General features: G+C 55.0%; 399 protein-coding genes, 9 tRNA genes, 3 rRNA genes, 4 pseudogenes, 1 riboswitch and 1 other annotated feature (2 of these 417 running past the window's edge). Of the genes and pseudogenes, 238 read left to right on the plus strand and 177 right to left on the minus strand.

Annotation, left to right across the window (positions count from 1 at the left end):
* On the plus strand, positions 1-225 hold the 3' end of the coding sequence (locus EM595_RS02605) for a hypothetical protein (protein WP_067427593.1). The gene continues 1452 nt to the left of window position 1, outside the view; the window shows 225 of its 1677 coding nt (coding positions 1453-1677); its start codon lies off the left edge, out of view; the stop codon is at positions 223-225.
* A 571-nt stretch (positions 226-796) separates the two neighbouring features.
* On the opposite strand, the gene EM595_RS02610 is transcribed toward EM595_RS02605, so the two are convergent.
* The gene (locus EM595_RS02610) at positions 797-1333 is read right to left on the minus strand and encodes a hypothetical protein (RefSeq protein WP_067427595.1); all 537 of its coding nucleotides are present in this window, start codon (positions 1331-1333) and stop codon (positions 797-799) included.
* Between the two features lie 325 nt (positions 1334-1658).
* Positions 1659-1734 (minus strand) — tRNA-Ile (locus tag EM595_RS02615).
* 389 nt (positions 1735-2123) lie between these two features.
* Between EM595_RS02615 and mug the strand changes: the two genes are divergently transcribed.
* Positions 2124-2642 carry a G/U mismatch-specific DNA glycosylase gene (gene mug, locus EM595_RS02620; RefSeq protein WP_067427597.1) on the plus strand — a complete coding sequence of 173 codons (519 nt, stop codon included), beginning with the start codon at positions 2124-2126 and terminating at the stop codon, positions 2640-2642.
* A gap of 45 nt (positions 2643-2687) precedes the next feature.
* On the opposite strand, the gene rpoD is transcribed toward mug, so the two are convergent.
* The 3 genes from rpoD to rpsU all read right to left on the minus strand — a co-directional run bounded on the left by rpoD (position 2688) and on the right by rpsU (position 6875).
* Positions 2688-4529 carry an RNA polymerase sigma factor RpoD gene (gene rpoD, locus EM595_RS02625; protein WP_067427599.1) on the minus strand — a complete coding sequence of 614 codons (1842 nt, stop codon included), beginning with the start codon at positions 4527-4529 and terminating at the stop codon, positions 2688-2690.
* 260 nt (positions 4530-4789) lie between these two features.
* The gene (dnaG, locus tag EM595_RS02630) at positions 4790-6535 is read right to left on the minus strand and encodes a DNA primase (protein WP_067435095.1); all 1746 of its coding nucleotides are present in this window, start codon (positions 6533-6535) and stop codon (positions 4790-4792) included.
* 124 nt (positions 6536-6659) lie between these two features.
* Positions 6660-6875, minus strand: coding sequence for a 30S ribosomal protein S21 (rpsU, locus tag EM595_RS02635; protein ID WP_001144069.1), 216 nt, complete (start codon positions 6873-6875; stop codon positions 6660-6662).
* A 303-nt stretch (positions 6876-7178) separates the two neighbouring features.
* Here rpsU and tsaD point away from each other — a divergent pair, with 303 nt between their 5' ends.
* A complete protein-coding gene (tsaD, locus tag EM595_RS02640; RefSeq protein ID WP_067427600.1) occupies positions 7179-8192 on the plus strand; it encodes a tRNA (adenosine(37)-N6)-threonylcarbamoyltransferase complex transferase subunit TsaD in 1014 nt (337 codons plus the stop codon).
* A 22-nt stretch (positions 8193-8214) separates the two neighbouring features.
* Here tsaD and plsY read toward each other — a convergent pair whose 3' ends face one another.
* Entirely contained in the window at positions 8215-8811 is a 597-nt protein-coding gene (gene plsY, locus EM595_RS02645) for a glycerol-3-phosphate 1-O-acyltransferase PlsY (RefSeq protein WP_067427602.1), read from the minus strand.
* Positions 8812-8918: 107 nt separating this feature from the next.
* Between plsY and folB the strand changes: the two genes are divergently transcribed.
* On the plus strand, positions 8919-9278 hold the full coding sequence (folB, locus tag EM595_RS02650; RefSeq protein ID WP_067427604.1) for a bifunctional dihydroneopterin aldolase/7,8-dihydroneopterin epimerase: 360 nt from the start codon (positions 8919-8921) through the stop codon (positions 9276-9278).
* 158 nt (positions 9279-9436) lie between these two features.
* A complete protein-coding gene (bacA, locus tag EM595_RS02655) occupies positions 9437-10255 on the plus strand; it encodes an undecaprenyl-diphosphate phosphatase (RefSeq protein ID WP_067427606.1) in 819 nt (272 codons plus the stop codon).
* Between the two features lie 15 nt (positions 10256-10270).
* Here bacA and EM595_RS02660 read toward each other — a convergent pair whose 3' ends face one another.
* Both EM595_RS02660 and EM595_RS02665 read right to left on the minus strand, forming a co-directional pair.
* The gene (locus EM595_RS02660) at positions 10271-11503 is read right to left on the minus strand and encodes a multifunctional CCA addition/repair protein (protein ID WP_067427608.1); all 1233 of its coding nucleotides are present in this window, start codon (positions 11501-11503) and stop codon (positions 10271-10273) included.
* A 114-nt stretch (positions 11504-11617) separates the two neighbouring features.
* Positions 11618-12238: a TIGR04211 family SH3 domain-containing protein gene (locus EM595_RS02665; RefSeq protein ID WP_067427610.1), complete on the minus strand. Its 621-nt coding sequence runs from the start codon at positions 12236-12238 to the stop codon at positions 11618-11620.
* A gap of 206 nt (positions 12239-12444) precedes the next feature.
* Here EM595_RS02665 and EM595_RS02670 point away from each other — a divergent pair, with 206 nt between their 5' ends.
* From EM595_RS02670 to hldE, 3 genes are all read left to right on the plus strand, one after another.
* Entirely contained in the window at positions 12445-13749 is a 1305-nt protein-coding gene (locus EM595_RS02670) for a CYTH domain-containing protein (protein ID WP_067427612.1), read from the plus strand.
* Between the two features lie 31 nt (positions 13750-13780).
* Positions 13781-16618 carry a bifunctional [glutamate--ammonia ligase]-adenylyl-L-tyrosine phosphorylase/[glutamate--ammonia-ligase] adenylyltransferase gene (glnE, locus tag EM595_RS02675; protein ID WP_067427615.1) on the plus strand — a complete coding sequence of 946 codons (2838 nt, stop codon included), beginning with the start codon at positions 13781-13783 and terminating at the stop codon, positions 16616-16618.
* 75 nt (positions 16619-16693) lie between these two features.
* Entirely contained in the window at positions 16694-18121 is a 1428-nt protein-coding gene (gene hldE / locus EM595_RS02680; RefSeq protein WP_067427617.1) for a bifunctional D-glycero-beta-D-manno-heptose-7-phosphate kinase/D-glycero-beta-D-manno-heptose 1-phosphate adenylyltransferase HldE, read from the plus strand.
* Between the two features lie 40 nt (positions 18122-18161).
* Here hldE and ubiK read toward each other — a convergent pair whose 3' ends face one another.
* Entirely contained in the window at positions 18162-18578 is a 417-nt protein-coding gene (ubiK, locus tag EM595_RS02685) for a ubiquinone biosynthesis accessory factor UbiK (RefSeq protein ID WP_067435098.1), read from the minus strand.
* Positions 18579-18955: 377 nt separating this feature from the next.
* A riboswitch (FMN riboswitch) is annotated at positions 18956-19106 on the plus strand.
* A 109-nt stretch (positions 19107-19215) separates the two neighbouring features.
* Here ubiK and ribB point away from each other — a divergent pair.
* On the plus strand, positions 19216-19872 hold the full coding sequence (gene ribB / locus EM595_RS02690; RefSeq protein WP_067427619.1) for a 3,4-dihydroxy-2-butanone-4-phosphate synthase: 657 nt from the start codon (positions 19216-19218) through the stop codon (positions 19870-19872).
* Between the two features lie 57 nt (positions 19873-19929).
* On the opposite strand, the gene EM595_RS02695 is transcribed toward ribB, so the two are convergent.
* Together EM595_RS02695 and zupT are read right to left on the minus strand one after the other, a co-directional pair.
* Positions 19930-20313: a cell wall hydrolase gene (locus tag EM595_RS02695; RefSeq protein WP_067427621.1), complete on the minus strand. Its 384-nt coding sequence runs from the start codon at positions 20311-20313 to the stop codon at positions 19930-19932.
* A 148-nt stretch (positions 20314-20461) separates the two neighbouring features.
* On the minus strand, positions 20462-21229 hold the full coding sequence (zupT, locus tag EM595_RS02700; RefSeq protein WP_067427623.1) for a zinc transporter ZupT: 768 nt from the start codon (positions 21227-21229) through the stop codon (positions 20462-20464).
* A gap of 198 nt (positions 21230-21427) precedes the next feature.
* Between zupT and ygiD the strand changes: the two genes are divergently transcribed.
* Positions 21428-22219, plus strand: coding sequence for a 4,5-DOPA-extradiol-dioxygenase (gene ygiD, locus EM595_RS02705; RefSeq protein WP_067427625.1), 792 nt, complete (start codon positions 21428-21430; stop codon positions 22217-22219).
* Between the two features lies 1 nt (position 22220).
* On the opposite strand, the gene EM595_RS02710 is transcribed toward ygiD, so the two are convergent.
* The 3 genes from EM595_RS02710 to tolC all read right to left on the minus strand — a co-directional run bounded on the left by EM595_RS02710 (position 22221) and on the right by tolC (position 25658).
* A complete protein-coding gene (locus tag EM595_RS02710) occupies positions 22221-23384 on the minus strand; it encodes a glutathionylspermidine synthase family protein (protein WP_067427627.1) in 1164 nt (387 codons plus the stop codon).
* A gap of 6 nt (positions 23385-23390) precedes the next feature.
* A complete protein-coding gene (locus EM595_RS02715) occupies positions 23391-24050 on the minus strand; it encodes a DUF1190 family protein (protein WP_067427629.1) in 660 nt (219 codons plus the stop codon).
* Between the two features lie 144 nt (positions 24051-24194).
* Positions 24195-25658, minus strand: coding sequence for an outer membrane channel protein TolC (tolC, locus tag EM595_RS02720; protein ID WP_067427633.1), 1464 nt, complete (start codon positions 25656-25658; stop codon positions 24195-24197).
* Between the two features lie 216 nt (positions 25659-25874).
* On the opposite strand from tolC, the gene nudF reads away from it, so the two are divergent.
* From nudF to parE, 5 genes are read left to right on the plus strand one after another with little or no spacing between them, the layout of a single operon-like run.
* Positions 25875-26510 carry an ADP-ribose diphosphatase gene (gene nudF, locus EM595_RS02725; protein ID WP_067427634.1) on the plus strand — a complete coding sequence of 212 codons (636 nt, stop codon included), beginning with the start codon at positions 25875-25877 and terminating at the stop codon, positions 26508-26510.
* Positions 26507-26929, plus strand: coding sequence for a DUF1249 family protein (locus EM595_RS02730; protein WP_067427635.1), 423 nt, complete (start codon positions 26507-26509; stop codon positions 26927-26929). Before nudF ends, EM595_RS02730 begins: the two co-directional genes overlap by 4 nt.
* A 44-nt stretch (positions 26930-26973) precedes the next feature.
* Entirely contained in the window at positions 26974-27801 is an 828-nt protein-coding gene (gene cpdA, locus EM595_RS02735) for a 3',5'-cyclic-AMP phosphodiesterase (protein WP_067427636.1), read from the plus strand.
* 3 nt (positions 27802-27804) lie between these two features.
* On the plus strand, positions 27805-28386 hold the full coding sequence (gene yqiA / locus EM595_RS02740; RefSeq protein ID WP_067427638.1) for an esterase YqiA: 582 nt from the start codon (positions 27805-27807) through the stop codon (positions 28384-28386).
* Between the two features lie 54 nt (positions 28387-28440).
* Positions 28441-30336, plus strand: a complete 1896-nt coding sequence (parE, locus tag EM595_RS02745) for a DNA topoisomerase IV subunit B (protein ID WP_067427640.1) — start codon at positions 28441-28443, stop codon at positions 30334-30336.
* Positions 30337-30363: 27 nt separating this feature from the next.
* On the opposite strand, the gene EM595_RS02750 is transcribed toward parE, so the two are convergent.
* Positions 30364-31863 (minus strand): tetratricopeptide repeat protein, encoded by a 1500-nt coding sequence (locus EM595_RS02750; RefSeq protein WP_067427642.1) that lies wholly within the window; start codon positions 31861-31863, stop codon positions 30364-30366.
* 109 nt (positions 31864-31972) lie between these two features.
* Between EM595_RS02750 and EM595_RS02755 the strand changes: the two genes are divergently transcribed.
* The 4 genes from EM595_RS02755 (at position 31973) to EM595_RS02770 (ending at position 40843) form a co-directional block, all read left to right on the plus strand.
* Entirely contained in the window at positions 31973-32872 is a 900-nt protein-coding gene (locus EM595_RS02755) for a LysR family transcriptional regulator (RefSeq protein ID WP_067427644.1), read from the plus strand.
* A 278-nt stretch (positions 32873-33150) separates the two neighbouring features.
* Complete coding sequence (locus EM595_RS02760; protein ID WP_067427646.1) at positions 33151-35922, plus strand: Ig-like domain-containing protein; 2772 nt, start codon at positions 33151-33153, stop codon at positions 35920-35922.
* A 65-nt stretch (positions 35923-35987) separates the two neighbouring features.
* Positions 35988-36857, plus strand: a complete 870-nt coding sequence (locus EM595_RS02765; RefSeq protein ID WP_067427648.1) for an OmpA family protein — start codon at positions 35988-35990, stop codon at positions 36855-36857.
* A gap of 200 nt (positions 36858-37057) precedes the next feature.
* Positions 37058-40843 carry an Ig-like domain-containing protein gene (locus EM595_RS02770; protein WP_067427650.1) on the plus strand — a complete coding sequence of 1262 codons (3786 nt, stop codon included), beginning with the start codon at positions 37058-37060 and terminating at the stop codon, positions 40841-40843.
* 288 nt (positions 40844-41131) lie between these two features.
* Here EM595_RS02770 and EM595_RS02775 read toward each other — a convergent pair whose 3' ends face one another.
* Together EM595_RS02775 and EM595_RS02780 are read right to left on the minus strand one after the other, a co-directional pair.
* A complete protein-coding gene (locus EM595_RS02775) occupies positions 41132-41440 on the minus strand; it encodes a putative quinol monooxygenase (RefSeq protein WP_067427652.1) in 309 nt (102 codons plus the stop codon).
* 36 nt (positions 41441-41476) lie between these two features.
* The gene (locus EM595_RS02780) at positions 41477-42058 is read right to left on the minus strand and encodes an NAD(P)H-dependent oxidoreductase (protein ID WP_067427654.1); all 582 of its coding nucleotides are present in this window, start codon (positions 42056-42058) and stop codon (positions 41477-41479) included.
* A gap of 152 nt (positions 42059-42210) precedes the next feature.
* Between EM595_RS02780 and EM595_RS02785 the strand changes: the two genes are divergently transcribed.
* The 4 genes from EM595_RS02785 to ftsP all read left to right on the plus strand — a co-directional run bounded on the left by EM595_RS02785 (position 42211) and on the right by ftsP (position 47800).
* Entirely contained in the window at positions 42211-42978 is a 768-nt protein-coding gene (locus EM595_RS02785; protein WP_173645356.1) for a transporter substrate-binding domain-containing protein, read from the plus strand.
* Between the two features lie 156 nt (positions 42979-43134).
* Positions 43135-45411 (plus strand): DNA topoisomerase IV subunit A, encoded by a 2277-nt coding sequence (gene parC, locus EM595_RS02790; RefSeq protein ID WP_067427658.1) that lies wholly within the window; start codon positions 43135-43137, stop codon positions 45409-45411.
* A 112-nt stretch (positions 45412-45523) separates the two neighbouring features.
* The gene (locus tag EM595_RS02795; RefSeq protein ID WP_067427659.1) at positions 45524-46264 is read left to right on the plus strand and encodes a 1-acylglycerol-3-phosphate O-acyltransferase; all 741 of its coding nucleotides are present in this window, start codon (positions 45524-45526) and stop codon (positions 46262-46264) included.
* A gap of 120 nt (positions 46265-46384) precedes the next feature.
* The gene (ftsP, locus tag EM595_RS02800) at positions 46385-47800 is read left to right on the plus strand and encodes a cell division protein FtsP (RefSeq protein WP_067427661.1); all 1416 of its coding nucleotides are present in this window, start codon (positions 46385-46387) and stop codon (positions 47798-47800) included.
* A gap of 50 nt (positions 47801-47850) precedes the next feature.
* Here the strand turns inward: ftsP and dkgA are convergent, their stop codons facing one another.
* Positions 47851-48675, minus strand: a complete 825-nt coding sequence (dkgA, locus tag EM595_RS02805) for a 2,5-didehydrogluconate reductase DkgA (protein ID WP_067427663.1) — start codon at positions 48673-48675, stop codon at positions 47851-47853.
* Between the two features lie 210 nt (positions 48676-48885).
* Between dkgA and EM595_RS02810 the strand changes: the two genes are divergently transcribed.
* Positions 48886-49779 (plus strand): AraC family transcriptional regulator, encoded by an 894-nt coding sequence (locus EM595_RS02810; RefSeq protein ID WP_067427666.1) that lies wholly within the window; start codon positions 48886-48888, stop codon positions 49777-49779.
* Between the two features lie 3 nt (positions 49780-49782).
* Here the strand turns inward: EM595_RS02810 and EM595_RS02815 are convergent, their stop codons facing one another.
* Entirely contained in the window at positions 49783-50400 is a 618-nt protein-coding gene (locus EM595_RS02815) for a response regulator (RefSeq protein WP_067427668.1), read from the minus strand.
* 226 nt (positions 50401-50626) lie between these two features.
* Between EM595_RS02815 and EM595_RS02820 the strand changes: the two genes are divergently transcribed.
* The 5 genes from EM595_RS02820 (at position 50627) to EM595_RS02840 (ending at position 55916) form a co-directional block, all read left to right on the plus strand.
* Entirely contained in the window at positions 50627-51172 is a 546-nt protein-coding gene (locus tag EM595_RS02820; protein WP_067427670.1) for a fimbrial protein, read from the plus strand.
* An 81-nt stretch (positions 51173-51253) separates the two neighbouring features.
* A complete protein-coding gene (locus tag EM595_RS02825; protein ID WP_067427672.1) occupies positions 51254-51952 on the plus strand; it encodes a fimbria/pilus periplasmic chaperone in 699 nt (232 codons plus the stop codon).
* Positions 51953-51966: 14 nt separating this feature from the next.
* Entirely contained in the window at positions 51967-54387 is a 2421-nt protein-coding gene (locus EM595_RS02830; RefSeq protein WP_067427674.1) for a fimbria/pilus outer membrane usher protein, read from the plus strand.
* A gap of 56 nt (positions 54388-54443) precedes the next feature.
* The gene (locus EM595_RS02835) at positions 54444-54884 is read left to right on the plus strand and encodes a fimbrial protein (RefSeq protein ID WP_067427677.1); all 441 of its coding nucleotides are present in this window, start codon (positions 54444-54446) and stop codon (positions 54882-54884) included.
* Positions 54885-55916 (plus strand): fimbrial protein, encoded by a 1032-nt coding sequence (locus EM595_RS02840; protein WP_082691643.1) that lies wholly within the window; start codon positions 54885-54887, stop codon positions 55914-55916.
* On the opposite strand, the gene EM595_RS02845 is transcribed toward EM595_RS02840, so the two are convergent.
* From EM595_RS02845 to EM595_RS02865, 5 genes are all read right to left on the minus strand, one after another.
* Entirely contained in the window at positions 55910-56572 is a 663-nt protein-coding gene (locus EM595_RS02845) for a DedA family protein (protein WP_067427679.1), read from the minus strand. The two genes, EM595_RS02840 and EM595_RS02845, sit on opposite strands and share 7 nt — an antisense overlap.
* Positions 56573-56672: 100 nt before the next feature.
* A complete protein-coding gene (gene metC, locus EM595_RS02850) occupies positions 56673-57866 on the minus strand; it encodes a cystathionine beta-lyase (protein ID WP_067427680.1) in 1194 nt (397 codons plus the stop codon).
* Positions 57867-57999: 133 nt separating this feature from the next.
* Entirely contained in the window at positions 58000-59286 is a 1287-nt protein-coding gene (locus tag EM595_RS02855) for a TRAP transporter large permease (protein ID WP_067427681.1), read from the minus strand.
* A 14-nt stretch (positions 59287-59300) separates the two neighbouring features.
* Positions 59301-59807 carry a TRAP transporter small permease gene (locus tag EM595_RS02860; protein ID WP_067427683.1) on the minus strand — a complete coding sequence of 169 codons (507 nt, stop codon included), beginning with the start codon at positions 59805-59807 and terminating at the stop codon, positions 59301-59303.
* Positions 59808-59852: 45 nt separating this feature from the next.
* Positions 59853-60818: a TRAP transporter substrate-binding protein gene (locus EM595_RS02865; protein WP_067427685.1), complete on the minus strand. Its 966-nt coding sequence runs from the start codon at positions 60816-60818 to the stop codon at positions 59853-59855.
* A 350-nt stretch (positions 60819-61168) separates the two neighbouring features.
* Here EM595_RS02865 and exbB point away from each other — a divergent pair, with 350 nt between their 5' ends.
* Both exbB and exbD read left to right on the plus strand, forming a co-directional pair.
* Positions 61169-61885 carry a tol-pal system-associated acyl-CoA thioesterase gene (gene exbB, locus EM595_RS02870; RefSeq protein ID WP_071852476.1) on the plus strand — a complete coding sequence of 239 codons (717 nt, stop codon included), beginning with the start codon at positions 61169-61171 and terminating at the stop codon, positions 61883-61885.
* A 5-nt stretch (positions 61886-61890) separates the two neighbouring features.
* Positions 61891-62316 carry a TonB system transport protein ExbD gene (exbD, locus tag EM595_RS02875; RefSeq protein ID WP_067427691.1) on the plus strand — a complete coding sequence of 142 codons (426 nt, stop codon included), beginning with the start codon at positions 61891-61893 and terminating at the stop codon, positions 62314-62316.
* Between the two features lie 52 nt (positions 62317-62368).
* On the opposite strand, the gene ridA is transcribed toward exbD, so the two are convergent.
* From ridA to argF, 4 genes are all read right to left on the minus strand, one after another.
* The gene (ridA, locus tag EM595_RS02880; protein ID WP_067427693.1) at positions 62369-62755 is read right to left on the minus strand and encodes a 2-iminobutanoate/2-iminopropanoate deaminase; all 387 of its coding nucleotides are present in this window, start codon (positions 62753-62755) and stop codon (positions 62369-62371) included.
* Positions 62756-62836: 81 nt separating this feature from the next.
* Positions 62837-63301, minus strand: coding sequence for an aspartate carbamoyltransferase regulatory subunit (gene pyrI, locus EM595_RS02885; protein ID WP_067427695.1), 465 nt, complete (start codon positions 63299-63301; stop codon positions 62837-62839).
* A gap of 12 nt (positions 63302-63313) precedes the next feature.
* Positions 63314-64249, minus strand: coding sequence for an aspartate carbamoyltransferase (gene pyrB / locus EM595_RS02890; protein WP_067427697.1), 936 nt, complete (start codon positions 64247-64249; stop codon positions 63314-63316).
* 235 nt (positions 64250-64484) lie between these two features.
* The gene (argF, locus tag EM595_RS02895; RefSeq protein WP_067427699.1) at positions 64485-65495 is read right to left on the minus strand and encodes an ornithine carbamoyltransferase; all 1011 of its coding nucleotides are present in this window, start codon (positions 65493-65495) and stop codon (positions 64485-64487) included.
* A gap of 161 nt (positions 65496-65656) precedes the next feature.
* Between argF and rraB the strand changes: the two genes are divergently transcribed.
* From rraB to EM595_RS21340, 3 genes are all read left to right on the plus strand, one after another.
* Complete coding sequence (rraB, locus tag EM595_RS02900) at positions 65657-66076, plus strand: ribonuclease E inhibitor RraB (protein WP_067427701.1); 420 nt, start codon at positions 65657-65659, stop codon at positions 66074-66076.
* Positions 66077-66137: 61 nt separating this feature from the next.
* The gene (gene miaE, locus EM595_RS02905; RefSeq protein ID WP_067427703.1) at positions 66138-66905 is read left to right on the plus strand and encodes a tRNA isopentenyl-2-thiomethyl-A-37 hydroxylase MiaE; all 768 of its coding nucleotides are present in this window, start codon (positions 66138-66140) and stop codon (positions 66903-66905) included.
* A gap of 738 nt (positions 66906-67643) precedes the next feature.
* Positions 67644-67844, plus strand: coding sequence for a FliH/SctL family protein (locus EM595_RS21340; protein ID WP_231938715.1), 201 nt, complete (start codon positions 67644-67646; stop codon positions 67842-67844).
* Positions 67845-68163: 319 nt separating this feature from the next.
* On the opposite strand, the gene EM595_RS02915 is transcribed toward EM595_RS21340, so the two are convergent.
* From EM595_RS02915 to pepA, 4 genes are all read right to left on the minus strand, one after another.
* Complete coding sequence (locus EM595_RS02915) at positions 68164-68667, minus strand: GNAT family N-acetyltransferase (protein WP_067427707.1); 504 nt, start codon at positions 68665-68667, stop codon at positions 68164-68166.
* 79 nt (positions 68668-68746) lie between these two features.
* A complete protein-coding gene (locus tag EM595_RS02920) occupies positions 68747-71602 on the minus strand; it encodes a valine--tRNA ligase (protein ID WP_067427709.1) in 2856 nt (951 codons plus the stop codon).
* 5 nt (positions 71603-71607) lie between these two features.
* Positions 71608-72066, minus strand: coding sequence for a DNA polymerase III subunit chi (locus tag EM595_RS02925; RefSeq protein WP_067427711.1), 459 nt, complete (start codon positions 72064-72066; stop codon positions 71608-71610).
* Positions 72067-72161: 95 nt separating this feature from the next.
* Complete coding sequence (gene pepA / locus EM595_RS02930) at positions 72162-73673, minus strand: leucyl aminopeptidase (RefSeq protein ID WP_067427713.1); 1512 nt, start codon at positions 73671-73673, stop codon at positions 72162-72164.
* A 267-nt stretch (positions 73674-73940) separates the two neighbouring features.
* Between pepA and lptF the strand changes: the two genes are divergently transcribed.
* Positions 73941-75041, plus strand: a complete 1101-nt coding sequence (gene lptF, locus EM595_RS02935) for an LPS export ABC transporter permease LptF (protein ID WP_067435101.1) — start codon at positions 73941-73943, stop codon at positions 75039-75041.
* Positions 75041-76117: an LPS export ABC transporter permease LptG gene (gene lptG, locus EM595_RS02940; protein ID WP_067427715.1), complete on the plus strand. Its 1077-nt coding sequence runs from the start codon at positions 75041-75043 to the stop codon at positions 76115-76117. Before lptF ends, lptG begins: the two co-directional genes overlap by 1 nt.
* Positions 76118-76822: 705 nt before the next feature.
* Here the strand turns inward: lptG and EM595_RS02945 are convergent.
* Positions 76823-78094, minus strand: coding sequence for a DUF445 domain-containing protein (locus EM595_RS02945; protein WP_067427718.1), 1272 nt, complete (start codon positions 78092-78094; stop codon positions 76823-76825).
* 645 nt (positions 78095-78739) lie between these two features.
* Here EM595_RS02945 and EM595_RS02950 point away from each other — a divergent pair.
* The 3 genes from EM595_RS02950 to EM595_RS02960 are packed head-to-tail and all read left to right on the plus strand — an operon-like array spanning position 78740 to position 82554.
* A complete protein-coding gene (locus EM595_RS02950) occupies positions 78740-79468 on the plus strand; it encodes a gluconate 2-dehydrogenase subunit 3 family protein (RefSeq protein WP_067427720.1) in 729 nt (242 codons plus the stop codon).
* 46 nt (positions 79469-79514) lie between these two features.
* Positions 79515-81284: a GMC family oxidoreductase gene (locus EM595_RS02955; protein ID WP_067427722.1), complete on the plus strand. Its 1770-nt coding sequence runs from the start codon at positions 79515-79517 to the stop codon at positions 81282-81284.
* 4 nt (positions 81285-81288) lie between these two features.
* Positions 81289-82554, plus strand: a complete 1266-nt coding sequence (locus tag EM595_RS02960) for a c-type cytochrome (RefSeq protein WP_067427724.1) — start codon at positions 81289-81291, stop codon at positions 82552-82554.
* Positions 82555-82623: 69 nt separating this feature from the next.
* Here the strand turns inward: EM595_RS02960 and EM595_RS02965 are convergent, their stop codons facing one another.
* Entirely contained in the window at positions 82624-83139 is a 516-nt protein-coding gene (locus tag EM595_RS02965) for a YjjA family protein (RefSeq protein WP_067427727.1), read from the minus strand.
* Positions 83140-83696: 557 nt separating this feature from the next.
* Between EM595_RS02965 and EM595_RS02970 the strand changes: the two genes are divergently transcribed.
* The 4 genes from EM595_RS02970 to EM595_RS02985 all read left to right on the plus strand — a co-directional run bounded on the left by EM595_RS02970 (position 83697) and on the right by EM595_RS02985 (position 87190).
* A complete protein-coding gene (locus tag EM595_RS02970) occupies positions 83697-84125 on the plus strand; it encodes a DUF2382 domain-containing protein (protein WP_067427728.1) in 429 nt (142 codons plus the stop codon).
* A 27-nt stretch (positions 84126-84152) separates the two neighbouring features.
* Positions 84153-85274: a YsnF/AvaK domain-containing protein gene (locus tag EM595_RS02975; RefSeq protein ID WP_067427730.1), complete on the plus strand. Its 1122-nt coding sequence runs from the start codon at positions 84153-84155 to the stop codon at positions 85272-85274.
* 366 nt (positions 85275-85640) lie between these two features.
* Positions 85641-85725: transfer RNA gene (locus EM595_RS02980), tRNA-Leu, on the plus strand.
* Positions 85726-85924: 199 nt separating this feature from the next.
* Positions 85925-87190 (plus strand): tyrosine-type recombinase/integrase, encoded by a 1266-nt coding sequence (locus EM595_RS02985; protein ID WP_067427732.1) that lies wholly within the window; start codon positions 85925-85927, stop codon positions 87188-87190.
* A gap of 306 nt (positions 87191-87496) precedes the next feature.
* Here the strand turns inward: EM595_RS02985 and EM595_RS02990 are convergent, their stop codons facing one another.
* Genes EM595_RS02990 through EM595_RS03000 form a run of 3 tightly spaced genes read right to left on the minus strand, consistent with a single transcriptional unit; the run spans position 87497 to position 93451 of the window.
* Positions 87497-88744 (minus strand): restriction endonuclease subunit S, encoded by a 1248-nt coding sequence (locus EM595_RS02990; protein WP_067427734.1) that lies wholly within the window; start codon positions 88742-88744, stop codon positions 87497-87499.
* On the minus strand, positions 88734-90371 hold the full coding sequence (locus tag EM595_RS02995; protein WP_067427736.1) for an HsdM family class I SAM-dependent methyltransferase: 1638 nt from the start codon (positions 90369-90371) through the stop codon (positions 88734-88736). The genes EM595_RS02990 and EM595_RS02995 overlap by 11 nt, the downstream gene beginning before the upstream one ends.
* Entirely contained in the window at positions 90365-93451 is a 3087-nt protein-coding gene (locus tag EM595_RS03000; RefSeq protein WP_067427738.1) for a type I restriction endonuclease subunit R, read from the minus strand. Before EM595_RS03000 ends, EM595_RS02995 begins: the two co-directional genes overlap by 7 nt.
* Positions 93452-94014: 563 nt before the next feature.
* On the opposite strand from EM595_RS03000, the pseudogene EM595_RS03010 reads away from it, so the two are divergent.
* The 4 genes and pseudogenes from EM595_RS03010 (at position 94015) to EM595_RS03020 (ending at position 101274) form a co-directional block, all read left to right on the plus strand.
* Positions 94015-95189, plus strand: a pseudogene (locus tag EM595_RS03010) (IS3 family transposase).
* A gap of 9 nt (positions 95190-95198) precedes the next feature.
* Positions 95199-95329, plus strand: a pseudogene (locus EM595_RS20560) (TA system toxin CbtA family protein); the annotation flags it as partial.
* 675 nt (positions 95330-96004) lie between these two features.
* Entirely contained in the window at positions 96005-98848 is a 2844-nt protein-coding gene (locus EM595_RS03015; RefSeq protein WP_067435108.1) for an archaeal ATPase, read from the plus strand.
* Positions 98849-98874: 26 nt separating this feature from the next.
* On the plus strand, positions 98875-101274 hold the full coding sequence (locus EM595_RS03020) for an amidohydrolase family protein (protein WP_067427739.1): 2400 nt from the start codon (positions 98875-98877) through the stop codon (positions 101272-101274).
* Positions 101275-102472: 1198 nt separating this feature from the next.
* Here EM595_RS03020 and EM595_RS03030 read toward each other — a convergent pair.
* Genes EM595_RS03030 through EM595_RS03050 form a run of 5 tightly spaced genes read right to left on the minus strand, consistent with a single transcriptional unit; the run spans position 102473 to position 106447 of the window.
* On the minus strand, positions 102473-103432 hold the full coding sequence (locus EM595_RS03030; RefSeq protein ID WP_067427740.1) for a LacI family DNA-binding transcriptional regulator: 960 nt from the start codon (positions 103430-103432) through the stop codon (positions 102473-102475).
* Positions 103433-103490: 58 nt separating this feature from the next.
* Positions 103491-104423, minus strand: coding sequence for an ROK family protein (locus EM595_RS03035; protein WP_067427742.1), 933 nt, complete (start codon positions 104421-104423; stop codon positions 103491-103493).
* A gap of 55 nt (positions 104424-104478) precedes the next feature.
* Positions 104479-104781 carry a PTS lactose/cellobiose transporter subunit IIA gene (locus EM595_RS03040; protein ID WP_067427744.1) on the minus strand — a complete coding sequence of 101 codons (303 nt, stop codon included), beginning with the start codon at positions 104779-104781 and terminating at the stop codon, positions 104479-104481.
* Between the two features lie 15 nt (positions 104782-104796).
* Positions 104797-106122, minus strand: coding sequence for a PTS sugar transporter subunit IIC (locus EM595_RS03045; RefSeq protein ID WP_067427746.1), 1326 nt, complete (start codon positions 106120-106122; stop codon positions 104797-104799).
* Between the two features lie 10 nt (positions 106123-106132).
* Positions 106133-106447, minus strand: coding sequence for a PTS sugar transporter subunit IIB (locus tag EM595_RS03050; RefSeq protein ID WP_067427748.1), 315 nt, complete (start codon positions 106445-106447; stop codon positions 106133-106135).
* Between the two features lie 177 nt (positions 106448-106624).
* Between EM595_RS03050 and EM595_RS03055 the strand changes: the two genes are divergently transcribed.
* The 5 genes from EM595_RS03055 (at position 106625) to manA (ending at position 114281) form a co-directional block, all read left to right on the plus strand.
* Entirely contained in the window at positions 106625-107896 is a 1272-nt protein-coding gene (locus tag EM595_RS03055; protein ID WP_067427750.1) for a PTS sugar transporter subunit IIC, read from the plus strand.
* Positions 107897-108132: 236 nt separating this feature from the next.
* Positions 108133-109470 carry a carbohydrate porin gene (locus EM595_RS03060; protein ID WP_067427752.1) on the plus strand — a complete coding sequence of 446 codons (1338 nt, stop codon included), beginning with the start codon at positions 108133-108135 and terminating at the stop codon, positions 109468-109470.
* Positions 109471-109481: 11 nt separating this feature from the next.
* A complete protein-coding gene (locus EM595_RS03065; RefSeq protein WP_067435111.1) occupies positions 109482-111665 on the plus strand; it encodes a CBM35 domain-containing protein in 2184 nt (727 codons plus the stop codon).
* A gap of 40 nt (positions 111666-111705) precedes the next feature.
* Positions 111706-113115, plus strand: a complete 1410-nt coding sequence (locus EM595_RS03070) for a glycoside hydrolase family 1 protein (protein WP_067427754.1) — start codon at positions 111706-111708, stop codon at positions 113113-113115.
* On the plus strand, positions 113112-114281 hold the full coding sequence (gene manA, locus EM595_RS03075) for a mannose-6-phosphate isomerase, class I (protein WP_067427756.1): 1170 nt from the start codon (positions 113112-113114) through the stop codon (positions 114279-114281). Before EM595_RS03070 ends, manA begins: the two co-directional genes overlap by 4 nt.
* A gap of 53 nt (positions 114282-114334) precedes the next feature.
* Here the strand turns inward: manA and EM595_RS03080 are convergent, their stop codons facing one another.
* Positions 114335-116179: a 3'-5' exonuclease gene (locus EM595_RS03080; protein ID WP_067427758.1), complete on the minus strand. Its 1845-nt coding sequence runs from the start codon at positions 116177-116179 to the stop codon at positions 114335-114337.
* 325 nt (positions 116180-116504) lie between these two features.
* Between EM595_RS03080 and EM595_RS03085 the strand changes: the two genes are divergently transcribed.
* A complete protein-coding gene (locus EM595_RS03085; protein WP_067427760.1) occupies positions 116505-117227 on the plus strand; it encodes a GNAT family N-acetyltransferase in 723 nt (240 codons plus the stop codon).
* Between the two features lie 42 nt (positions 117228-117269).
* Here the strand turns inward: EM595_RS03085 and opgB are convergent, their stop codons facing one another.
* From opgB to EM595_RS03100, 3 genes are all read right to left on the minus strand, one after another.
* The gene (gene opgB / locus EM595_RS03090) at positions 117270-119558 is read right to left on the minus strand and encodes a phosphatidylglycerol--membrane-oligosaccharide glycerophosphotransferase (RefSeq protein ID WP_067427762.1); all 2289 of its coding nucleotides are present in this window, start codon (positions 119556-119558) and stop codon (positions 117270-117272) included.
* Positions 119559-119765: 207 nt separating this feature from the next.
* Entirely contained in the window at positions 119766-120188 is a 423-nt protein-coding gene (locus EM595_RS03095; RefSeq protein ID WP_157883841.1) for a cupin domain-containing protein, read from the minus strand.
* 107 nt (positions 120189-120295) lie between these two features.
* Positions 120296-120685, minus strand: a complete 390-nt coding sequence (locus EM595_RS03100; RefSeq protein WP_067427765.1) for a tautomerase family protein — start codon at positions 120683-120685, stop codon at positions 120296-120298.
* A 105-nt stretch (positions 120686-120790) separates the two neighbouring features.
* Here EM595_RS03100 and EM595_RS03105 point away from each other — a divergent pair, with 105 nt between their 5' ends.
* Positions 120791-121726 carry a LysR family transcriptional regulator gene (locus EM595_RS03105; protein WP_067427767.1) on the plus strand — a complete coding sequence of 312 codons (936 nt, stop codon included), beginning with the start codon at positions 120791-120793 and terminating at the stop codon, positions 121724-121726.
* On the opposite strand, the gene EM595_RS03110 is transcribed toward EM595_RS03105, so the two are convergent.
* Entirely contained in the window at positions 121723-122277 is a 555-nt protein-coding gene (locus tag EM595_RS03110; protein ID WP_067427771.1) for a histidine phosphatase family protein, read from the minus strand. The two genes, EM595_RS03105 and EM595_RS03110, sit on opposite strands and share 4 nt — an antisense overlap.
* Before the next feature lie 608 nt (positions 122278-122885).
* On the opposite strand from EM595_RS03110, the gene EM595_RS03115 reads away from it, so the two are divergent.
* Positions 122886-123947, plus strand: a complete 1062-nt coding sequence (locus EM595_RS03115) for a LacI family DNA-binding transcriptional regulator (RefSeq protein WP_082691644.1) — start codon at positions 122886-122888, stop codon at positions 123945-123947.
* 33 nt (positions 123948-123980) lie between these two features.
* Here the strand turns inward: EM595_RS03115 and EM595_RS03120 are convergent, their stop codons facing one another.
* The 4 genes from EM595_RS03120 to EM595_RS03135 form a co-directional block, all read right to left on the minus strand.
* Positions 123981-124931 carry a GT-D fold domain-containing glycosyltransferase gene (locus EM595_RS03120; RefSeq protein ID WP_067427774.1) on the minus strand — a complete coding sequence of 317 codons (951 nt, stop codon included), beginning with the start codon at positions 124929-124931 and terminating at the stop codon, positions 123981-123983.
* 402 nt (positions 124932-125333) lie between these two features.
* Entirely contained in the window at positions 125334-125792 is a 459-nt protein-coding gene (locus EM595_RS03125) for a YbaK/EbsC family protein (RefSeq protein WP_067427777.1), read from the minus strand.
* Positions 125793-125872: 80 nt separating this feature from the next.
* A complete protein-coding gene (fhuF, locus tag EM595_RS03130; RefSeq protein ID WP_067427779.1) occupies positions 125873-126667 on the minus strand; it encodes a siderophore-iron reductase FhuF in 795 nt (264 codons plus the stop codon).
* A 142-nt stretch (positions 126668-126809) separates the two neighbouring features.
* On the minus strand, positions 126810-127907 hold the full coding sequence (locus EM595_RS03135) for a GGDEF domain-containing protein (protein ID WP_067427781.1): 1098 nt from the start codon (positions 127905-127907) through the stop codon (positions 126810-126812).
* 229 nt (positions 127908-128136) lie between these two features.
* Here EM595_RS03135 and EM595_RS03140 point away from each other — a divergent pair, with 229 nt between their 5' ends.
* Positions 128137-128421, plus strand: coding sequence for a DUF1435 domain-containing protein (locus tag EM595_RS03140; protein WP_067427783.1), 285 nt, complete (start codon positions 128137-128139; stop codon positions 128419-128421).
* Between the two features lie 116 nt (positions 128422-128537).
* On the opposite strand, the gene EM595_RS03145 is transcribed toward EM595_RS03140, so the two are convergent.
* From EM595_RS03145 to rsmC, 4 genes are all read right to left on the minus strand, one after another.
* Positions 128538-128624 (minus strand) — tRNA-Leu (locus EM595_RS03145).
* Positions 128625-128653: 29 nt separating this feature from the next.
* Positions 128654-128740: transfer RNA gene (locus EM595_RS03150), tRNA-Leu, on the minus strand.
* Positions 128741-128775: 35 nt separating this feature from the next.
* A tRNA-Leu gene (locus tag EM595_RS03155) sits at positions 128776-128862 on the minus strand.
* A 139-nt stretch (positions 128863-129001) separates the two neighbouring features.
* Positions 129002-130045, minus strand: coding sequence for a 16S rRNA (guanine(1207)-N(2))-methyltransferase RsmC (rsmC, locus tag EM595_RS03160; RefSeq protein WP_067427785.1), 1044 nt, complete (start codon positions 130043-130045; stop codon positions 129002-129004).
* 108 nt (positions 130046-130153) lie between these two features.
* On the opposite strand from rsmC, the gene EM595_RS03165 reads away from it, so the two are divergent.
* From EM595_RS03165 to deoD, 12 genes are all read left to right on the plus strand, one after another.
* Entirely contained in the window at positions 130154-130567 is a 414-nt protein-coding gene (locus EM595_RS03165; RefSeq protein WP_067427786.1) for a DNA polymerase III subunit psi, read from the plus strand.
* Positions 130536-130976 (plus strand): ribosomal protein S18-alanine N-acetyltransferase, encoded by a 441-nt coding sequence (gene rimI / locus EM595_RS03170; RefSeq protein WP_067427787.1) that lies wholly within the window; start codon positions 130536-130538, stop codon positions 130974-130976. Before EM595_RS03165 ends, rimI begins: the two co-directional genes overlap by 32 nt.
* A gap of 25 nt (positions 130977-131001) precedes the next feature.
* The gene (yjjG, locus tag EM595_RS03175) at positions 131002-131682 is read left to right on the plus strand and encodes a pyrimidine 5'-nucleotidase (RefSeq protein WP_067427789.1); all 681 of its coding nucleotides are present in this window, start codon (positions 131002-131004) and stop codon (positions 131680-131682) included.
* A gap of 160 nt (positions 131683-131842) precedes the next feature.
* Positions 131843-133432, plus strand: a complete 1590-nt coding sequence (gene prfC, locus EM595_RS03180; protein ID WP_067427791.1) for a peptide chain release factor 3 — start codon at positions 131843-131845, stop codon at positions 133430-133432.
* Between the two features lie 285 nt (positions 133433-133717).
* Positions 133718-134332, plus strand: coding sequence for a molecular chaperone OsmY (gene osmY / locus EM595_RS03185; protein ID WP_067427793.1), 615 nt, complete (start codon positions 133718-133720; stop codon positions 134330-134332).
* A 116-nt stretch (positions 134333-134448) separates the two neighbouring features.
* A complete protein-coding gene (locus EM595_RS20565; RefSeq protein ID WP_004389381.1) occupies positions 134449-134610 on the plus strand; it encodes a DUF1328 domain-containing protein in 162 nt (53 codons plus the stop codon).
* A 34-nt stretch (positions 134611-134644) separates the two neighbouring features.
* Complete coding sequence (locus EM595_RS03190) at positions 134645-134833, plus strand: CsbD family protein (protein WP_067427795.1); 189 nt, start codon at positions 134645-134647, stop codon at positions 134831-134833.
* 174 nt (positions 134834-135007) lie between these two features.
* Positions 135008-135784, plus strand: coding sequence for a TatD family hydrolase (locus EM595_RS03195; RefSeq protein ID WP_067427797.1), 777 nt, complete (start codon positions 135008-135010; stop codon positions 135782-135784).
* Positions 135785-135991: 207 nt separating this feature from the next.
* The gene (gene deoC / locus EM595_RS03200) at positions 135992-136771 is read left to right on the plus strand and encodes a deoxyribose-phosphate aldolase (protein WP_067427799.1); all 780 of its coding nucleotides are present in this window, start codon (positions 135992-135994) and stop codon (positions 136769-136771) included.
* Between the two features lie 30 nt (positions 136772-136801).
* The gene (deoA, locus tag EM595_RS03205) at positions 136802-138124 is read left to right on the plus strand and encodes a thymidine phosphorylase (protein ID WP_067427803.1); all 1323 of its coding nucleotides are present in this window, start codon (positions 136802-136804) and stop codon (positions 138122-138124) included.
* 58 nt (positions 138125-138182) lie between these two features.
* On the plus strand, positions 138183-139406 hold the full coding sequence (gene deoB, locus EM595_RS03210; RefSeq protein ID WP_067427805.1) for a phosphopentomutase: 1224 nt from the start codon (positions 138183-138185) through the stop codon (positions 139404-139406).
* Positions 139407-139467: 61 nt separating this feature from the next.
* A complete protein-coding gene (gene deoD, locus EM595_RS03215; protein ID WP_067427806.1) occupies positions 139468-140187 on the plus strand; it encodes a purine-nucleoside phosphorylase in 720 nt (239 codons plus the stop codon).
* A 55-nt stretch (positions 140188-140242) separates the two neighbouring features.
* Here the strand turns inward: deoD and EM595_RS03220 are convergent, their stop codons facing one another.
* A complete protein-coding gene (locus tag EM595_RS03220) occupies positions 140243-140902 on the minus strand; it encodes a YtjB family periplasmic protein (RefSeq protein ID WP_067427808.1) in 660 nt (219 codons plus the stop codon).
* 120 nt (positions 140903-141022) lie between these two features.
* On the opposite strand from EM595_RS03220, the gene serB reads away from it, so the two are divergent.
* The 3 genes from serB (at position 141023) to nadR (ending at position 144689) form a co-directional block, all read left to right on the plus strand.
* Complete coding sequence (gene serB, locus EM595_RS03225; RefSeq protein WP_067427810.1) at positions 141023-142000, plus strand: phosphoserine phosphatase; 978 nt, start codon at positions 141023-141025, stop codon at positions 141998-142000.
* A gap of 13 nt (positions 142001-142013) precedes the next feature.
* On the plus strand, positions 142014-143396 hold the full coding sequence (gene radA, locus EM595_RS03230; protein ID WP_067427812.1) for a DNA repair protein RadA: 1383 nt from the start codon (positions 142014-142016) through the stop codon (positions 143394-143396).
* Between the two features lie 66 nt (positions 143397-143462).
* Complete coding sequence (gene nadR, locus EM595_RS03235; protein ID WP_067427813.1) at positions 143463-144689, plus strand: multifunctional transcriptional regulator/nicotinamide-nucleotide adenylyltransferase/ribosylnicotinamide kinase NadR; 1227 nt, start codon at positions 143463-143465, stop codon at positions 144687-144689.
* A gap of 73 nt (positions 144690-144762) precedes the next feature.
* Here nadR and EM595_RS03240 read toward each other — a convergent pair whose 3' ends face one another.
* A complete protein-coding gene (locus tag EM595_RS03240; RefSeq protein ID WP_067427814.1) occupies positions 144763-145764 on the minus strand; it encodes a zinc-binding alcohol dehydrogenase family protein in 1002 nt (333 codons plus the stop codon).
* Positions 145765-145858: 94 nt separating this feature from the next.
* Here EM595_RS03240 and EM595_RS03245 point away from each other — a divergent pair, with 94 nt between their 5' ends.
* Positions 145859-146752, plus strand: a complete 894-nt coding sequence (locus EM595_RS03245) for a LysR family transcriptional regulator (RefSeq protein WP_067427816.1) — start codon at positions 145859-145861, stop codon at positions 146750-146752.
* Between the two features lie 41 nt (positions 146753-146793).
* On the opposite strand, the gene ettA is transcribed toward EM595_RS03245, so the two are convergent.
* A complete protein-coding gene (gene ettA / locus EM595_RS03250) occupies positions 146794-148461 on the minus strand; it encodes an energy-dependent translational throttle protein EttA (protein ID WP_067427818.1) in 1668 nt (555 codons plus the stop codon).
* Between the two features lie 136 nt (positions 148462-148597).
* Complete coding sequence (deoR, locus tag EM595_RS03255) at positions 148598-149368, minus strand: DNA-binding transcriptional repressor DeoR (RefSeq protein WP_067435114.1); 771 nt, start codon at positions 149366-149368, stop codon at positions 148598-148600.
* Between the two features lie 354 nt (positions 149369-149722).
* On the opposite strand from deoR, the gene rbsK reads away from it, so the two are divergent.
* The 3 genes from rbsK to EM595_RS03270 are packed head-to-tail and all read left to right on the plus strand — an operon-like array spanning position 149723 to position 152984.
* Positions 149723-150640, plus strand: coding sequence for a ribokinase (gene rbsK / locus EM595_RS03260; protein ID WP_067427820.1), 918 nt, complete (start codon positions 149723-149725; stop codon positions 150638-150640).
* Between the two features lie 8 nt (positions 150641-150648).
* Positions 150649-151974, plus strand: a complete 1326-nt coding sequence (gene fucP / locus EM595_RS03265; protein ID WP_067427822.1) for an L-fucose:H+ symporter permease — start codon at positions 150649-150651, stop codon at positions 151972-151974.
* Positions 151971-152984 carry an aldose 1-epimerase family protein gene (locus EM595_RS03270; RefSeq protein WP_067427824.1) on the plus strand — a complete coding sequence of 338 codons (1014 nt, stop codon included), beginning with the start codon at positions 151971-151973 and terminating at the stop codon, positions 152982-152984. Before fucP ends, EM595_RS03270 begins: the two co-directional genes overlap by 4 nt.
* A gap of 28 nt (positions 152985-153012) precedes the next feature.
* Here EM595_RS03270 and urtE read toward each other — a convergent pair whose 3' ends face one another.
* The 8 genes from urtE to atzF form a co-directional block, all read right to left on the minus strand.
* Entirely contained in the window at positions 153013-153711 is a 699-nt protein-coding gene (urtE, locus tag EM595_RS03275) for an urea ABC transporter ATP-binding subunit UrtE (protein WP_067427826.1), read from the minus strand.
* A 1-nt stretch (position 153712) separates the two neighbouring features.
* The gene (gene urtD / locus EM595_RS03280) at positions 153713-154504 is read right to left on the minus strand and encodes an urea ABC transporter ATP-binding protein UrtD (protein ID WP_067427831.1); all 792 of its coding nucleotides are present in this window, start codon (positions 154502-154504) and stop codon (positions 153713-153715) included.
* Positions 154497-155573: an urea ABC transporter permease subunit UrtC gene (gene urtC / locus EM595_RS03285; RefSeq protein ID WP_067427832.1), complete on the minus strand. Its 1077-nt coding sequence runs from the start codon at positions 155571-155573 to the stop codon at positions 154497-154499. Before urtC ends, urtD begins: the two co-directional genes overlap by 8 nt.
* Complete coding sequence (gene urtB, locus EM595_RS03290) at positions 155573-157135, minus strand: urea ABC transporter permease subunit UrtB (protein ID WP_067427834.1); 1563 nt, start codon at positions 157133-157135, stop codon at positions 155573-155575. Before urtB ends, urtC begins: the two co-directional genes overlap by 1 nt.
* A gap of 66 nt (positions 157136-157201) precedes the next feature.
* Positions 157202-158470 (minus strand): urea ABC transporter substrate-binding protein, encoded by a 1269-nt coding sequence (gene urtA / locus EM595_RS03295; protein WP_067427837.1) that lies wholly within the window; start codon positions 158468-158470, stop codon positions 157202-157204.
* Positions 158471-158493: 23 nt separating this feature from the next.
* On the minus strand, positions 158494-159201 hold the full coding sequence (locus EM595_RS03300; protein WP_067427839.1) for a GntR family transcriptional regulator: 708 nt from the start codon (positions 159199-159201) through the stop codon (positions 158494-158496).
* A gap of 2 nt (positions 159202-159203) precedes the next feature.
* On the minus strand, positions 159204-162821 hold the full coding sequence (gene uca / locus EM595_RS03305) for an urea carboxylase (RefSeq protein WP_067427841.1): 3618 nt from the start codon (positions 162819-162821) through the stop codon (positions 159204-159206).
* The gene (gene atzF / locus EM595_RS03310) at positions 162821-164620 is read right to left on the minus strand and encodes an allophanate hydrolase (protein WP_067427842.1); all 1800 of its coding nucleotides are present in this window, start codon (positions 164618-164620) and stop codon (positions 162821-162823) included. The genes uca and atzF overlap by 1 nt, the downstream gene beginning before the upstream one ends.
* 261 nt (positions 164621-164881) lie before the next feature.
* Between atzF and sltY the strand changes: the two genes are divergently transcribed.
* A complete protein-coding gene (gene sltY, locus EM595_RS03315) occupies positions 164882-166807 on the plus strand; it encodes a murein transglycosylase (RefSeq protein WP_173645389.1) in 1926 nt (641 codons plus the stop codon).
* Positions 166808-166851: 44 nt separating this feature from the next.
* Entirely contained in the window at positions 166852-167178 is a 327-nt protein-coding gene (gene trpR / locus EM595_RS03320; RefSeq protein WP_067427846.1) for a trp operon repressor, read from the plus strand.
* Here the strand turns inward: trpR and yjjX are convergent.
* Complete coding sequence (yjjX, locus tag EM595_RS03325; protein WP_067427847.1) at positions 167164-167706, minus strand: inosine/xanthosine triphosphatase; 543 nt, start codon at positions 167704-167706, stop codon at positions 167164-167166. The two genes, trpR and yjjX, sit on opposite strands and share 15 nt — an antisense overlap.
* Positions 167707-167816: 110 nt before the next feature.
* Here yjjX and gpmB point away from each other — a divergent pair, with 110 nt between their 5' ends.
* Complete coding sequence (gpmB, locus tag EM595_RS03330; RefSeq protein ID WP_067427849.1) at positions 167817-168464, plus strand: 2,3-diphosphoglycerate-dependent phosphoglycerate mutase GpmB; 648 nt, start codon at positions 167817-167819, stop codon at positions 168462-168464.
* A gap of 43 nt (positions 168465-168507) precedes the next feature.
* Here the strand turns inward: gpmB and robA are convergent, their stop codons facing one another.
* A complete protein-coding gene (gene robA, locus EM595_RS03335) occupies positions 168508-169389 on the minus strand; it encodes an MDR efflux pump AcrAB transcriptional activator RobA (protein WP_067427850.1) in 882 nt (293 codons plus the stop codon).
* Positions 169390-169586: 197 nt separating this feature from the next.
* Here robA and creA point away from each other — a divergent pair, with 197 nt between their 5' ends.
* The gene (gene creA / locus EM595_RS03340; RefSeq protein WP_067427852.1) at positions 169587-170060 is read left to right on the plus strand and encodes a protein CreA; all 474 of its coding nucleotides are present in this window, start codon (positions 169587-169589) and stop codon (positions 170058-170060) included.
* A 30-nt stretch (positions 170061-170090) separates the two neighbouring features.
* Here the strand turns inward: creA and arcA are convergent, their stop codons facing one another.
* Positions 170091-170807, minus strand: coding sequence for a two-component system response regulator ArcA (gene arcA, locus EM595_RS03345; RefSeq protein WP_067427854.1), 717 nt, complete (start codon positions 170805-170807; stop codon positions 170091-170093).
* Between the two features lie 597 nt (positions 170808-171404).
* Between arcA and EM595_RS03350 the strand changes: the two genes are divergently transcribed.
* From EM595_RS03350 to thrC, 5 genes are all read left to right on the plus strand, one after another.
* Entirely contained in the window at positions 171405-172103 is a 699-nt protein-coding gene (locus EM595_RS03350) for a tRNA/rRNA methyltransferase (protein ID WP_067427856.1), read from the plus strand.
* A 187-nt stretch (positions 172104-172290) separates the two neighbouring features.
* A complete protein-coding gene (gene thrL / locus EM595_RS20570) occupies positions 172291-172359 on the plus strand; it encodes a thr operon leader peptide (protein ID WP_071852548.1) in 69 nt (22 codons plus the stop codon).
* Positions 172298-172417 (plus strand) — a sequence feature (Thr leader region). Its footprint overlaps the gene before it by 62 nt.
* Before the next feature lie 25 nt (positions 172418-172442).
* Entirely contained in the window at positions 172443-174905 is a 2463-nt protein-coding gene (gene thrA, locus EM595_RS03355) for a bifunctional aspartate kinase/homoserine dehydrogenase I (protein WP_067427858.1), read from the plus strand.
* A gap of 2 nt (positions 174906-174907) precedes the next feature.
* The gene (thrB, locus tag EM595_RS03360; protein ID WP_067427861.1) at positions 174908-175837 is read left to right on the plus strand and encodes a homoserine kinase; all 930 of its coding nucleotides are present in this window, start codon (positions 174908-174910) and stop codon (positions 175835-175837) included.
* Between the two features lie 3 nt (positions 175838-175840).
* A complete protein-coding gene (thrC, locus tag EM595_RS03365; RefSeq protein WP_067427863.1) occupies positions 175841-177124 on the plus strand; it encodes a threonine synthase in 1284 nt (427 codons plus the stop codon).
* Positions 177125-177168: 44 nt separating this feature from the next.
* Here the strand turns inward: thrC and yaaA are convergent, their stop codons facing one another.
* Complete coding sequence (gene yaaA, locus EM595_RS03370; RefSeq protein ID WP_067427865.1) at positions 177169-177945, minus strand: peroxide stress protein YaaA; 777 nt, start codon at positions 177943-177945, stop codon at positions 177169-177171.
* A 203-nt stretch (positions 177946-178148) separates the two neighbouring features.
* Here yaaA and tal point away from each other — a divergent pair, with 203 nt between their 5' ends.
* The 6 genes from tal (at position 178149) to EM595_RS03400 (ending at position 185120) form a co-directional block, all read left to right on the plus strand.
* Positions 178149-179102: a transaldolase gene (gene tal, locus EM595_RS03375; protein WP_067427867.1), complete on the plus strand. Its 954-nt coding sequence runs from the start codon at positions 178149-178151 to the stop codon at positions 179100-179102.
* 117 nt (positions 179103-179219) lie between these two features.
* Positions 179220-179807 (plus strand): molybdopterin adenylyltransferase, encoded by a 588-nt coding sequence (gene mog / locus EM595_RS03380; RefSeq protein WP_067427869.1) that lies wholly within the window; start codon positions 179220-179222, stop codon positions 179805-179807.
* 122 nt (positions 179808-179929) lie between these two features.
* Positions 179930-181231 (plus strand): MFS transporter, encoded by a 1302-nt coding sequence (locus EM595_RS03385; RefSeq protein WP_067435117.1) that lies wholly within the window; start codon positions 179930-179932, stop codon positions 181229-181231.
* 228 nt (positions 181232-181459) lie between these two features.
* Complete coding sequence (gene dnaK, locus EM595_RS03390; RefSeq protein WP_067427872.1) at positions 181460-183379, plus strand: molecular chaperone DnaK; 1920 nt, start codon at positions 181460-181462, stop codon at positions 183377-183379.
* Positions 183380-183484: 105 nt separating this feature from the next.
* Positions 183485-184627, plus strand: coding sequence for a molecular chaperone DnaJ (dnaJ, locus tag EM595_RS03395; RefSeq protein ID WP_067435119.1), 1143 nt, complete (start codon positions 183485-183487; stop codon positions 184625-184627).
* Positions 184628-184829: 202 nt separating this feature from the next.
* The gene (locus EM595_RS03400) at positions 184830-185120 is read left to right on the plus strand and encodes a Bor family protein (RefSeq protein WP_067427873.1); all 291 of its coding nucleotides are present in this window, start codon (positions 184830-184832) and stop codon (positions 185118-185120) included.
* A gap of 214 nt (positions 185121-185334) precedes the next feature.
* Here the strand turns inward: EM595_RS03400 and rpsT are convergent, their stop codons facing one another.
* Positions 185335-185598 carry a 30S ribosomal protein S20 gene (gene rpsT / locus EM595_RS03405; RefSeq protein WP_067427874.1) on the minus strand — a complete coding sequence of 88 codons (264 nt, stop codon included), beginning with the start codon at positions 185596-185598 and terminating at the stop codon, positions 185335-185337.
* Between the two features lie 319 nt (positions 185599-185917).
* Between rpsT and ribF the strand changes: the two genes are divergently transcribed.
* The 10 genes from ribF to EM595_RS03455 all read left to right on the plus strand — a co-directional run bounded on the left by ribF (position 185918) and on the right by EM595_RS03455 (position 200327).
* Positions 185918-186856, plus strand: a complete 939-nt coding sequence (ribF, locus tag EM595_RS03410; RefSeq protein ID WP_067427875.1) for a bifunctional riboflavin kinase/FAD synthetase — start codon at positions 185918-185920, stop codon at positions 186854-186856.
* Between the two features lie 27 nt (positions 186857-186883).
* Complete coding sequence (gene ileS, locus EM595_RS03415) at positions 186884-189700, plus strand: isoleucine--tRNA ligase (RefSeq protein WP_067427876.1); 2817 nt, start codon at positions 186884-186886, stop codon at positions 189698-189700.
* A complete protein-coding gene (gene lspA / locus EM595_RS03420; protein WP_067427877.1) occupies positions 189700-190212 on the plus strand; it encodes a signal peptidase II in 513 nt (170 codons plus the stop codon). The genes ileS and lspA overlap by 1 nt, the downstream gene beginning before the upstream one ends.
* Positions 190209-190679 (plus strand): FKBP-type peptidyl-prolyl cis-trans isomerase, encoded by a 471-nt coding sequence (fkpB, locus tag EM595_RS03425; protein WP_067427879.1) that lies wholly within the window; start codon positions 190209-190211, stop codon positions 190677-190679. Before lspA ends, fkpB begins: the two co-directional genes overlap by 4 nt.
* Positions 190660-191610, plus strand: a complete 951-nt coding sequence (ispH, locus tag EM595_RS03430; protein WP_067427884.1) for a 4-hydroxy-3-methylbut-2-enyl diphosphate reductase — start codon at positions 190660-190662, stop codon at positions 191608-191610. The genes fkpB and ispH overlap by 20 nt, the downstream gene beginning before the upstream one ends.
* A gap of 262 nt (positions 191611-191872) precedes the next feature.
* Positions 191873-192688, plus strand: a complete 816-nt coding sequence (gene dapB, locus EM595_RS03435; protein ID WP_067427886.1) for a 4-hydroxy-tetrahydrodipicolinate reductase — start codon at positions 191873-191875, stop codon at positions 192686-192688.
* 467 nt (positions 192689-193155) lie between these two features.
* On the plus strand, positions 193156-194319 hold the full coding sequence (gene carA, locus EM595_RS03440) for a glutamine-hydrolyzing carbamoyl-phosphate synthase small subunit (protein ID WP_187485845.1): 1164 nt from the start codon (positions 193156-193158) through the stop codon (positions 194317-194319).
* Positions 194319-197543 (plus strand): carbamoyl-phosphate synthase large subunit, encoded by a 3225-nt coding sequence (gene carB / locus EM595_RS03445; RefSeq protein WP_067427890.1) that lies wholly within the window; start codon positions 194319-194321, stop codon positions 197541-197543. The genes carA and carB overlap by 1 nt, the downstream gene beginning before the upstream one ends.
* Before the next feature lie 308 nt (positions 197544-197851).
* The gene (folA, locus tag EM595_RS03450; protein WP_067435122.1) at positions 197852-198334 is read left to right on the plus strand and encodes a type 3 dihydrofolate reductase; all 483 of its coding nucleotides are present in this window, start codon (positions 197852-197854) and stop codon (positions 198332-198334) included.
* Positions 198335-198437: 103 nt separating this feature from the next.
* On the plus strand, positions 198438-200327 hold the full coding sequence (locus EM595_RS03455) for a PhoX family protein (protein ID WP_067427892.1): 1890 nt from the start codon (positions 198438-198440) through the stop codon (positions 200325-200327).
* A 34-nt stretch (positions 200328-200361) separates the two neighbouring features.
* On the opposite strand, the gene apaH is transcribed toward EM595_RS03455, so the two are convergent.
* From apaH to lptD, 6 genes are read right to left on the minus strand one after another with little or no spacing between them, the layout of a single operon-like run.
* On the minus strand, positions 200362-201192 hold the full coding sequence (gene apaH, locus EM595_RS03460) for a bis(5'-nucleosyl)-tetraphosphatase (symmetrical) ApaH (protein ID WP_067427894.1): 831 nt from the start codon (positions 201190-201192) through the stop codon (positions 200362-200364).
* A gap of 54 nt (positions 201193-201246) precedes the next feature.
* Positions 201247-201624: a Co2+/Mg2+ efflux facilitator ApaG/CorD gene (gene apaG, locus EM595_RS03465; protein ID WP_067427896.1), complete on the minus strand. Its 378-nt coding sequence runs from the start codon at positions 201622-201624 to the stop codon at positions 201247-201249.
* A 3-nt stretch (positions 201625-201627) separates the two neighbouring features.
* Positions 201628-202455, minus strand: coding sequence for a 16S rRNA (adenine(1518)-N(6)/adenine(1519)-N(6))-dimethyltransferase RsmA (gene rsmA / locus EM595_RS03470; RefSeq protein ID WP_067427897.1), 828 nt, complete (start codon positions 202453-202455; stop codon positions 201628-201630).
* Complete coding sequence (gene pdxA, locus EM595_RS03475) at positions 202448-203440, minus strand: 4-hydroxythreonine-4-phosphate dehydrogenase PdxA (RefSeq protein WP_067427898.1); 993 nt, start codon at positions 203438-203440, stop codon at positions 202448-202450. Before pdxA ends, rsmA begins: the two co-directional genes overlap by 8 nt.
* A complete protein-coding gene (gene surA, locus EM595_RS03480; RefSeq protein ID WP_067427899.1) occupies positions 203430-204725 on the minus strand; it encodes a peptidylprolyl isomerase SurA in 1296 nt (431 codons plus the stop codon). The genes pdxA and surA overlap by 11 nt, the downstream gene beginning before the upstream one ends.
* A gap of 54 nt (positions 204726-204779) precedes the next feature.
* The gene (lptD, locus tag EM595_RS03485) at positions 204780-207146 is read right to left on the minus strand and encodes an LPS assembly protein LptD (RefSeq protein WP_067427901.1); all 2367 of its coding nucleotides are present in this window, start codon (positions 207144-207146) and stop codon (positions 204780-204782) included.
* A 181-nt stretch (positions 207147-207327) separates the two neighbouring features.
* Here lptD and djlA point away from each other — a divergent pair, with 181 nt between their 5' ends.
* Positions 207328-208149 (plus strand): co-chaperone DjlA, encoded by an 822-nt coding sequence (gene djlA / locus EM595_RS03490; RefSeq protein WP_067427903.1) that lies wholly within the window; start codon positions 207328-207330, stop codon positions 208147-208149.
* Between the two features lie 243 nt (positions 208150-208392).
* Here the strand turns inward: djlA and rluA are convergent, their stop codons facing one another.
* From rluA to polB, 3 genes are all read right to left on the minus strand, one after another.
* A complete protein-coding gene (gene rluA / locus EM595_RS03495; protein WP_067427905.1) occupies positions 208393-209046 on the minus strand; it encodes a bifunctional tRNA pseudouridine(32) synthase/23S rRNA pseudouridine(746) synthase RluA in 654 nt (217 codons plus the stop codon).
* 36 nt (positions 209047-209082) lie between these two features.
* Entirely contained in the window at positions 209083-211989 is a 2907-nt protein-coding gene (gene rapA, locus EM595_RS03500) for an RNA polymerase-associated protein RapA (protein ID WP_067427907.1), read from the minus strand.
* A 248-nt stretch (positions 211990-212237) separates the two neighbouring features.
* A complete protein-coding gene (gene polB, locus EM595_RS03505) occupies positions 212238-214598 on the minus strand; it encodes a DNA polymerase II (RefSeq protein WP_067427909.1) in 2361 nt (786 codons plus the stop codon).
* A gap of 188 nt (positions 214599-214786) precedes the next feature.
* Here polB and EM595_RS03510 point away from each other — a divergent pair, with 188 nt between their 5' ends.
* Positions 214787-215551 carry a DedA family protein gene (locus tag EM595_RS03510; protein WP_067427910.1) on the plus strand — a complete coding sequence of 255 codons (765 nt, stop codon included), beginning with the start codon at positions 214787-214789 and terminating at the stop codon, positions 215549-215551.
* 4 nt (positions 215552-215555) lie between these two features.
* Here the strand turns inward: EM595_RS03510 and thiQ are convergent, their stop codons facing one another.
* The 4 genes from thiQ to sgrR all read right to left on the minus strand — a co-directional run bounded on the left by thiQ (position 215556) and on the right by sgrR (position 220748).
* On the minus strand, positions 215556-216257 hold the full coding sequence (thiQ, locus tag EM595_RS03515) for a thiamine ABC transporter ATP-binding protein ThiQ (RefSeq protein WP_067427912.1): 702 nt from the start codon (positions 216255-216257) through the stop codon (positions 215556-215558).
* Positions 216241-217845: a thiamine/thiamine pyrophosphate ABC transporter permease ThiP gene (gene thiP / locus EM595_RS03520; protein ID WP_067427914.1), complete on the minus strand. Its 1605-nt coding sequence runs from the start codon at positions 217843-217845 to the stop codon at positions 216241-216243. Before thiP ends, thiQ begins: the two co-directional genes overlap by 17 nt.
* Positions 217821-218807, minus strand: a complete 987-nt coding sequence (gene thiB, locus EM595_RS03525; RefSeq protein WP_067427924.1) for a thiamine ABC transporter substrate binding subunit — start codon at positions 218805-218807, stop codon at positions 217821-217823. The genes thiP and thiB overlap by 25 nt, the downstream gene beginning before the upstream one ends.
* Before the next feature lie 279 nt (positions 218808-219086).
* The gene (gene sgrR, locus EM595_RS03530; RefSeq protein ID WP_067427925.1) at positions 219087-220748 is read right to left on the minus strand and encodes an HTH-type transcriptional regulator SgrR; all 1662 of its coding nucleotides are present in this window, start codon (positions 220746-220748) and stop codon (positions 219087-219089) included.
* Between the two features lie 234 nt (positions 220749-220982).
* Here sgrR and EM595_RS03535 point away from each other — a divergent pair, with 234 nt between their 5' ends.
* A complete protein-coding gene (locus tag EM595_RS03535) occupies positions 220983-222161 on the plus strand; it encodes a sugar efflux transporter (protein WP_067427926.1) in 1179 nt (392 codons plus the stop codon).
* A gap of 64 nt (positions 222162-222225) precedes the next feature.
* Here the strand turns inward: EM595_RS03535 and leuD are convergent, their stop codons facing one another.
* From leuD to leuL, 5 genes are all read right to left on the minus strand, one after another.
* Entirely contained in the window at positions 222226-222831 is a 606-nt protein-coding gene (gene leuD / locus EM595_RS03540; RefSeq protein ID WP_067427931.1) for a 3-isopropylmalate dehydratase small subunit, read from the minus strand.
* A 10-nt stretch (positions 222832-222841) separates the two neighbouring features.
* Entirely contained in the window at positions 222842-224239 is a 1398-nt protein-coding gene (gene leuC / locus EM595_RS03545) for a 3-isopropylmalate dehydratase large subunit (protein WP_067427932.1), read from the minus strand.
* Between the two features lie 4 nt (positions 224240-224243).
* Positions 224244-225335, minus strand: a complete 1092-nt coding sequence (gene leuB / locus EM595_RS03550) for a 3-isopropylmalate dehydrogenase (RefSeq protein ID WP_067427933.1) — start codon at positions 225333-225335, stop codon at positions 224244-224246.
* 2 nt (positions 225336-225337) lie between these two features.
* Positions 225338-226903 (minus strand): 2-isopropylmalate synthase, encoded by a 1566-nt coding sequence (gene leuA / locus EM595_RS03555; RefSeq protein WP_067427935.1) that lies wholly within the window; start codon positions 226901-226903, stop codon positions 225338-225340.
* Positions 226904-226993: 90 nt separating this feature from the next.
* Positions 226994-227077, minus strand: a complete 84-nt coding sequence (gene leuL / locus EM595_RS21505; protein ID WP_157883906.1) for a leu operon leader peptide — start codon at positions 227075-227077, stop codon at positions 226994-226996.
* Between the two features lie 716 nt (positions 227078-227793).
* Here leuL and ilvI point away from each other — a divergent pair.
* From ilvI to secA, 21 genes are all read left to right on the plus strand, one after another.
* Positions 227794-229518 carry an acetolactate synthase 3 large subunit gene (ilvI, locus tag EM595_RS03560; protein WP_067427937.1) on the plus strand — a complete coding sequence of 575 codons (1725 nt, stop codon included), beginning with the start codon at positions 227794-227796 and terminating at the stop codon, positions 229516-229518.
* A gap of 2 nt (positions 229519-229520) precedes the next feature.
* The gene (gene ilvN / locus EM595_RS03565) at positions 229521-230012 is read left to right on the plus strand and encodes an acetolactate synthase small subunit (protein ID WP_067427939.1); all 492 of its coding nucleotides are present in this window, start codon (positions 229521-229523) and stop codon (positions 230010-230012) included.
* Positions 230013-230209: 197 nt separating this feature from the next.
* On the plus strand, positions 230210-231220 hold the full coding sequence (cra, locus tag EM595_RS03570) for a catabolite repressor/activator (RefSeq protein WP_067427941.1): 1011 nt from the start codon (positions 230210-230212) through the stop codon (positions 231218-231220).
* Positions 231221-231707: 487 nt separating this feature from the next.
* Positions 231708-232166: a division/cell wall cluster transcriptional repressor MraZ gene (mraZ, locus tag EM595_RS03575; RefSeq protein WP_067427943.1), complete on the plus strand. Its 459-nt coding sequence runs from the start codon at positions 231708-231710 to the stop codon at positions 232164-232166.
* 2 nt (positions 232167-232168) lie between these two features.
* A complete protein-coding gene (gene rsmH / locus EM595_RS03580) occupies positions 232169-233110 on the plus strand; it encodes a 16S rRNA (cytosine(1402)-N(4))-methyltransferase RsmH (protein ID WP_067427945.1) in 942 nt (313 codons plus the stop codon).
* Entirely contained in the window at positions 233107-233427 is a 321-nt protein-coding gene (ftsL, locus tag EM595_RS03585) for a cell division protein FtsL (RefSeq protein ID WP_067427946.1), read from the plus strand. Before rsmH ends, ftsL begins: the two co-directional genes overlap by 4 nt.
* A 15-nt stretch (positions 233428-233442) precedes the next feature.
* Positions 233443-235209, plus strand: coding sequence for a peptidoglycan DD-transpeptidase PBP3 (locus tag EM595_RS03590; protein ID WP_067427948.1), 1767 nt, complete (start codon positions 233443-233445; stop codon positions 235207-235209).
* Complete coding sequence (gene murE / locus EM595_RS03595) at positions 235196-236683, plus strand: UDP-N-acetylmuramoyl-L-alanyl-D-glutamate--2,6-diaminopimelate ligase (protein ID WP_067427949.1); 1488 nt, start codon at positions 235196-235198, stop codon at positions 236681-236683. Before EM595_RS03590 ends, murE begins: the two co-directional genes overlap by 14 nt.
* A complete protein-coding gene (gene murF, locus EM595_RS03600; protein ID WP_067427951.1) occupies positions 236680-238041 on the plus strand; it encodes a UDP-N-acetylmuramoyl-tripeptide--D-alanyl-D-alanine ligase in 1362 nt (453 codons plus the stop codon). The genes murE and murF overlap by 4 nt, the downstream gene beginning before the upstream one ends.
* On the plus strand, positions 238035-239117 hold the full coding sequence (gene mraY, locus EM595_RS03605; protein WP_067427953.1) for a phospho-N-acetylmuramoyl-pentapeptide-transferase: 1083 nt from the start codon (positions 238035-238037) through the stop codon (positions 239115-239117). The genes murF and mraY overlap by 7 nt, the downstream gene beginning before the upstream one ends.
* Before the next feature lie 2 nt (positions 239118-239119).
* A complete protein-coding gene (gene murD, locus EM595_RS03610; protein WP_067427955.1) occupies positions 239120-240436 on the plus strand; it encodes a UDP-N-acetylmuramoyl-L-alanine--D-glutamate ligase in 1317 nt (438 codons plus the stop codon).
* Entirely contained in the window at positions 240436-241650 is a 1215-nt protein-coding gene (gene ftsW, locus EM595_RS03615; RefSeq protein WP_067427957.1) for a cell division protein FtsW, read from the plus strand. Before murD ends, ftsW begins: the two co-directional genes overlap by 1 nt.
* The gene (gene murG, locus EM595_RS03620; RefSeq protein WP_067427959.1) at positions 241647-242705 is read left to right on the plus strand and encodes an undecaprenyldiphospho-muramoylpentapeptide beta-N-acetylglucosaminyltransferase; all 1059 of its coding nucleotides are present in this window, start codon (positions 241647-241649) and stop codon (positions 242703-242705) included. The genes ftsW and murG overlap by 4 nt, the downstream gene beginning before the upstream one ends.
* Before the next feature lie 62 nt (positions 242706-242767).
* Complete coding sequence (gene murC / locus EM595_RS03625; protein WP_067427960.1) at positions 242768-244240, plus strand: UDP-N-acetylmuramate--L-alanine ligase; 1473 nt, start codon at positions 242768-242770, stop codon at positions 244238-244240.
* Positions 244233-245153, plus strand: coding sequence for a D-alanine--D-alanine ligase (locus tag EM595_RS03630; protein ID WP_067427962.1), 921 nt, complete (start codon positions 244233-244235; stop codon positions 245151-245153). The genes murC and EM595_RS03630 overlap by 8 nt, the downstream gene beginning before the upstream one ends.
* 1 nt (position 245154) lies before the next feature.
* Positions 245155-245997: a cell division protein FtsQ gene (gene ftsQ / locus EM595_RS03635; RefSeq protein ID WP_067427963.1), complete on the plus strand. Its 843-nt coding sequence runs from the start codon at positions 245155-245157 to the stop codon at positions 245995-245997.
* A complete protein-coding gene (ftsA, locus tag EM595_RS03640; protein WP_067427965.1) occupies positions 245994-247250 on the plus strand; it encodes a cell division protein FtsA in 1257 nt (418 codons plus the stop codon). The genes ftsQ and ftsA overlap by 4 nt, the downstream gene beginning before the upstream one ends.
* Before the next feature lie 72 nt (positions 247251-247322).
* A complete protein-coding gene (ftsZ, locus tag EM595_RS03645; RefSeq protein WP_067427967.1) occupies positions 247323-248477 on the plus strand; it encodes a cell division protein FtsZ in 1155 nt (384 codons plus the stop codon).
* 101 nt (positions 248478-248578) lie between these two features.
* Positions 248579-249496, plus strand: coding sequence for a UDP-3-O-acyl-N-acetylglucosamine deacetylase (gene lpxC, locus EM595_RS03650; RefSeq protein ID WP_067427969.1), 918 nt, complete (start codon positions 248579-248581; stop codon positions 249494-249496).
* 291 nt (positions 249497-249787) lie between these two features.
* Positions 249788-250297: a secA translation cis-regulator SecM gene (gene secM / locus EM595_RS03655; RefSeq protein ID WP_173645390.1), complete on the plus strand. Its 510-nt coding sequence runs from the start codon at positions 249788-249790 to the stop codon at positions 250295-250297.
* An 84-nt stretch (positions 250298-250381) separates the two neighbouring features.
* Positions 250382-253087, plus strand: coding sequence for a preprotein translocase subunit SecA (secA, locus tag EM595_RS03660; RefSeq protein ID WP_067427973.1), 2706 nt, complete (start codon positions 250382-250384; stop codon positions 253085-253087).
* A gap of 501 nt (positions 253088-253588) precedes the next feature.
* Here the strand turns inward: secA and EM595_RS03665 are convergent.
* Entirely contained in the window at positions 253589-253999 is a 411-nt protein-coding gene (locus EM595_RS03665; protein ID WP_157883842.1) for a winged helix-turn-helix domain-containing protein, read from the minus strand.
* Positions 254000-254195: 196 nt separating this feature from the next.
* On the opposite strand from EM595_RS03665, the gene mutT reads away from it, so the two are divergent.
* Positions 254196-254603 carry an 8-oxo-dGTP diphosphatase MutT gene (mutT, locus tag EM595_RS03670; RefSeq protein WP_067427975.1) on the plus strand — a complete coding sequence of 136 codons (408 nt, stop codon included), beginning with the start codon at positions 254196-254198 and terminating at the stop codon, positions 254601-254603.
* Here the strand turns inward: mutT and yacG are convergent.
* From yacG to coaE, 3 genes are read right to left on the minus strand one after another with little or no spacing between them, the layout of a single operon-like run.
* Positions 254600-254809 carry a DNA gyrase inhibitor YacG gene (yacG, locus tag EM595_RS03675; protein ID WP_067427977.1) on the minus strand — a complete coding sequence of 70 codons (210 nt, stop codon included), beginning with the start codon at positions 254807-254809 and terminating at the stop codon, positions 254600-254602. The genes mutT and yacG overlap by 4 nt on opposite strands.
* A gap of 11 nt (positions 254810-254820) precedes the next feature.
* Positions 254821-255561: a cell division protein ZapD gene (zapD, locus tag EM595_RS03680; protein WP_067427978.1), complete on the minus strand. Its 741-nt coding sequence runs from the start codon at positions 255559-255561 to the stop codon at positions 254821-254823.
* A complete protein-coding gene (gene coaE, locus EM595_RS03685; protein ID WP_067427980.1) occupies positions 255542-256174 on the minus strand; it encodes a dephospho-CoA kinase in 633 nt (210 codons plus the stop codon). Before coaE ends, zapD begins: the two co-directional genes overlap by 20 nt.
* A 191-nt stretch (positions 256175-256365) precedes the next feature.
* Between coaE and EM595_RS03690 the strand changes: the two genes are divergently transcribed.
* Positions 256366-257406 (plus strand): GMP reductase, encoded by a 1041-nt coding sequence (locus EM595_RS03690; protein WP_067427982.1) that lies wholly within the window; start codon positions 256366-256368, stop codon positions 257404-257406.
* Between the two features lie 56 nt (positions 257407-257462).
* Here the strand turns inward: EM595_RS03690 and hofC are convergent, their stop codons facing one another.
* From hofC to nadC, 4 genes are all read right to left on the minus strand, one after another.
* A complete protein-coding gene (gene hofC, locus EM595_RS03695; protein ID WP_067427984.1) occupies positions 257463-258659 on the minus strand; it encodes a protein transport protein HofC in 1197 nt (398 codons plus the stop codon).
* On the minus strand, positions 258652-260046 hold the full coding sequence (gspE, locus tag EM595_RS03700) for a type II secretion system protein GspE (RefSeq protein WP_067427986.1): 1395 nt from the start codon (positions 260044-260046) through the stop codon (positions 258652-258654). Before gspE ends, hofC begins: the two co-directional genes overlap by 8 nt.
* 2 nt (positions 260047-260048) lie before the next feature.
* Complete coding sequence (gene ppdD / locus EM595_RS03705; protein WP_067427988.1) at positions 260049-260489, minus strand: prepilin peptidase-dependent pilin; 441 nt, start codon at positions 260487-260489, stop codon at positions 260049-260051.
* A 203-nt stretch (positions 260490-260692) separates the two neighbouring features.
* The gene (nadC, locus tag EM595_RS03710) at positions 260693-261583 is read right to left on the minus strand and encodes a carboxylating nicotinate-nucleotide diphosphorylase (protein ID WP_067427990.1); all 891 of its coding nucleotides are present in this window, start codon (positions 261581-261583) and stop codon (positions 260693-260695) included.
* Between the two features lie 199 nt (positions 261584-261782).
* Here nadC and ampD point away from each other — a divergent pair, with 199 nt between their 5' ends.
* Positions 261783-262364 carry a 1,6-anhydro-N-acetylmuramyl-L-alanine amidase AmpD gene (gene ampD, locus EM595_RS03715; RefSeq protein ID WP_067427991.1) on the plus strand — a complete coding sequence of 194 codons (582 nt, stop codon included), beginning with the start codon at positions 261783-261785 and terminating at the stop codon, positions 262362-262364.
* Entirely contained in the window at positions 262351-263205 is an 855-nt protein-coding gene (ampE, locus tag EM595_RS03720) for a beta-lactamase regulator AmpE (protein WP_067427993.1), read from the plus strand. Before ampD ends, ampE begins: the two co-directional genes overlap by 14 nt.
* Here the strand turns inward: ampE and EM595_RS03725 are convergent.
* The 3 genes from EM595_RS03725 to aroP form a co-directional block, all read right to left on the minus strand.
* Positions 263202-264155, minus strand: coding sequence for a glycoside hydrolase family 43 protein (locus EM595_RS03725; RefSeq protein WP_067427995.1), 954 nt, complete (start codon positions 264153-264155; stop codon positions 263202-263204). The two genes, ampE and EM595_RS03725, sit on opposite strands and share 4 nt — an antisense overlap.
* Entirely contained in the window at positions 264152-265564 is a 1413-nt protein-coding gene (locus EM595_RS03730; RefSeq protein ID WP_067427996.1) for a glycoside-pentoside-hexuronide (GPH):cation symporter, read from the minus strand. Before EM595_RS03730 ends, EM595_RS03725 begins: the two co-directional genes overlap by 4 nt.
* Before the next feature lie 152 nt (positions 265565-265716).
* On the minus strand, positions 265717-267072 hold the full coding sequence (gene aroP / locus EM595_RS03735; protein ID WP_067427997.1) for an aromatic amino acid transporter AroP: 1356 nt from the start codon (positions 267070-267072) through the stop codon (positions 265717-265719).
* Positions 267073-267590: 518 nt separating this feature from the next.
* On the opposite strand from aroP, the gene pdhR reads away from it, so the two are divergent.
* The 4 genes from pdhR (at position 267591) to lpdA (ending at position 274771) form a co-directional block, all read left to right on the plus strand.
* A complete protein-coding gene (pdhR, locus tag EM595_RS03740) occupies positions 267591-268355 on the plus strand; it encodes a pyruvate dehydrogenase complex transcriptional repressor PdhR (RefSeq protein ID WP_067427998.1) in 765 nt (254 codons plus the stop codon).
* Between the two features lie 102 nt (positions 268356-268457).
* Positions 268458-271127 carry a pyruvate dehydrogenase (acetyl-transferring), homodimeric type gene (aceE, locus tag EM595_RS03745; RefSeq protein WP_067427999.1) on the plus strand — a complete coding sequence of 890 codons (2670 nt, stop codon included), beginning with the start codon at positions 268458-268460 and terminating at the stop codon, positions 271125-271127.
* A 14-nt stretch (positions 271128-271141) separates the two neighbouring features.
* Positions 271142-273049: a pyruvate dehydrogenase complex dihydrolipoyllysine-residue acetyltransferase gene (gene aceF / locus EM595_RS03750; protein WP_067428000.1), complete on the plus strand. Its 1908-nt coding sequence runs from the start codon at positions 271142-271144 to the stop codon at positions 273047-273049.
* Positions 273050-273346: 297 nt separating this feature from the next.
* Positions 273347-274771 carry a dihydrolipoyl dehydrogenase gene (lpdA, locus tag EM595_RS03755; protein ID WP_067435126.1) on the plus strand — a complete coding sequence of 475 codons (1425 nt, stop codon included), beginning with the start codon at positions 273347-273349 and terminating at the stop codon, positions 274769-274771.
* A gap of 45 nt (positions 274772-274816) precedes the next feature.
* On the opposite strand, the gene EM595_RS03760 is transcribed toward lpdA, so the two are convergent.
* Positions 274817-275344, minus strand: coding sequence for an RNA polymerase sigma factor (locus EM595_RS03760; protein ID WP_071852480.1), 528 nt, complete (start codon positions 275342-275344; stop codon positions 274817-274819).
* 67 nt (positions 275345-275411) lie between these two features.
* Between EM595_RS03760 and EM595_RS21030 the strand changes: the two genes are divergently transcribed.
* On the plus strand, positions 275412-275570 hold the full coding sequence (locus EM595_RS21030; RefSeq protein WP_157883843.1) for a hypothetical protein: 159 nt from the start codon (positions 275412-275414) through the stop codon (positions 275568-275570).
* Between the two features lie 32 nt (positions 275571-275602).
* Here EM595_RS21030 and EM595_RS03765 read toward each other — a convergent pair whose 3' ends face one another.
* Complete coding sequence (locus EM595_RS03765; protein WP_082691645.1) at positions 275603-276595, minus strand: sigma 54-interacting transcriptional regulator; 993 nt, start codon at positions 276593-276595, stop codon at positions 275603-275605.
* A 552-nt stretch (positions 276596-277147) separates the two neighbouring features.
* Here EM595_RS03765 and acnB point away from each other — a divergent pair.
* Positions 277148-279745 (plus strand): bifunctional aconitate hydratase 2/2-methylisocitrate dehydratase, encoded by a 2598-nt coding sequence (gene acnB, locus EM595_RS03770; RefSeq protein ID WP_071852549.1) that lies wholly within the window; start codon positions 277148-277150, stop codon positions 279743-279745.
* 43 nt (positions 279746-279788) lie between these two features.
* Here the strand turns inward: acnB and EM595_RS03775 are convergent, their stop codons facing one another.
* The 8 genes from EM595_RS03775 to EM595_RS03810 form a co-directional block, all read right to left on the minus strand.
* A complete protein-coding gene (locus EM595_RS03775; protein ID WP_067428004.1) occupies positions 279789-281093 on the minus strand; it encodes an MmgE/PrpD family protein in 1305 nt (434 codons plus the stop codon).
* A gap of 9 nt (positions 281094-281102) precedes the next feature.
* Positions 281103-281861 (minus strand): ABC transporter ATP-binding protein, encoded by a 759-nt coding sequence (locus tag EM595_RS03780; protein WP_157883907.1) that lies wholly within the window; start codon positions 281859-281861, stop codon positions 281103-281105.
* Complete coding sequence (locus EM595_RS03785) at positions 281861-282727, minus strand: ABC transporter ATP-binding protein (RefSeq protein WP_067428011.1); 867 nt, start codon at positions 282725-282727, stop codon at positions 281861-281863. Before EM595_RS03785 ends, EM595_RS03780 begins: the two co-directional genes overlap by 1 nt.
* Positions 282720-283643, minus strand: a complete 924-nt coding sequence (locus EM595_RS03790; RefSeq protein WP_067428013.1) for an ABC transporter permease — start codon at positions 283641-283643, stop codon at positions 282720-282722. Before EM595_RS03790 ends, EM595_RS03785 begins: the two co-directional genes overlap by 8 nt.
* The gene (locus EM595_RS03795; RefSeq protein ID WP_067428015.1) at positions 283640-284710 is read right to left on the minus strand and encodes an ABC transporter permease; all 1071 of its coding nucleotides are present in this window, start codon (positions 284708-284710) and stop codon (positions 283640-283642) included. Before EM595_RS03795 ends, EM595_RS03790 begins: the two co-directional genes overlap by 4 nt.
* An 11-nt stretch (positions 284711-284721) precedes the next feature.
* Positions 284722-286305 carry an ABC transporter substrate-binding protein gene (locus EM595_RS03800; RefSeq protein WP_067428017.1) on the minus strand — a complete coding sequence of 528 codons (1584 nt, stop codon included), beginning with the start codon at positions 286303-286305 and terminating at the stop codon, positions 284722-284724.
* Positions 286306-286318: 13 nt separating this feature from the next.
* Complete coding sequence (locus EM595_RS03805; protein WP_067428019.1) at positions 286319-287746, minus strand: M20 family metallopeptidase; 1428 nt, start codon at positions 287744-287746, stop codon at positions 286319-286321.
* A 175-nt stretch (positions 287747-287921) separates the two neighbouring features.
* A complete protein-coding gene (locus EM595_RS03810; protein WP_067428021.1) occupies positions 287922-288836 on the minus strand; it encodes a LysR family transcriptional regulator in 915 nt (304 codons plus the stop codon).
* A 207-nt stretch (positions 288837-289043) separates the two neighbouring features.
* On the opposite strand from EM595_RS03810, the gene yacL reads away from it, so the two are divergent.
* Positions 289044-289406 carry a protein YacL gene (gene yacL, locus EM595_RS03815; protein ID WP_067428022.1) on the plus strand — a complete coding sequence of 121 codons (363 nt, stop codon included), beginning with the start codon at positions 289044-289046 and terminating at the stop codon, positions 289404-289406.
* A gap of 40 nt (positions 289407-289446) precedes the next feature.
* On the opposite strand, the gene speD is transcribed toward yacL, so the two are convergent.
* The 3 genes from speD to EM595_RS03830 form a co-directional block, all read right to left on the minus strand.
* Complete coding sequence (gene speD, locus EM595_RS03820) at positions 289447-290244, minus strand: adenosylmethionine decarboxylase (RefSeq protein ID WP_067428024.1); 798 nt, start codon at positions 290242-290244, stop codon at positions 289447-289449.
* Positions 290245-290272: 28 nt separating this feature from the next.
* Complete coding sequence (gene speE / locus EM595_RS03825; protein ID WP_067428026.1) at positions 290273-291136, minus strand: polyamine aminopropyltransferase; 864 nt, start codon at positions 291134-291136, stop codon at positions 290273-290275.
* Between the two features lie 112 nt (positions 291137-291248).
* Positions 291249-291596, minus strand: coding sequence for a YacC family pilotin-like protein (locus EM595_RS03830; RefSeq protein WP_067428028.1), 348 nt, complete (start codon positions 291594-291596; stop codon positions 291249-291251).
* A 171-nt stretch (positions 291597-291767) separates the two neighbouring features.
* On the opposite strand from EM595_RS03830, the gene cueO reads away from it, so the two are divergent.
* Positions 291768-293375, plus strand: a complete 1608-nt coding sequence (gene cueO / locus EM595_RS03835) for a multicopper oxidase CueO (RefSeq protein ID WP_067428034.1) — start codon at positions 291768-291770, stop codon at positions 293373-293375.
* Here cueO and EM595_RS03840 read toward each other — a convergent pair.
* Positions 293372-294652, minus strand: coding sequence for a cystathionine gamma-synthase family protein (locus tag EM595_RS03840; protein ID WP_067428036.1), 1281 nt, complete (start codon positions 294650-294652; stop codon positions 293372-293374). The two genes, cueO and EM595_RS03840, sit on opposite strands and share 4 nt — an antisense overlap.
* Before the next feature lie 225 nt (positions 294653-294877).
* On the opposite strand from EM595_RS03840, the gene hpt reads away from it, so the two are divergent.
* On the plus strand, positions 294878-295414 hold the full coding sequence (gene hpt / locus EM595_RS03845; RefSeq protein ID WP_067428038.1) for a hypoxanthine phosphoribosyltransferase: 537 nt from the start codon (positions 294878-294880) through the stop codon (positions 295412-295414).
* An 80-nt stretch (positions 295415-295494) separates the two neighbouring features.
* On the opposite strand, the gene can is transcribed toward hpt, so the two are convergent.
* Complete coding sequence (gene can / locus EM595_RS03850) at positions 295495-296163, minus strand: carbonate dehydratase (protein WP_067428040.1); 669 nt, start codon at positions 296161-296163, stop codon at positions 295495-295497.
* Positions 296164-296267: 104 nt separating this feature from the next.
* Between can and EM595_RS03855 the strand changes: the two genes are divergently transcribed.
* The 3 genes from EM595_RS03855 to EM595_RS03865 all read left to right on the plus strand — a co-directional run bounded on the left by EM595_RS03855 (position 296268) and on the right by EM595_RS03865 (position 299272).
* The gene (locus EM595_RS03855) at positions 296268-297194 is read left to right on the plus strand and encodes an ABC transporter ATP-binding protein (protein ID WP_067428042.1); all 927 of its coding nucleotides are present in this window, start codon (positions 296268-296270) and stop codon (positions 297192-297194) included.
* Positions 297191-297961, plus strand: a complete 771-nt coding sequence (locus EM595_RS03860; protein ID WP_067428044.1) for an ABC transporter permease — start codon at positions 297191-297193, stop codon at positions 297959-297961. The genes EM595_RS03855 and EM595_RS03860 overlap by 4 nt, the downstream gene beginning before the upstream one ends.
* Positions 297962-298240: 279 nt before the next feature.
* Complete coding sequence (locus EM595_RS03865) at positions 298241-299272, plus strand: acyltransferase family protein (protein ID WP_067428046.1); 1032 nt, start codon at positions 298241-298243, stop codon at positions 299270-299272.
* 35 nt (positions 299273-299307) lie between these two features.
* Here the strand turns inward: EM595_RS03865 and panD are convergent, their stop codons facing one another.
* The 9 genes from panD to thpR form a co-directional block, all read right to left on the minus strand.
* Positions 299308-299688 (minus strand): aspartate 1-decarboxylase, encoded by a 381-nt coding sequence (gene panD, locus EM595_RS03870; protein ID WP_067428048.1) that lies wholly within the window; start codon positions 299686-299688, stop codon positions 299308-299310.
* A gap of 60 nt (positions 299689-299748) precedes the next feature.
* Entirely contained in the window at positions 299749-300603 is an 855-nt protein-coding gene (gene panC, locus EM595_RS03875; RefSeq protein ID WP_067428050.1) for a pantoate--beta-alanine ligase, read from the minus strand.
* A 12-nt stretch (positions 300604-300615) separates the two neighbouring features.
* Positions 300616-301410: a 3-methyl-2-oxobutanoate hydroxymethyltransferase gene (panB, locus tag EM595_RS03880; RefSeq protein WP_067428052.1), complete on the minus strand. Its 795-nt coding sequence runs from the start codon at positions 301408-301410 to the stop codon at positions 300616-300618.
* Positions 301411-301495: 85 nt separating this feature from the next.
* Positions 301496-301975 carry a 2-amino-4-hydroxy-6-hydroxymethyldihydropteridine diphosphokinase gene (gene folK / locus EM595_RS03885; protein WP_067428053.1) on the minus strand — a complete coding sequence of 160 codons (480 nt, stop codon included), beginning with the start codon at positions 301973-301975 and terminating at the stop codon, positions 301496-301498.
* Positions 301972-303402, minus strand: a complete 1431-nt coding sequence (pcnB, locus tag EM595_RS03890) for a polynucleotide adenylyltransferase PcnB (protein WP_071852481.1) — start codon at positions 303400-303402, stop codon at positions 301972-301974. Before pcnB ends, folK begins: the two co-directional genes overlap by 4 nt.
* Before the next feature lie 72 nt (positions 303403-303474).
* Positions 303475-304350, minus strand: a complete 876-nt coding sequence (gene gluQRS, locus EM595_RS03895; RefSeq protein WP_067428055.1) for a tRNA glutamyl-Q(34) synthetase GluQRS — start codon at positions 304348-304350, stop codon at positions 303475-303477.
* Between the two features lie 51 nt (positions 304351-304401).
* Positions 304402-304857 carry an RNA polymerase-binding protein DksA gene (gene dksA, locus EM595_RS03900; protein WP_067428057.1) on the minus strand — a complete coding sequence of 152 codons (456 nt, stop codon included), beginning with the start codon at positions 304855-304857 and terminating at the stop codon, positions 304402-304404.
* Positions 304858-305034: 177 nt separating this feature from the next.
* A complete protein-coding gene (sfsA, locus tag EM595_RS03905; protein ID WP_067428059.1) occupies positions 305035-305742 on the minus strand; it encodes a DNA/RNA nuclease SfsA in 708 nt (235 codons plus the stop codon).
* Between the two features lie 10 nt (positions 305743-305752).
* Positions 305753-306280 carry an RNA 2',3'-cyclic phosphodiesterase gene (gene thpR / locus EM595_RS03910; protein ID WP_067428061.1) on the minus strand — a complete coding sequence of 176 codons (528 nt, stop codon included), beginning with the start codon at positions 306278-306280 and terminating at the stop codon, positions 305753-305755.
* Positions 306281-306355: 75 nt separating this feature from the next.
* On the opposite strand from thpR, the gene hrpB reads away from it, so the two are divergent.
* The 6 genes from hrpB (at position 306356) to fhuB (ending at position 317578) form a co-directional block, all read left to right on the plus strand.
* Complete coding sequence (hrpB, locus tag EM595_RS03915; RefSeq protein ID WP_067428063.1) at positions 306356-308803, plus strand: ATP-dependent helicase HrpB; 2448 nt, start codon at positions 306356-306358, stop codon at positions 308801-308803.
* Positions 308804-308907: 104 nt separating this feature from the next.
* Complete coding sequence (gene mrcB, locus EM595_RS03920) at positions 308908-311454, plus strand: bifunctional glycosyl transferase/transpeptidase (RefSeq protein WP_067428065.1); 2547 nt, start codon at positions 308908-308910, stop codon at positions 311452-311454.
* 207 nt (positions 311455-311661) lie between these two features.
* Positions 311662-313866, plus strand: coding sequence for a ferrichrome porin FhuA (fhuA, locus tag EM595_RS03925; protein WP_067428067.1), 2205 nt, complete (start codon positions 311662-311664; stop codon positions 313864-313866).
* 48 nt (positions 313867-313914) lie between these two features.
* On the plus strand, positions 313915-314709 hold the full coding sequence (gene fhuC, locus EM595_RS03930; protein ID WP_067428068.1) for a Fe3+-hydroxamate ABC transporter ATP-binding protein FhuC: 795 nt from the start codon (positions 313915-313917) through the stop codon (positions 314707-314709).
* Between the two features lie 14 nt (positions 314710-314723).
* On the plus strand, positions 314724-315605 hold the full coding sequence (gene fhuD / locus EM595_RS03935; RefSeq protein WP_067428070.1) for a Fe(3+)-hydroxamate ABC transporter substrate-binding protein FhuD: 882 nt from the start codon (positions 314724-314726) through the stop codon (positions 315603-315605).
* Positions 315602-317578: a Fe(3+)-hydroxamate ABC transporter permease FhuB gene (fhuB, locus tag EM595_RS03940; protein WP_067428072.1), complete on the plus strand. Its 1977-nt coding sequence runs from the start codon at positions 315602-315604 to the stop codon at positions 317576-317578. Before fhuD ends, fhuB begins: the two co-directional genes overlap by 4 nt.
* A 31-nt stretch (positions 317579-317609) precedes the next feature.
* Here the strand turns inward: fhuB and hemL are convergent, their stop codons facing one another.
* Positions 317610-318890 (minus strand): glutamate-1-semialdehyde 2,1-aminomutase, encoded by a 1281-nt coding sequence (hemL, locus tag EM595_RS03945; RefSeq protein WP_067428074.1) that lies wholly within the window; start codon positions 318888-318890, stop codon positions 317610-317612.
* 276 nt (positions 318891-319166) lie between these two features.
* Between hemL and erpA the strand changes: the two genes are divergently transcribed.
* A complete protein-coding gene (gene erpA / locus EM595_RS03950; protein WP_067428078.1) occupies positions 319167-319514 on the plus strand; it encodes an iron-sulfur cluster insertion protein ErpA in 348 nt (115 codons plus the stop codon).
* 35 nt (positions 319515-319549) lie between these two features.
* Here the strand turns inward: erpA and EM595_RS03955 are convergent, their stop codons facing one another.
* From EM595_RS03955 to mtnN, 3 genes are all read right to left on the minus strand, one after another.
* Positions 319550-319798 carry a Csu type fimbrial protein gene (locus EM595_RS03955; RefSeq protein ID WP_067428079.1) on the minus strand — a complete coding sequence of 83 codons (249 nt, stop codon included), beginning with the start codon at positions 319796-319798 and terminating at the stop codon, positions 319550-319552.
* A gap of 125 nt (positions 319799-319923) precedes the next feature.
* On the minus strand, positions 319924-320721 hold the full coding sequence (gene btuF, locus EM595_RS03960; RefSeq protein WP_067428081.1) for a vitamin B12 ABC transporter substrate-binding protein BtuF: 798 nt from the start codon (positions 320719-320721) through the stop codon (positions 319924-319926).
* The gene (mtnN, locus tag EM595_RS03965) at positions 320714-321412 is read right to left on the minus strand and encodes a 5'-methylthioadenosine/S-adenosylhomocysteine nucleosidase (protein ID WP_067428083.1); all 699 of its coding nucleotides are present in this window, start codon (positions 321410-321412) and stop codon (positions 320714-320716) included. The genes btuF and mtnN overlap by 8 nt, the downstream gene beginning before the upstream one ends.
* 177 nt (positions 321413-321589) lie before the next feature.
* Here mtnN and dgt point away from each other — a divergent pair, with 177 nt between their 5' ends.
* The 3 genes from dgt to EM595_RS03980 all read left to right on the plus strand — a co-directional run bounded on the left by dgt (position 321590) and on the right by EM595_RS03980 (position 325985).
* Positions 321590-323080 (plus strand): dGTPase, encoded by a 1491-nt coding sequence (gene dgt, locus EM595_RS03970; RefSeq protein ID WP_067428085.1) that lies wholly within the window; start codon positions 321590-321592, stop codon positions 323078-323080.
* Between the two features lie 147 nt (positions 323081-323227).
* A complete protein-coding gene (gene degP / locus EM595_RS03975) occupies positions 323228-324661 on the plus strand; it encodes a serine endoprotease DegP (protein ID WP_067428086.1) in 1434 nt (477 codons plus the stop codon).
* 166 nt (positions 324662-324827) lie between these two features.
* Complete coding sequence (locus tag EM595_RS03980; protein WP_067428088.1) at positions 324828-325985, plus strand: CdaR family transcriptional regulator; 1158 nt, start codon at positions 324828-324830, stop codon at positions 325983-325985.
* Between the two features lie 60 nt (positions 325986-326045).
* Here EM595_RS03980 and EM595_RS03985 read toward each other — a convergent pair whose 3' ends face one another.
* From EM595_RS03985 to map, 4 genes are all read right to left on the minus strand, one after another.
* The gene (locus tag EM595_RS03985) at positions 326046-326438 is read right to left on the minus strand and encodes a DUF3461 family protein (protein ID WP_067428090.1); all 393 of its coding nucleotides are present in this window, start codon (positions 326436-326438) and stop codon (positions 326046-326048) included.
* A 270-nt stretch (positions 326439-326708) separates the two neighbouring features.
* A complete protein-coding gene (gene dapD / locus EM595_RS03990; RefSeq protein WP_067428092.1) occupies positions 326709-327533 on the minus strand; it encodes a 2,3,4,5-tetrahydropyridine-2,6-dicarboxylate N-succinyltransferase in 825 nt (274 codons plus the stop codon).
* Positions 327534-327618: 85 nt separating this feature from the next.
* A complete protein-coding gene (gene glnD, locus EM595_RS03995) occupies positions 327619-330273 on the minus strand; it encodes a bifunctional uridylyltransferase/uridylyl-removing protein GlnD (RefSeq protein ID WP_067428094.1) in 2655 nt (884 codons plus the stop codon).
* A gap of 66 nt (positions 330274-330339) precedes the next feature.
* Entirely contained in the window at positions 330340-331134 is a 795-nt protein-coding gene (gene map, locus EM595_RS04000; RefSeq protein ID WP_067428096.1) for a type I methionyl aminopeptidase, read from the minus strand.
* Between the two features lie 309 nt (positions 331135-331443).
* Here map and rpsB point away from each other — a divergent pair, with 309 nt between their 5' ends.
* The 21 genes from rpsB to EM595_RS04110 all read left to right on the plus strand — a co-directional run bounded on the left by rpsB (position 331444) and on the right by EM595_RS04110 (position 355550).
* Positions 331444-332169 (plus strand): 30S ribosomal protein S2, encoded by a 726-nt coding sequence (gene rpsB / locus EM595_RS04010; RefSeq protein ID WP_067428100.1) that lies wholly within the window; start codon positions 331444-331446, stop codon positions 332167-332169.
* Positions 332170-332361: 192 nt separating this feature from the next.
* Positions 332362-333210, plus strand: coding sequence for a translation elongation factor Ts (gene tsf, locus EM595_RS04015; RefSeq protein WP_067428101.1), 849 nt, complete (start codon positions 332362-332364; stop codon positions 333208-333210).
* Positions 333211-333363: 153 nt separating this feature from the next.
* Entirely contained in the window at positions 333364-334089 is a 726-nt protein-coding gene (gene pyrH, locus EM595_RS04020; protein ID WP_067428103.1) for a UMP kinase, read from the plus strand.
* Positions 334090-334232: 143 nt separating this feature from the next.
* Positions 334233-334790, plus strand: coding sequence for a ribosome recycling factor (frr, locus tag EM595_RS04025; RefSeq protein WP_067435135.1), 558 nt, complete (start codon positions 334233-334235; stop codon positions 334788-334790).
* A 140-nt stretch (positions 334791-334930) separates the two neighbouring features.
* Complete coding sequence (gene ispC / locus EM595_RS04030) at positions 334931-336127, plus strand: 1-deoxy-D-xylulose-5-phosphate reductoisomerase (RefSeq protein WP_067428105.1); 1197 nt, start codon at positions 334931-334933, stop codon at positions 336125-336127.
* Between the two features lie 178 nt (positions 336128-336305).
* Positions 336306-337058 carry a (2E,6E)-farnesyl-diphosphate-specific ditrans,polycis-undecaprenyl-diphosphate synthase gene (gene ispU, locus EM595_RS04035; protein WP_067428107.1) on the plus strand — a complete coding sequence of 251 codons (753 nt, stop codon included), beginning with the start codon at positions 336306-336308 and terminating at the stop codon, positions 337056-337058.
* Positions 337059-337076: 18 nt separating this feature from the next.
* Complete coding sequence (cdsA, locus tag EM595_RS04040; protein ID WP_067428109.1) at positions 337077-337934, plus strand: phosphatidate cytidylyltransferase; 858 nt, start codon at positions 337077-337079, stop codon at positions 337932-337934.
* 13 nt (positions 337935-337947) lie between these two features.
* A complete protein-coding gene (gene rseP / locus EM595_RS04045; RefSeq protein ID WP_067428111.1) occupies positions 337948-339297 on the plus strand; it encodes a sigma E protease regulator RseP in 1350 nt (449 codons plus the stop codon).
* A gap of 51 nt (positions 339298-339348) precedes the next feature.
* Positions 339349-341754, plus strand: a complete 2406-nt coding sequence (gene bamA, locus EM595_RS04050; RefSeq protein WP_067428112.1) for an outer membrane protein assembly factor BamA — start codon at positions 339349-339351, stop codon at positions 341752-341754.
* Positions 341755-341865: 111 nt separating this feature from the next.
* Positions 341866-342363, plus strand: coding sequence for a molecular chaperone Skp (skp, locus tag EM595_RS04055; protein WP_067428113.1), 498 nt, complete (start codon positions 341866-341868; stop codon positions 342361-342363).
* A gap of 3 nt (positions 342364-342366) precedes the next feature.
* Positions 342367-343389 (plus strand): UDP-3-O-(3-hydroxymyristoyl)glucosamine N-acyltransferase, encoded by a 1023-nt coding sequence (gene lpxD, locus EM595_RS04060; protein ID WP_067428114.1) that lies wholly within the window; start codon positions 342367-342369, stop codon positions 343387-343389.
* Positions 343390-343643: 254 nt separating this feature from the next.
* Entirely contained in the window at positions 343644-344099 is a 456-nt protein-coding gene (gene fabZ / locus EM595_RS04065) for a 3-hydroxyacyl-ACP dehydratase FabZ (RefSeq protein WP_067428115.1), read from the plus strand.
* A 3-nt stretch (positions 344100-344102) separates the two neighbouring features.
* On the plus strand, positions 344103-344891 hold the full coding sequence (lpxA, locus tag EM595_RS04070) for an acyl-ACP--UDP-N-acetylglucosamine O-acyltransferase (RefSeq protein WP_067428118.1): 789 nt from the start codon (positions 344103-344105) through the stop codon (positions 344889-344891).
* A 3-nt stretch (positions 344892-344894) separates the two neighbouring features.
* Positions 344895-346043: a lipid-A-disaccharide synthase gene (gene lpxB, locus EM595_RS04075; RefSeq protein ID WP_067428120.1), complete on the plus strand. Its 1149-nt coding sequence runs from the start codon at positions 344895-344897 to the stop codon at positions 346041-346043.
* A complete protein-coding gene (gene rnhB / locus EM595_RS04080) occupies positions 346036-346656 on the plus strand; it encodes a ribonuclease HII (RefSeq protein WP_157883844.1) in 621 nt (206 codons plus the stop codon). Before lpxB ends, rnhB begins: the two co-directional genes overlap by 8 nt.
* A gap of 31 nt (positions 346657-346687) precedes the next feature.
* The gene (gene dnaE, locus EM595_RS04085) at positions 346688-350170 is read left to right on the plus strand and encodes a DNA polymerase III subunit alpha (RefSeq protein ID WP_067428124.1); all 3483 of its coding nucleotides are present in this window, start codon (positions 346688-346690) and stop codon (positions 350168-350170) included.
* A gap of 12 nt (positions 350171-350182) precedes the next feature.
* Positions 350183-351142, plus strand: coding sequence for an acetyl-CoA carboxylase carboxyl transferase subunit alpha (accA, locus tag EM595_RS04090; protein ID WP_067428126.1), 960 nt, complete (start codon positions 350183-350185; stop codon positions 351140-351142).
* 126 nt (positions 351143-351268) lie between these two features.
* On the plus strand, positions 351269-353419 hold the full coding sequence (locus EM595_RS04095; RefSeq protein ID WP_067428128.1) for a lysine decarboxylase LdcC: 2151 nt from the start codon (positions 351269-351271) through the stop codon (positions 353417-353419).
* 75 nt (positions 353420-353494) lie between these two features.
* Entirely contained in the window at positions 353495-353884 is a 390-nt protein-coding gene (locus tag EM595_RS04100; protein WP_067428129.1) for a VOC family protein, read from the plus strand.
* A gap of 51 nt (positions 353885-353935) precedes the next feature.
* Positions 353936-355234, plus strand: a complete 1299-nt coding sequence (tilS, locus tag EM595_RS04105; protein ID WP_067428131.1) for a tRNA lysidine(34) synthetase TilS — start codon at positions 353936-353938, stop codon at positions 355232-355234.
* A gap of 7 nt (positions 355235-355241) precedes the next feature.
* Entirely contained in the window at positions 355242-355550 is a 309-nt protein-coding gene (locus tag EM595_RS04110; protein WP_067428133.1) for a c-type cytochrome, read from the plus strand.
* Between the two features lie 32 nt (positions 355551-355582).
* Here EM595_RS04110 and rof read toward each other — a convergent pair whose 3' ends face one another.
* Positions 355583-355846: a Rho-binding antiterminator gene (rof, locus tag EM595_RS04115; protein ID WP_067428135.1), complete on the minus strand. Its 264-nt coding sequence runs from the start codon at positions 355844-355846 to the stop codon at positions 355583-355585.
* A complete protein-coding gene (locus tag EM595_RS20580; protein WP_071852482.1) occupies positions 355833-356033 on the minus strand; it encodes a YaeP family protein in 201 nt (66 codons plus the stop codon). The genes rof and EM595_RS20580 overlap by 14 nt, the downstream gene beginning before the upstream one ends.
* A 134-nt stretch (positions 356034-356167) precedes the next feature.
* Here EM595_RS20580 and EM595_RS04120 point away from each other — a divergent pair, with 134 nt between their 5' ends.
* Entirely contained in the window at positions 356168-356722 is a 555-nt protein-coding gene (locus tag EM595_RS04120) for a YaeQ family protein (RefSeq protein ID WP_067428136.1), read from the plus strand.
* Positions 356719-357129 carry an alternative ribosome rescue aminoacyl-tRNA hydrolase ArfB gene (gene arfB, locus EM595_RS04125; RefSeq protein WP_067428137.1) on the plus strand — a complete coding sequence of 137 codons (411 nt, stop codon included), beginning with the start codon at positions 356719-356721 and terminating at the stop codon, positions 357127-357129. Before EM595_RS04120 ends, arfB begins: the two co-directional genes overlap by 4 nt.
* Before the next feature lie 92 nt (positions 357130-357221).
* Here the strand turns inward: arfB and proS are convergent, their stop codons facing one another.
* The 6 genes from proS to metN all read right to left on the minus strand — a co-directional run bounded on the left by proS (position 357222) and on the right by metN (position 362800).
* The gene (gene proS, locus EM595_RS04130; RefSeq protein WP_067428139.1) at positions 357222-358940 is read right to left on the minus strand and encodes a proline--tRNA ligase; all 1719 of its coding nucleotides are present in this window, start codon (positions 358938-358940) and stop codon (positions 357222-357224) included.
* Between the two features lie 94 nt (positions 358941-359034).
* Positions 359035-359742, minus strand: coding sequence for a tRNA (N6-threonylcarbamoyladenosine(37)-N6)-methyltransferase TrmO (tsaA, locus tag EM595_RS04135; protein ID WP_067428141.1), 708 nt, complete (start codon positions 359740-359742; stop codon positions 359035-359037).
* On the minus strand, positions 359739-360137 hold the full coding sequence (gene rcsF / locus EM595_RS04140; protein WP_067428142.1) for an envelope stress sensor lipoprotein RcsF: 399 nt from the start codon (positions 360135-360137) through the stop codon (positions 359739-359741). Before rcsF ends, tsaA begins: the two co-directional genes overlap by 4 nt.
* A 130-nt stretch (positions 360138-360267) precedes the next feature.
* Positions 360268-361083 (minus strand): MetQ/NlpA family lipoprotein, encoded by an 816-nt coding sequence (locus tag EM595_RS04145; protein WP_067428144.1) that lies wholly within the window; start codon positions 361081-361083, stop codon positions 360268-360270.
* Positions 361084-361122: 39 nt separating this feature from the next.
* A complete protein-coding gene (locus tag EM595_RS04150) occupies positions 361123-361776 on the minus strand; it encodes a methionine ABC transporter permease MetI (protein ID WP_067428146.1) in 654 nt (217 codons plus the stop codon).
* Positions 361769-362800: a methionine ABC transporter ATP-binding protein MetN gene (gene metN / locus EM595_RS04155; RefSeq protein ID WP_067428149.1), complete on the minus strand. Its 1032-nt coding sequence runs from the start codon at positions 362798-362800 to the stop codon at positions 361769-361771. Before metN ends, EM595_RS04150 begins: the two co-directional genes overlap by 8 nt.
* A 185-nt stretch (positions 362801-362985) precedes the next feature.
* Here metN and gmhB point away from each other — a divergent pair.
* The 7 genes and pseudogenes from gmhB to EM595_RS04190 all read left to right on the plus strand — a co-directional run bounded on the left by gmhB (position 362986) and on the right by EM595_RS04190 (position 370263).
* A pseudogene (gmhB, locus tag EM595_RS04160) lies at positions 362986-363545 on the plus strand (D-glycero-beta-D-manno-heptose 1,7-bisphosphate 7-phosphatase).
* Between the two features lie 406 nt (positions 363546-363951).
* Positions 363952-365493, plus strand: a 16S ribosomal RNA gene (locus EM595_RS04165).
* A 90-nt stretch (positions 365494-365583) separates the two neighbouring features.
* A tRNA-Glu gene (locus EM595_RS04170) sits at positions 365584-365658 on the plus strand.
* A 212-nt stretch (positions 365659-365870) separates the two neighbouring features.
* Positions 365871-368775: ribosomal RNA gene (locus tag EM595_RS04175) — 23S ribosomal RNA — on the plus strand.
* Between the two features lie 98 nt (positions 368776-368873).
* Positions 368874-368989 (plus strand): 5S ribosomal RNA (rrf, locus tag EM595_RS04180).
* Together the 16S, 23S and 5S rRNA genes with 2 tRNA genes alongside form the textbook arrangement of a ribosomal RNA operon.
* Before the next feature lie 97 nt (positions 368990-369086).
* Positions 369087-369163: transfer RNA gene (locus EM595_RS04185), tRNA-Asp, on the plus strand.
* 296 nt (positions 369164-369459) lie between these two features.
* Positions 369460-370263, plus strand: a complete 804-nt coding sequence (locus EM595_RS04190) for an endonuclease/exonuclease/phosphatase family protein (RefSeq protein ID WP_067428153.1) — start codon at positions 369460-369462, stop codon at positions 370261-370263.
* Between the two features lie 7 nt (positions 370264-370270).
* Here the strand turns inward: EM595_RS04190 and EM595_RS04195 are convergent, their stop codons facing one another.
* From EM595_RS04195 to gloB, 4 genes are all read right to left on the minus strand, one after another.
* Positions 370271-370960, minus strand: a complete 690-nt coding sequence (locus EM595_RS04195) for a cyclase family protein (RefSeq protein WP_067428155.1) — start codon at positions 370958-370960, stop codon at positions 370271-370273.
* Positions 370957-372258, minus strand: a complete 1302-nt coding sequence (locus EM595_RS04200; RefSeq protein ID WP_067428157.1) for an MFS transporter — start codon at positions 372256-372258, stop codon at positions 370957-370959. Before EM595_RS04200 ends, EM595_RS04195 begins: the two co-directional genes overlap by 4 nt.
* A 290-nt stretch (positions 372259-372548) precedes the next feature.
* The gene (gene mltD / locus EM595_RS04205) at positions 372549-373925 is read right to left on the minus strand and encodes a murein transglycosylase D (protein ID WP_067428159.1); all 1377 of its coding nucleotides are present in this window, start codon (positions 373923-373925) and stop codon (positions 372549-372551) included.
* Positions 373926-373996: 71 nt separating this feature from the next.
* Positions 373997-374752, minus strand: a complete 756-nt coding sequence (gloB, locus tag EM595_RS04210) for a hydroxyacylglutathione hydrolase (protein WP_067428162.1) — start codon at positions 374750-374752, stop codon at positions 373997-373999.
* A 41-nt stretch (positions 374753-374793) separates the two neighbouring features.
* On the opposite strand from gloB, the gene EM595_RS04215 reads away from it, so the two are divergent.
* Positions 374794-375528 (plus strand): class I SAM-dependent methyltransferase, encoded by a 735-nt coding sequence (locus EM595_RS04215; protein WP_067428164.1) that lies wholly within the window; start codon positions 374794-374796, stop codon positions 375526-375528.
* Here the strand turns inward: EM595_RS04215 and rnhA are convergent.
* Complete coding sequence (gene rnhA, locus EM595_RS04220) at positions 375513-375980, minus strand: ribonuclease HI (protein ID WP_067428166.1); 468 nt, start codon at positions 375978-375980, stop codon at positions 375513-375515. The two genes, EM595_RS04215 and rnhA, sit on opposite strands and share 16 nt — an antisense overlap.
* A gap of 53 nt (positions 375981-376033) precedes the next feature.
* Here rnhA and dnaQ point away from each other — a divergent pair, with 53 nt between their 5' ends.
* Both dnaQ and EM595_RS04230 read left to right on the plus strand, forming a co-directional pair.
* Positions 376034-376762, plus strand: coding sequence for a DNA polymerase III subunit epsilon (gene dnaQ, locus EM595_RS04225; protein ID WP_067428168.1), 729 nt, complete (start codon positions 376034-376036; stop codon positions 376760-376762).
* 134 nt (positions 376763-376896) lie between these two features.
* Positions 376897-376973, plus strand: a tRNA-Asp gene (locus EM595_RS04230).
* Positions 376974-377019: 46 nt separating this feature from the next.
* On the opposite strand, the gene EM595_RS04235 is transcribed toward EM595_RS04230, so the two are convergent.
* Positions 377020-378513 carry an NCS1 family nucleobase:cation symporter-1 gene (locus EM595_RS04235; RefSeq protein WP_067428170.1) on the minus strand — a complete coding sequence of 498 codons (1494 nt, stop codon included), beginning with the start codon at positions 378511-378513 and terminating at the stop codon, positions 377020-377022.
* Between the two features lie 140 nt (positions 378514-378653).
* Here EM595_RS04235 and EM595_RS04240 point away from each other — a divergent pair, with 140 nt between their 5' ends.
* From EM595_RS04240 to EM595_RS04255, 4 genes are all read left to right on the plus strand, one after another.
* Positions 378654-379373 (plus strand): GntR family transcriptional regulator, encoded by a 720-nt coding sequence (locus tag EM595_RS04240; RefSeq protein ID WP_067428172.1) that lies wholly within the window; start codon positions 378654-378656, stop codon positions 379371-379373.
* Positions 379370-380101: an allantoin racemase gene (hpxA, locus tag EM595_RS04245; RefSeq protein WP_067428174.1), complete on the plus strand. Its 732-nt coding sequence runs from the start codon at positions 379370-379372 to the stop codon at positions 380099-380101. Before EM595_RS04240 ends, hpxA begins: the two co-directional genes overlap by 4 nt.
* A 35-nt stretch (positions 380102-380136) precedes the next feature.
* Entirely contained in the window at positions 380137-381099 is a 963-nt protein-coding gene (gene puuE / locus EM595_RS04250) for an allantoinase PuuE (RefSeq protein ID WP_067428176.1), read from the plus strand.
* Positions 381100-381331: 232 nt separating this feature from the next.
* Positions 381332-381973 (plus strand): glycosyltransferase family 32 protein, encoded by a 642-nt coding sequence (locus EM595_RS04255; RefSeq protein ID WP_067428178.1) that lies wholly within the window; start codon positions 381332-381334, stop codon positions 381971-381973.
* Between the two features lie 23 nt (positions 381974-381996).
* Here EM595_RS04255 and hpxZ read toward each other — a convergent pair whose 3' ends face one another.
* Genes hpxZ through EM595_RS04275 form a run of 4 tightly spaced genes read right to left on the minus strand, consistent with a single transcriptional unit; the run spans position 381997 to position 385553 of the window.
* Positions 381997-382374: an oxalurate catabolism protein HpxZ gene (gene hpxZ / locus EM595_RS04260; RefSeq protein ID WP_067428180.1), complete on the minus strand. Its 378-nt coding sequence runs from the start codon at positions 382372-382374 to the stop codon at positions 381997-381999.
* 1 nt (position 382375) lies between these two features.
* Positions 382376-383773, minus strand: coding sequence for an AtzE family amidohydrolase (locus EM595_RS04265; protein ID WP_067428182.1), 1398 nt, complete (start codon positions 383771-383773; stop codon positions 382376-382378).
* On the minus strand, positions 383770-383955 hold the full coding sequence (hpxX, locus tag EM595_RS04270; RefSeq protein ID WP_067428184.1) for an oxalurate catabolism protein HpxX: 186 nt from the start codon (positions 383953-383955) through the stop codon (positions 383770-383772). The genes EM595_RS04265 and hpxX overlap by 4 nt, the downstream gene beginning before the upstream one ends.
* 11 nt (positions 383956-383966) lie before the next feature.
* Positions 383967-385553 carry a gamma-glutamyltransferase family protein gene (locus EM595_RS04275; protein ID WP_067428186.1) on the minus strand — a complete coding sequence of 529 codons (1587 nt, stop codon included), beginning with the start codon at positions 385551-385553 and terminating at the stop codon, positions 383967-383969.
* A 148-nt stretch (positions 385554-385701) separates the two neighbouring features.
* Between EM595_RS04275 and hpxU the strand changes: the two genes are divergently transcribed.
* The 10 genes from hpxU (at position 385702) to EM595_RS04325 (ending at position 394314) form a co-directional block, all read left to right on the plus strand.
* On the plus strand, positions 385702-386541 hold the full coding sequence (hpxU, locus tag EM595_RS04280; RefSeq protein ID WP_067428187.1) for a MurR/RpiR family transcriptional regulator HpxU: 840 nt from the start codon (positions 385702-385704) through the stop codon (positions 386539-386541).
* 192 nt (positions 386542-386733) lie between these two features.
* Positions 386734-387519, plus strand: a complete 786-nt coding sequence (locus EM595_RS04285; protein WP_067428190.1) for a transporter substrate-binding domain-containing protein — start codon at positions 386734-386736, stop codon at positions 387517-387519.
* Positions 387520-387529: 10 nt separating this feature from the next.
* Complete coding sequence (locus EM595_RS04290; protein ID WP_067428192.1) at positions 387530-388195, plus strand: amino acid ABC transporter permease; 666 nt, start codon at positions 387530-387532, stop codon at positions 388193-388195.
* Positions 388195-388851, plus strand: coding sequence for an amino acid ABC transporter permease (locus tag EM595_RS04295; RefSeq protein ID WP_067435137.1), 657 nt, complete (start codon positions 388195-388197; stop codon positions 388849-388851). Before EM595_RS04290 ends, EM595_RS04295 begins: the two co-directional genes overlap by 1 nt.
* Positions 388832-389569, plus strand: a complete 738-nt coding sequence (locus EM595_RS04300) for an amino acid ABC transporter ATP-binding protein (RefSeq protein ID WP_067428194.1) — start codon at positions 388832-388834, stop codon at positions 389567-389569. Before EM595_RS04295 ends, EM595_RS04300 begins: the two co-directional genes overlap by 20 nt.
* Positions 389570-389593: 24 nt before the next feature.
* Complete coding sequence (locus EM595_RS04305) at positions 389594-390832, plus strand: (S)-ureidoglycine--glyoxylate transaminase (protein WP_067428195.1); 1239 nt, start codon at positions 389594-389596, stop codon at positions 390830-390832.
* Complete coding sequence (gene hpxK / locus EM595_RS04310; protein WP_067428197.1) at positions 390832-392094, plus strand: allantoate amidohydrolase; 1263 nt, start codon at positions 390832-390834, stop codon at positions 392092-392094. Before EM595_RS04305 ends, hpxK begins: the two co-directional genes overlap by 1 nt.
* A gap of 15 nt (positions 392095-392109) precedes the next feature.
* Positions 392110-392604, plus strand: a complete 495-nt coding sequence (uraD, locus tag EM595_RS04315; RefSeq protein ID WP_067428199.1) for a 2-oxo-4-hydroxy-4-carboxy-5-ureidoimidazoline decarboxylase — start codon at positions 392110-392112, stop codon at positions 392602-392604.
* Positions 392601-392936, plus strand: a complete 336-nt coding sequence (gene uraH, locus EM595_RS04320) for a hydroxyisourate hydrolase (protein ID WP_067428201.1) — start codon at positions 392601-392603, stop codon at positions 392934-392936. Before uraD ends, uraH begins: the two co-directional genes overlap by 4 nt.
* Positions 392937-392988: 52 nt before the next feature.
* Entirely contained in the window at positions 392989-394314 is a 1326-nt protein-coding gene (locus tag EM595_RS04325) for a nucleobase:cation symporter-2 family protein (protein WP_067428203.1), read from the plus strand.
* A gap of 3 nt (positions 394315-394317) precedes the next feature.
* On the opposite strand, the gene EM595_RS04330 is transcribed toward EM595_RS04325, so the two are convergent.
* Positions 394318-395085: an amidohydrolase gene (locus EM595_RS04330; RefSeq protein ID WP_067428205.1), complete on the minus strand. Its 768-nt coding sequence runs from the start codon at positions 395083-395085 to the stop codon at positions 394318-394320.
* Positions 395073-396233 (minus strand): pyridoxal phosphate-dependent aminotransferase, encoded by a 1161-nt coding sequence (locus tag EM595_RS04335; RefSeq protein WP_067428207.1) that lies wholly within the window; start codon positions 396231-396233, stop codon positions 395073-395075. Before EM595_RS04335 ends, EM595_RS04330 begins: the two co-directional genes overlap by 13 nt.
* A gap of 125 nt (positions 396234-396358) precedes the next feature.
* Here EM595_RS04335 and EM595_RS04340 point away from each other — a divergent pair, with 125 nt between their 5' ends.
* The 3 genes from EM595_RS04340 to EM595_RS04350 are packed head-to-tail and all read left to right on the plus strand — an operon-like array spanning position 396359 to position 398192.
* Entirely contained in the window at positions 396359-396973 is a 615-nt protein-coding gene (locus EM595_RS04340; protein ID WP_067428209.1) for a methylthioribulose 1-phosphate dehydratase, read from the plus strand.
* Complete coding sequence (gene mtnC / locus EM595_RS04345) at positions 396970-397653, plus strand: acireductone synthase (RefSeq protein ID WP_067428211.1); 684 nt, start codon at positions 396970-396972, stop codon at positions 397651-397653. The genes EM595_RS04340 and mtnC overlap by 4 nt, the downstream gene beginning before the upstream one ends.
* On the plus strand, positions 397650-398192 hold the full coding sequence (locus EM595_RS04350) for a 1,2-dihydroxy-3-keto-5-methylthiopentene dioxygenase (protein WP_067428213.1): 543 nt from the start codon (positions 397650-397652) through the stop codon (positions 398190-398192). The genes mtnC and EM595_RS04350 overlap by 4 nt, the downstream gene beginning before the upstream one ends.
* Before the next feature lie 42 nt (positions 398193-398234).
* Here EM595_RS04350 and mtnA read toward each other — a convergent pair whose 3' ends face one another.
* The gene (gene mtnA, locus EM595_RS04355; protein WP_067428215.1) at positions 398235-399257 is read right to left on the minus strand and encodes an S-methyl-5-thioribose-1-phosphate isomerase; all 1023 of its coding nucleotides are present in this window, start codon (positions 399255-399257) and stop codon (positions 398235-398237) included.
* 105 nt (positions 399258-399362) lie between these two features.
* Here mtnA and mtnK point away from each other — a divergent pair, with 105 nt between their 5' ends.
* Positions 399363-400562 (plus strand): S-methyl-5-thioribose kinase, encoded by a 1200-nt coding sequence (mtnK, locus tag EM595_RS04360; protein WP_067428216.1) that lies wholly within the window; start codon positions 399363-399365, stop codon positions 400560-400562.
* 58 nt (positions 400563-400620) lie between these two features.
* On the opposite strand, the gene fadE is transcribed toward mtnK, so the two are convergent.
* Entirely contained in the window at positions 400621-403065 is a 2445-nt protein-coding gene (gene fadE, locus EM595_RS04365; protein ID WP_067428217.1) for an acyl-CoA dehydrogenase FadE, read from the minus strand.
* A 312-nt stretch (positions 403066-403377) separates the two neighbouring features.
* Between fadE and lpcA the strand changes: the two genes are divergently transcribed.
* Positions 403378-403956 (plus strand): D-sedoheptulose 7-phosphate isomerase, encoded by a 579-nt coding sequence (gene lpcA, locus EM595_RS04370; RefSeq protein ID WP_067428220.1) that lies wholly within the window; start codon positions 403378-403380, stop codon positions 403954-403956.
* 38 nt (positions 403957-403994) lie between these two features.
* Positions 403995-404762, plus strand: a complete 768-nt coding sequence (locus EM595_RS04375) for a class II glutamine amidotransferase (RefSeq protein WP_067428222.1) — start codon at positions 403995-403997, stop codon at positions 404760-404762.
* Here the strand turns inward: EM595_RS04375 and dpaA are convergent.
* Complete coding sequence (gene dpaA, locus EM595_RS04380; RefSeq protein WP_067428224.1) at positions 404733-405485, minus strand: peptidoglycan meso-diaminopimelic acid protein amidase; 753 nt, start codon at positions 405483-405485, stop codon at positions 404733-404735. The two genes, EM595_RS04375 and dpaA, sit on opposite strands and share 30 nt — an antisense overlap.
* A gap of 251 nt (positions 405486-405736) precedes the next feature.
* Between dpaA and dinB the strand changes: the two genes are divergently transcribed.
* Positions 405737-406792: a DNA polymerase IV gene (gene dinB, locus EM595_RS04385; protein WP_067428226.1), complete on the plus strand. Its 1056-nt coding sequence runs from the start codon at positions 405737-405739 to the stop codon at positions 406790-406792.
* A gap of 650 nt (positions 406793-407442) precedes the next feature.
* On the opposite strand, the gene EM595_RS21035 is transcribed toward dinB, so the two are convergent.
* The 4 genes from EM595_RS21035 to EM595_RS04400 all read right to left on the minus strand — a co-directional run bounded on the left by EM595_RS21035 (position 407443) and on the right by EM595_RS04400 (position 411593).
* Positions 407443-407664, minus strand: coding sequence for a hypothetical protein (locus EM595_RS21035; protein WP_157883846.1), 222 nt, complete (start codon positions 407662-407664; stop codon positions 407443-407445).
* 336 nt (positions 407665-408000) lie between these two features.
* Positions 408001-409065 (minus strand): sugar ABC transporter substrate-binding protein, encoded by a 1065-nt coding sequence (locus EM595_RS04390; protein WP_067428228.1) that lies wholly within the window; start codon positions 409063-409065, stop codon positions 408001-408003.
* A 27-nt stretch (positions 409066-409092) separates the two neighbouring features.
* Positions 409093-410091 carry an ABC transporter permease gene (locus EM595_RS04395; RefSeq protein ID WP_067428229.1) on the minus strand — a complete coding sequence of 333 codons (999 nt, stop codon included), beginning with the start codon at positions 410089-410091 and terminating at the stop codon, positions 409093-409095.
* Positions 410088-411593, minus strand: a complete 1506-nt coding sequence (locus EM595_RS04400) for a sugar ABC transporter ATP-binding protein (RefSeq protein WP_067428231.1) — start codon at positions 411591-411593, stop codon at positions 410088-410090. Before EM595_RS04400 ends, EM595_RS04395 begins: the two co-directional genes overlap by 4 nt.
* 690 nt (positions 411594-412283) lie before the next feature.
* Between EM595_RS04400 and mgtA the strand changes: the two genes are divergently transcribed.
* The gene (gene mgtA, locus EM595_RS04405; RefSeq protein WP_067428233.1) at positions 412284-414935 is read left to right on the plus strand and encodes a magnesium-translocating P-type ATPase; all 2652 of its coding nucleotides are present in this window, start codon (positions 412284-412286) and stop codon (positions 414933-414935) included.
* 63 nt (positions 414936-414998) lie between these two features.
* Here the strand turns inward: mgtA and pepD are convergent, their stop codons facing one another.
* Complete coding sequence (gene pepD, locus EM595_RS04410) at positions 414999-416456, minus strand: beta-Ala-His dipeptidase (RefSeq protein WP_067428235.1); 1458 nt, start codon at positions 416454-416456, stop codon at positions 414999-415001.
* 246 nt (positions 416457-416702) lie between these two features.
* On the opposite strand from pepD, the gene gpt reads away from it, so the two are divergent.
* The 3 genes from gpt to crl all read left to right on the plus strand — a co-directional run bounded on the left by gpt (position 416703) and on the right by crl (position 418978).
* Positions 416703-417161: a xanthine phosphoribosyltransferase gene (gene gpt / locus EM595_RS04415; protein WP_067428237.1), complete on the plus strand. Its 459-nt coding sequence runs from the start codon at positions 416703-416705 to the stop codon at positions 417159-417161.
* A gap of 114 nt (positions 417162-417275) precedes the next feature.
* Positions 417276-418520 carry an esterase FrsA gene (gene frsA, locus EM595_RS04420; RefSeq protein WP_067428239.1) on the plus strand — a complete coding sequence of 415 codons (1245 nt, stop codon included), beginning with the start codon at positions 417276-417278 and terminating at the stop codon, positions 418518-418520.
* A gap of 56 nt (positions 418521-418576) precedes the next feature.
* Positions 418577-418978, plus strand: a complete 402-nt coding sequence (crl, locus tag EM595_RS04425; protein ID WP_067428240.1) for a sigma factor-binding protein Crl — start codon at positions 418577-418579, stop codon at positions 418976-418978.
* Between the two features lie 89 nt (positions 418979-419067).
* On the opposite strand, the gene EM595_RS04430 is transcribed toward crl, so the two are convergent.
* Positions 419068-420180: a porin gene (locus EM595_RS04430; protein ID WP_067428243.1), complete on the minus strand. Its 1113-nt coding sequence runs from the start codon at positions 420178-420180 to the stop codon at positions 419068-419070.
* A 241-nt stretch (positions 420181-420421) separates the two neighbouring features.
* On the opposite strand from EM595_RS04430, the gene proB reads away from it, so the two are divergent.
* The 9 genes and pseudogenes from proB to EM595_RS04475 all read left to right on the plus strand — a co-directional run bounded on the left by proB (position 420422) and on the right by EM595_RS04475 (position 428338).
* The gene (gene proB / locus EM595_RS04435) at positions 420422-421525 is read left to right on the plus strand and encodes a glutamate 5-kinase (protein WP_067428245.1); all 1104 of its coding nucleotides are present in this window, start codon (positions 420422-420424) and stop codon (positions 421523-421525) included.
* 9 nt (positions 421526-421534) lie between these two features.
* Entirely contained in the window at positions 421535-422788 is a 1254-nt protein-coding gene (gene proA, locus EM595_RS04440; protein WP_067428246.1) for a glutamate-5-semialdehyde dehydrogenase, read from the plus strand.
* Positions 422789-423219: 431 nt separating this feature from the next.
* Complete coding sequence (locus EM595_RS04445; RefSeq protein ID WP_067428248.1) at positions 423220-423957, plus strand: LexA family transcriptional regulator; 738 nt, start codon at positions 423220-423222, stop codon at positions 423955-423957.
* Positions 423958-424396: 439 nt separating this feature from the next.
* A complete protein-coding gene (locus EM595_RS04450) occupies positions 424397-424735 on the plus strand; it encodes a transcriptional antitermination N peptide (protein WP_071852483.1) in 339 nt (112 codons plus the stop codon).
* A 170-nt stretch (positions 424736-424905) separates the two neighbouring features.
* On the plus strand, positions 424906-425373 hold the full coding sequence (locus EM595_RS04455) for a lysozyme family protein (protein ID WP_067428249.1): 468 nt from the start codon (positions 424906-424908) through the stop codon (positions 425371-425373).
* Positions 425370-425714, plus strand: a pseudogene (locus EM595_RS04460) (DUF7940 domain-containing protein); the annotation flags it as partial. The gene EM595_RS04455 and the pseudogene EM595_RS04460, both read left to right, overlap by 4 nt.
* Before the next feature lie 96 nt (positions 425715-425810).
* A complete protein-coding gene (locus tag EM595_RS04465) occupies positions 425811-426104 on the plus strand; it encodes a hypothetical protein (protein WP_067428251.1) in 294 nt (97 codons plus the stop codon).
* A gap of 226 nt (positions 426105-426330) precedes the next feature.
* Complete coding sequence (locus tag EM595_RS04470; RefSeq protein ID WP_067428253.1) at positions 426331-428088, plus strand: putative phage tail protein; 1758 nt, start codon at positions 426331-426333, stop codon at positions 428086-428088.
* Between the two features lie 174 nt (positions 428089-428262).
* A tRNA-Thr gene (locus tag EM595_RS04475) sits at positions 428263-428338 on the plus strand.
* Positions 428339-428451: 113 nt separating this feature from the next.
* On the opposite strand, the gene EM595_RS21260 is transcribed toward EM595_RS04475, so the two are convergent.
* Positions 428452-428628: a hypothetical protein gene (locus EM595_RS21260; protein ID WP_173645357.1), complete on the minus strand. Its 177-nt coding sequence runs from the start codon at positions 428626-428628 to the stop codon at positions 428452-428454.
* 146 nt (positions 428629-428774) lie between these two features.
* Entirely contained in the window at positions 428775-429884 is a 1110-nt protein-coding gene (locus EM595_RS04480) for an AI-2E family transporter (protein WP_067428254.1), read from the minus strand.
* A gap of 1278 nt (positions 429885-431162) precedes the next feature.
* On the opposite strand from EM595_RS04480, the gene EM595_RS04485 reads away from it, so the two are divergent.
* Complete coding sequence (locus tag EM595_RS04485; protein WP_067428255.1) at positions 431163-431360, plus strand: hypothetical protein; 198 nt, start codon at positions 431163-431165, stop codon at positions 431358-431360.
* 847 nt (positions 431361-432207) lie between these two features.
* Positions 432208-432909 (plus strand): GntR family transcriptional regulator, encoded by a 702-nt coding sequence (locus tag EM595_RS04490; RefSeq protein WP_067428257.1) that lies wholly within the window; start codon positions 432208-432210, stop codon positions 432907-432909.
* A gap of 68 nt (positions 432910-432977) precedes the next feature.
* On the opposite strand, the gene EM595_RS04495 is transcribed toward EM595_RS04490, so the two are convergent.
* The 3 genes from EM595_RS04495 to EM595_RS04505 all read right to left on the minus strand — a co-directional run bounded on the left by EM595_RS04495 (position 432978) and on the right by EM595_RS04505 (position 434284).
* Positions 432978-433364: an RcnB family protein gene (locus EM595_RS04495; RefSeq protein ID WP_071852484.1), complete on the minus strand. Its 387-nt coding sequence runs from the start codon at positions 433362-433364 to the stop codon at positions 432978-432980.
* Between the two features lie 75 nt (positions 433365-433439).
* Complete coding sequence (locus EM595_RS04500; protein WP_067428259.1) at positions 433440-433952, minus strand: 2-thiouracil desulfurase family protein; 513 nt, start codon at positions 433950-433952, stop codon at positions 433440-433442.
* Positions 433953-434047: 95 nt separating this feature from the next.
* The gene (locus EM595_RS04505) at positions 434048-434284 is read right to left on the minus strand and encodes a hypothetical protein (RefSeq protein ID WP_067428261.1); all 237 of its coding nucleotides are present in this window, start codon (positions 434282-434284) and stop codon (positions 434048-434050) included.
* Between the two features lie 533 nt (positions 434285-434817).
* Between EM595_RS04505 and EM595_RS04510 the strand changes: the two genes are divergently transcribed.
* Entirely contained in the window at positions 434818-435012 is a 195-nt protein-coding gene (locus EM595_RS04510; RefSeq protein ID WP_067428263.1) for a hypothetical protein, read from the plus strand.
* 32 nt (positions 435013-435044) lie between these two features.
* On the opposite strand, the gene EM595_RS04515 is transcribed toward EM595_RS04510, so the two are convergent.
* On the minus strand, positions 435045-435698 hold the full coding sequence (locus tag EM595_RS04515; protein ID WP_067435143.1) for a CPBP family intramembrane glutamic endopeptidase: 654 nt from the start codon (positions 435696-435698) through the stop codon (positions 435045-435047).
* 211 nt (positions 435699-435909) lie between these two features.
* Between EM595_RS04515 and EM595_RS04520 the strand changes: the two genes are divergently transcribed.
* From EM595_RS04520 to EM595_RS04530, 3 genes are all read left to right on the plus strand, one after another.
* Positions 435910-438534 (plus strand): bifunctional diguanylate cyclase/phosphodiesterase, encoded by a 2625-nt coding sequence (locus EM595_RS04520; protein ID WP_067428265.1) that lies wholly within the window; start codon positions 435910-435912, stop codon positions 438532-438534.
* Positions 438535-438762: 228 nt separating this feature from the next.
* A complete protein-coding gene (locus tag EM595_RS04525) occupies positions 438763-439056 on the plus strand; it encodes an I78 family peptidase inhibitor (protein ID WP_067428267.1) in 294 nt (97 codons plus the stop codon).
* A gap of 206 nt (positions 439057-439262) precedes the next feature.
* On the plus strand, positions 439263-439583 hold the full coding sequence (locus EM595_RS04530; protein WP_067428269.1) for a hypothetical protein: 321 nt from the start codon (positions 439263-439265) through the stop codon (positions 439581-439583).
* Positions 439584-439586: 3 nt separating this feature from the next.
* Here the strand turns inward: EM595_RS04530 and EM595_RS04535 are convergent, their stop codons facing one another.
* Positions 439587-439844 carry a biofilm development regulator YmgB/AriR family protein gene (locus EM595_RS04535; RefSeq protein ID WP_067428271.1) on the minus strand — a complete coding sequence of 86 codons (258 nt, stop codon included), beginning with the start codon at positions 439842-439844 and terminating at the stop codon, positions 439587-439589.
* 454 nt (positions 439845-440298) lie between these two features.
* Between EM595_RS04535 and cspE the strand changes: the two genes are divergently transcribed.
* Entirely contained in the window at positions 440299-440511 is a 213-nt protein-coding gene (cspE, locus tag EM595_RS04540) for a transcription antiterminator/RNA stability regulator CspE (protein WP_067428273.1), read from the plus strand.
* Positions 440512-440688: 177 nt separating this feature from the next.
* Here the strand turns inward: cspE and EM595_RS04545 are convergent, their stop codons facing one another.
* A complete protein-coding gene (locus EM595_RS04545; protein WP_067428275.1) occupies positions 440689-440868 on the minus strand; it encodes a con-10 family general stress protein in 180 nt (59 codons plus the stop codon).
* Positions 440869-441252: 384 nt separating this feature from the next.
* Positions 441253-444336 (minus strand): beta-galactosidase, encoded by a 3084-nt coding sequence (locus tag EM595_RS04550; protein ID WP_067428277.1) that lies wholly within the window; start codon positions 444334-444336, stop codon positions 441253-441255.
* Between the two features lie 427 nt (positions 444337-444763).
* Here EM595_RS04550 and EM595_RS04555 point away from each other — a divergent pair, with 427 nt between their 5' ends.
* The 4 genes from EM595_RS04555 to EM595_RS04570 all read left to right on the plus strand — a co-directional run bounded on the left by EM595_RS04555 (position 444764) and on the right by EM595_RS04570 (position 447928).
* Entirely contained in the window at positions 444764-445021 is a 258-nt protein-coding gene (locus EM595_RS04555) for a sigma-S stabilization anti-adapter protein IraP (protein WP_067428278.1), read from the plus strand.
* 108 nt (positions 445022-445129) lie between these two features.
* Positions 445130-445435: a PsiF family protein gene (locus EM595_RS04560; protein ID WP_419190144.1), complete on the plus strand. Its 306-nt coding sequence runs from the start codon at positions 445130-445132 to the stop codon at positions 445433-445435.
* A gap of 182 nt (positions 445436-445617) precedes the next feature.
* Positions 445618-446379: a meso-2,3-butanediol dehydrogenase gene (budC, locus tag EM595_RS04565; RefSeq protein WP_067428280.1), complete on the plus strand. Its 762-nt coding sequence runs from the start codon at positions 445618-445620 to the stop codon at positions 446377-446379.
* A 16-nt stretch (positions 446380-446395) separates the two neighbouring features.
* The gene (locus tag EM595_RS04570; RefSeq protein WP_067428282.1) at positions 446396-447928 is read left to right on the plus strand and encodes an FAD-dependent oxidoreductase; all 1533 of its coding nucleotides are present in this window, start codon (positions 446396-446398) and stop codon (positions 447926-447928) included.
* Between the two features lie 31 nt (positions 447929-447959).
* Here the strand turns inward: EM595_RS04570 and proC are convergent, their stop codons facing one another.
* Positions 447960-448772, minus strand: coding sequence for a pyrroline-5-carboxylate reductase (proC, locus tag EM595_RS04575; protein WP_067428284.1), 813 nt, complete (start codon positions 448770-448772; stop codon positions 447960-447962).
* Between the two features lie 86 nt (positions 448773-448858).
* On the opposite strand from proC, the gene EM595_RS04580 reads away from it, so the two are divergent.
* From EM595_RS04580 to EM595_RS04590, 3 genes are read left to right on the plus strand one after another with little or no spacing between them, the layout of a single operon-like run.
* Positions 448859-449368 (plus strand): hypothetical protein, encoded by a 510-nt coding sequence (locus tag EM595_RS04580; protein WP_067428286.1) that lies wholly within the window; start codon positions 448859-448861, stop codon positions 449366-449368.
* A 9-nt stretch (positions 449369-449377) separates the two neighbouring features.
* Positions 449378-449821 carry a DUF421 domain-containing protein gene (locus EM595_RS04585; protein ID WP_067428287.1) on the plus strand — a complete coding sequence of 148 codons (444 nt, stop codon included), beginning with the start codon at positions 449378-449380 and terminating at the stop codon, positions 449819-449821.
* A gap of 10 nt (positions 449822-449831) precedes the next feature.
* Positions 449832-450278 (plus strand): YaiI/YqxD family protein, encoded by a 447-nt coding sequence (locus EM595_RS04590; protein ID WP_067428289.1) that lies wholly within the window; start codon positions 449832-449834, stop codon positions 450276-450278.
* A 49-nt stretch (positions 450279-450327) separates the two neighbouring features.
* Here EM595_RS04590 and EM595_RS04595 read toward each other — a convergent pair whose 3' ends face one another.
* Entirely contained in the window at positions 450328-450987 is a 660-nt protein-coding gene (locus tag EM595_RS04595; RefSeq protein WP_067428291.1) for a DUF2076 domain-containing protein, read from the minus strand.
* A gap of 250 nt (positions 450988-451237) precedes the next feature.
* On the opposite strand from EM595_RS04595, the gene aroL reads away from it, so the two are divergent.
* The 4 genes from aroL to ppnP all read left to right on the plus strand — a co-directional run bounded on the left by aroL (position 451238) and on the right by ppnP (position 453462).
* Positions 451238-451762, plus strand: coding sequence for a shikimate kinase AroL (gene aroL / locus EM595_RS04600; RefSeq protein ID WP_067428293.1), 525 nt, complete (start codon positions 451238-451240; stop codon positions 451760-451762).
* 120 nt (positions 451763-451882) lie between these two features.
* Entirely contained in the window at positions 451883-452062 is a 180-nt protein-coding gene (locus EM595_RS04605) for a YaiA family protein (protein ID WP_067428295.1), read from the plus strand.
* 334 nt (positions 452063-452396) lie between these two features.
* Complete coding sequence (locus EM595_RS04610; RefSeq protein WP_067428297.1) at positions 452397-453074, plus strand: AroM family protein; 678 nt, start codon at positions 452397-452399, stop codon at positions 453072-453074.
* Positions 453075-453177: 103 nt separating this feature from the next.
* Positions 453178-453462, plus strand: coding sequence for a pyrimidine/purine nucleoside phosphorylase (gene ppnP, locus EM595_RS04615; RefSeq protein ID WP_067428299.1), 285 nt, complete (start codon positions 453178-453180; stop codon positions 453460-453462).
* A 55-nt stretch (positions 453463-453517) separates the two neighbouring features.
* On the opposite strand, the gene rdgC is transcribed toward ppnP, so the two are convergent.
* Positions 453518-454429 (minus strand): recombination-associated protein RdgC, encoded by a 912-nt coding sequence (gene rdgC / locus EM595_RS04620; protein WP_067435149.1) that lies wholly within the window; start codon positions 454427-454429, stop codon positions 453518-453520.
* A gap of 146 nt (positions 454430-454575) precedes the next feature.
* Here rdgC and mak point away from each other — a divergent pair, with 146 nt between their 5' ends.
* Entirely contained in the window at positions 454576-455487 is a 912-nt protein-coding gene (mak, locus tag EM595_RS04625; RefSeq protein ID WP_067435152.1) for a fructokinase, read from the plus strand.
* A 33-nt stretch (positions 455488-455520) separates the two neighbouring features.
* On the opposite strand, the gene eat is transcribed toward mak, so the two are convergent.
* The gene (eat, locus tag EM595_RS04630) at positions 455521-456891 is read right to left on the minus strand and encodes an ethanolamine permease (protein WP_067428301.1); all 1371 of its coding nucleotides are present in this window, start codon (positions 456889-456891) and stop codon (positions 455521-455523) included.
* Positions 456892-457144: 253 nt separating this feature from the next.
* Here eat and EM595_RS04635 point away from each other — a divergent pair, with 253 nt between their 5' ends.
* The gene (locus EM595_RS04635; protein ID WP_067435155.1) at positions 457145-458149 is read left to right on the plus strand and encodes a phosphotransferase enzyme family protein; all 1005 of its coding nucleotides are present in this window, start codon (positions 457145-457147) and stop codon (positions 458147-458149) included.
* Positions 458150-458274: 125 nt separating this feature from the next.
* Entirely contained in the window at positions 458275-459333 is a 1059-nt protein-coding gene (gene qhpR / locus EM595_RS04640) for an AraC-like transcriptional regulator QhpR (RefSeq protein ID WP_067428303.1), read from the plus strand.
* On the opposite strand, the gene EM595_RS04645 is transcribed toward qhpR, so the two are convergent.
* Both EM595_RS04645 and EM595_RS04650 read right to left on the minus strand, forming a co-directional pair.
* Positions 459293-459691 carry a cell envelope integrity TolA family protein gene (locus tag EM595_RS04645; RefSeq protein WP_067428304.1) on the minus strand — a complete coding sequence of 133 codons (399 nt, stop codon included), beginning with the start codon at positions 459689-459691 and terminating at the stop codon, positions 459293-459295. The genes qhpR and EM595_RS04645 overlap by 41 nt on opposite strands.
* Positions 459692-459754: 63 nt before the next feature.
* Positions 459755-461373, minus strand: the 3' portion of a protein-coding gene (locus EM595_RS04650; RefSeq protein WP_067428307.1) for an SbcC/MukB-like Walker B domain-containing protein. It continues 2047 nt past the right edge of the window; only the last 1619 of its 3666 coding nucleotides appear in the window; its start codon lies beyond the right edge, outside the window — the gene reads right to left on this strand; the stop codon is at positions 459755-459757.

Genomic DNA, 461373 nt, shown 5'->3' on the forward strand with positions numbered 1-461373 from the left:
ACGCGTCAGGAAATTATCGCGCCGGTGGTGTGGATTGGTTCAGAGAAGATTAATGTGGCCCAGTTGATGCTCGATACTGTGGCGCTTGTGCAGCAGCTGACTGACCAGCTGGCCAGCCATACGCACCCCTCAACCGGCCAGCCCACGAACAGCAGTGCCATCGCACAGAGTGGCCAGCAGGCCGCCGCACTCAGTACGAAATATTCCCCCGTCATCGGCAAATAAGCCAGCACACTGACCCGCTATCACAGCGGGTTTTTTATTGCCCGTCACCAGAACGCCTCAGCCGCACTCTGCCCCACGCACATGCGTAGCCATCTCGCACGACAGCCATTAACAGATCATCCGCACAGCGTGGCACTGGCTGCGCGTCAGCCCCGGCAAAATAATCGCTGTGCAAACAAAATCGGCGCTACACCGCACCCGCCTGCAGGTTTTGGATCATAAAAATTTTTCATTTTTATTTTTTTACAAAGGGCATGGCCAGAGTGCATGGCTGCTGGCTTTCTAAAGGAATTTGCCAACTGAAGCTTTTGAAAAGAAATTCAGTTTTTTTCAGTTTTAAGGATCCAGAGCAAGGCATCCATTAATCATAAACTTCTGTTTTTATTCAAGTATACGATTTTTACGTGATTAGGAAGGATCCAGTTAGGATCAAGTGGTTAGTGTAAAATAAAGTTTTTAAGTCTATAAAAAACAATGCATTATGGTATTGATTGGAGTAAGGGAAAACTGAAATTAATGAAGTCATAAAAGCACTTAGGGAGTGGAACTCCGAAAGTGCCTGTAGTTGTCTTTACTTAACGAGCTTAATTGTAATACCTGAATTAGGGCCAGGAGGGACGCCTAATGCCGTGTCTACCCCTTTGTTATTGCGTAAGTCTTCAAGAATCTCTTCAGGTTTAAACTTTTTCCCGATTATAGCTTGAGATTCAGGACGAGGATTTTCTGAGTGCCTTGCTCTATAGGCTTCAACAAATTCGATCCCTTCTGCTTTCGCTCTTGAGCTTAGACCGCGGGCATATAAGCGATTGAATTCACCTTCAGCTAAAGTTTGAGCAGCAGTATGAGGAACTTTAGCCTGAGTCATCTCAGTGCTATTAGGCTTTCTTCGAGGATAGTGGGTAGCAAGCAATCTTCTTCCTAGAATTTGTTGCTCTAACCATGCGTCATCATGTTGAGATGCTTCTTCTAGCAAAGATGGCCATACTTCCTTACCTTGAGTTGTAAGATAGTTGCTTAAATAAAAACTATTACTTTCTTTATCAAATTCAATTTCTTTAAGCATATATTTTTTGGTTGAATCGTCTAAATCAATATAATTTAAAGACATAAAAACCTCAGCTTTGTGTAGAAATAAAAGAAAGAACTAATTGTAATATTTAATTACAGGTCATATTAAGCAAACACATTCACTGATGCAAAAGGAACATTAACGTTTTTCAAAAGTTTTTTTCCTCATTCGTTCAAAAATTACGCCAGTTAGGTGATGCTCCTTTAGCAACAAATTTTGATAATAAGATTTTGTATATGCTTTTGATCGGAACGGAGTAGGCGGGTCTTGAGGCCGGGGGGACAAAAAGGGGACAGTTAACTACCTAAAGCAAAAAAGCCACCCTTGCGGAGTGGCTTAATGTGCTGATTTAACAGCTAAAATTTGGTGGCCCCTGCTGGACTTGAACCAGCGACCAAGCGATTATGAGTCGCCTGCTCTAACCACTGAGCTAAGGGGCCAGCGGAGCCGGGATTATAATGTATCTGTGCAGGGCGATCCAGCAATGTCATGCTGGTTGTTGGTTTTTAAACCAATAGCTTACCGATAAGAAACGGTGTCAAAAAACAATGCGAAACGGCTCAAAACGAGACGTTCCCTGTATCGTCAATTCAGCAGCTGATGAACATTTTCACAAGAAAGACCTTGCTCTCGATAGTTCTCGTTTGGCAAATAGAGCACCACAACAGAGAACTGTCATTCCAAAACTCCAAAACTCCAAAACTCCAAAACTCCAAAACTCCAAAACTCCAAAACTCCAAAACTCCAAAACCCCAACATTCCAAACCACCCGCTATAATTCCCTGCTCATGCCGCTCAGCGGCGCACGTTAATACACAGACCGGACGTTATGGATCAGCATCACATCACCGACATTATTGAACCCAATCTACGCGTGCTGTTTTGCGGCATCAATCCTGGCAGTTCTTCGGCGCATACCGGGTTTCATTTTGCTTATGGCGGTAATCGTTTCTGGAAGGTGATTTATCAGGCGGGTTTTACACACGAGCAACTGAGGCCGGAAGAGGAGATGCGGCTGCTGGAAACCGGCTGTGGCATCACTATGCTGGTTGAGCGGCCAACGGTGCAGGCCAGTGAGCTGGCAACGGCCGAGTTGCGCGAAGGTGGAGAGAAGCTGATGGAGAAAATCGCGCTTTATCAGCCCGCGGCGCTGGCGATCCTCGGTAAGGAGGCGTTCAGAAAGGCGTTTCGGCAAAGCAAAGTGGAGTGGGGCAGGCAGGCGATAACTATCGGTCGCACTGAAGTATGGGTATTGCCCAATCCCAGCGGCTTAAACCGAGCTTCGCTGGATGAGCTGGTCAGCGCCTACGGTGAATTGCATCAGGCGCTGCCTGAATGGCAGGCATAAAAAACCCCGCGTTAGCGGGGTTTTTATATTAATCAGCCGGGCCGATTAATCATCAAGGAAGCTACGCAGCACTTCGGAGCGGCTTGGATGGCGCAGCTTACGCAGCGCTTTTGCTTCGATCTGACGGATACGCTCACGCGTTACGTCAAACTGCTTGCCCACTTCTTCCAGCGTATGGTCGGTGTTCATATCGATACCGAAGCGCATACGCAGCACTTTTGCTTCGCGAGCGGTAAGGCCAGCGAGCACATCGTGGGTAGCGGAGCGCAGGCTCTCTGACGTTGCAGAATCCAATGGCAGTTCCAGCGTGGTATCTTCGATAAAATCACCCAGATGTGAATCTTCATCATCACCAATCGGCGTCTCCATAGAGATCGGCTCTTTAGCGATTTTCAGCACCTTACGGATCTTATCTTCCGGCATCAGCATACGTTCAGCCAGCTCTTCCGGCGTCGGCTCGCGGCCCATCTCCTGCAACATCTGGCGCGAAATACGGTTGAGTTTGTTAATTGTCTCAATCATATGTACCGGAATACGGATGGTACGCGCCTGGTCAGCGATAGAGCGGGTAATCGCCTGACGGATCCACCAGGTTGCATAGGTCGAGAACTTGTAACCACGGCGGTATTCAAACTTATCTACCGCTTTCATCAGGCCGATGTTGCCTTCCTGAATCAGATCAAGGAACTGCAAGCCACGGTTGGTGTATTTCTTAGCAATCGAAATAACCAGACGCAAGTTCGCTTCAACCATCTCTTTCTTCGCGCGGCGGGCTTTCGCTTCGCCAATCGACATGCGACGGTTGATATCCTTAACCTGCTCGATGGTCAGCCCGGTCTCTTCTTCAATCTGCAGCAGTTTTTGCAGGCTGCGCTGTACGTCGTCTGCCACTTCAAGCAGTTTTTCTGACCATGGCTTGTTCATCGCCAGAGCAGCTTTGAACCAGGTCTCGCTGGTTTCATTGCCGGTAAACAGCGTAATGAAGTTTTTCTTTGGCATTTTGCACTGCTCAACGCAGAGCTTGAGAATGATACGCTCCTGGGTACGCACGCGATCCATCATGGTACGCATGCTGTTAACCAGGTAATCAAACTGCTTTGGAACCAGACGGAACTGCTTGAACACGTCAGATAAGTTCTGGATCTCAGCGACGGCATCAGCATGGCTGCGGCCTTTTGCTTTGATCACTTTACGCGTTACTTCGTACTGCGTACGCAGGTCGACGAATTTCTCACGAGCCAGCTCAGGATCGATGCTGTTATCATCATCAGAGCTGTCGTCATCTTCTTCATCTTCCTCTTCGTTTTCGTTACGTTCTGCTTCAGAAAGCTCAGAACCAACGTGCGTCGCGGTAGGGGCAATATCTTCTTCTGCATTCGGATCGACGAAACCGGTGATCAGATCGGAAAGGCGAGATTCGCCTGCTTCCACACGATCGTACTGCTCCAGCAGGTAGGTAATCGCTTCAGGATATTCAGCAACAGAACATTGAACCTGGTTAATACCGTCTTCAATACGCTTGGCGATGTCGATTTCGCCCTCACGTGTTAACAGTTCAACGGTACCCATTTCACGCATGTACATGCGCACCGGATCGGTTGTACGACCAATCTCAGATTCAACGCTGGATAAAACCTGGGCTGCAGCTTCCGCGGCATCTTCGTCAGTATCGGAGCTATTTTCATTTAGCATCAGATCGTCGGCATCCGGTGCTTCTTCAACCACCTGAATGCCCATGTCGTTAATCATCTGGATGATGTCTTCGATCTGATCGGAGTCGACGATATCTTCCGGCAGATGGTCATTGACCTCAGCATAGGTCAGATAGCCTTGCTCCTTACCACGGGTGACAAGTAGCTTAAGCTGTGACTGCGGGTTTTGCTCCATAAGACGGTATCCACACTTCTGTTAATTTGATTGGTGTCGGGTCAGCTAGGTCAGCCGACAATAACAGTTGAAAGCTTTTTGCTTATTGCCGCTGCTTTCGTTGCGGCTGCAGGGCCACGCCCTTTTTTAAATCGGCACTTAAGCCGCTTGGTGTTCGGTATTTGAGGCGATGTTACTTGCCATTTTCATGCCAGCGGCGGTGATAGCGATGCCGCACAGATTTCTACTGCTAGCTGTGTTAATTACAACTACTGGCAATACTACTTCTTAGCGAGTGCCTGATTGAGAGACCATAATTCGCGACGCTCTTCGGCATTCAGGCCGTGCGTGCGGTCTCGTGCAATCAGCTCTTCCTGACGCTGTTCCAGGGCGGAATCATACATTTTGGCGAGAGAATCCTGAAATACAGCCTCAGCTTCTTCATCCACTATCATATGGTTCCACGTGGCCAGAGTTTCAAGCGTCTGGCTAAAATTTGTTCCGCGATACAGCTCCAGCAGCTGGCCGGTAGTCAATCCCGGATGCGCGTTACAGGTATCCACTAATTCAATAAAAAGTGGTAAACCCGGCATGGTTGACTGCGCCAGACCTTGTAACGATGGCACAACTGCCGCGAGGCTCGGGTTTTGCACCAGCAATCCCACCAGAATGCGCATGGTGGTCAGCTTAAACTGCGGTGCGGGCTTCTGCACCGCGCCTTCTGCCAGTTTTGGCATCAGCTTATCGAGCTGGCTGTCGTCGAGAATACCCAGTTTCTTACCCAGTTCCTGACGCAAATAAATACGCAGCGTTTCGCCAGGGATCTGATTAAGCAGCGGCAACGCCAGCGTGCTTAAACGTGCCCGACCATCGCGGGAACTGAGATCGACCTGCGGCAACAGCGAGTCAAACAGAAACGTGGAAAGGGGCATCGCATGCTCCATTCTCGCTTCAAACGCCGCTTTGCCTTCCTTACGAATCAGCGTATCGGGATCTTCACCGTCAGGCAGAAACATAAAGCGTAGCTGACGACCGTCATTCATGTAAGGTAATGCGGTCTCTAATGCTCGCCAGGCAGCTTCGCGACCGGCGCGATCGCCGTCATAACAGCAAATAACCTGGTTCGTGGCGCGAAAAAGTAGCTGGATGTGGTCGGCGGTGGTCGAGGTACCCAACGACGCTACGGCGTAATCAACGCCAAACTGCGCCAGCGCCACCACATCCATATAACCTTCCACAACCAACAGTTTTGCAGGTTCTGGATGGTTCTTTTGCGCTTCGTACATGCCGTAAAGCTGACGGCCTTTATGGAAAATATCGGTTTCAGGTGAGTTTAAATATTTGGGAACGGCGTCACCTAAAACACGACCACCAAACCCAATAACTCTGCCGCGTTTATCACGAATCGGGAACATCACGCGTTCACGGAAGCGATCGTAACTGCGGCCCTGATCATTGGTAACTAACATGCCCGCATCGATAAGCGACTGACGATCTTCTTTATTCCGTGCAAATTGCTTGAGCGCGTTATCCCAACCGGGCGGGGCAAAGCCAATGGCAAAATGCTTGATGACTTCATCGCTGAGGCCACGCTGCGCGAGATACTCGCGTGCCGGAACCGCGGCGCTTTCAGTTAATGCGCGCTGATAGAAAGTGCTTAATCCTTCCATCAACTGATAGAGACTTTGACGCTGATGACGTTCCAGCTGAGTTGGGCCATTTCCCGCTTCGTACGGCACTTCCAGCCCATACAGCGTGGCTAACTCTTCGATGCTTTCCACAAACTCAAGACGATCGAAATTCATCAGAAAATCGATAGCATTGCCATGGGCACCGCAGCCGAAACAGTGGTAGAACTGCTTTTCACCGTTAACGGTAAAAGAGGGCGTTTTTTCGTTATGGAATGGACAACACGCGTTGTAATTTTTACCCTGCTTTTTTAGCTTCACGCGGGCATCGATCAGATCGACGATATCAGCGCGCGCCAGCAAGTCATTGATAAAAATGCGTGGAATTCGTCCTGCCATAAGCCCCAAATATTTAGCTCTTAAACGACAACAAGCCGCGCTTCCTTTCGGAAAGCACGGCCTCTAACTTGACTCTGTCTGCGTGAATAACGCGATGGAGGCTGAGACGCCTCCGATACGACTTTTAGTACAGACGAGTGCGGCGTGCGTTTTCGCGAGCCAGTTTCTTGGCATGACGCTTAACAGCAGACGCTTTAGCGCGCTTGCGTTCAGTCGTTGGTTTTTCATAAAACTCACGACGACGAACTTCAGCCAGAACGCCTGCTTTCTCGCAGGAACGCTTGAAGCGACGCAGTGCTACGTCGAACGGCTCGTTTTCACGTACTTTAATTACCGGCATGTAACTCTTACCCTCGATAAATTCGGTTTTGCGGCTGACGTTTTCAGCCAGCTGATTTCAAAATGGTGCGGAATTTTACTCCAACACAGGCTGCGTTGTAAAGCGCCATGAACAATAAGAAACCAACAGCGGCGGCTGCACGATGGCAACCCTTGATATGGCGGAGGATCATACAGTAAAACGTGAACGATTTCCGTGTGGTTTTTGCATCGCTGCGGCTTTTTTCAGGTGCGCGGCGGAAATCTTGATCGGGGCGCTAAGCGGCCTGTGCTACACTGCGCGCCGCAAGAGTGAGGTGAAATCATGCGTATTTTAGGTATAGAAACATCCTGCGATGAAACCGGCATCGCAATTTACGATGATGCTGCGGGACTGCTCGCAAATCAACTTTATAGTCAGGTAAAACTGCATGCCGATTATGGCGGCGTAGTGCCTGAACTCGCCTCGCGGGATCACGTGCGCAAAACCGTGCCGCTGATTCAGGCCGCAATGAAAGAGGCACATTGCCAGCCACAGGATATCGATGCGGTGGCCTATACCGCCGGGCCTGGATTGGTCGGCGCGCTGTTGGTCGGCGCTACTGTTGGACGTGCGCTGGCGTTTGCCTGGCAGGTGCCAGCGGTGCCTGTGCATCATATGGAAGGGCATTTACTGGCGCCAATGCTGGAAGATAACCCGCCTGATTTCCCGTTTGTGGCGCTGTTGGTTTCTGGCGGCCATACGCAGCTGATTAGCGTCACCGGCATTGGCGAATACAGCCTGCTGGGTGAATCGATTGATGATGCCGCCGGTGAAGCCTTTGATAAAACGGCCAAGTTGTTAGGGCTCGATTATCCGGGCGGCCCGCTGCTGGCTAAAATGGCGCAGCAGGGCACGGCGGGGCGCTTTACCTTCCCGCGTCCGATGACCGACCGTCCGGGGCTGGATTTTAGCTTTTCCGGACTGAAAACCTTTGCGGCGAACACGATTCGCGGCAATGCAGCGGATACGCAGACGCACGCCGATATCGCCCGCGCCTTTGAAGATGCGGTGGTGGATACGCTGGCGATCAAATGTAAACGTGCGCTGGAGCAAACCGGCTTTTCACGGCTGGTTATTGCGGGCGGCGTGAGCGCTAACCGCACGTTGCGCGCGCGTATGGAAGAGGTCATGCAGGCACGCGGTGGTGAAGTCTTCTATGCGCGCCCGGAATTCTGTACCGATAACGGCGCGATGATCGCGTATGCAGGTATGGTCAGATTGAAAGGGGGAACGCGCGGTGAACTGAGCGTAAGCGTTCGACCTCGCTGGCCGCTGGCAGAGCTGCCAGCAATTTGATGACAGGCGGCGTAAGCCGCCTTTATTTTGTCTTCTTCTTCCAGATCTTCCCTTCTTGCCCCCGCCACAACCGCTGAATATTGTCGTGATGCCTGAGCAAAATCAGGCACGAGAGCATGGAAACCGGAAAGGTAAACTGCGGCTTAAACCACCAGACATAAAACGGGGCGATCAGCGCACTGACGATGGCACCCAAAGAAGAGTAACCGCTCAGCAGCACGGTCAATATCCAGGTACCTGCCATCAGACCCGTTAAGTCCCAGCCAATGGGTGCGATGGCACCTAACGCTGTCGCAACGCCTTTGCCGCCACGAAAATGAAAAAACAGCGGATAGATGTGACCAAGGCAGGCCGCAATGGCGGTCAATCCCAGATAAACCGGGGTCACGCCAAGGCTCCAGGCGAGCCAGACTGGTAGCATGCCTTTCAGCACGTCAAACACCAGCACCGTAACCGCTGCCGCTTTGCCGCCCACGCGCAATACGTTGGTTGCACCAGGATTACCGGATCCATTGAGACGCGGATCGGGCAGCCCAGCCAGTTTGCATACCAGGATCGCACTGGAGATGGAGCCGCAAAGATACGCGAAAATAATCATACCAAGCGCGATTGCACTCATAAAACCGTTCCGTTCAGTAGGGGTCGTTTTGTTTACAGCATCTGTGGATAATACGCATATTCTGTCGGAAGTGATATCCGGCGAGGGCAAAAACAGAGAGCCGTATCATGGATATTGTATTTATAGAACAGCTGACGGTTTACACCACCATTGGCGTTTACGAATGGGAACAGAACATCCAGCAGAAGCTGGTGTTCGATGTCGAAATGGCGTGGGATAACCGTAAAGCGGCCGCCAGCGATCGGGTTGAAGATTGCCTGAGCTATGCCGATGTGGCGGAGGCGATCGTTGCGCACGTGGCAAATGGCCGTTTTGCGCTGGTTGAGCGCGTTGCCGAAGAACTTGCCACGCTGTTACAAACGCGTTTTGCTTCACCCTGGCTGCGGCTAAAAGTCAGTAAACCCGGCGCGGTCGCGCAGGCAGCAAGCGTGGGCGTGATTATTGAGCGTGGAACGAGACGGGACTAATCTGAAATAAATCCAATGTGATTGCCATCACAATGAAACCAAATCACAGTACGGTCTGTCTTAGAGTGGTTTACAGACCGAACATGTACATTTCCTGGCGGTATCGTGCGAAACGACCGCCTTTTTAGTGAGTTGAAAACTAGGGTAGAGGACATTTGATGGCAGACATTCATCAGCTTTGGGTGGCAGCAATCCTGGGCGTTGTTGAGGGATTAACCGAGTTTCTTCCGGTCTCCTCCACCGGCCATATGATTATCGTCGGCCATCTGCTGGGCTTCGAAGGCGAAAAAGCAGAAACGTTTGAGGTGGTGATTCAGCTGGGTTCCATTCTTGCCGTGGTCGTGATGTTCTGGCGGCGCCTGTTTGGGCTCATCGGCATCCATTTTGGCCAGGTGAAGCATGAAGGCACCGGAAAAGGGCATTTAACCCTGATTCACATTCTGCTCGGCATGGTACCCGCGGTCGTCATTGGCCTGGTGTTTCACGATCAGATTAAAACGTTATTTAATCCGATCAACGTGATGTATGCGCTGGTGGTCGGTGGCGTGTTGCTGCTGGTGGCGGAATTTTTCAAGCCAAAACAGCCTAAGGCCGTTGGCATTGATGATATTACCTATCGTCAGGCGTTTATGATCGGATGCTTCCAGTGTCTGGCCCTGTGGCCGGGCTTCTCCCGTTCAGGTGCCACCATTTCTGGCGGTATGCTGATGGGCGTCAGCCGTTATGCAGCATCAGAATTTTCGTTCATTCTGGCGGTGCCAATGATGATGGGCGCGACGGTACTGGATCTCTACAAGAGCATGGGCTTCCTGACCATGGCGGATTTCCCGATGTTTGCCGTCGGCTTCATCACGGCGTTCGTGGTGGCGATGATCGCAATTAAAATCTTCCTTGAGCTGATCAAACGCATCTCTTTTGTGTCGTTCGCTATCTATCGCTTTATCGTGGCGGCCGCGGTGTATATGGTCTTCATGTAATGTTGAAGCGGCCAGTTACGCTGGCCGCTGATTTTCCCGCCAGCTTTCCAGCGCCGTGATACGGCGACGATACAACTCTTCTCTGACGTCCGATCCGGTAAATCCTGCTTCAACCACCTCTTTTGGCGATACCGCCTGCACCACCCCAAACGCCGTACGCAGATAATCACCTTGTGGATAGGGATTATTCTCCAGCGTTGCGCGCCCGCGGGCATCTGCTTCGCTGGTCAGGGCAATCTGCTCAACACGCTGTGGCTTGCGCCAGGCATCAATACGATCGAACAGGCCGACCAGTGTTTCACTGCTCTGGCGCTCCACCGTGTGCACGATGTCATGGAATTCGGTGACCAGCAGGGAGAGATCGCGAACATGATTCGGCACGCGCAAACGCTGGCAAAGCTGCTCAACCACCGGCACGCCTGCCAGGCCATGACCATGATGACTCGGCCATTTCTCCGGCGGCGTCAGCGCCTTGCCGACGTCATGGCAGAGCGTCGCAAAGCGGATATCGACCTCCGGTGAGAGCTGAGCAGCAATCGCCAGCGTCATCAACGTATGAACGCCAGTATCGATCTCCGGATGCCATTTTGCTGGCGCCGGCACGCCAAAGAGTTTGTCGATCTCAGGGAAAAGCACGGCCAGAGCATTGCAGTCGCGCAGCACCTGGAAAAAGACCTGAGGATTGGGCGATTGCAGCGCGCTTTCCGTCTCTTTCCACACCCGTTCAGCCGTCAGATGCGCCAGTTCGCCGCTGGCTGCCATGTGCTGCATCAGCGCCATGGTTTCATCGGCAATACGGAAGTTAAGATGCGCAAAGCGTGCGGCAAAGCGTGCCACGCGCAGCACTCGCAACGGATCTTCATTAAAGGCGACAGAAACATGGCGCAGCAAGCGCTGCTGAATGTCGTGGCGACCATTAAACGGATCGATGATATTGCCGTCGCTATCCTGCGCAATGGCATTAATGGTCAGATCGCGGCGTTGTAAATCCTGCTCAAGCGTGACGTCAGGTGCGAACCAGGTGATAAAGCCGGTATAACCCTGGCCCGATTTGCGTTCGGTACGTGCCAGTGCATATTCTTCGCGGGTTTTTGGATGCAGAAACACCGGGAAATCGCGGCCAACCTGTTGATAACCGGCTGCCAGCATCGCTTCCGGCGTCGTGCCTGTCACCACCCAGTCTCTGTCTTTAATCGGTAGATTAAGCAGGCCATCGCGGACCGCACCGCCGACCAGATATGTTTTCACAGGGCTCTCCTGATAAGTCAGATAATGCCCTCATTGTTACATAAAATCACTGACATTGCGGACACGGCAAAGCAGAACATCAGATGATGCTCTGCTTCGGACAGACGAATTAACTCAGTTCATCCAGCGGTTATTTTGCTTCCGGCGTGGAATCATATGCGGCAGCAGCAGGCCCAACAGCAGACCAACGCCCGCAACCCCGCCGCCATACATAAACCACTGCATGATGATGGTGCGCTGCTTATCATCGAGCTGCACATTGGCGGCGCTGACTTTTTTCTGCGCCACCACCAGCTCATTTTTAAGCTTCTGATTCTGCTCTTTTAAACCATTGATGGTGCCGTCGCTGCCTGCCACTTTCTTCTGCATTTCGGCGGTGCGTTGATTCCAGCTGTTATCGATATTGTTGAGCTTGTCGGTAAGATCTTTAACCTGCTGCTGCAGAATCGGTACTTGCGTACGCAGGCTGGGATCGGCGCTGAGCTGCGTCATTGGGATCCAGTTAGTGTTGCCCTGCGCATCGCGAATCTGTGCATAGTTAGTGCTGCTGTTGGTTTGCAGCAGCGTCACTTCTTCGCCCGCATTCAACTTGCCTACCAGACGATACTGATCGCCGGGACCGCTGCGAACCCAAGTTGACAGCTCATCGGAAATGTAGCGTTTTTCACTGGCATGGACGGTTACGGTAACGCTGAAGGTCAGCAAAGAGAGCGCAATAAGAGTAATTTTTTTCATTCGATTTCGTTTTTGCAAGTGATCGGAAAAATTAACGGCACAGTCTGGAGACGCTTCACAGAAATCTGAATGAGAACTATCCTGGTCTCGGGCGCGGTGCGGCACTCCTCGCGATCGCGCAAGAAAGCTGAGACAGTAAGGGCTTATCTGCATTACTCTTTCTTTCGTGAAACTTTCCGTGCCAGTGAATTAGTGAATAAAAAATTATGACCATCGAAATCGAATTAAAGTTCATCGCAACGCCGCAGGCGATTGCTCAACTGCCCGCTTTTCTTGCCGCCTGGCCGCATCAGCATGCGCCCGCGATCGCCCTGACCAACATCTATTTTGAAACGGATGATCACCAGCTGCGTCGCTGGGACATGGGATTACGTATTCGCGGCGTTGAGCAAAAGTATGAAATGACGCTGAAAGGCAAGGGCGACAGCATCGGTGGGCTGCATCAGCGTGCTGAATATAATGTCGACATCGCGTCACCTGAACTCGACATCGCCCGCCTGCCGGCAGAGATCTGGCCGCAAGGTACCGATGTCGCCGCATTACAGGCTCGTCTGCAACCGCTGTTCAGTACACATTTCCAGCGTGAACGTTGGGTAGTGACCTATGGCAACAGCGAAATTGAAGTGGCGCTCGATCAGGGCGACGTAAAAGCTGGCGAGCTGAGCGAAGCACTGCATGAAATCGAACTGGAGCTGAAACAGGGTGAGCGTAACGATCTGCTGCAGTTTGCCACAGAGTTCGTTCAGCTGGCGGGCCTGCGTCTGGGTAGCCTGAGTAAAGCGGCACGTGGCTATGCACTGGCGCAAGGCAACGCGCCGCTGCCGGTAAAACCGGTGCCGCTGTTGCAGCTTGCGCCAAAAGCTACGGTAGAGCAGGCCATGGTGGCAATATTCCAGCTGGGACTGAAGCAATGGCAATATCACGAGGAAGTCTGGTTACGCGGTAATGCGGATGCGCAGCATGCGGTGGTGGAAGCACTGGAGATTGTGCGTCAGGGCTTTTCGCTGTTCAGCGCGTTGATTTCACGTAAAGCGAGCAGTGAACTGCGTCAGAGCTTGACCGAACTGGAAGAGGCGCTGGCGGGCGAGCAGGTCGATGCACAGGAGATCTGCTTTACGCCACTGTGGGTACAAACACAGCTGGCGTTAACGCGCTGGCTGGTGACGCAGCGCTGGCAGGCGTTTACCGATCAAAAAGCGCAGACCAAGCTCAATGGTTCATTTAAGCGCTTTGCCGATATTATGTTGGGCCGTATAGCAGCGAACATGAAAGAGACCATCAGCCATGTCCGTCAGCCCAATGAGTATCACGATAAAGCACCTCGTCTGGCACGCCATCTCATCGCTGTTACGCTGCTGGCTGGCGCGTATCCGTCGACCGTGGCTGCATGGCAGGATAACTGGCGACAGCTGCTGTTGGCGATTGATGAGCATCAATACAATACGCTGGCCTGGCTAAGCAATCAGGCGCTCAAGCAGCCTGCTTTCTGGCTAAACGGCTCGGCACAGTAACGTTATCTGAAGTTCTGTTCAGGGAGGGATCATGACTATTCCTTTGCCACCGTTGCTGCAGGAGCAGTGGCGTAAAGCAGCCGAGCGTCTGGCGTTAGAGCCGGACAGCCTCAGCGATCGGCAAAAAGCGGTGTTTGCTGGCAGCGATTTTGTGGTGGACAACCTTGCTCACTATCCACAATGGGCGCAGGCGCTGGACGATCAGCCGCCGCAGCCCGCTGAGTGGCAGCATTATGCGGCATGGCTGGCACAACGGTTGGACCCTGTTCAGGATGAGAACGGCCTGATGCGCGAGCTGCGGCTGTTTCGCCGTGAAATGCTGGTGCGCATCGCCTGGATGCAGACGCTGTCGCTGTGCAGCACGGTAGACAGTTTGCAGCAGCTTAGCGCGCTGGCGGAAACGGTGATTGTTGCCGCTCGCGACTGGCTTTGGCAAGCCTGCTGCGCCGACCTGGGGACGCCCTGCAATGCAGAAGGCGAGCCGCAGCCGCTGTTGATTCTGGGCATGGGCAAGCTGGGCGGGGGTGAACTCAACTTTTCATCAGATATCGATTTAATTTTTACCTGGCCGGAAAATGGCAGCACGCGCGGCGGCAGGCGTGAACTTGATAACGCCCAGTTTTTCACCCGTCTTGGCCAGCGGCTAATCAAGGTGCTGGATCAGCCGACCATCGATGGCTTTGTCTATCGGGTCGACATGCGTTTGCGACCCTTTGGCGACAGCGGACCGCTGGTGCTGAGCTTTGCCGCGCTGGAAGATTATTATCAGGAGCAGGGACGCGACTGGGAACGCTACGCGATGGTTAAAGCCCGCTTAATGGGCGGTGGCGACGATCGCTGGAGCGAAGAGCTGCGCCAGATGCTGCGGCCTTTTGTATTCCGTCGTTATATCGATTTCAGCGTGATTCAGTCGCTGCGTAACATGAAAGCGATGATTGCCCGTGAGGTGCGGCGACGTGGCTTAACCGACAACATTAAGCTGGGCGCCGGCGGTATTCGCGAAACGGAATTTATCGTTCAGGTTTTCCAGCTGATTCGCGGCGGACGCGAACTTAGCCTGCAACAGCGCGCCTTGCTGCCGTGCCTGCAGGCGATTGAAACGCTAAATTTATTGTCCGGCGATCAGGTCACCGCGCTGCGCGAAGCCTACCTTTTTTTGCGCCGCCTCGAAAACGTTCTGCAAAGCATCAACGATGAACAGACACAAACATTGCCAGCCGATGCGCTAAACCAGGCGCGTCTGGCATGGGCAATGTCATGCGCCGACTGGACTGAACTACAACGGCAACTGAACCATCATATGGCCTGCGTGCGCGCCATCTTTGATGAACTGATTGGTGATGACACCCCAGAAATCGCCGACGGCAAAGCGCTGGATGAATACGTTGCCCTGTGGCAGGAGCCGCTGGAGGCCGACGATGTGCTTGCGCTGACGCCACAGTTAATGCCAGACGCTCGGTATCGTCTGCTGCAAACCATCAACGATTTCCGCCAGGATGTAAATAAGCGCACCATTGGTCCACGTGGACGTCAGTCTTTGGATCAGCTGGTGCCACGGCTGCTCAGTGAGATTTGCGTACGCGACGATGCGGCGGTTGCCTTGCAACGCATCACACCGCTGCTGTTGGGCATCGTCACACGTACCACTTATCTTGAATTACTAACCGAATACCACGGCGCGCTGAAGCACCTTATTCGGCTCTGCGCCGCATCGCCGATGGTTGCCAGCCAGCTGGCGCGTTATCCGCTGCTGCTGGACGAACTGCTCGATCCTGCCACGCTCTATCAACCCACCGCCACTGACGCTTATCGCGACGAGCTACGGCAATATTTGCTGCGCATCCCCACTGACGATGAAGAGCAACAGCTGGAAGCGCTACGGCAGTTTAAACAGGCACAGTTGCTGCGCATTGCGGCGGCTGATATTGCTGGCACCTTGCCGGTCATGAAAGTCAGCGATCATCTCACCTGGCTGGCGGAAGCGATCATTGAATCGGTGGTTCAGCAGGCGTGGAGCATGATGATTCAGCGCTACGGTCGTCCTTCGCATCTTAACGATGATGCGGAACGCGGCTTTGCGGTAATCGGCTACGGCAAACTCGGCGGCTGGGAATTAGGCTACAGCTCCGATCTTGACCTGGTGTTTCTGCATGAGTGCCCAGCTGATGCGGTAACCATCGGCGAACGCAGCATTGATGCTCGTCAGTTCTATCTGCGCCTGACCCAGCGCATCATGCACCTCTTTAGCACGCGTACCTCATCGGGCATTCTGTACGAAGTTGATGCCCGCCTACGGCCATCGGGTGCGGCTGGCCTGCTGGTCAGTACCTTCAGCGCTTTTGATGATTATCAGCGCAACGAGGCGTGGACATGGGAACATCAGGCGCTGGTACGTGCTCGCGTAGTGTATGGCGATCAGACGCTGCGCCAGCGTTTTGATGAGATTCGCCGCGATATTCTGTGCCTGAAGCGTGAAGGGGAGCAGTTGCAAACTGAGGTGCGTGAAATGCGTCAGAAAATGCGCGCGCATCTGGGCGGTAAACACAAAGGACGCTGGGATTTAAAAGCGGATGAAGGCGGCATTACCGACATTGAATTCATTACACAATATCTTGTCCTGCTGTACGCTGCCGATGAGCCCAACTTAACGCGCTGGTCCGACAATGTGCGCATTTTTGAACTGCTGGCGCAATACGGCAAAATGGACGAACAGGAAGCGCAGGCGCTAACGCACGCCTACGTGACGTTGCGTGATACTTTGCATCATCTGGCGCTGCAGGAACTGCCTGGCCATGTGGCTGCTGATGCCTGGCTGGCGCTGCGCCAGCAGGTTCAGCAAAGCTGGCAGCGCTGGTTATTACCTGCTTAACCCCATGCTCGCCGGATGAAGAGCCTGTGCTATTATCCGGCGCAATATTTTTGACTGTAGTCTGGAGTATCTGGAATGAAAGTAACACTGCCCGAGTTTAACCATGCGGCTGTGCTGGTGGTTGGTGATGTTATGTTGGATCGTTATTGGCATGGGCCTACCAGTCGTATCTCGCCGGAAGCGCCAGTGCCGGTGGTAAAAGTAGAAAATATTGAAGAGCGACCGGGTGGTGCGGCTAACGTGGCGATGAATATCGCGGCACTGGGTTCCGGCTCCCGTCTCATCGGCCTCACTGGCGTCGATGATGCTGCACAGGCGCTCGATCACTCCCTGCGCAAGGTCAACGTTGAATGCGATTTTGTGGCTATCGCCACCCATCCAACCATTACCAAGCTGCGCGTGCTGTCACGTAACCAGCAACTGATCCGCCTTGATTTTGAAGAAGGCTTTGAAGGGGTCGATCCAACGCCTGTTCATCAGCGTATCAGCCTGGCACTGCCTGCGGTTGGGGCGCTGGTGCTGTCGGATTACGCCAAAGGCGCGCTGGCCGACGTACAAACCATGATTGCGCTGGCGCGCGAAGCGGGCGTACCGGTGCTGGTGGATCCTAAAGGTGCCGATTTCTCTCGCTACCGCGGCGCAACGCTGCTAACACCTAACTTTTCAGAATTTGAAACGGTGGTGGGTAAGTGCAAAACCGAAGAAGAGATCGTGACGCGCGGCATGGCGCTGATCGCTGACTACGATCTGTCGGCGCTGCTGGTCACGCGTTCAGAAAATGGCATGACGCTTTTACAACCAGGCCGTGAACCACTCAATCTGCCTACCCAGGCGCAGGAAGTGTTTGATGTTACCGGTGCGGGCGACACGGTTATCGGCGTACTGGCGGCATCGCTGGCAGCAGGGAGCTCACTGGAAGATGCCTGCTTCCTTGCCAATGCGGCGGCAGGTGTGGTGGTGGGCAAGCTGGGCACATCAACCGTATCACCGGTAGAGCTGGAGAATGCCATTCATGCCCGTCCGGAAACCGGTTTTGGCGTCATGAACGAAGAGCAGTTGCAGGATGCCGTGGCAAAAGCGCGTCAGCGCGGTGAAAAAGTGGTCATGACCAACGGCATTTTTGACATTCTGCATGCAGGCCATGTCTCTTACCTCGCCAATGCCCGCAAGTTAGGCGATCGACTAATTGTTGCGGTCAACAGCGATGCGTCAACGAAGCGTCTGAAAGGCGAAGAGCGTCCAATTAATCCATTGATCAACCGAATGATTGTATTGGGCGCGCTGGAGTCCGTTGACTGGGTCGTGGCATTTGAAGAAGATACGCCGCAGCGACTGATCGCACAGGTATTGCCGGATCTGTTAGTGAAGGGCGGAGATTACAAGCCAGAAGATATTGCGGGCAGCAAAGAGGTCTGGGCTAACGGCGGTGAGGTGCGCGTGCTGAATTTTGAGGATGGTCTGTCCACGACCAATATCATCAAGGCTATTCGCGCTAAATCCTGATTGCAGAGAAAACGGGAGGTGATCCTCCCGCTTTTAAAACTTATTGCTTAGGTTCTTCTGGCTTTGCGTCTGGCTCGTGCACCGGCTTCGGCGCGGTAACTGGCGCGGTAACTGGCGCAGTTGCTGCAGTAGCAGGTGCAGGGGTAGCTACAGGCGCGGCTGTTGACGAAGTTGTTGCGGTCGCAGGCACAGCGGTTGCTACAGGTGCAGAGGAAGTCGACTGATTTTCCAGCTGGGCAATACGCTGTTCCAGCGCGGCCAGTTTCTCGCGCGTGCGGATCAACACCTGCGTCTGCACATCAAACTCTTCACGATTAACCAACTCCATGCGTGTCAGTTGAGCCTGCAAAACCTGGCGAATCTTTTTCTCAACGTCGTCGCCTAAATCGCGAATGCCTTTAGGCATCGCTTCGTGAACCTGACGAGCAAGTTGTTCAATTTTTTTTGAGTCAATCATGGCGGTTTCCTGATCGCATATAAGTATTAAGCTGCGTTCTGCCATGAAATTCAGCAGCGTCACAGCCCGAAAATTGGTTATCACGGCCAGGCGCAAACAGAAGATGTCGCCCGAGCCTGAGGGCAGCTGCGGCATCCTGCTGAAATGCGTCCCGCGAAACGGACAGCCAGTGCGTTGTGTCGCCTATCAGTAAAGCGCACGTTATTGCTCGTGTCGGGCAGGTATAATTCTCTTTCTGTGCGCACAAGACAGACACAACTCTGCTAAGTGTAATGCCTGAATCCAAAAGGATAAACCCAAAACATTGCATCCGCAGCGCATAAGCTTTTGCGGCTTTGTTGATTGCCCGTCCAGATGTTTGGCGTTATAGTAAATTTGCTTATTCTCAGGGCGGGGCGAAATTCCCCACCGGCGGTAAATCAGCTTCTGTGCTGAAAGCCCGCGAGCGCTTCAGGCTCTGTCTGAAGGTCAGCAGATCCGGTGTGATTCCGGGGCCGACGGTTAAAGTCCGGATGGGAGAGGGTAACGATTTCTGACGAGCCTGTGCTCGCCTCATGTTATTGTTTTGTCGCCGCAGACACACTCCTAAGCACGCCCTGATTCTGGTAACTCATTTCATACTAAAGGTTTATTTACCATGAATCAGACGCTTCTTTCTGAATTTGGCACGCCGGAACAGCGTGTGGAAAATGCTTTGGCCGCGTTGCGTGCGGGCCAGGGCGTTATGGTGCTCGATGACGAGGACCGCGAAAACGAAGGCGATATGATTTTCGCCGCAGAAACCATGACCGTTGAGCAAATGGCACTGACGATTCGCCACGGCAGCGGCATTGTTTGTCTCTGCCTGAATGAAGAGCGTCGTCAACAGCTTGAATTGCCTATGATGGTCGAGAACAATACCAGCTCATTCGGCACCGGTTTTACCGTGACTATCGAAGCTGCTGAAGGTGTGACCACCGGTGTGTCTGCTCAGGATCGCTTAACCACTATTCGTGCGGCTATTGCTGATAACGCTAAACCCAGCGATCTGCATCGCCCAGGCCACGTTTTTCCGCTGCGCGCCCGTGAGGGTGGCGTATTAACGCGCGGTGGCCACACTGAAGCAACCATCGATCTGGTTACGCTCGCAGGCTTCAAACCGGCAGGTGTGCTGTGCGAACTGACTAATGACGATGGCACCATGGCGCATGCGCCGGAAGCAATCGTGTTTGCGAAGCAGCATAATATGCCGGTCGTAACTATCGAAGATTTAGTGGCTTACCGCCGCAGCCGTGAAACACGCCACGCCAGCTAACGACTGACCCATTCGCAATGGCAGCCTTTTACAGAGGCTGCCATTTTTTTTGCCGCTTTACCGTGCCGCATAAAAAGTATGGTTACCAATGACCATGGTGCGCTGGAAAGTCTTACGCCAGTACGGCTTTACCCGATGATTGTGAAAATAGGTGGCACCGTTGGTCACATCTTCCAGTTCGCCATGCACAATACGGTGCGCCAGTCTTTGAGCGCGTTGCCAGCTGGGATCGCTATCTGACGGTTTAACGTCGAGGCGTTTTTTAAAGTTGGTCCAGGAAAACTGTTTGGGTGCATAAACCACCGGGCAAATCTCTTTAACCTCCCAGTTAGCACGATTCATTGTGACCGTACCAACGGCAATCTGCCCCAGTTCTGGTTCGCCGCGCGCTTCATGATAAATGTTCAGCGCAAGGCACAAAATAGCTCCTTGAAGTAACATACCTTTTCCGTGTTTTTTTATCAGAATCAACGGAAGAGGAGTGTAATTAAGCAGCAAAAAACAGGTCACAAGACCTGTCTTGTAATAAAAATGGCGGTTATTAACTCTTTGATAATTAAAAGCTGTCTTAAAATTATCGAGATTTGTCTTAACCTATGCCACTGCTCTGCAGCAGCGCCAGGCTGAATCCCATCACCGTCATACCACAGAGCACGCCATAGCTTGGGTTGCTGTGAGGATCGATCTCTTTTGCCAGCGGCATAAGCTCATCAACGGAGAGCGCAACCATGATTCCGGCCACAGCGGCCATGATGGCGGCAATCACCACCGGCGACACCATCGGACCCAGCAAGGCGAAAGCCAGCACGCCGCCTAATATTTCTGACAGACCGGAAATACAGGCCCAGAAAATGGCGCGCGACTTGGAGCCCGTTGCTGCATACATCGGCCCGGCCACCGCCAGACCTTCAGGAATATTATGTATCGCCACTGCCAGCGCGATACCCAGACCCAGTTCCATGTCGCTGCTGGCGGTAACGTAAGTGGCGATGCCCTCGGGAAAATTATGCAGGCTGATGCCCAGCGTCAATAAAATGGCGGTGCGCCTGATATTCTGCGGCTTCTTTTTCTGATCCATCAGATCCTGAGGATGCTGATGCGGCAACAGGCGATCAAGCAAGAAATAACCAATCAGGCCAACTAAAAACATGCCATAGCCGAGCACAGGCGGCATGCCGACAGTATGCAATGCGGTAGGCAGCATCTCCATCAGTGAAATAAGCAGCATGATGCCCGCGGCAAAGCCCAGCGAGAAGGCGAGCAGGCGATTAGAGGGCTTTTGCCCCATTACACCGAGTAGTGCGCCGATAAAAGTAGCGGCTCCGGCTAATACAGTCAGAAGCAGTGGCACTGACATTTCTGGCTCCATAGATGATAATGATAATTGTTTAAATTATACGGAGACCCTACAAAAATCGAGTCTTTTCGCGTAAAGAAATGTCGGCAATATTGCGTCAAATTTATTGATGGAGTTTGTCACGTTAATCCGGGTTCATCGTGAAACCAAACCACGTAATCTGTGTATACAGAGCGACCGCTCCCCCGGAGAATTAACGTGAATACAGATCGTATGCCCGCCTTATTCCTTGGTCATGGCAGCCCCATGAACGTGCTGGAAGAGAATCTGTTTACTGCCCGCTGGCAGCAGCTTGGCCAGCAGCTACCGCGTCCAAAAGGCATCATCGCCATTTCCGCACACTGGTATGGCAAAGGCACCGCTGTTACCGCCATGGAAAATCCGCGCACCATTCACGATTTTGGCGGTTTTCCTCAGGCGCTATTTGATACGCACTATCCAGCGCCGGGATCGCCGCAGCTTGCCACCAGAATAGCCGAGGCGTTATCACCGCTGGAAGTGCAACTGGACCAACGCTGGGGACTGGATCACGGCACCTGGGGCGTACTGATAAAAATGTATCCTCAGGCAGATATCCCGGTTGTGCAGCTCAGTATCGACAGCACACAGCCAGCTGCCGCGCATTTTGCTATCGGACGCAGGCTATCGGCATTACGTGATGAGGGCTATATGATCGTCGCCAGCGGCAACGTGGTGCACAACCTACGCAAAATGCGCTGGCAAGAAGATGCTGAGGCCTGGCCATGGGCAACGGCATTCAATCAGTATGTCAAAGAGCATCTCGACTGGCAGGGCGAAGAGCACCCTTTGATTAACTTCGAACACCATCAGGCTGCGGAGCTCGCTAATCCCACGCCAGAACATTTTCTGCCGCTGCTGTACGTGCTGGGTTCACGTTATGAGCATGAACCCATCAGCATGCCCATTGACGGCATCGTGATGGGCGCAATTAGCATGCTTTCCGTGGTAATCGGCAAGCAAAACCGCTGAGTTAGTCGATGAAGGCGTGCGGATAGAATCGGGAAAGATCCTGCGTGATCAGATCACGATCTTCACGCAGACCAATCCCGGCAGGCAGATCGTTTACCAGCCAGCTGCCGATCAGCGTAAAGCTGTCGCCAAACTTCGGTAGCGGATGAAACTGCTGCACGATCATGCCTTCTTCACCGTAAGGGCCATCGACACGGGCAATTTCTTTGCCGTTTTCAATAATGCGAATATTGGCGCCTTCCCGTGAGAACAGCGGCTTGATCACATACTTATCCATGTGCGGCACGTTGTCATCGTCGGCAAACCAGGCGGGCAGCAGGTTAGGATGATTGGGAAACATCTGCCATAACATCGGCAGCAGCGCTTTGTTGGAGAGAATGCTTTTCCATGCCGGTTCAAGCCAGCGGACGCCCGCATCGGCCAGTTTGGTGGAGAAGATCTCGCGTAGCATAAATTCCCACGGATAGAGCTTGAACAGGTTACTGATGACCTGATCCTGCACATCGGTAAACTGGCCTCTTTCACCCAGCCCAATCTCATCAATATAGAGAAACTCACTGGGCAATCCCGTTTCTGCGGCGCAATCCTGTAAATACTGTACCGTGCCGCGATCTTCATCTGTGTCGCGACAGCAGGCAAAATGCAGCAGGTTGAAACCATGCTGCTGATGCAGCTCGCTAAAGCGGTCGATGAGCTTGTCCTGCAGGCTGTTAAACTGATCGCTGCCGGCAGTTAAGCGGCCCGACTTCAGCTGATCTTCCAGCCAGATCCACTGGAAAAAAGCCGCTTCGTACAGCGACGTTGGCGTGTCAGCGTTGTTTTCCAACAGCTTCGCATCGCCTTCACCATCCCACGCCAGATCGAGCCGCGAATAGAGCGATGGCTGGCGGCTGTGCCATGAATCGCGCACGAAATCCCAGGTGTGTTTTGGGATACGAAACTTTTCCAGCAGGGCTTCACTGGCGACCACTTTCTCCACTACCTGCAAACACATCTGATGTAGCTCAGCGGTGGTTTCTTCCAGATAGTCGATCTGCCCAAGCGTAAACTGATAATAAGCATCTTCGCACCAGTAGGGCTCGCCATGCATGGTGTGAAAACGAAAGCCATATTCGGTTGCTTTCTCGCGCCAGTCTGAACGTGGCTCAATAGCGATGCGTTTCATCAGCCGTTAGCCTCCAAACGAGCGATTGCCAGTGCTGGTCGCGCTGCTGCGTTGCATCGAATTTTGTTTCGCGACGCTTTCGCCAAAGCCGCCACGTGTCACGGTGTTGGTGGTCGCAGGTTTTGGTGCCAGCGCAGTTTTAGGCACGGTCATAGTACGGCCTGACGTGGCATTGCCATAGTTGCGACCGCTGGCATCAACGAATTTACCATTAGCCGGACTGGCCGGGTTTTTGGATGAAAACAGCGGTTGCTGAGCAAAGCCTGCGCCGCCGCCCATCATACGTCCCATCATATAACCGGCCATTAATGGCATCCAGAAGCTGCCGCTCTGCTGCGCTTCCGCGTTGGTTCCGGCCTGTGCCGGCGCCTGCTTACATTGATCCTCGCCAAACTCCGCCACGCAATCCTCACGCGAGGCATATTTCGGCGCGGTTTTTTCCGCTTCTTTCAGCGCACTATTGTAAGCGGTGGTGCACTGCGCGCTTTGACCTGGATTGGCCTTGCTGCAGTCGTCAGCATTCTGATACATCGAAACCGTTTCATCGGCCTGCTCACAGCCAGCCAGCATAAACACCGCCGACACCGCCAGCGCAACCGGCGTCAAATGTCGCGCGCTCCAGCTTTTGCGAAAAGAGGCGTAATTAATCGTTTTTGTCCGTTTCATGATGTTTCTCCTGTGCCCAAAGGTTAATGGGTAGGATAGGTTAAGCATGCTGATAATTGAAGCAGGAAGCGCAGAACGGGCGGGGATCTTTACGTAGCTATACGTTGGGATGAGAAGGGGGGCAGCAGGCGCTGCCCCACCGGCTTAATTAGCGAAAGGATTGTTGCTGGCAGCCACGTTACGATGACGATTGCTCACCGGCTGAGCCGCTGGCGTACCGTGATCGGCTGAGGTTTGCTGAGCACTGTTTTCAGGCGCAACCACTTCAGGTGTAGTGGACACTTCTTTGCCAAGACGATTGTTCAGTGCCGCCAGATCCTGCTCGTTCAGCGTGCCAAGCGCCGATTTAATGTTGAGCTCGTTAATCATGTAATCATAACGTGCGTTGGAGAGCTGCTGCTTGGCGTTATACAGCGTGGTAGTAGCATCAAGCACATCAACGATGGTGCGTGTACCGACCTGATAACCCGCTTCGCTGGCATCCAGTGAACTCTGTGCGGACACCACCGCCTGCTGATAAGCATTGATGCTGCTGATAGAGGCATTAACGTTGTTAAACGATGAGCGCACGGTTTGCACGGTTGAACGATGCGCGCTTTCCAGCTGCTCGCTGGCGCTGACATACTGATACTGTGCCTGCTTAACCTGAGAAGTTACCGAACCGCCGCTGTACAGTGGCAGGGTAAAGCTCAGTCCAACCTGGTTGGAACCGGTGATGCTGTCGGTGGATGAAGCACCCTGATTCGCACGGCTGCCGCCATATTTGCTGTTCGACAGGCCGGTTGACGCGGTTAAATCCAGCGTCGGCATATGGCCCGTTTCTGACAGGCGAATCTGCTCGCGTGCCAAATCCTGCGTCAGACGTGCTGACAACAGGTTGAGGTTGCGGCTTTCCGCTTCCTTCAACAAAGAGGCCACCGGCTGTGGTTTCGTCGCTTTGAAATTATCAATATTCAGCGACGCCAGCGTTGGATAGTCGTTGCCGGTTACCTGGCGCAGTGTCTCAACCGCGTTATCCAGCGCATTACGCGCTGTCACTTCGTTAGCCAGCACGCTGTCATATTGCGCACGGGCGTTCTGCACGTCAGTAATCGCCACTAAGCCAACGTTAAAACGCTGAGTGGTCTGATCCAGTTCACGATAAATCGACTGTTTCTGCGCTTCGGTGTAGGAAAGCGTATCGATGGCGCGCAGTACGTTGAAATAGGCGGTAGCAGTATTTAACATCAGGTTTTGCTGCGCGGTTTGCCAGGTGACATCCTGAATACCGGCGGTTTTTTCCTGCAGGGTCAACGCACGCCATTTTGACATATCAAATATTGTCTGCGTTAACTGTAATGAACCGCTTGTAGTATTGGAATGCAGGCCGCTGCTATCACGATAACCGCTGGCGTATTGATAATCAGCACCCAAACCAAGCTGGGGCAGCAACGGGCTGCGGGCTTCATTAATCTTTTCAAATGCCGCATCGCGGTCAGCCGCGGAACTGCGTAAGTCAGGGTTAGAGATGCGTGCTTGCTGGTAAATCTGTAACAGATTCTCAGCCTGGCTCGCAACGCTAAAGCCACCCAGGCTCAGGCCAATTACTAATGGGAGCAGTTTGTTCATTTGCATTCCTTGTGGTGCAGCCAAATTGCCATGGTAGCGCTGCTGGAGACCAAAAAAATAATCGCCGATTCTACCAGAGACTGATGAATTGTTAAGTTGGCTGAAAGTGCCATCTCGCCTTAATTTACGTAAATAATTCAGAAAGAACCAGACAATGACGCGAATGTGATTTGAATTTCGCGATAGCATCCCCAACTGATGGAACGAGGGCCGACAATGAGCAACAGTAAAAAATCCCCTGTGACTTTCTCGAAAAACGATGTAGAAATTATTGCACGCGAGTCGATCTACGACGGTTTTTTTTCCATGACGCGCTACCGCTTTCGTCATCGCCTGTTTAACGGCCAGATGAGCAACGAAGTACAGCGCGAAGTTTTTGAGCGCGGCCATGCTGCCGTGCTGTTGCCCTGGGATCCTCGTCGTGATGAAGTGGTCCTGATCGAGCAGATTCGTATTCCCGCCTATGACACCAGCGCCACACCCTGGCTGCTTGAACTCGTTGCTGGCATTATTGAACCCGGCGAAAGCGTGGAAGACGTGGCTCGCCGCGAAGCGATGGAAGAGGCTGGTCTGCAGGTCAATCGTATTCAACCGGTGATTAATTATCTGGCCAGCCCTGGCGGCACCAGTGAGCGTTTATCGGTAATGGTAGGCGAAGTGGATGCCAGCGTGGCGGAGGGAAACCACGGTCTGGAGGAGGAGAATGAGGATATTCTCGTGCATGTGGTCAGTCGCCAGCAGGCTTACCAATGGGTGGAAGAGGGGATAATTGACAACGCGGCTTCGGTGATTGCCTTGCAATGGCTTGAACTGCACCATGAGAGACTAAAAAAAGAGTGGAATCCAACATGACCAAGCGCTATACGCCTGACTTTCCCGAAATGATGCGCTTGTGCGAAACCAATTTCGCGCAGCTGCGGCGTTTGCTGCCACGCAACGATGAAGCGGGCGCGGCGGTGAGCTATCAGGTTAACGGCGCCCGTTACAGCATTACCGTTCTTGAGTCCACCCGTTACACGACGCTGGTGGAAGTGAAACAAACTGCACCGGCCGTGAGTTACTGGAGTCTGCCTTCAATGTCTGTCAGACTTTATCACGATGCGATGGTTGCTGAAGTGTGTTCAACGCAGCAGATCTATCGCTTTAAAGCACGCTATGATTATCCTAATAAAAAGTTGCATCAGCGTGATGAAAAGCATCAGATCAATCAATTCCTTGCCGACTGGCTGCGTTACTGCCTGGCGCATGGGGCGATGGCGGTGCCAGCCTGACGCTGCATGCCATCTAAAGTTTGAGGTGGAACTAAGGAAACGCTTTGGATAGCCTGCTAACTCTTGCTGTGACGAGCCATGCCAACATCAGGATTCTACAAATCACCGATACTCATCTGTTTGCGGGTAAGCATGAAACCTTATTAGGCGTGAACACGTGGGACAGTTTTAATGCGGTGCTGGACGCCATCAGCGCCCAGCAGGATGCGTTTGATCTGATCGTCGCGACCGGCGATCTGGCTCAGGATCACTCTACCGAAGCGTATCAGCACTTTGCTGATGGCGTTGCCCGTCTCGGCGCGCCTTGCGTGTGGCTGCCGGGCAACCATGATTTTCAGCCCGTGATGTTTGAGACGTTAGCGGCCGCAGCCATTAACGACGCCAAACAAATTTTATTGGGCGACAGCTGGCAGCTGGTGCTGCTCGACAGTCAGGTATCCGGCGTGCCGCACGGCATGCTCAGCGACTATCAGCTGGAATGGCTGGATAACGCGCTCGCCGCGGTGCCCGATCGCCATACGCTGGTGCTGCTGCATCATCATCCGCTGCCGTCGGGCTGCACCTGGCTCGATCAGCACAGCTTGCGCAACTCGCACATGCTCGACGAGCTGTTGCAGCGTTATCCGCAGGCGAAAAATCTGCTTTGCGGACATATTCATCAGGATCTGGACGTGGAATGGAATGGTCGACGCGTCATGGCCTCGCCCTCAACCTGCGTTCAGTTCAAGCCCCACTGCACCAATTTTGCTATCGATTCCCTTGCGCCAGGCTGGCGGCTGCTGGAACTCTACGCTGATGGCTCGCTGAGCACTCAGGTTAAGCGGCTGGCGACGCAGGCGTTCAGCCCCGACCTCGACTCTGACGGATACTAAGTGATGGCAACCCTTCTTTACCTGCATGGCTTTAACAGTTCGCCGCAGTCGGCCAAGGCGACGCAGATGCAGACGTGGCTGGCGGAACATCATCCTGAGATAGAAATGGTAGTGCCGCAGCTGCCCGCTTTCCCGGCTGAGGCAGCGGAATTAATGGAGTCGTTGGTGCTGGCGCGTGCTGGTCAGCCAATCGGTTTAGTTGGCTCATCGCTGGGCGGCTATTACGCCACCTGGCTGTCGCAATGCTTCATGCTGCCTGCTGTGGTAGTGAATCCGGCGGTACGTCCGTTTGAGCTGCTAAACGGTTTTCTGGGCGACAATCAGAACCCCTACACCGGCCAGCAATATGTGTTAGAGTCTCGCCACATTTACGATCTGAAAGTCATGCAGATTGAACCGCTTGAATCACCCGATCTTCTCTGGTTGCTGCAACAAACAGGTGATGAAGTGCTGGATTATCGCCAGGCACTGCATTACTACGCATCCTGCCGCCAGACGGTTGAAGAGGGGGGCAACCATGCTTTTATCGGATTCGAACGCTTTTTTCCGGCAATCCTGGACTTTATCGGGCTGAAGCACGCCTGATCCACGCCGCCAAAAAAGGTTAACCCACATTTCTCCTTTAATCAGATTGTTACGATGACTCAATCCAGCTACAACGCTGATGCCATTGAGGTACTCAGCGGTTTAGAGCCCGTACGGCGTCGTCCGGGCATGTATACCGACACTTCGCGTCCTAACCACTTAGGGCAGGAAGTGATCGACAACAGTATCGACGAAGCGTTAGCGGGTCACGCAAAGCGCGTCGAGGTCATTTTGCACGCCGATCAGTCGCTGGAAGTGATTGATGACGGACGCGGTATGCCGGTGGATATCCATCAGGAAGAGGGCGTCCCGGCGGTTGAACTGATTTTTTGTCGGCTGCATGCAGGCGGAAAATTCTCCAATAAAAATTACCAGTTCTCGGGCGGCCTGCATGGCGTCGGTATCTCGGTGGTTAACGCCCTGTCGACGCGCGTGGAAGTGACCGTGCGCCGCAATGGCGAAGTCTACGAAATGGCGTTTGAAAATGGCGATAAGGTGCAGGATTTGCACGTTACCGGCACCGTTGGCAAACGCAACACCGGCACGCGCGTGCATTTCTGGCCGGATGGCAGCTTTTTTGACAGCCCGCGCTTTTCCGTCTCGCGTCTGAGCCATCTGTTAAAGGCCAAGGCGGTACTGTGTCCCGGTGTGGAGATTGTCTTCAAGGACAAGCTCAATAACACCGAGCAGCGCTGGTGTTATGAAGATGGCCTGACTGATTATCTGATGGAAGCGGTCAACGGCCTGATTACTCTGCCTGAGCAGCCGTTTGTCGGCAGCTTCTCCGGTGATGTTGAAGCGGTTGACTGGGCGCTGCTCTGGCTGCCAGAAGGCGGCGAACTGCTGACGGAAAGCTACGTTAACCTGATTCCCACTATGCAGGGCGGCACGCATGTGAACGGTCTGCGTCAGGGATTGCTCGATGCGATGCGTGAATTCTGTGAATACCGCAATATCCTGCCGCGCGGCGTGAAGCTCTCGGCAGAAGATATCTGGGATCGCTGCGCCTACGTGCTGTCGGTAAAAATGCAGGATCCGCAGTTTGCTGGCCAGACCAAAGAACGCCTTTCTTCACGGCAGTGCGCCGCTTTTGTCTCCGGCGTGGTGAAAGATGCCTTTAGCCTGTGGCTAAACCAAAACGTGCAGGCTGCTGAACAACTGGCAGAACTGGCAATCTCCAGCGCCCAGCGCCGCATGCGTGCCGCGAAAAAAGTGGTGCGTAAAAAGCTCACCAGCGGTCCGGCACTCCCGGGCAAGCTGGCTGACTGTACCGCGCAGGATCTAAATAAAACCGAACTGTTTCTGGTGGAAGGGGATTCTGCAGGTGGCTCGGCCAAGCAGGCACGCGATCGCGAATTTCAGGCGATCATGCCGCTCAAGGGCAAGATCCTCAATACCTGGGAAGTGTCGTCGGATGAGGTGCTTGCGTCTCAGGAAGTGCACGATATCTCGGTGGCTATCGGTATCGATCCCGACAGCGAAGATATGAGCCAGCTGCGCTACGGCAAAATCTGTATTCTTGCCGATGCTGACTCCGATGGCCTGCACATTGCCACGCTACTCTGTGCGCTGTTTGTGCGCCACTTCCGTTCGCTGGTGAAAGGCGGCCATGTTTACGTGGCAATGCCGCCGCTTTACCGTATCGATCTGGGTAAAGAGGTGCACTACGCGCTGGACGAAGAGGAGAAAGCGGGCATTCTTGAGCAGCTCAAGCGTAAACGCGGTAAGCCAAACGTACAGCGTTTCAAAGGATTGGGTGAGATGAACCCGATGCAGCTGCGTGAAACCACGCTGGATCCCAATACGCGTCGCCTGGTGCAGTTAACCATCAGCGATGAGGATATCGATCAGACGTTAGCGATGATGGATATGCTGCTGGCCAAGAAGCGCTCGGAAGATCGGCGCAACTGGCTACAGGAAAAAGGCGATACCGCCGAAATCGAAGTCTAAAATCAGGGCGACGCAGGTCGCCCTTTTTTATTGCTGCTTTACCCACGTCTCCAGCGCGCAGGCGATGCGTGTAATCACCGCCGTCCATTCCTCATCCTGATGACGATAAAACAGACGCATCTGTGGATACCACAGTGAATCTTCGCGGCCAGCCGTCCAGCGCCAGTCAGTCGCAATACCGGGCACCATCACCCAACAGGGTTTGCCCATGCTGCCCGCCAGGTGTGCCACCGACGTATCGACGCTAATAACCAGATCCAGTTGCGCAATGGCTGAGGCCGTATCGGCATAATCGTGGAAACGCGGTCCGAGCGCGAGCGCGGGTTGCGTAGCCGCACAGGGCAGCACCTCCTCTTCCCCGGCGCCTTTTTGCAGGCTCACCCAGCGAATGCCCGGCACCTGCCATAACGGCGCCAGCTGGTTGAAATGCGCCAGCGAGCGCTGCGCATCATTCTTATGGGCGCTATTGCCTTTCCACACCACGCCAACCTGCAACGCTTCACTCTTCTGCGACAGCTGCCATTGCGCAAGGCGGTGCGCTTCAATCTGAAACAGCGGCGGCAGCGGGCCAAAAGGATCCTGGGTCAGAAACCAGGCTGGCAGATCGAGCTGCATGCACCAGCAATCAAACGCCACGCCGTTCAGTTCTTCAAAATGGGTCAGGCAGCGATCGATATCCGGCAGGGTGCTCAGCAGAGCGTGCAGTTCAGGACGACCGAGAAAAACAACCTCAGCTGCCTGCTTTTCCCGCTTCAGCCGGGTGACATAACGGCTGAACTGAATAATGTCGCCCAGCCCCTGTTCACACAGAATAGCAATGGTTTTACCGTTCAGCGGCTCGCCCTGCCAGTAGGGCTGGGTGAGTGCGGGCAGCCGGAAAAAGGCGTCGGGATTGGCGGCATGATAACGATATTGATAGCGCCGCCAGCCTTCGTTGAATTCGCCCTGACGCAGCAACACCATGCCCAGCGTATTTTGCCAGCGCGGCTCTTCCGGTTGCTGCTGTAACAGGCCGCGTAGCTGCGTAGCTGCCTCATCCAGCTGGCCGGTATGCGCATAAACCGTGCTCAGACCATAGGCGGCTTCACGATAATGGGGATCATGCGTCAAAAGGCGTTGGTAACAGCCGATCGCCTCCTGATGCCTGAATTGTTTGTGCAGCAAAATAGCGTAATTGTTCAGACAGGCCGCGTAATCGGGCAGCACCCGCAACGCCTGCTGATAATAACTTTCGGCCTGTTGCCAGTCGCCGCTGTCGTACCAGGTGAGCCCGAGACCGTTTAACGCGCCCGCGTCATGCGCCGAGAGCGCTAACAGGCGCTGATAATAGCTGATGGCGGCCTTAAGATTGCCTGCGCGTCGCTCCAGCCGCGCTGCTTCATGTAGCAGAGGAGTGCTGGCGCGGCTAAACAACAGCCGGCTGCGAATTTTCCTGCGTGCGGTCGCATAATCACCGCGATCGATCAGCTGTTGAATCTCCCTGAGTGCGCTATCGGCCTGAACGGCCTGGCGCTTTTGCCGAATCATTGCGTTATCCTGAAGGTTGAAAACGCGCGCATTGAAACATAACGCTCAGCGCCTGCCTGTAAGTCCGGTCTTGAAAATCGTTGTTATTTATTGCCTGAAAGGATGTGCCGTGAAAATTACGCTTGAAGAGCTACGCGCCTGGGTCACCGTGGTGGATACCGGCTCGATTACCGCCGCAGCGGAGCAGCTTCATCAAACCAGTTCTGGCATCAGCCGGGCGTTAAGCCGTCTGGAAAGTAAGCTGCAAACCACGCTGCTGCATCGCACCACACGTCGGCTGGCGCTGACCGAAGAGGGCACCATTTTCCTCGAACACGCACGACAGATTCTGGCGTCGGTGGAGCAGGCGGAAGAGCAAATTGCCCAGCGCCGGGAAATGCCTGCCGGGCGACTGCGCGTCAATGCAGCGACGCCGTTTATGCTGCATGTGATTGTGCCGCTGGTGGCGGAATTTACCGAAGCCTATCCGCTGATTCAGCTGGAACTGAACACCGATGATGTGTTGATCGATCTGCTGGAGCAGCAAACTGATATCGCTATTCGCATTGGCGAACTGCGCGATTCTTCCATCCGTGCGCGTTCGCTGGGCTGTAGCAGGCTGCGGCTGATGGCAACGCCCGCTTATCTGGCCAGGCACGGTACGCCGCGCAGTGTGGAGGAGCTGGCACAGCATCGCCTGATCGGCTTTACGCAGGCCGAGCCGCATAATACCTGGCCGATTTGGCGCCAGGAAGGCGAGCTGTTGCACATCAAACCGGATCTGGCAGCATCAAGCGGGGAAACCATTCGTCAGCTGGTACTGGCGCACCAGGGCATCGCTCGCATGTCCGATTTCGTTACGCATCAGGATGTCGCTAACGGGCGGCTGGTACAGGTGTTAGAAGCAGAAACGCGCGATGTTCGCCTGCCGGTCAACGCGGTCTATTATCGCAACTCAACCCTCTCTTCGCGCATCACCTGCTTTCTGGATTTCCTGCAGCAGAAAATCGACGCCAGCAAACTGCTTTAGCTTATCCCCCCTGAACCCCCTTTTTTTTGCCCGCTGCTGGCGCTTAATTTCAGTAAAGTAAGCGCCATTAATTTTATCAAAAACAATAGCTTGTTAATTATTTAACCTTTGCTTCCCGCAAAATATTTCTGCCGAACAAGACAGGTCTGATAAGCGATTCGTCCGTATTCAGCAAATATTCGAAAAAATTTTGAACCATGTGGGTTGTGGTTCAACCAGGGAAGTTCTGCGCGCTGAGCCTGCGACGCAGTTCGGTTTAACAATCGTAAGGGTTATTCATGAATGCTACTCCAGTAAGCGTCGCGGTCATCGCGGACAAGACGGTGACCAAAGCAGAAGTACTGCGCACCACCAAGACAGGCGCACCGGTTAAGATCAAAGCCGTTGCCAACGGAAAATACCTGCTCGCCGAGCAACAGAATGGTGTGGCACCGGAGAATATTACCGTTAAGCGCGCTGGCAAAAATCTGCTGGTGATGCTGGAAGGCACCGACCTCGATCAGCCGCAGCTGATTATCGAAGGCTTTTTCGATAAGCCAGGCGAACTGGCGGGTATTGCCGAGGATGGCGAATACCATCCGTTTATCGCCACCGATGGTGAAAGCGATCACGAAGCAGCGGTGCTGGCTGACGGTGAGTCGTCAGCGTTGGCACTCGGCGCGGAAACCATGGGCGACAGCCTGTATAACCTCGAGCCAGCGGCCGGTTTTGCCTGGTCACCGGCTCTGCTGGCACTGGGTGGCCTGGCGGCAATCATCGCTGCGACGGGCCTCGGCTACATGGTTGCAAAAGAGCAGTTCAAAGACAGCGGCGGCGATAAAAGCCGCAGCGGCAGCGGCAGCGGCAGCGGCAGTGAAGGCGCCGATGGCGGCACTGACAAACCGGCGCAAAAACCGGTCATGAGTGCGGCGATTGATAACATCGGTAGCGTTACCGGACCGATTCCTGCGGGCGGCTCCACCGACGATTCGCGCCCTGAGTTTACTGGTCGTGCAACGCCAGGCAATACCATTGAAATCTGGGACGGTTCAACCAAACTCGGCGAAACCAAAGTCAACGACGACGGTAGCTGGAGCTTTACGCCAGAGAAAGCCTTAACCACCGGAAAGCACAGTATTTATCCGATTGAACGTGATGCAGACGGCAATAAAAGCGAAGCAGGGGAAGCGATCGATTTCACCCTTGATCTGACCGCACCGGCCAAAGGCAGCATCAGCGACATGATCGATAACGTCGGCAGCAAACGCGGCAGCATCGCCTCCGGTGACTCAACCGATGACACCACGCCAACCATGGTCGGCAAAGCAGAACCCGGCTCGACCGTAGAAATTTGGCTGGATGGCAAACGCATTGGTAATGCGCTGGTAACGGCGTCAGGCGAGTGGAATTACACTCCGGCAGCCCTGGGCAATGGCAGCCACAGCTTCACCGTTGTGGTGACCGATCCGGCAGGCAACCGATCGCTGCCTTCTGACCCTTACGTGATCATTGTTGATACCGTGGCGCCGGAAAATCAGGGTATTGGCTACATCAAAGATAACGAGGGCGCGGTAACCGGGCCGATCGGTGAAGATGGTCGTACCAGCGATGCACGTCCGAGCATTGGCGGCGAAGGCCAGGAGAAGGGCGATATCGTTAAAGTTATCGTTGATGACGAAGTCATCGGCTCGGTTGTCGTCGGGGATGATGGCAAATGGGAATTCCGTCCGGAGAAACCAATTGGTGAAGGCGAACACCTGATCGAAATCGTGATTACCGATCCGGCGGGCAATGAGTCAGGCAAAATTGAACCGATTGAAGTGATCGTCGACACGCAGACTCCTGAAAACAACGGCATCGGCTATATCGAGGATCGCAGTGGTGATGAACCGAAACGCATTGAAGACGGCGGCTGGCTAAAAGATGTACAGCCGGTGTTCGGCGGTGAAGGTCTGAAAGATGGACAAATCGTTGAAATCATTATCAATGATGAAGTAGTGGGATCGGTTGTCGTTGAAAATGGCAAATGGGAGTTTATTCCTGAAGCACCGCTGGATGACGACAAATATATCGTTGAAACCGTCGTAAAAGACACCACTGGCCGTGAATCTGCTAAATCTGATCCGATTGAAATCAACCTTGATACCGAAGCGCCTGCGCAGCCTGCTATTGGCGGCATTGAAGATAACACCGGTGATGAAACCGGCCCTATCGCCGCGGGTGGCACCACCGACGAGACGCGTCCGGTAATCAGCGGCAGCGGTGCCGAAGCGGATACCATTATTCGCATCTTTGATAATGAAAAAGAGATTGGTAGCGTAAAAGTAGCCGAGGACGGCACCTGGAGCTTTCAGCCCGCAGAAGGTGATGCGCTTGAGGCAGGCAATCACATCATTACCGTGGTCAGTGAAGACCGCGCCGGAAACCAGTCTGAAGCGTCAGAAAGCTGGACCATCATTGTGCAAGGCGATCTACCACTGCCACGCAACAGCACGTTCGACGAGGTTCATGACGATATTGCGATGGATATCGGCAACCAGTTACCAGGCAGCCTGATCAATGACAACCAGCCCACCTTTCGTGGTACCGGCGTAGCGGGTGAAATGGTTTATCTCTATGACGAAGCTGAACTGTTGGCCACCTTCCTTGTTGAGGAGAGTGGCAACTGGGAATACACCCCACCAGAAGCGCTGGCTGAAGGCGATCATAATTTCCGGGTGGCTTTCGGTGACGACACCCAGCCGCTTACCGCCCGTATTCCGGAAGCCGGTTGGGATATTGAGATCGATACAATTGCCCCCTTACCGCCGCTGCGCCCGGATCCTGTTCCCGATACCCTGGCATTGCCGTTTAGTGCCAGCGATCTGTTGAACATCACGCTACCAACCTTGTTTAGCGATGCCGAACCACTCCCTGGCACCGCGCTGGCAAACACCATGTTGGAGCTGCCGGATATCGATCAACCGGCGGCTGAACAACCGATTGAGGTAGCGCAAGCGCTCTCTTCCGCGAATGACGAGCAGGCGCGTCTGCTGGCATCGATTTCACCTGACGATCAGCCAATTTATTGAGAGTGCGAAAGCCCTCACCGCAACTTAATTAATCGGATGCCTGGAGAGGCATCCGTGGAGACGTTATGAAAAAGTTTACTTCTACCCTCTGGCTGGCCTTATTAGCGGCGCCGATGTTTGCTGTGCAGGCCGCACCGGCTTTTGGCCCTGCCTGGCAAGGCGCGGTCCCGGCCGCGAGCGATCAGACACAAATTATTTATTATCGTCCAGCCGATCTGATGGGTAACGGCCCGGCGCATATCTATGTCGATGGTGAATATCAGGCCGCGCTGCTGCCCGGTAACTACAGCCGTTTTTGCCTGTCGCCAGGCAGCCATTCTCTGGGCAGCTTTGTCCAGGATGCGCCAGGTTATGAAGGCAAACGCGATCAGCCATGGCGTGATGAATTAGGCGCAGGCAAAACCTATTACATTCGTGCCAGCATTGACGGCAGCGGGCAGCCGCAGGTGGTTGCCCGCACTCAGGCAGAGAGCGAACTGGCTGGCCTGCGTCAGCAGACTCACACGTTGTCACGCGCCTCTTCGGTGCAGGCGTGTCGTCAGCCTACCGCTGCGCCAATTTACAACGATTATCAAATCTCCAGCGATATTCTGTTCCGCTTTGGCGGCGGTGGCATGAAGGACATTACCGCTGAAGGGCGCCAGGCAATTTCTCAGTTGGCCGCCCAGCTGAAACAAAGCGGGGAAGCACAGAGCCGCATTGAGGTGATTGGCCACACCGATCCTATCGGTAAGCCACAGGCCAACCTGCTGTTGGGTCAACGTCGTGCCGATACGGTGCGCCAGATGCTGATTCAGCAGGGCGTTTCAGCCGGCAATATTCTCAGCCAGAGCGTCGGCAGTAGCCAGGCATCCAGCCAGTGCAGCGGCACGCAGGCACAGCGCATCGCCTGTCACAAACCCGATCGCCGTGTGGTCGTACGCGTAATGCAGTAACGCAGTACCACTGCCTAACCACCAAGCCATATCTTCGGATATGGCTTTTTTTATCGTTTTTTTCTGGTGGGTATTTATAAAGCAGCAGGGTTTGAGACGGGTCTTGTGGGGAGCAGAGCAGGAATCAACGACAGTAGGCTATGTCCGGGCGAAAGCGAAAAGGACTATTAATCGGATGCAATCATACAAAGGAAAGCGATATGAGTAACCCCTTCAATATCAACCACGGCACCGTATTTCACACCAACGATCCCTTCTGGACCTTACCTCTGGATGGCCAAGACGCGGCCAACGGTAGAGTCGAAGTCTATATTAACGGCAAAAAAGTTGATTTTGTCATTGATGAAAACGATAAATACGTTATCGATTTCAACCAGCCGCTGCCGGAAGGCAAGCACGTCGTAACGGTTATGACCTTCGATCCGGCAGGTAACCCAAGCCCACCGGGTGTTTTCCTGCTGGATGTCGATTATACGCCGCCGGTTAAGCCTGAAATTCTGCGTGTCGTTGATGATAGCGGTGCCGATCCTTACTACCTGACCTCTGGCGAAGTGACCAAAGATGGCGCGCCAGTACTGACCGGTAGCGGCGAGCCAGGCACCAAAGTTAAGCTGATGAACGGCACTGAAGAAGTGGGTGAGGTTGAAGTCGACAGCCTCGGACGCTGGCAGTTTACCCCTGAGCTGAAAGAAGGCACCAATACCTTTACCGTGGTGTCTATCGACAAAGCGGGTAATCAAAGTGAGTCCGATCCGTTCAATATTTACCTGAACGAGAAGCCAGCCGATGCGCCTGAAGAGATCGCGCGTCAGCCAGTAACTCAGGACACGGCACCAGTGGTTCAGGAAGAAGAGACGCCGGTTGATCCCATCCCTGGGGCAATGGCACCTGTGCTTTCCCGCGATGGCGTGCTGACTTTCGATGGTTATCTGGTCGATCCTCAGGATGAGGGCGCCCTCGTTCAAGTGGTTGTCGATGGCGTGATCTATTCAACCACCATCAAAGATCTTCAATGGTCGCTGGATGCGCTTCAGCTGGAGGATGGTCTGCACGTTGTGGACATTCGTTATACTGACCTGGCGAAGAACCCAGGCATACCAACACAGTTCCTGTTTGAGGTGGATAAAACGCCGCCAGAGCAGCCTGTTATTCTGCAGGTTTATGATGATGTAAACGGTCGTAACCTGTCGCCTATGGGTTCTACCAACGATACTACGCCTACGCTTGTCGGTGTATCTGAACCTCATTCTGTTGTTTATGTTTATCGCGGCGACCGAGAGCTGGGTTCCGTTGAGGCTGATGCCAATGGCCGCTGGGAATTTGACACCAGCACAGTAAATCTGACGGGAAGCAGTCACCAGTTTAAGGTTAAAGCGCAAGATAAATATGAGCGTGAGAGCATTTTCTCAGATACCTTCCCTGTCAACTTTGATATCGCTCCGCCGCAGAAACCTACCATCGGTGGTGCTTCTGATGACGTGGGTACGCCTACTGAACTGGTCAGCAATTCGCGCACCGATGACGATCGTCCTACCTTCCGTGGTCAGGCCGAGAACGGTAGCCTGGTGACGATTTATGTCAATGGTGAGGCGGTTGCCAGCACCTATGCTGATGCAATGACCGGTAACTGGTCACTCGATGCGCCGCTGGAAGCGGGTGAAAACATTGTTACCGTTGTGGCTAAAGATAGCGCCGGTAATGAAAGTGAAGCCTCTGATGAGTTCGTGCTGACGCTGGCGGAAGATCCAAACCAGCCACTCATCGGCGGCCTGTTTAACAATGATGGCGATGTGCCTGTTGCTATTGCCAATGGTGCCGACACCAACGATAAAACCCCGCTGCTGACCGGTGAAGGTGTTGATGGCGATATCATCAAGGTCTTCCTGGATGGTAACGAGATTGGTTCAACCACGGTAAAAGACGGCGAATGGTCGTTTGAACTCCCTGAAATTGATGGCCTGCAAGATGGTGAGCATGCGCTGACCATCACCGTGACCGATGAGTTCGACCAAACTTCTGATTTGTCCGAACCTTTCGTGTTTAATCTGGATACTCAGGCGCCAGATAGCATCGATATCGGTGCCGGTACGGTGGTTGATGATGAAGGTAACCCGATCGAAGAGGGTGTAAAAACTGGCGATGATAAGCCAACCTTTACCGGTGAAGGCACTGATGGTGATCTGATCACCATCGTCGATCAGGATAACAACCCAATCGGCTCCGCTATCGTTTCAGAAGGGCGCTGGGAGATCACACCAGAAGAAGGTCTGGACACCGGTGAATATGATCTTGGCATCATCGTTACCGATCCGGCGGGCAATGAATCTGAAAAATCAGAAGATCCATTTAAGCTGATCGTCGATACCACGCCGCCGGAAAACCTGACCGACGTGGTGCTGAAGGACAATACCGGCCCGATTACAGATCCTCTTACTGGCGACCCAGCATTGATCGATGACCCGCGTCCGGAATTTAGTGGCCGTGGTGAGGCTGGATCCAGCGTCATCATTATTGTTGATGGTGAGGAAGTTGGTACCGTCCAGGTAAACGATGACGGCGAGTGGTCATGGCAGCCTGCAGACGATCTGGAAGAAGAGGTAACCCACAGCTTTGTTGCCCAACCGGTTGATGAAGTGGGCAACCGCGGTGAGGCGACGGCACCAATCAACATTATTGTTGATACCAGTCCGGTAAGCCTTTCTGCTCTGGTTGTGAGCGATAACGAAGGTATTTATCAGAATGACCTGGTCAGTGGCGACAAAACCGACGATACCACGCCAACCTTCTCCGGTAGCGCGACCGATGGTTCAACGGTGTTTATCGTCGATAAATTGACCAATACCATCATCGGCAGCGTGCAGGTGAATAACGGCAGCTGGACATTTACGCCAGAGGCACCACTGGACCAGGGCAACTATGAACTGGAAATTTACGCGCAGTCTCCTTACGGGGTACAAAGTGCGAAAACCGAGTTCAACTTCACCGTGGATCTGAGCACGCCAGAAGCACCTGCTTTTGGCACCGACTTCGATATCTGGGATGACGTAGGTTCAATTACCGGGAAGATTACCCAGGGCGGCGAAACCGACGATGTGAGACCAGAATTCAAAGGTACCGCAGAGAAGGATGAGGTGATCTTTATTTACGCTGACGGTGACACTGAGACTGCCATTGCCTCAATCAAGGTAGACGAGTCAGGTGAGTGGTCATGGATGCCGGATACCGACTTAGGTGAAGGCGAACACAGCTATCAAGTCGCTATTCGCGACGCGGCGGGAAATATGGGTGCTATCAGCGAAGCTATTGAGTTTACTGTCGATGTGCAAGCTCCACTTAACGGCAGAATGGAGGGCATTTGGACCAATATCGGCGGCTCAAATAGTAGTATTCTTCCAGATCCGGACGGCGAAGGAGAATATATTGCTCAATCCAAAGATAACAGCCCGGTATTCTCCGGCCGAGGTGAAATCGGTACGTTAGTCACCATCTACGACAAAGACAACGGAAACGCGGTGGCTTCTGGCTACGTCCAGGATACAGGACGCTGGAGAATTGAAACCATTGAACTGCAGGACGCGACGTATAACTTTGCCATTGAGTTCTCCGATGCGGCAGGTAATACCGAGACAATCGATGTTGAGTTTCCAGTTAAGATCGATACTACGCCGCCGGGCCCACCGATCACTGCGCCAATCCCGGAAACCCGCGGCCTGTTTGAGATTGATGAGCAAGGTGCAGCACTGTCAGTTAATGACGTCCTGCAGCAGGGTCAACAGGATCTGTTCATCAACAGCGGCACCACTCAGCTGATGGTTACCGGTAAGTCAGGTGCAGTATTGAACCTGGAAGACCTGACTAACGATCAGAATGAGTGGCAGCAGGCTAACGGCAGCGTAACGGTAGGCGGCGTGGAATATAACGTCTTCCAGAGCGCGGGCAAGGATGTGGAACTGTTGGTACAGCAGGATCTCAATACCCAGCTGTAATCAAATAGTAGTTTGAATCAAGGCGGCCAACTGGCCGCCTTTTTTATTCGCGCTAAATGCGCATCACCGGTATGAACCGACGCGATCTCAGCGCGCTGCTATGCGCTATGTTGTTGGCATGCAGCACAATACATTTCCCCACGTTAACCTTAAGCAGCACGCAGATACGCCATTGTCGGCGGCAGCGTGCCGTTGTTATGCGTCAGCCAAAAATAAAGGCGACCCGCTGGCCGCCTTGTTACGCGCTGTTATTGTGATCATGCTGATGAAGCAGGCAAAGCACTGCTATTACGCCGTCGGCTCCAGCACAAAGATCTTCACCTCAACCACGTCATCTTTAATCAGCGCGCGATGCGCTTCCATGTGCGGCATCTGCTGATGCTGCTCAAGATGACGCAGGGAATCCCACTTTTCCAGCATATAGATGCTGTCAGGTGAGTTCTGTTTCCACGGCACCTGCGCCTGGTGATCCACCAGCGCATCATACTGGCCGCAGCCTTCTTCTTTCAACACGGTGGGAATCAGCTGTTTGATGATCTCCAGCACTGCCTGACGACGGCCAGGTTTGACACAGATCTCTGCAACGACTGTCAGCATAGCGGCATTTCCCGTTTGGCTTGTTAAGGCAGTAAGTTAAGCAAAGATTTTGCCTAAGTGCTCGCGATAACGTGCAATATCATTCTCAATCTCAGGCTGTTTAATCACATCGTTACAGATAAAGGTTGGCAGGCCGCTCATGCCAAGGAACTGATTGGCTTTGTGGAAGTGCAGATAGAGTCCGTCGACGCCAACGCCTTCGAAAAACTGATCCGGATCGGTAAAGGCTTCGAGTGGCGCATTCCACGTCAGCGACAGCATATATTTTTTGCCCTGCAGCAAGCCGCCGGAACCGTACTTTTTACTGGCGTCAGCGCGGCTGCGACCATCGCTGGCATACAATGCGCCATGACCTTCAGTAAACACTTCATCGATATATTTTTTCAGGATCCAGGGTTCGCCCATCCACCAGCCTGGCATTTGATAAATCACCACGTCGGCCGCAAGATATTTTTGCACCTCTTCCGCGATATCATAGCCCTTGTCGATGCCGGTAGTGATGACCTGATGGCCATTATCGCGCAGGAAAGCCGCGGCAACGTTAGCCAGCGTATGGTTCAGTTCGCCTTTTGAGTGGGCAAACGCTTTGCCCGCATCAAGAATCAGGACGTTACTCATAATGGTAGTGCTCCGTTAAACAATAATGTGCGTAGTTTACGCGCGACCGTACCAAAGAAAAATGTGGTCCGGGTCACAAGACTTTTGCTTCGGCAGCAACAATCGGCTGGCATATGACACAATTCGGACGCAAACCCCTTTCAGGATCCTCTATGAACAAGTTCGTTATCAGTGCGGCGCTGATCGTCATTTCAGCCACCGCGCAGGCGCAATCGCGTCTGGAAAACATCACCAGCAGCAAAACGCTAAAGGTGTGCACCACCGGTGATTACAAGCCTTACAGCTTTCTGCGCCCCGAAGGCGGTTATGAAGGCATCGATATCGCAATGGCCGAATCACTGGCCAGTAGCCTCGATGCGAAGGTGGAGTGGGTACCAACCACGTGGAAAACCCTGACCCCCGATTTTCTGGCCAAACAGTGTGATATCGCCCTGGGCGGCGTCTCGGTCACGCTGAAGCGCCAGCTCACCGCGTGGTTCGCGCAGCCGCTGGGCAACGACGGCAAAATCCCGCTGGTACGCTGTGAAGATAAGGCGCGTTACCAAACCATCAAACAGCTGAACCAGCCTGCGGTGCGGCTGATAGAACCGGCCGGCGGCACCAACGAGGCGTTTGTACACAGCCATTTACCCGCGGCCTCGCTGACGCTATTCCACGACAACGTCACCATTTTTCAGCAGCTGGTGGATAAAAAAGCGGACGTGATGATTACCGATGCCTCAGAGGCGCAATACCAGGCGAAGCGTTATCCACAGCTCTGCGCGGTGAATCCGGATCGGCCGATGCAGTATGGCGAAAAGGGCTATATGCTGCCGCAGAACGACATCGGCTGGAAACTCTACGTCGACCAGTGGCTGCACCTGTCGGTTGCCACCGGCGAATACGCAAAAATTGTGACGCAGTGGCTCGGTAAAGCCTGAAAAAACGTGGCGCTCAGCTACGCTCTCACTCAGTGATATTCAACCGGCAGCCTCTGTGACTCGGCAGGCAGATAAGGTACTATCCTCGCCAAACCGTCCGCTGGGTGGCGTGCTGCCGGGTCTGGCTTTGCGCCACGATGTGAGGAATTGAAATTAATGAGTGATCTGACGCAGGATGGTGCAGAGCGACTTGCACTGCACAAATTTACTGAGAACGCGTACCTCAACTATTCCATGTACGTCATCATGGATCGTGCGCTTCCCTATATTGGCGATGGCCTTAAACCGGTACAGCGCCGCATTGTTTACGCCATGTCAGAACTGGGCCTGAACGCCAGCGCCAAGTTTAAAAAATCGGCGCGTACCGTGGGTGACGTGCTGGGTAAATACCATCCGCACGGCGACAGCGCCTGCTATGAAGCGATGGTGTTAATGGCGCAGCCTTTCTCCTACCGCTATCCGCTGGTGGATGGTCAGGGCAACTGGGGCGCACCGGACGATCCGAAGTCGTTTGCCGCCATGCGTTATACCGAATCGCGCCTGTCGAAATATGCCGAGCTGCTGCTGGGCGAATTGGGGCAGGGCACGGTGGACTATGTGCCTAACTTTGACGGCACGCTGGACGAGCCGAAAATGCTGCCGGCACGCCTGCCAAATATTCTGCTTAACGGCACCACCGGCATCGCTGTCGGTATGGCAACCGATATTCCACCGCACAACCTGCGCGAAGTGGCGCAGGCGACCATCAAGCTGATCGATGCGCCGAAAACCACGCTGGATGAGCTGCTGGATATCGTGCAGGGGCCCGATTTTCCTACCGAGGCGGAGATCATCACGCCACGTGCGGAGATCCGTAAGATCTACCAAACTGGCCGCGGATCGATTCGCCAGCGCGCGGTATGGAAAAAAGAGGATGGTGACGTGGTGATCACCGCGCTGCCGCATCAGGTTTCCGGTGCGCGCGTGCTGGAGCAGATCGCTAACCAGATGCGCAATAAAAAGCTGCCGATGGTCGAGGATCTGCGTGACGAATCGGATCATGAAAACCCGACGCGTCTGGTGATCGTGCCGCGCTCTAACCGCATCGATCTTGAGCAGGTGATGAACCATCTGTTTGCCACCACCGATCTGGAAAAAAGCTACCGCGTTAACCTGAACATGATCGGGCTGGATAACCGTCCGGCGGTGAAAAATCTGCTGGAAATTCTCAGCGAATGGCTGGTTTATCGCCGTGACACGGTGCGTCGCCGCCTTAATTACCGCCTGGAAAAAGTGCTGAAGCGCCTGCACATTCTGGAAGGTTTGCTGGTGGCGTTCCTCAACATCGATGAAGTGATTGAGGTCATTCGCAGCGAAGATGAGCCGAAGCCGCAGCTGATTGCCCGTTTTGGCATCAGTGAAACTCAGGCTGAAGCGATTCTTGAACTGAAGTTGCGCCATCTCGCCAAACTGGAAGAGATGAAAATCCGCGGCGAACAGAGCGAGCTGGAGAAAGAGCGCGATCGTCTGCAGAGCACGCTGGGATCGGAACGCAAAATGAACAGCCTGCTGAAGAAAGAGTTGCAGGCAGACAGCGAAGCCTATGGCGACGACCGTCGTTCACCGCTGAACGAGCGTGAAGAGGCGAAAGCGATCAGTGAAAATGAACTGGTGCCATCAGAGCCGGTGACCATTGTGCTGTCGCAGATGGGCTGGGTGCGCAGCGCCAAAGGCCATGATATCGATCCGAGTGGATTAAACTATAAGGCGGGCGATAGCTTCCGTGCCGCCGCGCGCGGCAAGAGCAATCAGCCGGTGGCCTTTATCGACTCTACCGGCCGCAGCTATACGCTCGATCCAACCTCGCTGCCGTCGGCACGCGGGCAGGGGGAGCCGCTGACCGGCAAACTCACGCCGCCGCCGGGCGCGGTGATGGAACAGGTGTTGATGGAGGCGGAAGATCAGAAGCTGCTGATGGCATCCGATGCCGGTTACGGTTTTGTCTGCACCTTTGCCGATTTGATCTCGCGCAACCGTGCAGGCAAAGCGCTGCTGACGCTACCGGAAAACGCCAAAGTGCTGACGCCGATGGCGGTGCATAGCGACGACGATCTGCTGCTGGCGATCACCGCCGCCGGACGCATGTTAATGTTCCCGGTAGGCGATCTGCCTCAGCTCTCCAAAGGCAAAGGCAACAAAATTATCTCCATTCCGGCGGCGCAGGCAGCGGCCGGGGAAGATAAGCTGGTCTGGCTGCTGCTGTTACAGCCGCAAAGCGCGATCACGCTACACTTTGGCAAGCGTAAGCTCACCTTGCGCAGCGAAGAACTGCAGAAATTCCGTGCCGAGCGTGGCCGTCGTGGCACCTCGCTGCCGCGTGGTTTGCAGCGTATCGATCGGGTAGAAGTGGATGCGCCTGCATCAGCTCGCACCGAAAGCAGCAGCGACGAGTAACAATAATGCAGTCACGCAGCGGGCGAGGTTATTTCGCTAACGCCCGCTGCGATACCGGTGTGTTTTATGACAAAGCCGGTATACTCAGGGACAAGGCGAACATGAGGTAGCTATGCTCTTAATTTTACGTGCCATTGTGGTCATTATTTACTCTCTTTTGGTCAGCATTTTCGGCTGTATTTACTGCCTGATCTTCTCTCCGCGCAACCCACGTCACGTCGCCACATTTGGCCGTGCCTATGGTCGTTTGTCGACGGTTTTGGGCGTCAAAGTTGAGCTGCGCAGACCGGAAGGTGCCGAGCACTACGGCAACGCCATCTACATTGCCAATCATCAGAACAACTACGACATGATCACCGCGGCGAAGATTGTGCAGCCGACCACGGTAACCGTCGGAAAAAAAAGCCTGCTGTGGATTCCGTTTTTTGGCCAGCTTTACTGGCTGAGCGGCAACCTGCTTATCGATCGCGATAACAGCGCCAAGGCGCACAACACCATTGCGCAGCTGGTCGATCAGTTTAATAAAAAACGCATCTCATTCTGGATGTTTCCGGAAGGCACCCGCAGTCGCGGACGCGGCCTGCTGCCGTTTAAGACCGGCGCTTTCCATGCGGCCATCGCCGCCGGTGTGCCGATCATTCCGATTGTGGTATCGAACACCCACGACAAAATCAAACTCAACCGTTTGAAGAACGGCCTGGTGATTGTTGAAATGCTGCCGCCGGTTGATATCAAAGCGTTTGAAAACCAGTCGGTACGCAAGCTGGCGACGCACTGTCGCGAGTTGATGTCCGCTAAACTGGAAGAACTGAATGCCGAAGTCGCCGAGCGTGAAGCGAGCGGCAAATATTGAGTCACTGCTGCGGGGCGCAAGTCCCGCAGATTTTGCACGACTACAGCAACCCATAGCAATCCCGCAAAATAACAATACGGCGACGATATTCCTCGTTTCGCTGACCTGTTCGGAGTTTTTATGTCTTTCAGTCGACGGCACTTTCTTCAGCTCTCTGGCGCGGCAGCCTGTGCAGGCGCATTGCCGCGTAATGCCCGGGCCGCGGCTGTTGAAACCGCATTGCCGGTGCCGCCGCTGATCGAATCCCGTCGTGGGCAGCCGCTGTTTCTCACCCTACAGCGCAGCCACTGGGCGTTTATGAGCGGCAGCAAATCACCGGTCTGGGGCGTCAACGGCATGTATCTTGGCCCGACGGTGCGCGTCTGGAACGGCGATGACGTTAAGCTGATCTACAGCAACCGCCTTAATGAGCCGGTGGCGATGACCATCAGCGGATTGCAGATGCCCGGCGCGTTGATGGGCGGCGCGCCGCGACTGATGTCGCCGGGCGCTGACTGGGCGCCGGTGTTGCCGGTGCGCCAGGCTGCGGCAACCTGTTGGTATCACGCCAATACGCCTAACCGCATGGCGCCGCACGTTTATAACGGACTGGCGGGCATGTGGCTGATTGAGGATGCGGTCAGCAAGGCGCTGCCGTTGCCTAACCATTATGGCGTGGATGATTTTCCGCTGATCATTCAGGACAAACGGCTCGATAACTTTGGCACGCCGGTTTACAACCCACCGCAAAACGGCGGTTTTGTTGGCGATACGCTGTTGGTGAATGGCGTGCAGAATCCGTTTGTCGAAGTGTCGCGTGGCTGGGTGCGCCTGCGGCTGCTGAACGCGTCTAACGCGCGCCGTTATCAACTGACGTTAAGCGACAGCCGACCGTTTCACGTTATCGCCAGCGATCAGGGTTTCCTGCCGGCGCCGGTGCCGGTACAGCAGCTGTCACTGGCGCCAGGCGAACGGCGCGAGGTGCTACTGGATATGACCCAGGGCGATGAAGTTACGATTACGTCGGGTATTGCGGCGTCGGTAATGGATCGGCTGCGTGGCCTGTTTGAACCGTCCAGTATTCTGACCTCGAATCAGGTACTGACGCTGCGGCCAACCGGCCTGCTGCCGCTGGTCACCGATAACCTGCCGATGCGCCTGCTGGCCGATCAGATCCTCGATGGCGTGGCGGTGCGCACCCGCGAGTTCCGCCTCGGCGATGCGTTGCCAGGCATTAACGGTGCGCTGTGGGACATGACGCGCATCGACACGCAGGCGCAGCAGAACAGTTTTGAGCGCTGGATTATCCATTCTGATACGCCGCAGGCGTTTCATATCCAGGGCGTGATGTTTTTGGTCAAGCGGGTCAATGGCGCGCAGGCGATGGCGGAAGACCGCGGCTGGAAAGATACCGTTTGGATCGATGGCGATACTGAATTGCTGGTGTTCTTCCCGCAGGCGTCGTCAGAACACTTTCCGTTTGTCTATCACAGCCAGACGCTGGAGATGGCCGATCGCGGTACCGCCGGTCAGCTGCTGGTTAATCCAGCACCATAAAAAAAGGCCGACTGCTGTCGGCCTTTTTTGCGTGCTGCGCCAGTCGCGCATCAGTTCAGTTCGTCGGGATCCGGACCGAGGCGATTGCCTTTATCGAGCTTGGTCATTTCACTGATTTCCGGTTTTTCGAGACGGAAATCAAACACCGCAAAGTTCTCTTCAATACGCGATGGCGTGACCGATTTAGGAATCACCACCAGCCCGCTATCCAGATGCCAGCGAATGACGATTTGCGCTGGCGTCTTGCCATATTTTTTCGCCAGGCTTTTCACAATCTCCTGATCAAATACGCCTTTACCACCCTGTGCCAGCGGGCTCCAGGATTCGGTCTGAATCTGGTGCATGGCATTCCACGCGTGCAGTTCACGCTGCTGCAGCATCGGGTGCAGCTCAATCTGGTTAATCACCGGGGAGACACCGGTTTCGTCGATCAGGCGCTTCAGATGATTCTGCTGGAAGTTACAGACGCCGATGCTTTTGGTCAGCCCCTGTTTCTGCAGCTCAATCATGCTTTTCCACGCGTCCACATAGTTATCTTTCTGCGGACATGGCCAGTGCATCAGATAGAGATCAACGCTCTCCAGCTGGAGCTTTTTCAGGCTGGTTTCAATCGCCTGCTGACCGTTCAGTTGATCGTCATTCCACAGCTTGGTGGTCACGAAAATATCGTCACGCGCGACGTCAGTTTCCTGCAGCGCCTGACCGATACCTTCCTCATTCTTATAGATCGCAGCGGTATCGATAGAACGATAGCCAACCTGCAGCGCTTTAACTGCCGCCTTGCGGGCATCATCGATGCTCGCCTGCCAGACACCTAAACCGAGCTGCGGCATCATGTTGCCGTCTCGCAGTTTGATAATCGGTTGCTCTGCCATAAAACGCTCCTTTTTGCTTTCAGCGCCCGCGCAAAATGCACGGCTCGCCACTGGAGATTAAGTCTAGTCAACATTCAGCCGATTGGGACAAGCGAAGCGCAGAGATCTCTGCTCATTTCTGCCATAATCTTGCCTGTTTCTGCACTGCGGTGGAGAAGTGAACGAAAATCACGCACACTACACGCCGGAAAAGGCAGAGGAGAAAGCCAGATGCAGCATGATGAAATCTGTTCGAAACTGGCGCAGCGCGTTATCGAATTAGCCAGCGGTGATTATGCCTCGCTTTCGCAGGTTGCTGATATTTCACTGTTATATGCTAATTCTCCGAGTACGCGCATGCCGGTGATGTATAAACCCGGCATTGTGATCCTGTTTCAGGGGAAAAAAACCGGTTATCTGGGCAACAGCGTTTTTCATTACGATGCGACCAAATACCTGATGCTCACCGTGCCGCTGCCGTTTGAGTGTGAAACCTGGGCCTCGCCGGAAGTGCCGCTGGCGGGCATCAAACTCAGCGTGGATAGCCTGAAGCTGCAGGATTTGCTGATCGATATCGGCGATGACGACAGCTTTCAGCCGGTGCCGCAAACCAGCGGTATTCACTCCGCCTGGCTAACCGAGCCGATGCTCTGCGCGGCGGAGCGGTTGCTGGATGTGATGTCGAGCCCGCGCGATGCTCGCGTGCTGGGCCCGCAGATCGTGCGGGAAATTCTCTATCACGTTTTAACCGGTCCGTGTGGCGGCGCGCTGCTGGCACTGGTCAGTCGACAAACGCAGTTCAGTCAAATCGCCCGTGCACTGCGCCGTATTGAAAATAACTTTGCGGAAACGCTGAGCGTGGAACTGCTGGCCGCCGAGGTCAACATGAGCGTATCGGCGTTTCACCATAACTTCAAAGCGGTAACCAGCACGTCACCGTTGCAGTACCTGAAGAGTTACCGGCTGCACCAGGCGCGGACGCTGATGGTACAGGATGGCTTGAAGGCGAGCACGGCGGCAATGAAGGTGGGCTATGAAAGCGCCTCGCAATTTTCACGCGAATTTAAACGCTATTTTGGCACCACCCCCGGCGAGGAGATTACCCGCCTGCGCCAGCCTGCCTGATCGCTACTCGAGCTGATTACGGCGCATAAATTCGAACAGCGCCAGCGGCGTGGGGCATTCCAGTTTATCCATTAGCCGCGATTTATAGGTGCTCACGGTTTTAGTGCTAACGTGCATGCTGGCGGCGATTTTGCCGTTATCATTGCCGCTAAGAATATGTTGCAGCACCTGAAACTCGCGCGCAGAGAGCCGTTCCAGCTTCTCTGCATCCGCCGTCGGCGCGACGCGCTCAATGGCATGACTCTGATAGGGAAAGAAGCCGTAGCCGTTTTGCGCGGCGGTGATCGCCAGCAAAATATCGTGGAAAGGTCGCTTCTTGCTGATATAACCGTTCGCACCCGCCTGCGCGCTGCGCGGCGCATAAAGGTCCGCACTTTTGGCAGTGACCACAATAATAATGCCGGGAAAGCCCATATTACGAACGCGCTTAATTAGCGATAACCCTGACTGCGAATGAATAGCGATATCAATAATAATGATGTCGGGATAATAATTATCTATGGTGTTATACGCATCCTCGCCGTTATTTTCAGCAATGACCTGATAATGCGCTTTTTCCAGTAGTGTGCGAACCGCCATCCTGACTAACGGATGTTCATCAATAATAACAACCCTGTTCATTCTCTTTTCCTTACTGGCATCCATGCGATGCAAAAATAATAATCATCTGCAAAATAAAAAGATAGTGTTATTCACCAGGAGATAACCGCTTTGTGCGTGATGGCCGACATAATAATGCAATATCCGGCTATGGCGGTGGCTTTAATTACCCGTCAGGATAATAACGCTGAAATAACGCAGCAAATTACTTTTAACCAAAAGCATTATTATGGATAAGGAACAGAAGATGAAAAACTCAGTGAAAGCATCGCTGGTCAGCGGCTTATTTATCGCCATGGGTACTTTCTCGCAGGTTCAGGCAGAAGACGTTGCAGGCGGAACGGTACGTTTTCTCGGCACGGTGGTCAACGGTGCCTGCGCAGTGGATGCCGGCGATGTTGATAAAGTGGTGCAAATGGGTCAGGTGCGTGTGGCTGACTTCAACGGCACCGCGGGCACGCCGGCGAAACTGCGTCAGGATGTGGATATCAAACTGCTCGATTGTGATACCAGCGTTGCCCAAACAGCAGCGGTCACCTTTAAAGGAACCGGCTCGCCGGGTTATAACGGAATCCTGAGTGCCGGTTTCGGTGCAGGTGCGGCTACCGGCGTCGGTATTCAGCTATTTGATACCACTGGCGAACCGCTGCTGTTGAATACACGGTCAACAGCAACCCAGTTGATCGATGGCACCAATACCCTGCATTTTCGTGCAGGTTATATTTCGGTAAGCGATACCGTTACCCCGGGCAATGCGGATGCCACTGCTACCTTTGATATTACTTACGCATAATATCAGTCAGGCCAGGGATGGCCTGAATTTCCTGCATAACAGCTCAACGATTAATTAAATCCATCAGGCATTATTACCATTATGAATAATCATTTTCGCTGGCTAATTATTGCGCTTCTTCTCTGCTGCTCTCCCTTTTCATATGCTGGTGGTATCGTATTAGGCGCAACGCGCGTGATATATCCGTCAGACCAAAAGCAAATTTCTCTGTCAATCAGGAATAGCGATGGGAAAAAATCTTTCCTTATTCAGTCGTGGGCGGAAGAAGACAACAAGAAAAGTCGCAATATATTGATCACGCCGCCGCTGATGGTAATGAAACCGCGCAGGGAAAATACGCTGCGTATTATTTATGTTGGCAGCGCATTGCCCGTCGATCGTGAATCCTTATTCTGGCTCAGCGTGAAATCGGTACCCGAGAAAAGCGAGGCGCTGGCGGAAAGCAACACGCTGCAGTTGGCGGTGGTTAGCCGCATCAAATTGTTCTACCGGCCTGACGCACTGCGCGATGATCCGGATAGCGCGTGGCAGGCGCTGCGCTTTTCCCGCAGTGACACACAGCTGACAGTGCATAACCCCACGCCTTTCTGGATAACCGTGATCAATCTCAGCGTCGGCGGACAGGCGATCGATAACGTGATGGTGGCACCACGGAGTCAACAGACGCTGCCGCAGCGCGTTAACAGCGGCGACATCTTCTATCAAACCATTAACGACTATGGCGCGCACACGCCGAAAACGCGCGGTGCAATGCAGGATGCCGCCGCTATACAGCCCTGACTGGAGCAACCGACATGGAACGTGGCTGTTACCGTCTTACCGCGCTGCTGATCATGGCGAGCGCGGAGGTGAATGCTGTCCGCTTCGATCCGGCATTTCTGATTGAAGAGGGCCAATCCGTTGCCGATCTGTCACAGCTTGATGAACAGAGCGGACTGTTGCCGGGGACCTACCTGATGGAGTGGCGTATGAATGAGCGAAGCGCCGGCCTGCGAGAAACACAGCTGTTACCCGGCGAGCAAGGGCTGTTGCCCTGTTTATCCGCAGCATCACTGGAAGAGCTGGGCGTCAATCTGGCGCATTTGCCTGCGGAGGGACTGGCAGACGCATGTGTGCCTTTTACCGAACTCATCGCTGGAGCCAGTACTGAGGTTGATAGTGAGCGCTTACGACTTATCCTGAGCATTCCGCAGGCGGCGCTGCATAATCGCGCGCGCGGTACGGTGCCGGAGGCACGCTGGCAGCGTGGCATTAACGCCGGCATGCTCAATTACAGTCTGCACGGCAGCCAGCGGTGGGGAGAAGCCTCAAGCCGCCAGCAGCTGATGACCTTACAAAGTGGTATCAACCTCGGTGAATGGCGCTGGCGCGACTACAGCACGTTGCGCCTTGCGCAGGGAGAAACCCGCTGGCGTCATCTCTCCAGCCAGTTTCAGCGCGATATCGTGGTGTTGCGTAGTCAGCTGCAGCTCGGGGATCTTGCCACCACAGGCGAGCTGTTTGACAGCCTGAGCCTGCGCGGCGTGCAGTTGAGCAGTGATAACAGCATGCTGCCGGACAGCCTGCGCGGTTTTGCGCCGGTTATTCGCGGCGTGGCGCGCGGCCCGGCGCGGGTTGAGGTACGTCAGCAGGGCGCACTTATCCGCGAAAGCCAGGTGCCGCCGGGCGCCTTTGTGATCGACGATCTCTATCCGCTCAGCAGCCGCGGCACGCTGGACGTGGAGATTATCGAACAGGATGGCAGCCGTAGCGGTTTCAGCGTGCCTTTTTCATCGCTGCCGGTGCTGCAACGCGAAGGGCGCGGGCATTACAGCCTGAGCGCCGGGCGCCTGCGGCTGGTATCTGGCGATCGGCCCTGGCTGTTGCAGAATACCGTGGCGTGGGGATTGCCCTGGCAGCTCACCGCCTATGGCGGCAGTCAGCTGGCGGAAGAGTATCAGTCGCTGGCGGCGGGCCTGGGGGTCAACGGTGGAAGGTGGGGCGCCATGTCACTCGATCTGACGCATGCACGGCATCAGCAGGCGTCGGGCGAAGCCTGGCGCTGGCGATACGCACGCTACTTTTCGCAGACGCAATTGCAGCTTTCCGCTTACCGCTACGCGACATCCGGCTACCGCACCTTTTCTGAGGCCGCGCAGAGCAAAAACCGGCCCGACACGGTACAGCGAAAACAACGCGTTGATCTCAGCCTCACGCAGACGCTGGGCAGCTATGGGTCACTGTGGATTAACGGCAGCTGGCAGAACTACTGGCAGCAAAGCGGTAGCGAACGCTCACTACAGTTAGGTTACAGCGGCGTATGGCGCGGCATGACCTTTAACCTGAGCTACAGCCACAACCAGCTGTTGCGCTATCGCAGCAGCGATCGGGTAATTGGATTCAACCTGATCGTGCCGCTGGATCGCTGGCTAAGCAAAAATCGTTATGCCAACCGTAGCCATACCCTTAACGCCACGGCGGGCAGCAGCGTGGATAATCACGGGAATGCGCAATTCTGGAGCGGCATCAGCGGCAGCGCGGGTGAAGGGCATGCGCTCAGTTACCGTTTGCAACAGCGCCTGAGTAATCAGTCAGCAGGCAGCAGCAGCTATGCGAGTGCGGCCTGGCGCAGCCGCGCCGGTAACCTCGACGGCGCAATTGTCAGCAACGCCCGCGGCCAGCAGCTTAGCTGGGGCCTCAGCGGCGGCGTAGTGCTGCATCCGCAGGGTGTAACCTTCACGCAGCCGCTGGGAGAAACCAACATTCTGGTGAGCGCGCCCGGTGTGGCCAATCTGCCGCTGGAGCAGAACGGCAGTGTAAAAACGGATTGGCGCGGCTATGCCGTGGTGCCGTGGGCGTCACCCTATCGCTGGAACCGGGTCGCACCGAATCTGCGGCAGTTGGAAGAAGGCTATGAAATAGAAGAGGCGGTGCAATGGCTGGCACCAAAACGGGGTGCGTTAGTACGTGCTCACTTTGACGTTAAACGGGGCTATCGGGTGCTGATGACGCTGCGCTACCGCGGAAATGCCCTGCCTTTTGGCGCCCTGGTCGCGATTGGTAATCGGCAAAGCATTGTCGGCGATGAGGGCGAAGTCTGGCTCACCGGTCTGCCCGCCACAGGAGAGTTGCAGGCGCGCTGGGGCAAAGGTGCCGGGCAGCAGTGTCGGCTGCGCTACCGTTTACCCGACGATGCCGCCAGCGGCATTCAACGCTTACAGGGAGAGTGCCAGTGAGACGATTCTGCACGTTATTGCTGTTCGCTAGTGCCTGCCTGCAGGCACACGATGTGATGCTGCAAGTGACCGGTGAAATAGTGAATGAAGCCTGCACGCTAAATTACCGTGAAAAGCCACCTGAGGTAGCGATGGGAGAATGGGAAACCACCCATTTTTCCCTGCCGGGCAGCGCCAGCGATCATCGGCCGTTTACGCTGGTGCTCAGCCAGTGCATCAACGCGATAACCGGCGTGCGCGTCAGCTTCCAGGGTGAAGCCGCTGCGGCCAACCCGCAGTTACTGAAGCTGGATCAGCAGAGCATCAGCGGACTGGCAATTGAGCTCAGTGATGCGAACAGAGAGCCGCTGGCCATTAACCAGCGCGGCATACGTCAGCCGCTGCTGCCCGAGGTTGATAACGTGCTGCACTTTCACGCGCGCTATATCTCTTTAACACCGCCCATTACTGCCGGTGCGGCCAACGCGACGGCGCTGCTTAGCCTGGAGTATGACTGAATGAGATGGAACCCGATCTGGATAATGTTGCTGAGCCTGAAGCTGCACGCCATGAGTGCGGTCGACAACGTTGATGTGGCGCCCGATGTCGATCCGCCGCCCTACAGTTTACCCGCCGATGGCCTGCCGGTTGGCCAGCTGGTGGGTAACGAATGGCAAGGCGATGCGGCAGTCAGCACGCTATTTCAGTGCGAGCCCGCAGAAGGTGAGTGCATCGATCTGATGACCGTCAGGCCTGTCGGCACGCTGGCTACCGGCATTCAATACTATGAGGAGGGGGAGCGTTATGATGTCTATCGCAGTTCGGTAACCGGTATCGGTTACGTGCTGGGTATTCAGGATTTCGAGGACAACCGGTTTAAGCCGGTGAATCAGTTGCAACAGGAATTACAACTGTATCCGTTTCCCGGCAGCAGCCGCCTCAGCGCCACACGCGGCGTACGTGCCCGCATGCGTTTCATTACCACCGGCGAGCAGCTGCAGACTGGCGTGACCGCTACGCTGTCTTTGCCCATTGCACAGATTTCGGCGCGCAATGGTCGCTTCAGTGTTGTTGCGCCGGTGGTGCTGCATAGGATGACGATTCGCATTCAGCCACAAGGGTGCTCGGTGGTCTCCGGTGCCTCAGAGCCGGTGATGCTGGGAAAAGTGTGGGCAGGTTCATTACCGGAGGTGGGCAGCGTTTACGGAAATGGATCCGCCACGATTTCGCTGAGCTGCGACAAAGGCGTGGTGTTACACGCGGTGATGACCGACCAGAGCCAGAAGGGCAATCTCAGCGATATTCTCAACCTGACTCCGGACTCCACGGCGACCGGCGTGGGCATTCAGTTTGTGCGCGATGATGGCAACGTGATTCGTTACGGACCGGACGCCAGCGCTCAGGGCACGCTCAACCAGTGGCGGATAGAACAGGCGCAGTACGATCAGCAGATCCTGACCGTGCCGCTTATGGCGCGCTATATTCGCACCGGGCCGATTACCGCTGGCAGCGCCAACGGCATCGCGTCGATCACCTTTTCCTATCAGTGAGACGCACCGCGGCGCTTTTTCCAGATCAGCAACAGGCTTCCCGCCAGGCCGATAAACAGCAGGGCAACCGGCAGAATAATCAGCACGGTCATCACCTGATCTTCATGGCGTTTGATAAACGGCACCTGGCTGATGCCGTAACCAAACGTCACCACGATGGTGACCCACAGCAGGCCGCTGAGCCAGTTAAAGAACTGGAAGCGGCCATGTTTCAGGCCGGAAATGCCCGCCATGGTAGGCAGCAAGGTGCGGATAAAGGCCAGAAAGCGGCCCACCAGCAGCGCCGTCAGGCCATGGCGGTGAAACATTTGCCAGGCGCGCTGATGATATTGCGCGGGTAAATGCATCAGCCAGCGTTTCACCATTTTTGTATTGCCCAGCCAGCGGCCCTGCAAATAGCTCAACCAGCAGCCGAGGCTGGCCGCCATGGTCAGAATAATCAGCGTAGGGAAGAAGTCCATGACGCCTTTGGCCACCATGGCACCCGCCAGCAGCAGCAGGCTATCGCCCGGCAGAAACGAGGCGGGTAACAGTCCATTCTCCAGAAACAGCGTCAGGAACATGACCCCGTAAACGACCCACACAACATCCGGATTGGCCAGCGCAGCAAAATCCTGATGCCACAACGCCTGCACAATCTCGTGTAAAACACCCATGTTTAATCCCGTTGACAGCGGTTTCGTTTAATTTTAACGAATAATAAGAAGCCAGTCAGGTCGGGTTTCCGCCACGCGAAAACCGCATCCCCCGTGTAGTTTAGACGCTGGTCAGACGATCGAAGCCTGCCGACAGATCGGCGATCAGATCGTCAACGTGTTCCAGGCCAATATGCAGCCGCACCAGCGTGCCGCTGAAATCGATGCCACCGGCCGGTCGGATCGCCGCCAGTTCATCGGGCTGATTGGCGAGGATCAGCGATTCGAAGCCGCCCCATGAATAGGCCATGCTGAAGTGCTGGAAATGGTCGAGATAGTCGGCCATCTGCTGCGGACTCAGCTTTTGATGCAGAATAAAAGAGAACAGGCCGCTGCTGCCGCTGAAGTCGCGCTGCCAGAAAGCGTGGCCTTTGCACTGCGCCAGCGCAGGATGGTTTACCCGCGCCACTTCTGGCCGCGTGGCGAGCCATTCTGCGATTTTGATGCCGCTCTCTTCATGCTGTTGCAGACGTACCGCCAGCGTGCGCAATCCGCGGCTGGCCATATAGGCGGTATCAGCGTCGACCATTTGTCCCATCAGATAGGAGTTCTCGCGCAGGCGATCCCAGCAGCGCGCATTGGCGACCGCGGTGCCGATCATCGCATCGGAGTGGCCGATCAGATATTTGGTGCCTGCCTGAATCGAAATATCGCAGCCGTGATCCAGCGGCCGAAACAGCACGCCCGCCGCCCAGGTATTATCGACGATGATGATCGCTTCCGGCGCTTTGGCGCGCACGGCGGCGACAATGGCCGGAATATCCTGCACTTCCATAGTGATGGACGCGGGGGATTCGAGGAAAACGATGCGCGTAGTGGGCTGGATCAGCGCGGCGATACCACCATCAAGGCAGTGATCGAAAAAGGTGGTGCTGACGTTAAGCTTGCTGAGAATTTTGGTGCAGAAATCCTGCGTTGGCTCGTAGACCGAACCGCACATCAATACGTGATCGCCCGCTTCAACAAAGGCAAGCATCGCATTGGCTACCGCTGCCGCGCCGCAGGAGTAAAGCGCGCAGCCGGCGCCACCTTCCAGCTCGGTCATCGCTTCCTGAAGTGCAAAGTGGGTCAGGGTGCCGCGGCGGCCATAAAAGAGTTCGCCGTGCGCACGGCCTGCGGTGGCGCGCTGTTTGTCCGCCACGGTGTCGAACACCAGCGACGAGGCGCGTTGAATCACGCTGTTCACCGATCCCTGCGTAAATCGCTTTGCCCGCCCGGCGCGGATTAATGTGGTTTCTAACTTCTCTTTGCTCATCTGCGGACGCCCTGCTGATCCCTGTGAAAGGCATAAACTTAGCATGAATCCCGACAGGGCGTTGATAAGGAATTGGCATAATCAGAGTGCTGCCAGCGTGAAGCAGCGGGCGAACCAGGTTCGCCCGCCGGACTCAAATCACACCCATGGCACGCGGTAGCCAGAGCGAAATGGCCGGTATGTAAGTGATTAACAGCAGGACGATGAACAGCACGCAGTAAAACGGCAGCATCGCACGCACCACCTGCTCGATCTTTTGCTTGCTTACCGCACTGGCGACAAACAGCACCGAGCCGACCGGCGGTGTGATCAAACCGATGCCGAGGTTGGTCATCATGATCATGCCAAAATGCACCGGATCGATGCCTAACGCATTGGTAACCGGCAGCAGCACCGGCGTCAGGATCAGAATGATCGGCGCCATATCCATCAGCGTACCGATCACCAGCAGCAGCACGTTAATACACATCAGGATGACATATTTGTTGTCAGAGATGCTGGTAAAGGTATCGGTGATCATCTGCGGCAGCTGCATAAAGGTCATTACCGCACCAAAGCTGGCGGCAAAGGCGATCAGCACCATCACGATGGTCACGGTCTTGATGGTGCGAAACAGCAGGATATGGAGCTGATTCCATTTAAAATCACGATAGATAAACATGGTGACCAGAAACGCCCATAAGCAGGCAATTGCGGCAGATTCCGTGGCGGTAAAGATCCCGGTGAGAATACCGCCAAGAATGATCACAATGGTAAACAGACCCCAGAACGCATCGAGAAAGATTTTCAGCGCCTGTTTAAACGGGATGCGCTCACCTTTTGGGTAACCGCGTTTTCTGGCAAAGCCGATACACATGATCATCAGGCAGAGGCCGAGCAGCAGGCCGGGAAAAATGCCCGCCACAAACAGCGACGAGATACTGACCACGCCGCCGGTCGCCAGCGAGTAGATCACCGAGTTATGGCTGGGTGGTGTCAGCACCGCCTGCACCGATCCGCTGGCGGTCACCGCGGCGGCAAAATCGCGCGGATAGCCTTTGGCTTCCATCTCCGGGATCATCACCGATCCGATCGAGGCGGTGTCGGCAACCGACGATCCTGAGATGGCACCAAAGAAGGTCGAGGCAACGATATTCACCAGCGACAAACCGCCGCGAATAAAGCCGACAAAGATATAGGCGAAATTTACCAGCCGTCGGGCAATGCCGCCCTCGGCCATGATGGCACCGGCGAGAATAAAGAAGGGAATGGTCAGCAGGGAGAATTTGTTTACGCCGTTGGTGATCTGGATCACCACCGCTTCCCACGGCAGGTCAATCCACCAGGCGCCGATAAAGGCGCTGAGGCCCACAGAAAAAGCCACCGGAAACCCCAGCAGCAGCAGCAACGCTAAACTACCAATCAGAATAAGTGCGTCCATTTTCCTGCTCCGCCTTAGTGAGTGCCGCCAAGCATGACAACAGGACGAGCGGTCTGCTCGCCCGCGAATAAACGCTCAATCACAAACAGCAGCGTGATCAGCGTGCCCAGCGGAATCGGCAGATACATTTGCCCGTAGGTCACCGCAGGCAGCGATGCCTGCGCCTGTGACCACATCGCTTCACACAGGCTAAAGCTCGACTGAAACAGCATCACGCAGAACGCCAGCATCAGCAGATCGCAGAGGATGCGCGCCGCGCGTTGCAGCGGGGCAGGCAGGCGATCGGTGAGCATTGACACACAGATATGCGTACCGGCGCGCAGGCCAACCGGGGCGCCAAGAAAGGTAAAAATGATCATACAGACAATGGCCACCGGTTCGGGCCAGGAGAGGGCACCATCCAACACGTAACGGGCAAAAATTCCCACCGGTATCACCGACACCATAATCAGTAAGGCAATACCGGCCACCACCATGCACAGCAGATAAAGCCCGTCCATCAGACGACAATAAGAGGTCATAACTGGGTTCCTGCGAAAAGTGCCGCGAGCGCGGCACGGGGAAAATTATTTAACTTCAGCGATCTGCTTCATCAGATCCTGATAGTTAGCACCAAATTTGTCGCGCACCGGCTGTGTTGCCTTGATGAAGTAATCGCGATCGGTCTGCTGAAAGGTCACGCCGCCCTGTTTCATTTTGGCCAGCGATTCTTCGGTGTATTTCGCCCACAGCACGCGCTCATCTTCCTGCGCCTCTTTGCCGAGCTTTTTCAGCAGCGCCTGATCGTCCGCCGAGAGCTTGTTCCATGCGGTTTTTGAGAACAGGATCATTTCCGGCTGCATAAAGTGGCCGGTCAGGGTGTAATACTTGGTAACCGGCATATAGTTATGCGCCACAAAGGTTGGCGGGTTGTTCTCGGTGCCGTCGACCACGCCGGTTTGCATGGCGCTGAACACTTCGCTGACGCCCATCGCTACCGGATTAGCGCCCATCGCTTTCAGCGTGGCAAGGGAAACGGCGCTGTTCTGCACGCGAATTTTCATGCCCTTGAGGTCTTCAGGTTTGGCGATCGGCTTTTTGGTGATCATGTTGCGTACGCCGGCATCGGTCCAGCCGAGAAATATCATGCGTGCCGCAGGGTCCTTGTCGAATTTATCGGTGATGGTCTTGCCAACGTCACCATCCAACACCTTATGCATATGGTCTTCATCGCGAAAGATATAGGGCAGGGTTAAGACGCTGGTTTCCGGAGCAATGGTGGTAACTGGCGCCAGCGACACGCGAATCATATCGATCGCCCCCAGCTGCACCTGTTGCAGCGCCTGATCTTCATCACCCAGCACGCCTCCCGCGTAAACCTTCATCTCCAGGCGGCCATCGGTGGCCTTTTTCAATTTTTCGCCCATATTTTGCAGCGCGACCACCGTCGGATAACCGGCAGGTTGAACTTCCGCGATTTTTAATACTTTGGCTGAGGCCATACCGCTAAAGGCAGCGGTCAGCGACACGGCAAGCAGTAACTTTTTCAGCATTATTTTTTATCTCCAGCGAAGAGGTATGCCGCTTTAGGGAAGGAAGTGAGGCGCAAGCAGGGACAGCGGCTGAATCACTATAGAGAAAAGTCTGCTGCTGCAAATGGGCGGCTGTTAGATTGAATGAAATACATCACAAAATTAAAACAACGTTTTAATAAAATTCAACAGGCCATCACATTTATGGAACCAGCCGGTTTCGTCAGGCAGAAAGGCGCGCGAAAAATCAGCGAAAAATGTAAATAGTAATGAGAACTACTATCAATTCGCCGCTTTTTTGGTATGATCCGCCCCTGACGTAAAACAGCCATAAATGATGTTGGAGATACAGCGTGGTAACCAGTGATTTGATGCAAACGGATCTCTCCGTTTGGGGCATGTATGAACATGCAGACATCGTGGTAAAAGCGGTGATGATTGGGCTGCTGTTGGCCTCGGTTGCCACATGGGCGATCTTCTTCAGTAAATATGCCGAGCTGAGCGGCGCCCGTCGCCGCCTGAAGCGTGAACATCAGGCGCTGACCGAAGTGCGATCGCTGAATGAAGCCGCGCAGATTGCCGGTGCATTCAAAGCGCAAAGCGCCAGCCTGCAGCTGATCAAAGACGCGCAGAACGAGCTGGAGCTCTCTGCGGGCAGCGAAGACAATGACGGCATTAAAGATCGTACCGGCTTTCGCCTTGAGCGCCGCGTTGCCGCCTTCAGCCGTCATGCTGGTCGTGGCAACGGTTTCCTCGCCACCGTCGGTTCCGTGGCGCCATTTATCGGCCTGTTCGGTACCGTATGGGGCATCATGAACAGCTTCATCGGCATCGCCAAAACGCAAACCACTAACCTGGCCGTTGTGGCGCCGGGTATCGCCGAAGCGCTGCTGGCTACCGCCGTCGGCCTGGTTGCGGCGATCCCTGCGGTGGTGATCTACAACGTATTTGCGCGCATGATTGCCAATTACAAAGCGTCGCTGGGCGATGTTGCCGCGCAGGTGCTGCTGTTGCAGAGCCGCGATCTCGATCTGGCTAACAGCGGCGTTGGCCGTCCGACGACCACGCAGAAATTACGCTTAGGATAATTATCATGGGCATGCGATTAAACGACGGTGTCGAAACAGACGGTGAAATGCATGAGATCAACGTCACGCCGTTTATCGACGTGATGCTGGTGCTGCTGATTATCTTCATGGTGGCAGCACCGCTGGCCACGGTTGACGTACGCGTTAATCTGCCAGCCTCCACCAGTTCACCGCAGCCGCGCCCGGAAAAACCGGTTTATCTCTCGATCAAAGCGGATAAGCAGCTCTATATCGGCAATGAAGCGGTGACCGAAGCCAATCTGGTCAACGTGCTCAGCGCTCAGACGCAGGGCAACAAAGAGACCACCATTTTCTTCCAGGCGGATAAGAGCGTTGATTATGAAACGCTGATGGGCGTGATGGACGCCTTACGTCAGGCGGGCTATCTCAAGATTGGTCTGATGGGCATGGAAAGCGTCGCGAAAAAATAACCGATGCCCGTCCCGCTCAGCTGCGCAAGGCGGCGAGCGGGCGGGCGTTTATTTAACGACGTAACGCAATCGCTTCAATTTCAATTTTCACATCTTTTGGCAGCCGCGCCACTTCCACACAGGAACGGGCCGGAAAACTCGCCTGATGCTCGCTGAAAAACGCTTCATAGGTAGCGTTCACCGTAGCAAAATCGTTGAGATCCTTAACGAATACGGTGGTTTTCACGATGTCACCCACCTTCAGTCCGGCTGCTTCCACAATCGCCTGCACGTTCTCCAGCGACTGACGCGTTTGCGCAGCGATATCACTGGCCACGTTGCCGGTTTTTGGGTCGACCGGAATCTGGCCGGAGGTGATGATCATGCTGCCTAAATCCACGCCCTGTACATAAGGCCCGATGGCGGCTGGTGCGTTGTCGGTACTGATTTCACGAGACATATTTTCTCCTTGAAGACGTTGACGCAACGGCATCCGTTACGCGCTGACATAGCGGCACCATTATAAGTGCCGCCTCAGGGTTTACCAGTTTGCCAGCACCACATGATGGGCAAACTCTTTCTCGCAGTATTTGCACTTCAGCTGCACCGCATCCTGGCGTTTACGCACCGCAAAGCTCGAGCAGACTGGCTCGTTGCGGCTGATGCAGTTGCTGTTAGGGCAGGTCAGCACCCGCTCAATGCGATCCGGCAGCGTGGGCGAGATTTTGCCGACCACTTCATATTCGTCGATGCGGTTGACGGTGGCGTGCGGCGCGTAGACGGCCAGCTGGTTGATCTGATCGTCGGTGAGAAAGGTGTTTTCAATTTTGATCAGATCTTTGCGGCCCATCTCGCCGGAAGGCAGATTCAAGCCGATGGTGATGCGTTGGTCCGTTTCGGTCAGGCGAAACAGGCTCAGCAGCTTAAAGCCAATCTGTGCGGGAATGTGGTCAATCACCGTGCCGCGTTTAATCGCTTCAACCTGTAGTTTATTATCCTGTGTCATCGGGTTTTCTCCTTACAGATCCAGTTCGCTGTTCATCACCAGCGCCAGCAATGCCTGGCGTGCGTAGATACCGTTGCCCGCCTGCTGGAAATACCAGGCGTAAGGCGTCTTATCCACATCGGTGGTGATCTCATCAATGCGCGGCAGCGGATGCAGCACCTTCATATTGTCACCGGCGCCGGCCAGGTCGGCAGCGCGCAGGATGAACTGCGCTTTAACGTTGGCGTATTCCGAAGGGTCAAGACGCTCTTTTTGCACGCGGGTCATATAGAGAATGTCGAGCTGCGGGATCACCTCTTCAATGCTGTCGTGGCGGCTCCAGACAATGCCTTGTTCATCCAGCATATCGGTGATGTAACCCGGCATCGCCAGCGCATCCGGCGCGATAAAGTAGAAGCGATTGCCGTCGAATTTGGCCAGGGCCTGCGTCAGTGAATGCACGGTGCGGCCATATTTCAGATCGCCTACCATCGCCACGCTGAGGTTGCTGAGGCGGCTCTGCGTCTCCTGAATGGTGAACAGGTCGAGCAGCGTTTGCGTCGGATGCTGATTAGCCCCGTCACCGGCATTGAGGATCGGAATGCCGCCGGAGAACTCAGTGGCCAGACGGGCGGCGCCTTCCTGCGGATGACGCATCACGATGGCATCCACATAAGTGCTGATCACCGAAATGGTATCGGCAAGGGTTTCCCCTTTCTTGCCCAGCGACGTATTGCTGCCGTCGGCAAAGCCCACGACCGACGCGCCAAGGCGATGCATCGCCGTTTCAAACGACAGGCGCGTACGCGTCGACGCCTCAAAGAAGCAGCTGGCGATCACCTGATGCTTCAGCAGTTCAGGCTGTGGATGGGCTTTCAGCATGGCGGCGGTATGCAGCACCAGCTCAAGTTCCTGTCGGTTCAAATCGTTAATGGAAATGATGTGCTTGCGATATAGCGGATTGGCCATCTGTCATTCTCCTCTGCGCGTGCCGGATAATGGACAAAAAAAAGCCCCTGCAATGAGGGGCTTTCTTAAGATCGAAAATAGAATGGAAGGCGCGCCTGCAATCAGGCGTGATTGAGCGATGATAAAAGCGTGACGCTGAGTCATACATCCTCCCGGCAAAGTGTCGGGCATTATACGGAAACTGTGCCGGGCAGCAAGTGAAAAACGGCAGCGCGTAATCGTTTGCCCGCCTTGTTCAGGGCGCTTTGCTCAGGGTCGCTACCATGACCGCCTTAATGGTATGCAGACGGTTCTCAGCCTGATCAAAAACGATGCTGTGCGGCGATTCAAACACCTCGTTGGTCACTTCCATGCCGCCGTGCAGCCCATACTCTTCTGCCATCTGCTGGCCGAGCGTGGTTTGGTCATCATGAAAAGCGGGCAGGCAGTGCAGAAACTTTACCTCGGGATTGCCGGTCAGTTCCAGCATGGCGCGGTTGACCTGATAATCACGCAGTAGCGCGATGCGCTCGGCCCACACCGCCTTGGGTTCGCCCATGGAAACCCAGACGTCGGTATAGATAAAATCCGCGCCCTGTACGCCTTCAGCGATCGCTTCGGTCAGGGTGATTTTACCGCCGGTCTGCTGAGCCGCTTCGCGGCAGCTTTCCACCAGTGCCTCATCGGGCCAGCACGCTTTTGGTGCCACCAGCCGCAGATCGAGGCCAACCAGCGCCGCGGCTTCGAGCATGCTGTTGCCCATGTTATTGCGCGCATCGCCAACGTAGACAAAAGTCATCTCATTCAGCTTTTTCGTCGGCAGATGCTCCTGCATGGTCAGCAGATCGGCCAGCAATTGCGTAGGATGAAACTCATTGGTCAGCCCATTCCACACCGGCACACCGGCATGCTGTGCCAGCGTCTCGACAATCTGCTGGCCATGGCCGCGATACTGAATGCCGTCATAGATACGGCCTAACACGCGTGCGGTATCTTTGATCGACTCTTTATGGCCTATCTGGCTGCCGCTCGGACCCAAATAAGTGACATTGGCGCCCTGATCGTAAGCGGCAACTTCGAAAGAGCACCGGGTGCGGGTCGAGTCTTTTTCGAAGATGAGCGCAATGTTTTTTCCGGTCAGCCGCGGTGTTTCATTGCCCTTTTTTTTCGCGCTTTTTAATTCAGCCGCCAGCGTCAGCATGCTGTCTATTTCCGCCGGGGTGAAATCCAGTAAACGCAGGAAAGAACGGTGATAAAGCGAGGTCATGTGGTGCTCCATAAGGCGATGCAAAATGAATTAAAATTCAATTTAACCGTCTGAATATGCATTTTCAACCCTGAGGTAAAGAAACTTTCGCTTTTGTGTAGTGGCGCGTCGGCGTGTGTGGGAAAATAATCAAGACTCTGCCAATTAATGGGGAATAAATCATGGCATATGAAGAATTACTGGAAGAACAGCGCGAAGAGACGCGGCTGATCATTGAAGAGCTGCTGGACGATGGAAGCGATCCGGAAGCGCTCTACACCATTGAGCATCATCTCTCCTGCAACAACTTCGACTCGCTGGAAAAAGTGGCGGTAGACGCGTTCAAGCTGGGCTATGAAGTCAGCGAGCCGGAAGAGCTGGAGCTGGAAGATGGCAGCAAGGTGATGTGCGTGGATATTCTGAGTGAAGGTGCGCTGAATGCGGATCTGATCGACGTGCAGGTTGAGCAGCTGGTGAATCTGGCAGGCAAGTACAATGTCGATTACGACGGCTGGGGCACCTATTTTGAAGATCCTGACGCCGAAGATGAAGACGAAGAAGGCGACATGATCGACGATGACGATACCGGTATTCGTCACTGATTCTTCTGTATTAACCCGGCTTGCTGGCCGGGTTTCCTTTCGCTGATAACGCCAGAAAAACATGAACTACGCTGCACTGCTCGAACCCGTCCACCATTTTTTGACCTGCCGCACCTCTCAGGCGTGGATTGATGAGGCCCGCAAGCCGGAAAATCTGACGCTGCTGCTCACCGATCATATGGTATGCGAACTCAAGGCGGCGCAAACCGCGGCCTGGCTGATTCGTAAATACGTTGCCGACCAGCCCAGCGGCGATCTGATCCTCGCGTGGCTCAAGCCGTATGAAAACTTCATTTTTCGCGAACATCACGACACCGACTTTCTCAACGCCCATCGCGGCCTGACGCGCAGCATTATCGTGCGTAACGAACTGCCGTGGGCTGACGATCTGGTTGAAAAGATGGTGCTGCTGATCAAAGAGGAGCTGCACCATTTTTATCAGGTGTGGGAGATCATGCAGGCGCGCGGCATCGTCTATAAAAAAATCACCGCCAGCCGCTATGCCAAAGGGCTGCTGCGCGAAGTCACCACTCACGAACCGGATACGCTGGTGGATAAGCTGATCTGCGGCGCCTACATTGAAGCGCGCTCCTGCGAACGTTTTGCCAGCCTGGCGCCGTTTCTGGATGAGGAGCTGCAGAAGTTTTACCTGTCGCTGCTGCGCTCCGAGGCGCGTCACTATCAGGATTATCTTGCGCTGGCCGCGCAGATTTCACCGGTGGACATCGCGCCGCGAGTAAAAGCCATCGGCGAGGCAGAAGGGCGGCTGATCGCCGAGCCCGACAGCGAATTACGGTTTCATAGTGGGATGCCGGCGGGGCGAGAGTAGCCTTGGCAGGCGGCTGTTAAGGTCAAAATCTTTTAGGTCAACGTCAACGTCAAAAGCCGTTTCGTACAGGCTAAAGCCTGCCCGAGCAGGGCCGGCTTTAGCCCCGGCCCTGCACCCGCGCTATCCGGCAAACACAACCGCCCGCTGCGCGGGTGCCCTCAGCAAAAGCCTTTTCCTGACGGACCCGGCGCGATTCGCTCCTGCTCAGCGCGCCCTCTCGCCGCATCCCTGCGGCTCGTCCTGGAAAACGCTTTTCCCTCGGCGGCGGTGATGCCTCTAAAGGTCGAAACCCAGGTCAAGGTCAAAGGCGATTTCGTTCTGCCTGAAGGCAGCCCGAGCAGGGCCGGCAGTCGCCCCGGCCCTGCTCCCGCGCTATCCGGCAAACACAACCGCCCGCTGCGCGGGTGCCCTCAGCAAAAGCCTTTTCCTGACGGACCCGGCGCGATTCGCTCCTGCTCAACGCGCCTTCTCACCGCATCCCTGCGGCTCATTCTGGAAAACGCTTTCGCCTCGGCGTTTGTGATGCCTCCTCAAGGTCAAAACCCAAGTCAAAACCGAAAAGATAAAAGATGAAATCCTAAATAAAACTTCAAATTCTAAATAAAACCCAAAACCCAAAACCCAAAACCCAAAACCCAAAACCCAAAACCCAAAGCCTGAATTCCAACAAAGTGAAAATCGAAGTGCCTTTGCCTTTGCCTTTGCCTTTGCCTTTGCCTTAGATTTTTGGGTTTTGACGTGGGTTTTGACGTGGGTTTTGACGTGGGTTTTGACGTGGGTTTTGACGTGGGTTTTGACGTGGGTTTTGACGTGGGTTTTGACGTGGGTTTTGACGTGGGTTTTGACGTGGGTTTTGACGTGGGTTTTGACGTGGGTTTTGACTTGGGTTTTGACTTGGGTTTTGACCTTGAGGAGGCATCACCACCGCTGAGGAGATGAACATTTTAGGATGGCCCGCCATGGATGGCGGGACAAGGGAGCGCTGAGCAGGAGCGAATCGCGAACGGTCCGTGAAGAAATGTGAATCGACGAAGGTACCCGCCTGCGGCGGGCGGTTGTGTTTGCCGGATAGCCGGGGTGCAGGGGCGGGGCGCATGCCGCCCCTGCTCGGGCGGCCCGAAGGGCAGAACGAAATGGCCGTTGACCTGGCCCTTTAAGCGGACTGCCTTCAGGCAGAACGAAACGGCCGTTGACCTGGACGTTGACCTGGCCTTTAAGAAGCCCGCCTGCGCCAGGGCAAGCCAGGGCAAGCCACCCCTCACAATGCCTTCAGCATCCTCACTTCACAATCAACATGCCCGGTGCAGCCCAGCGGCTCCGTAATATGCTCAAAGCCCAGCTGCTCGTACAGGGCAATCGCGCGCGTCAGGCTGGCGGTGGTTTCGAGGTAACAGCGGCGGAAACCGCGGTCCCGGGCGAAATCCAGCGCCTGAAGGGCCAGACGGCGTGCGAGCCCAAGACCGCGCAGCTGCGGCAGGAAATACATCTTTTGCAGCTCGCAAATATCGGGTGCGCTGCACAGCAGGGGCGCTATGCCGCCGCCGCCGACAACCTCGCCATCCATCTCCACCACCCAATAGGCGCTGTGGGCTTCGCTGTAAAGCTCAAACAGCCGGTCAAGATTGGGATCGGCGACGGTGTAGCCTTTATCGGCGGTCAGGCCAAATTCAGCGGAAACGGTGCGAATCACCCGGGCAACAGAAGGATTGTCGCTGGCGACCATCGGGCGCAAATGCAGATTGAGAAGGGGTTCAGCTGTCATCGTGCAGGCTCACTGGCAGAAATAAAAAAGGCCGGGTCACATTGCCCGGCCAGTAAAAATTAACGCGTCATGCCGCAAATTACAATGCGGCAATCACCGCCTGCTGCTCGATCATTTTCGCTTTAGCCTGTTCGAACTCAGCCATGCGCTCACGCTCTTTAGCAACCACCGCTTCCGGGGCGCGTGACACAAATCCTTCGTTCGCCAGCTTGGCTTCGATTTTACCAATCTCTACCTCAAGCTTGCTGACCTCTTTCGCCAGGCGATCCAGCTCGGCGGCTTTATCCACCAGGCCGGCCATCGGAATCAGCAGCTCAGCGCCGTCGATGATTTTGGTCACCGACACCGGGCCTTTGTCATCCGCTGGCAGCAGCGTCAGGCTGTCGAGTCGCGCCAGCTTCTGCAGGAAACTGCGGTTCTCTTCCACGCGACGTTGCGCGTCAGCACTGGCACCGCGCAGCAGCACATCCAGCGGTTTACCCGGTGAAATGTTCATTTCTGCACGGATATTACGTACGGCAACGATCGCCTGCTTCAGCCATTCGGTATCGGCCAGCGCGGCGTTATCAACCTGATCGGCGTGATATTCCGGCATCGGCTGCAGCATGATGGTATCGGCGGTAATGCCTTTGAGCACCTTCACGCGCTGCCAGATGGTCTCGGTGATAAATGGAATGATGGGATGCGCGAGGCGCAGCAAGGCTTCCAGTACCGTTACCAGCGTATGACGCGTGCCGCGCAGTTCAGCGTCGCTGCCGCTGGTCATGACCGGTTTGGTCAGCTCCAGATACCAGTCGCAGAACTGGTTCCAGGTGAACTCATAAAGGATGTTCGCCGCGAGGTCGAAACGGTAGTTATCCAGTGATTCGCGATACGCTTTCACCGTATTGTTGAACTCAGCCAGAATCCAGCGATCGGCCAGCGACAGCACTTTTTCGCCGCCGTTCATGCCGCAATCCTGATCTTCCGTGTTCATCAGCACAAAACGGCTGGCGTTCCACAGCTTGTTACAGAAGTTGCGGTAGCCTTCAAGACGCTTCATATCCCAGTTGATATCGCGGCCGGTAGAAGCCAGCGCCGCCAGCGTGAAGCGCAGAGCGTCGGTGCCGGTTGGCTCAATGCCGTTCGGGAACTGTTTTTCGGTGCGCTTGCGAATTTTATCTGCCAGCTGCGGCTGCATCATGTTGCCGGTGCGTTTTTCCAGCAGCGCCTCCAGCGAAATGCCATCCACCATATCCAGCGGGTCAATCACGTTGCCCTTGGATTTGGACATCTTCTGGCCTTCTTCATCGCGAATCAAACCGGTCATGTAGACGGTTTTGAACGGCACCTGCGGTTTGCCGTCTTCATCTTTGATGAAATGCATGGTCAGCATGATCATGCGTGCAATCCAGAAGAAGATGATGTCGAAGCCGCTGACCAGCACGCTGGTCGGATGGAAGGTGCGCAGCGCCTCGGTGTTTTCTGGCCAGCCCAGCGTGGAGAAAGTCCACAGCCCGGAGGAGAACCAGGTATCCAGCACGTCATCATCCTGACGCAGCGCGATGTCGGCGCCGAGGTTGTTTTCCGCGCGCACTTCCGCTTCGTTACGACCCACAAACACGTTGCCCTGATCGTCATACCAGGCCGGAATGCGGTGGCCCCACCACAGCTGGCGGGAAATACACCAGTCCTGAATATCGCGCATCCAGGAGAAATACATGTTTTCGTACTGCTTCGGCACGAACTGGATGTCGCCGTTTTCCACCGCTTCCACCGCGACTTTCGCCAGCGGCGCAGTGCGCACATACCACTGATCGGTCAGCATCGGTTCAATCACTACGCCGCCGCGATCGCCATAAGGCACGGTTAAATCGTGTGGTTTGACTTCCTGCAGCAGGCCCAGCGCATCCACCGCCGCGACAATCGCTTTACGCGCGGCGAAACGCTCCATCTTCTGGAATTCCGCGGGCAGCGCGTCGGCGTAAACCGTGCTCTCTTCGCCATTGGTATCGCACACCTGCGCGCTTTCGCGGATATCACCGTCCAGCGTCAGAATGTTGATCATCGGCAGCTGATGGCGACGGCCTACTTCGTAGTCGTTGAAATCGTGCGCCGGGGTGATCTTCACGCAGCCGGTGCCTTTTTCCATGTCCGCATGCTCATCGCCCACGATCGGGATGCGGCGGTTGACCAGCGGCAGCATCACCGACTTACCGATCAGATCTTTATAACGCGGATCTTCCGGATTGACCGCCACGCCGGTATCGCCCAGCAGCGTTTCCGGACGAGTAGTCGCGACCACCAGATAATCTTTGCCGTCGGCGGTTTTCGCACCGTCAGCCAGCGGATAGCGGATATGCCACATTGAGCCTTTTGACTCGCGGTTTTCCACTTCGAGGTCAGAAATCGCCGTGCGCAGCTTGGGATCCCAGTTCACAAGGCGCTTGCCACGGTAAATCAGGTTCTCTTTATGCAAACGAACAAACACTTCGTTTACCGCGTGGGACAGCCCGTCGTCCATGGTGAAGCGCTCGCGCTCCCAGTCGACCGAGTTACCCAGACGGCGCATCTGACGGGTAATGGTGCCGCCCGATTCCGCCTTCCACTGCCAGATTTTTTCGATAAAGGCATCACGGCCGTAATCCTGGCGGGTTTTGCCCTCTTCGGCGGCGATTTTACGCTCCACCACCATTTGCGTGGCGATGCCCGCATGGTCGGTGCCCGCCTGCCACAGGGTATTTTTCCCCTGCATGCGCTGATAGCGGATCATCGTGTCCATGATGGTTTGCTGGAAGGCGTGACCCATGTGCAAGCTGCCGGTCACATTCGGCGGCGGGATCATGATGCAGAAGCTTTCCTGGCTGGTATCACCATTGGGTTTAAAGTAGCCCTGCTTTTCCCAGTGCTCGTAAAGCGGCTGTTCGATCTCTTGCGGGTTATATGTCTTTTCCATGTCTGCTATGTCGTTTGCGGCGGGGGTGGCGTCGCCGTATTCAAGTGGAAGCCCACGCTGCGATACGCTTTGTAGCGATCGCGCGCCAGCTGTTTTTGCGATTCTTCGTGAGGAACGAAGTCTATCACTTCATAGAAAGCTGTAGCAAAATCTGCGAAGGTCGGCAGCAGGCTGATCAGCAGGTCGCGCGGCGCGTTGCCGCGGCGCTGCGGCCAGGCCAGCTCAACCGGTGCGCCATATTTTGGCCCTTCGCCTGCCAGGTTATGCGGCACAAAGGCGGTGGAAGGGCGCTGCCAGAGCGCTTCATCCAGACGAATCGCCTGCGCTTCATCTGCACAGGCGATCAGCACACGTTTGCCCGCGCGCCATCGCGCTTCTGCCAGATCGCACACCAGCGTTTCGACGGCGTTCAGGCCATCGATTCCCGTTTCTGTGTCCAGAATGTAGAAGGTCGCGTTTTTCATTAACTACCCGGCTGGCTCATGTTTGACAGAACGGCAGTGCCCTCTGTCGGCAGGAGAAAAAAGTCAGGGCCACACGAGGTTGGCCCTGAGGGTCATTAATCGTCGCCGTTTAATCCGGCGCGGTTTAACAGGAATTGTGACAGCAAGGCGACCGGACGGCCAGTGGCGCCTTTCGCTTTGCCGGAACGCCAGGCGGTGCCAGCGATATCCAGGTGCGCCCAGTTATATTTGCGGGCAAAGCGCGCAAGGAAGCAGGCAGCGGTGATCGCGCCGCCGGGACGGCCGCCAATATTGGCCATGTCGGCAAAGTTTGATTCCAGCTGCTCCTGATACTCATCTGCCATCGGCAAACGCCAGGCGCGATCGCCCGCCTGCTCGGAGGCGCTGATCAGCTCGTGCGCCAGCGGATTGTGGTTGGAGAGCAGCCCGCTGACGTGATGACCCAGCGCAATCACGCAGGCGCCGGTCAGCGTGGCGATATCAATCACCACTTCAGGATCGAAGCGCTCAACGTAGGTCAGCGCATCGCACAACACCAGGCGGCCTTCGGCGTCGGTGTTTAACACCTCAACCGTTTGACCGGACATGGTGGTCAGCACGTCGCCCGGGCGCATTGAACGGCCATCCGGCATGTTTTCACAGCCGACCAGCACGCCAACTACGTTCAGCGGCAGTGCCAGTTCGGCCACCATGCGCATCACGCCATAAACCGATGCCGCGCCGCACATGTCGTACTTCATCTCATCCATGCTGTCGGCGGGCTTGATCGAGATGCCACCAGAGTCAAAGGTCAGGCCTTTACCGACCAGCACGATCGGTCTGGCGTCAGCATCCGGGCTGCCTTTGTATTCCATCACCGACATCAGCGATTCATTCTGTGAGCCTGCGCCCACCGCCAGGTAAGCGTGCATCCCCAGCTCTTTCATCTGCTGCTCGCCAATCACGCGCGTGGTGATGTTTTTGCTGTAGGCATCGGCCAGCTGGCGCGCCTGCGAAGCAAGATAAGCGGGATTACAGATATTTGGCGGCATATTACCAAGGTCTTTCGCCGCCTTCACGCCCGCGGCAACCGCTAAGCCGTGCTGGATAGCGCGTTCGCCGCTGGTCAGTTCACGGCGCGTTGGCACGTTGAACACCAGCTTGCGCAGCGGACGGCGAGGCTCGACTTTATTGCTCTTGAGCTGGTCAAAGTTGTAAAGCGCCTCTTTTGAGGTCTCAACCGCCTGACGCACTTTCCAGTAGGTGTTGCGTCCTTTGACGTGCAGTTCGGTGAGGAAGCAGACCGCTTCCATCGAACCGGTGTCGTTCAGCGTATTGATGGTTTTCTGGATAACCTGCTTATACTGACGTTCATCCAGCTCGCGCTCTTTGCCACAGCCAATCAGCAAAATGCGCTCAGAGAGTATATTGGGCACATGATGCAGCAGCAGCGTCTGACCGACTTTCCCCTCAAGTTCGCCGCGGCGCAGCAGGGCGCTGATATAACCGTCGCTGATTTTATCCAGCTGCTCGGCGATAGGTGACAGACGGCGCGGTTCGAAGACTCCGACAACGATGCAAGCGCTCCGCTGTTTTTCCGGGCTACCGCTTTTTACACTGAACTCCATGCACTCTCCTGAATCTTAAAGACAACGGCGTTTGCTCTCGCTAGAATGTAGCGCTTTCGTAACGCGTTTTAATCGTTGCGTAACGACGTTTAGTAAACGGACGTCAGATTGAGTTTCGGTGACAATTTCTTGTTTTTTGGTCACCCAACACGCTTGTGTCATACAATGTTAGCTATGATGTTGGCCATTGATAAAGCAAAATGGCGCATAAGCGTTGAAACTATCGATTTTCCTGCAAAAAGACAAGTTTTCACAGGCGTACTAAGCGTGATTATCATTAGATATCTGGTTCGGGAAACGCTCAAAAGCCAGCTGGCAATACTCTTCATCCTGTTATTGATCTTCTTTTGTCAGAAGCTCGTCAGGATCTTAGGGGCAGCGGTGGATGGCGACATTCCAACAAATTTAGTTCTGACCTTACTCGGTCTTGGCGTGCCGGAAATGGCACAACTTATCCTGCCACTCAGCCTTTTCTTAGGGATTTTGATGACGCTGGGCCGTTTGTACACCGAAAGTGAAATTACGGTGATGCACGCCTGCGGCCTGGGTAAAGGCGTTCTGGTCAAAGCGGCGATGGTGCTGATGCTGTTCACCTCGGTGGTGGCGGCGATCAACGTTGTCTGGCTTGGACCCTGGTCATCGCGCTATCAAAGTCAGGTGACGCAAAACGCCAAGGCGAACCCCGGCGCTGCGGCGCTGGCGGCAGGGCAGTTCCAGCAGTCCAGCGACGGCAATTCAGTGCTGTTTATCGAAGACGTTAAAGGCAACCAGTTTGGCAACGTCTTCCTGGCGCAGCTACGGCCGAAAGGCAACGCCCGTCCTTCGGTGGTGGTGGCGGACAGCGGCCATATGGAGCAGCGCCGTGACGGCTCGCAGGTGGTGACGCTGGATAAAGGCACCCGCTTTGAGGGTACCGCACTGCTGCGCGATTTCCGTATTACCGATTTCCAAAACTATCAGGCCATTGTGGGCTATCAGCAGGCGACGCTGGATCCGGAAGATGCCGAGCAGGCGAGCTTCAGCGCCCTGATGGCCAGCGACACGCTGCCGTTCCGCAGCGAGCTGCACTGGCGCTTAACGCTGGTCTTCTCGGTGCTGGTGATGGCGCTGATGGTGGTGCCACTCAGCGTGGTGAACCCGCGTCAGGGACGCGTGCTGTCGATGTTGCCGGCCATGTTTCTGTACCTGATTTTCTTCCTGCTGCAGAGTTCGCTGAAGTCGAGTGGCGCGAAAGGTCGTATCGATCCGGCGCTGGGCATGTGGGCGGTAAACATCGCCTATCTGCTGCTGGCGATTCTGCTTAACCTGTGGGACACGGTACCGATGCGGCGTATTCGTAGCCGCTTTAAGCACGGAGGTGCCGTCTGATGTTTGGCGTTCTTGACCGCTATATCGGTAAAACGATTTTCAACACCATCATGATGACGCTGTTCATGCTGGTGTCGCTGTCGGGCATTATCAAATTCGTCGATCAGCTGCGTAAAACCGGGCAGGGCGCTTACACCGCGCTGGATGCCGGTTACTACACGTTGTTAAGCGTTCCAAAAGATATTGAGATTTTCTTCCCGATGGCGGCGCTGTTAGGCGCGCTGTTAGGCCTCGGTACGCTGGCACAGCGTAGCGAACTGGTGGTGATGCAGGCATCAGGGTTTACCCGCCTGCAGATTGCGCTGTCGGTGATGAAAACCGCGATTCCGCTGGTGATCCTGACCATGGCCATCGGTGAATACGTTGCGCCGCAGGGCGAGCAGATGGCGCGCAGTTACCGTGCGCAGCAGTTGCTGGGCGGCTCGCTGATGTCGACGCAAAATGGCCTGTGGGCCAAAGACGGCAACAGCTTTATCTACATTGAGCAGCTGAAAGGCGACAGCGAACTGGATGGCATCAGCATCTACAACTTCACTGACGATCGTCGCCTGAAAAGCGTGCGTTACGCCGCCACCGCAACATGGAACGCGGAACGCAAAGTGTGGGTACTGGCGCAGGTCGATGAATCGGACCTCAACGATCCTAAACAGATTAGCGGCAAGCAAACCCTGAGCGGTGAATGGAAAACCAGCCTGACCCCTGACAAGCTCGGCGTAGTGGCGCTGGACCCTGACGCGCTCTCGATTCGTGGTCTTTACAACTACAGTAAATACCTCAAGCAGAGCGGCCAGGAAGCGGGACGTTATCAGCTGAACATGTGGGGCAAGATCTTCCAGCCGCTCTCTGTGGCGGTGATGATGCTGATGGCGCTCTCTTTCATCTTCGGTCCGCTGCGCAGCGTATCGATGGGAACCCGTGTCGTCACCGGCATCAGCTTCGGTTTTGTCTTCTACGTGCTCGATCAGATATTTGGCCCACTCAGCCTGGTCTACGGCCTGCCACCGATTCTCGGTGCCATCCTGCCCAGCGCCGCGTTCTTCGCCATCAGCGTTTTCATGCTCCTCAAACGCCGTTAAATCACAACGGGCGCCCTCCGGCGCCCGTACTCACTCCCTTCCCCAAACTCAATCTCAACCCACATCGAACGTCATCCTCACAACCCAGCCCTCAAACGCCACCCGCACGTACCAGGCTCACAATTCGCATACTCCCACCAATTTCACACTGCTCCTGAATTAGCCCTGAACTAACTTGTCAGGCGTTAAGCTTTTAATGTTTTCAGTCTTTTCAGTCTTTTCAGTCTTTTCAGTCTTTTCAGTCTTTTCAGTCTTTTCAGTCTTTTCAGTCTTTTCAGTCTTTTCAGTCTTTTTAGTGACTTAAGTGTCTTGAGTGTCTTGAGTGTCTTGAGTGTCTTGAGTGTCTTGAGTTTTTTCAGTGTTTTTGGTGTTTTTGGTTTTGACCTGGTTTTTGACCTTGGGGAGGCATCACAAACGCCGAGGCAAAAGCATTTTCCAGGGCGAGCCGCAGGGATGCGGCGAGAGGGCGCGCTGAGCTGGGAGCGAATCGCGTCCGGTCCGTCAGGAAAACGCTTTTGCTGAGGGAACCCGCTTTAGCGGGCGGTTGTGCTTGCCGGATAGCCGGGGTGCAGGGGCGGGGCGCATGCCGCCCCTGCTCGGTCGGCCCGCAGGGCAGAACGAAACAGCCGTTGACCTAAAGACCTTGACCTAAAGACCTTGACCTTAAAAGCCCGCCTGCAAGGCAAAACGAAATGGCCCCAAACTCTATCCCCCAATCCACTGCGGCAACTGCGAAAGCAAATACAAAATCAGTCCGATCGTGCCACCGACCAGCGTGCCGTTAATGCGAATAAACTGCAGATCCTTACCGATATTCAGCTCAATCTGGCGTGACATATCGCGCGCATCCCAGCCTTTCACCGTGTCGCTGATATGGCGCGTCAGGAAGTTGGCAAACTCCGGCGCCACGCTGCTGGCGGCCTGTTCCATATGCTGATTCAGCGAGGCGCGCAGGGCGCTGTCATTAACCAGCGTTTCACCGAACCAGCGGGCACCGGCGGCAACCTGCTGGCGCAGCCGCGAATCCTCTTTATCCAGATCGGCCTTCAACCAGCCGCGCACATCCTGCCATAGCTCGCCGATATAGCGATTTAGCGCCTCATCCTCTTTAATCCAGCTCTTCAGCGTCTCTGCCCGTTCAACCATTTCCGGATCGTGCTTCAGCTTCTCAATCAGCCGTTCTACCGCGCGGTTGAAGCCCAGCCGCACTTCGTGACCGCTGTTCTGGCTGACATCATCAAGGATCGAGTTAACCGCATTGGCAACCAGATCGGCGCTGTGCTCGCCCAGCCATTCAGTGGGCAGCATCTTCGCCTTCATCGGATGTTCACGCTTCAACCAGCGGACAATTTGCCGGGCAATCTGTTCACGCGTACCGGGCCGGTTAAGCAGCGCCAGCAGCTGTTCCACCGCGGCATCCAGCAGCGCCTGATGGCGATTGTTTTTGGTCAGACTTTCCAGAATCATCGCGCCCGACTGGGTTAAATCGACCTTATCGATAGCGGCATGCACCGCCTTGCGCATAAAGCGCTGAATGCGCGCATCGTCAGTGAGATCGAGGAAGCCGCGCATCAGCTGCAACAGGTGATAACCGACCCGTTCGGCATTAGCCGGCACGCTCAGCCAGTTCGCCACAATTTGCGCCGGATCGTGCCGCCGAATCAGCTGTAGCAGCGACGGTGTATCGAGGAATTTCTCCTGCACAAAGCGTCCGAGGTTCTCACCAATGCGATCTTTATTACGCGGAATAATCGCCGTATGACGCGAGATAAACGGCACCGGCACGCGACGAAACAGCGCCACCACCGCAAACCAGTCCGCCAGTGCGCCGACCATCGCCGCTTCGGCCACCGCTTTGATGCCGCTAACCCAGATACCCGGGGGTAAAAACAGGGTTACCACAAACGTTGCCGCCGCCAGACAGAGCAGCAGCAGGGCAATGCGCTTAACGCGTTTCAGTTCAGTTTCTTTATCCATAGAGAGAGTTTAGCGCGTCCTGTGAGCGGTAGAGGTGTCCGGCTCGTCGTGAAAAGGTGATTACTGTTTTATCACCCCGTCGTCGGTAGCCATTATTTATTACCTGGCCTGAATAATAACCGCTGGGCAACGGAATATCATTATTTGAGCATAATCGAATATAAGTGATGAAATCTGCGTGAATATCAGCCAGCAAAAATGGGTAAAGCCGCTGTAACCGGTTTAAACAATTACGTCTTGCACGCTTTTTATAGTGTTAATTGCATTGCGCTAAATTTATATATTTGCGTTTATTTTGTTAATTTAGTGTTGCTTTTCGGCGTTTCAGCTGTTTAAGGCAATGTGATTTATTTTCATAGGTTTAATGTGGGTATTATTTCTTTCAGGAATCATTTAAGCGCGATTTACCGCTGCGCTGACGGATAAAACCTTCCTCACTTAATTTTCCCACATTTTATTCTGCCTTTACCGCCGAATCGTTCAATGCGCTAAAAGGCGATCTGCATGCTTTCTTTATGAAAAACACTTTGAATTTTATTATTACAATTTGAAATGTCTGTATCCCTAAGATTGCCGGGATGTTTACCGATTATAACCCCAATTAACAATTGAATTACTTTCCTGGCATGTGAGAGCCGTGTACTGATGCTTCTACAAAAAGAAACCTCCAGACGTAAATTTCTGATGGGGTCGTTAATGGCATTGCCATTAAGCGGCCTGATTTATAAAGGCCTGACCGCCGCCCAGGCAGCCGAAATGGCTGCACCCGAATTAACCGACTATAAACCCATCTTTTTCAGCGCTGAGGAGTGGCAATTTATCCTCGCCGCCTGCGATCGTCTGATTCCCGCCGGTGGTAAAGGCAAAGCGCCTGGCGCACTGGAAACCAACGTGCCGATCTTTATCGATCAGCAGTTGCATACCGACGACTTTGGTAAAGAGATCTACATGGCCGGGCCGTTTGACCTGAATGCGCCTGCCACCATGGGTTATCAGATCCCTTACTACCCACAGCAGATCTACAAAGCCGGCATCAAGCTGGTAGATCAGTGGAGCCAGAATACCCATCAGCAGCCGTTCCATGCGCTGACGCAGCAACAAAAAGATGACGCCCTGACCCAAATGCAGAAAAACGGCATCGATTTCGCCGCGCTCGGGGAAAGCAACATGAAGTCGTCGCACCTCTTCAGCCAGCTGCTTTCTGATACCAAACACGGCTATCTCTCCGATCCGATGTACGGCGGCAACAAAGGCATGAAAGCCTGGATTGCCATCGGCTTCCCTGGCGCGCGCGCCAGCTACATCGAATGGGTGAAACAGCACAACGTGCCGTATCCACTCGGTCCGATCAGCGTCAAGGGTGAGCGCGCCTGATCGGCGTGCCGTCTCTCTCCGTTTTTGCATTTTTACAGGGTTTACAATGGCACAGGTAACTAAACCAGAAGTCGACGTCGTAGTCTGCGGCCTCGGCTGGGCGGGCTCGCTGATGAGCATCGAGCTGGCAATGGCAGGACTCACCGTTCGCGCACTGGAGCGCGGCCCCGATCGGGGTTACGACGATTTCGCCTATCCAAAACCGGCTGACGAATACGCCTATAACGTCCGTAATAAAGTGTTCGCCACGCCCGCTGAAGCCGCGGTCACCGTGCGCTACAACGTCGGCGAAACCGCACTGCCGACCCGCAAGTGGGGCGCCTTTGCACCAGGCACCGGCGTGGGTGGCGCAGGTCTGCACTGGACGGCGGTACTGATCCGTCCAACGCCAACCGACATCAAGCTGAAAACCTACGCCGATCAGGCGTACAAGCCGGGTATTCTGCAGGAAGATATGCGGGTGATGGATTTCCCGTTCAGCTGGGACGAGATCGAGCCGTACTACGACAAATTTGAAAACATCTGCGGTCAGTCGGGCAAAACCGGCAATCTGCGCGGCAAAATCCTGCCGGGCGGAGATCCCTTTGAAGGCCCGCGCTCTAACCCGTATCCGCTGCCTGCGCTGGACGACACGCTGAACAACACCATGTTCGCCGAAGCGGCCACCAAACTGGGCTATCATCCGTTCCCGAACCCGTCAGCCTGCGTATCGCGCGCCTGGACCAACCCTTACGGCAACCAGATTGCACCCTGTAACTACTGCGGCTACTGCAGTAAATATCCGTGCCTGAACTACTCGAAAGCCTCGCCGCAAACCGCGGTCATGGATTCTCTGAAGCGCATGTCTAACTTCTCTTACGAAGTGCACGCGGAAGTGATCAAAGTGGTGCTGCACGACGATAAGAAAACCGCCAAGGGCGTGATCTACATCGACGAAAACGGCGACGAGTGCTTCCAGCCAGCGAAGATTGTTGTGCTCAGCAGCTTCCAGCTCTACAACGTGCGCCTGATGCTGCTCTCCGGCATCGGCAAGCCTTACGATCCGGTCAGTGAAGAGGGCGTGGTAGGGCGCAACTATGCGTTCCTGAGCAACGGCGGTGCGACGCTGTTCTTCAAAGATAAAAACTTCAATCCGTTTGCCACCGCAGGCGCCACCGGCCAGATGTTTAACGACGTTTCGCCAGGCAACTTTGATGGCCCAGGCCTCGGCTTCCTCGGCGGCGCGAAAATTCACAGCTCGCAGGCCACCGGCACGCCAATTTCCACCTCACTGCCAAAAGGCACACCAAGCTGGGGTACCGGCTGGAAAGAGGGCATGGAAGAGTGGTACGGCCATTCGATGAAGATCAGCATCACCACCACCTGCCAGTCTTATCGCGATATCTATCTGGATCTCGATCCGAACTACAACGATGAGCATGGCAATCCGCTGCTGCGTATGACCTTTAACTGGAAACAGAACGAGCTGAAACTGCAGCAGTATCTGAAAGGTGTGGTTGGCAACATCGCCAAAGAGCTTAACCCGGACAGCATGAGCATGAGCTTCCTGCCGATGGAAGCGAACTTTGACCTGACCAAATATGTCTCGACGCACAACGTCGGCGGCGCGGTGATGGGCGACAACCCGCGTACCTCGGCGCTGAACAAGTATCTGCAAAGCTGGGATGTGCATAACGTCTTTGTGCCGGGCGGCAACGCCTTCCCGCAGAACTTCCAGGCGAACCCGACCGACACCATCGGCGCGATTACCCTGATGGCGGCGCAGGCGATCAAAGATCAGTATCTGAAAAACCCCGGCCCACTGGTACAGGCATAAGCGAATGAAATTGTTGAACCTTAAAACCTTTTTTCTCGCCAACGCCATGCTGCTGGGCGCGGTTTCCGTGCAGGCACAGGCGGAAGATGAGGCGCAGCTGATCAAGCAGGGCGAATACCTTTCCCGGCTCGGCGACTGCATGGCCTGCCACTCGGTCGCGGGCAAGCCAGCCTATTCCGGCGGTCTGGCGATCGATTCCAATCTGGGACGGATTTACTCCACCAACATCACGCCAGATAAAGAACACGGCATCGGTAACTACAGCGAACAACAGTTCAATGATGCGGTGCGTAAAGGCGTGCTGCCGGACGGCACCGGCCTCTATCCGGCAATGCCGTACCCTGATTACGCCAAAATCAGCGACGCGGACATGCACGCGCTCTACACCTACTTTATGAAAGGCGTGCAGCCCAGCGCCGAACAGCCGCCGGAAACCAGCCTGAGTTTTCCGTTCAGCCAGCGCTGGGGCATGCGCTTCTGGAACTGGGCATTTACCAGCGACAAGGCGTTCAAACCTATTGGCGGCGCTTCGGCTGAGATCAACCGCGGTGCCTACATCGTTGAAAGCCTGGGCCACTGCGGTAGCTGCCACACGCCACGCGGCCTCGGTATGAATGAGAAGGCGCTGGACAGCGGCGACGGTGATTTCCTTGCCGGTGGCAACCTCAACGGTTGGGAAGTGCCATCGCTGCGCGGTTTACCACGCTGGAACGAGAAAGAGATCGTCGATTACCTGCAAACTGGCCGCAACGATAAAGCGGCGGTGGGCGGTGAGATGACGTCAGTGGTTGAGCACAGCAGCTCACACATGACCGACGCCGATCTGCAGGCGATTGCCGCTTACCTCAAGTTCCTTGGCGGTAACCCACCGCTGCAGGCTGGCGATGCTAACGCGGCGCAGGCCACCGAAGCGAAACTCACCGCGGCGAAAAACCTCAGCGAAGGCGAGCGTCTCTATCTGGATAACTGTGGCGCCTGCCATTTTGTTACCGGCAAAGGCGCACCGGGCATCTTCCCGGAGCTGGATCAGGCAACGCTGGTTAACGCAGGCGATCCTACCGGTTTGATTCACACTATCCTGGTCGGTGCGCAGCAGCCTTCTACCGAGAAGGCGCCATCCACGCTGGCGATGCCGGGCTTTGGCAATCGTCTGAACGATGATGAAGTGGCGAAGCTGGCGACCTTTGTGCGTCAGGGCTGGAGCAACAAAGCACCGGCAGTGACCAAAGAACAGGTAGCCGAAGTGCGCAAATCGTTGCATCACGAGTAATCGAGCATGCAATAAACAAAAGGGACGCCGAGGCGTCCCTTTTTTATTCACGATGATCGGGTAAAGCGATCAGGAGATGAAGTTCTTGCCCTGCTTCAATACCACGTTGCAGGCTTTGGTTTTTAACTTCTCACCGAGCTGCGTATTGCCGAGGCTTTGCAGGTTGAGCTGCTGACCGTTGCCGGTATTCAGCAGGCCGGCGATGCCCTGTTGATAATCGGTTTTCTGTTCCTGCGCGGCAGGTGCGCTCAGGCCGAGCTTGCTCAGCACCTGATCTTTCACCGACTGCACGTTGTTCTTCACGACGTTGTGCTCAACGCAGTACTGCATGATGCCTGCGGCGTTGGTCATGCTGTTGGAAGCCACGGTTTTATCGCCGCCGTTAAGCAAGCTGCTCAGTGACGACAGCGACAGGCCACCATTCTGAGCCGCCGTGGTGCTGCCGGTGTTGCTGGTGTTGTTCTGCTGGCTGAGCTGCGTAGCGGCGCTGCTGAGCTGATCCTGCCAGCTTGCTGCTGAAGCGCTGCCTGCAACCAATAGCGCGGCCGCTGCCAGACTTGTTAATGTGCGTTGTGCGTATTTCATATCAACCTCAATGGACGTATCAGCGCAGGAACGGCGCGCTCAGAAATGCTGAGACGACATCATACGTGAGAAGTTCATTCAAAAATGCCTGCGGCGGCGGTTTTAAGACGCGTCCTGGAATGTGTTGCCGATGCGCTTATTTACTATTTAATCAGCCGTTTCTCCGACAAGGTTAATTAGCCCTCTTGTGTTGTAGTTGATATTTAGCGTTAAGCGTTTCAAAGAAGGTGAATATTAGTCGGAATGCTCCTGGTATTAACGATAAAAAAGCACGCCACGGCCAGTTAATATTACCGTCGCCTTGAATGTGACTGGCAGTGGATTTTGATTTTAATGATTAAAAAACAAAGTCTTGTGTTATTTATCTGCCGCTTCGCTTAGTGATTTTATGACTAAGTATTTCCACTGTTAGCAAGATGTTTTTGCGTTTTTTTACTTGGCAAGTCGCAATCTTTGTCTAGCATTAATAACAACGCAGCGACGTGTTGCAGCGAGATAATATGTATCGTGTCGGTGTAAAACGTTATTTAAATCAGCGGTAACTAACGGGAGAATATATGGCCGGGCAGCCTGAAGAAACACAGCGGCAGCCTGATATTCACGACGCCGATGACGTTGTGCTGAATCGCGTTGAAGAACAGGTTGAGCTCACTAAACAGCGAGTAGTGGATAGTCATGTTTCAGTTACCCGTTCGACTATCGAGCAGCAGGAAGTGGTCAGTACGTTACTGAACAAGGATCGCGTTGAGGTTAAGCATGTACCGAAAATGCAGTACGTCGATGAGATGCCAGCAATCAGGGAAGAAGAGGGCGTAATGATCGTGCCGGTAGTGGAAGAAGAGATTCACATCATCAGAAAGTTGGTGTTGAAAGAGGAGTTACACATTCACAAAGTGCAGGAAACCGTGCCCTTTGAAGAGGTGGTAACACTACGTAAACAGCAGGTTCAGGTAGAGAAAACCAAAGCGAAAGAGAACGATCGGTAATAACAGCCCAACAGAGAGGAATTTATCATGGCACACGAAAAAATCGTCACCCTGTTTGATACAGCTACTCAGGCAGAAGCCGCGAAAAAAAATCTCATCAAAGCAGGTTTCCCCGATCGGGATATCAGTTTAATCAGCGGTGAGCGCCTGCAGTCTGAAGGCAAAGCAATTCGTCACCCCAGCATCTGGCAGCGCCTGTTCGGCGAAACCGTCGACCGCGAATATGCCGACGTTTACAGCGAAGCGATGGATAAAGGCGGCGTGATTGTCTCATTGCGTGCAGCAGAAGAGGATGTCGCAAAAGCGATGACCATTCTCTACTCCCACGATTCGGTGGATGTCCCTTCTCGTGCACGTCGTGATGTGGTGGCTGATAACACCAGCCAGAACCGTGAGTTCGCCGGTGAAACCAATGACCGTGAGCCGCGTACCTCGCTGACCGGCGACGAGAGCGAAGAGGAGATTCTGCGCCTCGCCCAGGAAAAACTCGAGGTTGGCAAGCGCCTGATCAGCGAAGGTTCAACACGCGTCCGCCGCTATGTGGTTACCGATCAGGTCTCGGAAGATATTTCGCTGCACGAGCAGCACGCCGACATCTTCCGTCGCAGCGTCGACGAACCGGCTTACCACGGTGATATCGACTGGTCTGAGAAAACCGTTGAGATTGCGGAAAGCCATGAGCAGCCAGTAATCAACAAAACCGCCCGCGTTAAAGAAGAAGTGGTGGTGCGCAAAGATACCCGTGACCACGTTGAGACCATCAACGACACCGTGCGTCGTCAGGAAATCGATATCGATAAAACCGGCACGCCAGGCGCCGCTAACGTTACCGACCCAACCGGCACCGCGACAGCGAATACCGCGAACCGGACCGGCACGGCGAACGCCACGGCAACCACAGCCAAAGCCGCAAATCTGACCGGCGGCGCGAATACCGCCAGCACGGCTAACACAACGGGTAGCGCATCACGCGATTTTATCGAAGCGGATGACGCCGGACTCAACAGCACGCGTACCGGCTCCGCACATGCCACAGGTAATGGCCAGAACAATGGCAAACCGGGCATGGCTGAAAAAGTCAGTGAGAAGGTAAGCGAAGCGAAAGACAAGGTGGAAGGCAAACTCAAGCAGCACGACCATAGCCATTAAGCCCGTGTGAAAAGTGCATTATCTGTCTGACAACACGTAATACTTTTCAGCGTATTTGCACTATCGACAAGGCCAGCCGCAAGGTTGGCTTTGTTGTGTTTGACGCGCGTGTGTCTGGCGTTTAAATTCTGTTTGAGCTGTGTTTGAGCTGTGTTTGAGCTGTGTTTGAGCTGTGTTTGAGCTGTGTTTGAGCTGTGTTTTAGTCGCGTTGGAGCCGGTGCGGGTGGGCAGTCTCGATTTTGCTGTCGCCAGAACAAAACTGCGTAAGGTGATTTTTTCAGCACTTGGCGCACAGGCTGGTGGTTTAGACTTGCGCAGTTGGCGGGTAAAGGTATAATCCCCAACGTTTTCCGCATAACTCTTCGTGCCGAAGTGGCGAAATCGGTAGACGCAGTTGATTCAAAATCAACCATCGAAAGATGTGCCGGTTCGAGTCCGGCCTTCGGCACCAACAGTATGTAAATAGACCTCAACTGAGGTCTTTTTTTATGTCTATAATCCAGTCCCCGCAAGGCTTTGCCCCGCTTTTCAGTCAACCGACATCAATCTGAGTTACCCCACATCAACATGCTTGTGAGTATAGAACCGAGTATATATGCTGGTTCGATAATGCTTATATACTCACGGCAGCATATGGAAGGAATACCATCATGGCCCTGACTGATACCAAGGTGCGTTCGGCAAAACCTGAAGCAAAGGAATACTCGCTTGTAGATTGCGATGGCATGTTTTTGCTGATACACCCTAACGGCTCCAAATACTGGCGCTTCCGTTTCCGCTTCGGTGGTAAGCAACACCTGATGGCTTTTGGGGTTTATCCTGAAACATCCCTGGCGGATGCTCGTCAAAAGAGGGAAGAGGCCAGGAGGCTTGTTGCTGCCGGTGTCGATCCTCGTGAGCATAAGCGTGCAGTAAAAGAAGAACAGGCTAAAGAGGTCATCACATTTGAATCTGTTGCCAGAGACTGGCACGCCAGCAATCAAAAGTGGTCTGAGTCGCATAGTGGCCGTGTTCTTAAAAGTCTGGAAGATAATTTGTTCGATGCGATTGGTAAGCGAAATATCGCCGAACTAAAAACCAGAGATTTACTTATTCCCATCAAAGCCGTAGAAATCTCTGGACGTCTTGAGGTGGCTGCGCGTTTACAGCAACGAACTACAGCAATTATGCGATTTGCCGTGCAAAGTGGTTTAATCGATTACAACCCCGCACAAGAGATCGCTGGAGCGGTTGCTACAGCAAAACGGCAACATCGCGCTGCGCTAGAACTTAATCGTATTCCTGAACTACTTCATCGTATCGACACATATACTGGCAGACCACTAACACGCTTAGCTGTGGAGCTGACTTTGTTGGTCTTTATTCGATCTAGTGAACTGCGTTTTGCACGCTGGTCAGAAGTCGATTTTGAAAATGCTATGTGGACGATTCCGGGGGAACGTGAACCACTGGAAGGTGTGAAGCATTCACATCGAGGATTAAAGATGCGTACTCCTCATCTTGTTCCTTTATCACGTCAGGCTCTGACCATTCTGGGAAAAATCAAAAGCATGAGCGGAAACCGAGAGCTGATTTTCGTTGGCGATCACGATCCACGTAAACCGATGAGTGAAAACACGGTGAACAAGGCGCTGCGAGTTATGGGGTACGATACGAAAGTTGAAGTCTGCGGGCACGGTTTTAGGACTATGGCATGTAGTTCATTGATCGAATCGGGATTGTGGTCGAAGGATGCGGTAGAAAGGCAGATGAGTCACCAGGAGCGTAGTTCTGTACGTGCGGCTTATATACATAAGGCGGAACATCTGGGAGAGAGGAGACTGATGCTGCAGTGGTGGGCTGATTATTTGGATGCGAATATGCAAGAAGTTATCTCTCCCTTTGACTATGCCAAAATTAACAATCCATTGAGATAAGTTGGAACGAACCACTTCATTAATATTCATTTTAAATAAGACAATTCCAGCAAGGAGCAAAAATATACCCTAAATCGCCGGGATATTCTCAATAATGCATGTTCCGGCGATTTACTGAACTGGATTGACTGTCTAATCATAGTGAAAAGTAAGATCTTTGATGGTGGTTATAGGTCGTTGGGTGTTGTAATAATTAATACCGGTAAATGTGGGTGATATCCGAACAGAAATGGATGGTAAGGTTTTGGTTGTGATGAGTGAGGCGCAGTATGGATCTGGGCTGCGCCTCGCAAAACACGTTGGGGATTATTTGACCGTGACCTGTCCGTTCATAAGCAGGGGGAGGAGCCAGTCTCGGAGTTTGATTAGATCCTGATTTTCAAGGCTACGCGTAAAAATCATTTTATTGTATTCTGAAACAATATCGTCATATCGTTTCAATAATCCGGGTTCTGGGCAAACGACTTGCAGTGAATGCAAATCATCTTTTGTCATGGAACCAAATGTTGTGCCTTCCGCATTTCGACGATCAAATATCTGTTTGAAATACTTCATCACGTAGAATAAAAAGCCATCTGAGTGGCTTTTGCTGTTTAATGCCGCAAGCCCTCGCCCAATACAACAATCGGCATTGGCAATATTCATATCACCAACTGGCGCACGAACGCTGAGTAAAATATCACCTTTTTTCGCCATTCTTGCAGGTGATGTTGTGTACTGACGAGGAGTTGGGAAAAGCCAACCAAAGTCCGTTGACCCCTGGAAAAATAGCGTTCCGATTCCATCTTCGTTATAAGACTCACCGGCTGGAGACTGCCCCATTGTGATATTCGCTATTTGAGACAGCGTGTTAACCGCCCACCCTACCGGAACTTCCCGTTTCAGCGTGGCGTTATATGCCATCTTCCCGCCGGAGGTTTTATACGGTTTTCCATTGGCGTCAGGGAAATCAAACTGTACAAACCAGTAGTCGTACAACGTTTTCGCCATCGCTTCCAGTTCAGCGTTAATGCGATTGTTAAGGTCGATCTTATAGTCTAAAACAGAAAGAACCGAGACTATTTTATCTTGATATGCTTTTAACGGAACTTTAAATTTAAGCCCTGTAAGATAATCAATATTGATATTATCCTGAATACTGCCGCTTGCTGAATTTTGAATGGCCCTTCGAATATAAGTAAATACATAATGCATGAAAATCTCAGATGATTCCTTTTGATAAGCATTGAATCCAACAACACTATCTGGAAAGCACATGGGATAGCTAAGCAATGCAGTTTCAGCAATATTAGCTGCAATTGTTATGCATAAAGTATTTTTGGGCCAGATTTCACTCTGGGACAACCCAAACTCGTTATAACAAGAATGATGGCTATCGAGATACAGGCTTGCCTGCTTAACCTCTCCTGTTTGAACCAGAGGGTAAACACCATTTTTAAAAAGTTTAGGGTCGTTACGTGGACGATGACGAGACTTTCCTCGACGGAAAGAACCTAAATCTGATAATTTTTTATCCTGCCAATGACTGTTATATTTCGATGAGTTAAAAATCATACTTCAGCCCTGCCATCTGCTTCTTAATCTCCGCTTCCAACTCGCGAGACTGGCTAAACAAACTCTCCAGATTGTCAGTAAACTCTTTCATCTTCGCGGCAAACTGTTCCGGTGTCATATCGGTGTATTCAATTTTTATATCAAAATACTGCCCGGCGCTGAATGAGTAATTTTTCGCAGTGATATCGTCATAGCTGACCACCACCGAGAAATCCTCTTCGCTCCACTTGTTGTTAAACACTTCACAGATACGCTGCTCTTCTTCTTCCGTCAGTACCGTTTTCTGGTTTTTGCCGTCTTTGACTTTTTCACCTAAATTCGAGGCGTCGATCAGCACCACTTTCTCTTTGTTGCTGGCATCAATAAACAGGATCGACACGTTGGTTCCGGTAGTGGCGAAGATATTCGACGGCATGGAAACCACGCCCGCCAGCATCCTGTTTTTCACCAGATGTTCGCGAATCCCTTTATCAATACCCGACTGCGCGGTGATAAAACCAGTTGGGACCACGACCGCCGCCTTGCCACCCGGTTTCAGCGAGAAAATGATGTGTTGCAGGAACAACTGGTAAATCGCCATTTTGTCTTTGGCGGCTTTGGGTACTTTCGGTATCCCGGCAAAGAAGCGTTGCTGGTTTTCCTTGCTGTCCAGCGCGTCGCGGAAGTCGCTGAAATCCATCTTGAACGGCGGGTTGGATACGATGTAGTCAAAGCGTTTCAGCGCGCTGCCGTCTCTATGGAACGGGTGCAAAATGGTGTTGCCCTGGATAACGTTGGGGATCGAATGCACCAGATTGTTGAGGATCAGGTTCAGGCGCAGCAGGCTGGAGGATTTCTGCGAGATGTCCTGCGCGAAGATGCTGCAACGATCTTCCCCGATGGCGTGCGCCACGTTCATCAACAGCGTGCCGGAACCGGCGGACGGGTCGTAACAGCTTACGTTACGCACGACGCCCTGCTGTGCTTTCGGTACCAGAATTTCCGCCATGATGCGCGCCACGGCGTGGGGGGTGTAGTATTCCGCGTATTTGCCGCCGGAGTTGCTGTTGTAGTCTTTGATCAGGTATTCAAAGATGGTGGCGTAGAAGTCGAATTTCTGCGTGAAGATGCGTTCAAAGCTGAAATCTGCCAGTTTGTTGATAATGGCGCGGCAGAAGTCGTCGCGCTTTGATTCGTCGGCGATGTACTGGCTCAAGCGTTCAAACAGCACCACTTTTGCACCGCCGTCGGTTTTGACCGCGAAGACATCGTTGTTGGTGGCGGCGATGTCCATCAGGGTGTCGTCAAAGGTGTTGGCGAAATTGGCCTCATTTTGACGGTTGTATAAATACTGAATGAAGTGATGTGGCTTCAGACGCGCTGTGTCGGCGCTCATCTTCAGTTGCAGCTTATCCCGCTGTTCTTCACTCATCTGATTGAGCGCAACTTCCCATTTTTCGGCGCTGGCGATGCTTGTATCCACCTTTTTGGCTTCAAAGGCGAATTTGTCGTTTAGGAATTTGTATAGAAATGCCTGAGTGATGATTTTGAATTCGTTACCGTCGTTGCCCAGACCGTAGTTAGCACAAATGCTTTTCAGGCTATCGATCAGGGTTTTGGTTTTGTCTCTAAATTCCAGTTCTACCACGTACGTGCTCCGGTATTAAATTCGTTCAGGTATTCCGCCACAATCAGGCGGTTGATATCGCCAGCCGCTTTCGCACTGAGAGTGATCTTCTGTTGTTTTTCAAAGTGTTCCAGCACGCATGACACGATCTGGCGTTCAAAGTAGCTTTCATTGTTCAGTATTTGGCTATTGTTCAGCACTTTTCCATCCGCATCCTGCTTGACACCGAGCAGTGCTTCGAAGATTTTACGCTCTGGCTCGCTCAGGCCGCCGTGCTCGCGCAGGCGTTTGTGGGTACGCGCGTATTTCACATCGCCCCGGTATTTCTGGCGCAGCAGGTTGTTCTGACGGTTCAGCTCTTTAATACGGTCATGAATTTTATTGAGTGTGCCAATATTCGCAACCATTTCTTCCTGGGTGACTTCGCTGAGTTTCTTTTTCTTAAACAGTCGCTCCAGTTCGTCTTTCAGGCTAACGAACTGCGGGTCCTGCTGGTCGAAGTTGGCGGCCAGCGCTTCACGGGTACGGCGCAGCGTCTCTTTCAGTTCGTCAGCCAGCACCAGTTCTTCTTCGCCCACTTTGTGGAATTCAAAGATCACCTCTTCCAGCGCACGGTTCAACAGACCGGAGAGGTCAACACCCTGCTCCAGATCCGCCTTCAGGTTGAGTAAGTCGAGGCGGTGGCTGGCTTCGCGGTAGAGGATGTTGAGTTTGTTGAAGTCCAGCGCCTGGAGAAACTCAGTGTTGCCCTGGAGGCGGATCAGGTTGTACAGGCTGCGGACATCTGCCAGCGCGTTTTTTAGCGCCAGCGCGGTTTCCCGGTCCTGGATCTGGTTTATCTGGTCAGTGAAAATTTCTGCGTTTTCCGTATCGAAACTGAACAGAACGTCTTTAATGTGTTCAATTTCTTCGCGGATCTCTTCCGCCGATTTGAACAGGCGGGAATAGTGCTCCATTTCGTCGCCCAGTTCGGCCTGTAGCTCTTCGAAGTAGGCTTTGTTGGTGGCGTCAAATTCCTGGCGGATATCGGCGAAGTCCACCACGTAGCCGTAGCGGAAGTGGTTGTAGGTTCGGTTGACGCGGGTCAGCGCTTGGAGCAGGTTGTGCTTTCTGATCACCCGCCCGAGGTAGAGTTTTTTCAGCCGTTTGGCATCAAACCCGGTGAGCAGCATGTTGTAGACGAATAGCAGGTCAATCTCGCCCGCTTTGAATTGCTCCACCCACTCTTTACGTTCCTGCTTGCTGCCAATGTCGTGCAGGATTAGGGCGGCGCGTTTGATTTTCCGTGTTTCTTTGGCGTGGATCTGATAAACGGCAGCGGGTTCTGCGGCCTGTAATACAGGCATTTCGTCGGTGACGGTGGGCGATTCGGCGTAGTCGGCGTTGAACAATTCAAACATCTGTTTGGCCTGTTCAGAACTGTCACATATCACCATGCCGCCGATGGTGTCATCATTCAGCGCGCCCCGGCTTTTGGCAAAGTCGGTGACGATGTAGTTCAGCATCGGTTTGACGAAGCTGGGGTGGGCGTAAATGTATTTGCGATCAACATCGCCCATTCTGACTTCCACCTCTTTTAGCGCCTGTTGCAGGATCATCCGGTAGTTGGTGGCGATCTCTTCGCGGATCAGGCGCAGCGTGTAGCCATCGGCAATGGAGGCGTTGTAGTAGTATTTGTGGATGTAGTCGCCGAAGATATCACGGGAGTTGTAGTCCGTTCCCAGCAGCGGAGTGCCGGTCAGGCCAATTTTGATGGCGTTGGTATCCGACTGGCTTAAGTTCGCCAGGAAGCTCCCTTTAGGGTTATAGCTGCGGTGGACTTCATCGAGGAAGTACACGCGCTGGAGGCTGATGTCGTAGTCTTTGGTGGTGACGACGTCCGGTTCATCGCGGAATTTCTGGATGTTGACGACGGTGATTTCCGCTTTGCCGTGGTGATTGTGCAGCGCCTGCGTCGCTTTGATATCGCGAGTGAAAGCTTCGCGGGAGTCGATAAGGTGAACGATTAAGCCACGGGCGGTGAACTCGCGCTGCGCCTGCTGGAGCAGATCAAGACGATCGACAATAAAGTAGAATTTCGGGATCACCTGCTGGTTCTGGAAGTAATCCGTCAGGAAGCGCACGTTGTAGTAAGCCAGTGCGGTTTTTCCACTGCCCTGGGTGTGCCAGATAATGCCTTTTTTCACGCCAGCGTTCAGTTTGCGCTCGATTGCTTTGGTGGCGAAGAGCTGCGGGTAACGCATGATGTGCTTCTGGATGCCGCCCGGTTCGGCGACGTACACCAGCGCATAGCGCAGGATAAATGCCAGCCGATCGCGGCTCAACAGCGCGGTGCAAAGGCGGTTGGTCGGGCGGTTGTGATCTTTGTTGGTCTGAAATTCCGGGTTGGTACGAATGACTTCCAAATTGTTGTCTTTCAGAACGGCGATTTCGGTTTCTTCTGACAGCGGTTTCAGTAAGTTGGTCAGGTTGAAGAGTTCTTCTTCGCGGAAGTAGTTGAATACCGGGTTGCTGTATGAGCTGCTGGCGTAGAATGCCCCCTGAATCGGCTCCGGGTCACTGTCGTCATACTCCATGTTGTTGGAGAAGATCATGAACTGGGTGATATTGGCGAAGCGTTTGAATTTGGGGTTCTTAAATCGTTCGTTGATGCGGTTGCGTTCTGCGACGATACCTTCGCGGTTGTTGGGCTTTTTCACTTCGATAAAGATCAGTGGCATGCCATTGATCAGCAGCGTGATGTCCGGGCGGAACTCTTCATCGCCGTTTTCGCAGGTTAGTTCGGTGACGACATGGAAGCTGTTGTTGTTGAAGTTATCGAAGTCTATCAGTTTGGTGCCGGAACGGTCGCTGAGTTTTTCGAAGAAGGCGCGGCCCAGGTCGTCGTTGTCGAGAAGCAGCGTGAGGTCTTTTAACAGGCGCCCGATGTCGTCGGGCGCAATTCCGGGGTTAATTCTGCCAACTGCAGCGGTGAAAAGGTCAGGAAAGATGTTGGTTTCTTTGTCCCAGTGTTGTTCTTTCAGAGACAGGTAGCGGTAGCCCAGCCGTATCAGGTGGAGGATGACGGGGATTTTTACCCGGGTGTCTTCGGTGAATTTCATCGTGTTCCCTGTTTTTGGTATTTATCACGTCTCAGGCCATGCAGCGCCCCATAATCCCAGAACGGCTGGCAGTAATGACTGTTCAATTGATATCTATGTTACACGTTCTCTGTTAACTGCCCGAGTACATTTCTAGCGCTTTACTCGAAATGATAATCGCCATGACAGACTCTGAAATTTTTTGTGAAAATCAAGAATGGTTGCAAAGTTTCGTATCCAGCTCTGGTCGATCATGTTTTCGCTGGAACGTCGATCGGCGGTTCGCTGGGAATCAACGCTCATTTCAGACCAGAATACGCCGCTAAGGCAGAAGAACAGTAGCTGGTTCTGGTTCTGCATAATTCACTCAGATAACTGGTGAAGTCACAGATGGCGCAGACTAAAGCTCTGCATGGCACGAACCTCTAGTTCGGTGAAACCATCCTCAAAGGTCACTCAACCTGCGAATACGGGTTGTAGTGGATCAGTAATTAGGACGCTCAGGCAGTACTGTAGTGGCACACTGAATTTGGCCACCTGAATAGAGGTGATATCATCACCTCACAGTAAAAACAGGTGACATTATGACCGGACGTAACAGACGCAATTTTAGCCCCGAGTTTCGCCTCGAAGCTGCCCAGCTTGTACTCGATCAGCATTACACCGTTGCCGCCGCTGCTACGGCAATGAACGTCGGCAAATCCACAATGGACAAATGGGTTCGACAACTGAAAGAAGAGCGAGCGGGAAAATCACCCACTGCTTCACCCATGACACCTTAGCAGATTGAAATACGCGAGCTAAAGAAAAGACTTCAACGCGTTGAAATGGAAAGGGATATATTAAAAAAGGCTACCGCGCTCTTGATGTCAGACTCCCTGAACAATTCTCATTAGTTGAGAAACTCAGGGCGCGGTTTCCTGTTGCCGTTGTGTGCAACGTGTTTGGGGTTCATCGCAGCAGTTATAAATACTGGCGGCAGCCCAGGAAGCCTGACGCCACGAGAGTGGCATTACTGAGCCTTGTGCGTGAAGTTTATCGCGAAAGTAACGGCTCAGTAGGAGCGCGAAGCATTGCCGCGATGGTCACCACCAAAGGTATAAAACTGAGCCGCTGGCGGGCAACAAAGCTAATGAAAGCGCTCAATATTATCAGCTGTCAGCAACCTGGCCATCGTTATAAGAAGGCGTCTAAGGAACACATTGAGATCCCTAATTATCTGGATCGCCAGTTTGCTGTTACCGGGCCTAATCAGGCCTGGTGCGGTGATGTGACTTATATCTGGACGGGAAAACGCTGGGCTTATCTGGCTGTAGTACTCGATTTGTTTTCCCGTAAACCGGTTGGCTGGGCGATGTCATTTTTCCCTGATTCAGCACTGACAGGTAAAGCCCTGTCGATGGCCTGGGAAGCACGGGGAAAACCGGCTAATTTACTGTATCACTCGGATCAAGGCAGTCACTATACCAGCAGGGATTTCAGGCAGTTACTGTGGAGATATCAGATAAAGCAAAGTCTGAGTCGCCGGGGAAATTGCTGGGATAACAGCCCAATGGAACGGTTCTTCAGAAGTCTGAAAACAGAGTGGGTACCGGATAATGGCTACGCTAATTTTAGCCAAGCCAGCACGGCAATAACGAATTACATCACAGGATATTACAGCCAGCTCAGACCTCATCAATATAATGGTGGTTTGACGCCGAATGAATCAGAAAGATTGTTTTGGAAAAACTCTAAAGCCGTGGCCAGTTTTTGTTGACCACTACATCTGTCGCCCGTGACTATCTGGCAAATGCTGCTTAAACGTCTGCTGGAACAGCACTACAGTCTGATGCTAAACGACACATCTTTCAGTGATGAACCGTTATATAGGAACATATTGATGCTAGTACTCGTCTCTGATGCTTTTCAGTTAGTTCACACTTCTAAATTTTGTCGGCCATCGGCATAGTCTTCATCAAAACGAATGTACACCGTGACTTAGAGTCCGCTTCGTGTCAGGAGCGGACATTGGTTGTTTATGTGGATAAATACTAAGAGTTGTTTATTTTCGCCACAAAACAGGCTCGCTTTGAGTAAATAAACAGGCAACACTTGTTTGTTGCTGAGGAAGTTAAAGCGCGCTAATTTAGGCATTTAGCATAGACTCACCTAAAAATAAATGGCTAGAAAAAAGTAATAATATACCAACACGCTTTTGATCACAGGAGTAGTAATTAATTGTAGTTAATATTTATCAATAATTTAACGATAGTATAGCATCTGTTAGAACTAGTGAAGGTGTGATGACACAATATCAGCATGTTATGCGTTATCCTCGGTCCCACACTCCGCGCAGCAATGTCTGCTCGACAAAACGAACCGTTCAGTCGCGAGGATGAGGGCAGTGAATGAGGTGGTCAGTTTTATTAGCGCTCCAGGTAGCTTTGTAGGACGAATCGTGGCGAAGCGCCCCCAACGAACTGATTGAAGCTAAGGGCACTGAGCATTGCATGAATCAACTCAGTGGAAATTTAAAGCACCAGTCTGATGCTAAGGCTGGCAAAAAATCAAAATAAATGGATTGATACGGACATGACAGACAGCGTACAGACTGAAACAACTGAGGGAAAAATCATCATCAACTTGTTTGCTCCCAATCTTCCCGGAAGTACCAAAGAAGATGATCTCATTCAAAAATCTCTGCGTGATCAGTTGGTCGAGAGTATCCGAAACTCGGTTACCCTTCCTGACACCGATAAGTCTGCTGGGCTAACACGGTTTATTGATGAGTCCGGTCGTAATGTATTTTTTGTGGATGGTACTCGCGGTGCGGGTAAAACCACTTTTATCAATAGTGTGGTCAAATCTCTAAACAGTGACCAAGTTGATGTAAAAGTCAGCATCAAGTGTTTGCCGACCATCGACCCTACCAAGTTGCCGCGTCATGAACCAATTTTGGTCACTGTGACTGCCCGTCTGAATAAAATGGTGTCCGACAAGTTAAAAGGATGCTGGGCGTCGAATGACTATAAAAAACAAAAAGAACAATGGCAGAATCACCTTGCGCAGCTCCAGCGTGGTTTACATCTGCTCACAGACAAGGAATATAAGCCGGAATATTTCAGTGATGCTTTGAAGCTGGATGCCCAGCTTGATTACTCCATTGGTGGCCAGGATTTGTCAGAAATCTTTGAGGAGCTGGTTAAACGTGCGTGTGAAATTCTCGGCTGCAAGGCCATTTTGATCACCTTTGATGATATTGATACTCAGTTTGACGCGGGTTGGGATGTACTTGAATCTATTCGTAAATTCTTTAACAGCCGGAAATTGGTGGTGGTGGCGACGGGTGACTTGCGCCTATACTCCCAATTGATTCGCGGTAAACAATACGAAAATTACAGCAAAACTTTGCTCGATCAGGAAAAAGAGAGCGCCCGCTTAGCAGAGCGAGGCTATATGGTTGAACACCTCGAACAGCAATATTTATTAAAACTTTTTCCGGTACAAAAGCGTATTCAACTGAAAACCATGTTGCAACTGGTCGGCGAAAAGGGAAAAGTCGGTAAAGAGAAGATCAAGGTTAAAACCGAGCCTGGCATGCAGGATATTGATGCCATAGATGTTCGGCAAGCGATTGGCGATGCTGTTAGGGAAGGCCTTAATTTGAGAGAGGGCTCTGATGCTGACATGTATGTGAATGAACTGCTGAAGCAGCCAGTACGGTTGTTGATGCAGGTGCTTCAGGATTTCTATACCAAAAAATATCATGCTACATCGGTAAAGCTTGATGGTAAACAAAGCAGAAATGAAAGGCCTGATGAGTTATCAGTTCCGAATTTACTTAGAAATGCCTTATATGGTTCGATGCTAAGCAGCATTTATCGTGCAGGATTAAATTATGAACAGCATCGGTTTGGTATGGATTCGCTCTGTAAGGACATTTTTACCTATGTAAAGCAGGATCGTGATTTTAATACCGGATTTTATTTGCGGCCTCAGTCTGAAAGTGAAGCATTAAGAAATTGCTCTATTTACTTAGCGTCTCAGGTAAGTGAAAACTGTCAGGGCAGTCTCTCAAAGTTCCTACAGATGCTTTTGGTTGGTTGTGGTTCTGTCAGCATATTCAACCAATTTGTAACCGAGTTAGCACAGGCTGAAAATGATAGAGAAAAATTCGAACAGCTTGTTAGTGAATATGTAGCTTATATGTCTGTTGGCAGAATTGAAAGCGCCTCACATTGGGCTAATCGGTGTTGTGCGGTGGTAGCAAACAACCCTAATGATGAAAAGATTGGTGTTTTTCTTGGCATGGTGCAGTTAAATCGTAAATCACGCCAAAACATGCCTGAGGGTTACAAAAAATTTAACATTGATACTGAGAATGGCTTGGCAAAAGCCGCAATGGCGGCTTCCTTAAGTACGGTAGCTTCAAATAACCTTATGGATTTCAGTAGTGTTTTTAATCTGATTGGTGCTATAGCAGATATCTCTGCATGCCGTCGTGAAAGGCCTGCCATTACTAATGCTTTTAATAAAGTTATAGCTCAGACAACATGTATTGTTCCCCCATGGAGCGAGGCTGCTGCTCGTGCAGAAATGAAAGGCTCAAGTAAAAGTGCGGATAACGATGCTGCTGTTTTGGATGTTGACCTTGATCCCAAGGATGATGGCGTAACTGATGAAAGTCAGCAGGATGACGCAACGGAATTTTCTGATGCCATTACTAAAGTTGAGCAATGGCTTAAAAAAGTAAACAAAATTGAGATTGAAATTCGTCCGTCAGCACTTTTGATTGGTAAAGTATGGAGTCGGTTCTATTTCAACCTTAATAATGTGGCTGATCAGCATAAAACCAGACTCTATAATGATGCAGAGCATGGACGAATGGCCAGTCAATCAAATGCTGCGAAAATTATGCGTTTTAATGTTTTAGCTTTTCTTCATGCGGTATTGGTTGAAGAGAGCTTATATCATTCGGTTAGTGATAGGGAATATATCGGTGAGGGGTTGAGACTAAATCCAGTTACTTCGGTTGATGAGTTTGAGAAAAAGATAAAAGTAATTAGTGAAGAATTGAAAACGGATAAGAAAACATGGAAAGATACCCACCCATTGTTTTTCTTATTAATTAGCTGTCCAATTCTACATCCGTTCATTTTTCCTGTTGGAGGGGTTAATTGTTCAGCCAAAGCACTGAGCAAGGAAGCAAGTTTCAATGAACTGATTGGTGAAATTGTTGGCGACAAATTACTTTCTGATAAAGAATGGGACTATTTGTCTAAAAATGGTAATCGAGAAATAAACATTAAACAACAGATGTCTCAAAACACTATAACATCGCTGAATTCCTCCACAATCGTCGGAGCATCATACGATAAGGCTACGCCAGCTAGGAAAACCAAGTCGTCTTCATTAAGTGACGGCGAAGAAAAATGATAATGGCCTTCGTATAAGGATTGGGTATGGAAAGGTTTCTTCTTAACTCAACAGTACTGTTGCATAGGCTGAGCACAGTCTCTTTGGATGAGGTATCACTTGATGAGAGGGTGGAGTCATCTGTGTTCCTTGCTCAATACGAACAGGTGCGTAGTTTGCCTGATCATGTAGCTAAATCGGCTTGGTCATCTTTAGTGCAGCAAATCAAACAGCGTAATATGAAACTCGGCCCAGTAGCAACCTTACGCCAGATAGCTGAAAAGTTTATTAAAAACGAGAAAGGCGGCCCCAAAATCGATCTACCTATGTTCTCGGAATGGCAAACTCTGATGAGCCGAGTGTCGTGCCTACCAATTATGGCGTGTCATCAGGTATTTAACCCTGGGACTGCCAGTCAGGAATATAGCTTTCGCTGGCCTTTATACCCATATCATCCAACGGTTGAAGACTACATTACCCGTGAATACCTACACGAAACTCACCAACACCTGAATGGCAGTACCAGTGCAGAAGAGTGTTGGCTGGATGCACTCAAGCACCCTGAAGTGAGCGTCAGAGATTTCGAGAAGGGCTGGGCATCTCAAGAGATGAAACAACTCTGCGCCCAGATTGACCCCTCTCTGACGCCTGAAATCTTCAAGGAGCGTTTGCAAATCGCCTGTAATATTCGCGAAATTCTTTGTCGGGTTGCTCAGGACGTGGAGTTGCCAGAATGGATAGCATCGATGCAGTATCCGCAGCAGTTGGCGGATAGCACCATTCTGCATAATGGCCAGGAGTATGGGTTTGCGACGGTTTGGCAAACTGACGACAAATACAGTCAGGAGTCTGAATTTTGCTGGCTAACCGGGTTGTTGGAAAAATGGCGGTATAATGCGCCCGAAGGTTTAGAACGACTGCTTTGGATTTACCTGCTGATTCAAAATCAGTACTTGACCTTACTGGTTCAGCGAGACGATTTTTTCGGTTTTGATCAGTTCCAGAATTACACCATGACGGAGTTGAGGGAGGAAACAGAGAAATCTTATTTGTCTCGTTTTAAACATGCCCATGGTGCTGGTGTGTATTCTCAGGTGCGTTATCTGGAAGGACGTTTTGCTCCGAAGAGCGACCCTAGAAAAATGCAAAAACTGCTCTTCAGTGTGTTAAGAGGATATTGGGAATATCTGAGTGCTCATATGTCTCTGGAATGGATGCATGAGAAGCCGCTGACTATGTCGCAAGTGCTAGATAACCTCAAACTGGTTGAACCTCATGGCAAGTGTGCAGAACTGGCGCTAGTGCCGCACTTTATCAAAAGAAAGCCAAAAAATGGTGAGGTCTATCCTTACGCATTACTATTCAAAGACCTGAAAAATCAGGCAGCTATTCTGATGGACATGCTGAAGTCTGAACCGCGCCTGACAGGCTGGATTCGAGGAGTGGATGCCGCAGCTAATGAGATGCACGCGCCACCGGAGTTGTTTGGCCCCTTGTTCCGGGTGCTAGCCAAATCAGGTATTGCTCATTTTACCTATCATGTTGGCGAGGACTTTCCGCATCTGATCAGTGGTATTCGATCCATTGATGATGCCTTGAGATTTTTGCCATTGCGTAATGGCGACCGTCTTGGTCACTGCACGGCGATTGGCATCACACCTAATATCTGGAAACGCTCTTTGCCATTGTCTTTGTCCATGACCAAAGAGACGAGATTGCTCGATTTGGTGTTTATCTGGCGGGAACTTCGAAGTCATCCGGAACTGCTGCGTTACGCCAGTGATGCAGCGATTGAAGCAGTTCGCTTGGCCCATAAAGTGTTTTCGCTGGAAGAAGAAGTCTCGATTACCACCCTTGATCAGGTATTTGAAATGCGGGGGCTGTTGGCGGAATCTGAAGGTCTGCTGGGTGAACTAAATGGGCCATTAAAACCCAAATCCCTCTGGTTGGAAGAGTACGAGCGCGCCAGAGAGTTGGTTAAAACGACGGGTATGAAAAGGCCGCTGAAGTTGTATAAGCAATGGCTTACATCTGACAATGTGCGAAAGCAGCGTGCTGAATATGTTGAAGTTGCCCTGGAATATTTGCCGGATGAAGCGGTTGTTGCATTACAACAAGCTGTAATGGCAAAAATGGCAGACCGAAACATTGCGATAGAATGCCCTCCGACCAGCAATACCCGTATCAGTCAGTATCGAGATGTCAGCGAGCATCATATCTTTCGCTGGATGGGCTTGCCGGGTGAGGCGATTGAAGGTGATGTTCCTATGTCTATTTGTCTTGGATCTGATGATCCAGGGATCTTTGCCGCAGATTTGAAATCCGAGTTCTATCATCTTTTCATTGTGTTAACCCGAAATTTCGGTTTGTCGCCAGCGGAGGCTTTGGGAAAGGTAGCAGAGGTGAATGAGAATGGGCGGATTTATCGCTTTCATGATGTTAGCTAGCCTGTATACATTGATGATTCTGTAATCGTTCAAGACTCGCTGGGTTCATTAGTACCCCTTTATACGATACTGTCAGCGGTGCTGGAGAAATATGTTTCTCGGTCGGCATTTAACTCCCGACGATCATTTGCTTGTTAGTCTGGGAGAGAGTCTTGACGTCTATGCATATGGCCTCGGGACTACAGTGTCACTCAGCCAAGGCCCCTAAACTAGGCTATTTATCAATTCTAAATATCTTAATGGGTTACAATAGTTAGTGAACAATTAGACAGGCACACCGGATACTCAGAGCGCACAATGAGTTCGGCACATAACAAAACAAGTCAATTGGACTGCTTTGCCGATCGCTGCTTTAAACGTTAATGTCCGCAAATCGCTCTTAGCAGATAACAAGCGCTTAGGTTCTGCCCACCTCGTACCAGAAGCTGTAAATGCTAGTATTGCGATGTATCGATCAACAAGTGAAGGTTAGGAGAAATGATTGTAACCAGGGAAAGTATGAAAAAATGGATCATCGAGTGTCTTCAGGAACGGGGTGGTAGTGCTTGGCCACGTGAAGTCTCAAAGTATGTATGGGACAGCTACGAGACTGAGCTTAGGGATTCCGGCGATATGTTGTATACGTGGCAATATGACATTCGTTGGGCCGCTCAACAATTGAGAAACGAGGGGACTCTGAAACCAGTAAATAGACGCAGAGATTTGCCATGGGAACTAGCATAGCAAAGTAGGGTTAACGTTCATTTCGCATCCATGTCTGACTTTGTTCTGAGGAGATGGGAATTGATACCCTGAAGAAAACTTTCCTGCCTGCCTGAATCTTGCTTTGATAGCCATATCGGTGTTCTACTTGTATGGCTTTATACTCACTTGCAATGTTTATTCTTTGTACGGATTTTAACTTGTGGGTACAAGTGCGGGTATAACTATTTATTCCTGTTTATAAAAAATAATGATATCAGTCTATTAGGTGTGAAATTGCGTGTCCGGCCTTCGGCACCACGGAAAGCAAATAAGTCACCCAAGGGTGGCTTTTTTTGTGCCTGTCATTCCGGTTTTACTTTTTCATTGGCTATGCGGCTGAAGCGGGCTGTCGCCGCTAATCTGATCTATCGCTACTAACGCTTGTCATTCAGTGAACGCGTACACGTTCAGGCCAATGCATGTTCAGCATGGCCTGCAATATAAGGCAGTTACGTTAGCTCATTTCAGATACGGAAGCGCGTGCAACCAGACGGCCGGTAAAAGTACGGCTTTCCGTTTCAAATAGCGTGCGACCGTCAATCAGCGCGCGGATACGTTGCACGCAGCGTTCAAGTAGCTGCTCGGTGGGATAGGCGATGCAGGTTAGTGGCGGATAGAGCAGGGAAGCCAGCGGAGAATCTTCGAGGCTGACCAGTGACACTTCCTGTGGCACCGCGATATTAAATTCACGTAATAAGCGCATCGCCTCTGCAGCGTGGCAGTCGCGTCTGGCAATAATCGCCGTATATTGCGTAAAGCTGTTGATAAGCGTCAGCAGAGCTTGCTCAATATTGTTATTGGCTTTGACCATAAGCTGCCGGTTGAAAGGCAGAGAATAGTTTTGTAGCACACTGCGATAGCCTTCCACCATCTGCTGGCTGGCCAGATCGTCTTCGCCGTCAATCAGCAGCGCGATGCTGCGGTGCCCTTTGCCCAGCAAATAGCGGCAGGCGCTTTCGGTGGCAAAGGCGTAGTTATAACCGCCCGCTTGTTCAGTCGCTGAAAACTCATCAAAAACGATAACGTTGCTGGCCATATCGGCGGAGTGCTGTCCCAGCGTGACTACCGCAACGCATTGGTGCTGCAGACCTTCAATCGCCGATTGATAATCTGCCGCCGCAGTGACGTACTGAATCAACAGCGATTTATTCAGCGACTTCATAGCCAGCGAAAGCTGGGGCAACAAGGTTGCGCTCAGCGCGGTTTCATTAGCAGGTAACACCATGCCGACGTAGCTTGAGCTATTACTCGCCAGATTTTGCGCGGCAAAACTCGGGCGATAGTTCAATTCCTCTACCGCGCGTAATACCGCTTCCCGACTTTCGTCGCGTACGCCGCGTGTTCCGGTCAGCACACGCGAAACGGTGGCCCGGGAAACATTGGCTAATCTTGAAACATCATCAATGGTAGGCATGGTGTCGTCTGAATTGCGATTTTGTCCTTATAGTAACATAAACACGCACAGGAATTGCTCAGCCAGACTGCGCCTCAGAATGCTTTTTGGAAAGCGTTGGCAGCCATGCTGCGCCGCGTACGCCACTGGAATCACCATATTTTGCTTTGACGATGGCAGTACGGCATTCCGCTGAAAAAAGATATTTTTCAATGGCTGTTGGCAGGTCGCTATACAAACTCTCGACGTTAGACAAACCGCCGCCCAGAACAATGACGTGCGGATCGAGAATGTTAATAACACTTGCCAGGCTGCGGGCAAAAGCATCGATAAAATGTTGATAGTGTGCCAGCGCAGCGGCGTCATGATCGGCGGCCGCAGCGAGAATCGCCTGGGCATCCAGTTCGGCATGCTGTGTCAGATTGAAACGCTGACTGAATCCGGTGCCGGAGATAAAACGCTCAATACAGTTTTCACGGCCGCAATAACAAGGTTGCGCGGGGCCGTCTATAGCAGGATCCCACACCGGTAACGGATTATGTCCCCATTCACCTGCGATGGCGTTCGGGCCGCTGAGCAGTTGTCCATTGACTACCACGCCGCCACCGCAGCCGGTGCCCACAATGACGCCGAACACTGTTGGGTAGCCAGCACCTGCACCGTCTACCGCTTCGGAGAGCGCAAAGCAGTCAGCATCATTGGCAAGGAATAGTGGCTGACCTGTGCGCTGCGCCAGCGTGGCCTGCAGATTTTCGCCGTTTAACACCAGGCAATTGCAGTTTTTGATCAGCCCGCTATGGGGATCGATCGCCCCCGGCAAGCCGATGCCAATCGTAAACCCGTCTGGCGCAGAGGGACGGATGCCATCGATCATCGACACCAGGTTATCGATAAATTCCTGATAGCTCGCTTTGTTGGTGGGACGACGTTCGCGCAGGCGTACGCGACCCGCATCGTCAAGCAGCACCGCTTCCATTTTTGTGCCGCCAATATCAAGGCCAAGGTGAAGCATGATTATCCTCATAAAAAGGAGAGGCGGGCATCGCCTCTCAAAACAGGCACAACGGTTAATGGCGGCGATACAGGTCGATCAGTTCTGTCACCAGTTCTTTCGCCAGTATCGACGTCATCAGGTGATCCTGCGCATGGACCATAATGAGCGTCATCTTCGTTTTTCCTTCGCCTTCGTCGGCCTCAATCAGCTGAGTTTGCACAAGATGCGCCTCACGAGCGTAATGCTGTGCTTCATGCATTTTTGCATCGGCCTCACTGAAATCACCTGCTTTAGCGCTGCGCAGCGCTTCATAACAAAGGCTGCGCGACTGACCAGCATTAATAATGATGCCCATCACTTGTTCTTCTAAATCCATAATTTCCTCTGACTGTCATGCGGTTTCAGACTGGCCAACCACGGCGGGTGCCGAAGCGTCGCTGCTCTCCTGAGCCAGCAACTGTTTTTCAAAAGCTTTGAAGAAGGGGTAATACATGATGATGGCGGTGCCCATACAGATCAGGCACATGATCACTGGGCTGAATGCCCAGTTTGCTGCCCAGGAGGCACCAATTGGTGCGGGTGTGGTCCAGGGTGTCAGCGATACCACGCGCGCAACCCAGCCTAAATCGAGCGCAAACCAGGCCAGTGTTGCATTGATCATAGGTACCAGTACGAACGGAATAAAAAACAGCGGGTTCATGATCACCGGGGCGCCAAACAGAATCGGTTCATTGATATTGAACAAGCCCGGCACCACGCCCATTCGACCAATGGTGCGCAGGTGAACCGCTTTGCTTCGCATCAGCAGCAGCGCCAGCGGCAGCGTGGAACCCACACCGCCAATCAGCAGATAGTGATCCCAGAAACCCTGCACATAAATATGTGGAATGACGCTTCCCGCGGCCATGGCCGCCTGATTCACCGACAGGTTCGCCATCCAGAAAGGATTCATAATGCCGGTGACAATCAGTGCACCGTGAATGCCGGCAAACCATAAAATTTGGCATACCAATACAGACAGCAGAATGGCTGGCAGGGTATCGGAGGCGGCGACCAGCGGTTTGACCAGCGACATGATCGCCTCTGGAATAATCATGCCAAGCTGCGATTCAATGAACAGGTTCAACGGATGTAACGTCAGGACCACCGCCAGCACCGGGATCAAAATTTCAAACGAGCGTGCCACGCCAGTCGGCACTTCCGGCGGCAGACGAATGGTGATGTTGTGGCGGCGGAAAAAGGCATAAAGCTCAGTGGTATAAATCGCCACCAGCAGCGCAGTAAAGATGCCCTGACCAGAAAAGTAGGCCACGGAGATGTGGTCATCTTTCAATGGCGCCGCGATGAGCAGAAAACCCATCAACGACAGCATGCCGGAGGTCAGCGGGTCGAGTGCGTGATGCCGCGCCAGGCTGGCCGCTACGCCGACAGAAATAAATATGGTCATGATGCCCATGCTGAAGTTATAGGGCAGCATCAGGCTTTCACGGTGATCGAGCGAAAACTGCAGCCACGCGCGCGCAAATCCCCAATGCGTATCGGGCGCAAAGGGAGGGAATATAAACACCAGCATAAAAGAGCCGACGATCATAAATGGCAGGGCCAGAATAAAGCCGTCACGAATAGAAGTGACATATTTTTGCTGGCCAACGGCACCGGCAAGCGGCGTGATGTGGTTTTCAATCACGCTCATGAGTTTCAGGTACAGAGAGCTCATGGTTTATCCCTTATTGATTATTTTCAATGAGTGAGAGGGCAAAATCCAAAACCGCCGCGCCTTTTTGCATGCCGTAATCCATCATATTGATCGGCTCAACCCGTATGCCGTAAGCGTCGGCTTTGCTCTGTAAATCCTTCTGCATGTACTTAACCTGAGGCCCAAGCAGCACTACCTGATACTGACCCACCTGCTGTTCAAATTCGGCAACGCCAAACGCTTTAATTTCAACCTCAAGACCGCGTTTCGCTGCCTCGTCGAGCATTTTTTTCACCAGCAGGCTGGTGGACATTCCTGCGGAACAGCACAACATGATTTTTTTCATCGGAAACTCCAGTCTGAGAAAGAATACTCCGCGGACTATAGTCAGATGGATTTAAAACGGAAAGCGCTTTCCATAACTGGATATACTAATTGTGAGAGCGATCACCTGCAGCAGGCTTTTACTTTGCGTGAATGTGGGGGATGATCGCTGCACATCACTGTCCTTTATAGGTTTCACATGAACATTCAGTTTATGAATGTTGCCGTTACGCTGATTGAACAGCGGGTAACGCCTCTGGCAAATCTGCTCACCCGTAATCAGCACATTACCGCGATGCGCGACAGCTTTGGGCTGGCGATGCCTTTTGTGATCATTGGCAGCCTGATGGTGCCGCTGATTTTCCCGCCGTTCTCGCTTGAACCAACGGCCTGGTACAGCGCGCTCTATCTGGCAATCCGCCCGATGCTGTTGCCAACCTTTAACATTACGGTGGGTTTAGTGGCGTTGATTATCGCTTTTGGTGCCAGCGCCAGCCTTGCCAAACAGTATCGGCTACCGGAGCGTCTTTCCGGCCTGACCGGATGCCTGGCATTCCTGCTGTTTATCGGCTTTAAGGAGAGCAGCGGAACTAATCTTTTTCTCGGCGGAATGGGTATCTTCAGCGCGCTGATATCCAGCTTTTTTACGATTGAAGTGATCCGGTTGTTCTACCACAGAGGGTGGTGCATTCGCCTGCCGGATGAGGTGCCAGTAATGACCCGCAACGGCTTTCAGCTGCTGGTGCCGCTGCTGGCAATTATGCTGTCGATAACGTTGATCAATGCGGCTGTGAAAAGCAGCACCGGGCTGATTCTTCCTGATTTAATCAGCGAAGCGCTACGGCCATTGATCGTTGCTTCAGATACGCTGACCGCACTGCTTATTTCATTGCTGCTTTGCCATCTGCTCTGGTTTATCGGTATTCATGGCGCGCTGATTATCACCGGCATCATGAACCCGTTCTGGATGACTTACCTGTTTGAAAATCAGCAGGCGCTGGCGCAAAACAGTGCGCCGCCGCATATTTATCTACAGGGATTCTGGGATTTTTATCTGCTTATCGGCGGTATTGGCTCGACCTTACCGCTGGTTTTTATGGCGTTACGCAGTCGTTCGCGTCAGCTAAAAAGTGTCGGTAAAATCGGCCTGGTACCATCACTCTTTAACATCAATGAACCGCTGCTGTTTGGCTTCCCGATTATTCTTAACCCTTTGTTCCTGGTGCCGTTTATTGCTGTCCCTGCGATCAATGCTTGCATCGCCTGGTATTTGACACACCTCGGTATCCTCGATCGCGTGGTGGCGATGCTGCCCTGGTCAATGCCCGCGCCGCTGGGAGCAGCCTGGTCAGCTAACGGCAGCTGGAAGAATATGTTTATGTGTCTGTTCGCCTTTTTCAATGCCTGGATGATTTACCGTCCGTTCTTTCGGGTCTATGAACTTCAGCTCATCGAGCGGGAAAAAAATTAGCGTTTTTTCATCTCTCCTGCACCGCCAGCGTCATTCCTCCGCTGGCGCGTGACCTTTAGCCCTCCCAGAAAGCGATCCCGATCACGATTACGCATGCAGAATTTATTATTTTGTGATTCAATCCAGTAATTATGGAAAGCGCTTTCCATCGATGGATGTACATTTCCATTTTTCAACCGTAAATTTCCCTCGCGCCCTACAGACGCTCTTCGCTTATGACAATAAAAAGGGAAAACATGAAACGCGTTAATCCAGCTTTACCTCTGACTTTACTGCTCGCCTCTGCCACCAGTGGCGTTACCCATGCCGAAAAATATGATTTCACCCTGCACGGCTATATGCGTTCCGGCATCCTGGCAAACAGTGACGGCAATCGCGTCAATTCCGTGGGGTTGATGCCTGACGGAAAATTCCGTCTGGGCAATGAAGATGACACCAAGATCGAACTGATTCCTCAGGTGATGTTGACGTCTGATTCCGGCGTAGTGGCAAAAATTCAGGCCAATATCACTCACCAAAGCAAATGCACCTCTGACTGGAACTGCCTTGATGACGATGACAAGCCAGTACAGTTTCGCGAAGGCTATGTCGAACTGAGCAACCTTGATTTTGCACCGGATGTCACCTTCTGGGGCGGCAAGCGCTATAGCAGTTCAAACACCTCAAGCCATCAGTTTGACTGGGAATATATTCAATACAACGGTACAGGGGGTGGCTTTGACAAGCTCGATCTTGGCTTCGCACAGCTTGATGCCGGTGTTTACGCTTTCACCCCAACCGATGAAACCAAAGCCTATCCCGTAGATCGCGGCGATCAAGGCTATCCGGATGACTATTCGCTCAATGTCTGGCTGAAAAAGATTGCCGGTTCACCCGTCGACCTGCAGCTAATTGGTCATCACATGAATAACAGCGAACTCCACGCCGACGCCGCCGAGAAAGGCTATGGCCTCACCGGCGTTTATAACTTCGATGGCTTTTATGGCGTATTGGGCGGCTCCTCCCGGTTTGTTGTGCAGTATGGGCGAGGCCTGGCTGCGGGCGATTCATTGGGTAAGAACGGTTGGGGATGGGCCAATCTGGATGATACGCAGTCCTGGCGACTCATTCTGGATGGGCTTGCCGCGCTGGATAACGGCTGGGAAGTCTCAACTTTTGCCTATTACCAGCAGGATAAAAATTACCGCTGGTGGAGCAGCGACAGCGAAGGATGGGGCCGCACCAGTTGGGTGGCGGGCGTACGCCCGTATCAGCAGATTACCAAAAACTTCGCCATGCAATATGAGGTGGGCTACGAGTACCTCGATGACAAAAACTACAAAGGTGTGGAGGGAAAAGGCAAGGGCGGACTGACCAAAGTTACCGTGGCACCGACGCTGACATTTGACTCCGGCTACTGGAGCCGCCCGCAGCTTCGTCTCTATGCCACCTGGGCAAAATGGGATAAAGGCGTATCTGATGCGCTCGATGGCAACTATGACTGGAGCACCAATACTATCGGCTCGGGTGGGTATAGCCGCAGTGGCAAAAGCGACACCCTTAACGTTGGCATCCAGGGCGAAGTTTGGTTCTGAGGAGAGGCATGATGAATATATTCGCGAAAAACACGCTGCTTCTGGTACTGATGAACATGCTAAGCGGCAGCGTTGCTCAGGCAGCTGAACCCTCCCATTTTGCGCACTTCATTACGCGCCAGGGGGCACAACTCATGGATGGGTCACAGCTTTTCCGCTTTGCCGGGATCCATGCGCCGGAATTACATCGCATTGAAGATGATGCGCGTGGCGTCTGTAAAGCCGACCCACGCGGCTGGGGACAATATTTTGCCTGGCCAACCCCAGATGAGCAGGCGAACTGGATCAGCGCCCTGGTACAAACCGGCGCCAAAGCGCAACGCGTCTACGTTTTCTCCGTGCAGCAGGAGAATGATGCGGCTTGCGGACGAGAGACGCATATTCTGGCACCGGCAACCCCGGACGGCATGCCGCGCCTGAACGAAAAGGCGATGAAAATCTATGACAACATGATTGCCGAGGCGGATAAACAAGGCCTGCGCCTGATTGTGCCTTTTATCGATCACTGGGCATGGTGGGGAGGTCGCGAACAACTGGCGGCGTTCTACCACGAGCAGCCAGACGACTTTTATCGCGTACAGAGCAAAACGTATCGCGCTTATCAGCAGCTGATTCGCCAGATTATTACCCGTACGAATACGCTTACCGGACGACGTTATGCGGATGAAAAAGCCATTATGGCCTGGGAGACAGGTAATGAACTGGAGGAGACCAATGCTGAGTTTCTCCAGCAGACCGCCGCGTTAATCAAGCAACTGGCGCCGCATCAGCTGGTGATAGATGGCACCTACAAGAAAATTAACGCTTTTGCACTGGCGGATCCCAATGTTGATATCGTCAGCAACCATTACTACACCAACGCCGGGAATAATGATCCCGACCAGGTTCAAAAGGATTTGCAGGCGATTGGCGGCAAAAAGGTCTACCTGGTGGGCGAGTTTGGTCTGCTTGATAGCCGCGCGCTAAATAGCATCATGCAGGCCATTGTGCATACCGATGTTAACGGGGCGAAAGCCGCGGGCGGTTTGGTTTGGGGATTCCGCGGTCATCGTCACAACGGCGGTTTTTACTGGCATAAGGAATATACCGGCCATTACAGCTACCACTTACCAGGATTTCCGGTAGAGGGCGACGCTAATCAGGAGATGGCGGTGGTGGAGTTGGTCCGCCACGCCGCGGCCCAAATGGATGGCAAAGATAAGGTGCCCGCGCTGCCAGTACCGGAAGCGCCATTACTGCGACAAGCCTCATCACCCTTTGCCCTTAACTGGATGGGCGCTGCGGTGGGCCGGCGCTACGACGTTGAACGTGCTGCCGCGCCAGAAGGACCCTGGCAAACGGTGGGGCGTGATATTTCAGACGGCGTTCAGGCGTGGGATCCCGCTACGATGAACCTGTTCAGCGACGATTACACCTCACTGAAGTTAGGGCAAACCTATTACTACCGCGTGCTGGCAAAAAATGAATCCGGTATCTCGCCTCCTTCGAACGTTATTCACGTCACCCACACTCAGCGTAATCAGGCACCGCAGGTTACGTTAGCCGATCGCGCCGCCGTTGCGCAGAACCGCGGATTGAGCCTGGCGGCCAGCTGGCAGGATGACCATTTACCCACTCGTCAGGTGACAGGTACCTGGAGCAATGGCGGCAACCATCATGTGCATTTTTGTCAGGCGAACAACGCCGATACCCGCGTTTGGTTTACCCAACCCGGCTCCTATCAACTGACGTTCACCGCCGATGATGGCCTGCTGCAAAGCAGTAAAAATATTGTTGTTACTGTCACACCGGCTAACGCACCGCCACCCGCTGACTTCTGCCATTTCGACAGCGGCGTGCTGGGTGTGCAGCAGGGAACGGTGACGCCATCTGCAGGCGCAGAAACGCCGCTGGCGATAACAGAGGATGGTTTTCTCGGGCCTTTTGCTAACGCAGGCGATCGGGTTAGCTGGCAGATTGAGGCGCCGTGGGAAGGTGAGTTTTTGCTGCATCTGCACGTGAATGGTAAGTGGGGCAGCAAGAAAAATTCATTGCAGATCAACGGGGATAAACCGTTGCAGATTGAGTTTCCCGGAAGCAACGAGCAGATGACGCTGCGTGTCTCTCTCAGGCAGGGGAAAAACAGCATCACCCTTGGCAACTATGCCGGTGACTGGGGATTCATTTTTATTAAATCGATGCGGGTTACCGCCTGATGGCGGTGCGCATCACTTTTTTCACGCTTCAGGAGGTTCTATGACCACATATGCATTCCCGGAACATTTTTTTTGGGGGGCGGCGGCTTCCGGACCCCAGACCGAAGGTGCCGATGGCAAACCGCACGCGTCAATTTGGGATAGCTGGTATGCCAGCCAACCCGATCGCTTTTTTGAGCAGATCGGGCCGGAGAAAGTGTGCGAAACGCTGCACAAATATAAAGAAGATGTCGCGCTGATGAAAAACATCGGCCTGAACTCGTTTCGTACGTCAATTCAGTGGTCACGACTGATTGACGATCTGGAAACCGGCGCGCCCAATCAGGATGCGGTGCGTTTCTATCACGCCTATTTTGATGAGATGATCGCCAACGGCATTGAGCCGATGATTAACCTCTATCACTTTGATATGCCCGACGAGCTGCAACAGCGTTATGGCGGTTTTGAGTCAGTGCATGTTACCGATCTTTTTGCCCGTTTTGCCGCTACCGCGTTTCGCCTCTTCGGCCACAAAATCAAATACTGGACCACCTTCAATGAACCGATCGTGCCGGTTGAAGGCGGCTATCTTTATGACTTTCATTATCCCTGCAAGAAAGATGGCAAGCTGGCGGCTCAGGTCGCCTTCAATATTATGCTGGCGCATGCGAAAGCCATTGAATGTTATCGTGAAATGCAGTGTGGCGGTGAGATCGGTGTTGTGCTTAACCTGACGCCAACCTACACGCGTAGCGCGTCAGCAGAAGATAAAAAAGCGGCCTGGCATGCCGACTTATTCTTTAACCGTAGCTTCCTCGATCCGCTGGTAAAGCATCAGTTTCCCACCGAGCTTTGTTCGCTGCTGGCAGAGCATCACTGCCTGCCTGAGGTCAACCCGGCCGATGTGAAACGGATAACCGATTCGCGCATTGATTTCCTCGGCGTGAATTATTATGTCCCGCGGCGAGTCAAAGCGCGTGAAACGCCTTATACGCTGGATTACTTCTCACCGGATGTTTATTTCGAAAACTATATCGATCCTGACGGACGGTTTAATCCCTACCGCGATAACAACGAAATTCTGCCACAGGCTATTTACGACATTGCGGCTAATATTCGCGACAATTACGGCAATATAAAGTGGTATCTCGCTGAGATTGGCATTGCGATGGATCTGGCATCAGAAGGGCCGGTACAGGCAGACGGCATCATCGATGATGGCTTTCGCATCGGCTTGATGGAAGAACATCTGGTGCAGTTACATCGGGCGATTGCCGAGGGTGCCAACTGTTTTGGCGTACATCAGTGGACGTTTATCGATAACTGGTCATGGATCAACTCCTTCAAGCGCCGCTACGGCTTTTACCGTCTCGATTTAGCCACCGGAGAACGCCAAATCAAACGCAACGGCCTGTGGTTTAAGGCGCTTGCCGAGAGCAATCAGTTTAGCTGTGAGGAACGTTCCGCGTGAGCCAACACTTTTTTTATCCTTTATCCACTGTGGTGAAGCCTTATCCTTGGGGCAGTCGCAGTGCGTTACATCAGCGCTTTCATGTGCCTAATCCCGATGCACAACCGCAGGCGGAACTGTGGATGGGCGTACATCCTGCTGGCATGTCGCAGGTCATGGATCAAGGCACGCCGCTGGCGCTTTCTGAACTGATTGCCCGCGACAGAAAGGGGATGCTCGGTGCTGCGACTGCCGCTCGCTTTGGCGATCTGCCCTATTTAATGAAAATTCTCGCTGCCGATCGGGCGTTGTCCATTCAGGTGCATCCGCAGAAAGCGCAGGCGGAAGCGGGCTATGCACGTGCCTTGCGGGCTAATGAAGATATACCGGATTACAACGACGCCAACCATAAGCCTGAACTGGTCTACGCCATCACACCGTTTATCGCCATGAATGGCTTTCGCGACGTCGCAGATATTGTGGAGAATTTTCGCCTGCTTGCTGTGACTGCGTTGAGCCCTGCTGTGGATGCGCTGGCGCAGCAGCCTGATGCTGTCGGACTGAAGGTGTTTTTTAGTACGCTAATGCAACTGTCCGCGGACGCTAAAGCTGCGGCGCTTAAGCGGGTCGTCAGCGCCCCGTTTGATGACGCGCTCATGGCGGTGATCCAGCAGCTTTATCAACATTATCCACATGATGCAGGGGTGCTGGCACCGCTCTATCTTCACTGCATAACGTTACAGCCCGGCGAAGCGATGTTTCTTTATCCCGGGACGCTGCATGCGTATGTGCAGGGTACCGCCGTCGAGATCATGGCCAGCTCTGATAATGTACTGCGCGCCGGGCTCACCGATAAGAAAATCAATGTTGAGGAACTGATTGCCTGCACCACTTTTTCACCCATCAGCCGCACGTCGCTGCTGATGGAACCAGAGTGGCAGGAAGGGCAGGCGCATTACCCCATCCCGATAGACGATTTTCGTTTCACTGTTTTAAACGCCAATGAGGCCCTGCCGATGCAGACCCGCAGCGCCGAAATCGTGTTGGTGATGACCGGGAGCGCGACGCTGACCCATCCCGCAGGTGACACGCTGACGCTACAAACCGGTCAGTCCGCTTTTATTCCTGCTGCCACCCAAAACTGGACGTTAACCAACACCGGCACGCTGTGTCGGGCTTACAGTTAACGACCCTCACCAACACTCAATAAGCCGCGCTCAGCGGCTTATTTATCATAGGGCTATTTTGCCGTGATCAGATCGGCTAACGCATTGTCCTGATGTAACGTAACCAGAAGCTGATGAGTGGCGCGCGTGAAAGCGACATAAAGTTTTTTTGCTGCTTCATTAATATCGCTTTTCACATAATCCATCTCACTGCTGTTAACTACCGCGACGGAATGAAACTCCAGCCCTTTGCTGCTCGGGATGATAAACAGCGGCAACCGGTCATCCTGTGGATCATATAATTTCTTATCTTCTGGTTTCTCATAAAAGTAGTGCGGAATATCGTGGCTTTTCAATACGCTGCAAAAGTATTTTCCCGTTTTAGCCAGTGGACAGAGAATAGCGATATCCTTCCAGCGCAATCCCTGATTACGTTGATGATCAAGCCACTCCAGTACCTGTCTGGCTTCTGCTGCCAGTTTATCAACCCGCTGGATTTCCGGTTCAGGACCATACGTACCCGCTGACTCAGGTTGCAAAACTTCAGTTTTATGCTGGCTGGTTGAATCGAATGCTCTCTGCAAAAAGTTTCGCGAGAAATGTAATATTTGCTGAGAGTTGCGGTAATTAAGTTTAAGAATAGTGGTGCGACCCTGCGCCTGAATACCGACGCTGGCTAATGAAAAGCCAAGGTTTTCTCTCTTATTATAAATAGATTGGGCATCATCATACATAAATAGCAAAGAGCCGCTGCGTTCATTGGTCATTTTAGTCAGTACGTTCAGCCATTCTGCGCGTAAATCGTGACCCTCATCAATCAATACCGCGCCATATTGCTCAGAGGCAATCTTCTCTTCGTTAATATAGTGTTCTACAGAGCGAAAGAGGTCATCATACGTATTTTCTGATGTGTTCAGTTTTGAAAGAGTATGTTTTCTGAGCTGGTATGAACACCATGAATGAAAGTTGTATACCTGTACCTTCTCTTCCAGCCCATGCTGCTTAATACGGCTTTTAAGGATTGCCGCAAGCGAAATGTTATAGCAGATAACCAACACAGGTTGCGTGAGGACTTCGGCCAGGTGAATGCAGCGGTAAATCAGAATCAGAGTTTTTCCCGAACCGGCTACGCCATGAATTACACGATGTCCTTCACCTAAACTCCTTGCCAGAATTTCCTGCTGAGGATCCATGATTTTTAAAATATCAGGCAGTGCCACCGGCAGATCTGATGGCGAGGGCTGGTCATTCTCCGTTGGGAAAAGCGACAACTGCTTGCTGTCTATCCGAATTTCAGGATAAAAATGCCAGCGTATACGGTCAATTTTTTCAGCGCTCAGAGGCGCTTGTAACCGGTAGCGCAGCATGGCCCACAGTTTATTTTGCAGCGTTTCCGCTGACACGGATTCTTTAATATCATCTTTGCAGATAACTAATTCGGGCGGCAGAATCGCTTTCTGCTCATCGGTAATAAGCACGGCATCAAGTTGCTTGCGGGTAATATTACTGAGAATGACACCATAGCCATAGGGGAAACTCAATTTACCCTGATGGGCACCATGCTGTTGTTGTAACGCCGCATCCTGTTCCAGTAATTTCAGCGCGGCATAGGCCCCCTGGCGTGCCTGCTCAACGGGATTACAAAATGTCTTTATGCCGGACTCACAGCGATATTCGACTTCTTTATGGGTTAATGCGTGAATATTGTCTATTTTCCAGTCTTTGACCTCAAGAAATAGCAATCCGCGTTCAGGATTTAACACGATGAAGTCGGGATAGCGACGCTTCGATCCAACCGCAATGTCATACCAGCACAAGCACTGTTCTTCCAGATCCGATTCAAGCCGCCTGGCCACGCGTCGTTCGCCTGCTGTTACGTACGCAGGGAAACTATTTAGCTTAGGTATTAAGATTGCCATGATTGTCCTTTTCTCAGCAGAGCGCATCCATGCAAGGGCGGTAAAATAGAGATCGAAAGCGTTATTTGCTTCCCTGAATGAACTGCGCGAAATAGGGGATTTACGATATCAGTGGACTACAGAAAATTCCGCAGGTCAATTACGGGAATCATCGCGGATGATGTTATCGCTAACGGTTTATAACCGAAGAAATAGCGGGCGTAGCATGCTGGCATTGTGATAGCTGGCAGAATCGGTTTATAAAAGAGGCGGGCCGTATGGAATATCGCGGCAGGGTAAGCCAGCCTCACTACGGCAATAACGTCAACGATCAACAGGACACCCCATGACGCAACATCTGAATCACTATCAGCAGCCGGTGGGTTTTCCACTGCCGGAATGGCAGCCGCGGGCACTGCCGCAGCGGGTTACGCTTTCAGGCCGCACCTGTCGGCTGGAGCCTTTCAGCGTCGAGGCGCACGGGCGGGCACTGTATCAGGCGTGGCAGCTGGCGCCTGATGGTCGTGACTGGACGTGGATGCCGGTCGAACCTTTTGCCAGTGAAGAGGATTATCTTGCCTGGGCGCGCAACATGGAGGCGAGCCGCGATCCGCTGCATTTTACCGTCATCGATCTCAGCAGCGGCCAGCCCACCGGCACGCTGGCGCTGATGCGTATTGATGCGCAGAACGGTGTGGTTGAAGTCGGCCATGTCACGTTTTCCCGGCTGTTACGCCGCAGCACGGCGGCTACCGAAGCGCACTTTCTGCTGATGCAGTACGCCATTGAGCAGCTGGGCTATCGTCGGTATGAATGGAAATGTGACAACTGCAACGCGCCATCCAAAGCGGCCGCGCTGCGCCTCGGTTTTCAGCAGGAAGGGGTGTTCCGTCAGGTGGTGGTCTATAAAGGTCGCAATCGCGATACCGCCTGGTTTTCCATTATTGATGGCGAATGGCCACGCGTAAAATCTGCGATGCAGCGCTGGCTGGCCGCCGACAATTTCAGCGCCGACGGTCAGCAGCACCAGCGTCTGGAAACCTTGCGTGAGGAAGTGAACAACGCCTGAATAAAAAAAGGCTGCGCGCGGCAGCCTTTTTGTGGGTGACGTTTACGGCGTCGGCGTGATTTTGATCTCCACCATGCCGATGCCGAGCCTGCGTGGATCGAAGCCGGCGATGTTGCCGACGTTCGACAGCTCCGGCTCCGGCGGCGCCAGAATCACGCTGTTGCTGCCGGTGGGGTTGGTGAAGTGCAGCGTAGTGGTGCTGTTCTCATGGCTGAGCATTAACGTCTGCTGTTGATCGCCCACTTTCACCGGAATCGGCCGGTGCGCGTTAGGGCCGAAAGCCCGCGCGGTAATGGTCAAATCAAAGCGCGCCGGCAGCGGCTCGACATACTCAATCTTCACCTGCGGCGCGAGGTTGGCGTTCGACCAGCGCCCCCACTCTTCATGACGCGATACGCCCTCATAACGACGCACAATATCGGGCGCGCCGGGCACCGCAAACAGGAAGCTGTTCGCGTGATAGCGAATGTCATTATCGGCGATGCGCAGCTGCTCAACGTTCTGCTGATACTGCTTATCGTTAAGCGGCGAAGTCCCAAAACGAATGTTGCCGTCATATTTATCCTGCGGCACGCGCAGCACCTGCGGCTGGCTGCCCATCTGGCCGTTAGCCACGCAGATATCGGTACTCAGCGCCAGCGCCGCATCCCACATCCGCGCCATTTTGTAGCAGCGATCGATCCAGACAAACTTCTGCTCAGGCGTAAATTTGGCCAGCTGATAACGCAGTGGTTCGGCATATTCGCCTTCCGGCAGCGGCTCCACTTTATTCGGCGAAACCCTCAGCAGAATCGGCAGCTTAAAGCGCGAGCCGGAAAAGCTGATGCTGTTATCCGCTTTATCGATGCGGTAAGCATCGATGCTTTTTGGGAAGTTCCACAGCTGAATAATGTCGTGCTTCCAGTCGTTGATTTTGGTTTTCAGGTCCGGGAACTGTGCGGAGAGCGACTGGCTCGACAGGCTGCTGCGGCCTAGGCCGATAAAGTTATCGCCGCCGAGAATATCGAGCAGGGTAGCGCCGTTATCGAGCGTGCTCCGCGGCACGTCGATAACGCGCTGCTCCGGCTTATCACCGCGAATCACAAAGAACAGGTCGTGACGCGGCTGCTTCATCAGATAGCGATGCGCGGTGTTGTTCATCGCCAGGTGATCGGAGGTGACGACAATCACCGTGTTTTTAAAACCCGGCGACGCCATGATGCGCTCGATCAGGTGCGCCACGTGCTCCTGACTGCAGGCCACAGCGCTGAACGACTGGTTAGGTTTGCCTTCGTAGCTGTAGCTTTTGCGCTGGCAGGTGCGGGAGATAAAACCGTCGGGATGATGCGTGTCCACCGTTAAGGCGAACAGGGCAAACGGCTTACCGGCGGCAGAGAGCGCCTGATATTTTTCAAACACCTCATCAAGCACGGTATCGTCGTAAAAGCCCCAGGTGTTGCGGTAAGTCGGATCGGCAACCAACGATTTCAGCTCCTGCGCGCCAAACATCTGGTCAAAACCGTGGGACTTCAGGAACACATCTTTGCCGCTGAAACGCAGGTCGGCTCCCTGCATAAAGACGTTTTCATAGCCGGAGGCTTTGAGAATATCGCCGAGGCAGATGTTCTGCGGATAGAAGGTCGACAGCGCGGCAGAAGCATTGCCATCAAAAGGCGCAAACAGCGGAATGCCGCACTGCGAGGCGACCATGCCCGCAATGGTGTAATCGGTGCCGGGCAGCTGCTCGGTGGCGCTGAAATCGAGGCTCTGATCTTTTAAATGGCTGAGTTCCGGCGCCAGGCCAGGAAAGGTCTGCGCATTAAAATAGGTGCGTTCGAGGCTCTCTCCGTAGATATAGACCACGTTGAGCTTCGGCCCGGCGAGGGTTTTTTTCGGCACCTGGTACCAGGTGCTGAAGTCGGAGTTGCCCTGCCGAATCTGCGAGGCGATCAGCGCACTAACCTGCTGAAAAGCGGGCGTAGTTTTGATCGAGCATGCTGCCAGCAGCACCGCCAGCACGCTGTAACCCCAGCGATGCGGCGCGTGCTTTTTGCGGCGCAGGATCCACGACAGCAGGCAGAAGATCAGAAACAGCACCAGAAACAGGCCGATGCCCGGCAGCACATATTTGCTGATGCCCGCGCCGGTCATGCTGTTGGTCAGCGTGTAAATGACCGCGTCGGTAATGCCTTCACCGGTAAAATAGTTGCTGGCGAGCAGGGTGGCATTTAGCACCACAAACAGGCCCAGAATGATCAGAATGAGAATGAACCAAAAAATGTTTCGCCCGGCTTTGGTGCTGTAAATGACAATCGATGCCATAAAAAGGATGACAGAAATAAACTCAGACAACGTCGATACCTCGTTGAGATCGCGCTGTAATCGCGCATTGATTCATCCTCAGAAAGGATAGCGGCTAAATCTAGCGCGGCTGTCATGGTGCTGCAACATATCCCTGTGGCAATTATAACGTTGGTCACGCAGCATGAAGGCGGGCTGCAGAAGGGAATGGCACTACGGGGAAACAGAATGCGCGGACCAACGCCCGCGCAGGATGGGCTATTCGGCGGTGGATAACGGCGCGTCAGCCTGACCGGCATAGAAAACGATCAGTTCAACCGGCTCGGCACCGCTGTGCCCACGATGGATCTCACCGACCATTTCAGGCAACACTTCGCCTTTTCTCAGGGTCAGTTTTTTACCATCCGCTTTTTTCTCTACGGTTAATTCACCGGAGAGCACGTACGCGGCATTGGGCGCCGCATGCTGATGCCAGGGTAACGACGCGTGCGGCGGCAGGGTGATTTTCACTACCGACAGTTCGGGCTGGCCGCTGGGATAGTGCGTATAGCGCGTGCCATCCCATGATTTATCCGCTTTTAACAGCGATTCAAGCCGCACGCTGGCCGGATGTTCATCGGCCAGCGTCCAGGGCGATACCAACAGCAACGACGCAAAAACATAACCGGTAAATCTCATCATTATCTCCTTATCATGACGGGGAGGCGATAATGTGTCCGGTGCACAGGGCGCTGTCAAATAGCTAACATATTAATAACGTTGTCATTATTAGCTTTATCAGTATGAGCTTACAGGTCGCCGGTAACGTACTGCGCCACGCCGTGGGCAAAGCTCCAGTCGCCTTTTTCATTAGTGATAAAGGAGATCATCAGATCTTCTCCGGCGATGTCACAGTTCTCCTGCAACTCGCGCGCCAGCTCTGCCATAAACCGCTGCTTCTGCTCGTCGCTGCGCGGGCTGGTGAACACGCGCACCATCACCAGCCGATCGCTGCGGGAAAATCCCAGCCCGGTATCCAGAAATACCATATTGCTGGCGCGGTTTTCATGAACAATCTGATAACGATCGCGCGGCGGCACCTTAAAGGCGGTCAGCACCGCGCGGTGGGCCGCATCCAGCAACGTTTTAATCTCCGCTTCGCTGCGGCCTTCAATAATATCGAACTGTAATAGCGGCATAGTGTGCTCCTGATGGGATAGGCGATGGCGACCATTCTGGCAATGATAGGCGAGGAGAAAAAGCGCTATACTTGAAATCATTATTCACCACAGTGAACAATCAAGATGAAAGAGCTTAAGGCGGATGCGCTGTGGTTTCATCTGCATGCGCTGGTGATGCTGGCGGAGCAGGGCAGTTTCACCCGGGCGGCGGAACGGCTGGATATTTCCAAAGCGGCGATGAGCCAGAAAATTCGCGAGCTGGAAGCGGCTGCGGGCGTACCGCTGGTGCAGCGCACAACCCGCAGCGTGCGGCTGACCTCGGCGGGTGAAAAGCTGGTGGACGATCTGCGCGAGCCGTTTGCCCATATCGCGCGCAGCTTTGTCAGCGTGCGCGATGAGGCTGGCCCGCTGCGCGGCGTGATCCGCATTACCGCGCCGGTGGCGTTTGCGCGTCAGCAGCTGGTGAGCCACATCACCGCGTTTCTGGTGCTGCATCCGCAGGTGCGTATTCAGCTTGAGGTGTCCGATCGGCTGGTGTCACTGAGCAGTGAAGGGTTTGATCTGGCGATCCGCCACAGCGAGCAGATCCCGGAGACACACGTCGCCCAGCGACTGTGCGATACCCGCGCCGTGCTGGTGGCCGCGCCCGCCTATCTGCAACGACAGGGTACGCCACAAACGCCAGCCGAGCTGGCGCAGCATCAGTGCCTCTGTTATCCGCGCGGCCATGAATCGCCTCGCTGGCGCTTTATCAGCGCTGACAATCCCGCGGAGAAGCTGGCAGTTGACGTCAGCGGCCCGTTCGCCACCAACAACAGTGAGTCAATTCGCGATGCGGCTTTGCAGGGGCTGGGCATTGCACTGCTGCCCGATTTCAGCGCACAGGCGGCGCTGGAGCAGCAGCAACTGACGCAGCTGTTGCCGACATGGCGGCCAGTGGAGGTGTTTGCCGAACGGCTGTGGATCGTGCGCCCGTGGGCAGCGCAGGTGCCGCGGGCGGTCAGCGAATTTATCTACTGGCTGCGCGCCCGGTTCAGCGAGGCGCGGCACGACGTTTAGATAAAAGGCTGATTGTAGATGGCGGTGCTCCAGTGGCGACTGCTGGCGTGTTTCTCCGCCTGCCAGCCGCGGCGGCGCAGTTCACGGGCGATCATCTTATTCATGATGCCGTGGCCGACCAGCAGCACGGTGCCAGAGTGCGATCGTTCAATCAGCCGATCCGCCGCCTGATGCGCGCGCTGGCTGGCGTCACGATAGGATTCCACGCTGCCAGAGACGCCGCAAAACCACAGCGCCCGCAGTACCGACAGCCAGAGAAACGGCGGCAGCCGCCAGCGCGGAAAGGCGATAATCGGCAGATCGACCTCAGCAAACAGCGGCGATATTTCCTGCGGTTGCATCTGTAACTTTTCCAGCGACGATTGCGCTCTGGGCAGGCTGCTGACGATGACATAATCCGCCTGCCGGGCAATCATCTCACTGCGCGCCGGTGGCAGATCGCACACCAGCGACAAATCGTATTGCTCACACCACTCCGCCATGGCCAGCGCCGTCAGTCGGGATGAAGATTGTCGATCCGGCTTGCCGTGACGCATCAGAATAATAGCCATGTCAGTTGTCCTCACATTAACAGGCGGGCAGGGCGGCTAGCATAGCGGGCAAATGCGTCGTTGTGACCTGGCAGGATAAAAAGTCTGTGTCGGATATGCGCAAATTTCACACAAAGGTTAAGTACGGATGCCGATAAAATTCGCTTACACTTTGCCTGATAAAAGCAGTGTAGTGCATCACCTTGATAAGCCTGTTTATTATTTCTTCTGGCTGCGGCTAACTGTAAAGAAAACCTTATTATTTATTTTTCATCCCTTGAATAATCTACGCGCGTAGATACACTGAACAAGTGAAGCCGTTCAACGCGTGTCCGATCCACGCTGCATGCGTCAGTGATTGTCTGCCATGGCCTTTCGAATCGCGATTGCGGCTCCGCCAGCAGGCAATACACAGAGCCAATACCAGGGGATCCGTTACCGACGGTGCAGCGCTCAGGCAAGCAATGAGATGGCTTCCATATAGAAGGAATGCTTCCCAGGGAGGGGCAGTCGCACCTGCATTTTTATCCCGCTGTCCGCATTACCCGCTACATTTCTGCCCGCATCGCCGATTATATTGCCGCAACGCGTAGCCTGCGCCGCGCCGGTACGTTACGCTGGTGCGACTGATGATATGGACGACAATTTTAAGGATAAAATTTCTCGTGGCAAAACAGCAACCTTCTCAACGTGTCACCCGTGCCGACGTCGCCAGGCTGGCGGGAACGTCGGTCGCCGTGGTGAGCTACGTCATTAATAATGGTCCACGTCCGGTGGCGGAAAAAACGCGCCAACGTGTGCTGGATGCCATTCAGCGCATCGGCTATCGCCCCAACGGCGTGGCGCGTGCGCTGGCCCTCGGCAGCACCAAGACTTTTGGCCTGATAGTGCCTACCATCGCGAATCCCTTTGTTGCCTCAATGGCGCATGTGCTGTTGCAGGAGTCGCTGAAAGCCGGGCACGTGATGCTGCTGGGTGACGCCGGTGAAGATCGGCAACGCGAAATTGAGGTGATTCACGCGCTGCTTAACCGGCAGGTGGACGGGCTGTTCTATGCCAGCGTCGACAGCGATCCGCAGATCGATCTGGTCAAAGCCAGCGGCACGCCGTTGATCATGCTGGATCGCGCCGATCCGCAGCCTGGCGTCAGCGTGTTGCGCGTCGATGAACGCCGCGCGGCGCGCCGGTTAACCGAACATCTGCTTGGGCATGGCTATCGTGAGATTGGCATTCTCTGCGGACCGCCAGAGATGGTGAACGCCCGCGATCGCGTTAACGGCTGGCGCGACGCGATGCAGGCACAGGGATTAACCATCAATGAAAGTTGGATCTGGCCAGCGCGCTATCATCGCGACGATGGCTACGCCGTGATGCGTCAGATATTGCAGCAGGATAACGTGCCGCGCGCGCTGTTTATCAGCAATGAGGCGCAGGCGATCGGTTGCCTGCGAGCGCTGGCGGAGCAGAATATTCGCGTGCCGGAACAGTTGGCACTGGTCTGCTTTAACGGTACCGATCTGGCGGCGTTTCAGCAGCCGAAATTAACCACCGTGCGGCAGCATATTCATGAACTGGCGGAAACGGCGATCGAGATGCTGATTAACTGGAATCATGCGGGAGAAGTGCGGGAGATTTCGTACTACATGGAGATGGGCGCTTCATGTGGCTGTGCGCTGAAAGCCGGGGAGTAAACCTGCCCGTCAAGGGCAGGTTCGCGGGCAGAATCAGACGGTAGCCGGTGCCACCGCAGGCTTGCCGTTTTCACCCACGTGAAACAGAATCTGCTGCTGGTAAGTCAAATCCTGCACGGCATTATCATCGGTGAGCAGTGAACCCACTTCGTTGACGTTTTTGCCTTCCACTTTCACCTTGGTCGTGGCCATCGCGCGCATCCACTCATATTCGATATCAATGTGGCCGGTATCAATACTGCGAATGCCCTGTTTGCTCAGATCGTAGGTCAGCAGAGTGGCGGTTGGGCCCAGTGAAACCAGCACCAGATCGAAGTTCGGCGCGGTCTCAACAATGGCTGCATGCAGCTTGTCATAGACCGAAAACGCGTTGCGGTTAAGCGTGGTAATACGCTTAATCTCTTTGGCGCTGTCCATCAGATCGTTGCCCAGACCTAAACGCGTTCCGCTACCTTCAACGATCAGCACGCGCTGATCTTTGAACAGCAGTTTGAATTTTTCGAAGATGGTGCGTGACAGCGTTTTGTCTTTGTAATCGTGATACGGGCGCGTCACCGAGGTGTTGCCGTACTGGTAATTCTGATCCAGCAGACCCTGATAGCGCTTGAAATAGAAAGACTTATGGAAGAACCAGAACAGTGCGGCACCTGAACGCATGCTCGACATGTTGCGGAAGGCATCCGGCATACAGATCAGGCAGTTCGGGTTGTTACGCGCATCGCGCAGCACCATTTTCAGGCGCTCTGACAGGCGTGCATCAAAGGGCTGAAAGCCGATGTTTTTGTAGTAGGTCATCTCCAGCTCGCCATCGCCATAACGCGCTAACGACACCGTTTTATCACTCAGCAGACGATCGATAGTCTCTTCGATCGACATCACCGAGTATTTTTTCACGCTGGCGTTGGCAGCAGGATACTTAACCGCCGCATGCATGAATTTGAAAGGAAATCTGAATTTCCTGTAAATGGCAAACAAACTGGGCATAGTTGACCTGCAATTAAGCTGAGCTTTGCCGCAACGAGGCGGGTCAAAATCAGGAAGCTGAAAGAGTGTTCTGGTGGTGATTTATATCACATTATTTGCCATTTCAATGCTGCGATTGTTCTTAAAGTATCGCTCTCTTTCTGCTTTAAACGATCTGCAAGCGGAATATTATCAGTGTCGGTATGCCGTTTATTAATGGCGTCCACTTAAGGTTATTAAGGGTTATTTTGCGGTGATGAAAGAAGCGTATTAACCGAGCTGTTAATACGGATATTTCTTATTTCAGGAATAAGTGTGAGATGCCCGGCGAGCGATGCTATTGCTGGAATGATGGATTAATGAATTGCGCTGCCTTGTTCATAAAGCGCGATCGCTTCTGAAAAGGCAGCGCAAAGTCGCGTTTTACTGGCAGACATCTACCCAGCGCGCATCGGTCAGTTCGGCCATGCGCGCTGGCGAAATACGCACCGCGCTGTGGATTGAACCGGCGGCGGGCAAGACTTCGCTAAATTGTTGCAGCGAAATATCACAGAGAACCTGCAATGGCTGTTCAAGGCCAAACGGGCACACGCCACCCACCGGATGGCCGGTATAATTCACCACCTCATCCACGCTGAGCATGCGTGCTTTGGCACCCAGCGCCTGCTTCAGCTTGCGGTTATCGAGCCGCGCGTCGCCACAGGTCACCACCAGGATCACCTCATTCTTCACTTTCAATGACAGGGTTTTGGCGATCTGCGCCGGGGCGACATGGTGCGCGCGTGCGGCCATCTCCACCGTGGCGGTGCTTTCGGCCAGCTCAATAATGTCGATGTCAGGCGCATGTTCGGCGAAAAAGCGCCGTACCGACTCCAGGCTCATGCTGTTCTCCAGGCAAAAAGAAGGCAACAAAGCTGCCATAAGCAGCCTGAAGTGTAAATGTCGTCAGGATGAAATTTTGGTTAGCTGGCGGCGAGTGTACAACTGTTGCACTGCTGCACGTCGGGCAGGCGATAGCGCTGGCAGCAGCTGCGGCGTTCCATGGTGCCGTTGCGTGGAATCACCGTGCGATAAAGCGGGTTGTCGCTGCCGTCGATCAGCTGCTTATTGAAGAACAGTGCGTGTTCCAGCGCCAGACGGGTCAGTTCCGGAATGCTCTCTTTCAGTTCGCCTAAAAACCAGTGCATCAAAAAGCCGGTGTTGTTCCAGATCAGTCGCGCGTTGATGTCGCCGTGGCGGGTGATTGCGTCGACCATCGGGATTAAGGTGTGCTGCACCAGGCGATCGATACGCTGCACCGCATTAAGATAGCGCGCGTCTTCATCTTCCTGCACATCAATCCAGAACGCGGCCGGACGACCGATAGCGTGCGGTTGCAGGCGGATATGCTGTGGCGAGCAGTCAAGCGCGCGGGATTCGAGGATCAGCGCCAGCATCAGCGGCGGTACCAGCAGGCCAAAATACCATTGTGCCCACAGCGATTGCAGCGGCTTGGCTTCGCGTAACTGATCGGGATGTTGCTTGTAAACGTCATCGCCATAACGCTGCTGCAGATCCTGCCAGCAGGCGCTGGTGGACCATTCGCCCAGCGTCAGGCTGTCGGCGGGCGCATTGCCGTTGAGGTGCAGCGTATCGATGAAGTAGGCGCGATGCTCATGCAGCAGCGCGTCGATGGATGTCGCCAGTGGCCGATCGCTTTGCAGAAAGATCAGCGGTGCGCTGCTGAACTGCTGTACCTGACGAGAGAGAGTGGCCATGCGACATCCTGTATAGGGAATCGGGATACGAAAACAAATGATAATCGTTCTTGATTCTATCCATAAAAAACCAGGCTCACAATAGCGGCAAAAAAGATTATGCATAAAAATTGCCCGGCCCGCGGTAGCGAGCCGGAAGGGATTAACGCGCGCTGGCCGTTTGCACAACGCGCGCCGATGAGAGGTTTTCCCAAGCGAGAAGGGTGTTGCGACCCTGATGTTTGGCGACGTAAAGCGCCCGATCGGCGTTGGCGAGTGCCGCTTCAAAGCCCGCTTCATTCAGCGGGGCAATCCCGGCGCTGAGCGTGACATGAGTGGCGACCCGATCGTTGAACAGATGCGGTATCTCAAGGTTAAGCACGTACTGACGAATGCGCTCGGCCAGCTTCATAGCGATGGCGGCATCCACATTGGTCAGCAGCACCAGAAACTCCTCACCGCCGTAACGCACGACAATATCTCGCGAGCGCACCGCATCGCGAATGGCGACCGAGACGCGCGCCAGTGCCTGATCGCCCATCGCATGACCGTAATTGTCGTTGTATGCCTTGAAATGATCGATATCGAGCAGCAGCACGAAGTGATTGCTGGTGCCATCGCCCGGCAGGTTTGCCAGCCGGTTTTTCAGGCCGCGGCGATTATAAAGGCCGGTCAGCGGATCGAGCATGCTGAGATCGCTGTAGCTCTCTTTCTCCGCATAGAGTTGCTGCACCAGCTGACGGGTAAAGCGATCGCTGCGGCGGCGCATCATATGCTGCAATGTGAAACCGATCAGCGGCAGGGCGAGGGTAAAGAGGATCAACAGCCGGTGTTCGCCCTGATCCAGCACCAGCACCGCCGACGAGGCCGGGGCAATATGCAAACAGAAGGCGAGCAGATAATCGCTCAGCGCGATGGCACTGATAAAAAAAATGGTGATCAGGCTGAACAATAAAAAAACGCCATCAATATACAGGCCGCGTAAATATTTATCGGTGATATGCCATGCCCATAATGCGCCCATAAAAAAGGCGACCAACGTTAATAAGGCTAATTTGCGTTTAGAAAGGAAAAATAACGCGAATAACAGCAAGGCGCTGCTGATGGCAATAACTATCGCCGGTAAGGTCGGCGTGGTGGGGGTCAGGCTGGTGCCGGGGATACAACAAAACAGCGATGCGGCTAAATTAAGCGCCAAAAATAATAACAACGATAATCGGTATTTGCTGTGAAGTAATTCATCATAACTTTGTAATTTCATTTAAGTACTCGTCATGGCTTTTACATATTAAAGCGCGATGCGAAAGCAACAACGCCTGCCAGCGGCCGGGTTGTTTTTTTATAAGGATAAGCTGAGTGTGAAGCGGAGCGAATTTAGCATTTTCGTCCCAGGCTGTCATCCGGCGGCGGGAAAGTTTCACCGGCCTGCTGCAAAGTGATAAAAATTATCATATGCTAGTGGTAATCATTATCATCTAAGGGCTAAAAGCATGATCATTGCCATGTTTACCGCATGTGGATTGTGGGGGGTGAGTTGGTTCATGGGCAAACGGCTGGATAGCGCGTGGGGCGTGCTGTTGCCCTGCACGGCGTTGCCGCTGTTGGCAATGATGCAGCTCTCTTACAGCGAATGGCGGCTGGTGATGATTATCGCTTTGCTGCTGACTGCGACCATGCTGTTTCATAAAACGCTGCGTCACTATTTGCTGTTGCCATCCTGTCTGGCTCTGGCGGGCGCACTGGCGGCCATTTCACTGAATTTTACCACGGGATAAGCGCCCGCAGGGCGGCGTGAAACAATAGCGTCTGGATGATGAAACAGGATTGATCAGGAAAACGTGCAGAAAACAGCAGGGGAATAATGCAGTGAAGCAGAAGAGAAAAAGACAACTGGTGCGAAGAGAGGGACTTGAACCCTCACGTCCGTTAAGACACTAACACCTGAAGCTAGCGCGTCTACCAATTCCGCCACCTTCGCAATAAGTTGTCCTGAATTATATCACCGCATGGTGCGAAGAGAGGGACTTGAACCCTCACGTCCGTTAAGACACTAACACCTGAAGCTAGCGCGTCTACCAATTCCGCCACCTTCGCGCAAATGCTGTGCGATATAAAACAGTTGTGATGTTTGGTGCGAAGAGAGGGACTTGAACCCTCACGTCCGTTAAGACACTAACACCTGAAGCTAGCGCGTCTACCAATTCCGCCACCTTCGCATACCCGCAACACGAAACCGTATTGCCACCACGGAGGCGCATTCTAGAGGTTTTACTCAGGACGTCAACAGATATTTCGCCGCCGTCGGATGATTGCCGCAAAAAGCGTCAGCCGCCGACGGCAACGGACATTTCTCGCTTATTTCGCGCTGCGTAACGCTTTGGCGGCACGACCATAAACCGCACGATAAACCTTGAAGCGACCGGTCTGCGCCAGCACTTCATGACTGCCGAAGGTTTCGTCCAGTACCTGGGCATACGGCAAAAAGGCGTTAGCCACGATACGCAGCTCGCCGCCGGTGTTCAGATGCTTCGCCGCGCCGCGGATCAGCGTCTGAGCAGCATCAAGGCTGGTTTGCGTGCCTTCATGAAACGGCGGGTTGGAGATGATCATATCGAAGCGGCCGGTAACGTCAGAGAAGACGTTGCTCGGGAACACTTCGCCTTCCAGCTGATTGGCTGCCAGCGTCGCTTTACTGGCCGCGACGGCCGCTGCGTTGACGTCGGTCAGGGTCAGACGCACCTTCGGCGAATGGCTGGCCAGCGTGGCAGAAAGCACACCTGCGCCACAGCCGACGTCCAGTACTTTGCCTTTGGTATGCGCGCTCAGCGTAGACAGCAGCAGGCGGCTGCCGGCATCAAGGCCATCACGGCTGAAGACGCCAGGCAAGGTTTTAATGGTCAGGCCATCCACTTCGTAGCTGTGCCAGAAGCTCTCTGCATCAAAGTCAGGACGGGTTTCCAGCTTGCCATGATAGAGGCCACAACGGCGGGCGCTGTCGATTTTATCCAGCTTTGCCCACGCCTCAACCATGCCTTCCGCGCTGCGCACGCCGCTACGGTTTTCGCCGATCACAAACAGATCGCAGCCTTCAGGCAGCAGGGAGAGCAGGTTTTGCAGCTGGTACTGCGCTTCTGGCTTGCTCTTTGGCCAGTAGTAAACCAGCGTATCGCAATCGCTGACGTCATCGGCGGTTGCCACCAGGCTAAAACGCGCGTTCTCTTCCAGGCGCGGGCTAAGCAACTGCCAGTGATGGTATTGCTGAGTAAAGACTTTGCTGAGCTGCGTCTCAAGCTGGGCGGGCAGGTCATCCTGCAGATCGCCGGCAAACAGCACGCGGCGTTCGGTAAATTCATCACTGTGGCGCAGGATTACTTCGCTGGCCGGGGAAAAAGCGGGCATGGTTGGCTCCTTAAAAAACTGAGGGCAGAGTATAGTGGTTTGTTGGCGCATGTTCGATGGGTTTGCTAGCATAGCGCCGCATTCTTGTGGCTAAAACGGGTTAATATTATGGCTTCCAGGCGTGACTGGCTGTTACAGCAGATGGGCATTACGCAGTATCAGCTGCGGCGTCCGCGCGCATTGAAAGGTGAAATAGCCCTGACGGTGGCGCCCGATACGCGGCTGTTGATCGTGGCGACGGTACCGCCAGCGCTGGATGATGCGCTGGTGGCTGATGTGCTGCGCGCGCTGGCGCTCGAGCCGCATCAGGTGATGCCGCTGACGCCCGATCAGGTAGCAATGCTGCCGGAAGAGGGCGAGTACGCCAGCTGGTGCCTTGGCCTGAGCGATCCGCTGACGCGCGCAGGCATTCAGCTCGATTCTCCGGCTTTAGATGAGCTTTATTACAACGGCGCGGCGAAACGCGCACTCTGGCGACAAATTTGTGAACATGACGGCCATCTCCTTTCTCACCCCGAATGATTTACCGCAGGCGTTTGCCATTGAGCAGCGCAGCCACGCTTTTCCGTGGACGGAAAAAACCCTTGCCAGCAATCAGGGCGAGCGCTACCTGAATTATCGGCTGACGGTCGACGACACGCTGGCCGCTTTTGCCATCACGCAGGTGGTGCTGGATGAAGCAACGCTGTTTAACATTGCGGTCGATCCGGCGTTCCAGCGGCGGGGTTTTGGCCGTCAGCTGCTACTGCATCTGATTGATGCACTGCTGCAGCGCGATGTGCTGACCCTGTGGCTGGAAGTGCGCGCGTCCAATCAGGCCGCGATTCAACTCTATGAATCCCTGGAATTTAATCAGGTATCGCTGCGCCGCAACTATTATCCCACGGCCACCGGCCGTGAAGATGCGATCATTATGGCGCTGACGCTGTAATCGTCGCCCGACTTGTGAGGAAACGATGTTAGCTAACTGGGACTGGATTCTTTTCGACGCCGACGACACCCTGTTTCACTTTGACGCTTTTGCCGGACTGCAACAGCTGTTTCGTCAGTATGACGTGGCTTTTTCCGCAGGTGATTACGCCGATTATCAGGCGATCAACAAGCCGCTGTGGGTGGAATATCAGAATGGCGCCATTAGCGCGCTGCAACTGCAGCATCAGCGCTTTACTCCGTGGGCGGAGCGGCTGAACGTCACGCCGGATACGCTCAACAGCGGCTTTTTAAACGCCATGGCGGAGATTTGCGTGCCGCTGAAAGGTGCCGTTAATCTGATCGAACGCCTGAAGGGCGAAGTGAAGATGGGCATCATTACCAACGGTTTTACCGCGCTGCAACAGGCGCGGCTACAGCGCACCGGCTTTCTGGGCTTCTTCGATCTGCTGGTGATCTCGGAGCAGGTTGGCGTGGCTAAACCGCACCCCGATATCTTCAATCACGCGCTGGAAAAAATGGGCCATCCGCCGCGCGATCGCGTGCTAATGGTGGGCGATAATCCCGACTCCGACATTTTAGGCGGCATCAACGCCGGGCTGAAAACCTGCTGGCTGAACGCCGACGGGCGCAGCAAGCCAGAGCAGATTACGCCAGACTGGGAAGTAGCCTCGCTGCATGAGCTCGAAACCCTGCTGTTTGCCTGAGGGGTTTCATCGTTGCCGGCGTGACGCCTCAGCCGCTTTTCTGCATGATTACGCGGCATTGCATTGTTTAACCCTCACAGATCGGCGAAAATGCCGGCCATCGTGAATTCCCGGCCCGGTAGCCAGCGGGCTGCCGGGCGCTGAAACAGAAGACCTATCCATGTCAAATGCACCCTTTATGCAAGAAGTGGCGCGTCGCCGCACTTTTGCCATTATTTCGCACCCCGATGCCGGTAAGACCACCATCACTGAAAAAGTGCTGCTGTTCGGACAGGCGATCCAGACCGCCGGTACGGTAAAAGGCCGTGGCTCCAACCAGCACGCCAAATCGGACTGGATGGAGATGGAAAAGCAGCGTGGTATTTCGATCACGACCTCGGTGATGCAGTTTCCTTACCGTGAAAGCCTGGTCAACCTGCTGGACACGCCGGGACACGAAGACTTCTCGGAAGATACCTACCGTACGCTGACGGCGGTGGACTGCTGCCTGATGGTCATCGACGCGGCAAAAGGCGTTGAGGATCGTACCCGCAAGCTGATGGAAGTGACGCGACTGCGCGATACGCCAATCATCACCTTTATGAACAAGCTGGACCGCGATATTCGCGATCCTATGGAGCTGCTGGATGAGGTGGAGAGCGAACTGAAAATCGCCTGTGCGCCCATCACCTGGCCCATTGGCTGCGGCAAACTGTTTAAAGGCGTGTATCACCTTTATAAAGATGAAACCTACCTTTATCAGTCAGGCAAAGGCAGCACCATTCAGGAAGTGCGCATCGTCAAAGGTTTACACAACCCGGATCTCGATCAGGCGGTAGGCGAAGAGCTGGCCGCGCAGCTGCGTGAAGAGCTGGAGCTGGTGCAGGGCGCATCGCATGAGTTTGAGCAGGATGCCTTTTTACAGGGTTCGCTAACGCCGGTGTTTTTCGGCACTGCGCTGGGCAACTTTGGCGTTGATCACATGCTGGATGGCCTGGTGTCGTGGGCACCGCCACCGATGCCGCGCAAAACCGATGCGCGTGTGGTTGAAGCCCATGAAGACAAGTTCACCGGCTTTGTGTTTAAGATTCAGGCCAATATGGACCCGAAACACCGTGACCGCGTCGCCTTTATGCGCGTGGTGTCCGGTAAGTATGAAAAAGGCATGAAGCTGCGCCAGGTGCGCACCGGCAAAGACGTGGTGATTTCCGATGCGCTGACCTTTATGGCGGGCGATCGTACCCACGTGGAAGAAGCCTGGCCGGGCGATATCATCGGCCTGCATAACCACGGCACCATTCAGATTGGCGATACCTTTACCCAGGGCGAAAATCTGAAGTTCACCGGCATCCCTAACTTTGCGCCAGAGCTGTTCCGTCGTATTCGTCTGCGCGATCCGCTGAAGCAGAAGCAGCTGTTGAAAGGGCTGGTGCAGCTGTCGGAAGAGGGCGCAGTGCAGGTCTTCCGTCCGGTGCACAACAACGATTTGATCGTCGGCGCGGTGGGTGTACTGCAGTTTGATGTGGTCGTGGCGCGTCTGAAAAGCGAATACAATGTTGAGGCGATCTACGAAGCGATTAACGTCTCGACTGCCCGCTGGGTAGATTGCCCGGACGTGAAGAAATTCGACGAATTTCAGCGCAAAAACGAAGTCAATCTGGCGCTGGATGGCGGTGACAATCTTACCTACATTGCGCCAACCATGGTGAACCTGAATATCACTCAGGAACGCTATCCGGAAGTGGTGTTCCGTAAAACCCGCGAACACTAATAGCGGGATTGACGTCGGGGCGCATTATAATGTGCGCCCCGGCCCATAAAAATCGCTCACCTCTGCTGTTTTCTCAGCATGCATCGCTACAGACTCCTCTTAAAAAATTCCTTTCCCCTGTTTTCTAACCAAAAAATCAAGCAGAACGGAAATTGCCGTCTATGATTACTTCATCGGGTGCGGTGTTATACGGGTTAATTCCGTACCACCCGTTTCAACAGCAAGCGTAAATTTTGCTGTAAGCCTGCAGATGCAGGTGAATCAACTGATAGAAGGAAGAAATCGATGAACAAGACTAAGATTGCTAAAACTCTGATGGCTGTACTGGTTGGTTCTGCGCTGATGAGTGGTTCTGCTCTGGCAGAAGAAACCATGACCCATAAAGCACAGAACACCGCCGACAGCGCAGGTTCTAAAATCGATAGTTCTATGAAAAAAGTCGATGGTTTTATGGATGACAGCGGTGTTACTGCCAAAGCAAAAGCTGCACTGGTAGATGACGACGCAATTAAAAGCACAGACATTTCCGTTAAAACGCACAACGGCGTGGTCACGCTGAGCGGTTTCGTTACCTCTCAGGATCAGGCAGAAAAAGCCGTCGCGTTGGTTAAAAAAGTTGAAGGCGTGAAATCCGTTAGCGATAAGCTACACGTTAAAGACAGCAAAAATCAGTCAGTTAAAGGTTATGCAGGCGATGCTGCAACAACCAGCGAAATTAAGGCTAAACTGTTAGCAGATGACATCATCCCTTCACGTAAAGTGAAAGTGGAAACCAATGATGGCGTTGTTCTGTTATCAGGAACCGTCGATAACAAAGCGCAGTCAGACCGCGCAGAAGGTATCGCAAAAGCCATTGAAGGCGTGAAAAGCGTTAAAAACGACCTGACCGTTAAATCGTAATGATTTATGCAGCCTGTTCGCAGGCTGCAGTCGGTATATAAAAAGACGATTCGCGGGATACTCCCCTGGATTGGATGCACAAGCAGTTCGATTTCACTATGGTTAAGGAGAGGCTTATGTTTCGTTGGGGTATTATTTTTCTGGTCATTGCACTGATTGCAGCCGCGTTGGGTTTTGGTGGCTTGGCGGGTACCGCAGCATGGGCCGCTAAAGTTGTCTTCGTGGTAGGTATCATCCTGTTCCTGATCAGCCTGTTCACGGGCCGTAAGCGCCTCTAGAACAGTTGATCGCCTGTAAGATCGGAGTTCAGTCATGAATGGCGACATCGTCGTTGGCAAATGGAAACAATGGAAAGGCCAGATGTGGCTGGTTTGGGCAGAGTGGTTTGATAACGATGCTGTCTGGACCGCAGGGAATAATGACTGGTTTTCCGGTATCGTACAGGAAGATTACGGCAGAGAACGTCTGAACAACGCCTGCACAGAAAAACGCCCTCGCTGAGGGCGTTTTTTTATGGTGCGGCGGCGCTTTTTGCAATAAGGCGCTGCTGCCGCACAACAGTGAACACTCGCTTTATCCGCGTTTCGACGCCCTCTGTTTTCTTCCTCGTGTATCGCTGTTTTTCGTCGCGCCTGCCAAAGGTAAACTGCTTAATCCTGTTCTGAGGTTTATCGGATGAAAGAGATGTTTATCGACACCCACTGCCATTTTGATTTTCCCCCTTTTATCGATCGCACCGAGGAAAGCCTGCGTCTGGCTGCCGCGGCAGGCGTGGAAAACATCATTGTGCCCGCAGTGGACGCCAGCCGGTTTGCCGGCGTGCTGAAGTTGGCCAGCGATCACCCACCGCTGTGGGCCGCGCTGGGTTTGCATCCTGTTGTGATTAATCAGCATCAGGATGCCCATCTGGCGCAGCTGGACACGCTGCTCGCCAGCAAGCCGCCTAAGCTGGTGGCAATCGGTGAAATCGGTCTCGATCTCTACATGGAGCAGCCGGACTTTAGCCGACAGCAATGGCTGCTCGATGCGCAGCTTCGGCTGGCGCGCGACCACGATTTGCCGGTGATCCTGCATTCCCGGCGCACGCACGACAAGCTGGCGCTGCACCTGCGTCGCATCGATCTGCCCCGGCGCGGCGTGGTACACGGCTTTGCCGGTAGCCTGCAGCAGGCAGAGGCGTTTATTAAGCTGGGCTATGCGATCGGCGTCGGCGGCACCATTACCTATCCACGCGCCAGCAAGACGCGCAACACCATCGCGCAGCTGCCGCTCTCATCGCTGCTGTTGGAAACCGATGCGCCCGATATGCCGCTGAATGGCTTTCAGGGCGAGCCGAATCGGCCGGAACAGGTGCGGCGTGTCTGGCAGGCGCTGTGCGAACTGCGCAGTGAACCGGCTGAGCAGATCGCCAGCACGATTTACGCTACCACCCGACGCCTGTTCGCATTTTGAGCCCATTGGCGATTTCCAACCCCGGCCCGTTCTATGTTAAAATTATCACATTGAAAGGCCGCGGCGAGGCACGTTATTGCCCATCTGCCCGCCGCTTCGCCGTGGTGATGTGATTGTCCGCACGTTTCCGTCGGGTTCAGTCTGTTATTATTTTAACATTGCGCGCTGCACGGCGCGTTTACCTTGTCTGCAAGTTGGAGAATAAACATGAGTGATGTAACCGCCTCTGCGCTGCGCGCGCTGAAATTGATGGATCTGACCACCCTGAACGACGATGACACCGATGCCAAAGTGATCGCGCTATGCCGTCAGGCCAATTCGCCTGCGGGCACCACAGCCGCTATCTGCATCTATCCGCGCTTTATCCCGGTTGCCCGCAAGGCGCTGCGCGAGCAGGGCACGCCAGAGGTGCGCATCGCGACGGTCACCAACTTCCCGCACGGCAATGATGATATCGATATCGCGCTGGCCGAAACCCGCGCGGCAATTGCCTACGGTGCCGATGAAGTTGACGTGGTGTTTCCGTATCGCGCGCTGATGGCAGGCAACCAGGAAGTGGGTTTTGCGCTGGTGAAAGCCTGTAAAGAAGCCTGCGCCGCCGCTAACGTGCTGCTGAAAGTGATCATTGAAACCGGTGAGCTGAAATCAGAAGCACTGATCCGTCAGGCCTCTGAAATCGCTATCGATGCCGGTGCCGACTTCATCAAAACCTCTACCGGTAAAGTGCCGGTGAACGCCACGCCGGAAGTGGCGCAAATCATGCTCAGCGTCATCCGTGACAAAGGCGTGCAGCAGCAGGTTGGCTTTAAGCCTGCCGGTGGCGTGCGTACCGCTGACGATGCGGCGATCTACCTGAAGCTGGCCGATGACATTCTGGGCAGCGACTGGGCCGATGCGCGTCATTTCCGCTTTGGCGCCTCGAGCCTGTTAACCAGCCTGCTGCAGGCCACGGGCCATCAGGTTGCCGCCAGCACCTCCAGCTACTAACTCTTTGCGCTAAAAGATCGGGAGATCGACATGTTTTTGCCACAGGAAATTATTCGCAAAAAGCGTGACGGCAAGGTGCTGAGCGAAGAAGAGATCCGTTTTTTCATTCAGGGCGTCAGCGATAACAGCGTGACGGAAGGGCAGATTGCCGCGCTGGCCATGACCATCTGGTTTAACGATATGGTGCTCTCTGAGCGCGTGGCGCTGACCATGGCGATGCGCGATTCCGGCAGCGTGCTCAACTGGCAGGCGCTGGATCTTGCCGGCCCGGTGGTGGATAAACACTCCACCGGCGGCGTGGGTGACGTGACGTCGCTGATGCTTGGCCCGATGGTCGCGGCCTGTGGCGGCTTCGTGCCGATGATCTCCGGGCGTGGGCTGGGTCACACCGGCGGCACGCTCGATAAGCTTGAGGCGATCCCCGGCTTCGATATCTTCCCCAACGACGAACGCTTCCGGCAGATGATCAAGCAGGTCGGCGTGGCGATTATCGGCCAGACCAACTCGCTGGCGCCAGCGGACAAACGCTTCTATGCCACTCGCGATATTACCGCCACCGTGGATTCTATTCCGCTGATCACCGCCTCGATTCTGGCGAAGAAGCTGGCGGAAGGCCTGGATGCGCTGGTCATGGATGTCAAAGTGGGTTCCGGCGCCTTTATGCCGACCTTTGAAGCCTCAGAGCAGCTGGCGCAGGCGATCGTCGGCGTGGCGAACGGCGCCGGTTGCAAAACCAGTGCGCTGCTGACTGACATGAATCAGGTGCTCGCCTCCAGCGCCGGTAACGCGCTGGAAGTGCGTGAGGCGGTGAATTTCCTCACCGGTGCCTACCGTAATCCGCGTCTGCTGGAAGTGACGCTGGCGCTGTGCAGCGAAATGCTACTGTCGGGCGGTCTGGCCAGCGACGACGCCGATGCGCGTCGTCAGCTGCAGACGGTGCTGGACAACGGCGCGGCGGCGGAGTGCTTTGGCCGCATGGTGGCGGCACAGGGTGGCCCGGCTGATTTCATCAGCAACATGGATCGCTATCTGCCTGCCGCAACCTTAAGCAAGGCGGTCTACGCCGAACGCCCTGGCGTGATCACGGCGATGGATACGCGTGCCATCGGCATGGCCATCGTCACCATGGGTGGCGGCCGTCGTCGCGCCAGCGATACCATCGATTACAGCGTCGGCCTTAGCGAGATGGCCGCGCTGGGTCAGCGAGTGGATCAGCAGACGCCGCTGGCCGTTGTGCATGCCGCTGATGAGGCGAGCTGGCAGCTGGCCGCGCAGGAGATCCGCGCCGCGGTACAAACTTCGGAGCAGGCGGCAGCAACCACACCGATGGTCTATCGCAGAATCACCCAATAGCCGTATACTACTCTGATCGATTTTTTAAATTTGATGCGCTCACGCGCAGGAGTCGTACATGAAACGTGCGTTTATCATGGTGCTGGATTCTTTCGGAATCGGCTCCAGTAAAGATGCCGACAAGTTCGGCGACCATGGGTCAGATACCCTTGGCCACATTGCCGAGGCGTGCTTTAACGGTGAAGCAGACAAAGGCCGTAAAGGCCCGTTGCATCTGCCGAACCTGACCGCCCTGGGTTTGGGTAAAGCCGCAGAAGCCTCAACCGGCCGCTTCCCGCCGGGACTGGATGCCAACGCTGAAATCATCGGTGCCTACGCCTACGCCAGCGAGCTCTCCTCCGGTAAAGATACGCCGTCGGGCCACTGGGAAATTGCTGGCGTGCCGGTGCTGTTTGACTGGGGCTACTTCAGCGACAAAGAGAACAGCTTCCCACAGGAACTGCTCGATTTGCTGGTGGAAAAAGCGGACCTGCCGGGCTATCTCGGCAACTGCCATTCATCCGGCACCGTAATTCTGGATCAGCTGGGCGAAGAGCACATGAAAACCGGCAAGCCGATTTTCTACACCTCTGCCGACTCGGTATTCCAGATCGCCTGCCATGAAGAGACCTTTGGTCTGCAACGGCTGTACGACCTGTGCGAAATCGCCCGTGAAGCGCTGACCGAAGGCGGTTACAACATCGGTCGCGTCATTGCGCGTCCTTTCGTCGGCGACAAAGCCGGGCACTTTGAGCGCACCGGCAACCGCCACGATCTGGCCGTTGAGCCACCGTCGCCAACCATTCTGAAAAAGCTGGTGGATGAGAAGCAGGGCGAAGTGATTTCAGTGGGTAAAATCGCTGACATCTATGCCCACGTCGGCATCACCAAAAAGATCAAAGCCACCGGCCTGGACGCGCTGTTTGACGCCACGGTAGAAGAGATGAAAACCGCGCCGGATAACGCCATCGTGTTCACCAACTTCGTTGATTTTGACTCCACCTGGGGACATCGTCGCGACGTGGCGGGCTACGCTGGCGGACTGGAGCTGTTTGACCGCCGCCTGCCTGAGCTAATGGCGCAGGTAAAAGAGGGCGATATTCTGATCCTCACCGCCGACCACGGCTGCGATCCCACGTGGGAAGGCACCGAACATACGCGCGAGCACATTCCGATCCTGATTTACGGCCCGGACGTGAAGCCTGGCTTCCTCGGCTATCGCGACACCTTTGCCGACATCGGTCAGACGGTGGCAAAATATTTCGGTCTTTCCGATATGGAATATGGCAAAAGCCTGCTCTAATCGCGGCGAATCATTACAGGCCACCGCTGGTGGCCTGACGTAACACTGAAAAGGAAAAATTATGGCAACGCCTCATATTAATGCAGAAATGGGTGACTTCGCGGACGTGGTATTGATGCCCGGTGACCCGCTGCGTGCGAAACATATCGCCGAGACGTTCCTTGAGGACGCGGTAGAGGTCAACAACGTGCGCGGCATGCTTGGCTATACCGGCACCTACAAAGGCCGTCGTATTTCAGTCATGGGCCACGGCATGGGCATTCCTTCCTGCTCAATCTATGCAAAAGAGCTGATCACCGAGTTTGGCGTGAAGAAAATCATTCGCGTCGGTTCCTGCGGCGCGGTGCGTGCCGATGTAAAACTGCGTGATGTGGTCATCGGCATGGGTGCCAGCACCGATTCCAAAGTTAACCGTATGCGTTTTAAAGATCATGACTTCGCGGCGATTGCTGACTTTGACATGGTGCGTAACGCGGTTGATGCGGCGAAAACGTTGGGCGTTGATGCTCGCGTAGGCAACATCTTCTCCGCCGATCTGTTCTATACGCCAGATCCGCAGATGTTCGACGTGATGGAAAAATATGGCATCCTCGGCGTGGAGATGGAAGCCGCGGGTATCTATGGCGTGGCCGCTGAGTTCGGTGCGAAAGCACTGGCGATCTGTACCGTGTCGGATCATATCCGTTCCGGCGAGCAGACCACCGCCGAAGAGCGTCAGACCACCTTCAGCGACATGATCAAAATCGCGCTGGAATCTGTGCTGTTAGGCGATAAAGCCTGATTGCCTGCCGGGCGAGCTCTCGCCCGGCTTTACTCTGTGCTGCTCTGCACTCGCCTTACGACTTCTGCTCCGGCTCTGTCTGCTCGTCGTCACTGTCCTCTTTTACCGGCGTATTGGCGGTTAACAGGAACGGCGACTGCTGCCAGCGTGTGCGCCGATCGCGCAGCAGAGTGCGGGTTAAAATAATGCCAATCGCCAGCGCCAGCAGCATCATCAGCCGTAAGATGTTGGTGGTGTTATCAACCTGTTTGGCTTCGGTCACCAGCACGTGCGTATCCAGCGTAACGCGCAGAAAACCCTGCGGGCCATCGCTGTTCTCCAGCGGTTGCACCAGCTGATGATTGAAATAGCTGCCCGCACGCTGACCGTCGAGCGCCAGGCGATCGCGCACGCGAATGGTTTCGCCGCTGTGCGCCACCAGTGAGCCGTCATCGGCGTAAACCGAGGCGTCAAGAATGCGGCTCTGATCGGTGAGCTGGTTGAGGATCGCTTCAATTTGCGCCCGGTTGTTGTCGCTGTTGTCCATCAGCGGGTTCAGGCTGAAGGCGACCTGGCGAGTCAGCGCGCGCGCCAGCTCTTCTACCTGCTCAGAACGTGCCATTTGATGGCCGAGACTAAACCAGGACGCACCCTGCATCAGCACCACTAACAGCGTCAGGCAGATCAGCACAATCACCGTGCGATGCAGACGGAATTTCAACTTGGTTTTTGCCATCTCGAACCTTATCTCACTCTGGACAGAAGCCGGGTCGTTTTCGACACTTTATGTTGCCAGAAGCGTCGCTGACAGGGTAGCCTCTTGCGTGGTTTTGTTGTCCCGCCTGGAGAAGCTGTAATGCCAAATCGTTTGACCTGGAGCGACCTGCCCGCCGATCTTTCACTCTGGCCAGGTTTACCCCTTTCTCTCAGCGGTGACGAAGTCATGCCGCTGGATTATCGTGCCGGACGTACCGGCTGGCTGCTGTATGGACGCGGGCTGGATAAAGCACGTCTGACGGCGTTTCAGCATCAGCTTGGTGCCGCCATGGTTATCGTCAGCGCCTGGTGCGTCGATGAATATCAGGTGGTGCGTCTGGCGGGATCGCTAACGCCGCGAGCCACTAAGCTGGCTCATGACGCGGGCTTCGATGTCGCGCCGCTGGGGAAAATTCCCTACCTGAAAGCGCCGGGCCTGCTGGTGATGGACATGGATTCCACCGCCATTGAAATTGAGTGCATCGATGAAATTGCCAAACTGGCTGGCAGTGGCGAGCTGGTGGCGGAAGTCACCGAACGCGCCATGCGCGGAGAACTCGATTTCACCGCCAGCCTGCGCCAGCGCGTGGGCACCCTGAAAGATGCCGACGCCAATATCCTGCTGCAGGTGCGCGATCGGCTACCGCTGATGCCGGGCCTGATTACGCTGGTGCAAAAGCTGCAGGCGCTGGGCTGGCAGGTGGCGATCGCCTCCGGCGGCTTCACCTTCTTCGCCGAATATCTGCGCGACAAGCTGCATCTGGCGGCGGTAGTGGCCAATGAGTTGGAGATCCGCGACGGCAAACTCACCGGTGAGGTGATTGGGCCGATTGTCGATGCGCAATATAAAGCCGACACGCTGCACAAGCTGGCGCAGCGGTTTGGCATCGAAGCGGAACAGACCGTGGCGATTGGCGATGGCGCTAACGACCTACTGATGATCAAGGCTTCGGCGCTGGGCATCGCCTATCACGCCAAGCCAAAAGTAAATGAACAAACCAACGTGACCATTCGGCATGCCGATCTGATGGGCGTCTTTTGCATCCTCAGCGGCAGCCTGATTCACGAAGAGCGTTAACTGAGGAGTTACTTTGGCCAAAGCGGCAAAACGTGCCTTTGTTTGTAATGAATGCGGCGCAGATTACCCTCGCTGGCAGGGGCAGTGCAGCGCCTGCCAGGCGTGGAATACGATTACCGAAGTGCGGCTTGCCGCCTCGCCGACGGTGGCGCGCAATGAGCGTCTGTCGGGCTACGCGGGCAGCAGCGGCGTCAGCCGCGTGCAAAAGCTTTCGGACATTAGCCTGGAAGAGCTGCCGCGCTTCTCCACCGGCTTTAAAGAGTTTGACCGCGTGCTTGGCGGCGGCGTGGTGCCCGGCAGCGCCATTCTGATCGGCGGCAGTCCCGGCGCCGGTAAAAGTACGCTGCTGCTACAAACGCTGTGCAAGCTGGCAGAGGGCATGAAAACCCTGTATGTCACCGGCGAAGAGTCGCTGCAGCAGGTCGCTATGCGCGCGCACCGTCTCGGTCTGCCGACTCAGGATCTGAACATGCTGTCGGAAACCAGCATCGAACAGATCTGCCTGATCGCCGAGCAGGAGCAGCCGAAGCTGATGGTGATCGACTCAATCCAGGTGATGCACATGGCGGACATTCAGTCGTCGCCGGGCAGCGTGGCGCAGGTGCGTGAAACCGCTGCCTATCTGACGCGCTTCGCCAAAACCCGCGGCGTGGCGATTGTGATGGTTGGCCACGTCACCAAAGATGGATCGCTGGCCGGGCCGAAAGTGCTTGAGCACTGCATCGATTGTTCGGTGATGCTCGACGGCGATGCCGATTCGCGTTTCCGCACGCTGCGCAGCCATAAAAATCGCTTTGGCGCGGTCAATGAGCTGGGCGTGTTTGCCATGACCGAGCAGGGCATGCGCGAAGTCAGCAACCCGTCGGCGATTTTTCTCTCGCGTGGCGATGAGGTGACGCCGGGCAGTTCGGTGATGGTGGTCTGGGAAGGCACGCGCCCGCTGCTGGTGGAGATTCAGGCGCTGGTCGATCAGTCGATGATGGGCAACCCGCGCCGCGTGGCGGTAGGGCTGGAGCAGAACCGCCTCGCCATTCTGCTGGCGGTGTTGCACCGTCATGGCGGCCTGCAAATGGCCGATCAGGATGTGTTCGTCAACGTGGTTGGCGGGGTGAAGGTCACCGAAACCAGTGCCGATCTGGCGCTGCTGCTGGCGATGGTCTCCAGCCTGCGCGACCGTCCGCTGCCGCCTGACCTGGTGATTTTTGGCGAAGTCGGCCTGGCTGGCGAAATTCGTCCGGTGCCCAGCGGTCAGGAGCGCATCTCCGAAGCGGCCAAGCACGGCTTTAAGCGCGCCATCGTTCCGGCGGCCAACGTACCGAAACGGATGCCGGAAAACATGCAGGTGTTTGGCGTTAAAAAGCTGGCCGATGCGCTGGCGATTCTGGACGAACTCTGATGCACAGCGGCCCTGCGGGGCCGCTTTTCGCTCAGCCCGGCATACCCTTTACGCAGGAGGCAGATCATGTCGTCATTTGAGTATCTTAAAACGGCTATCCGCCAGCAGGGACATACGCTGCAACAGGTTGCAGACGCCAGCGGCATGACCAAAGGCTATCTCAGCCAGCTGTTAAACGCCAAAATCAAAAGCCCCAGCGCCCAGAAGCTGGAGGCACTGCACCGCTTTTTAGGCCTGGAGTTTCCGCGTCGTGAGAAAACCATTGGCGTGGTATTCGGCAAGTTTTATCCGCTGCACACCGGGCACATTTATCTGATCCAGCGTGCCTGTAGCCAGGTGGATGAGCTGCATATCGTGATGGGCTATGACGACTCGCGCGATCGCCAGCTGTTTGAAAACAGTGCCATGTCGCAACAGCCGACGGTCAGCGATCGCCTTCGCTGGCTGCTGCAGACCTTTAAATATCAGAAAAATATTCATATTCACGCCTTTAACGAAGAGGGCATGGAGCCTTATCCGCACGGCTGGGATGTCTGGAGCGCCGGTATTCAGACCTATATGTCCAATGAGGGCATTTTGCCGGACTGTGTCTACACCAGCGAAGAGCAGGATGGCGCGCAGTATCAGGCGCATCTGGGGATCGAGGCGCGGGTGATCGATCCAAAACGATCCTTTATGAACATCAGCGGCGCGCAGATCCGCCAGAATCCGTTTCACTACTGGGAATACATTCCTACCGAAGTGAAGCCGTTCTTTGTCCGTACGGTGGCGATTTTAGGCGGCGAATCGAGCGGCAAATCGACGCTGGTTAACAAGCTGGCCAATATCTTCAACACCACCAGCGCCTGGGAATATGGTCGCGATTACGTTTTCTCACACCTTGGCGGTGACGAAATGGCACTGCAATATTCCGACTACGACAAAATCGCCCTGGGCCAGGCGCAATATATCGACTTTGCGGTGAAGTACGCTAACAAGGTGGCGTTTATCGACACCGATTTTGTTACCACGCAGGCGTTTTGCAAAAAGTATGAAGGGCGCGAACATCCGTTTGTGCAGGCGCTGATCGATGAATATCGTTTCGATCTGGTGATCCTGCTGGAGAACAATGTGCCCTGGGTGGCCGACGGGCTGCGCAGTCTTGGCAGCTCGGTGGATCGTCGTGAGTTTCAGACGCTGCTGGTATCGATGCTCGAGGCGAACCAGGTCGATTATGTGCACGTGGAAGAAGATGATTATGACAGCCGGTTTTTACGCTGCGTCGAATTGGTGCGCGCGCTGGTAAAAGCCTGATCGAAAACGGGCCAGCGAGCATCACGCCCGCTGGCCCGTCACCTGCGCTGGCTGGCCGGTCGGCCAGAGGCTATCAGTAAGCGATAACCACTTTGCCACGCATGTGGCCTTCCAGCACTTTGCCGTGTGCCTGCGTCAGCGTATCAACGCTCAGGCCGTGCAGCGTCTCGCTCAGCGTGCCCTGCAGTTTACCTTCATCCAGCAGTGTCGCCACCGCATCCAGAATCTCACCCTGCTGCGCCATATCTGGCGTCTTGAACATGCTGCGCGTATACATCAGTTCAAAGTGCAGCGCGGCGCTTTTTAGCTTCAGCTGATCCATCGACAGCGGATGCTCATTTTCCACGATGGTGCAGATATGGCCCTGCGGCGCAATCAGCTGTGCCATGGTGTTCCAGTGGCCATCGGTATCATTCAGGCAGAAAATATAATCGACCTGCTTCAGGCCATGCTTCTCCAGCTCGCCCGGCATATCTTTGTAGTCAATCACCAGATCGGCGCCGCGTTCCTGACACCATTTCACCGAATCCGGGCGCGATGCGGTGGCAATCACTTTGACCTTGCTGCGCAGCTTAGCCAGCGGAATCGCCAGTGAACCCACGCCGCCCGCGCCGCCAACGATCAGCAGCGTTTTGTCGGCGCCCGCCTGATCGAGATGGAGACGCTCAAACAGGCCTTCCCACGCGGTCAGTGCGGTTAGCGGAATCGCCGCCGCCGCTGCCCACTCAAGCGAGGTCGGCTTGTGGCCGGTAATACGCGCATCCACCAGCTGATGCGTGCTGTTGCTGCCCGGACGGGTCAGATCGCCAGCGTAATAGACTTCGTCGCCCGCTTTGAAATTTGTGACGCTGCTGCCCACTTCCCGCACCACGCCGCTGGCGTCCCAGCCGAGGATGCGCGGCTGCTGCAGGCCATTTTTTTGCGCGCCTTTGTGCACCTTGGTATCGACCGGATTGACCGATACCGCCTTCACTTCCACCAGCAGATCGTATTCGCCCGGCGTCGGCTTCTCTGGCTGAATCTCAATAAACTGCGCGGGGTTCTCAGGGTTGATAGCAATGGCTCGAATATTCACGATGTTCTCCTTGGTTGATGCCTTAAGTGTAGTGGCATCCGCCAGCGATGATAATATGGACAATAACTCACACAGCGTTCGTCTCAGGTGAACAATCATGTTTAAGCAACTGCAGGATATGGCGCTGTTTGCGCTGGTGGCGGGCTGCGGCAGTTTCACCGCAGCGGCCCAGCGCGCCGGGCTGCCAAAATCGAGCGTCAGTCAGCGCATCAGCCAGCTGGAACAGCAGCTGGGTCTGCGGCTGCTCAATCGCACCACGCGCAAGCTGAGCCTGACCTTTGCCGGTGAACGTTACCTGATCCATTGTCAGGAACTATTGCAGGCCAGTGAGCGTGCTGAACAGGCGATCGCACGGCTGCGGGAGAACCCTAGCGGGCGGCTGCGCATTACCAGCCCGGCGGGCATTGGCGCTACGCTGTTGGCGAAATGCAATATTGAGTTTCAGCGGCGCTATCCCGAGGTGACGCTGGAAGTGCTGATCTCCGATGAGCGGCGCGATCTGGTGGAGGAGGGGGTAGATATCGCGCTGCGCACCGGGAAGCCGGAAGATTCGACACTGATTGGTCGACGCATCGGCTACTGTCAGCGCGATTTGGTGGCGTCGCCTGCTTATCTGGCGCGCTTCCCGGCGATTCATCATCCGCATCAGCTGCCGGAGCACCAGTCGATTGCCCATCGTGCCTGGGCTGAATGGCTGCTGAGCAAGGGTGAAGAGAGCTATCGCTGGCTGCTGCCGCCAACGCACCTGACCGACAATCTGATTTATGCCCGTCAGTGCGCCATTGAAGGCGGTGGCATTACGCTGCTGCCGCGTTTTCTCAGCGATGAGATATCGCAGGCGCAGCTGGTGAAAGTGCTGCCGGAATGGGAAGTCACGGGCAATGAGCTTTGGCTGGTCTATCCGGACAGAAAACTGAATTCGCCGGCGGTGGCGCGCTACATCGATTTTGTCTTGCAGAGTGAGGTGCTGCGGGCGTTCTATCGTTGATCGGCAATAAAAAGGGAGCCGCTGTGGCTCCCTTATGATGATTACTTGATCATCTTCTTGTACTTCATACGTTTTGGCTCCAGTGCGGCAGCGCCCAGCGTACGTTTTTTGTAATCTTCGTATTCGGTAAAGTTACCTTCGAAGAATTCGATCTTGCCTTCATCCTGGTAATCGAGGATGTGCGTGGCGATGCGGTCGAGGAACCAACGGTCATGCGAGATCACCATGGCACAGCCAGGGAATTCCAGCAGGGCGTTTTCCAGCGCGCGCAGGGTTTCAATGTCGAGGTCGTTGGTTGGCTCATCGAGCAGCAGCATGTTGCCGCCAACCTGCAGCAGCTTCGCCAGATGCAGACGACCACGCTCACCACCAGACAGCTCACCGACAAACTTGCCCTGATCGGTGCCTTTGAAGTTGAAGCGGCCAACATAGGCGCGGCTTGGCATTTCGGTGCTGCCAATGCGCATAATGTCCTGACCCCCTGAGACTTCTTCCCAAACGGTTTTGCTGCCATCCATCGAGTCACGGAACTGATCCACAGAGGCCAGCTTCACCGTTTCGCCGAGTTCAATGCTGCCCTGATCCGCCTGTTCCTGACCGGAAAGCATGCGGAACAGCGTCGATTTACCGGCGCCGTTCGGTCCGATAATGCCGACAATCGCGCCTTTCGGTACGGAGAAGGTCAGATCGTCGATCAGCACGCGATCGCCGTAAGATTTACGCAGGTTGTTCACTTCCACCACTTTGTCGCCCAGACGCGGGCCCGGTGGAATAAACAGTTCGCTGGTTTCATTACGCTTCTGGTATTCCGCGTTGTTCAGCTCTTCAAAGCGTGCCAGACGGGCTTTGCCCTTGGACTGACGGCCTTTCGCGCCCTGACGAACCCATTCCAGCTCTTTCTCAATCGACTTACGACGCGCCGCTTCAGATGAAGCTTCCTGCGCCAGACGCTGATCTTTCTGCTCCAGCCAGGAAGAGTAGTTACCTTCCCACGGAATACCTTCGCCGCGGTCAAGCTCCAGAATCCAGCCCGCTACGTTATCAAGGAAGTAACGGTCGTGGGTAATCGCCACCACGGTGCCTTCGAAGTCGTGCAGGAAGCGTTCCAGCCAGGCAACGGATTCGGCATCAAGGTGGTTGGTTGGTTCGTCGAGCAGCAGCATGTCTGGCTTTTCCAGCAGCAGACGGCAGATAGCCACACGACGACGCTCACCACCCGACAGGTTGGCGATCTTCGCATCCCAGTCCGGCAGGCGCAGCGCATCGGCGGCGCGTTCCAGCTGGCTGTTGATGTTGTGGCCATCGTGCGCCTGAATAATCTCCTCCAGACGGCCCTGTTCAGCGGCCAGCTTGTCGAAGTCAGCGTCCGGCTCAGCGTAAAGCGTATAAACCTCGTCGAGGCGCTTCAGCGCGCCAACCACTTCGGATACCGCTTCTTCAATGGACTCACGCACGGTGTGTTCAAGGTTTAGCTGCGGCTCCTGCGGCAGATAGCCAATTTTGATGCCGGGCTGCGGACGCGCTTCACCTTCGATATCTTTATCGATACCGGCCATGATGCGTAACAGCGTTGATTTACCTGCGCCGTTCAGACCCAGTACGCCGATTTTGGCGCCAGGGAAGAAGCTGAGCGAGATGTTCTTCAGGATATGTCGCTTCGGCGGAACCACTTTGCCGACGCGATGCATGCTATAGACGAATTGAGCCACGTTGTATTGAGCCTCTTGGGATCGGTTTTCGGTAACGTTCGATCCCGAAGTTTAGCCTTTTTTAACCGCTATTCACAGCCGATGCGCGCGGATTCTTCCGCAACCGCAGAGGGCAGAGCGAAAACGCCGACGGCGCTCACGCTCCGGGCAGATGCAGTGCCAGCTGCTGCTGCGCCATGCTGGCGGCCAGCGCCTCATCCGGCGCGCTGTCGCTGACCAGCATATCAAAGCGGCGCAGCTCGCCGATGCGTGCTGGCAGCACCTTGCCATATTTACTGCTGTCGGCAATCAGGATTCGCTGACGGGCGCGGCGCATGGCGTGATGTTTCATTGCCAGCTCATTAATGTTGTAGCAGGTAGCGCCCTGATCTTTATCAATGCCCGCTGCCGAGATAAAAGCCAGCGTCGGGCAGAGATCGTCAAGAATCGAGTGTGCGCCGATTGGCGTAAACAGCGCATTATCGGCGTGAAATTCACCGCCGCTGAGGATCACATTACAGGCCGGTTTCTCCTTCAGCGCCAGAAAGGTATTCATCGCGCAGCAGACCGCGGTAAAGCTCAGCGAGTCGGGCAGGGCGTCAATGATGTAAGGCACGGTGGTGCCGCAATCAAAAAACACCGTATCGTTTTCCGCGATCAGTCCGGCGGCGACCTGCGCCAGCCGCTGCTTGCGCGCGGCATTCTGTCCGTGCTGATCGGATATGAAATAGTGGCCGACGTGATGTTTGGGATCGCTAACGATATAGCCACCCAGCAACACTACCGTGGAGGCGCATTCGCTGAGGTCCCGGCGGATGGTCATTTCAGAGACGCCCAGCAACTGCGCCGCATCTTTCAGATGCAGTTTATCGGTGTGCTTAAGCGCCTGAGTAAGCTTATGAATACGTTCGTCGCGCCGGGTTTCCATAGTGTTTCTCTGAGTGATGACATCGCGGTGGCCGTAGCCGGTAATCAGCACAAATGTGCTTAATTTTAAGGGCTTGTATGCCTTCAGGCAGCCGGGCTTTTAATCTTACCCGCAAAGCGATCGCCCGGCAAACCACACGCAATCGCTTACGTTGCGCTGACGAAATGAGCCGCCAGATTTTTCCGCCTGCAACAGGTTTGTGAAAATAGTAACACGCTGCGTTGCGCTTTATCGCCGGTAATTTGATTTATACCGCGTTTCAGGGATGTGGTTATTGTCACAAAATTAACGTTAATGAATTGTTATTGTGATTTTAATAACAATTAATGCGTTAATTTTAACCGGGAGAACAACATGGATATTGCGGTCATTGGTTCCAATATGGTGGACCTGATTACTTATACCAACCGCCTGCCAGAGGCGGGGGAAACGCTGGAAGCGCCTGATTTCGCCCTTGGCTGCGGCGGGAAAGGGGCTAATCAGGCGGTGGCGGCGGCAAAGCTCGGCGCCAGCGTGATGATGGTTGGCAAAGTCGGGGACGACCTGTTTGCCCCTGGCACCCTCGCCAATTTACAGCAGCAGGGCGTCGATACGCGCTATGTGACCTCCGCGCCCGGCACCTCCAGCGGCGTGGCGCCTATCTTTGTGGACGATCAGTCGCAAAACCGCATCCTGATTATCAAAGGTGCCAATCAACGGCTGAAGCCGGCTGATATCGACGCCGCGGCTGACGCGTTGCGGGCCTGTCAGTTGATCATCCTGCAGCTGGAAGTGCCGCTGGAAACCGTCTATTACGCCATCGACTTTGCGCGCGAGGCGGGCATAAAAGTGATCCTTAATCCCGCGCCCGCCGTGAACGATCTGGATATGGCCTACGCCTGTAAATGCGACTTCTTTATGCCCAATGAAACCGAGCTGGCGATCCTCACCGGCATGCCGGTAGCCAGTGATGAGCAGGTGCGGCTGGCGGGACAATCGCTGCTGCAACAGGGGCTGAAAAACCTGGTGATCACCCTCGGCCAGCGCGGCGCACTGTGGTTACAGGGTGACGAGAGCCATCACGTCCCCTCGCTGACGGTCAACGCCGTTGATACCAGCGGCGCAGGCGACGCCTTTATCGGCTGTTTTGCCCAACGGCTGGTGGCAACCGGCGACGTAGCTGCCGCCATGCAGAGCGCCGTAGCCTATGCCGCCTGTAGCGTCACCGGCCGCGGTACCCAATCGTCCTATCCCGATGCCGACACCTTCCAGCGTTTTCTCAACGTTCATTGAGGTCCACCATGCAACCGATCACTGCGCAGCAACCCGACGGCTATTTAAACAAAACGCCTTTGTTCCAGTTCATTCTGCTCTCCTGCCTGTTTCCGCTGTGGGGCTGCGCCGCCAGCCTCAATGACATTCTGATTACCCAGTTTAAAAGCGTGTTTGCGCTCAGCGATTTTGCCAGCGCGCTGGTGCAGAGCGCCTTTTACGGCGGCTACTTTTTGATTGCCATTCCCGCGTCGCTGGTGATCCGCAAAGCGAGCTACAAACTGGCGATTTTGATGGGGCTGGCGCTCTATATTGTTGGCTGCGTACTGTTTTACCCGGCGTCGCACATGGCAACTTACACCATGTTTCTGGCGGCGATCTTTGCCATTGCTATCGGCCTCAGCTTTCTGGAGACCGCGGCCAATACCTATAGCTCAATGATTGGTCGTCGTGAACACGCCACGTTGCGGCTCAATATCAGCCAGACGTTTTATCCGGTTGGCGCACTGATGGGCATTGTGCTGGGCAAATATCTGGTGTTTCAGGAGGGCGACAGCCTGCACAGCCAGATGGCCGCCATGAACCCGGAGCAGCTGCATGCCTTCCGTCTGAGCATGCTCGAACACACGCTGGAGCCCTATAAATATCTGGTGATGGTGCTGGTAGTGGTGATGGTGCTGTTTATGTTTACCCGTTATCCGCACTGCAAGCCGGAAAGCAACCGCACCTCGCTGCCGTCGCTGAGCGAGACCTTCCGCTATCTGGCAACAAACCGTCGCTTCAAACGCGGCATCGTGGCGCAGTTTCTCTACGTCGGCATGCAGGTGGCGGTCTGGTCATTCACCATTCGCCTGGCGCTGAATCTCGGTGCGGTTAACGAACGCCACGCCTCTAACTTTATGATCTACAGCTTTATCTGCTTCTTCCTCGGCAAGTTTATCGCCAACTTCCTGATGGCGCGCTTCCGGGCGGAAAAGGTGCTGATCGCCTATTCGGTGCTCGGCGTGTTAACCCTGCTCTACGTGATGCTAGTGCCTGACTTCACGGCGGTGTATGCCGCGGTGTTTGTCAGCTGTCTGTTCGGGCCGTGCTGGGCGACCATTTACGCCAATACGCTGGCAACGGTTGAGAACAAATACACCGAGGTGGCGGGCGCCTTTATCGTCATGGCGATTGTGGGCGCAGCGTTTATTCCGGCGCTGCAGGGGCTGGTCTCTGACCATCTGGGATCGATGCAGCTGGCGTTCGGCGTGTCGCTGCTCTGCTTTGTCTGGGTCGGCTGTTATTTCTGGGGTGAGCTACGCCACAACAAACTGCGTCGCGCCAGCGGCCAGCTGGCACAGGAGGCGTTATGAGTACACGCATCCATCTGTGCCGGGAACAATTCCAGGCCACACCGTTTACCCTGCTGGAGAATGCGGCATTTAGGGTCGAGCTGTTTCGCTATCCGGCGGGCGTTGAAGCCGTCCGCATCAGCAACCGCCGTGGCTACGCGATCGTGCTGCCTTTTTATGGGCAGATGATTTGGGATGCGGCCTTCGATGATCGTTCGCTGACCATGGGCAACGCCTTTAGTCAACCGCTGCCCGGTAGCAGCATTATCGATACTTACGGCTGCTTTGCCTTTCACTCCGGCCTGCTGGCTAACGGCTGCCCGGCGGCGGAAGACAGCCATCCGCTGCATGGCGAAATGCCGTGTGCCCGCATGGATGCCGCCTGGCTGACGCTGGAGGAGGAGAGCGTATCGCTCTCTGGCGAGTGCGAGTACATCAAGGGATTTGGCCATCATTATCGCGCGACACCGGCGGTGCGCCTGCAAGCCGACACACCACGTCTGCAGATTGAGATGTCGGTGACGAACCTGGCGGGCGCACCGATGCCGCTGCAGTACATGTGCCATATCAACGCGGCGTGGGTGGATCAGGGGCGCTTTGTGCAGTCGATTCCGGATACGGCATTTTCCCTGCGCAGCAGCATTCCGGCGCATGTGCGGCCAACGCCCGCCTGGCGCGATTACACCGCGCAGCTGGCCGAGCAGCCGCAGCAGTTTGCCGTGCTGGATCGGCCAGAGCTGTACGATCCGGAAATCGTCTTCTTTGCTGACGATCTGGCGCAGTATGGCGATATGCTGCAGTTTGAGCTGCATTCGCCAGAAGGCTATGCGCTGATGACGCGCTTCTCCAGCCAGCAGTTCAGCCATGCCACACGCTGGATCCTGCATAATGCCGATCAGCAGGTAGCCGCCTTTGTACTGCCAGCCACCTGTCGGCCAGAGGGATTTCGCGCGGCGCAACAGGCGGGCACGCTGCTTAGCCTGGCGCCCGGTGAAACGCGGCACTTCTCGGTGGAAACCGGCCTGTTATAAAGGGTCCCAGGGCAGCGATCCCGCTGCCCTAAATCGCTACCAGACCGCGCACGCCCTCTTTTTCCATCTCCGCACCGCGGCCACGCTGCACGATCTCGCCGCGCGACATCACCAGGTAGCTATCGGCCAGTTCAGCAGCAAAATCATAGAACTGCTCCACCAGTAAAATCGCCATATCACCGCGCTGTGCCAGCTGGCGGATCACCGCACCGATCTCTTTGATCACCGACGGCTGGATGCCTTCAGTGGGCTCATCAAGAATCAGCAGCTGCGGTTTGCAGGCCAGCGCACGACCAATCGCCAGCTGCTGCTGTTGGCCGCCGGAAAGATCGCCGCCGCGTCGCTGTTTCATGTCGTGCAGCACTGGAAAGAGCTGATAAATTTCTTCGGGTACGGTGTTTCCCTGTGCGCCGGAGAAGCGTGACAGGCCGATCAGCAGGTTCTCTTCCACGGTCAGACGCGGAAAGATCTCCCGGCCCTGCGGCACATAGGCGATGCCCGCCTGCACGCGCTGATGCGGTTTACGTTGATTGATCACCGACTGCTGCCAGTGAATGGTGCCGGACTTCACTGGCACCACGCCCATCAGGCATTTCAGCAGCGTGGTTTTGCCCACGCCGTTACGCCCCAGCAGGCAGGTAATTTCGCCCGGCGGCGCGCTGAAAGAGAGGCCGCGCAGAATATGGCTGCCGCCATAATATTGATTGAGATCGGTTACGGTTAACATGTTAGCGCCCCAGATAAACGTCGATGACCTGCTCATTGGCCTGCACGTCGCGCAGCGAACCTTCCGCCAGCACCTGGCCCTGATGCAGCACCGTCACGTGATCGGCGATGGTTTCCACAAAACCCATGTCGTGCTCGACCACCATTAGCGAATGCGTGCCCGCCAGATCACGAAACAGTTCGGCGGTCCAGGCGGTTTCGGCATCGGTCATGCCCGCTGCCGGTTCGTCGAGCAGCAGCAGGTGCGGCTCCTGCACCAGCAGCATGCCAATTTCCAGAAACTGTTTTTGGCCGTGCGACAGCAGCCCCGCCAGCCGTGAACGCTCACCGCCGAGCCGCAGCATTTTCAGCACCGCATCGATGCGATCGCGCTGAGCGCTGTCGAGCCGGGCGCGCAGGCTGGCCCACACCGATTTATCGGTTTTCAGAGCGATTTCCAGGTTCTCAAACACCGTCAGCGCCTCAAACACCGTGGGTTTCTGAAACTTGCGGCCGATGCCCGCCCGGGCGATCTCCACCGGCGTCAGGCGAGTCAGATCGCTGTCCTGGTCGTAAAGCACCGTGCCGCTGTCGGGCCGCGTTTTGCCGGTGATCACATCCATCAGGGTGGTTTTACCGGCACCGTTGGGACCGATAATGCAGCGCAGTTCGCCCACGCCGATCTGCAACGACAGATCGGTCAGCGCACGAAAACCGTCGAAAGAGACATTGATGCGATCCAGCTGCAGCACTGGATCGCTCTGCTGACGCCAGCGGTCCGCCGGATGCGGCTGGGTAAAAAGGGAATCAGTCATCTTTCCTCCGTCGCAGCAGGCCGATCACGCCGCGTGGTAAAAACAGCGTCACCAGGATAAACATCAGGCCGAGAAAGAACAGCCAGAACTCCGGGAAGGCAACGGTGAAATAGCTTTTGGCTCCGTTGACCACCGCCGCGCCCAGCAGCGGGCCGATCAGCGTACCGCGGCCACCCAGCGCCACCCAGATAGCCGCTTCAATCGAGTTAGTCGGCGACATCTCGCCGGGATTGATAATGCCAACCTGCGGCACATACAGCGCGCCCGCCAGGCCACACAGCACCGCCGAGAGCGTCCAGACAAACAGCTTGAAGCCGCGCGGATCGTAGCCGCAGAACATCAGCCGGTTTTCCGCATCACGCACCGCGGTAAGCACGCGACCAAACTTGCTGCGCGCCAGTGCAAAGCCGATCGCCAGGCTGGCCAGCAGCAGCAGCACGGTGGCGATAAACAGGCCGATGCGCGTGCTGATGGCGCTAACCGGGAAGCCGAGCAGGGTGGTAAAGCCGGTAAAGCCGTTGTTGCCGCCGAAGCCGGTTTCATTGCGGAAGAACAGCAGCATCCCGGCGTAGGTCAGCGCCTGGGTCATGATCGAGAAATAGACGCCTTTGATTTTTGAGCGAAAAGCGAAGAAGCCAAACAGCAGCGCCAGCAGGCCAGGCACCAGCATAATCAAGAGGAGCGCCCAGGCAAAATGCTGGGTGCCGACCCAGAACCAGGGCAGCTCGTGCCAGGAGAGAAACGACATAAACGCTGGCAGCCCGTCACCCGCCGCCTGGCGCATCAGGTACATACCCATGGCGTAGCCGCCAAGGGCGAAGAACAGCCCGTGTCCCAGCGACAGCAGTCCGGCGTAACCCCACACCAAATCCAGCGCCACGGCGACAATGGCATAACAGAGAATTTTGCCGGTCAGCGTTAGCGTGTAGGCCGACAGGGCCAGCGGATGATCCGCCGGTAGCAGCGCCAGAAACGGCATCGCCAGCAGCATCGCGGTGATCACTATGCCCAGTGTCAGGGTCAGACGCGGCGCTTTGCGCGCCACGGTAAGCGTCATCGGTTGTGTCATCAGTCGATCACCCTTCCTTTCATGGCGAACAGCCCCTGCGGCCGTTTCTGGATAAACAGCACGATCAACACCAGAATCAGGATCTTGCCCAGCACCGCGCCGATCTGCGGTTCCAGCACCTTATTGAGAATGCCGAGGCCCAGCGCGGCGACCACCGTACCGGCCAGCTGACCCACGCCGCCGAGCACCACCACCAGAAAGGAGTCGATAATGTAACCCTGACCGAGTTCGGGGCCAACGTTACCCAGCTGCGACAGCGCCACGCCGCCCAGCCCGGCGATGCCTGAGCCAAGGCCGAAGGCGAGCATGTCGATGCGTCCGGTGGGCACGCCGCAGCATTCGGCCATGGCGCGGTTTTGCGTCACGGCACGCACGTTCAGGCCAAGGCGAGTTTTGTTCAGCAGCAGCCAGGTGAGGATCAGCACCGCCGCCACAAACAGGATCACCGCGATACGGTTATAAGGCAGCACCAGATTAGGCAGCAGCTGCAGCCCGCCAGAGAGCCAGCCGGGGTTCGCCACCTCCAGGTTTTGCGCACCGAACAGCATGCGCACCAGCTGGATCAGCATCAGGCTGATGCCCCAGGTGGCGAGCAGCGTTTCCAGCGGCCGACCATAAAGGTGGCGAATGATGGTGCGTTCCAGCAGCATGCCCATGGCGGCGGTGATAAAAAAAGCCACCGGCAGCGCCAGCAGCGGATAAAAGGCCAGCCATTCCGGGGCCAGACGCTGAAACAGATTCTGCACCAGCCAGGTGGCGTAGGCGCCAAGCATCAGCATTTCGCCGTGCGCCATATTAATCACGCCCAGCAGGCCGTAGGTGATCGCCAGCCCCAGCGCTGCCAGCAGCAGAATGGATCCCAGCGACAAGCCGCTAAATGCCTGACCCAGCAGCTCGCCCCACATCAGGCGCTTTTCTACCTGATGCAAGCTGGCAACCGCAGCGGCGCGCACCCCGGCATCGGGTTCATTTTCCTGCAGGGTGAGCCGCTGCAGGCTGGATTGCACCTGCGGATCGCCAGTGGTGCCGAGCCGCTGCACCGCCTGCAACCGTACCGCTGCCTGCGCATCGCTGAGCTGCAGGTTGGCAGCTGCCAGCAGCAGCGCGTCGCGCACCGCAGCAACCTGTTCCCGTTTCAGCTGCTGCTCAATCAGCGACAGCTGCGCGGGCAGGGCATCGCGTTGCAGCGCCACGGCAGCATGCAGACGCGTCTGTTCATCGTCGCTGACCAGCTGATGCGACGCGAGCGCACCGGCAATCAACACACGTAACCGGTTATTCATAAACAGCTTTTTGGTGGCACCGTCGGGCGCGCCGCTGCCTTCCAGCGCCACCAGCTTGCCCGCCTGCTCGCTGAACGGCTGTTTGTGCTGATCCACTACCAGCGTTTCCTGGCGCAGCGCCTGTAACAGCGGCAGGCGTGCTGGATCGGGCTGTGCGGCCCACTGTTGCAGCAGCGTGGCCTGCTGCGTACGGCTGGCCGCCGCGAAATCGCCGGCTGGCCCGGCGCTGGCAAACAGCGGCAACAGCAGCAGGCTAAAAAGAAGAGGGCGTATATTCATCACTGACGTCCCGATGAGCGTGGCTGGGAGAAATGTCCCCTTCCGCTTGCGGAAGGGGAAGGCGAACTACTGGCTCGATTTCACCGGATGATCCGGCTTCTTGTCGTTGCCCGCGATGTAGGGGCTCCACGGCTGCGCCCGCACCTGCTGTTCGGTCTGCCAGACCACGCTGAACTGACCGTTATCTTCCACTTCGCCGATCATCACCGGCTTGTGCAGATGGTGGTTGGTCTGATCCATGGTCAGCGTAAAACCATCCGGTGCTTTAAACGTTTGTCCCGCCATGGCGGCACGCACTTTATCCACGTCGGTGGTGCCCGCTTTTTCCACCGCCTGCGCCCACATATGGATGCCGACGTAGGTCGCTTCCATTGGATCGTTGGTCACTACGGTATCGGCATTCGGCAGCTTTTTCGCTTTGGCCCAGGCGCGGTAATCGGCCACAAATTTGGCGTTGGTCGGATTATCCACCGACTGGAAATAGTTCCAGGCGGCGAGCTGCCCCACCAGCGGTTTGGTGTCGATGCCGCGCAGTTCCTCTTCACCTACCGAGAAGGCGACCACCGGAATATCAGTGGCTTTGATGCCCTGATTGGCCAGCTCTTTGTAGAACGGCACGTTGGAGTCGCCGTTGATGGTGGAGACCACCGCAGTTTTGCCACCGGCAGCGAATTTTTTAATGTTAGCCACGATGGTTTGGTAATCGCTGTAGCCAAACGGCGTGTAGACCTCTTCGATGTCGCTGTCCTTGACCCCTTTGCTGTGCAGGAAGGCGCGCAAAATTTTGTTAGTGGTGCGTGGATAGACGTAATCGGTACCCAGCAGGAAGAAGCGTTTGGCGCTGCCGCCATCTTCGCTCATCAGGTATTCCACCGCCGGAATGGCCTGCTGGTTTGGCGCGGCGCCGGTGTAAAAGACGTTGGGCGACATCTCTTCGCCCTCATACTGCACCGGGTAAAACAGCAGGCCGTTCAGCTCTTCAAATACCGGCAGCACCGATTTGCGCGAAACCGAGGTCCAGCAGCCAAACACCGCCGCCACCTTGTCCTGGCTCAACAGCTGACGCGCTTTTTCCGCAAACAGCGGCCAGTTTGACGCGGGATCGACCACCACCGGCTCCAGCTTTTTGCCGAGTACGCCGCCTTTGGCGTTGATCTCATCAATAGTCATCAGGGCGACATCTTTCAGCGGCGTTTCGGAGATCGCCATGGTGCCGGAAAGCGAGGACATAATGCCCACCTTGATGGTCTCCGCCGCCTGCGCGCTCCATGACAGACCCATGCCGACTACGGTCGCGGAAAGGGCAAATACCTTAAGCAATGCACGTCTTTTCATCTCTGAACCCTTAAAAGTAGAAGTTAACTGGTGAGTGGATGCCTGGCCTGTTGCAGCATGTGTAATGTGATTTTTCTGACTTCTGCCTTGCTGACCGCGATATGCTCGGTCAGCAAGCGCTGCGCCTCCGCGGTCTGTTGCTGTAAAACCGCCTGTAAAATGGCGGCGTGTTCGCGGTATGTCGCCGCTACGCGATCTTCGCGGGTAAAATCGAGGCGGCGAATAATACGAATCTTCTCGGTAAGTTCGGCATGGATGCGTGCCATTTCGCCGTTGCCTGCCGCGGCCACCAGCGTCATATGAAACTGCTCATCCAGCGCAGAGGTGATCGCGCCGGGCTCCGGTAGCGGCTGCGCGGTCCACTGCTGGCACAGTTCCGCCAGCCGTGCGGCACAGGTGGCGGCGGGCAGCAGGCAAAGTCGGCGGATCGCCTCGCACTCCAGCACGATGCGCAGCTCGTAAAGCTCCTCGAACCAGGCGAAATCAAACGGCTTGATCTGCCAGCCGCTGCGGTAAAACACCTCGACGTAGCCTTCGCGTTCCAGCCAGAACAGCGCCTGACGCACCGGTGTGCGGCTGACCGCCATCCGCTCGGCGATCTCACTTTCGGTGAAGCGATCGCCGGGCATCAGCCGGAAGTCGAAAATGTCATTTTTCAGCGTCTGGTAGATGCGCTCGGCCAGTACCGCGGGCTGACCTTTGGCCCGCTTCTGTTGGAAATCCAGCGACATCGTCAGACGTCCAGCCAGAGCAGCGCGTCACCGGGCGTCACCGGGCGGCCCGCCTGACAGGCGATACGTCTCACCTGGCCCGCCTGCGGCGCGGCGATCGCCAGCTCCATTTTCATCGCCTCCACCACGATCAACGTATCGCCTGCGGCCACCCGATCGCCTGGCTTGACCAGCACTTTCCAGATATTGCCGCTGATGTCGGCGCTGACCTGCAGGGCATCCATCTCATCGGGCAGTGCGTCGGCAGGTGCGGCGGCGAGCAGCGCTTCCGGCTCCTCTTCTGTCCACAGCTGCACCTCCTCGGCAAAGGCGATCGCCTGGCGCGCGCGGAAGTCGCTGATGTCAGCGGCATGCTCAGCCAGAAAGGCGTTGTGCGCGGCGAAATCAAAGGTGGTTTCTTCAATGCGAATGGCGGCGCGGCCCTCGCGAAAATCGTCGCGCAGCGTCGCCAGCTCCGTTTCGCTGACCGGATAGAAGCGCACCTGATCGAAGAAGCGCAGCAGCCAGGGCTGGTCGGCGCTGAACTGCCCGTTTTTCAGGAAGGTGTTCCAGATGGGCAGCGTGCGGCCCACCAGTTGATAGCCACCGGGGGAATCCATGCCGTAGATGCACATATACATGCCGCCAATGCCCACCGTGCCTTCGGCGGTAAAGGTGCGCGCCGGGCTGTATTTCGAACTGAGCAGACGATGGCGCGGATCGATCGGCACCGCACAAGGTGCGCCGAGGTAGACATCGCCCAGCCCGAGAATCAGATAACTGGCGTCAAACAGGATATCGCGCACCGCATCGCGGCTGGCGAGGCCATTAATACGCTGGATAAAATCGACGTTGTTGGGCAGCCATGGCGCGCTGGCGCGCACCGTTTCCCGGTAGCGCTCAACCGCACCGAGGGTGGCGCTGTCCTCAAATGCCATCGGCATCCAGACAATACGCGAGGGTACTTTCATGGTGGAGACATCGCCCAGCGTCTGCTCAAGGGTCAGCAGCAGCGCGATCAGCGACGGTTGCGCCAGCTGCTGGCTGTCATAGCGAATTTGCAGCGAGCGTACGCCTGGCGCCAGCTCCAGAATCGCCGGATGTGCCCGTTCGTTGAGCGCCTTCATCAGCAGCCAGATGCGCAGCCGCAGCGCCAGGTCGAGTACGTTTTCACCATATTCAATCAGTACATAGCTGTCGCCCGCCTGGCGATAAACCACCGCTGGCGAGGTGGCGGTTGCGGGCAGCGACGCCAACAGGGTAGCCGACTGGCCGTCCTGTGCGGTCAGCGTTGGGGTGGCAAAGGTCGGCATCGTAACTGGCTTAAGCTGTGCAACGATCTGGTTATGGGTCTGCTCCAGCGCCTGTGCCTGCTCAAAACCGATTGGATGAAAGCGAATGCGATCGCCGGGCTTCACCTGACCGACTTTCCACAGTTCCGCTTTGGCGATGGTGACCGGACAGACAAAGCCGCCGAGGCTTGGTCCATCGCGGGTGAGGATCACCGGAAAATCGCCGGTGAAGTTCACCGCACCAATGGCGTATTCGCAGTCATGCACGTTGGAAGGGTGCAGGCCCGCTTCGCCGCCGTCGGCGCGCGCCCACTGCGGTTTCGGCCCGACCAGCCGCACACCAAGGCGATTGGAGTTGTAGTGCACCTGCCATTCGCTGGCAAAGAAGGTATCGACAGAGGCTTCGGTAAAGAAATCAGGCGCACCGTGCGGCCCATAAAGTACGCCGATTGACCATTCATCGCCGTAATGCGGGATCAGCGCGCTGTCCAGTGGCTGCGGTGCATCGGTGGGCGCGGGGGTGGTGCAGGCGGCCAGTGCAGGCTGTGAGATCGGCAGCATATCTGCCACGCGCAGCGTACGCCCGGCGTGCCCGCCAAATTCGCCCAGCGCAAAGGTGGCGCGGCTGCCGAGATAGAGCGGCACGTCGAAGCCGTTACGCACCGCCAGATAACCCCGGCAGCCGGTTTGCGCACGGCCCAGCTGCAGCGTCTGCCCGGCACGCACGGCGATCGGTTGCCAGAGCGCCACCGGCTCCTCATCCAGCCGGGCGCCGCAGTCAGCGCCGGTCAGGGCGATCAGCGCCTCGCTGTGAAAGCGCAGCGTTGGCCCTTGCAGGGTAAACTCCAGGCCCGCCGCCTCAACGGCGTTGCCGACGATGCGGTTAGCCAGTCGAAAGGCGAAATCATCCATCGGGCCGGAAGGCGGCACGCCAATATCCCAGTAGCCGGTTCGGCCAGGATAATCCTGGATGCTGCTCCAGGTGCCGGGTTGCAGCACTTCCACCACTGGCGAGCGGGCCACAAAACTATCAAGCAGGCGCGTGGAGGCATTGCCCTGCTGAAAGGCGTCGTGGGTGATCACCTGACGCAGATAGTCGAGGTTGGTAGCAATGCCGTGTAACTGCGTGGCGGCCAGCGCCTGCGCCATTTTTGCCAGCGCCGCGGTGCGGTTTTCGGCATGCACTATCAGCTTGGCGATCAACGGGTCGTAAAAAGCCGAGACCGCTGAGCCGGTGTCGATGCCGGTGTCGACGCGCACGTCGGGCGGAAAGCTGACTGCGGTTAATATTCCCGGGCTCGGCTGGAAGTTCTTCAGCGGATCTTCCGCATAAAGCCGTACTTCGATGGCCGCGCCGTGCGGTGCCTGCTGCAGACGTGCCCAGTCGATGGGTTCACCGGCGGCGACGCGCAGCATCTGCTCCACTAAATCGAGGCCGGTTACCGCTTCGGTCACCGGATGTTCAACCTGCAGTCGGGTGTTAACTTCCAGGAAGAAAAAGGCGTCGTGCATCGGATCCCAGATATATTCCACCGTGCCCGCGCTGCGATAGCTCACCTGTTCACCGAGCCGCACGGCGGATGCCAGCAGCGCGGCGCGGGTCGCGGCGGATAAGCCAGGCGCAGGTGTCTCTTCTACTACTTTTTGATTACGGCGTTGCAGCGAGCAGTCACGTTCGCCCAGTGCGACCACCTTGCCCTGGCCATCGCCAAAAATCTGTACTTCCACATGGCGGGCATTGTCGATGCAGCGTTCCAGAAATACGCCTGCGTCGCTGAAAAACTGTTCGCCCAGGCGGCGCACGCTCTCCCAGGCAAGGGTCAGCGCCGCGGCATCTTCACAGCGGGTCAGGCCGATACCGCCGCCGCCCGCGGTGCTTTTCAGCATCACCGGATAGCCAATCTGTCCGGCGGCGGCAAGCGCCTCCGGCAGCGAATCGAGCAGCGCGGTGCCCGGCGTCATCGGCACGCCCGCTGCCGCCGCCAGCTCACGGGCGCGGTGCTTCAGGCCAAACTCACCAATTTGCTGCGCGGTAGGACCAACAAAGGCGATACCCGCCTGCTCACAGGCATCGGCAAACGCCAGGCTTTCTGACAGAAAACCGTAGCCCGGCCAGATCGCCTCGGCACCGGTCTGGCGGGCGGCATCGAGGATTTTATCGATGCGCAAATAGCTGTCGCTGGCTTTGTCACCGCCGAGCGGCACGGCGATATCCGCCTCTTTAACGTGACGCGCATTGTGATCGACGCTGGAATAAACGGCCACGCTGGTGATGCCGAGGCGCTTCAGCGTACGAATGGCGCGGCAGGCGATCTCACCGCGGTTGGCGATCAATACGGTGCTAAACATCAGTGCGTCTCCCTCTGAGCCAGCCAGTTACGCCAGCCGCCAAAATGTGTGATTTCCGTGGCCTCACTCAGCGCCGCCGGTTCGCAAATAAAGCCTTTTACCTGACGACCATCGGCCAACTGCAGCGTGCCAATGCCGAGAGGTGTGGGGATCTCCTCAACAAATTCACCAAAGCGGGCCAGCGGCATATCCCACAACTCCACGGTAATCGCGCCGCCGGTCTCCGCCCGCATCAGGCCCGGCTTGAGTATCGGGCCGCTGGTCAGTGCATACAGGCGATAGCGTGCGGCGGTGGTGGTCTCCTCCACCCGCACGGCGTCGCGGGTGGTGAGCTGGAAATTGAGCGGCATGCCGGTGAGATGCGCACCGACCACCGCCAGCCGCACGTGCTGTGGCGAGGGCGGCAGGGCGGCAGGACGCTGTGCAGGCGGCGCCTGGCCGGTGGCGCCCAGCGGCAGCGCCATCTGCTGCTGCCAGCGCAGGCCAAAGTCCGCCAGCGCGCGATCGTGCCAGGCGGGCGCGATTAACGTGATGCCTGCGGGCAGGCCGTCGTCGCGGAAACCGGCCGGTAGCGCCAGCGCCGAGAGGTCGGCGAGGTTAGTGAAATTGGTGTAGGTGCCAAAATGTGAGTTATAGAGGATCGGCTCCTGCGCCATCTCCGCCAGCGTATGGATGGTCGGCGAGGTGGGCACGATCAGGGCAGCAAACTGCGCCAGCGTTTGCTGAATCTGGCGCGCCAGATCGGCACGCTGATATTCCGCCTGCCAGGCATCGACCGCGCTGTACTGCAGGCCGCTGGCGACAATCGATCGCACCACCGGATCCATCTCTTCCGGCTGCTGCAGCATATGACCCACCGCCGCGGTGCGCTCGGCGACCCACGGGCCAAAATAGAGCTGCTCCGCCAGCTGATGAAAGGCGTGCATATCAATCGGGTGCAGGGTGGCGCCAAGCGCGGTGAGGGCGGCGAGCGCGCGTTCCCAGGCCGCCTGCGCCTGGTTATCGCCAAAAAATTGCGGACTGGCGGGAATGGCAAAGGCTGGACTGGTGGGCAGCGCGGCGGGCGCGGTAGCCGGATCGTGACGCGAATAGCCGTCCGCGCTGTCATAGCCGCCAGCGAGCGTCGCCACCTGCCAGGCATCTTCCACGGTGAGCGCGAAGATGGAGAGCGTATCGTTCAGGCGGCAGGCGGGCACCACGCCACGCGCAGAGAGCCAGCCCTTGGTGGGTTTCAGGCCAACGATGTTGTTAAAGCCTGCTGGCACGCGTCCTGAACCTGCCGTGTCAGTTCCCAGCGAAAAGGCGACCAGACCGCGCGCCAGCACTGACGCGGAACCGGAGCTGGATCCGCCGCTGACGTACGCCGGGTTGAAGGTGTTTTTCACCGCGCCGAACGGCGAGCGGGTCCCCACCAGTCCGGTGGCAAACTGATCGAGGTTGGTTTTGCCGATCACCACCGCGCCCGCGGCTTTGAGCTGCGCTACGGCAAAGGCGTCGGTCTCGGCGATATAGCGAAAGGCCGGGCAGGCGGCGGTGGTCGGCCAGCCCGCCACATCAATATTGTCTTTCACCGCAAACGGCACGCCAAACAGCGGCAGCGCATCGGGATCCTGCCGGTAACGCGCGATCAGCGGCGTAAGCTGCTCCTGCAACTGCGCCGGTGTTGCCAGCCAGAGCCAGGCATTATCAGAGAGGGAAAGCGCGGCGAGGTGCGCTTCCAGCGTCGGAAAGATGCGCTCTGCATCCTGCTGATAGTGCTGCTGCCAGGCCTGCAGCGTGAAGCCGAATGTCGATGCCATAATCGGGGTTCCATCTGGTATACAAGATGGGATTCAACAGAGCAAAGGCTGTGCCATATTTATAATGCGTTGAATATTATTGAATAAATCTCACCCATAAGTTTTTGTGATGCTTTTTTGCACAGTGATAGCGCGACGCATGAACGATCGCGGTGCGTCGGGCGTGACAGGTAAATTTTCTTCAGGACATGGCAAGAGGTCAGTCCCCTGGTTAGCATGAAGGGAGCCAGGCATGCAGTCGGGCAGTGCGACAAAGAGGAGATGCAAGTGGAGAAGTGGCATTATTGGATGGCCGGCGTGTGCCTGATGAGCGTAACAGGCAGTGCTTTTGCCGATTCCCTCAATGAACAACGCGAACGTTATCAGCAAATCAAACAGGCCTGGGATAACAAACAGATGGATACCGTGCAACAGATGTTGCCGGGCCTGCAGGACTATCCGCTTTATCCTTATCTCGAATATCGCCTGCTGTCGCAGAATCTGGACAATGAAACCAGCCTGGCAGTCAGCAACTTTATCCGCCGTTATCCTACGCTGCCGCCGGTGCGCACGCTCTCTTCGCGCTTTGTGAACGAACTGGCGCGCCGCCAGGACTGGAGCGGTTTGTTGGCCTTCAGCCCGACCGAGCCGGAGCCGGTTGCCGCGCACTGCAACTGGTATTACGCCAAATGGGCCACCGGCCAGCAGCAGGTCGCCTATGATGCGGCTAAGACCATCTGGCTGCGCGGCACCGCCTTGCCCGCCGAGTGTGACAAGCTGTTCAGCGTCTGGCAGGCCACCGGCGATCTCTCGCCTATTACCACGCTGGCGCGTATGCGGCTGGCGATGGAAAAGGGCAACGACAGCCTGGTGATTGCGCTGGCGAAAACCCTGCCTGCGGATTATCAAACCATGGCGGCGGCGTTAACGACGCTGCAAAACGATCCGCAAACCGTCGGCACCTTCGCCACCAGCGTTGGACCAACCGACTTCACGCGCCAGGCCACCAGCATCGCCTTTACCCGCCTGGCGCGTCAGGATGTGGTCAATGCGCAGGCGCTGATTCCGCTGCTGGTGAAGGCGCAGAAGATGAGCGACAGCGACGCGCAGGGGCTGAAAGATGCCGTCGCCTGGCGGCTGATGGACAACGATGTCACGCCTGAGCAGGCGCGCTGGCGTGACAATGTCATCATGAGCAGCGAATCGACTTCGCTACTGGAACGCCGGGTACGTATGGCGCTGGGCAATAACGATCGGCGCGGCATGAACACTTGGATCGCCCGTCTGCCGGTTGAGGCAAAAGAGAAAGATGAGTGGCAATACTGGCAGGCCGATCTGCTGATCGAGCGCGGCCGCAAAGAGGAAGCGAACGAGATCCTGCGTAAGCTGATGCAGTCACGCGGCTTCTATCCGATGGTCGCCGCGCAACGGCTGGGGGTTGATTATCCGCTGCAGATCAACGAGGCGCCGCGTCCGGACGGTTCGGTCGGGCAGGGCGCAGAGATTGCCCGCGTACGCGAGCTGATGTACTGGGAGATGGATAACCTGGCGCGCAGTGAGTGGGTCAGGCTGATCGCCAGTAAAACGCCGTCCCAGCAGCAGATGCTGGCGCGTTATGCGCTGGAGCGCGGCTGGTGGGATCTCAGCGTGCAGGCGACCATCAGCGGCAAGCTGTGGAATAACCTGCGCGAGCGCTTCCCGCTGGCCTATCAGGATCAGTTTGCCCGTGCGACCGCAGGTAAGCGCGTGCCGCAGAGCTATGCGATGGCAATTGCGCGTCAGGAGAGCGCATGGAACCCGAAAGCGCGTTCACCGGTGGGCGCCAGTGGCCTGATGCAGGTGATGCCCGCCACGGCGACGCATACGGTGAAAATGTTCAATATTCCCGGCTATGTTAACAGCGGCCAGCTGCTGGAGCCGCAGACCGGCATCCAGATTGGCACGCAGTATCTCGATTACGTCTATCAGCAGTTTGATGAGAACCGTATTTTCTCCTCGGCCGCCTACAACGCCGGACCGTCGCGCGTGCGCAGCTGGCTGGGAAAAAGTGCCGGACGGCTGGATGCGGTGGCGTTTATCGAAACCATTCCCTTCTCAGAAACGCGTGGCTATGTAAAAAACGTGCTCGCTTACGATGCCTATTATCGTTATCTGATGGGTCAACCCGACAAGCTGATTGCTGACCACGAGTGGAATCGCCGTTACTGAGTGTGCTATCCTTCCGTACTCGCTAACGAGTACGGAAGCCCTTCATGATCCCAGCATCTTTATCTGACGACCCACAAAGCAACGACGACTGGCTGCGTTTTATCACGCTGCTGCAGCGCGCGTTTGAGCAGGATTTGCAGCTGCCGCTGTTGCAACTGATGATGACGCCTGACGAGCGCGAGGCGCTGGGCACCCGACTGCGGATTATTGAGGAGTTGATGCGTGGTGAGATGAGCCAGCGTGAGCTGAAAAGTGAGCTGGGCGCCGGTATCGCAACCATTACCCGTGGCTCAAACAGTTTGAAAACCGCGCCACCCGCGTTGAAAAGCTGGCTGGAGGCGCAGTTGCTGAACGGATCAGATAAGATCTGAGTCGATCGTTTTCATCTGGTAAAGCGGATGATGAAACGGGCTGAGCGCGAGAATCAGCGCCTGATGATAGACGCTGCTGCGACTGAGCAGGCCTTTCGTAAACGCACCGATGGCGCCGCCCTGATGCTTGATGTTGGCCACGCCGGTCAGCCGCGCCATCTCATCGCCCAGTTCACGTCCCTGTGCGATGCCGCTGAGCACCACCGGCGGCAGCACAAAGCTGGCGGAACGCGATTCACCGCGCTGTTTGTGATCTTCAATCACCATCCAGGCGAATGCAGTATCCTCTTCAATACCGGCCTCAATGGCTACCCAAAAATCGGCTTCCGGGCGCACCTGACGTGCATTCATCACACGCTGGCGTGCGCCAGTTCTCGTTTCCAGGTTGGTAAGCGGCTGGGCGGCGACGCCGCTATCGACCTCGACGCCTTCAATATGGCAGGATGCCTCGCCGAAAACGTCGTTGAATGCCTGAGCTATTGCACTAATTTTCGCCGGGTTTTTGGTGGCAGCGACAACATGGTACATAATAAGGCAGTTCCTTTTAAGTGATCGTGGTGCTGAAAGTCGCCGGCCAGCAGACGCTGAAACCTGGGGCCACCTTCAGAAAATTTGACGCAGTATAACGGAAAAAAAGCATGCTACAGGTCTATCTTGTTCGCCACGGAGAAACGGTATGGAATGCGGCTCGCCGTATTCAGGGGCAATCTGACAGCGCGCTCACCGCAAAAGGTGAACATCAGGCGAAGCAGGTTGGTGAACGGGTAAAAACCCTGGGCATTACCCATGTGATTTGCAGCGATCTGGGGCGCACGCAGCGCACCGCGGAGATCATTGCCGACGCCTGCGGCTGTAGCGTGACGCTCGATCCTCGCCTGCGCGAGCTCAATATGGGCGTGCTGGAACAGCGTCCGCTCGATGGCCTGAGCGAAGAGGAAGAGCGCTGGCGTAAAGCGCTGGTGGATGGCACCGAAGGCGGTCGCATTCCACAGGGCGAATCGATGACCGAGCTGGCCACGCGCATGCACGCGGCGCTGAACGCCTGCCTCGATCTGCCTGCGGGCAGCCGTCCGCTGCTGGTGAGCCACGGCATGGCGTTGGGCGCGCTGGTGAGCACTATTCTGGGCCTGCCTGCGCACGCGGAACGCCGGTTGCGACTGCGCAACTGTTCGATTTCACGCGTCGATCATCAGCAAAGTGCCTGGCTGGCAGAGGGATGGATTGTGGAAACTGCGGGCGATGTGTCGCATCTGGATGCACCCGCTCTCGACGAGCTGCAGCGCTAAAAGTGGCAAAGCGGGCCGGGAATCCCGGCCTGTAGTGCCCGCGTCAGGCCGTTTGCGGCTGACGGATTGGAATCAGGTATTCGCAGCGCACGTCGACCGGCGGCTCAGCAAGCTTCTTGCCGCCGTGCGTATAAAAGCGCTCGATATCCTGACCGTAACGACGGGTTAATCCCAGCGTCGGCATCGACGTGCCGTACAGCAGCAGAATGAACTCCTGCAATTCAGTGCGCGGACCTTCGTAGGTAAACTGCACATAATCGCCCGCTTCTAACAGCACCGACTGATTCGACTGCATGCTGTTCGCCAGCTGATCGGCAGGCACCGCAGTGGTGTACAGGATCTCCTGCTCATCATCTTTCTCCTGACTGGCGCGTACCTGATGCAGGCCATAAAGCACCGGTGGCACCCGATCGGTTTCAGTAAGAAATTGCTTCCAGAAGTGCAGGCGCATTTCGTCACGAAAGCGCGAGATCTGTTCCAGCGTGCAGCTGTAACTTTGCGTTTGTCCTACCAGCAGGGTTTCCGGCAGGGTGACAAACGTCGGCTCGGGCAGCGTGGAATCATCCAGACGAATCGGCGGGCGAATGCCAAATGAATTCCATTCGGACGCGCGGCGATACCATGCGGGCGTCTGCGCAAACTGTTTTTTGAAGGCACGTGTGAACGTTTGCTGTGAATCAAAGCGGTATTGCAGGGCAATGTCCAGAATAGGGCGGCTGGTCAGACGAAGCGCAACGGCGGCTTTAGACAGACGACGCGCGCGGATATAAGCGCCAATCGCATGCGTCGTGACATCCTTGAACATTCTTTGCAAATGCCACTTGGAGTAACCTGCTTTCGCTGCCACATTATCCAGTGATAGCGGTTGATCCAGATGGCTCTCCAGCCAGACAAGCAAATCGCGAATGATACCGGCTTGGTCCATATAACTTCCTCATAGTACTCAGTTTGGCGCAGGTAGGACGATCGGACGAATGATAGCACTAAATGCGCAGGGTGATGCGGCAGTTTTGTTTGTTTGATTGTGCTATATCATGGCGAGCTGATTACAGCGCAGGTAAGGCAATGTGAACAGAGCAGACACCTTATAACGGCATTAATTCTTTTGGCAATGGTAACAGTATGAAATTAAAAAATGCACTGGCCCTCTCGCTGCTCGCGCTCTCAGCGTGTGCTGCTCAGGCGGAAGAAGTGGGTTCGGTTGACACGGTATTTAAGATTTTTGGCCCGGACCACAAAATTGTGGTTGAGGCGTTTGACGATCCCGACGTGAAGAACGTGACCTGCTATATCAGCCGGGCAAAAACCGGCGGCATCAAAGGGGGGTTGGGTCTGGCAGAAGATACCGCTGACGCCGCCATTTCCTGTCAGCAGGTTGGACCGGTGACGCTGAGCGATAAGATTGCGCAGGGTAAAGCCGAAGGCGAAGTGGTGTTTAAAAAGCGCACCTCGCTGGTGTTTAAAAAGCTGCAGGTGGTACGCTTTTTTGACCAGAAGCGTCATGCGCTGATCTATCTCAGCTATTCCGACCGTGTGGTAGATGGATCGCCGAAAAATGCGCTCAGCGCGGTGCCAATCATGCCGTGGCGTGAATAACAGTTAAAAAAAACGCCCGCGGGCGTTTTTTTAATCCTGCAGCTCACCGCAGAAGCGGTAACCTTCGCCGTGAATGGTGGCGATGATTTCTGGCGTATCCGGCGTCGATTCAAAATGCTTACGAATGCGGCGGATAGTGACATCAACCGTACGATCGTGCGGCTTCAGGTCGCGGCCGGTCATCTTTTTCAGCAGGTCAGCACGAGTCTGAATCTTGCCTGGATTTTCGCAGAAATGCAGCATGGCGCGGAATTCACTGCGCGGCAGCTTGTACTGTTCGCCCTGCGGGCTGATCAGTGAACGACTGTTAATATCCAGTTCCCAGCCGTTGAATTTATAGCTTTCTACCAGCTTACGCTCTTCGCTGAGCGCGGCGAGGTTCATGGTGCGCGACAGCAGGTTGCGTGCGCGAATGGTTAATTCGCGGGGATTAAACGGCTTGGTAATGTAGTCGTCGGCGCCAATTTCCAGACCCAGGATCTTATCGACTTCGTTGTCGCGTCCAGTCAGGAACATCAGGGCGACATTCTGTTGTTCACGTAATTCACGCGCCAGCAACAGACCATTTTTACCTGGCAGGTTAATATCCATGATCACCAGGTTTACGTCATTTTCCGTCAGAACCTGATGCATTTCAGCACCGTCTGTAGCTTCGTAAACCATGTAACCTTCAGCCTCAAAAATACTTTTGAGAGTATTACGAGTTACTAATTCGTCTTCAACGATAAGTATGTGCGGGGTCTGCATGTTTTCGCTACCTAAAATTGCCAACAAAGGGGGTTTGGACTGACCGGATGGCAGGGTGCTGGAAGATCAGCATACGCTTAGCCGTCATCGGCATACTCATTATGTTTTTGATCCATCGTCCATCAGCGCCAACGATATCTTTCGCGATGCGACCCGTCAGGATGGATTCCGCACCGCAATCGCAATGCCTGAATGGATTATATCCTAACGGTATTAACAGCAACATAACAGCGAAGACTACAACCGCTAAGCATTAAAACAACGCTTCGTTGACGTGTATCAAAGGCAAGTGTAGCACGTTAACACTTCGCTGAAAAACTCTTACCAGAATGCCGGTTTAGGTCACATTTGTCAGCAAATTGGCAACCTTTTTATTACGCCAGGCCGACATCACATTGATTGTAATTTAACAAATGACAACATACTGAATGACAAGCGTTAATGTGCAGTTAACTCGCGTAATTATGTACTGTTGTGCAAACCGGCTGGATGAACCCATTAGTCGACATTCAATACATACGCTTATCAACCTACGTGCCTGGCTTGATGCCGCGCGTGTTAACATATCGCATGCCCTTTACCAGGATTCGGATCGCTATGCTTTTTCCTGTTGTTCTCGTTTCGCCCGCCAGACCAGAAAATATTGGTGCCGCCGCCCGTGCTATGAAAACCATGGGCTTTACGCAGCTGCGCATTGTCGCCAGTGAGGCGCAGCACGATCCGGCAACCCGCCGGGTGGCGCATGGCGCGGGCGATATCATTGATAATCTGCAGCATTACGCCACGCTGGCTGATGCGCTGGCCGACATCGATTTTTCGGTGGCAACCACCGCACGCAGCCGGGCAAAATTTCGCTATTACGCGACGCCGCAGCAGGTTGAAAACATTCTGCTGGAGAAGCAGCAGTGGGTGAGCAGCATGGCGCTGGTGTTTGGACGTGAAGATAGCGGGTTAACCAATGAGGAACTGGATCAGGTAGATCTGCTGACCGGCATTCCGATGGCGGCTGATTATCCCTCGCTCAATCTCGGTCAGGCGGTGATGGTTTACTGCTATCAGTTGGCCGCCCTGAATAAAGTGGTGGCGCCAGCAGCAGCACCGGGTGAAGCGGGCCAACTGGCGGCATTGCGTCAGCGCATTGAGCAGCTGCTGGTTCGGCTGAACGTCAGCGACGATGAAAAAATGGCTGACTGGTTACAGCAGCGACTGGGCGTGCTGGAACAGCGCGACAGCGCCATGCTACATCGACTGTTACACGATATAGAAAAAAACCTTATAGATAAAAATGCTGGATGATCGCAGGAAAATGGGGCGACTTGCTGCGCTGAGGTCAGCCCGCAAAAGAAACGGATTGTCGCATGGCGAAACGAGGATGCAGTCTCTGATTTTGGCCGCAGCACAAAATCAGAATTCCGTTGACTTAAATAGCACTTTGCTTTAATTCTGGAACACAGACAGACATAAAAAGACAGAATAAATCTACATGCGAAACATCAGCCTGAACATCACAATTATTACCACCACCATTACCACAGGTAACGGTGCGGGCTGACGCATACCAGAAAAAGAAAAAACTAAGCCCGCACCTGAACAGTGCGGGCTTTTTTTTCGGCAAAAATCAGGAGAGTGTTAACTATGCGAGTGCTGAAATTCGGCGGAACCTCAGTTGCCAACGCAGAGCGGTTTTTACGCGTTGCCGATATTCTGGAAAGCAACGCCAAACAGGGACAGGTCGCCACCGTGCTCTCTGCGCCAGCAAAAATCACCAATCACCTGGTGGCGATGATCGAAAAAACCATCAGCGGGCAGGATGCTCAGCCGAATATCAGCGATGCGGAGCGCATTTTCTCTGAACTGCTTCAGGGGCTGGCAGAGAGGCAGCCCGGTTTTGAATATGACCGACTCCATACCATCATCGAACTGGAATTCGCCCAGTTAAAACAGATGCTGCATGGCGTCAGCCTGTTGGGGCAATGCCCGGACAGCATCAACGCTGCCATTATTTGCCGCGGTGAAAAACTCTCTATTGCCATTATGGAAGCGCTGCTGCAGGCGCGTGGTCACCAGGTGAGCGTGATCGATCCGGTAGAAAAGCTGCTGGCCGTGGGGCACTATCTGGAATCAACCGTAGATATTGCTGAATCCACCCGTCGCATCGCCGCCAGCCATATTCCCGTCACGAACATGATCCTGATGGCGGGCTTTACCGCCGGAAACGAGCGCGGCGAGCTGGTGGTGTTGGGCCGTAACGGTTCTGACTATTCCGCCGCTGTGCTGGCAGCCTGCCTGCGCGCCGACTGCTGCGAAATTTGGACCGACGTTGATGGCGTTTATACCTGCGATCCGCGCCAGGTGCCCGATGCGCGCCTGCTGAAATCGATGTCCTATCAGGAAGCGATGGAGCTCTCCTATTTTGGTGCCAAGGTGTTGCATCCGCGCACTATCGCGCCTATCGCCCAGTTTCAAATTCCGTGCCTGATCAAGAACACCGCTAATCCACAGGCGCCAGGCACGCTAATCGGCGGCCAGGGCGGCGACACCGAAAATCCGGTGAAGGGCATCACCAACCTGAATAATATGGCGATGTTCAACGTCTCTGGTCCCGGCATGAAAGGCATGGTCGGCATGGCTGCGCGCGTGTTTGCTGCCATGTCGCGCTCCGGCATTTCGGTGGTGCTGATTACCCAATCCTCTTCTGAATACAGCATCAGCTTCTGCGTGCCGCAAAGCGATCTGCTGCGTGCGCGCCGCGTGCTGGATGAGGAGTTTTATCTTGAGTTGAAAGATGGCCTGCTGGATCCGCTGGAAGTGATGGAGCAGCTGGCGATCATCTCGGTAGTCGGCGACGGCATGCGCACGCTACGTGGCATCTCAGCTAAATTCTTTGCGGCGCTGGCGCGCGCCAACATCAACATTGTTGCCATTGCGCAGGGTTCGTCTGAGCGCTCAATTTCGGTGGTGGTCAGCAACGACGACGTCACCACCGGCGTGCGCGTGGTGCACCAGATGTTGTTCAACACCGATCAGGTGATTGAGGTATTTGTGGTTGGCGTTGGCGGCGTTGGTAGCGCGCTGCTCGATCAGCTGCAGCGCCAGCAGGCTTGGCTCAAGCAGAAGCATATCGATCTGCGAGTGTGCGGCATCGCGAATTCAAAAGCGCTGCTGACCAACGTGCACGGCATCGATTTAAGCAACTGGAAAACCGCGCTGCAGAGCGCTAAAGAGCCGTTCAACACCGCGCATCTGACGCGTCTGGTGAAAGAGTATCACCTGCTGAACCCGGTGATTGTTGACTGTACGTCCAGCCAGACGGTGGCCGATCTCTACGCGGATTTTCTCGGCAACGGTTTCCACGTGGTAACGCCGAACAAAAAGGCCAACACCTCAAGCTGGGATTACTACCTGCAAATGCGCGCAGCGGCAGAAAAATCGCGCCGCAAGTTCCTCTATGACACCAACGTCGGTGCCGGCCTGCCGGTGATTGAAAACCTGCAAAACCTGCTTAACGCGGGCGATGAGCTGATCAAGTTCTCCGGCATTCTCTCCGGCTCGCTGTCGTTTATTTTTGGCAAGCTTGATGAGGGCGTTTCACTCTCGGCCGCTACCGCGCTGGCGCGTGAAATGGGCTTTACCGAGCCCGATCCGCGTGACGATCTTTCCGGCATGGATGTGGCGCGCAAGCTGCTGATTCTGGCGCGTGAAGCGGGACACCAGCTGGAGCTCACCGATATTGAAATTGAGCCGATCCTGCCTGCCGAATTGGCCGCACTGCCGGACGCCGAGAGCTTTATGCAGCGCCTACCGGAGCTGGATGACGCCTTTGCCAGCCGCGTGGCTCACGCCAGTGCCGAGGGTAAAGTGCTGCGCTTTGTGGGTGTGATTGAAGAGGGCGGCGTTTGCAAAGTGAAGATTGATGCCGTGGACGGTAACGATCCGCTCTATAAAGTCAAAAACGGCGAGAATGCGCTGGCGTTTTACAGCCGCTATTATCAGCCGATTCCACTGGTGCTGCGCGGTTATGGCGCGGGCAACGATGTTACGGCCGCAGGCGTATTTGCCGATCTGCTGCGTACGCTCTCCTGGAAGTTGGGGATTTAATCATGGTTAAGATTTATGCACCCGCTTCAATCGGTAACGTCAGCGTCGGTTTTGACGTACTCGGCGCCGCGGTATCGCCGATAGATGGCACGCTGCTGGGCGATTGCGTCACGGTGGAAGCCGCCGAGCGCTTCAGCCTGAAAAACAGCGGCCGTTTTGTCAGCAAGTTGCCGACCAACGAACAGGAGAATATTGTTTACCAGTGCTGGACGCGTTTTTGCGAGGCGATTGGTAAACAGGTGCCGGTGGCCATGACGCTGGAGAAGAACATGCCGATCGGCTCCGGGCTCGGCTCCAGCGCCTGTTCCGTGGTGGCCGGTTTGATGGCGATGAACGAACATTGCGGTAAGCCGCTGAACGATACCGAACTGCTGAGCCTGATGGGCGAGCTGGAAGGGCGCATCTCCGGCAGCGTGCATTATGATAACGTCGCGCCCTGTTTCCTTGGCGGCCTGCAACTGATGCTGGAAGAGAATGGTATCATTAGTCAGGCGGTACCCGCGTTTGATGACTGGCTCTGGGTCATGGCCTATCCGGGCATCAAAGTCTCCACCGCGGAAGCGCGGGCGATTTTGCCGGCGCAATATCGCAAGGAAGATTGCATCCGCCATGGCCGTTATCTGGCGGGCTTCATTCACGCCTGCCATACGCAGCAGCCGCTGCTGGCGGCGAAACTGATGCAGGATGTGATTGCCGAGCCGTATCGCACCAAATTATTACCGGGTTTTGCTGAAGCACGGCAGGCGGCACAGGATATTGGCGCGCTGGCGTGCGGCATTTCTGGATCCGGCCCAACGCTCTTTGCCGTCTGCAATAACGCCGCAACCGCACAGCGGATGGCTGACTGGCTCAGCCAGCACTATCTGCAGAATGATGAAGGCTTCGTCCATATCTGCCGTCTTGATACGGCAGGCGCACGTAAACTGGGATAACCGATGAAACTCTACAACCTTAAAGATCATAACGAGCAGGTCAGCTTTTCACAGGCGGTAAAACAGGGCCTGGGATCGCAGCAGGGGCTGTTTTTTCCGCTGGAACTGCCTGAGTTTGAACTGACCGATATCGATGCAATGCTGGAGATGGATTTTGTCACCCGCAGCAGCAAAATTCTTTCTGCCTGGATTGGCGATGAGATCAGCGCGCACCAGCTGCAGGAACGCGTGAAAAATGCTTTTGCTTTTCCGGCGCCGGTCGTAAAAGTCAGCGACGATATCGCCTGTCTGGAGCTATTTCACGGCCCAACGCTGGCGTTTAAAGATTTTGGCGGCCGTTTTATGGCGCAAATGCTGGCCTATATCAGCGGTGCCGATGAGCAGATCACCATTCTGACCGCCACCTCCGGCGATACCGGCGCGGCGGTAGCGCATGCGTTTTACGGCATGGATAACGTGCGCGTGGTGATCCTCTATCCGCAGGGCAAGATCAGCCCGCTGCAGGAAAAGTTGTTCTGTACGCTTGGCGGCAATATCGAAACCATCGCCATTGACGGTGATTTTGATCGCTGCCAGACGCTGGTGAAGCAGGCGTTTGACGATCAGGAACTGCGCCAGACCATCGGCCTGAACTCTGCTAACTCCATTAACATCAGCCGCTTGCTGGCGCAGGTCTGCTACTACTTCGAAGCGGTGGCGCAGCTGCCGCAGGAGCAGCGTAACCAGCTGGTTATCTCCGTGCCGAGCGGTAACTTTGGTGACTTAACCGCGGGCCTGCTGGCGAAATCGCTGGGTCTGCCGGTGAAGCGTTTCATCGCTGCCACCAACGCCAACGACACCGTGCCGCGTTTCCTTAAGGGCGGTGAATGGCAGCCAAATCTGACGGTATCGACGCTTTCCAACGCGATGGATGTTAGCCAGCCGAATAACTGGCCGCGCGTGGAAGAGCTGTTCCGCCGTAAAACCTGGCGCATGACCGATCTCGCCTATGGCGCCGTGGATGATGAAACCACCAAATCCACCATGCGCGAGCTGGCTGAGTTGGGCTATATCTCTGAGCCACACGCGGCGATCGCCTATCGCATGCTGCGTGATCAGCTGCAGGAAGGGGAGTTTGGTCTGTTCCTCGGCACAGCGCATCCGGCAAAATTCATCGAGAGCGTGGAATCTATTCTCGAGCAAAAGCTGCCGCTGCCGAAAGAGCTGGCGGAGCGCGCCGATCTGCCGCTGCTGTCGCACAAAATGGCACCAGAATTCGCTGAACTGCGCGCGTTTCTGCTGAAATAAGCGGGAAAAGGTGGATTGAACGGGGCGCCTGCTGGCGCCCTTTTTTATGCCTGTTCGGCGCGACGAAACACCAGTTCGCTGTCATTGCTGGCCGCGGCATCAAAGCGGTAACCGTCAACGGCAAACGCGGTCAGCCCTTCTGGCGTGGCGATCTGATTCTCAATCACAAAGCGGCTCATTAAACCACGCGCCTTCTTGGCGTAGAAACTGATCACTTTATAACGGCCATTTTTCTCATCAAGGAACACTGGCTTAATAATGCGGGCGTTGAGCGACTTCACCTTAACCGCTTTGAAATACTCATCAGAGGCGAGATTGATCAGCACGTCATCGCCCTGTGCCGCCAGCGCCGCGTTCAGGGTTTCGGTGATGGTCTCTCCCCAGAAGTGATAGAGATCGTTGCCTGCCGGGTTCGCCAGCTTGATGCCCATTTCCAGACGATAAGGCTGCATCAAATCGAGTGGGCGCAGCACGCCATACAAACCGGAAAGCATACGCAGATGAGACTGGGCGTAGCTGAAATCCTGCTCGCTAAACGTCTCTGCCTGCAGGCCTGTATAGACGTCGCCTTTGAAAGCCAGAATGGCCTGACGGGCATTATCAGGCGAGAAGGGCGGTTGCCAGGCATTAAAGCGTTCGGCGTTGAGCATCGCCAGTTTATCGCTGATGCTCATCAAAGAGGCGATCTGCGCGGGAGAAAGCTGGCGCGCAATATCAATCAGCCGTTGTGATTTATCTAACAGTGCGGATTGCGTGAAGGTTTGCGTCGCCAGCGGGCTTTCGAAATCCAGCGTTTTGGCGGGAGAAATCACCATTAACATCGTTTGTTTCCTGCTTAACCCGCTGAATTGCGGAGACAATAAAAAAAATATCCTGCCCGGATGGTAACAAAAAACCGCCGCCGGGTGGCAAATCAATACTATCAGCGAGGGCTATCATGCTCGCCTTGCGCCGCGGTTTCCCCGTGATATTATCGCAACAGACTTTTTACACCCTCACAGTCTAACTTAAGAGAATCACAACCATGACGGACAAACTTACTTCCTTACGTCAGTTCACTACCGTAGTGGCTGACACCGGCGATATTGCCGCGATGAAGCTGTACCAGCCGCAGGACGCCACCACCAACCCTTCCCTGATTCTTAACGCCGCGCAGATCCCTGAATATCGCAAGCTGATTGATGAAGCGATCGTCTGGGCGCGCGCGCAGAGCAACGATAAAGAAGAGCAGATTCAGTACGCTTCGGACAAGCTGGCCGTCAATATTGGTCTGGAGATTCTTAAGCTGGTGCCGGGCCGCATCTCCACCGAAGTGGATGCACGCCTGTCTTATGACACCGAAGGCAGCGTTAACAAAGCGCGCAGCCTGATCAAGCTTTACAACGACGCAGGCATCAGCAACGAGCGCATCCTGATCAAGCTGGCCTCAACCTGGCAGGGCATTCGTGCGGCTGAGCAGCTGGAAAAAGAGGGCATCAACTGTAACCTGACGCTGCTGTTCTCCTTTGCCCAGGCGCGTGCCTGCGCCGAAGCGGGCGTGTTTTTAATCTCGCCTTTCGTCGGTCGTATTCTGGATTGGTACAAAGCCAATACCGATAAAAAAGAGTATGCGCCGCACGAAGATCCAGGCGTGGTTTCTGTCTCTGAAATCTATGAATACTACAAGCAGCACGGCTATGAAACCGTGGTCATGGGCGCCAGCTTCCGTAACGTAGGCGAAATCATTGAACTGGCGGGCTGCGATCGCCTGACCATTTCTCCGGCGCTGCTGAAAGAGCTGGCAGAGAGCGAAGGCAGCCTGGAGCGTAAACTCTCCTGGAACGGCGAAGTGCAAGCGCGTCCGGCTAAAATGACCGAGTCGGAGTTCCTGTGGGAACATAATCAGGATCCGATGGCGGTGGATAAACTGGCACAGGGCATCCGCAATTTTGCCGTTGATCAGGGCAAACTTGAGAAAATGATTGCCGAACTGCTGTAAACCGATCGTTGTGGCTGCCGCCAGGCGGCCACATTTTTGTCATTTTCATCTACTATTCGCCTTCAGGCGCCTTCTTTTGTTCGCCTCTCTGGCGTCGTCACTAAGTGAATACACCCTATGAACACGTTACGTATTGGATTGATCTCCGTCTCAGATCGCGCCAGCAACGGCATCTATCAGGATCAGGGCATCCCTGCGCTGGAAAGCTGGCTGCAAAGCGCGCTGGCCAGCAGCTGGGAGGTAGAGACGCGGCTGGTGCCCGATGAGCAGTCGCTGATTGAACAGGCGATCTGCGAGCTGGTGGATGAGCGCTTCTGTCATCTGGTTCTGACCACCGGCGGCACCGGGCCGGCGCGCCGCGATGTGACGCCGGATGCCACGCTGGCAGTGGCCGATCGTGAAATGCCGGGCTTCGGCGAACAGATGCGCCAGATTAGCCTCAACTTTGTGCCGACCGCTATTTTGTCGCGTCAGGTGGGCGTTATCCGTAAACAGTCGCTGATTATCAATCTGCCAGGCCAGCCGAAATCGATCAAAGAGACGCTGGAAGGCGTCAAAGATGAGGCGGGTAATACGCGGGTGCACGGAATTTTTGCCAGCGTACCTTACTGTATTCAACTGCTGGATGGCCCTTACGTGGAGACGCACAGCGCGGTAGTAGCAGCTTTTCGTCCGAAAAGCGCCAGGCGTGAAACAAACCTCTAAAAATCCCGTTTTTCAGGCATAAGATGCAGGCTCGCTGGTGTGGCGGAAAAGTGACGGTATAGTAAGCGCAGCTTTACAGTGCAAACTTACTTTTTTTTGCCTCCGGGAACCTACGCATCATGATGGCTCAGCAAACCCACCCCCGTCTTAATCGTCAGGATTACACCACGCTGTCGCTGGCAGCGCTGGGTGGCGCGCTTGAATTCTACGATTTCATTATCTTTGTCTTTTTCGCTGCGGTGATCGGGCAGCTGTTTTTCCCGCCCGACATTCCAGAATGGCTGCGACAGATGCAAACCTTTGGCATTTTTGCCGCGGGTTATCTGGCCCGTCCGTTGGGCGGCATTATCATGGCGCATTTTGGCGATAAAGTGGGCCGCAAGAAGATGTTCAGCCTGAGCATTTTACTGATGGCGCTGCCGACGCTGGCGATGGGCGCGCTGCCGGTTTACCACCAGATCGGCATTGCTGCGCCGCTGTTGCTGCTGTTGCTGCGTCTGTTGCAAGGGGCAGCCATCGGCGGTGAAGTGCCGGGCGCCTGGGTTTTTGTGGCCGAGCACGTGCCGGAAAAACGCATCGGTTTCGCCTGCGGCACGCTGACTGCCGGACTGACCGCTGGCATTTTGCTGGGGTCGCTGGTGGCCACGCTGATCAATACGGTGATGCCGCCAACGGCGGTGGCCGATTATGGCTGGCGCATACCGTTTTTTCTCGGCGGCATTTTTGGCCTGATCGCCATGTACCTGCGCCGCTGGCTGCATGAAACTCCGGTGTTCAAACAGATGCAGCAGCGCAAGGCGCTGGCGGATATTCTGCCCATCAAGGCGATTCTTGCCCGCCACAAACGCAGCATAGTAGTGTCGATGTTGCTCACCTGGCTGTTATCCGCCTGCATCGTGGTGGTGATTTTAATGGCGCCTGCGCTGATGCAGAAACAGCATCACATTGCCGCTGCGTTAACGCTTCAAGCCAACAGCCTGGCGACGCTGATGCTGATCGTCGGCTGTATCCTTTCCGGCCTGCTGGTCGATCGCTTTGGCGACGGTAAAGTCCTTATGGTCGGCAGCGTGCTGTTGGGGATCTGCAGCTGGCTCTTTTTCCAGCTGGCCGCAGGGTCAACCGCCGCTCTGTTCATTACCTACGCTCTCGCTGGGCTCAGCGTTGGCGTGGTTGGCGTGGTGCCTTTTGTGATGGTCTCTGCCTTTCCCGCGGCGGTGCGTTTTACCGGCATCTCGTTTTCCTACAACGTGGCTTACGCCATTTTTGGTGGGTTAACGCCGATTTTTGTCACTCTGATGATGCCGTTAACCCCGATGGCACCGGCATTTTATGTGCTGGCCCTGGCGGCGATCGGTTTTCTGGTCGGGGTCTGGTTAAATGGCCGTCATTCCCGTGGTGATGTTCTTAACGAAGTGAACGCCTGATCCCCGCCTGTCACGGCGCTCACCGAGCGCCGTTTTTCTGCCTTTTTCATCCCGCCACGAAAATTTTTTCACGTTTAACCCTTGATGCTGTGTGAAGCGGCCCCATTTACTTGTCATCGCAATGTTGTGAGTCAAAAAAAAGCGGACGCTGAGAGTTGAAACAGCTGAAAGCGACCGCATAACAGGTTCACAACCGAATTAATACGAATTTAAGTGGGAGATGTTCAGATGGGTAAGATTATTGGTATTGACCTCGGTACAACTAACTCATGTGTTGCAATCATGGACGGTGGTAAAGCACGCGTTCTTGAGAATGCCGAAGGCGACCGCACCACACCTTCCATCATTGCTTATACGCAAGATGGCGAAATTCTGGTAGGCCAGCCGGCTAAGCGTCAGGCTGTGACCAACCCACAGAACACACTGTTCGCTATCAAGCGCCTGATTGGTCGTCGTTTCCAGGACGAAGAAGTGCAGCGTGATATCAAAATCATGCCGTACAAAATCATGAACGCTGACAACGGCGACGCGTGGATCAACGTAAAAGATCAGAAGCTGGCACCACCGCAGATCTCTGCTGAAGTGCTGAAGAAAATGAAGAAAACGGCTGAGGATTATCTGGGCGAACCAGTAACCGAAGCGGTTATCACTGTACCTGCTTACTTCAACGACGCACAGCGTCAGGCGACCAAAGATGCCGGTCGTATCGCAGGTCTGGAAGTAAAACGTATCATCAACGAACCTACCGCTGCTGCGCTGGCATACGGTCTGGACAAAGGTCAGGGCAACCGTACTATCGCGGTATATGACCTCGGTGGTGGTACTTTCGATATCTCTATTATCGAAATCGACGAAGTTGAAGGCGAAAAAACTTTTGAAGTTCTGGCGACCAACGGTGATACCCACCTGGGTGGTGAAGACTTCGATAGCCGTCTGATTAACTATCTGGTGGCAGAATTTAAGAAAGACCAGGGCATCGATCTGCACAACGATCCGCTGGCGATGCAGCGTCTGAAGGAAGCGGCTGAGAAAGCGAAAATTGAGCTTTCTTCTGCTCAGCAGACCGACGTTAACCTGCCGTACATCACGGCGGATGCAACCGGTCCTAAGCACCTGAACATCAAAGTGACCCGTTCTAAACTGGAGTCGCTGGTTGAAGATCTGGTTGCACGTTCAATCGAGCCGCTGAAAGTTGCACTGCAGGATGCGGGTCTGTCCGTGACTGACATCAACGACGTGATTCTGGTCGGTGGTCAGACACGTATGCCAATGGTTCAGGCGAAAGTGGCCGAGTTCTTTGGTAAAGAGCCACGTAAAGACGTTAACCCGGACGAAGCAGTTGCCGTAGGCGCAGCGGTTCAGGGTGGCGTGCTGGCTGGTGAAGTGAAAGACGTTCTGCTGTTGGACGTTACTCCGCTGTCGCTGGGTATTGAAACCATGGGCGGCGTGATGACGGCGCTGATTTCCAAGAACACCACGATCCCGACCAAGCACAGCCAGGTGTTCTCAACGGCAGAAGATAACCAGTCTGCGGTGACCATTCACGTGGTGCAGGGTGAGCGTAAGCGCGCAGCGGATAACAAATCGCTGGGTCAGTTCAACCTTGATGGTATCCAGCCAGCACCGCGCGGCATGCCGCAGGTCGAAGTGACTTTCGACATCGATGCCGATGGTATCCTGCACGTTTCCGCTAAAGATAAAAACAGCGGTAAAGAGCAGAAGATCACCATTAAAGCGTCATCCGGTCTGGACGAAGCTGAAATCGAAAAAATGGTGCGTGATGCTGAAGCCAACGCCGAAGCTGACCGTAAATTTGAAGAGCTGGTGCAGACCCGCAACCAGGGCGACCAGATTGCCCACAGCACGCGTAAGCAGCTGGACGAAGCGGGTGACAAACTGTCAGCTGACGACAAGGCTCCGATCGAAGCGGCCCTTACCGAGCTGAACACCGCGCTGAAAGGCGAAGACAAAGCGGCCATCGAAGAGAAGATGCAGGCGCTGATGCAGGTTTCCAGCAAACTGATGGAAATGGCACAGCAGCAGGCTCAGGCGGGCGCAGCGGATGCCGGTGCGGCGGATGCTTCTGCGAAATCAGATGACGACGTTGTCGATGCTGAGTTCGAAGAAGTTAAAGATAACAAAAAATAATCGCCCTTGATCGGGCACGGCGGTTGCCCTGACAACCGCTGTTAACCAGCACGGGCGGCGGAGTTTTCTCCACGCCCGTTCATGTTTGTTAAGGGCATTAAAAACATGGCGAAGAAAGACTATTACGAGATTTTAGGCGTTCCGAAATCGGCGGAAGAGCGTGAAATCAAAAAGGCCTATAAACGCCTGGCGATGAAGTTCCATCCCGACCGTAACCAGGGCGACAAAGACGCCGAAGGTAAATTCAAAGAGGTCAAGGAAGCGTATGAGATCCTGACCGATGCGCAGAAGCGTGCCGCTTACGACCAGTATGGTCACGCAGCCTTTGAACAAGGCGGCGGTGGTGGATACGGCGGCGGCGGCTTTGGCGGCGGTGGCGGTGCAGACTTCAGTGATATCTTTGGCGACGTATTCGGTGACATCTTCGGCGGCGGACGTCGTCAGCGTGCCTCACGTGGTGCCGATTTACGCTACAACATGGAGTTAACGCTGGAAGAAGCGGTACGTGGCGTGACCAAAGAGATCCGCATTCCTACTCTGGAAGAGTGCGATATCTGTCACGGTAGCGGCGCGAAAGCGGGTACGCAGCCGCAGACCTGCCCAACCTGTCACGGTGCGGGCCAGGTGCAGATGCGTCAGGGCTTCTTCACGGTGCAGCAGGCGTGTCCAACCTGTCATGGACGCGGTTCGGTGATTAAAGATCCGTGTAATGCCTGTCACGGTCATGGACGCGTTGAGAAGTCAAAAACGCTGTCGGTGAAAATTCCGGCCGGTGTGGACACAGGCGACCGCATTCGCTTAAACGGCGAAGGTGAAGCCGGTGAGCAGGGCGCGCCAGCAGGCGATCTCTACGTTCAGGTAGCGGTGAAGAAACACCCAATCTTTGAACGTGAAGAGAATAACCTCTATTGCGAAGTGCCGATCAACTTCGCGATGGCTGCACTGGGTGGCGAAATCGAAGTGCCTACGCTGGATGGCCGCGTGAAGCTCAAGGTGCCTGCAGAGACGCAGACCGGCAAGCTGTTCCGCATGCGTGGCAAAGGCGTTAAATCGGTACGTGGTGGCAACCAGGGCGACCTGCTGTGCCGCGTAGTGGTTGAGACGCCGGTTAGCCTGAACGAGAAGCAGAAGTCGCTGCTGCGTGAGCTGGAAGAGAGCTTTGGTGGTGCGGCGGGTGAGAAGAACAGCCCGCGCTCAAAAAGCTTTCTCGATGGCGTCAAAAAGTTTTTCGACGATTTGACTCGCTAAGCGGAAACGCTGCGGTAAACATAAAAAGCCCCTGCACTGCAGGGGCTTTTTTTATTGCTGTACTATTTTGCTCAACGTATCCGTTAAGACGTACTCAAAAACCTTTCTAATGTTTCTGCTGTCGCTGTCGATAACCTGATTGCTGGCTGAGTGATGATTTCACTCAGCATTTATTATTTCATTTCAGGCGATAAGGATATTTATGAACAAGCTTTGTGTTGCGGCGTTGTTGGCTCTGAGTTTAACCGGCTGTGCGCAGCAGACTTTCGTAATGAAGCAGAATCAAGTTGGTGCGGCGACGAAAACCACCAGCCAGCCGTTCTTTGTTTCAGGTATCGGTCAGCGTAAGAGCATTGATGCGGCGCAGGTATGCGGCGGCCAGGAAAAAGTTAGCCGGGTTGAAGTGCAGCAGACGTTTGTTAATGGCTTACTGAGCCTGGTGACGTTTGGTATCTACACGCCACGTGAAGCGCGCGTTTATTGCGCCATCTAATCATGCCTCAGGCCGGTTCGCCGGCCTAATCCTGCCTGTTATTCTCCGCGTACCAATCCTGTCTTTCCTGACATCACATTCAGCATTTAACGGCCAGCAGGCAACGTTCACATCCACGCTATCACGCAGGTTTGTCAGCGCATTGGCGAATCGCAGGCATAAAAAAACCGGCTAGCAGCCGGTTCTTTATACAAAGCTTACAACAGGGTGGCAATTACGCCATTTTGTTGATTGCAGCAGTCAGGTTTGACTTATGACGCGCAGCTTTGTTTTTGTGGATCAGACCTTTAGCAGCCTGACGGTCCACGAGTGGTTGCATTTCGTTAAATGCGTTCTGTGCAGCTTCTTTATCGCCAGTAGCGATGGCCGCGTGTACTTTCTTGATGAAAGTACGCATCATTGAACGACGGCTTGCATTATGCTTACGACGCTTCTCAGATGTTACGGCGCGTTTCTTAGCTGATTTGATATTAGCCAAGGTCCAACTCCCAAATGTGTTCTATTAGGACAAATCAAAGGCCGAGGACTATGCCTTTTAAGCCTTCTGTTGTCAATGGATTTGTGCAAATAAGCGCCGTTTGTGGAACAACGCCTGATTACGTATTTGATGGCGCAGGATTCTACCAGCTTCGTCCCATTGAATACAGTATTTCGCCAGAAAAAAATCGGCGATGTAGGCAGATGTGGCCTTACTGGCGCGAAATGCCGTGAAGAATCGACTAAAGCCGCGTAACACGGGTTAACCTTAACCGCTGTACAAGGTATAATCCGCCACTTTCCACACGTTTGAGTCAGCCATGAAGTTCATACGCGGTATACATAATCTCAGAGCACAGCATCGCGGCTGTGTGCTGACGATCGGTAATTTCGATGGTGTACATCGTGGACATCAGGCGCTGCTAACACGGCTGTGTGAAGAGGGGCGTAAACGCCAGCTGCCGGTAACGGTGATGCTGTTTGAGCCGCAGCCGCTGGAGCTGTTTGCCGGTGCCAACGCGCCGGCGCGTCTGACCCGCCTGCGGGAGAAGCTGCGCTATCTGGCTGAGCTGGGCGTTGACTCGGTGCTCTGCGTGCGTTTTGATCGCCAGTTTGCGGCGCGCACGGCACAAAGTTTTGTCAGCGATCTGCTGGTCGACAAGCTGAACGTGAAGTTTCTCGCCGTAGGCGATGATTTCCGCTTCGGCGCTGGCCGCCAGGGGGATTTCCTGTTATTACAGGACGCTGGCGCCCAATATGGCTTCGATGTCGTCAGTACGCAGACTTTCTGCGAAGACGGCAAGCGCATCAGCAGCACCGCGGTACGCCAGGCACTGGCCAGTGACGATTTGCCGCTGGCGGAATCGTTGCTGGGCCATCCTTTCACGATTTCCGGCCGCGTAGTGCATGGTGATGCGCTGGGAAGAACCATCGGCTTTCCTACTGCCAATCTGCCGCTGCGGCGCTTTGTCTCGCCCGTGAAGGGCGTGTACGCGGTTGAAGTGCGCGGCCTGACCGATGCACCGCTGCCAGGCGTCGCCAATATCGGCACGCGGCCCACGGTGGCCGGAATACGACAACAGTTAGAAGTTCATCTGCTGGATATTGCAATGGACCTGTACGGACGCCATATAGAAGTGGTGTTACGTCAAAAAATACGCAATGAGCAGCGCTTCGCATCGCTTGATGAACTGAAAGCGCAAATTGCCCAAGATGTGGTGACCGCCCGACAATATTTCGGGCTACAAACACCGGTCTAAACACCGAAATACGGAACCGAGAATCTGATGAGTGACTATAAATCTACCCTGAACTTGCCGGAAACGGGGTTCCCGATGCGTGGCGATCTGGCCAAACGCGAACCGGGAATGCTGCAGCGTTGGTATGATGACAATCTGTACGGCATCATCCGCGAAGCCAAAAAAGGGAAAAAAACCTTTATTTTGCATGATGGCCCTCCCTATGCGAACGGCAGCATTCATATTGGTCACTCGGTTAACAAGATTCTGAAAGACATTATCGTTAAGTCGAAAGGCCTGGCGGGATATGACTCACCTTATGTGCCGGGCTGGGACTGCCACGGTTTGCCGATTGAGCATAAAGTTGAGCAGATGATTGGCAAGCCGGGTGAAAAGGTCAGCGCTGCTGAATTCCGCGCAGCCTGCCGTGCCTATGCCGCCGAGCAGGTGGAAGGCCAGAAAAAAGATTTTATCCGTCTCGGCGTGCTTGGCGACTGGGATCGCCCTTACCTGACGATGAATTTCCAGACCGAAGCGAACATCATTCGCGCGCTGGGAAAAATCATCGGTAACGGTCATCTGCATAAGGGTGCCAAGCCGGTTCACTGGTGTCTCGACTGTCGTTCAGCGCTGGCTGAAGCAGAAGTGGAGTATTACGACAAAACCTCACCGTCCATTGACGTGATGTTCAACGCGGTCGATCCCGCCGCGGTTGCGGCCAAATTTGGTGTGACCGACGTTGCAGGCCCGGTTTCGCTGGTGATCTGGACCACCACGCCGTGGACCATGCCGGCTAACCGCGCTATCTCGCTACATCCGGAATTTGAATATCAGCTGCTGCAGATCGAAGGCCGCGCGCTGATTCTGGCGAAAGATCTGGTTGAGAGCATGATGAAGCGCGCGGGCGTCAGCGAATGGACGGTACTGGGTACCGCCGCAGGCGCTGTACTGGAGCTGATGCCGTTCCAGCATCCTTTCCTGGATCACCACTCTCCGGTGGTGCTGGGCGAACACGTAACGCTGGATGCCGGTACCGGTGCGGTACATACCGCGCCAGGCCACGGCCCGGATGACTATGTGATCGGCCAGAAATATGGCATTGAAGCCGCTAACCCGGTTGGCCCGGATGGCGCATTCCTGCCGGGCACCTGGCCTGGTCTGGATGGCGTTAACGTCTTTAAGGCCAACGACATGATCGTTGAGCTGCTGCGTGAGAAAGGCGCACTGCTGCACGTTGAAAAACTCCATCACAGCTATCCACACTGCTGGCGCCACAAAACGCCAATCATCTTCCGTGCCACGCCGCAGTGGTTTATCAGCATGGATCAGAAAGGCCTGCGCGCGCAGTCGCTGAAAGAGATCGGTGCGGTGCAGTGGATTCCAGACTGGGGACAGGCGCGCATTGAGTCGATGGTCGCCAACCGTCCGGACTGGTGTATCTCGCGTCAGCGTACATGGGGCGTGCCGATGGCGCTGTTTGTGCACAAACAGACCGAGCAGCTGCACCCGGACACGCTTGAGCTGATGGAGAAAGTGGCTCAACGCGTTGAGCAGGATGGCATTCAGGCCTGGTGGGATCTCGATGCCCGCGAGCTGATGGGCGATGATGCCGATCACTACGATAAAGTGCCGGATACGCTGGACGTCTGGTTTGATTCCGGCTCCACCAGCTATTCCGTGGTCGATGCCCGTCCTGAGTTTGGCGGTCACACGCCGGATATGTACCTGGAAGGCTCCGATCAGCATCGCGGCTGGTTTATGTCATCGCTGATGATCTCAACCGCCATGAAAGGCAAAGCGCCGTATCGCCAGGTATTGACGCATGGCTTCACCGTGGATGGACAGGGGCGCAAAATGTCCAAGTCCATCGGCAACACCGTGAGCCCGCAGGATGTGATGAACAAGCTGGGCGGCGATATTCTGCGTCTGTGGGTCGCCTCAACCGATTATTCGGGCGAAATGGCGGTCTCTGATGAAATCCTGAAGCGTGCGGCGGACTCTTATCGTCGTATTCGCAACACCGCGCGTTTCCTGCTGGCTAACCTCAACGGGTTTAATCCGGAAACCGATCTGGTGAAGCCAGAAGAGATGGTAGTGGTGGATCGCTGGGCGGTAGGACGTGCGCAGGCGGCGCAGGCAGATATCATCAACTCGTATGAAAACTACGATTTCCATGAGGTGATTCAGCGTCTGATGCAGTTCTGCTCCATTGAAATGGGCTCGTTCTATCTTGATGTGATCAAGGACCGTCAGTACACCGCCAAGAGCGATGGTCTGGCGCGTCGCAGCTGTCAAACCGCGCTATGGTATATCGCCGAGGCGCTGGTGCGCTGGATGGCACCGGTAATGTCTTTCACCGCCGATGAAATCTGGAATGCTCTGCCGGGCAAACGTGCGAAATACGTGTTCACTGAAGAGTGGTTCGATGGTCTGTTTGGCATGACCGCCGATGAATCAATGAACGATGCTTATTGGGCGGACCTGCTAAAGGTGCGCGGCGAAGTGAATAAAATCATTGAGCAGGCGCGCGCAGAAAAACGCATTGGTGGGGCACTGGAAGCCAGCGTAACGCTGTATGCCGATGCCGATCTGGCCGCTAAGCTGATGGCGCTCGGCGATGAGCTACGCTTTGTACTGTTGACCTCAGGTGCGCAGGTGGCGGATTACGCGCTGGCCACCGACGAGGCGCAACAAAGTGAACTGCTGAAAGGGCTGAAAATCGCGCTGCATAAAGCAGAAGGCGAGAAGTGCCCGCGCTGCTGGCATTACGCCACCGACATTGGCCAGAACGCTGACCATCCTGATATCTGTGGCCGCTGTGTGACGAACGTCGCTGGCGCCGGTGAAGAGCGTAAATTTGCCTGATGACCAGACCAATTTTATCGACAGGGCTACGCTGGTTGTGGCTGGTAGTGGTGCTGATTGCGGTGGATTTTGCCAGTAAGCAGTGGGTGATGAGCAACATGTTGCTGCATCAAACGCTGTCCATCATGCCTTCCCTGAATCTGTTCTATGCGCACAACTATGGCGCGGCGTTCAGTTTCCTGGCCGATAAAGGTGGCTGGCAACGCTGGTTTTTTGCCGCCATTGCGATTGCTATCGCCGTGGCTTTGCTGGTGATGATGTATCGCACGCCAGCCAGCAAAAAACTCAATAACATCGCCTATGCGCTGATCATTGGCGGCGCACTGGGCAACCTGTTTGACCGAACCTGGCACGGTTTTGTGGTTGATATGATCGATTTTTATGTCGGCAACTGGCACTTTGCCACGTTTAACATTGCCGACTGCGGCATCTGCGTAGGCGCCGTGCTGATCGTGCTTGAGGGCTTTTTATCGCCCGCGGGCAAACAGGCGAAGCATAAAGGTAAAGCATGACAGAGCTTGTGCAGCACGACAGCGCCATTCTGGTGCATTTTGTTCTTAAACTGGAAGACGGTTCTACCGCTGAGTCGACGCGCGCCAACGGCAAACCGGCGCTGTTTCGCCTTGGCGACGGCAGCCTGTCGGCGGGCCTTGAAGCGGAACTTATTGGGCTGAAAGCGGGCGACAAGCACGCGTTCACCCTGACGCCAGAGAATGCATTTGGCATCGCCAGCCCGGATATGATTCAGTACTTCTCCCGCCGCGATTTTGTGCAGGCAGGCGAGCCAGAAATCGGTGCAATTATGTTGTTCACCGGCATGGACGGCAGCGAAATGCCAGGCGTGATACGAGAAATTTCCGGCGATTCGATCACCGTGGATTTTAACCATCCTTTAGCCGGGCAAAGTATCCATTTTGATATCGATGTGCTGGAGATAGATCCGGTACTGGAGACGAATCATGCAAATCCTGTTGGCTAACCCACGCGGATTTTGTGCTGGCGTAGATCGTGCCATCAGCATCGTTGAGCGGGCGCTGGAAATGTACGGCGCGCCAATCTATGTGCGTCACGAAGTGGTGCATAACCGTTATGTGGTGAATAGCCTGCGTGAGCGCGGCGCCATCTTTATTGAAGAGATCAGCGAAGTACCGGACGGTGCAATTCTGATTTTTTCTGCTCACGGCGTCTCTCAGGCGGTACGTGCGGAAGCGAAAGCGCGTGCGCTGACCATGTTGTTCGATGCGACTTGTCCACTGGTGACCAAAGTGCATATGGAAGTGGCGCGAGCCAGCCGCAAAGGCACCGAAGCGATTCTGATCGGCCATGCAGGCCATCCGGAAGTGCAGGGCACCATGGGACAGTACAGCAATGACAACGGCGGGATGTATCTGGTGGAAGCGCCGGAAGATGTCTTTAAGCTGCAGGTAAAAGATGAGAACAACCTGTGCTTTATGACGCAAACCACGCTCTCTGTGGATGACACCTCCGATATCATCGATGCGTTGCGTGAGCGCTTTCCAAAAATTGTTGGCCCGCGTAAAGATGATATTTGTTATGCCACCACCAACCGTCAGGAAGCGGTGCGTTCGTTGGCCGAAGAGGCCGAGGTGGTGCTGGTGGTAGGATCGAAAAATTCCTCCAACTCGAATCGCCTTGCCGAACTGGCACAGCGTGCGGGCAAACTGGCACGCCTGATCGATTCTGCCGATGACATTCAGGAAGCCTGGCTGAAAGATGTCACCTGCGTTGGCGTGACGGCCGGTGCGTCAGCACCTGATATTCTGGTGCAGCAGGTGATTCAGCGTTTACGCGAACTGGGCGGCGTCGACGTTACCGAGCTGAGCGGTCGCGAAGAGAACATCGTGTTTGAAGTGCCTAAAGAGCTGCGGGTGGATGTCCGCCAGCTCTGACGTTGAAGATCTCACCTAAAATGGCGCACAGGATGCGCCATTTTTTATGCCTGCTGCCCGCGCACGTTGTTCCCTTCGCTGAACCGCTTTCTGCACATTAGCGCCACTGGCCAGGCGTGCCGCAACATAATTTGTTTTACTGATAATGGTGTGCCGCTGGCATAAAATTCTTATTATCGATGTTTGTTGTGGCGCAGCTGTGAACAGCTGGTTAACCTGTTCAGGCTTTACATGCATAAAAATTTATCAGGAATGAATGGTTATGAATAATATCCGCATCGCTGTGGTCGGCGCACCGGGACGTATGGGGCGCATTTTAATTCAGGCAGCGATTGAGGCTGAAGGTGTCATGCTGGGCGCGGCAATTGCGCGTAAAGGATCGTCGCTGGTGGGTTGTGATGCCGGTGAACTGGCCGCTAGCGGCAAAACGGGCGTGGCGATAAGCGACAATCTTGACGCTGTGGTGGATGATTTCGATGTGCTGATCGACTTTACCCGTCCGGAAGGCACGCTGGAATATCTGGCTTTTTGTCGCCAGCATCGTAAAGCGATGGTGATAGGCACCACCGGCTTTGATGATGCGGGTAAAGCGGCAATCCAGGCCGCCGCGGCGGATATCGCTATTGTCTTTGCGGCTAACTTTAGCGTCGGCGTTAATCTGGTATTGATGCTGCTGGAGAAAACCGCAAAAGTGATGGGCGACTATGCCGACATTGAAATTATCGAAGCGCATCACCGTCACAAAGTGGATGCGCCTTCGGGCACCGCACTGGCGATGGGCGAAGCCATTGCCGATGCGATGCACTGGGATCTTAATGCACATGCAGTCTATGCGCGCGAAGGCCATACCGGTGAACGCGCGCCGCAGACCATCGGCTTCGCTACCGTGCGAGCAGGTGACATTGTGGGTGAGCACACTGCGATGTTTGCCGACGTTGGCGAGCGGGTTGAAATTACGCATAAGGCGACCAGCCGCATGACTTTTGCCAAAGGCGCGGTACGTGCTGCCTCATGGCTTAAGAGCCATGAAAGTGGGCTTTATGATATGCGCGACGTGCTGAATTTAGCGGATTTATGATGTGTGGTGAGCCATGTGATGTGGTTATTTCGATCGTAACTTTTTGATTGAAAGGGCAATATGTTATTGCCCTTTATTTTTATCTTTAAAACAGGGGTTACGATATTAATTTGTCGTTTAGCTGTTATTAATTACAGTTTATCTCTGTTATCGAAGGCGAAAAAGCCTGTTTTTGACCAATTGGTCCACTTTTAATGCTCTTGCAGCCCTGTTTAATGGCAAGTGTGCTCCGCAACCGTTTATCCCGCGCCGTTATCTCTCTATTTTACAGTTAATTCCTGGTTATTCAGCTGAAGACGTCAAAACAAGGTAAAAAAGTCGTTTCAGGCTGGACATCTGACAGCACGATCATTAGAATGCGCGCAATTTGCCAAAATTCGAACAGTTAGTCGGTTTTAGCATTGATTCGTGCCCATGTTATGAATTAATATGCATATATAATGACTGTTTATTCCCTGGAGGATGTTTTGATTAAGTCAGCACTTTTGGTTCTGGAAGACGGAACCCAATTCCACGGTCGGGCCATCGGGGCAACGGGGTCGGCAGTGGGGGAAGTTGTTTTCAACACTTCAATGACCGGTTATCAAGAAATCCTTACTGATCCTTCCTATTCCCGCCAAATCGTCACTCTCACTTATCCCCATATCGGTAATGTCGGCACCAATGCCGCCGACGAAGAATCCACTCAGGTACATGCGCAAGGTTTGGTGATTCGTGACCTGCCGCTGATGGCCAGCAATTACCGTAGTGAAGAAGGGCTATCTGAGTATCTGTGCCGCCTTAACATTGTCGGCATTGCTGATATCGACACGCGCAAGCTGACACGTCTGCTACGTGAAAAAGGCGCACAGAACGGCTGCATTATTGCGGGCGACAATCCGGATGCAGCGTTGGCGCTGCAAAAGGCGCAGGCGTTTCCTGGCCTGAAGGGGATGGATCTGGCGAAAGAAGTCACTATTAAAGAAGCGTACCGCTGGACCCAGGGCAGCTGGACGCTGGAAGGCGATCTGCCCGAGCAAAAGGCCGATGCCGACCTGCCTTATCACGTGGTGGCGTATGACTACGGCGTCAAGCGCAACATCCTGCGTATGCTGGTAGATCGCGGCTGCCGTTTAACGGTAGTGCCTGCACAGACCTCAGCAGCAGAGGTGCTGAAACTCAATCCGGACGGCATTTTCCTTTCCAACGGCCCTGGCGATCCAGAGCCGTGTGATTACGCCATTGAGGCTATTAAAGCGTTCCTGGAAACGGACGTTCCGGTGTTTGGTATCTGCCTTGGACATCAGCTGCTGGCTCTGGCCAGCGGCGCCACCACCATCAAAATGAAGCTTGGCCATCATGGCGGCAACCATCCGGTAAAAGATCACGATAACAATACCGTGATGATCACCGCACAGAACCACGGCTTTGCGGTAAATGAGCAGACGCTGCCTGCAAACCTGCGTATCACGCACACGTCGCTGTTTGACCACACGGTGCAGGGCATTCACCGCACCGACAAACCTGCCTTTAGCTTCCAGGGACACCCTGAAGCGAGCCCAGGGCCGGGCGATGCCGCGCCGCTGTTTGACCACTTTATTGAATTGATTGAAGCCTACCGTTCTAAAGCGACGTTATCAGGAGCTAAATAATGCCAAAACGCACAGACATAAAATCGATCCTGATTCTTGGCGCTGGCCCAATCGTTATTGGTCAGGCATGTGAATTTGACTACTCGGGCGCGCAGGCGTGTAAAGCGCTGCGGGAAGAGGGGTATCGCGTTATTTTGGTGAACTCAAATCCGGCCACCATCATGACCGATCCGGAAATGGCGGATGCCACCTATATTGAGCCGATTCACTGGGAAGTCGTTCGCAAGATTATTGAAAAAGAGCGCCCGGATGCGGTGCTGCCAACCATGGGCGGCCAGACGGCGCTGAACTGTGCGCTGGAACTGGAACGTCAGGGCGTGCTGGAGGAGTTTGGCGTCACCATGATCGGCGCCACCGCCGATGCGATTGATAAAGCAGAAGATCGCCAGCGCTTTGATAAGGCGATGAAGAGCATTGGCCTCGACACCGCTCGCTCCGGTATCGCACACAACATGGATGAAGCGCTGAAAGTGGCTGAAGATGTCGGCTTTCCCTGCATCATCCGTCCTTCGTTTACCATGGGCGGCACCGGCGGCGGTATTGCTTACAATCGCGAAGAGTTTGAAGAGATCTGTGAACGCGGTCTGGATCTCTCGCCAACCAATGAGCTGCTGATTGATGAGTCGCTGATTGGCTGGAAAGAGTATGAAATGGAAGTGGTGCGCGACAAAAATGATAACTGCATCATTGTCTGCTCCATCGAAAACTTCGACGCCATGGGCATTCATACCGGTGACTCGATTACCGTGGCACCGGCGCAGACGCTGACCGACAAAGAATATCAAATCATGCGTAACGCCTCGATGGCGGTACTGCGTGAAATCGGCGTAGAGACCGGCGGCTCGAATGTGCAGTTCTCGGTCAATCCGGAAAATGGCCGTTTGATCATCATCGAGATGAACCCGCGCGTATCGCGCTCTTCCGCGCTGGCGTCCAAAGCCACCGGCTTCCCGATTGCCAAAGTTGCCGCCAAGCTGGCGGTAGGCTATACGCTGGATGAGCTGATGAACGATATCACCGGCGGCCGTACGCCCGCCTCGTTCGAGCCTTCTATCGACTACGTGGTCACGAAAATTCCACGTTTTAACTTTGAAAAATTTGCCGGTGCCAACGATCGCCTGACCACGCAGATGAAGTCGGTGGGTGAAGTGATGGCCATCGGTCGCACGTTTCAGGAGTCGATGCAGAAAGCGCTGCGCGGCCTGGAAGTCGGTGCACACGGCTTCGATCCGGTGGTCAACCTTGCCGATCCGGAAGCGATGACGCGCATTCGCCGTGAACTGAAAGATGCTGGCGCCGAGCGTATCTGGTACGTTGGCGACGCGTTCCGTGCAGGAATGTCGTTAGATGCCATCTTTAACCTGACCAACATCGACCGCTGGTTCCTGGTGCAGATTGAAGAGCTGATTCAGCTGGAAGCTCAGGTGGCACAGCAGGGCGTAAACGGCCTGACCGCCGATTTCCTGCGGGCGCTGAAGCGCAAGGGCTTTGCAGACGTTCGTCTGGCGAAACTGGCAGGCGTTTCAGAGTTCGAAATCCGCAAGCTGCGTGAGAAATATGCGCTGCACCCGGTCTACAAACGTGTTGATACCTGTGCCGCCGAGTTCTCTACCGACACCGCCTACATGTACTCAACCTATGAAGAAGAGTGCGAAGCCAATCCGAATCAGGATCGTGAAAAAATCATGGTGCTGGGCGGCGGTCCTAACCGTATCGGCCAGGGCATTGAGTTTGACTACTGCTGCGTACACGCCTCGCTGGCGCTGCGTGAAGATGGCTATGAAACCATCATGGTCAACTGTAATCCAGAGACCGTCTCCACCGATTACGACACCTCAGATCGTCTCTATTTCGAGCCGGTGACGCTGGAAGATGTGCTGGAAATTGCCCGCATCGAAAAGCCGAAAGGTGTGATTGTTCAGTATGGCGGTCAGACGCCGCTGAAGCTGGCGCGCGCGCTGGAAGCCGCAGGCGTACCGATTATCGGTACCAGCCCGGATGCTATTGACCGTGCGGAAGATCGTGAGCGCTTCCAGCAGGCGGTGGATCGCCTGCAGCTGAAGCAGCCTGCAAACGCCACGGTTACCGCGCTGGAACATGCGGTAGAGAAGGCAGCAGAAATCGGTTATCCGCTGGTGGTACGTCCTTCCTATGTTCTGGGCGGCCGCGCGATGGAAATCGTTTATGACGAAGTCGACCTGAAGCGTTATTTCCAGACGGCGGTATCGGTGTCCAACGATGCGCCAGTGCTGCTCGACCGTTTCCTCGATGATGCGGTTGAAGTGGATGTTGATGCTATCTGCGATGGCGAGCGCGTGCTGATTGGCGGCATCATGGAACACATTGAGCAGGCGGGCGTGCACTCCGGTGACTCTGCCTGTTCGCTGCCCGCTTACACTCTGAATAAAGAGATTCAGGACGTAATGCGTCAGCAGGTGGAAAAACTGGCCTTCGAATTAGGTGTCCGTGGCCTGATGAACGTGCAGTTTGCCGTCAAAGATAATGAGGTTTACCTGATTGAGGTCAACCCGCGTGCCGCGCGTACCGTGCCTTTCGTATCGAAAGCGACCGGCGTGCCGCTGGCTAAAGTCGCCGCGCGCGTGATGGCCGGCAAAACGCTGGCCGAGCAGGGCGTAACCGAAGAGGTGATCCCACCTTATTACTCGGTAAAAGAAGTGGTGCTGCCGTTCAACAAATTCCCTGGCGTCGACCCGATTCTTGGCCCGGAAATGCGTTCAACCGGTGAAGTAATGGGCGTTGGCCGTACCTTTGCGGAAGCCTTTGCCAAAGCGATGCTCGGTGCACAGTCCACCATGAAAAAATCGGGCCGCGCGCTGCTGTCGGTGCGCGAAGGTGACAAGAAGCGCATTGTCGATCTGGCCATCAAGCTGCAGAAGTTTGGCTTTGAGCTGGATGCCACGCATGGCACCGCAGTGGTGCTGGGCGAAGCCGGAATTAATCCACGCCTGGTAAATAAAGTGCATGAAGGCCGACCGCATATTCAGGATCGCCTGAAGAATGGTGAATATGCCTATATTGTCAACACCACCGAAGGGCGTCAGGCGATTGAAGACTCGAAGGTCATTCGTCGCAGCGCGTTGCAGTACAAGGTGCATTATGACACCACGCTGAATGGCAGCTTCGCCACCACCATGGCGCTAAACGCTGACCCAACGGAAAAAGTGACCTCGGTGCAAGAGATGCATGCCATGATCAAAGGCTGATGGCTGAAACGCTATCAAGCGGCTCCTTCGGGAGCCGTTTTTGTTTCTGCTTTTTATTGCGGCGTGCTTTATCGGTTCAGCGCGCAGCGATAATACAGAATGACCGGATCAGGCTGCCGGGATCTGTTGTGCTTTGCTTTATCAGCAGGCCACGCGCGCATCGACTCTCGGCTTTGCTGGTGAAAAACGCTGCGCAATAAGAAATCGCTGGTAGCAACAGGGCTTTATACGAATTGCGCTTTATGCCTATCGACGAAAGTTTCACCCTTACGTATGATGGCGCCAATTTTTCCACTGAGTCTTTTAACATGATTAGTTTAATCGCCGCATTGGCCGCCGACCGTGTGATTGGTATGGAAAACGCCATGCCGTGGAACCTGCCCGCTGATTTAGCCTGGTTCAAACGCAATACGCTGAACAAACCGGTGATCATGGGACGCCTGACCTGGGAATCCATTGGTCGCCCGCTGCCGGGCCGCCTGAATATCGTGGTGAGCAGCCAGCCCGGTCACGCTGAAGGCGTCACCTGGGTCAGCTCGCTGGACGAGGCGATCGCCGCCGCTGGCGAGGCTGAAGAGATCATGATCATTGGCGGCGGACGCATTTATGAGCAGATGCTGCCGAAAGCCGATCGTCTTTATCTGACCCATATTGATGCGGAAATTGTCGGTGATACGCAATTCCCGGATTATGAGCCGGATGAATGGCACTCCACCTTCAGTGAATTTCATGATGCGGATGCGCAGAATTCTCACAGCTACTGTTTTGAGATCCTCGAGCGCCGTCGTTAATTTTCACATTTTGTAGTATCTCTACATGCTTTTAACATTTCTGTCATAATCCGCCGTTAGCATTGCTTCCATTCAGCACTCCCCAATCAGGAAGCAATGCACGATGACCGATAAAATCCCCCACCTTGATGCCGAACGCCTGCGCAATCCCAAACGCCGTCAGCTGTTAGCCGCCACCGGCGCCGTTGGCCTGACCGGTTTTCTTTCTGGCGCCACCTTGTCGGGTAGCGCGCAGGCTGCTGATGTTAGCGGCGCACCGCAAAACAGCAAGCTGCTGGGCTTTACCGGGATCCCTGCCTCAACCGCCGATGCAATGGTGGTAGCCAAAGGCTATCGCGCTGAAGTGCTGATTTCCTGGGGTGAACCGCTGGTGGATGGCGCACCGGCGTTTGATCCAGAGGGTAAAAACAGCGCAGCCGATCAGGAAAAACAGTTTGGCGATAATAACGATGGCATGAGCTTTTTTCCGATCGACGAACATCGCGGCCTGTTGGCGATCAACAATGAATATGTCAATGAGCAGTACCTGTTCGCTCACGGCGGCAAAAAGGCCACCAGCCTTGAGGACGTGCGTAAATCACAGGCGGCCCACGGCGTTTCAGTTGTAGAGATTGCACGCCAGGCTGACAATCGCTGGCAGGTTGTGCGTCCATCCCGCTATAACCGCCGCATTACCGCCAATACCGAGATGCGTTTCTCCGGTCCGGCAGCGGGCGACAAGGCGTTGCAGACCGCTGCCGATCCCGCAGGCATGAAGGTATTTGGCACCTTTGGCAACTGCGCTAACGGCAAGACGCCGTGGGGCACTTATCTGACCTGCGAAGAGAACTACGACACCTACTTCGGTACCAAACAGGCAGACTTCAAGATTACGCCGCAGCAAAAACGCTACACCCTTGAGCCCAACGAGCCGGAACGCAACTGGTCCGATTTTGATGAGCGCTTTGACGTTGCCAAAAATCCCAATGAGTTTAATCGCCACGGCTGGATCGTCGAGATCGATCCGATGGATCCGCATTCTGTGCCGGTGAAGCGCACCGCATTAGGCCGCTTCAAACATGAAAACGCAGCGGTCACCGTGGCTAAAAGCGGTGAGCTGGTTGTGTACATGGGCGATGACGAACGCGGCGAATATATCTATAAATTCGTGTCGCACGGTAAGGTCGATAACGCTAACCCCGCCGCCAACAAAACCTTGCTGGATGAAGGCACGCTCTATGTCGCGGAGTTTGTCGGTGACCACAGCGGCACGCCACTGAAAGGCACCGGCCGCTGGCTGCCGCTGGTGCACGGTCAGCAGGGTTTGACCGCAGAGAATGGCTTTGCCAGCCAGGCAGATGTATTAATCAACGCCCGTGCCGCCGCCGATCGGGTCAATGCAACCCGTATGGATCGTCCGGAGTGGATCGCAGTGAATCCACACGATGGTCGCGCTTATTGCACACTGACCAACAACAGCAAACGCGGTGATGAAGGCATGCCAGTCAATGCCGCTAATCCACGGCCAAAAAACATCTACGGCCAGATTATTCGCTGGGATGAAAAAGGCGATGCCACGGCGAAAGCCTTTAGCTGGGATATTTTTGCGCTCTGTGGCAATCCGATTGCGCATCCGGAGGGTATTTATCGCGGTACACCCAATATCACCGCTGAAAATACCTTCAACAGCCCGGATGGCCTCGGCTTTGACCGTGATGGTCGCCTGTGGATTCTGACCGACGGTAAATACAGCAATAAAGGGGATTTTGAGGGGCAGGGCAACAATCAGATGCTCACCGGCGATCCGCAGACCGGTGAGATTCGACGCTTTATGGTGGGACCAAAATCCTGCGAGCTGACCGGCATCGCCTTTACGCCAGACTACAAAACGCTGTTTGTTAACGTGCAGCATCCGGGTGAAGAGGGCGATTCACATTTCCCGAATGACAGTCCGCGTCCGCGCTCGTCGGTGATTATGGTAACGCGTGAAGATGGCGGCGTAATCGGCGCGTGAAGCAAAAAGAATGCGCCCAGGCGCATTCTTTTGTTTATTCGTCCAGCGGCCGTTCGCGGTTGGACGGCTGCGCAAACCAGCTCTGATCGTCCCAGCGTAACATCGTCAGCACGCCGCCCCAACAGCAGCCGGTATCAAGGCCAATCACGCCCGGTGGCGTCCCTTTGCCTTCCAGTGAAGCCCAGTGGCCAAAGACAATGGTATAGTCGCGTGCGACCGGCCCTTCAATGGCGAACCATGGCTTCAGCGGCGGTGGTGCGGATTCCGGCGTCTCTTTACTGATCATATCCAGCTGGCCGTTTGGAAAGCAGTAACGCATGCGTGTGAGTGCGTTGGTGCTGAAACGTAACCGTGACAAACCGGTGAGTTCTGGCGTCCAGTTATTCGGCATATCGCCATACATCGCATCAAGAAACAGCGGGTAGCTGTCGCTCGACAGCACTGCTTCCACTTCACGCGCGCAGACTTTAGCCGTTTCCAGATCCCACTGCGGTGTAATACCGGCATGGGCCATCACCAGCTTTTTCTCTTCGTCTACCTGCAGCAATGGCTGGCGACGTAGCCAGTTGATCAGCTCATCGGCATCCTCTGCTTCCAGCAGCGGCGTCAGGCGATCCTTGGGTTTATTGCGGCTGATACCAGCGTAGACCGCCAGCAGATGCAGATCGTGATTACCAAGCACCAGCCTCACGGCATCGCCCAGGGAACGCACATAGCGTAGCACCTCCAGCGAGCCCGGGCCGCGAGCGACCAGATCGCCGGTCAGCCACAACGTATCCTGAGTGGGATCAAAAGCCACCTGGGCCAGCAGCGACTGCAGTTCATCGTAGCAACCATGAACGTCGCCAATAAGATAGGTACTCATTAATGTCTACCTGAGGAATAAACCCTCGCGCGAAGCGGTTCCGCGCGAGGGTTGTCAATGGACATGCGAGGGCACGGCGAGGCGAAAAACAGGGATCTCCACCTGAAAGCTTTCGCCTTCATTGTCGACCATGACGTAATGGCCCTGCATAGTACCGAGCGGCGTTTCCAGCACGGCGCCGCTGGTGTACTGGAACTCGTCGCCGGGTTCAATGTACGGCTGCTCGCCAACCACGCCTTCACCTTCAACTTCGGACGCTTCGCCATTGCCGTTGGTGATCAGCCAGTAGCGGCCGATCAGCTGAACCGTATTACGCCCCAGATTGCGCACGGTGATGGTATAGGCAAAAACATAACGCTCATCTTCAGGCGAAGAGTGAGTTGCAATGTAAACGCTTTGTACCTGAACACAAACCCGGGGCGAATCGTTCATGATTTAGCTCTCTTGCGGCTGCTCTGGATGCGTACTTAACCAGTTAGCCAGCTGACAATATTGCGCAACGGAAATATTCTCCGCACGCAGCGTGGCATCAATGCCCATCTCTGCCAGCACTTCAGCGCTGAACAGGTGACCCAAACTGTTGCGTAAGGTTTTACGACGTTTACCGAACGCTTCTGTGGTGATGCGGCTCAATACGCGCACATCACTTACTGACGGACGTTGATCGCTAGTGTGAGGCACCAGGCGTACCACCGCCGAATCCACTTTCGGTGCCGGCGTAAAGGACTCTGGCGGCACTTCCAGTACCGGGATCACGTTGCAATAATATTGCGCCATCACCGTGAGTCGACCATAGGCTTTGCTGCCCGGTCCGGCAACCAGTCGGTTAACCACCTCTTTCTGCAGCATAAAGTGCATATCTTTGATCGCATCAGTATAGCTGAAAAGATGGAACATCAACGGCGTCGAGATGTTGTAGGGCAGGTTACCAAACACGCGCAACGGCTGACCGCGCTCGGCGGCCAGCTCGGCAAAGTTGAACGTCATGGCATCCTGCTGATAAATGGTCAGCTTTGGACCGAGGAACGGATGAGTTTGTAGCCGTGCGGCTAAATCCCGATCCAGTTCAATCACCGTCAGGGCATCAAGGCGTTCGGCGACCGGCTCGGTTAAGGCACCCAGACCCGGGCCGATTTCAATCAGCGCCTCATGCTTCTGAGGATGAATGGCGGAGACGATGCTGTCGATGATGTAGGAATCGTTCAGGAAGTTCTGTCCAAAACGTTTGCGGGCGAAGTGGCCCTGGTGGACGCGATTATTCATTACTGCTCTTAATCATGGTGATGGCGAGGTTAAGCGCCGTAATAAAGCTGCCCGCATCTGCTGTGCCACGGCCCGCCAGTTCCAGCGCGGTGCCGTGATCGACAGAAGTACGGATAAATGGCAGGCCAAGCGTGATGTTCACGGCGCGGCCAAAGCCCTGATATTTCAGCACCGGCAAACCCTGGTCGTGATACATCGCCAGAACCGCATCGGCATGCTGTAAATATTTTTGCTGGAACAGCGTATCGGCCGGTAACGGGCCGGTCAGCTGTATGCCCTGCGCACGTAATTCATCGAGCGCAGGCGTAATAACGTCAATCTCTTCCCGACCCATATGTCCGCCTTCTCCGGCATGAGGATTCAAACCACAGACAAAAATATGGGGGCGGGCAATAGCAAATTTCTGCTGCAAATCCTGATGCAAAATCGAGATGACTTCATGCAGGCTGTCACGCGTAATGGTGGCTGAGACATCCTTGAGCGGCAGGTGCGTGGTTGCCAGAGCAACGCGCAGTTCTTCGGTTGCCAGCATCATCACGACCCGTTCGCAACCGGCACGCTCGGCAAAAAATTCAGTATGACCAGTAAAAGCGATGCCGCCGTCATTGATGACGCCTTTGTGCACTGGACCGGTAATCAGCGCGGCAAATTCGCCGGCCAGACAGCCATCACAGGCGCGAGTCAGCGTCTCCAACACGTAAGCACCGTTGGCGACATCAAGATGGCCAGGCTGCACCTGTTGCGGCGCATTAATGGCCAGCAGCGTTAAGGTGCCAGCACGTTGCGGCGTCGCCGGACTGGCTGACTGATACGGCAGTAATTCCAGCGGCAGACCGAGCATGGCGGCGCGGTTGAGCAGGAGATCGGCATCGGCGCAGATGACCAGCTCAACCGGCCAGTCGCGCTGAGCCAGCGCGACACAGAGATCGGGACCAATCCCGGCAGGCTCGCCGGGAGTGATCACCACACGGTGGTTATTGAGCATTGTTGTCCAAAATTTTCACGTAGGCACTGGCGCGTTGTTCCTGCATCCAGGTTTGTGCTTCTTCGGCAAACTTGCGGTTAAACAACAGGCGGTAAGCGCGCTCTTTCTGTGCCGCATCGGTTTTATCAACCTGACGGGTATCCATCAACTGAATCAAATGCCAGCCGAAAGAGGAGTGCACCGGCGCGCTGATCTGGCCTTTCTGCAAGCGCAGTAACGCGTCGCGGAAAGCAGGATCGAACACTTCAGGCGAGGTCCAGCCTAAATCACCGCCCTGATTAGCTGAGCCAGGATCGTCAGAGAAGTTTTTCGCGGCCTGAACAAAGCTGGTCTTGCCGCTTTTAATATCAGCAGCAATTTCTTCGATCTTCGCACGCGCCTGGGCATCGGTCATGATCGGTGACGGCTTCAGTAAAATATGACGCGCGTGCACTTCGGTCACGGAGATGTTTTTGCTCTCGCCACGCAGATCGTTGACCTTCAGGATATGGAAGCCAACGCCGGAACGAATCGGGCCGACGATGTCGCCTTTTTTCGCTGAGCTAACAGCCTGCGCAAAAATGGTTGGCAGCTCTTCAATTTTGCCCCAGCCCATATTGCCGCCTTTCAACGCCTGTGGATCGGCTGAGTAAGTGACCGCCAGCTTGCCAAAATCGGCTCCGCCCTTGATCTCACCAACTAGCTGCTTCGCCAGCGCTTCCTGATCGTCAACCTGCTGTTGCGTCGGGTTTTCCGACAGCGGCAGCAGAATGTGGCTCAGGTTCAGCTCGGTACCCTGACTGTTCTGTGCGGCAACCTGCTTAGCCAGCGTGTCCACTTCCTGCGGCAGAATGGTGACACGACGACGCACTTCGTTGTTACGCACTTCGGCAATCTGCATTTCTTTACGGATCTGGGCACGATAGGTTTGGTAGTTCGCACCATCGTAAGCCAGGCGGCTACGCAGCTGATCCAGCGACATGCGGTTTTGTGCCGCAATGTTTTGAATCGCCTGATCGAGCTGTTCGTCGGTAACCTGCACGCCCATTTTTTGCCCCATCTGCAGGATAATATTATCCATGATCTGGCGCTCCAGAATCTGATGACGCAGCGTGCGATCGTCAGGTAACTGTTGTCCTGCCTGCTGTGCCTGAGCTTTCACCGATTGCATCATGCCATCGACATCGCTTTCCAGCACCACACCGTTGTTTACTACAGCGGCAACTTTATCAACCATTTGCGGGGCTGCGAACGCGGTGTTAGCCGTCAGTGCCACACCAAGAATCAGCATTCTCCAGTTCTTCATACTTTTTCCATTCTTTTTTCCGCACAGCGGGATTGCATGTCAAATATCACAACATCAGAAAGCGCGCTGGTAAGGCAAGATTCCCTGACGCAGCATCTGGTTGGTGCCCAGTCCATAGTTGGAACTCAGACCACGTAACTCAATGTTGAACGAGATTTGGTTGTCATATTTACTGTTGTTGTTTTCCCAACCGTTAATTTTGCGCTCGTATCCCAGGCGGATCGCGTAACAGCATGAGCTGTACTGCAAGCCAACCAGCTGATCGGCCGGTTTAGATGCCTTGGTATCGTAGTAATAGGCACCGACAACGGACCAGGCATCAGCAATTGGCCAGCTGGCGGTTGCGCCTACCTGCGAAATGCCATCTTTGTAAATCGGGTTAGACGAAATATCCTGATCTAATGCCGTGGCCACATAGTCCGGGCTGCTGTAGCGATAGCTCAGCTGCATCATACGATCGGCATCACGGCGATATTCCAGAATCGCATTACCCTGAGAGACATTATCGAGGCGCGTATCGTACTGAATCCCGCCACGCACGCCCCAACGATCGCTAATTTTCCAGTATGAATCACCTGCCCACACCAAGCTGCCGGTATCATCTTCCTTGCTAATCTGGTTTAAACCAGTGCGGGAAGGGGTAAACGAGTAGATTTGACCTACAGAAACGTTAAAACGTTCAACCAGATCGTTATCATAAATTCGCGAGGTGATGCCGGTCGCGACATCGTTCGCCGAAGCGATGCGATCCAGGCCGCTGTAAGTGCGATCGCGGAACAGACCGGTGTAGTCAGTTTGCAGCAGCGTCGAGTCAAACGACATGATGTTGCTTTGGTTGCGATAAGGGATATAGAGGTACTGCACACGCGGTTCCAGCGTCTGCGTATAACCTTCTGCCCAATCCATATCACGGTCAAACACCATGCGGCCGTCAACCTTGAACTGCGGCATGACGCGGTTTACCGACTCTTTCAGCTGATTATTACGATCGGTATCCACCGAGTTATTGTAAAACTCAACGCCATCCTGCTGATAATGGGTTGCCAGCAGCTTCGCTTCGGTATCCAGGCTTGCCCAGCCGTTTGACAGCGGCAGGTTGATCGTCGGCTCGACGTGTAAACGCGTGGCGTCCGGATAGCGTTCATTGACGTTGGTAAACTTCACCGCCTGTCCATAAATGCGCGTATCAAAAGGCCCAACGTCGTTCTGATAATAGTTGAGGTCCAGCTGCGGCTGCGCACGATAGATATTGTTATTACGGTTGATCGAGAAGACCTGGAAATCCTTACTCGACAGCGTCGCATCCCAGTTGGTGTCGGCATAACCGATACTGAACTTCTGCGTGGCGTAACCATCTGTCGACGTATAGTAAGTCGAGCTCAGGTCGTTGAAATAGTAAGGATCGCTGACCTTGGTGTAGTCGGCGTTAAAGCGCCAGTGCTGATCGTAAACCCCGGCATGACGCCAGTAGAACAGCCAGCGGTCAGAGTCGTCGTTCTGGGAAATATTACGGATCGCTTTATCTTTATCGTACTGCTTGTCAGAACCCAGATAGTCAAACTCAATCAGGCCTGCGCCCGCATCGGTCAGGTAGCGGAATTCGTTTTGCAGCTGCGTACCGCGACGGCTCATGTAGTGCGGCGTAATGGTCGCATCCGCCTGTGGCGCGATGTTCCAGTAATAGGGCAGCATGAACTCAAAACCGTTATTGCTGCCATATTTTGCATTAGGGATCAGAAAGCCGGAGCGTCGGCGATCGCCGATCGGTAACTGCAAATAAGGGCTGTAAAACACCGGCACCGCGCCGATTTTGAAGCGGGCATTCCAGATTTCTGCAACCTGTTCTTCACGATCCTGAATGATCTCAGAACCTACCACGCTCCAGCTGTTATAGCCGGGCAGGCAAGAGGTAAAGCTACCGTTTTCAAGAATGGTGTAGCGGTTTTCACCACGCTGCTTCATCTGATCGGCGACGCCGCGACCCTGGCGATCAACCATCTGATAGCTGCCGTTCCAGACATTGGTATCTTTGGTATTCAGATTTGACCAGGCTTTCGGACCTTTCAGGATGACCTGATTGTCGTCGTAGTGCACATTACCCAGCGCATCGATGGTGCGCGTTGGCGTAGTTTCGCCAGGCTGTTGGCGCTGGTGAAGCTGCATTTCGTCAGCCTGCAGTCGGCTGTTGCCCTGCTGTACATCAACGTTACCGGTGAATACCGCATCATCCGGATAGTTGCCTTTTACGGCATCTGAGTTGATGGTGACCGGCAGCTGATTGGTTTGCCCCTGAACCAGAGGACGGTTGTAACTGGGTACACCCAACATGCACTGCGACATCAAATCATCGGCGAGCGTCTGCTGGCTATACAAGGCTGCGCCAATCATAGTGGCCAGCAGGGTAGGTATACGTTTTTTCATACGCGGTATCGAGTATTCCGTGATAACTGGCATCATGCCGACAAACGGTCAGAGACTAACTTACTGCACTTCGTAGCGCCAGTGTTAATCCTGCTCTGCCCGCGTTGACGTTAGGCGGTGGAGTAAATGACAGGTATGATAATGCAATTTCGAGCCGTGAGCATGGCGAATTGAGGAGTTTATGCGCTACTGGGGAAAAGTAATCGGTTTGGTGTTGGGATTGATTTCTGGCGCAGGCTTTTGGGGTCTCGTTCTTGGCCTGATTTTCGGCCACGTAGTGGATAAAATTCGCAGCAAAAAGGGACAGGGCTATTTTGCCAATCAGCAGGCGCGACAAAATCTCTTTTTCCGCACCACCTTTCAGGTCATGGGCCATTTGACCAAGTCGAAAGGCCGGGTGACCGAAGCAGATATTCAGATCGCTTCTTTATTAATGGAACGTATGCAACTGCACGGCGCTGCACGCACCGCAGCGCAGCAGGCGTTTCGCGAAGGCAAGCAGGGCGATTATCCGCTACGCAACAAATTACGTGAATTGCGCAGCGCCTGTTTCGGCCGCTTCGATTTAATTCGTATGTTTCTGGAGATTCAGATTCAGGCTGCGTTCGCCGACGGCTCGCTGCATCCCAATGAACGGCAGGTGTTATACGTGATTGCTGAAGAGCTCGGCATCTCACGCACGCAGTTCGATCAATTTCTGCGCATGATGCAGGGCGGCCAGCAATTTGGTGGTGGTCAGCATTCGCAGAGCAGTTCTTCACACGGCGGTCACTTTCAGCAGCGCGGCCCTACGCTTGAAGATGCGTGCAGCGTGCTTGGCGTGAAGCCTGGCGATGACGCCATTACCATCAAGCGCGCCTATCGCAAGCAGATGAGCGAGCATCATCCTGACAAACTGGTGGCCAAAGGCCTGCCGCCGGAAATGATGGAGATGGCCAAGCAAAAAGCGCAGGAGATACAGGCGGCCTATGATCTTATCCGCCGTGAAAAAGGGTTGAAGTAATCGGGCTATCTTGCCTGCCATTTTCTCCACGGGCAGTGCGCGCAATCCTCACGTACTTCAGTACGCGACGGTTGCTGTGCGCTGACCGCAAATAAACCGCCTGCGCCAATAACCTCTCCAGTCCCGCAACATTCAATACCCTTTACAATCGTTCTTCCAGGCGCTTCTTATTCACGTTGTTGACGTTGACCGTTTGATATTTAAAAGCATCAAAACCGCCTGCAAGTCACAATCCAAATCCCGTTAAAACTCCGCGGGCTGCCGAAACGTCATCGGCGTGCCATATTGAGGATGGGTAATCGTCAGCATCTCCGCATGCAGCAGCAGACGAGCCGCCATCGCTTTGGCTTCATCGTGGGCATAAAAGCCGTCGCCTAAAATAGGATGGCCCAGCGCCAGCATATGCACGCGCAGCTGATGAGAGCGGCCGGTGATCGGCGTAAGCTGCACGCTGGCGCTGTTGTCATCACGGTATTCCAGCACCTCATATTCCGTTTGCGCCGCTTTACCGGTTTCAAAACAGACTTTCTGTTTTGGCCGATTTGGCCAGTCGCAAATCAGCGGCAGATCGATCACGCCTTTCTCTGCGGCAGGATGTCCCCAGACGCGCGCCTGATAACGCTTGGCGGGTTCACGCTCACGAAACTGCCGCTTCAGCTCACGCTCGGCGGCTTTGGTCAGCGCCACGATAATCACGCCGCTGGTCGCCATATCGAGGCGATGCACCGATTCAGCCGCAGGATAATCGCGCTGAATGCGCGTCATAACGCTATCTTTGTGCTCGGGCTGGCGGCCCGGCACCGAGAGTAATCCGCTGGGCTTGTTGACCACCATGATGTGGTCATCCTGATACAGCACGTGCAGCCAGGGTTCCAGCGGCGGGTTATAGGGTTCCATCATCTTTTCCAGGGGGGCGCCAGGCGCCCCGAATGGTTATTGGTGCGTAACGACAATAAGACGCAGCGCATCGAGTCGCCAGTTGGCTTCGCTGAGCGCAGAGAGCACCTGCTCGCGGTTGCTTTCCAGCGCCTCAATTTCATCTTCACGGATGTTAGGGTTTACTTTTTTCAGCGCGTTAAGCCGCGACAGTTCAGCGCTTAGCTTCTCATCGGCTTCCTGACTCGCCCGGGCAATCAGCGCTCGTGCTTCATCAGCAATGGTTGGCTCCGACAGCTTGATGATTTCGTGCACATCCTGTTGCACGGCATTCACCAGTTTGCTGCCAGTATGACGATTCACCGCGTTGAGCTGGCGGTTAAAGCTCTCAAACTCCACCTTATCGGCGAGGTTAGTACCTTTACGGTCGATCAGCATACGCACCGGCGTCGGCGGCAGGAAACGCGTCAGCTGCAGCCCTTTAGGCGCCTGCGCTTCAACCACATAAATCATCTCAACCAGCAGAGTACCCACCGGCAACGCTTTGTTTTTCAGCAGGGAGAGCGCACAGCTGCCGGTATCACCAGACAACACCAGATCCAGCCCGTTACGGATGATTGGATGTTCCCAGGTAATGAACTGCGTATCTTCCCGCGACAGCGCCTGCTCACGGTTGAAGGTGATGGTGCAGCCTTCTTCTGGCAGACCCGGGAAATCGGGTACCAGCATGTGATCGGACGGCGTCAGCACAATCAGGTTATCGCTGCGATCATCCTGATTGATACCCACGATATCAAACAGATTCAACGCGAAATTCACCAGATCGGTATCATTGTCCTGCGCGGCAATGCTGTCAGCCAGCGCCAGTGCCTGTTCGCCGCCGTTGGAGTTCAGTTCCAGCAGGCGATCGCGTCCCTGTTCCAGCTGTTGACGCATCGCGTCGTGCTGCTCACGACAGCTAACGATGAAGTCATCCAGACCCTGCGGGTTTTCCGGCGCCGCCAGCATCTCAATCAGCTGCGGATAAACGCTGTCATAAATGGCACGGCCAGTTGGGCAAGTGTGCTCAAAGGCATCCAGCCCTTCGTGATACCAGCGCAGCAGCACGGCCTGCGCGGTTTTCTCAAGATAAGGGACAAAAATCTGGATATCATTTGCCTGACCAATACGATCCAGACGGCCAATGCGCTGCTCCAGCAGGTCGGGATTAAACGGCAGATCAAACATCACCAGGCTGCTGGCAAACTGGAAGTTACGGCCTTCTGAACCAATTTCAGAGCAGAGCAGCACCTGCGCGCCGTTCTCTTCCGAGGCGAAGTAAGCCGCCGCGCGGTCGCGTTCAATGATCGACAGGCCTTCATGGAATACCGCGGCACGGATACCCTCGCGCTCACGCAGTACCTGCTCCAGCTGCAGCGCGGTGGCCGCTTTGGCACAGATCACCAGCACTTTTTCATCACGGTGGCTGGTCAGATACCCCATCAACCATTCCACGCGCGGATCGAAGTTCCACCAGGTGCCAGTTTCGCCTTCAAACTCCTGATAAATCTGCTCCGGATAAAGCATGTCGCGTGCGCGCTCATCCACCGTTTTACGGGCGCTCATGATGCCGGAGACCTTGATCGCCGTCTGATACTGCGTCGGCAGCGGCAGCAGAATCGGATGCAGTTCGCGCTTTGGAAAGCCTTTGACGCCATTGCGAGTATTACGGAACAGCACGCGGCTGGTGCCGTGGCGATCCATCAGCATGGCGATCAGCGATTTACGTGCTTCCAGCTTACCTTCACGGTCGCTGTTCGCCACCTGCAGCAGGGCGGTAATATCTTCTTCGCCCATCAGCGCATTCAGACGATCGAGTTCTTCATTGCCGAGCACGTTATCGGCCAGCAGCAGGCTCACCGCATCAGCGATCGGACGGAAGTTTTTCTGCTCTGCTACAAACTGCTCAAAATCGTGGAAGCGGTTGGGATCGAGCAGACGCAGGCGCGCAAAGTGGCTTTCCATGCCGAGCTGTTCCGGCGTGGCGGTCAGCAGCAACACGGCTGGGATCTGCTCGGCCAGCTGTTCAATCACTTGATATTCACGGCTCGGTTCGCCTTCGCTCCACGCCAGATGATGCGCTTCATCGACCACCAGCAGATCCCATTCCGCATCGGCCAACTGCTCAAGACGCTGTTTGTTGCGGCGTACAAAGTCGAGCGAACAGATGATCATCTGCTCGGTATCAAACGGGTTAGCGCTGTCGAGGCGCGCTTCGGCGTAACGGTCGTCGTCAAACAGCGCGAAACGCAGGTTAAAGCGACGCAGCATTTCCACCAGCCACTGATGCTGCAGCGTTTCCGGCACCACGATCAGCACGCGTTCGGCGCGGCCCGCCAGATACTGCTGCTGAATGATCATGCCGGCTTCAATGGTTTTGCCCAAACCCACTTCATCTGCCAGCAGCACGCGCGGTGCGTGGCGACGGCCAACATCGTGTGCGATATGCAGCTGATGCGGAATCAGATTGGTGCGCATGCCACGCAGGCCGCTGGTCGGCAGGCGATACTGCTCGCTGTGATATTTACGGGCGCGAAAACGCAGGGCAAAACGATCCATACGATCGAGCTGGCCGGCAAACAGGCGATCCTGCGGCTTGCTGAACACCAGCTTACTGTCGAGCATCACTTCACGCAGCACGACGCCGGTTTCTGCCGTGTCGAGACGCGTGCCGACATAGCTGACGACCTCATTCTCTTCGAGGACTTCTTCAACTTCCAGCTGCCAGCCTTCATGGCTGGTGACGGTATCACCCGGATTAAACACGACACGGGTCACGGGCGAATCATTTCGGGCATACAGGCGGTTTTCACCGGTTGCGGGGAAGAGCAGGGTCACCATTCGGGCATCCACAGCCACCACGGTTCCCAATCCAAGTTCGCTTTCCGTATCGCTGATCCAGCGTTGACCAAGTTTAAAAGGCATAAATTAGTGGCTCGATTCTCGTCATAAAATGTGTAGGCCGTGGTCCGCATCGTTAGCAGCGGACCACGCTGGCGGTGATTTTTTGTCCATCATGGCGCGCATGGCGCAGTACTGCGGATCTCAATCAGCGGCAGCCTGGCTGCTCACGGGCAATACATTGCCGTCAGGCGGGAAGCCTGGTGAGATGTCAGCGCAGTGAGTTTCAGGAAGGGCGCTATGGTACTGGAAGGCCGTGCTTTCGTCACCTGTCAAAACAGCCCTAACTGACCCGTTATCAGTGTAGCAAAGTCATCGCCGACAAAAGGCAGGATGCCATCGGCAACTGGCTGCAGCTGGCGCGTAACGTAGTGATCGTAATCCAGCGGCGTCGTGCGCACCTCCAGCGGCTCCGGGCCCGATGTCGCCATGACATAGCGAATAGATCCGCCTTTTTGATAACGCAGCGGGCGTCCCAGCTTCTGATTTTGCTCATCCGCAATGCGCGCCGCGCGTACGTGCGGCGGCACGTTTCGTTCATATTCATGCAACGGGCGGCGCAAACGCTTTTTGTAGACCAGCTCCTCATCCAGCTTACCGTCGAGCAGCTGTTGCACGGTTTCAAGAATAAATGCCTGCCAGGGCTGATGAGTAAAAATACGCAGATAGAGCGCTTGCTGAAAGCGTTGCGCCAGCGGCGTCCAGTCGGTGCGTACCGTCTCCAGCCCTTTAAAAACCATGCGCTGTTGCGTGCCTTCGCCGGTTAATCCGGCATAGCGTTTTTTGCTGCCCTGTTCCGCACCGCGGATGGTGGGCATCAGGAAGCGGCTAAAATGGGTTTCATATTCCAGCTCCAGCGCGCTGGTCAGGCCATACTTCTCCTGCAGGTGCTGTTGCCACCAGGCATTCACCTTTTGCACCAGCCGCTGCCCAATGTCATTCGCCTGCTGTTCGCTATGCGCCGTCTTCAGCCAGACAAAAGTGGAGTCGGTATCGCCGTAAATCACATCGTAGCCCTGGGCTTCAATCAGCTGCTGCGTCTGGCGCATGATTTCATGGCCACGCAGGGTAATTGAACTGGCCAGTCGTGGATCGAAAAAGCGGCAGGAAGGCGTACCCAGCACGCCATACAGCGCGTTCATAATGATTTTCAGCGCCTGTGATAGCGGTTGATTGCCCTGTTTTTTTGCCGCTTCGCGTCCCTGACCAATCTGCTCAACAATGGCGGGCAGGCAGTGATGCTGGCGCGAGAAGCGTGCGCCGCGAAACCCCTCTATGGATGACGCATCATCAGGATGCGCGAGGCCTTCCACCAATCCGATCGGATCGATAAGAAAGGTACGAATAATCGACGGATAAAGGCTTTTATAATCAAGCACCAACACGGAATCATACAGGCCGGGACGTGAATCCATTACGTAGCCGCCGGGGCTGGTTTCCGGCGCCACTTCGCCGATACCCGGTGCCACAAAACCGGCGCGGTGCATACGTGGCATATAAAGGTGGGTAAACGACGCTACCGAACCGCCATGCCGATCGGCAGGCAAACCGTTTACGCTGGCACGCTCCAGCAAAAAAGGCATGATTGCGGTTTTATGAAAGATGCGCGTGACCAGCTCGCAATCTTTGAGGTTGTAGCGGGCCAGCGCTGGCTTATCTTCGGCAAAGCGCTGGTTGATTTCATTCATGCGCTGCCACGGATTGTCGATCGCTTTGCCGTCGCCCAGCAATTCGCGCGACACCGACTCCAGGCTAAACGAGGCGAAATTCCAGAAGGCGGACTTCAGGGCCTCAATGCCGTCGATAATCAGTCGGCCGGTGGCCTGGGCAAAAAAAACGCCGGGCTTAAAGCCGTGTTCGCGCCACTCAAGGGCGGTTTGCTGACGGCCAAGACGCAGCGGAATGGCGTAGCGATCGGCATGCTTTTGCAGCACGCGCAGATCGAACTGGATCACATTCCAGCCGATGAGCACATCAGGATCGTGCTCGGCAAACCAGTGATTGAGCTTTTCCAGCAGCTGCGGCCGCGTGGCGACATACTCCAGTTTGAAATCGAGCGTGCTGGCATCGCCATTCTCCGGGCCGAGCATATACACCGTGCGCTGGCCGCAGCCCTCCAGTCCGATGCAGTAGAGATCGCCGTGCTGATTGGTTTCGATATCCAGCGACACCCATTTCAGCGGCGGACGATAGCTGGCGCAGGGCTTCACGCGTGCGTCAGTCAGCGTATCGCGGCCCGGCGTACCGTCAAACCAGACCGGCGCGGTGATAAAACGCTCCATCAGAAAGCGTTCCGGCGGTTTGATATCCGCTTCGTAAACTGTAACTCCCTGTTCACGCAGCAGTTTTTCCAGCCGCTGCAGCTGGCGATATTGCGTGCAGTACAAACCCATAACCGGCTGCTGGCGGAAGTCTTTCAGCGTGAGCGGTGCCAGACGCCACTGCCGTTCGTTGTGCAGCAGCGCTTCTACCTGTGACTGAAAACGCTGCGGAATAAAGGCGACAGACTCCTGCAGCGGCAGCACCAGCCGTTGTGGGCCCGCATCGGTAGCCAGCCAGAGCACGATCTCGGTGCCTGACGCGGTATCACGCCAGTGACGGGTAAGAACAAAACCTGCACGTGACTGATTCACATGTCGCCCTTTTCTGAAATTAACGCGCTATTTTAGCATGTTTATTTATACAGTTCCGCAGCGGGCGGCGGCTATTTTCTGCACCGCGCGGCCGCTGCACCTCTGTCAACAATCGCATACAAAACATCCCTTGACGCTATGACGCGCGCTCTGGACAATCCCTGCTCTTGCAAGTAACTGGGAACATTATGGAAGCCTGGCTGGAACAACTGATGGCGCAGTCGATGGGCTGGGCGCTGGTCACGATCGGATTAGTGGCTTTTTTTGAGTCACTGGCGCTGGTCGGCCTTATTCTGCCGGGAACGGTGCTGATGGCGTCGCTGGGCGCACTGATTGGCGGCGGTCACATTAATCTCTATTCTGCCTGGGCTGCCGGTACCGCAGGCTGCTTTCTGGGCGACTGGATCTCCTACTACATCGGCTGGAAGTTCAAGGGGCCGCTGCACCGCTGGCGGTTCCTGAAAAAGCATCAGCGAATGCTGGATAAAACTGAGCATGCGCTGCATGAACACAGCATGTTTACCATTCTGGTAGGGCGTTTTGTCGGGCCGACGCGGCCGCTGATCCCGATGGTGGCAGGCATGCTGGAACTGCCGGTGAGAAAATTCGCGCCGCCAAACATTGTCGGCTGCCTGCTCTGGCCTCCGCTCTATTTTCTGCCGGGTATTTTGGCCGGTGTGGCGGTGGATGTGCCGAAAGATGCGCAAAGCGGGCTGTTTAAATGGCTGCTGCTGGGTGTGGCACTGCTGATCTGGCTGGCCGTCTGGCTCTGCTGGCGTTGGTGGCGCGGCGATAAAAAGCGCGACTGGGCCAGCGCCTGGTTACCGGCCGCACGTTTGCGCTGGCTGGCGCCGTTAATGATGCTGGCGGCCATCGCCAGTTTCGTGGCGATTCAGTTTCATCCGATGATGCCGATTTTCCGCGATCTGTTATGGAAAGTGTTTATCGGCTAGCAGGTTACCGCCGCGGAATGCCTAATACCGCGGCGGCATCCACTTCACCGCTCAGCAACTGGGCGGTGGCACCTTCCCAGTAAATCTCGCCTTCCACCACCAGCACGCTGCGCGGCGCAATGTGTGCGGCATCTTCAATGCTGTGCGACACCATCAGCAGCGTAATGTTGCGTTCAATACAGACCATTTCCACCAGCTGCAGCATCTCTTTACGCAGGGCGGGATCAAGCGCTGAAAAAGGCTCGTCCAGCAGCAGCACCGGCTGCTGACGCACCAGACAGCGGGCCAGCGCCACGCGCTGACGCTGGCCGCCGGAAAGCTGCTCTGGCAACCGATCCATCAACTCGCTCAGGCCGACACGCCGGGCAATATCGTTGCGTGCCTGCTGCTGCGCGGCATCGAGCTTCAGGCCGGGATGCAGGCCGAGTCCAATGTTTTGCGCCACGGTAAGATGTGGAAAAAGATTGTGCTCCTGAAACAGCATCGAAACCGGACGCTGCGCCGGCGCGCTGAACGTATGGTGCTGATGGGCAATCATTAACTCGCCGCTGGAAACCGGCAAAAAACCGGCAATCAAACTCAGCAGCGTGCTTTTTCCGGCACCGCTCGGCCCGAGCACCGCGACCCGCTCGCCCGCCTGCAGGCTGAGGGAAAAGCGCATCGGCAGATGGTTATACAGATAGGTCAGATCAGTCAGTGTCAGCATGGCGTCCAGGCAATCGTTCAATCAGGCTAAACAGGGCAAAACAGAGCAGCAGCAGCAACAGGGCGGTGAAGGCACCATCCTGTCCGCGATAGGCGCCAATCTGCTGATAAAGGTAGAAGGGCAGCGTACGGAAATCGGCATTGCCAAACAGCGCCACTACGCCGAAATCGCCAATTGACAGCACGCAGGCAAAAGCCAGCGCCTGCGCCAGCGGACGTTTTAACGCGCGTAGCTCTACCCAGCGCAGCCGATTCCAGCCGCGCATGCCAAGGGAAAGACAGAGTCGGTTATAGCGTTCGGCCGTATCGCGCATCGGATTTTCCAGCACCTTCATGGCATAAGGAATCGCCATCAATGCATTGGTAAAAATCACGATGCCGTCCGCCTGCTGGGGCAAGCCAATGGTGGTGTTGAGCAGCAGGAAAAAACCGGTAGCCAACACGATGCCCGGCATGGCGAGAATCAGCATGCCGCTGAGCTCCAGCGCCTGTCCGGCCAGCAGCTGCTGACGCAGGCGCAGCTCGCGGCTGCTCCACAGCAGCATCATGCTCAATACCACCGTCAGCACGCCCGCGGCAACCGCGATGCGCAGCGAGGTCAGGGTAGCCTGCCACAGCGCCGCTTCCGGCAACACGCCTTGCAGCACGCGGTGTGTGCCATCAGCAATCACCGCCAGCAACGGCGGTAGCAGCAACACCAGTGCGAGCGTAATCAGCACCGTATCCGCCAGCCGGGCGGGCCAGCTGTCATGCGGATCGCGCCAGCCATTTAGCTGCCGTGTGCCTGAGGGGATGACTTTGCTCAGTCGCTGACTGAGCATCACTAATCCCAGACAACAGAACATCTGAATCAGCGACAGCAGCGCCGCTTTACCTGGATCGTAGTCGTAGCTGAGCGCCTGAAAAATCGCCAACTCAATGGTGGTCGCGCGTGGTCCACCACCCAGCGACAATACGGTGGCAAAACTGGCAAAGCAGAGCATGAAAATCAGCGCGGCGGTAGGAAACAGCGCGCGACGCAGCCAGGGCCACTCCAGCAGATAAAAATGATTCCAGCCGCGCATGCCGAGCTGTGCCGCCAACTGGCGCTGTTCACCGGGAATCTGCTCAAGCGCCTGCAACAGCAGCCGGGTCGCCAGCGGCAAATTAAAGAAAACGTGCGCCAGCAGGATGCCGGTCAGGCCGTAAGGCGAAAAGGTGTAATTCATGCCCAGCCAGTGGCAGATCGTCGCCAGCCAGCCTGCGCGGCCATACACGCTGAGAATGCCAAACACCGCCACCAGCACCGGCAGAACCAACGTCATTGCGCATAATCGCAGCAGCAGCAGACGGCCAGGAAAGCGCCGTCGCCACAGCGCTCTTGCCAGAAAAATCGCGGGCAGGACGGAGAACAGCGCCGACAATGAAGCCTGCCAGAAAGAGAACAGCAGCACATGTTGCAGGTAGTCATCGTTGAGCAGCGCCCGCCAGTCGATAGCGGGCGCGCTATACCATAACGCACCAAAGGCGAGCAGGGCGACCGCCAGCAGAAGCGCCGCCGCACTGCCGCCCGGCAGCAGCCAGCTTAGCGACTGACGGCGCGTTGCCATTCGGCTATCCATTGCGCACGGTGATCGGCGACCTCTTTCGCCGAGTAGCTCAGCGCCGTTTTCGGCACGGTTAGCTGTTCAAAGCCCGCCGGCAGCGGGGTTTTATCCACTGGATACATCCAGTTACCGGTGGCAACAGTCTGCTGGAAAGGCGCGCTTACCATAAACTGCAGGAACTGTTTCGCTAGTTCAGGCTGTTTGCTGGCATTAAGGCGCGCGGCCACTTCCACCTGTAAATAGTGGCCTTCGGCAAAGTTAGCCGCGGCGTACTGGGTTTTCTTCTCTTCAATCAGATGATAAGCGGGCGAAGTGGTATAACTCAGTACCAGGTCACCTTCTCCTTTCAGAAACAGACCATAGGCTTCGCTCCAGCCTTTAGTGACCGTGACCGTTTTCTGCGCCAGCTGTTGCCACGCCTGCGGTGTCCGATCGCCAAACACTTTTTGCATCCACAGCAGTAAGCCTAATCCCGGCGTGCTGGTGCGCGGATCTTCATAAATGACCCGCCATTTTTGATCGCTCTCCACCAGCTCTTTCAGGCTGGCAGGCGGGTTTTTCAGGCGCGTTTTGTCATACACGAAGGCGAAGTAGCCGTAATCAAAAGGCACGAACGTACTGTCGTGCCAGCCACCCGGTACGGTGAGTGCCGAGCTGTCGACATCGCTTTTGGCAAACAATCCGGTTTGCTGAGCCGCCTGTAGCAGATTGTTATCCAGCCCCAGCACCACATCGGCTTTGCTGTTTTTACCTTCCATACGCAGACGATTCAGCAACGAAACGCCATCTTCCAGCGCCACAAATTTAAGCTCGCAGCCGCATTGCGCTTCAAATGCCTTTTTTACCGCCGGGCCGGGGCCCCATTCAGAGGCGAAAGAGTCGTAGGTATATACGGTGAGAACGGGGGACGCGGCCAGCGCCGGCGTGGATAACAGCAGCAGGACAGGTAAGACTTTTTTTAACACTTTGCGCTCCTGGGAAGGATAATTTATGAGTCGCAAAGGATCTGAGGGACGCTCACTCTCAAATCCCTACGCCGGGGTTAACCGGATCAGGTTCGACGGGTCTTTCTCAGCGACTTTATACTTGCTGCGCAGGCGTTGATCCTGTACCGGGCAGTGCTCAAAATCCTCACGTACTGATGTACGCTGCGGTTTCTGCGCGCTGTCCGGCGGTATCAGCAAAGTGGTCGCACCCCGTTGAGAACGGCTTATTCTAGACAGAATACCCGGGTTACGAAAGGGTTAGAGGTCCGGCGGTGCAAACCAGGCCGATTTGAAATCGAACCAGCCCAGCGTGTTCATCCGTACACCGCGCATGCTGCGTTCGCCTTCCAGTAGCAGCCAGTGATGAAACAGCGGATGTAACGAATAATCGGCTACGCGCTGTCGACACCATTCTGCCAGCGGCAGCTGCTGCGATCGCCAGCGCGCAGCGTCGGCGTCCCAGTCGATATCAATGCAGTGATGCAGTAACGGAATCTCATAAAGCAGCGCGAACAGCGAATATTCAAGCGGCAGGGTAAAATTGGCGCTGCCTAACCAGATGTCGCTCTCTGCTTCGCCGCGATACCAGCTTTCATAATCGACCTGCTGCGTGACCAGCTCCACGCCCTCGGCAGCCAGCAAGGGTTGCAGCGTATTCGCGATCGCCTGATGCTCAACGTGATCTTTGTACCAGGTGAGCACCAGACGAGTGAGCCCGGTGGGTTTAATCACGTTGATGCGTTCCGGCCGATGATGCCAGCGTGGCAAAACGCCCCACGCCGGAAACCAGTAACGCTGATAGCCCGGCTCGGAATGATTGAGCAGCGCAACCGGGTTGCACAGATGACTGAGCCAGCGCCGTATCTCCGGATCACGGCCTGTATCACTGCGTTGATCGAACAGCAAAAAGTAGCATCCCTCTTCCAGACGGCTCTCCCGGGATTTTTCCGCCTGGGTTTCGCCCTCCAGTTTTACCCCGGCATAAACCAGATCGTCGGTAATCTCAGGCAGGACCCAGATCGCGACCTCGTCGATCAGCGCACGATAGCCAAAATAGTCGTCAAAAGCCTGAATTTTCAGCTGCGTGGCTTGATTATCCACCACCGCGTAAGGCCCGGTGCCGATCGGCTGGCGAGCAAAATTGGGCAGCGTTGGCCACTCTTCCGGCAGAATCATGGCACCGATACTGGCGGTCAGGCAGGGCAGCCAGCTGTCGGGCTGGCTAAGATGAATATCCAGCGTCCAGGGCGCCACAGATTCAATCTTTTGCAGGTGAGAATAGAGCGGCTGCGTGCTGACACGTTGCAGAGAAATAATCACATCCTGCATGGTCAGTTCACGACCGTGATGAAAGTGGATCGCCGGACGCAGATAGAACCGCCAGTGCAGCGGAGAAATTTGCTGCCAGTGATGGGCAATGTCCGCTTCGATTTCCCCGTTTTCCTCATTTATGCGCGTCAGCCCGCTAAAGATCTGTCTTGCAAGATGGGTTTCCGAGCGGCGGAGCGGGGCGCCAGGCAGCAGATTGAGCAGGGAACGGTAGTAGAGAATGCGCAGGATATGCTTCCCCTGACGAAAGCGTCGGCCCAGATGCGAGGCGATCATCTGTCGCACTCGATCCTTGTCGCCGACCAGTTGCACCAGCTGATCGATGCGATCCTGATCCAGCAGATCTTCCACCCGCTGCTGCTGCAGCGTTAGCCCGGTATAGAGGAAACGCAGCTGTGAACGTTTGCCGCGTCCTGCTTCCGCCTGCCATTCAAGCCAGCCGGCAGCCTGCATGGCATTTAACAGGTTACGCATATGACGACGCGAACAGTTCAGCGCCAGCGCCAGATCGTTCAGGGTGGTGGCCTGCGTTTCTCCCTGACAACATTGCCAGAGCCGGATGAACTGCTGCTGAAGCCGCGACGATGACATAAAAGAGGAACTCCTTGTCAAAACTGCTCTGTTTTTGTTGCCCCATATTACGGGCATACTGTTTATTAATGGAAGAGCGGGAGACCTTTGCCTGGCAAATGGCGCTCAACCATTATTATTCTGAGTAGGGTGCACTTACACCGCCAGCGCGCGTTATGCCTGCTGGCTTTTTTTATTTTGCTGTGCTTTCTTTTACGCTTACCTGCTTGTCTTCTTATCCGTGAAGGATCCCTGATGAAATCCTTGTTAACGCGCCAGCGCCGCATCAATCCGGTCTATGCGGCGTTTATGGCTGTCTCTTTTATGGTGGGAGTTGCCGGTGCGCTACAGGCGCCAACGCTCAGCCTGTTTCTGGCGCGTGAAGTTGATGTGCGTCCTTTCTGGATCGGCCTGTTTTACACCGTTAACGCCGTTGCGGGCATTGCCGTCAGCCTGCTGCTGGCCAAACGATCGGATAACCGCGGCGATCGCCGCATGCTGATTCTGTTTTGCTGCGCCATGGCGCTGATCAACGCCGTGCTGTTCGCTTTTAATCGCGACTACCTGACGCTGATTACGGTCGGCGTGTTTCTCTCGGCGCTGGCCAGCGTGGCGATGCCGCAAATTTTTGCCCTGGCGCGTGAATATGCCGACAGTTCGGCGCGCGAAGTGGTGATGTTCAGTTCAATCATGCGCGCCCAGCTCTCGCTGGCCTGGGTTATTGGCCCACCGTTGTCTTTTGCGCTGGCGCTGCATTACGGCTTTACCACCATGTTTCTGGTGGCCGCCGGGCTGTTTGTCATCTGCCTGCTGCTGATCTGGCTGGCGCTGCCGTCGGTGCCACGGGTCGAGCAATCGCCCGAAGTGGTGCTGACGCAAATCAGCGCCTGGCGCGATAAAGATGTTCGCCTGCTGTTCCTCGCCTCAATGATTATGTGGAGCTGCAATACCATGTATATCATTGATATGCCGCTCTATATTAGCAGCACGCTTGGCCTGCCTGACAATCTTGCGGGCTTACTGATGGGCACCGCCGCCGGACTGGAAATTCCCGCCATGTTGTTGGCGGGCCATTATGTCAAACGCGTGGGCAAACGACGCATGATGCTGATCGCGGTGGCAGCAGGGGTGCTGTTTTATCTCGGTCTGGTGCTGTTTCAGTCGCGTACTATGCTGATGGTGATTCAGATATTTAATGCGATTTTCATCGGTATTATTGCCGGAATTGGCATGCTCTATTTTCAGGATTTAATGCCGGGCAGACCGGGCGCCGCCACCACACTGTTTACTAACAGCATCTCTACCGGCGTTATTCTGGCGGGAATTATTCAAGGCGGGCTGGCAGAAACCTTTGGCCATTACGCGGTGTATTGCGTGGCGCTGGCACTGTCGGTGGTGTCGTTCTGGTTGTCGACACGGGTACGCGATGTGTGATCGCAGGCGATAAAAAAGGCCGGCATGCGCCGGCCTTTTTTATGCGGCTTATCCTCAGCTCAGCTCAGCGCAGGAACGCGGGCTGATTGTGCTCGTAGCTGTCGATGGCAGCGTTATGCTGCAGCGTCAGACCAATGCTGTCGAGGCCGTTGATCATGCAGTGGCGGCGGAAGGCATCAAGATCAAACGCATAGCTCTTATCACCCGCTGTCACCGTTTTCGCTTCCAGATCCACGGTAAAACGAATGCCAGGCTGCGCCTTCACCAGCTGAAACAACGTCTCAACGTCCTCTTCGCTCAGCACCACCGGCAGCAGCTGGTTGTTGAAGCTGTTGCCATAAAAGATGTCGGCAAAGCTCGGCGCAATCACCACGTGAAAACCGAAGTCGGTCAGCGCCCAGGGCGCATGCTCACGTGAGGAGCCACAGCCAAAGTTTTCCCGTGCCAGCAGGATACTGGCGCCTTTGAATTCAGGCTTATTCAGCACAAATTCCGGATTAGGCTGCTGTCCGGCGTCATCAAGAAAGCGCCAGTCGTTGAACAGATGCTGACCGAAACCGGTGCGCGTTACCTTCTGCAAAAACTGCTTGGGAATAATGGCATCGGTATCGACGTTAGCGGCATCCAGCGGGGCGACAATACCGGTGTGTTGCGTAAATTTCTTCGCCATGAGACGTTCCTTAATTCAGTTCGCGAATGTCGGCAAAATGGCCGGTAACAGCTGCTGCGGCGGCCATCGCCGGGCTTACCAGATGCGTTCGGCCGCCACGGCCCTGACGGCCTTCAAAGTTACGGTTGCTGGTAGAGGCACAGCGTTCGCCGGGATTCAGACGATCGTTGTTCATCGCCAGGCACATTGAGCAGCCAGGCAGACGCCATTCAAAACCGGCATCAAGGAAGATCTTATCCAGGCCTTCCTGTTCAGCCTGCGCTTTTACCGGGCCAGAACCGGGCACCACCATTGCGACCACGCCCGCCGCCACTTTACGGCCTTTGGCGATCGCGGCCGCGGCACGTAAATCTTCGATGCGTGAGTTGGTGCACGAACCGATAAACACTTTATCGATAGCAACGTCGGTCAACCGAATGCCTGGCTGCAGATCCATATAGGCCAGCGCTTTCTCAGCGGAGGCGCGCTCAACCGGATCGGCGAAAGAGGCGGGGTTAGGAATCGGCTGGTTTACGGCAATAACCTGACCCGGGTTCGTGCCCCAGGTCACCTGTGGCGCGATATCCGCAGCCTGCAAGGTGACAACGCTGTCGAATTGCGCATCGCTGTCCGATTTCAGCGTGCGCCAGTAGGCTACTGCCTGCTCCCATTTTTCGCCTTTTGGTGCGAACTGACGGCCCTGCAGATACGCAAACGTGGTTTCATCCGGCGCCACCAGGCCCGCTTTGGCACCCATTTCAATCGCCATGTTGCACAGCGTCATGCGGCCTTCCATGCTCAGCGCTTCAATCGCTTCGCCACAGAACTCCACCACGTGACCGGTACCGCCAGCGCTGCCGGTTTTGCCGATGATTGCCAGCACGATATCTTTGGCGGTAATGCCTTCAGCCGCCTGGCCGGTGACTTCGATTTTCATCGTCTTCGCCCGGCCCTGCTTCAGCGTCTGCGTCGCCAGCACATGTTCCACTTCCGAGGTGCCGATACCAAACGCCAGCGAGCCAAACGCGCCGTGCGTGGCGGTGTGTGAATCGCCGCACACAATAGTCATGCCGGGCAGAGTCATGCCTTGCTCAGGACCGATCACATGCACGATGCCCTGAAACGGGTGATTCAGATCATACAACTGCACGCCAAAGTCAGCGCAGTTCTTGATCAGTTCCTGCATCTGAATACGCGCCATCTCGCCCGAAGCGTTGATGTCTTTGGTTTGCGTCGACACGTTGTGATCCATGGTGGCGAACGTTTTCGATGGCTGACGCACCTTGCGGCCATGGGCGCGCAGGCCGTCAAACGCCTGTGGCGAGGTGACTTCGTGCACCAGATGACGATCGATATAGAGCAACGGCGTTTCGTCTGGGGTTTCATGAACGACATGTGCATCAAATAACTTCTGGTATAAGGTTTTCATTATTTTATTTTTCCTCGGCGATAAAGCGAGCAATGATGCTGCCCATCTCATCCGTGCTCACGGCAGGGCCGTCACCGGCCAAATCGCGGGTGCGGTAACCTTGTTCCAGCGCACGATTGATGGCGTGTTCAATCGCATCTGCGGCATCGGCAGCGTCCAGGCTGTAGCGCAACAGCAGCGCCAGCGACAAGATTTGCGCTACCGGGTTAGCAATATTCTGGCCGGCAATGTCTGGTGCCGAACCGCCCGCAGGCTCGTATAAACCAAAACCCTGCTCGTTCAGACTGGCTGATGGCAGCATGCCCATCGAGCCGGTGATCATGGCGCACTCATCAGACAGGATATCGCCAAACAGGTTAGAGCAGAGCAGGACGTCAAACTGCGACGGATCCTTGATTAACTGCATGGTGGCATTGTCGATATACATATGGCTTAACTGCACGTCGGCATACTCTTTCGCAATCTCGTTAACGATTTCACGCCACATCACCGACGTTTGCAGCACGTTGGCTTTGTCAATTGAGGTCACTTTGCTACGGCGTTTACGGGCGGACTCAAACGCGATACGCGCAATGCGCTCAATTTCAAAACGATGGTACACCTCGGTATCGAAAGCGCGCTCGTGCGGACCGGTACCTTCACGGCCTTTGGGCTGGCCAAAGTAGATGCCGCCGGTTAATTCGCGTACGCACAGAATATCGAAGCCTTTGGCGGCGATATCGCTGCGCAGCGGACAAAATGCTTCCAGACCTTTATACAGCGACGCCGGACGCAGATTACTAAACAGCTTAAAGTGCTTACGTAACGGCAGCAGGGCGCCACGCTCCGGTTGTTCTGCCGGTGGCAAATTTTCCCATTTCGGGCCGCCCACGGAACCAAACAGAATGGCGTCGGCCTGTTCACAACCTGCGATGGTGGCGGGTGGCAGCGGCTGGCCGTGACGATCGATGGCGATGCCGCCCACATCATATTCGCTGGTGGTGATGCGCATGCCAAAACGCTGACGAAGGGCATCCAACACTTTGCTGGCCTGCGCCATCACTTCTGGTCCAATGCCGTCTCCCGGTAATACCGCGATATGATAACTTTTTGACATGTTCACACCGTTTCCTTCTGTTCTGAATTAAATTTGCGCTGTAACTCTTGCTCAACCTGCTTCGCCCGCCAGATGTTGTTCAGGGCATTGACCATCGCTTTGGCTGAGGATTCGACAATATCGGTCGCCAGACCGATGCCGTGGAATTTGCGACCATTGTAATTAACGACGATATCCACCTGGCCCAGCGCGTTCTCGCCATGACCTTTGGCGGTCAGCTGATATTTCACCAGTTCGATATCAAACGCAGTAATGCGATTGATCGCCTGGTAGACCGCATCAACCGGACCGTTGCCGGTCGCCGCTTCCGCTTTCACTTCGTCGCCGCAGCCCAGATTTACCGAGGCGGTGGCGTTAATGGTGGAACCTGACTGCACGTTAAAATCGCGCAGCTGGAAATATTCCGGCTCTTCGTTCTGCTTATTAATGAACGCCAGCGCTTCCAGGTCATAATCGAATACCTGGCCCTTTTTATCGGCCAGCTTCAGGAAGGCGTCATACAGAGAATCCAGGCTGTAATCGCTCTCTTTGTAACCCATCTCTTCCATACGGTGCTTCACGGCCGCGCGTCCGGAACGCGAGGTCAGGTTCAGCTGTACCTGGTTCAGACCGATCGACTCAGGCGTCAGGATTTCGTAGTTTTCACGATTTTTCAGCACGCCATCCTGATGAATGCCGGATGAATGCGCAAAGGCGTTGGAACCGACCACGGCTTTATTCGCCGGAATCGGCATGTTGCAGATCTGGCTGACCAGCTGACTGGTGCGGTAAATTTCCTGATGATGAATGCCGGTGTGCACGTTCATGATCTGCTGGCGGGTTTTAATCGCCATGATCACCTCTTCCAGCGCACAGTTACCGGCCCGTTCGCCTAAGCCATTCAGCGTGCCTTCTACCTGGCGGGCACCGGCGATAACCGCGGCCAGTGCATTACCGGTAGCCATACCCAAATCGTCGTGGGTATGCACAGACAAAATCGCTTTATCAATGTTCGGCACGCGATTGCGCAGCTGAGCAATGATATTGGCATATTCGCCTGGCAGGGTGTAGCCCACGGTATCGGGAATATTGATGGTGGTGGCGCCGGCATTGATCGCGGCTTCGACCACCTGACACAGATCGTCAATCGGTGTACGACCACCGTCTTCGCAGGAGAATTCCACGTCGTCGGTATAATTGCGTGAACGCTTGATCATGTGCACCGCACGTTCAATGACTTCCGGCAGGGTGCTGCGTAATTTGGTGGCGATGTGCATTGGCGAGGTGGCGATAAAGGTGTGAATGCGGTAAGCATCCGCCACGCGCAAAGATTCATAAGCCGCATCGATATCCTTTTCAACGCAGCGCGCCAGTGCGCAGACACGGCTGTTTTTGATGGTGCGGGCAATGGTTTGTACCGATTCAAAATCGCCTGGCGAAGAGACCGGGAAACCGACTTCCATCACGTCAACACCCATTCTTTCCAGCGCCAGCGCAATTTGCAGTTTCTCTTTTACACTCAGACTTGCCTGTAAGGCCTGCTCACCATCACGCAGTGTGGTGTCGAAAATGATCACTTGTTGGCTCATCGTATTCATCCTTTAACGTTAGCTTCACCGTGCAACGAGCATAAAAAAACCCGCGCATGGCGCGGGTTTCTTGATTTGTTCAGGCTCGAATCAGTGTTTGATTCCGCCCACAAGCCTACCGCGCAGCAGAGGTGCGTTTAGTAGTAGACCGAGTAGGCGGGTAAAACGAATCATGAATTCAAACCTTAAAAATAGGGTGTGCCTATATTGGTACGGGAATCAGCTTTCGATGTCAACCTTGAATGCAGGGTTAATTTTTTCGATTAAAAAGTAAATTATGCTGGCTCGATCGCAAATAACAGACGATGTTAATTCGTGGAATTGTGGAGCAAGATATTTATCGGGGATATTCTTGCTTCGCAACCGGCGAGAGGCTTTTAAAGTCGTTGAAATTAAACGTTAATTTAATGATGGTTCAGTGATGAAAAAACCGATTTAGATGATTTATGGTCAGAGGTAAATTAGGTTTGAGCGCTGAAAAACAGTGGATCGCACCGCTTTTTTCACCTGCATCAACATGGCCCACTATGCTTAAGGCAGGCCAATTGTTAATAAGACTATTATCAACCTGCAAATAATCGGTGATTCAGCATAACTCTCTTTTTAGCAGCCCGGGAATTAGTCAATTCCACGCCTGAAAAGCGCGCCAGATAGTGAGCTCCTGGCGTATTTCACGCGCAAAGCCATGCTTGCCGTTTGCCTGGCCCAGGCTTCTACGGTTATGGTAATTCGACCCTTCACATCAGAAGAAAATAAAGGGTGACAGAACCCTGTACCCGATTCGGGAAATGATTTCCGGAATCTATGCGTAAACATGAGATGGCGCCTTTGCCTGGTAGCAGCTGTTTTACAGATGCAGTGCGGGCGCATCCTCAAGCCGGGAGGCAAGAATGGAGATGTTGTCAGGAGCCGAAATGGTTGTTCGATCGTTGATCGACCAAGGTGTTAAACATGTGTTCGGCTATCCGGGCGGAGCGGTACTGGATATCTACGATGCGCTACAAACCGTCGGCGGTATCGATCATATTTTAGTCCGCCATGAACAGGGCGCCGTGCATATGGCCGATGGCTATGCACGCGCGACCGGTGATGTCGGTGTGGTGCTGGTCACCTCAGGTCCGGGCGCGACGAATGCGATTACCGGTATCGCCACGGCCTATATGGATTCAATTCCGCTGGTGGTGCTCTCTGGCCAGGTACCTTCTTCTTTAATTGGCTATGACGCGTTTCAGGAATGCGACATGGTCGGCATTTCACGTCCTATCGTAAAACACAGTTTTCTGGTTAAGCGGGCGGAAGATATTCCTGACGCGTTGAAGAAAGCGTTCTGGCTGGCGGCCAGCGGCCGTCCCGGCCCCGTGGTTATCGATCTGCCCAAAGACATTTTAAGCCCGGCGAATAAGCTGCCCTATATCTGGCCAGAGTCGGTGAGCATGCGCTCTTACAATCCGACTACTCAGGGACATAAAGGACAAATCAAGCGTGCGTTGCAGACGCTGCTTGCTGCGCATAAACCGGTGATCTACGCCGGTGGGGGTGTGATCAATGCGGAGTGCCATGATGCGTTGCGTGCATTGGCTGAAAAGCTGAACCTGCCGGTGGTCTCTTCGTTAATGGGGCTCGGCGGCTTTCCCGCTACGCATCGGCAAAGTTTAGGCATGCTGGGCATGCACGGCACCTATGAAGCCAACATGACCATGCACAATGCCGATGTGATTTTCGCAGTAGGCGTGCGTTTTGACGATCGCACCACCAACAACCTGGCAAAATATTGTCCTGATGCCACTGTGCTGCACATCGATATCGATCCGACCTCAATTTCAAAAACCGTGGCGGCCGATGTGCCTATCGTGGGCGATGCGAAGTGGGTGCTACAACTGATGCTGGAACTGCTGGCGCAAAACGAGTCGCAACAGCAATTCGACAGCCTGCGCGACTGGTGGCAGAGCATTGAAAGCTGGCGTTCCCGCCACTGCCTCGAGTTCGATCGTACCAGCGATCAAATCAAGCCGCAGGCGGTTATTGAAACCATCTGGAAACTGACCCACGGCGATGCGTACGTTACGTCAGACGTTGGCCAGCATCAGATGTTCGCTGCGCTCTATTATCCATTTGATAAACCGCGTCGTTGGATCAACTCTGGTGGCCTGGGCACCATGGGCTTTGGTTTACCAGCCGCGCTGGGCGTAAAGCTCGCCCTGCCGGAAGAGACGGTGGTCTGCGTTACCGGCGACGGCAGCATTCAGATGAACATTCAGGAGCTCTCCACCGCACTGCAGTATGGTCTGCCGGTGATGGTGCTCAATCTGAACAACGGTTTCCTCGGCATGGTGAAACAGTGGCAGGACATGATTTATTCTGGCCGCCATTCGCAGTCTTATATGGAGTCTCTGCCCGATTTTGTTCGTTTGGCAGAAGCTTACGGTCATGTAGGGGTTTCCATCGCGCGTCCGGAAGAGCTGGAAGAGAAGCTCGCCTTTGCCCTGGCGGAACTGGCGAAAGGTCGACTGGTGTTTGTCGACGTCAATGTAGACGGCACCGAGCATGTTTACCCGATGCAGGTACGCGGCGGTGGTATGGATGAAATGTGGTTAAGCAAAACGGAGAGGACGTAATTATGCGTCGTGTGTTATCGGTATTGCTGGAAAACGAATCCGGCGCATTGTCCCGAGTGGTTGGCCTGTTTTCGCAGCGCGGATATAACATTGAGAGCCTGACCGTGGCACCTACGGACGATCCAACGCTTTCCCGCATGACCATTCAGACGGTTGGTGATGAAAAGGTGCTGGAGCAGATCGAAAAGCAACTGCACAAGCTGGTGGACGTGCTGCGCGTGACCGAGTTAGGGCAGGGCGATTACGTTGAGCGTGAAGTGATGCTGGTGAAAATTCAGGCCAGCGGCTACGGGCGCGAAGAGGTGAAACGCAGCGCGGAGATCTTCCGTGGACAAATCGTTGACGTTACGCCGACGCTTTACACGGTTCAGCTTACTGGCACCAGCGACAAACTCGATGCCTTCCTGAAAACGGTTCGCGAAGTCGCTGAGATCGTTGAAGTGGCGCGCTCAGGAATCGTTGGCGTTTCGCGTGGCGATCGCATTATGCGCTAATCACGCTGCGTGATGATTCAAACCACAGGTAACCCGGCGATAAGTCGGGTTTTTTTATTTTGCGTCCGATCAAAAAGTGCCATCAAAAGCGGTTGCTGTAGAGAATGTTCTACTGTTAGATGTAACACATAAATTATCCATAACCCGCGTGAGGCTATTGTTTCTGCGTCAGCGAGTGGCAAAAGAATGAGGTTAAAGTGAAACTGGATGAAATCGCGCGCCTGGCCGGTGTCTCGCGCACCACTGCCAGCTACGTCATAAATGGCAAAGCGCGGCAGTATCGTGTCAGCGAAAAAACCGTTGAGAAGGTGATGGCGGTGGTGCGTGAGCATAATTATCATCCCAATGCGGTGGCCGCAGGATTACGCGCCGGACGAACCCGCTCCATTGGCTTAGTGATCCCCGATCTGGAAAACACCAGCTATACGCGCATTGCCAACTACCTTGAGCGCCAGGCACGGCAGCGCGGTTATCAATTGTTGATTGCCTGTTCTGAGGATCAGCCCGACAACGAAATGCGCTGCGTTGAGCATCTGCTGCAGCGTCAGGTTGATGCCATTATCGTTTCAACGTCCTTACCGCCTGAACATCCTTTCTATCAGCGCTGGATCAACGATCCGCTGCCGATTGTGGCGTTAGACCGCGCGCTGGATCGTGAGCACTTCACCAGCGTGGTAGGAGCCGATCAGGATGACTCCCAGGCGCTGGCGGCTGAATTGCGTCAGCTTCCGCTGAACAATGTGCTTTATCTTGGTGCGCTGCCTGAACTGTCGGTTAGCTACCTGCGTGAGCAAGGGTTTCGCGAAGCCTGGAAAGACGATACGCGGCCGATCGATTACCTTTACGTTAACAGTTTTGAGCGTAGCGCTGCGGCGGCGGCTTTCGAAGGCTGGCTGGAAACGCATGCGATGCCGGAGGCGCTGTTCACCACCTCCTTTGGCTTGCTACAGGGCGTGATGGATGTGACCCTGCGACGCGAAGGGCGGCTGCCAACGGATCTGGCGATTGCCACCTTCGGCGATCATGAACTGCTCGATTTCCTCGACTGTCCGGTACTGGCGGTAGCGCAGCGTCATCGCGACGTTGCTGAGCGTGTGCTGGAGCTGGTATTAGCCAGTCTGGATGAGCCGAAAAAACCCAAGCCCGGGCTGACACGCATTCGCCGGAATTTATTTCGACGCGGCAAATTAAATCGAAAAATGGCGTAATTAAATACAGGCGGCCATGCTGCCTGTATTTAATTCCAGGTATAGCGCGCAGGAAAAATGATCTTCCGCTCATTTCTCCGGTAAATAAAAGTAAACATTGCGCATTGGCGTCAGCGATTAAATTTTTGCCAACAAGACAATTCAGACAGAATGCCTGCCTGGCGTGCTCTCAGACGGCTAAAGTGCGTTCAGAAATACCCTAAAATGCAGTGACTCTCACAACATCATCGATGTAATAAGATATTTCCTGCCAGAAATGTTTTTGGCTATTTAACGAGCAGCTGAAATTTTTACGTCATTATTCATCAGGTTAATTTTCCTCAAAAAGCCATTTTGCGAACCCTTTCTAAAATGGCCCGCTTTTAAATACAGGAAATAATTGTTTGCGGCCCGCGCTGCGGCTTGACAATGATTTCCCCGGCTCCGTAAACTCCTCTCGTGGGTATTTGTGGGATAAAGTGGTAAAAACAGTGAGGGCGTGGTTGGCATGTTCCGTGGGGCAACGTTAGTCAATCTCGACAATAAAGGACGGTTTGCCGTTCCTGTTCGCTATCGCGACACGCTGAGCGCCGAATCGCAGGGACAAATGGTGTGCACCATTGACCTCCATCAGCCTTGCCTGCTGCTTTATACCCTGCCCGAATGGGAAATTATCGAACGAAAGCTGTCTCGCTTATCCAGCATGAATCCCGCAGAACGCCGCGTGCAGCGTCTGTTATTGGGGCATGCCAGCGAATGCCAGATGGATAATGCAGGCCGTTTATTGTTAGCGAATACGCTTCGCCAACATGCACGACTGACCAAAGAAGTGATGCTGGTTGGCCAGTTCAACAAGTTTGAACTGTGGGATGAACAGACCTGGTATCAACAAGTCAAGGATGATATTGACGCTGAGCAGTCGGCGCAGGACCCACTATCTGATCGATTGCAGGATTTGTCGCTATAGCTATGCAGGAAAATTACAAACACACCACGGTGCTCTTGGATGAGGCAGTTAACGGTCTTAACATCAAAGCAGACGGTATTTACATTGACGGCACTTTCGGGCGCGGTGGTCATTCACGCCTGATCCTTTCTCATTTAGGTGAACAGGGACGCTTGATTGCTATCGATCGCGACCCTGAAGCGATTGCCGCCGCCGCATTAATCAATGATCCCCGGTTTTCCATCGTACACGGGCCTTTCTCTCAGTTAAGCGATTATGTCGATGAACGCGGCTTACGCGGCAACATTGACGGCATTTTGCTGGATCTCGGCGTCTCCTCGCCGCAGCTTGACGATGCAGAACGCGGCTTCTCCTTTATGCGTGACGGCCCGCTGGACATGCGCATGGATCCTTCTCGCGGAGTATCCGCCGCAGAATGGCTGTTGAAGGCTGATGAAGCAGATATCGCCTTTGTGCTGAAAACCTTTGGCGAAGAACGCTTTGCTAAGCGAATTGCGCGCGCCATCGTTGAGCGTAATCGCGAACAGCCAATGACGCGTACCAAAGAACTGGCCGAAGTTATCTACGTTGCCACGCCGGTGAAGGATAAGTTCAAACATCCGGCGACCCGCAGTTTCCAGGCGATACGTATCTGGGTAAACAGCGAGCTGGAAGAGATTGAAAGGGCGCTTAAAGGTGCGCTTGATGTGCTGGCACCACAGGGCAGATTATCCGTTATCAGTTTCCATTCGCTGGAAGATCGCATCGTGAAGCGTTTTATGCGCGAACAGAGTCGCGGTCCACAGGTGCCGGCCGGCTTACCGCTGACCGAAGCGCAGTTGCAGAAGATGGGTGGTCGCGGCTTGAAAGCGTTAGGCAAAATGATGCCAGGCGAAAGTGAAGTGGCGGAGAATCCGCGTGCGCGCAGTTCGGTACTGCGTATTGCGGAAAGGACCGACGCATGATTGGCAACGAGCGCCACAGCCTGCCGGGCGTGATTGGCGGCGATCTGCTGCGTCACGGCAAAATTCCGGTAATTACGCTGATCGCGGTGCTGGTATCGGCAGTGCTGGTAGTGACCACGGCGCATAAAACGCGCCTGTTAACTGCCCAGCGCGAGCAGCTGGTGCTGGAGCGTGACGCTCTGGATATTGAGTGGCGTAACCTGATCCTTGAAGAGAACGCGCTGGGCGACCACAGTCGGGTCGAGCGCACCGCGACGGATAAGCTTCATCTTCAACATGTTGATCCAGCACAGGAAAATATTATTGTACAGCAATAAGGAATACCCGATTCAATGAGCGCCGGGAAACGCACGCTGAAATTGAAGAAACCGGAAGATAAAGCCAGCTTTGTAAGCTGGCGTTTTGCGTTGCTGTGCGGCTGTATTCTTCTGGCGCTGGTTGGCCTGTTGTTGCGCGTAGCCTATCTGCAGGTGATTAATCCCGATCGGCTGGTTCGCGAAGGCGATATGCGTTCCCTGCGCGTGCAGGCGGTGCCAACGGCTCGCGGCATGATCAGCGATCGCGCCGGACGGCCGCTGGCGGTGAGCGTGCCAGTAAACGCCATCTGGGCCGATCCAAAAGAGTTACACGATCGCGGCGGCATCACGCTGGACAGCCGCTGGAAGGCGCTTTCCGATGCGCTCTCTATTCCGCTCGATCAACTGGCAAGCCGCGTTAATGCGAATCCAAAAGGGCGCTTCGTTTATCTGGCGCGTCAAATCAATCCCGCCATCGGCGACTACATCAAGAAACTGAAGTTGCCGGGCATTCATCTGCGCGAAGAGTCACGCCGCTATTATCCGGCCGGGCAGGTCACTTCACACCTGATTGGCTTTACCAATATCGACGGGCAGGGCATTGAAGGCGTTGAAAAGAGCTTTGATAAGTGGCTGACCGGCCAGCCGGGCGAACGCACCGTGCGTAAAGATCGCTTTGGTCGGGTGATTGAAGATGTTTCATCGGTCGACAGCCAGGCAGCCCATAACCTGACGCTCAGTATCGATGAACGCCTGCAGGCTCTCGTCTATCGCGAACTCAACAATGCCGTCGCCTTTAACAAAGCAGAATCGGGCACCGCGGTACTGGTTGATGTGAACACCGGCGAAGTATTGGCGATGGCCAACAGCCCTGCGTACAACCCTAATAATCTCAGCAACACGCCAAAAGATGTGATGCGTAACCGGGCCATCACCGACATCTTCGAGCCTGGCTCGACGGTCAAACCGATGGTGGTCATGGCGGCGCTGCAGCGTGGCGTAGTGAAAGAGAACAGCGTGCTGCATACCGTGCCATATCGGGTAAATGGTCACGAGATCAAAGACGTGGCACGTTATAACGAATTGACCCTGACCGGCGTATTACAGAAGTCGAGTAACGTGGGCGTATCCAAACTCGCGTTAGCGATGCCCTCCTCAGCGTTAGTAGATACTTACTCACGTTTTGGACTGGGGAAAGCGACCAATCTGGGATTGGTCGGGGAAAGCAGTGGTTTATATCCGCAAAAACAACGGTGGTCTGACATTGAGAGGGCCACCTTCTCCTTTGGCTACGGGCTAATGGTAACGCCGTTACAGTTAGCGCGTGTCTACGCCACCATCGGCAGTTATGGCATACATCGTCCGCTCTCCATTACTAAAGTTGATCCGCCCGTTGCCGGCGAACGTGTTTTTCCCGAGTCGCTGGTGAAAACCGTGGTGCATATGATGGAAAGCGTAGCCTTACCGGGCGGCGGTGGCGTGAAGGCTGCGATCAAGGGCTACCGAATTGCGATCAAAACCGGTACCGCGAAAAAAGTTGGCCCGGATGGCCGTTACGTTAACAAATACATTGCTTACACCGCGGGCGTTGCGCCTGCCAGTCAGCCCCGTTTTGCGCTGGTGGTGGTGATTAACGATCCACAGGCAGGCAAATATTATGGCGGGGCGGTATCGGCACCGGTGTTTGGTGCCATCATGGGCGGCGTGTTACGCACCATGAACATTGAGCCTGATGCGTTACCGAGCGGTGATAAAAGCGAAATGGTGAACAACATTAAAGAGGGTTCCAGTGACAGATCGTAACTTGCGCGAGCTGGTGGCGCCGTGGGTAAGCGGCGCGCCATCGCGTCCGCTTCGCGACATGACACTTGATAGCCGCGCGGCGGCATCGGGCGATCTGTTTGTCGCAGTCGCAGGTCATCACGTTGATGGTCGGCATTTTATTCCGCAAGCCATTGCCCAGGGCGTGGCGGCGATCATCGCGGAAGCAGAAGGCGAAGCTGAAGACGGAGATATCCGCGACATGCATGGCGTGCCGGTTATCTATCTTGCTCAGCTGCAGCAGCGCCTTTCTGCGCTGGCGGGACGCTTCTACCAGCAGCCTGCCGATAAGCTGCGCCTGATTGGCGTGACCGGCACCAATGGCAAAACGACGACTACGCAGCTGCTGGCGCAGTGGGCGCAGCTGTTGGGAGAAAACAGTGCGGTGATGGGCACGGTGGGCAACGGCCTGTACGGCGAGTTGACGCCAGCTGAAAACACCACCGGTTCAGCGGTTGAAGTGCAGCAGCTGTTGCACAGCCTGCAACAGCGCGGCGCGACGCTGGCGGCAATGGAAGTCTCTTCACACGGGCTGGTACAGCATCGCGTTGCGGCGCTGCCTTTCTCCGCGGGCGTGTTCACCAATCTCAGTCGCGATCATCTCGATTATCACGGTGATATGGCGCAGTACGAAGCCGCTAAATGGTTGCTCTTCTCTGAGCACAGCGTCGGCGTCGTCGTGATCAACGCTGATGATGAAACGGGTTTTCGCTGGCTGCAAAATCTGCCCGACGCGGTTGCGGTCACCATGGCTGAAAACCTCGAGCCGGGCTGTCGCGGTCGCTGGTTAAAAGCCACCGCGGTGAGCTATCACGACAACGGCGCGACCGTTGCATTTGCCTCAAGCTGGGGCGAAGGCACAATCGAAAGCCGCCTGATGGGGGCGTTTAACGTCAGCAATCTTCTGCTGGCGTTGGCCACGCTGCTGGCGCTTGATTATCCCCTTGCGCAGTTGATCGCCACTGGCAACCAACTGCAACCGGTCTGCGGGCGTATGGAAGTGTTCAGCGCGCCAGGCAAGCCGGTGGTGGTGGTCGATTATGCCCATACGCCAGATGCGCTGGAAAAAGCGCTTGAAGCGGCGCGTTTGCACTGCAAAGGCCAGCTATGGTGCCTGTTTGGCTGCGGCGGCGATCGCGACAAAGGTAAACGTCCGCTGATGGGCGCGATTGCTGAGCAGTTTGCCGATGTTGTGGTGATCACCGACGATAATCCACGCGGCGAAGATCCCAAAGCGATAGTGGACGATATCCTCACTGGCTTGCTTGACCCGGGCCGCGTGCGCGTCGTTGCTGGTCGGGCACAGGCGGTAACTAACAGCATCATGCAGGCCAAACCTGACGACATTGTGCTGGTCGCTGGCAAAGGCCATGAAGATTATCAAATTGTCGGCAATCGCCGACTCGACTATTCCGACCGCCTGACCGTGGCGCGCCTGCTGGGAGTGATTGCATGATTACCTTCAGTTTAGAGACGCTGGCCGCTATCACTGGCGGTGAGCTGATTGGCGAAAACGTGCGCATCAGCGAAGTCACCACCGATACGCGAAAAGTCACCGCGGGCTCTCTGTTTATTGCGCTATCAGGCGAACGCTTCGATGCGCACGACTTTATCGATCAGGCTGCAGGGCAGGGCGCTGCCGCGTTATTAGTGAGTCGACCCCTCTCTACGGATATCCCTCAGGTGCGTGTCAGCGATACGCGCATTGCGCTGGGCCAGATTGCGGCCTGGGTGCGTCAGCACGCCAGTGCACGCGTGGTGGCGTTAACCGGCTCATCCGGCAAAACCTCGGTAAAAGAGATGACCGCGGCGATTCTGCGCCAGTGCGGCGAAACGCTCTATACCGCAGGCAACCTGAACAATGACATCGGCGTGCCGTTGACGCTGTTGCGCCTGACCCCACAACATCAATACGCCGTAATCGAACTGGGTGCTAATCATCAGGGCGAGATCGCTTACACCACGGCACTGACTTCGCCGGAAGCGGCGCTGATCAACAATCTTGCCGCGGCGCATCTTGAAGGTTTCGGTTCCCTCGCGGGCGTGGCCAAAGCCAAAGGCGAAATTTTTGCCGGTCTGCCCGAAAAAGGCATCGCCATTGTTAACCTGCAAAGCCATGACTTATCAGGCTGGCAGCCGCAGCTGGCGGACAAAACGCTGTGGCGTTTCACTGCTGAAGGCAATGAGAACAGCGAGTTTTACACCAGCGATCTGCAGATGACCGCACAGGGCAGCCGCTTTACGCTGCATACCCCGCGTGGCGCGATTGCTATCACGCTGCCGCTGCCTGGTCGCCACAACATCGCTAATGCGCTGGCTGCCGCGGCGCTGGCGCTGGCAGTTGATGCGCCGCTCGACGCGATCCAGGCCGGTCTGAGCCAGTTGCAGGCAGTGCCAGGCCGTTTGTTTCCAGTGGTGCTGACGCCGGGACAGCTGATTCTTGACGACAGCTATAACGCCAACGTGGGCTCAATGACCGCCGCGGTGAATGTGCTGGCTGATATGCCGGGCTATCGCGTTTTTGTGGTGGGCGATATGGCTGAGCTGGGTGAGCAGTCGGTGCAGTGTCACCGTGACGTCGGCCAGGCCGCGCGCGATGCCGGTATCGATAAGGTGCTTAGCGTAGGTACATTAAGTCGCGATATCAGCGAAACCAGCGGCGTTGGCGAACATTTCAGCGAAAAAACTGCCCTAACTGAACGTTTACGAAATTTATTGTCCGAACATGCGGCGATGACCATTTTAATCAAAGGTTCACGTAGTGCCGCCATGGAGCAGGTAGTACAGAGCTTACAGGAGAAAGGAACATGTTAGTCTGGCTGGCCGAGCATCTGGTCGTTTTCTATTCTGGTTTTAACGTCTTTTCTTACCTGACGTTTCGCGCCATTGTCAGCCTGCTGACCGCGCTGTTCCTCTGCTTATGGATGGGCCCACGTCTGATCGCCTGGCTGCAAAAGCTGCAGATTGGCCAGGTCGTGCGTAACGATGGTCCTGAATCGCATTTCAGTAAGCGCGGTACGCCGACCATGGGCGGCATCATGATCCTCGCCTCCATTACCATTTCGGTGCTGATGTGGGCCTATCCTTCCAATCCGTACGTCTGGTGCGTGCTGTTTGTGCTGGTGGGCTACGGCATCGTTGGCTTTGTAGATGATTATCGCAAGGTCGTACGCAAAGACACCAAAGGGCTGATCGCTCGCTGGAAATATTTCTGGCAGTCGGTTATCGCGCTGGTGATGGCGTTTGGCATGTACAGCATTGGCAAAGATACGCCCGCAACCGAGCTGGTTGTGCCTTTTTTCAAGGATGTTATGCCGCAGTTGGGGCTGCTCTATGTGGCGCTGGCGTACTTCGTGATTGTCGGTACCAGCAACGCGGTCAACCTCACCGATGGGCTGGATGGCCTCGCTATTATGCCAACGGTGTTTGTGGCTGCCGGTTTTGCACTGGTAGCCTGGGCGACCGGTAACGTTAACTTTGCGGAATACCTGCACATTCCTTATCTGCGCCATGCGGGTGAGCTGGTGATCGTCTGCACGGCTATCGTCGGCGCGGGCCTCGGTTTTCTGTGGTTTAACACCTATCCGGCTCAGGTTTTCATGGGCGATGTAGGCTCGCTGGCGCTGGGCGGCGCGCTGGGCACGATTGCCGTACTGCTGCGTCAGGAGTTTTTACTGCTGATCATGGGCGGGGTTTTCGTGGTGGAAACGCTGTCGGTGATTCTGCAGGTTGGTTCATTTAAGCTGCGCGGCCAGCGTATTTTCCGCATGGCACCTATTCATCACCATTATGAGCTGAAAGGCTGGCCGGAGCCGCGCGTCATTGTGCGCTTCTGGATTATTTCGCTGATGCTGGTGCTGATCGGCCTGGCTACGCTGAAGGTGCGTTAATTATGGCTGACTATCAGGGCAGAAACGTTGTCATTATCGGGTTAGGCCTTACCGGGCTCTCCTGTGTGGATTTTTTCCTCGCGCAGGGCGTGACGCCGCGCGTGATGGATACCCGCATTGCGCCGCCTGGTATCGATAAACTGCCCGAAACGGTCGAATGCCATACCGGCGATTTGAACCTCAGCTGGTTACTCAACAGCGATCTGATCGTCGCCAGCCCCGGTATGGCGCTGGCGCACCCGGCGCTGATGGAAGCCGCGGATGCCGGGATTGAAATCATTGGCGACATTGAGCTCTTTTGCCGTGAAGCGCAGGCGCCCATCGTGGCGATCACCGGCTCCAATGGTAAAAGTACCGTGACCACGCTGGTCGGTGAAATGGCCCGCGCTGCTGGCTGGTCTGTTGGCGTGGGCGGTAACATCGGCTTGCCCGCGCTGAGCCTGCTAAAAACCCCGGCTCAGCTGTATGTGCTTGAGCTGTCGAGCTTTCAGCTGGAAACCACATGGAGCCTGCAGGCGGCGGCGGCCACTATTCTGAACGTGACAGAAGATCATATGGATCGCTATCCGCTTGGGATGCAGCAATACCGTGCGGCCAAACTGCGCATTTATGAGCAGGCCGACGTCTGCATCGTCAACGCTGACGATGCGCTGACCATGCCGGTGCGCGGGGCGGACAAGCGCTGCGTGAGCTTTGGTATTGATGTCGGCGATTATCATCTTAATCGCCAGCAGGGCAGTACCTGGCTGCGGGTTAAAGGCGAGAAAGTGCTCAACAGCGATGAAATGAAGCTGGTAGGCCAGCATAACTATACCAATGCCCTGGCGGCGCTGGCGCTGGCTGATGCGGTTAACCTGCCGCGTGCTTCCAGCCTGAAAGCATTAACGACCTTCACCGGCTTGCCGCACCGCTTTCAACTGGTGCATGAACAGCGCGGTGTGCGCTGGATCAACGATTCTAAAGCCACCAACGTCGGCAGTACCGAAGCGGCGTTGCAGGGCCTGCAGGTCAAAGGCACGCTGTGGCTGCTGCTTGGCGGTGACGGCAAATCGGCCGACTTTTCTGCACTCGTTCCCTATTTAGCCGCCGACAATATTCGCGTTTACGCCTTTGGCCGCGATGGCGCTCAACTGGCTGCGCTGCGCCCGGACATTTCCGTACGCTGCGATACGCTACAGCAGGCCGTAACGGCCATCGCATCGCAGGTGCAAAGCGGTGACATGGTATTGCTCTCTCCGGCCTGCGCCAGCCTTGACCAATTTCGCAATTTCGAACAGCGCGGCGATGCGTTCGCGCAGCTGGCAAGGGAGTTAGGTTGATGAAATTTCCCGGCATAAGCCTCGCGGGAGGCCTGCCCAACCGCCTGAAAGAGTGGGTGATGGGCACCCGCGAAAAAGATACCGCCAGCATGGTGTTGTACGATCGCACTTTGCTTTGGCTGACCTTTGGCCTGGCGATTATCGGCTTTGTAATGGTGACCTCTGCATCGATGCCGGTCGGTCAGCGACTCAACGACGACGCTTTTTACTTTGCCAAACGCGACGCTTTTTATCTGATTCTGGCGCTGGGTATGGCGCTGGTGACGCTGCGCGTGCCGATGGATTTCTGGCAGCGCTACAGCAACATGATGCTGCTGGTCACGGTGCTGATGTTGCTGGTGGTGCTGGTAGTGGGTAGCTCGGTAAACGGTGCATCGCGCTGGATTGCCCTTGGCCCCTTACGTATCCAGCCAGCTGAACTCTCCAAGCTGTCGCTGTTTTGCTATCTCGCCAGCTATCTGGTGCGCAAGGTTGAGGAAGTACGTAATAACTTCTGGGGTTTCTGCAAACCGATGGGCGTGATGGTGGTGCTGGCCGTGCTGCTGCTGGCTCAGCCTGACCTCGGTACGGTGGTTGTGCTGTTTGTGACTACGCTGGCCATGCTCTTCCTGGCGGGAGCCAAACTGTGGCAGTTTTTGGCGATTATCGGCTCCGGCATCTTTGCCGTGATCCTGCTGATTATTGCTGAACCTTATCGTATGCGCCGCGTGACCTCATTCTGGAATCCATGGGAAGATCCCTTCGGCAGCGGCTATCAGCTGACACAGTCGTTAATGGCTTTTGGTCGTGGAGAGTTCTGGGGACAAGGTCTGGGGAATTCAGTGCAGAAGCTGGAATATCTGCCGGAGGCCCATACCGATTTTATCTTCTCAATCATCGGTGAAGAGCTCGGTTATATCGGTGTGGTTTTAGCACTGTTGATGGTATTCTTCGTCGCTTTTCGTGCCATGTCGATTGGCCGTCGTGCGCTGGAGTTAGATCAGCGTTTTGCCGGTTTTCTCGCCTGTTCCATCGGCGTGTGGTTTAGCTTTCAGGCACTGGTTAACGTTGGTGCGGCCGCAGGCATGTTGCCAACCAAAGGCCTGACTTTGCCGCTGATCAGCTACGGTGGTTCGAGCCTGATTATTATGTCGACGGCAATTGTTTTTCTGTTACGTATTGATTATGAAACGCGGCTGGCCAAAGCACAGGCGTTTACCCGAGGTGCACGATGAGTGGAAAGCGGTTGATGGTCATGGCAGGGGGTACCGGCGGACATGTTTTCCCCGGTCTGGCCGTGGCGCATCATCTGATGGCGCAGGGCTGGCAGGTGCGCTGGCTGGGCACCGCCGACCGTATGGAGGCGGATTTGGTACCTAAACACGGTATTGAGATCGACTTCATCCGTATCAGCGGCCTGCGCGGCAAAGGAATTAAGGCGCTGCTGGCGGCGCCGGTGCGTATTTTTAACGCCTGGCGTCAGGCGCGCGCCATCATGAAGGCGTACAAGCCTGATGTGGTGCTGGGCATGGGCGGTTATGTTTCTGGCCCCGGTGGTCTTGCCGCCTGGAGCTGTGGCGTGCCGGTGGTATTGCACGAGCAGAACGGCATTGCCGGTTTAACCAACAAATGGCTGGCGAAAATCGCCACCACGGTGTTGCAGGCATTTCCTGGCGCCTTTGCGAAAGCTGACGTAGTGGGTAATCCGGTACGTACTGATGTGCTGGCGTTGCCTTTACCGGCGGTACGCCTTGCCGGTCGCACGGGCCCTGTCCGCGTGCTGGTGATAGGCGGCAGTCAGGGCGCACGCGTGCTAAATCAAACCTTACCACAGGTCGCTGCGCAGTTAGGTGATGCGATAACGATATGGCATCAGGTTGGCAAGGGTGCGCTGCCTGTGGTGCTTGACGCTTATGCGCAGCAGGGGCAAACGCAGCACAATATTACCGAGTTTATCGATGATATGGCCGCGGCCTATGCCTGGGCTGATGTGGTGGTCTGTCGCTCCGGCGCACTTACCGTCAGCGAAGTGGCCGCTGCAGGATTACCGGCGATTTTTGTGCCTTTCCTGCATAAGGATCGCCAGCAGTACTGGAACGCGCTGCCGCTGGAAAAAGCGGGCGCGGCAAAAATTTATGAACAGCCGCAGTTCAACGCGACTGTAGTAGCAGAAACACTGAAGCAGTGGGATCGCCCCACGTTACTGACGATGGCGGAAAAAGCGCGTCAGGTAGCGATTCCCGATGCAACTGAACGCGTTGCCCGCGAAGTCGTGCAGGCAGCGCGTTAAACTGGTCGGTTATACCGGCCTGTGCCGTTCAGGCACATGCTGAAACAGGTAATCAGGTAAAGATGAATACACAACAACTGGCAAAACTGCGTACTTTCGTGCCCGAGATGCGACGTGTCCGGCACATCCATTTTGTTGGCATCGGTGGTGCTGGCATGGGCGGTATTGCTGAAGTGTTGGCTAACGAAGGCTACGAGATCAGTGGCTCCGATTTAGCCCCCAACGCGGTAACCCAGCATTTAATTAATCTGGGCGCGACCGTGTTCTTTAACCATCGTCCGGAGAATGTCTCGGGCGCGAGCGTGGTGGTGATCTCCAGTGCGGTTTCGCAGGATAACCCCGAAATTGTTGCCGCCCGTGAGGCGCGCATCCCGGTGATTCGCCGCGCTGAAATGCTGGCTGAACTGATGCGTTATCGCCATGGCATTGCCGTCGCCGGCACGCACGGTAAAACCACTACCACCGCGATGGTATCCAGCATTTATGCCGAAGGCGGACTGGATCCGACCTTTGTAAACGGTGGATTGGTTAAGGCCGCCGGCACCCATGCGCGCTTAGGCAGCAGCCGCTATTTGATCGCCGAAGCAGACGAAAGTGACGCTTCCTTTCTCCATCTGCAGCCGATGGTGGCCATCGTCACCAATATCGAAGCCGATCATATGGATACTTACCAGGGCGACTTCGAAAATTTAAAGCAGACCTTTATTAACTTCCTGCATAACCTGCCTTTTTACGGTCGTGCGGTAATGTGTGTGGATGATGCGGTAATCCGCGAATTAATTCCGCGCGTCGGGCGTCACATTACTACTTACGGTTTCAGTGACGATGCCGATGTTCGTATCGAGAACTATGAGCAGCATGGCGCACAGGGCCATTTTTCGCTGGTGCGTCACGATAAACCGCGTCTTAATGTCACGCTGAATGCGCCAGGCCGCCATAACGCCCTTAATGCGGCGGCATCGGTTGCTGTAGCGACCGAAGAGGGCATCGAAGACGAAGATATCCTCGCCGCGCTGGAGAGCTTCCAGGGTACCGGACGCCGCTTTGATGTGCTGGGCGAGTTTCCGACCGACGTCGTTAATGGCTGTGCCGGTGCTGCCATGCTGGTGGACGATTACGGCCATCACCCTACCGAAGTGGATGCCACCATCAAAGCAGCTCGCGCGGGCTGGCCTGAGAAAAAACTGGTGATGATTTTTCAGCCGCATCGCTATACGCGTACCCGCGATCTCTACGACGATTTTGCCAACGTGCTGTCGCAGGTGGATGTGCTGCTGATGCTGGATGTCTATTCCGCTGGCGAAACCCCGATTCCTGGCGCTGATAGCCGGGCGTTGTGCCGGACGATTCGCAGTCGTGGCAAAGTTGACCCGATTCTGGTCCCCGATCACGATGATGTCGCCGCGATGCTGGCGCCGGTGCTTTCCGGCAACGATCTGGTGATGGTTCAGGGCGCGGGTAATATTGGTAAAATTGCCCGTACGCTGGCAGAACATAAACTGATTCCGCAGGTTAAGGAGGAGCATCATGGCTGAGAAAGTCGCAGTATTGCTGGGTGGAACGTCTGCGGAGCGCGAAGTTTCTCTTAACTCCGGTAACGCGGTGCTCGCTGGCTTAAAAGAAGCGGGTATTGATGCGCATGCGGTTGATATTCGCGATGTGCCGGTATGGCAACTGAAAGAGCAGGGCTATCACAAGGCGTTTATCGCTCTTCACGGACGCGGTGGCGAAGATGGCACGCTGCAGGCAGCGCTGGAATTTCTGAACATTGCTTACACCGGCAGCGGCGTAATGGCATCGGCGATCAGCATGGACAAGCTGCGCACTAAGTTGTTGTGGCAGGGTGCCGGGTTGCCGGTATCGCCTTACATTATGCTGTCGCGCAGTGAGTGGGACGCAGGCCTCACCGAAGAGACCACGGCAAAAATTTCTGCGCTGGGCTTGCCGCTGTTTGTTAAGCCGAGCCGCGAAGGATCAAGTGTCGGTATCAGCCGGGTAAACGAGCAGGAGGCACTGCCAGCGGCTCTCGATAATGCATTTTTGCATGACGATGAAGTGCTGATTGAGCAATTTCTGAGCGGTGCGGAATATACCGTCAGCATTGTGGGTGAGACGCTGCTACCTTCTATTCGTATCCAGACTGCTAATACGTTTTATGACTATGAAGCCAAGTATCATTCTGATGAAACGCAATATTTTTGCCCAAGTGGCTTATCGGCTGAACGCGAAGCGGAACTGGCAGCGATCGTGCTGAAAGCCTGGCGCGTGCTCGGTTGTAGCGGCTGGGGCCGGGTTGACGTCATGATGGACGGCGCTGGCAATTTTCATCTGCTGGAAGTTAACACGTCGCCCGGTATGACCAGCCATAGTCTGGTACCAATGGCGGCAAAACAGGCAGGAATGAGTTTCTCCGCGCTGGCCGCCCGTATTCTGGAGTTGGCCGACTGATATGTCCCAGGCGGCTTTGAACGTAAGGAATAAGGAAGCGCAGGAGAAAAAAGCGCGAACCGGTCGCAGCAATGGCTCGCGACTGGCGGGTATTATTTTTTTGCTGTTGGTGCTTGGCACCATCGCCTTCGGCGGCTTTGTGGTGTTGAAGTGGATGAACGATGCTTCGCGACAGCCGCTGTCGAAGCTGGTGGTGACCGGTAAAATTCACTACACCAAAGATGATGACATTCGACAGGCGATTCTGGCGCTGGGCGCGCCGGGCACCTTTATGTCGCAGAACGTCGATGTTATTCAGCAACAGATTGAGCGTTTACCCTGGATTCAGCAGGTTAGCGTACGCAAACAGTGGCCCGACGAATTAAAGATTCATCTGGTGGAATACGTGCCAGTCGCACGCTGGAATGATTTACATATGGTTGATGCTGAAGGGAAATCGTTCAGCGTACCGGCCAGCCATGTCGGCAAAGAAACATTGCCGATGCTTTATGGTCCGGAAGGCAGCGAGTCAGAAGTGTTGGCCGGATATCATCAGATGGATCAGGTGATTAAAGCGGACAAGCTTACGTTAAAAGCGGCTTCTATGACGGCGCGCCGCTCATGGCAACTGGTCACCGGCGACGACATTCGTCTTGAGCTGGGACGCAGCGATACCATGAAGCGTTTGAACCGATTTATTGAGCTCTATCCGGCTTTGCAACAGCAGGCAACCGCAGAGAGCAAACGCATCGACTACGTCGATCTGCGTTATGACTCTGGCGCTGCCGTAGGCTGGGCTCCGGCATTTATTGAGCAACAGGATAGTCATCAGCAACAGAATCAGGCACAGGCTAAACAACAATGATCAAGGCAACGGACAGAAAGCTGGTAGTAGGTCTCGAAATTGGCACCGCGAAGGTTGCCGCCCTGGTTGGGGAAGTTCTGCCCGATGGTATGGTCAATATTATTGGCGTGGGCAGTTGCCCTTCGCGCGGTATGGACAAAGGCGGCGTAAACGATCTTGAGTCGGTGGTGAAATGCGTTCAGCGCGCCATCGATCAGGCCGAACTGATGGCAGACTGCCAGATTTCTTCGGTTTACCTCGCATTATCGGGTAAACATATCAGTTGCCAGAATGAAATCGGGATGGTTCCGATTTCCGAAGAGGAAGTGACGCAGGAAGATGTGGAAAACGTAGTGCATACCGCTAAATCGGTACGCGTGCGTGATGAGCATCGTATCTTGCATGTTATTCCTCAGGAATATGCGATCGACTATCAGGAAGGCATCAAAAATCCGGTGGGACTCTCCGGCGTGCGTATGCAGGCCAAAGTTCACCTGATTACCTGCCACAACGATATGGCGAAAAATATCGTGAAGGCAGTAGAGCGTTGCGGCCTTAAAGTGGATCAGCTTATTTTTGCCGGCCTGGCCTCCAGCTTTGCCGTGCTGACAGAAGATGAACGTGAGTTAGGCGTCTGCGTAGTGGACGTTGGCGGTGGCACCATGGATATTGCGGTATACACCGGCGGCGCGCTGCGTCATACCAAAGTCATTCCTTATGCAGGAAATGTGGTAACCAGCGATATCGCTTACGCTTTTGGTACGCCACCAACCGATGCTGAAGCGATTAAAGTGCGCCATGGTTGCGCGCTTGGCTCTATTGTCGGTAAAGATGAAAACGTTGAGGTGCCGAGCGTCGGTGGACGACCGCCACGCAGCCTTCAGCGGCAGACGCTGGCAGAAGTGATTGAGCCGCGTTACACCGAGTTGCTAAATTTAGTAAACGAAGAGATTTTGCAGCTGCAGGAACAGCTCCGTCAGCAAGGTGTTAAGCACCATCTGGCGGCCGGTATTGTCCTTACCGGCGGCGCAGCACAGATTGAAGGTTTGGCAGCATGCGCCCAGCGTGTGTTCCATACGCAGGTGCGTATTGGCCAGCCTTTGAACATCACCGGGCTAACAGATTATGCGCAGGAGCCGTATTACTCAACGGCGGTTGGCTTGCTGCACTATGGAAAAGAGTCGCACCTTAACGGTGAGGCTGAAGTGGAAAAAAGAGCGTCAGTTGGCAATTGGTTTAAGCGGATTAACAGCTGGCTAAAAAAAGAGTTTTAATTTTAGTAAAAGGAGATCATGCTAAGCACTGTTTATGATCTCCAGGCGACAGGCACATAACGGAGAGAAATTATGTTTGAACCTATGGAATTAACCAATGACGCGGTGATTAAAGTCATCGGCGTCGGCGGCGGCGGCGGCAATGCCGTTGAGCACATGGTACGCGAGCGTATCGAAGGTGTGGAATTCTTCGCGGTAAACACCGATGCGCAGGCATTGCGCAAAACCGCAGTTGGCCAGACCATTCAGATCGGTAACAACATTACAAAAGGTCTGGGCGCGGGTGCGAATCCGGAAGTAGGGCGCAATTCGGCAGAAGAAGACCGTGAAGCCCTGCGTGCGGCGCTTGAAGGCGCTGACATGGTGTTTATTGCAGCTGGTATGGGCGGCGGCACCGGTACGGGTGCAGCCCCTGTTGTAGCTGAAGTCGCTAAAGATTTGGGTATTCTTACCGTTGCGGTGGTCACCAAGCCTTTTAACTTCGAAGGCAAAAAACGTATGGCGTTTGCTGAACAAGGCATCGCTGAGCTTTCCAAGCACGTTGATTCCCTGATCACCATTCCAAACGACAAGCTGCTTAAAGTGCTTGGCCGTGGCATCTCACTGCTTGATGCATTTGGCGCGGCGAATGACGTGCTGAAAGGCGCGGTACAGGGTATCGCTGAACTGATTACACGTCCTGGCCTGATGAACGTCGACTTTGCTGACGTGCGCACCGTAATGTCCGAAATGGGCTACGCGATGATGGGTTCTGGCGTTGCCTGTGGCGAAGATCGCGCTGAAGAAGCGGCTGAAATGGCAATCTCCAGCCCACTGCTGGAAGATATCGACCTGTCTGGTGCGCGCGGCGTGCTGGTTAACATCACCGCTGGTTTCGACCTGCGTCTGGATGAGTTCGAAACCGTAGGTAACACTATCCGCGCCTTTGCTTCCGACAACGCAACCGTGGTGATCGGTACATCTCTGGATCCAGAGATGAACGATGAACTGCGTGTGACCGTGGTCGCAACCGGTATTGGCATGGACAAGCGCCCTGAAATCACGCTGGTGACCAACAAGCCAGCCAGCCAGCCGGTAATGGATCATCGCTACCAGCAACATGGTATGGCGCCGCTGCCGCAGGAGCAAAAACCTGCTGCTAAAGTCGTCAATGACCAGGCTGCTCAGAGCAATAAAGAACCCGATTATCTTGATATTCCTGCGTTTTTACGTAAGCAGGCTGATTAAGAATAACCTGAGAATTGGGCTTCTCCGCTCTTTGTGCTAAAGTGTTCGCCCGCTGGTAACGTATACTGGCGGTCGGATGAGTAATTTTGCGAGATAATGCGATGATCAAACAACGGACATTGAAACGTATCGTTAATGCGACTGGTGTTGGTTTACATACCGGCAAAAAAGTCATGTTAACGTTGCGCCCTGCGCCGGCTAACACCGGGGTCATCTATCGTCGCACTGACTTGAATCCACCGGTTGATTTTCCGGCTGATGCAAAATACGTGCGCGACACCATGCTGAGTACTTGCCTGGTGAACGATGAAGGCGTGCGTATTTCAACGGTTGAGCATCTTAATGCGGCTTTGGCCGGTCTAGGCATTGATAACATCATTGTGGAAGTTGATGCGCCTGAAATTCCTATTATGGATGGCAGTGCGGCACCTTTCGTTTATCTGTTATTAGATGCAGGCGTTGAAGAGCTTAACAGTGCGAAGAAATTCGTACGGGTTAAACAAGCGGTGCGCGTAGAAGATGGTGATAAATGGGCTGAAATTAAACCGTTTAACGGTTTTTCACTCGATTTCACTATCGATTTCCAGCACCCGGCAATTGATGCCAGCTCACAGCGCTATCAGATGAATTTCTCCGCTGAATCTTTTATGCGTCAGATCAGCCGGGCTCGCACTTTTGGCTTTATGCGTGAGATTGAATACCTGCAATCACGTGGTCTGTGCCTGGGCGGCAGTTTCGATTGCGCTATCGTGGTAGACGATTTCCGCGTATTAAACGAAGACGGTTTACGCTTCGAAGATGAATTTGTTCGCCATAAAATGCTTGATGCCATTGGCGATCTGTTCATGTGTGGCCACAATATTATCGGCGCGTTTACCGCCTTTAAATCAGGTCATGCTCTGAACAACAAATTACTGCAGGCCGTTCTGGCCAGACAGGAAGCTTGGGAATGGGCAACCTTCGAAGATGAAGCTGAACTGCCACTGGCATTTAAAGCACCTAATTTAGTTCTGGCATAAGCCTGAACATCTGAACGACGGGTTCACGGGCAACCTCTCTCCGGCCTCTGAACCCGTCGTTTTTTATTGTCTGTTAGTTAACGCCTCCGCCATTCTCTCCGCCCTAATCAACTGCTGCTTTGCTGAACAATAATCTGGCTAATTCCGCTTTATGATTAATATCTTGAGATGTCGACGCTGCGCATTGATGATACTATTTGCCCCTAATTTCAGGTTGGTAAGCCACCGTGCATGCCAACAGTAACAGGCTTTAACAGCGCGATGCAGTCTGCATCGACTTGGTGGAACAGAGTGATCGGCATCTTTCAACGTTGGCGACAATTGGGTAAGCGCTATTTCTGGCCTCATCTCCTGCTGGGGATGGTTGCGGCCAGTTTGGGCCTGCCTGCTGCCAGCGCACAGAATCCCGATCAAAACAGCCTACGCCAGTCGCCCGCTAAAAGCCTGGCCATCGGCAATGTCGTACGATTTAACAGCCTTGCTCTGCTGGAAAGCGCACGCAAACCCAACTTCAGCGTCGATTACTGGCATCAGCATGCCATCCGCACGGTTATTCGTCACCTCTCTTTTGCGCTGACGCCACAGCGACTGGCTGATGTTGAGCAGGCCTTACCGCTGGCAGTACAAAAACATGCGTTAATCGATTCGCTCAATGCGTTATTAACGCATCAGCCGGTTTATACCGCTCATCGTAACGCCATTGCAGCGCCTTTGCCTTTGGCCATCAATACCTTTGCCAGCGGACTGTGGCTGTCGCAGATTCGTGGTATCCGCGCCGGACCTCATCTCTTTCTTAGCTAACTGAACTCTGCAGAGCCTTCTGCTAACGATAAAAAAACCAGTATAAAACCGCAGCAATGTGGTCGGAAAGAGACTTAATTTACTATGTTAATCAAATTACTCACCAAAGTTTTTGGCAGTAGCAACGATCGTACGCTTCGCCGTATGCGTAAAGTGGTTGAAACCATCAACAAGATGGAACCCGAGTTTGTAAAACTGTCTGATGAACAGCTCAAAGCCAAGACCGACGAGTTTCGTGCGCGTCTGGCAAAAGGCACCTCCCTGGAAGAGTTAATTCCTGAAGCCTTTGCCACCGTTCGCGAAGCCAGTAAGCGTGTATTTAACATGCGTCACTTTGACGTCCAGCTGCTCGGCGGTATGGTGCTGAATAACCGTTGCATCGCGGAAATGCGCACCGGTGAAGGTAAAACCCTGACCGCCACACTGCCTGCTTATCTGAACGCACTCACTGGCAAAGGCGTACACGTTATTACCGTGAACGACTATCTTGCCCAGCGCGATGCAGAAAATAACCGTCCGCTGTTTGAATTCCTCGGTCTGAGCATTGGTATCAACCTGCCAAATATGCCTGCGCCGGCCAAGCGTGAAGCATATGCGGCCGATATTACCTACGGCACCAACAACGAATATGGCTTTGACTATCTGCGTGACAACATGGCATTCAGTCCTGAAGAGCGCGTACAGCGTAAGCTGAACTATGCGCTAGTGGATGAAGTTGACTCCATTTTGATCGATGAAGCGCGCACGCCGTTAATCATCTCCGGTCCGGCTGAAGACAGCTCTGAACTCTATATCAAAGTAAACAAAATCATTCCGCATCTGATTCGTCAGGAAAAAGAAGATTCCGACACCTTCCAGGGTGAAGGCCACTTCTCCGTCGATGAAAAAGCGCGCCAGGTGCACCTGACCGAGCGTGGACTGGTCGCCATTGAAGAGCTGCTGGTGAGCGAAGGGATCATGGAAGAGGGTGAATCGCTCTACTCGCCGACCAACATTATGCTGATGCATCATGTCACCGCCGCATTGCGCTCACATGTGCTGTTTACTCGCGATGTGGACTACATCGTGAAAGATGGTGAAGTGATCATCGTTGATGAGCACACCGGCCGTACCATGCAGGGACGTCGTTGGTCAGATGGCCTGCATCAGGCTATCGAAGCAAAAGAAGGCGTTGAAATCCAGAACGAAAACCAGACGCTGGCTTCCATCACCTTTCAGAACTACTTCCGCTTGTACGACAAACTGGCAGGCATGACCGGTACCGCCGATACCGAAGCATTTGAATTCAGCTCTATCTACAAGCTGGATACCATTGTGGTGCCAACCAACCGGCCGATGGTGCGTAAAGATCTGCCTGATTTGGTCTACATGACCGAAAAAGAGAAAATCGACGCGATCATTGAGGATATCCGCGAGCGTACCGCGAACGGCCAGCCCGTGCTGGTGGGTACCATCTCGATTGAAAAATCAGAGGTGGTTTCTAATGAGCTGACGCGTGCAGGTATCAAACACAACGTTCTTAACGCCAAATTCCACGCCCGTGAAGCGGACATCGTTGCACAGGCAGGCCAGCCGGGCGCGGTGACCATCGCTACCAACATGGCAGGTCGTGGTACCGATATCGTGCTGGGCGGCAGCTGGCAGTCAGAAATTGCCGAGCTGGCCGATCCGACGCCAGAGCAAATCGCAAAAATTAAAGCTGACTGGCAGGTTCGCCACGATGCCGTTCTGGCTTCAGGCGGCCTGCACATTATCGGCACCGAGCGCCACGAATCTCGTCGTATTGATAACCAGCTGCGCGGTCGTGCCGGTCGTCAGGGCGATCAGGGTTCATCACGCTTCTATCTGTCGATGGAAGATGCGCTGATGCGTATTTTTGCCTCCGATCGCGTTTCTAACATGATGCGTAAACTGGGTATGAAGCCAGGTGAAGCGATTGAACACCCATGGGTGACCAAAGCGATTGCCAATGCGCAGCGCAAAGTGGAAAGCCGTAACTTTGATATTCGTAAGCAGCTGCTGGAATACGATGACGTTGCTAACGATCAGCGCCGTGCTATCTACAGTCAGCGTAATGAGTTGCTTGATGTTTCTGACGTCAGCGAAACCATCAACAGTATCCGCGAAGATGTGCTGAAAACCACCATCGATACCTACATTCCACCGCAGTCGCTGGAAGAAATGTGGGATGTTGCCGGCCTGGAAGAGCGTCTGAGAAACGATTTCGATCTCGATCTGCCGATTGCACAATGGTTGGATAAAGAGCCGGATCTGCATGAAGAGACGCTACGCGAACGTATCATGAGCGAAGCCATAAAAGCCTACGCCGCGAAAGAAGAGATTGTCGGCACCGAAATGATGCGTAATTTTGAAAAAGGCATCATGTTGCAGACGCTGGATTCATTGTGGAAAGAGCATCTGGCCGCGATGGATTATCTGCGTCAGGGCATCCATCTGCGTGGCTATGCACAGAAAGATCCTAAGCAGGAATATAAGCGCGAATCTTTCGCCATGTTTGGCGCCATGCTGGAATCACTGAAATATGAAGTGATCAGCACGTTGAGCAAGGTTCAGGTACGCATGCCGGAAGAAGTGGAGCAGATGGAGCAGCAGCGTCGCGAAGAAGCTGAGCGCCTGCAGCAGCAGCAGCAGTTAAGTCATGTCGATGATGAAACCGTTGAGGCCGCTGAACTGGCGACGCAAAGCGGCGAGCGTAAAGTAGGACGTAATGATCTTTGCCCATGCGGTTCCGGTAAGAAATACAAGCAGTGCCATGGCCGTCTGGCATAATCCTGACCCGGCATAAGCACCTGAGAAAAAGCCAGCGCAAGCTGGCTTTTTTATTGCCGTTTTTAAACCTGTTTTTTGCTTTATCGTTTTATCGCAATAATAACCTGGTGGCCGCTCGTTGATTTTGCTTACATGACACGGGCTTGTTAACAGCACTGGCTTTAACGCCGTTATCTGCTCATTTTTTCCGTAATGGTTTATTTATGTTAATGCGATTAACGGCGTCATCAATGAGGTTGAATGAAGTTCTGAGCAGGAGAATACCTCGTCTCTGCCGCATTTTTTATATTTAACCGGTACATTATTTATCGATATCAGGCTACCTGTCGCCTTTTGTTTAGCGCGCAAGGCATTGCCATATGGTCATGGTTTATCGGTCAAATAAGATGTGTGCTCACGCAGATCAATGCTTTCAGGCTGATGCCATGCCAGTAAGTAACAGCATGAAATTCGGCTGGAAAGCTAATTACTTCAATGGCTTGGCTTGTCAGGTTGGCAAGATTATCTCGCGAGATCATGCCTGGCGATCTCTTCCATGAGCTTAGTATTAAAACGAATGCCATAGCAGGGAACGGTAATTAATAGCTTTTCTGATAATCCATACCGCTTTAGTAACGCGCGGCTTTGAAATATGAGCTGATGATAATTATTGTCGCCTATCCTCAGATGATTTTCATGCCACACAGTGGCGATGATACTTTTTTTACGGTTGATATTGAAAAACATGCAATAAAAAAGCCGCTTCTGTGCCTCATTCAGGGGGATAACTTGGTTGGCGGGATGATAGGTCAGCGTATTCATAACGCCATCAACCGAAAGAATATCTTTAAACGTCGCGCACTGCATTCCGATAATGTCTGCGCTATTAGTGGTGCCATCCGAAGATGCTTTTATCGGTGCTAAGGTCATCATATTCAGTGTTCGGTATATATCATGTTCATCCAGATTCAACAGGCAGATTAACGTTTTGCAGCGGCACCAGCAGCAAGACCTGTCTTGTTCAGTGGTGAATTCCGGCTTCAAACGAATTGAAAGATAGAGACGCATTAACAATGACTTACTCATGCTTTAAGATGGGCTTTATGACGTATCTCAGGAGTCTCTATCCATGAAGCACTTACAGGTCGCGGTCGGCGTTATTCGCAACGCCAGCCATGAAATTTTTCTTGCGCAGCGTTCATCAAGCTCGCATATGGCAAATATGTGGGAGTTTCCCGGCGGAAAAATCGAGTTGGGAGAGAGCGCGCAGCAGGCGCTGGTGCGTGAGCTGGCTGAAGAAACCGGTATTGAGGTGACGCAGGCAGAAGCCATCGGCTCTGCCGATCACACCTATGAAGATGTGCGGGTTACACTGCATTTTTTCCTGGTGGAACAGTGGCAGGGTGAACCCTGGGGTCGGGAAGGGCAGCCACAACGTTGGGTTAAGCAGGCTGAGTTGGTAGCGGAAGAGTTTCCGCCGGCCAATCATGCGCTTATCGCCCGTTTACGTCAGGAAGCCGCCCAGTTAGCGAACTAGTCGTCGTTACGCGGCTCCAGCTCGCTCCAGTCATCGCTATCGGAGAGATCGTTATTGCTGGCAATACGTTTCTCTTCGTTAGCCCATTCGCCTAAATCGATTAGCTGACAACGTTTGCTGCAAAAGGGACGCCACGGGCTTAGCTCATCCCAAATCACCTCTTTTTTACAGGTTGGACAGTTAACGATGGTCACGTCTTTTTGCATCTTATTAATCCTTAACAACAGGCGAGCCCAAAATCGAGCCGCGCCGGTACTTCACCATGCTCGCTATCAAGCGGCAGAAAACGAATAGCATAACGACTTTTATGACCCGATACCTGCGGATAGAGCGAATCCTCCAGCGTCAGCTGCAAACGCAATAAATCTGCGCCTTCGGCATTATCCTGGAAAAAACCGTTCAGGCTGGTGTGGGTGCGAAAGGTCGCCGATTGACGAATCAGGTCGAGAATAATGGTTAGCGTATCACTGAGCGGACTCAACGAAGCGAGCCAGATGTCCACTTGACGATCGCGCTGAGCCTGATCGATATGCAACCAGATGTGCAGCGTTGGCAGATCAAAACTGCAGCAGCCGCCGGGTATGCTCAGCCGCTGACGCACCAGCGCAATCAGGCGGTCTTCCCGCAGCAGTTGTCCAATGCGCGGCGCCGCCAGCAGTTGACTTGACTGCGCCTTCAACCGGTCGCGCAGCTGTTCCACCACTGCCATATCGACGCCAGGCACATCAGCCCAGGCGAGCAGCTTCTGCTGTTGACGCTCCAGCTCTTTGGTCATTTCCGTACGCAACTCTCCCCGATCGAACACATCCAGCAGATCGCCCATGTTGCGGAAAAAGGTCAGCGCGGTGAGGTGATCGGCGATGTAGCGGCTGCCCTGAAGTTGCGCCAGCAGAAATTCGATGCGCAGCCAGGTGCGCATTTTCTCATTTAATGGGTGCTCAAAAAGAATGTTGGTCATGCTTCTGATCCTGTTTTGCTGCTGCCAGCGCCAGATAGCGCTGATGCAGTTCAGCAACGCGCGGCAATACCGATTCCGGCGTGCCGTTATTATCAATAATGTCGTCCGCCACGGCGAGTCGTGCTTCTCGCGTCGCCTGAGCGGCAAGAATATTTTGCGCCTGTTCCAGACTGACGTTATCGCGCGCCAGTGTGCGCTGTAGTTGGATTTCACGATCAACATCGACCACCAGCACGCGGTCAGCTTGATGATAAAGATGATTCTCCACCAGCAGCGGCACCACCCACAAACGCCAGGGTGAGTGGCAAAGCGCCAGCTGACGCTGCGTTTCCTGCTGAATCAGCGGATGCAGCAGCTGATTTAACCAGGTTTTCTCATCGGGTGAACTAAAAATAATCTCACGCAGGCGGCTGCGGATAAGCTGACCCTGTTCATTCACTATCTGAGCACCAAAACGTGCCTCAATAGCAGCCAGTGCGGGCGTGCCGGGCTCAACAACCTGGCGGGCGATAATATCAGCGTCGACCATATCGACACCAAGATTGACAAAGGCATTCGCGATGGTGCTTTTGCCGCTGCCGATGCCGCCGGTAAGCGCAACCGTATATGACATAACCTGTGTGCTCGCTGGTTGATGACTGCAAAAGGTGAGAACGGCCACACTGCAGATGTAGGGAAAAATATTAACGGATTGTAGCGTAAATCCCGCAAATCTCGCACTCTTGTCATGCCGTTTTTGGCGCGTATGATAACGTCACTGGAGCGGGCGTATTTGCCAGTTTTGCCACTAACCAGGAAATCTCCATGCGTATTGAAGAAGATATCAAGCTCGGCTTTAAAGATGTGCTAATCCGGCCTAAACGCTCAACGTTGAAAAGCCGATCGCAGGTTGAGCTTGCCCGCGAGTTTACCTTTAAACACTCCGCAATAACCTGGTCAGGCGTGCCTGTGATTGCCGCGAATATGGATACGGTGGGCACCTTTACCATGGCTGAAGCGTTAGCGGCTTTTGATATTCTCACCGCGGTACACAAACACTACAGCGTTGAGCAGTGGCAGGCCTTTGTGCAGCGCGTGCCGGAAAGTGTGCTCAGCCACGTTATGGTTTCCACGGGGACTTCTGAAGCTGACTTCCTCAAGCTGAAACAGATCCTTGCACTTTCGCCACGCCTGAACTTTATCTGCATCGACGTTGCCAACGGCTATTCAGAGCACTTCGTTGAGTTTTTACAGCGTGCGCGTGAAGCCTGCCCGGGAAAAACCATCTGTGCGGGTAACGTAGTCACCGGCGAGATGGTGGAGGAGCTAATTCTTTCCGGCGCGGATATTGTCAAAGTCGGTATTGGCCCCGGCTCGGTCTGCACCACGCGTGTCAAAACCGGCGTCGGTTATCCGCAGCTTTCCGCGGTGATTGAATGTGCCGATGCCGCTCATGGGCTCGGCGGGCAGATCGTCAGTGATGGCGGATGCGCCGTGCCAGGCGATATCGCGAAAGCCTTTGGCGGCGGGGCCGATTTCGTCATGCTGGGCGGCATGTTGGCAGCGCACGATGAGTGTGAAGGCACGGTGGTGGAAGAGCAGGGTGAACAGTTTATGCTGTTTTACGGCATGAGCTCTGAGTCAGCAATGAAACGCCATGTTGGCGGTGTGGCGCAGTATCGTGCAGCTGAGGGTAAAACGGTGCGTCTGCCGTTGCGCGGACCGGTTGAAGAGACGGCGCGCGATATTCTCGGCGGCCTGCGTTCTGCCTGTACTTATGTCGGCGCAGAAAGGCTTAAAGAGCTGACCAAACGTACTACCTTTATTCGCGTCAATGAACAGGAAAACCGCGTTTTTAATCGCTGATATTGCCTGTTGCGGGCTGGTGAGCATCTTGCTTTCACCAGCCCGGATTAACGTGCTTAATGCAACGCATCGCCCAGTCCAAAAATGGGCAGATACATGGCGATAACCAACACGCCAACAATCACCCCGATCACCACCATCATCAATGGCTCTAATGTGGCCGCCAGCTTATCCGCCTGCTCATGGGTTGAGGTTTCATGCCATTCAGCAAGGCGAGTTAACAGGGTATCCAGCGCACCTGCCTCTTCGCCAGACTTAATCAGCTGATAGCAGAGTGGCGTGAACAGCGAGCCCTGAATCGCCTGATGCAACGGCATACCACCGGAAATGTGCTGCTGAATGGCAACGATCTCTTCGCGCCAGATCGCCTGATCCAGCGTTTTTTCCACCGCCTGCAGACTTTGTAATAACGTTAGCCCGGCACTTTGCGTCAGGCTCAGGGTAGTGAAAATGCGGCTTAGCTGGCTGCCACGATACAGTGAAGATATCAACGGCAGCCACAGCAGCAGTCGCTGCTCCCGGCGTCTTACTGAAACAAAGCGTTGCCGCTGGCGACGCCAGACAAGGAGTAAGGCGCTCATGGAAGCGGCCAGCGGTAAAAATGCTGACTGTAGCCATTCTGAGAAGCCCATTACCGCAGCGGTAAAAGCGGGAAGAGGCGAGTCAAAAGAGTCATAAATTGCGACAAACTCCGGTAATACAAACAGCAGCATGCCGCCGCTCACCGCACCAGCAACCAACAAAATAAACAGCGGATAGCGCAACGCTTTGATGACTTTTTTCTGCAGCTGTTGCTGCCGCTCCTGTTGACCCGCCAGCTGCTGACAACAGCTATCGAGTTGACCGGTGACTTCGCCTACCTGCATCAGCGCAGGAAACAGTGGGCTGAAGATGGTTGGCCATTGTTGCAGCGCAGTGGAGAAGGGATCGCCACGTGAAACCTGCTCCTGTAATGCGGCAATCAGAGCACGCCAGCCCGCATGCGGATGCCCTTCACCAATCAGACGCAAAGCATCGGCCAGCGTCATGCCTGCCTGCAACAGCGTGGCAAGCTGGCGAATGAAGTTGATTTTCTGATCGCCTTTCCACTGGGCGGCGCGATAGCGTTTCTGCTGGCGACAACCAATCGGCAGCAGATCTTTTTCTATCAGCCGCATGACGGCCTGTTGCCGATCGGCAGCCAGCATTTCGCCCTGATGCAGCGCGCCGTTATCGTCCATAGCCTGCCAGCGAAACAGTACGCAGTCAGCCATGCTCAATGCCTACAATGCGATTCACCTCATCCAGTGAGGTTTCGCCGCGGCTGACCGCCAGCAACCCCTCGCTGAACAGATTGCGCATGCCCTGCTGCTGCGCCAGTACCAGCAGCTGATCCGCTGAGGCTTCTGCAGCAATAGCGTTCTGCATCTTGCCGTTAATCGGCAGCAGTTCAAACAGCGCCAGCCGACCGTAATAGCCGGAAAAGCAGTGATCGCAGCCGGGGGCGCGCCAGGTTTGTAGCGTGCCGGGCCAGACCGCCGGAGGAAAATGTGCCAGCGCCTCCGCTGGCTGACGGCAGTGCGCACACAGCCTGCGTACCAGGCGCTGCGCAATAATTAACTTTAGCGCTGAACCCAACAGATAACCGGGGATCCCCATCTGTCCAAGGCGCGTCAGCGTTTCGCTGGTGGAGTTGGTGTGCAGCGTGGAAAGTACCAGGTGACCAGTCTGCGCGGCTTTGACCGCAATCTCCGCCGTCTCCGCATCGCGTATTTCGCCGACCATAATGATATCGGGATCCTGACGCAGCAGGGATCGCAGCACCAGGTTGAAATCAAGTCCGGCGCGAGTATGAATCTGTGTCTGATTGATACCTGCCAGCGGGATTTCAACCGGATCTTCGACGCTACAAACATTTTTCTCGGGCTGGTTGAGTGCGCTAAGGCCGCTATAGAGGGTGAAGGTTTTGCCGCTGCCGGTTGGGCCGGTTACCAGAATTAATCCCTGAGGTTTTGCCAGCGCCTCGCGATAGAGACGAAGCAGCGGGGCGGGCATGCCCAGTTTCTCCAGGGCAACAGAATGCGCTTCGCTTTGCAGCAGTCGCACCACGCACTTCTCGCCATAGCGGGTCGGCAGCGTTGACAGCCGAAAGGAGGCGCTCTTCTCTGTCAGCGTAATGCTGAACTGGCCGTCCTGCGGCAAACGTCGCTCGGCTATATCCAGACTGGCAAGGATTTTCAGACGGGCGATTAATCCTGCGGGTGCCACATCCGGCAACTGGGTCAGAATTTGCAGCACGCCATCAATGCGCAGACGAACGCGCAGGCCATGCTGCTGCGGCTCAATATGTACATCGGAAGCCCGGCGTTGGATAGCCTGAGTGAGTATCGCCTCAACGGCATCAATCGCCGATTCTGCTGGTGGCTGTTCACGCACGGCGTCAGGATTGGCACAGGGGGCATATTGCTCAAGCCGGGCAGGCGGCCACTGTTCAACCTCAACGCGACACTGCGTGGCAAAGCGCAGCGCTTCGGTCATCTCTGCAATGGATGAGGCGTCCTGCGCAATGGCCACGCGCAACATCTGCTCATCGTGATGCAGAACCACTGCGCGATATTGCTGGCAGAGCATATCCAACGGACGACGGGTAGACGTTTTCATGCTCATCCCTGCTTATCGTCGAAGCGGAACACATTGAGGCAGTTATCCTGCAAGCTGCTGTTGTCACTGGTGCAGGCGCGTTGCCAGCTCATCTGCCCCTCATTGCTGTTCCAGAGCGGGCTCATCACCACATTCAATCCGCTGAGGCTTTCCTGCCCGGTTAGCGTAATGGCTCCGGCATTTACCGCCACGCTGGCGACATAACGTGAACCTTTTGCTGCCGGAATACCGTTCTCGCCAGCATTACAGTTAGCGGTTGCGCCACGCTCAATGGTGCAGAGCTCTACTGCCGTTTTATAGGGCACCATGGTTTGCAGCATGTCAGTCAGGGCGGCGCGCTGCAGGTAATTCTGATAGGCCGGCAGGCCAATGGCGCTGAGTATGGCGACAATGCCAATGACGATCATGAGTTCAATCAGGGTAAATCCGCGTTGCATTTCCATAGCCATCTCCTCCGTTGTGGTAGAGCGCTATGCTGCAATAGCGCCCGGCAGGCAGCCACAGGGGAAAATCCATGCTGGAAGCGCTGGCGCAAAGAAAATTCACGTTTTACATGGGATGAGAAAAGTTGCCGAGCCAGCGCACAAATTTTTCAGAGAGGGAGACAGAAAAGCCATCCTGCAGGATGGCCTGTACCGATAAAGCGTTACTGAAAGCGCATGGAGAGATCCAGCGCCCGCACATGTTTGGTCAGAGCGCCAACCGAGACGAAATCTACGCCAGTGGCGGCGATAATCGGTAACGTCGCTTCCGTAACGTTGCCTGATACCTCCAGCAGCGCGCGCTGCTGATTCTGCTCCACCGCCTGACGCATCATGTCGGGTGTGAAGTTATCCAGCATCACAATATCGGCCCCGGCATTCAGCGCCTGTGCCAATTCATCAAGCGATTCAACCTCGACTTCCACCGGCACATCGGGATGCAGCCATAGCGCTTTTTCCACGGCCTGCGCAATTGAGCCCGTGGCGATAATATGATTTTCCTTAATCAAAAACGCATCGGCCAATCCCAGACGATGATTGCTTCCGCCGCCGCACAGCACGGCATATTTCAGCGCGGTGCGTAGTCCAGGCAGCGTTTTGCGCGTATCCAGCAGTCGCGTTTGGGTTCCGGCCAGCAGCGCCACATAACGAGCCACTTCCGTTGCCACACCGGAAAGCGTTTGCACAAAGTTTAGCGCGGTGCGCTCGGCGGTGAGAATGATGCGCGCGGGTCCATGCAGGGTAAAAAGCACCTGATTGGCCAGCAGTCTGTCGCCATCGTCAACCTGCCACTGAATGCTGACCTGGTGACCCAGCTGAGCAAACACCTCTTCGACCCAGCGTTTACCACAGAAAACGCCTTCTTCGCGGGTAATTACCGTTGCCTGAGCCACTTTATCCGCAGGCAGAAGCAGGGCAGTCAAATCGTTATCAGCATCGATTGTGCCGCCAAGGTCTTCACGCAGGGCCAGCTCTACGGCAGGGGGGATATCGTTGCCAATGCGGCTCAGCAACGCAGTTTTACGGCTGTCATGATCATAGCGGCGGGCGGTCATATCCCTCTCCAGACGGAAAAATAAGCGGATACTGTAGTGTTTTTACCCGCCGTCTGCCAGCAGAAAACGCCATTTTGTTTAGTATCCTTAACAATGCGTTGTGTCATGTGAGAAGGTGCTGCTGTTGGGCTATTCCTGCCAATAATTTGCCAGGCAACCATGCTACTCTTTCAGCGTGACGTTGATTAAGGAGTAACGCATGCAGTTGCAGCAGGGCTGGATTGATGAAGCCAGAAAGGTGGAATCTCCGCATTTTAACGAGCGTCCCGCTAACGAAGCCCCTTCGTTACTGGTTGTCCACAACATCAGTTTACCGCCCGGAGAATTTGGTGGCCCGTGGATTGACGCGCTTTTTACCGGCACCCTCGATCCCGCTGCGCATCCCTACTTTGCTGAAATACATCAGCTTCGCGTCGCCGCACACTGCCTCATCCGTCGGGATGGCGAAATCGTGCAGTATGTGCCTTTTAACGCCCGGGCGTGGCACGCCGGTGCCTCCTGTTTTCAGGGGCGTGAAAACTGCAATGATTTCTCGATGGGTATTGAGCTGGAGGGCACTGACGATGTGCCTTATACCGAAGCGCAATATCAGGCGCTGGTGCGCGTTACGTTACTCCTGATGCAACACTATCCGCTGACGCTGGAACGTATCACCGGCCACAGCGATATCGCCCCGACGCGTAAAACCGATCCGGGTCCTGCTTTTGACTGGCCATACTTCCGCCAGTTGCTGACACATTCACTTCATGACTCACGGAGCATTCGGCATGACGCTGTTTAGCCTGTTACTGGTTTTAGGTTGGGAACGCTTGTTCAAAGTCGGCGAGCACTGGCAGCTTGAGCATCGGCTGGAGCCACTGTTTCGCCATCGCCGCCGTTTTTCACTGCTGAACACGCTGCTGATGACCCTGCTGGCCATGGCGGTGGTCTGGATCTGCATTCTTGGGTTGAAAGGTATACTGTTTGGCATACCGCAGCTGCTGTTTTGGATGGCGATTGGCCTGCTCTGCATTGGCGCGGGCAAGGTACGTTTGCACTATCACGCTTACCTGAAGGCAGCGACGCAGGGCGATCATCACGCGCGCGATACCATGGCCGAAGAGTTAACGCTGATTCACGGCGTACCGCCTGAGTGTTCGGAAGGGGATTTTTTGCGTGAGCTACAGAATGCGCTGCTGTGGATTAACTATCGCTTCTATCTGGCTCCGCTGTTCTGGTTTGTTATCGGCGGTGCCTGGGGACCGGTACTGCTGATGGGCTATGCGTTTTTGCGTGCCTGGCAAGGCTGGCTGGCCCGTCGACATTCTCCGCTGGAGCGTGCGCAGTCAGGTGTGGATGCCATTTTACACTGGCTGGACTGGATTCCGGTGCGCCTGGCGGGTGTCGCTTATGCGCTGTTAGGGCACGGCGAAAAAGCGCTACCCGCCTGGTTTGCTTCACTTGGCGATCGGCACCGTTCGCAATATCAGGTGCTGACCAGCCTGGCGCAGTTTTCACTGGCGCGCGATCCGCACCTTAGCGCGGTACAAACTCCGCGCGTGGCGGTCAGCCTGGCAAAAAAAGTCTCGTTGGTGCTGGTGGTGGTGGTTGCCCTACTGACCATCTACGGTGCGCTGGTTTAAGGTGAATCCGCTGGCGGCACGCCGAAGTCTGGCATGCCGTCGGCGCGCCAGGCGAAGGGCTTAATGCGGGTGTGCCGGTTGGGATCCCACAGCGGATCGCCTTCGATTTCCGTATAGTTGCGCGCGTGGTAAACCAGCAGCGGTTGACCCTGTTCATCGGTAGTAAAACTGTTGTGCCCCGGGCCAAACTGTTGGTTCTCCCAACTGGTGGTGAATACCGGATCGGCGGATTTATGCCAGTTGTCCGGGTTCAACAGATCGGCATCTTCATCAATCCACAGCAGACCCAGCGCATAATTTTCATCGGTGGCGCTGGCGGAGTAGGTGACAAAAAGTCTGCCGCCGTGAACAATCACCGCTGGCCCCTCATTCACCAGAAATCCGCGACATTCCCACTCAAATTCAGGTTTGCTGAGCATCACCGGCGGTCCTTTCAGCGTCCATGGGTTTTCCAGTTCAGCCAGATAGAGGTTTGAATTGCCTGCGATGGCCGGATCCTTTTGCGCCCACAGATACCAGTTTTTACCCTGATGATGAAAGCTGGTGGCATCCAGCGAAAAGGAGTCTATCGGCGTGTGTACCCGACGCGGCGGCTGCCACTGGCTGGCTACCAGCGGATCGTCGTGGTCGCTAACCAGCGCATACATGCGATGTTGAAACAGGCCCTCTTTGATTTCGCGCCCAGGAGCAGCGGCAAAGTAGATAACCCACTGCTGGCCGAAGCGGTGCAGTTCAGGCGCCCAAATCAACTCGCTCAGCGGCCCGCTGTGATCTTTCTCCCACAGCGTAACCGGTTCAGCTTCACGCAGGCCCATCAGGCTGTCGGCGGCGCGCAGCTCCAGCCGATCGTACTCCGGCACCGAAGCGATAAAATAGTAGTGGTCTTTATGGCGCATAATCTGTGGATCGGCGCGCTGAGGTATAAAGGGATTGGGTAGATGAAGGCTCATTTTACCTCTCCAGGTTTAATGGTGGCAGCGTGGCTGGGGCGAATCTCGTGCAACTCGCGAAAATTCTCCCGACGTAGCGCCAGATCCTGCTGAATGGTATGCATCAGGCGATTATCCACTTTCAACAGGCGAACGACACCCGCAGTAATCAGATAGCCAACGGCGGGGATAATGGTAAACATCAATACAATACCGTGCAGCGTATCGCCAGACTGCTGTTTTGCACCGGCGTCGTAACCGTACCAGGAGAGCAGGAAGCCCACCAGCGCGCCTGCGACCGCCAGTCCGACCTTAAGGAAAAACAGGTTGCCGGAGAAACTGATGCCGGTGCTGCGCTTGCCGGTTTTCCACTCGCCGTAATCGTCAACGTCGGCCATTAATGACCAGTGCAGCGGTGATGGGATCTGATGCAGGATATTCAGTACAAAATAGGCGGCGACCACCAGTGTGGTGGCATGAGGATTGAGCCAGTAGAATCCGCAGGAGAAAATGGCGAGCAGAATATTGGTCCAGAAAAAGACCTTGAGTTTGCACCAACGGTCGGTCAGCACCTTGGCCAGCGTACTGCCAATCATCATGCCAACCACGCCGAGGCTGATAAACAGCGTAGCGAAGTGGGTCGACTGACCCATTACCCATGTTACGTAATACATGGTGGCTGCCATGCGAATGAAGCCGGGGCAGACGTTACAGAAAGTCAGTAGCAGCATGCGCACCCACTGGTCATTTTTCCAGACGTCGCGCAGATCGTTTTTCAAATCGTCGTTGTTTGGCACCGCCGGGCGAATACGTTCACGCACGGTGGCAAAACAGAACAGGAACATAAAGAAGCCGATCAGGGCCAGCACGCTCATCGCCATCTGATAACCGCGCGCCTTGTCGCCCTGACCGAACCAGTCGACCAGCGGCAACAGTGACAGCGATAAAATCAGCGTGGCCACGCCGACCATCACAAAACGGTAAGACTGACAGGAGACGCGCTCATGCGGATCGTTAGTAATCACGCCGCCCAGAGAACAGTAAGGAATACTGATGGCGGTGTAGGTCAGCGACATTAAAAAGTAGGTCACAAAGGCATAAATGACTTTGCTGTTGTAGGTCCATTCCGGCGTGGTAAACATCAGTACGCTGAACAACACATAGGGCAGCGACATCCACAGCAGCCAGGGGCGAAAACGTCCCCAGCGACTCTGCGTACGATCGGCAATGGCGCCCATAATCGGGTCAGTGACCGCATCCAGCACGCGAACCGACAGCAGCAGGCCGCCGACCAGCGCCGGTGCCAGGCCAAAAATGTCGGTGTAAAAATAGGTGAGGAATAACATGATAGCGCCATTGATCATGTTGCAGCCGGCATCGCCCATGCCGTATCCGAGCTTCTCCCGGAATGTTAAAGCCGATCCTTTCATGGATAAATCCTCTTCCGCAAATGGTAAGCGGAGATTATCTATGTTAATCAGCGAGATGACCGGCAATAAACTGCCGCGATGATGGACAAAACGGTTATTAGAGGAAAAGTGTGAGGGGAGTAGCAAAGCGGGCCGGGGCGGCCCGCTTGTTATCAGGCTTTCTGCAGACGGTTTTTCACCGCATAACCGACAGCCAAAATCACCAGCCAGACCGGGATCAACCAGACTGAAATGCTCATGCCTGGCGTCATGGCCATGATTACCAGAATGCCCACCATAAAGGCCAGACAGATCCAGTTGCCGAGCGGATAGAGCAACGCTTTGAAGCGCGTCTGCACGCCCTGACGATCTTTGGCTTTGCGGAACTGCAGATGCGCCAGGCTGATCATCGCCCAGTTGATCACCAGCGCAGAGACGACCAACGACATCAGCAGGCCAAAGGCTTCGCCTGGCATCAGGTAGTTGATCAGCACGCAGATGGCGGTTGCCAGCGCAGATACTGCCAGCGCGACGTAAGGCACGCCACGGCGATCCACTTTCAACAGCGCTTTTGGTCCGTTGCCCTGCTGAGCCAGACCAAACAGCATGCGGCTGTTACAGTAAACACAGCTGTTATAGACCGACAGCGCAGCGGTCAGGATCACCACGTTCAGCGCGTTTGCAACCAGCGCATCGCCTAAATCGTGGAAAATCATCACGAACGGGCTGCCGCCTTCGACTACTTTGGTCCACGGATAGAGCGAAAGCAGCACGGTCAGCGAGCCGATATAAAAAATCAGGATGCGATAAATGACCTGATTAGTCGCTTTAGGAATGCTTCTCTCCGGATCATCCGCTTCAGCTGCGGTGATGCCGACCAGCTCAAGGCCACCGAAGGAGAACATGATCACCGCCATCGCCATGACCAGCCCGCTCACGCCGTTCGGGAAGAAACCGCCTTTGTCCCAGATGTTGCTTACCGCAGCTTCCGGCCCGGCATGACCACCAAACAGTAGCCAGCCGCCAAACAGAATCATGCCCACCACCGCCACAACTTTGATAATGGCAAACCAGAACTCCAGCTCGCCATAGACTTTAACGTTGGTCATATTGATGGCGTTGATCAGCACAAAGAAGATGGCCGCGGAAACCCAGGTCGGTACGTCCGGCCACCAGTACTGTATATAGATGCCCACCGCGGTCAGTTCCGCCATCGCCACTAACACATACAGCACCCAGTAGTTCCAGCCAGAGGCGAAACCGGCAAAATTACCCCAGTACTTATAGGCAAAATGGCTGAATGAACCGGCAACGGGCTCTTCAACCACCATTTCGGCCAGCTGGCGCATAATCAAAAAAGCGATAAAGCCGCCGATGGCGTAACCCAGTAAGACCGAAGGCCCGGCCATCTTAATCGTTTGGGCGATCCCGAGGAATAAACCGGTGCCCACGGCGCCACCCAACGCGATGAGCTGAATATGGCGATTTTTAAGTCCGCGCTTCAGCGTTTCGCCCTGCTGTTGATCCATACAAACCTCGTACTGATGTGATGTTTTCCCTGGCGACTGCCTGCCGGAGCCGTAAGGTGCTTTTTACAATAACGTATTGAATATTTTACGGTTGCAGGCGTGCTGTTTTCAGCCGGATGCTACCCTGGCGACAAGAATAGTGATAAGCGAAACGCTTTGCACCTGCTTTCGCTTTTCGTGCTAAGGATTCGCGACAAAACCGTTGCGGCTTCACATTTCTGTAACGCTTTTTTGCCATGAATTTAGCGTGGCGACGAATCCCGTTTACTTATGACGCGAAAAGCACAGGGCTGCTAAATGCGTGTAAGTTTTGGTAAAAGTTGCCATGATTTTTTGAAGTATGCCGGAAAACGCGCTCCAATTACCTGCTGGCAGAGTGATAAAAAGGCCTGATGCTGCCCGCTGTTTCAGACGGTGGCGATATAGACACCAGGTAAATACTTTGTTACTTTACCGGCTCAATTTTTAAATTGGTATTACCAATTTACTTCTGGCGTTCGGCTAAACAAGAAGGGCAGATGGCTTATAGTAAAATTCGCCAACCCAAACTCTCTGACGCAATTGAGCAACAGCTTGAGTCTCTGATCATGGAAGGGACGTTGCGACCGGGAGAGAAGCTCCTGCCTGAACGCGAACTTGCCAAACAGTTTGACGTTTCCCGTCCCTCTTTACGAGAAGCCATACAGCGTCTGGAAGCCAAAGGATTGCTGCTGCGCCGACAGGGCGGTGGCACTTTCGTACAGAAGAGTCTGTGGCAAAGCCTCAGCGATCCGCTGGTGGGCTTACTGGCCGGTCATCCTGAATCTCAGTTCGATCTCTTAGAAACCCGCCACGCGCTGGAAGGCATCGCTGCCTACTACGCCGCGCTAAGAGGCACCGATGAAGATCTGGAGCGTATTCGCCACTGCCACCTGAAGATTCAACAGGCGCAGGAAAGTGGCGATCTCGACGCGGAGGCGGATGCGGTGATGCAGTATCAGATCGCCGTCACAGAAGCTGCGCATAATGTCGTACTCTTACATTTATTGCGCAGCATGGGTCCTATGCTGGAACAAAACGTTCGACAGAACTTCGAATTGCTTTACTCGCGCCGGGAAATGCTGGCGAAAGTGAGTGGTCATCGCGCCAGTATTTTTGAGGCGATTGTGGCTCGTGAGCCGGAAAAAGCGCGCGAAGCTTCACACCGCCACCTGGCGTTTATCGAGGAGATATTGCTGGACAGAAGCCGGGAGGAGACGCGCCGTGAGCGTTCTCTGCGCCGTCTCCAGCAACGTAAGGAATAACGTGCGGCAACGACCGTGCGACATTAACGACGGGCCTGGCCTTCTGGTGTTTACAGGCTCCTGATTATTCAACGTAATAGACACAGATAAGGAATTAACCCCATGTCAGAACGTTTACACAATGACGTGGACCCGATCGAAACCCGCGACTGGCTGCAGGCGATCGAATCGGTCATCCGTGAAGAAGGTGTTGAACGCGCACAGTTCCTGATTGATCAGGTGCTGAGTGAAGCTCGTAAAGGCGGCGTGAAGGTTGCGGCTGGTACTGGTACCGCGATCAGCAACTACGTTAACTCCATTGCTGTTGAAGATGAGCCGGACTACCCGGGTAACACCACTTTAGAACGTCGTATCCGTTCCGCTATCCGCTGGAACGCCATCATGACCGTTCTGCGTGCATCGAAGAAAGATCTGGAACTGGGCGGCCACATGTCATCCTTCCAGTCTTCCGCCACGATTTATGAAGTGTGCTTTAACCACTTCTTCCGTGCGCGTAGCGAAAAAGATGGCGGCGATCTGGTCTATTTCCAGGGCCACATTTCTCCGGGCATCTATGCGCGCGCCTTCCTGGAAGGCCGTCTGACCGAAGAGCAGATGAACAACTTCCGTCAGGAAGTGCACGGCAAAGGCCTCTCTTCTTATCCGCATCCAAAACTGATGCCGGATTTCTGGCAGTTCCCAACCGTGTCAATGGGCCTCGGTCCGTTGAGCGCGATTTATCAGGCTAAGTTCCTCAAATACCTTGAGCATCGCGGTCTGAAAGATACTTCTCAGCAAACCGTGTACGCCTTCCTCGGCGACGGCGAAATGGATGAGCCAGAATCAAAAGGCGCCATCACCATTGCTACGCGTGAGAAGCTGGATAACCTGGTATTTATCATTAACTGTAACCTGCAGCGCCTTGATGGCCCGGTTACCGGCAATGGCAAAATCATCAACGAACTGGAAGGCATTTTTGCCGGTGCCGGTTGGGAAGTGATCAAGGTTATCTGGGGCGGTCGTTGGGATGAACTGCTGCGTAAAGATACCAGCGGCAAGCTGATTCAGCTGATGAATGAAACCGTTGACGGCGATTATCAGACCTTCAAATCCCGCGATGGCGCTTACGTGCGCGAAAAATTCTTTGGCAAATATCCTGAAACCGCCGCGCTGGTGAAGGATATGAGCGACGATGAGATTTGGGCGCTGAACCGTGGCGGCCACGATCCGAAGAAAATCTACGCGGCGCTGAAAAAAGCACAGGATACCAAAGGCAAACCGGTTCTGATTCTGGCGCATACCATCAAGGGTTACGGTATGGGCGACACCGCGGAAGGCAAAAACATTGCCCACCAGGTGAAGAAAATGAACATGGATGGCGTGCGTTATATCCGCGATCGTTTCAACGTGCCGGTAGAAGATGCCAACATCGAAAGCCTGCCGTATGTGACCTTCGAGAAAGGTTCTGAAGAGCACACTTATCTGCATGGTCAGCGTGAAAAGCTCAACGGCTATCTGCCAACACGTCAGGCGACCTTCAGCGAGAAGCTGGAAATGCCTGCGCTGGAAGAGTTCCGTGCGCTGCTCGAAGAGCAGAACAAAGAGATCTCCACCACCATCGCCTTCGTGCGTGCGCTTAACGTCATGCTGAAAAACAAGTCGATCAAAGATCGTCTGGTGCCAATTCTGGCTGACGAAGCGCGTACTTTCGGTATGGAAGGTCTGTTCCGTCAGATCGGTATTTACAGCCCGAACGGTCAGCAATATACGCCGCAGGATCGCGAGCAGGTTGCTTACTATAAAGAAGATGAGAAAGGCCAGATTCTGCAGGAAGGCATCAACGAACTGGGTGCAGGCGCATCCTGGCTGGCGGCGGCAACGTCCTACAGCACCAACAACCTGCCGATGATTCCTTTCTACATTTATTACTCGATGTTTGGCTTCCAGCGTATCGGCGATCTCTGCTGGGCAGCGGGCGACCAACAGGCGCGCGGCTTCCTGGTCGGCGGTACCTCAGGTCGTACTACCCTGAACGGCGAAGGTCTGCAACACGAAGATGGCCACAGCCATATTCAGTCGCTGACCATCCCGAACTGCATCTCTTACGACCCGGCTTACGCCTATGAAGTGGCCGTGATCATGCATGACGGTCTGGTGCGTATGTACGGTGACGCGCAGGAAAACATCTACTACTACATCACCACGCTGAACGAAAACTACCACATGCCTGCGATGCCGCAGGGTGCGGAAGAAGGTATCCGTAAAGGTATCTACAAGCTGGAAACCCTTGAAGGCAGCAAAGGCAAAGTCCAGCTGCTGGGCTCCGGTTCAATCCTGCGCCACGTGCGCGAAGCCGCTGAGATTCTGGCGAAGGATTACGGTATCGGCTCTGACGTTTACAGCGTGACCTCGTTCACCGAACTGGCGCGTGATGGCCAGGATTGTGAGCGCTGGAACATGCTGCATCCAACGGAAGAAGCGCGCGTGCCTTACATCGCTCAGGTGATGAACGATGCGCCAGCTGTGGCATCAACCGACTACATGAAGCTGTTCGCTGAGCAGGTGCGTAGCTACATTCCAGCAAGCGATTATCGCGTTCTGGGCACTGACGGCTATGGCCGTTCAGACAGCCGCGAAAATCTGCGTCATCACTTCGAAGTGGATGCCACTTATGTTGTGGTTGCCGCACTGGGTGAACTGGCTAAACGCGGTGAAATCGATAAGAAAGTGGTTGCGGAAGCGATCCAGAAATTCGAAATCGATGCAGATAAAGTTAACCCGCGTCTGGCATAAGAGGTAAGAAAGTAATGGCTATCGAAATCAACGTACCGGATATCGGTGCAGATGAAGTGGAAGTCACCGAAATTCTGGTGAAAGTTGGCGACAAAGTTGACGTTGAGCAGTCGCTGATCACCGTTGAAGGTGATAAAGCGTCGATGGAAGTGCCTTCGCCGCAGGCGGGTGTGGTTAAAGAGATCAAAGTAGCCGCTGGCGACAAAGTCGAAACCGGTAAGCTGATCATGATCTTTGAAGCAGAGGGTGCAGCTGAAGCTGCGCCTGCTGAAAAAGCACCGGCAGAAGACGCACCGAAATCAGAAGCGAAAGCGGCTCCAGCTGCTGCGGCAGAAAGCAAAGACGTCAACGTGCCGGACATCGGTTCTGATGAAGTTGAAGTGACCGAAATCCTGGTGAAAGTGGGCGACAGCGTTGAAGCTGAGCAGTCACTGATCACCGTGGAAGGTGACAAAGCGTCAATGGAAGTTCCGGCACCGTTCGCGGGCACGGTGAAAGAGATTAAAATCTCTACCGGCGATAAAGTCAGCACCGGTTCACTGATCATGGTATTCGAAGCGGCAGGCAGCGCGCCTGCCGACGCACCGAAACCTGAGCTGAAAGAAGAAGCGGCAGCTTCACCGGCTGCTGCCAGCGGCGCGAAAGATGTTGAAGTACCAGACATTGGCGGTGATGAAGTCGAAGTGACGGAAATCATGGTTAAAGTCGGCGACAAAGTGGCTGCTGAACAGTCACTGATTACCGTTGAGGGCGATAAAGCCTCAATGGAAGTGCCTGCGCCGTTTGCTGGCACCGTCAAAGAGATCAAAATCTCTACCGGCGATAAAGTCAGCACCGGCTCGCTGATCATGGTGTTCGAAGTGGAAGGCGCCGCGCCAGCCGCATCGGCTCCGGCAGCGAAGAAAGAAGAAGCTGCACCGGCCAAAACCGAGCAGAAAGCAGCGCCAGCACCTGCTGCGCCGAAAGCCGATGCTAAAAACGACTTTGCTGAAAATGATGCCTACGTGCACGCGACGCCGGTTATCCGCCGCATCGCCCGTGAATTTGGCGTAAACCTGGCAAAAGTCAAAGGCACCGGCCGCAAAGGCCGTATCCTGAAAGAAGACGTGCAGTCTTATGTCAAAGATGCGGTTAAACGCGCAGAAACCGCACCAGCCGCGGCAACCGGCGGTGGATTGCCGGGCATGCTGCCATGGCCGAAAGTGGACTTCAGCAAGTTTGGTGAAATCGAAGAAGTCGAGCTGGGCCGTATCCAGAAAATTTCTGGTGCTAACCTGAGCCGTAACTGGGTGGTGATCCCACACGTTACGCAGCACGACGAAGCGGACATTACCGAAGTTGAAGACTTCCGTAAGCAGCAGAACGTTGAAGCCGAGAAGCGCAAGCTGGATGTGAAAATCACGCCGCTGGTGTTCATTATGAAGGCGGTGGCTAAAGCGCTGGAAGAGTTCCCACGCTTTAACAGTTCACTGTCTGAAGATGCGCAGAAGCTGACGCTGAAGAAATATATCAATATCGGCGTTGCGGTTGATACGCCAAATGGTCTGGTTGTGCCGGTGTTCAAGGATGTGAACAAGAAAGGCATTATCGAGCTTTCACGCGAACTGTCAGTGATCTCCAAAAAAGCGCGTGACGGCAAGCTGACCGCATCGGATATGCAGGGCGGCTGTTTCACCATCTCCAGCCTCGGCGGCATTGGCGGTACGGCGTTTACGCCAATCGTCAACGCACCTGAAGTGGCTATCCTGGGTGTCTCTAAGTCATCCATGAAGCCAGTGTGGAACGGTAAAGAGTTTGTACCGCGTCTGATGCTGCCACTGTCACTGTCGTTTGACCATCGCGTCATCGACGGTGCGGCGGGTGCCCGCTTCGCGGCATACATCGCCACCATCATGGCGGATATCCGTCGTCTGGTGATGTAACAGTAAAAAGGCCGGCAATTTGCCGGCCTTCTCATAGCCGACTGCAATATTCATAGTCGACAAGGTTGTTGAACGCGTTTCGTATCAAGCGGTTTGCAGTTCATTAACAATTCTGTAAACTCTTGCGGTGAAAACGTGCCGGACAAATTTTAATATTCTCATGTGCGCTGGCGTAGCCGCCGGACAGTATCACTTCAGGCAGCGATAGATTATCTGCTCGCCAAACAAGGGGATGCACCGCTGACCATGCTGGCAGGCACAGTTGAGGATAGCCGGAAAGTTAACTAAGAGGTCATGATGAGTACAGAGATTAAAACTCAGGTCGTGGTACTTGGGGCTGGTCCTGCAGGTTACTCTGCAGCCTTCCGTTGCGCTGATTTAGGTCTGGAGACCGTATTAGTCGAACGTTACAGCACGCTGGGCGGCGTCTGTCTCAACGTAGGCTGTATCCCTTCGAAAGCGCTGCTTCACGTAGCAAAAGTTATCGAAGAAGCGAAAGCACTCGAAGCACACGGCGTGGTGTTTGGTCAGCCGCAGACTGATATCGACAAAATCCGCAGCTGGAAAGAGAAAGTCATCAACCAGCTGACCGGTGGCCTGGCTGGCATGGCGAAAGGCCGTAAAGTCAAAGTGGTTAACGGTCTGGGCAAATTCACCGGTGCCAATACGCTGGTAGTAGAAGGCGAAAACGGCGCGACCACGATTAACTTCGATAACGCGATCATCGCTGCCGGTTCTCGTCCGATTCAGCTGCCGTTTATTCCTCATGATGACCCGCGCGTATGGGATTCCACCGCCGCGCTGGAACTCAAGGAAGTGCCTAAGCGTATGCTGGTCATGGGCGGTGGTATCATCGGCCTGGAAATGGCGACCGTTTACTATGCGCTGGGTTCAGAGATTGATGTGGTTGAGATGTTCGACCAGGTGATCCCGGCCGCAGATAAAGATGTGGTTAAGGTGTTCACCAAACGCATCGAAAAACAGTTTAACCTGATGCTGGAAACCAAAGTTACCGCTGTCGAAGCCAAAGAAGATGGCATTTACGTATCGATGGAAGGTAAAAAGGCACCGGCGGAAGCGCAGCGTTATGATGCCGTGTTGGTTGCTATCGGCCGTGTGCCAAATGGCAAAGGTCTGGATGCGGGCAAAGCGGGCGTTGAGGTTGACGATCGCGGCTTTATTCGCGTCGACAAGCAGATGCGCACCAACGTGCCGCACATCTATGCTATCGGTGACATCGTTGGACAGCCAATGCTGGCCCACAAAGGTGTCCATGAAGGCCACGTCGCTGCTGAAGTGATTTCCGGTAAGAAACATTACTTCGATCCGAAAGTCATTCCATCGATCGCCTATACCGAGCCAGAAGTTGCCTGGGTGGGTCTGACCGAAAAAGAAGCCAAAGAGAAAGGCATCAGCTACGAAACCGCTACCTTCCCGTGGGCCGCATCGGGCCGTGCTATTGCATCAGACTGTGCTGATGGCATGACCAAGCTGATCTTTGACAAAGAGACCCATCGCGTTATCGGTGGTGCCGTTGTCGGTACTAACGGCGGTGAGCTACTGGGCGAAATTGGCCTGGCGATTGAAATGGGCTGTGACGCTGAAGATATCGCGTTGACCATTCATGCTCACCCAACGCTGCATGAGTCTGTTGGTCTGTCTGCTGAAATCTTTGAAGGCAGCATTACCGATCTGCCAAACGCTAAAGCGAAAAAGAAATAACGCTTCGCTCAGGCTGATCAAGCGGCTCCCATCGGGAGCCGTTTTTTATTTAATTGCCTGCCGCAGCGCCTCTCGCGTACGTGACAAGCGGGAACGAACCGTGCCCACCGGAATAGACTGTGCCAGCGCAATATCCTGGTAGCAGCCCTCATCAATAATCATTTCCATCATGGCGCTGATGTTCGCCGGTTGCTTCTCCAGATAACGTATTGCGGTCTGCATCTGCTGATGGCAAAGGGTGTTAACAAAAGGATCGTCACCGCTGCTTAGGGTGAGCTCAATCGTCTCACTGAGTGGCTCAACGCGCAGATGACGATAGTGTTGCCGATAGTACGAACGAATAATGTTCAGGGCAATGCCAAAAAACCAGGTTTCCGGTCGTGACTGCCCGGCATAGCTTGGCCAGGAGCGCAGCGCCTCGAGGCAGGTGGTCTGGGCAATATCATCAATATCGTTCCGGTTGGAAATATATTTTTTAATGAAGCCGATGAGCCTTTTATAATGCAAAGGCAGAAACTGATTCCAGTCGATATCATTACGCGCGACGTTCAATGCTATTCCTTGAGTATTCATGGTATCTCCTTGAGTAAGTGCCTTTTCATTGCAAAAGCAATGCCACGTTGTACAGAAAGATAGCGCAATGATTTATATCGATTTTATTAAAACCGGTATGTCTGTTAATGAAATAAATGGCACGGGAGCTAAAGTTAATGTGCCATTTTTTTCACGAAAAAATAAGCGTGGGCGTTCCCATGAAAATGATTCCATATTATTTGCGGTGGCGGAAAAGAAGCGGTAGGTTCAGACTGAAACGATAACCTGTATAAATATTCAATCTTTTAATGATATATCCAGCTTCTTTATTCGGTTATAAAAAGTACGGCGAGGAATACCCAGCTCATCAATAACGGGTTCAATCTTATAACGATGGCGTCTGAGAGATTCAGCAATCATGTTTTTCTCAATTACCTCTAGCCGACTTTTTAGCTGGCATCGTGAGGCGGGCAAGGGCGAGACTTCAGGTAGCAACGGATCGATGCCCAACACATAACGCTCAGCTGCCGCTTTGAGCTCGCGAATATTGCCGGACCAGGGATGTGTTAACAGGCGTAAATCGAGCTCTGGCACACGCGGTGGAAAGCGCAGGTTGAGGCGCTCTGCTGCCTCGCGGCAAAATTGTTCAAACATCGGCAAAATATGGACCGGCAGATCCCGTAGCGCTGGTACCACGATTTTCAGCGTTGAGAGCCGAAAAAAGAGATCGCGGCGAAAGCGGCCCTGTTCCACCAGGGTTTGCAGGTTGCACTGCGCAGAGGCGATGATGCGCAGATCAAGCATCACCGAGCGTGTGTTGCCCAAACGGTGAACCGAACGCGTCTCCAGCACGCGCAATAACTTTGCCTGAACGTTTAACGGCATGCTGTCGATTTCATCGAGAAACAGCACGCCGTGATTAGCCGCTTCAATATAACCAGCCCGTGCGGTACGAGCATCGGTGAAGGCACCGGAAACAACGCCAAACAGTTCGCTTTCGGCCAGCGTGTCAGGAATGGCTGCGCAGTTCACCGGAACAAAATCACCGGTTCGACCGGAAAGTTGATAAAGCTGGCGCGCAATCCGATCTTTTCCCGTGCCGGTTTCTCCCTCAATTAAAACATCCATATTTAAGGGCGCAATGATTTCAATCGTCTTTTGCAGCGAGGCATGAATATCGCTTTTTTTTGCGACGGCTAATTCCCCTTGCTCAGGATTATTACAGCGATCTTTTTTATCACTTATTCCATCGTAGCTTTCAATAATGCTTCTCTCTTTTTTGCTTTTCATATTTTCTCCGGGACAGGGCAGCGCGACAGGGTTTATATTGCTAAAAATAACCCATCTCTATTTTCTTGCAATAGGAAGAGATAAAGGGAATTAAATTAAAGTGTGCTTTTTTTGCTTTGTTTTTTATTTCTTATTAAATAGCGTGATTCAATTAAGAACGGTCTTAAATAAAGAGAACTGATATAGCAGGCAACGTTATTTTGTTATGTTTGAGTTAAAAAAATAAAAATAACGTTATTGATACACGCATCTTTCTCATCACCGAATGTGTGGAGCACCCGGTGCACGCCTAACCATCAGCAAATTTTAATAAAGTGTGCTGTTAGATAATTTTTTTTCATCTGAGCGCGCTTTTCAACGCGCTGTTGCTATGAAATCAGCAGGTTAGGTTTGAGGTGGAAATGTTGCTTTTTTGTAAACGGATTAACAAACAGGCGAAATGCTGCTATGCTGGCCGACGCGAAACCGGGCACCTTACCCTACAAGGATCAATCACATCGTGGTGAATCAGGTGACCGGGAAGCCTTTTACAATGAGAGCGAGGAGAACGTCGTGCTAGAAGAATACCGTAAGCACGTTGCCGAGCGTGCAGCCCAGGGAATTGTTCCTAAACCGTTAGATGCATCCCAAATGGCCGCGCTGGTTGAACTGCTGAAAAACCCGCCAGCGGGTGAAGAAGAATTCTTATCTGATCTATTGATCAATCGTGTTCCGCCAGGCGTTGATGAAGCGGCCTATGTAAAAGCGGGTTTCCTGGCGGCGATCGCCAAAGGCGAAGCAACCTCTCCTCTGGTATCACCTGAAAAAGCCGTAGAGCTGCTGGGCACCATGCAGGGCGGTTATAACATTCATCCGCTGATCGACGCGCTGGATGATGCTGCATTAGCACCTGGCGCGGCGAAGGCCCTTTCCCACACGCTGCTGATGTTTGACAACTTCTTCGATGTCGAAGAGAAAGCGAAAGCGGGTAACAGCTACGCGCAGCAGGTCATGAAATCCTGGGCCGAGGCAGAGTGGTTCCTTTCGCGTCCTAAATTGGCCGAAAAACTCACCGTTACCGTTTTCAAAGTCACCGGCGAAACCAACACCGACGATCTCTCTCCTGCACCGGATGCCTGGTCACGCCCTGATATTCCACTGCATGCCCTGGCGATGCTGAAAAACGCACGCGAAGGCATTGAGCCGGATGAGCCAGGCAACGTTGGCCCGATCAAACAGATCGCGGCGCTGCAGGCGAAAGGGTTCCCGCTGGCTTATGTTGGCGACGTTGTCGGTACCGGTTCTTCACGTAAATCAGCCACTAACTCGGTGCTCTGGTTTATGGGCGACGACATCCCTAACGTGCCGAACAAAAAAGGCGGCGGCGTGGTACTCGGCGGTAAAATTGCACCGATCTTCTTCAATACGATGGAAGATGCAGGCGCACTGCCGATCGAAGTGGACGTGGATAACCTGAACACCGGCGACGTGATCGATATTTACCCTTACAAAGGGGAAGTGTTGCACCATGAAACGGGTGAACTGCTGGCCAGCTTTACGCTGAAAACCGATGTGTTGCTTGATGAAGTCCGTGCTGGCGGCCGTATTCCACTGATCATTGGCCGTGGTCTGACAACCCGTGCGCGTGAAGCGCTGAACCTGCCGCACAGTGATGTGTTTGTGCAGGCGAAAGACGTGGTGGCCAGCAGCCGTGGCTTCTCGCTGGCGCAGAAAATGGTTGGCCGCGCCTGTGGCGTTGATGGCATCCGTCCAGGTCAGTATTGCGAGCCTAAAATGACCTCGGTCGGCTCGCAGGATACCACCGGGCCGATGACCCGCGATGAGCTGAAAGATCTCGCCTGCCTTGGCTTCTCAGCCGATCTGGTGATGCAGTCTTTCTGCCATACCGCGGCCTATCCAAAGCCGGTGGATGTCACCACGCACCACACGCTGCCAGACTTCATCATGAACCGCGGCGGTGTCTCGCTGCGTCCAGGCGACGGCATTATCCACAGCTGGCTGAACCGTATGCTGCTGCCGGATACCGTTGGTACCGGTGGTGATTCACACACACGTTTCCCAATCGGCATCTCTTTCCCGGCCGGTTCTGGACTGGTGGCGTTTGCCGCGGCAACCGGCGTTATGCCGCTGGATATGCCGGAATCTGTGCTGGTTCGCTTCAAAGGTAAAATGGAGCCGGGCATCACGCTGCGCGATTTGGTGCATGCGATCCCACTCTATGCCATTAAGCAGGGTCTGCTGACCGTTGAGAAGAAAGGTAAGAAAAACATCTTCTCTGGCCGCATTCTTGAGATTGAAGGTCTGCCAGATCTGAAAGTAGAGCAGGCGTTTGAGCTTTCCGATGCGTCGGCAGAGCGTTCGGCGGCGGGCTGTACCATCAAGCTGGGCAAAGATCCGATTATCGAATACCTCAACTCCAACATTGTGCTGCTGAAGTGGATGATCTCCGAAGGTTACGGCGATCGCCGTACGCTGGAGCGCCGTATTCAGGGCATGGAGAAATGGCTGGCCGATCCGCAGTTGCTGGAAGGCGATGCAGATGCTGATTATGCCGCGGTGATCGATATCGATCTGTCGGAGATCAAAGAGCCTATTCTGTGCGCACCAAACGATCCGGACGACGCGCGTCTGCTGTCGGATGTGCAGGGTGAGAAAATCGATGAAGTCTTTATCGGCTCCTGCATGACCAACATCGGCCACTTCCGCGCCGCCGGCAAACTGCTCGACAGCCACAAAGGCCAGCTGCCAACCCGTCTGTGGGTTGCGCCGCCGACTAAAATGGATGCCGCGCAGCTGACTGAAGAGGGCTACTACAGCGTCTTTGGTAAAAGCGGTGCGCGTATTGAGATCCCAGGCTGTTCACTCTGCATGGGGAACCAGGCGCGAGTCGCGGATGGCGCTACGGTAGTTTCTACCTCTACGCGTAACTTCCCGAACCGTCTCGGTAATGGTGCCAACGTCTTCCTCGCCTCGGCGGAGCTGGCGGCGGTCGCTTCACTGCTGGGTAAATTGCCTACGCCGGACGAATATCAACAGTTCATGGCGCAGGTGGATAAAACCGCGGTTGATACCTATCGCTATCTGAACTTTGATCAGCTGTCGCAGTACACTGATAAAGCAGACAATGTGATCTTCCAGACCGCAGTCTGATCGCTATTTCGTTGTAACAAGGGCCGCTAATGCGGCCCTTTTTTTATACCAGCATTTTGCGTAAAAACCGCAGCTGGGGCTGCTGCTCCAGCGCTGCCAGCCGTTGCCATATCACCTGCGCATCGCGCAGTTCGCTGCAGCAATCGATAAACTTTTTCAGCCGTACGGCCTCGGTAAAGGGATCACCCAGCGCACCTGCCGCGCTAAGCCGCTCAGCATACAGGTGACGGCCATCGCTTAAGGTTACCGTTACGCAATGCGGTAAATTGACGCCTTCCGCTTCATCCACCGCGCTCCAGCTCTCCATAGTAATTCGCTTCAGTTTATCCGCGCTGACCATGGCGACGCGGGCGGCAGTAAAATCGTTGACGCTCAGCGCGCCGTTAGCCAACAGCGTCGCCACGCAATAGGGCATGGAGAAACGCGCCTGCATCTCATCGGCAGGCAGGGGATAGGCGAGGTTACGCAGATTAGCGATACCCACCTTACAATGCACCGCCGCGACCTGATCATCATGAAACCCGTGCACGGCTTGCAGATCGGCAATCGCATCCAGCACGCGATGGGTAGAGCCGCAGCAGGGATGCTTTTTCGGTAAGACACCAACCTGCTCAATCACGTGCGGCTGCGGCTGCAACCAGTGATGCAGCATGGCTGGCGAGAATGTCTGACCGGCATAAAGCTCAGCAAACCCCTGTTCGCCTTCGATAATATCGAACCGCCCGTGCATGCCAGTAGCCGCCAGCTGTGCGGCTTCCACCGCATTGCGCGCCGCCATACCGGCATGAAAAGGCTTTAGCGGCGTACCAAACTGGCCTTTCACGCCGCTGGCGAGGCTGACCGCAATACTCAGCGTTCGCGCAATGCCCGCCCGATCATGCTGTTTTAACCAGGCGACGCCTGCCGCTGTGCCGATGCAGCCCACGGTTGAGGTGCCGTGCCAGCCTGCGGTGTAATGACTGGCCGAGACCACATCGCCAATCCACGCCTGCGCCTGCAAGCCGATCAGATACGCCTGCACCAGCGCCTCGCCGTCGCGGTCATCCTCCAGCGCCACCGCCAGTAGCGCGGGCACCAGCACGGCAGACGCATGGCTCATGCCCGGCGTAAAATTATCATCATAATCGATGGCGTGCGCGGCGGTACCGTTGAGCAGCGCGACAATGGCGGCAGGCTGTGCGGCCTGGCTTGCCCACGCCTGTTGCACCGCGCGGCTGGAAAAATCGTGACGCCCGGCATACAGGCAGGCAAGGGTATCGGCAATCGCTTCACGCGCTAACTGGCGTGCACGATCGCTGAAGTGATGTGGCCGCGCGCACCACGCGGCCAGCGTGTCGATCACCGTCATGGCTGCTCCTCAGGCTTCACTGGCGGCAAGAAACTGCCGCGTATAAGGTTGCTGCGCATCGCCGCGCCGCAGCGCATCGGCGCTCAGCTCTTCCAACAGCGCGCCCTGATGCATAATCGCCACCCGTTCACACAGATGCGTTACCACCGCCAGATCGTGAGTCACCATCAAATAGGTCAGCTGGCGGCGACGGCGCAGCGTGCTGAACAGGTTGAGAATTTCCGCCTGTACCGACACATCCAGCGCCGAGGTGGGCTCATCCAGCAGCAGTACCGAAGGCTCAACGATCAGCGCACGGGCAATCGCTACCCGCTGACGCTGGCCGCCAGAGAGCTGATGTGGATACCGGTAGCGATAGCTGTCGTTCAACCCCACCGCCAGCAACACCTCGCTGATGCGCTCCTCATGACGATCCAGCTGGTGCAACTGCAGCGGTTCACGCAACGTGGCGTAAACCATTTTGCGCGGATGCAGTGAGGCATAAGGATCCTGGAATACCATCTGCACCCGGCGATAAAACGCCTTGTTGCGCACCGGCTGCTCTTCGCGGTTATCAAACAAAATAGCGCCGTGATAGTCCGTATTCAGCCCGGCCAGCGCACGCAGAATGGTCGATTTGCCACAGCCTGATTCGCCGATCAGCCCATAGCTGTCGCCATCGGCCAGGGTAAAACTGACGTTGCTGACCACCTGACGACGCTGCGCGCCTTCGCCAAAGGCAATACTAAGATCGACCGTTTCCAGTCGGCGTTGTTGAGAGGGAATCATCATACCAGCACTCCATTTCGCCAGGCGCGCCCCTGCAGCCAGGCGGCATCACGCGTTGGCACGCTGAGCATCTCCACCGGCTGATGCAAACGTGGCTGGCTGGCCAGCAGCGCCTGGGTGTAAGGATGCCGCGCATTGTGCAGATCGGCAGCGGCAATCTCTTCCACGATGCGGCCGGCATACATCACCAGCACGCGATCGCAGAAACGCGATACCAGATTCAAGTCGTGGCTGATAAACAGCAGGCCGGTATTGCGGCGCGCCAGCAGCTCATCAAGAATCGCCAGCACCTGCTGGCGCACGGTGACGTCAAGCGCCGAGGTCGGCTCATCGGCGATAATCAGGTCGGGTTCCGGGATCAGCATCATGGCAATCATCACCCGCTGGCCCATGCCGCCTGAAATTTCATGCGGATAAAGCCGGTACACTTTTTCCACGTCGCGAATGTGCACCGCTTCCAGCATCTGCAACGCCCGTTGCTGCGCCTCGCGCTGGCTCACCTTGCTATGCAGGCGATAGGCCTCCGCGACCTGATCGCCAATACGCATCAGCGGGTTAAGTGAAAACTTCGGGTCCTGCAAAATCATTGATATACGGTTGCCGCGCAGGCTACGCATCTGCTTTTCACTGGCGGCCAGCAGATCGATGCCGTCAAACTGCATGCGGGTGGCCTCAATACGGCCCGCTTTCGGCGTCAGCTTCAGCAGCGCGCGGCAGGTTTGCGATTTGCCCGATCCCGACTCGCCAACGATTGCCAGCTTTTCACGGCCAACGCGAAACGAGACGTTGCGCACCGCATGCTGCTCCTGATGCGCACCCTTGAAAATAATGTTGAGATCTTCCACTTCCAGCAGGCTGTTATTCATGGCGCAGATCCATCACATCGCGCAGGCCATCACCCAACAGGTTGAAGGCCAGGCTGGTAAAAAGAATCGCTAAACCGGGGATGGCGGCAATCAAACCGTGGTTCAGCATAAATTCGCGACCGGAGGCGAGCATCGCGCCCCATTCCGGGCTGGGCGCCTGCGCGCCCAATCCGAGAAACCCCAGCCCGGCGGCGGTGAGAATAATAGCGGCCATATTCATGGTGACGCGCACCACCACCGACGGCAGACACATCGGCATGATATGACGCAAAATAATGTGCCACGACGAAGCGCCCTGCAGCCTGACCGCCGCGATGTAATCCATCTTGCGCACCGAGAGCGTCTCCGCCCGTGCCAGACGCGCAATCGGCGGCCACGATGAGATTGCGATGGCGATAATGGCGTTTTCAATGCCCGGCCCCAGCGCGGCGACAAAGGCCAGCGCCAGAATCAGGCTGGGAAAGGCGAGAAAAATATCGACGATGCGCATCAGCAAGGTATCGACCCAGCCGCCGATATAGCCTGCGCTGGTGCCGACGATCAGCCCCAGCGGCGTGATAATAATGGCGGTCAGGCCGGCAATATAGAGCGTGATGCGCGCACCAAAGAGCAGGCGGCTGTAAATATCGCGCCCCAGTTCATCGGTGCCGAGCCAGTTATCGGCGGAAGGGGGTTGCAACCTGTGCGCCAGATCCTGAGCATAAATATCGTGAGTGGCCAGCAGCGGGGCAAACAGCGCCGCAAGGGCAATCACCAGCAGCACCAGCAGGCCGAATAGCGCCGAGTGGTTCGCGCAGAAGCGATGCCACTGTAGCCACATCTGCTGCATACGTGCCTGAAACGGCGTCGCCGGTGCGGGCGCGCGTAACCAGCTGCGCAGGGTTGTGGGTGTGGCGCGATTAACGGAATCGGTCATTTTTCCTCCTGACGCGTGCGGGGATCGAACAGGCGATAGAGCAGATCGCAAACCAGGTTGAGCAGCACAAAGATGGCGCCGGTCAGCAGCGTACAGCCGACCACCGCATTCATGTCACCCGCCAGCAGCGCGTTGGTGAGATAACGGCCAAAACCGGGCCAGGCAAACACCGTTTCGGTGAGCACTGCGCCTTCCAGCAGCCACGCCCACGACAGCGCCACCACGGTCAGCGTCGGCACGGCGATATTGCGCAGCGCATGTCCCCAGACGCAGCGCGACCACGACAGCCCTTTAACCCGCGCGGTGATAATGTATTCCTGCGACAGCTGTTCCAGCATAAAGCTGCGCGTCATACGGCTGATATAGGCGAGCGAGCTCAGGCCCAGGATCGAGGCTGGCAGAATGATATGGCCGAAGACGTTTTTGAACATCGCCCAGTTACCGCTCAACGCGCTGTCGATCAGCCAGAAGCCGGTGACCGGTTGCAGATCGAACTCATAGATAAAATCGATGCGTCCCGGGCCGCCGATCCAGCCAAGCGTGGCGTAAAACAGCAGCAATCCCATCAAACCCAGCCAGAAATGGGGCGTGGAATAGCTGAGCAGGCCGAGGAAACGCACCAGATGGTCAAACGGCGAGTTGCGATACATCGCGGATAACACGCCCGCCGGAATGCCGAAGCCGACGCCAATCAGCGCCGCCAGGGTCGCCAGCTCCAGCGTGGCTGGAAACACGCGCAGAATATCGCTGCTAACCGGCTGGCTGGTGGTCAGCGCGATGCCAAAATCGAGCCGCGCCAGCTGAGCGATATAGTCGATAAACTGCTGCCACAGCGGCTGATCCAGCCCGAGCTGGTGAAACATCCGATCGTACGCTTCCTGACTGGCGTTATCGCCGATGATCGCCACCACCGGATCGATGGGCAGCAGCCGACCGATAAAAAAGGTCAGCGCTGCCAGCCCGAGCAGGGTGCAGAAAATCGATAGCCCGCCGCGCAGTAGCGTGCGTGAACGCCGCCAGAACAGGGAAGGTGCGGCCGGATGGGAAACCGGGAGAGTCTGCGCCATTGCTGCCTCCGTTATTTCGTTGCCGCACCGTACCAGACGCGGAAGCCGTTCCACGTCCAGCTCTTCAGCACCGGATTAATTCCGGCGCTGTTGTACATCTGGAACATGATCGCCATCGGGCCTTTCTGCATCACCTCGCGTTGCAGATCGGCATACAGCGCACTGCGTTTGCTGTCATCCGGTTCCAGCAGCGCCTGCTCCACCGCCTGATTCATTCCGGCGTCGTAGTAGGCGGCCCGCCAGCTGGGATATTGCGTGGCGCGCGCCTCTTTACGATTGTCGGGATTAAACACCAGGCGCGAGGCGTTGCCGTAGGCGTCCGGCACCGACGTCTGCCACGCCATCATCACGCTCTGAAACTCGCGCCCGCGCGCCCGGCTGAACAGCTGCGCGTTGGCCATGCGTTCGAGCGTCAGCTTCACGCCCACTTTGGCGGCGTTCTGCTGAATGCTCTGGGCAATTGGCGCGGAGTGGGGCAGGGTGCCAAACAGCACCGAGGCGCTGAAACCATCGGGATAGCCCGCTTCGCTCAGCAGCTGTTTTGCCTTTGCCAGATCCAGGCTGAACGGCTGCCCCTGCTGCTCATCCAGCGCGCCAAACGCGCCGAGCTGCACAAAGCTGGCGCGCGGTACGCCAAGATAAGGCATCACGCTTTTCGCCAGGCCCTGATAATCGATCAGATAGCGCATCGCCAGCCGCACTTTCTCATTTTTGAAAATGGGATCCTGATTGTTGAAGCTCCAGAAAAAGAGCTGCGGCTTAAGGACTTTTGCCACCTGTACCTTGCCGCCCTGATCGAGGGTTTTCAGATCGTCTGCGGAGAGATCGCGGGCGATATCCACGTCGCCCTGCATCACCAGCAGACGCTGGGTGCCGGTCTCCGCCACGTGGCGAATCAGCACCCGCTTGAGCTTCGGCGGTGTGCCCCAATAATTAGGCGTGGCCTGAAGCACCACGCCTTCACCGGCGTTCCAGCGCGCCAGCTGGTAAGGACCCACACAGGCGGTATGCGTGGCAAGATACTTATGACCAAAATCACCGTTAACCGCCTCTTTTTCCACCTGTTTACGGTTAATCAGCGAAGAGACGTTGTTGGCGGCGATCGCCTGCAGCACCAGATTAGTGGGGTAAGCCTTATCGAAACGGATGACCAGCGTCTGGTCATCGCTGGCGGTAATCATGCTGTCGACGTTCTCTTTGGTGAAGCCATACTCTTTGATATTGGCCGCGTTGCCGTAGCCAAGTTTCACGATGCGTTGCAGTGACCAGGCGAGATCGCCAGCGCTGGCGGGAGAACCGTCGTTAAATTTCAGGTTGTCCTGCAGATGAAAGGTAATGGTTTTGCGATCGGCAGAGACATCCCAGCTTTTTGCCAGACCGGGCGTCAGTTGCGTTTCATCTTTCACCGCAAAATCAACCAGCGAGTCGCAGGTATTGGCGTAAATTTCACTGGTGACCACTTCGCCGATCTGTGCCGGATCCCATGTGCTGATGGCGTCAATGTTCCACGCCATCACCAGTGAATCGGGCGGCGTGGCGGCGTTGGCGGTGCCGGTAACGGCGGCCAGCGCAAGGGCTAAAGAGGATAATTTCATCGCGGCTCCGGGGTTACAGGTCAGCAGGACGTGGCTGAACCGGCGGTTTAACGTCGGCAGGAATTGGGCACTTGTAGGGTTTCTCACTGATCTGTGCGGCGTACGCCTGTTTGATCTGCGCCAGCAGCGCGGGATCGGTCAACACGTCAACCGCGGTGGCGGCCATGACTTTAGCAACGTGCGCTAACCCTTTATGCGCCGCGGGCATTTTGCCCTGCGCGGTAAGCTGCCAGGAGTGGCCCGGCGTGCCGATCGCCATGGTCGGAATATGCGCCTGCACGGTGGGAATGACCCAGCTGACATCGCCGACGTCGGTTGAACCGATCATCACTTCACCGTGGCTGTCGAGCGGCACAATGTAGTCGCTAAGCGCCTTTGGCTGCGCCGGTTTAACGCCCGATTTGCGGTAGCAGCTCTCCAGCTCCTCGGCGGTCAGCGTCGCCTGAATCTCGGCGGCGAAGGCGTAATCCGCCTGATCGAACGGCACGGTGCCAAGCGCCTCGAGATTGCGCTGCATCGTTTCCTCCAGCGGGCGATTGCCGAGCAGGTTAGAGACCGCGCTCATGATGCTGATCTCCAGCTGGGTTTCGGTCATCATCGCCGCGCCCTGTGCCACTTTTTTTACCCGCTCGTTGAGATCAAACATGGCGTGCACATCGCGCGAGCGGATGGCGTAACGCACCGCCGCTTTGGCCTGCACCACGTTGGGCGCGATGCCGCCGGAATCGAGCATGGCGTAGTGAATACGTGAATCCTGCGGCACATGTTCACGCAGGTACTGCACGCCGACGTTCATCAGCTCCACGGCATCCAGTGCGCTGCGACCGAGATGCGGCGAGGCGGCGGCGTGCGAAGAGCGGCCGGTAAAGAAGAAATCCATGCGGGTATTGGCCAGCGACAGCGGTTTGGCAACTTCATGCTGGGTGCTGGGGTGCCAGGTGATCGCCACGTCGACGCCGTCAAAGGCACCGGCGCGTGCCATAAATGATTTAGCCGCGCCACCTTCTTCAGCCGGGCAGCCGTAATAGCGCACCCGTCCCGGCAGACCGCGTTCGGCCAGCCACTCTTTCAGCGCGGTGGCGGCGAGCAGGGCGGCTGAGCCAAGCAGATTGTGGCCGCAGCCGTGACCTTGCCCGTTGCCCGGCAGCGGCGAATAGTGTGCGACGCCGGAAGCCTGGCTCAATCCGGGCAGGGCGTCATATTCACCGAGAATGGCGATAATCGGCCCGCCTTCACCCGCTTCGCCCATAACGGCGGTGGGAATATCCGCCACGTTTTCCGTGACGCGAAACCCCTGCTGGCGCAGCATAGTGCTGTGTTCCGCCACCGAGCGGTATTCGGTATAGCAAATTTCCGGCATACCCCAGACGCGATCGCTCAGCGCGCAGAATTCAGCCTGATGCTCTTCAACCCGTTTCCAGACCAACGCTTTGTCTTGCATGATATTCCCCACGGTAAGTGCTGCGGATAGTGCTGACGCCGGAGCGTCGCTGAATCTTCAGCATGCGGGAGGGCGATAACAAAAGGCCAATGCGTTCTTTTCCTGCCCTATTCCAAAATTGCATAGTTTGGCGGGCGGCATGCACGGGGCGGCATTCCCGGCACGCAGCGATCGATCAGGCGGCGTGCATCGCCTGATTGGCGCGTTCAGCGCTGTGCCAGAGATGTTCTGCCTGGCGGTTGCGCAGCACTGGCTGACGATAGAGATGAATATCGAGCACCATGTCCCAGAATGGCGATCCGGCTCGTACCAGGCTGCCGTTGGCCAGTTCCGCTTTTACCAGGCTCAACGGCAGCCAGGCAACCCCGACCCCGCTCATCGCCATCGCTTTGAGGTTAATCGACATGCCATTTTCATAGATGACCTGCAGCGGCAGCGGCTTCTCTTTCAACAGCTGCGCCAGCGCATGGGCAAAAAAGGAGTGCTGGCCGTAGCTCAGCCAGGGAATCGGCTGGGTACTGTGCAGCGGATAAAGTGGCTCTCCGCCCGCGGCGGGGCGGCAAACGGCGATGGCACGTTCGCGGCCAACCGGCAGGTGCGGATAAGGAGACAGCTGCTGCATCAGCGTCACCGACGGATGCGCGTAGGTCAGCAGAAAGTCCGTTTCACCGCCGTGCAGTAGCGAAATATGCTCCACAAAGGTCGGCTTCTGATCGCACAGCCTGACATGACCGAGCTGCTGTTGCGGATTAACCTGCTGGAACCAGTCGGGAAAAAAAGTCAGCGATAGCGTATTCAACATGGCAAAGCGAATCACCTCGGTGCGGTTGTTATAGCGCTGATGCAGATTCTGACGCAGATGCAACATGGCGTGCACGGTTTCCGAAGCGGTGATTAGAAACGCCCGGCCTTCTGGCGTCAGGGTCACCGGATAGGTTTTGCGGTCAAACAGCGGTACGCCAAGCCACTCTTCCAGCTGGCGAATGCGGCGGCTCAACGCCGATTGCGTCACGTGGCGCTCATCAGCGGCACGGGTAAAACTGTAGCAGCGGGCAACGCTGAGGAAATCTTCAAACCATTTCAGTTCCATAGCCAGAGCCTCGTTGGGACGAAAAGGGGAAAAATTGTTCAGCTGACATACTTTGTTACGCAAGAAACGCGCCAGTCTGGCTGACCTCGCGCAGAGCGCTGTTTTTCGTCGGCAACGCTGCGATAATGACGCTTTCGCAGCCCGCGGCTGCGTTTGTTGCACCAGCGGTGCGCACCAGCATGAGGCCGACACGAGAAGGTAAAGCAGATGGAATATGAATTTTTACGCGACATCACCGGCAAGGTGAAAGTGCGCATGACCATGGACCATGAAGCGGTGGGTCACTGGTTTAATGAAGAGGTCGATGAAAATCTGACGCTGCTGGATGAGGTGGAAGCGGCGGCGCAGGAGGTCAAAGGCAGCGTGCGGCAATGGCAGCGTATCGGCAAAGAGTACACGCTGTGGATGGATGAAGAAGAGGTGATGATTCGGGCCAATCAGCTGGCGCTGGAAGATGATGGGATGGAAGAGGGCATGAACTATTATGATGAAGAGAGCCTGTCATTCTGTGGCGTGGAAGATTTTCTGGCGGTGATTACGGCCTATCGCGCATTTTTGCAGGGGCGTTAAGCCATGGCGTTCGCCCGAGGCAGGCGAACGCATGAGGATATCAGCTCAGCGCCGGAATATTGCGCGCGTAGTAAATCTCGCGCATCTCTTTCCACAGCAGATCGGTAATCCGCTTGTGCTCCTGCGGCGTCAGCGTTTCTGGCCGGGTATTAAACAGATAATGTTTCAGGTCGAACTCTTTCAATAACATCTTGGTATGAAAGATATTTTCCTGATACACGTTCACGTCCATCATGTCATACATCGCCTTCATGTCCTGCGACATAAAGTTCTGTATTGAGTTGATCTCATGATCGATGAAGTGTTTTACGCCGTTGATATCGCGGGTAAAACCGCGCACGCGATAGTCAATGGTCACGATGTCCGATTCCAGCTGATGAATCAGGTAGTTCAGCGCCTTCAGTGGCGAAATCACGCCACAGGTTGAAACCTCAATATCGGCGCGGAAGGTACAAAGCCCGCCTTCCGGATGGCTTTCCGGATAGGTATGCACGCAGATGTGGCTTTTATCGAGGTGCGCCACCACCGAGTTCGGTAGCGGGCCAGGATGCTCTGATGTATCGATATCTTTTGGATCCACCGGCTCCTCACTGACCAGAATAGTCACGCTGGCACCTTGCGGTTCATAATCCTGGCGCGCGATGTTCAGCACATTAGCGCCAATAATCGAGCAGGTTTCCGTGAGAATTTCGGTCAGGCGCGTGGCGTTGTACTGCTCATCAATGTAGGCGATATAGCCATCGCGCTCGGCTTCGCTGTGCGCGTAGCAGATATCGTAAATACAAAAGCTCAGGCTCTTGGTCAGGTTGTTAAAGCCGTGAAGTTTCAGCTTCTGCAATGGTCATTACCCCCCAGAGTCGTGCCCATCATGCCTGGTCAGCAAGGGCGTTTAGCAAGTATTGCGGCAGAGCAAAGCTGCCGGTGTGGATCGCCGCATTATAGTAGCGGCAGTTCAGGCCTGCGGCCGTAAAACGGTGTTGCAATATGGCGGCGTCCAGCTGGCGCAATGCCGGATTGTCGCTCGCCCAGGCGAAGGTCATGATGCCGCCGTAATAGGTCGGAATCGCCGCCTGATAAAAGCTAACATCGCTGAAATAGTGGCTCAGCTTGCGATGGCTGTTGAGCGCTTCATCCTGCTGCAGGAAACAGACGCCATTCTGCGCCACAAAGATGCCATTTTCATTAAGGGCACGTTTGCAACCGGCATAAAATTCAGAGGTGAAAAGGCTCTCGCCCGGACCGACAGGATCGGTACAGTCAGAGATGATCACATCAAATTTTTCGTCGGTTTGCGTCACGAAGTTAACGCCGTCGTCGATCACCAGATTGAAACGAGGATCGTCATAGGCGCCCGCGCTGTGATTAGGCAGATACTGTTTGCAGAAGGTGACCACGCCAGCGTCAATTTCCACCATGGTGATCTGTTCGATTGCGGTGTGACGAGATACTTCGCGCAGCATGGCGCCGTCGCCACCGCCGATAATCAGCACCTTTTTGGCCGCGCCGTGCGCCAGCAGCGGCACATGCGTCATCATTTCATGATAGATAAACTCATCACGCTCGGTGGTTTGCACCACGCCATCCAGCGCCATCACGCGCCCGAACGCAGCGTTCTGAAAAATGATCAGATCCTGATGCGCGGTTTTCTCACGGTAGAGCACGTCATCAACCGTGAAATATTGACCGAAACCGGGGTGCAGCGTTTCAAACCACATCTCATTCTGTGTCATGGTGGGGCTCTCCTTTCTATGACATCGCCATGAAAACGGGCGGCACATCATAGCTAACTCCGCCCCGGGTTGCACGGGCAAATCAGTGGCCAGAGAGCGGACGCAGCGGGGGTTATTTGACGTAGGCGAGCAGGCTGAGGGAGTCGCGAGCCAGTGACTTACACTTCTTGTCGTTAGCGATGGCGATGCCGCTCAAATCGCGGTAGCTGTCTTCGCCAAGCGACTTCATGTTGTAGTTGCTGTAGTTGCTTAAATCCCAACGATTCTGCTGGGCGAAAAACACCAGCGCTTTGCGGATCTGCGCATCGGGCAAATCCTGATAGCCGCAGTCGTTTTTGAGATAGACAAAAACGGCGGTGAGATCGGCTAAATCTTCTGCTTCCGATTCGCTCAGGGCAAAACTGGTGGAGGAGAAGCCAAGCAGCCCGGCTAACAGCAGGACCTTAATGCTTTTCTTCATAATTATTCTCATCGTGTCGTAATTGGCCTGACGTTAGCACAGTTGCGCATACTCTACAGCCAAATTTGATTGCCGGTGACGCTTTTTTCAGCTCAGCCGCCGCGTCAGGCTTGACCTTGCCGCTGGGGAAAGGTTTATGCTGCATGCTGACCTCCGTTATAAGGATGCCCGATGCTACGCCGTGATTTCCTCAAACTCACCGCTGCCCTCAGCGCCGCCGGTGCGCTGCCGCTGTGGAGCCAGCGCGCACTGGCACAAACGCGCCCGATGTTGCCGATTCCCGATCTGCTGACGCCCGACGCGCGCGGCACCATCAGACTGCGTATGCAGACCGGCACCAGCCAGTGGCGCGGCAATGCCGTACCCAGCTGGGGCTACAACGGCAATTTGCTCGGACCTGCGCTGCAGCTGGAGCGCGGTAAACGTACCACCATCACGCTGCATAACCAGCTGCCGGAAGCGACCACGCTGCACTGGCACGGTTTATTGATTCCCGGCGAGGTCGATGGGGGGCCGCACGCGCTGCTGGCGCCGGGCGAACAGCGCAGCGTCAGCATTACGCCGGATCAGCCCGCCGCCACCTGTTGGTTTCATCCGCACACGCACGGCCGCAGCGGCTATCAGGTGGCGCAGGGACTGGCCGGACTGGTGCTGGTGCAGGACATTGAGGCAGAGCAACTGCTGCTGCCAAAACAGTGGGGTATCGACGATTTGCCGCTGGTGTTTCAGGACAAGCAGCTGACTGCCGATGGCAAACGCATCGATTATCAGCTCGACGTGATGCGCGCGGCGGTGGGCTGGTTTGGCGACATGATGCTGACCAACGGCGTTGAGTATCCACAGCAGGCGGTGCCGCGCGGTTGGCTGCGTTTGCGCCTGCTCAACGGCTGTAATGCTCGCTCTCTACAGTTAACTACCAGCGATCGCCGACCGCTGTATGTCATTGCCAGCGACGGCGGCCTGCTGGCCGAGCCGGTTCGCCTTGAGACGCTGTCGCTGCTGCCGGGCGAACGTTTTGAAGTGCTGGTGGATACGCACGACGGCAAATCGTTTGATCTGACTACGCTGCCGGTTAAGCAGATGGGCATGACGCTGGCGCCGTTCGACCAGCCGTTGCCGCTGCTGCGCATTCAGCCGCTTCAGGTGCAGGCCAGCGGCACGCTGCCCGATGCGCTGGTGGCGCTACCGCCGGTTCCGTCCAGCGAGGGCATCACTAACCGCTGGCTGCAGCTCAGCATGGACCCGCAGCTCGATCGGCTGGGCATGCAGCAGCTGATGGATCGCTATGGCATGAAGGCGATGGCGGGCATGGATAGGGATCAGCATGCGGGCATGAAAATGCCGGAAGATGCGCATCAGAAGACGTCCGGCCATCAGGGAATGGATCACCATCAACATGGCGGCGCGCCTCAACCGGCTTCCGCCGCCTGGGATTTCCATCAGGGCAATAAAATCAACGGTCAGCCCTTCAATATGAACAAGCCGATGTTTGACGTAAAACGCGGCGCGCTGGAGAAATGGACGATTTCAGGCGAAGGCGATGCGATGCTGCATCCGTTCCATATTCACGGCACGCAGTTTCGGATTCTCAGCGAAAATGGCAAACCCCCGGCGGCGCACCGCCAGGGATGGAAAGACACCGTTAACGTCGAGGGCTGGCGCAGCGAAGTGTTGGTACGGTTTGATCACCTCGCGGCGGCCGACCACGCCTATATGGCGCACTGTCATCTGCTGGAGCATGAAGACACCGGCATGATGCTGGGCTTCACGGTCAGTTAATGTGTCGCCAGCGCCAGGCGGACATCGGCAATCAAATCACTGGGGTGCTCAATGCCGATAGAGAGACGGATGGTAGCTTCGCTGATGCCAATGCGCTCGCGCTCCGCCTGCGGCACGCCGGAGTGGGTGGTGCTCGCCGGGTGGCTGGCCAGCGATTCGGTGCCACCGAGGCTGACCGCCAGCTTGAACAGCTGTAACGCATTGAGAAAGGCAAAGGCGGCTGGCTGTCCACCGCGAATATCAAACGAAAAGGTCGAGCCGCCGCCGCTGCACTGGCTGGCGTAAACTTTGCCCGCCGGAGAGTTAACGTCGAGCGCGGGCAGCCAGTGCAGTTTTTCCACCTGCGGCTGCTCGGCAAGAAACGCGGCAATCAGCTGCGCATTCTGCCACGCCTTTTCCATGCGCAGCGCCAGCGTTTCCAGCGAACGGCCAATCAGCCAGCTGGAATAGGCGTCCAGCTGGGTGCCAATGGCGCTCCGCAACTGACGAATTTTGCCAATAATATGCTTGCTGCCCAATGCGGCACCGGCAATCAGATCGGAATGGCCGGCAACATATTTGGTCAGTGAGTAGAGCGAAATATCCGCACCCCACTGCAGTGGACGCTGAAAAATCGGGCCGAGCAGGGTGTTGTCGCAGGCTACCAGCGGATGTAAGGTTTGCTGCTGTCCAATCTCTTCGCTGATGCGGCGCATCAGGGCAATATCCACCAGGCTGTTGGTGGGATTCGCCGGCGTCTCTACCAGCAGCATTGCTACCCGGCCCAGGCGCATCGCTTCGGTGGCCGCCGCTCTCACGCTCGCTTCATCGGTGCCATCGCTGAAGCCCACCGTCTGAATATTCATCTCCGCCAGAGTTTTGCTGAGCAGCGTGGCCGTGCCGCCATACAGCGGCTGCGAGTGCAGGATTACGTCGCCTGGCCGGGTAAATGCCAGCAGCGTAGTAGTAATGGCCGACATGCCGGAAGAGAACAGCGCCGCACTTTCCGTCTGCTCATAAACCGCCAGGCGGTCCTCAACAATTTCGCTGTTAGGGTGATTAAAGCGCGAATAGACCAGCCCAATGCTATCGCCCTGTGGCGGCTGGCGGCGGCCGGAAACATAGTCAAAAAAGTCACGTCCCTCTTCGGCGCTGTTGAACACAAAGGTAGAGGTTAAAAACACCGGCGGCTTGACGGCGCCTTCTGACAGTCGCGGGTCAAAACCGTAGTTCAGCATCTGGGTTTCCGGATGCAGAGCGTGATCGCCGATATGCGTTTTCTTGCTGGATAAAGACATAAAATACCTGCTGAAAGGAAGAGGGGAACGCGTGGCGTTGAGTGTAACCAGACGGCACACGGAAAACTGAGTTATGCGCAAATATTCTAAGCTTAGACGGTGGCATAGCATGGCGAGCCACCGCGCTTTTTGCCACGACAACGTTTGCGTCCCGTTCCGCTGACCGTACGGCAAATTAACTGTGATAAACTGCGGCGTTTTCCAGGGTTAATCAGGTTGAATGTGATGAAACACAGCGTTGATGTAATGATCTCCGAAGCAGATATCCGCACGCGCGTAGCGGAACTGGGCAGCCAAATCTCCGCTGATTACCGCGACAGCGGCAGCGAAATGGTTTTGGTGGGATTACTGCGGGGCTCTTTTATGTTTATGGCCGATCTCTGTCGCGCCATTGACGTCTCACACGAAGTCGATTTTATGACGGCTTCCAGCTACGGCAGCGGCATGTCGAGCTCGCGTGACGTTAAAATCCTCAAAGATCTGGATGAAGATATCCGCGGTAAAGATGTGCTGATCGTTGAAGATATTATCGATTCAGGCAATACGCTGAGTAAAGTGCGTGAAATCCTGCAGCTGCGTGGACCAAAATCACTGGCGATTTGTACGCTGCTGGACAAGCCGGAGCGACGTGAAGTGACGGTGCAGGTGGAATATGTTGGTTTTACCATTCCCGATGAGTTTGTGGTCGGCTATGGTATTGATTATGCGCAGCGTTATCGTCATCTGCCGTATGTTGGTAAGGTCACACTGTTCGACGAGTAACAGCACAATCCACCAAGGCTGCGCTCTGCGGCCTGCGATAGAATGCGCCGCCAGCGGAATCCTGCTGGCGGCGTGTTGCGTTACTCCTGACGCGGGCTGTCAGGGGTATGCAGCAGATTAGCGATGCCGTGACGGTAACGCTGTTCGAGGATCTCCCGGCTGGTGGCAGTGACTTCCAGATCGCGCAGATAGCCATCCTGAATGCCGTAAACCCAACCGTGAATGGTCACATTCTGCCCACGCTTCCATGCAGATTGCATCACGGTGGAGTGGCCAAGGTTGTAAACCTGTTCGATCACGTTGATTTCACAAAGTTTATCAAAGCGCTTTTCTGGCGGTAATTCGCCGAGGAAGGAACTATGCTTGTACCACAAATCGCGGATATGCAGCAGCCAGTTGTTGATTAAGCCCAGCTCCGGGTTTTCAACCGCCGCCTGCACGCCACCGCAGCCGTAGTGACCGCAAATGATAATGTGTTCAACTTCCAGCACCTCAACGGCGTACTGCACCACTGACAGGCAGTTGAGGTCGGTGTGAATCACCAGGTTTGCCACATTGCGATGAACAAAAAGTTCGCCAGGCTCCAGCCCGGTGAGACGTTCAGCGGGCACGCGGCTGTCGGAGCAGCCGATCCACAGGAAGCGCGGTTTCTGCGCCAGCGCCAGACGCTCAAAGAAACCAGGATCCTCTTCAACCAGCAATTTGGACCACTCGCGGTTATTACTGATAAGGGTATCAATGTCTTTCATTAAGGTTACCAACCGTACAAGCTAAACGTTGACGTACTATAGGACAATGCCTGCCTATTTTAAACGGCAAAAGCGAACCCAATAAAACAGGAAAGCATTCTGTTATGACTTATGCACTGGAACTTGAAAATCTGGTTAAAACTTACCCTGGCGGCGTACAGGCGCTGAAAGGCGTCGATCTAAAAGTCGAAGCCGGGGATTTTTATGCGCTGCTGGGGCCTAACGGCGCCGGGAAATCGACCACCATCGGTATCATCAGCTCGCTGGTCAATAAAACCTCTGGCAAGGTCAAAGTCTTTGGTTATGACCTTGAGCTCGACACGGTGAACGCCAAGCGTCAGCTCGGCCTGGTGCCGCAGGAATTTAACTTCAACCCGTTTGAAACCGTGCTGCAAATTGTCGCCAATCAGGCGGGCTATTACGGCGTGGAAAAACGCGATGCGCTGGCGCGCGCGGAAAAATATCTGATTCAGCTCGATCTCTGGGGCAAGCGCAACGAGCGTGCCCGTATGCTGTCGGGCGGCATGAAACGTCGTCTGATGATCGCCCGCGCGCTGATGCATGAGCCGAAGCTGTTGATTCTTGATGAGCCGACCGCAGGCGTTGATATCGAACTGCGTCGTTCAATGTGGGCCTTCCTCAAAGATCTCAACGTCAAAGGCACCACCATCATTCTCACCACCCACTACCTGGAAGAAGCGGAAATGCTCTGCCGTAACATCGGCATTATTCAGGGCGGTGAGCTGGTGGAGAACACCTCGATGAAAGGGCTGTTGTCCAAGCTGAAGTCTGAGACCTTTATCTTTGATCTGGCGCCACGCAGCGCATTGCCAAAGCTGGAAGGCTTCCAGTATCGCCTGGTCGATACCTCAACCTTAGAGGTGGAAGTGATGCGAGAGCAGGGGCTGAACAGCGTCTTTAATCAGCTCAACGCGCAAGGCGTGCAGGTATTGAGTATGCGTAACAAAGCTAACCGCCTGGAAGAGTTGTTCGTGGGCCTGGTGCAGGGTAAGAAAGGAGAACAAGCATGACACACCTTTATTGGGTGGCGCTGAAAAGCATCTGGGGTAAAGAGGTCAACCGTTTCGCCCGCATTTGGATCCAGACGCTGGTGCCGCCGGTGATCACCATGACGCTCTACTTCATCATCTTCGGCAATCTGATCGGCGCACGCATCGGCGAAATGCATGGCTTCAGCTATATGCAGTTTATCGTGCCGGGCTTGATCATGATGGCGGTGATCACCAACGCTTATGCCAACGTGGCATCCTCTTTTTTCAGTGCGAAATTTCAGCGCAATATTGAAGAGCTGCTGGTGGCACCGGTACCGACGCACATCATCATCGCCGGTTACGTTGGCGGCGGCGTGGCGCGTGGGCTGTGCGTAGGTGTGCTGGTCACGGCGATTTCACTGTTCTTTGTGCCGTTTCAGGTGCATTCGTGGCTGATGGTAGCGGTGACGCTGCTGCTCACCGCGATTCTGTTCTCGCTGGCCGGGCTGCTCAACGCGGTATTCGCCCGTACGTTTGACGATATCAGCCTGATTCCGACCTTTGTGTTGACGCCGCTGACTTATCTGGGGGGCGTGTTTTATTCACTGACGCTGCTGCCGCCGTTCTGGCAGATGGTTTCAAAGCTCAACCCGATCGTCTATATGATCAGCGGTTTCCGCTACGGCTTTCTGGGCATCAATGATGTGCCGCTGGCGCTGACTATTTCGGTGCTGGTCGCCTTTATCGTGGTGTTTTATCTTCTGGTCTGGTCGCTAATTCAACGCGGCCGCGGTTTACGCACCTGATAATAGTTAGCCGGGACTGCCATCAGCGCGTCCCGGCTCCATTCCTTGCTTTTATACTTTTCTGCTTTCTTCCGTTTGGTTATTATTTCTAATCGATATTATTCATATTGCGTCTTATTTTAAGCGGATTCCGATAACGCGTTTTTAAGACAAAGTTAAGTTAAATTGATGAGGTGGATAAGCTAAGATACATCCGCTTACGCTTTCACATCATATTTAACCGTTCAAGAATAATTGCCCGCCTGCCATTTTAGCGGTGATGAATAAGGATATTAACCAATGCAACGCATGAACTGGGTAGATAATCTACGCGGTATGAGTATTCTCGCCGTGATATTTCTCCATTGCACGTTTGCCGTAAATGGCAACGTTGGTCACTTTTATGTGGCGAGCGAAGCGATCAATGATATTCTGATGCCGGTCAGGCTCGGCCTGATGTTTTTTGTTTCCGGTCTGTTCGTAGAGGCAGGCTTAAAAAGAGGCCTGGCAGCCTTTGCCAAAAACAAAGTGAAATCCATTCTTTATCCCTTTGTTATTTGGGTCGGCGTGTATGCCGGCACTAAAATCGTGCTGAGCCACCACGATCAGGATGTGCTGAGTGTGCTGTTACCGCACCTGACCGGCGGCGGAGATATCACCTGGTTCCTGCATTCGTTGTTTGTATTCTTTATTATGATTATTGTTGCGCGGAGAATGCCATTCTGGCTTATTTTGTCGCTGTGTCTGGCGGGCAGTTGGTTATTACCGGCCGTACCGGCGGACAGCGTATTTGCCAGCTTTGATAACTCGCATTTTAATAAGTCATCTTATCTGTTTATCTTTTTCTGGTTGGGTGATGCCGTGGTGCGTCATAAGCTGGATATGCCACTATTGGTGAAAAAAACGTGGGTATTATACGGTTCAGCCGCTGCGTTTATTCTGCTGGCAAGCTTGATGCTGTTTGTTCCGGCGTTGGGTCAACATGCAGAAGAGCATTTTTCATGGACTCGGATGACGCCGCTGGCTCCACTGGCTCTGGCTTCTGTCCCGCTATTTGCCTTCCTTGCAATGCGCACGCATTCACGCGTTATTGGCTATATCGGCACACATTCTATCGTGTTTTATCTGTCCCATTTCATGGTCATCAAACTGTGCGCGCGCTATTTCCAGGAGCCATCATCATCGTTATGGATTGATGACGGGAAATATCTGTTCTCGTTTGCCTGTGCGTTATTGTTACCCTGGGGTATTTGCCAGCTGCGTAATCATGGCTGGCTGAACTTTCTGTTTACGCTCAAAAAGCCCGCTAAGCGCTCGCTTGCGACCAGCTAAAGAGAAGGGCGGTGAGAGATCACCGCCCCTGTCACTCAGGCAACCTGAACCGGCACCGCTTTTGCCAGCCGCTTCATCTCGTTATCACCTTCAAAATAAGCCACCTTCGGCTGCCATTCGCGCGCTTCGGCGTCGCTCATCTGCACATAAGAACAGATAATCAAAATATCGCCAGCGCAGGCGCAGCGCGCAGCGGCACCGTTTACCGAGATGATTTTCGAGCCACGTTCGGCGGCGATAGCGTAGGTAGAAAAACGCTGGCCGTTGGTCACGTTATAAATGTCGATCGCTTCGTACTGCAGGATGCCGGAGGCATCAAGGAAATCCTGGTCGATGGCGCAGGAGCCTTCATAATGCAAATCTGCCTGAGTGACTTTTACCCGGTGCAGCTTGCCTTGCAACATACTACGTACCATATCTGAGTAACCTTGTTAGCCGTGAACGCCGCACAGTATTCACCCTGCGGCGCGGGTTGTCTACTGGGTTAAATCAACCTGCTGATTATCGATCAGGCGCGCGCTGCCCAGCCATGCCGCCATTAAAATTACCGCACGTTTGCTGTCAACCGTCAGCGGCTGTAGCGTCTCGGCGTCGCAGATTGCCAGGCCATCGGCGCGCAAGCCGCGCTGCTGCAATGTCTCTTCTGCCGCCGCGATCATCTCATCAATATGGCGCTCGCCGTTAGCGAGCTGTTCGGCAAGGCTTTGCATCACCTGATGCAGCGCGGGCGCGATTTTTCGTTCTTCGGCAGTCAGATAGCCGTTGCGTGAACTCAGTGCCAGGCCATCTTTTGCCCGCACCGTCGGCACGCCAACGATATCGATGTCGTAACCCATATCCGCCACCATCTTGCGTACGATCGCCAGCTGCTGAAAATCTTTTTCGCCGAAGCAGGCAAGATCGGGTTGCACCAGATTAAACAGCTTGCTGACCACCGTCGCCATGCCGCGAAAATGGCCGGGGCGGCTGGCGCCCTCCAGCAGCTCAGACAGCACCGGCACGTCGACAAAGGTGTGCGTTGCCACGCCGTGCGGATAGATATCTGCCGGCGAAGGGGAGAACACCAGATCCACGCCACGCCGATTGAGCTTTTCACAATCTTCCTGCAGCGTGCGCGGATAGCGCGCTAAATCATCGGCGCGGTCGAACTGCATCGGATTGACAAAAATGCTGGCGATGACGATATCGGCGCGCGCACGCGCTTCGTCGACCAGCGTCATGTGCCCGTCATGCAAATTACCCATGGTGGGCACAAAGGCGATACGTTTCCCTTCCTGACGCCAGCGACGGATCTCGCGGCGCAGCATTGGCACGGTCTCAATAATCAGCACGCTCTTGCTCCTTTACTGGAAACTCTGTTCAGCGGCAGGGTAACTGCCATCTTCCACTTCTGCGATGTACTGACGCACGGCGGCGCGGATATCGCCGGTGGTGGCCAGAAAGTTTTTGGCAAATTTGGGGATGTGGCCGCCGGTGATGCCGAACGCGTCATGCATCACCAGAATCTGCCCATCGGTGACGTTCCCGGCACCAATACCGATCACCGGAATGTGCAGCGCCTCGGTCACGCGTTTCGCCAGGCTGACCGGCACGCACTCCAGCACCATCAGCTGCGCGCCCGCCGCTTCCAGCGCCAGCGCATCCGCCAGCAGACGCTCGGCCGCCTCCTCATCGCGACCCTGAACTTTATAACCACCAAACACGTTCACCGACTGCGGCGTCAGCCCGAGGTGCCCGCAGACCGGCACGGCGCGCTCGGTCAATTGCTGCACGGTTTCGGCCAGCCAGGCGCCGCCTTCCAGCTTGACCAGATTGGCGCCCGCACGCATAAGAACGGCGGCGCTGTCGAAGGTCTGTGCCGGCGTGGCGTAACTCATAAAGGGCAGATCGGCGAGCACCAGGGCAGCCGGTGCGCCACGGCGAACCGCTGCGGTGTGATAGGCGATATCTGCCACCGTGACCGGCAACGTCGATTCGTGGCCCTGCACGGTCATACCAAGTGAATCGCCTACCAGCAGCACGTTCAGCCCTTCGTCGGCGAAAAGCTTAGCGAAGCTGAAATCATAGGCGGTGATAGAAGCGAACTTGCGTCCGGCCTGTTTCCACTGGCGCAGATGGGAAAGGGTGGTTGTTTTCATAACGATCCAGAACAATGTGGCGATGGCCGAAGTGTAATGGATTGCTGCAATAAGCGGAATGGGAGGAAAAGAGAATTGGCAACGCTTACCAGGGGCGGATTTGCGTGCGATCGAGCGGTGCCAGCAGGCTGGCAACCGGCGTGCCATTCGGCAGCGTAATCGCGGGCGCAATTTCCAGCAACGGCACCAGCATAAAGGCACGATTGTGCATATCGTAATGCGGCACCGTCAGCCGATCGCTGGCGAGAGTCTGCCGATCAAATAGCAGAATATCGAGATCCAGCGTGCGCGGTCCCCAGCGATGATCCTTGCGCACGCGCCCCTGCTCCTGCTCAACGCGCTGGGTATGATCCAGCAGCGCGTCGGGCTGCAGCGCGGTGGCCAGTTCCACTACTGCGTTCAGATAGTCGGGCTGATCCTGCGGGCCATACGGCGGCGTGCGATAAAAAGAGGAAACGGCCACCACGCGGGTTTGCGGTATCGCCGCCAGCGCATCCAGGGCGTTTTGCACCTGTTGCAGCGGGTCGGCGAGATTGCTCCCTAAGGCGAGCCAGACCGGTTTCATGCGTTGGTGCTGTTGTTATCGCGGCGCGGACCGGCAGGACGTTTGCGCGGACGGCGGGTGCGACGACGTGCAGTCGGCTCATCATCCAGCGTATTCATCATGTTTTTCTGCTGTGGCGGCGCCGCGGCCTGGAATTCACCCCACCAGTGCGTCAGACGCAGCAGTTCCGGGCTGTTTTCCACTTCGGCGCGCAAGGCCAGCAGATCGTAAGCGGCACGGAATTTCGGATGCTCCATCAGCTTCCATGCACGCTTGCCCTGACGACGTGAGATGCGCAGCTGAAGCTGCCAGATATCGCGAATCAGGGTCGTGATGCGTTTAGGGATCGCCAGTGCACGGCACGCTTCATCAAGCGTATCGTTCATCGCCAGCGCAAACGCGTCGTAATAGGTCAGTCCGCTTTCCTGCGCTATGCGCTGTGCTGTTTCCAGCTGCGGATACCAGAACATCGCCGCGAACAAAAAGGCCGGATTGACGCGCATCTGATTATGAATGCGGTTATCGGTATTTTTCAGCACCTGCAGCAGCATGCGTTCCATCGGGCTATCTTCCAGCTCGGTGAAATTGCGCGTGATGGTAGGGAACAGCGGCTGAAACAGCTGATATTCACGCAGCAGCAGGTAAGTGTCGTAGCCGTAGCCAGCTTGCAACAGCTTCAGCGACTCTTCGAACAGGCGCGCGGAAGGAATATCACGCAGCAACGACGCCAGGCGAGGAATCGGCTCGGCGGTTTCAGGCGCAATGCTCATTTTCAGCTTTGCCGCAAAACGCACCACGCGCAGCATTCGCACCGGATCTTCGCGGTAGCGCAGTTCCGGATCGCCAATCATGCGCACGATACCCTGCTGCAGATCGCTCAGGCCGCCCACATAATCGCGCACGGTGAAATCCGCCACGCTGTAATAAAGGCTGTTGATGGTGAGATCGCGGCGCTGGGCGTCATCTTCAATATTGCCGAAGATGTTATCGCGCAGCAGCATGCCGCTTTGCGCACGCTGTGACGTGTTACGATCTTCCACTTCGGTCACCACGGCATCTTCTGCCTGATGATGACCACGGAAGGTGGCAACCTCGATCACTTCCGGACCGAACATCACGTGCGCCAGACGGAAACGACGTCCAACCAGCCGACAGTTGCGAAACAGCTTGCGCATCTCTTCAGGCGTGGCGTTGGTGGTCACATCGAAGTCTTTCGGCTTTTGACCCAGCAGCAAATCACGGACGCCACCGCCGACCAGATAGGCTTCAAAGCCCGCTTTGTTCAGGCGATAAAGCACCTTGAGGGCATTTTCACTGATGTCTTTACGCGAAATAGTGTGGCTCTCACGAGGGATGACGGTCATCAGACGCTTTTCTTCAACCTCTGCGGGCGCCTCTTCATCACGGCTCAAGACTTTCCGGCAAAAATTAGCAACTCGGGAAAAAATGGGACACCTCGATAGTGACTAAATAAAAATAGCGGCTAATCATAGCCTGCTACGAAACATTTGAAAATGCCGTTATCTTATCGCGCCATCCTGACGCGGTATGCTGCGGCGATCCCAGGCAGCAATTGCCTGCTCAAGCAACTGCGATAATGAGAGATCCTGCCAGCCCGTGCTGACCGTCTGACCGAGAAAACGCAGCGCATTCACCAGCGTGGGACGCGGATCGCCCGTGGGCAACGGCGGCGCATGATTCTGCTTGGAGAGCTTGTTGCCATCGGGGTTTAACGCTAACGGCAGATGCAGCCAGGCCGGCGCAGGCCAGCTGAATTGTTCATACAGCGCAATCTGGCGCACCGTCGGCTCGATCAAATCGGCGCCGCGCACCACCTCGGTGACACCCTGAAAATGGTCATCCACGACTACCGCCAGGTTATAGGCAAACAGCCCGTCGCGGCGATGGATAATGAAATCTTCCTGCGCCAGCGCGGCATCCGCCACAACATCGCCACGCAGCAGATCGTGAAACTGGTACACCGGATGATGCTGACGTAAGCGCAGCGCGGCATTTTCCGGCCCGTAACCGGCATCGCGACAGTGGCCATCGTAATAGCCCCCTGTCTGCTGAATGCGGCTACGTGAGCAGCGACAAAAATAACTTTGCCGATGCTGCTGCAACCAGCGTAACGCTTCACGGTATGCCTCATGCCGCTGCGATTGCCACAGCACCTCGCCATCCCAGTGCAGCCCATAATGATCGAGCTGCTGCAGGATCGCACTGGCTGCACCCGGTACTTCACGTGGCGGATCGATATCTTCTATACGCACCAGCCAGCGCCCGTGCTGCGCGCGCGCATCAAGGTAACTGCCTAAGGCAGCAATCAGAGAGCCAAAATGGAGTTCACCGGAAGGAGAGGGCGCAAAACGGCCAGTGCAGGTTGATGACGTCATAATAATGACGCGCAGCGGGAAACTCCTGTTTCCAACTGCGCGCGAGCGGCCTTAGCCAGCCATCTGTTTTTCGCGGATTTCAGCCAGCGTTTTGCAGTCAATGCACAGATCGGCGGTAGGACGCGCTTCCAGTCGGCGAATACCGATTTCAACACCGCAGGAATCGCAGTAGCCAAAATCATCATCTTCGACTTTCTTCAGCGTTTTCTCGATCTTCTTGATCAGCTTACGCTCGCGATCGCGGTTACGCAGTTCAAGACTGAACTCCTCTTCCTGAGCGGCACGGTCGACCGGATCGGGAAAATTAGCGGCTTCGTCCTGCATGTGTGAAACTGTGCGATCGACTTCGTCCCGCAGTTGATTACGCCAGGCTTCAAGAATCTTCCTGAAGTGAGTCAGCTGGGCTTCGTTCATATACTCTTCGCCCGCTTTCTCCTGGTATGGCTCCACCCCAGCAATGGCTAGGATACTCAGGGACGATGTTTTACGGTTTTGCCCTTCTTGCATGTTGTTTCTCCTGGATAACACGCACAATCGATCCCCAACGGGGAAAAAACAGGCCGCTATAAATAACAGAAGCCGTCAAGGTTAGCAATTAATCCTGAACATGACTTGACAAGCCTGTGAGGAACCACGTAATGAGCGTCACGTAAGGTGCGTTTTTAACACGTCTTTTCGCACTAATTATGACAATTCCACCCGCACAGATTTATTCAGTCTCATGCCCGTCGACGACAATTGCGCCTGATAAGCCAGCAGCTCAACGCCGCTCTGTTGCGCCTGTACCAGCAGCTCTGCGTAGCGCGCGTCAATGTGGCGCGCGGGGGAAACGTCCTCAATCCCCGAATGCAAAACTGCAAACAATAACACCGCGCGGTTGCCGCCCTCGGCAATCTTGCTTAACTCACGAAGATGCTTCTGGCCTCGCTCGGTTACCGCATCCGGAAACCAGCCTCTACCTTCTTGTAAAAGCGTTACGGATTTGACTTCAATATAGCACTCAGGTCTCGCTTCCGCCTGTAACAGGAAATCAATACGGCTGCGCTCATCGCCGTATTTCACCTCCGATCGCAGCCCGCTGTAGCCGCTCAGCTCCGGCAAACACTGCGCCAGTAAGGCTTCGCGTACTAACTGATTGGCGCGCAGGGTGTTTACACAAATAAAATGGCCCTGTTTTGTTTCAGTTATTTCCCAGCTGTGCGGGTACTTTCGCGTGGTGCTGGCGGAGGTGGAATACCAGACGGTGTCGCCCGGGGTGGCGCAGCCGGTCATCGCGCCGGTGTTTGCGCAGTGTAGGGTGAGCGTGTCGCCCTGGGGCGTCACCACATCGGCCAGAAAGCGTTTATAACGCGCAATCAGCCGGGAAGATTGTAACGGCGGTGAAAATTCCAACGTGGCTCCTTTATTCACTCAACGGCCAGCTGTCGAGCAGATGATAGCGGGTGCGTCCCTGTGTCTGCATCGACTGGAACAACGAAAATTGCGTGATATCGCAGCTAAATGAAAAATCGCGGGGCGGCAGCGAAAGCGGCTGCGTCACCCCACGTAATAGCGTGATATGGGGATGAAACGGCTGCGGGCTTTGATGGCAACCGTTACGCGCCGCCTGTGAACGAAGCAGGGCGGCCAGCTGCAACAATCCGCGCGGTGCCTGGCGCGTACCCAGCCAGACTACGCCTGGCCGTGGCCAATGGCCGGCGTCGTTCAGGGTCAGCGAAAAGCCGGGCTGACGAATGCGCGCGGCAAGCTGACTGAGCGCCGTGGCTTTTTCAGTGTGAACATCGCCCAGAAACGCCAGCGTCAGATGCAGGTTTGCCGCCGCCACCGGATAGCCGATGTCAGCCGGAAAAGCCTGCGCGCGCCAGCTCACGATCTGTTGCTGTAAAGCGTCAGGCAGCGCGAGGCCAAAGAATAAACGTCGTGTCTGCATAGCGGTCTCCGGTAAACAAGACGGGAATGCTACAATGTTCGCCAGCTTATCACCACGCGATCGCGGAGTTTTCGTTTGAGTGTTTTACCGGTCAGTGCCGTCCTGCCGCAAGTGCTTGATGCGCTTCAGCAGCACCCTCAGGTTTTACTGGTTGCGCCGACCGGCGCGGGCAAATCAACCTGGCTTCCCCTACAGATTCTGCAGCAATCAACGCTTACTGGTCGCATTTTGCTGCTGGAGCCACGGCGACTGGCGGCGCGCAACGTGGCGCAACGGCTGGCGGAGCAGCTCGGCGAGCAGCCGGGCGAGACCGTAGGCTATCGCATGCGGGCGGAAACGCGCGTTGGGCCAGGTACGCGGCTGGAGGTGGTAACCGAAGGAATTCTGACCCGCATGCTGCAGCAGGATCCGATGCTTGATGGCGTGGCGCTGGTGATTCTGGATGAGTTTCATGAACGCAGTATTCAGGCCGACCTGGCGCTGGCGCTGCTGCTGGATGTGCAATCTGGTCTGCGTGACGATCTCAGAGTGCTGATCATGTCCGCCACGCTGGATAACAGCGCACTGCAAACGCTGCTGCCAGCGGCACCGCTGATCGTCTCTGAAGGACGCAGCTTTCCGGTCGAACGTCGCTATCTCTCGTTGCCAACTCAGCTACGGTTTGATGAAGCAGTAGCGCGGGAAGTGGCGCAGCTGTTGCGCGAAGAAAGCGGCTCGCTGCTGCTGTTTTTGCCCGGCGTGGGCGAAATTGAGCGGGTGAAAAATCAGCTGGCAGAACGCGTTGCGGCAGATGTCGATCTCTGCCCGCTCTACGGCGCTTTGCCGCTGGCGGCTCAGCAGCGTGCCATCATGCCCGCGGCCGCCGGACGGCGCAAAGTGGTGCTGGCGACTAACATCGCTGAAACCAGCCTGACCATTGAGGGTATCCGGCTGGTGGTCGACAGCGCGCAGGAGCGGGTGAGCCTTTTTGATGCACGCGGCGGCTTGAGCCGACTGATTACCCAACGTATCAGCCAGGCGTCAATGACTCAGCGTGCAGGCCGCGCCGGTCGCCTGGAAGCGGGCATCTGTTTGCATCTGCTGGCGAAAGAGCAGGCGGAGCGGGCACCCGCGCAAAGTGAAGCGGAGATTCTGCACAGCGATCTTGCCGCGCTGTGGCTGGAGCTGCTGCAATGGGGCTGCCGCGAGGTAAATCAGTTGCGCTGGCTCGATATGCCGCCCGCAGGCCATCTGCAGGCAGCGCAGCGGCTGTTGCAGCTGCTGGATGCCACCGATCAGTCGGCGCAGCTCAGCGCTAAAGGGCGGCGCATGGCGCAGCTGGGCAGCGATCCGCGGCTGGCCGCGCTGATGATCGCCGCCGGCAACGATCGTCATCAGGTCGCCAGCGCCACGCGGCTGGTGGCGATTCTTGAAGAGCCGCCGCGTCAGGGCAGCGTGGATCTGCGTGATGCCTTCTTTCAGACGCCGCCGCACTGGCAGCGCCGCGCGCGCCAGCTGCAAAAACGGTTACAGCAGCCTGAGGGCCACGCGGACGTTGCGCATCTGCCTGCGCTGATGGCCAGCGCCTTTCCCGATCGTCTGGCTCAGCGCCGCGGACAGCAGGGGCGCTATCAGCTGGCAAGCGGTATTGGCGCCATGCTGGAAACTGACCATGCGTTAACGCGCTATGAATGGCTATTTGCCCCGCTGCTGCTGCAAAACGGCGCGCAGCCGGACGCACGTATGCTGCTGGCGATGCCGGTTGAGATCACCGAACTGCTCGCCGCCGCGCCGCAACTGGTGCGGCAAACCACCGAAGTAGAGTGGGATGAAGAAAAAGGCACGCTACGTGCGTGGCAGCGCGAGCAAATCGGCGCGCTGGTGCTAAAATCGCAGCCGCTGGCGAAGCCGGAAAAAGCGCAAATGCAGGCGGCCATGCTGCGCTGGATCGAACAGAAAGGTCTGACGGTGCTGAACTGGACGCCTGAGGCGACGCAGTTGCGTTTACGCCTGCACTGCGCTGCTGCCTGGTTGCCGGAAGGCAACTGGCCCGCCGTGGATGATGCCACGCTGCTGGCGACGCTGGATCGCTGGCTGTTGCCGATGATGGGCGAGGTGCGGGACCTGAAAAGTCTGCGTCAGGTCAACCTCGTCAACGCGCTCTTACACTTACTCACATGGTCGCAACGGCAGCGGCTGGATAGTGCGCTGCCAACTCACTACACTGTGCCGACCGGCAGCCGCCTGCCGATCCGTTATGATGAAGAAAAACCGCCTGCGCTGGCGGTGCGTCTGCAGGAGATGTTCGGCGAGGCGCAGAATCCAGCCGTGGCGGAAGGCCGGATAGCGCTGGTACTGGAACTGCTCTCACCGGCGCAGCGACCGTTGCAAATTACCCGCGATCTGGCGGCCTTCTGGCAGGGCGCCTGGCAGCAGGTACAGAAAGAGATGAAAGGGCGTTACCCCAAACATCTCTGGCCGGATGATCCGGCCAATGCGCTGCCCACGCGGCGTACTAAGAAGTTTTCCCCGCCTGAGAAATAAACGGCATCAGTGCCACTATTTCAGAGGGTTCTGTCAGGGAAAAATAAGAAAAGCGTATAGAGTACTCGGCCTTGCCGACGGCTAACTCTGGAGAAACAAAACTGATGTCTGGAGACGATCGCGAACCGATAGGACGCAAAGGAAAGTCCTCCACACCGCCACGCAAGCCGGCGGTAAAAGGTCGCCGCAGGGAACGGGAAGAAGAGAACGTGCAGGATGATTTCGATAATGATGAAGAAGAGGTTGCGCCGATGCCGCGTAAGGGAAAAGGGCGTCCGCCTGTGAAAAAACGGCGCTGGTTAGGGCTGCTGATAAAGCTGTTCCTGGTATTTGTGGTGGCGATGGCTGCCTATGGGGTTTATCTCGACTCGGAGATCCGCAGCCGTATTGATGGCAAGGTGTGGCAACTGCCTGCCGCCGTTTATGGCCGTATGGTTAGCCTTGAGCCGGGCATGTCCTACAACAAAAAAGAGATGATTGCGCTGCTGGAAGGCACGCAGTATCGCGAAGTTACGCGGATGACGCGGCCTGGTGAATTCACCGTACAGGCCAACAGCATTGAAATGATCCGTCGACCGTTTGATTTTCCCGACAGCAAAGAAGGGCAGATTCGTGCGCGTCTGAGCTTCAGTAACGGCAAGCTCAGCGAGATTAAAAACCTCGACAGCAACCGCGACTTTGGTTTCTTCCGTCTCGATCCGCGGCTGATTACGATGTTGCAGTCGCCCAACGGCGAGCAGCGCCTGTTCGTGCCACGCGCCGGGTTCCCGGATCTACTGGTCGATACGCTGGTGGCAACGGAAGACCGTCACTTCTATCAGCATGATGGCGTGAGTTTATCCTCGATTGGCCGTGCTTTTATTGCCAACATTACCGCCGGTCGTGCGGTGCAGGGCGGCAGTACCTTAACGCAGCAGCTGGCGAAGAACCTGTTCCTGACCAGCGAGCGCTCGCTGTGGCGTAAAGCGCGTGAAGCCTATATGGCGGTGATCATGGATGCGCGCTACAGCAAAGATCGCATCCTTGAGCTTTACCTGAATGAGGTTTATCTCGGTCAGGCGGGTAACGATCAGATCCGCGGCTTCCCGCTGGCCAGCCTCTACTACTTTGGTCGTCCGGTGGATGAGCTGAGTCTCGATCAGCAGGCGCTGTTGGTGGGCATGGTGAAAGGCGCATCGCTCTACAATCCGTGGCGTAATCCGAAGCTGGCGCTGGAACGCCGCAATCTCGTGCTGCGTTTGCTGCAACAGCAGAAGGTGATCGATCAGGAGCTGTATGACATGCTCAGCGCTCGTCCGCTCGGCGTGCAGCCGAAAGGCGGCGTGATCACGCCACAGCCAGCGTTTATGCAGATGGTGCGTAACGAGCTGCAGGCGAAAATGGGCGATAAGGTCAAAGACCTCTCCGGTGTGAAAATCTTCACCACGCTTGATTCCGTCTCCCAGGATGCCGCCGAACAGGCGGTGGAAGAGGGCATTCCAGCGCTGAAAAAACAGCGTGGATTGAAGGATCTGGAAACCGCGATGGTGGTGGTGGATCGCTTTACCGGCGAGGTACGTGCCATGGTGGGCGGAGCGAACCCGCAGTTTGCCGGTTATAACCGTGCGCTGCAGGCGCGTCGTTCCATCGGCTCGCTGGCAAAACCAGCTACTTACCTGACCGCGCTCAGCCAGCCAGACAGCTATCGCCTCAACAGCTGGATTGCCGATGAGCCAATCGCGCTGAAGCAGCCTAACGGCCAGATCTGGAAACCGCAGAACGACGATCGCCGCTTTAGCGGTAAAGTGATGCTGGTGGATGCGCTGACCAACTCCATGAACGTACCAACGGTAAATCTCGGCATGACGCTGGGACTGGCCAGCGTGGTAGATACCTGGACCAAACTGGGCGTGCCGAAAGATCAGCTGAATCCGGTGCCTTCGATGCTGCTCGGTGCCATGAACCTGACGCCGGTTGAAGTGGCGCAGGCGTTTCAGTCGATCGCCAGCGGCGGCAACCGTGCGCCACTGTCGGCACTGCGTTCGGTGATTGCTGAAGATGGCACGGTGCTTTATCAGAGCTTCCCGCAGGCGGAACGCGTTGAACCGGCACAGGCCGCTTATCTGACGCTGTACACCATGCAGAATGTTGCTGCACGCGGCACTGCCCGAGCGCTGGGCGCACGCTATCCGGGCGCGCATCTGGCGGGCAAAACGGGTACCACCAACGATCAGATCGACAGCTGGTTTGCCGGTGTGGATGGTAAAGAGGTGGCGATCACCTGGATTGGCCGCGATAACAATCAAACCACCAAACTTTATGGTGCCAGCGGCGCGATGCAGATCTATCGTCGCTATCTCGATAATCAGGCGCCGATGCCGCTGGTGTTAACACCACCGGAAGATATCGCGCAGATGAACATCGATTCTGCGGGGAACTTCGTGTGTGGAACCGGCAGCAGCAGCTGGCGCACCATTCCGGTCTGGACTATCGATGCTAATGCGCTGTGTCAGCAGCAGATGCAGCAGATGCAGCAGCAACAGCAGCTGTTCCAGCAGCAGCAGGCTCAACAGCAGCAACAGCAGCAGCCAGCGGGACAACCGCAGCAAAACGCGCCGCAGGATGAGAGCAACGGCGTCGCGGGCTGGATCAAAGATATGTTTGGCAAATAATCTCCGGCAGTAACCTGAAATCCCGGCCACCATGCCGGGATTTTTTTTGCCTGCTTTTTACCCGGTCGACGGCTATTTTCTGCTCGCAGGCCGCGCCGGGCGGGGAATTTTGTTGCAGACTTTCCGCCAATTCGCATATTATCCGACCGTTATAATAATAATTCTCGTTTCGTTTCGCTTTCATCCTTCTTATTGCTGAGAAAAACTATGAGTCCGCACGCATCCTTTCCTTCTTACAAAAGGCCGCTTTCTCTGCTGATCGCGCTTTCTCTGGGTAGCCTGAGCGCCTCGGCGCTGGCGGCTGACGCTGATACGCTGGTGGTTTCCGCCGACGGCGGCAGCGCGGCAGCGGCAGAGAGCGCGTGGGGCCCGGCACCGACTATCGCGGCGAAGCGCAGCGCGACCGGCACCAAAACCGACACGCCGCTGGAAAAAACGCCGCAGTCGATCTCAGTCGTGACGCAGGAAGAGATGGAGATGCATGGAGTATCCAGCGTCAAAGGCGCGTTTAACTACACGCCAGGCGTGATGACCGGCAATCGCGGCAGTTCGAACGTCATTGATGCGCTGTCGATCCGCGGCTTCAGCGAAACCAACACCAATCAGTATCTCGATGGGCTGAAACTGCAGGGTGACAACTACTCTGAGTTTGCCATCGATCCTTACTTCCTTGAGCGCGCTGAACTGCTGCGCGGCCCGGCCTCGGTGCTGTATGGCAAAAGCAACCCTGGCGGCGTGGTGTCGCTGGTCAGCAAACGTCCCACCACTGAGACGCTACGCGAAGTGCAGTTCCAGATGGGCGACGACAACCTGTTTTCAACCGGCTTCGATTTTGGCGGTGCGCTGGATGATGCCGGTGTTTACAGCTACCGTCTGACCGGCCTGGCGACCAGCCAGGATGCTCAGCAGGATATGAACAAAGAGAAGCGCTACACCATTGCGCCATCGTTCACCTGGCAGCCCGATCAAAACACCCGCTTTACGCTGCTGACCTATTTCCAGAACGAGCCGGAAACCGGCTATTACGGCTGGCTGCCGCGTGAAGGCACCGTGGTGCCGATCACCGATGCCAGTGGCCGTCAGCACAAGCTGGCAACCGATTTTGACGAAGGCGAGAACAGCAACAAGATTTCGCGTAACACCAAAATGGTCGGCTACAGCTTCGAACATCGCTTTAATGATACCTGGAGCGTCCGCCAGAATCTGCGCTATGCCGATCTGCGTACCGACTATCGCAGCATTTATGGCAGCAGCTTTAACAGCGCAACCCAAGAGATCAATCGCAGCGTGGCACGCTCAGAAGAGACGCTGAATCAGTTTGCGCTGGATAACCAGGCTGAGGCGAAATTTGCTACGGGTCAGCTGGATCACACGCTGCTGTTGGGCGTGGATTATCAGCGCACGCGCAACGAAATCCGTGCAGGATTTGGTTCCGCCAGCCCGCTTAACGCCATTGATCCGCAGTATGGCGATGACAGCTATGCCATCTCTTTCCCGTATGACTATCTGAACAAGCAGGAACAAACTGGCCTGTATGCGCAGGATCAGATGGAATGGAATCGCTGGGTGCTGACATTGGGCGGCCGTTATGATTACGCCATGACTTCTGCTCTGAACCGTAATGGCGATAGCGAAGTGAAAGGGCACGATCAGGCTTTCACCTGGCGCGGCGGCCTCAACTATGTGTTTGATAACGGCGTAGCGCCTTACTTCAGCTACAGCGAATCCTTCCTGCCAACTTCCGGCACCACCAAAAGCGGGCAGCCATTCGATCCTTCACGCGCCAAACAGTACGAAGCGGGCGTGAAGTTCGTGCCAAAAGATCGGCCAATCAGCGCGACGGCAGCGGTTTATCAGCTGACCAAAACCAAAAACCTGACTGCCGATCCTGCAAGCACGTTATTCAGCGTGCAGAGCGGTGAAATCCGGTCACGTGGCGTTGAGCTGGAAGCAAAAGCAGCGGTTAATGCCAATATCAACCTGACCGCTGCCTATACCTATACCGACGCCGAATTCACGCATGATACTAAGCTGAAAGGCACCACGCCGGTAGAGGTGCCAAAACATATGGCATCGCTGTGGGCTGATTACACCTTCAATGAAACCGCATTGAGCGGACTGACACTGGGGGCCGGTGTGCGCTATGTTGGCAACAGCAAAAGCCTCTATTCGGAAACAGAAGACAACACCCGCGACGGAAAATCGAACCGCAATTTCAACGTTGCGGATTACACCACGGTGGATGCCGCCATCAAATACGATCTGGCGCGCTTTGGTCTGCCGGGTTCTTCGGTAGGCATCAACGTGAATAACCTGTTGGATCGGGATTATGTGGCTGGCTGCTACCGTGAATACGCCTGTTACTGGGGCGCGGAGCGGCAGATCGTCGGCACGGCAACCTTCCGTTTTTGATCGTCAACCGGGCGCGTTGCAGGCGCGCCCGCTAACCTGAAGAATTCCATGTCACATCAGTACGCCAGTGAAACCACCTTCCGGCTGGACAACGTGAGCTTCACGGTGCCTGGCCGCACGCTTTTACAGCCGCTATCGATGGCCTTTTCGCCGGGCAAAGTCACCGCGTTGATTGGGCACAACGGCTCAGGAAAATCGACCCTGCTGAAGATGCTGGGTCGCCATCATGCGCCGTCTGCCGGGCAGGTGATGCTCAACGAGCAGCCGGTCAGCCAGTGGTCAGGCAAAGCCTTTGCCCGTCAGGTTGCCTATCTGCCGCAGCAGCTGCCAGCGGCAGAAGGCATGACGGTGCGCGAGCTGGTGGCGATTGGTCGCTATCCCTGGCACGGGGCGCTTGGCCGTTACGGAATGGAAGATCGTCAGCGGGTGGATGAGGCGATTGCGCTGGTTGGTCTGAAACCCTTTGCCAGCCGCCTGGTCGACAGCCTCTCCGGCGGCGAACGTCAGCGCGCCTGGCTGGCGATGATGGTGGCGCAAAACAGCCGTTGTTTGCTGCTTGATGAACCGACCTCGGCGCTGGATATCGCGCATCAGGTTGAAGTGCTGGCGCTGATTCAGCGTCTCAGCCAGCAACGCGGACTAACGGTAATTGCCGTGCTGCACGACATCAATATGGCCGCGCGCTACTGCGATCGTATGGTTGCGCTGCATGGCGGCAGTATGATTGCCGAAGGCGAGCCGGAAAGCATTATGCAGGCCGACGTGCTGGCGAAAATCTACGGTATTCCCATGGGCATTCTGCCGCATCCGCACGGCGGCGCGCCGGTAAGTTTTGTCTGGTGAGCGCAGGAGCCTTTATGCCCGATCTGTTTCGTCGTCGGCTGCTGCAGGCCGCCGTGCTCGCACCGTTAATGACGTCGAATGCGCTGTTTGCGCAGGCGCCCTCTGCCGGGCGTATCGTTGCGCTGGAATGGCTGCCGGTGGAATTACTGCTGGCGCTGGGCATTACGCCGCTGGCCGCTGCGGATACCACCAGCTATCGCCAGTGGGTACAAACGCCAGCGTTGCCAGCGGATATTATTGACGTTGGGCTGCGTACCGAACCCAATATGGAACTGCTGACCCAGCTACAACCCTCACTGATTCTCTATTCTCAGGGCTATGGTCCTTCACCAGAACGGCTGGCGCGCATTGCGCCGGGCATGGGCTTCAGCTTTAACGACGGCAGCGGAAAACCCTTAACCAATGCGCGCCATTCGTTAACGCAGCTGGCCGACAGGCTGGCGATGCCGGAACGCGCCACGCACCATTTGCAGGCCTTTGATTCGTTTATCGCCTCGATGCGTCAGCGATTTGCGGCGCGACCACAGCCGCGACCGGTGCTGCTGATGTCGATGCTGGACAGCCGTCACGCCATCGCTTTTGGTAAAAACAGCCTGTTTCTGGAGACCATGGAGCTGCTCGGTTTGCAGAATGCCTGGCAGGGCGAAACCAATTTCTGGGGCAGTGCAGTGATCGGCCTGGAGCGGCTGGCCGATATCGGTGACGCTGAAGTGATCTGTTTTGATCATGGCAATGAGCCGATGATGCAGCAGATCACCTCGGGCGCACTCTGGCGATCGCTGCCATTTGTGCGTCAGGGACATTTTCAGCGCGTGCCGCCGGTCTGGTATTACGGTGCCACGCTGTCGGCGATGCAGCTCTGCCATGTGTTAGATCGCGCGCTGGAGCCCGCATGAAAAAATCGTTAGCACTTGCTCTGCTTTGCGCACTTTTCCTGGCGGCGCTGGCCCTGACGCTGATTAACCTGCAGGCGCGCCTGCCGATGGCGCAGTGGGGCCAGGCGCTGTGGCAACCCGATAGCGATCGCATTCATCAGGTGGTATTTCATTACAGCCTGCTGCCGCGGCTGGCGCTGGCGCTGTTAATCGGTGCCGGACTCGGGCTGGCGGGCCTGCTGTTTCAGCAGATTTTGCGCAACCCGCTGGCGGAACCGACCACGCTGGGCATCTCTACCGGCGCGCAGCTCGGCGTCACGGTGACCACGCTGTGGAGCCTGCCCGGCGGATTGTTGACCCAGCAGTTTGCGGCCATGGGCGGCGCGCTGCTGGTCGGACTGCTGGTGTTTGGCGTGGCCTGGGGTAAACGGCTGTCGCCGATCACCCTGATTCTGGCAGGCCTGGTGCTCAGCCTCTATTGCGGCGCTATCAATCAGATCCTCGCCATCTTTAAACACGATCAGCTCCAGAACATGTTTCTGTGGAGCACCGGATCGTTGAATCAACAGGACTGGAGCAATGTGGCATTTCTGTGGCCGCGGCTGCTGCTCGCTTTCCTGCTGGCGCTGGCGTTGTTGCGCCCATTAACGCTGATGGGGCTGGATGATGGCGTGGCGAAAAACCTGGGCCTGACGCTGGCGCTGACGCGTTTTGGTGGCCTGTTACTGGCTATTTTGCTCAGTGCTCAGTTGGTCAATGCTGCGGGAATTATTGGTTTTATCGGGCTGTTTGCGCCGCTGCTTGCCAGGCTACTGGGCGCCCGACGTCTGCTCAGTCGCATGCTGCTGGCGCCGCTGATCGGTGCGCTGCTGCTCTGGCTGGCCGATCAGTGCGTGCTGTGGCTGGCGTCCCACTGGCGTGAAGTTTCAACCGGCACGGTGACGGCGATCATCGGCGCGCCTTTGCTGCTCTGGCTGTTGCCTTATCTGCGCAGCGGTTCGCAGGCACCCGATATGCATCAGGGCGACAACGTGCCGCGTGAGCGCCATGCGGTGCTGCACTGGACGCTGGGGCTGCTCGCCGTCATGGCGCTGTTGGCGCTGGCCGCGCTGTCGCTGGGCCGTGATGCACACGGCTGGATGTGGGCCAGCGGCGAACTCTGGGATCAGCTACAGCAATGGCGTGCGCCGCGTCTGCTGGCGGCGCTGTCGGTGGGCATGATGTTGGCGGTGGCGGGCTGCATTATTCAGCGCCTGACCGGCAACGCCATGGCCAGCCCGGAAGTGTTAGGCATCAGTTCAGGCTCTGCGTTTGGCGTGGTGATCATGATGTTTCTGGTACCCGGCAACGCTTTTGGCTGGCTGCTGCCCGCTGGCATTATCGGTGCGGCGGTGACCTTAGCGATTATTCTTTTGGTTGCCAGTCGCGGTGAGTTTTCGCCTCAGCGCATGCTGCTCGCGGGCATGGCGCTGAACAGCGCCTTTATGACCGTTCTGACGCTGCTGATGGCCAGCGGCGATCCGCGCATGGCGAAGCTGCTGACCTGGATTTCGGGTTCAACCTACAACATTACCGCACGTGAAGCGCTGAATGGTGCGCTGGTCGGTGTGGCGCTGATAGTGCTCGCACCGCTGGCCACGCGCTGGCTGACGCTGCTGCCACTGGGTACGGCAACCGCGCGTTCCGCTGGTTTGTCGTTGTCGCTGTCGCGCATTGCCTTGCTGTTGTTGGCTGCGGCGCTGACCGCTACCGCCACCCTGACCATTGGACCGCTGAGTTTTATCGGGCTGATGGCACCGCATATCGCACGCATGCTGGGATTCCGTCGCGCCTTACCGCAGCTGATTATGGCGGCGTTACTGGGCGGATCGCTGATGATTATTGCCGACTGGTGTGGCCGAATGCTGGCGTTTCCGAATCAGATTCCGGCAGGGCTAATGGCGACCTTCTTTGGCGCGCCCTATTTTATCTGGTTGATGCGTCGGGCAAGATAAGCAGGGGCGGCAGGGCGCCGCCCCGATTTATTTACAGCTGAGCAAAGCAGCGACGTGCTGCATCGATGGTGCGCTGAATATCTTCATCGCTGTGCGCCACGGACATGAAACCCGCCTCATAGGCGGAAGGCGCGAGATACACCCCTTCTTGCAGCATGAGGTGGAAGAAACGCTTAAAGCGCTCAACATCACAACGGGTCACGTCGGCATAACAGGTGACGCTTTCGGCATCGGTGAAGAACAGGCCGAACATGCCGCCCACGTGATTAACCACCAGCGGAATGTTCTCCTCCTGCGCCACTCGCAGCAGGCCCGCTGCCAGCTTGTCAGTCTGTTCGGTCAGACGCTGATGCACGCCCGGCTGTGAAACCGCGGTCAGACAGGCAAAACCGGCCGCCATCGCTACCGGATTACCGGATAGCGTACCTGCCTGATAAACCGGACCGGTCGGCGCCAGCGCCATCATCACGTCACGACGTCCGCCAAAAGCCCCCACCGGCATACCGCCGCCGATGATTTTGCCGAGGCAGGTCAGGTCGGGCTGCACATCGTAGTATTCCTGCGCGCCGCCCAGCGCCACGCGGAAACCGGTCATCACTTCATCGATAATCAACAAGGCACCGAACTCGTCGCACAGGCTGCGCAGGCCCGGCAGAAAATCGTCCTGCGGAGGAATGCAGTTCATGTTACCGGCCACCGGTTCTACGATGATGGCCGCGATCTCCTGTGGATACTGCTCGAAAGCCGCGCGCACGGAATCGAGATCGTTATAGCTGCAGGTCAGCGTGTGTTTGGCGAAGTCGGCCGGCACGCCCGGCGAGTTCGGCTGACCCAGCGTCAGCGCACCGGAACCGGCTTTCACCAGCAGATGATCGGCATGACCGTGATAGCAGCCTTCAAACTTGATGATTTTATCGCGATGGGTGAAGCCGCGCGCCAGACGAATCGCGCTCATGGTCGCTTCGGTGCCGGAGTTAACCATGCGCACCATGTCCATGCTCGGCACCAGCTCGCACACTAGCTGCGCCATTTTCACTTCCATCTCGGTTGGTGCGCCAAAGCTCAGGCCGCGTTCGGCGGCATCGATCACCGCGTTACGGATGGCGGGATGATTGTGGCCCAGCACCATCGGTCCCCATGAGCCAACATAATCGATGTAGGCTTTGCCATCGGCATCATACAAATAGGCGCCGTTAGCGCGTTCAATAAACAGCGGCACGCCGCCAACGCCAGTAAACGCACGCACCGGCGAGTTAACACCGCCCGGAATTAATCGCTGTGCATCGGCGAACAGGGTTTCAGACTTACTCATGGCGTGACTCCAGTCAGGGATTAATGCGCATATTCTAGGGAACAGGGCGCGAGGATGAAAGGCGCGACGTGGATTTGGCACTAATGGTGACATATTTCCCCAGGCGATTGGCGCAGAGTGACGTATCATGCGGGTTACCTGAGGCGGAAACGCTATACTTCAGAGGCAGGGCAGGCGGCACAGAGTGTCAAGCGCCCCCCTTGATTGCCACATCGGCCTGTAAGATAATAGAAACATTGAGGTCATTTTCTGACCTAGACGTTTTCGGAGTGTAAAATGAGCGACGAAGTAGCAGCATTGCCCCTGCAGTTTACCGATGCGGCAGCCAGCAAGGTAAAAAATCTGATCTCTGACGAAGAGAACCCGGATCTGAAACTGCGGGTTTATATTACTGGCGGCGGCTGTAGCGGATTCCAGTATGGCTTTACCTTCGATGATAAAGTTAACGATGGCGATATGATGATTGAAAAATCGGGCGTGTCGCTGGTTGTGGATCCGATGAGCCTGCAATATCTGGTAGGCGGCTCGGTGGATTACACCGAAGGCCTGGAAGGGTCGCGTTTTATCGTGACGAACCCGAATGCCAAAACCACCTGCGGTTGCGGTTCTTCCTTCAGCATCTGACTGAAGTCAGGCCGCACGTCCTGTGCGGCCTGTTATTACCACTCAATTGTAATGAGTTTTCCTGCTGTTTTTCGCTGTGCGTCGACGGGCAACCTGCTCTGTGTAACGCGTGGCTGAGCGGAAGGTTGCATACCACATGCGATCTGCGGCGTGCGTTGTCCGCTACGGCCATCGATCTGACACTGTGAAACAATTGTCAGTTTTACCCCAATGGTGCCGGTGGTGCTGGCCGCATAGAGTTGTCCCGCCATCAACAAGCCTGTGGCCAGTAGAATGGCTTTCATTTTTACGTCCCGGTGCAAAGCGCAGAATGCGCAAAAGAGAAGCGCTAAGCCTGCTTAGGCTTAACGTGCCTCCCTATCTATAACGACATAATTTGCACAATCTTTAAGCGCGCGATGCGAATGGCCTAACGCTGCGGCTGTAGCGCCGCACACAGCTGCTGCGCCGCCAACAAAATACGTGGGCCCGGACGGCTGAGCCAGTCATCATTGATGGCGATAACCGGTACGGTTAACTGCGGATACCAGAATGCTTTAACCGTCGCAGCGCGGGCGTTATCACCGCCAACGACGATGGCCGCAGGCTGGCGCAGTAAAACCTGCTCACGGCTGACCTGTGGCCAGGCGACCGGGCTATCAGCGAAAATATTATTGCCGCCGCACAATCGCAGTACGGCATTTTGTAGCGTATTCGCCGAGGCGGTAAACAGCGGTTGCTGCCCAAACTGCAGGAATACCGGTTTTGGCGTGCGGGTGGCGTAACGTTGTCGCAGCGCAGCAAAGCCCGCGGCCAGTTCACGCGCATGTTGCTGCGCCAGCGCAGGCTGCGGGCTCCATGCCTGTAACGCGTCCAGCGACGAGACAATGCCCTCGATCGAGTCGGTATCCAGCCATTGCACCTTAATGCCAAAGCGCGTCAGCTGATCAACCTGGCGCCGCGGATTGCCATTGCGCCACGCCAGTACCACGTCCGGCTTGATGAGCAGGATGCGCTCAACGTTAATGCCTTGCCAGTTGGCGACCTGTTCAATGTCGCGGGCGGCAGGCGGGTAATCTGACCACGCGCTAACCGCTACCGGCGTAATGCCAGCGGCGAACGCGAGTTCGGTCAGATGGGGAGAAAGCGTGATTACGCGCGGAGCAGCCAGCAGTGACGTGCTGGCCAGTAGCAGCGCCAGCCAGAGCCAGCGCAGGCGTTTAGCCATGGGCAAGGTTGCCGAGCAGCGTTTCCACCATCAACGATGATTGCTGTGCCGCGACCACAAGAAACTCATCAAAGCTGAGGTGTGATTCCCGATCCGCGACGTCAGAGATAGCACGCACCACCACGAACGGCACGCCAAACTGATGACAGACGTGAGCAATGGCGGTGGCTTCCATCTCCACGGCAATCGCCTGCGGGAAGGTGGTACGAATGCGTGCCAGCGGCTCAGCGCCGTTGATAAAAGCATCGCCGCTGACCACTAAACCGCGCACCGCATTCAGCTTGAGCTGACCAATACAGGCTTCAGCGGCGGTCACCAGATCGGCATCGGCGACAAAGGCGGCCGGGCAACCGGCCATCTGGCCTGGCTGATAGCCGAATGCCGTCACATCAACATCGTGGTAGCGCACTTCTTCAGAGACCACGATATCGCCCACTTCCAGCGTTGGCGCCAGGCCGCCGGCAGAACCGGTGTTGATGATCACATCTGGCTTGCAGAGCTGCAGCAGCAACGTGGTACCTAGCGCCGCGGCGGTTTTACCAATGCCAGATTTCAGCAGCGCCACTTCAACGCCGTTCAGCGTGCCGGTGTAAATTTCACAGCCGCCCAGCGACAGCGTTTCTCGATTTTCAATTTTATCGCGCAGCAGCGTTACTTCCTGCTCCATTGCCCCAATAATGCCTGCTTTCATAGTGATACCCGCTAATGTTATAGAGTCAGTGGCGTCATTGTACGCATCCGCAGTGGGCGATTGCCACCGCGACGGTTTTGCGCCAGTCACGCGTTACGAGCTGGTGTAAGCCCTTAAAACCAGGGCATAGTTTATCATGGCGATGGATGATTATTTCAGGAACAGCAAGGGGACGGTATGGCGCAGCTTGATTTCAGGACGAAAATTAGCCTTAAACGGCCTTACAACACGCGGGAAGAGCCGCAGGGCGAATATGCTATCAGCCGTCATTTCGAAAGCGATCGCGGACGCATCATCAATTCCGCTGCTATTCGACGCCTGCAACAAAAAACCCAGGTTTTTCCGCTGGAGCGCAATGCCGCCGTCCGTTCCCGACTGACCCACTCGCTTGAAGTCCAGCAAACTGGGCGCTATATCGCCAAAGAGATTTTGCAAACGTTGCGCCATCAGCGCGGCCTGGCGTGGTACGGATTGGAAGAACTTTCCGGCGCCTTTGAAAGCCTGATTGAGATGGCGTGTCTGCTGCATGACGTGGGCAATCCGCCATTTGGGCATTTTGGCGAAGCCGCAATTGGCGACTGGTTTGAAGAGCATCTGCCGATGGAGCTGGTGGATCCGCTGGTGGCGGGCGTGTCAACTGACGCGCAACAGGCTGATTTTAACCAGCTCAATGCGGAGATTCGGCAGGATCTTTGCCATTTTGAGGGCAATGCGCAGGCCATTCGTATCGTGCACACCTTGCTGCAGCTTAATCTCACCTATGCGCAGGTCGCCTGCATCCTGAAATATACGGCGCCCGCCTGGTGGCAGGGCGAAAAGCCTGCGGCCTTTACCACGCTGATGAAGAAGCCGGGGTTTTATCTTTCGGAACGCGAATTCATTGCCGATTTGCGTGCTGCGACAGGGCTGGAGGAGCATCATCGCTATCCGCTGACCTATATCATGGAAGCGGCAGACGATATCTCATACTGTATAGCCGATCTTGATGATGCGGTGGAAAAGGCGATATTCAATGTCGATCGACTCTATGAATATCTGGAACAGACCTGGGGCACGGTAAAACCCGGCGATGCTTTCAGCCGCACTGTGGGTTATGCATGGAAAGACGCGGCAACGAAAAAAATGCGCAGCAAAAGCGATCAGTTCTTTATGTCGTTGCGCGTTAACGTGCAGAACGTGCTGGTGGCCTATGCGGTGAAGCGCTTTATTGAAAATATCGAGGCGATTTACGCCGGTAATTTCAATCATGCGCTGCTGGAGGATGAAGGCGAAGAGGGCCGGTTACTGGCGATGTTCAAAACCGTGGCCCGCCGTCACGTATTTAACCATTCTGAAGTGGAACAGCTGGAATTGCAGGGATACCGGGTGATCAAAGGCCTGCTGGATATCTATCAACCGCTGATGGCGCTGAGTTATGAAGATTTCACCACGCTAATGAAGGATGATTATCTGCCCAGGCATCCAATTGAAACACGGCTGTTTCATAAACTGTCAGGCAAACAGCGGCGTGCTTATCAATATAAAATGCGCAGCTTGCAGATTGAGCACAAATACCAGCGGTTATTGTGGGAGCGCTATTATCGCTCGCGTTTATTACAGGATTACATCAGCGGCATGACCGATCTCTATGCCTGGGATGAATATCGTCGTTTAATGGCGGTAGAGTAAAGCGCGCCGATCCAGTCATTTGTAAAGACGGCGCATAAACTTTTACCTTTACCCAACACTTCCTCATGAACTTCGCGGTAAAAAATATATCTCATTTCACGACCACAGCAATGGTCTGGGCTTAAGTTCAAATACGAGAAAAAACCAATGAAAAAACGCACCTTAACATTAAGCGCGCTGGCCCTCAGTATGGGGCTGGCACTGAGTCCGATCGGCGTGATGGCGGCTGAAACCGCATCCTCTTCCAGCCAGCAGCTGCCAAGCCTGGCACCGATGCTGGAGAAAGTGATGCCGTCGGTGGTCAGCATCAACGTGGAAGGCAGTACCACGGTAAAAACGCCGCGCTTGCCGCAGCAGTTCCAGCAGTTCTTTGGCGATAATTCCCCTTTCTGCCAGGATGGCTCACCTTTCCAGCAGTCGCCGGTTTGTCAGGGTAACGGCGCGCCGGGCGGCGGTGGTGAAGCGCAGCAGGAGAAATTCCGTGCGCTGGGCTCGGGCGTAGTGATCAACGCCGAAAAAGGCTATGTGGTAACCAACAATCACGTGGTGGATAACGCGACCTCAATCAAAGTTCAGCTCAGCGATGGCCGGAAATATGATGCCAAGGTCATTGGTAAAGATCCGCGCTCCGATATCGCCCTGATTCAGCTAAAGGATGCTAAAAACCTCACCGCGATCAAGCTGGCCGATTCTGACGCGCTACGCGTAGGCGATTACACCGTTGCGATTGGTAACCCTTACGGCTTGGGTGAAACGGTGACCTCGGGCATCGTCTCTGCGTTGGGCCGCAGCGGCCTTAACGTTGAAAACTATGAAAACTTTATTCAGACCGATGCTGCCATTAACCGCGGCAACTCGGGCGGCGCGCTGGTCAACCTCAACGGTGAGCTGATCGGCATTAATACCGCGATTCTGGCGCCAGACGGCGGCAATATCGGTATCGGCTTTGCTATTCCGGCCAATATGGTGAAAAACCTCACCGCGCAGATGGTGGAATTTGGTCAGGTGAAGCGTGGCGAACTGGGCATTCTGGGCACCGAGCTCAATTCTGAGCTGGCGAAAGCGATGAAAGTGGATGCGCAGCGCGGCGCCTTTGTCAGTCAGGTACTGCCGCAATCCTCCGCGGCGAAGGCGGGCGTAAAAGCGGGCGATGTGATCGTGTCACTGAACAAGAAGCCGATCTCCAGCTTCGCAGCGCTGCGGGCCGAAGTAGGTTCACTGCCGGTAGGGACCAAAATGGAGCTGGGCCTGTTGCGCGATGGCAAACCGGTCACGGTTAACATTGAGTTGCAGCAAAGCACGCAGGACAAGGTGGCCTCAGCCACCATTTACACTGGCATCGAAGGCGCCGACCTGAGTAATATTGAGGCTAACGGCCAGAAAGGCGTGCGTGTCGATGCGGTGAAACCTGGCTCAGCGGCCGCGCGCATCGGCCTGAAAAAAGATGACGTCATTCTGGGCGTTAATCAGCAGCCGGTTACCAATCTTGGCGAGCTGCGCAAAATCCTCGATGGCAAACCGTCGGTGCTGGCGCTGAACATTCAGCGCGGCGATACCCGCCTCTATTTGCTGATGCAGTAATCGTTACATCCCGCAACCGGAGCGCAGGCTCCGGTTTTTTTTGCTCTGCAGAATGTGATAATCCCCGCAAATCTTTCAGCCCGCTTGTGGCTCTGTGCAAATGCACAATGTCGCCCGGACCTGGCACGCGTATGCTAACTAACCCCATGCGCTACAGGAGTAATTGATGGCCACTTACCATCTCGATGCCCGGCTTGCCCAGGAAATTGTCGCCCGCACCATGAAGATTATTGACAGCAATGTCAACGTCATGGACGCGCGTGGCCGGATTATCGGCAGCGGCGATCGGGAGCGCATTGGTGAATTGCACGAAGGTGCGCTGCTGGCGCTGTCACAGGCGCGGGTCGTGGATATCGATGATGCCGTGGCTAAACACCTTCACGGCGTGCGGCCCGGCATCAACCTGCCGTTACGCATTGATGGCGATATCGTTGGCGTGATTGGATTAACTGGCGATCCGGCAACGCTGCGTCATTATGGTGAACTGGTCTGCATGACCGCCGAGATGATGCTGGAACAGGCGCGGCTGCTGCATATGCTGGCGCAGGACAGTCGGCTGCGCGAAGAGCTGGTGCTGAATCTAATCCGCAGCGATACGCTGTCGCCCGCGCTGATTGAATGGGCACAGCGCCTGGGTATCGATCTCAACCAGCCGCGCGTGGTGGCGGTGGTGGAAGTGGACAGCGGCCAGTTGGGCGTTGACAGCGCGATGTCCGAATTGCAGCAGCTGCAAACGCTGCTGACCACGCCGGAGCGCGACAACCTGATCGCCATCGTTTCTCTGACCGAAATGGTGGTGCTGAAGCCTGCGTTGAATGCGCATGGCCGTTACGATCAGGACGAGCATCGTCGGCGGGTGGATCAGCTGCTGTTGCGTATGAAGGAGAGTGGGCATCTGCGCATGCGTATTGCGCTGGGGAACTATTTCACCGGACCGGGCAGCATTGCGCGTTCTTATCGCACCGCGCGTACCACGCTAATGGTGGGTAAACAGCGTATGCCTGACAGCCGCAGCTATTTTTATCAGGATCTGGTGCTGCCAGTGTTGCTCGACAGCCTGCGCGGCGGCTGGCAGGCCAACGAGCTTTCACGGCCGCTGGCCAGGCTCAAAAGCATGGACAGCAATGGCTTATTGCGACGCACGCTGGTGGCCTGGTTTAGCCACAATGTGCAGCCGTCGCTGACCGCCAAGGCGCTGTTTATTCATCGCAATACGCTGGAATATCGGCTTAACCGTATTTCTGAACTTACCGGGCTCGATCTGAGCAGCTTTGACGATCGTCTTTTGCTGTATGTAGCGCTGCAGCTGGATGAGCAGGCGTAAGACCGCCTGAAAAAAGAAAAGGCCAGCATTCGCTGGCCCTGTGAAACGGTATAAAGCAAATTAACGGCCGTTGCGCGTTAACTTCTCCAGATCCGATTCGATTTCCGCAATTTTATGCGCTACAACGCTTTCCAGATGATGCAGGTCATCAAGGATTTTACGTTTCAGATCGACTTCAACCTGATCGCGCTGGCAGATTTGATCAAGTTCATCAATCACGTAGCGAAGATTAGGGCTGATTTCCTGCACTTCTTTGTAGCCCTGGCCGATGTTATCCGCAACTACGGTTTTACGCTGGCGTGGATATTTAAACTTCACGCTCTTGGCAAAAAATTCGCCTTTATCTTTGCGGAAGTAGATCTTCAGAATGTCGTTGTTCGCTTCCTGACGCAGGCTATAGCGGTCAATATCATCAGGTTTGCTAATGCCAAGACCTTTCAAATTGTCGTACATAGTGGTTAATTCCTTCGAGGATGTCATATCAATGTCGGTTCGGCTACGCTGCGGGAATGGCAGAAGTGCTGCCATGCTGCATGCTCGTCCCGCTCTCAGGAGTATAAATAAAACAGTCGGAAAGGGCGGATGAGCATCTGGCGCGTTATCTGGCGCGGATTATGAACTGATTGAAAAGTAAACGCACCTGTTGATTCGTGAGGAGAATCAGGTTTTTATTCAGGAACTGTAAAGAAAATTTTACGGGCCAGCGATGTGGCCCGCAGAAGATCAATCAATGGTACGTAATAATTCGTTGATGCCCACTTTGCCGCGGGTTTTTGCGTCAACTTTCTTCACGATGACCGCACAGTAGAGGCTGTAGCTGCCATCTTTAGAAGGCAAGTTACCCGATACCACCACCGATCCCGCCGGTACACGGCCGTAATGCACTTCACCGGTTTCGCGGTCATAGATTTTGGTGCTCTGGCCGATGTAAACGCCCATGGAAATCACCGCACCTTCTTCAACGATCACCCCTTCAACAATCTCAGAGCGGGCGCCAATAAAGCAGTTATCTTCGATAATGGTCGGGTTTGCCTGCAACGGCTCCAGTACGCCGCCGATGCCTACGCCGCCGGAAAGGTGAACGTTCTTACCGATCTGTGCACAGGAGCCCACGGTTGCCCAGGTATCCACCATAGAGCCTTCATCAACGTAGGCACCGATGTTGACGTAAGAGGGCATCAGCACGGTGTTGCGCGCGATATAGGCGCCCTGGCGAACTGCCGCCGGCGGCACCACGCGGAAACCCTCTTTTTTGAAGCGCGCATCATCATAGTCAGCAAACTTCATCGGCACTTTGTCAAAATAACGGCTTTCTGCGCCATCAATGACCTGATTGTCGTTAATGCGGAAAGAGAGCAATACCGCTTTTTTCAGCCACTGATGAGTGACCCACTCACCCGCAATTTTTTCGGCTACGCGCAGGGCGCCGCTGTCGAGCAGGGCAATCACCTGGCTGACGGCGTCGCGCGTTGCGGCGTCGGCGTTAGCAGGGGTGATGTCGGCACGGCGCTCAAAGGCCGCTTCAATAACGCTTTTTAACTGTTCCATGATGCCTTTCCTGATTCTGTCTGTTCACCGCGTTAACCGGACAACGCGTCCGGGCGATGAGAATGAAAATAAAAACCGATAAAGGTCACACTTTATCGTTTGGATTAAGGGCGTCTGTCAACCGTTGTTGCAACAGTTCGCATAATTCAGCATCAAGGGCGCGCCTTTCGCTGTTGGCCAGAATAAACAGGTCTTCAACGCGTTCACCAATGGTGCTGATGCGGGCGCCATGCAGTGAGACGTTGAGATCGGCAAACACTTCTCCCACCTGTGCCAGCAGGCCGGGCTGATCGAGCGCGATCAGTTCAAGGTAAGTGCGGCGATCGGTGTGCGTCGGCAGAAAATTGACTTCGGTATCCACGCTGAAGTGCTTTAACCGCGGCGACGGTCGTCGGGTGCGCGGCGTCACCCACTCTGTCTGCGTGATCGCCTGCTCAAGCGCGTGGCTGATCATGACGTGGCGGTCGGATGCCAATGGACTGCCGTCTGGCTCAAGCACGATAAAGGTATCCATCGCCATGCCATCGCGGCTGGTAAAAATCTGCGCGTCATGGACGCTGAGATTGCGGCGATCGAGCTCGCCTGCCACCGTGGCGAAGAGATAAGGACGGTCCGGGCTCCAGATAAAGATTTCTGTGCCGCCGCGCGTCGCCTGCGGGCTAAGCAGCACCAGCGGCTTGCTGAGATCGTGCGGCATCAAATGACGCGCGTGCCAGGCGAGCTGATTAGGCGTATGCCGCAGGAAATAGTCTGCCCGGCAGCGATTCCAGATCTGGTGCAGCCGCTGCTCGTCGATGTTATCCATACGCAACAGCGCCAGCGCTTGCAGCCGGTGATGGCGCACGCGCTCCCGCAAATCGGGGCTGTTTTCCATGCCGCGCCGCAGCTGTTTTTCCGTAGCAAAAAACAGTTCGCGCAACAGGCTTTGCTTCCAGCTGTTCCATAGCGTTTCGTTGGTGGCGCAAATATCGGCCACCGTCAGACAGACCAGATAACGCAGTCGGTTTTCGTTCTGCATCACTTCAGCAAACTGCTGAATTACGGTGGGATCCTGGATATCACGCCGCTGGGCGGTGACCGACATCAACAGGTGATGGCGTACCAGCCAGGCAACCAGCTGGGTTTCTCGCGAGTTAAGACCGTGCAGCTCGGCAAACTCCAGTGCATCCTGCGCGCCAAGAATCGAGTGATCGCCGCCGCGCCCCTTGGCGATGTCGTGAAACAGCGCCGCCATCAGCATCAGTTCCAGCTGAGGCAGACGCGGCCATAGCTCGACGCAGAGCGGATGGCGCGAGCGCGTGCTTTCATCAGCAAAGCTTTCCAGCTTTTGCAGCACGCGAATGGTGTGTTCATCAACGGTATAGGCGTGAAACAGGTCAAACTGCATCTGGCCAACAATGTTGCTCCACTGCGGCATATAGGCCCATAACACACTGTGGCGATGCATTGGCACCAGCGCGCGGCTTACCGCGCCGGGATGGCGCAGGATAGACATAAACAACTGGCGCGCCTGAGGAATATGACACAGCGGCTGCTTGAGATGGCGACGGGCATAGCGCAGATGGCGCAGCGTGGTGGAGTAAATACCTTCTATTTGCGGATTGCGCACCATGACATAGAACATGCGCAGGATCGCGGCGGGCTCCTGTTCAAACAGCGTGGCGTCGCGCAGATCGATGAGGTTGCCGCGCAGCTGAAAATAGTCGTCGATATGGCGCGGCTTTTCAGTGGTATCGATAGCCAGAATCGCCTCATCAAACAGCTGCAGCAGCATCTGATTTAGTTCGCCGATTTTGCGCGTAACGCGGTAAAAATCCTTCATCATCCGTTCAACCGGCTCGTTGCCTTCGCCCTGATAATTCAGGCGCTGAGCAACGTTCAGCTGGCGATCAAACAGCAGGCGATTGTCATAACGCGTTAGCGTTAAATGCAACGCAAAGCGGATGCGCCATAAAAACGTCTGGCACTCGTTCAACTCGTTACGTTCGGCTTCGGTGAGAAAACCAAAGCCAACCATCTCACTGAGTGAGGTGGCGCCAAAATGCCGCCGTGCCACCCAAAGCAGCGTATGGATATCGCGTAATCCGCCGGGGCTGCTTTTGATGTCGGGTTCAAGGTTGTAGCTGGTACCGTGATAGCGTTTATGGCGCTCGACCTGTTCATCGATTTTAGCGGCGAAAAAATGCGCTGATGGCCAGAAACCATCGCTGAAAACGTTGCGCTGCAGCTCAAGAAACAGCGTGACGTCTCCGGCCAGCATGCGCGATTCGATCAGATTGGTGGCGACGGTGAGATCAGACAAACCCTCGAGCAGGCACTCTTCCAGCGTACGTACGCTGTGGCCCACTTCCAGTTTAAGATCCCACAGCAGGGTGAGCAGCTCGCTGGTGCGCTGCGCAGCTGTTTCGGACAGCGTTTGTCGGCTGAGAATCAGCACGTCGATATCGGACAGCGGATGCAATTCAGCACGTCCGTAACCGCCTACCGCCACCAGCGCAACGTCGCTGAGCGCTTCAAAACCATAGAAACGCCACAGGCGGCGCAGCAGCCGATCGACGTAGAGCGTGCGCGCATCAATCAATGAAGAGACAGGCACACCGCCATCGAAAGCGGTGGCCAGATGCTGCTGGAAAATGTCGAGCTGCTGCTTGATCTGCTCGCGCGTTAACGCCTCGTCCGGCCATTCTCCGGGCGACTGTTTCAGCCCGGCCTGAACGCTTTCATTTACGCTGTTACTCATCCGTCCCCCTTTTCAGCGGCCATAAAAAAGCCGGCATGCGCCGGCTTTGTCTTCTTGCTATGCGTTTTACTCTTCGTTAACCAGAACGGCAGGGAGAGTCTCATCTTTACGCAGCGTTAAAATTTCACAGCCGTTTTCTGTGACCACAATAGTATGCTCATATTGTGCCGACAAGCTGCGATCTTTGGTTTTTACCGTCCAACCATCTTTCATGGTGCGAATGCGATAATCACCGGCGTTGACCATCGGTTCAACGGTAAAGGTCATGCCCGGCTGCAGCACCACGCCGCCGTCATCGGCATCATAATGCAGGACCTGCGGCTCTTCGTGGAACCCTTTGCCGATGCCGTGCCCGCAATATTCACGCACCACGGAAAAATTTTGTGCTTCAACGAACTTCTGGATCTCACGGCCCAGCGTGCGCAGACGCACGCCTGGCTTAACCTGGCGAAGCGCCAGATAAAGGCTCTCTTGTGTAATGCGACACAGGCGTTCACCCAGAATGGTCGGCTTGCCTGCGATGAACATCTTCGAGGTATCGCCGTGATACTCATCTTTGATCACAGTGACGTCGATGTTAACGATGTCGCCATCTTTCAACACGCGATCGTCGCTGGGAATGCCGTGGCAGACGACTTCATTAATGGAGATGCACACCGATTTAGGAAAACCGTGATAGCCGAGGCTGGCTGATACGGCTTTCTGTTCGTTAACAATGTGGTCGTTACAGATGCGATCCAGTTCGGCGGTGGTGATGCCGGGCTTAACGTGGGGCTCAATCATTTCCAGCACTTCGGCGGCCAGGCGACCGGCAACGCGCATTTTTTCGATTTCGTCAGGGGTCTTAATTGAAATTGCCATTCATTTTGTCCGCTGCTGCCGAAAAAATCGGCGATAATAAGGTCAGTGGCGTCATGTTAGCAGCCCGTCCGGATGCTGCCAAATGCAGATTAAACCGGACGTCTCCGCGCAACATTTATTGGCGCCGCGATGCGCAATATGGTATAAAGCGCGCCGACGATTCTTTGTGCATCTTGCAGAGAAACGCATAACTCTCATTATGTGTAATAAAACACACATGTATCGACACATGTGCCGGGGTGCTTCGAAAGAGGTCGGTTGCATGGGATACATGGAGGCTCAACCCCAAACATTCATTCAGAGGTAATCATGGCAACTGTTTCCATGCGCGATATGCTTAAGGCCGGTGTTCACTTTGGTCACCAGACCCGTTACTGGAACCCGAAAATGAAGCCATTCATCTTCGGTGCGCGTAACAAAGTTCACATCATCAACCTTGAGCAGACTGTACCAATGTTCAACGACGCGTTGACTGAACTGCACAAAATCTCTGCCCGTAAAGGCAAGATTCTGTTCGTTGGTACCAAGCGCGCTGCAAGCGAAGCTATCAAAGAATCTGCACTGAGCTGCGACCAGTTCTTCGTAAACCACCGCTGGTTAGGTGGCATGCTGACTAACTGGAAAACCGTTCGCCAGTCAATCAAGCGTCTGAAAGATCTGGAAGGGCAATCTCAGGATGGCACTTTCGAGAAGCTGACCAAAAAAGAAGCACTGATGCGTACCCGTGAACTGGCCAAGCTGGAAAACAGCCTGGGCGGTATCAAAGACATGGGCGGCCTGCCAGATGCGCTGTTTGTGATCGATGCCGATCATGAACACATTGCTATCAAAGAAGCTAACAACCTGGGTATCCCGGTATTCGCTATCGTTGATACCAACTCTGATCCAGACGGTGTTGATTACGTTATCCCTGGTAACGACGATGCAATCCGTGCTGTAAGCCTGTACCTGACTGCTGTAGCGACTACCGTTCGCGAAGGCCGTTCACAGGATCTGGCTGAACAAGCTGAAGACGCGCCTGTAGAAAACGCGTAATAAGGTTTGCTCTGTAATAAGAGCCCTTAAAGATCAGATGTTTTTCTGTAAGGGGCCGAAGCTGGCCCCTTTATTTTTAAAGGCTGCTGCGCATGACATCACGTCAGGCGGGGCAGAAAACTCCTGCGAAGAATGCTGTTTACCCTGGCTTATGCCGGATTAAACACGCCACAGCTAACCGAGGAATAGAGAATGGCTGATATTACTGCTGCTCTGGTAAAAGAACTGCGCGAGCGTACTGGCGCTGGCATGATGGACTGCAAAAAAGCGCTGACTGAAGCAAACGGCGACATTGAGCTGGCTATCGAAAACATGCGTAAGTCTGGCGCAATCAAAGCGGCCAAAAAAGCTGGCAACGTTGCGGCTGACGGCGTGATCAAAACCAAAATCGCTGGCGATTACGCGGTGATTCTGGAAGTAAACTGCCAGACCGACTTCGTAGCAAAAGATGGTGGTTTCCAGGCGTTTGCTGACAAAGTTCTGGACGCTGCGGCGGCCGATCGCGTGAGCGATGTTGAAGTGCTGAAAGCGCAATTCGAAGAAGAGCGCGTGGCGCTGGTTGCTAAAATCGGTGAGAACATCAACATCCGTCGCGTGGCTATCCTGGAAGGTCAGGAACTGGGCAGCTACCTGCACGGCGCACGTATCGGTGTGCTGGTGTCGGCGAAAGGCGCTAACGAAGAGCTGATCAAGCAGATAGCTATGCACGTTGCCGCCAGCAAGCCTGAGTTTGTTAAGCCTGAAGATGTGTCTGCTGAAGTGGTTGATAAAGAATACCAGGTTCAGCTGGACATCGCGATGCAGTCTGGCAAGCCAAAAGAGATCGCTGAGAAGATGGTTGAAGGCCGCATGAAGAAATTCACCGGCGAAGTTTCTCTGACCGGTCAGGCATTCGTGATCGATCCGAGCAAAACCGTTGGCCAGGCGCTGAAAGAGCAGGGCGCTGACGTCATCAACTTCATCCGCTTTGAAGTGGGCGAAGGCATCGAGAAAGTCGAAACCGACTTCGCAGCAGAAGTTGCGGCGATGTCCAAGCAGTAATTGCACGACAAGAACCGCCTCCTGGCGGTTCTTTTTTATCTGCGTCAGGCAGACCTTTTTCAGTTTCATCCCAATAGTAATCCACGCCCACTAAGCGGATGATAGATCAGATTTAACTCTTCCAATCTCACGTTATCTTCCAGGAAAATGATCATGGCGACCAATGCAAAACCTGTTTATCAACGCATCCTGCTAAAATTGAGCGGCGAAGCTCTGCAAGGTGCCGAAGGCTTCGGTATCGATGCCAGCGTACTGGACCGTATGGCCCAGGAAATTAAAGAGCTGGTCGAGCTGGGCATTCAGGTGGGTGTAGTCATTGGTGGCGGAAACCTGTTCCGCGGCGCCGGGCTGGCAAAAGCGGGCATGAACCGTGTAGTTGGCGACCATATGGGCATGCTGGCAACGGTTATGAACGGCCTGGCTATGCGTGATGCGTTGCATCGTGCCTATGTGAATGCGCGTCTGATGTCAGCAATTCCACTGAATGGCGTATGCGACAACTACAGCTGGGCAGAGGCGATTAGCCTGCTGCGTAATGACCGTGTGGTGATTTTCTCCGCCGGTACCGGTAACCCATTCTTTACCACCGATTCTGCTGCCTGCCTGCGCGGTATCGAAATTGAAGCCGACGTGGTGCTGAAAGCGACCAAGGTTGATGGCGTTTATTCTGCCGATCCGGTTAGCGATCCGACCGCGACGCTGCATGATCAGTTGAGCTACCAGGATGTGCTGGAACGTGAATTAAAAGTGATGGATTTGGCCGCCTTTACCCTGGCGCGCGACCATTCTCTGCCGATTCGCGTCTTCAACATGAACAAACCTGGCGCGCTGCGTCGAGTGGTCATGGGCGAAAAAGAGGGCACGCTGATTACGCATTAATACGCGTCAGCGCATAAAATAGAGTATATTCTGTCAGCGCGCCGCAAAACAGTGCGCGCAATATTCAGGATGCAGCACCGATTTTCGACCCAATCTTGCGTCAGGCAGGATTGGCTGGTCAAACAGAATCCAAAGGTTTTATCGTGATTAATGACATCAAAAAAGACGCTGAAACACGCATGGAAAAATGCGTTGATGCGTTCAAAAACAATATCAGCAAAGTGCGCACTGGCCGCGCTTCACCTGCCATTCTTGATGGCATTGTGGTGGAATACTATGGTACGCCAACCCCGCTGCGTCAGCTGGCTAACGTCACCGTAGAAGACTCCCGCACGCTGAAAATCAACGTATTCGATCGTTCACTCAGCCAGGCGGTTGAGAAGGCGATCATGACCTCCGATCTTGGCCTGAATCCAAGCTCAGCCGGTACCGATATTCGTGTGCCGCTGCCTGCGCTGACGGAAGAGCGCCGTAAAGATCTGATCAAAATTGTTCGTGGCGAAGCTGAGCAGGGTCGTGTATCCGTGCGCAACGTTCGTCGTGATGCCAATGAAAAACTCAAAGCTCTGCTGAAAGATAAAGAAGTCAGCGAAGACGAAGAGCGCCGCGCGCAGGAAGAGGTTCAGAAAATGACCGACGCCAGCATTAAAAAAGTCGACGCGGCTCTGGCTGATAAAGAAACGGAGCTGATGGAGTTCTGATTCCATCATTTCGCGATTAAAACGCCGTACAGAGAGGTTTCCTTCGGGAATGCGTTATCTGGCGGCGTTTTGCATTCTGCCTATTTTGCGCGGCCTTTCTCAGCGCCGCGCCTGACTTAACGACGCACACCGGGCACTCTATGAAGCATTTAACCATCCTTGGCTCCACTGGCTCAATTGGCACCAGCACGCTGGCGGTAGTCGCCGCTAATCCTGAACTTTATCAAGTGACCGCTTTAGTTGCGGGTAAAAACGTCGCTGTTATGACGGAACAATGTCAGCAGTTTCGCCCCCGTTACGTCGCGATGGCTGACGAAAGCGCGGCCACTGCGTTGCGTGAACGACTGAGAGCATTAAACTTGCAGGTCGAAGTGCTCTCCGGCGTTCAGGCTGCCTGCGAACTGGCGGCGCTGGATGAGGTCGATCAGGTGATGGCCGCTATCGTCGGCGCATCAGGTCTAATGCCGACGCTGGCTGCTATTCGCGCCGGTAAAACGGTGTTGCTGGCAAATAAAGAGTCGCTGGTGACCTGCGGCCGTTTATTTATGGAGTCTGTGAAGCAGCATGGCGCGCAGTTATTGCCGGTCGATAGCGAGCATAACGCCATTTTTCAGAGTTTGCCCGCTACCATCCAGCACCAGTTAGGTTACGCTGACCTGGAGAATAATGGCATTGATTCTATTATTCTGACTGGATCTGGTGGCCCATTCAGAAACACACCGCTGAACGATCTGCGCGACGTTACGCCCGATCAGGCTTGTGCTCATCCGAACTGGTCAATGGGGCGAAAAATCTCCGTTGATTCGGCCACCATGATGAATAAAGGTTTGGAATACATTGAAGCGCGATGGCTGTTCAACGCCACTGACGCGCAGATGGAAGTGATTTTGCACCCGCAATCAGTGATTCACTCCATGGTGCGCTACTGTGATGGCAGCGTGCTGGCGCAGCTGGGTTCGCCTGACATGCGCACGCCGATTGCGCATGTGATGGCCTGGCCGCAGCGTATCGCTTCGGGCGTGACGCCGCTGGATTTTACCCGCATGCGCGACCTGAGCTTTGCTGAGCCCGATTTTGCACGTTATCCCTGCCTGAAACTGGCAATCGATGCGTGTAAGCAAGGGCAGGCGGCCACCACGACGCTGAACGCAGCGAACGAAGTGGCCGTCGCGGCCTTCCTGGAGCAGCAGATTCGCTTTGTCGATATTGCTGCGCTAAACCAGTCAGTGCTTGCTTCGCTGGCGTTAAGTGAGCCAGACAGCATCGAGGCTGTGGTCGCTATCGATCATCAGGCTCGCCTGACCGCGCGCGAGTTACTGCCCCGTTTCGCCCGTTAGTCACAACGCGAGATTTGCGCTGGCGCCATTTGTTCGCCTGTAGCGAAAATGGTATAGTCGCCAGCTTGCGTTTGACGGCTTTGGGCGTCAGAACGGTTGCACAAATGCAACGCTGAAGCCGCTCGTACAATGTATTCAGAAACGGCACTCTTTCTGAACAAAGGAATTACTACGCGTTATGTCGTCCGAAAATCAAATAATAACTGATGACCTGCACGAGTCTGGCCCACGTCATGTGGCCATAATCATGGATGGCAACGGTCGTTGGGCTAAAAATCAGGGCAAGTTACGCATTTCTGGTCATAAAGCGGGAGTGAAATCGGTGCGTCGTGCCGTAAGCTTCGCGGTCAGTAACAAGCTGGAAGCGCTCACGCTTTATGCCTTCAGTAGTGAAAACTGGAACCGCCCAACGGCGGAAGTCACTGCGCTAATGGAACTGTTTGTCTGGGCACTGGATAGTGAAGTGAAAAGCCTGCACAAGCACAATGTTCGTCTGCGCGTGATTGGCGACACCAGCCGTTTTAATGCGCGTATTCAGGAGCGTATCCGTCGCTCTGAGGAACTTACTCAACAAAATAATGGACTCACGCTCAACATTGCCGCGAATTATGGCGGACGTTGGGATATCATCCATGGAGTGCAACAACTGGCAGCGCAGGTTCAGGAAGGACTACTTCGTCCTGATCAGATCACTGAGGAAAGTCTCAGTAGCCGCCTGGCGCTTCACGATTTGACACCCGTGGATTTGGTAATAAGGACCGGGGGAGAACATCGAATCAGTAACTTCCTGCTATGGCAGATTGCCTACGCAGAATTCTATTTTACTGATGTTCTTTGGCCTGATTTTGATGAACAAGTTTTTGAAGGTGCAATGAATGCTTTCTCTCTCCGGGAGCGCCGTTTTGGCGGCGCAGCACCTGGCGGCGCCTGAGCGCCCTGGGGGTAACTTTTGCTGAAGTCTCGTCTTCTCACTGCATTTATCCTGATTCCACTGGTGATCGCCGCGCTGTTTTGGCTGCCACCGGTTGGCTTTGCGATGACGACGTTGGCAATTTGTATGTTGGCCGCCTGGGAATGGGGTCAGTTTGCAGGTTTCGCTTCTGCCTCGCAGCGCATCTGGATGGCGTTGCTTTGCGGTTTGCTGCTGGTGCTGATGATGTTCAGCCTGCCAGCCTACCAACATTCCGTTCATCTGCCACAAATTGCCGGTTCTCTGTGGGCTGCGCTCGCCTGGTGGTGTGGCGCACTTCTGTTGGTCCTCTCCTATCCTGTTTCTGCAAAATTCTGGCGCGATTCCCGGCCTGCGCGCGTGATTTTTGGCGTACTCACCATCGTACCTTTTTTCTGGGGTATGGTGGCGTTACGGCAATATCATTACGAAACCGATAGCTTTGCTGGCGCATGGTGGCTGCTCTACGTGCTGTTGCTGGTGTGGGGCGCTGATTCGGGGGCTTACATGTTTGGGCGCCTGTTCGGCAAGCACAAACTGGCACCTAAAGTTTCACCGGGCAAAACCTGGGAAGGCTTTTTTGGCGGCCTGCTGACATCGGCTATCATCGCTGGCCTGTTTGGCCTGCTGGCACCGTTGAACATTACCGTCAGCGCACTGTTGGCGTGCTCAATTGTTGCCGCGCTGGCCTCGGTGCTGGGCGATCTGACCGAAAGTATGTTCAAGCGTGAAGCAGGCATCAAGGATAGCGGTCACTGGATTCCGGGACACGGTGGAATTTTGGATCGAATTGACAGCCTGACTGCTGCCGTGCCGGTGTTTGCCTGCCTGCTGCTGTTGGTGTTTGGCACGCTGTGAGGATGTCTGAACTATGTTAAGCATTCTCTGGAGCCTGGCCGCATTTATCATCGCGCTGGGAATATTGATTACTGTGCACGAGTTTGGCCACTTTTGGGTGGCCAGGCGTTGTGGCGTCAAGGTTGAACGCTTTTCCGTTGGTTTCGGTAAAGCGTTATGGCGACGCCGCGACAAGCAGGGCACAGAATACGTTGTCGCACTCATTCCACTCGGCGGCTACGTCAAAATGCTCGATGAACGCGTTGAGAGCGTGCCACCCGAGCTGCGTCATCAGGCCTTCAACAATAAAACGGTTGCTCAACGTGCAGCCATTATTGCCGCCGGTCCCATCGCTAACTTTATTTTTGCCGTCTTTGCTTACTGGCTGGTTTTCATGCACGGCGTGCCGGGCGTTAAGCCGGTCACCGGTGAAATTGTGCCGGACTCCGTCGCTGCAGTAGCGCAAATTTCGCCAGGAATGGAACTTAAGACGGTAGACGGTATCGAAACGCCTGATTGGGATGCAGTGCGCATGGCGCTGGTCGGTAAAATTGGCGACAGTGAAACCACCTTTGGCCTTGCGCCGTTTGGTTCCGATCGAGTGGTTGAGAAACGTCTTGATTTAAGCCACTGGCAGTTTGAGCCGGACAAGCAAGATCCCGTGGTGTCGTTGGGCATTTACCCGCACGGGCCGGAAATAAAGACGGTATTAGCGGAAGTGCAGGCGGGTTCACCCGCCAGCGATGCCGGTTTGCAAGCAGGCGACAGGATCGTTAAAGTCGATGGTCGGCAAATCGAGCGTTGGCAGAATTTTGCCGCAACCGTACGCGATAATCCCGGTAAAACGGTGGTAGTGGAAGTTGAGCGTCAGGGCGCAATCAAAACCGTTTCGCTGACTCCACAGCCAAAAAAAGGTAATCAGGCGGAAGGCTACGTTGGGGTTATCCCACAGGTTCAGCCGCTGGCAGACGAATACAAAACGGTACGCCAGTATGGTCCGTTAACCGCTATCGGCGAGGCTGGAGTAAAAACCTGGCAGTTGATGAAGTTAACCGTGGGCATGCTGGGCAAACTGATAACCGGTGAGGTTAAGCTGAACAACCTGAGTGGGCCGATTTCCATTGCTCAGGGTGCAGGAATGTCAGCAGAATACGGGATTATTTATTATCTGATGTTCCTCGCGTTGATTAGCGTCAACCTTGGCATTATCAACCTTTTCCCGTTACCGGTATTAGATGGTGGGCATCTGCTTTTCCTGGCGATCGAAAAGATCAAAGGTGGACCGGTGTCTGAGCGAGTTCAGGACTTCAGTTATCGCATTGGCTCAGTTTTGCTGGTGATGTTAATGGGGCTTGCACTTTTCAATGATTTCTCTCGTCTGTGATGCCGGAATGCAATCAGGCTTGAGATAGGTTAGGAAGAACGCATAACAACGATGGCGATGAAAAAGTTGCTCATAGCGTCGCTGCTGTTTAGCAGCGCCACCGTATACGGTGCAGACGGGTTCGTAGTGAAGGACATTCATTTCGAAGGGCTGCAGCGGGTCGCCGTCGGGGCGGCTCTGCTGAGCATGCCGGTTCGTGTTGGAGATACAGTATCCGATGAGGATATCAGTAATACCATCCGTTCTCTGTTTGCCACTGGAAACTTCGAAAACGTTCAGGCTTTGCGCGATGGCAATACGCTTATCGTGCAGGTTAAGGAACGTCCAAACATTGCCAGCATCACTTTTTCCGGTAACAAAGCGGTTAAAGACGATCAGCTGAAGCAGAACCTTGAAGCCTCAGGCGTGCGCGTAGGCGAAGCGCTGGATCGCACCACGATCTCCTCAATTGAAAAAGGGCTCGAAGACTTCTACTACAGCGTAGGTAAATACACCGCCAGCGTGAAAGCCGTGGTAACACCACTGCCGCGTAACCGCGTGGATCTCAAGCTGGTCTTCACCGAAGGTGTCTCAGCTAAGATTCAGCAGATTAACGTGGTCGGTAATAAAGCTTTTAGCTCTGATGAGCTGATCTCCCGTTTCCAGCTGCGTGATGAAGTGCCGTGGTGGAACCTGGTCGGCGATCGCAAATATCAGAAGCAAAAGCTGGCGGGCGACCTTGAAACCCTGCGCAGTTTCTATCTTGATCGCGGTTACGCCCGCTTTAACATCGATTCGACTCAGGTCAGCCTGACGCCGGATAAAAAAGGCATCTATGTCACCATCAATATTCACGAAGGCGATCAGTACAAGCTTTCTGGTGTAGTGGTTAACGGTAGCATGGCCGGTCACTCAGCTGAGATCGAGCAGTTGACCAAGGTCGAGCCAGGTGAACTCTATAACGGTGCGAAAGTTACCCGCATGGAAGACGACATCAAGAAACTGTTGGGTCGTTACGGTTACGCCTATCCGCGTGTGGTTACCCAGTCTGATATTGATGACGCGGGCAAAACGGTTAAATTGCGTATCAGCGTAGATGCGGGTAACCGTTATTACGTGCGCAAGGTGCGTTTTGAGGGCAATGACACCTCGAAAGATTCCGTGCTGCGCCGCGAAATGCGTCAGATGGAAGGTGCCTGGTTAGGCAGCGACCTGGTTGAGCAGGGCAAAGAGCGTCTGAACCGTACCGGCTATTTTGAAACGGTAGATACCGATACGCAGCGCGTACCGGGTTCGCCAGATCAGGTTGATGTGGTCTACAAAGTTAAGGAGCGTAACACCGGCACCTTTAACTTTGGCGTAGGCTACGGCACCGAAAGCGGCGTCAGCTTCCAGGTTGGCGTAACCCAGGATAACTGGCTGGGCACCGGTAACACGGTGGGTATCAGCGGTACCAAAAACGACTACCAAACCTACGCTGAATTCTCATTGACCGATCCTTACTTTACGGTTGATGGCGTTAGCCTCGGCGGTCGTGTGTTCTATAACGACTTTAAAGCAGACGATGCAGATCTTTCTGACTACACCAACAAAAGTTACGGTGTGGACGGCACGTTAGGCTTCCCGGTTAACGAAAATAATACCCTGCGCGTCGGCCTTGGCTATGTGCATAACGACCTTTCCAACATGCAACCGCAGGTTGCGATGTGGCGTTATCTGGACTCAGTGGGTGAACATCAGGCAGAAACCAAAGATGGCGATTATGCGGCTGATGATTTCACCTTCAACTACGGTTGGACGTACAACAACCTGGACCGCGGATTCTTCCCAACGCAGGGCAACCGTACCAACCTGAACGGTAAAGTCACCATTCCGGGCTCGGATAACAGCTTCTATAAAGTGACGCTGGATACGCAACAGTACGTACCGCTTAATCAGGATAAAACCTGGGTAATGCTGGGACGCGGACGTGTGGGTTACGGCGATGGACTGAGCGGCAAAGAGATGCCGTTCTATGAGAACTTCTATGCTGGTGGCTCAAGCACCGTGCGTGGCTTCCGGTCCAACAACATCGGTCCGAAAGCGGCTTATTTCAACGATGGTTCATCAACCTGTTCAGGCAGTAACCGACTGTGTGACTCGAATGATGCGGTGGGCGGTAACGCCATGGCAGTTGCCAGCCTTGAGCTGATCACACCGACACCTTTCCTGAGTGAGAAATACGCTAACTCAGTGCGCACGTCGGTGTTTATCGACAGCGGCACCGTGTGGGATACCAACTGGGAAAACACCACGGATACACGTACAGCCGGGATTCCTGACTACAGCGATCCCGCCAATATCCGTGTTTCCAGCGGTATCGCACTGCAGTGGATGTCGCCGCTTGGTCCGCTGGTGTTCTCGTATGCCCAGCCGCTGAAAAAGTATGATGGAGACAAAGCAGAGCAGTTCCAATTTAACATTGGTAAAACTTGGTAATGCGCTGCGCACGGATGCGCTGATAACGAGTACTGCACTGATGTCCGGCAACTCGCCGGCTTCAGGCAAATCTGTGTCAAAGACACAAACGTTGATGGTAAGGAGTTTATAGTGAAAAAGTTGTTGTGTGCCGCAGGTCTGAGTGTTGCATTAGCGGTTTCCGCCGGTGCTCAGGCTGCTGATAAAATTGCAGTGGTAAACGTGTCCAGCATTTTCCAACAGTTACCGCAACGTGCCACTGTTGCCAAGCAGCTGGAGAATGAATTCAAAGGTCGTGCAACTGAGCTGCAGACCCAGGAGCGCGATCTGCAAACCAAAATGCAGCGTCTGCAGCGCGACGGTTCAACCATGAAGGCCAGCGAACGTAGCCGCATGGAAAAGGACATCATGACTCAGCGTGAAGCATTCTCTTCAAAAGCACAGGCTTTTGAGCAGGACAATCGCCGTCGTCAGATGGAAGAGCGTAATAAAATCCTGAGCCGTATTCAGGATGCTGTGAAGAAAGTTGCCAGCGATGAAGGCTATGACGTTGTCGTCGATGCCAACGCTGTTGCTTACGCAAGCAGCTCAAAAGATATTACCGCTGATGTTCTGAAGCAGGTTAAATAACAGATGCCTTCAATTCGACTGGCTGATTTAGCCCAGCAGTTGGATGCAGAATTGCATGGAGATGGCGATATCGTCATCTCCGGCATTGCTTCTATGCAATCCGCAAAAACTGACCACATTACTTTCCTCGCTAACAGCCGCTACCGTGAGCAGCTCGCCAGCTGTCAGGCCTCCGCTGTGGTGCTGACGGAAGCGGATCTGGAATGGTGCAAGAGTGCCGCTCTGATCGTCAAAGATCCCTATCTGACCTATGCGCGTATGGCGCAACTGCTGGATACTACGCCGCAACCCGCCAGCAATATTGCCCCAAGTGCTGTTATCGATCCCACTGCAACCCTGGGTGAAAATGTAGCGATTGGTGCCAACGCGGTTATCGAATCTGATGTTGTACTCGGTGATAACGTAGTCATTGGTGCTGGCTGCTTTGTGGGTAAGAAAACCCGCATTGGCGCGCATTCCCGCCTGTGGGCCAACGTGACGGTATACCATGAGATTGAAATCGGTGAGCGCTGCTTGATTCAGTCCGGCACGGTGATCGGTGCTGATGGCTTCGGTTATGCCAACGATCGTGGCAACTGGGTGAAGATTCCTCAGCTTGGCGCGGTGATCATCGGTGATCGTGTTGAAATTGGCGCCTGTACCACAATTGACCGTGGCGCGCTGGATGACACCCGCATTGGCAACGGTGTGATTATTGATAATCAGTGTCAGATTGCACATAACGTCATGATTGGCGACAATACGGCAGTTGCAGGTGGTGTGATCATGGCCGGTAGTCTGAAGATTGGCCGTTATTGTATGATTGGTGGCGCAAGTGTGATCAACGGTCACATGGAAATTTGCGACAAGGTCACCGTTACCGGTATGGGAATGGTGATGAGACCAATCACGGAACCTGGGGTATACTCTTCGGGCATTCCGCTACAACCGAATAAAACCTGGCGTAAAACTGCAGCGCTGGTGATGAACATCGATGAAATAAGCAAACGCCTGAAAACCATCGAACGTAAGGTCAACAAAGACTAACCGGTACGCTCCGGAACAGGCGCACAGATGCACGGAATGCCTTGAGGCGGTGAACGCTTACAGGCAACACCGTGCTTTTTGCATCGTTCAGATTGCACCGGATACGACAATCATCATCAACTGCCCGGCTTTCATAATTAAAACATGCTAAGCAGGGAAGCCAGACACACTGATTTGCGGCCTGCTAAGGATCATTTGGTCTGTGCAGGCCGTGTTATTAATGCCATCAGAATTTTTAGGACAGGAAGAGTATTTTGACTACTGAAACTCATACTCTGAAAATTGAAGAGATTTTAGAACTGCTGCCGCACCGTTACCCGTTTCTGCTGGTCGACCGCGTTCTTGAGTTTGAAGAGCATAAATTTTTACGCGCTGTAAAAAACGTATCTGTAAATGAACCGTTTTTCCAGGGGCACTTCCCTGGTAAACCGATTTTTCCGGGCGTCCTGATTCTGGAAGCAATGGCACAGGCCACCGGCATTCTGGCGTTTAAAAGCGTGGGCAAACTGGAACCAGGCGAACTTTACTATTTCGCCGGTATCGATGAAGCACGCTTTAAACGTCCGGTTGTGCCTGGCGACCAGATGATCATGGAAGTCACTTTCGAAAAAACCCGTCGTGGGCTGACGCGCTTTAAAGGCGTGGCAACCGTTGATGGCAAAATTGTCTGTGAAGCTACCATGATGTGCGCCCGCAGCCGGGAGTCTTAATCAGTGATTGATCAAACCGCCGTAATCCACCCAAGTTCTGTCATCGAAGAGGGCGCTGTTATTGGCCCTCGCGTTCGCATTGGTCCTTTCTGCTATATCGGGGCGCATGTCGAAATCGGTGAAGGAACCGTGCTCAATTCTCATGTCGTGGTCAATGGCCACACACGTATCGGCAAAGAAAATCAGATTTACCAGTTTGTCTCCATCGGTGAGGTAAACCAGGATCTGAAATATGCCGGAGAACCCACGCGCGTTGAAATTGGCGATCGTAACCGCATTCGTGAAAGCGTAACGATTCACCGTGGCACCGTGCAGGGCACCGAAGTCACCGTTATTGGCAACGATAATCTGCTGATGGTCAATACGCACATTGCGCATGACTGTACCATTGGCAATCGTTGCATCTTTGCGAATAACGCGACCCTGGGTGGCCATGTCACCGTTGATGATTTTGCTATCATCGGCGGCATGACGGCGGTTCATCAGTGGTGCACCATTGGCGCACACGTGATGGTTGGCGGCTGTTCTGGCGTTGCCCAGGATGTGCCGCCTTACGTGATTGCTCAAGGGAATCACGCTACGCCGTTTGGTATCAACATTGAAGGCCTGAAACGTCGTGGCTTCAGCAAAGAGTCTCTTCACGCAATTCGCAATGCCTATAAGCTGCTTTATCGCAGTGGCAGAACGCTGGATGAAGTGAAACCGGAAATCGAAGCGATTGCGCAGCAGCATCCTGAAGTGCAGCCGTTCTACGATTTCTTTGCCCGATCGACCCGAGGCTTAATTCGCTAACTCATGTCTGAGCGTCCACTCGTTATTGCCCTTGTCGCCGGAGAAACCTCCGGCGATATTCTTGGCGCCGGCCTTATCCGCGCGCTGAAAGCTAAGCATCCTGATACCCGCTTTGTTGGCGTTGCCGGCCCGCGTATGCAGGCTGAAGGCTGCGAAGCCTGGTATGAAATGGAAGAGCTGGCGGTGATGGGCATTGTTGAAGTGCTTGGTCGCCTGCCGCGTCTGATCAAAATAGGCGGCGATTTAACGCGTCGCTTTACCGCATTAAAACCTGATGTTTTTGTTGGCATCGACGCGCCTGATTTTAATATCACGCTGGAAGGCCGCCTGAAACGGCAGGGTATTCGCACCATCCACTATGTCAGCCCGTCAGTATGGGCATGGCGACAGAAGCGTGTGTTCAAAATTGGCCGCAACACCAATATGGTGTTGGCATTTTTGCCGTTTGAAAAAGCGTTCTACGATCGCTTTAACGTGCCTTGCCGCTTTATCGGCCACACTATGGCCGATGCGATGCCGCTGCAACCGGACAAGCTGGCCGCTCGCCGCACGTTAGGCATTGCTGAGGATGCGCATTGCCTGGCGCTGCTGCCAGGCAGTCGCGGTGCTGAAGTGGAAATGTTGAGCGCCGATTTCTTACGCACGGCGCAGATACTGCGGCAAACCTGGCCCGACCTGGAAATTGTCGTGCCGCTGGTAAACGCCAAACGGCGTGAACAGTTTGAGCAGATCAAAGCGCAGGTTGCGCCAGAGTTAACCATGCATTTGCTGGACGGCCATGGGCGTGAAGCGATGGTGGCCAGCGATGCGGCTCTGCTTGCTTCCGGCACCGCCGCGCTGGAATGTATGCTGGCGAAATGTCCCATGGTTGTGGGATACCGCATGAAGCCGGTGACCTTCTGGCTGGCTGAGCGGCTGGTTAAAACTGACTACGTTTCCCTGCCAAACTTGCTCGCTGGCCGTGAACTGGTCAAAGAGTTGCTGCAGGATGAATGTCAGCCGGAAAAATTAGCCGCGGCATTAAAACCACTGTTGATGCCAGGCGAAACGCGTAAAGCGTTGCTGGACACATTTACTGAACTGCACCAGCAAATTCGCTGGAACGCAGATGAGCAAGCGGCGCAGGCCGTACTGGAGTTGGCGTTTGACTAATTTTATCTATCCGCTGGCCACTACGATAGCAGGCGTTGATGAAGTCGGGCGAGGACCGCTGGTCGGCGCGGTGGTCACCGCTGCGGTGATCCTCGATCCGGCAAACCCGATCCCTGGCCTTGCCGATTCAAAAAAATTATCTGAGAAGCGACGCAATGCGCTCTATGATCTGATTATTGAGCGATCGCTTGCCTGGAGTCTCGGTCGCGCTGAGCCGGAAGAGATTGATCGGCTGAATATTCTGCATGCGACTATGTTAGCGATGCAGCGTGCCGTGGCTGGATTATCGCTGACGCCAGATTATGTATTGATCGATGGCAACCGCTGTCCAGCATTGCCGATGCTGTCGCAGGCGGTGATAAAAGGCGATAGTCTGGTGGCTGAAATCAGTGCCGCGTCGATACTCGCCAAGGTCACACGCGATCGTGAAATGGCCGAACTGGATTTGCAGTTTCCTGATTACGGCTTTGCCCAGCATAAAGGTTATCCCACCGCTTTCCATCTGGAAAAGCTGGCGAAACATGGCGCAACGCCGCATCACCGACGCAGTTTTGCCCCGGTGCGTAATGCCCTGCTGGATGCAGAAGTGCTGGCCTCGTCCCGCACGCTGTAATGGCTTCAACCTGTTTTAAGCGGAAAATACTATGGCCGAACCACGTTTTATTCACCTGCACGTACACAGTGATTATTCGATGGTCGATGGACTGGCCAAAACCGGGCCGCTGGTAAAAAAAGCGGCAGCACTTGGCATGCCTGCCATTGCCATTACCGATTACACCAACCTCTGTGGTCTGGTGAAGTTCTACGGTACGGCACACGGTGCTGGCATCAAGCCGATTATCGGCGCCGATTTCCAGGTCGCCAGCGAGCTGATGGGCGACGAGCTCACCTATCTCACCGTGCTGGCCTCCAATAACGACGGCTATCAAAACCTGACCCAACTCATTTCGCGCGCCTATTTGCGTGGCTACGGCATCGCCGGTCCGATCATCGATCGTGACTGGCTGATTGAGCTGGGTGAAGGATTGATACTGCTTTCCGGTGGCCGACGCGGCGATGTCGGCCGCAGTTTATTACGTGGTAATCAGGCGCTGGTGTCACAATGCCTGGCCTTTTATCAGACACATTTTCCCGATCGTTATTACCTCGAACTGGTGCGCACCGGGCGTCAGGATGAAGAGAGCTATCTGCATGCCGCCGTTGAACTGGCCATTGCCGAATCGGTGCCGGTAGTAGCCACCAATGAAGTCTGCTTCCTGACCGAAGATGAGTTTGACGCGCACGAAATCCGCGTGGCGATTCATGATGGTTTTACCCTCGACGATCCTAAGCGCCCACGTAACTACAGTCCGCAGCAATATATGCGCAGCGAAGAAGAGATGTGCGCCCTGTTTGCTGACATCCCGGAAGCGCTGGAGAACAGCGTAGAAATTGCGCGTCGCTGCAACGTCACCGTGCGCCTTGGCGAATACTTCCTGCCGCAGTTTCCTACCGGCGAGATGACCACCGAAGATTTTCTGGTAAAAAAATCCCGTGAAGGGCTGGAAGAGCGTCTGGAATTCCTGTTTCCGGATGAGGCGGTGCGTCTGGAAAAACGCCCGGCTTACGATGAACGTCTGGAGATTGAACTGACGGTGATCAACCAGATGGGATTCCCGGGCTACTTTTTGATCGTGATGGAGTTTATCCAGTGGTCAAAAGACAACGGTATTCCGGTCGGTCCCGGCCGTGGCTCTGGTGCTGGCTCCCTGGTCGCCTATGCGCTGAAAATCACCGATATCGATCCACTGGCCTTTGATCTGCTGTTTGAACGCTTCCTGAATCCGGAACGTGTTTCCATGCCTGACTTTGACGTCGATTTCTGTATGGAAAAACGCGATCAGGTGATTGATCACGTGGCCGAAATGTATGGCCGCGAGGCGGTATCGCAAATTATCACCTTTGGTACCATGGCGGCGAAGGCGGTTATTCGTGACGTGGGCCGCGTGCTGGGCCATCCCTATGGCTTTGTTGATCGCATCTCCAAACTGATTCCGCCCGATCCCGGCATGACGCTGGAAAAAGCCTTTGTCGCTGAGCCGCAGTTGCCGGAGATTTACGAGGCGGATGAAGAGGTTAAAGCGCTGATTGATATGGCGCGTAAGCTGGAAGGCGTTACGCGTAATGCCGGTAAACATGCTGGTGGCGTGGTCATTGCCCCAACCAAAATCACCGATTTTTCCCCGCTCTATTGCGATGAAAATGGCCAGTTCCCGGTAACGCAGTTTGATAAGAACGACGTCGAATATGCCGGGCTGGTGAAATTCGACTTTTTAGGCCTGCGCACCTTAACCATCATCGACTGGGCGCTGAAGATGATCAATCCGCGCCGGGCGAAGCAGGGCCTTGAGCCGATTGATATTACTGCGATCCCGCTTGAGGATAAAAAAAGCTTCGACATGCTGCAGCGCGCGGAAACCACGGCGGTATTCCAGCTCGAATCACGCGGTATGAAAGATCTGATCAAGCGCCTGAAGCCGGACTGCTTTGAAGATATGATCGCGCTGGTGGCGCTGTTCCGTCCGGGGCCGCTGCAATCCGGCATGGTGGATAACTTTATTGACCGTAAACACGGCCGTGAAGCGATCTCCTATCCTGACATTCAGTGGCAGCACGAGTCACTGAAACCGGTGCTGGAACCGACCTACGGCATTATTCTGTATCAGGAACAGGTGATGCAGATTGCGCAGGTGCTTTCAGGCTACACACTGGGCGGTGCGGATATGCTGCGTCGCGCAATGGGTAAAAAGAAGCCGGAAGAGATGGCCAAGCAGCGCTCGGTGTTTCAGGATGGCGCCGAAAGCATGGGCATCGACGGCGAACTGTCGATGAAAATCTTCGATCTGGTAGAGAAATTTGCCGGTTACGGCTTTAACAAATCGCACTCGGCTGCCTACGCGCTGGTCTCCTATCAAACGTTGTGGCTGAAAGCGCACTATCCGGCGGAATTCATGGCGGCGGTGATGACCGCGGATATGGACAATACCGAGAAGGTGGTTGGCCTGGTGGATGAGTGCTGGCGTATGGGCCTCAAGGTGCTGCCGCCGGATATCAACTCCGGTCTGTATCAATTTCACGTTAATGATGAAGGCGAGATCGTTTACGGCATCGGCGCAATCAAAGGCGTGGGTGAAGGCCCGATCGAGGCGATCCTTGAAGCACGTAACCAGGATGGCTATTTTAAAGAGCTGTTTGATCTCTGCGCGCGCACCGATACCAAAAAGATCAATCGGCGGGTGATGGAAAAACTGATCATGTCCGGCGCTTTTGATCGCCTTGGCCCACACCGGGCGGCGTTGATGAGTGCGCTGCCCGATGCGCTGAAAGCCGCGGATCAGCATGCCAAAGCGGAAGCCATCGGCCAGTCAGACATGTTCGGCGTGCTGGCGGAAGAGCCGGAGCAGGTGGAGAAATCCTATGCCAGCGTGACCCGTTGGCCAGAGCAGGTTCAGCTGGATGGTGAACGCGAAACGTTAGGATTGTATCTAACCGGGCATCCGATTAATCAGTACCTTAAAGAGATCGAGCGTTATGTTGGCGGCGTGCGCCTGAAAGAGATGCACCCAACGGAACGTGGTAAGATCATTACCGCAGCCGGATTAGTGGTGTCGGCGCGTGTGATGGTAACCAAACGCGGTAACCGTATCGGCATCTGTACGCTTGACGATCGATCCGGTCGTCTTGAGGTCATGTTATTTACCGATGCCCTCGATAAGTATCAGCATTTGCTGGAAAAAGACCGTATCCTGCTCGTCAGCGGACAGGTCAGCTTCGATGATTTCAGCGGCGGGCTTAAAATGACCGCACGCGAAGTGATGGACATTGACGAAGCACGCGAAAAGTATGCTCGCGGGCTTGCTATCTCGCTGACGGACAGGCAAATTGATGACCAGCTTTTAAACCGTCTCCGTCAGTCCCTGGAGCCCCATCGTTCGGGAACCATTCCGGTGCATCTCTACTATCAGAGAGAGGACGCGCGGGCGAAGCTGCGCTTTGGTGCAGCGTGGCGTATTTCGCCCAGCGATCGTTTGCTCAACGATCTGCGATCGTTGATCGGTTCGGAGCAGGTGGAACTGGAGTTTGACTAAAACAGGAACATTATGAGTCTTAATTACCTGGATTTTGAACAGCCAATCGCGGAACTGGAAGCGAAGATTGATTCGCTTAAGTCGGTTGGCCGTCAGGATGAGAAACACGATATTAATCTGGATGAAGAAGTGCAGCGCCTGCGCGAAAAAAGCGTTGAGCTGACACGGAAAATATTCTCAGATTTGGGTGCCTGGCAAATTGCCCAGTTGGCGCGTCATCCGTTGCGCCCTTATACCTTTGATTATGTGCGTAACATCTTTACTGACTTTGACGAGCTGGCGGGCGATCGCGCCTATGCAGACGACAAAGCCATTGTTGGCGGTACCGCGCGTATTGATGGCCGGCCTGTGATGATCATTGGTCATCAGAAAGGACGTGAAACCAAAGAGAAGATTCGCCGTAACTTTGGTATGCCCGCTCCGGAAGGCTATCGCAAAGCGCTGCGCCTGATGGAAATGGCCGAGCGCTTTAAAATGCCGATCATTACTTTTATCGATACGCCGGGTGCTTACCCGGGCGTGGGTGCAGAAGAGCGCGGACAGTCCGAAGCTATCGCACGCAATCTGCGCGAGATGTCCGGTCTGAAAGTGCCGGTTATTTGCACGGTCATCGGTGAGGGCGGTTCTGGCGGTGCGCTGGCCATTGGCGTAGGCGACAAAGTGAACATGCTGCAATACAGCACCTATTCGGTGATTTCACCGGAAGGCTGCGCGTCGATTCTGTGGAAAAGCGCAGACAAAGCGCCGCTGGCTGCGGAAGCGATGGGCATTATTGCTCCTCGCCTGAAAGAGCTGAAGCTGATCGACTCGGTGATTCCTGAGCCGTTGGGTGGCGCGCATCGTCATCCACTGGAAATTGCGGCATCATTAAAATCGCAGCTGCTGGCCGATCTGGCCGATCTCGACGTGTTGAACACCGAAGAGCTGCTTAATCGTCGCTATCAGCGCCTGATGAGCTACGGTTACGCCTGATCATCACCCCAACAAAGAAAGCGCAGGGCAGAATAGCGATATTCTGCCCTTTTTTATGTGCTTTTACCGACTGCCGCGCGGGTTTCGCTATGCTTATCCCTTGCTATCACCTTCAGGAGAAGAGCCTTGAATATTATTGCGATAATGGGGCCGCACAACGCTTTTTATAAAGATGAACCCATCAGAGAACTCGATCTGGCGCTCACTCGTCAGGGCTTTAAGCTAATCTACCCGCAGGATGCCAACGACCTGTTAAAGCTGATTGAACACAATCCGCGCATCTGCGGCATTATTTTCGACTGGGACGAATACAGCCTCGAGTTATGCAGCGAAATTCATCTGCTCAACGAATACCTGCCGCTCTACGCCTTTATCAACACGCACTCTTCTTTTGATGTCAGCCTCAATGAAATGCGCATGGCGCTATGGTTCTTTGAATATGCGCTGGATGCTGCTGAAGAAATCGCGCAGCGCATCCGTCAGTATACCGATGAATATATTGATACCATTACGCCGCCGCTGACCAAAGCACTGTTCACCTATGTGAAAGAGGGCAAGTATACCTTTTGTACGCCAGGTCATATGGCGGGCACCGCCTTTCAAAAAAGTCCGGTCGGCAGCTTGTTTTACGATTTTTTCGGTGGCAATGCGCTGAAGGCGGATGTATCGATCTCGGTAACCGAGCTCGGATCGTTACTGGATCACACCGGGCCGCATCTGGAAGCTGAAGAATATATCGCCCGCACGTTTGGTGCCGAGCAGAGTTATATGGTGACCAATGGCACGTCGACATCGAATAAAATTGTCGGTATGTATGCTGCGCCTGCCGGCAGCACGGTGCTGATCGATCGCAACTGCCATAAGTCGCTGACTCATCTGCTGATGATGAGCAACATTGTGCCCATCTGGCTCAAGCCGACGCGCAATGCACTTGGCATCCTCGGTGGCATTCCGAAGCGCGAATTCACCCGCGAGAGTATCGCTCTGAAGGTGGCACAAACCGAAAACGCCAGCTGGCCGGTGCATGCGGTAATCACCAATTCGACCTACGATGGTCTGCTCTACAACACGCAGTACATCAAAGAGACGCTGGATGTGCCATCGATCCACTTTGATTCCGCCTGGGTTCCTTACACCAATTTTCATCCTATTTATCAGGGCAAAAGCGGCATGAGCGGCGATCGTATGCCGGGCAAAGTGTTTTATGAAACGCAGTCAACGCACAAGCTGCTCGCGGCATTTTCTCAGGCGTCGATGATTCATATTAAAGGCGATTACGATGAGCAGACCTTTAATGAAGCCTACATGATGCACACCACGACGTCGCCGAACTATCCGATTGTCGCCTCAATTGAAACGGCTGCGGCGATGCTGCGCGGTAATCCGGGCCGCCGCCTGATAAATCGCTCGGTGGAACGCGCGCTGCATTTCCGGCGTGAGGTGCAGCGTCTGCGGGAAGAGTCAGAAGGATGGTTTTTTGATATCTGGCAGCCCGACGGCATCGATGAGGCGGAATGCTGGCCGATTCAGCCGGGTGACGAAGCGTGGCACGGTTTTACGCATGCCGATCGCGATCATATGTACCTCGATCCGATCAAGGTGACTATTTTAACCCCCGGCATGAGTGAGCTTGGCGACATGGCGGCTGAAGGGATCCCGGCGGCGCTGGTAGCGAAATTCCTCGATCAACGCGGCGTAGTGGTGGAAAAAACCGGGCCTTATAACCTGCTTTTTCTGTTCAGCATTGGTATCGATAAGACCAAAGCAATGAGCCTGCTGCGCGGCCTGACCGAATTTAAACGCGCCTTCGATCTGAATCTGCGCGTCAAAAATATGCTGCCCGATCTCTACGCAGAAGATCCCGACTTTTACCGCAACATGCGTATTCAGACGCTGGCTGCGGGCATTCATAACATGATCCGCCAACACGATCTGCCGCGTTTGATGTTGCAGGCATTCGATACGCTGCCGGAGATGAAAATGACGCCGCATCAGGCATTTCAGCAACAGGTCACCGGCAATGTAGAAACAGTGTCGATCGATCAATTAATCGGCCGCGTTTCAGCCAATATGATCCTGCCGTATCCGCCGGGCGTGCCGCTGGTCATGCCGGGCGAGATGATCACCGAGGCAAGTCGGGCGGTACTCGATTTTCTGCTGATGCTCTGCACAATAGGCGAGCATTATCCTGGCTTTGAGACCGATATTCATGGTGCTACGTTAACGGAAGAAGGGCGCTATCTGGTACGCGTGCTAAAAGAGCAGCCGTCGATATAATCCAGAAAAGTCGTGCTTGCGGCGATGCGGTGAGCGGCATAAGGTACGCGTCACAAAAAATTTTCAGGAGTTTTCATGTTAGGACTGAAGCAGGTTCATCACATCGCCATCATTGCCACCGACTATGCGCGCAGCAAAGCATTCTATTGCGACATTCTTGGCTTCACGCTGATGGGCGAGTTTTTTCGTGAAGAACGCAACTCGTGGAAAGGCGATCTGGCGTTAAACGGTCATTACACCATTGAGCTGTTCAGCTTTCCTGAACCGCCGGCGCGCGTCAGTCATCCTGAAGCCTGCGGCCTGCGCCATCTCGCCTTTAGCGTTGATGATATTGATGCGGCATGGCAACTGCTGCAACAGCAGGGCGTACAGTGTGAGCCGGTGCGTATCGATCCGCTGACCGGCAAGCGGTTCACCTTCTTTGCCGATCCCGATGGATTGCCGTTAGAACTTTATCAGGCGTAAAATAACCAGCTGTCGGGCCGCACTGCGCGGCCCGCTCTGTTTGAGAGTGCCATGTCCCGTTTAGCCCATCTGAATATCCTGCAATCCTGCCGGCGTCTGCTGGTGGCATTTAGTGGCGGGCTGGATTCTACCGTGCTGTTGCATCAGCTGGCAGGCTGGCGGCAACAGCACGATGTCGAACTGCGCGCGATCCATATACATCATGGCCTCAGTCCCCATGCCGATGAATGGGTTATGCATTGTCAGCAGCTGTGTGGGCAATGGCAAATACCGTTGATCGTTGAGCGAGTTGTTGTTAACGGTCGCGAGGCGGGCATTGAGGCCGCGGCCCGTGCGGCGCGCTATACGGCATTTCGCCAGGCGCTGCTGATGGATGAAGTGCTGGTTACCGCGCAGCATCTTGACGATCAGGCGGAAACCCTGCTGTTGGCGTTGAAACGCGGCAGCGGACCGGCAGGCCTGGCGGCAATGCCTGCCACGCTCTCGCTGGGTGAACATCAGCTGGTGCGGCCGCTGCTAACGCAGTCTCGTGCGCAGCTTGTCGAGTGGGCACAGGCGTATCAACTCAGTTGGATCGAGGATGAAAGTAATCTCGATACCCGCTTTGATCGTAACTTTCTGCGTCAACAGGTGCTGCCAATACTCAGCGCCCGCTGGCCACACTTTTCTCAGGCGGCGGCGCGCAGTGCGGCACTGTGCGGTGAACAGGAACAGCTGCTCGATGAATTGCTCGCCGCGTCGCTGTCCCAGCAGATACAGGGCAACGGATCGCTACTGATTCCACCGCTGCTGAACCTGAGCGAGGCGCATCGCAATGCGTTGCTGCGCCGCTGGATTGCGCAACAGGGCGGAAAAATGCCATCGCGCGACGCGCTGGCTCGCATCTGGCATGAAGTGATTCTCAGCCGACCCGACGCTGTGCCTTGCCTGCAACTCGGCCTGCATCAGCTGCGCCGTTATCGTGATGCACTTTACTGGCTGCCGCCATTTGCAGATATCAGCCAGCAGGTGCTGCCCTGGCAGGCGCCCTGGGCCGCATTGCAACTGCCCGATAACCTTGGCATTGTGCATCGCGCCGACGTGGGTCAGCAGGTGCGTGCGCCACGTGAAGATGAAAGGGTCAGCATACGGTTTCAGGCGCGCGGGCATGTTCATATTCTCGGCCGCAACGGTGGCCGCAGTATGAAAAAAATCTGGCAGGAACTGGGCATTCCGCCGTGGCAGCGCGAGCGCACGCCGCTGATTTATTACAATGAACAACTGATCGCCGCGCCTGGCCTGTTTACTACCGTGCAGGGGCGCGACGATACCGATTCCGGCTGGCATATTTGCTGGCAACACCATGAGTAAGATAAGCATGAATAAAGGGATAATTGCGCTGCTGCTTATGGCCAGCGCGCCCGCTTTCGCTGCTGGCGACAGTAAAGCCGGTGAGCAAAAAGCAGCCGCCTGCATGGCCTGCCATGGCGCCGCAGGCAAAGCAGCGGTGCCGCTTTACCCAAACCTTGCGGGACAACACGCCGACTACCTGGCGCATGCATTGCAGGCTTACAAGAAAGGTGAGCGTAATGGCGGTCAGGCAGAGGTGATGAAGGCGTTTGTGGCGGGATTAAGCGATGACGATATAGCAGATTTGGCGGCCTGGTACAGCTCGTTGCAGCCGTGAGAGAGGGCGGGAAAAGACCCGCCCGCACTCGTTTAGTCAGCGTCGCTCATCACCACGGTGCCAATTTCTGGATGTTCAAAACTGGCAATATGATCGAGACGTAACTGTCGTGCTTCGCCGGAGAGATTGATTTCCAGATACTCAACGTTTTTGCGCGATACCATGTCTACCGCTTCGGCCTTTAGCTTTTCGCCATCTTTCAACGCCAGCGATAACATCCATTTTTTCTGGCAGGCGAGTTCCAGGTTGTCATAGTCGTCGCAGTTGATCGGTGTATAGGCTTCATTCGTTAACATAATCGCTCACCAATAAGTTGGCGGCAGCATAGGCTGCCTGTTCCCTGACAGAAGAGTTTAGCGCAGAATTGGCGGCTATCTCATCGAGCGCTTTCAATGCACATCCGATAGCATCCGGGATATATCCCAGGTCACCGCTTCCAATTTCGGCATAACGTTGGCGAACCAGTTCACAATATTTATGCACTTATACCTCCCCTCAGAGCCTTTTTAGCTGGCTGTTTTCCACTATATCATAGGAAATTGCGTGAAATCAGCCGCCGTGAAGCGGAATGCTGTGTGTCTGGGGTACAATAGTGCGTAAAACCAGAGAGGAAAATCATGGCACTGAAAGCCACCATCTATAAAGCTAACCTGAGCATTGCCGATTTGGATCGTCAGGTCTATTTCGATACCAGCCTGACGCTGGCGCGCCATCCTTCGGAAACGGAAACGCGGCTGATGCTACGCCTGGCCGCCTGGCTCTGCCACGCCGATGAACGCCTGCAGTTTACCCGCGGTTTGTGCGCGGACGATGAGCCTGAAATCTGGCGGCTCAACGATCATCAGGGCATTGAGTGCTGGATTGAACTCGGCCTGCCGGATGAAAAGCGCCTGAAGAAAGCGAGCCATCGTTCGGCGGCGGTCTGGTTGTATGCCTATAGTGCTCGCGCAGCGACGGTATGGTGGCAGCAACATCGCGATAAGCTGGCTCAGCTGAGTAACTTAACGGTGCGCTATTTGGATGATGAGCAGCTCGAAAAGTTAACCGCGTTGGCGGCGCGTAACATGAATCTGCAGGCAACGGTGCAGGATGGCGTGCTGTGGCTCTCCGCTGAAGATCAGCATGTTGAGCTGCACTTTACCGAATGGCAACAGGTGAATCAGCCAGCATGATTACGCTCTCTCGACAGGTCACCCTCGCCGATAACGAAATTGAACTGACGGCTATCCGGGCGCAGGGCGCGGGCGGTCAGAACGTGAATAAATCTTCCACCGCCATCCATTTGCGTTTCGATATCCGCGCCTCTTCGCTACCGGAGTTTTACAAGACGCGGCTGCTGGAAGCGACGCATCATCTGATTACTCCAGAAGGTATTGTAATCATCAAGGCGCAGGAGTATCGCAGCCAGGAGATGAACCGCGAAGCGGCACTGCAGCGCCTGAAAAACCTGATCAATGAACTCACCGTGGTGGAAAAAGCCCGCCGTCCTACGCGGCCAACGCTGGCTTCCAAAAAACGCCGGCTGGAAGGCAAAACGCGCAAAAGCACGACCAAAGCACTACGCGGTAAGGTGTTGTAACAGCAGCGCGTTGGCAGGATATACACGCTGCTGATCAACACAGACATAAAAAAGCCACCGCAGAGGGTGGCTGAGAGAGTCAGGGCAGGGCGTTAGCCTTTAATGGCGCTAATCAGGAAGTCGACGATGGCATCTTTCTTGATCATCTGCTTTTCACCTTCGCGGCGCGCTTTGTATTCCACTTCTTCGCTGTCCAGATTACGATCGCCGATCACAATGGTATGCGGCACGCCGATCAGTTCCATATCAGCAAACATCACGCCTGGGCGCTCTTTACGATCGTCCAGAATGACGTCAATGCCGTGGCTGCGCAGCGTGTCATACAGCGTCTCTGCAACCTCTTTCACGCGGAAAGATTTGTGCATATTCATTGGCAGAATAGCAACCTGGAAGGGTGCCAGAGCGGCTGGCCATATGATGCCGCGCTCGTCATGGTTCTGCTCAATCGCCGCCGCGACCACACGCGTGACTCCGATACCGTAACAGCCCATCGTCAGCGTCTGGTTACGGCCTTCCTCGCCCTGAACAGACGCTTTCATCGCGTCAGAATATTTGGTGCCGAGCTGGAAAATGTGGCCCACTTCGATACCGCGTTTAATCTGCAGCGTGCCTTTACCGTCCGGGCTGGCGTCGCCTTCCACCACGTTGCGAATATCAGCAACCTGCGGCAGCGGCAGATCGCGCTCCCAGTTAACACCGATAAGATGTTTACCGTCGCGGTTGGCACCGGCAGCAAAATCACTCATCTTCTCAACACTGCGATCGATCACAATCGGCAGCTCCAGGCCAACCGGACCCAGCGAGCCCGGACCGGCACCGACAGCGGCGCGAATCTCTTCCTCGGTGGCAAAAGTCAGCGGTGCTGCGACCAGATCGAGTTTTTCCGCTTTGACTTCGTTCAACTCGTGATCGCCACGGACCAGCAGCGCGACCAGCGTATGGCCGCTCTCTTCTGCAGCTTTGACCAGCAGCGTTTTTACCGTTTGGGTAATGGGCAGAGCAAACTGCTCAACCAGCGCGGCAATGGTTTTAGCGTCAGGCGTGTCGATCTCTGTCATATCCTGCGCGGGCTGCGCACGCTCACCGGCTGGAGCAACCGCTTCGGCCAGCTCAATATTGGCGGCATAGTCAGAATCGGTTGAGAAAATCACATCATCTTCGCCGCTGTTGGCCAGCACCTGAAATTCGTGTGATGCGCTGCCACCGATCGAACCGGTATCCGCCTGCACTGCGCGGAAATCCAGCCCCATACGGCTGAAAATCTGGCTGTAGGCGCGGTACATCGCCTCATAGGTTTCCTGAAGCGATGCCTGTGAGGTATGAAAGGAGTAGGCATCTTTCATGATGAACTCACGCGAACGCATGACGCCAAAACGCGGGCGCACTTCATCACGGAATTTGGTCTGAATCTGGAACAGATTTAGCGGCAGCTGTTTGTAAGAGCTCAACTCGTTACGAATCAGATCGGTAATCACTTCTTCGTGGGTTGGACCCAGTACAAAAGGGCGATCGCTGCGATCGCTGATACGCAGCAGCTCCGGGCCATATTGTTCCCAACGTCCACTCTCCTGCCACAGATCGGCGGGCTGCACCACCGGCATTGAAATCTCAATCGCGCCCGCGTTGTTCATCTCTTCACGCACGATATTTTCGACTTTTTTCAATACGCGCAGGCCGGTCGGTAACCAGGTGTATAAACCCGAAGCGAGTTTACGGATCATGCCAGCACGCAGCATAAGCTGGTGGCTGATGACTTCGGCGTCAGAAGGCGTCTCTTTTTGAGTGGCAAGCAAATATTGAGTAGTGCGCATTGATTACGATTCCATGTGGACGGAAAGCCAGTTAACGGGCCAAAAATTGCTGGCCGCTAGTGTACCAGCGTCATGGAATCCTAAAAAGCGTGTTTTAACGTCGATCCACTGCAACAACCAGCGTGGCGCCGGCATCAATGCGCCAGCGCACGTTGAAATCAAGCAGCCAGGCAGCATACTCACGATCGGGTTCATCACCCTTGCGATAGGCGGGCCGCGGATCCTGTGCCAGCACGTCATGAATGAAGCGCTGCAGATGCGGAAAATGCGCCTGCTCATCGGCAATCTGCTTCAGCGCATGTTCGCTGAACGCTACCGGCATGGCGGCAGCCGGCGGCAGCTGAGCAAATCCGGCGCGTGCATCCGGTAATGCTTCGGCAAAGGGCAGATAGGGTTTGATGTCAATCACCGGCGTGCCATCAACCAAATCGAGACTACCCAACTGCAAAATCACCTGATTGCCCTCGCAGCGCACCGCTTTTAGCTCAACCAGCGACATGCCTACAGGGTTAGGGCGAAAGGTCGAACGCGTGGCAAAAACACCCATACGCGCATTACCGCCGAGGCGAGGCGGCCGCACCGTCGGCCGCCATCCCGCTGATTGCGTTTGATGAAATACAAACAGCAGCCATAAATGACTGAAGCTTTCCAGGCCGCGTACCGCCTCAGGTTGATTATACGGCGCCTGCAGATGCAGTTCTCCACCGCCGTCAGCGACTAAACCGGGCTGACGCGGAACGGCAAATTTCTCTTTCCACGGCGAATGAATCACGCCGATCTGCTCGAAAGAGAATGCACTCATTGGCTGCTAACTTTTAAAGCGGATCCCTGACAGATGGCCTGACGATGACAGCCTGCGCCACTGGTGATGATTTCGCATTTGTGCAGCAACACCGCGTTAGCCTTCATTGATGAGGCTTTAATCTGCATGCGTTTGCGCGCGGTATTCAGGTTGGCGGGGGAATCCTGCGTTGAGATCTGGCAATCTTCGCCAGAGACTTCGCCTAAATCACGAAAGGGCTTGCTGAGCAGATCGGTCGTATCGGTATAAATTTTTACCGGCGCCGGGCGCGGTGTCACTTTATGCGCGGGTGTTGTTTTTGAAGCAGGCAGCGGGGTGATCGGCTGATACGGCTTATGAATAAGGGAACACCCTGTCAGCATCAATGCTAACAAACAGAGCGGTAAAGCGCGCATGGGAACATCCTTATGTGTATACAAGTGGCGGTATTGAAGCAAGCTCGCTGATAAATGACAAGTCGCGGGCTGAAATCGCACCATAGAAAAAGGGCGACGTTGCCGCCGCCCTTTTTGCTGTGAAGAGGCCTTACCAGCCTTTCACGGCACCACCGTTAAAGATTTTTTCAGCGGCAGCGGCCACTTCATCAGAGTGGTAAGCCTGAACGAATTTCTTCACGTTTTCCGCGTCTTTATTATCTTCGCGTGAAACGATCAGGTTAACGTATGGAGAGTCTTTGTCTTCCACGAAAATGCCATCTTTCGCTGGAGTCAGGCCGATCTGGCTGGCATAGGTAGTATTGATAACCGCCAGCGCAATCTGCTGATCGTCCAGAGAACGTGGCAGCTGTGGCGCTTCCAGCTCAACAATCTTCAGCTTCTTCGGGTTTTCAACGATATCCAGCGACGTTGGCAGCAGGCCCACATCATCCTTCAGCTTGATCAGGCCCACTTTCTGCAGCAGCAGCAGGGTGCGGCCAAGGTTAGTGGGATCGTTAGGAATAGCAATTTGCGCGCCTTCCTGCAGTTCATCAATGGATTTGATTTTTTTCGAGTAGCCTGCGATAGGGAAGACAAATGTGTTACCGACCGGCACCAGCTTATAGCCGCGATCTTTGATCTGCTGATCCAGATACGGTTTGTGCTGGAAGGCATTGGCGTCAATGTCGCCTTTGCTTAACGCTTCGTTAGGCAATACGTAATCGTTAAAGGTCACCAGCTCAACGTCCAGACCGTATTTCTCTTTGGCCACTTTCTGCGCCGCTTCAGCAACCTGCTGCTCGGCACCCACAATCACACCCACTTTGATGTGATTCGGATCTTTCTCTTCCTGACCACAACCAGCCAGCGCCATTGCACCCAGCAGCGCACCCACAGCGGCAATTTTTTTGAATGTAAAAGACATATCCTATCCTTAATAGTCGCAATAATTGATGTTGCTTGTTTATTTGTGAGTCACTGCGCGTACGATGCGGTCACCACAGAACTGAATTAAATACACCAGAATCACTAACAACACTAATACCGTATTCATCACAGTAGCGTTATAACCGACATAACCGTACTGAATGCCGATCTGTCCCAGACCGCCAGCGCCTACCGCGCCACCCATGGCTGAATAACCAACCAGCGTAATCAACGTAATTGTAGCGGCGTTGATCAGCCCCGGCAGCGCTTCAGGCAGTAATACCTTGCGGATAATCTGCATCGGTGTCGCACCCATTGCGCGTGATGCTTCAATTAAGCCGGTAGGCAGCTCCAGCAGGGTATTTTCCACCATGCGCGCAATAAAGGGCGCGGCGCCAATGGTAAGCGGCACAATCGCCGCCTGCAGACCGATCGACGTACCAACGAGCACGCGGGTAAACGGAATCATCCATACCAGCAGAATAATGAACGGAATAGAGCGGAAGATATTGACCAGCGCGGATACCGAACGGTACAGCTTCACGCTCGGCATAATCTGCCCTGGACGCGTGATATACAGCAGCACGCCGAAAGGCAGCCCCACCGCAAAGCCGAGAAAGCCCGAAACGAAGGTCATAACCAGCGTTTCCCATACGCCGCGGGCGAGTAACCACATCATTGCCTCAGACATAACCCAGCACCTCAACTTTCACATGATTTTCCTGCAGATAGGCAACGGCGGCCTGCGTATCCGTTTCGCTGCCGTGCATCTCTGCCAGCATGATGCCAAATTTAACGCCACCGGCGTAATCCATCTGGGCGCTGATAATGTTGTTGTTCACATTAAAGCGACGAGCCGTCTCTGACAGCAGCGGCGCGTCGACAGATTTGCCGGTGAATTCCAGACGCAATAAAGGAATGCCGTTCTGTCCGACTGTGGCTGACAGGCGATCGGCATAATCTTCCGGGATATCGAGATGCAGCGTCGACTGAATAAACTGCTGAGCAAGCGGCGTCTTTGGATGAGAGAAGACTTCGCTAACCGTGTCTTTTTCAATGAGCTGACCCTGACTGATCACCGCTACCTGATCACAGATGCGCTTGACCACATCCATTTCATGCGTGATTAACAGGATGGTTAAACCAAGGCGACGGTTAATATCCTTCAATAGCGCCAGGATAGAACGGGTAGTGGCGGGATCGAGTGCGCTGGTGGCCTCATCGCACAACAGGACTTTTGGATTGCTGGCCAGGGCACGAGCAATGGCGACGCGCTGTTTCTGTCCGCCCGACAGGTTTGCTGGCCAGGCGTCCTGTTTATCGGCCAGGCCAACCAGCTCAAGTAGTTCATTAACCCGCGTCTTAATCTCTTCACGCGAGGCATTACCCAGCTCAAGCGGCAGAGCAACGTTGCCGAACACCGTGCGTGAGTTCATTAGGTTAAAATGTTGAAAGATCATGCCGATTTCACGGCGCGCTTCCGTCAGTGCTTTTTCAGAAAGAGCGGTAAGATCTTTGCCATCAACCAATACGGTGCCGGAAGTGGGGCGCTCCAGTAGGTTGACGCAACGAATGAGCGTGCTTTTACCGGCGCCGGATGCGCCAATCACGCCATAAATCTGTCCGGCCGGAACATGCAGGCTGACATCATTAAGCGCTGATATGGTGCGTGTACCTTGCTCGAACACTTTGGTTATGTTGTTAAGTTTTATCATTAATCTTTATTATCGTAATCAAGTTGCCCATGGTGTACCGCCCTGGCTGTGCAGAACGGTCGAATTAGCTACGGATGTTAAGGCATCCAGACGTCTAAATCAATCGAAGTCATTCAATCCGCCATTCTCTCTTCTATTGCAATCATGCGATACTCAGCAGCATCTTTTGTAGCAGGAGCGTCTACGTGACCACTAAAGTCCCGGCAATTTTTCTCGATCGTGATGGCACCATTAATGTCGATCATGGGTATGTTCATGAAATCGACAATTTTCAGTTTATCGACGGCGTGATCGACGCTATGCGTGAACTCAAGGAAATGGGTTTTGCGCTGGTCATTGTGACCAACCAGTCTGGTATCGCTCGCGGCATGTATAGTGAAGAGCAATTCATGCAGTTAACGGAATGGATGGACTGGTCGCTGGCCGATCGCGATATCGATCTGGACGGCATTTATTTTTGCCCGCATCTGCCTGATGCATCGGTTGAAAACTATCGTCAGCAGTGCGACTGCCGTAAACCGCAACCCGGCATGATTTTATCAGCAGCAGAAGAGCTGGATATTGATCTGGCAGCTTCTTATATCGTCGGCGATAAAATTGATGATGTTATGGCCGGTAAAGCGGCAGGCGTGGGTAAAACAGTACTGGTGCGTACGGGTAAGCCCGTAACGCCTGAAGGCGAAGCGGCGGCAGATTGGGTAATAGAGAGTCTCGCATCGCTACCGCGCGTATAAAACAGGGTTAAACAGGCTGCTTTGACTAACTTTTAAGCGAACGAAATAAAAGTTAAAAAAAGCACTTGTCAGCTCGCAGAAAATCCCTATACTGCGCCTCCACTGACACGGAACAACGGCTTACACAGCGGCGCGTCAGGAGGTTCGGGAAGCTGAACCGCCGGAAAAAATCCTGAGAAAAGGGATTGACTCCGAAGGAGGAAAGCGTAATATACGCCACCTCGCAACGGACGGTTAACCCGCCGGTTGCGCTGCTCTTTAACAATTTATCAGACAATCTGTGTGGGCACTCGCAGGATTGATATCACGCGTCTCCGGACGCAAAAAAATATCAAGTCTTAAGAGTGAACACGTATTGAAATTCATTACGACGTTTTCCTTGAGCATCGCTTCACGAGTTGAAGCAAATCGAACTTTTAATTGAAGAGTTTGATCATGGCTCAGATTGAACGCTGGCGGCAGGCCTAACACATGCAAGTCGAACGGTAGCACAGAGGAGCTTGCTCCTTGGGTGACGAGTGGCGGACGGGTGAGTAATGTCTGGGGATCTGCCCGATGGAGGGGGATAACCACTGGAAACGGTGGCTAATACCGCATAACGTCGCAAGACCAAAGTGGGGGACCTTCGGGCCTCACACCATCGGATGAACCCAGATGGGATTAGCTAGTAGGTGGGGTAACGGCTCACCTAGGCGACGATCCCTAGCTGGTCTGAGAGGATGACCAGCCACACTGGAACTGAGACACGGTCCAGACTCCTACGGGAGGCAGCAGTGGGGAATATTGCACAATGGGCGCAAGCCTGATGCAGCCATGCCGCGTGTATGAAGAAGGCCTTCGGGTTGTAAAGTACTTTCAGCGGGGAGGAAGGGGACGAGGTTAATAACCTCGTTCATTGACGTTACCCGCAGAAGAAGCACCGGCTAACTCCGTGCCAGCAGCCGCGGTAATACGGAGGGTGCAAGCGTTAATCGGAATTACTGGGCGTAAAGCGCACGCAGGCGGTCTGTTAAGTCAGATGTGAAATCCCCGGGCTTAACCTGGGAACTGCATTTGAAACTGGCAGGCTTGAGTCTTGTAGAGGGGGGTAGAATTCCAGGTGTAGCGGTGAAATGCGTAGAGATCTGGAGGAATACCGGTGGCGAAGGCGGCCCCCTGGACAAAGACTGACGCTCAGGTGCGAAAGCGTGGGGAGCAAACAGGATTAGATACCCTGGTAGTCCACGCCGTAAACGATGTCGACTTGGAGGCTGTGAGCATGACTCGTGGCTTCCGGAGCTAACGCGTTAAGTCGACCGCCTGGGGAGTACGGCCGCAAGGTTAAAACTCAAATGAATTGACGGGGGCCCGCACAAGCGGTGGAGCATGTGGTTTAATTCGATGCAACGCGAAGAACCTTACCTGCTCTTGACATCCACGGAATTCGGCAGAGATGCCTTAGTGCCTTCGGGAACCGTGAGACAGGTGCTGCATGGCTGTCGTCAGCTCGTGTTGTGAAATGTTGGGTTAAGTCCCGCAACGAGCGCAACCCTTATCCTTTGTTGCCAGCGATTCGGTCGGGAACTCAAAGGAGACTGCCGGTGATAAACCGGAGGAAGGTGGGGATGACGTCAAGTCATCATGGCCCTTACGAGCAGGGCTACACACGTGCTACAATGGCGCATACAAAGAGAAGCGACCTCGCGAGAGCAAGCGGACCTCACAAAGTGCGTCGTAGTCCGGATCGGAGTCTGCAACTCGACTCCGTGAAGTCGGAATCGCTAGTAATCGTGGATCAGAATGCCACGGTGAATACGTTCCCGGGCCTTGTACACACCGCCCGTCACACCATGGGAGTGGGTTGCAAAAGAAGTAGGTAGCTTAACCTTCGGGAGGGCGCTTACCACTTTGTGATTCATGACTGGGGTGAAGTCGTAACAAGGTAACCGTAGGGGAACCTGCGGTTGGATCACCTCCTTACCTGAAGATACCTTCCCGCGCAGTGTCCACACAGATTGTCTGATAGAAAGTAAAGAAGCAGGACGGCTGCGAAGTCGAGACACCTTGTGTGTCCCCTTCGTCTAGCGGTTAGGACTCCGCCCTTTCACGGCGGCAACAGGGGTTCGAATCCCCTAGGGGACGCCACCTGCTCGGTGACAGGTGAAAGGTGTCGCTGAAAAATAGCCTGAAGTGCGCCCGCGGGTGTCCTTTGTGATATTTGCTCTTTAACAATCCGGAACAAGCTGAAAATTGAAACGACACGTCGTCGCGTCCCTCCGTAATAAGGGGCGCAGAGMGCGGCGTGTTCGCGTCACGCTTATGACCGCAGCGTCTCACGAGACGCCTGTGGGTTGTGAGGTTAAGTGACGAAGCGTACACGGTGGATGCCCAGGCAGTCAGAGGCGATGAAGGGCGTGCTAATCTGCGATAAGCGTCGGTAAGGTGATATGAACCGCAACAGCCGACGATACCCGAATGGGGAAACCCGGTGCACCCAGGTGCATCATTGCAGCATGAATACATAGTGCTGCAAGGCGAACCGGGGGAACTGAAACATCTAAGTACCCCGAGGAAAAGAAATCAACCGAGATTCCCCCAGTAGCGGCGAGCGAACGGGGAGGAGCCCGGAACCATCATCAGCTTGTGCATTAGTGGAAGCGTCTGGAAAGTCGCACGGTACAGGGTGACAGTCCCGTACACAAAAATGCACCTGCTGTGAGTTCGAAGAGTAGGGCGGGACACGTGGTATCCTGTCTGAATATGGGGGGACCATCCTCCAAGGCTAAATACTCCTGACTGACCGATAGTGAACCAGTACCGTGAGGGAAAGGCGAAAAGAACCCCGGCGAGGGGAGTGAAACAGAACCTGAAACCGTGTACGTACAAGCAGTGGGAGCACCTTCGTGGTGTGACTGCGTACCTTTTGTATAATGGGTCAGCGACTTATATTCTGTAGCAAGGTTAACCGTATAGGGGAGCCGCAGGGAAACCGAGTCTTAACTGGGCGTTAAGTTGCAGGGTATAGACCCGAAACCCGGTGATCTAGCCATGGGCAGGTTGAAGGTTGGGTAACACTAACTGGAGGACCGAACCGACTAATGTTGAAAAATTAGCGGATGACCTGTGGCTGGGGGTGAAAGGCCAATCAAACCGGGAGATAGCTGGTTCTCCCCGAAAGCTATTTAGGTAGCGCCTCGTGAACTCATCTTCGGGGGTAGAGCACTGTTTCGGCTAGGGGGCCATCCCGGCTTACCAACCCGATGCAAACTGCGAATACCGAAGAATGTTATCACGGGAGACACACGGCGGGTGCTAACGTCCGTCGTGAAGAGGGAAACAACCCAGACCGCCAGCTAAGGTCCCAAAGTCATGGTTAAGTGGGAAACGATGTGGGAAGGCCCAGACAGCCAGGATGTTGGCTTAGAAGCAGCCATCATTTAAAGAAAGCGTAATAGCTCACTGGTCGAGTCGGCCTGCGCGGAAGATGTAACGGGGCTAAACCATGCACCGAAGCTGCGGCAGCGGCGCGCAAGCGTTGTTGGGTAGGGGAGCGTTCTGTAAGCCGTCGAAGGTGGACTGTGAGGTCTGCTGGAGGTATCAGAAGTGCGAATGCTGACATAAGTAACGATAAAGCGGGTGAAAAGCCCGCTCGCCGGAAGACCAAGGGTTCCTGTTCAACGTTAATCGGAGCAGGGTGAGTCGACCCCTAAGGCGAGGCCGAAAGGCGTAGTCGATGGGAAACAGGTTAATATTCCTGTACTCGGTGTTGCTGCGAAGGGGGGACGGAGAAGGTTAGGTTGGCCGGGCGACGGTTGTCCCGGTTTAAGCGTGTAGGTGTGTGTTCCAGGCAAATCCGGTTCACTTTAACACTGAGGCGTGACGACGAGGCACTACGGTGCTGAAGCAACTGATACCCTGCTTCCAGGAAAAGCCTCTAAGCATCAGGCAGCATCAAATCGTACCCCAAACCGACACAGGTGGTCAGGTAGAGAATACCAAGGCGCTTGAGAGAACTCGGGTGAAGGAACTAGGCAAAATGGTGCCGTAACTTCGGGAGAAGGCACGCTGGCGCGTAGGTGGAGGGACTTGCTCCCCGAGCCGAAGCCAGTCGAAGATACCAGCTGGCTGCAACTGTTTATTAAAAACACAGCACTGTGCAAACACGAAAGTGGACGTATACGGTGTGACGCCTGCCCGGTGCCGGAAGGTTAATTGATGGGGTTATCGCAAGAGAAGCTCCTGATCGAAGCCCCGGTAAACGGCGGCCGTAACTATAACGGTCCTAAGGTAGCGAAATTCCTTGTCGGGTAAGTTCCGACCTGCACGAATGGCGTAATGATGGCCAGGCTGTCTCCACCCGAGACTCAGTGAAATTGAACTCGCTGTGAAGATGCAGTGTACCCGCGGCAAGACGGAAAGACCCCGTGAACCTTTACTACAGCTTGACACTGAACATTGAGCCTTGATGTGTAGGATAGGTGGGAGGCTTTGAAGCGCGGACGCCAGTCCGCGTGGAGCCAACCTTGAAATACCACCCTTTAACGTTTGATGTTCTAACGTGGCCCCGTGATCCGGGGTGCGGACAGTGTCTGGTGGGTAGTTTGACTGGGGCGGTCTCCTCCCAAAGCGTAACGGAGGAGCACGAAGGTCAGCTAATCACGGTCGGACATCGTGAGGTTAGTGCAATGGCATAAGCTGGCTTGACTGCGAGAGTGACGGCTCGAGCAGGTGCGAAAGCAGGTCATAGTGATCCGGTGGTTCTGAATGGAAGGGCCATCGCTCAACGGATAAAAGGTACTCCGGGGATAACAGGCTGATACCGCCCAAGAGTTCATATCGACGGCGGTGTTTGGCACCTCGATGTCGGCTCATCACATCCTGGGGCTGAAGTAGGTCCCAAGGGTACGGCTGTTCGCCGTTTAAAGTGGTACGCGAGCTGGGTTTAGAACGTCGTGAGACAGTTCGGTCCCTATCTGCCGTGGGCGCTGGAGAACTGAGGGGGGCTGCTCCTAGTACGAGAGGACCGGAGTGGACGCATCACTGGTGTTCGGGTTGTCATGCCAATGGCACTGCCCGGTAGCTAAATGCGGAAAAGATAAGCGCTGAAAGCATCTAAGCGCGAAACTTGCCCCGAGATGAGTTCTCCCTGAGACTATAAGTCTCCTGAAGGGACGTTGAAGACTACGACGTTGATAGGCCGGGTGTGTAAGCGCAGCGATGCGTTGAGCTAACCGGTACTAATGACCCGTGAGGCTTAACCTTACAACGCCACAGGCGTTTTGCAGTGACGCGGTTTCAATTTTCAGCACGTACCGGATTATCGGGCCCGCCTTTTTTGGGGGGGTCCGGAACAGAATTTGCCTGGCGGCACTAGCGCGGTGGTCCCACCTGACCCCATGCCGAACTCAGAAGTGAAACGCCGTAGCGCCGATGGTAGTGTGGGGTCTCCCCATGCGAGAGTAGGGAACTGCCAGGCATCAAATTAGGCCAGTAATGGCCATGACCTGACCGGTGACGCGGCGGGGCGATATACCTGAGTCAGCACGGACGTGCGGACGCAGTACAGAATCGGTGGAGCGGTAGTTCAGTTGGTTAGAATACCTGCCTGTCACGCAGGGGGTCGCGGGTTCGAGCCCCGTCCGTTCCGCCACTAAATAGAGAGGCCCTGACAATGATGTCAGGGCTTTTTTTATTTTTTTTGAATAGATCACACTGTCCGCCTCATTTTTAACCAGCCTCATCAAACAGCGTTTTACTATAAAATCTGCTGACCCGCCAATTTAAGCTGTTTCTCAGCGATAAAATCCTGCAATCGTCAATAAAAGCAGCGAGCAGAAACATTTACTTGCGCGATTGCTCTGCTAATTGAACCTCATAGATTGAAAGTAAAGATTAAAGCCCCTATAACTGATCATCAGTAAGTTAATTTAAGGTTCAGTGGGTCACGTGCGAAAGAAAACCTATGCCATGCGCTATGTAGCAGGACAGCCAGTCGAGAGAATTTTTCCTCCTGGTGCGATGCTACACGTCGGGCAAGCACTGCCGCCAGGTGAGCCTCTTCCTGCTGAAGACACGCTAAAAGTGCTGGTCTGGAATATTTTTAAGCAGCAACGCGCTGAATGGCTGTCGGTTCTGCAAAATTTTGGCAAAGATGCTCACCTGGTTTTACTTCAGGAGGCGCAAACTACGCCAGAACTAATAGATTTTGCGACTTCCAACTATTTGGCCGCCGATCAGGTGCCTGCTTTTGTATTGCCGCAGCATCCCTCTGGTGTGATGACCCTTGCTTCCGCGCATCCTGTTTACTGCTGCCCTTTACGTGAGCGTGAGCCCCTGCTGCGTCTGGCCAAATCAGCTCTGGTTACTGCGTATCCGTTGCCGACCAAACAAATGTTAATGGTGGTCAATATCCACGCGGTCAACTTTAGTCTTGGCATCGACGTTTACAGTAAGCAGCTAGGACCGATCGGCGAGCAGATAATCCATCACACAGGGCCGGTGATTATGGCTGGCGATTTCAATGCCTGGAGCCGCCAGCGCATTAATGCGTTGTATCAGTTTGCCCGGGAGATGGGGCTGGATGAAGTCATGTTCACCGACGATCACCGCCGTAAAGCGTTTGGCAGGCCGCTGGATTTCATTTTTTATCGGGGTATGGAGGTGAAAGCAGCATCCGTTCTGGTCACTCGTGCTTCCGATCACAATCCCTTGCTGGTTGAGTTCCATCCTAACCGCACTGCTATCTTGTAAACCGCCGCTATTCCACTAAAGCGATCGCTCTGACCGGGGATGCCGATCCGCCAGCGATCCTCAAGGGCAGGGCGATAAAGGTAAAGATCGGCGGTAACCGATCAAGATTAGCAAGATTCTCTATAATCAGACTATCCGAACCCAGCAAGGCCTGATGTACCGGATAGTGATGATTCGACCATGCATCCATCGACATCGCATCGGTCCCTACTACTTTCACCTTTTTCTCTCCCAGCCAGCGCGCGCCAGCTGCCGATAAGCCAGGCCAGTCCGCAAGGAACGGAGCATGGTCAGGCCTGAGCCGCCATTTGTTATGATAGCCGGTGCGAAAAATCACAATGTCGCCTGCCGCAATTTCACCATGGCTCTCCTCCCATGCCTGCATCTCACTGATACCAAATTCAGCTGCTGCTGGCGTAGAAGACACATCAATGCAAATACCGCGCCCCAGCAACTGGCGCACGTCGATCTCCTCAATGGTTTTACCATCAGGAATAAAATGCGCAGGGGAATCAACATGGGTACCACAATGGTCGCCCATAAGGAGTTGGTTGTTGTAGTTGCCGTCTCCCGCCGCATAGCTTTCAGCGGTGGCACGAATGAATTTTGGATGTGACGGCCAGACCGGCATATTCTCTTCGTAGAGATGGCTCAATTCAACGATCTGACTGTTGCGCAGAAGTAATGGCAGATTCATTTTACCTCCTCTTTAAGGTGAACGGTTTCTCTGATAAAGCAAAGTGGGATGCAGGAGAGCAGCAGTACGCCGACAATTACCGCATAATGGACGTTAAAGCCCCAGCTGTGAATTATCCATCCGCTAACTGGCGCAACCAGAATGCCTGCGATGCCAACGGCAAGGCCAATCATTAAACCCATACTTGATGCAGCCGCCTGAGGCGCAGAATCGATCAATAGCGCATAGGCTACCGGATAAGGCGAGTTGCGGAACAGCCCCCAAAAGATCAGAATGATCCAGCCCAGCATTGCCGTATGGATAAAGGCGCACAAAGCACTGGCCACTATCCAGCCTGCGATAATAATGCCGAGCGATGATTTACGCCCCCTGACATCAGAAAAGCCACCCCAGATAATCTGTCCTATCCAGCCTGTCAGCCCGGAAGCACCTGAAATGATCGCCGCGGTAGAGAGATCTAAATGCACTTCGCGAGTCAGTTGCAGGGTCAGAAAATTAGCGATACCCATTTCTGCCCAGGTAAAGCCAAAAACCAGCGCAATCGCTAACAGGCAATTACGGTTTTTAAGGCAGCTAAAAGATGACGCGATGCTCATCTTCTTTGGCTGAGCGGCAATCGGGCGCGTCAGGTTATTTTCATTTATCCAGCTGAAAACCTTTTGATGGTTCTTTTTGGTGCCCACAATTAATTGCAGAACCACAATAATCAGGCCAATAAGTGGAATAAACAGGAAAGCCTGGCGCCAGCTGCCAAAGCTAAGAATGGCAGCGATGAGCAGTGGACCCACGAACTGGCCAAGCGGAAAGCCGGTATGGTGAACGCCAATTGCGAATCCCCGGTTCTCTTTTTGCCACCATTCGCCCAGTAGCGCGACATTAATCGGCTCAGAGCCACCTGTGCCCATTCCCATCAACACACGCAGCGCCTGAAAGGCGATCAGCGTCTTGCAGAAGGCCGTCGCGACGCCGGATACAATCTCTACGAGAACCGCCAGGCACCAGCTGTAGCAACGCCTGTAACCGGTGCCGATATAGTCGGAGAGGAAACCAAAAAGCACTGCACCGGCAAGCGTGCCGAAGAAGCTGAGAGAATTTATCCAGCCAGCCTGCATTTCAGTGAGATTGAAATCCTGCATAATCGCCGGCAGCAGGGTAGGAAGAATAATGCGGTCAATCGAGTTCATGAGAATGGCCAGCGTTGTGATTACCAGCATCCACCAGGAGATCGGATGGGCGCGAGGAATCATGCGGGCACGTACGGGCTTTGGCGTTTTTTGAGGTTGTTGTAAATGTGACATAGAAGACCCTGCCTTTGAAAACGTCGTACGATGACGTGAAGCACCTTATTATCAGATTGTTTGGCGCATCCTGTGGCGCTATCGGCTTATATTGTTATCAAGCGACTCTGCCAGTGTTATTTATCCTGAGCAGAGATGTTCTACCATACAAGTATCAATCGTATGATAAATGATCTGTGTCACGCTATCTTTGGTAACGGCGTTGTTACAAAAAATGAAACGGCAGTGGCAGGGCAGGAGGGGAAAATGAAGAAAAAAGAAAAGGCTGACGTTAAGTCAGCCTTTCGGTTTTAGCTATCTGGGGTTGCATTGTTGTCTACAAATAACGTTAGCTTATCGCCTGGTTGAATGTTTTTAGCATTGTTAACCACGCCATTCCACCGCAGCACGTCTTTGATATTGACGTTATGACGGCGGGCAATACTGGCAAGAGAATCACCCTTCTGGACCTTGTAGGTGATGCTGTTGCCGTTATCAGCTAACTCAGCGCTGTCTGTCGCGCTGGTGTTCAACGTCTGGCCCGGACGAATATCAGCTCCGCGCAGACTGTTCATCTGCTTGAGATCCTGTACCGTCACGCCCAGCTTACTGGCTATACCAGAAAGGGTATCGCCCGTACGGACTTTATAGCCGCCAGCACTGGTGGCTTTCGCCAACTCAGTGGGTTGTACCGCAGCAATATCGCCGGAAGCCAGCGAGTTGCGTAGCTTAGCGACATTCGATTTTGGCACCATAATATAGTGCGGACCGTTTGGCGCTGTTTTACCACGCGTATAACCCGTGTTAAAACTTTTCAGCTTGGTCAATGACATGCCGGCCATTTCTGCCGCCTGAGTCAACTCGATCTGCTGTCCTACTTCAACCCGCGCCAGCGCACGACTTTCGTTAGACGTTGGCAGTCGAATACCATATCGCTTGTTGTTTTTCAGAAGCTCGCCTAACGCCAGCATCTTCGGTACATAAACCGTGGTTTCACGCGGTAGCGACAGATGCCAGAAGTCGGTAGGTTTACCCTGAGCCTTGTTCTGTTTCATCGCTTTCAGCACGCGTCCTTCACCGCTGTTATAGGCCGCTACGGTAAGTAGCCAGTCGCCATCAAACATGCCGTTAAGGCGCTGCATCATATCCAGCGCAACCTTGGTCGAGGCGACAATATCACGTCGGCCGTCATACCATTTGGTCTGCTTAAGACCATAATTACGCCCCGTGCTCGGGACAATCTGCCAGATGCCTGCGGCATTTGCGGCGGATGTCGCGTGGGGGTCAAAAGCGCTCTCCACTATGGGTAGCAGTACCAGTTCCATCGGCATTTTGCGTTGCTTAATCTGCTCGACAATCCAGTACATATACGGCTCTGCCCGTAATGTTACATCGTGGAGATAGCTCTTGTTCTTCAGGTACTTCTGTTTTTGCTCGCGTATCCGGGGATTTTCCGGAATCTGCATCTTCAGCTCGTCAGTAACGAAACTCCACAGATCATTGTTCTGGCCGAGGCGGGTTCCATCATCCTGCCAACGCGGCGACAATAATCGATCTGCGTACTTTTCGTTTTCACTTTGACCAGCTGAGGACAAACTCTGTGCGTGCTGTTCGGGACCGGCGTCATTCCGTGATGCCTGACAACCCACCAGCAAGACAGAGGCGAGAAATATCGCTGTTGCCTTCATATGTGTGTCAATAGTTCGCTTAAAAGACGAGCAACTATACGTGCTCACTCCTGACAACACAACCTTAAAAATCAGGAACGATCCTTCTTCTGCCGTAATAAGGCAAAAACGTCCCATGGATGCTGCGGTGGCACATCGAAGCCAATAGCCCTTTGCAAATCAGTATCTTGCGTTCTCAAAAATAAATTTATTTGCCTTTCGTGCGCCAGTTTTGTGGGTAAACTGCTGCCGTTTTTGGCGCGTAACTTCTTAATTTCCCGGTAATAGGCATTAATTACGCTATCTTCAGGCAAAATTGTGCGTGCAAAGTTTAAGTTAGATAACGTGTATTCATGAGCAGCGCAAATGATTGTGTCAGCCGGTAAATCATTAAGTTTCTGAAAAGACTCATACATTTGTTCTGCTGTGCCTTCGAAAAGACGACCGCAACCGGCAGAAAATATCGTATCGCCGCTAAAAAGATAAGGCGAGCTGTAATATGAGATATGTCCTAAAGTATGTCCGGGGGTGAAGATAACACTAAATTCGCAGCCCAAAATAGCGACCTTATCGCCTTCACTGACGATGGTCGTTGCACCCTTATCTTGTGTTTCTTGCGGGCCATAGACCACCAGATCGGGGAAGGTCGCGCAGAGTTTTTTTACGCCATCAACATGGTCGCCATGATGGTGCGTCAGCAGGATGGCATGGGGTTGCCAGCCATGCTGCTTGATGGCGGCCAGTACCGGATCGGCTTCGCCCGGATCGACAATCAGACAGCGATTCTGCTCGTCGTGCAAAATCCAGATGTAATTATCTTGTAGGGCGGGAATACTGATAAGATTCATAAACACCTCTTGCAGGCTCAGGAAAACAACGATGGTAAAGCATGAAGCCGGCTAAAACACAGCAAATTCTCACCGCGCCGCACGCATGGCGTGATATGCCCTGGGGCGAATTCTTTCGTGATGCGCTGAACCAACATCTGCAGCCTTGCTTTGCAAAACTCTACGGTTTTCATATGCTTAAAATCGGTGATCTGAGCGCGGAGATTGATACCCGCTCCTGCGCCATTTCCCATCAGGTTAATGTGGGCAGCGCAGCAAGCTCACTACATGTGCAAGCGAGTCCGTTACAGTTGCCGTTTGAAGCGAAATCCATTGATGCCTGTTTGTTAGCCCATACGCTTACCTGGAGTCAGGATCCCCATCGTATTCTGCGTGAGGCCGATCGCGTATTAATTGATGATGGCTGGCTGGTGATCAGCGGCTTCAATCCGTTCAGCCTGTTAGGCATGGGGAAGGCGGTGCCCGGTTTGCGCAGTCGTGCGCCCTGCAGCGGCAGAATGTTCAGCCAGATGCGGCTGCTCGACTGGCTGGGCGTACTCAATTATGAAGTGATCTATCGCACGCGCTTTCAGGTGGTGCCGTGGAATCGTCAGGGCGGGAAGATGATCAGTGCGCATTTGCCGGCGCTGGGCTGCCTGAATATTGCGGTTGCCCGCAAGCGCACCTTCCCGCTGACCTTAACGCCAGCGAAAAAAGCGCGCTCTGCTGCGCCTATCCGGCAGACCGCCAGCGCGACGCGACAGTTTCGGCAGCGCAACGATCAGGACGCTGGTTGATAGCCAATATCCTCAAACGCCGGATTTTCCGCTGCGGAACGCGCCAGCTCATCACAGCGTTCGTTTTCAGGATGACCGGCGTGGCCTTTTACCCATTCCCAGCGAATTTCATGATGGCTTAGCGCCGTATCCAGCCGTTTCCACAGGTCGACGTTTTTCACCGGCTTTTTATCAGCGGTTTTCCAGCCGCGTTTCTTCCAGTTATGAATCCAACTGGTAATGCCCTGACGGACATACTGGCTGTCAGTGCTCAGCACCACTTCACACGGCTGCGTCAGCGCTTCCAGCGCTACAATCGCCGCCATCAGCTCCATCCGGTTGTTAGTGGTCAGATGGTAGCCCGCGCTAAAGGTTTTTTCGTGATGCTGATAGCGCACAATCGCGCCATACCCGCCGGGACCGGGATTACCGAGGCAGGAACCGTCGGTGAAAATTTCTACCTGTTTGCGCATCTCTGGTAGACTTCCTTCAGAAAAAACGCCAAGTCTGACATAAAACAGGTCCTATGAGCACTGCAAATAACCGCCAGATAATTCTCGATACAGAAACCACCGGTATGAACATGATCGGCGTGCACTATGAAGGGCACCGCATCATTGAGATCGGTGCGGTTGAAGTGATCAATCGCCGGTTAACCGGCAACAACTTTCATATGTATCTGAAGCCCGATCGGCTGGTGGATCCGGAAGCATTTGGCGTCCACGGTATCGCCGATGAGTTTCTCGCCGATAAGCCGATGTTCGGCGACATTGTTGATGAATTTCTCGATTACATTCGCGGTGCCGAGTTGGTGATTCATAACGCGTCGTTTGATATCGGCTTTATGGATTATGAGTTCGGCATGCTGAACCGCGGCATCGGTAAAACGGAAACCTTCTGCAAGATCACCGATAGCCTGGCGATGGCGCGCAAAATGTTTCCAGGCAAGCGCAACAGCCTTGATGCGCTCTGCTCGCGCTATGAGATTGATAACAGCAAGCGTACGCTGCACGGCGCACTGCTCGATGCCGAGATCCTGTCTGACGTTTTTCTGATGATGACCGGCGGGCAAACCTCGCTGGCATTTGCCCATGAAAGCGACCGCCAGGGAAGCAACGGCGAGACCATTCAGCGCATTGCGCGTCCGGCGTCGGCACTCAGGGTTATCCACGCATCCGATGAAGAGACGATGGCACATGAGCAGCGTCTTGATCTGGTGCAGAAGAAGGGCGGCAGTTGCCTGTGGCGCGGCTAAGCGCAAGGTTTTTAGGCGGATTATCTGCGTTGCGCTGAAAAAAGAAGCAAACGCGTCTTTGGCTAATAAAAAGCGTTGACGATATCGCTGACTGCCCTTAATATGCGCCTCGTTCCCGACGGGGAACACAGCGCGGAGCGGTAGTTCAGTTGGTTAGAATACCTGCCTGTCACGCAGGGGGTCGCGGGTTCGAGCCCCGTCCGTTCCGCCAAGCTTTAAGAGAGGCCGATTCAGTAATGAATCGGCCTTTTGTCGTTTTAGTCCTTCTGCAATACTGGCTGCGTGTTATAGCCCGCCGCTGGCAACGCTTCCCGCTCATCACGCGCTATCCAGCGATAGCATCCGGCACCCAGCGCCGCGCCGATAAACCAGCTGAAATTAGCCAAACCATGCAGTGACGGAATAAAGCTGATGATCAGGCAAATCCCTACCGACGGCAGCAGCACCGCAATCGCTTTTGGATTAAACCCACCGCGATACCAGTAACGACCCTGCGGCGTATCATTGAACAGCTCATCGACGTAAATCCGGCCGCGCTTAATCAGATAAAAATCCGCCAGCAGAATGCCAAATAGCGGTCCAATAAACGATCCGAGCACATCAAGCGTGTAATGGATCAGCTCTGGCGACTGAAACAGGTTCCACGGCGTTAGCAGCACCGATCCTACCGCGGCGATCATGCCGCCGGTGCGGAAGCTGATTTTTTGCGGTGAGCAGTTTGAGAAATCAAACGCAGGCGACACAAAGTTGGCGACGATATTGATACCGATGGTCGCGATGATCATCGTTAGCAGCCCCAGCGCCACCGCCACATCGTTGCCGACCATGCTTACCGTTTCAATCGGATCGGTAATCATGCGGCCAAACAGTGACTGGCTACCTGAGACGATCACCACGGTCACGATAGAAAACAGCAGGAAGTTAAACGGCAAGCCCCAGCGGTTGCCACGACGAATTTCGCCCATGCTTTTGCCATAGCGTGAAAAGTCGCCAAAGTTAAGCAGCGGGCCAGAGAAGTAGGAGACCACCAGTGCGGTTGCGGTGATCATCTGCCAGGTCTGTTCACCGGTGGTCAGCGATTTGCTGGCGAGGGTAAACGAAATGCCATCGAAGCCGGTTTTGTATACAATCCATCCGGCCAGCGCCACCATCACCACATATACCGCCGGTCCCGCTACATCGATAAAGCGTTTGATCGCATTCATGCCGTGCCAGAACACCATCGCCTGCAGCAACCACATCACGCCAAAGCAAATCCAACCCAGCGGGGAGAGGCCCAGCCAGCCGCCCAGCGTCAAACTGTGCAGCGCAGGCCAGAATTTCAGCATCACCAGCATCAATGCGTTGGCCGCCAGATAGGTCTGAATGCCGTACCAGGCAAAGGCGATCAGCCCGCGGATCACCGCCGGAATATTGGCACCGAACACGCCAAACGCCTGACGACAAATCACCGCATAGGGCACGCCTGCCATCTGGCTCGGCTTCGCCACCAGATTAGCGCACACCTGCACAATACAGATACCAATCAGCAAACAGAGCAGCACCTGCCAGCTGGCCAGTCCCAGCGTAAAGAAGCTGGCGGCAACCACATAGCCGCCCATGCTGTGTACATCGGACATCCAGAAAGAAAAGATGTTGTACCAGTTCCAGGTTTGATTACGGGTAGGTGCCAGGTCCTCATTGCAGAGGCGCGGGCTGTAACGTGCATCACTATTTACGGCTTTTATGCGGTCAGAGGAATGATGTGGCATGAAAACTGCTCCTTACACTCATTGGATAATAACGATATGCAACGGTATTGCAGGATCCAGGCCAACCTTCTGGTTTTGTATACCAATTATCCTTTCCTTGTATACGATGGATGACAAAACCTTACTTTATGGAGCAGGTCATGAAGAGTGAAGTTACCCTCAGAACCGCGTCCGATCTGGCTGATAAAGATGAACCTATCTATCAGGCTTTGATGAACGCCATTGTTGAGCACCAGCTACCGCCGGGAAGCAAACTGCCGGAAGAGGCGTTGTCAGCGGTTTTTGGTATTAGCCGTACCGGCATTCGCAAAGTGCTGCAGCGCCTTGCCGCAGTGCAAATGGTGACGCTGACGCCCAAACGTGGTGCACAAGTCGCCACCCCGGCGGTGGATGAAGCCAGAGAGATCTTTGCCACCCGCAGTCTGCTGGAATGCGCCAATTTGCCTGCGGTACTGGCGCATTTGCAGCCGCCGCATCTGGTGGCGCTGGACAAGCTGATCCGTCAGGAACAGCGCGCCCATGATGCGCACGATGGTGCCGCAGCCATTCGCTGCTCAGCCGCCTTTCATATCCAGCTGCAGGCCATCGCGGGGAATCAGGTGTTGACCGACCTGGTCACCCGTTTGAGCCAGCGCTCGTCGCTGGTGATTGCTGCCTGGGGCGCGCCATGGCAGCAGGGCTGTCGCTGCCACGATCATGAACAGCTCCTGACGTTGCTGCGTAAAAAGGCGCTACCGGCGCTGACTGACACCTTGCAGCAACACTTTTCGCATATCGTGGCCAGTCTGCGCTTTGAACGCGATGGCGATACGCTGCCCGATTTTGATCGTATTTTTGCCTCACAAGGAGCCGCGAAATGAGCGTGATTCAAGTTATCAATCCCAATACCAGCGACGCGATGACCGCCACCATCGCCGCCGCCGCGCGCGCCGTAGCGGCACCCGGCACCGAGATTATCGCGGTGTCTGCCGCACAGGGCGTGCCGTCGATCGAAGGCCATTTTGATGAGGCGATCGCCGCGGTGGGTGTGCTGGAGCAGATTAACCGTGGCAAAGCACAGGGCGTCGATGGTCATGTCATTGCCTGCTTTGGCGATCCAGGTCTGCTGGCGGCACGCGAGCTGGCGCGTGGGCCGGTGATCGGCATCGCCGAAGCAGCAATGCACATGGCAACGCTGGTGGCGACGCGTTTTACCGTGGTGACCACCTTGCCGCGCACGCTGGTCATCGCGCGCCATCTGCTGCGGCAATACGGTTTTGAGCACCACTGCGCGGCGCTGCATGCTATCGATCTGCCGGTGCTGGCGCTGGAAGATGGCAGTGGCATTGCACAGGAAAAAGTGCGGCAGCGTTGTATACAGGCGCTGCGTGAAGATGGCTGCGGCGCAATCGTGCTGGGTTGCGGCGGCATGGCCTCGCTGGCGCGCGATCTGACGCAGGAGGTTGGCGTGCCGATCATTGATGGCGTCAGCGCGGCGGTAAAAATGGTGGAGGCGCTGATCGGCCTCGGATTATCCACCAGCAAGCAGGGCGATTTAGCCTGGCCGCTGAGAAAAACCATGACCGGCGCCTTTGAGCACCTAAACTAACAGGCATGTCCCGGCGTGCAGACAGGAAAATTGATATGAGCGACAGTCAGGAAAAACGTGAGTACAGCTTCAACAAAAACTATCCGCGCGATCTGCGTGGCTATGCAGGCAATCCGCCACACGCTGCCTGGCCAAATCAGGCGAAAATTGCCGTTCAGTTTGTACTGAATTACGAAGAGGGTGCGGAAAACAACGTGCTGCACGGCGACGCCGGTTCCGAGCAGTTCCTGTCCGATATTATCGGCGCGGCGAGCTATCCCGATCGGCATATGTCGATGGAGTCGCTTTATGAATACGGTTCCCGCGCGGGGTTCTGGCGCATTCACAACGAGTTTCAGGCGCGTGGCCTGCCGCTGAGCGTGTTTGGCGTGGCGATGGCACTGGCGCGTCATCCCGATATCGTTGCGGCGATCAAGGCGGCGGATTATGACGTGGTCAGTCATGGCTGGCGCTGGATCCATTATCAGGCGATGGATGCGAAAACTGAACGTCAGCACATGCAGCAGGCGGTGGACGTATTGCAGGATCTGTTTGGCAAGGCGCCCACCGGCTGGTACACCGGCCGCGACAGCCCCAATACGCGACGGCTGGTGGTGGAGCAGGGCGGCTTCAGCTATGACAGCGACTACTACGGCGACGATCTGCCGTTCTGGTCGCAGGTTACCTGCCAGGATGGCACGGTGAAACCGCATCTGATCATTCCCTATACGCTGGAATGCAACGACATGCGCTTTGCCACGCCGCAGGGCTTTAACACCGCCGAACAGTTTTATACCTACCTGAAAGACAGCTTCGACGTGCTCTATGCCGAAGGGGAAACCGCGCCGAAAATGATGTCAGTGGGCATGCACTGTCGGCTGCTGGGCCGTCCGGGGCGCTTTCGTGCACTGCAACGTTTTCTCGATTATATCCAGCAGCACGACAACGTCTGGATCTGCAGTCGCCAGCAGATTGCCGATCACTGGTTGCAGCATCATCCTGCGCCCACCAGCGAATAAGACTGTCCAATCCTGAGCGCCTGTTCAGGATTGCTTCTCTCCACGTAAAAGTTAAGTCTCCTCACGGTTGTGTCGCCTGATGGTTTTACCTCCCGCTTTTGTTACCTGTGGGCCTGGATGGGCATGACGTTTCTGTTGATGGCATTAAAATCTTAAACACAGAGCCCAGTGGCGACACAAGAGCAGGGTACCGTTCTGGTTATGCGTTTAAACAGAGAGTGAACAACCGCGTATGAATATTCCCAAAGTGATCCATATGGTCTGGATTGGTGATGAGTCACGTCGCCCCGATACGTTGATCAACAGCTGGAGAGATAAAAATCCCGAATGGAAAATAAAAGTTTGGGGCAATCGGGAGTTGGCGGAGACCCGATGGATTAATCATGCGCACATCAACAGCATGAAACCACGCAGTCTTGCGGGCGTTGCCGACATGATGCGGTATGAAATTTTGCTACGTGAAGGCGGTTTTGCCGTGGACGCTGACACCTGTTGCATCCGTCCGTTGGCCGACTGGTTATTTGACAGCCAGGTCTGTGTGGCCTGGGAGAATGAGATAATTCGGCCCGGCGTGCTGGCCAACGGCTATCTTGCCGCTGAGCCAGAAGCCGCGCTAATTTCAGAAGTCATTCTGACGATAAAAAACAAGCCCAGCGTTGTTGATAATCTGCCGTGGATAACGACCGGGCCGAAAACCTTAACCGATACGGTAAATCGTCTGAACTATGCCAATATTACCCGCTGGCCAAGCCACTACTTCATTCCGCACCACTTTACCGGCACGAAGTATTTAGGTAATGGCAACATTTTCGCATACCAACTCTGGGGGTCAACGCGTGACATCAACGATCAATTGGCCGATATAGCGCTTTAAGGCACACACCGCTGCCGCTGATATCAGGACATCAGGCTGACCTGCGCGGCCACAATGCGCCAGCCATCCGCCATTCGCACCCAGCTCTGCTGCTGGCGACCAATGCGATCGCTGCCTGCGCGGGTAAACTCCGTGCTACACACCGCAAAATCATCCCCGAAGGTGGTGATCACCGTATTGCGCAGCGTGCGTGCCAGGCCCGCCGCAGGGCGAGCCTGACGAAAAGCACGGATTTCTTCGATGCCGTAGAGATTCTCTCCCGCACCCAGCCGCACCGTTCGCGCGTCGTGCCAGAACAGCTCATCCAGCACCGCCACATCATTGCTGACCAGCGCCTGCTCGTAGCGCTGAAAGGCCGCGGTCACCGCCGCCAGCACGTCCGGTTGATTAATGCGTTGCATGTCAGACTCCTTCTGCAGTGAGTTGCGGCATAACCAGCCCGTGTTGTTCCAGTACGCGCGCCACGCGCAAGCCCATCTCCTCTTTAAACGGCGCGGAGATAAGCTGCAGGCCGATCGGCAAGCCGCTGGCGGTTTGTAGCGGTACGGTGGTTACCGGCAGCCCTAAAAATGAGATCGGCTGAGTCAGCATGCCCATATTGGCGCGCGTCGGCAGATCGGTGCCGTTAATGCGTATCGTCTCCTGGCCAATCAGCGTCGCGCTGCAGGGCGTGGCGGGCGCAATCAGCACGTCGACCTGCTGAAACAGCGCCTGCATCTGCTGCTGGGCGTGACGACGAAAACGCTGCGCCTGCACGTACCAGGCCGCAGGCAGCATGGCACCGGCCAGCAGCCGTTCACGCGAAAGCGGCTCAAACTGCTCGGGTGAACGACGCAGGGCAGGCAGATAATGATTGCCGCCTTCTGATGCGGTAATGATAAACGCCGAGGATCGTGACAGTTCGGCATCGGCCAGCAGCACGGTTTCGCTCGCTTCCAGCACCTGGGCGGCCCGTGTTACCGCATTGCGCGCATCGTCATCACACCAGGTTTGAAAATAGCCGCCGAGCACGCCGCAACGTATTCCCGCCAGCCCGTTCTCCAGCGAGGCACTCACCGGCGCGCCTGGCGCATCAGCCTGGAACGCATCCTGCGCGTCACGGCCTTGCAGCGCATCATAGACCAGTGCCAGATCGCTGGCGTTGCGGGCAAAGGGGCCAATATGGTCGAGGCTGGCAACAAAAGGGTGCGATCCGCTGCGCGACAGGCGGCCAAAGGTCGGCTTCAGGCCAAAAATGCCGCACAGTGAAGCGGGCACGCGAATGGAACCGTTGGTATCACTGCCGAGTGAGAAATGTACCAGGCCTGCGGCCACCGCTGCGGCCGATCCGCCTGACGACCCCCCGGCGATGCGCGTCACGTCACGCGGATTGCGGGTCGCGCCATAATGGCTGTTTTCTGTGGTAAACCCATAGGCGTAGGCGTCCATATTCAGCATGCCGGTAAGCAGCGCGCCGCTGGCATGCAGCTGGCGAACCGCCCAGGCATCCTGCGTTGCCACCGCCCGATCGCGGAACAGGCTGGCTCCGGCCAGCGTGCTATGGCCCGCCACATCAAACAGATTTTTAACCGCGTAGGGAATACCGGCCAGCGGCCCGAGCGGAGCCCCGGCGCGGCGCTGCCGATCAACGGCATCCGCTTCCTGCAGCAGCCTTTCTCCGGTAACGGTGGTCCAGGCATTGATCTGCGGATTGTGTATGTCGATAGCGCGTAGCGTGTGCTCAGCGATATCACGGGCGCTCAACTCGCCGCGGCTCTGCGCCGACTGCAGTTGAGCAAGGGTTAATGCGGTGAGGTTCATGCCTGATAAACCCCCGCAACTTCCAGTCGGTCGTCCAGCGGAAAGGCCATCAGCGGCTCGGCCATGGCAGCGATGCGGGTAAACTGCGTCAGCAGTTCGGCCCGTCGCGCTTCATCCAGCGGTACCGCAAGGATCTGTTCCATTTGCGCCACGTAGGTGGCCCAGTCAACATTGTGTTGCATAATAACTCCTCTCAGAAACCGGCGGCGCTGCCGTTACTGCGCGGATCGAAAGCGCCTTCCAGCATGCCGTTGTTGTGACGAACGATGGCACCAGCGTGGCCCACCGCTTCGCTGTAATCGGTCAACATTTCCACTTCATGGCCGCGGTCACGTAGTCGCTGAGCCACCGTTGGATCGAAGCGGTTTTCCAGCTTCAGCGAATCAGATGCCTGGCCCCAGGTGCGGCCCAGCAGCCAGCGCGGCGCGCTCACCGCCTGTTGTAGCGGCATGTGCTGGATAACGTGGCGGGTAAAAATCGCCGCCTGAGTTTGCGGTTGGCCGTCGCCGCCCATCGAGCCATATACCATGGTGCGGCCATCGTGCAGGCGGGCTGCCGCCGGGTTGAGGGTGTGAAAAGGTTGCTTACCCGGCGCCAGCGTCAGCAGGTGATCCGGCTGCAGGCTAAAAGCGGCGCCGCGGTTTTGCCAGGTGATACCGCTTTCCGGCAGCACCACGCCGCTACCAAACTCGTGATACAGGCTCTGAATAAAAGAGACCGCCAGGCCGCTGCTATCCATCACGCCCATCCACACTGTGTCGCCTGGCCCACGCCCGGTGCCCCAGGGGGCGGCCTGATGTTCATTTACGCCGCTGGCCAGCGCTGCCAGCCGCTCTGGCTCCAGCAGCGTCTGCATATCTTCCTGCATATGCCGCGGATCGGTGATATAGCGATCGCGCAGGCCAAAGGCGATTTTGGTTGCCTCAACGATACGGTGCACGGTTTCGGCATCATCTGCATCCGCCATCGCCAGATGATCGGTGATGCCTAAAATCGCCAGCGACACCAGCCCCTGTGTCGGCGGTGCCATATTAAAAATCTCGCCGCTGCTGTGAGTTACCCGTAGCGGCGTCCGGCGCTGAGCCTGATGATGGTGTAGATCATCCAGCGTGATCGGCATGCCGAGCTGCGACATCTCGCGCGCCAGCTGACGTGCGAGATTGCCGCGATAAAAACTTTCCAGCCCCTCTTCACAAAGCTGGCTCAGCGTGGCCGCCAGCGCAGGCTGTACAAACCGGCTGCCGGCGCGTGGCGCGTGGCCATCCGGTAAATAGGTGACGGCAAAGCCGGGCTGATCGCTCAGCTCAGCCAGCTTGCTGGCCGTGGCGCTGGCCTGAGACTGCGTTACCGGAATGCCATCAGCGGCGTAACGAATGGCATCGCGCAGCAGGCGAGGCAGCGGCAGAGCCTGTCCGCCCAGCTCAGTGGAAAATTGCAGCGCCTCTGACCAGCCGCTGACCGTACCGGCAACCGTCAGTGCGGCCTTTGGCCCGCGATGCGGGATAGCGGTTTCGCCGTGATAAAAATCGGGGTGCGCCAGCGATCCCGCTGCGCCGCTGGCATCAATCGCCAGCGGTTCACCGCCGGGCGGCAGGATCATCCAGAAGCCGTCGCCACCCAGCCCATTCATGTGCGGATAGACCACCGCAATGGTTGCCGCCGCCGCGACCATCGCCTCAATCGCATTGCCGCCTTCACGCAGCACCGCCAGCGCACTTTCGCTGGCCAGATGATGAGGCGTTACCGCCATTCCCAGCGGTGCCATGTTACTTTGCATCATTATTTACTCTTGCAGATTAGGGTGCAGGGTGAAAAACGGTGCAAGAGCCGTTCCAGTTTTTCGTTTACCTGTCAGTCGAATACGTCAGGGCAAAACCTGGAACAAATTATGCTAACTTTTCCTGAAACAAAAGTTACAGGAAGTCTTAATGAAGCAACTCGACGAGCGATTAAAACAGCATTACGCCCAGCTCTCGCCGCAGGAACAGCGCATCGCTGATTTTATCTTTGATCACTTCAACGATCTGATCAGCTACAACAGCGCTGAGCTGGCGCGGCTGAGTGGCGTGTCCAAGGCAACGGTCAGTCGGCTGTTCCGGCGTCTCGGCTATGAAAAATATAAAGATATGCGCGATGAGCTGCGCACCCTGCGTCAGAGCGGCATGCCGTTAACCGATAACCGTGATGCAGTGCAGGGCAACACGCTGCTCTCGCGGCATTACAAGCAGGAGATGGCCAACCTGACGCAGTGGGTTAACAGCATTGATGCACAGCAGTTTAATGAGGTGATCGGCGCGCTGGCTGGCGCCCGGCGGGTATTGATCATCGGCCTGCGCAACGCCTATCCGGTGGCATTGCACCTGCGCCAGCAGCTACAGCAGGCGCGCGAACAGGTGTGGCTGCTGCCGCAGCCGGGACAGACACTGGCAGAGGAGCTGGTGGATATTACGCCGCAGGATGTGGTGGTAGTAATGGCTTTTCGCCGTCGGCCGCGCATCATCCGCCCGCTGTTACAGCAGCTGCAACAGGACAACATTCCGGTGGTGGCGCTGTGTGAATCGCAGGCGCAGAGCATCATTAGCCTGGCGCGCTGGCCGCTCTGCGCACCGCTGGACAGCGTCTCCGCCTTCGACAGCTACGCTTCCGCCATGAGCCTGATTAACCTGCTGGCTAACGCCGTGCTGCACGAATTATTGTCGCAGGGACGCCAGCGTATTCATCGCATTGCCGATCTTTACCAGCAGCTGGATGAGCTGGAACAACGCTGATTGGGCACCATAATGGTGCCTTGCCTCATTTTGGTTCACTCAAACTCATCGGCTAACCCGGTTTTTTGCTGCCGCCTGCGCCACTGAATCAGCCACGGCGGCTTTTTTTTCTCCTCCTCCGCGCCTGGCACATTAGTTGCAAAATGCACTGGTAAGAATCTTTAGTTTCATCAACCTTACCGGGGAAGCACAATGAAAAAGATGATGATGGCACTGTTTGGCGCGGCATTAGTGGTCGCGCAGGTGGGCACGGCCATGGCCGATCAGCTGCAGGAAATTCAGAAGCGTGGCGTCATTCGTGTTGCGGTACCGCAGGATTTCCCGCCCTTTGGTTCAGTAGGTACTGACCTTCAGCCGCAGGGGTATGATATCGATATGGCAAAATACCTCGCCAAACAGATGAAACTTAAGTTACAGCTGGTGCCGGTGACCAGCGCGAACCGCGTGCCCTATCTGCAAACCGACAAGGTAGATCTGGTGATCTCCAGCATGGGTAAAAACGCCGAGCGCGAAAAAGTGATCGACTTCAGCCGGGCCTATGCGCCGTTTTTCCTCGGGGTATTTGGGCCTAAAGATGTTGCGCTGACCGATGCCGCCGCACTGAGCGGTAAGTCGATCGGCGTAACCCGCGGCGCGGTGGAGGATATGGTGCTAAGCGACGTTGCGCCGAAGGCGGCACAGGTGAAACGTTACGAAGATAACAACACCACGCTTTCTGCCTATCTGTCGGGTCAGGTGGAGTTTGTCGCCACCGGTAACCTGGTGGTCGCGGCTATTGCTCGCCAAAACGCGGCGAAGGCGCCGGTCGCCAAATTTATGCTGAAAGATTCTCCCTGCTTTATCGGCCTGAAGAAAAACGAACCGGCATTGAAAGCGCAGGTGGACGCGCTGATCGAGCAGGGCATCAAAGATGGCACGCTGAACAAACTGTCGGAAACCTGGCTGAAAGCGCCGCTGCCCGCCAACCTCGGTAGCTGAGGCCACGCGCATGATCGGGCAACTCAACTTCTCTGAACTCTGGCCGCACTGGCCGGAACTGCTGGCGGGTCTGTGGGTCACCGTGCAGTTAACGGTGCTGGCGACCGTCGGCGGCGTGGCGCTGGGCATTTTCGGCGCGGCGCTGCGCAGCGGCAAAGCCAGCGTGCTAAGCCGCCTGTGGGGCTGCTACGTTGAGGTGATCCGCAACACGCCGTTTGTGGTGCAGCTCTTTTTTATCGTCTTCGGCCTGCCGAATCTCGGGCTGAAGCTGACGGCGGGCGAGGCGGCGCTGCTGGCGATGCTGATTAACCTTGGCGCCTACAGCACCGAAATTATTCGTGCAGGTATTCAGGTGACGCCAAAAGGACAGTGGGAAGCGGGGCGCGTACTGGGGCTGACGCGAACGCAAACCTTCCTGCGCGTGGTGTTGCCGCCGTCGTTGCAGCGTATTTATCCGGCGCTGGTCAGCCAGTGCATTATCGTGATGCTGGGTTCGTCGGTGGTGTCACAGGTCTCTTATGAAGAGCTAACCTTTGCTGCCAATCTGATCCAGTCACGCACTTTTCTCAGCTTTGAGGTCTACCTGGTGACCACGCTGATCTACCTCATGCTCTCTGTGCTGATGCGTCAGCTGCTGCTGGCCATTGGCCGTAAATGGTTGGGAGTACGCGCATGATGACCACTTTTACCGACTGGGACATTCTGCGCAACCTGCTGCTGGCGGCGCGCTGGACACTGCTGCTGTCGCTGACCGCGTTTGTCGGCGGCACGCTGGTCACCGTGCCGTTGCTGCTGCTGCGCCTGCTGCATCGTCCGTGGCTGCGTCGGCTGATTCGCGGCTACGTCGAACTGTTCCAGGGCACGCCGCTGCTGATGCAGCTGTTTCTGGCCTTTTTTGGCGTGGCGCTGTTTGGCATCGACGTTTCGCCGTGGACCGCCGCCGCGCTGGCGCTGACTTTTTACACCAGCGCGTTTCTGGTCGATATCTGGTTTGGCAGCATTAACGCGTTGCCAAAAGGCCAGTGGGAAGCGTCGCGCTGCCTCGGGCTCAGCTTTGGCCAGACGCTGTTTCGGGTGATTGCGCCACAGGCGCTGCGTATCGGCATCGCGCCCACCGTGGGCTTTGCGGTGCAGGTGATCAAAGGCACCGCGCTCGCCTCAATTATCGGCTTCATTGAGCTCACCAAGGCGGGCACCATTTTGAATAACGTCACCTATCAACCGTTCAAGGTGTTTGGTCTGGTCGCGCTGGGCTATTTCCTGATGTGTTATCCGCTGTCCCGTTACAGCCAGTACCTGGAGAAAAAATTCAATGCCGCTCATCACCATTAATCAGGTGCAAAAATACTATGGCGATAACCACGTCCTGAAAGGCGTGGATCTCGATATCGACATGGGCGAAGTGATCTCCATCATCGGCCGCAGCGGCTCTGGTAAAAGTACTCTGCTGCGCTGTATGAATGGTCTGGAAGGCTATCAGGAAGGCAGCATCAAGCTCGGCGGCATGACGGTTACCGACCGCGACTCGCAGGCGCGAGAAATCAGCCGCTCGGTGGGCATGGTGTTTCAGAGTTTTAATCTCTTTCCGCACATGACCGCGCTGGAGAATGTCATGCTGGCGCCACGTCGCGTGCTGAAAAAGGGCAACGCTGAATGCCGCCAGCTGGCGCTGCAAATGCTGGAGAAAGTCGGCCTCGGCGACCGTGTCGATTACTATCCGGCCAATCTCTCTGGCGGCCAGCAGCAGCGCGTCGCCATTGCCCGCGCGCTGGCGATGTCGCCCAAAGTCTTGCTGTGCGATGAGATCACCTCGGCGCTGGATCCTGAACTGGTAGGCGAAGTACTGAAAGTGCTGGAACAGCTGGCAAAAGAGGGCATGACGCTGATTCTGGTGACGCACGAAATGAATTTTGCCCGCGAAGTCGGCGACCGCGTGGTGTTTATGCACCAGGGACGCGTCTGGGAACAGGGCAACAGTAAAACGGTGTTTGCCGATCCGCAAACCGCCGAGCTTAAACAATTTATCTCTTCTGTCCGCGGCCTGAACTGAGCCGCACCTGGAAAGGAAATGACCATGGATATTCACGATTACGCCCAAATTAATCCGCCACAGCGCCTGCTGATGGGCCCGGGACCGATCAACGCCGATCCGCGCGTGCTGCGTGCGATGTCGAGCCAGCTGGTGGGTCAGTACGATCCGGCGATGACCCATTACATGAACGAGGTCATGGCGCTCTACCGCGCGCTGTTCCGCACTGAAAACCGCTGGACGATGCTGATTGACGGCACCTCCCGCGCCGGTATCGAAGCGGTGCTGGTCTCATCGATTCGTCCGGGCGATAAAGTGCTGGTGCCGGTCTATGGCCGTTTCGGTCATCTGCTGTGTGAAATCGCCCGTCGCTGCCGCGCCGAGGTACACATCATCGAAGTGCCGTGGGGCGAGGTATTTACCCCGGATCAGATCGAAGATGCGATCAAACGCGTGCGTCCGCGCCTGCTGCTGACGGTACAGGGTGATACCTCCACCACCATGCTGCAGCCGCTAGAGCAGCTTGGTGCCATCTGCAAACAGTACGGCGTGCTGTTTTACACCGACGCTACCGCCTCTTTTGCCGGTAATCCGCTGGAAACCGATGCCTGGGGGCTGGATGCGGTCTCGGTGGGCATGCAGAAGTGCCTTGGTGGCCCGTCCGGCACCTCGCCGATCACGCTTAGCCCACAAATGGAAGCGGTGATCCGTCGGCGTAAATGCGTGGAAGCGGGGATCCGTACCGAAGCGCACCAGGATGGCGAGGATGAGATGATCTGGTCCAACTATTTTGATCTCGGCATGATCATGGATTACTGGGGCCCCGAGCGGCTGAATCACCATACCGAAGCGACCTCGGCGCTGTTTGGTGCCCGCGAATGCGCCCGTTTAATTCTGCAGGAAGGGCTGGATAACACCATTGCGCGTCATCAGCTGCACGGTGAGGCGATGCTGCACGGCATCCAGGCGATGGGGCTGGAAATCTTCGGCGATGTGAAAAACAAAATGAGCAACGTGCTGGGCGTGATCATTCCGGACGGCATCAACGGCGATCGGGTACGTAAATTGATGCTGGACGATTTTGGCATTGAAATTGGCACTTCGTTTGGCCCGCTGCACGGCAAGGTCTGGCGCATTGGCACCATGGGCTACAACGCGCGGAAAGATTGCGTGATGCAGACCTTAACGGCGCTGGAAGCGGTGCTGCATCATCTGGGTTTCCGTTCGCCGCAGGGCGCGGCGCTGCAGGCTGCCTGGGATCGCTACGGCAACGGGAGTCACTGATGGAGAGAGGCCTGATGAACGCCGATGACGCCGCGCGTTCTGCCGCGCGCGTGATGGCGCGTTGCGATGCGCTGGCTGAGATCAGCGAAACCGCGGGTCAGCTGACGCGGGTTTATCTGTCACCAGAACACATGCGCGCCAATGCACGCGTCGGTGAATGGATGCGGGCTGCGGGCATGCAGGTCTGGCAGGACGAAGTGGGCAATATCTGTGGCCGCTATGAAGCCGCGCGGCCCGGCGCACCGGCAATCCTGCTGGGTTCGCATCTCGATACCGTGCGCAACGCCGGCCGCTACGACGGCATGCTCGGCGTGCTGACGGCAATTGAAGTGGTGCAGTGGCTGCATCAGCAGCAGCGACGCCTGCCGCTGGCGGTGGAAATCGTCGGCTTCGGCGATGAAGAGGGCACCCGGTTTGGCATCACGCTGCTGGGTAGCCGCGGCATTACCGGTCAGTGGCCGGAGAGCTGGCCGAGCCATCCTGATGGCAACAGCATTACGGTCGCGCAGGCGATGCAGGATGTCGGGCTGGATGCGGCGCTGATCGGCCTCGCAGCCCGTCAGCAGGAGGCGATTGTGGCCTATCTGGAATTGCACATTGAACAGGGTCCGTGCCTGGAGCAGGCGAATCTGCCGCTGGGTGTGGTGACCGCCATTAATGGCGCCCGCCGCCTGAGCTGTGTTTTTACCGGCGAGGCGGGCCACGCGGGCACCGTACCAATGACCCAGCGCAAGGATGCGCTGGCGGCCGCGGCCGAGTGGATGGTTTATATCGAGCAGCGCACCCAGCAGCTGGATCCGCAGCTGGTGGCCACCGTTGGCACGCTGAGCTGCGCACCTGGAGCGGTCAATGTCATTCCCGGCGAGGTCAATTTAACTCTGGATGTCCGGGGTCCGCAGGATCAGCCGCTGGCGGCGCTGCTCTCGGATTTGCTGACGCAGGCGGAAGCGATCGCGCTGCGCCGCGGCATCAGCTTCAGCGCCGACGAATATTACCGTATCGCCGCCACCGCCTGCGATCCGCGGCTGCAGCAGGCGTTTAGCGCGGCGGTGACGCAGGTGCAGGGTGCCAGCATGCTGCTGCCCAGTGGCGCCGGGCATGATGCGATTGCCATCGCCGAACGCTGGCCGGTAGGCATGCTGTTTGTGCGCTGCGATCGCGGTATCAGCCATCATCCGGCGGAGTCGGTGCGCGAGACGGACGTCGCCAGCGCCATTCAGGCCTATTTGCATACCGTACAACATCTGGCAACCGTGCCGTAGCACAGGGAGAACACCATGAATCTCACCACCTTTAATCAGCTGGATGCCGACGCCGCGCAGGCGGCCATCGCCCATTGCGTGGCGATTAGCAACTGGCAACAGGCGCTGGTGGCGCAGCGGCCATTTGCCTCGCTGACGGCGTTAATGCAGTGCGCAGAACAGCTGGCGTTGAGCTGGCAGCAGCCTGAGCTTAATCAGGCGCTGGCGGCCCATCCGCGCATCGGTGAGCGTGCCGCCGGAGCGGATAAAGAGGCAGCGTTGTCACGTCGGGAGCAGGGTGCCATGCAGCAGGCGGACAGCGATGTACAGCAGGCGATGCGCGCAGGCAACCAGGCGTACGAGGCGCGGTTTGGTCGGGTTTTTCTGATCCGCGCTAAAGGGCGCAGCGGCGAGCAGATGCTGGCTGAGCTGCAACGTCGGCTGGAGAACAGCCCGGAACAGGAAGTGCAGGAGGCGTTGGGCCAACTGCGTGAGATTACCCTTTTGCGTTTACAGGAGAGCCTGCAATGAGCACCATTTCTACCCACGTTCTTGATACGGCGCTGGGCCGTCCTGCGGCTGATGTTGCTATCGCGCTGGAACAGCAAACCGCAGAAGGCTGGCTGCCGGTGGCAAAAGGCATCACCAACGCCGATGGCCGGATTACCGACTTTACGCCCGAGGTGCTCACGCCGGGCCACTATCGTCTCACCGCAGAGATTGGCGATTACTTTGCCGCTAGCGGACGCGAAACGCTCTACATCAGCGCGCAGATCGACTTTCGCATTCCCGGCACCGGCAGCCACTATCATCTGCCGTTTCTGATTTCGCCCTGGTCATGGTCAACCTATCGCGGCAGCTGATCGCCGATGCCACGTGGCGTCATAGCGGCGCCGCTTTAACAAGGACACTCTGATGACTCACTCTCGCATCAGCCCGGAAGACAAACGTTATCCGGCAGGGAAAACCTTTGCCTGGGGTTTGCAGCATGTACTGACCATGTACGGTGGCATTATCGCGCCGCCGCTGATCATTGGCTCAGCAGCCGGCTTGTCGGCGGCACAGATTGGTATGCTGGTCACCGCCGCGCTGTTCGTCAGCGGCTGCGCCACGCTGTTGCAGTCGCTGGGCATGCCGGGCTTTGGTTCGCGGCTGCCGCTGGTACAGGGCGTCTCGTTTGCCAGCGTGGCGACCTTAACCGGTATCGCCAGCGGTGACGGCGGCCTGCCGATGGTGTTTGGCGCGGTGATCGCCTCGGCGCTGATCGGCCTGCTGATTGCGCCGTACTTTGCCCAGATCATCCGTTTTTTTCCACCGGTGGTAACCGGTACGGTGATCACCGCTATTGGCCTGTCGCTGATGCCGGTGGCCGCCCGCTGGGCGATGGGCGGCAATGCCCATGCCGCTGACTGGGGCGCACCGGGAAATATCGGGCTGGCGGCGCTGACGCTGGCGGCGATTCTGCTGCTGAATAAAGTGGGCAACGCCAGCCTGAAGCGGCTGTCGGTGCTGTTGGCGATTGTTATCGGTACGCTGTTTGCGGTAATGAGCGGACGAGCGGATTTTTCTGGCGTGCTGCAGGGCGATTATCTCGCCTTGCCGGGATTGTTCAGTTTTGGCCTGCCGACTTTCGATCTGGCGGCTATTTTATCGATGCTGTTGATAGTGTTGGTGCTGCTGACCGAAACCACAGCCGGGCTGATCGCCATCGGCGAGATCGTGGAAACTGAGGTCGACAGCAAACGCATCGCCCGTGGTTTACGTGCTGACATGCTGACCAGCGCGCTGGCGCCGCTGTTTAACTCCTTTCCGCAGAGCGCCTTTGCGCAAAATATCGGTCTGGTCGCCATGACCGGCATTCGCAGTCGCTTTGTGGTGGCGGCAGGTGGAGCCATTCTTATCGTACTTGGCCTGCTGCCGGTCATGGGCCGCATCGTCGCCAGCATTCCGGTGCCGGTGCTGGGCGGCGCGGGCGTGGTGCTGTTTGGCACCGTGGCCGCCAGCGGCATTCGCACGCTGGCTAAGGTCGATTACAAAGAGAACATGAATCTGGTGATTGTTGCCACCTCGCTGGCCTTCGGCATGATCCCGCTGGTCATGCCGGGCTTTTACGATCAATTTCCCGGCTGGGTGCAGACGCTGTTTCATTCGGGGATCAGCGCGGCCTGCCTGGTGTCGGTCAGCCTCAACGCGCTGTTTAATCCGCTCAAGCCAAAAGTCGCGGCCGCCCGTCAGCCGTAACGTCTAGAGCTGAAAGGCATCAGCATCGCGCCAGGCAGGGAAGCGCTCGCGGTATGCCCGTAACGCGTCCAGCGACAGCGTGGCATCCAGCCGCGCAGGCTGATGCGGTGCGGCGACAGCCAGAATCTCGCCCTGCGGAGAGATAATCTGGCTATCGCCGCTGTAGTGATGCTGATTACCATCGATGCCCACGCGATTACAGCCCGCCACATACGCCTGATTCTCAATCGCCCGCGCCAGCAGCAGCGCCTGCCAGTGTAGCGCGCGCGGCGCGGGCCAGTTGGCGACCCAAATTGCCAGGTCATAATCGTTCTGATTGCGCGAGAACACCGGAAAGCGCAGGTCGTAACAGACCTGCGGCAGAATACGCCAGCCGCGCCAGTTCAGCACCGCGCGCTGTTCACCCGCCAGATAGTGATGATGCTCGTCCGCCATACGAAACAGATGGCGTTTATCGTAACGATGCACCGTGCCATCGGGCTCCACCAGCAGGAAACGATTAACCGCGCCCTGTGCGGTCTGGATCGCTGCGCTGCCGCCGACTAACGCATCGCAATGCTGCGCGTGGCCATGCAACCAGGCGATAACCCAATCCTCAGGCAGCGAGCTTTTGGCTGCCTCCATGGCGAAACCGGTGGTGAACATCTCCGGCAGAATGATCAGATCACGATCCTGAAGATCGCGCAGCAGCGGATCAAAATGGCGCAGGTTCGCTTCGCCATCCATCCAGGCTAAAGGTTCCTGCAATAAGGTGATCGTTAAAGCTGACATAAGCGCTCCGCGGCAGCGTCGAGCGTCGCCGGTTGTTTAGCGAAACAGAGACGGATCAGTTTATGCGGAAATGCGCCATCGCAAAACACCGACAGCGGAATCGCGGCCACACCAACTTCTGTGGTGAGCCATTCGCAAAAGCTGACGTCATCCCGATCGGAGATGGCACTGTAATCCAGCAGCAGAAAATAGGTACCTTCACACGGCAGCACGCGGAAGCGACTGTTGGCTAACGCGGCAATCAGACGATCGCGTCGTTCGCGATAGAAGGCCGACAGCTCGCGGTAGTGCGCCGGTTGCTGGCGCAGCATATCGGCAATCGCCAGCTGAGCCGGCGTATTCACCGAGAACGTCAGATACTGATGCACCTTGCGAATCTCAGCGCTTAGCGCCGGTGGCGCCACGCAGTAACCTACTTTCCAGCCGGTGACATGAAAGGTTTTGCCGAAGGAGGAGACGGCGATGGCGCGCAGCCGTAAATCCGCATGGGTCAGCACGCTGGCGTGGCCCGCCTCGGTGAAACAGATGTGCTCATACACTTCATCACTCAGCACACCGATCGGCCGATCGGCAATTGCCTGCCACAGCGCATCGTAGTCGCTGTTGCGCCAGACCGTGGCGGAAGGATTGTGCGGCGTGTTGACGATCACCAGCCTGGTGTTATCGGTAATCAGGCTGGCAAAGGCTGCCCAGTCGACGCGAAAAGCGGGTGGCTGAAGCGCGATGCGTTTTAACACGCCGCCCGCCAGCGCCACTGCCGGTGCATAGCTGTCATAGCTCGGATCGAAACAGATCACTTCGTCGCCTGGCCGCACCAGCGCGGTGATCGCGGCGTACAGCGCCTCGGTCGCACCGGCGGTGACGGTGACTTCCAAATCGGCATCGGGACGGTAGTCATACAACTCGGCGGTTTTGTCGGCGATCGCCTCACGCAGCGCCGCAACGCCCGTCATCGGCGCATATTGATTTGCGCCCTGGCTAACGTGCCAGGCGAGGCGCTCCTGTAGATAACGCGGGCCGTCAAAATCGGGAAAACCCTGCGACAGATTAATGGCGTTGTGCTGCTGGGCGAGGGCGCTCATGCGGCTGAAAATTGTGGTGCCGAGCGCGGGCAACTTGCTCTCGGGCTGATAGAGGACGTGGCTCATGCGTTAACCTTCGGTTCTGTAGACCAGGAGACGTGTTGCTGTCACTATAAACAGGATGCTAGTATTTGGCAATCAAGACGCTTAGACGGCTAAATGCAGCCGCCGCACCGTTAATGAGGAAACCTATGTCAGCGACTTCGCAGCTCGAACAACTGGTCGCCGCCTGCCACTGGATCGGCAGTCGCGGCTGGGCACCGGCCACTGGCGGCAATATGTCGGTGCGCCGCGATGCCACATCCTGCCTGCTCAGCGAATCGGGCAAAGACAAAGGCAGCCTGACCGCCGACGATTTTATTGTGGTTGATATCGCCAACAATCGTGCCGCTTCAGGCCGTCGCCCCTCGGCTGAAACGGGCCTGCATACCTTGCTCTATCGACTGTTTCCTGACGCCGGTGCGGTGCTGCATACGCATACCGTTAACGCGACCGTGCTATCGCGCGTGGAGCAGGGCGAGGTGCTGCGGCTGCACGGCTACGAGATGCAGAAAAGCCTTAGCGGTCAGCAGAGCCATCTCGACAGTGTGGAGATCGCGCTGTTTGATAACGATCAGGATATTGCCGCGCTGGCGGCGCGTATCGAAGCGTTCGCCCGCACCTCACCGCTGCGTTACGGCTTTCTGCTGCGCGGCCACGGTTTAACCTGCTGGGGAAAAGATGTCAGCGAGGCGCGCCGCCATCTTGAAGGCCTGGAATTTTTATTTGAGTGCGAGCGGCAGCGCCGCCTGTTGGAGAGATCATGATCCGCGCCATTGTTACCGATATAGAAGGCACCACCAGCGATATCCGTTTTGTGCACGAGGTGCTGTTCCCATACGCGCGCACGCATCTGGCGGAATTTGTCCAGCGGGAACAGCAGCAGCCCGCGGTTGCCGAGGCGCTTAACCGCGTGCGTGAAGAGATTGCTCAGCCACAGGCCGATGTGCAGACGCTGATTGCCGCGCTGTTTGGCTTTATGGATGAGGATAAGAAGTCCACCGGCCTCAAGGCGTTGCAGGGCATGATCTGGCGTGACGGCTATCTCAGCGGCCGATTTACCGGCCATCTTTACGCCGATGTGCTGCCCGCGCTGCAGGCCTGGCGCGCGCAGGGCATAGCGCTTTATGTTTATTCATCCGGCTCGGTAGCTGCGCAGAAATTGTTATTTGGCTACAGCGATGAAGGTGATATCACAGCGTTGTTCAGCGGCTATTTTGATACGCATGTCGGTGCCAAGCGCGACGTCGCCTCTTATCAGAACATCGCCCGGCAGATCGATCTGCCCGCCGAACAGTTGCTGTTTTTATCCGATATTCATCAGGAGCTGGATGCCGCCGCTGCCGCCGGATGGCAGACCATTCAGCTTATTCGCGGCGAGGCGGACAGCAGCAGCCAGCATCGCCAGGTCGCATCCTTTGATCAGATAACCGCGGAGTTAACATGAGCGCATTAACCATTTTTACCGATACCGAAGCGACCCAGCCGGTCTGGCACAGCACCGAGGCGGAAGCGATTCGTGAAAAGCTGCAGGCGAAAAATGTGCGCTTTGAGCGCTGGCAGGCGGATCGCGATCTGGGTGAGAATCCCGATGCTGAAACGGTGATTAATGCCTATCAGCACGCTATCGATCGGCTGGTGGCTGAAAAGGGTTATCAAAGCTGGGATGTGATCAGCATGCGCGCCGATAATCCGCAGAAGGACGCACTGCGCGGTAAGTTTCTTAATGAGCACACGCATGGCGAAGATGAGGTGCGTTTCTTTGTGGAAGGCGCCGGGCTGTTTTGCCTGCATCTCGACGGCAGTGTCTATCAAATTCTCTGCGAGAAGAACGACTTAATCTCGGTGCCTGCCGGTACGCCACACTGGTTTGATATGGGTTCGTCGCCGCATTTTACCGCGATTCGCATTTTCGATAATCAGGAAGGCTGGGTGGCGCGTTTTACCGGCGACAGCATCGCCGATGCCTATCCGCGGCTGCCGTAATAATCACGGCGGCTTTCATCTCAGCAGGAAAGCCGCCGCCGTTTAACGCGGTAAGAAGATCCCGGCATTCACCTGTTCCGGTGTGATTACGCCGGTATCCAGCACCCAACCGCTAATCAGCGCGGCAGGCGTCACATCAAACGCTGGATTGTGTACCCGCGCCTGTTCTGGCGCCCACTGCACGCTGCCAAAACTGCCCGCCACGCCGGTGACTTCACTGGCGGCACGCTGTTCGATCGGAATTGCCGCGCCATTCGGACAGTGGGGATCCAGCGTGGTGTGCGGCGCCGCCACGTAGAAAGGAATCTGATGATAGTGTGCCAGTACCGCCAGGCTGTAGGTGCCGATTTTATTGGCGACGTCGCCGTTAGCAGCGATGCGATCGGCACCAACCCAGACAGCATCAACCTGCTTCTGCGCCATCAGGCTGGCGGCCATTGAGTCACAGATCAGCTGATAAGGAATCCCCAGCTCGCCCAGTTCCCAGGCGGTTAAACGTCCACCCTGCAACAGCGGACGGGTTTCATCCACCCATACGTTGGTAACCTTTTGCTGACTGAACGCCCGGCTGATCACGCCGAGGGCGGTGCCGACGCCCGCAGTGGCCAGGCCGCCAGTATTGCAGTGGGTGAGCAAACGGCTGCCGGGAGTCACCAGCGCCGCGCCAGCATCAGCAATGGCATCGCACAGCTTTTTATCTTCATCGATCAGGTTCAGCGCCTCCATGCGCAGCGCGGCAACGTAGTTCTCCTGCGCCAGCGCCAGCCGCATGCGGTCCAGATTGTTCATCAGATTTACCGCCGTTGGTCGCGCGGCGCGCAGCACCTCAAGTGCGTCAGCCAGCGCCGTGCGGGTAAAACCTTGCTCCGCCAGCAGGGCCAGCAGCAGGCTGGCGGAAAGGCCAATCAGTGGCGCACCGCGCACGCGCAGGGCGTGAATATGCGCCACCAGTTCTGCCACGTCGGCAGCGGGCAGCCAGTTTTTCTGCTGCGGCAGCGCCTGTTGATCGAGGATCCAAAGCTGATTGTCACGAACCTGTAAGCTGGTGGTACTGAGAGTTTTCATCGGGCTTAAATCCTGGTTGCGTTGATACAAGGTATTGTGCCAACATGCTTCGTAGATGTATAGACGTCTGAACGGCTTATAACAGCAGAATAATGAGGATTACGTATGTCGCAATATCGTACCTTCACCGCAGATGATGCGGTCGCTTATGCGCAGCAGTTTGGCGGTCTCGCCGATCCGGCAGAGTTAGTGCGCGCCGAAGAGATAGGCGACGGTAACCTCAATCTGGTGTTTAAAATTTATGATCGTGCCGATCGCAGCCGCGTGGTGGTCAAGCAGGCGCTGCCCTATGTGCGCTGCGTCGGCGAATCCTGGCCGCTGACGCTGGATCGGGCGCGTCTTGAAGCGCAGACGCTGGTGGAACACTATCGTCACTGCCCCCAGCATACCGTGAATGTGATCCATTACGATGCCGAACTTGCGGTGATGGTGATGGAAGATCTCTCCAGCCATCAGATCTGGCGCGGCGAGTTGGTGAAAAATATCCCCTATCCGCAGGCCGCCAGCCAGCTGGGTTATTATCTGGCGCAGACGCTGTTTCACACCTCCGATTTTTACCTGCATCCACACAAGAAAAAAGAGGAAGTGGCGCGTTTTATTAACCCGCAAATGTGTGAAATCACCGAAGACCTGTTCTTCAATGAACCCTATATTGGGCACGAGCACAACGCCTATCCGGCACAGCTGGAAGAGGATGTGCTGGCGCTGCGTCACGACGATGAACTGCGCATTGCCGTCGCCAGCCTCAAGCACCGTTTCTTTGCTCATGCCGAAGCGCTGCTGCACGGTGATATTCACAGCGGTTCGGTGTTTGTCGCCGAAAACAGCCTGAAGGCGATTGATGCCGAGTTTGGCTATTTTGGCCCGATTGGCTTTGACGTCGGTACGGCGCTGGGCAATCTGCTGCTGAACTACTGTGCGCTGCCCGGTCTGCTGGCACCGCGGGAAGCGGCGGCAGGACGCGAACAGCGCCTGCTGGATGTGAAAGTGCTCTGGCTCGCCTTTGTCGAACGTTTTCAGGCGCTGGCGGTAGAGAAAACGCGCGATGTGGCGCTGGCCTTTCCCGGTTACGCATCGGCGTTTTTGCACAAGGTGTGGCAGGACAGCGTGGGCTACTGTGGCACTGAATTGATCCGCCGTACCGTAGGCATGTCGCAGATTGCTGATATGAAAACCATCAGCGATGAGGCGATGCGCGTGGAGTGCATCCGTCATGCGATCAGCCTTGGCAAGACGCTGATTCTGGCGGCGCCGCACGTGGAAGATATTGATGCGCTACTGGCGCGCATCCGGCAGAACGGCTGAATAAAAAAGGGCGGCTAATTCGCCGCCCTTGATCTTACGCTGTTGCTTACTCGCTGCTTCAGGCGGCAGCATTCTCTCTGGCTGGCAGCGTCTCTTTCACCGGCTGGGTCGCCAGCGCATCGGGTTCAAATTCCTCAACGTTGATCGAGCGCAGACGGCTGACCTCGGCGCGCTGAAAAATGGCCGCTTCCTGGTCAGTAATCCAACCCTCTTTCAGGGCGCGTTTTGCCAGTTCATCAAGCCGGGTAAACGGCAGGTTTTTCTTCAGCTGTTTGCACAGGCGATCGTGAATCGGCTCCGCCGCCATCACATCGTGCAGCGCCTGTTCCAGCTGGCCAGCGGGGTTGTGCTCGCTCGGTGCCAGATATTGCCCGCGGCCCAGTCGCGTACGGGTAGCTGAAGGAATCTGCAGAATTTTTGCCAGCTTGTGTTCCAGTCGATCGGACGGCGCGCGGCAGTGGCGGCCCGCCGGGAAAATGGTCAGGCGCAACGCACCAGCCACCAGGCGATTAGGGAAGTTGCGCAGCAAATCGTCAATCGCATCTTCTGCCTGATTCAGCGCATCCTGCACGCCCCACAGCACCAGCGGTAAATCCGCTTCCTGCCGACCTTCATCCTCATAACGCTTCAGGGTTGCCGACGCCAGATAGAGCTGACTGAGCAGATCGCCAAGGCGTGCTGAAATGCGTTCACGGCGTTTCAGGCTGCCGCCCAGCACCGACATCGCCACGTCAGAGAGCAGCGCGAGGTTGGCGCTGATGCGGTTGAGATGCTGATAATAGCGGCGTGTGGCATCGCGCGTCGGTGAGGTACTGGTGCGCCCGGCGGTCAGCCCCAGCCAGAAACTGCGCATGGCATTGCTGCCAACGTGGCCAACGTGGCTGAACAGCGCTTTATCAAACGCATTCACATCACCGGTCGCCGCGGCGGCCATCTCCGACAGAATATAAGGATGGCAGCGTATTGCGCCCTGACCAAAGATAATCATGCTGCGCGTCAGGATATTAGCGCCTTCCACGGTGATAGCGATCGGCGCACCCTGATAGGCGCGGGCAAGGAAATTGCTCGAACCCAGCATGATGCCTTTGCCACCGGCAATGTCCATCGCATCGATAATGGCGCGCTGACCGCGATGGGTGCAGTGATATTTTACGATAGCGGAGAGCACCGCAGGCTTTTCACCGAGCATGATGCCGCTGGTGATCAGCGTCGACGCCGCATCCATTACGTACGTATTACCCGCAATGCGCGCCAGCGGCTCTTCAATCCCTTCCATTTTACCGATCGATACGCGGAACTGGCGACGAATATGGGCGTAGGCACCGATCGCCAGCGCGATGGTTTTCAGGCTGCCGGTGGAGTTAGACGGCAGCGTAATGCCGCGTCCAACCGACAGGCATTCAACCAGCATACGCCAGCCCTGGCCGGCCATTTCCGGGCCGCCAATAATGAAATCCAGCGGCACGAAAATGTTTTCGCCACGGGTTGGACCGTTCTGGAACGGCACGTTCAGCGGGAAATGGCGCTTACCAATTTCGACGCCGGGCGTCTTAACCGGGATCAGCGCACAGGTAATGCCCAACTCTTCTTTATCGCTGAGTAGATGCTGCGGATCGGAGAGTTTAAAGGCCAGGCCAAGTACGGTGGCGATCGGCGCCAGCGTAATGTAACGCTTGTTCCAGGTCAGCCGCATGCCCAGCACCTGCTCACCCTGCCATTCACCCATACAGACCACGCCGACATCGGGGATGGCACCGGCATCCGAACCCGCTTCCGGGCTGGTCAGGGCAAAGCAGGGGATTTCATCGCCGCGCGCCAGGCGTGGCAGATAGTGATCTTTCTGTTTTTGCGTGCCGTAATGCTGCAACAGTTCGCCCGGACCCAGTGAATTAGGCACGCCCACGGTGATCGCCAGAATGCCGGAGACGCCGGAGAGTTTTTGCAGCACGCAGGATTGTGCATAGGCGGAAAACGCCAGGCCGCCATACTCTTTTTTGATAATCATGGCGAAAAAACGGTGCTTCTTCAGATAGGCCCACAGTTCAGGCGGCAGGTCAGCCATCTCATGGGTAATCTGGAAATCGTTGGCCATGCGACACGCTTCTTCTACCGGCCCATCGAGAAACGCCTGTTCCGCTTCGGTCAGGCGCGGCTGCGGATAGGCGTGCAGGGTTTGCCAGTCGGGCTTGCCGCGAAACAGCTCGCCTTCCCACCAGGTGGTGCCCGCGTCAATCGCCTCTTTTTCCGTGCGTGACATCGGCGGCATCACTTTTTGAAACGTGCGCAGCATCGGTTTCGAAAACAGTGCGCGCCGTATCGACAGAATGTTCAGCGGAATCAGCACCAGCGCCAGAATCACCAGCGGCCATGCCGACCAGAAGGAGGCTAGCGCGAGGGCGCCGAACCAGATAATTAGCAGCATGCTGCTCACCGCCAGTGATACGCGATGATAAAAAAGCGCGCCGATGAGCATCAGCGTTGCGATGATACTGAGAACCATCATAGTGAACCGCTCCGGTTGTGGGGAAGATGTAAGAGGTCTGACCTGTTGTTATTATCCTGGTGTAGTGCAGAGCGGCATGGCGATCAATCGGTTTACATAATAATTACAACTTGCCTCACAGAATCTTTTTCGCGGCAGCATGGCGACGCTATTTTTTGCGGTTGTCAGGCAAATGAAACAACAAAAACGGCTGGCGGTACGCCACGTTATTTTCGCACCGCTATAATGTGACCCGTGCCACGGCGGGCGCTTTCCGCTCCCTCGCCATTCCGGTAAACTCGGTGTGACCTCTCTTATTCCAAGGACCCCAACATGTACCAGGATATTATTCGTTCAGAACTCAACGAAGCAGCAGAAACGCTGACTAAATTTCTGAGCGACGATGCCAATATTCATGTCATTCAACGGGCGGCGGTGCTGCTGGCTGACGCCTTCAAAGCGGGTGGGAAAGTGCTCTCCTGCGGTAACGGCGGTTCGCATTGTGACGCCATGCATTTTGCCGAGGAGCTGACCGGTCGCTATCGCGAAGATCGCCCGGGCTATCCGGCCATCGCCATTTCTGACGTGAGCCATCTCTCCTGCGTCAGCAATGATTTTGGCTATGAGTATGTTTTTTCGCGTTATGTTGAAGCGGTAGGGCGGCCTGGCGATGTGCTACTGGGGTTATCGACCTCGGGCAATTCTGCCAACATTATCAGAGCGATCGACGCTGCCCGCGCGCAGGGCATGAAGGTGATCACCCTGACCGGCAAAGATGGCGGCAAAATGGCTGGCACGGCGGATATCGAAATCCGCGTACCGCATTTTGGCTATGCCGATCGTATTCAGGAGATTCACATCAAAGTGATTCATATCCTGATGCTGCTGATCGAAAAAGAGATGGCGAAATAATTCGCTGCTGTTGCTGATCACCACGATGTGAGGCCCTTATGTGTGAACTGCTCGGGATGAGCGCCAATGTCCCCACGGATATCTGTTTCAGTTTTACCGGTCTGGTGCAGCGCGGTGGCGGCACCGGCCCGCATAAGGATGGCTGGGGAATCACATTTTACGAAGGCAAAGGCTGCCGGACCTTCAAGGATCCGCAGCCCAGCTATAACTCGCCGATTGCGCGGCTGGTGCAGGATTATCCGATCAAATCCTGTTCGGTGGTGGCCCACATTCGCCAGGCTAATCGCGGCGAAGTCTCGCTGGAAAACACCCATCCGTTTACTCGTGAACTGTGGGGCAAACACTGGACCTATGCGCATAACGGTCAGTTAAAGGGCTATCGCGGGCTGGAAACCGGTAACTTTCGTCCAGTGGGTGAAACCGACAGTGAAAAGGCGTTTTGCTGGATTCTGCATCAGCTGGCAACGCGCTATCCGCGCACGCCGGGAAACTGGCGGGCGGTATTTCGCTATGTCGCTGAGCTGGCAGGCGAACTGCGGCAGAAGGGCGTGTTTAATATGCTGCTGTCGGATGGCCGTTATTTAATGGCGTTCTGTTCGACCAATCTTTACTGGATTACGCGACGGGCGCCGTTTGGTAAGGCGAAGCTGCTGGATCAGGATGTGGAAATCGACTTTCAGAAGCAGACCACGCCCAATGACGTGGTCACAGTGATTGCAACCCAGCCGTTAACCGGCAATGAAACCTGGCACCGCATCGCGCCAGGTGAATGGCAGCTATTTTGTCTGGGTGAGCGCGAGGAATGAGCGGGAAGCCGCCTCGCTGTCCGGCAGGAAAGTGCCGCTGCTGTTGCTGTTGTTCATCACATATTGTCCGGCATTGACGGCGACATGCGGCGGCTGGCGGTACTTCACAAACCAGGCGTAACCCGGCTGTAGCTGCTTCCAGAACGCGGCGTATACCGAATTGCGATGACGCTGCAGGTTGCTGTCGGTCATGCGAAACGGATAGATGCTTACGGCAACTTCCGGCTGACCGTTGCGCAGGGCAGCATCCACAAAGCTGAAAATCTCATCCATTTTGGCATCGGTCATGGCGTAACAGCCCACTGACACACAGTTACCATGAATCATCAGATAGCTGCCGTTGTAACCCTGCTCACGATCGTACTGGTTAGGAAAACCAATATTGATTGCGCGGTAAAAGCGGCTGTCTGGTTTCAGCTGGTTGAGCTTAACGCTGTAAAATCCTTCCGGGCTTTTAAAATCGCCCTGGCGACGTTTCGGCCCTAATCCGCCGGAAAAGTTACAGATGCGATAGCTGTCGAGCAGGCGAAACTCATTGCCGATCTTGCCATACAGTTCCAGCGTGCGTTCTTCTTTAAAAATCTGGATATAAACCGGGGTGCCCAAAAGTTGTTTCTTTAATTCTTTGCTGACCGGGGCCAGAGGTTGAACCGGTTCAGGTGTCATTGCCCAGCTGAGCGCTGGCAAAAGAATCATCGCAAACAGTAATGCGATTTTGCCCATCGTATTGCCTTTGAAAAAGAGGGTTGAACTGCAACGCCGAAAGGCGTCTGTCACTTGCATTCTCGGAAATATCCGCTATCGCTGCGCCACATTATCATCGTTTGTTTTTTTAGCAAGATGGCGACCTGGGTATTAATCAATTAAAAATGTTTTAAAGGTGAGGCCGGGTCTCACCGGTAACACAGCGGCCCTTGTGCCAGTTGCGATGAAAATTCCTGACTGTATACTTGTCCAGTATTCGCGGAGGGGCTATGCGCAAAATCATTCATGTCGATATGGACTGCTTTTATGCTGCGGTGGAGATGCGTGACGATCCCAGCCTGCGTGATATTCCTATTGCCATTGGTGGTAGTCGGGTACAGCGCGGCGTGATCAGCACCGCCAACTATCCGGCACGAAAATATGGTGTGCGCAGCGCAATGCCGACCATGACGGCGTTGAAACTCTGTCCGCATCTGCGCCTGCTGCCTGGCCGCTTTGACGCCTATAAAGAAGCGTCGGCCGCTATCCGCGAAATTTTTTCCCGCTACACCACCTTTATTGAACCGCTGTCGCTGGATGAAGCCTATCTCGATGTGACCGACAGCCCGCACTGCCACGGCTCCGCCACGCTGATCGCGCGTGAGATCCGCCAGACGATCGAACGCGAGTTGAATCTCACCGCCTCGGCAGGCATCGCTCCGATCAAGTTTCTCGCCAAGATCGCCTCCGATCTCAACAAGCCTGACGGCCAGTTCGTGATCACGCCGGATCAAATGCACCCGTTTTTGCTGACGCTGCCGCTGGAAAAGATTCCGGGCGTGGGCAAGGTCACCGCCAAAAAGTTGCAGGAACTGGGGCTAATCACCTGTGGCGACGTGCAAAAGGCGGATGTGGCGCTGCTGCTCAAGCGTTTTGGTAAATTTGGCCGCGTGTTGTGGGAGCGCAGCCACGGTATCGATGAACGCGGCGTTATCGTTGAGCGAGAGCGCAAATCGGTGGGCGTTGAGCGCACGCTGTCGGAAGATATTCACAGCTGGGAAGCGTGCCTGGAGATCATCGATTTTCTTTATCAGGAGCTGGAACGTCGTCTGACGCAAATCCGTCCCGATGGCCATATCGCCCGGCAGGGCGTGAAGCTGAAGTTCAACGATTTCCAGCAGACCACGCAGGAGCACGTCTGGCCGGTGTTAAACAAAGAGGATTTGATCGCCGTGGCGCAGGAAGCCTGGAATGAACGCCGCGCTGGTCGCGGCGTCCGGCTGGTGGGGCTGCACGTGACGCTGATGGATCCGCAGCTGGAGCGACAACTGTTATTAGAGATTTGATTCCAGGCCGGGAACGTGGCGGCTTCCTGTGGCCGGAAAGGCCAGAGGATTTTGCCTGGCGGCAGGCTTTAAGGTCAACGTCTTTAAGGTCAACGGCCATTTTGTTCTGCCTTGCAGGCTGGCTGTTTAAAGGCCAGGTCAATGGCTATTTCGTTTTGCCTGAAGGCTGGCTGTTTAAAGGCCAGGTCAACGGCGATTTCGTTCTGCCTTGCAGGCTGGCTGCTTAAAGGCCAGGTCAACGGCGATTTCGTTCTGCCTGAAGGCAGCCCGAGCAGGGCCGGCAGTCGCCCCGGCCCTGCACCCGCGCTATCCGGCAAACACAACCGCCCGCTAAAGCGGGTACCCTCAGCAAAACCCTTTTCCTGACGGACCGGACGCGATTCGCTCCTGCTCAGCGCGCCCTCTCGCCGCATCCCTGCGGCTCGCCCTGGAAAACGCTTTTGCCTCGGCGTTTGTGATGCCTCCTCAAGGTCAAAACCCAGGTCAAAACCCAATAGATTAAAAGCAAAGTCTTAAATAAATCCCAAACCTCAAACCTCAAACCTCAAACCTCAAACCTCAAACCCCAAAATGAATATCTATCCAACTCCAGTCCCAGTCCTGATTTGGAAGCACTCGAGACGGCAATATAGATATAACAGTGCAATAACTCACGGTTTGTATCCCAAGTCTGAAGTGCTTTTGAAGTGCTTTTGAAGTGCTTTTGAAGTGCTTTTGAAGTGCTTTTGAAGTGCTTTTGAAGTGCTTTTGAAGTGTCTTATGTTTTGGTGTTTTGGTGTTTTGGTGTTTTGGTGTTTTGGTGTTTTGGTGTTTTGGTTTTGACCTGGGTTTTGACGTTGAGGAGGCATCACCACCGCTGAGGAGGTGAACATTTCAGGATGTCCCGCCATGGATGGCGGGACAAGGGAGCGCTGAGCGGGGAGCGAATCGCGAGCGGTCCGTGAAGAAATGTGAACTGACGAGGGTACCCGCCTGCGGCGGGCGGTTGTGTTTGCCGGATAGCCGGGGTGCAGGGGCGGGGCGACTGCCGCCCCTGCTCGGGCGGCCCGAAGGGCAGAACGAAATGGCCGTTGACCTTAAGACGTTGACCTTAAGACGTTGACCTTAAGACGTTGACCTTAAGACATTGACCTTAACGCCGCCTGCCAGGCAAAAAACCGGCCTTTCCGGCCACAGGAAGCTGCCCCCATTGCCAGCCAGCAATGCCACTACTTATTTTGAGCCGCCAGCGTCGCAAACCACGGCGAGACAAAATCCGTGCTCTCGCCCCAGCCGGGGATAATCTTATTCAGCGTGGCGACGTTAACCGCACCCTGCTGGCCGTTAAGCTGATCCTGTGAAATGGCGTTAGCCTTGAACTGATAAGTGGCGGGCGTGGCTTCACCGGCGATTTTTTTGGCGACCAGCCGCATGTTGATCGCCCCAATCAGCTTACTGTCCACGGCGACCGTTTGCTTCCACGGGCTCGCTTTCTGCCGCATCAGCTGCAAATCCTGGTTAGAAACGTCGATACTGTAGAGCTTTACCTCGGTGCGGCCATTCTCCTGCAACGCCTTGTAAGCGCCCTGACTGAACGCATCCCAGGCGCCCCAAATCGCGTCGAGCTGGCCTTTAGGATACTTCGCCAGAATGGCACCGATCTTGTTGGCGGTATCGCCCTGTACATCGGAGGAGACCGCACCAATCGACTCCAGCTGTTTAATGCCTGGATTCTCTTTTAACACCTTTTCATAGATCACCTGGCGGCGTTCCATCGGTGGGAAACCGGCGACCCACAGCTTGACGATATTGGCTTTGCCGTTGAAATCCTTAACCAGCTGATTAAGCGACAGCGAGGCGAGTGAGGCGTCATCCTGCGCGGTGACGGTAACGCCAGGCAGGGTACCCTCTACCGGCGTATCAAACACCGACACCTTGATGCCCGCATCGGCGATACGTTTTACCAGCGCGCTGGCGTAAGGTGCCTTGCCGTGGGAAAGCACAATGCCATCATATTTCTGACTGATCGCCTGGTTCACGAAGTCCTGGAAGCGGGCATCATCACCGTTGCTTAAAAAAGTGCTGACCTTGAAGCCGAGCTTGCGTCCCTGCTGGATAGCACCGGCAACAAACTGCGTGGTGTTATCGTCTGAACCGAGGTTGCGGATCACCGCAATGCGCACCGGACCGTCATGGTTGGCAATGGCTGCCGGCACCGCAGCGGTGCTATCGGCAAAGGCGGGAACGGCGGCGAGCAGGCTCATCGCCAGCAGTGAACAGCGGAAGGTTTTCATTATTTTTTTACCCTGTCTGTGAACGCCTTAGCGGCGCTGAATGTAAGTAATCGCCAGCGCTATCGCCAGCACCAGCCCTTTAATAATGTCCATGGCGTAATAGGGAACGGAAAGCATCACCAGACCATTTTGTAAGACGCCGAGAATCACCGCGCCAACCAGCGTGCCGAGCGCGTTGGGTTTGCCGGAACCGGCAAGCGAAAATCCGATCCACGCCGCGGCGACCGCATCCATCAGGTAACCGCTGCCCGCATTGACCTGCGACGAACCGATGCGCGAGGCGAGCAAAATGCCGCCCAACCCGGCCAGCAGCGAGGCGATCACATAGGCAAGCACGCGATAACGGGTAGTGCGAATGCCGGAGAGCCGTGCCGCTTCCGCGTTGCCACCCAGCGCATACATGCGGCGGCCATGGCGGGTCAGCGAGAGCGCCAGCTGAGCTACCAGCGTCACCGCCAGCATGATAATCACGATAACCGGCACCTGACCGAGCAGGCCAAAGGCCGCGGGAATGGTGCCTTCCGCCATATCGCCGCTCGGCAGCACCATGTTTTCGGTGATCGAGCCGCCAAAACTGTAGGTCATCGCCACGCCCTGAATCACAAACAGCGTCGCCAGCGTCGCCAGCATGTCGGGGATTTTCAATACCACAATCAGAAAGGCGTTGAACAAGCCAACCAGCGTGCAGAGCAGCAGGGTAATCACAATCGCCGCAGTGGTGCCGAAGCCGTACCAGACGAACAGTGAGATCACCAGTGCGTTAGCCAGCGAAGCGGTTGAACCCACCGACAGATCGAAGCCGCCCACGGTCAGCGATATCGATACGCCGATAGCAATCACCGTCACAATGGCGATGGAGCGCAGAATGTTGATGATGTTATTGGGTTCAAGAAAGCTGTCGGATGCCAGGCCAAAGCCGGCAATCAGAAGCACCACCGTCAGCAACATGCCCCATTTATAGAGGAACTCGAACACATGATGACGCAGCGCAGGCTGCGTTGGGAGACGTTGATCGTTGCTGCTCACGCAGGGGTTCCTCCGGTGGAATAGAGTAAAAGGGTTTCTTCATCGACGTCGCAGGCGGCCATTTCAGCCACGATGCGCCCATCCCACAACACGCAGATGCGGTCACACAGGCCAACCAGTTCTGAAAACTCGCCCGAGGCGTAGATCACGCCTTTGCCCTGGCGCGCCAGGCCGTCGATAAGCGTAAAAAGGTCGGTCTTTGCTTTGATATCCACGCCTTTGGTCGGCTCGTCAAAAATCAGCACGTCGGCGTCGTTGCGCAGCCATTTGCCAATTGCCACCTTTTGTTGATTGCCGCCCGACAGGCGTCGCAGGATCTGCTGCGGACCGGTGGTGCGCACGTTAAGTTTTTGGATAAGGCTTTCTGCCCAGCGCCACGCCTGACGACGATCGAACAGCCCGGCACGTGAAAAGCTTTTATCGGCGCTGACGCTGAGGTTCATGCTCACCGATTCATCGATGAAAATGCCCTCTTTGCGGCGCTCTTCCGGCACCAGCGCCATGCGCTGGCGGACAGAATGGTGCGGTGAGCGCGGACGCCAGGGCTTGCCATGCAGCTCTCCGCTACGCACATGGCTGATCGATGCGCCAAACAGCGCCTTACAGAGTTCACTTTTACCGGCACCGGCCAGCCCGGCGATGCCGAGAATTTCGCCTTTGTGCAGCCGCAGCGAAATGTCCTGCAGCAGATGCTGATCATGCAGCCCCTCCACCGCCAGCAGGGTCTCGGTTGACGGCGCCGGGCGTGCAGGCGGATAGATATCATCAAGCTGATGGCCGAGCATCTTTTCAACAATCTGCTCGCCGCTCAGCGCCTGCATCGGCAGGGTTTCGATCAGCTGGCCGTCACGTAGCACGGTCAGCCGATCGCAAATCGCCTTTAGCTCATGAATGCGGTGCGAGATAAACACCACGCCGATGCCGTTGCGTTGCAGACGACGCACCACGTTAAACAGCCGCTCGCTTTCATGACGATCGAGCGGGGCAGTGGGCTCATCAAGGATCAGGAAACGGCAATGGTGGGAAAGGGCGCGCGCCAGCAAAATATGCTGTTTCTCGGCCAGCGTGCAGCGTTCAACATTGCGCCTGACGTCAAGCTGCACATCAAGCTGGGCCAGCAGCTGGCGGGCCTGTTGACGCAACGCGCGCCAGCTAAAGCGTCCGCCCGAGGCGGCGATCTGATCGAGCAGAATGTTTTCCGCCACGCTGAGCTGCGGCACCAGTGCCACATCAACTTCCTGCTGCACGATATGAATACCGGCCTGTTTGGCATCGCGCGGGGAACGAATAGCGATCGGCTGGTTATCCAGCAGGATTTCGCCGCTGTAATCGGCATGCGCGCCGGACAGCACAGCCATCAGCGTCGATTTTCCAGCACCGTTGGCACCGGTCAGCGCATGGATTGAATGGCCTTCAAGGGTGAAATCAACCTGACGCAGCGCGGCAAAGCCGCCAAAGCTGATTGAGATATTGCGCATATCAAGACGGTTTATTTCACTCATCAGTCCATTAGCACCTGTAAGCCAGTGACGTGTCGCATTTTTTCCTGCCCGGGCAGGCGTGGCAACGACCGAAAGGCTATAAGCTAACACAAAATATTATTAGCCATCCAGACATCTGGGTGTAAAAGGGTCCACATTGCTATTTTGTCGATTGCGGCGGCATTTACCGCCAGCCAGTCATTTTTTACACGTTGTTGATAAAGCGTTGACGAACGCAGCGGCAGAAACTAGCAGGGATTTTTATCTATAAAACTGATTTATAAGGAGTAATTCGTAAATTGCTTCCCAGGGCAGGACTCGGGGAAGACGGTTTACAGGCTCTGGCTACGGGGCTATAGTCTTGCCAAATTTCAGCATGAGGCGAGTAGATTGGACGACAACCCCGGCGATTTCGCCTTATTCACCGGCAGGTAAACTTTCCTCTGTGGTTTGCCTGCCTTTTTCTGTGGCGGGCGATGCTTCACCCCTCTGTGAGCGGTTTCATCCCCCCAACATGCTGTGCTTATTGCCGCCCGTGCGGCATAACGCATTCACCGTGGAGATGACTATGAAAGACCGACCCAGCGGGTGAAGATGACGAAAGCGCATACCACGTCAGATCGGCACGCCTCTCTTCGCTTCTCCCCACCCTAATCCCTTAACCGCAGGCCATTCCTGCATCTGTCACTTTTCCCAAGGTGGGGCCAGATCATGTCTAAAATTCAGAAAACAGCGCCGCGCTATGCGGTGGATCGTCAAATGCAGCACGCGCTGGATGACGTCATGCAGCAGCTAAATAGCCACCCGCATGGCCTGTCGTCAGACGAGGCAAAGCAACGGCTTGCGCATTATGGCCGCAACGACATCGCTGGCAAAAAAGCGCCGCCGGTGGCAATCCAGTTCGCGCTGGCGTTTAACAATCCGTTTATTTTTGTGCTGCTGGCGCTTGCCGCGGTGGGCTTTATTACCGACTTCTGGCTGCCGTGGCGACACGGTGAAGAGACCGACCTGACGGAAGTCACCATCATGCTGACCATGGTGCTGCTCAGCGCCATGCTGAGTTTCTTTCAGGAGTACCGCACTAATAAAGCCGCGGCCATTCTGCAAAACATGGTGCACAGCTACGCCACGGTTATTCGCTGCGATCAGCATGGCACCACCGCAGAAAGCGAGGTGCCGCTGGCCAGCGTGGTGCCCGGCGACATCGTTGTGCTGCACGCGGGCGACACCATTCCTGGCGACGTGCGGCTCATCAGCAGCCGCAACCTGTTGGTCAGTCAGGCGGCATTGAGCGGTGAATCGCTGCCGCTGGAAAAGTATGCCGTGGCGCAGGCTGTCGCACAGTCGCAGGACGAACAGGCGTTGTTAAGCCAGCCCGGCATCTGCCTGATGGGCACGCACGTGGTCAGCGGATCGGCGACTGCGCTGGTGGTGGCTACCGGCAACCAGACCTGGTATGGCGGTCTGGCAAGTGCGGTGCTGACTAACAAACCGAAAACGGCTTTTGAGCACGGCGTTAACAGCGTCAGCAAACTGTTAATCCGCTTTATGCTGGTGATGGTGCCGGTGGTGTTTGTGATCAACGGCGCGGTGCATCATGACTGGAGCGATGCGCTGATGTTTTCCCTGGCGGTGGCGGTGGGCCTGACGCCGGAAATGCTGCCGATGATCGTTAGCGTCAACCTGGCAAAAGGCGCCATCATGCTGTCGCGGCGTAAAGTGGTGGTGCGCCGACTGAACGCTATACAGAATTTCGGCGCGATGGACGTGCTCTGTACCGATAAAACCGGCACCCTGACGCAGGACAACATCGTACTGGATCGCTGTCTGAACAGCGTGGGTCAGCCCGATGCGCGCGTGGCGCAGCTGGCGTTGCTCAACAGCTTTTATCAGAGCGGTGCTAAAAATATGATGGACCGCGCCATTTTGCGCCTTGCGGATGCGCCGCACGCCAGCGAGAGGCTCCAGCGTTATCACAAAGTGGATGAGTTGCCGTTTGATTTTGAGCGGCGGCGGCTTTCGGTGCTGCTGGCCGATGGAGAGCAGCACCGCCTGATCTGCAAGGGCGCGGTGGATGAGATGCTGGCGGTGGCCACCCGCGTGCAGTGCGGCGAACGATCGCTGGCGCTGGATGACGCGCGCATTGCCGCTTTGCAGCAGCAGGTGAGCCAGCTGAACGCTGAGGGTTTTCGCGTACTGTTGATCGGCGAACGTACGCTGAGTCAGGCTCATGGTCTGGCGTTGACCGCCGACGCCGAGCGCGATCTGACGATTGTTGGTCTGCTGACCTTTTTCGATCCCGCTAAAGAGAGCGCCGCCGCGGCGATCCGCGCGCTGCATCAGCACGGCGTCAGCGTCAAGGTGCTGACCGGCGACAACGCCATTATCTCAGCCAAAATCTGTCGTGATGTTGGACTGCAGGTTGATGAGGCGCTGCGCGGCAGTGACATCGATGCGCTGGACGATGCCAGCCTGGCGCAGGCGGTGGAGCGTCGTACGCTGTTTTGTCAGCTGACGCCACGGCAGAAAACGCGCGTGGTGCAGGCGTTGCAGCAGAATCGCCATACCGTCGGCTTTCTCGGCGATGGCATCAACGATGCGCCCGCATTGCGCTGCGCCGATATCGGCATTTCAGTAGACACCGCCACCGACATTGCAAAGGAATCGGCGGATATCATTTTGCTGGAAAAAAGCCTGCTGGTGCTGGAGGAGGGCGTGCTGCTGGGACGGCAGACGTTTGGTAATATCATCAAGTATCTGAACATGACCGCCAGCTCCAACTTTGGCAATGTTTTTTCCGTGCTGGTGGCCAGCGCCTTTTTACCTTTTTTGCCGATGCTGGCGATTCAGCTGCTGATTCAGAACCTGCTGTACGATATTTCACAAATGTCGCTGCCGTGGGATGGCATGGATGCGGAATTTCTAGCTCAGCCGCGGCAGTGGGATGCTAAAAACATTGGCCGCTTTATGCTCTTTATGGGGCCGACTTCGTCGCTGTTTGATATCGCCACCTGGGGCGTGATGTGGTTTGTGTTCGCCGCCAACGCGCCCGCGCATCAGTCGCTGTTTCAGTCAGGCTGGTTTATTGAAGGGCTGCTGTCGCAAACGCTGGTGGTGCATATGCTGCGCACGCGACGGATCCCTTTTCTGCAGAACTGCGCCAGCTGGCCGGTGGTGATCATGACGTTGCTGATTGTGGCGGTGGGCATCGGCATACCCTTTTCGCCGTTTGCCGCTGCGGTAGGCATGGTGGCATTGCCGCCCGCTTACTTCCTCTGGCTAGTGGCGATTTTGGTGGGCTACTGCGTGGTAGCGCAGGGTGCGAAGCAGCTGTACATCCGCCGCTTTGGCCAGTGGTTTTGACGCCCAGGGCATAAAAAAAGGCGAGCGGTCAGCTGACCGCTCGCCCGTTACACGCTGCCGTGATTATTTGGCAGGAATCGCCTTCAGCAGGGCGGTCAGCAGCTGCCAGTACAGGCCAACGCTGGCGATGTGCACCTGCTCATCCGGCGAATGCGGACCGGTGATGGTCGGGCCAATCGACACCATATCCATATTCGGATATGGCTTCTTGAACAGACCGCACTCCAGACCGGCATGAATCACCTGAATGTTTGGCGTTTTACCAAACAGTGACTGGTAGGTTTCCCGCACCAGCGCCATCACCGGCGAGCTGGCGTCAGGCTGCCAGCCAGGATAGCCGCCTTTTGCTGCGCCGTGCGCACCGGCCAGTTCGGCCAGCGAGGTCAGCGTTTCAACCACATACTCTTTACCGCTGTCGATCAGCGAACGGATCAGGCAGATGATTTCAGCCTGCTGATCGTTGATCGACACCACGCCGACGTTCAGCGAGGTTTCGACCACGCCTTTTACCACGTCAGAATTGCGGATCACGCCGTTCGGCGTGCTGTTCAGCAGCGCGATAAAACGATCGCGGCTGTTGGCCGTTAGCGCCTGGCCGTTATGCGCCAGCGGTTCGGTTTGCAGATTGACGTTTTTATCTTTGTCGCTCAGTTCGTTCTGCAGCGTGGTGAGATAGGCCATCGCCGCTGATTTCAGCGCGTCGACTTTCGCAGCCGGTACTGCCAGCGTGGCAAAAGCTTCACGCGGAATGGCGTTGCGCAGCGTGCCGCCGGTAAATTCAATCAGGCGCAGATCGAGATCGCGAGCGTGCGCCGCGAGGAAACGCGCCAGCAGCTTGTTGGCATTGCCGAGGCCAACGTGAATATCGCAGCCGGAGTGGCCGCCTTTCAGGCCTTTCAGCGTCAGACGCAGGGTTTCGTAATCGGCTGGCACGGCTTCCCGCTCAACCGGCAGCGTGGTGATAAAATCAACGCCGCCCGCGCAGCCCATATAGACTTCGCCCTCTTCTTCGGAATCGGTATTGACCAGGATTTCCGCCTGCAGCCAGTTGGCCTGCAGACCGAAAGCTCCATCCATACCGGACTCTTCGGTCATGGTCAGCAGCACTTCCAGCGGGCCGTGCTCGACGGTTTTGTCAGCCAGTACCGCCAGCGCCGAGGCCATACCGATGCCGTTGTCGGCGCCCAGCGTGGTGCCGCGCGCTTTCACCCATTCGCCATCAACATAAGGCTGAATCGGATCAGTGGTGAAATCGTGAACGGTATCGTTGTTCTTCTGCGGCACCATATCAAGGTGCGCCTGCAGCGCGACCGGCTTGCGGTTTTCCAGTCCGGCGGTGGCAGGCTTGCGAATCAGGATGTTGCCTACGGCATCGCGCTCGCACCAAAAACCTTGCTCTTTTGCCCAGCTGACGATGTGTTCTGCCAGCGCTTCTTCATGATAAGAAGGGTGGGGAATCGAACAGATTTTAGCGAAAATATCCCACAGCGGCTGTGGCGAGAGTTGAGAGAGTTCAGACACGACAAATCTCCTGTGTCGGTGGGGAGCAGTTATTGCCCGCACGCGTTGGTTCCAGTGAAAGATCGCCGCCAGCACTGCTGACGTGATGGCCTGAGAATATCACCCTTTATTGCAGGGTGCGTTATCCACAGGCGCTAAAATCAGCCGTCCGGGCTGGTTTTTAATGATTATCATCCTTATAATCTCGCGCAACCTTTTCCCATTGCACATTTTTTAAGCCAATAACATTGGCCGGGATATCTTTATATGAGCGAAAAATACGTCGTCACCTGGGACATGCTCCAGATTCATGCCCGCAAGCTGGCACAGCGTCTGCTGCCGGTTGAGCAGTGGACCGGTATTATTGCGGTTAGCCGCGGCGGCCTGGTGCCAGCTTCATTACTGGCGCGCGAATTGGGTATTCGTCACGTCGATACCGTCTGCATCTCCAGCTATGACCACGATCACCAGCGTCAGATGAAAGTCCTGAAGCGCGCCGAAGGCGATGGCGAAGGCTTTATCGTGATTGATGACCTGGTGGATACCGGCGGCACCGCGCAGGCGATCCGCGACATGTATCCAAAAGCACGTTTCGTCACCATTTTCGCTAAACCGGCCGGTCGCCCGCTGGTAGACGACTATGTGGTCGATATTCCGCAAAATACCTGGATTGAGCAACCGTGGGACATGGGCGTGGTTTATATTCCGCCAATTGTGCAAAAGTGATTGATCTGTCACATACAACGCCCGGTTATCCGGGCGTTGTTGTTTCTGCGGGTCGCGCCATTGCGGGAGCTACAGTAAACTTGTGCATCGTCCCATCCCCAGGAGAAGGCCACAATGAGTGCAAAGAACCTGAGCGAAGAGTTATTCAAGCCGCGATTTAAACATCCTGAAACCTCGGCGCTGGTGCGTCATCGCACCGGACAAACCGTTGCCGTGCACTCCACGCTGGACGGTGAAAACCCGGTCGGCTGGTATCGCATGATCAACCGCATTATGTGGGCATGGCGCGGGCTGTCATTGCTGGAGATCAGTGAAGTGATGGCGCGCATTGCGGTCAGTCAGGCAGAACGCACCGATCCCACCCGGCTTGATACGGTAATCGGCTTTCGCAACGGCAACTGGATTTACGAATGGTCACGCCAGGCGGGCATCTGGCAGCAGCAGGCGCTGGATTCTGCGGATGAGGACGCCGGTCAGTTTTGGCTACGTGCCGCACATCTGTACAGCCTGGCCGCATATCCGCACATCAAAGGCGACGAACTGGCTGAGCAGGCAGAAGCGCTGGCCAATCGCGCCTATGAAGAGGCGACGCGGCGCCTGCCGGGCGAGCTAAAAGCGCTGGAGTTTCCCATTCCCGACGGCAGTCCGATCACCGGTTTTTTGCACATGCCCGCCAACGTCGACGCGCCTTATCCGGTGGTATTGATGTGCGGTGGCCTGGATGCGTTGCAAAGTGACCATTATCGCTTCTTCCATGACTATCTCGCGCCGCGTGGCATCGCCATGCTGACCGTCGATATGCCCTCGGTGGGCTTCTCCTCAAAATATAAACTGACCCAGGACAGCAGTTTTCTGCATCAGCACGTGCTGCGCGGCCTGGAAACGGTGCCGTGGGTGGACCACACGCGCGTGGTCGCCTTTGGCTTCCGCTTTGGTGCCAACGTGGCGGTGCGCCTCGGCTATCTGGAGTCGGCGCGGCTGCGCGGCGTTGCCTGTCTCGGCCCCATCGTGCACAGCCTGCTTACCGAAAGTCAGCGTCAGGATCGCGTGCCGGAAATGTACATGGATATGCTCGCCAGCCGTCTCGGCATGACCAGCGCTACCAGCAGCGCGTTACGCACCGAGTTGGGTCGCTACTCGTTGAAAATGCAGGGGCTGCTGGGACGGCGCACGCCGGTGCCGATGCTTTCCGGCTACTGGCAAAACGATCCGTTCAGCCCGGAAGAAGATTCGCGACTGATTGCGCGATCCTCCGCCGAGGGACAACTGCTGTCGGTGACCTTCTCGCCGGTAATGAAAAGTTTCGATCAGGCACTGCTGAAGATCTGCGACTGGATTGAGAAACGTCTGGCAAGATGATTTGCTATTATTCAATACTTTGCTATAACAAAATCCTCATCTATGGAGGTTAAACCATGACGTTACCGAGTGGACATCCGAAGAGTCGGCTGATGAAGCGCTTTACCGCGCTGGGGCCCTATATTCGTGAACAGAAATGCGAAAACGAACGCTTCTTCTTTGATTGCCTGGCGGTTTGCGTCAATGTTAAACCGGCACCGGAAAGCCGCGAGTTTTGGGGATGGTGGATGGAGCTGGAGGCGCACGCCGATCACTTCACCTACGAGTACTATTTCGGCCTGTTTGATAAAGAGGGCAACTGGAAGCCATCTGCCATCAAAGGGAAAGAAAACAACGAGAAGCTGGAAGAGACGCTGCGTAAATTCCACGATCGTTTAAAAGCGCTGCTGACCGAAATGGAACTCGATCTGCGCCCGGCGAAAGATTTTGCTGACGAGCCGGTGAAACTGACCGCCTGATCGCGGTAAAAAGCAGGCAGAAAAAAGGCTGGAACAGATTCCAGCCTTTTTTGTTTTTGTCATGCGGCGGTGAGCTTCCCGCTACGGCATCAGAACTGGTAGGTTACGCCCACCGCGACGATATCGTCGGTGTTGCGCGCCAGCGTGTTGTCGTCATCCAGCAGGTTAATTTTGTAATCCACAAAGGCGGACATGTTTTTGTTGAAGTAGTACGTTGCACCGACGTCAGCAAACTTGGTGTAATCCGCGTCGCCCACGCCGCCTTCGATATCCTTAACTTTACTCTGCACGTAAGCCAGCGACGGACGCAGACCAAAATCGAACTGATACTGGGCAACAATTTCGATGTTCTGCAGTTTGTTGGCATAACCGCTGACCGCTACGTTATTGCCGCCAACCTGTGCGGTGCCGCTGATCGGGTTCATGTTGCGGGTTTCCGCATAGTTAGCCGCCAGATAGACGCCATCTTTGTCATATTTCAGGCCGGTTGCCCAGGCTTCCGCGGTATCGCCCTGACCAAATGCGCTGTTTTTCTGCGCCACGGTGCGGTTAGAGGAAGAGACCGCGCCCTTGATGCTCAGGCCATCAATGATTTTATAGGAGATCGAGCCCGCCATGCCGTCGCCGTTGGAGGCGTTATTGCTGCGGCCGCTGCTTTCGTTTTTGCCCTGATACTGCAAGGCGACGTCAAGGCCGTCGATCAGGCCAAAGAAGTTGGTGTTACGCCAGGTGGCCACGCCGTTGGTGCGCGTCAGCATATAGACGTCGGCTGAGGTGTACGCGGTGGCACCGAACTCCGGCATCATATCGGTGATCGCTTCTACGTCATAAATCAGACCATAGTTGCGACCGTAATCGATGGAGCCAAAGTCGCTGAACTTAATCCCGGCAAAGCCAAGGCGGGTTTTGTTACCCGTGTTGGCATCGCTGCCTTCAGAGTTGTTGGCGTTGTACTGGTATTCCCACTGGCCGTAGCCGGTCATCATATCGTTGATCTGGGTCTGGCCTTTAAAGCCGATACGCACATAGGTTTTGTCTGTGTTGTTGCTGGCGTTGGTGTCGGCATCGCTCATGTAACGCATCGCTTTCACTTTGCCGTAGAAGTCGAGACGGTTGCCATCTTTGTTATAAACCTCAGCGGCCTGTGATGATGCAGACGCCAGCAGCGCAGTGATAGTTAATGCCAGTACGCGTTTGTTCATTTGTTACAATCCCAATGAGTAAAAATAATTTTTGCCGTGATCGGCTTTATAAAGGCGAGGCAATTTTTACCTGTAAGAGGTGAAGTTTTTATGACAATTTCACGCATTTCTGGTGAATGGCGAACTTTTGGTCTACGCCGCTGTCCCGGGTTTTTTGTGCTTTTCCCGGCGCGAGAGTTGGTTTCCTGATCGACTCCTGTTTAAATATTCGATTCTTCAAATTCACTAACGGCAGGACAGCATGAGCGGCAGCCAAACCCTGGTGGTAAAACTGGGGACCAGCGTACTTACTGGCGGATCGCGTCGGTTAAATCGCGCGCATATCGTGGAACTGGTTCGTCAGTGTGCGCAGCAGCACGCGGCGGGACATCGCATTATTATTGTCACCTCTGGCGCCATGGCGGCGGGGCGCGAACACCTTGGCTACCCGGAACTGCCGCCGACTATCGCCTCTAAACAGCTGCTGGCTGCCGTTGGCCAGAGCCGGTTGATCCAGCTGTGGGAGCAACTCTTCTCCATCTACGGCATTCACATCGGCCAGATGCTGCTGACCCGCGCCGACCTTGAAGATCGCGAGCGTTTTCTCAATGCACGCGACACGCTGCGTGCACTGCTCGATAACCACATTGTGCCGGTGATCAACGAGAACGACGCGGTGGCGACCGCAGAAATTAAGGTCGGTGACAACGATAACCTGTCGGCGCTGGCGGCGATTCTCGGCGGAGCCGACAAGCTGCTGCTGCTAACCGATCAGCAAGGGCTGTTTACCGCCGATCCACGCGACAACCCGCAGGCCGAGCTGATTACCGACGTGCACGGCATTGATGATGCGCTGCGCACCATTGCGGGCGGCAGCGTGTCCGGGCTGGGCACCGGCGGCATGGCGACCAAGCTGCAGGCGGCGGATATTGCCTGCCGCGCCGGCGTGGATGTCATTATCGCGGCTGGCAGCAAGCCGGGCGTGATCGCCGAGGTGATTGCCGGTACGCCAGTCGGCACCCGTTTCCATGCGTTGCAAACGCCGCTGGAAAATCGCAAGCGCTGGATTTTTGGTGCGCCGCCTGCCGGTGAGCTGATCGTCGACGACGGCGCGCTGGCGGCGATTCTTGAGCGCGGCAGCTCGTTGTTGCCCAAGGGTATTCGTACCATTCACGGTAATTTTTCACGTGGTGAAGTGATCCGCATTCGCAGCCTCGATGGCCGCGACATTGCGCACGGTGTTTCACGCTATAACAGCGATGCGATGCGCATGATCGCCGGACATCACAGTCAGCAAATCAGCGACATTCTCGGTTATGAATATGGTCCGGTTGCCGTTCATCGGGACGATCTGATTGTCAGCTAAGGAGGCGTAATGCTTGAGGAAATGGGAAAGGCGGCGCGTGCCGCATCGTATCAGCTGGCAGAATTAACCACCCAGCAAAAAAATCAGGTGCTGCAAAGTATCGCCGATCGCCTGGAAGTGGAGAGCGCGGCGATTCTGGCTGCTAACGCAGAGGATGTGGCGGACGCCCGGCACAATGGCATGGGCGACGCGTTGCTGGATCGATTAACCCTGAATTCGCAACGTTTGAAAGGCATCGCCGATGACGTGCGCAAGGTCTGTTCTCTGGCCGACCCGGTCGGGCAACTGATCGATGGCGGCCAGCTCGACAGCGGCTTGCGCATTGAGCGTCGCCGCGTGCCGCTCGGCGTGGTGGGCGTGATCTATGAGGCGCGGCCCAACGTCACCGTTGATGTTGCGTCGCTCTGTTTGAAAACCGGCAATGCGGTGATCCTGCGCGGCGGTAAAGAGACGCATCGTACCAATGCCGCCACGGTGAAGGTGATCCAGAATGCTCTGCTGACGCACGGCTTACCGGCGGGCGCGGTACAGGCGATCGACAATCCCGATCGCGCGCTGGTTAATGAACTGCTGAAGCTCGACCGCTATGTCGATATGCTGATTCCACGCGGCGGCGCTGGCTTACACAAGCTGTGTCGCGAGCACTCAACCATTCCGGTGATCACCGGCGGCATCGGCGTTTGCCATACCTATGTCGATCCCGGCGTTGATTTCAGTGATGCGCTGACGGTAATCATCAGCGCCAAAAAGCAGCGTCCGAGCGCCTGTAACTCGCTGGAAACCCTGCTGGTTCATCAGGAGATTGCCGCCACGTTTCTGCCGCTGCTCAGCCAGCGCGCCGCCGACGAAGGCATTACGTTGCACGCCGATGCCAATGCACTGGCGCTTTTGCAGCGCGGTCCGGCGGCCGTGAGCTTGATCCAGCCGCATGAATATGATGATGAATGGCTGTCGCTCGATCTTAATGTCAAGGTGGTGGCTGACTTAGCCGCTGCGGTTGATCATATCCGTGAGCACGGCACGCAGCACTCCGACGCGATTTTAACCCGCGATCAGCAGGCAGCGAATCGTTTCGTCAATCAGGTGGACTCGTCTGCGGTTTACGTCAACGCCAGCACGCGTTTTACCGACGGCGGGGAATTTGGTCTTGGTGCAGAAGTGGCGGTCAGTACGCAAAAGCTGCATGCCCGTGGCCCAATGGGGCTGGAGGCGTTAACCACCTACAAATGGATCGCCTGGGGCGATAACACTATCCGCGCATGACAAGCATAAAAACGGGCAGTGAATTGCCCGTTTTTTTTGCCAAAAAAACGAACATTTCAGATCCAGTCATTAGCAGAGCGTTACGCGTTCTCCTCCGTTAAGATTTTTCCTGCTTTGTGGTTTATATGGCATCTCTTTTTTTCTTTCGGCTCGCGCCTTGTAAAATGCTGTCGATGTTCAGCCAGCGCTTCCCGTCCGTGCTTTGTCCTGATATTCAACGCGTCTCTGCGCCGGGTAAAACCTGGCGTGCTGCTTTTCCGTTGCGATTTTTCTCATCTCTGAGTCAGGTCAATTCAGGGTAAACCACATAATTACCTCAGGTGATGCTTAATAAATTCTTTTGGGTAGCCAACCGACGGTAATATAAAATGAACTGGTAGCAAAAAATCAGAAATAACAGTAAGCATTTCTTCATGGCAGAAAAATAACTAATGGTTAAAAGAGAGTGTTCTAAACAAGCCTTTACTGCCAGACTGATTGCCGCCTGTGAGAGTGCAGGTGTTAGCGGTCATGGACGAAACAAACAGGTTGCTGATGCATTGCAGAAGCAGGGGTGTAAAATTTCCACACCGGGAGTATGGAAATGGTTTCATGGTCAGGCGATACCTGATGCGACAAATATACTCGCCCTGAGCCAGCTGCTGGGCGTACGCGCCGAGTGGCTGGAATATGGCGCCGGTAATGTGACCGCCGATGGCGAAGCCAACCACCTTTTCCGCGGCATCGGCAAGGGGACTTACCGGGTTGAAGTACTCGACTTCACGATCAATCTGCCGGGCAGTGCACACCCGCGCGACGAGTTCGTGGAAACCATCACCGCCATTGAGTATGGCATGGATGAAGCACGGGTGCTGTTTAACGGCCGACCTGCTGAAAGCATCCGGCTGATCGCCATCAACAGTGATGCCATGTCCGGCACCTTCGAGCCGCGCGATCAAATCTTCGTCGACATCAGCATCCAGCTGTTTGATGGCGATGGCATCTACATTTTCACCCTCGACGATCAACTCTATCTGAAACGTTTGCAGCAGCAGCACCGCAAGCTCGCAGTGATCTCAGATAACAAGCGTTATGAAACCTGGTATCTCACACGCGAAGAGGCTCAGGGCATGCAGGTGCATGCAAAAGTCATCATGAGTCAGCCACGCGCCTATCAATTCCTTGGTTAATTTCCGGGTAAAACCGGAGATTTGCGCCACTTTCCGCCCGTTTTTTCCCTCGGATAAAAATAAAGTTTCCCAAAGATCATAAGGTTAACCGCTAGTGAATAAAAAATTAACTTTTGGTTGTTGATAAATCATAAGTGCCAGTTAATAATTTGCACATGGAAGACGTCATACCGCTACACGGACTGTACTGCTCTTAAACAATTCAGGCGCTGCACAAGCGCAACACTAAGCCAAACCAAAAGCGAATAAGCTTTGGGATGGGGTGGATGCGCATAGGTAGCGTCGGTAAACGCTCATTTTCTGTCTGACGAAAAATGCATCCTGATTGTTAACGCAGTCAGGATCTTTTTTTGTGAGCGAAATATGCGCCTGAGCTGTCCAGTTTCCGGATACGAGCGCATGCCATCCCATCGCCAAAGACTCATTCACAGGAGGAGTTATGGCGATAATCAGTTATGGCAAATCAACTTTCATTGGCAACGCTCGTTCCCGGCGCCACAATCGGCGGCAGGCGATGAGTCAGCTTAAACAGAGCATCGATCTCGCATTTTGTCTGGAGGCACCCCCCGAACCGCTGCGTAAGGCAGAGCAAATCTGCAAGCGCAAATCCCTGAGCCGTGTGCAACGCGCCGTTGCGCAAATTGTCCCCCGAGCCCGTACCGAAGCCAGTTTTGATAACTGCTGCTTACCGCATGTTTACCTCTATGCGGTCAGTGACGATCGTGAAAAAGCGGGCGCGGATTATCTTGCAACCCCCGCACGTCAGCATTGCCGTTAAGAGGCACCCGTCTCTATTTTTAAACGGTAGTAATTTGCAAAAAACTCCTGCGTTTAAAACTTCAGCATTGCTGATGTTTAACTGCCTGTCATCGCCAGGTTCTGTCAGGCTTATTAATCAATATTGTTCATTTTTTTATCATTCACCGTGCATGTCAGAGAGGTGACGTTATGAGTCAGATCATTCCCATTTTAAATTTTGAAGAAGGCTATGTGGACGCGCCTTATCTGGACACGCAGGGATTTCCAACCGTGGCGGGCGGTATCCGCATTGGGCCGAAAGGCGCGTCGTTATCTAACTATTCATTCCGCGTACCTCGCCAGGTGGGCGACATCTGGAAGCACTGCATTCTGGAGAGCAAAGCATCAGAAATGGAAAAGCGTCCGGTGCTGAGCCAGGCGCTGGCGCAGTGCAACGAACCGCGACGTGATGTGCTGTACAGCATGGCTTACCAGCTGGGCGTCGATGGCCTGGCGGCGTTTAACGAAACGTTGAAAATGGTCGCCGCCGGTGATTTCAGCGGCGCGGCCAACGGCATGCTGAACAGCCTGTGGGCGCGACAGACGCCCGGGCGGGCGCGGCGCCATGCCGAAGTGATGCGCACCGGCACCTATGATGTTTACAAGGGGTTGTTATGATTTACGTTTATTTTGTTGTGCCGGTGATTTTGCTGATCGTCACGGTGATATTGCTGCAACGATTCACTACGCTGGAGTTCGTTTCTCACGCCAAACTGCTGTTCAGAACCTGGTCGGTATGGCTCGGTTCGCTGGGCTCAGCGCTCAGCGCCTGGGCGCAATCTTTCCCCGATGCAGCAATGAGCGGCTGGCAGGCGCTGCCCGAGGACATCAAATCCTATCTGCCGCATAACTATCTCGGTTTTATTGGCGCCTTTATGGTCGCCATGGCGGTGATTGCACAGTTTGTCCGTCAAAAAAATCTGGTGCAGCGCAAAGATGACTTGCAGACGCAAAGCAAAACCAGCACGAACAGCACCACCGTCAGTACAACCAACAGCAACACCACCAGCAACGCCACCACCAGCAACGGTAATGGTCAGTAGAGAGGCTAAATCATGAGCGTAATAACCGCATTATTAGGTGGCAGCTGGCAATGGCTGGCCGGTCTGGCAGCGCTGGTCGCGGCGCTGTTTGCCAGCTACGTCGGCGGCCACAAGATTGGCAAAACCAAAGAGCGCGCGCGGGCCGATATTGCCGCGGCCCGTAAGGAGTCTGCGCAGATCTCTGCCGTCGCCAAACAACAACAACAGAACCGTGAGGAGGCTAACCGTGTACAAAACACGAATAACGGGCTTGATGATGCTGCTGCTCGTGACAAGCTGCAGCAGTCAAACTACCACCAATCCTGAACCGGTCGCGCTGACCGATTCATCCTGTTCGCTTTTTTCCCCGATTATCACCCACGGCGACGATGCCCGCGTGCTGGATATCCGCACTATCAGAGCGATTAACGCCCACAACGATTTGTGGGATTCGCTCTGTCACGCACCTGCCGCCAAATAACCTTGTTTAACCCTCTATCTGGCCTCTGCTTCGCAGGGGCTTTTTTATGCCAGTGTTCCTGAGGAGGAATATATGATTGAAGTGAATTCTTTTGCCGAACTGAGAACAACCGTACCTGCCAAACAGGGTGATGTTGCAACCTTAAAACGTTACTACGCTGGCGATAACACCTTTCGTGGGGGCGGTGAATTCGTTGCTTTTACCTTTACCGGCAACAGTCCGTATCCGGATAATGGGGGTACCGTTGCCGTGGGCACCAACTATTTTTGGCGGCGTACCATCAACGATCCGGCACTGATCAATGTGCTGCACTTTGGCGCACGTGCCAACGGCACCACTGACGATAACGATGCCGTTATGCGTTATTTGAACTGGGCACGCACATGGAATACGGAAGTGAACGGGCTGCCGATCCGCTTCCCGGCGGGCAAGTATTTGATCTCGCCGATCGATACCAGCGCCACCGAGTTTGGCTTCTTCGGCCTGTATGGCGATGATGTCGAGTTGGGTGCGGTACCACGCACCACGATCATATCGACCAAAAGTGACCAGCCGGTATTCAAGATCAAGGCGCGGCGAACGGCCATCCGCGGTATCGCCTGGAACGGCCAGGCGTCAGCCGACATCAACACCAATACCGCGGCCATTGCCGCTTCTATGTGTACCAATGCACAGCCGTTCCTGGAAAACATTATTACGCAAGGCCAGTCGACCAATGTCACCTGCTTCAAGGCGCAAAATGCTGGCGGCACGGTGTTCAAGCTGATCGATACCTTTGACAGTAAATTTGACCAAATCTATACCGGTAACACCTTTGGCCGCGTCTTTGATGTGGGCTGGTCAGATTCGCCCGGCGGCGGCTGGAACCACTCGACGGCGATTGAGATCACCAACTCGAATTTCCAGAGTGGCTATGGCGACGCCACGCTGTATATGCCGCGCATGACGCAGGGGCTAATCAGCAACGTCTGGATTGAGCGTACCCGTTACCCGGGTAACCTGTCAGAAGGGCAGTGGAAAATTCAGGTATTCAACCTGGAAGGCTGTTCCAATCCGCTGAATCTCGACAACAGTCGCGTCCTGATGAGCCAGATCAACCTGCAGGCAGGTGCCAAACTCTCCACCGCAATGTCGTCACCGCGCTGGTTATCGGGTTATGAGTATGGCTGGCGTCGTGATGAGAACTTCGGCACGCAATTAACCGGTTCGCTGCGCGTCGGCCATTTCTCAGGCTACCGTCTCAATAACAGCACCGATACCGATAACTGGTACCGCGTGGGGGCATTTAACTTCCCGATCGCTAACCAACAGTGGGTGGCCGAATTTATCGGCCGGGCAAGCACCGCCGATCCATCAGGCACGGCAGGCAGCCCAACCGCCACGGTATCAACCGGCGTAACGGAAATAAACCTGCAGCGCGGCAGCTCGGTATGGGTGGATATGTTCCATCGCGGATCGCCTGCCATTATTGATGCCCGTTATAACCGACAGGGCGTCGATTTTGTTGAGCTGTGGGTAAAGCTCAAAGCGGGCAGCGGCGACACCATGTTCAACCTGAAAACCACCGGACCTACGCGCTTTGACGCGGGCGTCTGTTCGCAGTTTTCGCCAGACTTTTCACTGATTACTGACCTGACCAAACTGGGGCCAACGAAACCGCAGATGCGTTTCGCGCTGCATAACGGCCTGGCCGGTATCGGTGCCAATGAGAAAGGCGTGTTGACCCTGGCTACCGCCGTCGCGGCAAAACCGGTCAATGCCACGACGCCGGGCGGTTATATCACCGTCAATATCAACGGTGTTGACCATAAACTCGCGTATTACGACTAGATCGACCCTGATTAGATAAAGCTTGTTGGTGGAACAGGTCATTTGACCGGCGAGGCTGCGGCCTCGCTTTTTTTTTGCCTGCCGATCCTGCCGATAAAAGCAGCGGTCGCGCCACGACAGCTTGACTCATTTCACGATTTTTCATAATTTATCGCCCCGCAGTACCTTCCCGACGCCGATATAGCTCAGTTGGTAGAGCAGCGCATTCGTAATGCGAAGGTCGGAGGTTCGACTCCTCTTATCGGCACCATCTTCTTATATTCCTTTATCTCATTCCGTTTTTCCGTTCTCATACTCCCTTTTATAGCCATTCAGTCGGGCTCCCCGATGACGATCTTGCCTTCAGAGAATCCCGACCGCAGTTTAAATCAACCCAAAGTAATGACGCAGCCCGTAAAGCCCCCACCAGATTGCTGATGCGCCCAGATAGACAAAACAGCCCCAATAGGCGATGGGTTCACGCTGAGTGCGTAATTTAGGTAAAAATGCAAAAAGGTACGCCGCGGCGGCAATAAGTGAGATGAAGTACCAATATTTCATGCCGTTCCTCCTGAATGCTGCTCCAGTAACAAGATGAATAATAAAGATAGTGTCTTTGTTCGGGAGATTCATGCGAAGCGGCAGGTGTCACGAGCAGGGCAGGAAACAGAGGAAAACTCCCGGCGCGGAGCCGGGAGAGAGGAGAATTACGCGCCAGGCGGTAGCCGACCTTCTTCGATGAAATCTTCATCCAGCTCGTCGGTGTTAGCCTGGTTATCACGGCCAGAGAGCAGGTTCCAGCAGGCGATAAACAGCGCTGCGATCAGCGGGCCAACCACAAAACCGTTGATGCCGTAGATTTCCATGCCGCCAAGGGTAGCAATCAAAATAAGGTAATCGGGCATTTTGGTGTCTTTGCCGACCAGCAGCGGACGCAGCAGGTTATCCGCGAGGCCCACGACCACCACAAAGAAGCCCACCAGAAACAGACCCTGCCACAGCATGCCGGAAACGAAGAAATAGACCGCAGCCGGTACCCAGATAATGGCTGAACCCACCGCTGGAATCAGTGACAGGAACGCCATCAATGCGCCCCACAGCAAACAGCCCTCGATGTCGACAATGTAGAATGCCAGCCCGCCTAATACCCCCTGGACGATACCGACCACCACGGTGCCTTTGACCGTCGCCCGCGACACCGCCGCGAACTTTACCAGCAGGTGATGCTTCATAAATTTTGACAGCGGCAGCGATTCCATCATCAGGCTGACCAGCCAGGCGCCATCTTTCAGCAGGAAAAACAGCAGATAGAGCATCACGCCGAAACCGACCACAAAGCTAAAAGTGCCTTTGCCGATCAGAAACGCACTGCCGGCAAGATACTGGCTACCGCGTAACGCCACATCAGACAGCTTCTTCTGAATTTCAGTTGCGCTGTTCAGGTGCTGTTCGGAGAGAAAGCTACGCGCCCAGCCCGGCAGGTGATGTGTAACCTGATTCAGCACCGTGGGCAGCGGCGTATTGTTCGCCTGCAGCTTGGTGTAAATGATATTAAATTCCATAGCCAGCGAAGAAGCGACGACGGCCAACGGCGTAAACACAATCAGGCAGATGATCAGAATAGTCACCAGCGACGCTGCACCATTGCGATCGCCCATCGCTTCACGGAGTTTGGTTTTCAGCGGATAGAAGATCACCGCCAAAATGGCAGCCCATAAAATCGCTGAAAAATAGGGGCTTAACACATCAAAGAAAGCCCAGGTAACAATCGCAAGCAGCAGGATGAAGAATCCCTTGGAGAGGCCTTTAAATTTCATTTTTTTCCCTAAATACCGATAACAGTGATCGCGCTGCATCTATAAGCGGATCGGTACGCAGAGAATAGCAAAAATGAGACATTTCTGTCCGCGACGAAAAAATTTATCTGAGTGAGTATTTTGCCAGTCGCCGGTGTCGTTGTGGCCTGGCGTATTAATGGCAGAATGATGATGATTAACGAAGGTACCGAGTGCGCCTGTCGTTTGTGGTAGCCGCTGCGGTGCATAGAACGGCAAGGAGCATGTCTGAACAGCGTAAATGTGATGTGATGGGCAGCAGCTCTCTCTATACGGGCAGGCTTAGGGTATGCAGTCATTTGTGGTGCGCGGCGGGTAATCCCTCGCACAACGAAAGGGTGGCAAAGAGGAAAAAGGGCTTCAGATAACGTGGATGTTGTATCGCTAACATCGCTTTTCCAGCTGATAACTCACGTTATTAAATAGCGTGTTGCGTTATAGTCAGTAATAATTTTTTTCTACATCGTGAGGAAGAAATCGATAATCGCATTTTGACGGCATCTGTGCGGGTATAAGGCCCTGAATGCACTCATCATCAATTAGCGCAGCGACAAAACCTGCTTTTACGCTTTTCTTCCGTTAACTGTCGGAAAACTTATGAATAATATTGCTTGAAGGTGGTGACTTTCTCTGCCTGAAATTATCGGCTTTAATAAGTATCAGCGCACAGTTGTCAGAGCTGGCGGGAGACAAATTCTCAACGAAAGCGTTATCATATAAGCGCACCTTTTTGGCATGAGTTTTTATTAGCACGGAGTTAAAGAGTTATTTTCGATTGATCGCCCGATAATATTAACAATGGTTCCTGAGTAACCATCATTACAGACGTATAGCGTTGCCAACAGGATTGCCATAACGATCATGATGCCACAAGGTAAAAAAGAGATGCGCACACAGGTTCGATAAACAGGCCTTAAGGTAATGATATTATCCCGCTGTAAACAAACGTAATGCAGCATACCGATAGAACGCTGATGACTTGTGCCAAAATTAACGGCGTTTTTTAAACGCTAAATACAGGCTGGCGGTTTATCAGCATCTCCGAAAATCCATAGCCAGGCCGACCGGCTTTAACCGAGGTACAGTGGGCAGCCATTAGGGATGGTAAGTGATGCATTTAGCTGTAATATCCAGCGGGGTGTTAACTATAACGATTTACTCCGCTGACAGCGAGCAGGTTTCACGCAAGGAGGGCAGGGCAGCGTTATAAATAATGCACAGCGCGACAATATTAACGCCGTATGTGCACCAGCAGTTAAGATGGCTGCTGAAGAGGTATTTAAAATTAACTTACTGAATGTGTTTACTATTTTTTTTGCGCTGCCACTCTGTTGCCTGGGGCTTTTTTCCGCCTGTAGCGTGCTGTTGCTGGTCAAACTGCAATTCGCGACGACACAATACCGTCGACACTTATTTACTGGTCAAGATTTCAATAACGCTGATGAAGCCTGTGGCTAAAAGCCATGTTTTTTTGTTCCAGGCAGCACTCACCCCTCAAGTGCGCGAAACCGATGTTTTACCATTCCTGATTCGTGCATATTCTCGCTGGCTGTGACGATAATAACGTGCTGATACAGCCCGTTTATTCTTTCGAATAATCCTGTTTTTTCGCCGCATCAGGCGTGCATAAAATACAGTGTAATAAGGGCAGGGTAATAGTTTTGGCCTTTATGATGCTCTGCTGAATAAATAAAATATCTTATAAAATAAATGCACTTTTTTCATCTAAGAAAAAATTCTCTTCAATGTTAATGTTAACATTTTTTAATGGTGATTTTTGGTTAAATAACTTTTTTTACTCATCTTTTTTTGATTTGTGGGTGCGTCCTGCGGCCTTGTCAAGGCTCAATTCACCTGGTGAAGAATAGATTAAAATAAATAGAATGCTACCTATATGACTCAATACATCTCGCGGTAACAGGCTGTTGCTATCGATATAATAAAAAGAATGTCAACGTTCAATTAAATTAAAATTTATATCTCGGTTTTTTCAGGTAATGGCACGTTTTATATGAGTAGGTATTGACCTTCGGTGAATCTTTTTTCCTGCCGCTCCGTCTGTTTTAATCGATGAAAGAAATTGATTTATGCATTATTTCTTTTGTTAAAACAACGCCGTTATCCACTTTTTTGGTACATAAAGTGCCGCTGGAATCCCATCTGACACTCGCGTGTAATCGTGCAAAACGTTATACTGTATGGATACCCGGTGTATGGGTGTGGGCGCCTTAAGATTGCTAGCGTTATTAATCCAAAACAGGGGTAAGGTCATCGTTGGGAATAATTATTGAGGATACGAAAAATCATGGCGATTAAGCTCACCGAGAAGCAGAAGGAGATTAAACGGATTGTCTATGAATTGACGCGTGCAATTGCGCAGCACAAGTTGCGTCCTGGCACCCGTTTGATTGAGTCGCAGCTCGTTGAATCTCTCTCAGCTAATCGCAATCATGTGCAAAGCGCGCTACAACGTCTGGCGCTGCAGAATATTGTTACTATCGCACCTAACTTTGGCGCGGTCGTTTCAACCCCCTCAAGGCGTGATGCCCGGGAGATTTTTATCGCACGTCAGGCAATTGAGCCAGCGATTGTTGCATTGATTACACCAGAAAAAATTGTTGCCTGGTCAGCGGAGATTCTCGAACAACAGCGTAATGAACGGGCGGTTATCGAACGCCACGATATGCACGATATTGTGTATGAGCTGGATAAATTTCATCTGTTGTTGGCGCGCATCGCGGGTAACAGCGTGCTGGAAAATATCCTGGCTAATTTGTTGGCGCGCAGTGCGCTGGTGATGATGCTTTATCGTCAGTCTGAGGTGATTTTTAGCCACTATGACGAACATAAAGAGATTGTCGATGCACTGCTGAAAGATGACATTGAACGTGCGCAGAAGTTGATGCGTAAGCATCTTATTGAATTACAAAGTTATCTCGATATCAGCGCGCCGTTAGCGGCCAGCGCCAGTAATGATGATAATGATAGTCTCGAGATGAATGGTTAATCACACGGCAAAAAGAGTTTTACCTGTTCTGTAAGCGTTGGCCCAGTGTGTACCGGGCCAGCGTGTGATCACTGAAAAAATATTTCGCCCGATTCTGCTTTAAGAAACTTCCCCTCACCGTCTGAAATCAACACATAGTTGCCACCAATGTAAGTCCAGTGACTGCCGGTTTCCGGCGGCGGTAAATGGCGTTTCTGCCATTCAACGATTTCATATTTTTTGGTGCGGTAAAGATCCGGCACCACATCGCCGTAGGTATAGTGCCGCGAATCGGCATAAAACTCTTTAACGTCATAAGAATGGGGTTGCGGCGCGGGTTGTGCCTGCGCGCTGCTGTCACTGTCCTGCATGACGGGCGGTGCGGGTTGCACCACCGGTTCTTCTGCATATGCCAGCGTGCTCAGCATGATGCTGCTACCCAGTAAAGCAAGCAAAAGCGGCCTGGAAGTGCGCATAGTTTCTCCTGAGTGATCGATATCGGTCGTGATGATGCTCATAAGACACTAAATTAAGCGCAGTAGTTGCAGACGTCATTGAATGAATTGTGAAACTTTGTTGTGAATCGCCTGCCAGGCCTGATGCTCTTCGACCTTCAGCCGTGTCGCCAGAAGCTCAGCTTCATGTTCGGCATAGACGTTGATGCCATTTTCACGCAGTAATCGCGCGGTGAAACCGCTGCCGTTGATGCGCCGCTGCTGAAAACTGCCGTCATACACTTTTTGGCTGCCGCAGGAAGGGCTGCCATCGGTTAGCAACGCAAAACGGCAGCGATGCGCCAGCGCGGTTTGCAGCGCGCGCTGCGCCGCCAGCTGATACATTGCTGTGACATCATTGCCATCAGATTCAAGGAGATGCGCGCCATCGGCCTGAATTTCTGCCGGTAAACGCGGCACCGGCAACCCGGCAGCGATTTCAGGACAGCAGATCACCAGCCTGCCTTCGGCATGCCAGCGCAGGAGATGTGTATTTTTCCAGTATTTGGCGCTGCCGTCATAACGTACGGCGAAGCCGCACAGGCAGGCACTGATCAGAATCTGCTCCATCGTCCCTCTCTTTGTTCTCAACAAGAGTGTGAACGTTCTGGCGCAGGGTGCAATTTTTCAGCACTCAGTTAAAGATAATTAACGAATTTTTAGACTCAGGCGGGCATAAATTCCTGCGCAGCACGACGCAATCGACCGTCGCTCTTCGCCACGCGAAAAGCTTTGTCAGGATCGCCCACCACAAACTCGAAGGTTGGCGAATAGTAGAACGGTAGCCAGCCACCAAAGCTTTCTTCCCATTCCCAGCGCACTGGGCAGGGCCACAGGAGGCCATCGTAAATAATGTAATAGACCCACCGGCCGTTAGGACGACGAGGTTTTAAATTTTTCATGAGATTCACAACAGGACGTTTAGCCAATTAGATTATATTTTGTACGCTTGAGGACAAACATGCAACGTCAGAATGTTCATTAAGTGTTCATTGATCTGTAAAACTTGCTTAACGGTGAACCTCACCACAAATTAGCACCGCGTTCGGGCGTATTTTATGGATGCGTTCAGCCATCTGCTCACAAACAATTTTTGTGGGGTAAATGCGTTCTGAAACGGGTAGAGCATCGCAGGCATCGTTACCACATGCGCTCACTAATAATACAAATCCTATCAACATACTGGCTCCTTTGCCCCCGGTCTCTGTGAGCGGACGTTCGGTATCGTGCTTCCCCTTGATGACTAAAGTATAGCCAAACCGCAGCAATTCGTTTTATACGCTAATTAACTCACTGATAATACGCTTATTTCTACGGGGCCGAATAAACTAAACAGGACCAGCCAACAGCATCGTGACGGGAATGATATTTGCCTGCACAAGCGGATGCGCATCCGCTACAATTCAGGTTTCGCATCTCACATCACAGGACGCTTATGTCGAACGAAATTGCTCATCCTTCCAACAGCCCAAAACAGGCTGCCTTACAGCTGGTTATCGAGCTGGTCCGCGCTGGCAAACTCAGCCCATTGCAGGGCGATGCGGCGAACATGATTTCAATTTATGAACAGTTTAAAACGCACTTTGAAGCTGAAAAGCATAAGAATGCGTCGGAATCAGCGATTTCGTGATGATCTTCCGGGCACCATGCCCGGATGATTTTCTACTGCAGCGAGAAATACCAGGCGGGGAGCAGGGCAATCAGGTTATTCAGCATGTGCAGGAAAATCGGCAGCGCCAGCGTCTTACTGCGCAGGCGTGCATAACACAGGATCAGTGAAAATAGCGTCAGTACCACGGTGGTTTGCCACTGAACATATTGCGTATGCATCATGGCAAACAGCAAAGACGTAAGCAGCATACAGGCGAAGCGGCTACGCGGCGCCCAAAGTAAAAACGCCTGCAGTAAAAATCCCCGAAACAGAATCTCTTCAAAAACCGGTGCCAGCAGCACCGCCGTAAACATCAGAATCAGCATTGAGCTGCTGCCCTGTTGCGCCTGCTCTTCCAGCCAGGCTTCCGGCTGTAAAAACCACGTCTGTGCCAGCATCAACAGCAGTAGAGACCCGATAAACAGCAGCGTATTGGCCGGGCGCAGTTTACCCAGCGGGATATCGTCACGGCGCTGGCAATAAAAACGATAAAGCGGATAGATCACCGCAAATTCAAACAGACAGAGCACCGGCATCAGCAAGCCATCGCTGCGAAGTTCAGCATAGTTTGGGAACAACGTAATCAGGAGCGTGATGGCGTAATAAGCGACAAAACTGCCGAGATAAAACAGCGTCAGAATAAGTCTGTCGGTGCGTGTATTCATAACCGGCCCGGCGATGAGAGGAAAGCGCATAGTAGCAACCTGCATGATCGGTGTCGAGTTAACGCCAGCGAGCCGGGATATTTATCGCTGGCTCTAAATTGTCAGTGTCATTGGCCGATAATTGTTCATTGAAGAGGCATGTTGTTGGCAATTCTGCTGCAGGATGTCCATGTGCCACAGAGCACGTGCTTTTATCGATTGGCGGTGCTTTATGTCATTATTTTCATTTTCTACATCAGCTCAGAGCTTCCAGGTCCAGACCACCAGCCGCACCCTTCGTGTGCTGGTTGCCCTGGTGGCCGGGATATTCGCGTTGTCGGTTATTATGGTGATGACCATTGCGCACCGACAAAACCAGGCGGCGCTCGCACAAGAAAAACTGCTGCTTGATCAGATATGGCGGGCGCAGCAGAAAATCATGCGCACGGATATTCGCGATTACGCCTTTTGGGGAGAAGCCTGGAAGCACCTGCATGTGCATATGGATACCGACTGGGCTTATGCTCAGGAAAACTTTGGCCCCGGTCTCTACAGCGAATACCACTATGAAGGGGCTTTCGTGGTGGATGGGAACAACCAAACGCGCTATGCCGTGATCGATGGCAAGCTCTCCTCCATTCCGATTAGTGCCATGCTGGGAAAATATACCGATGAGTGGCTGGCAGAAGCGCGGCGTCTGAACAGCGTGCCTGATGCACTGGTGCGCAATATCATCATTAATCGTTCGCCCGCTATCGTGGTAATGGCGCCGATTACCACCGGTCAGATGCCTGGCCTGCCGGAAGTCGCTGGGCCGCCGTCGATCATGATTTTTATTAATCGCATGACGCCTGCCAAACTGGCTGCGCTGGGCCATTCCGTGGGCATCGATGAGGCGCGTCTGGCCAGTAATACGCGCGATGCGCAGCTTGAGCCTGCTATCTCTCAGCCTATTGAAAACGGTGAAAAGCTGGTGCTGCGCTGGAAATCCAGCGAGCCAGGTGAAGCGCTGATGCTCTATATTCTGCCGCTGTTATTGTTAACCGCGCTAGTCATCGGTTTTGTCACGCGTCACGTTTCCCGCCAGGCGATGTTCAATGCGCGCCTGTGCGATCAGCGTTTTCAGCAGTTGATCCGCAGTCAGCATGAGTTGGCCAACAGCGAAGCCCGTTTTCGCGATGTGGCGGAAGCCTCTTCCGACTGGATTTGGGAGATCGATCGCAATGGCATGCTGGTTTATCTCTCGGCCCGTTTTACCGATGTGACCGGGCATTCAGTGGTGAGCTGGCTGGGCCGCTCAATTGATGAGCTGTTGCACAGCAAGGTGCAGCCGGTTTCTGAATGGCTGGCCAGGCGTGAGCAGCAGGGGCATCGCTCAGTGCTGCGCTGTAATTTTATCTGCGCGCAGGGCAAACCCCGTATTTGTCGCCTGGTTGCAAACATGGTCGGCTATGTCGATAACATTGAAGGCTATCGTGGCACGGTGTCGGATATTACGCTGGAAGTGGAAGCACAGGCGCGCATCCAGTTTCTGTCGCAGCACGATGTGCTGACCGGCTTGCCCAATCGTCTGCAACTGAAAGAGTTTTTGACCGGGCGATTATCGCACCTGCCGGAGAGCGATCCCCTGGTGATGATCAGTCTGGATCTCGATCGCTTCAAGCCCATTAATGACACCTGGGGCCATGCCGCAGGCGACAAGGTACTCAATGACGTGTCGCTGCGGCTGCAATCCTGTCTCGGAGCTGATGAGCTGGCCGCACGGCTGGGCGGCGACGAATTTATTCTGCTGCTCACCGGCTGTCGCACTCGTGAGCAGATTGAGAAACGCTGCCGGCGGCTGCTTAATGAACTGCAAAGGCCGTTTAATATTGCCGATCAAAGCGTGTTCATCGGTGCCAGCATGGGCATCGCGATGGCGCCTCAGGATGCAGAGCAGCCCGATGAGCTGCTGCGGTTGGCGGATATTGCGCTCTACAAAGCCAAGCAGGGCGGCCGTAATCAATGGATATTTTATTCATGCGAAATGTCAGAGCATTTGATGCAACAGCGCGACATGGCGCGGCATCTTGAATGCGCCATCGCTGAAAACCGTTTACGCCTGTTTTATCAGCCACGTTTTGATTTGAACAGCAGCACGATCGCCGGCGCGGAAGCGTTGATCCGGTGGGAACCATCACCGGGCGAGTGGATCATGCCCGATCGCTTTATTGAGCTGGCCGAGGAAAACGGCCTGATCACGGCGATCAGCGATTGGGTGCTGGAAACCGCCTGCCGCGAGGCCCTGAGCTGGCAGGAGACGATGTACGTCTCGGTGAATATCTCACCGGTGGAATTTCGCAGTGGCAATCTGGTGCAGCGCGTTTTCCATGCGTTACATAAAACCGGACTGGCACCCGCGCGCCTTGAACTGGAGATCACCGAGAATATTACCTTTGAAAATCCTCAACATGCGCTAACCGTTATGCAGGGGCTGCACGAACTCGGCGTGCGATTGACCGTGGATGATTTTGGCACCGGTTACGCGTCACTGGGCTATCTGAAAGCCTTTCCGTTCAACGGCCTGAAGATCGATCGCTCATGGATGCAGGAGTTCCCGCAGTCGGTGCAGTCAAAACGGGTGGTGGAAGGCATTATGGGACTGGCACAGGCGTTTTCGCTGACCGTAACGGCGGAAGGTATTGAAACTGAAGAACAGTTGCGTCAACTGAAGCGCATGTCGTGTGATGAAGGGCAGGGCTATTTTCTCGGTCGTCCAATGCCTTCGTCAGAGTTCGCTCAGCTAATGAGCCCGTCTGGCGAAGGCAAAGAACCGATTAATACGTTGGCACCGGTAAAAATGCTTAACGTACTTTGACGGCGACTACTGTCATCAGCGCAGCGGCGGCAATAAAAATGATCAGTTCCATACCTTCCTCCTAAGATTAATCTTAATAATTATAGTGTGGAGGCGTGCTTTTTTTAAGCAAATAGTGCCGATTTAAAATTGAGCTGCGCGGTGGCAAAGGGGAAAAAGTCCAGGTGAGCAGGACATTCTGCTACCCTCATCTGCGAGTCTTAATACACGTAGAGGAGGAATCAACACGTGAAGCTTTATGGAAAACTGACTGCCATCGCCGCGCTGTTTGCACTAAGCGCCTGTCAGCACGCGACAAAACCCGACACTGCGCAGGTTCAGGACAGCGAAAACGATCGCTGCGGCGCCTCACAATATCAGAGCTATACCGGCAAACCCCTTGAGGCGCTGCAGAATGTCCGCGTCTCCGGGCCGGTGCGTGCCATTCCTTACAATTCTGCCGTGACGATGGATTTCAATCTGAATCGCCTTAATTTCCTTGGCGATCGGGATGGAAAAATTATCCGCGTCTATTGCGGTTAATGCGTCATAAAAAGAGGAGGGGGTTGCTTGTCACATCGTTGCAATGCCGGAATGGCACTATGCAGCAGCAATAAGGCGATCTCCTCGTCATATAATCATGCAGTGCTCGTTTCCTTTCCCGCCTGGTGCGGGATTTTTTTGCAGACGAGTCGGGTTGTCCCGTGCGCTGAACCTTGCCAGGCTGACGACAACCTCAAGGAGAGAAGATGAAAACCAAACTTATCGTTATTTTAGGCATGTTGATTTCACCGGCTGCGCTGGCCTCCAGCGCCAACGCCTGGCAGGATCATGACGCGGCGGTAAAAAGCGCCTGCATAAAAGCCAGTTCGTTGAGCAAGGCGCGCGCCGTGGGGAATATCCATCTGTTTGATGACCGTGCGGGCTTTTCGGCGCTGTTAATAGAAGGCGTTTATCCGCAAAAGCAGATGAAAAATCAGCGCGGCCGTGAGCTGTGCCTCTATCAACGTACTTCTAAGCAGGCCTTTATTGCGGAAGCAGACGATCTGCAGGCGATTAAAAAACGTTAATCATCAGGCGGAGTGCGTTTCGTTACTTTCCATCAGCTGCGCCAACAGGCTGCGGTAGCTGTTCAACAGCGACTCATCGCCATCCTGCTCAAGGCGGTCAATAATGCGTGCAATCACCGCTTTGCTGCTGGTTGGCTGTCCTGTTTGCATAAGCTCCTGCATAATGGCCGCCAGCAGCTCGGCCTCTTTAGGAGCGTTCCAGGCAGGACTGTTGAAGTAATCAACGATTGCACGACTGGCACTGGTAGTGTGAGCGGCCATATGAGCTCCAAAAACGCGCAAGCAGGGAACGAACGGGATTGTCTGGCAGGCATGCATGCAGCACGTGCCGCATCAGTATGCGGCAGCGGGCGATTGCCTGTTTTTTAAACATAGATCCTGTACGAAAAAAAGACAGTCACACCTTGACATATTTTTTGATTTTGCCAGCGTTCTCAACTTGTTTGATGCTGCAGTGGCATGTGTATCGCCCATTTTTCCTGTTGTTTGCGTTAACGATGCAAATAACACTTGCACGCAAAGAGCAGGTATGAGTAAATACAGCCATCGGTTTGTTAACAGAGCCGATTATGCGTGCAGATTTAGTAATGCAGTCTTCAGTTAAGCGTTATCTCAGATATCTCTTCTTCCTGATGCCTTCCACATGCCTCATAACACATCTGTAGACAAACCCTAATGCCAATTATGGCTTGTAAATGAATGAAGGAAAGACAGAATGTCTGATAAAATGCGCGGTATCGTAAAATGGTTTAACGCTGAGAAAGGCTTCGGCTTCATTTCTCCAAAAGATGGCAGCAAAGATGTATTCGTACATTTCTCTGCAATCAGCAGCGATGGCTTCCGTACTCTGGAAGAAGGTCAGGAAGTTTCTTTCACCATCGAAAATGGTCAGAAAGGCCCTGCAGCTGCTAACGTTACCGTTGGCTAAGCAAAAAATTTGCCAGCTCGATTTATCGGGCCAGCTTGAAAAGCCCCGTCATTGACGGGGCTTTTTTTATGCCTGTAGTTTCTGCCTTAGAGAGACTCTTCTTGCGGGCTACAGGCAAAAAAGAAGCCCCGCGGCAGCTGTGCCGGTCGGGGCTTCTCGCATCAGTAGCGTTGATTATTACTTATTGCTGCCACTGTTACTTTTTTGTCCGCCTTTCTTTCCAGCTTCGGATGCTTTTTCGGGGTTATTTTTGAAACCGCCGCCGCCGCTGTTTTGACCGCCTTTCTTGCCGGCTTCAGATGCTTTCTCAGGATTGTCGGCAAAATTGCCTGAATTCTTGCCACGTTGATCTGCCATCATAATCTCCAGTTCGCTTTCAATTATTAGTGCATGAATGTACCGTCACCCGAGCCATTAGTAAGAGGTCATCCCTGATGTGACATTACTCAGTGTAGCCGCAGCGGCAATAAGAACCAGTCAGCAATCCAACGTAGCGATATTAATAAAAGTTATCATTTTCAAGCCGTTGAACGCTTGCCGCTTTGCTTGTTTTAAGCGTAACCGCATGAAGATTAAACTAAATATCATAATGTGCTGTTTATTATTTTTGGATGGCACTCATATTCTTGATAAGAATAAATCAATATTTTTCATCGGGATAAGTTAACTGCTTAGCAGCGATGAATTTTCTGTAGGCATAAAAAAGCGCCCCTGAGGGCGCCTGATGAAAGATGTTCATGCTCACTGTTTGCCAGCAAGCACCAGCTGATAATGGAAATGTGCGGCATCCAGCAGATATTCATTACTGACGCTCGGGCTCCAGGAATCGTCACCGCCGACACCCATATGATAGCCATCCAGATGCAGCCACCAGCCTGCTTCGGCACGCAGCAGATGTCGATGAGTGGTGCGGCGCAGTTGTTCCAGACTCCACGGCTGCAGGGAAAAGTGAAAATCGCCGCTAACCTGCAGGTTTCCGGTCTGCAAATGACGAGTGCCGCCGCGCAGGCCATTTTCGCCGGGAAAAACATAAGGCGTGGCGAGAGCTTCTCGTGGCAGATCCCACTGTGAAAAACGGGCGGCGGTGGCACGATCGGGGTAATTTTCGTGCGGCCCAAGTCCCAGCCAGCCAATCTGTTCAGCCGTGCTGGCCAGCTGGCAGCGCAGGCCGATCCGCGCTGGAGGGGGCGAACCCGGCGCCCGCGTCACGTTGACGTCGATACTTAACTCGCCCGCGCCATCAATCTGGTAGCGCTTGTGGCTGATAAACAGCGTTTCATCATCATGTCGCCAGTGATGCAGCGTTTCGATCTGCACCTTATTTTGTAGCCTGTCCGCCTGGAACTGCTGCGTGACGGCGGTCAGCTGATAAAATCCTGCTCGCTGCCAGCGCTCAACCCAGGCGTTAGGATCGATGCGCGTCACCTCGCTAATGCCGATATCGTTATCAACCGGCGCGCGAGTAAAGCAGTCCTGCAGTGGCGAAAGTAACTGCGCGACATCATCGATCCACCATTGCGTCAGCTCACCTTGTTCCGCAGAAAAACACCAGCGTTGTGTGCCATGCTCAACCGTAACGCTGTCGCCGGAGACCTGCAAAACAGGCGTCGATGCGTTTCCGATCGGCAGGGGAACGGCCAGCTGCGCCGGTAACGGCCATTGCTGCCAGGCCATCAGCCAGTCGGCGGGCGCCCATTCCGTAGCCTGCTTCAGGCGTACCTCCAGCAGTAACCAGAGCGCGCCCTGATAGCGGCCGGGCGCCTCCAGCTCAATACGCACGCTGCCCTGTGGCGCGATATCCAGATCATATTCTCCCTGCGCAACCGCCACGCCTTCATGCTCGATGCGCCAGCACAGCCGCTCATTATCGCTGTGGCGGAACAGGTATTCACTGCTGATCTCAAAGGCCAGCGGATTCTCTTTTTCCACGCTGAACTGAAAAAACTGCTGCGCATGTTGCGCCTCATACAGCGCCGGATGCGGAGTGCGATCGGCGAAGACCAGCCCATTCATACAGAACTGGCGGTCGTTTGGCGTGTCGCCGAAGTCGCCGCCATAGGCCTGCCACGGCTGCCCCTCTTCGTCATAGCGCGTCAGGCTTTGATCGACCCAGTCCCAGACAAAGCCGCCCTGTAGACGGGGATGCTGCCGAAACGCCTGCCAGTATTTCGCATAGCCGCCGAGGCTGTTGCCCATGGCGTGAGCGTACTCACACAGGATCAGCGGACGATCTTCTCCCGGCAAGCCGATCCATTTTTTTATCGACCACTTCGGCACCGCCGGGAAAGGTTGATCCTCATCGACGCGGGCGTACATCGGGCAAATAATGTCGGTTGCGGCACTGTCTGCGCCGCCGCCTTCATACTGCACCGGACGCGTGTTGTCGGCGCTTTTCACCCAGCGATAAAGCGCATCGTGATTACTGCCGTGCCCCGATTCGTTGCCCAGAGACCAGATAATGATGCAGGCATGATTGCGATCGCGCTGCACCATACGCGTTACGCGCTCGCTCATCGCAGCAAACCACGCAGGATCGTCAGCCAGCCGGTTCATCGGCTGCATGCCGTGGGTTTCAATGTTGGCTTCATCCACGACATACAAACCGTAGCGATCGCACAGGCGATACCACAGCGGATGATTAGGATAATGTGAGCAGCGCACGGCATTAAAATTATGCTGTTTCATCAGCTTGATATCACGCAGCATGGTCGCTTCGTCAATCGCCTGGCCGCGTTCCGGATGGTGCTCGTGCCGGTTAGCGCCGCGGATCAGCAGCGCTTTGCCATTCAGTTTCAGCAGACCCTGTTCAATCGTGACCTGACGGAAGCCGACGTCGAACGCTTCGGCTTCCACCACGCTATTGTCGCCTGCCAGCAGGCTGATCACTGTGCGATAAAGCGCCGGTGATTCCGCGCTCCACAGGTGTGGCTGACTTATCGGCAGCTGTAGCGTGGTGCGGTCGTGATAATGACCACGCTCGTCGATAATCTCGCTGCCGAGCGCCTGTTGCAGGCTGCCGATGTGCGTCTCCTGATACCAAAGATCGACCCTGACCTGATACTCTGCGGCAGGGCGACCGGCCAGCGCGACCCGCGTTTTTACCTGTAGCCGTGCGCTGCTGAACTCCGGGCTCAGATGGGTTTCCAGCTGTATGTCTGCCAGCTGCACCTGCGGCTTTCGCAATAACCACACATCGCGAAAAATGCCGCTCATGCGCCACATATCCTGATCTTCCAGCCAGCTACCATCACACCAGCGAAACACCATTACGGCGATGCGATTGTTGCCCGGCTGCAACGCCGCCGTCAGGTCAAACTCAGCAGGCAAGCGGCTGTCCTGTGAATAGCCAATCCACTGGCCGTTACACCAGAGATGAAAGGCGGCATTTACGCCGTCAAAAATAATCCGTGTTTGATCGCTGCCCACTTCATCAGGTTGTAACTGAAATGTGAGCGAGTAACAACCGGTGGCATTTAGCGCAGGCACCCGCGGAGGCGTGGTGCTGATCGGGTACTGAACATTGGTGTATATCGGCGCATCGTAGTCCGCCAGCTGCCAGTTTCCCGGCACGTCGATGGCGTCAGCATCTGTCAGATCCTGCAGCAGCCAGCTTTGCGGCACCGCTTCAGGTTGCGCAAACCAGTTAAAGTTCCAGCGGCCATTCAACAGGCGCAAACTTTCACTCTGGCGATCGTCGCGTGCTGTCTCGACGTTCCGCCAGCTGGCAAACGGTGGATGCGCCTCCAGCCGATTAAGCTGGGTTATAGCGAGGTTTTCCCAGTCGCGGCGAGCAACGACATCGCTGACGGTTAGATTAAGAGACATAGCAAGATCCTGATGATTGGTATGCGCTCACAATGCCTGTGACAGGCTGCGCTGTAAAGTGGTGTTTGCCTGAATTTTGCACGTAATCGCGACGGCGATCGCAGTCTATGTTTTCCTGAAACACAAACTTGCGTCTGTCCCATTAGACAGGCCTGACAAACTTTCCGTCAGGTTATCCGTTATCAAATCGCGTGGATTTTGCCAGCCCTGGCGCTATGTGTTGCCAGCCAGGGGCACAGCAGCGATAGCGGAATAAGCGAGCTCTGTTTTTTCAGCGAGCGTCGTCACTGCAACGCAGACAAATACCATCACCGTTTTTATTACCTCAACACCGCCTGATTAATTAACCGCTGGCTGGTGCAAAAAGTGCTATTGTTTTTTTTACGACGATGTTAGATTTTATTTTTTCGATTGATGAGTAAACGGCATGAAAAATCTGATTGCTGAATTACTAATTAAACTGGCTGAAAAAGAATGCGAAGCAGAAGCGCTGATTGCTAAAGTCGATGCTCTCGAAATAGCGGTAACGGCAATGCTGGAAAGAATGAGCCGCGATCAACAGCAGGATATTGCGCTGTTGCTGAAAACCGCTATTTCTCGCGCTGATGATCCCGCCGCGCCAAAACCGACATCGCGTTTACTCTATGATTATGTAGACAAAATCGTTCAGCAATCTCCTGGCTGAACGCCATGCTGCTGCGCCACTGCCATGCCGATCACATTTTCCGTTATTTGCCGCTCCGCTGCGTAATTAACCTGCCAGGCTGATCAGGTCACTCAGCCGAGGTTAATTATGATGAAAATGCTTATTCCGCTTTATTCCCTGCTTCTGTTGTCTGTCAGCATGATTTCTCAGGCGGCGGAACCGATGACACAACAACAAAAAATGGCGCGCTGTAATGAGCATGCCAGCACGCAATCACTGAAAGGCGATGAGCGAAAAAGTTTTATGAGCAGCTGCCTGAAAAAAGAGAGCAATATGGCGGCCATGACGCCACAACAGATGAAAATGAAAAACTGTAACAACCAGGCGAGTAGTCAGGCGTTAAAAGGCGAGGCGCGAAATAACTTCCTCAGCGGCTGTCTTAAAAAAGGCTAAGCAGCAGAGTTGTAAAAACAAACGCAGCGTAATTTTTAACGGCAAAAAATTTTAACAACGGCTAATCAATCGGTTAGCCGTTTTTTTTATCCCTGCAAAGGTAAAGTGCTTTTCGTCTGCCAGGATTATTAGTCTTGTGCTGGCCCGCTGGGCTCAGCCTTTTGCACTGACCAGGAGGAATAATGGAACGCTTCAAAAACAAAGTCGTTGTGATCACCGGTGCCGGTTCTGGAATTGGCGCAGGCAGCGCACAGCGCTTCGCGAAAGAGGGCGCGTCGGTTGTGCTGGTAGGCAGAAACGAAGAGAAGCTGAATAACGTCGCAGGCAGCTTAACCAGCGGCAATCATCTGGTGGTTTCCGCCGACGTAGGCGATCCGGATGCGGTGGATAAGCTGGCCGAAAGCGTGCTGGCTCACTACGGAAAAGTTGACGTGCTGGTCAACAACGCCGGTGTTCATGCGCAGGGTAAACTGCATGAGGCCTCGTTGGATGACTGGAAAAAGGTCATGTCTACCGACCTCGACGGCGTGTTCTATTGCACCCGCGCTTTTATGCCTGCGTTGCTGAAAAGCCGCGGCAACGTGGTAAATATCTCTTCGGTCTCCGGATTGGGCGGCGACTGGGGTATGAGCATTTATAACGCCGCGAAAGGCGCGATTACCAATTTGACGCGCTCGCTGGCGCTCGACTATGGCGAAGAGGGCGTACGCGTTAACGCCATCTGTCCGGGCTTCACGCTGACCGATATGACCGCTGAGATGAAAGAGGATCAGCAACTGCTGGCGAAATTCCGCGATCGCATTCCATTGCAGCGCCCAGGCGAACCGGAAGATATTGCTGCCGCCATTGCGTTTGTTGCCAGCGACGACGCCGCGTATATCACTGGCGTCAATTTACCGGTAGATGGCGGCATTACCGCCGCCAACGGTCAGCCTCACCTTTAAGCACAGGAATAACGCCGTGAACTATCAATCCACCATTGCATTAGAGGATTTGCCGCAGCGCGAACCGACCCGAATCGCTATTGGCGAAACGGACGTTCTGCTGATCCGTTATGGCGAACAGGTACAGGCGTTTCAGGCCACATGTCCGCATGCCGGTGCGCCGCTGGAAGAGGGTGCAATCTGTGATGACAAGCTGATTTGCCCGTGGCACAAAGCGGTCTTTGATATCACCGCGGGCACCCTGCACGAGCCGCTCGCCCTGAGCGATCTGCAGCAGTATCCGGTGCGGGTTGAACAGGGCATGATTCTGGTAAGCCCGCAGGCGCTGGCGCGAGCCGACGCGGTGGAAAGCGATGTCGACACGCCGATGATGGTGATTCTGGGCACCGGTGCCGCCGGTAGTGCAGCTGCCTGGACCTTACGTCATGAAGGTTATCAGGGCAACATTGTGCTGGTGGAGCGTGAGCGTCAGGCGCCTTACGATCGCACCGCGCTGACAAAATTTGTGCCGTCGGGAAAAATGGCGATTGATGAGGTGCCGGTGATTCTCGATGACGACTTTATGCAGCAGGTGGAGCGGATAAATGCCGACGTTGAGCGGATCGATAGCAAGGCGCAGCAGCTGCACTTTGCCGATGGCAGCAGCCTGCACTATGACAAACTGCTGATCGCCACCGGCGGCACGCCGCAGCGTCCCGACGTACCGGGCAATACGCTGGAAAACGTGCATGTGTTGCGAAGCATTGAACAGGCGGACAGCCTGTTGAAGCAGGTGGATGCACACCACAAGCTGACCATTATCGGCAACAGCTTTATCGGCATGGAGCTGGCATCGGCGCTGCGTAGCCGCAAGGTTGAGGTGCAGGTTATTGCACCGCAGCCGTTGCCGTTTGAAAAGCAGTTTGGCAAAGAGGTCGCGACCCATTTTCGTCGGCTGCATGAAAAAAACGGCGTGAGCTTCATTGAAGGTGAGATTGAACAGCTGGAAGGTGAGGGTAAAGTCAGCGGCGTGCGGCTGACCGACGGTCAGCTGATTGCCACGCAGGTGGTGCTGTTTGCCACCGGCGTGGTGCCCGCCACACAGTTTATTCATGACCTGCCGCTGGAAGAAGATGGTAGCTTGCGTACCGATGGCTATCTAAGTGCGGCGCCGAACCTGTGGGTGGCAGGCGACATTGCCACTTATCCGGTGCCCGGCGGTCATCAACGCATCGAACACTATCGCGTGGCGCAGCAGCAGGGGCGGGTGGCCGCCCTGAATATGCTCAATCACGATGAGCTGTTCGATCGCGTGCCGTTTTTCTGGACCGCGCATTACGGCACCCGCTATGAATACCTTGGTCACGCCAGCGAATGGGATGAATATCGCCTGATCGGCTCGCTGGAGGAACAGGTTTTTATTGCGCTGTACGGTCAGAAAGGCCAGCTGGTGGCGGCCACGTCCTGCGGCTTATACACGCTGACCGCCGAACTGCTCTATAAGATGCAAAAGCCGATGAGCATGACGGATGCGGTGAAAATGGCGGCGCGCGCGCGGCTGGGCGCCTGATGAACGCTCGCCTGCTGGCGAGCGAATAGCGTTACGATTTGCTCAGCGCTTCAGATTTCGCCATGCAGGCCTGCATGGCGTCAATCACCGCCGCCCGAAAGCCTTTCTGTTCCAGTACTTTTACCGCTTCAATGGTCGTGCCGCCCGGCGAGCAGACCATATCCTTCAGCTCGGCCGGGTGCTTGCCGGTCTCCAGCACCATCTGCGCCGAGCCCTTCACCGCCTGAGCGGCAAACTCATAGGCCTGCGCACGCGGCATACCGCCGAGCACTGCTGCATCGGCCATCGCTTCGATAAACATAAACACGTAGGCCGGTGCCGAACCGCTGACGCCCACTACCGAGTGAATCAGATATTCGCTGACCACCGCCGCTTTACCGAAGCTGTTGAAAATGGCGACCACTTCGCGGGTTTCCTCTTCGGTGACCAGCGGGTTAGGCGTTACTGACGTCATGCCCTCGTTGACCAGCGCTGGCGTGTTTGGCATGACGCGCACAATTTTGCGGTCGTGACCCAGCGTATTGGCCAGCGATTCCAGCGTGACGCCAGCGGCGATAGACACTACCAGCGTCTCTTTATTCAGGCTACCGGCAACGCTTTTTAGCACGTTGAGGATGACATTGGGCTTCACGGCGCCAAACAGAATATCAGCCTGCTTCGCCACTTCTTCCGCGCTCTGTGCCGCGGTCACGCCGTGGGCCTGCGCCATCTCCTCATTGGTCTCAGCTTTGTGATCGTAAATCCAAATATCTGCGGGGTTCACCTGGCCGCCAGCAATCAGGCCGCCAATAATCGCTTTGGACATATTGCCGCAGCCGATAAAACCGATCTTTTTCTGAATCATGAATTTTCCTTTCAGTAAGCTGAATTTACGCTCCAACAGCTTACGTCAGCTACGATTAATCACAAGTCATGCGAGAGAGGTAATCGATGAATCCTGATGAAGAACAGAGCCGTAGCTATCCCTTGCAGGAGGATATGCGCTGGCAGCGACGCGAGTGGTGGCTGCAAAAAGTGGGCATGGTCATGCTGTTTCTTATCGTTATCGCCGGTGCCTGCGGCCTATTTTCCAAAGGCTTTCTCAGCGAGCAGCAGGTGAGCTCCGGCGATCGGCAGCTACAGGTGGAATATGAGCGCTTTGGTCGTCAGCTCAGTACCATGAACATGGCGATTCGTTTGCAGCAGCTGGAGGGCGAGCGCTTTACGCTGCGCATCGATCGCGGTGCCATCGACAATTTTCAGCTGCAAACCGTGCAGCCGCAGCCGCTGATTGCGCGCAGTCAGGGGCACGATTTGCTGCTAACCTGGGCGCTGCCCGCACAGCAGCATAACGCGTCAATCTGGCTTACCTGGCAACCCCTGAGCTTCGGCCATTTTCACAGCACCGTTTCGCTGGATCACGGCGCAACGGTGGCCTTCAGTCAACTGATCTATCCGTAGGAGAGCGTCATGGAAACCGTGCTGCGTGCGGCAAGCATGTATATCGTATTGTTGATTGTGTTGCGTATCGTCGGTCGGCGCACGCTGCTGGAAATGACCGCATTTGATTTGATTCTGCTGTTGATCATCTCCGAGGCAACGCAGCAGGCGTTGCTGGGCGACGACTTCTCCATTACCGGCGCCGCACTGACCATCGTTACGCTGATTGTTATGGATATTCTGTTTGGCATGATGAAATCACACTTTCCGCGGCTGGAGACGCTGCTTGATGGCAACGCGCTGATTCTGGTCGAGAATGGCAAACTGCTGCCGCAGCGGGCAAAGCGGGCGGGCATTAGTGAAAGCGACATTTTGATTTCGGCGCGCAGCACGCAGGGGCTGGAACGCCTCGACCAAATAAAATTTGCCATCCTTGAAAAGAACGGCAAGATCTCCATCATTCCGCAATCGTGAAGGAGCCGTTATGCCAATTTGGGTGGATGCCGATGCGTGTCCAAAAGTAATTAAAGAAGTGCTCTATCGTGCCGCTGACCGAACCTCGACATTGATAACCTTTGTTGCGAATCAGTCGCTGTCGGTGCCGCCGTCGCCGTGGCTGAAGACGCTGCGCGTCGCGGCCGGTTTTGACGTTGCTGATAATGAAATTGTGCAGCGGGCACAGCCGGGCGATCTGGTGATCACCGCTGATATTCCGCTAGCGGCAGAAGTGATGGAGAAGGGCGCTATCGCGCTGAATCCACGCGGTGAGCGCTACAGCGACGCCACTATTCGTGAACGGCTGACCATGCGTGATTTTATGGATACGTTGCGCAGCAGCGGCATTCAAACCGGCGGTCCGGCGACGTTGAATCAGCGCGATCGGCAGCAGTTTGCCAACGAGCTGGATAAGTGGTTATTGCAGCAGCGCTAAAAAAAAGCCTCTTCACGGGAAGAGGCGGATCGATGTGGCCTGCAGAGAATCAGACAAAGCTGTCGTCATCAAAGTCATCACTGAAATTGTCATCGTTGCCAAAGTCGTTGGCATAATCGGGCGGCAGGCCAGCATTTTGATTAAGAAACGCGTCGTTATCGCCCTGATTAAAAGTATCAAGATTATTGGAGACGTCCGGCAGCGGCTCATCGTTGATGATATTCACAATCTCCTGCGGCTGCGAATGATGGAACATGCTGGTCAGCATATCCGCCATCACCACGCCACCCGCCACGCCGACCGCAGTTTGCAGCGCGCCGCCTAAAAAGCCGGTGCCGCGTGCCGCCGGAGCAGCAGCCTGTTGCGGTGAACTGTTGTTCCACTGTTGTTGCTGTTGCTGTTGTGGCGGCTGTGACGATCGTGACTGACCACCGCCAAACAAACCGGAGAGAAAACCGCCGCTGCTCTGCTGGGGTTGTTGCTGCTGAGCCAGCTGATTCTGCAGCTCATTTACCCGATCGTTGAGTTTTTTCATCGCCGCTTCCTGAATCAGGATCGACTGCGCCATGTAATAGGGTGCATCAGGCTGCTGCTGTAGCTGGGTTTTGATCAGCTGATCTGCCGCCGCATCACGCGGGCCTGACTGTGCCTGAGCCTGTTTTAACCGGCTAAACAGACTCTCAATTAAACGTTGCTCTTCGCTCTGCATAGTAAACCTCCATTTTGGGGTAATGGTTCTATTTTGGTTCAGCATGCCAGAAAGTAAATGCGCGCCCGGTAAGTAATTGTTGCCAGTGATGAACCGGGGCTGGTACTGATTTTTTTACCGTTGCTGCGCAAGCGGGCCAAATGCACGTTAAGCGGTAGCCGCTGTAAGTGATTGTCGGTATTATGCCAGCCCATATTCACCATACCGTCCGCGCCTTTTCGCAGCGGATGCGGCGGAGGAGCTGCCCGTAATGTCATTACCTTTGTATCTGATTGGCGCCCGCGGGTGTGGTAAAACCACGGTTGGCCACGCGCTGGCCCAGGCGCTGGGATATAACTTTAGTGATACCGACCATCACCTGCTGCAGGCGACCGGTGCCAGCGTCAGCGACATCGTGGCGGCAGAAGGATGGGACGGTTTCCGTCGTCGCGAAACGGCAGCGCTGAAGGCGGTGACTGCGCCCTCAACCGTGATCGCCACCGGCGGCGGCATGGTGCTGGCCGATGAGAATCGGCAGTTTATGCAGCAGCATGGCCGGGTTATCTATCTGTATGCGCTGCCAGAGGTGTTGGTGGCGCGGCTGGATGCCTCGCCGGAAGTCGCTCAGCGACCGACGCTAACCGGCCAGCCGGTGGCAGAGGAGATGGCAGAAGTGCTCGCCCAGCGTGAAGCGCTCTATCAGCTGGCGGCGCATCATCAGGTTGACGCCATGCAATCCCCGGACGAGGTGGTAAAGGCCATTCTCACCTCGCTCTCTCTGGCACGCGCCAGCTAGCCATTCCGCGCAACCCGTTTCCATTGTCTATACTGAAAGCAGAGTGGGCATTAATCCTCTCTGCTTCAGCGCACCGGCGCTGAGTGGCGATAGCATCTTAAACGACATGAGGGAATAGTTATGCCATCAAGACCACCGTACCCAAGGGAAGCAAACATCGTTACCGTCGGTAAAGGCGATGAGACACGTTATGAACTGCGTGCCGATCACCCGAAACCTAACTCTTTGATCAGTGAGCATGACAGCGAGCAGGAAGCGCTGGATGCAAAAGAGCGTTACGAAAATATCGACAAAGAGTAAGTCAGACGGGCAGGGAAGCCTGATATCACACCGCTGTGCTTTTATCGTTTCAGCACGCATTTCGCGAAAATTTATCTCTCTCCGCAAAAAGTAAAATAGTGTTTCTTTTTACTGCACTTATTCATATTCCTCGTCATTTTAAAGGTGTAAGCGCTGCGCACGCCTCAGGCAAAACCCCCGCCCACTGCTATCCTCAAACTTGTACAAGAAAGATCCCTTGCTCTGCTTTACCACCACAGGCCGATTGCTGCCCATCCTTATAAAATGGTTCACCTGCGCCTGTTGATCGGTAAAATTGGCTTTTTTTAAAACCTGTACCGTTGGAAGTAAACCTATGCAACCATCATTGGTCACGCTTACACTCGGTGTGGCATTGCGCAACGATATCCTGCCGTTATTGCTGGAATATCTTCCCGAGGAGCAGATTGCCCATCGACACCTGCTGGAGGAGTTTTCGTTACAGGATGTAGTCACTCGCTTTTCCCCGGCAGAAGGGGAACCGACCGTCACCGTTCGCTGGTGTGACGATCAACATTTACGGCTGTCCACCAGCAAAATTCGCACCGCGCTGCAGCACAAGCTCAGCGAGCTGGAAGCGCAGGGTTTCGACACTATCCTGTTGTTTGCCTCCAGTGAATTTACCGGCCTGCACTGCAACAACGCCTTGTTGCTGGAATCCGATCGCCTGTTACCGCCGCTGATCGCCTCCATCGTTGATGACCATCAGGTGGGCATTCTGGTCTCGCTGGAGGACCATTTACACACGCAGAGCAGAAAGTGGCGCAACCTGAGTAAGTCTCCCTGCTTTGCTATTGCCAGTCCGTGGCAGGCGAGCGAAGGCGATTTGATCGATGCTGCGCTGTCGCTGCAGGAGCAGGGCGCGGATGTGGTGATGATGGACTGCATTGGCTATCAGCCGCGTCATCGTGAATTCCTGCAGCAGCTGTTGGGCATTCCGGTGCTGCTGTCCAATGTTTTACTGGCTAAACTGGCGGCGGAACTGATGGTGTGATCCCGTTGGCAGGCCATTCACGGCGGTGCTGATTTTGCGTGACACCCTGACACTTCGGCCTCTACACTGCCTTTTCAGCTTATCGTTGCTATAAGGAAGTGACATGCTCAATGTAAGTGAATACTTTGACGGAAAAGTGAAGTCTATCGGATTTGAGAGCGCCACTGCGGGCCGCGCCAGCGTTGGCGTGATGGCTGAAGGCGAATACACGTTTAGTACGGCACAGCCGGAAGAGATGACCGTGGTCAGCGGCGCACTGAAAGTGTTGCTGTCGGGCGAGGTTGAGTGGAAATGGTATGAAGCAGGCAGCGTGTTTAACGTGCCGGGCCACAGCGAATTTTATCTGCAGGTGGCTGAACCCAGCGCTTACCTTTGCCGCTATCTGTAAGCGAGTGAACGTCTGAAAAAAGGGATAACGCGAAAACGTTATCCCTTTTTGTGTTTTAACGCTGGGCTTCGCCGCCCAACGCTTCCAACAGATTACTGGTCAGTGCCGCCAGTTCACTGGTCATCAGCATAAAGTCAGCATCAAAGCGCAGGGCGAAATCCTCGCGATCGATATCATCATTCTGCTCACGCAGCGTATCGGCAAATTTCAGGCGCTTAACCGAGCCGTCGTCGGCCAGCACAAACTGAATGCGCTCCTGCCAGTCTAGCGCCAGTTTGGTCACCACTTTGCCCGCTTCAATATGGTTGGCGATTTCGTCGCTCACCAGATCCTGCTTTTTACAGCGGATCACGCCGCCATCTTCCAGAATCGCTTTCAGCTCGGCTTCGTCCATCAGCGCAAAACCGGCGGGCAGATCGCCAGAACGCACCCATTCGGTCAGCGTCAGCTCAATCGGATTCTCCAGCGTCAGCGGCACCACCGGCAGCGAGCCGAGGCTTTTGCGCAGCAGCGCCAGCGTATCTTCCGCTTTTTTGGCACTGGCACAGTCGACCATAATCAGGTTGTTGACCGTGTCGATCCACAGATAAGTCTGGCTGAAACGGCTAAAGGCACGCGGCAGCAGGCTATGCAGCACCTCATCCTTCAGCGAATCCTTTTCGGTTTTCTTCAGCTTGCGCGACTGCTCCGCTTCCAGCTTTTCAATCTTCGCTTCCAGCGCCTGTTTAATCACCGGCGACGGCAGAATTTTCTCTTCTTTGCGGGCGCAAATCAGGATCTGGCCGTTGTTCTCATGGGTAAACGCGTCACTGCGCTGGCCCAGTGGTGAAACCCAGCCGGTTTTCGCCATATCCTGGCTGCCACAGGGGGAAAAGGAGAGGGCACCAAGCTGTTTTTCCATCTCGTCTGCGGACAACGGAATGTCACGATTCAGACGATAAACCATCATATTCTTAAACCACAACATGCTGCTTCCTTTACCGGGTGCGCGATCGGGCGCACAACTCTTTAAGACTGCGCGCATGATAGCGAAACATCGCTGCAGTTTCATTGCCTTTCCTGATTTGCGCTTTTAATGTATTTGCCACGGCACCGGCTCATGAGGAAAAAAATGTGCGTATTGGAATTGATTTAGGCGGCACCAAAGTTGAGGTTATCGCGCTCTCAGACCAGGGAGACGAGTTATTCCGTTATCGTGTTAACACGCCGCGCAACGATTATCCGGGCACGCTACAGGCGATTGCCGATCTGGTGCATCGCGCCGAGGCGCATACCGGCCAAACCGGCAGCGTGGGCATCGGTATTCCCGGCACGCTTTCTCCGGTGAGCCATCGGGTAAAAAACGCCAATTCAACCTGGCTCAACGGCCAGCCGCTGGATCGCGATCTGGCGACGATGCTGCAACGTGAAGTGCGTATCGCCAATGATGCTAACTGCCTGGCAGTGTCAGAAGCGGTTGACGGCGCGGGAGCGGGCAAGGCGCTGGTGTTCGCGGTGATCATCGGCACCGGCTCGGGTGCGGGCATCGCCATCAACGGCGCATCGCGCATCGGCGGCAACGGCAATGCGGGCGAGTGGGGCCACAATCCGTTGCCGTGGATGGATGAAGATGAGCTGCGCTACCGTGAAGAGGTCGCCTGCTACTGTGGTCAGAAAGGCTGTATTGAAACCTTTGTTTCCGGCACCGGCTTTGCCACCGACTATCAACGTCTGAGCGGTACCGCGCGCAAAGGCGTGGAAATTATGCAGCAGCTGGCGCAGCAGGATCCGGTGGCTGAACTGGCGCTGAGCCGCTATGAACTGCGGCTGGCGAAGTCGCTGGCGCAGGTGGTTAACCTGTTGGATCCCGATGTCATTGTGTTAGGCGGCGGCATGAGCAACGTGGACCGTCTTTATCAGACGGTGCCGCCATTAATGAAAAACTGGGTGTTTGGTGGCGAATGCTCAACGCCGGTTCTGAAGGCGCAGCACGGCGATTCCAGCGGCGTGCGCGGCGCGGCCTGGCTCTGGCCGCTTAACGGCTGAACAGGCAGCCGGGGCGATACCGCCCCGGTGATACTAAAGGTTGTCGCCCTGCAGCAGGCGATCCTGCGGCGCGTTCGCCCGCTGGCGGTGCGTCAGCAGGAAATAACCGTAACCCACCAGCATGAAGCCGACAAAAACCGCCCCAATCAGCGCATTAAACCAGAGCATCGCCAGCAGGCAAATCACCGCCAGCCCCAGCGCAATGGCGGGTACAATCGGATAGCCTGGCGCCCGAAAGCTGCGAGGCAGATCGGGCGCGATGCGGCGCAGACGAAACAGCGACAGCATGCTCATGATGTACATCACAATGGCACCAAACACTGCCATGGTGATCATCGCGGCGGTCAGGCTCATGCCCTGCAAATTAATCCAGCCGTCGCTGAAAATCGCGGCGATGCCAATCACGCCACCGGCGATAATCGCCCGGTGCGGCGTCTGAAAACGCGACAGTTTTGCCAGCGCTGGCGGCAGATAACCGGCGCGTGCCAAAGCAAAAAACTGCCGTGAATAGCCAAGAATGATGCCGTGAAAGCTGGCGATCAGGCCAAACAGTCCGATCCAGACCAGCATGTGCATCCAGTTAGAGTGCGCGCCGACGATCATTTTCATCGCCTGCGGCAGCGGATCGTTAATGTCCGACAGGCTGCGCCAGTCGCCCGCGCCGCCTGCCAGCAGCATCACGCCAATCGCCAGCACCACCAGCGTCAGAATGCCGCTGATATAGGCTTTGGGAATGGTACGCGTCGGATCTTTGGCTTCTTCGGCGGCCATCGCCGCGCCTTCAATGGCGAGGAAAAACCAGATGGCAAAAGGAATGGCGGCGAAGATGCCGGACACCGCGGGCAAACCAAAGCTGTCGCTGCCTGCCCAACCGTGCGCCGCAAAGTTGGCCAGACTAAAGCCCGGCGAGACCACGCCCATAAACACCAGCAGTTCCAACACTGCCAGCACGGTGACTACCAACTCAAACATCGCCGCCAGCTTGACGCCAAGAATGTTCAACGTCATGAAAATCACGTAGGCGCCTACCGCCGCATATTTCGGATTCAGCGCCGGATACTGCACGTTGAGATAGGCGCCAATCGCCATGGCGATTGCCGGTGGGGCGAAGACAAACTCAATCAGCGTGGCGAGGCCAGCGATCAATCCGCCGGTTTCGCCAAAGGCCCGGCGGCTATAGGCAAAAGGGCCGCCCGCATGGGGAATGGCGGTGGTCAGCTCGGTAAAGCTAAAAATAAAACAGGTGTACATAGTGGCGATCAGCAGCGTGGTGACCAGAAAACCGAGCGTACCGGCCACGCCCCAGCCATAGCTCCAGCCAAAATATTCGCCTGAGATCACCAGGCCAACCGCAATGCCCCACAAATGCAGGGTGCCTAACGTCGGTTTTAGCGTCGTTGTCATTATCATTTCCCCGTTCAGATGGTTGTTCCGGTGCTGTTGCGCGCCCGGTCTGTTAGTGGCCTTACATTGATAATGCCGCTGCTGCCGGGCTGAAACTTGACGTCGGCGGGGTGAGTTGTGCGCTGTGATGTCAACTTGTCAGCATCTGGCGTGGCCGCTGTCGTCTGTGGTCAACAAAGGCTCGTCTGCGGTCAAGCGGCGAGACCCGAAGTTATCCCATGCTGATAGCACTTTCGTTATGTCAGGAGCGCGAATCATGGCCAAACAATATGACACCCTGAGCAACGCCGAGCTGCTGCAGCTGGCCCATCAGGCGCTGGCTCTCTATCCTGCGGCGCTACAGGGCGAGCTAAGCCTGCTTTGCCGTTCTGAGAACGCCACCTTTTTGCTGCGCGCGGCGGGAAAACGCTATGCGCTGCGTCTGCACCGCGCGGATTATCATCAAAAAGCGGCAATCGAGAGCGAGCTGCGCTGGCTGGAAGCGTTACGCGAAACCGGCATTGTGGTGCCGCAGGCGGTGCTGAGCGAGGCGGGCGAGGCGGTACAAACCCTGACGCTGGCGCAAGGCGGCGTGCGTTATGCGGTACTGTTTCACTGGCTTGACGGCGAGATGCCGACCACCGAGGTCGATCCGCGTGCTTTTCAGCAGCTTGGCCGCATCACCGCGCAGTTGCACCGGCACAGCAAAAGCTGGCAGCAGCCTGCCGGTTTTCAGCGCATTATCTGGGATCACGCCAGCATGGTAGGCGAGCAGGGCCACTGGGGACGCTGGCAGGATGCGCCTGGCCTGAAGGCGCAGGATCACGCCGTGGTGGCCGCAGCGATTGCGCAGGCCGGGCAGGATCTCGCCGCCTTTGGCAAAGATCGCGATCGCTATGGCCTGATCCACGCCGATCTGCGGCTGACCAATCTGCTGCTGCATAAGGGCGAAACCCGGGTTATCGATTTTGACGACTGCGGTTTTGGCTGGTATCTGCACGATCTGGCCGCCGCGATCAGCTTTGTTGAGCATCATCCGCGTGCCGCAGAATGGGTGGATAACTGGATTCGGGGTTACGAAGTGGTGGCGCACATCAGCGACGCCGAGCTGGCGCTGCTGCCGACGCTGTTGATTCAGCGCCGTATTCAGCTGCTGGCGTGGATCGGCTCGCATGCGGAAACCGAAATGGCCATCAGCCTCGGTCCTGACTGGGCCGATCATTCTGTGCGTCTCTGTCGCCGTTATCTGGAGAGTGCCGCGCTGCCTGTCGGTGCCTGATGCACCATCAGCGGGCAGGTTCTCGTCCGCGGCGGCGGCCAGCGCCATTAAACTGGCCTCATCCGGGCTGGTATGAATCTTGCAAAAATCAGCGTCATGTTTTCGCTGCGTGAGGTAAGGCGACTATGCAGACTCTGATGATCGGCCAGCCGGGAGGATTTTCCGTCGGCATGGAGAGCAATCGCGGCGTGCTGGCCGCCGCCGCCAGTGGCTTGAGCGAGTTTATTACCGATAAAGGCGGCGACGTCGATCGCATCTTTGGCCTCAGCGGCATTGATGCTGAAATGCTGGCGCAGCCGACGCTGAGCCTCGGGCTGGTGAATTATTGTCGCGTGCTGGAAGAGGCGGCGCGCCATTCCGGTTTTGATAACTTTGGCCTGCATTATGGTCGGCAGTTTAAGCCGCAGTCGCTGGGGCTAATTGGCTATATCGGCCTCTGCTCGGCGACGCTGGAGCAGGCGCTGCACAACGTGGTCAACGCCTTTCCCTGGCATCAGCACGACACGCTGACCCGGCTGGTCGATAAAGGCGACTGCTGGCGGCTGGATTATCAGGTGCGTCACGGTGCGATTTTATGCCGCCGCCAGGATGCTGAGCTGACGCTGGGCATGTTTCTGAACCTGATCCGTCACGTGGCGGGCAAGCACTGGGCGCCGCGTGAGGTGCATTTTGAACATCCGCGTCCGCAGCAGTGGCACGATCACAGCAAGGTGTTTGATGCGCCGGTCTGGTTCGATCAGCCTTGCAATTCTCTGGTGATCGCTAAACGCGATCTGGCACGAGCGATGCCGGAAAGCGATCCGCTGTTGCTGATGGTGATGCAGGATGCGATTCGGCGGCTCAACGGCGAGGCGCCGCCGCAAAATATCGTTGAGCAGGCGCGCTCGCAGGTCAATTTGTCGCTGATGCAGGGTGAGCCCGTGCTGGAAGAGGTGGCAGAAAAGCTGGGCTTATCAAGCTGGTCGCTGCAACGACGGCTGCGCGAGGAGAGCATCAGCTTCACCGCGCTGGTGGACAACGTGCGCTGTGAAATGGCGACGCACTATCTGCAAAACCGGCAGCTGAGCATTTCTGAGATGGCGCTGCTGCTCGGCTATTCCGAGGTCAGCGCCTTCTCACGGGCGTTTCGCCGCTGGTTTGGCATCAGTCCGCGGCAGTGGCGGCAGGATGAGCTGGCGGTGTAGTCGCACGCAGCGGCTTGAAGTTCAGCTGAAATGTCTCGGGTGCCTGGGTTGGCGGCAACGGCCAGCTTTTTACGCTGCCGATGGTGTGCCAGGCTTTCAGGCAGAGCGCCTCATCGCCTTCGGTGCGCAGCACGTTGAGTTTCCCCTGCGCATTACGCGCAACGCTGACCACGCACTGCTGCCCGACGTAACGATCGTAGCCGACAAAGTTGCGCTGAATGTTCGCATTGACCTCAGCCAGCCAGCGGCACTGCTCAGTGGACACGCCGGACGCACAGGGCGCTGCCGTCGTCGACGGCGTACTGGCGCAGCCCGCCAGCCAGAATGCGCCTGCCAGCGCGATAACCTGAATTTTCACTACGTCACTCCTTATTGATCAGGTCCACAGGCTACCCAAAAGCCGCCGCCGCCGAAAGCGCGATTACACTGAAAATAGCCGATCCAACTTGCTGTAACCGAGCCCGTTCATTTTCCGCACCCGAATCTGTACCGGAATACGTTCCTTCATCGCCTCCACATGGCTGATCACACCGATGGTTTTGCCGCTGGCGTTGAGCGCATCCAGCGCGTCAAGCGCCACATCGAGCGTGTCGCTGTCGAGCGTGCCAAATCCCTCATCGAGAAACAGCGATTCGATACGCGTCTTGTGGCTGACCAGATCGGAGAGTGCCAGCGCCAGCGCGAGGCTCACCAGGAAGCTTTCGCCGCCGGACAGGGTGCGCGTATCGCGCGCGCTGTCTGCCTGCCAGGTATCAATCACCTGCAGCTCCAGCGCCTCTTCCGATTTACGCTGCAACAGATAGCGGCCATGCAGCCGATCAAGCTGGCGATTAGCGAGCCAGACCAGATGATCCAGCGTCAGCCCCTGCGCGAATTTACGAAACTTATCGCCGCTGCCGGAGCCGACCAGCTCGTTAAGCAAGCCCCAGTTAAGCAGCGACTGCTCTTCGTCGGCAATCTGAGTCAGCAGCGCCGATTGCTGTTCACGCAGCTTGCTATCGCTCTCCAGCTGCTGACGCGACTGACCCTGCTGCTGTGCATTCTCTCGCGCCAGCTGGCGCAGCTGTGCCAGCTTTTCGGTCAGTTCAGCCAGCGGCAGGTTAAGCGCGGGCTGCTTTTGCTGATGAGCGGCGAGGGCAGACTGCGCCCGATCGGCCAGCACGCTGGCGCGCTGCAATGCCTGTTCCGCCTGCTGCTGCGCCGCACGTAATGTCGCGGCCTCGCTGGTATCCAGCAACGCTGCCTGGAATGTGGCTTCATCGTTAAAGCCCTGTTCAGCCAGCGCCTCACGGAACGCAGCGGCGGTGATTTCGGCGCGCTGCCGTAATGTTAGGCACTGAGCGGAAAGCGAACGCTGTTCGCCGTCAAGAATATTAAGCTGATTTTGCGCCTGCTGGCTCTGCTGCGTGGCGGCATTTAACGCCTGTTCGGCCTGCGTTAGCGCCTGTTGCGCCTGCTGACGCGCATCATCGACGCGCCGATCGCCAAGCAGCTGCTGGCGCTGCTGCTGCAGGCTTGCCCGCTGTTGCTGCAGCGATGTCAGCTCCTGCTGCCACTGTTGCAGCTGCGCCTCCTGTTGCTGCAGCTGTTGCGTTAACAGTGCCAGCTGCTGTTGTCGTTCAGCTAGTCGTTGGGCCAACTCGGTAAGTGCGCGCTCACTTTCCTGCCACTGTTGCCACTCCTGCTGGCGTGCCTCAAGCCAGTCGTTGCGCTGGTCAACGGCAGGCGATGCCAGCGGCGCCAGCGAAGCGTGGAAAGCCTCTGCCAGCACGGCGCAGTGCTGCTGCGCTTTTTCCTGCTGTTGGTGAGCCTGTTCAGCGCTGCGCGTCAGGTTGTCCAGCTGCTGAATGAGCAACTGCTGCTGCTGTTGCTGCTGCTGGCACTGCTGCTGCACCTGCCAGTAGTGCTCTTTTGCCTGCTGGACGCGCGTGCTGGCTTGCTGGAGTGTCAGCTGCTGCTGCGCCAGTTGCGCCTCTTCTGCATCCTGTTGCGCCAGCCAGGCGTCGATCTCCGCCTGCTGTTCTGGTGCGATGCTCAGCG

This window comes from Duffyella gerundensis (assembly GCF_001517405.1).
Classification (GTDB): domain Bacteria; phylum Pseudomonadota; class Gammaproteobacteria; order Enterobacterales; family Enterobacteriaceae; genus Duffyella; species Duffyella gerundensis.

Coding starts and splice junctions, on each gene's coding strand:
- EM595_RS02610 (WP_067427595.1), bottom strand. CDS start 1,333: ATGTCTTTAAATTATATTGATTTAGACGATTCAACCAAAAAATATATG.
- mug (WP_067427597.1), top strand. CDS start 2,124: ATGGATCAGCATCACATCACCGACATTATTGAACCCAATCTACGCGTG.
- rpoD (WP_067427599.1), bottom strand. CDS start 4,529: ATGGAGCAAAACCCGCAGTCACAGCTTAAGCTACTTGTCACCCGTGGT.
- dnaG (WP_067435095.1), bottom strand. CDS start 6,535: ATGGCAGGACGAATTCCACGCATTTTTATCAATGACTTGCTGGCGCGC.
- rpsU (WP_001144069.1), bottom strand. CDS start 6,875: ATGCCGGTAATTAAAGTACGTGAAAACGAGCCGTTCGACGTAGCACTG.
- tsaD (WP_067427600.1), top strand. CDS start 7,179: ATGCGTATTTTAGGTATAGAAACATCCTGCGATGAAACCGGCATCGCA.
- plsY (WP_067427602.1), bottom strand. CDS start 8,811: ATGAGTGCAATCGCGCTTGGTATGATTATTTTCGCGTATCTTTGCGGC.
- folB (WP_067427604.1), top strand. CDS start 8,919: ATGGATATTGTATTTATAGAACAGCTGACGGTTTACACCACCATTGGC.
- bacA (WP_067427606.1), top strand. CDS start 9,437: ATGGCAGACATTCATCAGCTTTGGGTGGCAGCAATCCTGGGCGTTGTT.
- EM595_RS02665 (WP_067427610.1), bottom strand. CDS start 12,238: ATGAAAAAAATTACTCTTATTGCGCTCTCTTTGCTGACCTTCAGCGTT.
- EM595_RS02670 (WP_067427612.1), top strand. CDS start 12,445: ATGACCATCGAAATCGAATTAAAGTTCATCGCAACGCCGCAGGCGATT.
- glnE (WP_067427615.1), top strand. CDS start 13,781: ATGACTATTCCTTTGCCACCGTTGCTGCAGGAGCAGTGGCGTAAAGCA.
- hldE (WP_067427617.1), top strand. CDS start 16,694: ATGAAAGTAACACTGCCCGAGTTTAACCATGCGGCTGTGCTGGTGGTT.
- ubiK (WP_067435098.1), bottom strand. CDS start 18,578: ATGATTGACTCAAAAAAAATTGAACAACTTGCTCGTCAGGTTCACGAA.
- ribB (WP_067427619.1), top strand. CDS start 19,216: ATGAATCAGACGCTTCTTTCTGAATTTGGCACGCCGGAACAGCGTGTG.
- EM595_RS02695 (WP_067427621.1), bottom strand. CDS start 20,313: ATGTTACTTCAAGGAGCTATTTTGTGCCTTGCGCTGAACATTTATCAT.
- zupT (WP_067427623.1), bottom strand. CDS start 21,229: ATGTCAGTGCCACTGCTTCTGACTGTATTAGCCGGAGCCGCTACTTTT.
- EM595_RS02710 (WP_067427627.1), bottom strand. CDS start 23,384: ATGAAACGCATCGCTATTGAGCCACGTTCAGACTGGCGCGAGAAAGCA.
- EM595_RS02715 (WP_067427629.1), bottom strand. CDS start 24,050: ATGAAACGGACAAAAACGATTAATTACGCCTCTTTTCGCAAAAGCTGG.
- tolC (WP_067427633.1), bottom strand. CDS start 25,658: ATGAACAAACTGCTCCCATTAGTAATTGGCCTGAGCCTGGGTGGCTTT.
- nudF (WP_067427634.1), top strand. CDS start 25,875: ATGAGCAACAGTAAAAAATCCCCTGTGACTTTCTCGAAAAACGATGTA.
- EM595_RS02730 (WP_067427635.1), top strand. CDS start 26,507: ATGACCAAGCGCTATACGCCTGACTTTCCCGAAATGATGCGCTTGTGC.
- yqiA (WP_067427638.1), top strand. CDS start 27,805: ATGGCAACCCTTCTTTACCTGCATGGCTTTAACAGTTCGCCGCAGTCG.
- parE (WP_067427640.1), top strand. CDS start 28,441: ATGACTCAATCCAGCTACAACGCTGATGCCATTGAGGTACTCAGCGGT.
- EM595_RS02750 (WP_067427642.1), bottom strand. CDS start 31,863: ATGATTCGGCAAAAGCGCCAGGCCGTTCAGGCCGATAGCGCACTCAGG.
- EM595_RS02760 (WP_067427646.1), top strand. CDS start 33,151: ATGAATGCTACTCCAGTAAGCGTCGCGGTCATCGCGGACAAGACGGTG.
- EM595_RS02765 (WP_067427648.1), top strand. CDS start 35,988: ATGAAAAAGTTTACTTCTACCCTCTGGCTGGCCTTATTAGCGGCGCCG.
- EM595_RS02770 (WP_067427650.1), top strand. CDS start 37,058: ATGAGTAACCCCTTCAATATCAACCACGGCACCGTATTTCACACCAAC.
- EM595_RS02775 (WP_067427652.1), bottom strand. CDS start 41,440: ATGCTGACAGTCGTTGCAGAGATCTGTGTCAAACCTGGCCGTCGTCAG.
- EM595_RS02780 (WP_067427654.1), bottom strand. CDS start 42,058: ATGAGTAACGTCCTGATTCTTGATGCGGGCAAAGCGTTTGCCCACTCA.
- EM595_RS02785 (WP_173645356.1), top strand. CDS start 42,211: ATGAACAAGTTCGTTATCAGTGCGGCGCTGATCGTCATTTCAGCCACC.
- parC (WP_067427658.1), top strand. CDS start 43,135: ATGAGTGATCTGACGCAGGATGGTGCAGAGCGACTTGCACTGCACAAA.
- EM595_RS02795 (WP_067427659.1), top strand. CDS start 45,524: ATGCTCTTAATTTTACGTGCCATTGTGGTCATTATTTACTCTCTTTTG.
- ftsP (WP_067427661.1), top strand. CDS start 46,385: ATGTCTTTCAGTCGACGGCACTTTCTTCAGCTCTCTGGCGCGGCAGCC.
- dkgA (WP_067427663.1), bottom strand. CDS start 48,675: ATGGCAGAGCAACCGATTATCAAACTGCGAGACGGCAACATGATGCCG.
- EM595_RS02810 (WP_067427666.1), top strand. CDS start 48,886: ATGCAGCATGATGAAATCTGTTCGAAACTGGCGCAGCGCGTTATCGAA.
- EM595_RS02815 (WP_067427668.1), bottom strand. CDS start 50,400: ATGAACAGGGTTGTTATTATTGATGAACATCCGTTAGTCAGGATGGCG.
- EM595_RS02820 (WP_067427670.1), top strand. CDS start 50,627: ATGAAAAACTCAGTGAAAGCATCGCTGGTCAGCGGCTTATTTATCGCC.
- EM595_RS02825 (WP_067427672.1), top strand. CDS start 51,254: ATGAATAATCATTTTCGCTGGCTAATTATTGCGCTTCTTCTCTGCTGC.
- EM595_RS02830 (WP_067427674.1), top strand. CDS start 51,967: ATGGAACGTGGCTGTTACCGTCTTACCGCGCTGCTGATCATGGCGAGC.
- EM595_RS02835 (WP_067427677.1), top strand. CDS start 54,444: ATGCTGCAAGTGACCGGTGAAATAGTGAATGAAGCCTGCACGCTAAAT.
- EM595_RS02840 (WP_082691643.1), top strand. CDS start 54,885: ATGAGATGGAACCCGATCTGGATAATGTTGCTGAGCCTGAAGCTGCAC.
- EM595_RS02845 (WP_067427679.1), bottom strand. CDS start 56,572: ATGGGTGTTTTACACGAGATTGTGCAGGCGTTGTGGCATCAGGATTTT.
- metC (WP_067427680.1), bottom strand. CDS start 57,866: ATGAGCAAAGAGAAGTTAGAAACCACATTAATCCGCGCCGGGCGGGCA.
- EM595_RS02855 (WP_067427681.1), bottom strand. CDS start 59,286: ATGGACGCACTTATTCTGATTGGTAGTTTAGCGTTGCTGCTGCTGCTG.
- EM595_RS02860 (WP_067427683.1), bottom strand. CDS start 59,807: ATGACCTCTTATTGTCGTCTGATGGACGGGCTTTATCTGCTGTGCATG.
- EM595_RS02865 (WP_067427685.1), bottom strand. CDS start 60,818: ATGCTGAAAAAGTTACTGCTTGCCGTGTCGCTGACCGCTGCCTTTAGC.
- exbB (WP_071852476.1), top strand. CDS start 61,169: ATGCAAACGGATCTCTCCGTTTGGGGCATGTATGAACATGCAGACATC.
- exbD (WP_067427691.1), top strand. CDS start 61,891: ATGGGCATGCGATTAAACGACGGTGTCGAAACAGACGGTGAAATGCAT.
- ridA (WP_067427693.1), bottom strand. CDS start 62,755: ATGTCTCGTGAAATCAGTACCGACAACGCACCAGCCGCCATCGGGCCT.
- pyrI (WP_067427695.1), bottom strand. CDS start 63,301: ATGACACAGGATAATAAACTACAGGTTGAAGCGATTAAACGCGGCACG.
- pyrB (WP_067427697.1), bottom strand. CDS start 64,249: ATGGCCAATCCGCTATATCGCAAGCACATCATTTCCATTAACGATTTG.
- argF (WP_067427699.1), bottom strand. CDS start 65,495: ATGACCTCGCTTTATCACCGTTCTTTCCTGCGTTTACTGGATTTCACC.
- rraB (WP_067427701.1), top strand. CDS start 65,657: ATGGCATATGAAGAATTACTGGAAGAACAGCGCGAAGAGACGCGGCTG.
- miaE (WP_067427703.1), top strand. CDS start 66,138: ATGAACTACGCTGCACTGCTCGAACCCGTCCACCATTTTTTGACCTGC.
- EM595_RS02915 (WP_067427707.1), bottom strand. CDS start 68,667: ATGACAGCTGAACCCCTTCTCAATCTGCATTTGCGCCCGATGGTCGCC.
- EM595_RS02920 (WP_067427709.1), bottom strand. CDS start 71,602: ATGGAAAAGACATATAACCCGCAAGAGATCGAACAGCCGCTTTACGAG.
- EM595_RS02925 (WP_067427711.1), bottom strand. CDS start 72,066: ATGAAAAACGCGACCTTCTACATTCTGGACACAGAAACGGGAATCGAT.
- pepA (WP_067427713.1), bottom strand. CDS start 73,673: ATGGAGTTCAGTGTAAAAAGCGGTAGCCCGGAAAAACAGCGGAGCGCT.
- lptG (WP_067427715.1), top strand. CDS start 75,041: ATGTTTGGCGTTCTTGACCGCTATATCGGTAAAACGATTTTCAACACC.
- EM595_RS02945 (WP_067427718.1), bottom strand. CDS start 78,094: ATGGATAAAGAAACTGAACTGAAACGCGTTAAGCGCATTGCCCTGCTG.
- EM595_RS02950 (WP_067427720.1), top strand. CDS start 78,740: ATGCTTCTACAAAAAGAAACCTCCAGACGTAAATTTCTGATGGGGTCG.
- EM595_RS02955 (WP_067427722.1), top strand. CDS start 79,515: ATGGCACAGGTAACTAAACCAGAAGTCGACGTCGTAGTCTGCGGCCTC.
- EM595_RS02960 (WP_067427724.1), top strand. CDS start 81,289: ATGAAATTGTTGAACCTTAAAACCTTTTTTCTCGCCAACGCCATGCTG.
- EM595_RS02965 (WP_067427727.1), bottom strand. CDS start 83,139: ATGAAATACGCACAACGCACATTAACAAGTCTGGCAGCGGCCGCGCTA.
- EM595_RS02970 (WP_067427728.1), top strand. CDS start 83,697: ATGGCCGGGCAGCCTGAAGAAACACAGCGGCAGCCTGATATTCACGAC.
- EM595_RS02975 (WP_067427730.1), top strand. CDS start 84,153: ATGGCACACGAAAAAATCGTCACCCTGTTTGATACAGCTACTCAGGCA.
- EM595_RS02985 (WP_067427732.1), top strand. CDS start 85,925: ATGGCCCTGACTGATACCAAGGTGCGTTCGGCAAAACCTGAAGCAAAG.
- EM595_RS02990 (WP_067427734.1), bottom strand. CDS start 88,744: ATGATTTTTAACTCATCGAAATATAACAGTCATTGGCAGGATAAAAAA.
- EM595_RS03000 (WP_067427738.1), bottom strand. CDS start 93,451: ATGAAATTCACCGAAGACACCCGGGTAAAAATCCCCGTCATCCTCCAC.
- EM595_RS03015 (WP_067435108.1), top strand. CDS start 96,005: ATGACAGACAGCGTACAGACTGAAACAACTGAGGGAAAAATCATCATC.
- EM595_RS03020 (WP_067427739.1), top strand. CDS start 98,875: ATGGAAAGGTTTCTTCTTAACTCAACAGTACTGTTGCATAGGCTGAGC.
- EM595_RS03030 (WP_067427740.1), bottom strand. CDS start 103,432: ATGCCTACCATTGATGATGTTTCAAGATTAGCCAATGTTTCCCGGGCC.
- EM595_RS03035 (WP_067427742.1), bottom strand. CDS start 104,423: ATGCTTCACCTTGGCCTTGATATTGGCGGCACAAAAATGGAAGCGGTG.
- EM595_RS03040 (WP_067427744.1), bottom strand. CDS start 104,781: ATGGATTTAGAAGAACAAGTGATGGGCATCATTATTAATGCTGGTCAG.
- EM595_RS03045 (WP_067427746.1), bottom strand. CDS start 106,122: ATGAGCTCTCTGTACCTGAAACTCATGAGCGTGATTGAAAACCACATC.
- EM595_RS03050 (WP_067427748.1), bottom strand. CDS start 106,447: ATGAAAAAAATCATGTTGTGCTGTTCCGCAGGAATGTCCACCAGCCTG.
- EM595_RS03055 (WP_067427750.1), top strand. CDS start 106,625: ATGAACATTCAGTTTATGAATGTTGCCGTTACGCTGATTGAACAGCGG.
- EM595_RS03060 (WP_067427752.1), top strand. CDS start 108,133: ATGAAACGCGTTAATCCAGCTTTACCTCTGACTTTACTGCTCGCCTCT.
- EM595_RS03065 (WP_067435111.1), top strand. CDS start 109,482: ATGAATATATTCGCGAAAAACACGCTGCTTCTGGTACTGATGAACATG.
- EM595_RS03070 (WP_067427754.1), top strand. CDS start 111,706: ATGACCACATATGCATTCCCGGAACATTTTTTTTGGGGGGCGGCGGCT.
- EM595_RS03080 (WP_067427758.1), bottom strand. CDS start 116,179: ATGGCAATCTTAATACCTAAGCTAAATAGTTTCCCTGCGTACGTAACA.
- EM595_RS03085 (WP_067427760.1), top strand. CDS start 116,505: ATGACGCAACATCTGAATCACTATCAGCAGCCGGTGGGTTTTCCACTG.
- EM595_RS03095 (WP_157883841.1), bottom strand. CDS start 120,188: ATGATGAGATTTACCGGTTATGTTTTTGCGTCGTTGCTGTTGGTATCG.
- EM595_RS03100 (WP_067427765.1), bottom strand. CDS start 120,685: ATGCCGCTATTACAGTTCGATATTATTGAAGGCCGCAGCGAAGCGGAG.
- EM595_RS03105 (WP_067427767.1), top strand. CDS start 120,791: ATGAAAGAGCTTAAGGCGGATGCGCTGTGGTTTCATCTGCATGCGCTG.
- EM595_RS03110 (WP_067427771.1), bottom strand. CDS start 122,277: ATGGCTATTATTCTGATGCGTCACGGCAAGCCGGATCGACAATCTTCA.
- EM595_RS03115 (WP_082691644.1), top strand. CDS start 122,886: ATGATATGGACGACAATTTTAAGGATAAAATTTCTCGTGGCAAAACAG.
- EM595_RS03120 (WP_067427774.1), bottom strand. CDS start 124,931: ATGCCCAGTTTGTTTGCCATTTACAGGAAATTCAGATTTCCTTTCAAA.
- EM595_RS03125 (WP_067427777.1), bottom strand. CDS start 125,792: ATGAGCCTGGAGTCGGTACGGCGCTTTTTCGCCGAACATGCGCCTGAC.
- fhuF (WP_067427779.1), bottom strand. CDS start 126,667: ATGGCCACTCTCTCTCGTCAGGTACAGCAGTTCAGCAGCGCACCGCTG.
- EM595_RS03135 (WP_067427781.1), bottom strand. CDS start 127,907: ATGAAATTACAAAGTTATGATGAATTACTTCACAGCAAATACCGATTA.
- EM595_RS03140 (WP_067427783.1), top strand. CDS start 128,137: ATGATCATTGCCATGTTTACCGCATGTGGATTGTGGGGGGTGAGTTGG.
- rsmC (WP_067427785.1), bottom strand. CDS start 130,045: ATGCCCGCTTTTTCCCCGGCCAGCGAAGTAATCCTGCGCCACAGTGAT.
- EM595_RS03165 (WP_067427786.1), top strand. CDS start 130,154: ATGGCTTCCAGGCGTGACTGGCTGTTACAGCAGATGGGCATTACGCAG.
- rimI (WP_067427787.1), top strand. CDS start 130,536: ATGACGGCCATCTCCTTTCTCACCCCGAATGATTTACCGCAGGCGTTT.
- yjjG (WP_067427789.1), top strand. CDS start 131,002: ATGTTAGCTAACTGGGACTGGATTCTTTTCGACGCCGACGACACCCTG.
- prfC (WP_067427791.1), top strand. CDS start 131,843: ATGTCAAATGCACCCTTTATGCAAGAAGTGGCGCGTCGCCGCACTTTT.
- osmY (WP_067427793.1), top strand. CDS start 133,718: ATGAACAAGACTAAGATTGCTAAAACTCTGATGGCTGTACTGGTTGGT.
- EM595_RS20565 (WP_004389381.1), top strand. CDS start 134,449: ATGTTTCGTTGGGGTATTATTTTTCTGGTCATTGCACTGATTGCAGCC.
- EM595_RS03190 (WP_067427795.1), top strand. CDS start 134,645: ATGAATGGCGACATCGTCGTTGGCAAATGGAAACAATGGAAAGGCCAG.
- EM595_RS03195 (WP_067427797.1), top strand. CDS start 135,008: ATGAAAGAGATGTTTATCGACACCCACTGCCATTTTGATTTTCCCCCT.
- deoC (WP_067427799.1), top strand. CDS start 135,992: ATGAGTGATGTAACCGCCTCTGCGCTGCGCGCGCTGAAATTGATGGAT.
- deoA (WP_067427803.1), top strand. CDS start 136,802: ATGTTTTTGCCACAGGAAATTATTCGCAAAAAGCGTGACGGCAAGGTG.
- deoB (WP_067427805.1), top strand. CDS start 138,183: ATGAAACGTGCGTTTATCATGGTGCTGGATTCTTTCGGAATCGGCTCC.
- deoD (WP_067427806.1), top strand. CDS start 139,468: ATGGCAACGCCTCATATTAATGCAGAAATGGGTGACTTCGCGGACGTG.
- EM595_RS03220 (WP_067427808.1), bottom strand. CDS start 140,902: ATGGCAAAAACCAAGTTGAAATTCCGTCTGCATCGCACGGTGATTGTG.
- serB (WP_067427810.1), top strand. CDS start 141,023: ATGCCAAATCGTTTGACCTGGAGCGACCTGCCCGCCGATCTTTCACTC.
- nadR (WP_067427813.1), top strand. CDS start 143,463: ATGTCGTCATTTGAGTATCTTAAAACGGCTATCCGCCAGCAGGGACAT.
- deoR (WP_067435114.1), bottom strand. CDS start 149,368: ATGGAAACCCGGCGCGACGAACGTATTCATAAGCTTACTCAGGCGCTT.
- rbsK (WP_067427820.1), top strand. CDS start 149,723: ATGGATATTGCGGTCATTGGTTCCAATATGGTGGACCTGATTACTTAT.
- fucP (WP_067427822.1), top strand. CDS start 150,649: ATGCAACCGATCACTGCGCAGCAACCCGACGGCTATTTAAACAAAACG.
- EM595_RS03270 (WP_067427824.1), top strand. CDS start 151,971: ATGAGTACACGCATCCATCTGTGCCGGGAACAATTCCAGGCCACACCG.
- urtE (WP_067427826.1), bottom strand. CDS start 153,711: ATGTTAACCGTAACCGATCTCAATCAATATTATGGCGGCAGCCATATT.
- urtD (WP_067427831.1), bottom strand. CDS start 154,504: ATGACTGATTCCCTTTTTACCCAGCCGCATCCGGCGGACCGCTGGCGT.
- urtC (WP_067427832.1), bottom strand. CDS start 155,573: ATGACACAACCGATGACGCTTACCGTGGCGCGCAAAGCGCCGCGTCTG.
- urtB (WP_067427834.1), bottom strand. CDS start 157,135: ATGAATATACGCCCTCTTCTTTTTAGCCTGCTGCTGTTGCCGCTGTTT.
- urtA (WP_067427837.1), bottom strand. CDS start 158,470: ATGAAAAGACGTGCATTGCTTAAGGTATTTGCCCTTTCCGCGACCGTA.
- EM595_RS03300 (WP_067427839.1), bottom strand. CDS start 159,201: ATGTCGCTGGATTTCCAACAGAAGCGGGCCAAAGGTCAGCCCGCGGTA.
- uca (WP_067427841.1), bottom strand. CDS start 162,821: ATGTTTAGCACCGTATTGATCGCCAACCGCGGTGAGATCGCCTGCCGC.
- atzF (WP_067427842.1), bottom strand. CDS start 164,620: ATGGCATCGACATTCGGCTTCACGCTGCAGGCCTGGCAGCAGCACTAT.
- sltY (WP_173645389.1), top strand. CDS start 164,882: ATGCAAGTGGAGAAGTGGCATTATTGGATGGCCGGCGTGTGCCTGATG.
- trpR (WP_067427846.1), top strand. CDS start 166,852: ATGATCCCAGCATCTTTATCTGACGACCCACAAAGCAACGACGACTGG.
- yjjX (WP_067427847.1), bottom strand. CDS start 167,706: ATGTACCATGTTGTCGCTGCCACCAAAAACCCGGCGAAAATTAGTGCA.
- gpmB (WP_067427849.1), top strand. CDS start 167,817: ATGCTACAGGTCTATCTTGTTCGCCACGGAGAAACGGTATGGAATGCG.
- robA (WP_067427850.1), bottom strand. CDS start 169,389: ATGGACCAAGCCGGTATCATTCGCGATTTGCTTGTCTGGCTGGAGAGC.
- creA (WP_067427852.1), top strand. CDS start 169,587: ATGAAATTAAAAAATGCACTGGCCCTCTCGCTGCTCGCGCTCTCAGCG.
- arcA (WP_067427854.1), bottom strand. CDS start 170,807: ATGCAGACCCCGCACATACTTATCGTTGAAGACGAATTAGTAACTCGT.
- EM595_RS03350 (WP_067427856.1), top strand. CDS start 171,405: ATGCTTTTTCCTGTTGTTCTCGTTTCGCCCGCCAGACCAGAAAATATT.
- thrA (WP_067427858.1), top strand. CDS start 172,443: ATGCGAGTGCTGAAATTCGGCGGAACCTCAGTTGCCAACGCAGAGCGG.
- thrB (WP_067427861.1), top strand. CDS start 174,908: ATGGTTAAGATTTATGCACCCGCTTCAATCGGTAACGTCAGCGTCGGT.
- thrC (WP_067427863.1), top strand. CDS start 175,841: ATGAAACTCTACAACCTTAAAGATCATAACGAGCAGGTCAGCTTTTCA.
- yaaA (WP_067427865.1), bottom strand. CDS start 177,945: ATGTTAATGGTGATTTCTCCCGCCAAAACGCTGGATTTCGAAAGCCCG.
- tal (WP_067427867.1), top strand. CDS start 178,149: ATGACGGACAAACTTACTTCCTTACGTCAGTTCACTACCGTAGTGGCT.
- mog (WP_067427869.1), top strand. CDS start 179,220: ATGAACACGTTACGTATTGGATTGATCTCCGTCTCAGATCGCGCCAGC.
- EM595_RS03385 (WP_067435117.1), top strand. CDS start 179,930: ATGGCTCAGCAAACCCACCCCCGTCTTAATCGTCAGGATTACACCACG.
- dnaK (WP_067427872.1), top strand. CDS start 181,460: ATGGGTAAGATTATTGGTATTGACCTCGGTACAACTAACTCATGTGTT.
- dnaJ (WP_067435119.1), top strand. CDS start 183,485: ATGGCGAAGAAAGACTATTACGAGATTTTAGGCGTTCCGAAATCGGCG.
- EM595_RS03400 (WP_067427873.1), top strand. CDS start 184,830: ATGAACAAGCTTTGTGTTGCGGCGTTGTTGGCTCTGAGTTTAACCGGC.
- ribF (WP_067427875.1), top strand. CDS start 185,918: ATGAAGTTCATACGCGGTATACATAATCTCAGAGCACAGCATCGCGGC.
- ileS (WP_067427876.1), top strand. CDS start 186,884: ATGAGTGACTATAAATCTACCCTGAACTTGCCGGAAACGGGGTTCCCG.
- lspA (WP_067427877.1), top strand. CDS start 189,700: ATGACCAGACCAATTTTATCGACAGGGCTACGCTGGTTGTGGCTGGTA.
- fkpB (WP_067427879.1), top strand. CDS start 190,209: ATGACAGAGCTTGTGCAGCACGACAGCGCCATTCTGGTGCATTTTGTT.
- ispH (WP_067427884.1), top strand. CDS start 190,660: ATGCAAATCCTGTTGGCTAACCCACGCGGATTTTGTGCTGGCGTAGAT.
- dapB (WP_067427886.1), top strand. CDS start 191,873: ATGAATAATATCCGCATCGCTGTGGTCGGCGCACCGGGACGTATGGGG.
- carB (WP_067427890.1), top strand. CDS start 194,319: ATGCCAAAACGCACAGACATAAAATCGATCCTGATTCTTGGCGCTGGC.
- folA (WP_067435122.1), top strand. CDS start 197,852: ATGATTAGTTTAATCGCCGCATTGGCCGCCGACCGTGTGATTGGTATG.
- EM595_RS03455 (WP_067427892.1), top strand. CDS start 198,438: ATGACCGATAAAATCCCCCACCTTGATGCCGAACGCCTGCGCAATCCC.
- apaH (WP_067427894.1), bottom strand. CDS start 201,192: ATGAGTACCTATCTTATTGGCGACGTTCATGGTTGCTACGATGAACTG.
- apaG (WP_067427896.1), bottom strand. CDS start 201,624: ATGAACGATTCGCCCCGGGTTTGTGTTCAGGTACAAAGCGTTTACATT.
- rsmA (WP_067427897.1), bottom strand. CDS start 202,455: ATGAATAATCGCGTCCACCAGGGCCACTTCGCCCGCAAACGTTTTGGA.
- pdxA (WP_067427898.1), bottom strand. CDS start 203,440: ATGCTCAATAACCACCGTGTGGTGATCACTCCCGGCGAGCCTGCCGGG.
- surA (WP_067427899.1), bottom strand. CDS start 204,725: ATGAAGAACTGGAGAATGCTGATTCTTGGTGTGGCACTGACGGCTAAC.
- lptD (WP_067427901.1), bottom strand. CDS start 207,146: ATGAAAAAACGTATACCTACCCTGCTGGCCACTATGATTGGCGCAGCC.
- djlA (WP_067427903.1), top strand. CDS start 207,328: ATGCGCTACTGGGGAAAAGTAATCGGTTTGGTGTTGGGATTGATTTCT.
- rluA (WP_067427905.1), bottom strand. CDS start 209,046: ATGGAACCCTATAACCCGCCGCTGGAACCCTGGCTGCACGTGCTGTAT.
- rapA (WP_067427907.1), bottom strand. CDS start 211,989: ATGCCTTTTAAACTTGGTCAACGCTGGATCAGCGATACGGAAAGCGAA.
- EM595_RS03510 (WP_067427910.1), top strand. CDS start 214,787: ATGGAAGCCTGGCTGGAACAACTGATGGCGCAGTCGATGGGCTGGGCG.
- thiQ (WP_067427912.1), bottom strand. CDS start 216,257: ATGCTGACACTGACTGATCTGACCTATCTGTATAACCATCTGCCGATG.
- thiP (WP_067427914.1), bottom strand. CDS start 217,845: ATGGCAACGCGCCGTCAGTCGCTAAGCTGGCTGCTGCCGGGCGGCAGT.
- sgrR (WP_067427925.1), bottom strand. CDS start 220,748: ATGTCATCGTCGCGGCTTCAGCAGCAGTTCATCCGGCTCTGGCAATGT.
- EM595_RS03535 (WP_067427926.1), top strand. CDS start 220,983: ATGAAATCCTTGTTAACGCGCCAGCGCCGCATCAATCCGGTCTATGCG.
- leuD (WP_067427931.1), bottom strand. CDS start 222,831: ATGGCGAAGAAATTTACGCAACACACCGGTATTGTCGCCCCGCTGGAT.
- leuC (WP_067427932.1), bottom strand. CDS start 224,239: ATGAAAACCTTATACCAGAAGTTATTTGATGCACATGTCGTTCATGAA.
- leuB (WP_067427933.1), bottom strand. CDS start 225,335: ATGTCAAAAAGTTATCATATCGCGGTATTACCGGGAGACGGCATTGGA.
- leuA (WP_067427935.1), bottom strand. CDS start 226,903: ATGAGCCAACAAGTGATCATTTTCGACACCACACTGCGTGATGGTGAG.
- leuL (WP_157883906.1), bottom strand. CDS start 227,077: ATGATTCGTTTTACCCGCCTACTCGGTCTACTACTAAACGCACCTCTG.
- ilvI (WP_067427937.1), top strand. CDS start 227,794: ATGGAGATGTTGTCAGGAGCCGAAATGGTTGTTCGATCGTTGATCGAC.
- ilvN (WP_067427939.1), top strand. CDS start 229,521: ATGCGTCGTGTGTTATCGGTATTGCTGGAAAACGAATCCGGCGCATTG.
- mraZ (WP_067427943.1), top strand. CDS start 231,708: ATGTTCCGTGGGGCAACGTTAGTCAATCTCGACAATAAAGGACGGTTT.
- rsmH (WP_067427945.1), top strand. CDS start 232,169: ATGCAGGAAAATTACAAACACACCACGGTGCTCTTGGATGAGGCAGTT.
- ftsL (WP_067427946.1), top strand. CDS start 233,107: ATGATTGGCAACGAGCGCCACAGCCTGCCGGGCGTGATTGGCGGCGAT.
- EM595_RS03590 (WP_067427948.1), top strand. CDS start 233,443: ATGAGCGCCGGGAAACGCACGCTGAAATTGAAGAAACCGGAAGATAAA.
- murF (WP_067427951.1), top strand. CDS start 236,680: ATGATTACCTTCAGTTTAGAGACGCTGGCCGCTATCACTGGCGGTGAG.
- mraY (WP_067427953.1), top strand. CDS start 238,035: ATGTTAGTCTGGCTGGCCGAGCATCTGGTCGTTTTCTATTCTGGTTTT.
- murD (WP_067427955.1), top strand. CDS start 239,120: ATGGCTGACTATCAGGGCAGAAACGTTGTCATTATCGGGTTAGGCCTT.
- ftsW (WP_067427957.1), top strand. CDS start 240,436: ATGAAATTTCCCGGCATAAGCCTCGCGGGAGGCCTGCCCAACCGCCTG.
- murG (WP_067427959.1), top strand. CDS start 241,647: ATGAGTGGAAAGCGGTTGATGGTCATGGCAGGGGGTACCGGCGGACAT.
- murC (WP_067427960.1), top strand. CDS start 242,768: ATGAATACACAACAACTGGCAAAACTGCGTACTTTCGTGCCCGAGATG.
- EM595_RS03630 (WP_067427962.1), top strand. CDS start 244,233: ATGGCTGAGAAAGTCGCAGTATTGCTGGGTGGAACGTCTGCGGAGCGC.
- ftsQ (WP_067427963.1), top strand. CDS start 245,155: ATGTCCCAGGCGGCTTTGAACGTAAGGAATAAGGAAGCGCAGGAGAAA.
- ftsA (WP_067427965.1), top strand. CDS start 245,994: ATGATCAAGGCAACGGACAGAAAGCTGGTAGTAGGTCTCGAAATTGGC.
- ftsZ (WP_067427967.1), top strand. CDS start 247,323: ATGTTTGAACCTATGGAATTAACCAATGACGCGGTGATTAAAGTCATC.
- lpxC (WP_067427969.1), top strand. CDS start 248,579: ATGATCAAACAACGGACATTGAAACGTATCGTTAATGCGACTGGTGTT.
- secA (WP_067427973.1), top strand. CDS start 250,382: ATGTTAATCAAATTACTCACCAAAGTTTTTGGCAGTAGCAACGATCGT.
- EM595_RS03665 (WP_157883842.1), bottom strand. CDS start 253,999: ATGATGACCTTAGCACCGATAAAAGCATCTTCGGATGGCACCACTAAT.
- mutT (WP_067427975.1), top strand. CDS start 254,196: ATGAAGCACTTACAGGTCGCGGTCGGCGTTATTCGCAACGCCAGCCAT.
- yacG (WP_067427977.1), bottom strand. CDS start 254,809: ATGCAAAAAGACGTGACCATCGTTAACTGTCCAACCTGTAAAAAAGAG.
- zapD (WP_067427978.1), bottom strand. CDS start 255,561: ATGACCAACATTCTTTTTGAGCACCCATTAAATGAGAAAATGCGCACC.
- coaE (WP_067427980.1), bottom strand. CDS start 256,174: ATGTCATATACGGTTGCGCTTACCGGCGGCATCGGCAGCGGCAAAAGC.
- EM595_RS03690 (WP_067427982.1), top strand. CDS start 256,366: ATGCGTATTGAAGAAGATATCAAGCTCGGCTTTAAAGATGTGCTAATC.
- hofC (WP_067427984.1), bottom strand. CDS start 258,659: ATGGCTGACTGCGTACTGTTTCGCTGGCAGGCTATGGACGATAACGGC.
- gspE (WP_067427986.1), bottom strand. CDS start 260,046: ATGAAAACGTCTACCCGTCGTCCGTTGGATATGCTCTGCCAGCAATAT.
- ppdD (WP_067427988.1), bottom strand. CDS start 260,489: ATGGAAATGCAACGCGGATTTACCCTGATTGAACTCATGATCGTCATT.
- nadC (WP_067427990.1), bottom strand. CDS start 261,583: ATGACCGCCCGCCGCTATGATCATGACAGCCGTAAAACTGCGTTGCTG.
- ampD (WP_067427991.1), top strand. CDS start 261,783: ATGCAGTTGCAGCAGGGCTGGATTGATGAAGCCAGAAAGGTGGAATCT.
- ampE (WP_067427993.1), top strand. CDS start 262,351: ATGACGCTGTTTAGCCTGTTACTGGTTTTAGGTTGGGAACGCTTGTTC.
- EM595_RS03725 (WP_067427995.1), bottom strand. CDS start 264,155: ATGAGCCTTCATCTACCCAATCCCTTTATACCTCAGCGCGCCGATCCA.
- EM595_RS03730 (WP_067427996.1), bottom strand. CDS start 265,564: ATGAAAGGATCGGCTTTAACATTCCGGGAGAAGCTCGGATACGGCATG.
- aroP (WP_067427997.1), bottom strand. CDS start 267,072: ATGGATCAACAGCAGGGCGAAACGCTGAAGCGCGGACTTAAAAATCGC.
- pdhR (WP_067427998.1), top strand. CDS start 267,591: ATGGCTTATAGTAAAATTCGCCAACCCAAACTCTCTGACGCAATTGAG.
- aceE (WP_067427999.1), top strand. CDS start 268,458: ATGTCAGAACGTTTACACAATGACGTGGACCCGATCGAAACCCGCGAC.
- aceF (WP_067428000.1), top strand. CDS start 271,142: ATGGCTATCGAAATCAACGTACCGGATATCGGTGCAGATGAAGTGGAA.
- lpdA (WP_067435126.1), top strand. CDS start 273,347: ATGAGTACAGAGATTAAAACTCAGGTCGTGGTACTTGGGGCTGGTCCT.
- EM595_RS03760 (WP_071852480.1), bottom strand. CDS start 275,344: ATGAATACTCAAGGAATAGCATTGAACGTCGCGCGTAATGATATCGAC.
- EM595_RS21030 (WP_157883843.1), top strand. CDS start 275,412: ATGATTTATATCGATTTTATTAAAACCGGTATGTCTGTTAATGAAATA.
- EM595_RS03765 (WP_082691645.1), bottom strand. CDS start 276,595: ATGAAAAGCAAAAAAGAGAGAAGCATTATTGAAAGCTACGATGGAATA.
- EM595_RS03775 (WP_067428004.1), bottom strand. CDS start 281,093: ATGACGGTGATCGACACGCTGGCCGCGTGGTGCGCGCGGCCACATCAC.
- EM595_RS03780 (WP_157883907.1), bottom strand. CDS start 281,861: ATGATTCCCTCTCAACAACGCCGACTGGAAACGGTCGATCTTAGTATT.
- EM595_RS03785 (WP_067428011.1), bottom strand. CDS start 282,727: ATGAATAACAGCCTGCTGGAAGTGGAAGATCTCAACATTATTTTCAAG.
- EM595_RS03790 (WP_067428013.1), bottom strand. CDS start 283,643: ATGACCGATTCCGTTAATCGCGCCACACCCACAACCCTGCGCAGCTGG.
- EM595_RS03795 (WP_067428015.1), bottom strand. CDS start 284,710: ATGGCGCAGACTCTCCCGGTTTCCCATCCGGCCGCACCTTCCCTGTTC.
- EM595_RS03800 (WP_067428017.1), bottom strand. CDS start 286,305: ATGAAATTATCCTCTTTAGCCCTTGCGCTGGCCGCCGTTACCGGCACC.
- EM595_RS03805 (WP_067428019.1), bottom strand. CDS start 287,746: ATGCAAGACAAAGCGTTGGTCTGGAAACGGGTTGAAGAGCATCAGGCT.
- EM595_RS03810 (WP_067428021.1), bottom strand. CDS start 288,836: ATGGAACTGAAATGGTTTGAAGATTTCCTCAGCGTTGCCCGCTGCTAC.
- yacL (WP_067428022.1), top strand. CDS start 289,044: ATGGAATATGAATTTTTACGCGACATCACCGGCAAGGTGAAAGTGCGC.
- speE (WP_067428026.1), bottom strand. CDS start 291,136: ATGACACAGAATGAGATGTGGTTTGAAACGCTGCACCCCGGTTTCGGT.
- EM595_RS03830 (WP_067428028.1), bottom strand. CDS start 291,596: ATGAAGAAAAGCATTAAGGTCCTGCTGTTAGCCGGGCTGCTTGGCTTC.
- cueO (WP_067428034.1), top strand. CDS start 291,768: ATGCTACGCCGTGATTTCCTCAAACTCACCGCTGCCCTCAGCGCCGCC.
- EM595_RS03840 (WP_067428036.1), bottom strand. CDS start 294,652: ATGTCTTTATCCAGCAAGAAAACGCATATCGGCGATCACGCTCTGCAT.
- hpt (WP_067428038.1), top strand. CDS start 294,878: ATGAAACACAGCGTTGATGTAATGATCTCCGAAGCAGATATCCGCACG.
- can (WP_067428040.1), bottom strand. CDS start 296,163: ATGAAAGACATTGATACCCTTATCAGTAATAACCGCGAGTGGTCCAAA.
- EM595_RS03855 (WP_067428042.1), top strand. CDS start 296,268: ATGACTTATGCACTGGAACTTGAAAATCTGGTTAAAACTTACCCTGGC.
- EM595_RS03860 (WP_067428044.1), top strand. CDS start 297,191: ATGACACACCTTTATTGGGTGGCGCTGAAAAGCATCTGGGGTAAAGAG.
- EM595_RS03865 (WP_067428046.1), top strand. CDS start 298,241: ATGCAACGCATGAACTGGGTAGATAATCTACGCGGTATGAGTATTCTC.
- panD (WP_067428048.1), bottom strand. CDS start 299,688: ATGGTACGTAGTATGTTGCAAGGCAAGCTGCACCGGGTAAAAGTCACT.
- panB (WP_067428052.1), bottom strand. CDS start 301,410: ATGAAAACAACCACCCTTTCCCATCTGCGCCAGTGGAAACAGGCCGGA.
- folK (WP_067428053.1), bottom strand. CDS start 301,975: ATGAAACCGGTCTGGCTCGCCTTAGGGAGCAATCTCGCCGACCCGCTG.
- gluQRS (WP_067428055.1), bottom strand. CDS start 304,350: ATGACGTCATCAACCTGCACTGGCCGTTTTGCGCCCTCTCCTTCCGGT.
- dksA (WP_067428057.1), bottom strand. CDS start 304,857: ATGCAAGAAGGGCAAAACCGTAAAACATCGTCCCTGAGTATCCTAGCC.
- thpR (WP_067428061.1), bottom strand. CDS start 306,280: ATGCAGACACGACGTTTATTCTTTGGCCTCGCGCTGCCTGACGCTTTA.
- mrcB (WP_067428065.1), top strand. CDS start 308,908: ATGTCTGGAGACGATCGCGAACCGATAGGACGCAAAGGAAAGTCCTCC.
- fhuA (WP_067428067.1), top strand. CDS start 311,662: ATGAGTCCGCACGCATCCTTTCCTTCTTACAAAAGGCCGCTTTCTCTG.
- fhuC (WP_067428068.1), top strand. CDS start 313,915: ATGTCACATCAGTACGCCAGTGAAACCACCTTCCGGCTGGACAACGTG.
- fhuD (WP_067428070.1), top strand. CDS start 314,724: ATGCCCGATCTGTTTCGTCGTCGGCTGCTGCAGGCCGCCGTGCTCGCA.
- fhuB (WP_067428072.1), top strand. CDS start 315,602: ATGAAAAAATCGTTAGCACTTGCTCTGCTTTGCGCACTTTTCCTGGCG.
- hemL (WP_067428074.1), bottom strand. CDS start 318,890: ATGAGTAAGTCTGAAACCCTGTTCGCCGATGCACAGCGATTAATTCCG.
- erpA (WP_067428078.1), top strand. CDS start 319,167: ATGAGCGACGAAGTAGCAGCATTGCCCCTGCAGTTTACCGATGCGGCA.
- EM595_RS03955 (WP_067428079.1), bottom strand. CDS start 319,798: ATGAAAGCCATTCTACTGGCCACAGGCTTGTTGATGGCGGGACAACTC.
- btuF (WP_067428081.1), bottom strand. CDS start 320,721: ATGGCTAAACGCCTGCGCTGGCTCTGGCTGGCGCTGCTACTGGCCAGC.
- mtnN (WP_067428083.1), bottom strand. CDS start 321,412: ATGAAAGCAGGCATTATTGGGGCAATGGAGCAGGAAGTAACGCTGCTG.
- dgt (WP_067428085.1), top strand. CDS start 321,590: ATGGCGCAGCTTGATTTCAGGACGAAAATTAGCCTTAAACGGCCTTAC.
- degP (WP_067428086.1), top strand. CDS start 323,228: ATGAAAAAACGCACCTTAACATTAAGCGCGCTGGCCCTCAGTATGGGG.
- EM595_RS03980 (WP_067428088.1), top strand. CDS start 324,828: ATGGCCACTTACCATCTCGATGCCCGGCTTGCCCAGGAAATTGTCGCC.
- EM595_RS03985 (WP_067428090.1), bottom strand. CDS start 326,438: ATGTACGACAATTTGAAAGGTCTTGGCATTAGCAAACCTGATGATATT.
- dapD (WP_067428092.1), bottom strand. CDS start 327,533: ATGGAACAGTTAAAAAGCGTTATTGAAGCGGCCTTTGAGCGCCGTGCC.
- glnD (WP_067428094.1), bottom strand. CDS start 330,273: ATGAGTAACAGCGTAAATGAAAGCGTTCAGGCCGGGCTGAAACAGTCG.
- map (WP_067428096.1), bottom strand. CDS start 331,134: ATGGCAATTTCAATTAAGACCCCTGACGAAATCGAAAAAATGCGCGTT.
- rpsB (WP_067428100.1), top strand. CDS start 331,444: ATGGCAACTGTTTCCATGCGCGATATGCTTAAGGCCGGTGTTCACTTT.
- tsf (WP_067428101.1), top strand. CDS start 332,362: ATGGCTGATATTACTGCTGCTCTGGTAAAAGAACTGCGCGAGCGTACT.
- pyrH (WP_067428103.1), top strand. CDS start 333,364: ATGGCGACCAATGCAAAACCTGTTTATCAACGCATCCTGCTAAAATTG.
- ispC (WP_067428105.1), top strand. CDS start 334,931: ATGAAGCATTTAACCATCCTTGGCTCCACTGGCTCAATTGGCACCAGC.
- ispU (WP_067428107.1), top strand. CDS start 336,306: ATGTCGTCCGAAAATCAAATAATAACTGATGACCTGCACGAGTCTGGC.
- rseP (WP_067428111.1), top strand. CDS start 337,948: ATGTTAAGCATTCTCTGGAGCCTGGCCGCATTTATCATCGCGCTGGGA.
- bamA (WP_067428112.1), top strand. CDS start 339,349: ATGGCGATGAAAAAGTTGCTCATAGCGTCGCTGCTGTTTAGCAGCGCC.
- lpxD (WP_067428114.1), top strand. CDS start 342,367: ATGCCTTCAATTCGACTGGCTGATTTAGCCCAGCAGTTGGATGCAGAA.
- lpxB (WP_067428120.1), top strand. CDS start 344,895: ATGTCTGAGCGTCCACTCGTTATTGCCCTTGTCGCCGGAGAAACCTCC.
- dnaE (WP_067428124.1), top strand. CDS start 346,688: ATGGCCGAACCACGTTTTATTCACCTGCACGTACACAGTGATTATTCG.
- accA (WP_067428126.1), top strand. CDS start 350,183: ATGAGTCTTAATTACCTGGATTTTGAACAGCCAATCGCGGAACTGGAA.
- EM595_RS04100 (WP_067428129.1), top strand. CDS start 353,495: ATGTTAGGACTGAAGCAGGTTCATCACATCGCCATCATTGCCACCGAC.
- tilS (WP_067428131.1), top strand. CDS start 353,936: ATGTCCCGTTTAGCCCATCTGAATATCCTGCAATCCTGCCGGCGTCTG.
- EM595_RS04110 (WP_067428133.1), top strand. CDS start 355,242: ATGAATAAAGGGATAATTGCGCTGCTGCTTATGGCCAGCGCGCCCGCT.
- rof (WP_067428135.1), bottom strand. CDS start 355,846: ATGTTAACGAATGAAGCCTATACACCGATCAACTGCGACGACTATGAC.
- EM595_RS04120 (WP_067428136.1), top strand. CDS start 356,168: ATGGCACTGAAAGCCACCATCTATAAAGCTAACCTGAGCATTGCCGAT.
- arfB (WP_067428137.1), top strand. CDS start 356,719: ATGATTACGCTCTCTCGACAGGTCACCCTCGCCGATAACGAAATTGAA.
- proS (WP_067428139.1), bottom strand. CDS start 358,940: ATGCGCACTACTCAATATTTGCTTGCCACTCAAAAAGAGACGCCTTCT.
- tsaA (WP_067428141.1), bottom strand. CDS start 359,742: ATGAGTGCATTCTCTTTCGAGCAGATCGGCGTGATTCATTCGCCGTGG.
- rcsF (WP_067428142.1), bottom strand. CDS start 360,137: ATGCGCGCTTTACCGCTCTGTTTGTTAGCATTGATGCTGACAGGGTGT.
- EM595_RS04145 (WP_067428144.1), bottom strand. CDS start 361,083: ATGTCTTTTACATTCAAAAAAATTGCCGCTGTGGGTGCGCTGCTGGGT.
- EM595_RS04150 (WP_067428146.1), bottom strand. CDS start 361,776: ATGTCTGAGGCAATGATGTGGTTACTCGCCCGCGGCGTATGGGAAACG.
- metN (WP_067428149.1), bottom strand. CDS start 362,800: ATGATAAAACTTAACAACATAACCAAAGTGTTCGAGCAAGGTACACGC.
- EM595_RS04195 (WP_067428155.1), bottom strand. CDS start 370,960: ATGAATCTGCCATTACTTCTGCGCAACAGTCAGATCGTTGAATTGAGC.
- EM595_RS04200 (WP_067428157.1), bottom strand. CDS start 372,258: ATGTCACATTTACAACAACCTCAAAAAACGCCAAAGCCCGTACGTGCC.
- mltD (WP_067428159.1), bottom strand. CDS start 373,925: ATGAAGGCAACAGCGATATTTCTCGCCTCTGTCTTGCTGGTGGGTTGT.
- gloB (WP_067428162.1), bottom strand. CDS start 374,752: ATGAATCTTATCAGTATTCCCGCCCTACAAGATAATTACATCTGGATT.
- EM595_RS04215 (WP_067428164.1), top strand. CDS start 374,794: ATGAAGCCGGCTAAAACACAGCAAATTCTCACCGCGCCGCACGCATGG.
- rnhA (WP_067428166.1), bottom strand. CDS start 375,980: ATGCGCAAACAGGTAGAAATTTTCACCGACGGTTCCTGCCTCGGTAAT.
- dnaQ (WP_067428168.1), top strand. CDS start 376,034: ATGAGCACTGCAAATAACCGCCAGATAATTCTCGATACAGAAACCACC.
- EM595_RS04235 (WP_067428170.1), bottom strand. CDS start 378,513: ATGCCACATCATTCCTCTGACCGCATAAAAGCCGTAAATAGTGATGCA.
- EM595_RS04240 (WP_067428172.1), top strand. CDS start 378,654: ATGAAGAGTGAAGTTACCCTCAGAACCGCGTCCGATCTGGCTGATAAA.
- hpxA (WP_067428174.1), top strand. CDS start 379,370: ATGAGCGTGATTCAAGTTATCAATCCCAATACCAGCGACGCGATGACC.
- puuE (WP_067428176.1), top strand. CDS start 380,137: ATGAGCGACAGTCAGGAAAAACGTGAGTACAGCTTCAACAAAAACTAT.
- EM595_RS04255 (WP_067428178.1), top strand. CDS start 381,332: ATGAATATTCCCAAAGTGATCCATATGGTCTGGATTGGTGATGAGTCA.
- hpxZ (WP_067428180.1), bottom strand. CDS start 382,374: ATGCAACGCATTAATCAACCGGACGTGCTGGCGGCGGTGACCGCGGCC.
- EM595_RS04265 (WP_067428182.1), bottom strand. CDS start 383,773: ATGAACCTCACCGCATTAACCCTTGCTCAACTGCAGTCGGCGCAGAGC.
- hpxX (WP_067428184.1), bottom strand. CDS start 383,955: ATGCAACACAATGTTGACTGGGCCACCTACGTGGCGCAAATGGAACAG.
- EM595_RS04275 (WP_067428186.1), bottom strand. CDS start 385,553: ATGATGCAAAGTAACATGGCACCGCTGGGAATGGCGGTAACGCCTCAT.
- hpxU (WP_067428187.1), top strand. CDS start 385,702: ATGAAGCAACTCGACGAGCGATTAAAACAGCATTACGCCCAGCTCTCG.
- EM595_RS04285 (WP_067428190.1), top strand. CDS start 386,734: ATGAAAAAGATGATGATGGCACTGTTTGGCGCGGCATTAGTGGTCGCG.
- EM595_RS04290 (WP_067428192.1), top strand. CDS start 387,530: ATGATCGGGCAACTCAACTTCTCTGAACTCTGGCCGCACTGGCCGGAA.
- EM595_RS04295 (WP_067435137.1), top strand. CDS start 388,195: ATGACCACTTTTACCGACTGGGACATTCTGCGCAACCTGCTGCTGGCG.
- EM595_RS04300 (WP_067428194.1), top strand. CDS start 388,832: ATGCCGCTCATCACCATTAATCAGGTGCAAAAATACTATGGCGATAAC.
- EM595_RS04305 (WP_067428195.1), top strand. CDS start 389,594: ATGGATATTCACGATTACGCCCAAATTAATCCGCCACAGCGCCTGCTG.
- hpxK (WP_067428197.1), top strand. CDS start 390,832: ATGGAGAGAGGCCTGATGAACGCCGATGACGCCGCGCGTTCTGCCGCG.
- uraD (WP_067428199.1), top strand. CDS start 392,110: ATGAATCTCACCACCTTTAATCAGCTGGATGCCGACGCCGCGCAGGCG.
- uraH (WP_067428201.1), top strand. CDS start 392,601: ATGAGCACCATTTCTACCCACGTTCTTGATACGGCGCTGGGCCGTCCT.
- EM595_RS04325 (WP_067428203.1), top strand. CDS start 392,989: ATGACTCACTCTCGCATCAGCCCGGAAGACAAACGTTATCCGGCAGGG.
- EM595_RS04330 (WP_067428205.1), bottom strand. CDS start 395,085: ATGTCAGCTTTAACGATCACCTTATTGCAGGAACCTTTAGCCTGGATG.
- EM595_RS04335 (WP_067428207.1), bottom strand. CDS start 396,233: ATGAGCCACGTCCTCTATCAGCCCGAGAGCAAGTTGCCCGCGCTCGGC.
- EM595_RS04340 (WP_067428209.1), top strand. CDS start 396,359: ATGTCAGCGACTTCGCAGCTCGAACAACTGGTCGCCGCCTGCCACTGG.
- mtnC (WP_067428211.1), top strand. CDS start 396,970: ATGATCCGCGCCATTGTTACCGATATAGAAGGCACCACCAGCGATATC.
- EM595_RS04350 (WP_067428213.1), top strand. CDS start 397,650: ATGAGCGCATTAACCATTTTTACCGATACCGAAGCGACCCAGCCGGTC.
- mtnA (WP_067428215.1), bottom strand. CDS start 399,257: ATGAAAACTCTCAGTACCACCAGCTTACAGGTTCGTGACAATCAGCTT.
- mtnK (WP_067428216.1), top strand. CDS start 399,363: ATGTCGCAATATCGTACCTTCACCGCAGATGATGCGGTCGCTTATGCG.
- fadE (WP_067428217.1), bottom strand. CDS start 403,065: ATGATGGTTCTCAGTATCATCGCAACGCTGATGCTCATCGGCGCGCTT.
- lpcA (WP_067428220.1), top strand. CDS start 403,378: ATGTACCAGGATATTATTCGTTCAGAACTCAACGAAGCAGCAGAAACG.
- EM595_RS04375 (WP_067428222.1), top strand. CDS start 403,995: ATGTGTGAACTGCTCGGGATGAGCGCCAATGTCCCCACGGATATCTGT.
- dpaA (WP_067428224.1), bottom strand. CDS start 405,485: ATGGGCAAAATCGCATTACTGTTTGCGATGATTCTTTTGCCAGCGCTC.
- dinB (WP_067428226.1), top strand. CDS start 405,737: ATGCGCAAAATCATTCATGTCGATATGGACTGCTTTTATGCTGCGGTG.
- EM595_RS21035 (WP_157883846.1), bottom strand. CDS start 407,664: ATGTTCACCTCCTCAGCGGTGGTGATGCCTCCTCAACGTCAAAACCCA.
- EM595_RS04390 (WP_067428228.1), bottom strand. CDS start 409,065: ATGAAAACCTTCCGCTGTTCACTGCTGGCGATGAGCCTGCTCGCCGCC.
- EM595_RS04400 (WP_067428231.1), bottom strand. CDS start 411,593: ATGAGTGAAATAAACCGTCTTGATATGCGCAATATCTCAATCAGCTTT.
- mgtA (WP_067428233.1), top strand. CDS start 412,284: ATGTCTAAAATTCAGAAAACAGCGCCGCGCTATGCGGTGGATCGTCAA.
- gpt (WP_067428237.1), top strand. CDS start 416,703: ATGAGCGAAAAATACGTCGTCACCTGGGACATGCTCCAGATTCATGCC.
- frsA (WP_067428239.1), top strand. CDS start 417,276: ATGAGTGCAAAGAACCTGAGCGAAGAGTTATTCAAGCCGCGATTTAAA.
- crl (WP_067428240.1), top strand. CDS start 418,577: ATGACGTTACCGAGTGGACATCCGAAGAGTCGGCTGATGAAGCGCTTT.
- EM595_RS04430 (WP_067428243.1), bottom strand. CDS start 420,180: ATGAACAAACGCGTACTGGCATTAACTATCACTGCGCTGCTGGCGTCT.
- proB (WP_067428245.1), top strand. CDS start 420,422: ATGAGCGGCAGCCAAACCCTGGTGGTAAAACTGGGGACCAGCGTACTT.
- proA (WP_067428246.1), top strand. CDS start 421,535: ATGCTTGAGGAAATGGGAAAGGCGGCGCGTGCCGCATCGTATCAGCTG.
- EM595_RS04445 (WP_067428248.1), top strand. CDS start 423,220: ATGGTTAAAAGAGAGTGTTCTAAACAAGCCTTTACTGCCAGACTGATT.
- EM595_RS04450 (WP_071852483.1), top strand. CDS start 424,397: ATGGCGATAATCAGTTATGGCAAATCAACTTTCATTGGCAACGCTCGT.
- EM595_RS04455 (WP_067428249.1), top strand. CDS start 424,906: ATGAGTCAGATCATTCCCATTTTAAATTTTGAAGAAGGCTATGTGGAC.
- EM595_RS04465 (WP_067428251.1), top strand. CDS start 425,811: ATGAGCGTAATAACCGCATTATTAGGTGGCAGCTGGCAATGGCTGGCC.
- EM595_RS04470 (WP_067428253.1), top strand. CDS start 426,331: ATGATTGAAGTGAATTCTTTTGCCGAACTGAGAACAACCGTACCTGCC.
- EM595_RS21260 (WP_173645357.1), bottom strand. CDS start 428,628: ATGAAATATTGGTACTTCATCTCACTTATTGCCGCCGCGGCGTACCTT.
- EM595_RS04480 (WP_067428254.1), bottom strand. CDS start 429,884: ATGAAATTTAAAGGCCTCTCCAAGGGATTCTTCATCCTGCTGCTTGCG.
- EM595_RS04485 (WP_067428255.1), top strand. CDS start 431,163: ATGGCTGCTGAAGAGGTATTTAAAATTAACTTACTGAATGTGTTTACT.
- EM595_RS04490 (WP_067428257.1), top strand. CDS start 432,208: ATGGCGATTAAGCTCACCGAGAAGCAGAAGGAGATTAAACGGATTGTC.
- EM595_RS04495 (WP_071852484.1), bottom strand. CDS start 433,364: ATGCGCACTTCCAGGCCGCTTTTGCTTGCTTTACTGGGTAGCAGCATC.
- EM595_RS04500 (WP_067428259.1), bottom strand. CDS start 433,952: ATGGAGCAGATTCTGATCAGTGCCTGCCTGTGCGGCTTCGCCGTACGT.
- EM595_RS04505 (WP_067428261.1), bottom strand. CDS start 434,284: ATGAAAAATTTAAAACCTCGTCGTCCTAACGGCCGGTGGGTCTATTAC.
- EM595_RS04510 (WP_067428263.1), top strand. CDS start 434,818: ATGTCGAACGAAATTGCTCATCCTTCCAACAGCCCAAAACAGGCTGCC.
- EM595_RS04515 (WP_067435143.1), bottom strand. CDS start 435,698: ATGAATACACGCACCGACAGACTTATTCTGACGCTGTTTTATCTCGGC.
- EM595_RS04520 (WP_067428265.1), top strand. CDS start 435,910: ATGTCATTATTTTCATTTTCTACATCAGCTCAGAGCTTCCAGGTCCAG.
- EM595_RS04530 (WP_067428269.1), top strand. CDS start 439,263: ATGAAAACCAAACTTATCGTTATTTTAGGCATGTTGATTTCACCGGCT.
- EM595_RS04535 (WP_067428271.1), bottom strand. CDS start 439,844: ATGGCCGCTCACACTACCAGTGCCAGTCGTGCAATCGTTGATTACTTC.
- cspE (WP_067428273.1), top strand. CDS start 440,299: ATGTCTGATAAAATGCGCGGTATCGTAAAATGGTTTAACGCTGAGAAA.
- EM595_RS04545 (WP_067428275.1), bottom strand. CDS start 440,868: ATGGCAGATCAACGTGGCAAGAATTCAGGCAATTTTGCCGACAATCCT.
- EM595_RS04550 (WP_067428277.1), bottom strand. CDS start 444,336: ATGTCTCTTAATCTAACCGTCAGCGATGTCGTTGCTCGCCGCGACTGG.
- EM595_RS04555 (WP_067428278.1), top strand. CDS start 444,764: ATGAAAAATCTGATTGCTGAATTACTAATTAAACTGGCTGAAAAAGAA.
- EM595_RS04560 (WP_419190144.1), top strand. CDS start 445,130: ATGATGAAAATGCTTATTCCGCTTTATTCCCTGCTTCTGTTGTCTGTC.
- budC (WP_067428280.1), top strand. CDS start 445,618: ATGGAACGCTTCAAAAACAAAGTCGTTGTGATCACCGGTGCCGGTTCT.
- proC (WP_067428284.1), bottom strand. CDS start 448,772: ATGATTCAGAAAAAGATCGGTTTTATCGGCTGCGGCAATATGTCCAAA.
- EM595_RS04580 (WP_067428286.1), top strand. CDS start 448,859: ATGAATCCTGATGAAGAACAGAGCCGTAGCTATCCCTTGCAGGAGGAT.
- EM595_RS04585 (WP_067428287.1), top strand. CDS start 449,378: ATGGAAACCGTGCTGCGTGCGGCAAGCATGTATATCGTATTGTTGATT.
- EM595_RS04590 (WP_067428289.1), top strand. CDS start 449,832: ATGCCAATTTGGGTGGATGCCGATGCGTGTCCAAAAGTAATTAAAGAA.
- EM595_RS04595 (WP_067428291.1), bottom strand. CDS start 450,987: ATGCAGAGCGAAGAGCAACGTTTAATTGAGAGTCTGTTTAGCCGGTTA.
- aroL (WP_067428293.1), top strand. CDS start 451,238: ATGTCATTACCTTTGTATCTGATTGGCGCCCGCGGGTGTGGTAAAACC.
- EM595_RS04605 (WP_067428295.1), top strand. CDS start 451,883: ATGCCATCAAGACCACCGTACCCAAGGGAAGCAAACATCGTTACCGTC.
- EM595_RS04610 (WP_067428297.1), top strand. CDS start 452,397: ATGCAACCATCATTGGTCACGCTTACACTCGGTGTGGCATTGCGCAAC.
- ppnP (WP_067428299.1), top strand. CDS start 453,178: ATGCTCAATGTAAGTGAATACTTTGACGGAAAAGTGAAGTCTATCGGA.
- rdgC (WP_067435149.1), bottom strand. CDS start 454,429: ATGTTGTGGTTTAAGAATATGATGGTTTATCGTCTGAATCGTGACATT.
- eat (WP_067428301.1), bottom strand. CDS start 456,891: ATGACAACGACGCTAAAACCGACGTTAGGCACCCTGCATTTGTGGGGC.
- qhpR (WP_067428303.1), top strand. CDS start 458,275: ATGCAGACTCTGATGATCGGCCAGCCGGGAGGATTTTCCGTCGGCATG.